438 protein-coding genes, 4 tRNA genes, 5 pseudogenes and 1 riboswitch (2 of these 448 only partly in view) are annotated in these 456347 nt (G+C 59.3%); of the genes and pseudogenes, 162 read left to right on the forward strand and 285 right to left on the reverse strand.

Features of this window, described 5'->3' with window-relative positions:
* On the reverse strand, positions 1 to 11680 hold the 5' portion of the coding sequence (locus tag J3P82_RS17095) for a non-ribosomal peptide synthetase (protein ID WP_434557895.1). It extends 1307 nt beyond the left edge of the window; only the first 11680 of its 12987 coding nucleotides appear in the window; the start codon lies at positions 11678 to 11680; the stop codon falls past the left edge of the window.
* Between the two features lie 270 nt (positions 11681 to 11950).
* On the opposite strand from J3P82_RS17095, the gene J3P82_RS17100 reads away from it, so the two are divergent.
* Positions 11951 to 12499, forward strand: a complete 549-nt coding sequence (locus tag J3P82_RS17100) for an RNA polymerase factor sigma-70 (RefSeq protein ID WP_186636745.1) — start codon at positions 11951 to 11953, stop codon at positions 12497 to 12499.
* A 54-nt stretch (positions 12500 to 12553) separates the two neighbouring features.
* On the opposite strand, the gene J3P82_RS17105 is transcribed toward J3P82_RS17100, so the two are convergent.
* The 3 genes from J3P82_RS17105 to J3P82_RS17115 all read right to left on the reverse strand — a co-directional run bounded on the left by J3P82_RS17105 (position 12554) and on the right by J3P82_RS17115 (position 15104).
* Positions 12554 to 13567: a GNAT family N-acetyltransferase gene (locus J3P82_RS17105; RefSeq protein ID WP_434557896.1), complete on the reverse strand. Its 1014-nt coding sequence runs from the start codon at positions 13565 to 13567 to the stop codon at positions 12554 to 12556.
* A gap of 58 nt (positions 13568 to 13625) precedes the next feature.
* The gene (locus J3P82_RS17110) at positions 13626 to 14414 is read right to left on the reverse strand and encodes a substrate-binding periplasmic protein (RefSeq protein ID WP_434557897.1); all 789 of its coding nucleotides are present in this window, start codon (positions 14412 to 14414) and stop codon (positions 13626 to 13628) included.
* Between the two features lie 63 nt (positions 14415 to 14477).
* Entirely contained in the window at positions 14478 to 15104 is a 627-nt protein-coding gene (locus tag J3P82_RS17115) for a TetR/AcrR family transcriptional regulator (RefSeq protein ID WP_434557898.1), read from the reverse strand.
* 226 nt (positions 15105 to 15330) lie between these two features.
* Here J3P82_RS17115 and J3P82_RS17120 point away from each other — a divergent pair, with 226 nt between their 5' ends.
* Together J3P82_RS17120 and J3P82_RS17125 are read left to right on the forward strand one after the other, a co-directional pair.
* The gene (locus J3P82_RS17120; RefSeq protein WP_186609908.1) at positions 15331 to 15873 is read left to right on the forward strand and encodes an exonuclease domain-containing protein; all 543 of its coding nucleotides are present in this window, start codon (positions 15331 to 15333) and stop codon (positions 15871 to 15873) included.
* 87 nt (positions 15874 to 15960) lie between these two features.
* Complete coding sequence (locus J3P82_RS17125) at positions 15961 to 16245, forward strand: pyrimidine/purine nucleoside phosphorylase (RefSeq protein WP_186636758.1); 285 nt, start codon at positions 15961 to 15963, stop codon at positions 16243 to 16245.
* Between the two features lie 79 nt (positions 16246 to 16324).
* Here the strand turns inward: J3P82_RS17125 and J3P82_RS17130 are convergent, their stop codons facing one another.
* Together J3P82_RS17130 and J3P82_RS17135 are read right to left on the reverse strand one after the other, a co-directional pair.
* Positions 16325 to 17134, reverse strand: a complete 810-nt coding sequence (locus tag J3P82_RS17130) for an MOSC domain-containing protein (RefSeq protein ID WP_434557899.1) — start codon at positions 17132 to 17134, stop codon at positions 16325 to 16327.
* 65 nt (positions 17135 to 17199) lie between these two features.
* On the reverse strand, positions 17200 to 18129 hold the full coding sequence (locus J3P82_RS17135; protein ID WP_434557900.1) for a chemotaxis protein CheV: 930 nt from the start codon (positions 18127 to 18129) through the stop codon (positions 17200 to 17202).
* 480 nt (positions 18130 to 18609) lie between these two features.
* On the opposite strand from J3P82_RS17135, the gene J3P82_RS17140 reads away from it, so the two are divergent.
* The 3 genes from J3P82_RS17140 (at position 18610) to J3P82_RS17150 (ending at position 20855) form a co-directional block, all read left to right on the forward strand.
* A complete protein-coding gene (locus tag J3P82_RS17140; RefSeq protein ID WP_434557901.1) occupies positions 18610 to 19080 on the forward strand; it encodes a hypothetical protein in 471 nt (156 codons plus the stop codon).
* Positions 19081 to 19305: 225 nt separating this feature from the next.
* Positions 19306 to 20199 carry a sensor histidine kinase gene (locus tag J3P82_RS17145; RefSeq protein ID WP_434563861.1) on the forward strand — a complete coding sequence of 298 codons (894 nt, stop codon included), beginning with the start codon at positions 19306 to 19308 and terminating at the stop codon, positions 20197 to 20199.
* The gene (locus J3P82_RS17150; RefSeq protein WP_434557902.1) at positions 20196 to 20855 is read left to right on the forward strand and encodes a response regulator; all 660 of its coding nucleotides are present in this window, start codon (positions 20196 to 20198) and stop codon (positions 20853 to 20855) included. The genes J3P82_RS17145 and J3P82_RS17150 overlap by 4 nt, the downstream gene beginning before the upstream one ends.
* On the opposite strand, the gene yegS is transcribed toward J3P82_RS17150, so the two are convergent.
* A complete protein-coding gene (gene yegS / locus J3P82_RS17155; RefSeq protein WP_434557903.1) occupies positions 20839 to 21756 on the reverse strand; it encodes a lipid kinase YegS in 918 nt (305 codons plus the stop codon). The genes J3P82_RS17150 and yegS overlap by 17 nt on opposite strands.
* A 345-nt stretch (positions 21757 to 22101) precedes the next feature.
* Here yegS and J3P82_RS17160 point away from each other — a divergent pair, with 345 nt between their 5' ends.
* Positions 22102 to 22410 carry a hypothetical protein gene (locus J3P82_RS17160; protein ID WP_434563863.1) on the forward strand — a complete coding sequence of 103 codons (309 nt, stop codon included), beginning with the start codon at positions 22102 to 22104 and terminating at the stop codon, positions 22408 to 22410.
* Positions 22411 to 22465: 55 nt separating this feature from the next.
* On the opposite strand, the gene J3P82_RS17165 is transcribed toward J3P82_RS17160, so the two are convergent.
* Together J3P82_RS17165 and moaB are read right to left on the reverse strand one after the other, a co-directional pair.
* Positions 22466 to 23653, reverse strand: a complete 1188-nt coding sequence (locus tag J3P82_RS17165; protein ID WP_434563865.1) for a molybdopterin molybdotransferase MoeA — start codon at positions 23651 to 23653, stop codon at positions 22466 to 22468.
* A gap of 22 nt (positions 23654 to 23675) precedes the next feature.
* Positions 23676 to 24215: a molybdenum cofactor biosynthesis protein B gene (gene moaB / locus J3P82_RS17170; protein ID WP_434557904.1), complete on the reverse strand. Its 540-nt coding sequence runs from the start codon at positions 24213 to 24215 to the stop codon at positions 23676 to 23678.
* A 78-nt stretch (positions 24216 to 24293) separates the two neighbouring features.
* Between moaB and mobA the strand changes: the two genes are divergently transcribed.
* Positions 24294 to 24896 (forward strand): molybdenum cofactor guanylyltransferase MobA, encoded by a 603-nt coding sequence (mobA, locus tag J3P82_RS17175; RefSeq protein WP_434557905.1) that lies wholly within the window; start codon positions 24294 to 24296, stop codon positions 24894 to 24896.
* Positions 24897 to 24971: 75 nt separating this feature from the next.
* Positions 24972 to 25193, forward strand: a complete 222-nt coding sequence (locus J3P82_RS17180; protein ID WP_039588986.1) for a YgdI/YgdR family lipoprotein — start codon at positions 24972 to 24974, stop codon at positions 25191 to 25193.
* 76 nt (positions 25194 to 25269) lie between these two features.
* Here the strand turns inward: J3P82_RS17180 and J3P82_RS17185 are convergent, their stop codons facing one another.
* The 3 genes from J3P82_RS17185 to J3P82_RS17195 form a co-directional block, all read right to left on the reverse strand.
* Entirely contained in the window at positions 25270 to 26160 is an 891-nt protein-coding gene (locus J3P82_RS17185; protein WP_434557906.1) for a pseudouridine synthase, read from the reverse strand.
* A 71-nt stretch (positions 26161 to 26231) separates the two neighbouring features.
* Positions 26232 to 26552 (reverse strand): transcriptional regulator, encoded by a 321-nt coding sequence (locus J3P82_RS17190; RefSeq protein ID WP_434563867.1) that lies wholly within the window; start codon positions 26550 to 26552, stop codon positions 26232 to 26234.
* A gap of 91 nt (positions 26553 to 26643) precedes the next feature.
* Positions 26644 to 26883 carry a glutaredoxin family protein gene (locus tag J3P82_RS17195; RefSeq protein ID WP_434557907.1) on the reverse strand — a complete coding sequence of 80 codons (240 nt, stop codon included), beginning with the start codon at positions 26881 to 26883 and terminating at the stop codon, positions 26644 to 26646.
* Positions 26884 to 27071: 188 nt separating this feature from the next.
* Between J3P82_RS17195 and J3P82_RS17200 the strand changes: the two genes are divergently transcribed.
* The 8 genes from J3P82_RS17200 (at position 27072) to J3P82_RS17235 (ending at position 39066) form a co-directional block, all read left to right on the forward strand.
* Positions 27072 to 28784 (forward strand): cation:proton antiporter, encoded by a 1713-nt coding sequence (locus tag J3P82_RS17200; RefSeq protein ID WP_434557908.1) that lies wholly within the window; start codon positions 27072 to 27074, stop codon positions 28782 to 28784.
* A gap of 191 nt (positions 28785 to 28975) precedes the next feature.
* Positions 28976 to 29290 (forward strand): DUF883 family protein, encoded by a 315-nt coding sequence (locus J3P82_RS17205; protein WP_186609922.1) that lies wholly within the window; start codon positions 28976 to 28978, stop codon positions 29288 to 29290.
* Between the two features lie 2 nt (positions 29291 to 29292).
* Positions 29293 to 29682, forward strand: coding sequence for a phage holin family protein (locus tag J3P82_RS17210; protein WP_186609945.1), 390 nt, complete (start codon positions 29293 to 29295; stop codon positions 29680 to 29682).
* Positions 29679 to 30014, forward strand: a complete 336-nt coding sequence (locus J3P82_RS17215) for a hypothetical protein (protein ID WP_186609923.1) — start codon at positions 29679 to 29681, stop codon at positions 30012 to 30014. Before J3P82_RS17210 ends, J3P82_RS17215 begins: the two co-directional genes overlap by 4 nt.
* A 136-nt stretch (positions 30015 to 30150) precedes the next feature.
* Positions 30151 to 31479, forward strand: coding sequence for a deoxyguanosinetriphosphate triphosphohydrolase (locus J3P82_RS17220; RefSeq protein WP_434557909.1), 1329 nt, complete (start codon positions 30151 to 30153; stop codon positions 31477 to 31479).
* 304 nt (positions 31480 to 31783) lie between these two features.
* Positions 31784 to 32410: a response regulator gene (locus J3P82_RS17225; protein ID WP_434557910.1), complete on the forward strand. Its 627-nt coding sequence runs from the start codon at positions 31784 to 31786 to the stop codon at positions 32408 to 32410.
* An 11-nt stretch (positions 32411 to 32421) separates the two neighbouring features.
* Positions 32422 to 36042, forward strand: a complete 3621-nt coding sequence (locus J3P82_RS17230; protein WP_434557911.1) for a transporter substrate-binding domain-containing protein — start codon at positions 32422 to 32424, stop codon at positions 36040 to 36042.
* Between the two features lie 75 nt (positions 36043 to 36117).
* Positions 36118 to 39066, forward strand: coding sequence for an HD domain-containing phosphohydrolase (locus J3P82_RS17235; RefSeq protein WP_434557912.1), 2949 nt, complete (start codon positions 36118 to 36120; stop codon positions 39064 to 39066).
* Here the strand turns inward: J3P82_RS17235 and J3P82_RS17240 are convergent, their stop codons facing one another.
* Together J3P82_RS17240 and J3P82_RS17245 are read right to left on the reverse strand one after the other, a co-directional pair.
* Positions 39067 to 39549, reverse strand: a complete 483-nt coding sequence (locus J3P82_RS17240; protein WP_434557913.1) for a GAF domain-containing protein — start codon at positions 39547 to 39549, stop codon at positions 39067 to 39069.
* Positions 39546 to 40436: an ATP-binding protein gene (locus J3P82_RS17245; protein ID WP_434557914.1), complete on the reverse strand. Its 891-nt coding sequence runs from the start codon at positions 40434 to 40436 to the stop codon at positions 39546 to 39548. The genes J3P82_RS17240 and J3P82_RS17245 overlap by 4 nt, the downstream gene beginning before the upstream one ends.
* A 162-nt stretch (positions 40437 to 40598) precedes the next feature.
* On the opposite strand from J3P82_RS17245, the gene J3P82_RS17250 reads away from it, so the two are divergent.
* Positions 40599 to 42920 carry a response regulator gene (locus tag J3P82_RS17250; protein WP_434557915.1) on the forward strand — a complete coding sequence of 774 codons (2322 nt, stop codon included), beginning with the start codon at positions 40599 to 40601 and terminating at the stop codon, positions 42918 to 42920.
* Here the strand turns inward: J3P82_RS17250 and J3P82_RS17255 are convergent.
* The 3 genes from J3P82_RS17255 to msrB form a co-directional block, all read right to left on the reverse strand.
* Positions 42904 to 43365, reverse strand: coding sequence for a MarR family winged helix-turn-helix transcriptional regulator (locus J3P82_RS17255; protein WP_434557916.1), 462 nt, complete (start codon positions 43363 to 43365; stop codon positions 42904 to 42906). The genes J3P82_RS17250 and J3P82_RS17255 overlap by 17 nt on opposite strands.
* On the reverse strand, positions 43362 to 43847 hold the full coding sequence (locus J3P82_RS17260; protein WP_434557917.1) for a glutathione peroxidase: 486 nt from the start codon (positions 43845 to 43847) through the stop codon (positions 43362 to 43364). Before J3P82_RS17260 ends, J3P82_RS17255 begins: the two co-directional genes overlap by 4 nt.
* 113 nt (positions 43848 to 43960) lie before the next feature.
* Positions 43961 to 44356: a peptide-methionine (R)-S-oxide reductase MsrB gene (gene msrB / locus J3P82_RS17265; RefSeq protein WP_434557918.1), complete on the reverse strand. Its 396-nt coding sequence runs from the start codon at positions 44354 to 44356 to the stop codon at positions 43961 to 43963.
* Between the two features lie 220 nt (positions 44357 to 44576).
* On the opposite strand from msrB, the gene J3P82_RS17270 reads away from it, so the two are divergent.
* Both J3P82_RS17270 and htpX read left to right on the forward strand, forming a co-directional pair.
* Complete coding sequence (locus J3P82_RS17270; protein WP_434557919.1) at positions 44577 to 45788, forward strand: pyridoxal phosphate-dependent aminotransferase; 1212 nt, start codon at positions 44577 to 44579, stop codon at positions 45786 to 45788.
* A gap of 300 nt (positions 45789 to 46088) precedes the next feature.
* Entirely contained in the window at positions 46089 to 46976 is an 888-nt protein-coding gene (gene htpX, locus J3P82_RS17275; protein WP_003199411.1) for a protease HtpX, read from the forward strand.
* Positions 46977 to 47057: 81 nt separating this feature from the next.
* Here htpX and J3P82_RS17280 read toward each other — a convergent pair whose 3' ends face one another.
* On the reverse strand, positions 47058 to 47711 hold the full coding sequence (locus tag J3P82_RS17280) for a thiopurine S-methyltransferase (RefSeq protein ID WP_434557920.1): 654 nt from the start codon (positions 47709 to 47711) through the stop codon (positions 47058 to 47060).
* A 104-nt stretch (positions 47712 to 47815) separates the two neighbouring features.
* Between J3P82_RS17280 and J3P82_RS17285 the strand changes: the two genes are divergently transcribed.
* The gene (locus tag J3P82_RS17285; RefSeq protein WP_434557921.1) at positions 47816 to 48583 is read left to right on the forward strand and encodes a DODA-type extradiol aromatic ring-opening family dioxygenase; all 768 of its coding nucleotides are present in this window, start codon (positions 47816 to 47818) and stop codon (positions 48581 to 48583) included.
* A 91-nt stretch (positions 48584 to 48674) separates the two neighbouring features.
* Here the strand turns inward: J3P82_RS17285 and J3P82_RS17290 are convergent, their stop codons facing one another.
* On the reverse strand, positions 48675 to 50348 hold the full coding sequence (locus tag J3P82_RS17290) for a DEAD/DEAH box helicase (RefSeq protein WP_434557922.1): 1674 nt from the start codon (positions 50346 to 50348) through the stop codon (positions 48675 to 48677).
* A gap of 470 nt (positions 50349 to 50818) precedes the next feature.
* The gene (locus tag J3P82_RS17295; RefSeq protein ID WP_434557923.1) at positions 50819 to 51574 is read right to left on the reverse strand and encodes a spermidine synthase; all 756 of its coding nucleotides are present in this window, start codon (positions 51572 to 51574) and stop codon (positions 50819 to 50821) included.
* A gap of 141 nt (positions 51575 to 51715) precedes the next feature.
* Here J3P82_RS17295 and J3P82_RS17300 point away from each other — a divergent pair, with 141 nt between their 5' ends.
* The gene (locus J3P82_RS17300; protein ID WP_434557924.1) at positions 51716 to 53062 is read left to right on the forward strand and encodes a class II 3-deoxy-7-phosphoheptulonate synthase; all 1347 of its coding nucleotides are present in this window, start codon (positions 51716 to 51718) and stop codon (positions 53060 to 53062) included.
* Between the two features lie 54 nt (positions 53063 to 53116).
* On the opposite strand, the gene J3P82_RS17305 is transcribed toward J3P82_RS17300, so the two are convergent.
* Both J3P82_RS17305 and J3P82_RS17310 read right to left on the reverse strand, forming a co-directional pair.
* Complete coding sequence (locus tag J3P82_RS17305) at positions 53117 to 54346, reverse strand: winged helix-turn-helix domain-containing protein (RefSeq protein ID WP_434557925.1); 1230 nt, start codon at positions 54344 to 54346, stop codon at positions 53117 to 53119.
* Between the two features lie 64 nt (positions 54347 to 54410).
* Positions 54411 to 54632: a DUF1127 domain-containing protein gene (locus tag J3P82_RS17310; protein WP_434557926.1), complete on the reverse strand. Its 222-nt coding sequence runs from the start codon at positions 54630 to 54632 to the stop codon at positions 54411 to 54413.
* Positions 54633 to 54729: 97 nt separating this feature from the next.
* Here J3P82_RS17310 and J3P82_RS17315 point away from each other — a divergent pair, with 97 nt between their 5' ends.
* Positions 54730 to 55584 carry a LysR substrate-binding domain-containing protein gene (locus J3P82_RS17315; protein ID WP_030141879.1) on the forward strand — a complete coding sequence of 285 codons (855 nt, stop codon included), beginning with the start codon at positions 54730 to 54732 and terminating at the stop codon, positions 55582 to 55584.
* Here the strand turns inward: J3P82_RS17315 and J3P82_RS17320 are convergent.
* Positions 55574 to 56323: a sulfite exporter TauE/SafE family protein gene (locus J3P82_RS17320; RefSeq protein WP_434557927.1), complete on the reverse strand. Its 750-nt coding sequence runs from the start codon at positions 56321 to 56323 to the stop codon at positions 55574 to 55576. The two genes, J3P82_RS17315 and J3P82_RS17320, sit on opposite strands and share 11 nt — an antisense overlap.
* Before the next feature lie 147 nt (positions 56324 to 56470).
* On the opposite strand from J3P82_RS17320, the gene J3P82_RS17325 reads away from it, so the two are divergent.
* Together J3P82_RS17325 and J3P82_RS17330 are read left to right on the forward strand one after the other, a co-directional pair.
* Positions 56471 to 56932: a MarR family winged helix-turn-helix transcriptional regulator gene (locus J3P82_RS17325; RefSeq protein WP_434557928.1), complete on the forward strand. Its 462-nt coding sequence runs from the start codon at positions 56471 to 56473 to the stop codon at positions 56930 to 56932.
* 335 nt (positions 56933 to 57267) lie between these two features.
* Entirely contained in the window at positions 57268 to 58281 is a 1014-nt protein-coding gene (locus J3P82_RS17330) for an alpha/beta hydrolase (RefSeq protein ID WP_434557929.1), read from the forward strand.
* Positions 58282 to 58337: 56 nt separating this feature from the next.
* Here the strand turns inward: J3P82_RS17330 and J3P82_RS17335 are convergent.
* From J3P82_RS17335 to earP, 3 genes are all read right to left on the reverse strand, one after another.
* Positions 58338 to 59560, reverse strand: a protein-coding gene (locus tag J3P82_RS17335; protein WP_434557930.1) for an IS3 family transposase whose coding sequence is annotated in 2 segments (ribosomal slippage) — positions 58338 to 59209 and positions 59209 to 59560 — 1224 coding nt in all. Because the reading frame shifts where the segments join, the coding sequence is not laid out codon by codon here.
* A 109-nt stretch (positions 59561 to 59669) separates the two neighbouring features.
* The gene (locus J3P82_RS17340) at positions 59670 to 60239 is read right to left on the reverse strand and encodes an elongation factor P (RefSeq protein WP_003199385.1); all 570 of its coding nucleotides are present in this window, start codon (positions 60237 to 60239) and stop codon (positions 59670 to 59672) included.
* A gap of 48 nt (positions 60240 to 60287) precedes the next feature.
* Complete coding sequence (earP, locus tag J3P82_RS17345; protein WP_434557931.1) at positions 60288 to 61421, reverse strand: elongation factor P maturation arginine rhamnosyltransferase EarP; 1134 nt, start codon at positions 61419 to 61421, stop codon at positions 60288 to 60290.
* Positions 61422 to 61542: 121 nt separating this feature from the next.
* Between earP and J3P82_RS17350 the strand changes: the two genes are divergently transcribed.
* Positions 61543 to 61923: a hypothetical protein gene (locus J3P82_RS17350; protein WP_434557932.1), complete on the forward strand. Its 381-nt coding sequence runs from the start codon at positions 61543 to 61545 to the stop codon at positions 61921 to 61923.
* A gap of 2 nt (positions 61924 to 61925) precedes the next feature.
* Positions 61926 to 62408: a GreA/GreB family elongation factor gene (locus J3P82_RS17355; protein ID WP_434557933.1), complete on the forward strand. Its 483-nt coding sequence runs from the start codon at positions 61926 to 61928 to the stop codon at positions 62406 to 62408.
* 7 nt (positions 62409 to 62415) lie between these two features.
* Here the strand turns inward: J3P82_RS17355 and cysB are convergent, their stop codons facing one another.
* The 4 genes from cysB to J3P82_RS17375 all read right to left on the reverse strand — a co-directional run bounded on the left by cysB (position 62416) and on the right by J3P82_RS17375 (position 65973).
* On the reverse strand, positions 62416 to 63390 hold the full coding sequence (gene cysB, locus J3P82_RS17360; RefSeq protein ID WP_090284966.1) for an HTH-type transcriptional regulator CysB: 975 nt from the start codon (positions 63388 to 63390) through the stop codon (positions 62416 to 62418).
* Positions 63391 to 63494: 104 nt separating this feature from the next.
* Positions 63495 to 64001 (reverse strand): universal stress protein, encoded by a 507-nt coding sequence (locus J3P82_RS17365; RefSeq protein ID WP_434557934.1) that lies wholly within the window; start codon positions 63999 to 64001, stop codon positions 63495 to 63497.
* 95 nt (positions 64002 to 64096) lie between these two features.
* Positions 64097 to 65002, reverse strand: coding sequence for a 5'-nucleotidase (locus J3P82_RS17370; RefSeq protein ID WP_186636895.1), 906 nt, complete (start codon positions 65000 to 65002; stop codon positions 64097 to 64099).
* Between the two features lie 17 nt (positions 65003 to 65019).
* The gene (locus tag J3P82_RS17375) at positions 65020 to 65973 is read right to left on the reverse strand and encodes a putative 2-dehydropantoate 2-reductase (protein ID WP_434563869.1); all 954 of its coding nucleotides are present in this window, start codon (positions 65971 to 65973) and stop codon (positions 65020 to 65022) included.
* Positions 65974 to 66191: 218 nt separating this feature from the next.
* On the opposite strand from J3P82_RS17375, the gene J3P82_RS17380 reads away from it, so the two are divergent.
* A complete protein-coding gene (locus tag J3P82_RS17380; RefSeq protein ID WP_434557935.1) occupies positions 66192 to 67268 on the forward strand; it encodes a 3-deoxy-7-phosphoheptulonate synthase in 1077 nt (358 codons plus the stop codon).
* Positions 67269 to 67353: 85 nt separating this feature from the next.
* On the opposite strand, the gene J3P82_RS17385 is transcribed toward J3P82_RS17380, so the two are convergent.
* Positions 67354 to 67635: a GNAT family N-acetyltransferase gene (locus tag J3P82_RS17385; protein ID WP_434557936.1), complete on the reverse strand. Its 282-nt coding sequence runs from the start codon at positions 67633 to 67635 to the stop codon at positions 67354 to 67356.
* A 636-nt stretch (positions 67636 to 68271) separates the two neighbouring features.
* Between J3P82_RS17385 and oprI the strand changes: the two genes are divergently transcribed.
* Positions 68272 to 68523, forward strand: coding sequence for an outer membrane lipoprotei OprI (oprI, locus tag J3P82_RS17390; protein ID WP_003183784.1), 252 nt, complete (start codon positions 68272 to 68274; stop codon positions 68521 to 68523).
* A 124-nt stretch (positions 68524 to 68647) separates the two neighbouring features.
* On the opposite strand, the gene J3P82_RS17395 is transcribed toward oprI, so the two are convergent.
* From J3P82_RS17395 to J3P82_RS17405, 3 genes are all read right to left on the reverse strand, one after another.
* On the reverse strand, positions 68648 to 69619 hold the full coding sequence (locus J3P82_RS17395) for a L,D-transpeptidase family protein (RefSeq protein ID WP_434557937.1): 972 nt from the start codon (positions 69617 to 69619) through the stop codon (positions 68648 to 68650).
* Between the two features lie 142 nt (positions 69620 to 69761).
* Positions 69762 to 70055, reverse strand: a complete 294-nt coding sequence (locus J3P82_RS17400) for a hypothetical protein (protein WP_047226351.1) — start codon at positions 70053 to 70055, stop codon at positions 69762 to 69764.
* 56 nt (positions 70056 to 70111) lie between these two features.
* Positions 70112 to 70717, reverse strand: coding sequence for an arylesterase (locus J3P82_RS17405; RefSeq protein WP_434557938.1), 606 nt, complete (start codon positions 70715 to 70717; stop codon positions 70112 to 70114).
* A 10-nt stretch (positions 70718 to 70727) separates the two neighbouring features.
* Between J3P82_RS17405 and J3P82_RS17410 the strand changes: the two genes are divergently transcribed.
* Genes J3P82_RS17410 through greB form a run of 3 tightly spaced genes read left to right on the forward strand, consistent with a single transcriptional unit; the run spans position 70728 to position 74447 of the window.
* The gene (locus J3P82_RS17410) at positions 70728 to 71411 is read left to right on the forward strand and encodes an ABC transporter ATP-binding protein (protein ID WP_434557939.1); all 684 of its coding nucleotides are present in this window, start codon (positions 70728 to 70730) and stop codon (positions 71409 to 71411) included.
* On the forward strand, positions 71411 to 73915 hold the full coding sequence (locus tag J3P82_RS17415; RefSeq protein ID WP_434557940.1) for an ABC transporter permease: 2505 nt from the start codon (positions 71411 to 71413) through the stop codon (positions 73913 to 73915). Before J3P82_RS17410 ends, J3P82_RS17415 begins: the two co-directional genes overlap by 1 nt.
* A 34-nt stretch (positions 73916 to 73949) precedes the next feature.
* Positions 73950 to 74447, forward strand: coding sequence for a transcription elongation factor GreB (gene greB / locus J3P82_RS17420; RefSeq protein WP_434557941.1), 498 nt, complete (start codon positions 73950 to 73952; stop codon positions 74445 to 74447).
* A gap of 157 nt (positions 74448 to 74604) precedes the next feature.
* Here the strand turns inward: greB and J3P82_RS17425 are convergent, their stop codons facing one another.
* From J3P82_RS17425 to J3P82_RS17435, 3 genes are all read right to left on the reverse strand, one after another.
* A complete protein-coding gene (locus tag J3P82_RS17425) occupies positions 74605 to 74913 on the reverse strand; it encodes a class I SAM-dependent methyltransferase (protein WP_434557942.1) in 309 nt (102 codons plus the stop codon).
* A gap of 252 nt (positions 74914 to 75165) precedes the next feature.
* Positions 75166 to 75600 (reverse strand): DoxX family protein, encoded by a 435-nt coding sequence (locus J3P82_RS17430; RefSeq protein WP_186610526.1) that lies wholly within the window; start codon positions 75598 to 75600, stop codon positions 75166 to 75168.
* A 97-nt stretch (positions 75601 to 75697) separates the two neighbouring features.
* Positions 75698 to 77119 carry a transglycosylase SLT domain-containing protein gene (locus J3P82_RS17435; RefSeq protein ID WP_434557943.1) on the reverse strand — a complete coding sequence of 474 codons (1422 nt, stop codon included), beginning with the start codon at positions 77117 to 77119 and terminating at the stop codon, positions 75698 to 75700.
* A 234-nt stretch (positions 77120 to 77353) separates the two neighbouring features.
* On the opposite strand from J3P82_RS17435, the gene J3P82_RS17440 reads away from it, so the two are divergent.
* From J3P82_RS17440 to J3P82_RS17450, 3 genes are all read left to right on the forward strand, one after another.
* The gene (locus J3P82_RS17440; RefSeq protein WP_434557944.1) at positions 77354 to 78163 is read left to right on the forward strand and encodes a TatD family hydrolase; all 810 of its coding nucleotides are present in this window, start codon (positions 77354 to 77356) and stop codon (positions 78161 to 78163) included.
* Between the two features lie 105 nt (positions 78164 to 78268).
* On the forward strand, positions 78269 to 79486 hold the full coding sequence (locus J3P82_RS17445; RefSeq protein WP_434557945.1) for a methyl-accepting chemotaxis protein: 1218 nt from the start codon (positions 78269 to 78271) through the stop codon (positions 79484 to 79486).
* Between the two features lie 131 nt (positions 79487 to 79617).
* On the forward strand, positions 79618 to 79980 hold the full coding sequence (locus J3P82_RS17450; protein WP_186610522.1) for an Mpo1-like protein: 363 nt from the start codon (positions 79618 to 79620) through the stop codon (positions 79978 to 79980).
* Between the two features lie 14 nt (positions 79981 to 79994).
* Here the strand turns inward: J3P82_RS17450 and J3P82_RS17455 are convergent, their stop codons facing one another.
* The 3 genes from J3P82_RS17455 to J3P82_RS17465 form a co-directional block, all read right to left on the reverse strand.
* Positions 79995 to 80792: an acyl-CoA thioesterase gene (locus J3P82_RS17455; protein ID WP_434557946.1), complete on the reverse strand. Its 798-nt coding sequence runs from the start codon at positions 80790 to 80792 to the stop codon at positions 79995 to 79997.
* Between the two features lie 152 nt (positions 80793 to 80944).
* Positions 80945 to 81706: a CHAD domain-containing protein gene (locus J3P82_RS17460; RefSeq protein ID WP_434557947.1), complete on the reverse strand. Its 762-nt coding sequence runs from the start codon at positions 81704 to 81706 to the stop codon at positions 80945 to 80947.
* Positions 81707 to 81815: 109 nt separating this feature from the next.
* Positions 81816 to 82106 (reverse strand): hypothetical protein, encoded by a 291-nt coding sequence (locus J3P82_RS17465; RefSeq protein ID WP_186636932.1) that lies wholly within the window; start codon positions 82104 to 82106, stop codon positions 81816 to 81818.
* A gap of 209 nt (positions 82107 to 82315) precedes the next feature.
* On the opposite strand from J3P82_RS17465, the gene J3P82_RS17470 reads away from it, so the two are divergent.
* Complete coding sequence (locus J3P82_RS17470; protein ID WP_434557948.1) at positions 82316 to 83359, forward strand: patatin-like phospholipase family protein; 1044 nt, start codon at positions 82316 to 82318, stop codon at positions 83357 to 83359.
* 33 nt (positions 83360 to 83392) lie between these two features.
* On the opposite strand, the gene J3P82_RS17475 is transcribed toward J3P82_RS17470, so the two are convergent.
* The 6 genes from J3P82_RS17475 to kdpF all read right to left on the reverse strand — a co-directional run bounded on the left by J3P82_RS17475 (position 83393) and on the right by kdpF (position 91419).
* On the reverse strand, positions 83393 to 84091 hold the full coding sequence (locus J3P82_RS17475) for a response regulator (protein WP_434557949.1): 699 nt from the start codon (positions 84089 to 84091) through the stop codon (positions 83393 to 83395).
* 48 nt (positions 84092 to 84139) lie between these two features.
* Positions 84140 to 86791 carry a DUF4118 domain-containing protein gene (locus J3P82_RS17480; RefSeq protein ID WP_434557950.1) on the reverse strand — a complete coding sequence of 884 codons (2652 nt, stop codon included), beginning with the start codon at positions 86789 to 86791 and terminating at the stop codon, positions 84140 to 84142.
* Positions 86792 to 86836: 45 nt separating this feature from the next.
* Complete coding sequence (gene kdpC, locus J3P82_RS17485; RefSeq protein ID WP_434557951.1) at positions 86837 to 87382, reverse strand: potassium-transporting ATPase subunit KdpC; 546 nt, start codon at positions 87380 to 87382, stop codon at positions 86837 to 86839.
* 179 nt (positions 87383 to 87561) lie between these two features.
* Positions 87562 to 89616, reverse strand: coding sequence for a potassium-transporting ATPase subunit KdpB (gene kdpB / locus J3P82_RS17490; RefSeq protein WP_434557952.1), 2055 nt, complete (start codon positions 89614 to 89616; stop codon positions 87562 to 87564).
* A 10-nt stretch (positions 89617 to 89626) separates the two neighbouring features.
* Positions 89627 to 91321: a potassium-transporting ATPase subunit KdpA gene (gene kdpA, locus J3P82_RS17495; protein WP_434557953.1), complete on the reverse strand. Its 1695-nt coding sequence runs from the start codon at positions 91319 to 91321 to the stop codon at positions 89627 to 89629.
* 8 nt (positions 91322 to 91329) lie between these two features.
* A complete protein-coding gene (kdpF, locus tag J3P82_RS17500; protein WP_053155116.1) occupies positions 91330 to 91419 on the reverse strand; it encodes a K(+)-transporting ATPase subunit F in 90 nt (29 codons plus the stop codon).
* Positions 91420 to 91699: 280 nt separating this feature from the next.
* On the opposite strand from kdpF, the gene rfbB reads away from it, so the two are divergent.
* The 5 genes from rfbB (at position 91700) to J3P82_RS17525 (ending at position 96421) form a co-directional block, all read left to right on the forward strand.
* Positions 91700 to 92782 (forward strand): dTDP-glucose 4,6-dehydratase, encoded by a 1083-nt coding sequence (gene rfbB / locus J3P82_RS17505; protein ID WP_434563871.1) that lies wholly within the window; start codon positions 91700 to 91702, stop codon positions 92780 to 92782.
* Positions 92779 to 93675, forward strand: a complete 897-nt coding sequence (gene rfbA, locus J3P82_RS17510; RefSeq protein WP_434563873.1) for a glucose-1-phosphate thymidylyltransferase RfbA — start codon at positions 92779 to 92781, stop codon at positions 93673 to 93675. The genes rfbB and rfbA overlap by 4 nt, the downstream gene beginning before the upstream one ends.
* A complete protein-coding gene (rfbD, locus tag J3P82_RS17515) occupies positions 93672 to 94550 on the forward strand; it encodes a dTDP-4-dehydrorhamnose reductase (RefSeq protein WP_434557954.1) in 879 nt (292 codons plus the stop codon). The genes rfbA and rfbD overlap by 4 nt, the downstream gene beginning before the upstream one ends.
* A 220-nt stretch (positions 94551 to 94770) precedes the next feature.
* Positions 94771 to 96135, forward strand: coding sequence for an ethanolamine permease (eat, locus tag J3P82_RS17520; RefSeq protein WP_434557955.1), 1365 nt, complete (start codon positions 94771 to 94773; stop codon positions 96133 to 96135).
* Positions 96136 to 96253: 118 nt separating this feature from the next.
* Positions 96254 to 96421, forward strand: coding sequence for a DUF2897 family protein (locus J3P82_RS17525; protein ID WP_014337248.1), 168 nt, complete (start codon positions 96254 to 96256; stop codon positions 96419 to 96421).
* A gap of 125 nt (positions 96422 to 96546) precedes the next feature.
* Here J3P82_RS17525 and J3P82_RS17530 read toward each other — a convergent pair whose 3' ends face one another.
* The 3 genes from J3P82_RS17530 to J3P82_RS17540 all read right to left on the reverse strand — a co-directional run bounded on the left by J3P82_RS17530 (position 96547) and on the right by J3P82_RS17540 (position 99916).
* Positions 96547 to 97398, reverse strand: coding sequence for an urea carboxylase-associated family protein (locus J3P82_RS17530; protein ID WP_434557956.1), 852 nt, complete (start codon positions 97396 to 97398; stop codon positions 96547 to 96549).
* Between the two features lie 17 nt (positions 97399 to 97415).
* Positions 97416 to 98069 carry a GntR family transcriptional regulator gene (locus J3P82_RS17535; protein ID WP_434557957.1) on the reverse strand — a complete coding sequence of 218 codons (654 nt, stop codon included), beginning with the start codon at positions 98067 to 98069 and terminating at the stop codon, positions 97416 to 97418.
* Between the two features lie 203 nt (positions 98070 to 98272).
* Positions 98273 to 99916, reverse strand: a complete 1644-nt coding sequence (locus J3P82_RS17540) for a hypothetical protein (RefSeq protein ID WP_434557958.1) — start codon at positions 99914 to 99916, stop codon at positions 98273 to 98275.
* Positions 99917 to 100331: 415 nt separating this feature from the next.
* Between J3P82_RS17540 and J3P82_RS17545 the strand changes: the two genes are divergently transcribed.
* The 6 genes from J3P82_RS17545 (at position 100332) to rffA (ending at position 105749) form a co-directional block, all read left to right on the forward strand.
* Positions 100332 to 101321, forward strand: coding sequence for a glycosyltransferase family 2 protein (locus tag J3P82_RS17545; RefSeq protein WP_434557959.1), 990 nt, complete (start codon positions 100332 to 100334; stop codon positions 101319 to 101321).
* Between the two features lie 2 nt (positions 101322 to 101323).
* On the forward strand, positions 101324 to 102220 hold the full coding sequence (locus J3P82_RS17550; protein WP_434557960.1) for a DapH/DapD/GlmU-related protein: 897 nt from the start codon (positions 101324 to 101326) through the stop codon (positions 102218 to 102220).
* A complete protein-coding gene (locus J3P82_RS17555) occupies positions 102220 to 102846 on the forward strand; it encodes a hypothetical protein (protein WP_434557961.1) in 627 nt (208 codons plus the stop codon). Before J3P82_RS17550 ends, J3P82_RS17555 begins: the two co-directional genes overlap by 1 nt.
* 190 nt (positions 102847 to 103036) lie before the next feature.
* Entirely contained in the window at positions 103037 to 103273 is a 237-nt protein-coding gene (locus tag J3P82_RS17560) for an acyl carrier protein (RefSeq protein ID WP_434557962.1), read from the forward strand.
* Between the two features lie 126 nt (positions 103274 to 103399).
* On the forward strand, positions 103400 to 104362 hold the full coding sequence (locus J3P82_RS17565) for a lysylphosphatidylglycerol synthase transmembrane domain-containing protein (RefSeq protein ID WP_434557963.1): 963 nt from the start codon (positions 103400 to 103402) through the stop codon (positions 104360 to 104362).
* Between the two features lie 247 nt (positions 104363 to 104609).
* A complete protein-coding gene (rffA, locus tag J3P82_RS17570; RefSeq protein WP_434557964.1) occupies positions 104610 to 105749 on the forward strand; it encodes a dTDP-4-amino-4,6-dideoxygalactose transaminase in 1140 nt (379 codons plus the stop codon).
* 110 nt (positions 105750 to 105859) lie between these two features.
* Here rffA and J3P82_RS17575 read toward each other — a convergent pair whose 3' ends face one another.
* The 24 genes from J3P82_RS17575 to mtnA form a co-directional block, all read right to left on the reverse strand.
* Positions 105860 to 106192, reverse strand: a complete 333-nt coding sequence (locus tag J3P82_RS17575; RefSeq protein WP_434557965.1) for a ComEA family DNA-binding protein — start codon at positions 106190 to 106192, stop codon at positions 105860 to 105862.
* A gap of 113 nt (positions 106193 to 106305) precedes the next feature.
* Positions 106306 to 108300 (reverse strand): polysaccharide biosynthesis protein, encoded by a 1995-nt coding sequence (locus J3P82_RS17580; RefSeq protein ID WP_434563875.1) that lies wholly within the window; start codon positions 108298 to 108300, stop codon positions 106306 to 106308.
* A 591-nt stretch (positions 108301 to 108891) separates the two neighbouring features.
* The gene (locus J3P82_RS17585; protein WP_434557966.1) at positions 108892 to 110901 is read right to left on the reverse strand and encodes a polysaccharide biosynthesis protein; all 2010 of its coding nucleotides are present in this window, start codon (positions 110899 to 110901) and stop codon (positions 108892 to 108894) included.
* Between the two features lie 94 nt (positions 110902 to 110995).
* Positions 110996 to 111964, reverse strand: coding sequence for an MraY family glycosyltransferase (locus J3P82_RS17590; protein ID WP_434563877.1), 969 nt, complete (start codon positions 111962 to 111964; stop codon positions 110996 to 110998).
* A 92-nt stretch (positions 111965 to 112056) separates the two neighbouring features.
* Positions 112057 to 112992 carry an NAD-dependent epimerase/dehydratase family protein gene (locus J3P82_RS17595; protein WP_434557967.1) on the reverse strand — a complete coding sequence of 312 codons (936 nt, stop codon included), beginning with the start codon at positions 112990 to 112992 and terminating at the stop codon, positions 112057 to 112059.
* Positions 112989 to 114188 (reverse strand): glycosyltransferase family 4 protein, encoded by a 1200-nt coding sequence (locus tag J3P82_RS17600; protein WP_434557968.1) that lies wholly within the window; start codon positions 114186 to 114188, stop codon positions 112989 to 112991. Before J3P82_RS17600 ends, J3P82_RS17595 begins: the two co-directional genes overlap by 4 nt.
* A gap of 17 nt (positions 114189 to 114205) precedes the next feature.
* Positions 114206 to 115336 carry a non-hydrolyzing UDP-N-acetylglucosamine 2-epimerase gene (gene wecB, locus J3P82_RS17605; protein WP_434557969.1) on the reverse strand — a complete coding sequence of 377 codons (1131 nt, stop codon included), beginning with the start codon at positions 115334 to 115336 and terminating at the stop codon, positions 114206 to 114208.
* 164 nt (positions 115337 to 115500) lie between these two features.
* Positions 115501 to 116616 (reverse strand): UDP-2-acetamido-2,6-beta-L-arabino-hexul-4-ose reductase, encoded by a 1116-nt coding sequence (gene wbjC / locus J3P82_RS17610; protein WP_434557970.1) that lies wholly within the window; start codon positions 116614 to 116616, stop codon positions 115501 to 115503.
* Positions 116617 to 116619: 3 nt separating this feature from the next.
* The gene (locus tag J3P82_RS17615) at positions 116620 to 117657 is read right to left on the reverse strand and encodes a polysaccharide biosynthesis protein (protein WP_434557971.1); all 1038 of its coding nucleotides are present in this window, start codon (positions 117655 to 117657) and stop codon (positions 116620 to 116622) included.
* An 11-nt stretch (positions 117658 to 117668) separates the two neighbouring features.
* The gene (locus J3P82_RS17620; protein WP_434557972.1) at positions 117669 to 118871 is read right to left on the reverse strand and encodes a glycosyltransferase family 4 protein; all 1203 of its coding nucleotides are present in this window, start codon (positions 118869 to 118871) and stop codon (positions 117669 to 117671) included.
* On the reverse strand, positions 118871 to 120037 hold the full coding sequence (locus tag J3P82_RS17625; RefSeq protein WP_434557973.1) for an EpsG family protein: 1167 nt from the start codon (positions 120035 to 120037) through the stop codon (positions 118871 to 118873). Before J3P82_RS17625 ends, J3P82_RS17620 begins: the two co-directional genes overlap by 1 nt.
* Complete coding sequence (locus J3P82_RS17630; protein WP_434557974.1) at positions 120034 to 121317, reverse strand: oligosaccharide flippase family protein; 1284 nt, start codon at positions 121315 to 121317, stop codon at positions 120034 to 120036. Before J3P82_RS17630 ends, J3P82_RS17625 begins: the two co-directional genes overlap by 4 nt.
* 287 nt (positions 121318 to 121604) lie before the next feature.
* Positions 121605 to 122648 carry an LPS O-antigen chain length determinant protein WzzB gene (locus tag J3P82_RS17635; protein WP_434557975.1) on the reverse strand — a complete coding sequence of 348 codons (1044 nt, stop codon included), beginning with the start codon at positions 122646 to 122648 and terminating at the stop codon, positions 121605 to 121607.
* Between the two features lie 189 nt (positions 122649 to 122837).
* Positions 122838 to 123062, reverse strand: coding sequence for a lipopolysaccharide assembly protein LapA domain-containing protein (locus J3P82_RS17640; RefSeq protein ID WP_434557976.1), 225 nt, complete (start codon positions 123060 to 123062; stop codon positions 122838 to 122840).
* Positions 123063 to 123088: 26 nt separating this feature from the next.
* A complete protein-coding gene (gene ihfB, locus J3P82_RS17645) occupies positions 123089 to 123385 on the reverse strand; it encodes an integration host factor subunit beta (protein WP_003199243.1) in 297 nt (98 codons plus the stop codon).
* A gap of 144 nt (positions 123386 to 123529) precedes the next feature.
* On the reverse strand, positions 123530 to 123808 hold the full coding sequence (locus J3P82_RS17650; protein WP_434557977.1) for a hypothetical protein: 279 nt from the start codon (positions 123806 to 123808) through the stop codon (positions 123530 to 123532).
* 220 nt (positions 123809 to 124028) lie between these two features.
* On the reverse strand, positions 124029 to 125714 hold the full coding sequence (gene rpsA, locus J3P82_RS17655; RefSeq protein ID WP_016770920.1) for a 30S ribosomal protein S1: 1686 nt from the start codon (positions 125712 to 125714) through the stop codon (positions 124029 to 124031).
* 119 nt (positions 125715 to 125833) lie between these two features.
* On the reverse strand, positions 125834 to 126523 hold the full coding sequence (gene cmk / locus J3P82_RS17660; protein WP_030141014.1) for a (d)CMP kinase: 690 nt from the start codon (positions 126521 to 126523) through the stop codon (positions 125834 to 125836).
* Entirely contained in the window at positions 126520 to 128727 is a 2208-nt protein-coding gene (locus J3P82_RS17665) for a bifunctional prephenate dehydrogenase/3-phosphoshikimate 1-carboxyvinyltransferase (protein ID WP_434563879.1), read from the reverse strand. The genes cmk and J3P82_RS17665 overlap by 4 nt, the downstream gene beginning before the upstream one ends.
* Positions 128728 to 128755: 28 nt before the next feature.
* Entirely contained in the window at positions 128756 to 129868 is a 1113-nt protein-coding gene (gene hisC / locus J3P82_RS17670; RefSeq protein WP_434557978.1) for a histidinol-phosphate transaminase, read from the reverse strand.
* A 13-nt stretch (positions 129869 to 129881) separates the two neighbouring features.
* Positions 129882 to 130976: a prephenate dehydratase gene (gene pheA, locus J3P82_RS17675; RefSeq protein ID WP_003199233.1), complete on the reverse strand. Its 1095-nt coding sequence runs from the start codon at positions 130974 to 130976 to the stop codon at positions 129882 to 129884.
* A complete protein-coding gene (gene serC / locus J3P82_RS17680) occupies positions 130976 to 132061 on the reverse strand; it encodes a 3-phosphoserine/phosphohydroxythreonine transaminase (RefSeq protein WP_434557979.1) in 1086 nt (361 codons plus the stop codon). The genes pheA and serC overlap by 1 nt, the downstream gene beginning before the upstream one ends.
* Before the next feature lie 339 nt (positions 132062 to 132400).
* A complete protein-coding gene (gene gyrA, locus J3P82_RS17685; protein WP_434557980.1) occupies positions 132401 to 135073 on the reverse strand; it encodes a DNA gyrase subunit A in 2673 nt (890 codons plus the stop codon).
* Between the two features lie 375 nt (positions 135074 to 135448).
* Entirely contained in the window at positions 135449 to 136525 is a 1077-nt protein-coding gene (gene mtnA / locus J3P82_RS17690; protein WP_434557981.1) for an S-methyl-5-thioribose-1-phosphate isomerase, read from the reverse strand.
* A gap of 106 nt (positions 136526 to 136631) precedes the next feature.
* On the opposite strand from mtnA, the gene J3P82_RS17695 reads away from it, so the two are divergent.
* From J3P82_RS17695 to J3P82_RS17715, 5 genes are all read left to right on the forward strand, one after another.
* The gene (locus J3P82_RS17695; protein WP_434557982.1) at positions 136632 to 137963 is read left to right on the forward strand and encodes a TRZ/ATZ family hydrolase; all 1332 of its coding nucleotides are present in this window, start codon (positions 136632 to 136634) and stop codon (positions 137961 to 137963) included.
* A 58-nt stretch (positions 137964 to 138021) separates the two neighbouring features.
* Positions 138022 to 138720 (forward strand): bifunctional 2-polyprenyl-6-hydroxyphenol methylase/3-demethylubiquinol 3-O-methyltransferase UbiG, encoded by a 699-nt coding sequence (ubiG, locus tag J3P82_RS17700; protein ID WP_186610487.1) that lies wholly within the window; start codon positions 138022 to 138024, stop codon positions 138718 to 138720.
* A 4-nt stretch (positions 138721 to 138724) separates the two neighbouring features.
* Positions 138725 to 139396 carry an N-acetylmuramic acid 6-phosphate phosphatase MupP gene (gene mupP / locus J3P82_RS17705; RefSeq protein WP_434557983.1) on the forward strand — a complete coding sequence of 224 codons (672 nt, stop codon included), beginning with the start codon at positions 138725 to 138727 and terminating at the stop codon, positions 139394 to 139396.
* A gap of 38 nt (positions 139397 to 139434) precedes the next feature.
* Positions 139435 to 140175, forward strand: coding sequence for a YciK family oxidoreductase (locus J3P82_RS17710; protein WP_186643084.1), 741 nt, complete (start codon positions 139435 to 139437; stop codon positions 140173 to 140175).
* 357 nt (positions 140176 to 140532) lie between these two features.
* On the forward strand, positions 140533 to 141459 hold the full coding sequence (locus tag J3P82_RS17715; protein WP_434557984.1) for a GGDEF domain-containing protein: 927 nt from the start codon (positions 140533 to 140535) through the stop codon (positions 141457 to 141459).
* Between the two features lie 80 nt (positions 141460 to 141539).
* On the opposite strand, the gene J3P82_RS17720 is transcribed toward J3P82_RS17715, so the two are convergent.
* Positions 141540 to 142343, reverse strand: a complete 804-nt coding sequence (locus J3P82_RS17720) for a TenA family transcriptional regulator (RefSeq protein ID WP_434557985.1) — start codon at positions 142341 to 142343, stop codon at positions 141540 to 141542.
* A gap of 46 nt (positions 142344 to 142389) precedes the next feature.
* Positions 142390 to 144849, reverse strand: a complete 2460-nt coding sequence (locus J3P82_RS17725) for an EAL domain-containing protein (protein WP_434557986.1) — start codon at positions 144847 to 144849, stop codon at positions 142390 to 142392.
* Positions 144850 to 145139: 290 nt separating this feature from the next.
* On the opposite strand from J3P82_RS17725, the gene J3P82_RS17730 reads away from it, so the two are divergent.
* Complete coding sequence (locus J3P82_RS17730) at positions 145140 to 149714, forward strand: deaminase domain-containing protein (protein ID WP_434557987.1); 4575 nt, start codon at positions 145140 to 145142, stop codon at positions 149712 to 149714.
* A 33-nt stretch (positions 149715 to 149747) separates the two neighbouring features.
* On the opposite strand, the gene J3P82_RS17735 is transcribed toward J3P82_RS17730, so the two are convergent.
* From J3P82_RS17735 to J3P82_RS17755, 5 genes are all read right to left on the reverse strand, one after another.
* Positions 149748 to 151568: an ABC transporter ATP-binding protein gene (locus tag J3P82_RS17735; protein ID WP_434557988.1), complete on the reverse strand. Its 1821-nt coding sequence runs from the start codon at positions 151566 to 151568 to the stop codon at positions 149748 to 149750.
* Positions 151561 to 152163, reverse strand: coding sequence for a DsbA family protein (locus J3P82_RS17740; protein ID WP_434563881.1), 603 nt, complete (start codon positions 152161 to 152163; stop codon positions 151561 to 151563). The genes J3P82_RS17735 and J3P82_RS17740 overlap by 8 nt, the downstream gene beginning before the upstream one ends.
* A gap of 36 nt (positions 152164 to 152199) precedes the next feature.
* A complete protein-coding gene (locus tag J3P82_RS17745) occupies positions 152200 to 153141 on the reverse strand; it encodes a rhodanese-related sulfurtransferase (protein WP_434557989.1) in 942 nt (313 codons plus the stop codon).
* Positions 153142 to 153267: 126 nt separating this feature from the next.
* Positions 153268 to 153564: a BolA family protein gene (locus tag J3P82_RS17750; RefSeq protein ID WP_434557990.1), complete on the reverse strand. Its 297-nt coding sequence runs from the start codon at positions 153562 to 153564 to the stop codon at positions 153268 to 153270.
* Between the two features lie 13 nt (positions 153565 to 153577).
* Positions 153578 to 154099 (reverse strand): DUF2059 domain-containing protein, encoded by a 522-nt coding sequence (locus J3P82_RS17755; protein WP_030141033.1) that lies wholly within the window; start codon positions 154097 to 154099, stop codon positions 153578 to 153580.
* A 191-nt stretch (positions 154100 to 154290) separates the two neighbouring features.
* On the opposite strand from J3P82_RS17755, the gene J3P82_RS17760 reads away from it, so the two are divergent.
* Entirely contained in the window at positions 154291 to 155685 is a 1395-nt protein-coding gene (locus tag J3P82_RS17760; protein ID WP_434557991.1) for a class II fumarate hydratase, read from the forward strand.
* 58 nt (positions 155686 to 155743) lie between these two features.
* On the opposite strand, the gene J3P82_RS17765 is transcribed toward J3P82_RS17760, so the two are convergent.
* On the reverse strand, positions 155744 to 156706 hold the full coding sequence (locus J3P82_RS17765) for a DMT family transporter (protein WP_434557992.1): 963 nt from the start codon (positions 156704 to 156706) through the stop codon (positions 155744 to 155746).
* 188 nt (positions 156707 to 156894) lie between these two features.
* Here J3P82_RS17765 and J3P82_RS17770 point away from each other — a divergent pair.
* Positions 156895 to 157086: pseudogene (locus tag J3P82_RS17770) on the forward strand (DUF6316 family protein); the annotation flags it as partial.
* A gap of 149 nt (positions 157087 to 157235) precedes the next feature.
* Here J3P82_RS17770 and J3P82_RS17775 read toward each other — a convergent pair.
* Entirely contained in the window at positions 157236 to 158420 is a 1185-nt protein-coding gene (locus J3P82_RS17775; protein ID WP_434557993.1) for a thiolase family protein, read from the reverse strand.
* A gap of 104 nt (positions 158421 to 158524) precedes the next feature.
* Complete coding sequence (gene pap / locus J3P82_RS17780) at positions 158525 to 160036, reverse strand: polyphosphate:AMP phosphotransferase (RefSeq protein WP_434557994.1); 1512 nt, start codon at positions 160034 to 160036, stop codon at positions 158525 to 158527.
* A 150-nt stretch (positions 160037 to 160186) separates the two neighbouring features.
* Between pap and mnmC the strand changes: the two genes are divergently transcribed.
* Positions 160187 to 162169: a bifunctional tRNA (5-methylaminomethyl-2-thiouridine)(34)-methyltransferase MnmD/FAD-dependent 5-carboxymethylaminomethyl-2-thiouridine(34) oxidoreductase MnmC gene (gene mnmC / locus J3P82_RS17785; RefSeq protein ID WP_434557995.1), complete on the forward strand. Its 1983-nt coding sequence runs from the start codon at positions 160187 to 160189 to the stop codon at positions 162167 to 162169.
* Between the two features lie 290 nt (positions 162170 to 162459).
* Here mnmC and J3P82_RS17790 read toward each other — a convergent pair whose 3' ends face one another.
* Positions 162460 to 162876, reverse strand: coding sequence for a hypothetical protein (locus J3P82_RS17790; protein ID WP_434557996.1), 417 nt, complete (start codon positions 162874 to 162876; stop codon positions 162460 to 162462).
* Between the two features lie 308 nt (positions 162877 to 163184).
* On the opposite strand from J3P82_RS17790, the gene J3P82_RS17795 reads away from it, so the two are divergent.
* The 3 genes from J3P82_RS17795 to J3P82_RS17805 all read left to right on the forward strand — a co-directional run bounded on the left by J3P82_RS17795 (position 163185) and on the right by J3P82_RS17805 (position 164939).
* Complete coding sequence (locus J3P82_RS17795; RefSeq protein WP_434557997.1) at positions 163185 to 163565, forward strand: hypothetical protein; 381 nt, start codon at positions 163185 to 163187, stop codon at positions 163563 to 163565.
* A 385-nt stretch (positions 163566 to 163950) separates the two neighbouring features.
* The gene (locus tag J3P82_RS17800) at positions 163951 to 164262 is read left to right on the forward strand and encodes a helix-turn-helix domain-containing protein (RefSeq protein WP_434557998.1); all 312 of its coding nucleotides are present in this window, start codon (positions 163951 to 163953) and stop codon (positions 164260 to 164262) included.
* Between the two features lie 80 nt (positions 164263 to 164342).
* Positions 164343 to 164939: a hypothetical protein gene (locus tag J3P82_RS17805; protein ID WP_434557999.1), complete on the forward strand. Its 597-nt coding sequence runs from the start codon at positions 164343 to 164345 to the stop codon at positions 164937 to 164939.
* Between the two features lie 75 nt (positions 164940 to 165014).
* Here J3P82_RS17805 and J3P82_RS17810 read toward each other — a convergent pair whose 3' ends face one another.
* The 3 genes from J3P82_RS17810 to J3P82_RS17820 are packed head-to-tail and all read right to left on the reverse strand — an operon-like array spanning position 165015 to position 167127.
* Positions 165015 to 165623, reverse strand: coding sequence for a hypothetical protein (locus J3P82_RS17810; RefSeq protein WP_434558000.1), 609 nt, complete (start codon positions 165621 to 165623; stop codon positions 165015 to 165017).
* A complete protein-coding gene (locus J3P82_RS17815) occupies positions 165620 to 165973 on the reverse strand; it encodes a hypothetical protein (RefSeq protein WP_434558001.1) in 354 nt (117 codons plus the stop codon). Before J3P82_RS17815 ends, J3P82_RS17810 begins: the two co-directional genes overlap by 4 nt.
* 5 nt (positions 165974 to 165978) lie before the next feature.
* Entirely contained in the window at positions 165979 to 167127 is a 1149-nt protein-coding gene (locus tag J3P82_RS17820; RefSeq protein WP_434558002.1) for a hypothetical protein, read from the reverse strand.
* A gap of 409 nt (positions 167128 to 167536) precedes the next feature.
* Here J3P82_RS17820 and J3P82_RS17825 point away from each other — a divergent pair, with 409 nt between their 5' ends.
* The 3 genes from J3P82_RS17825 (at position 167537) to J3P82_RS17835 (ending at position 169061) form a co-directional block, all read left to right on the forward strand.
* A complete protein-coding gene (locus tag J3P82_RS17825; protein ID WP_434558003.1) occupies positions 167537 to 167746 on the forward strand; it encodes a hypothetical protein in 210 nt (69 codons plus the stop codon).
* A gap of 87 nt (positions 167747 to 167833) precedes the next feature.
* On the forward strand, positions 167834 to 168625 hold the full coding sequence (locus J3P82_RS17830) for a hypothetical protein (RefSeq protein WP_434558004.1): 792 nt from the start codon (positions 167834 to 167836) through the stop codon (positions 168623 to 168625).
* Positions 168609 to 169061: a hypothetical protein gene (locus J3P82_RS17835; protein ID WP_434558005.1), complete on the forward strand. Its 453-nt coding sequence runs from the start codon at positions 168609 to 168611 to the stop codon at positions 169059 to 169061. The genes J3P82_RS17830 and J3P82_RS17835 overlap by 17 nt, the downstream gene beginning before the upstream one ends.
* Here the strand turns inward: J3P82_RS17835 and J3P82_RS17840 are convergent.
* The 28 genes from J3P82_RS17840 to J3P82_RS17975 form a co-directional block, all read right to left on the reverse strand.
* The gene (locus tag J3P82_RS17840; protein ID WP_434558006.1) at positions 169039 to 169557 is read right to left on the reverse strand and encodes a lysis system i-spanin subunit Rz; all 519 of its coding nucleotides are present in this window, start codon (positions 169555 to 169557) and stop codon (positions 169039 to 169041) included. The genes J3P82_RS17835 and J3P82_RS17840 overlap by 23 nt on opposite strands.
* Positions 169554 to 169979: a cell wall hydrolase gene (locus tag J3P82_RS17845; RefSeq protein ID WP_434558007.1), complete on the reverse strand. Its 426-nt coding sequence runs from the start codon at positions 169977 to 169979 to the stop codon at positions 169554 to 169556. Before J3P82_RS17845 ends, J3P82_RS17840 begins: the two co-directional genes overlap by 4 nt.
* A gap of 59 nt (positions 169980 to 170038) precedes the next feature.
* Entirely contained in the window at positions 170039 to 170404 is a 366-nt protein-coding gene (locus tag J3P82_RS17850; RefSeq protein WP_434558008.1) for a phage tail protein, read from the reverse strand.
* On the reverse strand, positions 170401 to 170736 hold the full coding sequence (locus tag J3P82_RS17855; RefSeq protein ID WP_434558009.1) for a hypothetical protein: 336 nt from the start codon (positions 170734 to 170736) through the stop codon (positions 170401 to 170403). Before J3P82_RS17855 ends, J3P82_RS17850 begins: the two co-directional genes overlap by 4 nt.
* 613 nt (positions 170737 to 171349) lie before the next feature.
* Entirely contained in the window at positions 171350 to 172030 is a 681-nt protein-coding gene (locus tag J3P82_RS17860) for a hypothetical protein (RefSeq protein WP_434558010.1), read from the reverse strand.
* The gene (locus J3P82_RS17865) at positions 172030 to 172353 is read right to left on the reverse strand and encodes a hypothetical protein (RefSeq protein ID WP_434558011.1); all 324 of its coding nucleotides are present in this window, start codon (positions 172351 to 172353) and stop codon (positions 172030 to 172032) included. The genes J3P82_RS17860 and J3P82_RS17865 overlap by 1 nt, the downstream gene beginning before the upstream one ends.
* Complete coding sequence (locus tag J3P82_RS17870; protein WP_434558012.1) at positions 172350 to 175865, reverse strand: host specificity protein J; 3516 nt, start codon at positions 175863 to 175865, stop codon at positions 172350 to 172352. The genes J3P82_RS17865 and J3P82_RS17870 overlap by 4 nt, the downstream gene beginning before the upstream one ends.
* 55 nt (positions 175866 to 175920) lie before the next feature.
* The gene (locus J3P82_RS17875; protein ID WP_434558013.1) at positions 175921 to 176508 is read right to left on the reverse strand and encodes a tail assembly protein; all 588 of its coding nucleotides are present in this window, start codon (positions 176506 to 176508) and stop codon (positions 175921 to 175923) included.
* Positions 176505 to 177287, reverse strand: a complete 783-nt coding sequence (locus J3P82_RS17880; protein WP_434563883.1) for a C40 family peptidase — start codon at positions 177285 to 177287, stop codon at positions 176505 to 176507. The genes J3P82_RS17875 and J3P82_RS17880 overlap by 4 nt, the downstream gene beginning before the upstream one ends.
* Before the next feature lie 2 nt (positions 177288 to 177289).
* A complete protein-coding gene (locus J3P82_RS17885) occupies positions 177290 to 177991 on the reverse strand; it encodes a phage minor tail protein L (RefSeq protein WP_434558014.1) in 702 nt (233 codons plus the stop codon).
* Between the two features lie 54 nt (positions 177992 to 178045).
* The gene (locus J3P82_RS17890; protein WP_434558015.1) at positions 178046 to 178387 is read right to left on the reverse strand and encodes a phage tail protein; all 342 of its coding nucleotides are present in this window, start codon (positions 178385 to 178387) and stop codon (positions 178046 to 178048) included.
* A gap of 3 nt (positions 178388 to 178390) precedes the next feature.
* A complete protein-coding gene (locus J3P82_RS17895) occupies positions 178391 to 181786 on the reverse strand; it encodes a phage tail tape measure protein (RefSeq protein ID WP_434558016.1) in 3396 nt (1131 codons plus the stop codon).
* Positions 181787 to 181816: 30 nt separating this feature from the next.
* Complete coding sequence (locus J3P82_RS17900; RefSeq protein ID WP_434558017.1) at positions 181817 to 181972, reverse strand: hypothetical protein; 156 nt, start codon at positions 181970 to 181972, stop codon at positions 181817 to 181819.
* A gap of 92 nt (positions 181973 to 182064) precedes the next feature.
* Positions 182065 to 182394: a hypothetical protein gene (locus J3P82_RS17905; RefSeq protein ID WP_434558018.1), complete on the reverse strand. Its 330-nt coding sequence runs from the start codon at positions 182392 to 182394 to the stop codon at positions 182065 to 182067.
* Between the two features lie 39 nt (positions 182395 to 182433).
* Positions 182434 to 182934: a hypothetical protein gene (locus J3P82_RS17910; RefSeq protein WP_434558019.1), complete on the reverse strand. Its 501-nt coding sequence runs from the start codon at positions 182932 to 182934 to the stop codon at positions 182434 to 182436.
* Positions 182935 to 182988: 54 nt separating this feature from the next.
* Entirely contained in the window at positions 182989 to 183375 is a 387-nt protein-coding gene (locus J3P82_RS17915; RefSeq protein WP_434558020.1) for a DUF3168 domain-containing protein, read from the reverse strand.
* Positions 183368 to 183946 carry an HK97-gp10 family putative phage morphogenesis protein gene (locus J3P82_RS17920; RefSeq protein ID WP_434558021.1) on the reverse strand — a complete coding sequence of 193 codons (579 nt, stop codon included), beginning with the start codon at positions 183944 to 183946 and terminating at the stop codon, positions 183368 to 183370. The genes J3P82_RS17915 and J3P82_RS17920 overlap by 8 nt, the downstream gene beginning before the upstream one ends.
* Before the next feature lie 3 nt (positions 183947 to 183949).
* Complete coding sequence (locus tag J3P82_RS17925) at positions 183950 to 184117, reverse strand: hypothetical protein (RefSeq protein ID WP_434558022.1); 168 nt, start codon at positions 184115 to 184117, stop codon at positions 183950 to 183952.
* Between the two features lie 9 nt (positions 184118 to 184126).
* Positions 184127 to 184459: a head-tail adaptor protein gene (locus J3P82_RS17930; RefSeq protein ID WP_434558023.1), complete on the reverse strand. Its 333-nt coding sequence runs from the start codon at positions 184457 to 184459 to the stop codon at positions 184127 to 184129.
* On the reverse strand, positions 184459 to 184758 hold the full coding sequence (locus tag J3P82_RS17935; RefSeq protein WP_434558024.1) for a head-tail connector protein: 300 nt from the start codon (positions 184756 to 184758) through the stop codon (positions 184459 to 184461). The genes J3P82_RS17930 and J3P82_RS17935 overlap by 1 nt, the downstream gene beginning before the upstream one ends.
* Complete coding sequence (locus J3P82_RS17940; RefSeq protein ID WP_434558025.1) at positions 184759 to 184977, reverse strand: hypothetical protein; 219 nt, start codon at positions 184975 to 184977, stop codon at positions 184759 to 184761.
* Positions 184978 to 185028: 51 nt separating this feature from the next.
* Entirely contained in the window at positions 185029 to 186234 is a 1206-nt protein-coding gene (locus J3P82_RS17945; protein ID WP_434558026.1) for a phage major capsid protein, read from the reverse strand.
* Complete coding sequence (locus J3P82_RS17950; RefSeq protein WP_434558027.1) at positions 186231 to 186875, reverse strand: HK97 family phage prohead protease; 645 nt, start codon at positions 186873 to 186875, stop codon at positions 186231 to 186233. The genes J3P82_RS17945 and J3P82_RS17950 overlap by 4 nt, the downstream gene beginning before the upstream one ends.
* Positions 186859 to 188070, reverse strand: coding sequence for a phage portal protein (locus tag J3P82_RS17955; protein ID WP_434558028.1), 1212 nt, complete (start codon positions 188068 to 188070; stop codon positions 186859 to 186861). The genes J3P82_RS17950 and J3P82_RS17955 overlap by 17 nt, the downstream gene beginning before the upstream one ends.
* A 7-nt stretch (positions 188071 to 188077) precedes the next feature.
* Positions 188078 to 189619, reverse strand: a complete 1542-nt coding sequence (locus J3P82_RS17960; protein ID WP_434558029.1) for a terminase large subunit — start codon at positions 189617 to 189619, stop codon at positions 188078 to 188080.
* A complete protein-coding gene (locus tag J3P82_RS17965) occupies positions 189619 to 190095 on the reverse strand; it encodes a TerS protein (protein WP_434558030.1) in 477 nt (158 codons plus the stop codon). Before J3P82_RS17965 ends, J3P82_RS17960 begins: the two co-directional genes overlap by 1 nt.
* 178 nt (positions 190096 to 190273) lie before the next feature.
* On the reverse strand, positions 190274 to 190588 hold the full coding sequence (locus tag J3P82_RS17970; RefSeq protein WP_434558031.1) for an HNH endonuclease: 315 nt from the start codon (positions 190586 to 190588) through the stop codon (positions 190274 to 190276).
* On the reverse strand, positions 190588 to 190764 hold the full coding sequence (locus J3P82_RS17975; protein WP_434558032.1) for a hypothetical protein: 177 nt from the start codon (positions 190762 to 190764) through the stop codon (positions 190588 to 190590). Before J3P82_RS17975 ends, J3P82_RS17970 begins: the two co-directional genes overlap by 1 nt.
* An 87-nt stretch (positions 190765 to 190851) precedes the next feature.
* Here J3P82_RS17975 and J3P82_RS17980 point away from each other — a divergent pair, with 87 nt between their 5' ends.
* A complete protein-coding gene (locus J3P82_RS17980; protein ID WP_434558033.1) occupies positions 190852 to 191061 on the forward strand; it encodes a hypothetical protein in 210 nt (69 codons plus the stop codon).
* A gap of 79 nt (positions 191062 to 191140) precedes the next feature.
* Here the strand turns inward: J3P82_RS17980 and J3P82_RS17985 are convergent, their stop codons facing one another.
* From J3P82_RS17985 to J3P82_RS18055, 15 genes are all read right to left on the reverse strand, one after another.
* The gene (locus J3P82_RS17985; RefSeq protein ID WP_434558034.1) at positions 191141 to 191479 is read right to left on the reverse strand and encodes a hypothetical protein; all 339 of its coding nucleotides are present in this window, start codon (positions 191477 to 191479) and stop codon (positions 191141 to 191143) included.
* Positions 191479 to 191850 (reverse strand): chemotaxis protein, encoded by a 372-nt coding sequence (locus J3P82_RS17990; RefSeq protein ID WP_186651769.1) that lies wholly within the window; start codon positions 191848 to 191850, stop codon positions 191479 to 191481. The genes J3P82_RS17985 and J3P82_RS17990 overlap by 1 nt, the downstream gene beginning before the upstream one ends.
* Before the next feature lie 159 nt (positions 191851 to 192009).
* A complete protein-coding gene (locus J3P82_RS17995) occupies positions 192010 to 192756 on the reverse strand; it encodes a hypothetical protein (RefSeq protein WP_434558035.1) in 747 nt (248 codons plus the stop codon).
* A gap of 127 nt (positions 192757 to 192883) precedes the next feature.
* Positions 192884 to 193429, reverse strand: coding sequence for a hypothetical protein (locus J3P82_RS18000; RefSeq protein ID WP_434558036.1), 546 nt, complete (start codon positions 193427 to 193429; stop codon positions 192884 to 192886).
* Positions 193429 to 193728 carry a hypothetical protein gene (locus tag J3P82_RS18005; protein ID WP_434558037.1) on the reverse strand — a complete coding sequence of 100 codons (300 nt, stop codon included), beginning with the start codon at positions 193726 to 193728 and terminating at the stop codon, positions 193429 to 193431. The genes J3P82_RS18000 and J3P82_RS18005 overlap by 1 nt, the downstream gene beginning before the upstream one ends.
* Positions 193721 to 195097 carry a replicative DNA helicase gene (locus tag J3P82_RS18010; RefSeq protein ID WP_434558038.1) on the reverse strand — a complete coding sequence of 459 codons (1377 nt, stop codon included), beginning with the start codon at positions 195095 to 195097 and terminating at the stop codon, positions 193721 to 193723. The genes J3P82_RS18005 and J3P82_RS18010 overlap by 8 nt, the downstream gene beginning before the upstream one ends.
* Entirely contained in the window at positions 195094 to 195927 is an 834-nt protein-coding gene (locus J3P82_RS18015; RefSeq protein ID WP_434558039.1) for an ATP-binding protein, read from the reverse strand. The genes J3P82_RS18010 and J3P82_RS18015 overlap by 4 nt, the downstream gene beginning before the upstream one ends.
* Positions 195911 to 196714 carry a helix-turn-helix domain-containing protein gene (locus J3P82_RS18020; RefSeq protein WP_434558040.1) on the reverse strand — a complete coding sequence of 268 codons (804 nt, stop codon included), beginning with the start codon at positions 196712 to 196714 and terminating at the stop codon, positions 195911 to 195913. The genes J3P82_RS18015 and J3P82_RS18020 overlap by 17 nt, the downstream gene beginning before the upstream one ends.
* On the reverse strand, positions 196711 to 196935 hold the full coding sequence (locus J3P82_RS18025; RefSeq protein ID WP_434558041.1) for a hypothetical protein: 225 nt from the start codon (positions 196933 to 196935) through the stop codon (positions 196711 to 196713). Before J3P82_RS18025 ends, J3P82_RS18020 begins: the two co-directional genes overlap by 4 nt.
* 8 nt (positions 196936 to 196943) lie before the next feature.
* Complete coding sequence (locus J3P82_RS18030) at positions 196944 to 197537, reverse strand: hypothetical protein (RefSeq protein WP_434558042.1); 594 nt, start codon at positions 197535 to 197537, stop codon at positions 196944 to 196946.
* Entirely contained in the window at positions 197534 to 198268 is a 735-nt protein-coding gene (locus tag J3P82_RS18035) for a Rha family transcriptional regulator (protein WP_434558043.1), read from the reverse strand. Before J3P82_RS18035 ends, J3P82_RS18030 begins: the two co-directional genes overlap by 4 nt.
* A complete protein-coding gene (locus tag J3P82_RS18040; RefSeq protein WP_434558044.1) occupies positions 198265 to 198564 on the reverse strand; it encodes a hypothetical protein in 300 nt (99 codons plus the stop codon). The genes J3P82_RS18035 and J3P82_RS18040 overlap by 4 nt, the downstream gene beginning before the upstream one ends.
* A complete protein-coding gene (locus tag J3P82_RS18045; protein ID WP_434558045.1) occupies positions 198561 to 198896 on the reverse strand; it encodes a hypothetical protein in 336 nt (111 codons plus the stop codon). Before J3P82_RS18045 ends, J3P82_RS18040 begins: the two co-directional genes overlap by 4 nt.
* Complete coding sequence (locus J3P82_RS18050; RefSeq protein WP_434558046.1) at positions 198893 to 199225, reverse strand: hypothetical protein; 333 nt, start codon at positions 199223 to 199225, stop codon at positions 198893 to 198895. Before J3P82_RS18050 ends, J3P82_RS18045 begins: the two co-directional genes overlap by 4 nt.
* Positions 199226 to 199719: 494 nt before the next feature.
* A complete protein-coding gene (locus J3P82_RS18055) occupies positions 199720 to 200016 on the reverse strand; it encodes a transcriptional regulator (RefSeq protein ID WP_434558047.1) in 297 nt (98 codons plus the stop codon).
* Positions 200017 to 200035: 19 nt separating this feature from the next.
* Between J3P82_RS18055 and J3P82_RS18060 the strand changes: the two genes are divergently transcribed.
* The 12 genes from J3P82_RS18060 (at position 200036) to J3P82_RS18115 (ending at position 209608) form a co-directional block, all read left to right on the forward strand.
* A complete protein-coding gene (locus tag J3P82_RS18060; protein ID WP_434558048.1) occupies positions 200036 to 200818 on the forward strand; it encodes a S24 family peptidase in 783 nt (260 codons plus the stop codon).
* Between the two features lie 138 nt (positions 200819 to 200956).
* On the forward strand, positions 200957 to 201340 hold the full coding sequence (locus J3P82_RS18065) for a response regulator transcription factor (protein WP_223472858.1): 384 nt from the start codon (positions 200957 to 200959) through the stop codon (positions 201338 to 201340).
* A 62-nt stretch (positions 201341 to 201402) separates the two neighbouring features.
* Positions 201403 to 201636, forward strand: a complete 234-nt coding sequence (locus J3P82_RS18070; protein WP_434558049.1) for a hypothetical protein — start codon at positions 201403 to 201405, stop codon at positions 201634 to 201636.
* A gap of 6 nt (positions 201637 to 201642) precedes the next feature.
* On the forward strand, positions 201643 to 202080 hold the full coding sequence (locus tag J3P82_RS18075; RefSeq protein WP_434558050.1) for a tellurite resistance TerB family protein: 438 nt from the start codon (positions 201643 to 201645) through the stop codon (positions 202078 to 202080).
* Positions 202077 to 202283, forward strand: coding sequence for a hypothetical protein (locus J3P82_RS18080; protein ID WP_434558051.1), 207 nt, complete (start codon positions 202077 to 202079; stop codon positions 202281 to 202283). The genes J3P82_RS18075 and J3P82_RS18080 overlap by 4 nt, the downstream gene beginning before the upstream one ends.
* A 63-nt stretch (positions 202284 to 202346) precedes the next feature.
* Positions 202347 to 202772, forward strand: a complete 426-nt coding sequence (locus tag J3P82_RS18085) for a CopG family ribbon-helix-helix protein (protein ID WP_434558052.1) — start codon at positions 202347 to 202349, stop codon at positions 202770 to 202772.
* Positions 202769 to 202984 carry a hypothetical protein gene (locus J3P82_RS18090; RefSeq protein WP_434558053.1) on the forward strand — a complete coding sequence of 72 codons (216 nt, stop codon included), beginning with the start codon at positions 202769 to 202771 and terminating at the stop codon, positions 202982 to 202984. Before J3P82_RS18085 ends, J3P82_RS18090 begins: the two co-directional genes overlap by 4 nt.
* Positions 202985 to 203155: 171 nt before the next feature.
* Complete coding sequence (locus J3P82_RS18095; protein ID WP_434558054.1) at positions 203156 to 204340, forward strand: tyrosine-type recombinase/integrase; 1185 nt, start codon at positions 203156 to 203158, stop codon at positions 204338 to 204340.
* A gap of 36 nt (positions 204341 to 204376) precedes the next feature.
* The gene (locus tag J3P82_RS18100; protein WP_434558055.1) at positions 204377 to 206149 is read left to right on the forward strand and encodes an N-acetylglutaminylglutamine amidotransferase; all 1773 of its coding nucleotides are present in this window, start codon (positions 204377 to 204379) and stop codon (positions 206147 to 206149) included.
* Positions 206150 to 206153: 4 nt separating this feature from the next.
* Positions 206154 to 207899: an N-acetylglutaminylglutamine synthetase gene (gene ngg / locus J3P82_RS18105; protein WP_434558056.1), complete on the forward strand. Its 1746-nt coding sequence runs from the start codon at positions 206154 to 206156 to the stop codon at positions 207897 to 207899.
* Positions 207900 to 208078: 179 nt separating this feature from the next.
* The gene (locus J3P82_RS18110; RefSeq protein ID WP_434558057.1) at positions 208079 to 209269 is read left to right on the forward strand and encodes an osmoprotectant NAGGN system M42 family peptidase; all 1191 of its coding nucleotides are present in this window, start codon (positions 208079 to 208081) and stop codon (positions 209267 to 209269) included.
* 111 nt (positions 209270 to 209380) lie between these two features.
* Positions 209381 to 209608 (forward strand): YheU family protein, encoded by a 228-nt coding sequence (locus tag J3P82_RS18115; RefSeq protein ID WP_434563885.1) that lies wholly within the window; start codon positions 209381 to 209383, stop codon positions 209606 to 209608.
* On the opposite strand, the gene csrA is transcribed toward J3P82_RS18115, so the two are convergent.
* From csrA to J3P82_RS18130, 3 genes are all read right to left on the reverse strand, one after another.
* Complete coding sequence (csrA, locus tag J3P82_RS18120) at positions 209597 to 209797, reverse strand: carbon storage regulator CsrA (RefSeq protein WP_186610467.1); 201 nt, start codon at positions 209795 to 209797, stop codon at positions 209597 to 209599. The two genes, J3P82_RS18115 and csrA, sit on opposite strands and share 12 nt — an antisense overlap.
* A 151-nt stretch (positions 209798 to 209948) precedes the next feature.
* A complete protein-coding gene (locus J3P82_RS18125; RefSeq protein WP_434558058.1) occupies positions 209949 to 210281 on the reverse strand; it encodes a YnfA family protein in 333 nt (110 codons plus the stop codon).
* 57 nt (positions 210282 to 210338) lie between these two features.
* The gene (locus J3P82_RS18130) at positions 210339 to 211154 is read right to left on the reverse strand and encodes an SDR family oxidoreductase (RefSeq protein WP_186643022.1); all 816 of its coding nucleotides are present in this window, start codon (positions 211152 to 211154) and stop codon (positions 210339 to 210341) included.
* Between the two features lie 288 nt (positions 211155 to 211442).
* Between J3P82_RS18130 and J3P82_RS18135 the strand changes: the two genes are divergently transcribed.
* Positions 211443 to 211595, forward strand: a complete 153-nt coding sequence (locus J3P82_RS18135; protein WP_003183939.1) for a DUF3309 family protein — start codon at positions 211443 to 211445, stop codon at positions 211593 to 211595.
* A gap of 58 nt (positions 211596 to 211653) precedes the next feature.
* On the opposite strand, the gene J3P82_RS18140 is transcribed toward J3P82_RS18135, so the two are convergent.
* From J3P82_RS18140 to ccmA, 12 genes are all read right to left on the reverse strand, one after another.
* A complete protein-coding gene (locus J3P82_RS18140) occupies positions 211654 to 213741 on the reverse strand; it encodes an LTA synthase family protein (protein ID WP_434558059.1) in 2088 nt (695 codons plus the stop codon).
* A gap of 383 nt (positions 213742 to 214124) precedes the next feature.
* A complete protein-coding gene (gene speE, locus J3P82_RS18145) occupies positions 214125 to 215000 on the reverse strand; it encodes a polyamine aminopropyltransferase (protein WP_434558060.1) in 876 nt (291 codons plus the stop codon).
* Between the two features lie 108 nt (positions 215001 to 215108).
* Entirely contained in the window at positions 215109 to 215516 is a 408-nt protein-coding gene (locus tag J3P82_RS18150) for a hypothetical protein (protein WP_434558061.1), read from the reverse strand.
* A 14-nt stretch (positions 215517 to 215530) separates the two neighbouring features.
* Positions 215531 to 216733 carry a c-type cytochrome biogenesis protein CcmI gene (gene ccmI, locus J3P82_RS18155; RefSeq protein ID WP_434558062.1) on the reverse strand — a complete coding sequence of 401 codons (1203 nt, stop codon included), beginning with the start codon at positions 216731 to 216733 and terminating at the stop codon, positions 215531 to 215533.
* Positions 216726 to 217199 carry a cytochrome c-type biogenesis protein gene (locus J3P82_RS18160; RefSeq protein ID WP_434558063.1) on the reverse strand — a complete coding sequence of 158 codons (474 nt, stop codon included), beginning with the start codon at positions 217197 to 217199 and terminating at the stop codon, positions 216726 to 216728. The genes ccmI and J3P82_RS18160 overlap by 8 nt, the downstream gene beginning before the upstream one ends.
* Positions 217196 to 217732, reverse strand: a complete 537-nt coding sequence (locus J3P82_RS18165; protein ID WP_434558064.1) for a DsbE family thiol:disulfide interchange protein — start codon at positions 217730 to 217732, stop codon at positions 217196 to 217198. Before J3P82_RS18165 ends, J3P82_RS18160 begins: the two co-directional genes overlap by 4 nt.
* Entirely contained in the window at positions 217729 to 219714 is a 1986-nt protein-coding gene (locus tag J3P82_RS18170; protein WP_434558065.1) for a heme lyase CcmF/NrfE family subunit, read from the reverse strand. Before J3P82_RS18170 ends, J3P82_RS18165 begins: the two co-directional genes overlap by 4 nt.
* A 3-nt stretch (positions 219715 to 219717) precedes the next feature.
* Positions 219718 to 220173 carry a cytochrome c maturation protein CcmE gene (gene ccmE, locus J3P82_RS18175; RefSeq protein WP_186637124.1) on the reverse strand — a complete coding sequence of 152 codons (456 nt, stop codon included), beginning with the start codon at positions 220171 to 220173 and terminating at the stop codon, positions 219718 to 219720.
* A complete protein-coding gene (gene ccmD / locus J3P82_RS18180; RefSeq protein WP_007939192.1) occupies positions 220170 to 220346 on the reverse strand; it encodes a heme exporter protein CcmD in 177 nt (58 codons plus the stop codon). Before ccmD ends, ccmE begins: the two co-directional genes overlap by 4 nt.
* Positions 220343 to 221098: a heme ABC transporter permease gene (locus tag J3P82_RS18185; RefSeq protein ID WP_434558066.1), complete on the reverse strand. Its 756-nt coding sequence runs from the start codon at positions 221096 to 221098 to the stop codon at positions 220343 to 220345. Before J3P82_RS18185 ends, ccmD begins: the two co-directional genes overlap by 4 nt.
* A 94-nt stretch (positions 221099 to 221192) precedes the next feature.
* Complete coding sequence (gene ccmB, locus J3P82_RS18190; RefSeq protein ID WP_434558067.1) at positions 221193 to 221861, reverse strand: heme exporter protein CcmB; 669 nt, start codon at positions 221859 to 221861, stop codon at positions 221193 to 221195.
* Entirely contained in the window at positions 221858 to 222493 is a 636-nt protein-coding gene (gene ccmA, locus J3P82_RS18195) for a cytochrome c biogenesis heme-transporting ATPase CcmA (RefSeq protein WP_434558068.1), read from the reverse strand. The genes ccmB and ccmA overlap by 4 nt, the downstream gene beginning before the upstream one ends.
* A gap of 197 nt (positions 222494 to 222690) precedes the next feature.
* On the opposite strand from ccmA, the gene J3P82_RS18200 reads away from it, so the two are divergent.
* Entirely contained in the window at positions 222691 to 224262 is a 1572-nt protein-coding gene (locus tag J3P82_RS18200; RefSeq protein WP_434558069.1) for a flagellar hook-length control protein FliK, read from the forward strand.
* On the forward strand, positions 224259 to 224588 hold the full coding sequence (locus tag J3P82_RS18205) for an EscU/YscU/HrcU family type III secretion system export apparatus switch protein (RefSeq protein WP_186610451.1): 330 nt from the start codon (positions 224259 to 224261) through the stop codon (positions 224586 to 224588). The genes J3P82_RS18200 and J3P82_RS18205 overlap by 4 nt, the downstream gene beginning before the upstream one ends.
* Before the next feature lie 333 nt (positions 224589 to 224921).
* On the opposite strand, the gene J3P82_RS18210 is transcribed toward J3P82_RS18205, so the two are convergent.
* The 11 genes from J3P82_RS18210 to J3P82_RS18260 form a co-directional block, all read right to left on the reverse strand.
* A complete protein-coding gene (locus J3P82_RS18210) occupies positions 224922 to 226244 on the reverse strand; it encodes an ATP-grasp domain-containing protein (RefSeq protein WP_434558070.1) in 1323 nt (440 codons plus the stop codon).
* 2 nt (positions 226245 to 226246) lie between these two features.
* Positions 226247 to 227119 carry an arylamine N-acetyltransferase family protein gene (locus J3P82_RS18215; protein WP_434558071.1) on the reverse strand — a complete coding sequence of 291 codons (873 nt, stop codon included), beginning with the start codon at positions 227117 to 227119 and terminating at the stop codon, positions 226247 to 226249.
* A 78-nt stretch (positions 227120 to 227197) separates the two neighbouring features.
* A complete protein-coding gene (locus J3P82_RS18220; protein ID WP_434558072.1) occupies positions 227198 to 227917 on the reverse strand; it encodes an SDR family NAD(P)-dependent oxidoreductase in 720 nt (239 codons plus the stop codon).
* Positions 227914 to 228285, reverse strand: coding sequence for a hypothetical protein (locus J3P82_RS18225; protein ID WP_434558073.1), 372 nt, complete (start codon positions 228283 to 228285; stop codon positions 227914 to 227916). Before J3P82_RS18225 ends, J3P82_RS18220 begins: the two co-directional genes overlap by 4 nt.
* The gene (locus tag J3P82_RS18230; RefSeq protein WP_434558074.1) at positions 228278 to 228823 is read right to left on the reverse strand and encodes a hypothetical protein; all 546 of its coding nucleotides are present in this window, start codon (positions 228821 to 228823) and stop codon (positions 228278 to 228280) included. The genes J3P82_RS18225 and J3P82_RS18230 overlap by 8 nt, the downstream gene beginning before the upstream one ends.
* On the reverse strand, positions 228820 to 229194 hold the full coding sequence (locus J3P82_RS18235; protein WP_434558075.1) for a hypothetical protein: 375 nt from the start codon (positions 229192 to 229194) through the stop codon (positions 228820 to 228822). The genes J3P82_RS18230 and J3P82_RS18235 overlap by 4 nt, the downstream gene beginning before the upstream one ends.
* Positions 229191 to 229694 carry a hypothetical protein gene (locus J3P82_RS18240; RefSeq protein ID WP_434558076.1) on the reverse strand — a complete coding sequence of 168 codons (504 nt, stop codon included), beginning with the start codon at positions 229692 to 229694 and terminating at the stop codon, positions 229191 to 229193. Before J3P82_RS18240 ends, J3P82_RS18235 begins: the two co-directional genes overlap by 4 nt.
* Before the next feature lie 44 nt (positions 229695 to 229738).
* On the reverse strand, positions 229739 to 230977 hold the full coding sequence (locus J3P82_RS18245; RefSeq protein WP_434558077.1) for a hypothetical protein: 1239 nt from the start codon (positions 230975 to 230977) through the stop codon (positions 229739 to 229741).
* The gene (locus J3P82_RS18250; RefSeq protein ID WP_434558078.1) at positions 230977 to 232236 is read right to left on the reverse strand and encodes a beta-ketoacyl-[acyl-carrier-protein] synthase family protein; all 1260 of its coding nucleotides are present in this window, start codon (positions 232234 to 232236) and stop codon (positions 230977 to 230979) included. Before J3P82_RS18250 ends, J3P82_RS18245 begins: the two co-directional genes overlap by 1 nt.
* Complete coding sequence (locus J3P82_RS18255) at positions 232233 to 233360, reverse strand: hypothetical protein (protein WP_434558079.1); 1128 nt, start codon at positions 233358 to 233360, stop codon at positions 232233 to 232235. The genes J3P82_RS18250 and J3P82_RS18255 overlap by 4 nt, the downstream gene beginning before the upstream one ends.
* A complete protein-coding gene (locus J3P82_RS18260; RefSeq protein WP_434558080.1) occupies positions 233353 to 233715 on the reverse strand; it encodes an acyl carrier protein in 363 nt (120 codons plus the stop codon). The genes J3P82_RS18255 and J3P82_RS18260 overlap by 8 nt, the downstream gene beginning before the upstream one ends.
* A gap of 373 nt (positions 233716 to 234088) precedes the next feature.
* On the opposite strand from J3P82_RS18260, the gene J3P82_RS18265 reads away from it, so the two are divergent.
* Positions 234089 to 234391 carry an EscU/YscU/HrcU family type III secretion system export apparatus switch protein gene (locus J3P82_RS18265; protein ID WP_434558081.1) on the forward strand — a complete coding sequence of 101 codons (303 nt, stop codon included), beginning with the start codon at positions 234089 to 234091 and terminating at the stop codon, positions 234389 to 234391.
* A 258-nt stretch (positions 234392 to 234649) separates the two neighbouring features.
* Here the strand turns inward: J3P82_RS18265 and J3P82_RS18270 are convergent, their stop codons facing one another.
* The 57 genes from J3P82_RS18270 to J3P82_RS18550 all read right to left on the reverse strand — a co-directional run bounded on the left by J3P82_RS18270 (position 234650) and on the right by J3P82_RS18550 (position 296695).
* Positions 234650 to 235045 carry a DUF2802 domain-containing protein gene (locus tag J3P82_RS18270; RefSeq protein ID WP_434558082.1) on the reverse strand — a complete coding sequence of 132 codons (396 nt, stop codon included), beginning with the start codon at positions 235043 to 235045 and terminating at the stop codon, positions 234650 to 234652.
* A gap of 1 nt (position 235046) precedes the next feature.
* On the reverse strand, positions 235047 to 235532 hold the full coding sequence (locus J3P82_RS18275; RefSeq protein ID WP_003199144.1) for a chemotaxis protein CheW: 486 nt from the start codon (positions 235530 to 235532) through the stop codon (positions 235047 to 235049).
* Positions 235533 to 235604: 72 nt separating this feature from the next.
* A complete protein-coding gene (locus J3P82_RS18280; protein WP_434558083.1) occupies positions 235605 to 236483 on the reverse strand; it encodes a CheW domain-containing protein in 879 nt (292 codons plus the stop codon).
* Positions 236484 to 236579: 96 nt separating this feature from the next.
* Positions 236580 to 237371 carry a ParA family protein gene (locus tag J3P82_RS18285; RefSeq protein ID WP_434558084.1) on the reverse strand — a complete coding sequence of 264 codons (792 nt, stop codon included), beginning with the start codon at positions 237369 to 237371 and terminating at the stop codon, positions 236580 to 236582.
* Positions 237372 to 237420: 49 nt separating this feature from the next.
* Positions 237421 to 238305, reverse strand: coding sequence for a flagellar motor protein MotD (motD, locus tag J3P82_RS18290; RefSeq protein WP_186610447.1), 885 nt, complete (start codon positions 238303 to 238305; stop codon positions 237421 to 237423).
* A gap of 15 nt (positions 238306 to 238320) precedes the next feature.
* Positions 238321 to 239061, reverse strand: a complete 741-nt coding sequence (locus tag J3P82_RS18295; protein WP_305499634.1) for a flagellar motor protein — start codon at positions 239059 to 239061, stop codon at positions 238321 to 238323.
* Positions 239061 to 240194 (reverse strand): protein-glutamate methylesterase/protein-glutamine glutaminase, encoded by a 1134-nt coding sequence (locus J3P82_RS18300; protein ID WP_434558085.1) that lies wholly within the window; start codon positions 240192 to 240194, stop codon positions 239061 to 239063. The genes J3P82_RS18295 and J3P82_RS18300 overlap by 1 nt, the downstream gene beginning before the upstream one ends.
* Before the next feature lie 48 nt (positions 240195 to 240242).
* Complete coding sequence (locus J3P82_RS18305) at positions 240243 to 242486, reverse strand: chemotaxis protein CheA (RefSeq protein ID WP_434558086.1); 2244 nt, start codon at positions 242484 to 242486, stop codon at positions 240243 to 240245.
* Positions 242487 to 242516: 30 nt separating this feature from the next.
* Positions 242517 to 243302, reverse strand: a complete 786-nt coding sequence (locus tag J3P82_RS18310; protein ID WP_186637153.1) for a protein phosphatase CheZ — start codon at positions 243300 to 243302, stop codon at positions 242517 to 242519.
* An 18-nt stretch (positions 243303 to 243320) separates the two neighbouring features.
* Complete coding sequence (locus J3P82_RS18315; protein WP_008006721.1) at positions 243321 to 243692, reverse strand: chemotaxis response regulator CheY; 372 nt, start codon at positions 243690 to 243692, stop codon at positions 243321 to 243323.
* Positions 243693 to 243863: 171 nt separating this feature from the next.
* Positions 243864 to 244607 carry an RNA polymerase sigma factor FliA gene (gene fliA, locus J3P82_RS18320; protein WP_003199123.1) on the reverse strand — a complete coding sequence of 248 codons (744 nt, stop codon included), beginning with the start codon at positions 244605 to 244607 and terminating at the stop codon, positions 243864 to 243866.
* Entirely contained in the window at positions 244604 to 245434 is an 831-nt protein-coding gene (fleN, locus tag J3P82_RS18325; RefSeq protein WP_003184001.1) for a flagellar synthesis regulator FleN, read from the reverse strand. Before fleN ends, fliA begins: the two co-directional genes overlap by 4 nt.
* Positions 245435 to 245550: 116 nt before the next feature.
* Positions 245551 to 246900 (reverse strand): flagellar biosynthesis protein FlhF, encoded by a 1350-nt coding sequence (flhF, locus tag J3P82_RS18330; RefSeq protein ID WP_434558087.1) that lies wholly within the window; start codon positions 246898 to 246900, stop codon positions 245551 to 245553.
* Between the two features lie 11 nt (positions 246901 to 246911).
* Positions 246912 to 249041 (reverse strand): flagellar biosynthesis protein FlhA, encoded by a 2130-nt coding sequence (flhA, locus tag J3P82_RS18335; protein ID WP_434558088.1) that lies wholly within the window; start codon positions 249039 to 249041, stop codon positions 246912 to 246914.
* 125 nt (positions 249042 to 249166) lie between these two features.
* Entirely contained in the window at positions 249167 to 250303 is a 1137-nt protein-coding gene (flhB, locus tag J3P82_RS18340) for a flagellar biosynthesis protein FlhB (protein WP_434558089.1), read from the reverse strand.
* Between the two features lie 3 nt (positions 250304 to 250306).
* The gene (fliR, locus tag J3P82_RS18345) at positions 250307 to 251089 is read right to left on the reverse strand and encodes a flagellar biosynthetic protein FliR (protein ID WP_186637160.1); all 783 of its coding nucleotides are present in this window, start codon (positions 251087 to 251089) and stop codon (positions 250307 to 250309) included.
* A 4-nt stretch (positions 251090 to 251093) separates the two neighbouring features.
* The gene (gene fliQ, locus J3P82_RS18350; protein WP_434558090.1) at positions 251094 to 251363 is read right to left on the reverse strand and encodes a flagellar biosynthesis protein FliQ; all 270 of its coding nucleotides are present in this window, start codon (positions 251361 to 251363) and stop codon (positions 251094 to 251096) included.
* A gap of 23 nt (positions 251364 to 251386) precedes the next feature.
* Complete coding sequence (gene fliP / locus J3P82_RS18355) at positions 251387 to 252136, reverse strand: flagellar type III secretion system pore protein FliP (protein ID WP_434558091.1); 750 nt, start codon at positions 252134 to 252136, stop codon at positions 251387 to 251389.
* The gene (fliO, locus tag J3P82_RS18360; RefSeq protein WP_434558092.1) at positions 252136 to 252573 is read right to left on the reverse strand and encodes a flagellar biosynthetic protein FliO; all 438 of its coding nucleotides are present in this window, start codon (positions 252571 to 252573) and stop codon (positions 252136 to 252138) included. Before fliO ends, fliP begins: the two co-directional genes overlap by 1 nt.
* Positions 252574 to 253029 (reverse strand): flagellar motor switch protein FliN, encoded by a 456-nt coding sequence (fliN, locus tag J3P82_RS18365; protein WP_186637171.1) that lies wholly within the window; start codon positions 253027 to 253029, stop codon positions 252574 to 252576.
* Between the two features lie 72 nt (positions 253030 to 253101).
* A complete protein-coding gene (gene fliM / locus J3P82_RS18370) occupies positions 253102 to 254070 on the reverse strand; it encodes a flagellar motor switch protein FliM (protein WP_434558093.1) in 969 nt (322 codons plus the stop codon).
* Positions 254071 to 254079: 9 nt separating this feature from the next.
* Complete coding sequence (gene fliL / locus J3P82_RS18375; RefSeq protein ID WP_186637176.1) at positions 254080 to 254583, reverse strand: flagellar basal body-associated protein FliL; 504 nt, start codon at positions 254581 to 254583, stop codon at positions 254080 to 254082.
* A gap of 213 nt (positions 254584 to 254796) precedes the next feature.
* The gene (locus J3P82_RS18380; RefSeq protein ID WP_434558094.1) at positions 254797 to 256170 is read right to left on the reverse strand and encodes a flagellar hook-length control protein FliK; all 1374 of its coding nucleotides are present in this window, start codon (positions 256168 to 256170) and stop codon (positions 254797 to 254799) included.
* Positions 256171 to 256257: 87 nt separating this feature from the next.
* On the reverse strand, positions 256258 to 256602 hold the full coding sequence (locus J3P82_RS18385) for an Hpt domain-containing protein (protein WP_434558095.1): 345 nt from the start codon (positions 256600 to 256602) through the stop codon (positions 256258 to 256260).
* Positions 256603 to 256633: 31 nt separating this feature from the next.
* Complete coding sequence (locus J3P82_RS18390; protein ID WP_434558096.1) at positions 256634 to 258340, reverse strand: ATP-binding SpoIIE family protein phosphatase; 1707 nt, start codon at positions 258338 to 258340, stop codon at positions 256634 to 256636.
* Between the two features lie 5 nt (positions 258341 to 258345).
* A complete protein-coding gene (locus tag J3P82_RS18395) occupies positions 258346 to 258651 on the reverse strand; it encodes an STAS domain-containing protein (RefSeq protein WP_258648063.1) in 306 nt (101 codons plus the stop codon).
* Positions 258652 to 258753: 102 nt separating this feature from the next.
* Complete coding sequence (gene fliJ, locus J3P82_RS18400) at positions 258754 to 259203, reverse strand: flagellar export protein FliJ (RefSeq protein WP_198797723.1); 450 nt, start codon at positions 259201 to 259203, stop codon at positions 258754 to 258756.
* A 6-nt stretch (positions 259204 to 259209) separates the two neighbouring features.
* Positions 259210 to 260568, reverse strand: coding sequence for a flagellar protein export ATPase FliI (fliI, locus tag J3P82_RS18405; protein WP_186610429.1), 1359 nt, complete (start codon positions 260566 to 260568; stop codon positions 259210 to 259212).
* Positions 260558 to 261388 (reverse strand): flagellar assembly protein FliH, encoded by an 831-nt coding sequence (gene fliH / locus J3P82_RS18410; protein ID WP_434558097.1) that lies wholly within the window; start codon positions 261386 to 261388, stop codon positions 260558 to 260560. Before fliH ends, fliI begins: the two co-directional genes overlap by 11 nt.
* 7 nt (positions 261389 to 261395) lie before the next feature.
* A complete protein-coding gene (fliG, locus tag J3P82_RS18415; protein ID WP_007958288.1) occupies positions 261396 to 262415 on the reverse strand; it encodes a flagellar motor switch protein FliG in 1020 nt (339 codons plus the stop codon).
* Entirely contained in the window at positions 262408 to 264192 is a 1785-nt protein-coding gene (gene fliF / locus J3P82_RS18420; RefSeq protein WP_434558098.1) for a flagellar basal-body MS-ring/collar protein FliF, read from the reverse strand. The genes fliG and fliF overlap by 8 nt, the downstream gene beginning before the upstream one ends.
* Before the next feature lie 15 nt (positions 264193 to 264207).
* Positions 264208 to 264534 carry a flagellar hook-basal body complex protein FliE gene (gene fliE / locus J3P82_RS18425; protein ID WP_305499603.1) on the reverse strand — a complete coding sequence of 109 codons (327 nt, stop codon included), beginning with the start codon at positions 264532 to 264534 and terminating at the stop codon, positions 264208 to 264210.
* A 192-nt stretch (positions 264535 to 264726) separates the two neighbouring features.
* Positions 264727 to 266115, reverse strand: a complete 1389-nt coding sequence (gene fleR, locus J3P82_RS18430) for a sigma-54-dependent response regulator transcription factor FleR (protein ID WP_434558099.1) — start codon at positions 266113 to 266115, stop codon at positions 264727 to 264729.
* Between the two features lie 5 nt (positions 266116 to 266120).
* Entirely contained in the window at positions 266121 to 267329 is a 1209-nt protein-coding gene (locus J3P82_RS18435) for a sensor histidine kinase (protein ID WP_434558100.1), read from the reverse strand.
* Positions 267330 to 267440: 111 nt separating this feature from the next.
* Complete coding sequence (locus J3P82_RS18440) at positions 267441 to 268916, reverse strand: sigma-54 dependent transcriptional regulator (RefSeq protein WP_434558101.1); 1476 nt, start codon at positions 268914 to 268916, stop codon at positions 267441 to 267443.
* A 173-nt stretch (positions 268917 to 269089) separates the two neighbouring features.
* Positions 269090 to 269386: a flagellar protein FliT gene (locus J3P82_RS18445; protein WP_434558102.1), complete on the reverse strand. Its 297-nt coding sequence runs from the start codon at positions 269384 to 269386 to the stop codon at positions 269090 to 269092.
* Between the two features lie 11 nt (positions 269387 to 269397).
* A complete protein-coding gene (gene fliS / locus J3P82_RS18450) occupies positions 269398 to 269793 on the reverse strand; it encodes a flagellar export chaperone FliS (RefSeq protein ID WP_434558103.1) in 396 nt (131 codons plus the stop codon).
* A 130-nt stretch (positions 269794 to 269923) separates the two neighbouring features.
* Positions 269924 to 271360, reverse strand: coding sequence for a flagellar filament capping protein FliD (gene fliD, locus J3P82_RS18455; RefSeq protein WP_434558104.1), 1437 nt, complete (start codon positions 271358 to 271360; stop codon positions 269924 to 269926).
* 80 nt (positions 271361 to 271440) lie between these two features.
* Positions 271441 to 271806, reverse strand: coding sequence for a flagellar protein FlaG (locus J3P82_RS18460; protein WP_434558105.1), 366 nt, complete (start codon positions 271804 to 271806; stop codon positions 271441 to 271443).
* A 72-nt stretch (positions 271807 to 271878) separates the two neighbouring features.
* Positions 271879 to 272730, reverse strand: coding sequence for a flagellin domain-containing protein (locus J3P82_RS18465; protein WP_434558106.1), 852 nt, complete (start codon positions 272728 to 272730; stop codon positions 271879 to 271881).
* 587 nt (positions 272731 to 273317) lie between these two features.
* The gene (locus tag J3P82_RS18470) at positions 273318 to 274244 is read right to left on the reverse strand and encodes a ketoacyl-ACP synthase III (RefSeq protein ID WP_434558107.1); all 927 of its coding nucleotides are present in this window, start codon (positions 274242 to 274244) and stop codon (positions 273318 to 273320) included.
* A 232-nt stretch (positions 274245 to 274476) separates the two neighbouring features.
* Positions 274477 to 277407: a TIGR00180 family glycosyltransferase gene (locus J3P82_RS18475; protein WP_434558108.1), complete on the reverse strand. Its 2931-nt coding sequence runs from the start codon at positions 277405 to 277407 to the stop codon at positions 274477 to 274479.
* Positions 277408 to 277457: 50 nt separating this feature from the next.
* Positions 277458 to 278195: a cephalosporin hydroxylase family protein gene (locus tag J3P82_RS18480; protein WP_434558109.1), complete on the reverse strand. Its 738-nt coding sequence runs from the start codon at positions 278193 to 278195 to the stop codon at positions 277458 to 277460.
* Positions 278196 to 278210: 15 nt separating this feature from the next.
* Positions 278211 to 279281, reverse strand: coding sequence for a class I SAM-dependent methyltransferase (locus tag J3P82_RS18485; protein ID WP_434558110.1), 1071 nt, complete (start codon positions 279279 to 279281; stop codon positions 278211 to 278213).
* Positions 279271 to 280140 (reverse strand): NAD-dependent epimerase/dehydratase family protein, encoded by an 870-nt coding sequence (locus tag J3P82_RS18490; protein ID WP_434558111.1) that lies wholly within the window; start codon positions 280138 to 280140, stop codon positions 279271 to 279273. Before J3P82_RS18490 ends, J3P82_RS18485 begins: the two co-directional genes overlap by 11 nt.
* Entirely contained in the window at positions 280140 to 280700 is a 561-nt protein-coding gene (gene rfbC / locus J3P82_RS18495) for a dTDP-4-dehydrorhamnose 3,5-epimerase (RefSeq protein ID WP_434558112.1), read from the reverse strand. The genes J3P82_RS18490 and rfbC overlap by 1 nt, the downstream gene beginning before the upstream one ends.
* Positions 280697 to 281779 carry a CDP-glucose 4,6-dehydratase gene (gene rfbG / locus J3P82_RS18500; RefSeq protein ID WP_434558113.1) on the reverse strand — a complete coding sequence of 361 codons (1083 nt, stop codon included), beginning with the start codon at positions 281777 to 281779 and terminating at the stop codon, positions 280697 to 280699. The genes rfbC and rfbG overlap by 4 nt, the downstream gene beginning before the upstream one ends.
* Positions 281761 to 282534, reverse strand: a complete 774-nt coding sequence (rfbF, locus tag J3P82_RS18505) for a glucose-1-phosphate cytidylyltransferase (RefSeq protein ID WP_434558114.1) — start codon at positions 282532 to 282534, stop codon at positions 281761 to 281763. Before rfbF ends, rfbG begins: the two co-directional genes overlap by 19 nt.
* 263 nt (positions 282535 to 282797) lie before the next feature.
* Entirely contained in the window at positions 282798 to 286364 is a 3567-nt protein-coding gene (locus tag J3P82_RS18510) for a glycosyltransferase (RefSeq protein WP_434558115.1), read from the reverse strand.
* 93 nt (positions 286365 to 286457) lie between these two features.
* Positions 286458 to 288023, reverse strand: coding sequence for a flagellar hook-associated protein 3 (locus J3P82_RS18515; RefSeq protein ID WP_434558116.1), 1566 nt, complete (start codon positions 288021 to 288023; stop codon positions 286458 to 286460).
* A 13-nt stretch (positions 288024 to 288036) separates the two neighbouring features.
* Positions 288037 to 290103, reverse strand: a complete 2067-nt coding sequence (gene flgK / locus J3P82_RS18520; RefSeq protein WP_434558117.1) for a flagellar hook-associated protein FlgK — start codon at positions 290101 to 290103, stop codon at positions 288037 to 288039.
* Between the two features lie 10 nt (positions 290104 to 290113).
* Positions 290114 to 291415 (reverse strand): flagellar assembly peptidoglycan hydrolase FlgJ, encoded by a 1302-nt coding sequence (gene flgJ / locus J3P82_RS18525; RefSeq protein WP_434563887.1) that lies wholly within the window; start codon positions 291413 to 291415, stop codon positions 290114 to 290116.
* Positions 291416 to 291430: 15 nt separating this feature from the next.
* Entirely contained in the window at positions 291431 to 292501 is a 1071-nt protein-coding gene (locus J3P82_RS18530) for a flagellar basal body P-ring protein FlgI (protein ID WP_434563889.1), read from the reverse strand.
* A 60-nt stretch (positions 292502 to 292561) separates the two neighbouring features.
* A complete protein-coding gene (gene flgH, locus J3P82_RS18535; protein ID WP_434558118.1) occupies positions 292562 to 293257 on the reverse strand; it encodes a flagellar basal body L-ring protein FlgH in 696 nt (231 codons plus the stop codon).
* A 67-nt stretch (positions 293258 to 293324) separates the two neighbouring features.
* On the reverse strand, positions 293325 to 294110 hold the full coding sequence (flgG, locus tag J3P82_RS18540) for a flagellar basal-body rod protein FlgG (protein WP_057448533.1): 786 nt from the start codon (positions 294108 to 294110) through the stop codon (positions 293325 to 293327).
* A 49-nt stretch (positions 294111 to 294159) separates the two neighbouring features.
* Complete coding sequence (locus J3P82_RS18545) at positions 294160 to 294897, reverse strand: flagellar basal body rod protein FlgF (protein WP_434558119.1); 738 nt, start codon at positions 294895 to 294897, stop codon at positions 294160 to 294162.
* 232 nt (positions 294898 to 295129) lie between these two features.
* On the reverse strand, positions 295130 to 296695 hold the full coding sequence (locus J3P82_RS18550) for a sigma-54-dependent transcriptional regulator (RefSeq protein ID WP_434558120.1): 1566 nt from the start codon (positions 296693 to 296695) through the stop codon (positions 295130 to 295132).
* 310 nt (positions 296696 to 297005) lie between these two features.
* On the opposite strand from J3P82_RS18550, the gene phhA reads away from it, so the two are divergent.
* The 3 genes from phhA (at position 297006) to J3P82_RS18565 (ending at position 299439) form a co-directional block, all read left to right on the forward strand.
* A complete protein-coding gene (gene phhA / locus J3P82_RS18555; protein ID WP_434558121.1) occupies positions 297006 to 297791 on the forward strand; it encodes a phenylalanine 4-monooxygenase in 786 nt (261 codons plus the stop codon).
* Positions 297792 to 297889: 98 nt separating this feature from the next.
* The gene (locus tag J3P82_RS18560; RefSeq protein WP_434558122.1) at positions 297890 to 298246 is read left to right on the forward strand and encodes a 4a-hydroxytetrahydrobiopterin dehydratase; all 357 of its coding nucleotides are present in this window, start codon (positions 297890 to 297892) and stop codon (positions 298244 to 298246) included.
* Entirely contained in the window at positions 298246 to 299439 is a 1194-nt protein-coding gene (locus J3P82_RS18565; RefSeq protein ID WP_434558123.1) for an amino acid aminotransferase, read from the forward strand. Before J3P82_RS18560 ends, J3P82_RS18565 begins: the two co-directional genes overlap by 1 nt.
* A 196-nt stretch (positions 299440 to 299635) precedes the next feature.
* Here J3P82_RS18565 and J3P82_RS18570 read toward each other — a convergent pair whose 3' ends face one another.
* Positions 299636 to 300199: an NAD(P)H nitroreductase gene (locus J3P82_RS18570; protein WP_434558124.1), complete on the reverse strand. Its 564-nt coding sequence runs from the start codon at positions 300197 to 300199 to the stop codon at positions 299636 to 299638.
* Between the two features lie 155 nt (positions 300200 to 300354).
* Here J3P82_RS18570 and J3P82_RS18575 point away from each other — a divergent pair, with 155 nt between their 5' ends.
* Positions 300355 to 301809: a TrkH family potassium uptake protein gene (locus tag J3P82_RS18575; protein WP_434558125.1), complete on the forward strand. Its 1455-nt coding sequence runs from the start codon at positions 300355 to 300357 to the stop codon at positions 301807 to 301809.
* Here the strand turns inward: J3P82_RS18575 and J3P82_RS18580 are convergent.
* Positions 301766 to 302818, reverse strand: a complete 1053-nt coding sequence (locus J3P82_RS18580; protein WP_434558126.1) for an AraC family transcriptional regulator — start codon at positions 302816 to 302818, stop codon at positions 301766 to 301768. The two genes, J3P82_RS18575 and J3P82_RS18580, sit on opposite strands and share 44 nt — an antisense overlap.
* 318 nt (positions 302819 to 303136) lie before the next feature.
* On the opposite strand from J3P82_RS18580, the gene J3P82_RS18585 reads away from it, so the two are divergent.
* Entirely contained in the window at positions 303137 to 303448 is a 312-nt protein-coding gene (locus J3P82_RS18585; RefSeq protein ID WP_434558127.1) for an Mpo1-like protein, read from the forward strand.
* 14 nt (positions 303449 to 303462) lie between these two features.
* Here J3P82_RS18585 and J3P82_RS18590 read toward each other — a convergent pair whose 3' ends face one another.
* Positions 303463 to 304281, reverse strand: coding sequence for a UDP-2,3-diacylglucosamine diphosphatase (locus J3P82_RS18590; RefSeq protein ID WP_186637248.1), 819 nt, complete (start codon positions 304279 to 304281; stop codon positions 303463 to 303465).
* A gap of 134 nt (positions 304282 to 304415) precedes the next feature.
* Here J3P82_RS18590 and J3P82_RS18595 point away from each other — a divergent pair, with 134 nt between their 5' ends.
* The gene (locus J3P82_RS18595) at positions 304416 to 305165 is read left to right on the forward strand and encodes an AraC family transcriptional regulator (protein WP_434558128.1); all 750 of its coding nucleotides are present in this window, start codon (positions 304416 to 304418) and stop codon (positions 305163 to 305165) included.
* A gap of 92 nt (positions 305166 to 305257) precedes the next feature.
* Entirely contained in the window at positions 305258 to 306148 is an 891-nt protein-coding gene (locus J3P82_RS18600) for a DMT family transporter (RefSeq protein WP_434558129.1), read from the forward strand.
* On the opposite strand, the gene J3P82_RS18605 is transcribed toward J3P82_RS18600, so the two are convergent.
* The gene (locus tag J3P82_RS18605) at positions 306142 to 306429 is read right to left on the reverse strand and encodes a SelT/SelW/SelH family protein (protein WP_434558130.1); all 288 of its coding nucleotides are present in this window, start codon (positions 306427 to 306429) and stop codon (positions 306142 to 306144) included. The genes J3P82_RS18600 and J3P82_RS18605 overlap by 7 nt on opposite strands.
* Positions 306430 to 306500: 71 nt before the next feature.
* Here J3P82_RS18605 and J3P82_RS18610 point away from each other — a divergent pair, with 71 nt between their 5' ends.
* Positions 306501 to 308690, forward strand: coding sequence for a patatin-like phospholipase family protein (locus J3P82_RS18610; RefSeq protein WP_434558131.1), 2190 nt, complete (start codon positions 306501 to 306503; stop codon positions 308688 to 308690).
* Between the two features lie 35 nt (positions 308691 to 308725).
* On the opposite strand, the gene J3P82_RS18615 is transcribed toward J3P82_RS18610, so the two are convergent.
* The 4 genes from J3P82_RS18615 to J3P82_RS18630 all read right to left on the reverse strand — a co-directional run bounded on the left by J3P82_RS18615 (position 308726) and on the right by J3P82_RS18630 (position 314115).
* Complete coding sequence (locus J3P82_RS18615) at positions 308726 to 310690, reverse strand: FimV/HubP family polar landmark protein (protein WP_434558132.1); 1965 nt, start codon at positions 310688 to 310690, stop codon at positions 308726 to 308728.
* A gap of 112 nt (positions 310691 to 310802) precedes the next feature.
* Positions 310803 to 311237, reverse strand: coding sequence for a MarR family transcriptional regulator (locus tag J3P82_RS18620; protein ID WP_434558133.1), 435 nt, complete (start codon positions 311235 to 311237; stop codon positions 310803 to 310805).
* 117 nt (positions 311238 to 311354) lie between these two features.
* Positions 311355 to 313481 carry a DNA helicase RecQ gene (recQ, locus tag J3P82_RS18625; RefSeq protein ID WP_186637267.1) on the reverse strand — a complete coding sequence of 709 codons (2127 nt, stop codon included), beginning with the start codon at positions 313479 to 313481 and terminating at the stop codon, positions 311355 to 311357.
* 193 nt (positions 313482 to 313674) lie between these two features.
* Positions 313675 to 314115, reverse strand: a complete 441-nt coding sequence (locus J3P82_RS18630; RefSeq protein WP_434558134.1) for a GlcG/HbpS family heme-binding protein — start codon at positions 314113 to 314115, stop codon at positions 313675 to 313677.
* Positions 314116 to 314347: 232 nt separating this feature from the next.
* Between J3P82_RS18630 and gcl the strand changes: the two genes are divergently transcribed.
* From gcl to J3P82_RS18675, 9 genes are all read left to right on the forward strand, one after another.
* On the forward strand, positions 314348 to 316123 hold the full coding sequence (gene gcl / locus J3P82_RS18635) for a glyoxylate carboligase (protein WP_434558135.1): 1776 nt from the start codon (positions 314348 to 314350) through the stop codon (positions 316121 to 316123).
* 66 nt (positions 316124 to 316189) lie between these two features.
* Positions 316190 to 316972 (forward strand): hydroxypyruvate isomerase, encoded by a 783-nt coding sequence (hyi, locus tag J3P82_RS18640; RefSeq protein ID WP_434558136.1) that lies wholly within the window; start codon positions 316190 to 316192, stop codon positions 316970 to 316972.
* Positions 316973 to 317025: 53 nt separating this feature from the next.
* Positions 317026 to 317916, forward strand: coding sequence for a 2-hydroxy-3-oxopropionate reductase (locus J3P82_RS18645; RefSeq protein ID WP_434558137.1), 891 nt, complete (start codon positions 317026 to 317028; stop codon positions 317914 to 317916).
* An 84-nt stretch (positions 317917 to 318000) separates the two neighbouring features.
* Positions 318001 to 319281 (forward strand): glycerate kinase type-2 family protein, encoded by a 1281-nt coding sequence (locus tag J3P82_RS18650; RefSeq protein ID WP_434558138.1) that lies wholly within the window; start codon positions 318001 to 318003, stop codon positions 319279 to 319281.
* On the forward strand, positions 319271 to 320686 hold the full coding sequence (gene pyk, locus J3P82_RS18655; protein ID WP_434558139.1) for a pyruvate kinase: 1416 nt from the start codon (positions 319271 to 319273) through the stop codon (positions 320684 to 320686). Before J3P82_RS18650 ends, pyk begins: the two co-directional genes overlap by 11 nt.
* On the forward strand, positions 320677 to 321579 hold the full coding sequence (locus J3P82_RS18660) for an urea transporter (RefSeq protein WP_434563891.1): 903 nt from the start codon (positions 320677 to 320679) through the stop codon (positions 321577 to 321579). Before pyk ends, J3P82_RS18660 begins: the two co-directional genes overlap by 10 nt.
* A 20-nt stretch (positions 321580 to 321599) precedes the next feature.
* Complete coding sequence (locus J3P82_RS18665) at positions 321600 to 322424, forward strand: ion transporter (RefSeq protein WP_434558140.1); 825 nt, start codon at positions 321600 to 321602, stop codon at positions 322422 to 322424.
* A gap of 87 nt (positions 322425 to 322511) precedes the next feature.
* Positions 322512 to 323510, forward strand: a complete 999-nt coding sequence (locus J3P82_RS18670; protein ID WP_434558141.1) for a sulfate ABC transporter substrate-binding protein — start codon at positions 322512 to 322514, stop codon at positions 323508 to 323510.
* A 189-nt stretch (positions 323511 to 323699) separates the two neighbouring features.
* A complete protein-coding gene (locus J3P82_RS18675) occupies positions 323700 to 324899 on the forward strand; it encodes an MFS transporter (RefSeq protein WP_434558142.1) in 1200 nt (399 codons plus the stop codon).
* A gap of 77 nt (positions 324900 to 324976) precedes the next feature.
* Here the strand turns inward: J3P82_RS18675 and J3P82_RS18680 are convergent, their stop codons facing one another.
* The 4 genes from J3P82_RS18680 to J3P82_RS18695 form a co-directional block, all read right to left on the reverse strand.
* Positions 324977 to 325168 carry a PLDc N-terminal domain-containing protein gene (locus J3P82_RS18680; protein WP_047229615.1) on the reverse strand — a complete coding sequence of 64 codons (192 nt, stop codon included), beginning with the start codon at positions 325166 to 325168 and terminating at the stop codon, positions 324977 to 324979.
* 71 nt (positions 325169 to 325239) lie between these two features.
* Positions 325240 to 325770 carry a hypothetical protein gene (locus J3P82_RS18685; RefSeq protein ID WP_434558143.1) on the reverse strand — a complete coding sequence of 177 codons (531 nt, stop codon included), beginning with the start codon at positions 325768 to 325770 and terminating at the stop codon, positions 325240 to 325242.
* A 93-nt stretch (positions 325771 to 325863) separates the two neighbouring features.
* The gene (locus J3P82_RS18690) at positions 325864 to 326382 is read right to left on the reverse strand and encodes an ankyrin repeat domain-containing protein (RefSeq protein WP_434558144.1); all 519 of its coding nucleotides are present in this window, start codon (positions 326380 to 326382) and stop codon (positions 325864 to 325866) included.
* A gap of 95 nt (positions 326383 to 326477) precedes the next feature.
* The gene (locus J3P82_RS18695; protein WP_434558145.1) at positions 326478 to 328304 is read right to left on the reverse strand and encodes a long-chain-acyl-CoA synthetase; all 1827 of its coding nucleotides are present in this window, start codon (positions 328302 to 328304) and stop codon (positions 326478 to 326480) included.
* Between the two features lie 357 nt (positions 328305 to 328661).
* Between J3P82_RS18695 and J3P82_RS18700 the strand changes: the two genes are divergently transcribed.
* Positions 328662 to 328940 carry a DUF3509 domain-containing protein gene (locus tag J3P82_RS18700; RefSeq protein WP_434558146.1) on the forward strand — a complete coding sequence of 93 codons (279 nt, stop codon included), beginning with the start codon at positions 328662 to 328664 and terminating at the stop codon, positions 328938 to 328940.
* 75 nt (positions 328941 to 329015) lie between these two features.
* On the opposite strand, the gene mtnC is transcribed toward J3P82_RS18700, so the two are convergent.
* Genes mtnC through aroC form a run of 5 tightly spaced genes read right to left on the reverse strand, consistent with a single transcriptional unit; the run spans position 329016 to position 333156 of the window.
* Positions 329016 to 329699 carry an acireductone synthase gene (mtnC, locus tag J3P82_RS18705; protein ID WP_434558147.1) on the reverse strand — a complete coding sequence of 228 codons (684 nt, stop codon included), beginning with the start codon at positions 329697 to 329699 and terminating at the stop codon, positions 329016 to 329018.
* 4 nt (positions 329700 to 329703) lie between these two features.
* Entirely contained in the window at positions 329704 to 330249 is a 546-nt protein-coding gene (locus tag J3P82_RS18710) for a 1,2-dihydroxy-3-keto-5-methylthiopentene dioxygenase (RefSeq protein ID WP_434558148.1), read from the reverse strand.
* Positions 330250 to 330267: 18 nt separating this feature from the next.
* Positions 330268 to 330888 carry a methylthioribulose 1-phosphate dehydratase gene (locus J3P82_RS18715; protein WP_434558149.1) on the reverse strand — a complete coding sequence of 207 codons (621 nt, stop codon included), beginning with the start codon at positions 330886 to 330888 and terminating at the stop codon, positions 330268 to 330270.
* Entirely contained in the window at positions 330885 to 332030 is a 1146-nt protein-coding gene (locus tag J3P82_RS18720) for an MFS transporter (protein WP_434558150.1), read from the reverse strand. Before J3P82_RS18720 ends, J3P82_RS18715 begins: the two co-directional genes overlap by 4 nt.
* Before the next feature lie 34 nt (positions 332031 to 332064).
* Positions 332065 to 333156: a chorismate synthase gene (gene aroC, locus J3P82_RS18725; RefSeq protein WP_434558151.1), complete on the reverse strand. Its 1092-nt coding sequence runs from the start codon at positions 333154 to 333156 to the stop codon at positions 332065 to 332067.
* 142 nt (positions 333157 to 333298) lie between these two features.
* Between aroC and J3P82_RS18730 the strand changes: the two genes are divergently transcribed.
* Both J3P82_RS18730 and J3P82_RS18735 read left to right on the forward strand, forming a co-directional pair.
* Complete coding sequence (locus J3P82_RS18730) at positions 333299 to 334264, forward strand: alpha/beta hydrolase (protein ID WP_186610368.1); 966 nt, start codon at positions 333299 to 333301, stop codon at positions 334262 to 334264.
* A 109-nt stretch (positions 334265 to 334373) separates the two neighbouring features.
* The gene (locus J3P82_RS18735) at positions 334374 to 335162 is read left to right on the forward strand and encodes a hypothetical protein (RefSeq protein ID WP_434558152.1); all 789 of its coding nucleotides are present in this window, start codon (positions 334374 to 334376) and stop codon (positions 335160 to 335162) included.
* A 176-nt stretch (positions 335163 to 335338) separates the two neighbouring features.
* Here J3P82_RS18735 and prmB read toward each other — a convergent pair whose 3' ends face one another.
* Positions 335339 to 336247 carry a 50S ribosomal protein L3 N(5)-glutamine methyltransferase gene (gene prmB, locus J3P82_RS18740; RefSeq protein WP_434558153.1) on the reverse strand — a complete coding sequence of 303 codons (909 nt, stop codon included), beginning with the start codon at positions 336245 to 336247 and terminating at the stop codon, positions 335339 to 335341.
* A gap of 254 nt (positions 336248 to 336501) precedes the next feature.
* Between prmB and J3P82_RS18745 the strand changes: the two genes are divergently transcribed.
* From J3P82_RS18745 to J3P82_RS18765, 5 genes are all read left to right on the forward strand, one after another.
* A complete protein-coding gene (locus tag J3P82_RS18745) occupies positions 336502 to 337092 on the forward strand; it encodes a cysteine hydrolase family protein (protein ID WP_186610365.1) in 591 nt (196 codons plus the stop codon).
* A gap of 129 nt (positions 337093 to 337221) precedes the next feature.
* Positions 337222 to 337542, forward strand: coding sequence for a hypothetical protein (locus J3P82_RS18750; RefSeq protein ID WP_434558154.1), 321 nt, complete (start codon positions 337222 to 337224; stop codon positions 337540 to 337542).
* Between the two features lie 74 nt (positions 337543 to 337616).
* Entirely contained in the window at positions 337617 to 338174 is a 558-nt protein-coding gene (locus tag J3P82_RS18755; protein WP_434558155.1) for a Smr/MutS family protein, read from the forward strand.
* A gap of 77 nt (positions 338175 to 338251) precedes the next feature.
* Positions 338252 to 338797 (forward strand): GTP cyclohydrolase I FolE, encoded by a 546-nt coding sequence (gene folE / locus J3P82_RS18760; RefSeq protein ID WP_434558156.1) that lies wholly within the window; start codon positions 338252 to 338254, stop codon positions 338795 to 338797.
* Positions 338798 to 338895: 98 nt separating this feature from the next.
* Positions 338896 to 339267 (forward strand): glutathione S-transferase N-terminal domain-containing protein, encoded by a 372-nt coding sequence (locus J3P82_RS18765; RefSeq protein ID WP_434563893.1) that lies wholly within the window; start codon positions 338896 to 338898, stop codon positions 339265 to 339267.
* Positions 339268 to 339331: 64 nt separating this feature from the next.
* Here the strand turns inward: J3P82_RS18765 and J3P82_RS18770 are convergent.
* Positions 339332 to 339997, reverse strand: a pseudogene (locus tag J3P82_RS18770) (aminotransferase class I/II-fold pyridoxal phosphate-dependent enzyme); the annotation flags it as partial.
* Positions 339998 to 340001: 4 nt separating this feature from the next.
* On the opposite strand from J3P82_RS18770, the pseudogene J3P82_RS18775 reads away from it, so the two are divergent.
* The 5 genes and pseudogenes from J3P82_RS18775 to J3P82_RS18795 all read left to right on the forward strand — a co-directional run.
* Positions 340002 to 340115, forward strand: a pseudogene (locus J3P82_RS18775) (MarR family transcriptional regulator); the annotation flags it as partial.
* 242 nt (positions 340116 to 340357) lie between these two features.
* Positions 340358 to 341707, forward strand: coding sequence for an NCS2 family permease (locus J3P82_RS18780; RefSeq protein WP_434558157.1), 1350 nt, complete (start codon positions 340358 to 340360; stop codon positions 341705 to 341707).
* Positions 341708 to 341770: 63 nt separating this feature from the next.
* A complete protein-coding gene (locus J3P82_RS18785; protein ID WP_434558158.1) occupies positions 341771 to 342400 on the forward strand; it encodes a LysE family translocator in 630 nt (209 codons plus the stop codon).
* A 104-nt stretch (positions 342401 to 342504) separates the two neighbouring features.
* Positions 342505 to 346239 carry a calcium-binding protein gene (locus J3P82_RS18790; protein ID WP_434558159.1) on the forward strand — a complete coding sequence of 1245 codons (3735 nt, stop codon included), beginning with the start codon at positions 342505 to 342507 and terminating at the stop codon, positions 346237 to 346239.
* A gap of 408 nt (positions 346240 to 346647) precedes the next feature.
* A complete protein-coding gene (locus J3P82_RS18795) occupies positions 346648 to 347859 on the forward strand; it encodes a hypothetical protein (RefSeq protein ID WP_434558160.1) in 1212 nt (403 codons plus the stop codon).
* A gap of 106 nt (positions 347860 to 347965) precedes the next feature.
* On the opposite strand, the gene uraH is transcribed toward J3P82_RS18795, so the two are convergent.
* Positions 347966 to 348319 (reverse strand): hydroxyisourate hydrolase, encoded by a 354-nt coding sequence (gene uraH, locus J3P82_RS18800; RefSeq protein ID WP_434558161.1) that lies wholly within the window; start codon positions 348317 to 348319, stop codon positions 347966 to 347968.
* A 412-nt stretch (positions 348320 to 348731) separates the two neighbouring features.
* On the opposite strand from uraH, the gene puuE reads away from it, so the two are divergent.
* From puuE to J3P82_RS18830, 6 genes are all read left to right on the forward strand, one after another.
* Positions 348732 to 349658 (forward strand): allantoinase PuuE, encoded by a 927-nt coding sequence (puuE, locus tag J3P82_RS18805; protein WP_434558162.1) that lies wholly within the window; start codon positions 348732 to 348734, stop codon positions 349656 to 349658.
* The gene (gene uraD, locus J3P82_RS18810) at positions 349655 to 350170 is read left to right on the forward strand and encodes a 2-oxo-4-hydroxy-4-carboxy-5-ureidoimidazoline decarboxylase (RefSeq protein ID WP_434558163.1); all 516 of its coding nucleotides are present in this window, start codon (positions 349655 to 349657) and stop codon (positions 350168 to 350170) included. The genes puuE and uraD overlap by 4 nt, the downstream gene beginning before the upstream one ends.
* A 67-nt stretch (positions 350171 to 350237) precedes the next feature.
* Entirely contained in the window at positions 350238 to 351233 is a 996-nt protein-coding gene (gene alc / locus J3P82_RS18815; protein ID WP_434558164.1) for an allantoicase, read from the forward strand.
* Positions 351234 to 351265: 32 nt separating this feature from the next.
* A complete protein-coding gene (locus J3P82_RS18820; protein ID WP_434558165.1) occupies positions 351266 to 351769 on the forward strand; it encodes an ureidoglycolate lyase in 504 nt (167 codons plus the stop codon).
* A 50-nt stretch (positions 351770 to 351819) separates the two neighbouring features.
* On the forward strand, positions 351820 to 353121 hold the full coding sequence (locus J3P82_RS18825; RefSeq protein ID WP_434558166.1) for a urate hydroxylase PuuD: 1302 nt from the start codon (positions 351820 to 351822) through the stop codon (positions 353119 to 353121).
* A 117-nt stretch (positions 353122 to 353238) separates the two neighbouring features.
* A complete protein-coding gene (locus J3P82_RS18830) occupies positions 353239 to 354024 on the forward strand; it encodes an outer membrane protein OmpK (RefSeq protein WP_434558167.1) in 786 nt (261 codons plus the stop codon).
* Between the two features lie 45 nt (positions 354025 to 354069).
* Here the strand turns inward: J3P82_RS18830 and J3P82_RS18835 are convergent.
* Together J3P82_RS18835 and J3P82_RS18840 are read right to left on the reverse strand one after the other, a co-directional pair.
* Positions 354070 to 355243 (reverse strand): annotated as a pseudogene (locus J3P82_RS18835) (patatin-like phospholipase family protein).
* 36 nt (positions 355244 to 355279) lie between these two features.
* A complete protein-coding gene (locus J3P82_RS18840) occupies positions 355280 to 356212 on the reverse strand; it encodes a lipid A biosynthesis lauroyl acyltransferase (RefSeq protein WP_434558168.1) in 933 nt (310 codons plus the stop codon).
* Positions 356213 to 356330: 118 nt separating this feature from the next.
* Between J3P82_RS18840 and minC the strand changes: the two genes are divergently transcribed.
* From minC to J3P82_RS18880, 8 genes are all read left to right on the forward strand, one after another.
* Positions 356331 to 357065 (forward strand): septum site-determining protein MinC, encoded by a 735-nt coding sequence (gene minC / locus J3P82_RS18845; RefSeq protein ID WP_434558169.1) that lies wholly within the window; start codon positions 356331 to 356333, stop codon positions 357063 to 357065.
* Positions 357066 to 357265: 200 nt separating this feature from the next.
* Positions 357266 to 358078 (forward strand): septum site-determining protein MinD, encoded by an 813-nt coding sequence (gene minD / locus J3P82_RS18850; protein ID WP_003179114.1) that lies wholly within the window; start codon positions 357266 to 357268, stop codon positions 358076 to 358078.
* Positions 358078 to 358332, forward strand: coding sequence for a cell division topological specificity factor MinE (minE, locus tag J3P82_RS18855; RefSeq protein ID WP_039594520.1), 255 nt, complete (start codon positions 358078 to 358080; stop codon positions 358330 to 358332). Before minD ends, minE begins: the two co-directional genes overlap by 1 nt.
* Positions 358333 to 358432: 100 nt before the next feature.
* Entirely contained in the window at positions 358433 to 359068 is a 636-nt protein-coding gene (locus J3P82_RS18860; RefSeq protein ID WP_018612476.1) for an RluA family pseudouridine synthase, read from the forward strand.
* A 141-nt stretch (positions 359069 to 359209) separates the two neighbouring features.
* On the forward strand, positions 359210 to 359713 hold the full coding sequence (locus J3P82_RS18865; protein WP_434558170.1) for a hypothetical protein: 504 nt from the start codon (positions 359210 to 359212) through the stop codon (positions 359711 to 359713).
* A 37-nt stretch (positions 359714 to 359750) separates the two neighbouring features.
* A complete protein-coding gene (locus J3P82_RS18870) occupies positions 359751 to 360050 on the forward strand; it encodes a hypothetical protein (RefSeq protein WP_434558171.1) in 300 nt (99 codons plus the stop codon).
* A gap of 81 nt (positions 360051 to 360131) precedes the next feature.
* The gene (locus J3P82_RS18875; RefSeq protein WP_434558172.1) at positions 360132 to 361421 is read left to right on the forward strand and encodes a M18 family aminopeptidase; all 1290 of its coding nucleotides are present in this window, start codon (positions 360132 to 360134) and stop codon (positions 361419 to 361421) included.
* A 206-nt stretch (positions 361422 to 361627) separates the two neighbouring features.
* On the forward strand, positions 361628 to 361810 hold the full coding sequence (locus J3P82_RS18880; protein ID WP_186610346.1) for a hypothetical protein: 183 nt from the start codon (positions 361628 to 361630) through the stop codon (positions 361808 to 361810).
* On the opposite strand, the gene J3P82_RS18885 is transcribed toward J3P82_RS18880, so the two are convergent.
* Complete coding sequence (locus J3P82_RS18885; RefSeq protein WP_434558173.1) at positions 361794 to 362543, reverse strand: UTRA domain-containing protein; 750 nt, start codon at positions 362541 to 362543, stop codon at positions 361794 to 361796. The genes J3P82_RS18880 and J3P82_RS18885 overlap by 17 nt on opposite strands.
* A 349-nt stretch (positions 362544 to 362892) precedes the next feature.
* Between J3P82_RS18885 and J3P82_RS18890 the strand changes: the two genes are divergently transcribed.
* The 6 genes from J3P82_RS18890 (at position 362893) to J3P82_RS18915 (ending at position 368206) form a co-directional block, all read left to right on the forward strand.
* A complete protein-coding gene (locus J3P82_RS18890; RefSeq protein ID WP_186637366.1) occupies positions 362893 to 363960 on the forward strand; it encodes an ABC transporter substrate-binding protein in 1068 nt (355 codons plus the stop codon).
* Between the two features lie 124 nt (positions 363961 to 364084).
* Positions 364085 to 364891 (forward strand): alkaline phosphatase family protein, encoded by an 807-nt coding sequence (locus J3P82_RS18895; RefSeq protein WP_434558174.1) that lies wholly within the window; start codon positions 364085 to 364087, stop codon positions 364889 to 364891.
* A gap of 5 nt (positions 364892 to 364896) precedes the next feature.
* Positions 364897 to 365733 (forward strand): ABC transporter permease, encoded by an 837-nt coding sequence (locus J3P82_RS18900; RefSeq protein WP_434563895.1) that lies wholly within the window; start codon positions 364897 to 364899, stop codon positions 365731 to 365733.
* The gene (locus J3P82_RS18905) at positions 365720 to 366520 is read left to right on the forward strand and encodes an ABC transporter permease (RefSeq protein WP_186642974.1); all 801 of its coding nucleotides are present in this window, start codon (positions 365720 to 365722) and stop codon (positions 366518 to 366520) included. The genes J3P82_RS18900 and J3P82_RS18905 overlap by 14 nt, the downstream gene beginning before the upstream one ends.
* Positions 366517 to 367506 carry an ABC transporter ATP-binding protein gene (locus tag J3P82_RS18910; protein WP_434558175.1) on the forward strand — a complete coding sequence of 330 codons (990 nt, stop codon included), beginning with the start codon at positions 366517 to 366519 and terminating at the stop codon, positions 367504 to 367506. The genes J3P82_RS18905 and J3P82_RS18910 overlap by 4 nt, the downstream gene beginning before the upstream one ends.
* 46 nt (positions 367507 to 367552) lie before the next feature.
* Positions 367553 to 368206, forward strand: coding sequence for an HAD family hydrolase (locus J3P82_RS18915; RefSeq protein ID WP_434558176.1), 654 nt, complete (start codon positions 367553 to 367555; stop codon positions 368204 to 368206).
* 195 nt (positions 368207 to 368401) lie between these two features.
* Here J3P82_RS18915 and J3P82_RS18920 read toward each other — a convergent pair whose 3' ends face one another.
* Entirely contained in the window at positions 368402 to 369364 is a 963-nt protein-coding gene (locus J3P82_RS18920; protein ID WP_434558177.1) for a zinc-binding dehydrogenase, read from the reverse strand.
* A 139-nt stretch (positions 369365 to 369503) separates the two neighbouring features.
* Here J3P82_RS18920 and J3P82_RS18925 point away from each other — a divergent pair, with 139 nt between their 5' ends.
* Positions 369504 to 371582 carry a carboxy terminal-processing peptidase gene (locus tag J3P82_RS18925; protein ID WP_434563897.1) on the forward strand — a complete coding sequence of 693 codons (2079 nt, stop codon included), beginning with the start codon at positions 369504 to 369506 and terminating at the stop codon, positions 371580 to 371582.
* A 130-nt stretch (positions 371583 to 371712) separates the two neighbouring features.
* The gene (locus J3P82_RS18930) at positions 371713 to 373500 is read left to right on the forward strand and encodes a bifunctional diguanylate cyclase/phosphodiesterase (RefSeq protein WP_434558178.1); all 1788 of its coding nucleotides are present in this window, start codon (positions 371713 to 371715) and stop codon (positions 373498 to 373500) included.
* 100 nt (positions 373501 to 373600) lie between these two features.
* On the opposite strand, the gene J3P82_RS18935 is transcribed toward J3P82_RS18930, so the two are convergent.
* The 7 genes from J3P82_RS18935 to J3P82_RS18965 all read right to left on the reverse strand — a co-directional run bounded on the left by J3P82_RS18935 (position 373601) and on the right by J3P82_RS18965 (position 381716).
* Positions 373601 to 374017 carry a hypothetical protein gene (locus tag J3P82_RS18935; protein ID WP_434558179.1) on the reverse strand — a complete coding sequence of 139 codons (417 nt, stop codon included), beginning with the start codon at positions 374015 to 374017 and terminating at the stop codon, positions 373601 to 373603.
* On the reverse strand, positions 374017 to 378819 hold the full coding sequence (locus J3P82_RS18940; protein WP_434558180.1) for an RHS repeat-associated core domain-containing protein: 4803 nt from the start codon (positions 378817 to 378819) through the stop codon (positions 374017 to 374019). Before J3P82_RS18940 ends, J3P82_RS18935 begins: the two co-directional genes overlap by 1 nt.
* 209 nt (positions 378820 to 379028) lie before the next feature.
* The gene (locus tag J3P82_RS18945) at positions 379029 to 379430 is read right to left on the reverse strand and encodes a sel1 repeat family protein (protein ID WP_434558181.1); all 402 of its coding nucleotides are present in this window, start codon (positions 379428 to 379430) and stop codon (positions 379029 to 379031) included.
* Positions 379431 to 379802, reverse strand: a complete 372-nt coding sequence (locus tag J3P82_RS18950) for a hypothetical protein (protein WP_003179080.1) — start codon at positions 379800 to 379802, stop codon at positions 379431 to 379433.
* Positions 379799 to 380140 carry a helix-turn-helix domain-containing protein gene (locus J3P82_RS18955; RefSeq protein ID WP_434558182.1) on the reverse strand — a complete coding sequence of 114 codons (342 nt, stop codon included), beginning with the start codon at positions 380138 to 380140 and terminating at the stop codon, positions 379799 to 379801. Before J3P82_RS18955 ends, J3P82_RS18950 begins: the two co-directional genes overlap by 4 nt.
* 113 nt (positions 380141 to 380253) lie before the next feature.
* Entirely contained in the window at positions 380254 to 380709 is a 456-nt protein-coding gene (locus J3P82_RS18960; RefSeq protein WP_434558183.1) for a YkvA family protein, read from the reverse strand.
* A gap of 293 nt (positions 380710 to 381002) precedes the next feature.
* Complete coding sequence (locus J3P82_RS18965; RefSeq protein WP_434558184.1) at positions 381003 to 381716, reverse strand: FKBP-type peptidyl-prolyl cis-trans isomerase; 714 nt, start codon at positions 381714 to 381716, stop codon at positions 381003 to 381005.
* Positions 381717 to 381983: 267 nt separating this feature from the next.
* Between J3P82_RS18965 and J3P82_RS18970 the strand changes: the two genes are divergently transcribed.
* Together J3P82_RS18970 and J3P82_RS18975 are read left to right on the forward strand one after the other, a co-directional pair.
* Entirely contained in the window at positions 381984 to 383789 is a 1806-nt protein-coding gene (locus tag J3P82_RS18970) for a di-heme-cytochrome C peroxidase (RefSeq protein WP_434558185.1), read from the forward strand.
* 31 nt (positions 383790 to 383820) lie between these two features.
* Positions 383821 to 384957, forward strand: coding sequence for a catalase family protein (locus J3P82_RS18975; protein ID WP_434558186.1), 1137 nt, complete (start codon positions 383821 to 383823; stop codon positions 384955 to 384957).
* An 86-nt stretch (positions 384958 to 385043) separates the two neighbouring features.
* On the opposite strand, the gene J3P82_RS18980 is transcribed toward J3P82_RS18975, so the two are convergent.
* The 4 genes from J3P82_RS18980 to J3P82_RS18995 all read right to left on the reverse strand — a co-directional run bounded on the left by J3P82_RS18980 (position 385044) and on the right by J3P82_RS18995 (position 385562).
* Positions 385044 to 385120: transfer RNA gene (locus J3P82_RS18980), tRNA-Asp, on the reverse strand.
* Between the two features lie 17 nt (positions 385121 to 385137).
* A tRNA-Val gene (locus tag J3P82_RS18985) sits at positions 385138 to 385213 on the reverse strand.
* A 177-nt stretch (positions 385214 to 385390) separates the two neighbouring features.
* Positions 385391 to 385467: transfer RNA gene (locus J3P82_RS18990), tRNA-Asp, on the reverse strand.
* 19 nt (positions 385468 to 385486) lie between these two features.
* Positions 385487 to 385562, reverse strand: a tRNA-Val gene (locus tag J3P82_RS18995).
* 160 nt (positions 385563 to 385722) lie between these two features.
* Here J3P82_RS18995 and rdgC point away from each other — a divergent pair.
* The 3 genes from rdgC to sugE all read left to right on the forward strand — a co-directional run bounded on the left by rdgC (position 385723) and on the right by sugE (position 388180).
* Positions 385723 to 386643 carry a recombination-associated protein RdgC gene (gene rdgC, locus J3P82_RS19000; protein WP_434558187.1) on the forward strand — a complete coding sequence of 307 codons (921 nt, stop codon included), beginning with the start codon at positions 385723 to 385725 and terminating at the stop codon, positions 386641 to 386643.
* 140 nt (positions 386644 to 386783) lie between these two features.
* Entirely contained in the window at positions 386784 to 387749 is a 966-nt protein-coding gene (locus tag J3P82_RS19005; RefSeq protein ID WP_434558188.1) for a bile acid:sodium symporter family protein, read from the forward strand.
* A gap of 116 nt (positions 387750 to 387865) precedes the next feature.
* Positions 387866 to 388180, forward strand: coding sequence for a quaternary ammonium compound efflux SMR transporter SugE (sugE, locus tag J3P82_RS19010; protein ID WP_434558189.1), 315 nt, complete (start codon positions 387866 to 387868; stop codon positions 388178 to 388180).
* A gap of 45 nt (positions 388181 to 388225) precedes the next feature.
* Here sugE and J3P82_RS19015 read toward each other — a convergent pair whose 3' ends face one another.
* The 3 genes from J3P82_RS19015 to J3P82_RS19025 all read right to left on the reverse strand — a co-directional run bounded on the left by J3P82_RS19015 (position 388226) and on the right by J3P82_RS19025 (position 391746).
* Positions 388226 to 390100, reverse strand: coding sequence for an MFS transporter (locus J3P82_RS19015; RefSeq protein ID WP_434558190.1), 1875 nt, complete (start codon positions 390098 to 390100; stop codon positions 388226 to 388228).
* Between the two features lie 82 nt (positions 390101 to 390182).
* Entirely contained in the window at positions 390183 to 391331 is a 1149-nt protein-coding gene (locus tag J3P82_RS19020) for a TDT family transporter (RefSeq protein ID WP_434558191.1), read from the reverse strand.
* A gap of 103 nt (positions 391332 to 391434) precedes the next feature.
* Positions 391435 to 391746: a cupin domain-containing protein gene (locus J3P82_RS19025; RefSeq protein ID WP_434558192.1), complete on the reverse strand. Its 312-nt coding sequence runs from the start codon at positions 391744 to 391746 to the stop codon at positions 391435 to 391437.
* Between the two features lie 135 nt (positions 391747 to 391881).
* Between J3P82_RS19025 and J3P82_RS19030 the strand changes: the two genes are divergently transcribed.
* Positions 391882 to 395352 carry a hybrid sensor histidine kinase/response regulator gene (locus J3P82_RS19030; RefSeq protein WP_434558193.1) on the forward strand — a complete coding sequence of 1157 codons (3471 nt, stop codon included), beginning with the start codon at positions 391882 to 391884 and terminating at the stop codon, positions 395350 to 395352.
* A gap of 132 nt (positions 395353 to 395484) precedes the next feature.
* Here J3P82_RS19030 and rmuC read toward each other — a convergent pair whose 3' ends face one another.
* Both rmuC and J3P82_RS19040 read right to left on the reverse strand, forming a co-directional pair.
* On the reverse strand, positions 395485 to 396870 hold the full coding sequence (gene rmuC, locus J3P82_RS19035; protein ID WP_186614509.1) for a DNA recombination protein RmuC: 1386 nt from the start codon (positions 396868 to 396870) through the stop codon (positions 395485 to 395487).
* 175 nt (positions 396871 to 397045) lie between these two features.
* Positions 397046 to 397369: a sel1 repeat family protein gene (locus J3P82_RS19040; RefSeq protein ID WP_434558194.1), complete on the reverse strand. Its 324-nt coding sequence runs from the start codon at positions 397367 to 397369 to the stop codon at positions 397046 to 397048.
* 903 nt (positions 397370 to 398272) lie between these two features.
* Here J3P82_RS19040 and J3P82_RS19045 point away from each other — a divergent pair.
* The 3 genes from J3P82_RS19045 (at position 398273) to J3P82_RS19055 (ending at position 400681) form a co-directional block, all read left to right on the forward strand.
* Positions 398273 to 398497, forward strand: coding sequence for a hypothetical protein (locus J3P82_RS19045; RefSeq protein WP_007898912.1), 225 nt, complete (start codon positions 398273 to 398275; stop codon positions 398495 to 398497).
* Positions 398498 to 398773: 276 nt separating this feature from the next.
* The gene (locus tag J3P82_RS19050; RefSeq protein ID WP_434558195.1) at positions 398774 to 399256 is read left to right on the forward strand and encodes a hypothetical protein; all 483 of its coding nucleotides are present in this window, start codon (positions 398774 to 398776) and stop codon (positions 399254 to 399256) included.
* Between the two features lie 144 nt (positions 399257 to 399400).
* Positions 399401 to 400681, forward strand: coding sequence for an OmpP1/FadL family transporter (locus J3P82_RS19055; RefSeq protein ID WP_434558196.1), 1281 nt, complete (start codon positions 399401 to 399403; stop codon positions 400679 to 400681).
* A gap of 104 nt (positions 400682 to 400785) precedes the next feature.
* Here J3P82_RS19055 and J3P82_RS19060 read toward each other — a convergent pair whose 3' ends face one another.
* The 13 genes from J3P82_RS19060 to cobO form a co-directional block, all read right to left on the reverse strand.
* Positions 400786 to 401337 carry a glutathione peroxidase gene (locus tag J3P82_RS19060; protein WP_434558197.1) on the reverse strand — a complete coding sequence of 184 codons (552 nt, stop codon included), beginning with the start codon at positions 401335 to 401337 and terminating at the stop codon, positions 400786 to 400788.
* Positions 401338 to 401519: 182 nt separating this feature from the next.
* Entirely contained in the window at positions 401520 to 402728 is a 1209-nt protein-coding gene (locus tag J3P82_RS19065) for an MFS transporter (RefSeq protein WP_434558198.1), read from the reverse strand.
* 52 nt (positions 402729 to 402780) lie between these two features.
* Entirely contained in the window at positions 402781 to 403185 is a 405-nt protein-coding gene (locus J3P82_RS19070; RefSeq protein ID WP_434558199.1) for a MarR family winged helix-turn-helix transcriptional regulator, read from the reverse strand.
* 72 nt (positions 403186 to 403257) lie between these two features.
* Positions 403258 to 403989, reverse strand: a complete 732-nt coding sequence (locus J3P82_RS19075; RefSeq protein ID WP_434558200.1) for an adenosylcobinamide-GDP ribazoletransferase — start codon at positions 403987 to 403989, stop codon at positions 403258 to 403260.
* 2 nt (positions 403990 to 403991) lie between these two features.
* Positions 403992 to 404567, reverse strand: a complete 576-nt coding sequence (cobC, locus tag J3P82_RS19080; protein ID WP_434558201.1) for an alpha-ribazole phosphatase family protein — start codon at positions 404565 to 404567, stop codon at positions 403992 to 403994.
* A complete protein-coding gene (gene cobT, locus J3P82_RS19085) occupies positions 404564 to 405619 on the reverse strand; it encodes a nicotinate-nucleotide--dimethylbenzimidazole phosphoribosyltransferase (protein WP_434558202.1) in 1056 nt (351 codons plus the stop codon). Before cobT ends, cobC begins: the two co-directional genes overlap by 4 nt.
* Entirely contained in the window at positions 405616 to 406137 is a 522-nt protein-coding gene (gene cobU, locus J3P82_RS19090) for a bifunctional adenosylcobinamide kinase/adenosylcobinamide-phosphate guanylyltransferase (protein WP_434558203.1), read from the reverse strand. Before cobU ends, cobT begins: the two co-directional genes overlap by 4 nt.
* Before the next feature lie 11 nt (positions 406138 to 406148).
* Positions 406149 to 407630: a cobyric acid synthase gene (locus tag J3P82_RS19095; RefSeq protein WP_434558204.1), complete on the reverse strand. Its 1482-nt coding sequence runs from the start codon at positions 407628 to 407630 to the stop codon at positions 406149 to 406151.
* A complete protein-coding gene (cobD, locus tag J3P82_RS19100) occupies positions 407627 to 408619 on the reverse strand; it encodes a threonine-phosphate decarboxylase CobD (RefSeq protein WP_434558205.1) in 993 nt (330 codons plus the stop codon). The genes J3P82_RS19095 and cobD overlap by 4 nt, the downstream gene beginning before the upstream one ends.
* Positions 408612 to 409520 carry an adenosylcobinamide-phosphate synthase CbiB gene (gene cbiB / locus J3P82_RS19105; protein WP_434558206.1) on the reverse strand — a complete coding sequence of 303 codons (909 nt, stop codon included), beginning with the start codon at positions 409518 to 409520 and terminating at the stop codon, positions 408612 to 408614. Before cbiB ends, cobD begins: the two co-directional genes overlap by 8 nt.
* Positions 409517 to 410167, reverse strand: a complete 651-nt coding sequence (bluB, locus tag J3P82_RS19110; protein ID WP_434558207.1) for a 5,6-dimethylbenzimidazole synthase — start codon at positions 410165 to 410167, stop codon at positions 409517 to 409519. The genes cbiB and bluB overlap by 4 nt, the downstream gene beginning before the upstream one ends.
* On the reverse strand, positions 410164 to 411486 hold the full coding sequence (locus J3P82_RS19115; protein WP_434563899.1) for a cobyrinate a,c-diamide synthase: 1323 nt from the start codon (positions 411484 to 411486) through the stop codon (positions 410164 to 410166). Before J3P82_RS19115 ends, bluB begins: the two co-directional genes overlap by 4 nt.
* 11 nt (positions 411487 to 411497) lie before the next feature.
* Positions 411498 to 412109 carry a cob(I)yrinic acid a,c-diamide adenosyltransferase gene (cobO, locus tag J3P82_RS19120; protein WP_434558208.1) on the reverse strand — a complete coding sequence of 204 codons (612 nt, stop codon included), beginning with the start codon at positions 412107 to 412109 and terminating at the stop codon, positions 411498 to 411500.
* A gap of 81 nt (positions 412110 to 412190) precedes the next feature.
* Positions 412191 to 412401: riboswitch (cobalamin riboswitch) on the reverse strand.
* 159 nt (positions 412402 to 412560) lie between these two features.
* On the opposite strand from cobO, the gene J3P82_RS19125 reads away from it, so the two are divergent.
* The gene (locus J3P82_RS19125; RefSeq protein ID WP_434558209.1) at positions 412561 to 413145 is read left to right on the forward strand and encodes a hypothetical protein; all 585 of its coding nucleotides are present in this window, start codon (positions 412561 to 412563) and stop codon (positions 413143 to 413145) included.
* 65 nt (positions 413146 to 413210) lie between these two features.
* Positions 413211 to 414521 (forward strand): PQQ-dependent sugar dehydrogenase, encoded by a 1311-nt coding sequence (locus J3P82_RS19130; RefSeq protein WP_434558210.1) that lies wholly within the window; start codon positions 413211 to 413213, stop codon positions 414519 to 414521.
* Between the two features lie 152 nt (positions 414522 to 414673).
* Here J3P82_RS19130 and J3P82_RS19135 read toward each other — a convergent pair whose 3' ends face one another.
* The 5 genes from J3P82_RS19135 to J3P82_RS19155 form a co-directional block, all read right to left on the reverse strand.
* Positions 414674 to 415207, reverse strand: coding sequence for a C40 family peptidase (locus J3P82_RS19135; protein WP_434558211.1), 534 nt, complete (start codon positions 415205 to 415207; stop codon positions 414674 to 414676).
* A gap of 165 nt (positions 415208 to 415372) precedes the next feature.
* The gene (locus J3P82_RS19140; protein WP_434558212.1) at positions 415373 to 415999 is read right to left on the reverse strand and encodes a C40 family peptidase; all 627 of its coding nucleotides are present in this window, start codon (positions 415997 to 415999) and stop codon (positions 415373 to 415375) included.
* Between the two features lie 214 nt (positions 416000 to 416213).
* Positions 416214 to 416918, reverse strand: a complete 705-nt coding sequence (gene hda / locus J3P82_RS19145) for a DnaA regulatory inactivator Hda (RefSeq protein ID WP_434558213.1) — start codon at positions 416916 to 416918, stop codon at positions 416214 to 416216.
* Positions 416919 to 417087: 169 nt separating this feature from the next.
* Positions 417088 to 418161 (reverse strand): AI-2E family transporter, encoded by a 1074-nt coding sequence (locus J3P82_RS19150; protein WP_434558214.1) that lies wholly within the window; start codon positions 418159 to 418161, stop codon positions 417088 to 417090.
* A 34-nt stretch (positions 418162 to 418195) separates the two neighbouring features.
* Entirely contained in the window at positions 418196 to 419254 is a 1059-nt protein-coding gene (locus tag J3P82_RS19155) for a DUF2066 domain-containing protein (protein ID WP_434558215.1), read from the reverse strand.
* 365 nt (positions 419255 to 419619) lie between these two features.
* On the opposite strand from J3P82_RS19155, the gene purM reads away from it, so the two are divergent.
* From purM to J3P82_RS19175, 4 genes are all read left to right on the forward strand, one after another.
* Positions 419620 to 420678, forward strand: a complete 1059-nt coding sequence (purM, locus tag J3P82_RS19160) for a phosphoribosylformylglycinamidine cyclo-ligase (protein ID WP_434558216.1) — start codon at positions 419620 to 419622, stop codon at positions 420676 to 420678.
* Positions 420678 to 421340, forward strand: a complete 663-nt coding sequence (purN, locus tag J3P82_RS19165) for a phosphoribosylglycinamide formyltransferase (protein WP_434558217.1) — start codon at positions 420678 to 420680, stop codon at positions 421338 to 421340. Before purM ends, purN begins: the two co-directional genes overlap by 1 nt.
* 8 nt (positions 421341 to 421348) lie before the next feature.
* The gene (locus J3P82_RS19170) at positions 421349 to 422062 is read left to right on the forward strand and encodes a DUF3108 domain-containing protein (RefSeq protein ID WP_434558218.1); all 714 of its coding nucleotides are present in this window, start codon (positions 421349 to 421351) and stop codon (positions 422060 to 422062) included.
* Positions 422063 to 422345: 283 nt separating this feature from the next.
* Positions 422346 to 422540 carry a hypothetical protein gene (locus J3P82_RS19175; protein ID WP_186640606.1) on the forward strand — a complete coding sequence of 65 codons (195 nt, stop codon included), beginning with the start codon at positions 422346 to 422348 and terminating at the stop codon, positions 422538 to 422540.
* A gap of 70 nt (positions 422541 to 422610) precedes the next feature.
* On the opposite strand, the gene J3P82_RS19180 is transcribed toward J3P82_RS19175, so the two are convergent.
* The 5 genes from J3P82_RS19180 to cysM form a co-directional block, all read right to left on the reverse strand.
* Complete coding sequence (locus tag J3P82_RS19180; RefSeq protein WP_434558219.1) at positions 422611 to 423150, reverse strand: DUF2058 domain-containing protein; 540 nt, start codon at positions 423148 to 423150, stop codon at positions 422611 to 422613.
* A 26-nt stretch (positions 423151 to 423176) separates the two neighbouring features.
* Positions 423177 to 424010, reverse strand: coding sequence for a nucleoside triphosphate pyrophosphohydrolase (gene mazG / locus J3P82_RS19185; protein ID WP_434558220.1), 834 nt, complete (start codon positions 424008 to 424010; stop codon positions 423177 to 423179).
* Between the two features lie 64 nt (positions 424011 to 424074).
* Complete coding sequence (gene relA / locus J3P82_RS19190) at positions 424075 to 426321, reverse strand: GTP diphosphokinase (RefSeq protein ID WP_434558221.1); 2247 nt, start codon at positions 426319 to 426321, stop codon at positions 424075 to 424077.
* 100 nt (positions 426322 to 426421) lie between these two features.
* Positions 426422 to 427792 carry a 23S rRNA (uracil(1939)-C(5))-methyltransferase RlmD gene (gene rlmD, locus J3P82_RS19195; protein ID WP_434558222.1) on the reverse strand — a complete coding sequence of 457 codons (1371 nt, stop codon included), beginning with the start codon at positions 427790 to 427792 and terminating at the stop codon, positions 426422 to 426424.
* Entirely contained in the window at positions 427792 to 428694 is a 903-nt protein-coding gene (gene cysM / locus J3P82_RS19200; RefSeq protein ID WP_434558223.1) for a cysteine synthase CysM, read from the reverse strand. The genes rlmD and cysM overlap by 1 nt, the downstream gene beginning before the upstream one ends.
* 507 nt (positions 428695 to 429201) lie before the next feature.
* Here cysM and J3P82_RS19205 point away from each other — a divergent pair.
* Positions 429202 to 429417: a LuxR C-terminal-related transcriptional regulator gene (locus J3P82_RS19205; RefSeq protein WP_434563901.1), complete on the forward strand. Its 216-nt coding sequence runs from the start codon at positions 429202 to 429204 to the stop codon at positions 429415 to 429417.
* 1052 nt (positions 429418 to 430469) lie between these two features.
* On the opposite strand, the gene J3P82_RS19210 is transcribed toward J3P82_RS19205, so the two are convergent.
* Positions 430470 to 430937: a toxin-activating lysine-acyltransferase gene (locus tag J3P82_RS19210; RefSeq protein WP_434558224.1), complete on the reverse strand. Its 468-nt coding sequence runs from the start codon at positions 430935 to 430937 to the stop codon at positions 430470 to 430472.
* Entirely contained in the window at positions 430921 to 432636 is a 1716-nt protein-coding gene (locus J3P82_RS19215) for a hypothetical protein (RefSeq protein ID WP_434558225.1), read from the reverse strand. The genes J3P82_RS19210 and J3P82_RS19215 overlap by 17 nt, the downstream gene beginning before the upstream one ends.
* A gap of 176 nt (positions 432637 to 432812) precedes the next feature.
* Between J3P82_RS19215 and J3P82_RS19220 the strand changes: the two genes are divergently transcribed.
* From J3P82_RS19220 to J3P82_RS19235, 4 genes are read left to right on the forward strand one after another with little or no spacing between them, the layout of a single operon-like run.
* On the forward strand, positions 432813 to 434087 hold the full coding sequence (locus J3P82_RS19220) for an HlyD family secretion protein (RefSeq protein ID WP_434558226.1): 1275 nt from the start codon (positions 432813 to 432815) through the stop codon (positions 434085 to 434087).
* A gap of 41 nt (positions 434088 to 434128) precedes the next feature.
* Positions 434129 to 436234, forward strand: coding sequence for a peptidase domain-containing ABC transporter (locus J3P82_RS19225; RefSeq protein WP_434563903.1), 2106 nt, complete (start codon positions 434129 to 434131; stop codon positions 436232 to 436234).
* Entirely contained in the window at positions 436231 to 437649 is a 1419-nt protein-coding gene (locus J3P82_RS19230) for a TolC family protein (RefSeq protein ID WP_434558227.1), read from the forward strand. The genes J3P82_RS19225 and J3P82_RS19230 overlap by 4 nt, the downstream gene beginning before the upstream one ends.
* 60 nt (positions 437650 to 437709) lie before the next feature.
* Positions 437710 to 438768 carry an SbmA/BacA-like family transporter gene (locus J3P82_RS19235; protein WP_434558228.1) on the forward strand — a complete coding sequence of 353 codons (1059 nt, stop codon included), beginning with the start codon at positions 437710 to 437712 and terminating at the stop codon, positions 438766 to 438768.
* Positions 438769 to 438948: 180 nt separating this feature from the next.
* On the opposite strand, the pseudogene J3P82_RS19240 reads toward J3P82_RS19235, so the two are convergent.
* A pseudogene (locus tag J3P82_RS19240) lies at positions 438949 to 439260 on the reverse strand (ATP-binding protein); the annotation flags it as partial.
* Between the two features lie 1070 nt (positions 439261 to 440330).
* On the opposite strand from J3P82_RS19240, the gene J3P82_RS19245 reads away from it, so the two are divergent.
* The 5 genes from J3P82_RS19245 to J3P82_RS19265 all read left to right on the forward strand — a co-directional run bounded on the left by J3P82_RS19245 (position 440331) and on the right by J3P82_RS19265 (position 446668).
* A complete protein-coding gene (locus tag J3P82_RS19245; protein WP_434558229.1) occupies positions 440331 to 441539 on the forward strand; it encodes an MFS transporter in 1209 nt (402 codons plus the stop codon).
* 390 nt (positions 441540 to 441929) lie between these two features.
* The gene (locus tag J3P82_RS19250) at positions 441930 to 444680 is read left to right on the forward strand and encodes a response regulator (protein ID WP_434558230.1); all 2751 of its coding nucleotides are present in this window, start codon (positions 441930 to 441932) and stop codon (positions 444678 to 444680) included.
* A 66-nt stretch (positions 444681 to 444746) separates the two neighbouring features.
* Positions 444747 to 445736, forward strand: coding sequence for a 2-hydroxyacid dehydrogenase (locus J3P82_RS19255; protein ID WP_434558231.1), 990 nt, complete (start codon positions 444747 to 444749; stop codon positions 445734 to 445736).
* Positions 445737 to 445829: 93 nt separating this feature from the next.
* On the forward strand, positions 445830 to 446264 hold the full coding sequence (locus tag J3P82_RS19260; RefSeq protein WP_434558232.1) for a hypothetical protein: 435 nt from the start codon (positions 445830 to 445832) through the stop codon (positions 446262 to 446264).
* A complete protein-coding gene (locus J3P82_RS19265) occupies positions 446264 to 446668 on the forward strand; it encodes an META domain-containing protein (RefSeq protein WP_434558233.1) in 405 nt (134 codons plus the stop codon). The genes J3P82_RS19260 and J3P82_RS19265 overlap by 1 nt, the downstream gene beginning before the upstream one ends.
* Before the next feature lie 231 nt (positions 446669 to 446899).
* Here the strand turns inward: J3P82_RS19265 and J3P82_RS19270 are convergent, their stop codons facing one another.
* Positions 446900 to 447367, reverse strand: a complete 468-nt coding sequence (locus J3P82_RS19270) for a TlpA disulfide reductase family protein (protein WP_434558234.1) — start codon at positions 447365 to 447367, stop codon at positions 446900 to 446902.
* 80 nt (positions 447368 to 447447) lie between these two features.
* Here J3P82_RS19270 and arsC point away from each other — a divergent pair, with 80 nt between their 5' ends.
* Genes arsC through J3P82_RS19285 form a run of 3 tightly spaced genes read left to right on the forward strand, consistent with a single transcriptional unit; the run spans position 447448 to position 448821 of the window.
* The gene (gene arsC / locus J3P82_RS19275) at positions 447448 to 447801 is read left to right on the forward strand and encodes an arsenate reductase (glutaredoxin) (RefSeq protein ID WP_434558235.1); all 354 of its coding nucleotides are present in this window, start codon (positions 447448 to 447450) and stop codon (positions 447799 to 447801) included.
* A complete protein-coding gene (gene wrbA / locus J3P82_RS19280) occupies positions 447798 to 448403 on the forward strand; it encodes an NAD(P)H:quinone oxidoreductase (RefSeq protein WP_186614404.1) in 606 nt (201 codons plus the stop codon). The genes arsC and wrbA overlap by 4 nt, the downstream gene beginning before the upstream one ends.
* Positions 448396 to 448821 carry a DUF2069 domain-containing protein gene (locus J3P82_RS19285; RefSeq protein ID WP_434558236.1) on the forward strand — a complete coding sequence of 142 codons (426 nt, stop codon included), beginning with the start codon at positions 448396 to 448398 and terminating at the stop codon, positions 448819 to 448821. The genes wrbA and J3P82_RS19285 overlap by 8 nt, the downstream gene beginning before the upstream one ends.
* A gap of 22 nt (positions 448822 to 448843) precedes the next feature.
* On the opposite strand, the gene J3P82_RS19290 is transcribed toward J3P82_RS19285, so the two are convergent.
* Together J3P82_RS19290 and ttcA are read right to left on the reverse strand one after the other, a co-directional pair.
* Positions 448844 to 449518, reverse strand: coding sequence for a DNA-3-methyladenine glycosylase I (locus J3P82_RS19290; RefSeq protein ID WP_434558237.1), 675 nt, complete (start codon positions 449516 to 449518; stop codon positions 448844 to 448846).
* Between the two features lie 66 nt (positions 449519 to 449584).
* Positions 449585 to 450409 carry a tRNA 2-thiocytidine(32) synthetase TtcA gene (gene ttcA / locus J3P82_RS19295; protein ID WP_186614398.1) on the reverse strand — a complete coding sequence of 275 codons (825 nt, stop codon included), beginning with the start codon at positions 450407 to 450409 and terminating at the stop codon, positions 449585 to 449587.
* Between the two features lie 312 nt (positions 450410 to 450721).
* On the opposite strand from ttcA, the gene J3P82_RS19300 reads away from it, so the two are divergent.
* Both J3P82_RS19300 and J3P82_RS19305 read left to right on the forward strand, forming a co-directional pair.
* A complete protein-coding gene (locus J3P82_RS19300) occupies positions 450722 to 451324 on the forward strand; it encodes a Yip1 family protein (protein WP_047736546.1) in 603 nt (200 codons plus the stop codon).
* Positions 451325 to 451481: 157 nt separating this feature from the next.
* On the forward strand, positions 451482 to 451976 hold the full coding sequence (locus J3P82_RS19305) for a SprT family zinc-dependent metalloprotease (RefSeq protein ID WP_434558238.1): 495 nt from the start codon (positions 451482 to 451484) through the stop codon (positions 451974 to 451976).
* A gap of 44 nt (positions 451977 to 452020) precedes the next feature.
* On the opposite strand, the gene J3P82_RS19310 is transcribed toward J3P82_RS19305, so the two are convergent.
* On the reverse strand, positions 452021 to 453202 hold the full coding sequence (locus tag J3P82_RS19310; RefSeq protein WP_434558239.1) for a CaiB/BaiF CoA transferase family protein: 1182 nt from the start codon (positions 453200 to 453202) through the stop codon (positions 452021 to 452023).
* Between the two features lie 122 nt (positions 453203 to 453324).
* Positions 453325 to 454677: a dicarboxylate/amino acid:cation symporter gene (locus tag J3P82_RS19315; protein WP_434558240.1), complete on the reverse strand. Its 1353-nt coding sequence runs from the start codon at positions 454675 to 454677 to the stop codon at positions 453325 to 453327.
* 336 nt (positions 454678 to 455013) lie between these two features.
* Here J3P82_RS19315 and J3P82_RS19320 point away from each other — a divergent pair, with 336 nt between their 5' ends.
* Complete coding sequence (locus tag J3P82_RS19320) at positions 455014 to 456012, forward strand: AraC family transcriptional regulator (RefSeq protein ID WP_434558241.1); 999 nt, start codon at positions 455014 to 455016, stop codon at positions 456010 to 456012.
* 10 nt (positions 456013 to 456022) lie between these two features.
* Here J3P82_RS19320 and J3P82_RS19325 read toward each other — a convergent pair whose 3' ends face one another.
* Positions 456023 to 456347: the final stretch of an ATP-binding protein gene (locus J3P82_RS19325; RefSeq protein WP_434558242.1), read on the reverse strand. 1022 nt of this gene lie beyond the right edge of the window; the window shows 325 of its 1347 coding nt (coding positions 1023–1347); its start codon lies beyond the right edge, outside the window; the stop codon is at positions 456023 to 456025.

Here is a 456347-nt window from a genome sequence, read left to right on the forward strand (position 1 = left end):
TGAGCTGGTTATTGAGCATGCCGCGCTGCTGCACCATGACGCCTTTGGGCAACCCCGTGGAACCCGAGGTGAAGATCACGTACGCCAGGTGGTCCGGTCCGTTGTAGACGCCGGGGTTGTCCAGCGATACATCGCCGGCCTGGACGTTCTCCCAGACCAGCAGCTTCGGCCGACCGGCACAGGCGAACGCTTCCAGCAACGCCAGCGCCTGCTCCTCACAGGCGCGAGTGCAGACCAACAATGGCGTACGGCTCAGTTCGATGATGCGGCTCAGGCGCTGGCTCGGCAGGCCAGGATCAAGCGGCAGGTAACCGCCACCGGCCTTGAAACTGCCGATGATCATGCCCAACAGGTCCAGGTTCCGTTCGGCCAACAGCGCCACGGGCTGATCGAGACCGACGCCGGCCGCGATCAGCGCATGACCGAGACGGTTGCTGCGTTCATTCAGTTGCGCGTAGGTGCAACTGTCCTCCAGGCAGGTGGCGGCGACGCGTTGCGGATGGGCCGCCACTTGGGCCTCGAACAGCTCGACGTAACTGCGCTCCAGCGGATAGTCGCGCGCGCTCTGGTTACAGCCTTCGACGAGCAAATCCCGCTCTTGGGCGCCGATCAGCGGCAGTTCAGCCATGTCGCCATGGAAACCGTCCATCAACGCCAGCAGCAATCGCTGGAACTCGCCGAGCAGTCCCTGGACGGTGGACTCGTCGAAATAACGTTGGTCGTAGGACAGGTGCAGCCCCAAGTCATCGCCCGGATAGCAGACCGCCGTCAGCGGGAAATTGGTGTGGGTGCGGCCCGAGTCAGAAGTGGCATTGAGACTCTGCGCGCGGTCCAGCACCGAGACTTCCACCGGCGCGTTTTCAAACACGAAGAGGCTGTCGAACAGCGGCTGGCCCTTGGGCAGTTCACTGGCTTCCTGGATGCTCACCAGTGGCAGGTATTCGTACTCGCGCAACTGCATGTTGCTGTCCAGCAGGCCGTTGAGCCAATCGCGCACACTGCAGCGCTGGTCGTCGCCCGGGATCTGCACCCGCAAGGCCACGCTGTTGATGAACAGCCCCACCGTGCGCTGCATCTGCGGCAGCTCCACCGGGCGCCCGGCCACGGTCACGCCGAACAGCACGTCCCGATCACCGCTGACCCGGCGCAACACCAGGGCCCACGCCGCCTGGGCGAAGGTATTCACGGTCAATTGATGGGCCTGGGCCAGTTCCCGCAGCCGTGCACCGTCCCGGGCGTCGAGCCGCGTGTAGCAGTCGCCGACCACCATGCCGCCGCTATCACCGGCGTGCTCGCGCAGGAACGGCCGGTCGCCGGGGATCGGCGTGGTCCGTTCGAAGCCTTGCAAATTGCTCTGCCACCATTGCCGGGCTTCGGCCAGGCTCTGGCGTTGCAGCCAGCCGATGTAGTCGCGATAGCGCGGCGGCACGGCCAGTTGAGGCTGGCGATGTTCACCGAGGGCGGTGTAGATCTCGAAGAAATCGTCCATCAGCAGTGAACGGCACCAGGCATCGATCAGGATGTGGTGATTGCTCATCATGAACCAGTAGCGCGCCGCGCCGACCCGGATCAATCGCAGGTGGAACGGTGCCTCGTTCAACAAATCGAAACCGGCCTCGCGCTCCTGCTTGAGCAACGCCTGGAGCTTGGGCTCCTGCTCATCCTCGGGCACCTGCGTCCAATCGAGACAGTCCACCGGCGTGCGGCCGGGCTTGTGGATGACTTGCAGCATGTCTTCGCCGACGTTCCAGCAGAACGAAGCGCGCAAGGCTTCGTGGCGGGCGATGACCGCCTGCCAGGCCTGGGCGAAACGCTGTGGGTCCAACGCGCTGTTGATGCGATAACGGTCTTGCATGTAATACAGGCCCGTGCCCGGCTCCAGCAACGTGTGCAGCAACATGCCTTCCTGCATCGGCGTCAGCGGATAAACGTCTTCGATCTGCGCGGCCGGCACCGGCAGGTTGTCGAGTTGTGCCTGGGTCAGTTTCGCCAGCGGGAAATCCGACGGCGTCAGGCCGCCCGCCTCGTCCGCGAGGCAATGTTCGATCAGGCGCTGCAACTCCTCGAGATAGGCATCGGCCAGCGCGGCGATGGCCTCGCGGTCATGGCGCTCGGCACTGAAGGTCCAGCGCAGCACCAGTTCACCGCCGCTGACTTGGCCGTCGACACCCAATTCGTTAGGCAGTGGCGCGTCAGGGTCGTGGATCGAGCCCAGCGGTGCGTCGAGTGGCCGGAACAGCGCGTCGTGGCCGAGGGTCTGGTCGAGCTGGCCAAGGTAATTGAAGGTGATCGTGGCGCGGGGCAAAGCGGCCATGGCTTCACGCGCGGTCGTGTCGGCCAGGTAACGCAGCACGCCATAGCCGAGGCCCTTGTGGGGCACGGCGCGCAGTTGTTCCTTGATGGCTTTGATCGAGGTGCCGAGATCGTCCCCCCCAGGGCTCAGCCGCAGCGGATAGACGCTGGTGAACCAGCCCACGGTGCGCGTCAGGTCGATGTCATCGAACAGTGCTTCGCGGCCGTGGCCTTCGAGCTGGATCAGCGCCGATGCATGACCGGTGCGGCGACACAGCACCCGAGCCAGCGCCGTGAGCAGCAAGTCGTTGACCTGGGTGCGGTAGGCGCTCGGCGCCTGTTGCAGCAGCTGGCGGGTGCGCTCCGCGTCCAGGCGCACGCCGACGACTTGCGCGTGACGCTCCTGTTGTCCACCATCGGCACGCGTGCAAGGTAGCGTCACGTCCGGGCCGCTCAATTGGCCTTGCCACCAGCCCAACTCCTCACGCAAGGACTCGCTGCCAGCGTAGGCCTGCAACCGCGCCGCCCAATCCCGGAACGGGCTGGTCTTGGCCGGTAACTGCGGCGCTTGCCCGTTCACGGCTTGGCGGTAGGCGGTTTGCAGATCGTCCATCAACACCCGCCACGACACGCCATCCACCACCAAGTGATGGACAGCGATCAGCAACCGTTGCCGACCGTCGGGCATGTCTGCCAGCACGGCGCGCAGAAGAGGCCCAGTCGCCAGGTCAAAGCTGCGCTGCGCCTGGGCAAATACCCCTTCGCAGGCGTGTGGCGAATCCACGGCCAGGTGCTGCAACAGCACGCCGTCGAACAACGGCTGATGCTCGGCACGCCAATGCCCGGCCGTGTTGCCAAAGCCCAGGCGCAAGGCATCATGCTGCTCGAAAACAGCGCGCAATGCCTGCGCCAGGTAATGCGCTTGCAGGGGCATCGCCGGCTCCAGCAGCAACGCCTGGTTCCAGTGATGACGGTTGGGTATCGCGCTGTCGAAGAACCAATGCTGGACTGGCGTCAGCCCCGACTCACCGCTCAACAAGCCTTGCTCGGCGCTCACCTGCTCGCTGCGGGTGGCTATGGCGGCCAAGGCTTGCACGGTCTGGTGCTGGAACAGATCACGTGGGGTGAAGTGGATGCCCTGCTGCCGGGCTCGGCTGACGACCTGGATCGAGAGGATCGAATCGCCCCCCAGCTCGAAGAAGTTGTCGTTGAGGCCGACCTGTTTCACGTTGAGCACCTCGCACCAGATCGTCGCCAGCGACTGCTCCAAGGCATTGCTTGGCGCCACGTAGTGTTGGCGGTTGAGTTCCGGATCCGGCATCGGCAGGGCGCGGCGATCCAGCTTGCCGTTGGCGGTCAGCGGCATGCTCGCCAGCAGGATCAGGAGGGTGGGCACCATGTACTCGGGCAGTTGCGCCTTGAGGTGATGTTTCAGGGTTTCGCGCAAGGCCGCTTGTTGCACCGAGTCCTGTTCGGCGACGTCGATGGCCAGATAACCGGCCAGTTGCTTGCCACCGGGCATATCGAGCGCCAACACCACGGCCTCGCGCACAGCGTCGTGCTCCAACAAACGGTTTTCGATTTCCCCCAGCTCAATGCGAAAGCCGCGGATTTTCACTTGGTGGTCGATTCGGCCCAGGTATTCCACCTGGCCGTCGGCACGCTGGCGCACCAGGTCGCCGGTGCGGTACAGCCGTCCGCCAGCGGCGGCAAACGGGTCGGCGACAAAACGCTCGGCGGTCATGCCCGGGCGTTGGTGATAACCCTGGGCCAGGCCGGCGCCACCGACATACAGCTCACCCGTGGCGCCTTGCGGCACCAGTGCCAGGTCGGCATCGAGAATGTAGGCCACCCGAGCGCCGATCACGCTGCCAATCGGCACGCTGCCCGCGCCCTCCTCCAGCCGTTGCGGGGCCAGGCTCGCCAGCGGCATTACCACGGTTTCGGTCGGCCCATAGGCGTTGAAAAACAGGCGCGGATTGAAGGCGGCGCGGATGCGTTGCAGATGCTCGCCGGTCAGGGCTTCGCCACCGGTGATGCACATGCGCACCGGCAACGTTTGCCCCTGGCCCGCCAGCCATTGCGCCAACTGGCTGCCGTAGCTGGGCGTGAAGCCGAGGATGTTGATGCGGTGCTGGCGAATCAACCCGCAGATCTCCTGGGCGTCCCACTGGCCCTGGGCGCGCAGCACCACATGGGCGCCACTGAGCAACGGCACCAGCAGGCGCTCGGTAGCGGCATCGAAGTTGATGGAATAGAAGTGCAGTTCGCAATCGTCCGGGCGCATGCCGAAGCGCTGGATCACCGCTCGGCAATGCATGGCGATTTCACCGTGGGATACCACCACGCCCTTGGGCTTGCCGGTGGAACCGGAGGTGTAGATCAAGTAGGCCTGGTGCTGCGGCAGGTTGATCAGCGCCGGCGCATGATCCGCGTATTGCGCCAGGGCCGCCGAATCGTCTTCCAGGCACCAGCGCTGCACGCCCTCCGGCAATGGACCAAGGACCTCGAACATGGCCCGGTCGCTGAGCAACAGGCCGACGCCGCTGTCTTCGATCATGTAGTGCAAGCGGTCCAGCGGATATTCAGGATCCAGCGGCACGTAGGCGCCGCCCGCCTTGAGGATCGCCAGCAGGCCGACGACCATTTCCAGCGAGCGCTCCAGCGCCAGGCCCACCCGCACCTGCGGCCCGACGCCCCGTTCGCGCAACATCCAGGCCAGGCGATTGGCCCGGCCATCGAGTTCGGCGTAAGTCAGGGTCTGGCCGGCGAAGCTCAGGGCCGGCGCGTCGGGGCGCGCCTGGGCCTGCTCAGCGAACAGCGGGTGGATGCATTGATCCAGGCGATGCTCACCCGCCTCCTCGCCGAGGCTGTCGAAAAGCTGCCGTTGCTCGCTCGCGTCCAGCAGCGGCAGCTCACTCAGTCGCCGGGACGGATCGACCAGCAACGCTTCCAGCAGATTGCGCCAGTGCCCGGCCATGCGGGCGATGCGCGGTTCGTCGAACAGGTCAGTGCTGTAAGTCAGGCAGCAACCCAGCCGATGGTCGAGGTCGGTGACTTCCAGGTTCAGGTCGAACTTGGTCGCGCGGGCGTCGTTGACCAAGTAGTCGACGCTCATGCCGGCCAACGTGCGGCTCTGCTGGAATTCCCAGCGCTGCACGTTGCACATCACTTGGAACAGCGGGTTGTACGCCGCACTGCGCGGCGGTTGCAGGGCTTCTACCAGATGGTCGAACGGCAAGTCCTGGTGGGACTGGCCTTCGATCACGGTATGGCGTACCTGCTCGAACAATTCGCCCACCGACATCTGCCCATCGAGCTGGCAACGCAGCACCTGCGTATTGAGAAAGGCGCCGATCAAGCCTTCGCTTTCCGGACGGATGCGGTTGGCCACCGGCGCGCCGATGCGCAAGTCGGTCTGGCCGCTGTAGCGATAGAGCAACACCGCCAGGGCGGCGGTCATGGTCATGAACAGCGTCAAGCCCCGTTCGGCGTTGAAGGCACGGACCCGGGCGGCCAGCTCATCGCTGAGATCAAAGCGGAACAACTCGCCGCGATGGCTTTGCACCGGCGGACGCGGGCGGTCGGCCGGCAGTTCCAACAATGGATGTTCGCGGCCCAGTTGCGCGGTCCAATAGTTCAATTGTCGCTGGCGCTCGCCGGATTCCAGCCATTGGCGCTGCCAGACGCTGTAGTCCAGGTATTGCACCGGCAACGGCTCCAGCGGCGACTCGCGGTCATCGATAAAGGCTTCGTACAGCGCGCTCAGTTCTCGGGCAAAGATGTCCATCGCCCAACCTTCGGTGACGATGTGGTGCAGCGTCAGCACAAAGTAATGCTCATGCTCGGCGGTCTTGACCAGGCAGGCCCGCAGCAGTGGCCCGGTTTCCAGGTCGAAGGGCTCGTGGGCCTCGCTGTCCGCCAGTTGCCGCACGCGCTGCTGGCGAACATCGGCGTCGAGCATCGAGAAGTCCTTCCAGTCCATGCGCAGGCCTGTTTCGCCGTGCACCTGCTGGCGGGCCACGCCGTCGATGCTCGGGAACGTGGTGCGCAGGGTTTCGTGGCGCAGGATCAAGGCTTGCAAGGCTGCTTCGAAACGCCCGACGTCCAGCACCCCGCGCAACCGCGCCATGCCGCCGACATTGTAGGCCGGGCTGTCCGGCTCCATCTGCCAGAGGAACCACATGCGCTGCTGGGAATACGACAACGGTACCGGTTGGCTGCGATCGACTGTCTCGATCGGCGGCTGGCCGTTGGTCCGACCGCTGGCCTGGATCAGCCGCACCTGCTCGGCAAAGGCGCCCAGCTCGCTGTTCTCGAACAACGTGCGCAACGGCAGCTCGACATCGCAGGCCTGGCGAGTGCGGGAAATGATCTGGGTCGCCAGCAACGAATGGCCGCCCAGGGCAAAAAAATCGTCCCGCAGGCCAATGCGCGCAAGCCCCAGCACATCGCGCCAGATGCCGGCGATCTGCTGTTGGAGTGCGCTGGTCGGCTCGACGTGCTCGCGCACCTGCCATTGCGGCTCGGGCAAGGCGCGGCGGTCGAGCTTGCCGCTTGGGCTCAGCGGCATGGCGTCCAGGCGCAGCAGTTGCGCAGGCACCATGTACTCCGGAAGCTCGACGGCCAGGGCGGTTTCCAGACGCGTGGCCTGGGCGCTTTCGTCTTCATGGACCGCGTCGGTCGTGTAGTAGCCGATCAACTGCGGGCCGGCCGCCGTGTCCCGTACCAGCACCGCCGCTTGGGCGACGCCGTCCTGGGCCAGCAGTCGGGCTTCGATCTCTTGTGGCTCGACCCGGAAACCGCGCAGCTTGACCTGCTGGTCGAGACGGCCAAGGTATTCGATCACGCCGTCCGCCCCCCACCGCGCCCGGTCGCCAGTGCGGTACAGCCGTGCGCCCGCCGATCCTTGCGGGTCGACGATGAAGCGCTCGGCCGTCAGGCCCGGACGCCCCAGGTAACCCCGGGCCAGGCCCAGGCCACCGATGCACAGCTCGCCGGGCACGCCGATCGGCAGAGGATTGAGATCATTGTCGAGCACCCGGCACAGCACATTGGCTAACGGCCGGCCAATCGGCGAGCGCTCGCCATCGGCTTCGGTGCAGTGCCAATGGGTGACGTTGATGGCGGTTTCGGTCGGGCCGTAGCGGTTGTGCAGTTGCACCGCAGGCAACCGCGCCAGTACCCGGCTACGCAGCTCGGCCGGCAGGGCTTCGCCACCGGAAAAGATTCGGCGCAGGCTGGTGCAGCGGGCGCTCGACGGTTCGTCGACGAACAGGCTGAGCAGCGGCGGCACGAAATGCAGCGTGGTTACGCCAAACTGCTCGACCAACTGCGCAATGCGGTGCGGGTCGCGGTGTTCGCCTGGGCCGGCCAGTACCAATTGGCTGCCGGCGACCAGCGGCCAGAAGCACTCCCACACCGACACGTCGAAACTGATCGGCGCTTTTTGCATCAGCACGTCGCTTTCATCCAACCCATAGGCGGCTTGCATCCATTGCAAGCGCTCAGCCAGGGCCGCGTGGGTATTGTCGACGCCCTTGGGTTGACCGGTCGAACCGGAGGTATAAATCACGTAGGCCAAGTGATCGCCATGCAAGTGCAGGCCCGGCGGATTGCTTGGCCATTGCTCCAAGTGCAGGGCGTCCATGGCGATGACGCTGACGCCCTCGCAGGCCGGCAAGCGTTCGAGCAATGCGGTCTGGGTCAGCAGCAAATCGACGCCGCTGTCATGGAGCATGTAGGCCAGGCGTTCACTCGGGTAATCGACATCCAGCGGCACATAAGCGCCGCCGGCCTTGATGATCGCCAGCACGCCGATGAGCAACGGCGCCGAACGCTCGGCGGCGATCGCCACGCACACGTCCGGGCCGACGCCTTTGTCCCGCAGGTAATGCGCCAGCCGATTGGCCTGGGCGTGCAGCTCGGCGTAGTCCAGCGAACCACCGTCCCACTGCAGCGCGGTGCGTTGCGGGCTGCGGCGGGCTTGTTCATTCAACAGTTCCGGCAGCCATTGCGCGGCGGGTTCACAGGGCGCAGCCCCCCAACGCCGCTGCTGGGCGAGTTCCTCGGCACTCAACAACGGCACGTCCCCGATGGCCTGGTGCGGGTCGCTGCAGACGGATCGCAACAGGTTGCAGAAATGCTCGGCCAAGCGCGCGATGGTCGCCGCCTCGAACAGTTCGTCTGCGTAATCGAACGACAACATCAGACGACCGTTGCGGTCTTCTTCGCTGTGCAATTGCAGGTCGAACTTGGCTTCACGGCTGTGCCACGGCAACTCGTCGGCCAGCAGTCCGGGCAGACGCCGCAACGCGCCCAGGTCCCGCTGCTGGTGATTGAACATCACTTGGAACAGACCCTGCTCGCGGGCCTGGGGATACGCTTCGAGCAGCTGTTCGAAAGGCAGGTCCTGATGAGCCTGGGCACCCAGCGTAGCCGCTCGGGCCTGGGCGAGCAGCGCGGCGAACGGCTGGCGCGCATCGGTTTGTGCCCGCAGCACTTGGGTGTTGATGAAGAAGCCGATCAGCCCTTGGGTTTCCAGGCGCGGGCGATTGGCGTTGGGCACGCCGATGCGGATGTCGGATTGGCCGGTGTAGCGCTGCAATAATGCTTGCAAGCCCGCCAGCAGCAGCATGAACAGCGTCGCGTCATGCGCTTGGGCGACTTGGCGCAGGGCCTCGCCGAGGTCCCTGTCCAGACGCACGCTGTGGCGCGCGGCGCTGCGACGCTGCTGGGCATTGCGTGGATGATCGGTGCTCAGCGCCAGGGGCGGATGCTCATCACCCAACTGCTGTTTCCAGTATTCCAATTGGCGTTCGGCTTCGCCTTGGGCGAGCCATTGCCGCTGCCAACTGCCGTAGTCGGCGTATTGCAACGGCAACGGTGCCAGTTCCGCCACCTGTCCCCGGGATGCAGCGGCGTATAGACGCGAGAATTCATCGATCAACACGTTCATCGACCAGCCGTCGGCGATGATGTGGTGCAGCGTCACCAGCAACTGATGCTCGTCTTCATCCAGGCGCAACAAAGTGACCTTCAGCAGCGGTCCCTTTTCCAGATCGAATCGGCTGGCCGCTTCGTCTTCACGGATCTGCCGCGCACGGGCTTCGCGCTGGTCGGCGGGCACGTCGCTGAGGTCGATCACCTGAAGGTTGAATTCACCGGCAGGGTCAATCTGTTGCAAGGCTATGCCGTCACGTTCCAGAAACCGCGTGCGCAGGGATTCGTGGCGTTCGATGAGTTGCTGGAAGCTGGCGCGCAATGCGTTTTCCTCCAGCTCACCGCGCAAGCGCACGGCGCCGGGGATGTTGTAGGCGCGGCTCGAAGGGTCCAACTGCCAGGTCAGCCACAAGCGGTTCTGGGCCAGGGATTGGGGCAACGCTTCGGCGCGGGACAGTGGATTGATCAGGCCTTGAGCCCGACCGCCGTCACGCTGCAGGTTGACCACTGCTGCGGCGAAAGCATCCAGGGTCGGGGCCTCGAAAAGCAGGCGCAAGTTGAGTTCCAGGCCCAGGATTTCGCGCAGCCGAGCGATGACTTGGGTAGCGACGATCGAATTGCCGCCCAACAGGAAGAAATGGTCGTCGCCGCGCACCTGGTCGACCTGTAATTGCTCGCACCAGAGCTGGCCAATCAAGGCCTGGAGCTCGGATGAAGACCCAGGCTCATCGACCCTTTGCACTTCGGTCGAGGGGAACAGCGCATAGCTGTCGAGGCTGCCATCCGCCAACTGGGCGCGACACGCCGAACGCTGCAGTTTCCCGCTGGAGGTCTTCGGCAACGCGCCAGGGTTGAGCAGCACCACGACGCTGGGCGCTTGTTGGCAGCTGTCGGCCACGGCCTGGCGAATCGCTTTGATCAGGGCTTCGGGCGGGAGAATCTTCTGCACGCTGCGGCTGATTTCCGCGGCGATGCCGATGCCTTCTTCGCCGTCGTCGTCGACTGCAAAAGCTGCGACTCGTCCTTTGCGCACTACTTCCACTTCGCGCTCGATGGCTTGTTCGATGTCCTGTGGATAAAGGTTATGGCCACGCACGATCAGCATGTCCTTCAGGCGGCCGGTAATAAACAGCTCGCCGCCACGTACAAAACCCAAGTCGCCGGTGCGCAGCCACGTGCGACCGTCATGCTGGACAAAGGTCCTAGCGCTGGCTTCGCGATTGCGCCAGTAACCGTGGGCGATGCTCGGCCCGGCGGCCCAGACTTCGCCAACCTGACTGTCAGCCAGCGGCTGCAACGTGGAGGGCTCGACGATCAGCACCGCATGACCCGGCTGGCTCACGCCACAACTCATCACCGCGCTGCCCTGCCCCGGTTCGGCGCGGTTTTGCGCCAATGCCGCATCGTCCATCCGCATCGCAGGAATGCCTCGACCGCGCGGCGTGCCGGCGACGAACAAGGTCGCTTCGGCCAGCCCGTAGGACGCCATGAAGCTGTCGGGGGTAAAGCCGCACGGGGCGAACTTTTCGGCGAAGCGCTCCAGGCTGTCGAGGCGGATCGGTTCGGAGCCGGAATAGGCCACGCGCCAGCCGCTCAGGTCGAGGCGGCCCAAGGCTGACTCGCTGACCCGTTCGCAGCACAGCCGATAGGCGAAGTCCGGGCCACCGCTGATGGTGCCGCCGTACTCGCTGATCGCTTCGAGCCAACGCAACGGTCGAGCGAGGAAATAAGCCGGTGACATCAGCACGCAGGGCACGCCACTGAAGATCGGCTGCAGCAAACCGCCGATCAGGCCCATGTCGTGATACAGCGGCAGCCAACTGACAATGACGTCGTCGGGATTCACATCAATGCCGAAGCCGTGACGAATCAATAATTCATTGGCTACCAGGTTGCCATGGCTGACTTGCACACCCTTGGGCAAGGCGGTGGAGCCGGAAGTGTATTGCAGGAACGCGATAGCATCGTCTTGCAGGTCCGGCGCCAGCCATTGTCCGGCACGGGCCGGATCGAGGGCATCGACGCACAACACCGGCGGTGCCGATTCGATGGCCTGCAAGGTGTCACGCAAGTCAGCGCTGGTCAGCAATAACCGTGGCTCGGCGTCAGCGATGATCGACAGCAGCCGCTCCTGGTGATGGCGACGCGTGGACTCCGGCGGATAGGCCGGCACGGCGATCACGCCGGCGTACAGGCAACCAAAGAACGCCGCGACGTAATCCGGGCCGCTGGGGAACAGCAGCACCGCTCGATCACCGGGCTCGGCGTCGGCCTGCAAGGCGGCGGCGATGGTCCGGGCGCGCAGATCCAGGTCGCGATAACTCAGGACCACGCTCTGCTGCGCGGTGTCGGCGAGGAAGCGCAAGGCCACCCGGTCCGGCGTCAACGCGGCGCGGCGCTGGAGGGCATGAGCCAGGGTGCTGGGGAGTTCGAACGCTTCGGTCATGGGGGGTTCCTGCCTGAATTCGGCTTGCAAGTTGTCCCCCATGGAACGGATAGCGCCGGCAAATAATTAGTCGTCGGCCCTGCGTAACAGACCGCTTGACCGTCGCGCAGAGCGACAAAGAGTCGCAGCGCTCAAGCTGGACTTCCTTTCATCAATAATTCTTCTTCTCAATTGACAATAATTATCATTAAGCCTAATTTGGCCGTCGATGTGTAGGACAGGTCCGATGGACCGGTCGTCCTGCTAACTAATTGCAGCAAGGTGAATTCCATGACGGAACAAGTATCCACAAGCAGGTGCGACTCACCGCTACTCCAAGCATTTGTCGATAACCGAACCATTCTGGTCAAGATCGCGGCGCGTATCACCGGTTGCCGGTCCCGCGCCGAAGACGTCGTCCAGGATGCGTTTTTCCGATTGCAATCGGCACCACAGATCACCTCGTCTTTCAAGGCCCAGCTCAGCTACCTGTTCCAGATCGTGCGCAACCTGGCGATCGATCATTACCGCAAGCAGGCGCTGGAACAGAAATACTCGGGGCCGGAAGAGGAAGGATTGAACGTGGTCATCCAGGGTGCTTCGCCGGAGACGTCTCACATCAATTTTTCCACGCTGGAGCACATTGCCGAGGCGCTGACCGAGTTGCCCAGCCGTACCCGCTACGCCTTCGAGATGTACCGTTTGCACGGCGTGCCGCAGAAGGACATCGCCAAGGAACTGGGGGTCTCGCCGACCTTGGTCAACTTCATGATCCGCGACGCCCTGGTGCATTGCCGCAAGGTCTCAGGGGTTCGTGCGGACACCTTCGCCCGACGCTGATATCGGTAGTTGTCCAGCTTCATCGCGAGCAAGCTCGCGATGAAGTTTCAAGGCCTACACCAACGAACACCGCTCGAAAAACCGCTCGCGCCCCAGGATCATCAGGGCCGCTCGCTTGTGCGGGAAATCGAATTCTTTCTCGCAATGAAAGCACTGGTTATGCAGATGCCCGATCATCCGCGCGTTATCGGCGCGGGGCTCGGCCACCACGCGTTGAGTGCGCGGGTCATCGAGAAACAGGTAATGGACCAGCGCCGACAGCCAGCTCGCCACCTTGTGCGGGCCGCGGTGCTGTTCCTCGCCGACCAGCATATGGATGCCGCGATCGTAGTCGCTCGCTGCATAAAACGGCGCGATTCGATCTTCCTTGGCCCAATAGGCTTCGAAATAGGCGAATGGCTGCTCATCGAAACAGCCGATCAGCGTCAGGACCCTAGGGTCGTGCTGCAGTTTGGTCAGGTATTGGCGATGCTGCTCCAGGCTGCCCTCTTCCTGCCAGAAACTGGCCACTCGCGGACTGTTCTGCCAACGGTTGAAGCGCGTCAGGTCATGCTCGATTTCCAGGGTTCGCAAGGACACCCACGCCCCCAGACGCGCGTCGAAGCGCCGATACACCTCGCCTCGTGGCTTGACGGGTCGGCAAGGATGGCGCTTGCCATCGGTGATGATCATCTGCTGCGGATAACTGCCGCTGAACGACTCGCCCAGCCAAGGCTGCGGCAATTGCCAGAACAGCGTGCGCTCGCACAGGTATTCGTTGGGTTGCAAGGTGTCCACCAGCAAGCCGCTGAGCAGTGCCTCGCCTGGACGTTCATCGAGGTGCCAGACCAGTTGCTGGCAGCCCGGGTCCCTGGCAAACAACCAATAGCAAGCCGCCCAGAGCGCCGGACCCACAGGCCGATCATTGGGCTCCTGCAAATGCACATGCAACTGGGGACCGCGCTCCAGGCGCAACCGGACCAGCGGCGCGTCCTCGAGCATCAGGCTCAGGTGGCGTTCTGTTTCATCGGCGCCGAGACTACGGCCGCCAGGCAAGGGAAGCGTCGCCGCAGGATTGAAGTGAGACATTGAAGGGGCTCGCGTATTCGTCGGTAGTCAACGTGTGACGTGAGCCGGGAGGGGAAATTTAGTCGCGCACTTGGTGGGCGTGGGTCGGCACCAGCTCGATCTGGTAGGGTTTGAAAATCGCCAGAAGCTGGCCATCGTCCCGCAGTTTCTGCAGCAATCGACCAAACGCCTCCGCAGAAATGGGCGCCTGCGGTCGGATCAACGCGTAATGATGATAAATCTGATCGATACGCTCGGAGACCAGCAACTGGGAAGCGAGCTGGGGATTGCGCAACAGATAATCGCTGAGGTACGAACGGGTCACCAACGCAATGTCCGCACGCCTGCGCAACATCATTTGCATATTGCTGTCATGGGAATAGGTCAACGTGGCGTTGAACTGGCCGATGAGGAATTTGGGGTCTGAGTTGAACTGCGCAAAGGCGTAGTGATAACCGCTGAACAAGGCCAGCCGCTTGCCTCGAAGGTCCGCGAAATAGCTCTGCTGGCGATCCGGCAGTTTCTGCGCTACGAAGACCTCAGCGTCTTCCAGCCCCATGTCCACCAGCGTATGGGGCACATCCTGCCAGCCCCAGTCTGGATTCTCGAAAATGGCCATGTCGACCCGGCCTTGCTTGAAGTCGTTGAAACGGCGTGGGATCGAGGTGGGCACCAGGACGAACTCGTAATCGGCCTGGGATCGATTCAACGCCTCCACCAGTTGCGGCAGCAGCCCGGTGTCGGCACCATTCTCGGGACGAACGGTATAAGGCGGAAAATGTGCCGCGCCGATCCGGACCTCTTGCGCCGCCTCGACAGGCAGCATCAACAAAAGGCTCAGAGCGGCCAGCAGAGCGCGCGAGGTCATCCCCATCGGCGAAAAAATCAAGATAACCCACTCCCCAAGAAATTCCCATCAACACAATGACGCTTATTGTTCTTCTTTCAGCACCAGGATCAGCGCCTGCTCGGCCAATTCATCAAGACTCAGGCTGCCTTCGGCGCGAAACCAGGTGGAGGTCCAGGACAACGCCCCGGTAAGGAGACGCCGCATGATGGACACGTCCCCGCGAATATACCCGGCATCCCTGGCCTGGCCCAAGACTTCGAGCCACACAGCTTCGTAGATATCACGCAGGGCCAACACTTGTCTCTGCCCTTCTTCGGATAAGGAGCGCCATTCATAGACCAGCACCGCCATCGCCTCGCCGGTACCGCCCATGATCGATTGCAGTTCGCAGCGGATCAGCGCCAACACGCGCTCGCGCACGCTGCCACCTTCGGCAAGCGCCGCGCGCATCAACGCGGTGTTGTAGCGGATGGTTTCCTCCATCACCGCCCGCAGGATCTCGTCCTTGCTTTTGAAGTGATGGAAAATGCTTCCCGACTGGATGCCAACGGCGCTCGCGAGGTCGCGCACGGTGGTGCGTTCAAAGCCTTTGTTGCGAAACAGGTGAGCGGCGGTCTGGAGCAATTTTCCGCGTGCGCTGTCCGGATCGGTCAGTTGCCCGTTGTCGACCAGCTCACGCATCACGCGCAGGGCTTTTTGCTCGTCCACCCACTCTCTCCTACCGTTGATCGGCCAACGCGGGCCACTCAAGCAAATCCAGGTGGCGCGGGCAATTTAAGCTGACCGGGGCGGCCAAGCAAGCGCTCGGGCGCGGTCGTTCAAATCGAGCATGCCTGCCGATCGTCGAATATTGCAGAACGAGACAGGACTAGGCGGATATGCCGGGTTTGGCTACGCTCAAACCCATCGACACGCCGATACCAGGAACCTTGCAATGCCTCAATGGCTGGTGATTGATCTGGAGGCCACCACCGATGAAGGTGGCTGGCCGGTAACCGAAATGGAAATTATCGAAATCGGCGCCACCCTGGTGAATCGAGATGGCCGCGAAGTGGATCATTTCCAGAGGTTTGTTCGGCCTTTGAGGCGGCCACTGCTCACGTCTTTTTGTCGCCAGTTGACGCACATCAGCCAGGCCAATGTCGACAGTGCGGCACCGCTTGCAGAAGTCTGGCCGGCGTTCGAGCATTGGCTGGCGCCCTATCACGCACGCCTGGAAGGCTGGGTCAGCTGGGGCGACTACGATCGCAAGCAATTGCTTCAGGAATGGCAGCAGCAACAATTGCACAGCGTTCTCGACCAGGTACCGCATATGAATCTCAAGCAACGCTTCGCCAAGGCCCGTCGGCTGGAGCGCCCCTTGGGGCTCAACGGGGCGCTCCAGCTGGCCGGAATGCAATTCTGTGGGCAACAGCACCGCGCGCTGGAGGACGCCCGCAACACGGCGAGACTATTGCCCCTGGTGCTCACAGGCTGACCGTAAGGTCCGGCGCGGCAGATGACGACCGTTGTGGCCTTGTGCATACTGGCCGGCCTTTTTCAGCCCTTTCTCGAGGAATCGCCCATGTTCAAAGTCAACGAGTACTTCGACGGCACCGTCAAGTCGATCGCCTTCGGCACTGCCGAAGGTCCCGCGACCATCGGCGTCATGGCACCGGGCGAATACGAATTCGGCACCGCCCAACGGGAAATCATGCACGTCGTTTCCGGCGCCCTGACGGTTAAACTGCCCGACAGCACTGACTGGGAAACCTTTGCCGCTGGCAGCCAGTTCAACGTCCCGGCCAACAGCAAATTCCAGCTCAAGGTGACCGTCGACACGGCTTACCTGTGTGAATATCGCGGCTGAACCTGCCTCGCCACAGAGCGGTTACGTCATAAACAAAAATGCCCGTGTCCAATGGCACGGGCATTTCTATTCATGGGTCTTATTCCAGCACTTCGACCGGCATGCCGACTTCAAGGCTGCCGTCGCCGTCGTTGACCAGATTCTGGCCGAACATCGCGCCATCCGGGGTCGAACGATACTGCTGCAATGTCGCGAAAGGCTCACGCTTCGGATCACGTTCGCCCGTATGCGGATCGACCGTTGTCATGATGCAGCGCGAGCACGGCTTGACCACCCGGAACTCCACCTCGCCGATGCGAATGCGCTTCCAGCCATCCTCGGCGAACGCCTCGCTGCCTTCGATCACCAGGTTGGGACGAAAGCGCAGCATTTCCAGCGGGCGACCGACCTTGCTCGATAAATCCTGCAAGGAGGCCTGGCCAATCAGCAGCAGGGGGAATCCATCGGCGAAGGCGACCTTGTCGTCGTCCTTGCCGTAGCCGGCTGCCGTGGTGCGAGCCAGCTCCACCGGCACATGGACCAACCGGGTGGGATTGCCGATGAATTCACTGACCCAGGCCGCCGCCTCGTCGCCCGCATCCGGCACGCGCAAGGTGTCACGCCAGATGATCACGCCGCGCCGTTGTTCTTCACGGGCGGACGGCAGCGGCACCTCGATGGCGCCGTGGCCCGGCGCGCTGAGGGTCAGGCCACCCGCCTCGCTCCACACAGCCGAGAGCTGGCTCATTTTCGCCACGGCTCGCTGGGTCAGGAATCGTCCACTGGCCTCATCCACCAACATCCAGCGCCGATCACCGTCGAGCCCGAGCTTGTCCAGGCCAATCCCCTGCAGCAGCTGGCCCTTGCCGGACTTCAACGGATAACGATACAGCGCGCTCAGCCGCAACATGGTCGACTTCCCTGGTGGCTAAAAAACGCAACCTTATACGAGCCGACCGGTGAAGCAAACCTCGATCAGCCGTGGTCGAGCATCAACCGTTGGCGCACCACATCGACCAGCTTGTCCGGCTGGAATTTGGAGAGGAAATTGTCACAGCCGACCTTCTTCACCATCGAGTCGTTGAAGCTGCCGGACAGTGAGGTATGCAATACCACGTAGAGCGCGCGCAAGCGCGGGTCGTTACGGATTTCAGTGGTCAGTCGATAGCCGTCCATCTCCGGCATTTCCGCGTCGGTGAAAATCATCAGCAACTTGTCGGTCATGACCTCGCCGGTATCCGCCCACGCCTTGAGCATGTTCAACGCCTTCAAGCCGTCACTGGCGATGTGCATCTTCACGCCCAACTGGCCCAGGGTGTCACGCAACTGGGAAAGCGCGACATTGGAGTCGTCTACCAGCAATACTTCACGACCGCGGGCGCGCTCCAATACCGGATCCTCGAGTTTGTCCCGGGAAACCTTGGCGTTGTAAGGCACGATTTCGGCGAGGACTTTTTCCACGTCGATGATCTCCACCAACTGGTCGTCCACCTTGCTGATGGCCGTCAGGTAATGCTCTCGGCCGGCGCTGGTCGGAGGCGGCAGGATGGCTTCCCAGTTCATGTTGACGATGCGGTCCACGCCCCCCACCAAAAACGCCTGGACCGAGCGGTTGTACTCGGTGACGATGATGGTGCTGTTCGGTCCCGGCACCAGTGGACGCATGCCGATGGCCTGGGACAGGTCGATGACCGGCAACGTCTGGCCCCGCAGGTTGACCACGCCACAGACGAACGGATGGCGCTGGGGCATCAACGTCAGCTTCGGCAGCTGCAACACTTCCTGGACCTTGAAAACGTTGATGGCGAACAACTGCCGCCCCGCCAGGCGAAACATGAGAATTTCCAGGCGATTCTCACCCACCAGTTGGGTTCGTTGATCTACTGTGTCGAGAATGCCGGCCATCGATGACTCCTGGGCTTGTTCGGATGAATCCTGTAAAGGCTTTATCGGCTGCATGAGCCGTTTCTTGACCCCGACATGAAATAGCTGTGCGGGGCATTGATGTCACATTAACATCATGTTTTACTGGCTTCCCATCTGTACACCGTCATTTTTCTCGCCGCGCGACTTCGGTTTGCGTGCAAAGTTCCCATGTCTAAGGGATTCCCCTAGGCACAATCAGGTCCAACCTGATATTCCCGCTATCCAATAGCCATTAATGTGACGCCATTCTCATTGTTGAATGGAGTCAGGCCTTTGTGCGCGACCGTAGGACATCGGACTTCCAGTCGTTCGGCCGCTCTCGCCGGTTCAATCGTCTGCGCACCGGCGTTTGCCGAGCGGCAAAGGCTGGCGACGCGCTGCCGTTCGTTGTCGGCCATGAGATCCAGCCGTTCGTCACACGCGATCACTTTCGCCTGACATGATGTTGTGGAGATAAGCATGCCGAACGATCGCAAGAACTGGAGCCAGCGCCTTCCCGAGTTCCTGATTGAAGCCGAGACGCTCTTGGCCAAGTCAGAGGAATGCCTGAGCCACCTGCAATTGATCAACAACGACAAGGACGCCATTGATTGCATGCTCAGCACCTTGCTGAAGCTGGCAAACAAGGCCGATGCCTTGGCGTTGGAGGCCGTTTCGGAGTTTTCGCTGCACATCCATGGCTTGCTCACTCACGCGCAACATCACATGGAGCTGCACGATCAAGCGCTGGACGCGCTGAAAGATTGTTTCACACTGATGGCCTGGCAACTGGAACTGGTCGATCACACCACCGGCAAGCTGGGCCTGGACAACAGCGAACAGACCTCTCTGATCGAAGCATTTGCTTTTCAGGTAGGCCAGAGTCCTTGCGAGGTATTACAACCATCGCGCTCCTTGGCATTGGTCCCCTTCGCTCAGAAACAAGCCTGAAATCGCTGGTTGCGACTCGTGTTCATGTACCCGGCTCGCTGGGCGTTGCGGCCGCCAAGCCGAACGCGACCAACGATATTCGAAGTGGTACTATGTCTCGCGTCAGTCGCTTCGAACAGCCGCCGCCAACTGAAGCCGTCCCCGACCTGAAACGTTTACCCGACCCGGCCCGTCAGATGCGCTGACCGGCCTGCCCGCAGCGAACATCCATTGGCTCCATCCGCTATGTACGCCAGCTTCAAGTCACTTATATCCTGGCCACCCTCCCGAGAAAACGCCCGCCGGTTCACGTTGCTGCTGTGCATCTGCTCGACCCTCGGCTGCCTGCTGGCCTACCTGACGGCCGTTACCGTACCGCTGAGCTTGCTGGCGTTGAATGTAGCGGCCCTTTCCTGTGTCTGGATCCGGTATCGACTGTCTCGACAGTCCATCAAGTTCCAACCGCAGGAACTGGCGGATCGGCTGCTCGAAGTCCAGGAAAACGAGCGCCATCGACTCAGCCGGGAACTGCACGACGATATTGGGCAATTACTGACCGCGGCAAAGCTGCAAAGCGAATGGCTCAAACGCCGCATGCCGGACGATTTGCAAAGCCAATGTTCCGTGCTCTGCGAGACGCTGGACGAAACCCTGAATAAAGTGCGGGACGTGTCGGCCATCCTCAACCCGAGACAGCTGACCAGCCTGGGACTCGAAGCCAGCCTGCGCGCGCACCTGCTCAAGACCCTGGCCAATACGCCGGTGAAATGGAGCCTGGACTGTCAGCAGCGCATGGCCGGCATACCGGAAGAAATGACGGTCGCCGCCTTTCGCATCACCCAGGAAGCGGTCACCAATATCCTGCGCCATGCCCAGGCGACGAATCTCCTGGTACGCCTGCAACGCCTGCCCGAAGGCCTGACGTTGTTGATCAGTGATGACGGCCGGGGATTCGTCCCGGCCACCCATCCCGCCCGCGAAGGGCAACGCGGCATGGCCGGCATGGCGGAGCGGGTCGAACAACTGGGCGGCACCCTCAAGGTTACCAGCGAGGCCGGAAAAGGCACGCATATCGAAGCTCGCATTCCCTGGGCGCCTCGCACCCTGGAACGGGCCAGCAAGAATAAGGTTCTCCATTGACTTGTAATTTGCTTTTGGTAGATGACCACTCGCTGATCCGGGCCGGTGTGCGCGCCCTGGTCCTGGATCTGCCTGGCTACGCCGTCGTCGGCGAAGCCAACGACGGCGCACAGCTATTGGAACTGGTGGAGCGGCTCGATCCGGATATCGTGCTGCTGGATATTTCGATGAAAGACACCAGCGGCCTCCAAGCCTTGCAGCAGCTCAAGCAAGCGCGTCCCCACAGCAAGGTGTTGATCCTGTCCATGCACACCGATCCCGCACTGATCATGCAGGCGCTGGAATCCGGAGCCCATGGTTATCTGCTCAAAGACACCACTGCCACCGAGCTGGAACACGCCCTGGATGCACTGCGCAATAACGAGCGCTACCTTAGCCCGGCCATTGCCCACACCGTGATCAACCAAGCATTGACCCGTGTCCAAAAACACCAACCCGATCCAGCCCAGACCCATAACCTGACCGCTCGCCAGTTGGAGATCCTGCGGCTGATCGTTCGCGGCAAATCCACCCGGGAAATCGCCAACGGCCTGAGCCTGAGCATCAAGACCGTAGAAACCCACCGAGCCCAGATCATGAAGCGCCTGCAAATCCATGATGTCGCGGGGTTGGTGCTATTTGCAGTACGCGAGCAGATTATCAGCCTGGACGACTGAGCAGGCCCGAAGACCCCAATAGAGGCGAATCCGCTGGCAAGTGCACGCGCAACGCCTTGGGCCGCACAGTGAAACGCAGATCATTGACCTCCAAGGGTTCGCCATCCAGATTGATATCCAGGCCTTGGGCTACCTTGATTTCCACCCATGGCAAGCGCGCCCGTACGAACATGTTGTCGATACCCAGGCCGCCGGACAGCAGATCCTTGAGTGTACTGACTACTTCCTGCGGTGCAGGCAGGATGCTTATATCGAGCAACCCATCGTCGGCCAGCGCCTCAGGGCACAGCACATGCCCTCCTCCGGCCTGCCGAGCATTGCCTATACCCAGCGCCAACAGATCACCACGCCAATGAAAACCGGGGCCCTGCAGCTCGCCATAGGCAGCACTCAGCTCACTGAATCTTGAAAGGCCGGTAAACAGGTAAGCGGCACCGCCAAGGACCTTTTTAAGGTCCTCGGAAGTATTCGCAGTGACCTGGCTGCCGAAACCACCGGTGGCCATGTTGAGGAAAATCCGTCCACCGACCTCACCCAGATCAACCGCCCGGGGCGCAACGTCGAGTAGATCCAGGGCCTGCTCCGGGTCCAACGGAATCCCCGCCGCCCGAGAAAAGTCATTGGCAGTGCCCAGCGGCAACAACACCAGGCTGGCGTCACCAGCCTGCAGGGCGATGGCCTCGGCGATGTCGCGCAAGGTTCCGTCGCCCCCACCTGCGATCAGTTGCGTGTAACCGGCGTCCAGTGCTTCCTCGACACATCGCTGGGCATCGCCGGCTTCCCAAGTCAGCCGAACCGCCAGATCCCAGCCTTGTTTGCGCTTTAGCGTCACTGCCGCGCGAACCTCTTCGTTGAGCGCCTGCTTGCCGTGCAGGATCAATAGCGCCTTGCCTTTGCTCATCGTTGTCTCCGTCATTGGAAAGGTTCAGGAATGAGACCGCCCGCGCAGCCGAAAAAGCCCGGACTCGCTCAATCTTTTAAAAAAAACACACGACTTGCCTTTCGCTGTCACAAAAGACCGGACGGCCTCACTCAGGGATTTCCTTATTCAAGGAATTTTCTTACAAGTCTTGGCGAATCAGTTCAATTGACCCTCTTGTCATATTGAGACACCTTGGCATCAGCTTACGTTGAAACGGTAAATCGATCATTTAGAAGGATGTGTTGCCCATGGACGGATATGCCACGGCCCGTAGAGGTCCGCTTGATCGCTGGAAAAATCATGTTTGCCGGGGAGAAACGCCCCATGCATAGCCATGAATACAAGGTATCGCCCCGGCAGTTCGTACCCTTCGGGGGTGAACGAGCCGATGGGCAAGACGAAGGAAAAAGCTGCAGTAAGCCTACTGGAGGAACTGATTTGGAACCGCGCTTCGTTGAACTGGAAACCCACCTCAAGTACATCCGCAGGGACATGGATGAAATCCGTACCGACGTCAAGGCGGTTCGACACCGACTTGCCTATCTGGCCGGTGCGGCGGCGGTGGTGATCGGATTGCTGGGCTGGGTCGCGAACAACCGATTCGACCAACTGGTGACGTTACTGTCGCGCTAAGGATTACAAGTAGAGGCCCGAGTACCTACTCGGGCCTGAACATGTTGAATCAGAGCTAACCCAAGACTTCGCTCAAGGGAATAAAGCTCACTTCATCGCCCTCGACCAGCGTTCGCTCTTCGAGGACCTCGACCAGCCCGTCGGCCCAGGCTGCGCTTCGCAAGACGCCCGAACTCTGGTTGCGGTAAATAACTGCGCGGCCATTTTCAATACGCCCTCGCAAGTACTCTCTCCGACTGCCCGCCTTCGGCCAGACGAAACCGGCGGGCACCTTGAACTTGAGCGGTTCCACAGACTGAACGCCCTGGCGTCTCAGTAGATATGGCCGAGCCAACAGTGCAAAAGTCACCAGCGTAGAAGCGGGATTTCCGGGCAGACCTATTACCGGCACGCCACGGAAATGTCCGACTGTCAGCGGTTTTCCAGGCTTGATGGCGAGCTTCCAAAGCGTCAGCTCACCCTCTTCACGTAACGCGATGCCCAGGAAGTCGGCCTCACCCACCGAGACCCCACCCGTGGAAAGGATCAGGTCGACATCTGCCAGCCCGGCCAGGCACCGGCGGGTAGCGGACAAATCGTCAGGCAGGATGCCCGCATCCACGACCTCGCAACCCAGACGCTGCAGCCACCCACAAAGCAACACACGGTTGCTGTTGTAGATCTGCCCCGGCCCCAGGGGCTGGCCAGGTTCCACCAGTTCATCGCCCGTGGACAGGACTGCAACGCGCACTTTGCGCACCACCTCCAGCGATGCACAACCCAGGGATGCCGCGAGTCCCAGCTCGATCGGACCCAGGCGAGTACCGGTGCACAGAACCTGTTCGCCGACGGTTGTTTCCTGCCCTTGGGGACGGATATTTTGCCCGCTCGCCAGCGGCTGGGTGAACCGTACCCGCTGGTCATCTTCGACCACGACGTTTTCCTGCATCTCGACGCAATCGGCGCCGACCGGAACGGGCGCGCCCGTAAAGATTCGCGCGCAGGTTCCCGCGGCCAAGGGCTCTGGAGCCTGCCCGGCGAAAATCCGCTGACTGACCACCAGCGCCTCGCCATGCCAGTCGGCCAGGCGCAAGGCGTAGCCGTCCATGGCGCTGTTGGGCCAAGGCGGCAGATCGAGCGTCGCCACCAGGTCCTCGGCCAGCACCCGGCCCTCCGCCTGCGCCAGGGGCACCCGCTCGCGCTGGATGATCGGTGAAGACGCCGCCATCTCAAGCAACCGCTCCAACGCGACCTCGACCGCCATCAAGGCGCCAGTCTTGCCCGGTTTACCCACGGGATTCACAAGGCGCCGCCTGTTTCAAATGGGCCACGAAGTTACACGGCCGATGCCGCACATCCAATTGCTCCGCCAGGATCCCGTCCCATCCGGTGCGCACCGCATTGGTTGAACCCGGCAGGCAACACACCAGCGTACCGTTGGCCAGGCCGGCCAGGGCTCGCGATTGCACCGTTGAAGTGCCAATGTCCGCCACGGATATCTGCCGGAACAATTCGCCGAACCCGTCGACCTGTTTGTCCAACAGGCACGCAACGGCCTCGGGTGTACTGTCACGACCGGTGAAGCCGGTACCACCAGTGATCAGCACCACCTGTACGACCTCGTCGGCAATCCAGGTGGCGACTTGCGCGCGGATCTTGTACAGATCATCTTTTAGCAACACCCGCGCAGCGAGGTTGTGCCCTGCCTCCGTGAGCCGGTCGACAAAGACCTGCCCCGATGTGTCGGTTTCCAGGGTACGGCTATCACTGACAGTCAGTACCGCGATATTGAGCGGCACGAAAGGTACATCAGCCTTGGCTTTCATAGGCTCTTCCAGTTGTAGAGGAAACAGCCTGGTGTTATATCACAGCGCCTGATTTTTTCGCCCGTGCGGAGACACGCGATGACCTCGAACAATCCCCTGCCTTCCTGTTCCGTCCTGCTCCTGGCGGGCGGGCGCGGGCAAAGGATGGGCGGGCAAGACAAAGGTTTGCTGCAATGGCATGGAGAACCGTTGATTGCCCACCTGCATCGGCATACCCGGGCCTTGAGCGATGACCTGATCATCTCCTGCAACCGCAACCCGGAACGTTACGCCCTGTACGCAGACCAGCTGGTTCATGACGAGGAAGGGGATTTTCCCGGCCCATTGGCAGGCATCCGTGCGGGCCTCAGGGTGGCGCGGCATCCTTATCTGCTGGTCCTGCCGTGCGACGTACCGCAGATTGATGCAAGCCTGCTCGACAGCATGCGCGAGACGGCAAGCCAACACCCCGACAAGCCGTTGATGGTGCGTCATGGCGAACATTGGGAGCCGCTGCTGTGCGTCATCCCGGTCGCCCTGGCAGCAGCGTTTGAACAGGCGTGGCACGAAGGCGAACGCAGCCCTGGCCGCATCATGCGCACGCTGCATGCCGTGGCCTTGCAGTGCCCCGCCAATGATCCCCGGCTGGCTAATCTCAATACACCGGAGCTCCTCGCCCATCACGCAGGCGTGTCAGATTGACACTAGCCAGGAACTTGCTCGCGATGTATACGTCTGAAGGTCAGTCACTTGAAGAATTCATTTCGGAGAAACACCATGACTCAACGGACCCTCGCTACTTTCATGCTCGCGCTGGGCCTCGCCACTCTCGCCGGGTGCGCATCGCCAACAGTGATCACCTTGAATGACGGTCGCGAAATCCAGGCCGTCGACACGCCACATTACGATGAAGACAGTGGCTTCTACGAATTCGAGCAACTGGATGGCAAGCAGACTCGCGTGAACAAGGATCAGGTTCGTACCGTTAAAGACCTGTAATCTTTGACGTCGCAGCCAGATGAGGAAAAGCCCGCATTATTGCGGGCTTTTTATTGCCTGTCCTAAAGCGGCGCCATTACCAACGCAGCGTTATCGCGCTTTCAAAGGAGCGCTCCACGCCCGTGATCGGATCGATGAAACGCAACCCCCGCGCCAGTAACTTGAGCGGATTGGAATAATCATCCTCGGCATCTCGAACCACGTCGGGGTAGAAGGGATCGTTGCAGATGCCCGCCCCCAACGCGTTCATATGAACCCGTAACTGATGTTTCTTGCCGGTGACCGGATACAGGCCGTAGCGCCACAGGTCGCCATTCCTTTCAAGCACTTCAATGGCCGTTTCGGTATTGGGCTCGCCCGGCCCTTCTTGCATTCGAAAGAACGGCTCCCCGTTGATCATCCGGGTCTTGTGCACGCGCGGAAAGACCAATCCAGGCAATGCGGGGGCAATGGCTTGGTAGTGTTTTTCGATCCGTCGCGTCGGAAACAACGATTGATACGCTGAACGAGTCAGCGGATTGGCTGAAAACAGCACCAGTCCTGCCGTGTGGCGATCGATGCGGTGCAAGGGCACTAGATGGGGATTGTCCAGCCGACGAATCAGTCGCCGCAACAACGTCTGTTCAACGTATTCCCCCGCTGGGGTGACAGGCAGGAAATGCGGCTTGTCGGCCACCACCAGGTGCTCGTCGACATGGAGAATCGACTCCACTACCGGGATCGGCTTTTCGTCGGGGACTTCCCGAAAGTAATGGATGCGCAGACCTTCACGGTATGGCAAGTCGGCACGAATCGACCTGCCCTCCTCGTCCAATACTCGTCCCCGGGCGATCCGATCCAGCCATTGCTCGCGGCTGATCGCGCTGAAATGCTCGCAGAGACAATCGAGCACTGTCTGCCAGGCGCCGGGCGGCAAATACAGCGTGCTCGCCTGATGGTGAGCCGCAGAAAACGATGAACCAGACATTAAGGACTCTTTAACCTTTACGGGGCCGACATTATCCGATAGTCACGCAAACCAGCCCAGCAATGATTGGCTCAGGCGCGGATTGGCGTCGGTCTCGCTGCTGCTTCGGTGAACTCTTTCAACCAGCGCAGCACGTCGACCGCCTCCCAGCGCCCCGGGTCGTACAGTGCATACAACAACCCCTGGTAACCCACCACATCGAGCTGCTTGTGATAACCGGCGCGCTGGAACAATGCTTCGATCTCGGCGAAACAGGTGTTGAAGTGCAGTTTATTGAAGGGCGTCTTCCCTTCGGTCACCAGACCATCCAGGCGCAACTCCAGGACCGCCTCACGCACAACGTCCGCGGACATCCTGTTCACGCTGTTTTTCAATTGCTCGACATTGACCAAGGCACGCACTCCGGATAGCTGTATAGGCATACAGTAACCGAAGAATAGCATTTCGCCAATGATGGCGTGTGGGCTCAGGCGATGGAAGGTATCAACCGAGAAAGGCGGCAACGCAATCGGGATCATCGAAGGGCCAATCCAACTCAGCCCCCGTATCGACTCTGCGTAATACCGGAATGCGCAAACCATAGGTCTCGGCCAAGGCCTCGCTTTCGGCGATATCCACGAGTTCCACCAACAGGCCATGTTCCACGAAGGGCATCAGCACGCCCTCGGCAACTTCACACAAATGGCATCCCAGGGTGCCGAACAACTGGCATTCAGGCGGCATGGCAGGTAGGCCCAAAAAAGATAGACGGCCATTCTAGGCCTGCCTTGGGAAGCCGTCGAGGCGGGTGCCGCGATTCAGAATGTTTCGGTAAAGCGCTGATGCAAATCATTGAGCACCAAAGTATTTTCGGCGATGCTCGGTTCATTTCTCCTCTACGCTGAGTGTCAGAACCTGAAACGGAGTATCCCTTGTTTGCCAACCTGCTGATCATCCTCGCCTCGTCCCTGGTGGTCATTGCCCTGTTCAGGCGGCTGCGCCTGCCACCTGTGCTTGGCTATCTCTGTGTCGGGTTGGCCGTCGGTCCCACCGCCCTGGACTGGGTGAACGACAGCGAAGAACTGCCGGACCTTGCCGAACTTGGCGTGGTCTTCCTGCTGTTCTCGCTGGGCCTGGAATTCTCGCTCTCGAAGATGCTCGAATTGCGCCGGGTGGTGTTCGGCCTCGGCAGCTTGCAGGTGGTGATTTCGGGAGCGCTGCTGGGCGCCCTGCTGGTGGGCTGCGGCGCTCCGGCGATGGCGGCACTGTTGCTCGGCGCCGGGCTGGCCTTGTCCTCCACCGCCATCGTCAGCAAGGAGCTGACCAGCCTGGGGGAGATTTTCACCAGTCACGGCCAGAACGCCATCGGCGTGCTGCTGTTCCAGGACGTCGTCGCGGTATTGCTCCTGACCCTGGTGCCGGTGTTTGCCGGGAGCAGCGAGCACGCCTGGTATTGGGCGCTGCCCCTGACGCTGGGCAAGACGCTGGTGCTGTTCGGCGGCTTGCTGTTGGCCAGCCGCTTGCTGCTGCCGCGACTGTTCCACGAAGTAGCGGCGTCCCGGTCCGCCGAGCTTTTTGTGTTGCTGGCCCTGGTGATCGTGCTGCTGACCGCATGGCTTACCCACCTGCTTGGCCTGTCACCGGCCCTCGGGGCATTCCTCGCCGGCATGTTGCTTGGCGAAAGCCACTATCGGCATCAGATCGAGGCCGATATACGGCCGTTCCGCGATATCCTGCTGGGACTGTTCTTCGTCAGCATCGGCATGCTGATCGACTTGCAACTGTTCGTCGACGATGGCCTGCTGATCCTGGGACTGACGCTGGGATTGATGATCATCAAGGGCAGCGTGGTCGCCGCGCTGGTGAAGTGGCGCGGCAGCGATGGCGAAACCGCCTGGCGCAGCGGCTTGGCCCTGGCCCAGGGCGGCGAATTCTGTTTCGCCCTCATGGCATTGATGCAACAGAACCGCCTCATGCCCGCCGACATCGGCGGGCTGTTATTGGCCGCCACGTTCTGCTCGATGCTGCTGACGCCACTGTTGCTGCGCGCCGCGCCAGCCATAGCCGCCCGGCTCCATCGCAAGCCCAACGAAGAAGCGCAGCTGGACCAGATCAGCGAGCTCAACGCAGGCTTGTCGGGTCATGTAGTCATTTGCGGGTATGGTCGCGTAGGACAGTCGATCGGGCGCTTTCTACGCCGCGAGGGGCTGGGGTTCGTTGCCCTGGATGACGACCCGGTCATCATCCGTGAAGCCTCGGTCGGCGAGAAATGCGTGCACTATGGCGACTCACGCCGGGCAGACCTGCTCGCCGCCGTCGGGCTGGGTCGCGCAAGATTGCTGGTCATCGCGGTAGACAAGACGGACATTGCAATGTCCGTACTCAAGGAGGCCCGGCGGGTCAATCAGCAGGTGCCGATCCTGGTGCGTACCCGCGACGACAGCCAACTGGCCGAGTTGCAGGCCGCCGGGGCCACCGAAGTAGTCCCGGAGTTACTGGAGTCGAGCCTGATGCTGGCGTCTCACGCGCTGATCATGCTTGGGCTGCCGGAGCAGCGGGTCCGGCATCATGTGGATCAAGTCCGTCACGAGCGCTATGGCCTGCTGCACGGTTTCTATCCGGGCAACCAGGACAAGGAACCGTAGCGCAATGTTCAGTCCTGGATTATTTGAGTTAAGGTTTCCAGAGGCTTTCGCCCAGCTTCAGCGCACTGGCGCAGGTGGATGCACCAGTACATCGCAAACTCCAGAGCAAAAGATGTACTACTCAGTTTCACTGAACCTTCCGGCAAGGCTCATACTCGAACGCTTCAGACGTCACTTACGGAGATGCACCCATGGCCAGAACCCAGGCAAAGACTGCTCAAGAAACCCTGATGGAAGACTTCCAGACGCTGGTCCAGGACACTGAACGATTGCTCGATCACACCGCGACCTTGGCGGGCGATCAGGCTGACGAATTGCGCAGCCAGATCCATGAAACCCTGTTGCGCGCCCGCGACACCCTCAAGTTGACTGAAGACTCTGTGCGTGAGCGCGGCCAGGCGGCGGTGATCGCCACCGAAGAGTACGTACAGGCCAATCCTTGGCAATCGGTCGGCATCGCGGCGGGCGTGGGCTTCTTGATCGGACTGCTGGCGACTCGGCGCTGATGATGGGCATCGACGAATCCGGCTCGCCCGAATCGGGCACGAGACCCACAGCGCGTCGCCTGGGCGCGGCATTCCTCGGGTTGCTGCACAGCCATGTCGAATTGTTCGGCATTGAACTGCAGGAACAGAAGGCGCGTACCGTCAGCCTGTTGTTGTTTGCAGGTCTTGCGCTGGTTTTTGGTTTGCTGCTGTTGGTTGGGCTGTCGGCGCTGGTGCTGATCCTGGTATGGGACACCTATCGCCTGGCGGGGATTATCGGCCTGTGCCTGTTCTATCTGTTGGCGGCGTTGTTCTGTGGGCTTCGACTCAAGGCAGCGATCTACGATGAGTCCTCCCCTTTCCATGCCACCCTGGAAGAATTGGCCAACGATCGGGAGCGCCTGTTGCCATGAGTCTGCCTGACATCCCCCAAGCCCGTACCCGACAGGAAATGCGCAAGGCGCTGGTGCGCCTGCGCATGGAAATGCATCGCCAGGAAATTCGCCAGGAAACGCGCCAACTGCTGCATCCGCTGCAACGGGTACGCGGCTTCACGAAAAGTTGGCACGAGGGCTTCGGCCTCAAGCACGCGTCCCTTTGGGGCGTAGCCGCGGTTTCCTTGCTCGGTTTCCTTGGAGGCAAACGAACCCGAAGCGGGCGCTCTGGCGGCTTGTCGCGCCTGGTCCGACTGGCAACAGCAGTGCTTCCGCTGATCAAGCTGGCCAAGAGCGCGCGCAAACCCTGACACCTTCAAGCCCGGGAAAACCCGATTCGGTGGTGGACGCAACACCTGGGCACAACTGATCGAGGCTCTGGGGCCTTGCGGGACACCGCTCGAACCGGGAAGCTAAGGCATCGACTCATCAAACGGAGCACCGGCCTTGGATTGGCACACCCTGCTGACTCGCGAACGCTTGGGAAAACCGCTGCATAGCCCGGAAGAGCTGGGCCGCAGCCCATTTCACAAAGACCACGACCGCATCATCTTCTCCGGAGCCTTCCGGCGCCTTGGGCGCAAGACGCAAGTGCACCCGGTGTCCAGCAACGACCATATCCACACACGCTTGACCCATTCGCTGGAAGTCAGTTGCGTCGGACGATCACTGGGCATGCGTGTCGGGGAAACCATCCGCAACGCCCTGCCCGACTGGTGCGAGCCAAGTGACTTGGGCATGGTGGTCCAATCGGCTTGCCTGGCCCATGACATCGGTAACCCGCCGTTCGGCCATTCTGGCGAGGACGCGATCCGCTACTGGTTTCAACAAGCGGCGGGACGCGGTTGGCTTGACGCCATGAGCGATGCCGAGCGCAACGATTTCCTTAATTTCGAAGGCAATGCCCAGGGGTTCCGGGTACTCACACAGCTCGAATACCATCAGTTCGACGGTGGCACACGGCTGACCTACGCGACCCTGGGTACCTACTTGAAATACCCCTGGACCGCTCGTCACGCCGACTCCCTGGGCTACAAGAAACACAAGTTCGGCTGTTACCAGAGCGAGCTGCCGCTGCTGGAGCAAATCGCCCATAAGCTCGGCCTGCCGCAACTCGAAGACCAGCGCTGGGCAAGGCATCCGCTGGTCTACCTGATGGAAGCGGCCGATGACATCTGCTACGCGTTGATTGACCTGGAGGATGGTGTCGAGATGGACCTGCTGGAATACCCGCAGGTGGAATCGCTACTCCTGGACCTGGTCGGAGACGACTTGCCGGAAACTTATCGTCAGCTCGGCCCGCAGGATTCGCGGCGAAGAAAACTGGCGATCCTGCGTGGCAAGGCCATCGAACACCTCACCAACGCCGCCGCCCGGGCATTCGTCGAGCAACAGGACGCCTTGCTGGCGGGCACGCTGCAGGGCGACCTGGTGGAGCACATGCACGGACCCGCCAAGCGCTGCGTATTGAATGCCAAGGACATGGCCCGCAAGAAGATATTCCAGGACAAGCGAAAAACCCTGAATGAAATCGGCGCCTACACCACGCTGGAGATCTTGCTCAATGGATTCTGCGGAGCTGCCCTGGAACAACACGGCGGCCGTACCCCTTCGTTCAAGAACCGTCGCATCCTCGACCTTCTAGGCAATAACGCACCCGATCCTGACGGCTCGCTGCACAGTGCATTCCTGCGGATGATCGATTTTATCGCCGGCATGACCGACAGCTATGCCAGCGAAATGGCCCAGGAAATGACCGGTCGCACGCGTCAGTGAGGCAACTTCGTCCAGCAACCGCCTCCTGAGCGAACGGGAGCCGGTTGCTGGCCTGCGCCTGTCAACAATGACGATAGTCGTTTATTAACGACCTGATTAATTATTAGAACTAACCCCCTCAAGCTGAACATAAAACACCCCTCCTCACGCCAATTGCCTACCAACCCACTAAATACATCGTGGTACCTCGCCTCTTTTTTTGTAGGAAACTTCTGAAATTGATGATGCATGCCTGTCTCCTCGCGCGACTTGACCTTAACTGGGCTAAGGTGCGCGCTTTATTAAGCTCGTAGGGGACTTATTCATGAACTCCGTTTTCATAGTTGACGATCATCCGGTCATCCGCCTCGCCGTTCGAATGCTCCTTGAGCACGAAGGCTATAAAGTCGTAGGGGAAACCGACAATGGCGTCGACGCGATGCAAATGGTGCGTGAGTGCATGCCGGATCTGGTCATCCTGGACATCAGCATCCCCAAACTTGACGGACTGGAAATACTGTCTCGCTTCAATGCCATGGGCACGCCGCTCAAGACGCTGGTGCTGACAGCACAATCCCCGACACTTTTCGGTATCCGATGCATGCAGTCCGGCGCATCCGGTTATGTTTGCAAACAAGAAGACCTCAGTGAACTTGTCAGCGCAATCAAAGCCGTACTGTCCGGTTACAACTACTTTCCCAGTCAAGCGCTCACCCCCGTACGTGACGATGACCCGCGCAGTGTCGAGCTGGATCTTTTCAAAAGCGTCAACGACCGAGAGTTGATGGTGTTGCAACTTTTTGCCCAAGGCCGCACCAACAAGGAAATAGCCAAAGGCATGTTCCTAAGTAATAAAACGGTCAGCACCTATAAAAAACGGCTCATGCAGAAACTCAAAGTGAAGTCGCTGGTGGATTTGATCGAAATGGCAAAGCGCAACGCACTGGTGTGAGAAATAACAGGATGCTCAAATGCATAAGCAAGTACCTGCTGCTATTAAGTTCAGGGCTTTATGCGGTGTTTCTCGTGGCTGCGCCGAATGTGCCTGAGCACTATGCCCTGCTGAGCCGTGCGAGTGTCGATCATATCGAGATCAAGCTTGATGATACCCACCGTGCCTGGTTGCAAAGTCGTCAGGAACTGGTCCTGGGGACCTCTGCGCCGGACTATCCGCCCTTCGACCTTTCCGGCAGCGGTCGCGATTACGAAGGCATGACCGCCGATTATGCCGGGGTCATCGCCAAGGCCAGCGGCCTGCCCATGAGAGTCCTGCGCTTCGATTCCCGCGAAGCAGCCATTACCGCGCTCAAGACCGGGCAAATAGACCTGCTCGGCACCGCCAACGGCTTCGAAGCCCAAGATCCGGGCGTCGTTCTATCGGCTCCCTATGCCGTGGATCAACCTGTCCTGGTCACCCGGACGAATGAAAACCGCCCCCTGACCGATGATCTGGACGGGCTGCGGCTGAGCATGGTCTATCACTATCTGCCGCCCCGTGAGATCGAAAAGCTGTACCCCAAGGCACTTATTACCACGTACCCCTCCTACCAGAACGCTATCAACGCCGTTGCCTTCGGCCAAGCCGATGTGTTTCTCGGCGATACCATTTCCACCCACTACATGATCAGCAAGGGTTACTTGAGCAACATCCGCATGGCCAGCTTCGGCAAACATGAATCCCACGGATTCGGTTTCGCGGTGCGACGCAACGAGACCCGGTTGCTGGAAGTCGTCAACGCTACGTTGAACCAGATCTCCATCGCCGAGCAAGCGGCTATCGCCAAACGTTGGAGTGCCGGCAGCGACCTGTACCTCACAGAGCACAAGATACAACTGACCGACCGGGAAGAGCGCTGGCTGGCAAGGCATCCGGTGGTTCGAGTGGCGGTGAACGAAACCGCGGCCCCGTTCACTTTCTTTGATTCGGACGGCGATTTTCGCGGAATCAGTGCCGACCTGCTGGAGCTGATCCGGTTGCGTACCGGCATGCGCCTGGACGTCCAACGCCACCAGAACGACAACGACATGATTGCCGCGGTCCTGGAAGGTCACGCCGACGTAATTGCGGCACTTTTACCCAGCAGCGAACGGCAACAGCAGATGAAGTTAAGCCGCCCTTACCTCGATAGCTCATTCGTTCTGCTGACCCGTAAACACTCCGATACACCCACCACCCTCGACCAGTTCGGGGACAAAAGCCTGGCAATCGCCAAAAGCAATCCGATCATAGAATTTCTACGCAACCAGTACCCGAGCATCAAAATAATCGAAACCGTCGGTTCCTTGCACGCCGCTGAAATGATCGCCCAAGGCCAGGCCGACGGTGGTGTGAACTCGCTGGTCATGGCCAACTACTTCATCTCGTCCCACTCGCTCAAAGACAAGTTGCAAATCAGCAGCACCGTAGGGACTCAGCAGGCAATGTTCTCGCTGGCCACCGCAAGAACCGCCACGGAGCTGAGCTCCATCCTCGACAAGGCCTTGACCAGCATCGATCCCGACGAACTGGGCGTGATCAACAACCGCTGGCGCGGCTACGTCTCGGCCTCGGAACACACATGGCGCACCTATAACCGGGTGTTTTTCCAGATCGTCGCCGGCGTCGGCCTGCTACTGCTGCTTTCGCTGGCATGGAATGCCTACATGCAGCGACAGATCAGGCAACGCCAGCGGGCAGAACTGGCGCTCAATGACCAACTTGAGTTCATGCACGCCCTGCTCAACGGCACACCCCATCCGATCTATGTGCGAGACCGCGATGGCGTGCTGCAAAGCTGCAACGACAATTACTTGGAAACGTTCAACGCGAAGCGTGAGGAGGTCATTGGCAAGAACATCATGCCCGGTGCCATGAGCAATGCTTTCGAAGCCCGGGAATACCAGGCGGACTATCAACGCGTCATGGCTGAAGGCACCGCGCTGATCACTGACCGGCCACTGCACATTGGCAACAGGAAGCTGACGATCTATCACTGGATCCTTCCGTACCGTAACTCTGCGGCACAGGTGCAGGGGATAATCGGCGGCTGGATTGATATCAGCGAGCGGCGTCAGCTCGTCGAGCAACTGCGCGCCGCGAAAGAACAGGCCGACGACGCCAACCGGGCCAAGAGCACTTTCCTGGCGACCATGAGCCATGAAATCCGTACGCCCATGAACGCAGTGATCGGCATGCTCGAACTGGCCCTGAAACACGCCGACAAGGGTCACATTGACCGCTCGGCGATTGAGGTCGCGTACGAGTCGGCGTCCGGCATGTTGGAGCTGATAGGCGATATCCTCGACATCGCCCGTATCGAAACAGGCCATCTTAGCCTGGCGCCCGAACGGGTTGACCTGAAGGCCCTGGTGCAATCGGTCATGCGGGTTTTCGACGGGCTGGCCCGGCAAAAGAACATTGGATTGTCCTTGCAATTCGAGCCTGCTGGAATCAACCCGGACGTGCGAATGGACCCATTGCGCTTCAAGCAGGTGCTTTCGAACCTGATCAGCAATGCCTTGAAATTTACCGAGCAAGGCGAAGTGAAGGTCAGCGTGAAGCTGTCCCAGGCCGCCCGGGACAAGACGCTGCAATTGCAGATGGAAGTCAGCGACAGCGGCATCGGTATCAGTCCGGCAGACCTCGGACGTCTGTTCGAGCCATTTGCCCAAGCCGATAACGGCAGCCGGATGGCCCGCAAGGGGGCGGGGCTTGGCCTGGTAATCAGTCGTCACCTGTGCGAGGCCATGGGCGGCGAATTGCAAATGAACAGCCAGCCGGGCCTTGGAACCCAGGTGCGGATTTCCTTGCCGCTCACTCTCCTGCCGAAGGCAGAAGCCAGCGTTCCTGTTACGCCTGTGACTGAAACAGCGACGTGCACGCTGAACGTCCTGGTCGTGGACGACCATCCGGCCAATCGTCTGCTGATGTCCCAGCAGCTGAATTATCTCGGTCATCCCCACCATGTCAGCCACGACGGCGAGCAAGGTCTAAAGGCCTGGCTTGACGGAGATTTCGACCTGATCATCGCCGACTGCAACATGCCCATCATGAGCGGCTACGAACTGGCCCGGGCGGTTCGCCGACACGAGGCCGAGCAGCAACAGCCGCCCTGCACCATCCTGGGATTCACCGCCAACGCGCAGCCCGAGGAAAAACAACGATGCAAGGATGCCGGCATGGACGACTGCCTGTTCAAGCCGATCAGTCTGAGCGCACTCAATCAATGGATGAACGCCATCAAACCCATCAATGCTTCCCGGGCTTTCAATTTGCAAAGCCTGCACACGCTGACCGGCGGCGACCCGGTGTCCACCCACCGCTTGCTTGCAGAACTGCTCAGCAGCAACCGCGCTGACCGCCAGGAACTGCTTGACGTCGCCCGCGGCGCAAACCGGCAGGCGATTACCGAGACGGCGCACAAGATAAAAGGTGTCGCCCGCATCGTGCAGGCCACTGCGCTGATTCAACTGTGCGAGGCGTTGGAACAGGCCTGCCATCAAGCACAGTCCCCCGAACGAATCGATGGCTGCGTCAACGCACTGAGCCAGGCGATGATTGAACTGGGGCGCAGCCTGGAAACAGCGATCGTCAAGGCAAAATAATCCAGTGTTTACTATGCTGTTCGCTCAGCAGTGCGTAGCGGGGGGCGATTTCCCCCAACACTTGGAGTGACGGAAATGCCCAGCGCACCGCGTCCGGAAAAACGCAGGTTTCCCCTGCACGTCCATATCAGCGTGATGTTCACGCTGCTCCTGCTGCTGACCGGCGTGGTATTGGGCGTCTTCAACTATCGACAGACCACGCAGATCATCCTGTCCAGCAGTGAAAAGCTGTTCAATCGAATCGAACAGACCGTGCGCCTGGATCTATACGACACTTACGAACCGATCCGCCATTTGCTCGGCCTGCTGGCCGATTACCCAGCAACACGCATGCCCCAGATGTCGCAACGACTGGCCCTGCTCGGTCCTTTCAGCCAGGCACTGCGGGACAATCCGAACCTGGCATCGCTCTACCTGGGCGATCGCGACGGCAATTTCCTGATGGTTCGATCTTTGCGCACCGAAGCCTCTAAAAGCGCCCTGAGAGCACCGGCCAACGCGTTCTACGAGGTGTGGACCGTCGAGCGCCCAGGCGACGCAGGTTCGGTTCACTCCCAGTCGCTGTTCTATGATCAGGCACTGACACTGATCAGCCGCCAGGATCACCTCGACGAAGACTACGATCCACGCAGTCGGGGCTGGTTTCGCAGCGCAATGGACACCACGGAGCAGATCACCACCGAACCCTACGTGTTTTTTTCCAGCCGTAATATCGGCACGACCCTCGCCCGACGCAGCGGCGAGCGAGCGGTCATCGGCGCTGACCTGACCCTGGCCGCGTTGTCCCAGACGCTGGCCAAGCACAAGGTAACGACCGGCACCGAGATCGCCCTGATAGACCCTCAAGGCAACGCCGTGGGATACCCCGACAGCGAGCGACTGGTCACTGACAACCAGTCGGCACATCTGATCAAGGCGCGTGACTTGCACCCGGCCATCGCCGCCGCGCTCGACAACGACAGTGACATGCCCCGCCTGGAGGCGGCCGGCCGCCAGTGGATCGTCTCTCGCAGCCACATGCAGGAGGGTGGGCCAGAGGGGCTGCAACTGGCTTTGCTGGTGCCGGAGGACGAGTTGCTGGCCGATGCCTATCGCCTGCGCTGGCAAGGCGCGCTGATTACCCTGGCCACCTTGCTGTTGTGCCTGCCTTTGGGCTGGCTGACATCGCGGATTTTGGTCAAGCCGTTGCGCGGGTTGGTAAGGGAAGCCGACGCCATCCGCAGCTTCAATTTCAGTTACCCGGTGTCCCGTCGCTCCCCTGTGCTGGAGGTCGACCAACTGGGCGTTTCGATGGCCCGCATGAAAGAAACCCTGGCGAGTTTTTTCGAGATCACCGCCAGCCTGCGCGCCGAAACCCGTTTCGCCCCACTGCTGGAGCGGGTGCTGTTCGAGACCGTGAAAATCGCCCAGGCCCAGGCCGGCCTGATCTACCTGCGCGAAAACGACGGCGAGCAGATCAAGCCGTACGGAATGGTCATCAATGGAGCGCCTCGGGATCTTCAGGCCTTCGCGCTACAAGGTTATGCATTGGATGCCTCGGACAGCCCGCAGTGGTTCCGGGAACTGGGTGCCGCGCAAACCCTGGTGTCTTCCTTGGGCTTCGAGCAGGCCGCCGACTTGCGTAGCGTGCTGTTGGCACTGGACGCCCCCCGTGTGCACTTGATCGGCATACGCCTGTGCAACCGTCATCAGGAAACCGTCGGCGCGCTAGTGCTATTGATCACTGACACCGGCACCGAAGCCGACCTGGAAAAGCTCCAGCCAGACCGCATCGCTTTCTTGCAGGCGGTCTCGGGCACCGCAACGGTGAGCATCGAAAGCCAGCGCCTGCAAGCCAGGCAAAAGCAATTGCTGGACTCGTTCATCCAACTGCTCGCCGGCGCGATCGATGCCAAAAGCCCCTACACCGGCGGCCACTGCCAGCGAGTACCGGCCCTGACGCTCATGCTCGCCCAGGCGGCTGCCGCCAGCCAGGCACCGGCATTCGAAGGCTACAAGCCGACGGAAGATGAATGGGAGGCGCTGCACATCGCAGCCTGGTTGCACGACTGTGGCAAGGTCACCACGCCCGAGTATGTGGTGGACAAAGCCACCAAGCTGGAAACCTTGAACGATCGTATCCACGAAATTCGCACCCGCTTCGAAGTCCTCAAGCGCGACGCCTGGGTCGACTATTGGCAGGCCCTGGCAACCGGTGGCGAAGCCTCTCTCCTGGCCCAACGACGTGACACCGCCCTAGCCGTCCTTGATGATGACTTCGCCTTCGTTGCACGCTGCAACCTGGGCTCCGAAGCCATGGCGGACACCGACTTGCAACGCCTGCAACGCATCGCCAAACGCACCTGGACCCGAACCCTGGACGATCGCCTGGGCGTGTCCTGGGAGGAAAACCGGCGCCAGGCCCGCGTGCCGACGCCGACGCTGCCCGTCGCTGAACCGCTGCTGGCGGACAAGCCCGAACATCTGTTCGAACGGCATCCGGCCGAGCTGATTCCGGCCGACAATCCGTGGGGTTTCCAACTCGATGTGCCGACCTGGAAATACAACCGCGGCGAACTCTATAACCTCAGCATTACCCGCGGCACGCTGACACGCGAGGAGCGCTACGTGATCAACCATCACATGGTCCAGACGATCCTGATGCTCAGCCAGTTGCCCTTCCCCAGCCACCTGGAAAATGTCGCGGAAATCGCCGGGGGGCACCACGAGAAGATGGACGGCACCGGCTATCCCAAGCGACTCAAGCGCGAGCAGATGAGCCTGCCGGCTCGAATGATGGCCATCGCCGATATTTTCGAAGCGCTGACGGCAGCCGATCGGCCCTACAAAAAGGCCAAGAAACTGAGTGAAGCCTTGGGCATCATGGCCACGATGTGCCGCGATGCCCATATCGATCCCGAGCTGTTCGGGCTGTTCGTCGACGAGCGGATCTACCTGCATTACGCCGAGGCGTTCCTCGACCCACGCCAGATCGACGAAATCGACCCGGACAGTCTGCTGGCCAAGGCAGGATTGAAAACGTGATCAGCAATCGGTCAAGCGCAGGAATATCGCGGCCAATTGTTCAATGCCGGCCTGGTCATGCTCGGTAAAGCGCGCCAGTTTCGGACTGTCCAGGTCCAGCACGCCGATCAGGCGCCCGTCCTTGACCAGCGGCACCACCAATTCGCTGTTCGATGCGCTGTCGCAGGCGATGTGCCCGGCGAACGCATGGACATCTTCAACGCGCTGGGTCTGGCGCGTCGCCGCGGCAGTACCGCACACGCCACGGCCAAACGGGATCCGCACGCAGGCAATCTGGCCCTGGAACGGGCCCAGCACCAATTCGTCATTACGATTGAGGTAAAAACCGGCCCAATTCAGATCGTCCAGCTGACTGGACAGGAACGCCGAAAATTGCGCAGCATTGGCAATGAAGTCCCGCTCATCGGCCAGCAGCGATTGCAATTGTGCCGATAATAGCCCGTAGCCTTCGAGGCCTTCCCCGCTGCTCGTCAAATCGATCATGCCTTGTGCTCCAGAAGTTTAAGGCCCACCCAATAGCGGGCAAACTGATAGGCGCAACGTCCGTTGCGGTTGCCGCGTCCGGTCGCCCAGCGCACCGCCTGTATATCCAGCGCTTCGTCACGTTGCCAGGCCAGCCCGGCCTTCGCGGCCAGCACACCGATCCAATGCTCTACCACGTCGAGAAAATGTTCCTGGGTAAACGGATAGAACGACAACCACAACCCGAAACGGTCGGACAAGGCGATCTTGTCTTCCACGGCTTCGCTGGGGTGAAGCTCGCCGTCGACCCGCTTCCAGTTCTCGTTGTCGCTTTCCTTTTCGGGCACCAGATGGCGGCGGTTCGAAGTGGCATACAGCAGCACGTTGTCCGGCGCCTGCTCGAGGGAACCGTCAAGCACGCTCTTGAGCACGCGGTAGTCGCCCTCGCCGGATTCGAACGACAGGTCATCGCAGAACAACACGAAGCGCTGCGGCAGTTTCGCCACCTGCTCGACCACCCGGGGCAGATCGGCCAGGTGATCGCGCTCGATCTCGATCAAGCGCAGGCCATGCCCGGCATGTTCGGCCAGCAAGGCGCGCACCAGCGACGATTTGCCGGTGCCACGCGAGCCCCAGAGCAACGCATGGTTGGCCGGCATGCCATCGAGGAACTGTTGGGTGTTGCGGCCCAACTGCTCCACCTGGCGATCCACGCCGATCAGGTCCGACAAACCAATATCGAGACTGACTTCAAGCGGCAGCAGGAAACCGCTGCGCCCGTCGCGTTGCCAACGGGCAGCCAAGGTCTGGGACCAGTCGATGGCGGGTCGTGGAGCGGGCAACAGGGGCTCGATACGGGCCAGCACCGCATCGGCGCGCTCAAGAAAAGCATTCAATCGGGCGTCCACGTCTTCTCCTCGGACAAGTTCACGGTAATGATGACGCTTCAGCGACGAAACGACGACGTCAATGGCGGGTCTGTTCAAACACTACACACCCGCCACACCGACATTCAGAGATGATCAGCTATGCTTGACCGGCGAAGGGAAACGTAAGTGGTTCACCATTCAATGGACATCAGGTTCACCCAACGGCTGTCGTACAAGCAGGCCCGACTGACCGTCCTGGTGGGTTTCGTGCTGGGCACCTTGCTGAGCCTGGTGCAGATCGGCATCGATTATGCCAGCGAAGACGCGTCGATCAACCGGGAAATCCTTTCGTTGCTGGAAATCAGCCACAACCCGGCCTCGCGCATCGCCTATAACATCGATGCCGAACTCGCCCAGGAGCTGGCCCTGGGCCTGTTGCGCTCGCCGGCCATCATCGGCGCCGAACTGATCGATAACACCAACACCGTACTGGCAAGCGTCAAACGCCCCGAATTGCAAAGCAGCTACCGGTTCATCAGCGACTTTCTGTTCGGCGCCCAACGCCAGTTCGAGGACCGGCTGTACTTGAGTCATCTGCCCGGCGAGTCCCTGGGTGTGTTGCGACTTGACGTCGACACCTATTCGTTCGGCAGTCGCTTCCTGCGCCGGGCCGAAATCACCTTGCTCAATGGTTTCGCCCGCAGCCTGATCCTGACCGGGCTGTTGCTGGCCCTGTTCTACGTCATGCTGACCAAGCCGCTGGTGCGGGTCATCCGCGAGCTGAGCAGCCGAGACCCCAGCAGCAGCGAACAGACTCCGCTGGAGTGTCCTTCCGGCCACCAGTACGACGAGATCGGCGTACTGGTGTCAGTCGCCAACCAGCAGTTCGAAAACATCTCCACCGAAATCCAGCAGCGGCGCACGGCTGAAAACCGCCTCACCGACTACCTGGCGCAACTGGAAACCATTGTTTCGGCGCGCACCGCCGAACTCAAGGCCATCAATGCCCGCCTCAGCCAGTCCAACGAGGAACTGGAGGTTGCCCGGCGTACCGCCCTGGACATGGCCGACGCGCGCTCGGCGTTCCTGGCCAACATGAGCCACGAGATCCGCACGCCGCTCAACGGCCTGCTGGGGATGATTGCCCTGTCCCTGGACGGCCCGCTTACGGCCGAACAACAGCAACAGCTGTCGATTGCCCATGACTCGGGCAAGGTCCTGGTGGAATTGCTCAACGACATCCTCGACCTGTCCAAATTCGACGCAGGCCAATTGGAGCTCGAGCGCATCCCGTTCGACCTGGGCGCCCTGGTCGAAGACACGGCCAACCTGCTTTCCCAGAATGCCGCCCCGAGCGTCGAGCTGGCGTGCCTGATCGAACCGCAGTTCCCCGCGCAAGTCTTGGGTGACCCGACCCGCGTTCGCCAGATCGTCAGCAACCTGCTGTCCAACGCGTTGAAGTTCACTCGGTTCGGCCGGGTAGATGTGCGCTTGAGCCATTACGACGGTGGCGTGCGAATTGAGATCTGCGACACGGGTATCGGCATTCCACAGGAAGCCCAGGCTCGCATCCTGCAGCCGTTCACCCAGGCCGGAGCTGGCATTACCCGTCAATTTGGCGGCACCGGGCTGGGACTGGCACTGACCTACAACCTCTGCGAAGCCATGCGGGGCCGGTTGACAATCAGTTCCGAGGCAGGCTTCGGCAGCCAGTTCTGCGCCGAGCTGCCGCTGCCCTGCCACACCCCTGCGCCTCCCGTCGAATCCTTGCGTGGCAACGTCGTCGCGATTACTACCGCCAGCAGCGGCTTGGCCGAATTGTTGGGCATGCTGTTGCCCGGCTGGGGCTTGGATTATGTACAACGCACGGCGGATGACGGGCTGCTCGGCCTCAATCCGGACATCCTGATCACCGACTGTCCGGAATGCCTGTTCAACTTGCGGCCCACCTTCGACGCCCCTATCCTGCTGGTCACCGCCTACGGCAGCTTCATGCCCAGCGAAGAAGCAACCGCCCTCGCCCCCTTGCTGCAGCAGGCCCGGCCTTTGGCGCGCCATGCGCTTTATCAGATCCTGCGCCGCTCCCTGCAAAGCGAGGCGACCACGATCGATGACGCACAAATCGAGGCGCAGACCCCCTCCCGGCGTGGACGGGTGCTTTTGGTGGAAGACAACCCCGTCAACCAGCTGGTGGCAAAGGGCATGCTGGTGAAGCTGGGGTGCGAAGTGGTCGTCGCGGCCCACGGCGCCGAAGGCCTGGACCAGCTCGAACAGCAGGATTTCGACCTGGTGCTAATGGATTGCAACATGCCGGTCATGGACGGCTACGAAGCCAGCCGGCAGATTCGCCGCAGCGGGCGCTGGCCGAACCTGCCGATTGTCGCCCTGACCGCCAATGCGATGCCTGAAGAGCGCGAACGCTGCCGGGCCGCAGGCATGAGCGATTATTTGTCCAAGCCGTTCCGTCGCGAAGAGTTGGCGGCACTGCTGGATCAGTGGGTGCCCACTACGTCAGCACTTTGATCTGCGCCAGCAGATGGTCCAGGCCGTCGCGCAGCTCACCCACTCGAGCCAGGTCGATCCCGCTATCGCACAGCAAACGGGCCTTGAGCGGACCGACCTGCTCGCGCAGGGCCTTTGCACTCTGGGCCAGGCTCAGATGCATCTCCCGTTCATCACGGGCCGAGCGCTGGCGCTGGACCAGCTTCAGCTGTTCCAAACGCTTGAGCAGCGGCGTCAGCGTGCCGGAATCGAGCAGCAAACGTTCCCCCAACGCCTTCACCGTCGGTTGCTCCGGCGGGTTGTCCTGCCATTCCCACAGCACCAGCATCACCAGGTATTGGGGGTAGGTCAGGCCGAGTTGGTCAAGCATCGGCTTGTAGCTTCGAATCACTGCCCGCGATGCGGCGTACAGCTTGAAGCACAACTGGCTGTCGAGCTTCAGCGAATCGACTGGCAGCGGGTTCATTTGAGCAGGGTTTCGATCTCAGCGGTGAGATCCTGAGGCTTGGTGGTCGGGGCAAAGCGCTTGACCACCTGACCGTCCTTGCCAATCAGGAACTTGGTGAAATTCCACTTGATGCCCTTGGACCCCAGCAGACCCGGCGCCCGCTGCTTGAGCTGGACGAACAGCGGATGAGCGTTGGCACCGTTGACTTCGACCTTCTTGAACAAGGGGAAACTCACGCCGAAGTTGAGCTCGCAAAATTCGGAAATCGCCCCCTCGTTACCCGGTTCCTGCTTGCCGAATTGGTTGCAGGGAAAGCCCAGCACCACCAGCCCTTGGTCCTTGTAGGACTGCCACAACGTCTCAAGGCCCTTGTACTGCGGGGTGAAGCCGCACTGGCTGGCGGTATTGACCACCAGTACCGCCTTGCCGGCGAAATCGGCGAGGGTCTTTTGTTCGCCCTGGATGGTCGTGCAAGGGATGCTCAACAGGTTGTCGGTCATGGGGTGGCTCCAGAAAGAAGTGGGAATCAGGAAGATAGCGAGCAATTAAATTGTGTGCAATTTAATTGCTCCAACCTCTGCTAATGCCCTTCTGGCGAAGGACTGAGCCATTCTTATTCGCGTGGCACGAGATCCAGGCACACCGAGTTGATGCAATACCGCAGGCCGGTAGGCGGCGGACCGTCCGGAAAGACGTGGCCCAGGTGCGCATCGCATTTGGCGCAGACCACTTCGGTGCGGATCATGCCGTGGCTGACATCGCGCACCTCTACCACCGCGCTGCCTTCGAGCGGCGCGTAAAAGCTCGGCCACCCGCAGCCGGAATCGAATTTGGTCTGGGAATCGAACAGCGGTTCGTTGCAGCAAATGCAGTGGTACACACCGTCGGTCTTGGTCGCGTTGTATTTACCGGAGAACGGCCGCTCGGTGCCTTTCAACCGGCAGACGTTGTACTGCTCCGGATCGAGCATCGCACGCCATTCCTCAAGGGTTTTCTGCAACTTTTCCATCGTCCTACCTCGGCAATTGAAAAAGCCCGATCCGACGCTTTTCCGCAGATCGGGCGGCACGTATGATTGCGCCTCGTCAGATGCCAGTCTGGCAGTCACGCCATGCGCATTCAAACGGATTGTGGCGCATCTATCGCGTCAGGCCTGGGCACAGACGCAGGATCCCCAGTACGGTAGTTCATACGCCGCCTGGATCGTTCATTTTCGGGAACACATCGCCATGCAGGTCAGCAAATCGAACAAGCTCGCCAACGTCTGCTACGACATTCGCGGCCCGGTGCTCAAGCACGCCAAGCGCCTGGAAGAGGAAGGCCACCGCATCCTCAAGCTGAACATCGGCAACCCGGCGCCCTTTGGTTTCGAAGCGCCCGATGAGATCCTCCAGGACGTCATCCGCAACCTGCCGACCGCCCAGGGCTACAGCGATTCCAAGGGCTTGTTCAGCGCGCGCAAGGCGGTGATGCAGTACTACCAGCAAAAGCAGGTCGAAGGCATCGGCATCGAGGATATCTACCTGGGCAACGGCGTGTCCGAGCTGATCGTCATGTCCATGCAGGCCCTGCTCAACAACGGCGACGAAGTGCTGGTGCCAGCCCCCGACTACCCGTTGTGGACCGCCGCCGTGAGCCTGTCCGGCGGTAACCCGGTGCATTACCTGTGCGACGAGCAGGCGAACTGGTTCCCTGACCTGGCGGACATCAAGGCCAAGATCACGCCAAACACCAAGGCGCTGGTGATCATCAACCCGAACAACCCGACCGGCGCCGTGTATTCTCGAGAGGTGCTGCTGGGCATGCTGGAGCTGGCCCGCCAGCACAACCTGGTGGTGTTTTCCGACGAGATCTACGACAAGATCCTCTACGACGACGCCGTGCACGTGTGCACCGCCTCCCTGGCGCCGGACCTGCTATGCCTGACCTTCAACGGCTTGTCCAAGTCCTATCGCGTCGCCGGCTTCCGCTCCGGCTGGATCGCCATCTCCGGTCCCAAGCATCACGCCCAGAGCTACATCGAAGGCATCGACATGCTGGCCAACATGCGCTTGTGCGCCAACGTGCCGAGCCAGCACGCGATCCAGACGGCGCTGGGTGGCTACCAGAGCATCAACGACCTGGTCCTGCCCCAGGGCCGGTTGCTGGAACAGCGCAATCGCACCTGGGAACTGCTCAACAACATTCCTGGCGTCAGCTGCGTCAAGCCGATGGGCGCCTTGTATGCGTTCCCACGGATCGACCCGAAGGTCTGCCCGATCCATAACGATGAAAAGTTTGTCCTCGACCTGCTGCTGTCCGAGAAGCTGCTGGTCGTCCAGGGTACGGCGTTCAATTGGCCATGGCCGGATCATTTCCGCGTGGTGACCCTGCCGCGGGTCGATGACCTGGACCAGGCCATTGGCCGCATCGGCAACTTCCTCAAGTCCTACCGCCAGTGACCCGGAGCGCGTGCGAGCGGCCTCGCTCGCACGCTGTTTGATTCAGCAACATATCCGTTCCGCTGGCTTCGGCAGCCCTTCTACACTCAGAGATGCAGAACGGATGGTCGGCCAGGGCCAACGTTCACAGGGCAGCGGCGCCGCATTCCTTTTCCGTAATCACTTTCGGAAAAGTCTTTCAAGCATTTAGGACGCCTGTAGGACACAGTTTGAAATAGTAGGCGAGTTGAATAGCCTGAGGCAGCACCTTATATACCCCGCATAACGCTACATCTTTAGCATGAGGAGATTTCCACCACCATGATGCGCATCCTGCTGTTCTTGGCCACTAACCTGGCGGTCGTGCTGATTGCCAGCATCACCCTGAGCCTTTTCGGCTTCAACGGGTTCATGGCGGCCAACGGGGTTGATCTCAACCTCAATCAGCTGCTGATCTTCTGTGCGGTGTTCGGTTTCGCCGGTTCCCTGTTCTCGCTGTTCATCTCCAAGTGGATGGCGAAGATGAGCACCAGCACCCAGATCATCAGCCAGCCGCGCACTCGCCACGAACAATGGCTGCTGCAAACCGTCGAGCAGCTGTCGCGCGAAGCCGGGATCAAGATGCCGGAAGTCGGGATTTTCCCAGCCTACGAGGCCAACGCCTTCGCCACCGGCTGGAACAAGAACGACGCACTGGTCGCCGTCAGCCAGGGCTTGCTTGAGCGATTCTCGCCCGATGAAGTCAAGGCCGTGCTGGCCCACGAGATCGGCCACGTTGCCAACGGCGACATGGTGACCCTGGCGCTGATCCAGGGCGTGGTAAACACCTTCGTGATGTTCTTCGCCCGCATCATCGGCAACTTCGTCGACAAAGTGATCTTCAAGAACGAAGAAGGCCAGGGTATCGCCTATTACGTGGCGACCATTTTCGCCGAGCTGGTCCTGGGCATCCTCGCCAGCGCCATCGTCATGTGGTTCTCGCGCAAACGCGAATTCCGCGCCGACGACGCCGGAGCACGCCTGGCCGGCACCAGCGCCATGATTGGCGCCCTGCAGCGCCTGCGCGCCGAGCAAGGTCTGCCGGTGCACATGCCCGACACCCTGAATGCCTTTGGTATCAACGGTGGCATCAAGCAGGGCCTGGCTCGCATGTTCATGAGCCACCCGCCGCTGGAAGAGCGTATCGACGCGCTGCGTCGCCGCGGCTGATAGCCAGAGCCTCAAACGAAAGCCCGCAGCGATACGGGCTTTTTTTTGCTGCTGGTCAGGCGTTGCGAGCAAAGATCCTCATCAGCGACGGGATATGAGATATACCCGCTCCTCCAGACGTTTCACCCCCGCCTGCAAGAACTTCCAGCTTTCTCCCAGCACATCCTGTTCCTGCAAGATCTCCAATTGCCAGGCTGCACCCAGCAACCGCTGTACCTCGTCATGCCCAACGGAAAACGGCGGTCCAGGCATTTCGTCCTGGTTGTAATCAAGCGTAATCAACAGCCCGACGCAGTCCGGCAAAATGCTCTGCAGATGGGCCACGTACCGCTCGCGCATTGGCGCGGGCAAGGCGATCAACGCAGCGCGGTCATACAGCGTCGCGCAATCCGCCACATCCGCCGACGTCAGCGCAAAAAAATCCCCACAGCGAATTTCAATGTCTGCGGCTCGAAACACCTTGAACGCGCCCTCTTCCGTCACGCTCGGCTCAAGCTGCTGCTCGAGGAAAAAATCGCTGACGGCTTTCTCCGAAAGCTCCACGCCCAGCACCGAGCACCCTTGCTGCACCAACCACGGCAAATCCAAGGTCTTGCCGCACAGAGGCACCAGCACCCGAGTTCCCAAGGGCAATCCCAGTTGCGGCCAGAAGCGCTGCAAATAAGGGTTTACTTGCGGCAGGTGAAAACCGATCTGGTTCGCTGACCAACGCTTGTGCCAAAACTCCGGCTCCATGGTATTCGCTCCAAAATATCGATCAAAACAGGTTAAAACTTATATTAGATCTGGATCATCGACCTGACAGAAGATGGCATATCTTAACGCTCAGGAGCACGCCCATGCTGCCCAGCCTGTTTATCTCCCATGGCTCACCCATGCTTGCTCTGGAACCCGGTGAAAGCGGCCCGGCATTGGCTCGCCTGGCCGCGCAACTGCCCAGGCCCAAAGCCATTGTGATTGTCTCGGCGCATTGGGAGAGCGATGAACTGCGGGTCAACGCCAACCCACAGCCGCGCACCTGGCATGATTTCGGTGGGTTTGCGCCAGCCTTGTACGCGGTGCAATATCCTGCGCCCGGAGACCCGGAACTGGCTGCACGCGTGGCCGGCCTGCTTGTTACCGCGCACTTGCCGGCGCGTCTCGACTCGGCGCGGCCATTCGATCACGGCGTCTGGGTGCCGCTCTCCTTGATGTACCCCGCGGCAGATATTCCGGTGATACAGATTTCCCTGCCCAGCCGCCAGGGCCCGATGTTACAAACGCAGGTTGGCCGGGCCCTGGCAAGCCTAAGGGCGCAGGGCACCCTGCTGATCGGCTCCGGTAGCATCACGCATAACCTGCGCGACCTGGACTGGAACGCCGGTCCTGACAGCGTCGAGCCGTGGGCCAAGGCCTTCCGCGATTGGGTGGTCGGACAACTGACGGTCGACGACGAGCCGGTGCTGCACGACTACCGTCGCCAAGCGCCCCACGCCGTACGCAGCCACCCCAGCGACGAACACTTGCTGCCGCTGTATTTTGCCCGAGGGGCCGGTGGAAAATTCAGCGTCGCCCATGAGGGCTTCACGATGGGAGCGCTGGGGATGGACATTTATCGGTTCGATTGACCAATAGCCTAAGGGAACACCAAACGACAGGCAAAAAAATCCCCGAACCAGTCGGGGATTTTTATGCTCGATCAATCAACCCGCAGGCTGATCAATCCTCGCGGTAACGGCGCAGTTTGAGCTGCTTGCCGGCCACACGAGTGTCCTTGAGCTTGGTCAACAACTTCTCCAGGCCATCTTCCGGCAATTCCACCAGGCTGAAGCTGTCACGCACCTGGATGCGACCGATGGCTTCGCGGGCCAGGCCGCCTTCGTTGAGAATGGCGCCCAGCAGGTTCTTGGCGGCAATGCCGTCACGAGCACCCAGCGCGGTACGGCAGCGAGCACGACCTTCGGCCAGCGGGATCGGCGCGCGACGCTCGCGATCACCACGGTCCGGACGATCACCGGTACGCTCTGGACGATCGCCACGCGGTGCGCTGTTCGGCACCAGCGGACGTTCCTTCTCGATTGCCGCCAGGGTCAGCGCCTGACCGTTGGTAGCCTTGCGCAGCAGCGCAGCGGCCAGGGCACGTGGGGTGCAACCGATGTCGGCGGTCAGGCGATCGAGCAGATCACCGTGGGTCGACTCGGCGTCAGCCACCAGCGGCGACAGGCTGTTGGTCAGCTTCTTGATGCGGGCATCGAGAACGGCCTGGGCGTCCGGCAGGCGAACTTCAGCCACCTTCTGCCCGGTGACACGCTCGATCACTTGCAACATGCGGCGTTCACGCGGGGTGACCAGCAGCAGCGCACGGCCTTCGCGACCAGCACGGCCAGTACGGCCGATACGGTGCACGTAGGATTCCGGATCGTACGGCATGTCCACGTTGAACACGTGGGTGATGCGCGGAACGTCCAGGCCACGGGCAGCAACGTCGGTCGCCACAACGATGTCCAGACGGCCATCCTTGAGGGAGTCGATCACGCGCTCACGCTGGTTCTGGGCAATGTCGCCGTTCAGCGCAGCGGCTTTGTAGCCTTTGGCTTCCAGGGCGCTGGCCAGGTCCAGGGTCGCTTGCTTGGTGCGCACGAACATGATCAGGGCGTCGAAGTCTTCCACTTCCAGCAAGCTGAGAACGGCGGAAGTCTTCTGGTCAGCGTGAACCAGCAGGTGAGCCTGTTCGATCGCGGTGACGGTCTGGGTCTTGGTCTGGATCTTCACGTGTTGCGGATCGCGCAGGTGGCGCTCGGCAATGGCACGGATCGATTGCGGCAGGGTGGCCGAGAACAATACCGTCTGGCGAGTTGCCGGCAGGGCCTTGAAGATGACTTCCAGGTCATCCATGAAGCCCAGCTTGAGCATTTCGTCGGCTTCGTCGAGAACCAGGTGGTTCACGGTAGCCAGGACCTTCTCGTCACGACGCAGGTGGTCGCACAGACGACCCGGGGTGGCGACAACGATCTGCGCGCCATTACGGATGGCTTTCAGCTGTGGGCCCATCGGGGCGCCGCCGTAAACGGCCACAACGGTAACGCCAGGCATTTGCTTGGAGTAGGTTTCGAAAGCAGTGGCTACTTGCAGCGCCAACTCACGGGTTGGCGCCAGGATCAGGGCTTGCGGCTCGCGCTTGGCAGGATCGATGCGATGCAGGATCGGCAGGGCGAACGCAGCGGTTTTACCTGTACCGGTTTGCGCCTGGCCAATCATGTCATGGCCGGCCATGATGATCGGGATCGATTGCTGCTGAATCGCCGAAGGTTCTTCGTAGCCGGTCGCAATGACGGCTGCCAGAATGTTCGGGTTGAGATTAAAAGCGGCGAAGCCGCCGGTTTCCTGGGTCATGGGTCTGCCTCTAAGTGCATCCGCAAAGACCCATGCTCCAAAGCTGCGCATGCCGTGTTGAGACTCAAGAGTCGCCCTGGCTGCTTTGTCGGCGGGGATTTGCGAAAACGAATGAATGAATAAAGAACGTCTTGGAAGCATCCGTTGTGCGGACATGCAACCGAAGCTGACTTCGGAGAATTGCGCTACCTTGACGCGGCCCGGCTAAAGGCCGGCGCGCACTATACCGGAATTTGCCCAAGAAGGGAGCTTTTTTTATCGGCAAACCCCGTTATAGGGCTCTCTGCCAAAAGGCCTTGGGCCGCCAGCTAAAACGGTTCATCTCCAGACGGCTTGGCCCTTGTGGCGAGGGAGCTTGCTCCCGCTCGGCTGCGAAGCAGACGCTTGGGTTGATATCTGAAATCGAAGGGGGCCGCTTCGCGACCCAGCGGGAGCAAGCTCCCTCGCCACAGGGGAACTGCTTTGCCTGATCAGGTCGCCGGGCGAATGGCCTTGATCAATGAATGCAATGAATAACCCAATCGCGGCGCCAGCCCTTCGGCTCGGGATATCAGTGCGTCCATATCCAGTTCCTGATCCAGATCCGCCGGGACGATCAGGATCACGTTGCCCTCCTTCACCGGTAATTCCCAATAGTGCCGATGGTACAGGCCGCGCAACAGCGCCGCGCCCAGAGGCTTGCCATCGTCGGTGGCCCATTGGTTGATCACCAGCCAGCCGCCCGGATTGAGGCGTTTTTGACAGTTTTCCAGGAAACCCCACGCCAGGTGCCCGACACCGGGACCGACATCGGTATAGAGGTCGACGAAGATCAAGTCCGCCGGCTCCGCTGTTTCGAGCAGCTCCAAGGCATCGCCGACGCGGATGTACAACCGCGGATCGTCATCCAACCCCAGGTATTCGATAGCCAGGCGCGGCACATCGGGCCGCAGCTCGATGGCCTCGACGTCTTCCAATGGCAGGAACTTGAGACACGCCTGGGTCAGCGTGCCGGCGCCCAAGCCCAGGAACAGCGCACTCTCCGGCTGCTCGTGACACAACGCACCGATGAGCATGGCGCGGGTGTAGTCATATTCGAGCCAGCTCGGATCGGCCGTGAACACGCAGCTCTGCTCGATGGCATCGCCGAATTCGAGAAACCGGTAGTCGGCCACCTCGAACACGCGAATCATGCCGAACTGGTCATGCACCTCGGCGAGCAGATGCTCGACGCGCTCCTCTGTCATTTCATCTCCTGTGGTTGCCGGGCCGGCTTGAGCCCACGCATACGGGGCAAAAGCGCGATTGTCGGCGAAGCAAGCGGAACAGGTCACGCACTAATTTGCTGATAACATGAGCGTCCGAGCGTAAACCACCTAGAGATCACGATGAGCCAACCCTGGAGCCCTGACAGCTGGCGCGCCCTGCCGATCCAGCAACAACCCCAATACCCTGATGCGGCGCATTTGCTGCGGGTCGAGCAGACCCTGGCCAGCTATCCGCCGCTGGTGTTTGCGGGTGAAGCCCGGGAGTTGCGCCGCCAGTTTGCCGAGGTCACCCAGGGTCGGGCCTTTTTGTTGCAGGGCGGCGACTGCGCCGAAAGCTTCGTCGAGTTCTCGGCAGCCAAGATCCGCGACACCTTCAAGGTGTTGCTGCAAATGGCGATCGTCATGACGTTTGCCGCCGGCTGCCCGGTGGTCAAGGTCGGGCGCATGGCCGGGCAATTCGCCAAGCCGCGCTCGGCCAACGATGAAACGATCGATGGCGTGACACTGCCTGCCTACCGGGGCGACATCGTCAACGGCATCGGCTTCGATGAAAAAAGCCGGGTTCCAGATCCGGAGCGGTTGCTGCAGTCCTACCACCAGTCCACCGCCACCTTGAACCTGCTGCGGGCCTTTGCCCAAGGCGGTTTTGCCGATCTGCACCAGGTGCACAAATGGAACCTGGACTTCATCGCCAACTCAGCCCTGGCGGAAAAATACAGCCACCTGGCCGACCGCATCGATGAAACCCTGGCGTTCATGCGCGCCTGCGGCATGGACAGCTCGCCGCAATTGCGCGAAACCAGTTTCTTCACCGCCCACGAAGCGCTGCTGCTCAATTACGAAGAGGCTTTCGTGCGCCGTGACAGCCTGACCAATGACTATTACGACTGCTCGGCCCACATGTTGTGGATCGGCGACCGTACCCGTCAATTGGACGGCGCCCACGTCGAATTCCTGCGCGGGGTGAACAACCCGATCGGGGTCAAGGTTGGCCCAAGCATGAACCCTGACGACCTGATCCGCCTGATCGATGTGCTCAACCCGGACAACGACCCCGGTCGCTTGAACCTCATCGCGCGGATGGGCGCCAACAAGGTGGCTGAGCACCTGCCACCGCTGTTGCGCGCCGTGCAGCGTGAGGGCAAGCAAGTGCTGTGGAGCTCCGACCCGATGCATGGCAACACCATCAAGGCCAGCAGCGGCTACAAGACCCGGGACTTCGCGCAGATTCTTGGCGAAGTGAAGCAGTTCTTCCAGGTCCATGAAGCCGAAGGCACCTATGCCGGCGGCATTCATATCGAAATGACCGGGCAGAATGTCACCGAATGCATCGGCGGCGCGCGACCGATTACCGAGGACGGCCTGTCGGACCGCTACCACACTCACTGCGATCCACGGATGAACGCCGACCAGTCGCTGGAGTTGGCCTTCTTGATCGCCGAGACGTTGAAGCAGGTCAAGCGCTAGGCGCTTCATTGCCTGTCAAACCGCTATCGCGAGCACGTTCGCGATAGCGCCCGCTCAAGCGCCGCCGACCTGCGTCAAGGCGCTGGCCAATCGAACGCCCTCGTCCCGCCGGCAATTGAGCTGAACCCTCTCCAACCCCAACCAATCGGCCATGCGCCGCACATTCAGCGCCAGCGCCTGCAAGGCCTCTTCGTCCAGCCCAGGCGCTTGCTCGTGCACGGCATGCACCGCGAGGCGACTCAAGGCCCGCTCCGCCCGCAGGTCCAGCCGAGCGGCGATCCGTTCGTTGTGCAGGAACGGCAGTACGTAATAGCCATACACTCGCTTGTGCTCTGGCGTGTAGATTTCCAGGCGATAACGGAAGTCGAACAAGCGCTCGGTGCGGCTGCGCTCCCAGACCAACGAATCGAACGGCGAGAGCAGCGCACTGGATGCCACTTTGCGAGGGATTGTCGCAGTCGGTCGACACCAGGCCAGCTGCTTCCAGTCCTGGACCTGGCAACGCACCAGCTCACCGGTCTCTTCCAGTTCGGCCAGCCGGGCACGGCTCTCGGCCGGACCGAGGCGGAAGTAGTCGCGCAAATCTTTTTCGCTGCCGATGCCCAGGGCATCCACCGCGTGCAGGAGCAAAGCGCGTTGGGCCTGGGCTTCGTCCGGCTGCGGCAACTGCAAAATCGAGTCCGGCAGCACCCGCTCCGGCAAGTCATACAGCCGCTCGAAGCCACGCCGCCCCGCCACTGTCACTTCACCTGCCGCAAAGAGCCACTCCAGCGCGTGTTTCTCGGCGCTCCAATCCCACCAGGGACCGGCCTTTTCCTGGCGCGTGGACAAGCTGCCCGCGCCGACCGCACCTTGTTCACGAACCGATTGCAGCACTCGGCGAATCACGTCCTGGCGCTCCTGGCCGAAACGCGCCAGCTGCTGATAAATCCCTTCGCCACGGGCCGCTCGCTCCATGCGCCAGCGCATCAGCGGGTACATCGACATCGGCAGCAGCGACGCTTCGTGACCCCAGTATTCAAATAGCGTGCGGCGACGTCCCTGGCTCCAGGCGGCCTGGTCGAGCAAATCGCGTGGGTAAGGACCAAGGCGTGAGAACAGCGGGAGGTAGTGCGAGCGCACCAGTGCATTGACTGAATCGATTTGCAGCACGCCGAGGCGTTCGATCAAGCGATTGACGTGCGAGGCTTTCACCGAAGCTGGCGGTAACCGCCCATTGAATCCTTGGGCGGCCAACGCCAGACGCCGGGCCTGTTTGAGGGTAAAGGACAGAGTCGCGGGCATGGAGATCTCCTTCTCTGCTCGCAACCTACCTCACCATTAAGCGGTTTGTGTAGGGAAGGATGGCTCATTTGTGCATCGGGTCATCCCAGAATGGCCGAACCACTTCCTTTTCTACATCTGCACGGCTGACGCCGATGTCCTTGAGCGCCTCGTCGCTCATCGAAGCCAGCAATTCGCGCTCGTGGTGCAATTCGTACCAGCGGCTAAACTTGTGCAACAGCGCGCCGAGCGAAAAACCGTGGGACGAGAATTTATCGATCAGTAGATAACCTTTTTGACCTTTCATCGTGATGTCCTCCGTTGGGTATGGCTCTAGTCTCGCGCCAAGGCTAAGATCAATCCAACGAATGTTTCTTATGCAATACATCTCGGAGATTGATCAATTGTCGAGTTACCCGAGCATCGACACGGAAGTGCTGCGTACCTTCGTCGCCATCGCCGACCAGGGCGGCTTTACCCGCGCCGGTGAGCTGGTCAACCGCACGCAGTCCGCCGTCAGCATGCAGATGAAGCGCCTGGAGGAAGACGTGTTGCAGCGCCGCCTGTTCGAGCGCGACGGGCGCCAGGTCAAGCTCACCGCTGAAGGCCAGGTCTTGTTGGGTTATGCCCGGCGGATCCTCAAGCTGCACAGCGAAGTGTTCAATACCCTGCGCGAACCGCACATGGTCGGTACCGTGCGCATCGGCACGCCGGACGATTACGTCATGCGCTTCCTGCCCGGGATCCTGCAACGCTTCGCCCAGTTCTATCCGCTGATCGAGATCGAAGTGCACTGCGAATCGTCCAAGCAGTTGTTGCTGCGCCAGGACCTCGACCTGTCCATCGTCACCCGCAAGCCAGGCGATGAAATTGGCCAGTTGCTGCGCAAGGAGCGTTTTGTCTGGGCCGAAGCCGCCTGTTTCAACGTCCATGAACAAACACCGCTGCCGCTGGCGATGTTCAACAGTGATTGTTTCTGTCGACAATGGGCCTGCAACGCGCTGGATGCCATGGGCCGCGATTATCGCGTGGCGTACAACAGCTCGAGCCTTTCCGCGCTCATGGCGGTGGTCGGCGCGGGCCTGGCGATCACCGCGCAATTGGAAAGCCTGCTGACACCTGACATGCGCGTCCTCGGCGAGGCCGAAAACCTGCCGGAGCTGCCCGAAGCCAGCATCATGCTGATCCGCAACCTGCACAATCCGTCGCCGATCACTGAATGCCTGGCCGAGCACATCGTCGAAGGCTTCAAACTTTAAACAAGAGCAACACCGCGCACAGCACCAGGAAACCGCAGAACAGCCCACGCAGCAATCGCTCTGGCAAGGCGTGGGCGACCTTGACGCCCCAACTGATGCTCATCAACCCGCCGACTGCCAGCGGCAGGCCGATCGACCAGTCCACCTCATGGTGAAACGCATAGGTGGCGAGCGTCACGCCCGTGCTCGGCAGCGCCAGAGACAAGGACAAGCCCTGGGCGACCACTTGGCTTGTACCGAATACGCTGGTAAGAATCGGCGTGGCGACAACGGCCCCGCCAACGCCGAACAGCCCGCCCATTGTCCCCGACGCTGCGCCTAGCACACCAAGCCATGGCCAGCCATGACGCATCTGTGCCGAAGCCGGCGCCGTCGCGGCGAACATTCGGATAAGGTTGTAGGCTGCCAGAACAATCAGGAACACCACGAAGCCAATCCGCATGCTTTCTGCATCAACGCCTACGGCCCAGAGGGAACCGAGCCACGCGAAGCAGAACCCCATGGAGGCCAACGGCAAGACATGGCGCAATTCGATGCGATTGCGTTGGTGGTAACGCCACAGCGCCAGCATCACGTTCGGGACCACCATCACCAATGCCGTGCCTTGGGCGATCTGCTGGTCCAGGCCGAACCATACCCCCAACACCGGAATCGCGATCAAGCCGCCACCAATGCCGAATAATCCTCCCAAGGTGCCCAGCGCAGCGCCCAGCAGCAAATACAGCACGACCTCGATCACAGACGATTCCCCCTTTAATCAGGGCGCCTATCCTACGCAGTTGGCGACAACGAGGAAACGCAGCGCCTGCTCGGCACGTCAGAATTATCTGGCGCATTAAAGGTTTGGCCGCTAGATTTGTAACGATCATTGATGAAAGGTTTTGCCATGAGCACCCAACGCGATACCCCCGACCCTTGCGAAGCCCTGCTCCTGGATAATCAGGTTTGTTTCGCCCTGCATTCAACCTCACTGTTGATGACCAAGGTCTACAAGCCGCTGCTCCAGGCATTGGGCCTGACTTATCCGCAATACCTGGCGATGATGGTGTTGTGGGAAAAAGACGGTTTGACCGTCGGTGAAATCAGCACGCGCCTGCTCACCGACCCAGGCTCGCTGACGCCGCTGCTCAAACGCCTGGAGGCCGAAGGCCTGTTGAGTCGCACCCGCAGCCGCGAAGACGAACGCGTGGTCATTGTCGAACTCACCGAACAAGGCCGCGCCCTGCAGAAGAAGGCCTTGGACATTCCGCAATGCATCCTCGCCGCCAGTGGCCAGACGCTGGAGCAATTGAAAAAGCTGCAACGTGACCTGCAAGAACTGCGCGGGCATCTGCAAGACAGTCTCTGATCAAAGGCACACCACCAGCCCTCCGCAGAGCGAGCATGCTTGCGGAGGCGCCTGCACCTACCTTCCCGGATTCATGATCCGCCTGCTCAAACACCGCCTTCAAAAAAATTTACACCGCCTGAACCGCTCTAGATCAAGGCCTCCAAGCCTTTTCAGGTGATGCAATCAGCATTGCTCCGGAAATATGTCTTGCGCGCAAACTATTTGCGCATTACATTCTCTTCACACCTGCTTAGCGCGCAAACATTTAGTGCAAAACATGTAGATGCGACTCAGGTTCGCCCTTACTCCGACGCTACTCGCGGCAACGTACTTTTCAACTTAAGGAGATACCCATGAACACGATCAGCAAAGCATTGACCGGCACCCTTCTCGCCCTGAGCGTCAGCAGCGCCTTCGCCGACGGCATCGTCGAACACAACACCCAGGCGTTTCTCGATGCGCTGAATGCCGGGACCGGCAAGCCGCTGGAACAACGCTCGCCCAAGGACGCCCGCGCCGTACTGGTCGGCGCCCAGGCCGGGGTCAAATTGACCCTGCCCAAGGCCGACGTCAGCGAGAAAACCATCCAGGTCGATGGCCAGCCGATCAGCCTGACGATCGTTCGTCCGGCCGGGGTCAAGGGCGAGCTGCCCGTGTTCATGTTCTTCCACGGCGGCGGCTGGGTACTGGGCGACTTCCCGACCCACGAACGGCTGGTCCGTGACTTGGTGGCGGGCTCAGGGGCCGTCGCCGTGTTCGTCAACTACACGCCGTCACCCGAGGCGCATTACCCGGTGGCCATCAACCAGGCCTACGCCGCGACGAAATGGGTGGCTGAGCATGGCAAGGAAATCAACGTCGATGGCAAGCGCCTGGCTGTAGCGGGTAACAGCGTCGGCGGTAACATGGCCGCGGTCGTGGCGCTGATGGCCAAGGACAAGGGTACGCCAGCGATTCGCTTCCAGGCCCTGTTGTGGCCGGTGACCGACGCGAGCTTCGAGACGGCGTCCTACAACCAGTTCGCCGAAGGGCACTTCCTCAGCAAGAACATGATGAAGTGGTTCTGGGACAACTACACCACCGATGCCGGGCAACGCAACGAGATCTACGCCTCGCCGTTGCGGGCGACCACCGCGCAACTCAAGGGCCTGCCGCCGGCGCTGGTACAGACCGCCGAAGCCGACGTGCTGCGCGACGAAGGCGAAGCCTACGCCCGCAAACTGGACGCGGCCGGCGTGCCGGTCACAGCGGTGCGCTACAACGGAATGATTCACGACTATGGTTTGCTCAACGTGGTGAGCCAGGTGCCAGCGGTGCGTTCGGCGATGTTGCAGGCATCCCAGGAGCTCAAGCAGCACCTGAAGTAACAGGAATCAGGTAGAAAGCATGTCTAGTCCTGAAATAGGTTTACACCTGTTTCATCTCAAAGCGCCCGATGCACCGCATCGGGCGTTTTGTATTTCAGAGCCAAATGAGGTCGCTTACGGTTATAAATTTCTATCGACTCCTCGACCATGCGCTTGGCTTGGGCAAGGTCTTTGGGACGGTGTAAAAGAAACTCCGTTTTCAGAATCCCATTCACCCGTTCCGCTAGGGCGTTCTGGTAGCAGTCATAGCCATCAGTCATCGAGCATTTGATGCCGTGCTTGGCATGCAGCCTCTGGTAGAGATCAGAACAGTATTGCGAGCCCCGATCAGAGTGATGTACCAGCGGCTGATTGCTTCTTCGATGCCGAAGGGCTTTGGTCATTGCCTGGATGACTGACTCGGTATGCAGGCTTTCATGCACATGATGGCCGACTATTTTGCGCGAGAACGCATCAGTGACCAGGCTCACATAAGCGACGCTTTGTTCGGTAGGCAAGTAGGTTATATCTGCTACCCATACCTGTTCAGGACCCGTGGCAGTGACTTGGTCAGGGCCGGGTTTGAGCCGATTCGGATGTCGACGGAAGCGATGATGACTATCGGTAGTCTTGTGATAAGCGCGTTTGCGTAGGACCAGTTGTCGATGGTCTCGCAAGATAGCGAACAACCGATCTCGACCTACCGTTCGCGTCAGTTCAGGTTCGGCTTGCATAAGGCCATGCAGCTTACGAGTGCCCAACCGGGGCATTTCAAGACGAGTCTCCAATACAAATCCCAGCACTCTTTGCGTATGTCTGGCTTGTGCGTCGTAAGCTCGATTGCGCTTGTAGTAGGCCTGCCGAGAGATGCCTAGAAACTGGCAAGCCCTGGTAATGCTCAGGCCTTCGATTTGCCCTTGGGTGAGGACTTGCCGGATCGCTTTTTTACGACAGAAACACCGTAATCGTTTTTCAGCACGTCAACGACAGCTTCAAAAAATTGGGCTTTCTGGTTGGCAAGGGCCAGCTTTTCTTCCAGCTCCTTGATTCGCTGCTCTGGTGTCAGCGGCAAATTTGGCTCGGCCATCGGTCGGTTCCTCTGGGCACGGATGGAGGCGCCTTGACTCCAGTCCTGCCGTCCATGCTTGCGTAACCACACCAACACAGTCGACCGACCCTGAATCCCATAACGCCGTTGAGCCTCTTTATAACTCAGTTCGCCCTTTTCAACTTGATCGACGACCGCCAATTTAAAGCCCAGCGTGTAGTCACGCTGACTGCGCCTTTTTCCTGATTCCATTGGTTCCTCCTGAGGATAGGTCAGAAGGTGTAAACCTTATTCAGGACGAGACAGCAGAAATAAAAAAGCCCGACTCAATGGTCGGGCTTTTTCGTACAAAAGACTTCGCTTACTTAGCGCGGCCTTTGTAGGAACCGCCTTCGCGGGTATCGATCTCGATCATGTCGCCGATCTCGATGAAGTCAGCAACCGACAGCTCGGTACCGTTCTTCAGTTTGGCAGGCTTCATCACCTTGCCGGAAGTGTCACCGCGAGCGGAGCCTTCGGTGTAGTCAACCTGACGCACGATGGTGGTCGGCAGTTCTACGGAAACCAGGCGCTCTTCGAAGAACACCGCTTCGCAGACGTCGGTCATGCCTTCTTCGATGAACGGCAGAACGCTTTCGATGTCTTCGGCGTTCAGCTCGTACATGGTGTAGTCAGTGGTGTCCATGAACGTGTAGGTGTCGCCGCTGATGAAGGACAGGGTCGCTTCTTTGCGGTCGAGGATCACATCGTCCAGTTTGTCGTCGGCGCTGTAGACGATCTCGGTCTTGTAACCGGTCAGCAGGTTCTTCAGCTTAGTCTTCATGATCGCGCTGTTACGACCCGACTTGGTGAACTCAGCTTTCTGAACCAGCCAAGGATCGTTTTCGAGACGGATCACGGTCCCGGGTTTCAGTTCTTTACCAGTTTTCATTGCGAATATCCGAATTTGGATGGGATTTACAAAAATCTAGGCCGCGTATCATATCCAATTTCGGTAAAACTTCACCAGCGCCGTGGCAAGATCGGGTCGCGAGGCCTGTTCCAGACACCACGCCTGGGCGTGTTCGGCCAGTTCCTGGCGTTGTTCGCAGAACAATTTCCAATGTTCAGTCATATCCTGGCCGGCATTCCACGCCCGCCAGAGACCGCTGATCGCTTTTTTCGCAGGCCCGCAGAGCCCCTCGGTATACAACCGGAGAAATGCCTCGAGCTTTTCCAGATGGACGTCTTCTTCCTGCTGGTAGATGTGCCAGAGCATTGGCCGGGCGGCCCATTGGGCGCGCACGAAGGAGTCTTCGCCGCGCACGGCGTTGAAGTCGCAACACCATAGCAACTGATCGTACTGATCCTGCCGCATGAATGGCAGAACCTGTACCGTCAGGGCTCCGCGCCGATGCACCGAACCGACCTCAATGCCCTCGTCACCCAGCCAGCGCCGGACATCCGCCAGCACCCGCCCTTCCGGGACCAGCACGTGAAACGCCTCGGGCCCGGCCGCCATTGTGTCGAACCAACTCGCCAGGCCGGTGTTTTCATAGGCAAACAACGAGATCAGGCGCGTATCCGGCGCCCGGTCGACGCCCAACCCTTGCAGGAAAATTCCCTGCGCCGCGTCGTCCTGCTGAAATTGCCGACGACGCTCCAGCAAGCCGGCCTCACGCAGCAGGCCACCGGTGCCCTCTTGGAAGCCGGGAAAAAAGAAATATTTCTGCACGTGCTTGTACTTGACCGACGGCAGGCCGTGACAACCGATCACCCAGTCCTCGGCGCTCAGATAATCCAGATTCATCCACAGCGGCGTTACCTGCCGCTCGGCCATCGCATCCATATAGGCGCTGGGCAACTGGCAGGCGAACGCGGCGATCACCACCTCGGCGGCCTCGGTATCGAGCCAGTCCTTGGGCCAGTGGCGCACCTGCACGCCCTGCTGCCATTGCTCGGAAAGCGTGATGTCGATGGCCGGGCACAGGCGCTCGAAGGCACGTAAGTCATCAACCCATAGGCGCACCGCGCATTGGTGCTCGGCCACCAATTGCCGCGCCAGGCGCCAAGTGACGCCGATGTCGCCAAAGTTATCGACGACGGTGCAAAAAATATCCCAACGCACGGTCATTCCCGACTCCCTGTGGCAAAACCCGATTGTCCCGCATTACAACGTCGATGCAGAAGAGCCGACGGCGATTAATCTTCATGCGACAATTGCCGCCTATCCCGTGTTCAGCCAGGAAGCAGACATGCCCAATTCCTCGTCGCGCCTTACCGCCTTGCAATTGACCGTCAGTATCGCCTTGGGCCTGTGGCTGGGCTTCCTTGTTATCGTGTTGACGGGATGGCTGATGTCGAAGTTTCTGTTCGATGAGCAACTCGCCCCGGTGGCGGCCGCTGTGCAGCAGCTGGCGCAACCACCGGCCGTGCCGCCGGCTGCCGAGCCGCCTGCGCCGATGTTCGAGCAGTACCAGCAGAACCTGCAAAGGAACGAGCAACGCCAGGCGCTCGATCAGGCCCGCAACAATCCGCGCAACCTGTCCAATCCCAAATGCCAGTTCTGGCTGCAGCAGGACCAGAACGCGCCGAGCGAGAAAAGCCGCGCTAACGTCCTGCAATTTTGCGAATGATCATGAACAAACAAACCGTCCACCAATTGATTCTCGACAAGCTCAAGATTGACCTCGACATCGCCGAGCGCGCCGCGCAAACCGCCTACGAAACCGCGACCCACGAAGAAAACATCGCCGAAAACAAGTACGACACCCTGGGTCTCGAAGCGTCTTATCTTGCCGCAGGCCAAGCCAGGCGCGTCGAGGAGATCCGCCAGTCGCTCAGCCTCTGCCAGAATCTGGCGTTGAGGCCGTACGACGAACAACGTGGAATCGAGGTCGGCACATTGATTGGCTTGGAGGATGACGAGGGCCGCCAGCAATGGCTGTTCCTGGGACCTGACGCGGCGGGGCTGAAGGTCTCGCTGGTGGGGCAACCGATCACCGTCATCACCCCTCGCTCGCCGCTGGGGCGCAGCCTGCTGGGCAAATTCGAAGGGGATGAAGTGGAGATCGTCGTGGCGGGCGCCCGGCAACAGTTCGCTGTCACCGAGGCTATTTAGACGTTGCTCAATGCACCGGCAGCTCGACGCCGTCGAACAGCTCTTCAAGTTCCTGCTTGTTGTGGCACTGGATGGCCTTGGCCATGACTTCACGGGTCAGGTGCGGGGCGAACTTCTCGATGAAGTCGCACATGAACCCCCGCAGGAACGTGCCACGGCGGAAGCCGATCTTGGTCACGCTGGATTCGAACAATTCGCTGGCATCCAATACCACCAGGTCATTATCGAGCTTGGTGTCGACGGCCATTTTCGCCACGATGCCCACGCCCAGGCCGAGGCGCACATAGGTCTTGATGACGTCGGCGTCGGCGGCGGTAAACACCACTTTCGGCGTCAGGCCGCGATGGCTGAAAGCCTCGTCGAGCTTGGAACGACCGGTGAAACCGAATACATACGTCACGATCGGGTATTCGGCCAAGGCCTCGAGGGTCAGCTTCGGCAGTTTGGTCAACGGATGGCCGTGGGGCACGACCACGCAGCGGTTCCAGCGATAGCACGGCATCATCACCAGATCGCCGAACAACTCCAGGGCCTCGGTGGCGATGGCGAAATCCACGGTGCCGTCGGCGGCCATTTCGGCGATCTGCATCGGCGAACCCTGGTGCATGTGCAGCGCCACGTCCGGGTATTGCTTGATGAAATTGCTGATCACCGGCGGCAGGGCATAACGGGCCTGGGTATGGGTGGTCGCGATCGACAGGGTGCCTTTTTTCTCGTTGGAGAACTCCTGGGCGATCTGCTTGATGCTCTCGACCTTGCGCAGGATTTCGCCAGCCGTGGTGATGATGCGCTCACCGGCCGGGGTCACGCGGGTCAGGTGCTTGCCGCTGCGGGCGAAGACTTCGACGCCCAGTTCGTCTTCCAACAGGCGGATCTGTTTGCTGATGCCAGGTTGCGACGTGTAGAGGCTTTGGGCGGTAGCGGAAACGTTGAGGTCGTGGTGCGCCACTTCCCAGATGTAGCGCAGTTGTTGAAGCTTCATATGTATCCCTCAAAGCAGTTGGATGCGACGGGCATCAGCGACGGCATATAACTATATGAATGGTTGCATGAAGAAATCTAGAACTTTTTATAAAAAGCCATCATTTAGCCTCGAGCCTCTCCCTGACGCCGATGCTGCACCAGCGGCACCAGGTACACCGGCACACGGGATAACTGCAAAACCCGTGCGGCGGTCCTGCCCAAAGGGGTTTCGCCGCTTGCCCCCTGACAATGGCTGCCGACGATGAGCAAATCAACGGAGAGTTTTGCCGCCTGTTCGAGAATGACCTGGGAAGGATCACCCTGGAACACCCGGACCGATTTGATCAGCTGCAAGTCTTGCTGGCCCTCCCCCAGTTCTTCTCGAAAACTGTCGAGCACCTGCTGCTCGATATTGGCCATCACCGTACTCAGACCCTGACGATGGAATTCGTTCAACGCCTGCTCGTCCAGATAGCTCTGCAACACCGACTCGGCGAACAGCCCCATCGGTTCCACCGCATGCACTACATACAACTCGGCTGCAAACGTCCGTGCCAACGCCAAGGCATGCTGCATCACATAGGGGGCATAAAGGCCCAGGTCTGTGGCGTACAGCATCGAACGAATCATGTGACCTCCTCGAGTGCCAGGATGGCGGAGATTGATTCAGCTTAGCAGCGCCCCGAGGAGTTCGACGTGCGACGTAACGCCCGAACAGCAGGCAGTCAAAGCTTCACTTCGTTACTGATGCCATGGGGCACATGCCCAGTGGCGACCACTTCCCGGGCCAGTTCGCAATGACCGGTCTGGTCGTCGAAAAACACGTCGGCAGCAAAGGCTTCGAGGAACGCGGATTTGGTCAGCCCCCCGAGGAACAGCGACTCATCCAGGCGAATATCCCACTCACGCAAGGTCCGGATCACCCGTTCGTGGGCCGGTGCCGAACGGGCGGTAACCAGCGCCGTGCGGATCGGGCAGGCGTCTTCGGGAAATTCGCGCTGCAACGCGTTGAGCGCCGCCAGGAACCCCTTGAACGGTCCACCTCGCAGCGGTTCGCGCGCAGCCTGCCGTTCACTGGCCTGGAATGCCTCCAGGCCGCCAGCCTGATAGACGCGTTCCGACTCATCGGAAAACAGCACCGCATCGCCGTCGAACGCGATGCGCAGTTCCTCGCTGGCGGCACGGCTGGCACCGCCCGACAGGATGGTCGCCGCCGCGAATCCTGCCTCGAGGGCGCTGCGCACGTCTTCGGCGTGAGTGGACAGGAACAGGTCGCAGCCGAACGCCTTCAGATAAGGGTAAGGGCTGCGACCGCCGACGAATGCTGCGCGAGAAATTGCCAGGCCATAGTGATGAATCGAATTGAACACACGCAGGCCAGTGTCGGCGCTGTTGCGCGAAACCAGGATGACTTCGACCCGGGCACGCCCGAGGTGCTGGTTGAGGTTCAGCAATTTCTGCACCAGGGCGAACGCGTCGCCAGGTGCCAGGACTTCGTCTTCATGCTCGATCTGGTATTGCCGATAGGCCTCGACGCCACTCGCCAGATAGACCTTGTGGCTTTCGCTCAAGTCGAACAAGGCCCGCGAGGAGATTGCCAGCACCAGCTTGTCATCAATGTTATTGGCCATGTTTCCCTCTTTCGCCATCAGCGGTTGTGGCGATCCAAAAACGCCAGCGCCTGATACAAGGCTTCGATTTTCGGCAGTTCGCATCCTGCCGCCTTGGCCGCAGCCAATGGCCGGCCATGGATCGCATCGAACTCCAGCGGTCGCTTGTGGGAATAATCGTGATACATGCTCGGCCAGTAGTCGGGCATCTTCTCGGTCATGGTGAACAGGTATTCGGCGTAACCCGGCGCAATAGGATGACCACAGGCCTGCGCACCGCGTACCACCTCCTCCATCAGCGCCTGGATCAGCCCGCGGCTGTGGTCGTCAGCCATCAACGGCGTGGTGCTGGCGCCCAGCAGCACCGAAAGACCGTTGTACGGTACGTTCCACACCAACTTCTGCCAACGGGCCTGTTGCAGGTTGGGCATGGCTTGGGAGTCGATACCGGCGGTACGGAACAGCTCCGCGCCCTCTTCGACAATCGCCATGCGTTCGGCCTGATCCCGGCCAGGACCGCTGTGGTAACCGATATTGACCGCGCCAAGGGCCTGGTGGGCGACGACGCCTGGGCCGACGCGATGCACGCAGACCAGGCACAGGCCGCCCAACAAATGCAGTGAATCGGGCAATAGCGGTCGCAGTTCGTCCTCGACATCGAGGCCGTTCTGCAGCAACAGGACTTTTGCCCCGGCAGCGGCAGCCTCAATGATGGCCGGGGCCAGGTCGGCATTGCTGGTGGTCTTGGCACCGACCAGCAGCCAGTCGCAAGGCGGCATATCGGCTGCCGAGCGATACGCCTGGACCGGATTGAGGGTCAGCGCCCCATGAACTTCACTGGCGACCTGCAAGCCGCGTTCGGCCACGGCGGCAAACTCGCTGCGCAATAAAAAGTGCACGTCGTAACCGGCCCGCGCCAGCATGACGCCATAGAACCCGCCAATCGCCCCGGTGCCGATCATGCCGATCCTGGTTGTAGCGCCTGCCTGCATCATGCAAATCCCCCGTTGAACAATCCCTGCGCATCATTACACAAGACCTGACGCCCGTGGCCAGGGAGCTTGCCTGCCGCAATTAAACCGGCCCCTGCCCATTGTCGAGCCACCTCCTAACGCGCTAAGGTTCGGCTCCCCGGCGCGCTTAAATCCGCTGTGCACCGCCGCGCGGGGAATCGCTGGCGGCCGGCACCCGTGACCTGACGAGTAACACGATGGCTGATTTACCGATCAATGACCTTAACGTCGCCTCCAACGAGACCCTCATCACGCCTGACCAGCTCAAGCGCGATATCCCCCTGAGCGACACTGCCCTGCGCACCGTGACCAAGGGCCGGGAAGTCATCCGCAACATTCTCGACGGCACCGACCACCGCCTGTTCGTCGTCATCGGGCCCTGTTCGATCCATGACATCAAGGCTGCCCACGAATATGCCGAGCGCCTGAAAGTGCTTGCGGCGGAAGTTTCCGACACCTTGTACTTGGTGATGCGTGTGTATTTCGAGAAGCCTCGGACTACCGTCGGCTGGAAAGGCCTGATCAACGACCCGTACCTGGACGACTCCTTCAAGATCCAAGACGGCCTGCACATTGGTCGCCAGCTGCTGCTGGACCTGGCGGAAATGGGCTTGCCCACCGCGACCGAGGCCCTCGACCCGATCTCGCCGCAATATTTGCAGGACCTGATCAGTTGGTCCGCCATTGGCGCGCGCACCACCGAATCCCAGACCCACCGCGAAATGGCCTCCGGCCTGTCGTCGGCCGTAGGCTTCAAGAACGGCACCGACGGCGGCCTCACCGTCGCCATCAACGCCTTGCAGTCGGTTTCCAGCCCGCATCGTTTCCTGGGCATCAACCAGGAAGGCGGCGTATCGATCGTGACGACCAAGGGCAACGCCTACGGCCACGTGGTGCTGCGCGGCGGGAACGGCAAGCCGAACTATGACTCGGTCAGCGTCGCGCTGTGCGAACAGGCCCTGAACAAGGCGAAGATCAAGCCGAACATCATGGTCGATTGCAGCCACGCCAACTCCAACAAGGATCCGGCGCTGCAACCGCTGGTCATGGAGAACGTCGCCAACCAGATCCTGGAAGGCAACCAGTCGATCATCGGCTTGATGGTCGAAAGTCATCTGAACTGGGGCTGCCAGGCAATCCCGAAGGACCTCGCCGACTTGCAGTATGGCGTCTCCATCACCGATGCCTGCATCGACTGGAGCGCGACCGAGAAGACCTTGCGCGGCATGCACGCCAAGCTAAAGGACGTACTGCCAAAGCGTCAGCGCAGCTGATCGGCCTGCTTCGCCTATAAAAAGTCAACGCAATAAAAAACGCCGGGCTTCGCAGTCCGGCGTTTTTTATTGGAATCTTCGTGCGTCAGAGTTTCGCCGCGTGCCGCTGGTGACGCTCCATGTAGCGCTCCACATACGAGCAGGACGGGATCACCGTGTAGCCCATTTCTTCAGCGTAGTGGAGCGCCGCCTCGGTCAACTTCGCGGCAATGCCCCTGCCACGCAGCGCGTTGGGCACGAACGTGCGATAGATGTCCAGGGTCTGCTTGCCCAGGTCCATGTAGGTCAGATAGGCACGATGACCGTCCACATTGGTCTCGAACTGATGACCAGCCTGGTCATGGTGGATGGAAACCGCCTCGCTCATCACTACTCCTCGCGGGTCTGAATGCTGACCCCTACCTTACCGATGTTTTTCCGGCGAAGGAACATCTACGCCACCCCGTGCCTGTCTGGTCACCGAGCGCAAAAAAACCAATCGCTCAAACCCGAGCACGTCGTGAATAGTAGGCACCAATGACGCAAATGCTCAAGGCACGCCTGTCACTGAAGGGATAAACCCGACGGGTTTATCGATTGAGCGTCACTTTCACGCGGTAGTCGGTCACGGCGCAATAGCTGAACATCGCCAGTTGTTGAGTCTTGAGACGAGCGCCGGTTGTTAAAGTCACCGTCTGCAGCAATAAAAGATACCTTGGACGGCTGTGCAAAAAATGAGCAAAAGTCTAGGCGAATCAATAAGCAGCGACTTTAGTGTGCTCGGGTGAGTTAGCGCGTCAACGGAACTTTTCTTCAACCACGCGCTCCATTCCGACGGTGGCGGCTGTGTGTTTTTTAAACAGCACTCAGAAAAGTTGCCTGAAAAAGAATCACCGCCTACAATTTTTTTGCTTCTTGCGCTACGTCAGTTTACTTACTACAAGTAATGAGTAGTATGTACGCCGGCTAACTCCTCACTCTGGGGAGACAGTCACTAAATAGAAAGTCCTTGAAGGGGAACACGATGAACAACGTTCTGAAATTCTCTGCTCTGGCCTTGGCCGCAGTTCTGGCTACCGGTTGCAGCAGCGCATCGAAAGAAACCGAAGCACGTCTGACTGCTACCGAAGACGCAGCAGCTCGCTCCCAAGCTCGTGCAGACGAAGCTTACCGTAAAGCTGATGAAGCTCTGGCTGCTGCTCAAAAAGCACAACAGACTGCTGACGAAGCTAACGAGCGTGCTCTGCGCATGCTGGAAAAAGCTAGCCGCAAGTAATAGTCCTTCGGGATTGTTATCGAGCCGACCCATCACTGGGTCGGCTTTTTTATTGCCCGGCGTTTTACAGGCGATAAAAAACCCGCCGACCTCGTGAGACGTCGGCGGGTTGCTTTCGGACAGGCTATTGCGTGAGGTCAATCGGCGCGCTGGAGACCATCGGGGCCGACGTGTTGGGAACAGCGACCTCCACCGGCAAGCCGTCTTCGGCAGCCACTACGTCACGCACCACGTCCCAGTTCATGCGCAGGTTGCTGGTGATGTCTTCACGCTTGAGCATCGCATTGATGACCGCCGTGTGCTTGTCCACCACGGACGGGTTGCCCTTGTCGTCCAGCGGCGTATGCGCTTCCAGATACACCTTGCCGCCGCTCAGGCCCAACTTGTACGGGTCGTTGATGATTCGTACCGACGTACCCACCGGCACCATGCCGGCCATCTCCAGCACGTTGTTATTGAACATCCGGAAGCAGCCGTGGCTGGTGCGCATGCCAATGCCGAACTTCTTGTTCGAACCGTGGATCAGGTAACCCGGCGTCCCCAGGGTGAACTTGAACGGGCCCAGCGGGTTATCGGGACCGGCCGGCACGACATTGGGCAACGGGTCGCCATCGGCGGCATGCTCGGCCTTGATCGACGCCGGAGGAGTCCAGGTCGGGTTCGGCGTCTTGGCGATGATGCTGGTGTGGGCAATGGGCGAGCCCCAACCTTCACGACCGATCCCCAATGGGAAGGTGTAGACGACGTTCCGCCCCTTGGGGAAATAGTAGAGGCGGTATTCGGCGAGATTGATCACGATGCCTTCGCGCGGGCCCGGCGGCAGGATGAAACGGGTCGGCAAGACAATTTCAGTGCCAGCGCCCGGCAACCACGGATCGACCCCGGGGTTGGCGGCGACCATCTCGGTGTAGCCCAGGTCGTAGGTGGTGCCCAGGTCCGCGAAGGTGTCTTCGTATTTGGCCTTGATGACTTGCACCTGTCCGACAATGTCTTCACCCGGTGGTGGCAGGGGCAACTCCAATGCGGCAACGGGCCCAGCCATACACAGGGCGGCAAGAGACAGGCAGCGGGCGACGGCAGGCAAGCGCGGCAACATCCGGGAAATCCTTCGCAGATCGAACAGAGGGGTCAAGCGGCGATTGTACACTGCCGTCGGTTAGTTCGGGGAGAGCGGCGCTGAGGCGTCCGATGCGCAGCAGGTCTGGGAACTGAAATGAAATCCTATGGAAGCGAGCGGGTTACAACTCGAACCGCAGCTCCGGCCAGATCGGCGAAGTGCCACGCTTCTGTGATTCGAGGATCGCCCGGCACAACGAACAGAGGCGATGGTCCTGGAATATCTTGCGATCGACCGCCGACCAGCGTGGCTGGGCCGGCAAAAGACTGCCGCAAAGGGTCCGGTCGGCCGAGCCGCCAAGTTCCAACTGCCGGGTCACCAGATGAACCCGCACTTCCTGGCAGGCGAACAGGTCCAACTGCTCGTCAGGCTCGATCAGTTGGTAGGCAAACAGGGACCAGGCGGGACGCGGCATCGGGGGCTCCAAATCGGGGGCGCCACATTAGCCGAAACACCGCCTGTAGAAAAGCGTCAAAGCAGCGGTTTCAGCGCCGGCCAGACATTTTCCAGCAACTTGCCCTGGGCCGCGACGGACGGGTGCAATCCGTCGCCTTGCATCATCCCGGGTACGCCGCCGACGTCCTTGAGGAAAAACGGCACCAGGGGCACGTTCTTCTCTTCGGCCAAGGTGCTGTAGACCCGCGCGAAGGCATCGGTGTAGCGCCGCCCATAGTTGGGAGGCAACTGCATGCCCAGCAAAAGCACCTTGGCACCGCTGGCACGGGAGCTGTCGATCATCGCTGCAAGGTTTTGTTGCAATTGTGTTGGCGGCTGTCCGCGCAAGCCATCGTTGCCCCCCAGCTCCAGGATCACCAGGTCCGGCTTATGGGCTGCAAGCAGCGTCGGCAGGCGCGCCAGGCCTCCCGCACTGGTGTCGCCACTGATAGACGCATTAACCACTTTATCGTCGAAACCCTCGGCCTTGAGCCGTTGGTCAAGCAACGACACCCAGCCTTGGCGGGTATCCAGGCCGAAAGCCGCGCTGATACTATCGCCAACGATCAGGACAGTACCCGCCGCTGCGTTCTGGACCATGCACATCAAGGCCAGGCCGGCACTCAAAAACCACACACGCATCGGATTCTCCATGGGCTCAAGCATTCTCACCGCGACGGACCTTAGCAAAGTGGTACCCAGCGCGGAAGGTGAACTGACCATCCTGCACGAACTCAGCCTGGAACTGAACCAGGGCGACAGCCTGGCCATCGTCGGCGCGTCCGGTTCCGGCAAATCCACGCTCCTTGGCCTGTTGGCCGGCCTCGACCTGCCCAGCAGCGGTGAAGTGATACTTGCCGGCCAGGCCCTCAGCGCACTGGACGAGGACCAGCGAGCCCGGATCCGCGCTGAACATGTCGGGTTTGTCTTCCAGTCGTTCCAATTGCTCGACAGCCTCAATGCACTGGAAAACGTCATGCTCCCGCTGGAGCTGGACGGTCGCAAGGACGCCCGGGAACGCGCCACGCAACTGTTGCAACGAGTCGGGCTCGGGCAGCGGCTGACCCACTCGCCACGCCAGCTCTCCGGCGGCGAACAACAGCGCGTTGCCATCGCCCGCGCCTTTGCCGCCGAACCCGACGTGCTGTTTGCCGACGAACCGACCGGCAATCTCGACAGCCACACCGGCGAACGCATCAGCGACCTTCTGTTCGAGCTGAACAAGGAACGCGGCACGACGCTGGTGCTGGTGACCCACGACGAACGCCTGGCCCATCGCTGCCGGCGCCTGATCCGACTTGAAGCCGGCCAGATGGTCGCGCCCCTGGAGCCTTGATGGCACGCTTGCCCCTGTTGCGTCTGTTCAGTCTTGCCGTCCGCCAGTTGCTGCGCGATGCCCGCGCCGGCGAGCTGCGCGTGCTGTTCTTCGCCCTGTTGGTGGCGGTCGCGGCGAGCACCGCCATCGGTTACTTCGGCGCCCGGCTCAACGGCGCGATGATGATGCGCGCTACCGAATTCCTAGGCGCCGACCTGCTGCTAGAAGGCAGTTCCCCTGCCCGCCCGGAACAGATCCGCAGCGGCATTGAGCTGGGCCTGGAACACGCCCGCGTGGTGGAGTTCTCCAGCGTTGTCGCTACCGACAACGGCATCCAGCTGTCCAGCGTCAAGGCGGCCGATGACATCTATCCCCTGCGTGGCGAGCTGAAAAGCGCCCCGGCGCCCTTCGGCCAGGAAGAAACCGGCGGGCGCCCCGCTCCGGGAGAGGCCTGGGTCGAAGCTCGACTGCTGACGGCGTTGGAGCTGAAGATCGGCGACAGCATCGATGTCGGCAACCAGACGCTTCGCCTGAGCCGGGTGCTGACTTATGAACCGGATCGCGCCGGCAACTTCTACAGCCTGACCCCCCGCGTGCTGATCAACCTCAAGGACCTGGATGCCACGGGCGTGGTGCAACCCGGCAGCCGCGTCAGCTATCGCGACCTGTGGCGAGGCCCGGCGCCGGCACTGCAGACCTATCGCGACCTGATCAAGCCTGGCCTTGAGCCCAACCAGCGCCTGCAGGATGCCCGCGACGGCAACCGCCAAATCGGCGGCGCCTTGGGCAAGGCCGAGCGCTACCTGAACATGGCCAGCCTGGTAGCCGTGTTGCTGTCCGGTGTAGCCGTCGCCCTCTCCGCCAACCGTTTCGCCACGCGGCGCTTCGACGCCAGTGCGCTGCTGCGCTGCCTTGGCCTGTCGCGCCGCGAAACCATGATGCTGTTCAGCCTGCAACTGACCGTGCTGGGCCTGCTAGCCAGTATCAGCGGCGCGCTGCTCGGCTGGATCGCGCAGTTGGGGCTGTTCGCCTTGCTGCATGACCTGTTGCCCACCACCGTGCCGCCGGGCGGCCTGTTGCCGGCGGTCGCCGGGATCGGCACCGGGCTGGTGGCATTGGCGGGTTTCGCCTTGCCACCGCTGGCCGCACTGGGTCGGGTACCGCCGTTGCGGGTGCTGCGCCGGGACATGCTGCCGATCCCCTCGAGTACCTGGGTCGTCTACGGTGCCGCATTGGGTGCGCTCGGGCTGATCATGTGGCGCTTGAGCCTGGACCTGGTGCTGACGTTCGCCCTGCTCGGCGGCGGCGTGATTGCGGCGCTGGTGCTTGGTGGGCTGCTGCTATTGCTGCTGCAAAGCCTGCGCCGGATGTTGGCTCGCGCCTCGTTGCCCTGGCGGCTGGGATTGGGCCAGTTGCTGCGTCATCCCTTGGCGGCGGCTGGCCAGGCCCTGGCGTTCGGCCTGATCCTTTTGTCGATGGCACTGATCGCGCTGCTGCGCGGCGAATTGCTGGATACCTGGCAGAACCAGCTGCCAAAAAACGCCCCGAATTACTTCGCCTTGAACATCCTGCCCAATGACAAGCAGGCGTTCAGCGACAAGTTGATGCAATTGTCGGCGCAGTCAGCTCCACTGTACCCCGTGGTACCGGGACGGCTCATCAGCATCAATGGCGAGCCGGCCAAGGAATTCGTCACCAAGGACTCGGCCGGCGACCGCGCATTGCAGCGTGACCTGAGCCTGACCTGGGCGGCGGACCTGCCCGCGGGCAACGTCGTCACGGCTGGGAGCTGGTGGCCTCAGCAGCCGCCGGACGATATTCCAGGGGTCTCGGTGGAAGGCAAGGTCGCCGACAATCTCAAGATCAAGCTGGGCGACCGCCTGGTGTTCAGTGTCGGTGGCCTGAATCGGGAAGCGAAGGTCACCAGCCTGCGGGAGATCAACTGGGACAACTTCCAACCAAACTTCTTCATGATCTTCCAGCCGGGAACGTTGAAGGACCTGCCCGCCACTTACCTCACCAGTTTTTACCTGGCAGCCGGCCACGACCAGCAGATTGTCGACCTGTCCCGGGCCTTCCCGGCCGTGACAATCCTGCAGGTCGAAGCTCTGCTCGAACAACTGCGCAGCATCCTCGCCCAAGTAACGCTGGCGGTGGAATATGTATTGCTGTTCGTACTGGCGGCGGGAATGGCCGTGCTGTTCTCGGGCTTGCAGGCCACGCTCGACGAGAGGATTCGCCAAGGCGCGCTGCTACGTGCCCTGGGCGCCGAGCGTAAGTTGCTGATCAAGGCCCGGCGCATCGAATTCGGCCTGCTCGGGGCGGTCAGCGGTTTGCTCGCGGCACTGGGGTCGGAACTGGTGAGCCTCGTGCTTTACCGGTATGCCTTCGATCTGCCCTGGCATCCGCATCCGTGGCTGTTGATCCTGCCTCTGGTAGGGGCATTGCTGATTGGTGCTGCAGGCGTGTTCGGGACCCGCCGAGCGCTCAACGCCAGCCCCCTGACAGTGTTACGCGAGGGTTGATAGACTGGCGGCTTTGCCCTGACAAGAAGTTGCCATGAGCCGCTACCGCCCTCCCCGCACCGCCGGCACCGCGCTGATTACTCCCGAAGGGGAAGCGCGGATGCGCGCTGAACTGCATGAGCTATGGCATGTACGCCGCCCCCAGGTGACCCAGTCGGTCAGTGAAGCGGCGGCCCAAGGCGATCGTTCGGAAAATGCCGAATACACCTATGGCAAGAAAATGCTTCGGGAAATCGACAGCCGCGTGCGCTTTCTCACCAAGCGCCTCGAAGCGCTCAAGATTGTCAGTGAAAGGCCCAGCGACCCAAACAAAGTCTATTTTGGTGCCTGGGTGACCGTGGAAGATGTGGAAGGCAAAGAATCGCGCTATCGCATCGTCGGGCCCGATGAGTTGGATCTGAAACTGGGCCTGATCAGTATCGATTCACCGCTGGCGCGGGCATTGATTGGAAAAGCGCTAGATGCAGAAGTCAAGGTTCATACCCCTGCCGGAGAGCAGCTTATATATATAACTTGCATAGAGTACTTATGAGCACTGCACGCTCACCCAACAATGAAACAATGCGGCACAATACAACCCGCTTTTGAATTTGACATCAATTCGTTCATGCAAGAAACGACGCGAAGCGACATCGTGCTCAATTGCATGCACGCCAACCAGTTCAGGGCGGCAGCCAAGGCTAACGACGCTAGCGACGGGTAATCAGCCCTTGCCTGGCTACGCGGGTCAGTTGCCGGATCATTTCGGGGGCATCCGCCTTCCCTGGCGACTGGATAACCGCCAGGTCGAAACTGTCATTGGCAAAACGCGCCAGCGATTCACCGTCTTCGACAAACTGGATCAGGAAGGCCGCGGGTCCATGACTGCGCCGCGGCCAGCCGTCCAGATAACGCAACAGCGTCGGCTGATGGCTACCGCCCAGGAGAATTTTCGGATTGCGTTGGACAAGGTTCGCCGTGATTGGCGCAAGACGTACGAGGGGGCTGGGTGCGTTCATTGTGTCGTGTCTCTGCCTCAAAAGTCTGCATGGCAGGTGAGAGGCAACACCGAACCAGCGCTTTAGCGGTATTTCGAAGCCTGGATTACCGGCTTCTGACGGCAACTGAAATGAGTCGCCTGGCGCCCCGCAAGTAGCTGTTTAAATCGGCGCATGAGCAGCATCCTAGAGAAGCTGACTGGCCAGTGTCAAGAATTGGCCTCCATCAAAAAGGCCCGTACAAGACGGGCCTTCGATGATTCAAGCAGGTAATCAGTGGGCGATGGCGTTATCGACGGACAGCTTGCCCGCACCCTCGATCAGCACCGCGATGCTGCCGGCCAGCAAAGCCAAGGCAAACTCATAACCGTTGTTGGCCATGAACAAACCATTGCCGATGTGCACGGAGAAAATCGCCACCAGCGACAGAATCGCCAGACCCAGCGCCGCAGGACGCGTCAGCAGGCCGATGATCAGTGCAAGTCCGGCAAAGAATTCGGTGCCGCCCGCCAGTGTCGCCATCAGATACCCCGGCGTCAGGCCGATGCTTTCCATCCACTGTGCCGTACCCGCCAAGCCATAACCACCAAACAGGCCGAACAGTTTCTGCGAGCCGTGGGCGGCAAAGATGATCCCGACAACGATGCGCAGGACCGTCAGGCCGTAGCCAGCGCGGGAAAAGAGAACTTTGTTGACGAACGTGCTCATGGTGCATTCCTTGGTAAGGTGTGGTTGGACGCCATATTAATCAAATAAACCAATGGAAAAAGCGCAAATATTCCGCCATAACAATCGGTTTATTTGATTATTTGCGCACGACTATCGCTTGGCCCTGGGGCTCCAGCGATTCCCGCTCGCGATCAAACGCCAGATAGTACTTGTTCACGCTATTAACGTAGCTGACCGCGCCCATTCCCACCTGCTCCATGGCGATGCGTTCGACCTGGAAAAACCACTGGTTGGGGTTCAAGCCCCGTCGCCGGGCCTCGGCGCGCATACCCTGGACCCGCTCGGGCCCCATGTTGTAGGCAGCCAGGACAAACGCCATGCGTTCGCGCTCGTTGAGCTTGGGGCTGGCGAAAAACTTGCGGCGGATCATCGCCAGGTACTTGGCGCCGGCCTGCACATTGGCGTCGAGGTTATGGATATCATTGACCCCGACCCGCTGCGCCGCGGACGGCGTGATCTGCATCAGGCCCGTCGGGCCGCTGCCGCTGCGCGCATTGGGTTGCAGGGCCGATTCCTTGAACGCCAGCGCCGCCAGGTTGAGCCAGTCCATGCCCTGGGCCTGGGCATGCTTTTGCAGCACCGGGCGGAGTTTCTCCAGGCGCTGGCGATTGGCCCGGGCCAGCGGATAGTGAACTTGATACAAGCGGCGGTAGATACGCAGGAACGCGGCATCCGGGTTGGACGGGGCCTTATAGCCGGCAAGGAATCGATCGATACTCGCCCGCAGCATCGCGGCGTCGCGGTGTACGAACCAATACTCGTCGCTTGGCTCGCCAATCAGCAGTTGCCGGTCGAAACGCAGCTTGGGAAGAATCTTGCCCCAGCGTTCGGCGATGGGCTGCTCGACGATAGTCAGGTGAAAGATTCCGCCTTGGACCATCTCCAACACATCCTCGACCGCCAGGGTTGGATCGACCCACTCGATCTTGACGGGCTGCAGCTTGAGCAGCGCCAGCTTCTGGTTGATCTGGCTGACGGCGTCGCCCGCCGCGCTGCCGTTGGGCAGGGCCAGTGTCTTGCCGGACAGCTGTTCCACGCGCGTGTAGCGCTTCTCGCCCTTGATGCCCACCAGCAGCAAGGGCACATCGGTGCGGATCGGATCGCTGGGGCTCACCGCATGGCCAGGTTGCGGCTCAAGCAACTCGCCTGGCGCCACCAGGTCCCCTTCCCCACGCTGCAAGGCGCCAAGCAGCTGATCCTTGGCCTTGGGAATGATCTTGAGGGTGATTTCCTGGCCATCCCGGGCATGCCCGTTGAGGTATTGTTCGAAAGCCCGCAATCGATGATATTCGACGCCGATGGGTTGGCCCTGGACTTCACCGGAACTGTTGCGGCTCTGGTTGACCAATACTTTCAAGACCCGGCTGCTGCGGATTTGCGCCAGGTCGCGCACCGTGCCCGGCGCCACCACCTGCACCGGGCCGGGCAGCCGCGCCTCGGCCGGCATCGGCAACAGCAACGAACCACACAGCAAAAGCAACACCTGGGGACGTGTCATCCACTCTCCGAATGGGTATTGCCGAGCCATCCTGTGGAAAACCGAGGCTGGACCGGACAAAACAGAGCACCTTGGGCGCTGAAAAGTGCGAAAGACTGGCACAACGATGGCAACGACACCACCCCGACCCGTCTCGTGGCCTCAACAGACAGCCGCAACTCATTGTAGTTCTTGGCTTTTCTTATAAATCTACAGCTCTGATATGCTGGGCGGCCTTTGGGCCGAGGTAGCACCATGCAACTCATCGATATCGGCGTCAACCTGACCAACCCCAGTTTCGCCGACAAACACCAGGCGGTGCTCGAGCGCGCCTATGAAGCCGGGATCTGCCAACTGGTATTGACCGGCACCAGCATCGAGGGCAGCGAACAGGCCCTTGAACTCTGCCAGCAGCTTGACGAGGACGGCAATCGACTATTTTCCACGGCCGGCATTCATCCCCACAGCGCAAGCGATTGGACGGCCGACAGCGCCAGGCATTTGAAAGACCTGCTCAAGCAAAATCGTGTCCGCGCGGTGGGTGAATGCGGGTTGGATTTCAATCGCGATTTCTCCCCGCGCCCGCAGCAGGAAAAAGTCCTGGAAGAACACCTTGCCCTCGCGGTGGAGTTGCAACTGCCAGTATTTCTCCACGAGCGCGACGCCGATCAACGCTTGCTGGAGATACTCCGGGATTTTCGTGACCAGTTGCCTGCCGCCGTGGTGCATTGCTTTACCGGTGAAAAAAAAGCGCTGTTCAGCTATCTCGATCTGGATTTGCATATCGGTATCACCGGCTGGATCTGTGACGAACGCCGAGGCACGCATCTGCACCCATTGGTGCGGGAAGTACGCCGAGGCAGGCTCATGCTCGAAAGCGACGCGCCCTACCTGTTGCCGCGCACGCTACGGCCCAAACCCAAGCACGGTCGCAACGAGCCAGCCTACCTGACGGAAGTCTTGCGTGAAGTGGCCCTGCACCGGGGCGAAACCCAGGAAGACCTGGCGGCCCACAGCACAGCATGCGCCCGGGCGTTTTTCGGCTTGCCCGTCCTTAGCGAATAAACCGAATCCCTTGTCCGTTGACCCACATCAAAACCCCGGCACCTGGATAGCTGCACAATACTGGCACCTTGCCAATGCTGTTTCCGCTATCAGAGAAAACCTTCCATGGGTGCCTGGCTTAGCAATATCTCGCTGAAGTATAAATTCTGGGCGGTCAATGCGGTCGCCTTTGTCACCACGTTGCTGTTAGTGCTCTATGCCATGCACCTTGAACAGCAAGTCCGAGGCGTGAGCCTGGGCCAAGTGTTCGGCGAACGCTTCAGTCAATATGCAGTGGCGGTGTTTGTGCTGATGCTGGCGATGCTCGGTGCGTCGCAATTACTCATCCGCTTTCTGCTCAGTCAGCTCAACACCTTGAAAGACGTGATGCTGCATGTGGAAAGGACCGGCGACCTGTCCGCCCGCGTGCCTTTGGCCTGCCGGGACGAAGTGGGCCAGATGGCCGCCGCGTTCAACGCCATGCAGGGCGGGTATCAGCGCGTGGTCGACACCGTTGCCAGCACCGCTCGGCAACTGGACAGCGGCGCGGCGCGCCTGGCGTCGAGCATGAACGAAGTGCGCCAAGGCATGCTTGGCCAGCAGAGCGAGACCGACCAGGCCGCCACTGCGATCAACGAGATGTCCGCCACGGTTTATCACATCGCCCAGCACGCCGGCGCCACCCGCGACCTGTCGAAAACCACCGACACGCTGGCCGGCAACGGGCGCGAAGTCGTCAGCCGCGTACAGCAGTCAATCACCGGATTGTCCGCCGGCGTGCAGCAGACCGCCGAGATGATCCAACGGCTGGCCGAAGACAGCCAGAAGATCAACAGTGTGGTCAACGTGATCCACAGCATCGCCGAGCAAACCAACCTGCTGGCCCTCAATGCCGCCATCGAAGCGGCGCGGGCCGGGGAAATGGGCCGGGGCTTTGCCGTGGTGGCCGATGAGGTCCGCAACCTGGCCAAGCGGGTCCAAGCCTCGACCGATGAAATCACCACGATGGTGTCGGCGTTGCAGGCAGGAACCCGCGACGCGGTGGATTTCATGCAAGAGAGTTCGCTCAAGGCCGACGATTGCGTGCAACAGGCATGTGAAGCCGGCGACGCGTTGACGCAGATCACCGAGGCGGTGGCGCAGATGCGCGAGAGCAACACGCAGATTGCCGTCGCAGCCGAGCAGCAAAGCCATGTCGCCGAAGAAATGAACCGAGTGGTGGTGAGTATTCGCGACGTGACCGAAAACACCGTGCGCCAGACCGTGGAGTCAGCCGCCACCAGCCATGAACTGGCGACGCTGGCGGGGGCGTTGAACAAGGCGATTGGGCAACTCAAGCTTTAGCCATTGCTCCTGTGGCGACATAAATACGCTATAGCCGCCTATCGTTGCGATAGTCAACCGCGATTCGCCGCCCTGCCCGGCCGGGCCTATTCTTGGGTTATTCGGACTTCACAGACTCAAGGAACAGCATCATGGGCAAACGTCACCCCAACCTTCCGGCCTGGCAATGGCGCGCCTACCCCGACAATCATCGCCACCCGACCAACCTGGTCCTGCACTTGATCGCGGTGCCGCTGTTCATCATCGCCTTTCTATTGATCGTATCGGGCGTCTTCAGCCTGAGCCTGGGCGATGTCGCCATCGGCGTGATCGGGCTGCTCGCTGCACTGGGGTTGCAGCGCCACGGCCATAGCCTGGAAAAGCAAGCATCCGAGCCGTTCAGCGACCGCAAAGACGCAATGTCGCGCCTGCTGGTGGAACAATTCCTGACCTTTCCTCGATTTTTCCTCAGCGGTGGTTGGTGGCGCGCCTGGCGGGAACGCCACCGTCACTGAATCGCCGAACCGCCTCAGCCGAAAATCGTGACTGTCTGCCGGCTCATGGCAATCAGACGACCGTCGGCACTCCAGAATTTCGCCGCGACATGGCCATAACCGTCCTGGGCGTGTTCGATCTCGGCCAGGTACTGGCACCAATCCAGCGTGGTGAGTTCCAGTAGCGGCTGGACGAACTCGATGGTCCAGGTGAGCGTGCTGCCCGGCGCCATTTGCGTGAGGTGCGGCAACAACGCCGGCGGCCAGGCGTCGACCAGCGCCAGAATGTGGCCTTCGTCCAGCGGCTCCTCTTTCACATCGCCGCGCAGGCGCACCCAGCCGCCCATGCTCCGGGATTTATTGCCGGTGAAGGGCAATCCGCCGACACTCCAGCGCATCGCCAGGTGCCGCATGAACTCTGGCGTGGCGCCTTTGACATAGGGCAACTCCTGGCACTGCTCGACAGCCTTGAATGCCGGCGCAGGATCAGCCTGCACCGCCACGACCGAGGATCGTGACGCGCCGAAACTGCCCTGGACGATCGTCACCACCTGCCCACCCTGCACGGCGCGCCCCAACACTTGGCTGACGGCCTTGCCTTCACGCAATACGTCGACTTGGAAACTCACCGGCACGTCGGGCGCGACCGGGCCGACAAAGGTAATCGCCAGCGAGCGAACCGGGCGATCCGCCGGAACCCGCGCACGCATCGCCTCGTATTGCAACGCCGCCACCAGGCCGCCAAAACTGGCACGCCCCTGGCCCCATTGAGGCGGGATCGTCACGGCCTCTGGCTGATGACGCACCGCATCGATCAAATCGGAAAAGCGCATGGCAACCTCGAAGACAGGGAAAACGATGAAGGATCTTAACTATCCCGAGCGGGCAGTACAGCGCTCATTCCGGCCAAAGAGACTGACAGAAAAGCCGTAACCCCCCAATCCACCCTCAGTCCTTGCGAGCGCAGGGTTGTTTTTGCCAGGGTTCAGGAGTTATCGAAGCAACTGGCGATGAGTTTATCGAGCACCCGATCGGACTTGGCCTCAGCCTTTTCCATGGTGATCCGCCAGCCTGGTATGAGGGATCGCAGGTCGTGCTCCTGCTCGGCCCGCGCCAGCCATTGCCAGCAATCGTGCCAGTCGCCCAGCGCGCCTTGGGCGGATTTGAGTCGGGGCATGGCCGCTTTCGGCAAGCGGTCGAGTTCGGGATAGGCTTCGATGGCGTAGCGCACGCGCTTGATCAGCAGGCGCAGTCGGTGGCGGTCATGGGCGGGGTCGCGCAAGGCCTCGCCGAGTTTTTTCCATTGTTTATCCAGGCGTTTTTCGATGCGTTTGCGCAACCCCGCGAGCAAGCCCTGGCGCTGGGCGGCGCGGATGAAGCGCGGGAACGCGTCGAGAATCATCAGCAAGCGCGCCAATTCATGGCTGCTGGCTACGGCGGGATAGGCTTCGGCCATTTGCACCTGGCGCCGCTGCGCCGCCTCGACCTTGCCGTGCTGCTCAAGGTAGGCGGCCAGTACTTCGCGATCGCGCAACGGCGTGGTCAGGGTACCGACCGCCGACGCGGCTTTTTCCAGCTGTTCAACACCGGGCAAACCGCGCAACGGGCGAAGCAGGCTGCGCAACCGCCGGACCGTGGTCCGCAGGTCGTGCAATGCTTCGCTGTCGGTTTGGGCATTCAAGCGGGCCTGACAGGCCAACAAGCGAACTTCCAGGCCCACTATCCGGGCCACCAGCCGATCAATCATGGATGCTTACTCCGTGCGCAGCTTCGAGTTGCAAGCTTCAAGCTGCAAGTGAGAAGCGGCCTGGGTCGTCCTCTTGCAGCTTGAAGCTTAAAGCTTGCAGCTGCCTTTATCACCTTCCCGCACGGGATTCGCGGATGTAGAAGCGCGCCTTCTCGGCTTTATTGGCACAGCCTTCGAATGCTTCGAATTGCTGCTGGGTCTTGGCGCCGGTCAGCAACGACAGGGCCTTGGAATAGCTGACAGTACCGGCAAAACCTTCGGCCTTGGCCAGGTCCAATTCCCGCCAGGCGCTGTCGAGCTGGCTGCCGCAACTGTCGCGGTAAGCGGTCTTGCCGGCACAACCGGCCAAGGCCAGAACCATCAGGGATGCCACCAAGGGCAGGCAGATCCGGGCTTTCATCGATAACACCTCAAGTCAGGTCAAACAGTCGTGCAGGTAAGACGGTTTCGCCGGCAAAAAGTGCCTCGGTTCGACCGCTATATTCAAGTGTGGACGGAGCATACGCATATGCCGTCGCGGCGTGTCAAAAAACGACGTCTACGCCACAACGATTGAGCCTGGCCCTCGATGCGTGCATTGTTGGTGTCTGTTCGACAAGAGGCCAGCTCATGACAAAACGTGTCGCATTGGTATTGGGCTCGGGCGGCGCCCGGGGCTATGCCCATATCGGAGTGATCGAGGAAATCGAGCGACGCGGCTACGACATTGCCTGCATCGCGGGTTGCTCCATGGGCGCCGTCGTGGGCGGGATCTACGCCGCGGGCAAGCTCAAGGATTACCGTGACTGGATCGAGAGCCTCGATTACCTGGACGTGCTCCGGCTGGTGGACGTCAGTTTCCGCCTCGGGGCAATTCGCGGTGAAAAAGTCTTCGGGCAGATCCGCAAGATTGTCGGCGAACTCAATATCGAAGACCTGCGCATTCCCTACACGGCGGTCGCAACCGACCTCACCAACCAGCAGGAGATCTGGTTCCAGGAAGGCTGCCTGCACCAGGCGATGCGTGCCTCGGCGGCGATTCCCAGCCTGTTCACCCCCGTCATGCAAGGCAATCGCATGCTGGTGGATGGCGGCCTGCTCAATCCGCTGCCGATCGTGCCGGTGGTGTCGAGCCATTGCGACCTGATCATTGCGGTCAACCTCAATGCCACCAACCAGAAACAATACAAGCTGCCCGTGATCCAGCGCCCCGCCGCGTTCCGGCGGCGCTTCGACACCCTGGTCAATTCCCTGGGTTCACGGCTGCCGTTTCGCCGCAAACAAGCCGAGCAATTGTTGTTGTTGGAGCAGGAAGCCCTCAAGGCCGAGGCCGCCGACATCAACCCGTGGATCGAATCCGCCGAGCCCGAAGGCCAGCAACCGGCCGCCGCGCCGCAGACCGAAGGTGCGCCAAGATCCGCCACCGGCTCATTCATCATCGATAACGTCGGGCCGGCCTCGTTGCTGGACTTGATCAACCAGAGCTTCGAGGTGATGCAGACTTCGCTGGCGCAATACAAGATTGCCGGTTATCCGCCGGATGTGCTGATCAACGTGCCAAAACGGGTGTGTCGGTTCTTCGAGTTCTACAAGGCGCCGGAGCTGATCGCGTTGGGGCGGGAGATCGCCAGCGATACCTTGGATCGGTATGAGCGTGAGCAGAACCAGAGCTGAGCAGGCTTGCTGTGGCTGACCTGAGAGCTTGGGTTAAGCACCCGCCTCTTCCAACAACCGATACCCCACCCCCGGCTCGGTCACGATGAACCGCGGCCGGGTCGGATCGTCGGCCAGTTTCTGGCGCAGGTGACCGACAACGATGCGCAGGTAATGGCTGTCTTCGACGTGGGTCGGTCCCCAGATGTCCTTGAGCAGTTGCTGCTGGGTAATGACCCGTCCCGGATGCCGGGCCAGTTGCGCCAGCACCGCGTACTCCTTGCGGGTCAGGGCCACTTCGGTGCCGTCCAGCAACACCCGGCGATAGGCCAGGTCAACGGTCAGCGCGCCGAACGTCAGCGCCGCTTCCTGAGCCTCGCCTGCCGGTGCCTGGCGCAGCAGCGCGCGCACGCGGGCCAGGAATTCCTGGATGCCGAACGGCTTGGTCACGTAGTCATTCGCGCCGTTGTCCAGCGCCTCGACTTTCTGCGCCTCGCTGGCGCGCACCGAGAGCACCAGGACGGGGGCCGTCGACCATTGACGAAACTCACGCAGCACTTGCTGGCCGTCCATGTCCGGCAGGCCCAGGTCGAGCACCAACAGGTCGGGTTTGTTCAGCGCCGCCTGGGCCAGGCCCCCGGCGCCGGTGTCGGCTTCGAGCACCTTGTAGCCTTGTGAGGCCAGGCTGATGCGCAGGAATTTGCGGATCTGCGGTTCGTCATCGATGACCAAAAGGGTCGCGCTCTGGCTCATGGGGTCCGTTCATCACAGTCAAGTGGCGAGAGCATAACGCAGCGCCGTTCAGGCTTCATCGTCCATCCCCGGTTGTGCCTGCAAGGGCAGGTGCAAAGTGATGCAGGTGCCGCGGCCGTCGAGGCCGTCAGCCACGCTGATCCGCCCGCCATGGGCTCCGACCATGCCCTGGCAAATCGCCAAGCCCAGCCCTGTGCCCTGCCCGCCTCGATCACCGCGCGCAGCGGTGTAGAACATGTCGAAGATTTTCTCGCGCTCTGGCTCGGGAATGCCTGGACCTTCGTCGGCCACGGCAAAAAAAACCTCATCCTCCTTCGCCCCAGCGGTGAGCAGTAGCCGTCCGTGAGCGGGGGAAAATCGCGCGGCATTTTCCAGCACATTGACCAGGGCCTGTTCGATCAGCGCCGCATGGACATGCAGCAACGGCAAGTCGGACGGCACTTCAACGCCCACCGCCAGCGGCGCCAACACCGCCCGAAGCCGGTGCAAGGCACTGGCGACGATGTCGGCCGGGGACACCCAATCGCGGGCAAGTTTCAGCGCGCCATGGCCGAGGCGGGTCATGTCGAGCAGGTTCTGGATATAACGATCCAGGCGCTCGGCCTCGTCGCGGGTGCCTTCGAGCAGTTCACGCCGATCCTCCAGCGGGATCGCTTCGCCCAGCGCCAATAGGCTGTCGATGCTGCCGCGCATGGACGTCAGCGGTGTGCGCAGGTCATGGGAGACGGAGGCCAGCAAGGCACTGCGCAGTTGTTCGGTTTCGCCATGCAGGCGCGCCGCTTCCAGGTCCTGTGCCAATTGCGCCCGCGCCAGGGCCTGGGCGAGCGGCTGGCTGAGGGCCGCCAGCAAACGTCGGCGTTGACCACTCAACGGCTTGCCGTCCTTGGGGCAAATGCCCAACAGGCCCAGCGGACCGCCCTCGGTCGACAACGGCCACCACCACCAACGCCCGGACGGCAACGTGGCGGTGCCGGCGCCGGCCGGTTGATCGTGTTGCCAGGACCAGTCGGCGGCGGCGCGCTCGGCCTCGGTGAACGTCAACGGCTCGGCGGTCTCGACGTTCCAACCGTGCTGGCCGTCGCGGTTGAGCAGGCACAGTTGCACATCGTCCTCGCTGTTGAGGTGCAGCACGGCGGCGCTGATCACGGCTTGGCGATCAGTGGCGGCGGTCAGTTTGCGCGACAGGTCGAGCAGCTCACCGGTTTCCTGCTGGGTGTCGCGCAGGGCCTGCAATTGACGACGCTGACGAGCCGCGAGATTACCGGTCAGGGCGGCCATCAGCAGGAAGAACACCAGCGTCAGCACGTCTTCTTCGCGTTGGATCGTCAGGGAAAAATTCGGCGGGATGAACAAAAAGTCATAAGCCAGGAACGACAGTGCCGCGCAAGCCAATGCCGGGCCGAGGCTGCTGCGTACCGCCACCAACAGCACCGCCATCAGAAACACCAAAGAGATGTTGGGCAGCGCCAGCCACCCGGAGATTCCCCAGGCCAGCGCGCTGGCAGTCGCCGTCGCCACCAGCGCCAGCGCGTAGTCGAATCCACTCTGGGCGGTGCTCGGGCGCAGGCGAGCGGGCGCCGGCGTTTCTTCGCTGTCCAGCACGTTGATTTCCAAGCCACGGGCATCGCGCAACAACCGCGAGGCCAGGCCGCCGCCAAACAGGCGCCTGCGCAAACGCCGCCGGGACTGGCCGACCAGCACTAACGTCGCACGACGTTGTGCAGCGTGTTGGATCAAGGTCTTGGCGACCTCCCCGGCGCGCAGCGACACCACCTCGCCGCCGAGGCGTTCGGCCAGTTGCTGCGCGCTTTGCAGACGCTGGCGGGATGATTCGTCTTGGGCGTCGCCGTTGTCCACATGCACCACGCTCCAGGGCAAATGCCGACGCTGGGCGACGCGGCTGGCGTGGCGCACCAGCCGTTCGGCCTGGAGGTCGCCGTCCACGCCCACCAACAACCGGCCCCGCACCGCCGGAGCCGACTGGCCCAATTGTCGATAGCCCTGGGCCAAGTCGTTGTCCACCTGCGCGGCGGCGGTCTGCATGGCCAGTTCGCGCAACGCGGTGAGATTGGTCTGCGTGAAAAACGCATCGATCGCGGCGCGGGCCTGCTCCGGCACGTAGACCTTGCCATCGCGCAGACGCTCGAGCAGCTCGCGCGGCGGCAGGTCGATCAGCAACAACTCATCGGCCTCCTGCAAGACCCAGTCCGGCAGCGTTTCGCGCACCTGCACGCCGGTGATGCCGCGCACCTGATCGTTGAGGCTTTCCAAGTGCTGGACGTTGACGGTGGTGTAGACATCGATGCCGGCGGCGAGCAACTCCTGGATATCCTGCCAACGCTTGGCATGGCGACTGCCCGGTGCGTTGCTGTGGGCCAGTTCATCCACCAGGACCAGGCTCGGGTGGGCCGCGAGCAGGCCGTCGAGGTCCATTTCCTCGAGCATCACCCCGCGATATTCCGAACGCAGCAGCGGCTGCTGTGCCAGGCCATTCAACAGGGCTTCGGTCTCGGCACGCCCGTGGGTCTCGACGACGCCGGCAAGGACCTCCGTGCCCTGACGCAACCGGGCGTGGGCCGCTTGCAGCATGGCGTAGGTCTTGCCGACGCCCGGGGCGGCGCCGAGGAAGACCTTGAGGCGACCACGGTCGTGGCGCGGCAGGTTGGCTAACAGTGCATCGGCACGGCCGGAGTCGCTCATGCTGCGGGTCTCTTCCAGATTTGATCAAAACACCCTGACATCGGGTCAGAGCTTTTCCAGCGCCAGGTTCAGCGCCAGCACATTCACCACGGGCGGCCCGACCAGGGGTCGCTCGATGTGGCTATCGAACAACTGCTGCAACGTCGAGACCGGCAGGTTCCTGGCCGCCGCGACACGCGCCAGTTGATAGGCAATCGCGGCTGGAGGCAAGTGCGGATCCAGCCCGCTGCCGGAGGTGGTGAGCAGCGCCAGCGGCACCGGTCCCTGGCCGGGCACTTGCAGCGCTTGGGCGTCAGCGCTCACCCGCGCGGCCAACGCCGGATTGCTCGGCGAAAAGTTGCTCGCGCCGCTGGCCACCGTGGCGAAGGCGCCCGCCGAGGGACGCGGATGAAACCAGCGATCGCCGACAAAATCCTGGGCGATCAACCGAGAGCCGCGAACCTTGCCGTCAGCGTCATGGACCAGGCTGCCGTTGGCCTGGTCCGGGAAGGCGAGTTGCGCCACGCCGGTGACCAGCAGGGGGTAGGCGACGCCGGTGATAAGGGTCATGAGCAGTAACAGGCTCAGGGCCGGACGAACGAAAGTGAACATTTTTCCAGATCCTCAGGGTGTACACACCGTGGCGAGGGAGCTTGCTCCCGCTGGGCTGCGTAGCAGACCCAAACTTGCGGCCTCGGTGTGTCAGGTGCATTGCATTCAGCTTCTTTTGGGGCTGCTTTGCAGCCCAGCGGGAGCAAGCTCCCTCGCCACAAGGGCCAGCGATCCTTCGCTCAAACCAGCCCCAACCCCGTCAGCAGCAGGTCAATTGCCTTGATCCCCACGAACGGTACGGCGATTCCGCCCAGGCCATAGATCAACAGATTGCGTCGCAGCAACGCCGCCGCGCTTGCCGCCTGCACCCGCACGCCGCGCAGGGCCAGGGGGATCAGCACGACGATGATCAAGGCGTTGAAGACGATGGCCGAGAGGATTGCGCTCTGCGGGCTGGCCAGGTGCATGACATTGAGCACGCCGAGCTGTGGATAAATCGAGGCGAACAGCGCCGGCAGGATCGCGAAATACTTGGCGATGTCGTTGGCAATGGAAAACGTTGTCAGCGCCCCGCGCGTCACCAGTAATTGCTTGCCAATCTGCACCACGTCCAGCAGTTTGGTCGGATCGCTGTCGAGATCGACCATGTTGGCCGCTTCGCGCGCCGCCTGGGTGCCGTCGTTCATTGCCATGCCGACATCGGCCTGGGCCAGGGCCGGAGCGTCGTTGGCGCCGTCGCCGCACATGGCGACCAGCCGTCCATCGTTTTGCTCATGGCGAATGCGCGCCAGTTTTTTCTCCGGCGTGGCCTCGGCCAGCACGTCGTCGACACCCGCCTCGGCGGCGATGGCGGCGGCGGTCAGCGGGTTGTCGCCGGTGACCATGACGGTGCGGATCCCCAGCTTGCGCAACTCGGCAAAGCGTTCGCGTATGCCGGGCTTGACCACGTCCTTGAGATGGATGGCACCGAGCAGTTTGCCGTCGACACAAACCAGCAAGGGAGTGCCGCCGCTCTGGGCGATCTTGTCGATTTCCCGCGCCAGCGCCGCCGGCAATTCAGCGCGAGGCAGGCCGATGAAACTCAACAGTGAATCCACCGCACCCTTGCGATAGACACGGCCCTGGTAATCGACACCGGACAACCGAGTCTCGGCGCTGAACGGCACGGCGGTGAGCATCTGGGCGGCAGGCTCGGGCTGCGGATGCAAGCCGCGCAAGAACTCGACGATGGATTTGCCCTCGGCCGTGTCATCGGCCAACGAGGCGAACAGCGCGCCTTCGGCCAACTCCTTCGCGCTCACCCCTGGCGCTGCATAAACCGCCGAGCACCGACGGTTGCCGAACGTAATGGTGCCGGTCTTGTCCAGCATCAGCACGTGTACATCCCCCGCCGCCTCGACCGCGCGGCCGGACTTGGCGATGACGTTCAGGCGTACCAGCCGATCCATCCCGGCGATACCGATGGCCGAGAGCAGGCCGCCAATGGTGGTCGGAATCAACGTCACCAACAGCGCCACGAGAAACACCAGCGGCAGGCTGCCGTTGGCGAAATGCGCGAACGGTTGCAGCGTCACCACTACCAGCAAGAAGATCAGCGTCAAGCCGATCAGCAGGATATCCAGCGCCACTTCGTTGGGTGTTTTCTGGCGCTTGGCGCCTTCGACCAGGGCGATCATGCGATCCAGGGTGGACTCGCCGGGGTTACTGGTGATGCGCACCAAGAGCCAGTCCGAGACCAGCCGCGTATTGCCGGTGACGGCCGAGCGGTCACCGCCGGACTCACGAATGACCGGCGCCGACTCCCCGGTGATCGCCGCCTCATTGACCGCCGCGATGCCTTCGATCACTTCACCGTCACCGGGAATCATCTCCCCCGCCGCGACGCGCACCACATCACCTTTGCGCAGGCGGGTGGCGGGTATCACTTCAAACCCCTGCGCAACCTGACGGCGGGCGCTCAAGCCTTCGCTGCCGGCCTTGAGGCTGTCGGCACGGGCCTTGCCGCGCCCTTCGGCCAAGGCTTCGGCGAAGTTGGCAAACAGCACGGTGAACCACAGCCACAGGGCGATTTGCGCGGCGACGAAGGTTGGCACGGCGTTGTCGGGAATAAAGCAGAGCACGGTGGTGAGAATGGCGGTCAGTTCCACCACCAGCATCACCGGCGCGCGGTGCAATTGGCGCGGGTCGAGCTTGACGAAGGCTTGCACCAACGCCGGACGCCACAGCGCCGACAGATTGGTTTTCGGTTGCTCCGGCGCCTTGGCGACGACGGTCTTGCTCATCGGCATGTTCATCATCAATTCCTCAGAAACCCAAGCTCAGGTGTTCGGCAATCGGGCCCAGGGCCAGGGTCGGCAGAAAGGTCAGGCCGCCCACCAACAGGATGGTCACGGTCAGCAGGGTCACGAACAGCGGGCCGTGGGTGGGAAAGCTGTCCTGGCCGATGGGTGCGGTTTTCTTCAGCGCCAGGCTGCCGGCCAGCGCCAGCACCGGCAGGATGTAGCCGAACCGGCCGATCAACATGCCCAGGCCCAGCATCAGGTTGTGAAACGGCGTGTTGGCGCCGAAACCAGCGAATGCCGAACCGTTGTTCGCCCCCGCCGAGGTGTAGGCGTAGATCAATTGGCTGAAACCGTGGGCACCGGGATTGCTCACTGCGGCAGCCGGCCCCGGCAGGCTCGCAGCGATCGCGCCCAACACCAGCACACTCACCGGCATCACCAACAACGTCGCCACCAGCAACTGCACCTCTCGGGCACCGAGCTTCTTGCCCAGGTATTCCGGGGTGCGACCGATCATCAACCCAGCGAGGAACACCGCGATCAGCACATTCAGCAGCATCCCGTAGAGCCCGGCGCCGACGCCGCCGAAGATCACTTCGCCGACCATCATGTTCATCAACGCCACCATGCCGCTCAACGGGTTGAGGCTGTCGTGCATGGCGTTGACCGAGCCGTTGGACGCCGCCGTGGTCGTCACCGACCAGAGCACCGTGGCGGTGGTGCCGAAACGCGCTTCCTTACCTTCCAGCGGCGCGGCTTGTTCAACGGCCGCGATGTCGAGGGTCGGATTAGGCTGCAACTCGGCCCAGAGCGAAGTCGCACCGCCGATGAGGAACAGCGCGAGCATGCAGGCGATGATCGCCCGGCTCTGGCGCAGGTCCTTGACGTAATGCCCGAAGGTGAACACCAGCGCCGCCGGGATCAGGATGATCGAAGCCACTTCGAACAGATTGCTCCAGGCCGTCGGGTTCTCGAACGGATGCGCCGAATTGACACCGAAGAAACCGCCGCCATTGGTGCCCAGTTGCTTGATCGCGATCTGACTGGCCGCCGGGCCGAGGGGAATCACTTGATCCACGCCCTGCATCGTCACCCCGTGCACGTAATGCGCGAAGGTTTGCGGCACGCCCTGCCAGACCAAAACCAGCGCCAGCAACAGGCACAGCGGCAGCAATCCATAGAGCGTCGCGCGGGTCATGTCGACCCAGAAGTTGCCCAGGGTCGTGGCGGACTTGCGCCCGATTCCGCGACACAGCGCCACCAGCACGGCCAGGCCGGTGGCGGCGCTGACGAAGTTCTGCACCGTCAGGCCGACCATCTGGCTCAAGTAACTGAGCGACGCTTCGCCGCTGTAGGACTGCCAATTGGTGTTGGTCATGAAACTGACGGCGGTGTTGAAGGCCTGGGTCCACTCCATGCCGGGTAACTGTTCGGCATTAAGGGGCAAATGTCCCTGCAGCAACAGGATCGCAAACAACAACACGAACCCCGCCAAGTTGAAGGCGAGCAAGGCCAAGGTGTATTTCTGCCAACTCTGCTCTGCGCTGGCATCGACGCCCGACACGCGATAACAGCCGCGCTCCACCGGGCCAAGGATCGGTGAAAGCCAGGTGCGCTGACCTTCCATCGCGCGATAGTAAAAAAGCCCCAGAAACGGTGCCGGAATCAGCACCAGCGCGAAAAAGCCAAGGATCAGCCCGAAGTCATAACCGTGCATAGCCGCTCCTAACTCCGGTCCGCGCGCAACAGCGCAACCAGCAGATAAATGAACAGCGCCACTGCCAGCAGCAGCGACACCCCGTCCAGAACACTCATGGGATTTCTCCGTGGTACGGCGTCTTGCCGCGTGTGGTGATTGTCGGCAGGAAGGGTGTAAAGGGACGAGATCGAGAGTGGGAGTTGAGGATAAAGAATGTGTAAAGAAGACGGTTGATCGGAGTCGGCTTGAGAGCCCGTCCGACGGCGTCAGTTATTTTCCCATGCGCTAGGCTCTACAAATCCAGAATTGGGCCGACACTTCTATTGCACTACCCGACTCATGCCGACAAGCTACGGTTCATGCGTCATCGACTTATTGGGAAAAGGCTGGACTCATATGCGTATCCTCATCACCGGCGGGGCCGGTTTCATAGGCTCTGCCCTGATTCGCGAGCTGATTGAGCACTCGGGTCATGAAGTCCTTAACCTGGACAAACTGACTTACGCTGGCAACCTCGAATCGCTTGTCAGCGTCGCCAGTAACAGTCGCTACGAATTCGTTCAAGCCGATATCGTCGACCAGACGACTGTCAGCGCGGTGCTGGCGCGCTTCCAGCCCCATGCGGTCATGCATCTCGCTGCGGAGTCCCATGTCGATCGCTCGATTGACGGACCATCGGACTTCATCCAGACCAACATCGTCGGCACCTACAGTTTGCTGGAGGCCATCCGCGCCTACTGGCAAACCCTTGCCGAGCCGGAGAAAAGCGCCTTTCGCTTTCATCACATTTCCACCGACGAGGTCTACGGCGACCTGCACGGCGTCGATGACTTATTCACGGAGACCACCCCCTACGCGCCAAGCTCGCCCTATTCGGCCAGCAAAGCAGCCTCCGACCACCTGGTCCGCGCCTGGCATCGCACATACGGCCTGCCGGTCCTGTTGACCAATTGTTCAAACAACTATGGTCCGTTCCACTTCCCCGAAAAGCTCATTCCGCTTGTCATCCTTAACGCGTTGGCTGGCAAGCCCTTACCGGTATACGGCAACGGCATGCAGGTTCGTGACTGGCTGTTCGTTGAAGACCACGCCCGAGCGTTACTCAAAGTGGTCACCACGGGCAAGATTGGCGAGACATACAACATTGGCGGGCACAACGAGCAAAAGAATATCGATGTGGTTCGCGGGATCTGCCAGTTGCTGGAAGAGCTCGCACCGCAAAAGCCTGAAGGCGTCGCCCACTATGCCGACCTGATAACTTTTGTGCAGGACCGCCCGGGTCACGATCAGCGATACGCCATCGACGCCGGGAAAATCGAGCAGGAGCTGGGCTGGGTACCCCAAGAAACGTTCGAGTCCGGGCTGCGCAAAACGGTCGAATGGTATCTGGACAACCTGGAATGGTGCCGTCGCGTTCAGGACGGCAGTTATCAAGGCGAACGCCTTGGCTTCATCAATAAAAAGGAACTCCTCGCATAATGAAAGGCATCGTATTAGCGGGTGGCTCCGGCACGCGTCTGCATCCCATTACTCTTGGTGTTTCGAAACAGTTGCTGCCGGTTTATGACAAACCGATGATCTATTACCCAATATCGGTACTGATGTTGGCTGGCATCAAGGAAATATTGATTATTTCCACTCCGCAGGATCTACCGCAATACCGGAATCTGCTGCACGACGGTAGCCAGTTCGGCGTTAAGTTCAGCTACGCAATCCAACCCTCACCGGATGGCCTGGCCCAAGCTTTTCTGATTGGCGAAGAGTTTATCGGCACGGATCCGGTGTGCCTGATTCTTGGCGACAATATCTTCCATGGGGCTTATTTCGGTGCACAGTTGCAACGGGCAGCCGAACGCCCTTCAGGCGCCACTGTATTTGGTTATTGGGTGAAGGACCCGGAGCGTTTCGGGGTGATCGACTTCGACAGCAACAATTGCGCCATATCAATCGAAGAAAAACCTGCGAAGCCCAAATCCAATTACGCAGTTACAGGTTTGTATTTCTACGATAACGACGTGATCGAAATTGCCAAGGCAGTCAAGCCTTCGGCCCGTGGCGAGCTGGAAATCACTGATATCAATAATGCCTACCTTGAGCGAGGTGACTTGCAGGTCGAGCGCTTCGGTCGAGGCTTTGCCTGGCTGGACACTGGGACCCACGACAGCCTGCTCGACGCTTCACAATACGTGCAGACAATCGAACATCGCCAGGGCCTCAAGGTGGCCTGTCTGGAAGAAATTGCTTATCACAACGGCTGGATCAGCCGCGAACAGCTGCTTGAGCGCGCACGTTATTTCGGCAAGATTGGGTACGGTCAATATCTCGCCCAGATCGCCGGAGAGGAAATCAATCCCGTCGGTCTGCGACCATGAGAGTTCTCCTCAATGGCCGGCATGGCCAGCTATCCCTTGAGCTACAGCAGCGACTACGCAATGTTGGTGAGTTGATCGTCATGGGGCGGGATCAACTCGATCTGACAAAGCCAGACCTGATCCGCAAAACGGTACGAAACATTCGTCCCGATCTCATCATCAACGCTGCCGGCCACACAGGCGTCGACCAAGCGGAAAGCGAGCCAGAGGCAGCGTTTGCCCTGAATGCCGTGGCGCCTGGCATTCTTGCGGAAGAAGCGCTCGCGCTCGATATACCGCTGATTCACTACTCCACCGACTATGTATTCGACGGAAATAAAAGCGAGCCCTACAACGAAGCCGACACACCCAATCCACAGGGGATCTATGGCAAGAGCAAACTGGCAGGTGAGCAAGCCGTCTCTGCGGTTAATGGCAAGCATCTGATTCTTCGCACCAGCTGGGTGTATTCAACCCATGGACGTAATTTCCTCTTGACCATGCAGCGGCTTCTCCAGGAAAGATCAGAGCTACGAGTCGTCGATGATCAGATAGGAGCGCCGACTTGGGCGGGCTCCGTCGCCAACAGTACGCTGGCGATCATTGAGCGGTGGCAAGGTGGAGAGGAGACGTGGGGAACCTATCATCTGACGGCTCAAGGCGAGATTTCCTGGTTTGGGTTCGCCCAAGCTATCGTCGATGTGTTGCATCAACAGGGCAAGCCTTGTGCAACGTTACTGCCTATTTCCTCCAGCGAATATCAGGCAGCAGCGGTACGTCCGCTCAATTCAAGGCTTGACTGCAGCCGGTTGGAACGGGATTGGGGAATCAGCCAGCCTTATTGGAAATCGGCGCTGCTTGAATGCCTTGATGAACAAACTGAGCTTCTTTCGTAGGGCGTCCATCTGGAGAAGTCAGCGGTGCCACACGTCTGCACGAGATCACGGCAAGCCATGAATCCGTGGCGCTGAACTGGGGCATCGAACACCACAATTCGGGGTGAAACATCCCCGATACGACCTGATTTCATCCATAACGACCGCAACGGCCTTCCTGGCACGCCCGCTGCACTGCCCCTCCCCAGCGCTTTTTGCTATTGATCGAGGGGAGCCACTGATGAACACACAACTCAAACCCACCCTGGGCACCCTGCATTTGTGGGGCATCGCCGTCGGGCTGGTGATTTCCGGGGAATACTTCGGCTGGAGCTACGGCTGGGGCGTGGCCGGGACACTGGGCTTCCTGGTGACGTCGTTCATGGTCGCGGCCATGTACACCTGTTTCATCTTCAGCTTCACCGAGCTGACCACCGCGATTCCCCACGCCGGCGGGCCGTTCGCCTACAGCCGTCGAGCCTTCGGTGAAAAAGGTGGCTTGATTGCCGGGCTGGCCACCCTGATCGAATTCGTCTTCGCCCCACCAGCAATTGCACTGGCGATCGGCGCCTACCTGAACGTGCAATTCCCGGCGCTCGACCCGAAACACGCCGCCGTCGGTGCCTACATCGTGTTCATGGGCCTGAACATCCTCGGGGTGAAACTGGCGGCGACCTTCGAGTTGGTCGTCTGCGTGCTTGCGGTGGCCGAATTGCTGGTGTTCATGGGCGTCGTCGCGCCGGCGTTCAGTTTCAGCAGCTTCGCCCTGAACGGCTGGGCCGGTTCCGACGTATTCGGCGCACCGGCCATCGCCGGGATGTTCGCGGCGATCCCCTTCGCGATCTGGTTCTTCCTCGCCATCGAAGGCGCGGCCATGGCCGCTGAAGAAGCCAAGGACCCGAAACGCACGATCCCCAAGGCCTACATCAGCGGCATCCTGACCTTGGTATTCCTGGCCATGGGCGTAATGTTCTTTGCCGGCGGCGTCGGTGATTGGCGCACCCTGTCCAACATCAACGACCCGCTGCCCCAAGCCATGAAAACCGTGGTCGGCGAAAGCTCCGGCTGGTTGCACATGCTGGTGTGGATTGGCCTGTTCGGCCTGGTGGCGAGCTTCCACGGCATCATCCTCGGCTACTCGCGCCAGTTCTTCGCCCTGGCCCGCGCCGGCTACCTGCCTGCCTCCCTCGCCAAACTGTCACGCTTCCAGACCCCGCACCGCGCCATCATCGCCGGCGGCCTGATCGGCATCGCCGCGATCTACAGCGACGGCCTGATCAACCTCGGCGGCATGACCCTGACCGCGGCGATGATCACCATGGCCGTGTTCGGCGCCATCGTCATGTACATCATGAGCATGCTCAGCCTGTTCAAACTGCGCAAAACCGAACCCAACCTCGAGCGCACCTTCCGCGCCCCCGGCTACCCCATCGTGCCGGCCATCGCCTTGGTCCTCGCCGTGGTCTGCCTGGTAGCGATGGCTTGGTTCAACGCCCTGATCGGCTTGATCTTCCTCGGCTTCATGGCCGTCGGTTTCGTCTATTTCGTCCTGACCGCCCAGTTGCGCGCAGACGCTCCGGCCGATGCGATGTTGACCGGGCTATAAGGTGAAGCCGGCATAACGGGCGTAGTATGGAACCACTGCGAACAGCGTTCGCTCATAAGTGGTAAGTGCAAGGGTCAGCGAATGTTCGACTGACCGTTGCACTCTCAAGGAGAGCCCTATGCCCTGGTATGCCTGGTTAATCCTGATCGTCGCCATCGGCTCGATCGTAGGTGGTTTGATGATGCTGCGCGACACCGCCCACAAGGTGGAACTGACGGACGAACAGCGCAAACGCGTGGCTGAGCGTAATGCCGAAATGGATGCGAAAGAGGCCAAGGACCGCTGATCGTCAGTTACCACACCGCTTCCGTGGCGAGGGAGCTTGCTCCCGCTGGGCTGCGCAGCAGCCCCAAAACTGCTGACGCGGTGTGTCTGCTAATGTGCGTTGGTTATCAGGACCGCCGCCTGCTGTTACTTCTCCCAATCCGCCTTGGCAATATGCAACCCATGCTGCCCCTTGTAAGCCGCCCGCTCCGGCTGACTCCAGCCTTGCAGCAATGAATCCTCCAACCGATAAATCTCCACCCCCAGCGGACGACAAACGCTAAGCGGATCCTGCGCATCCGGCCCCCACATCGCCAACGACAAATCCCCGCCTGGGCAAGTCGATAACGCGCAGAGCAAATCAATCTCGGCAAAAAACTCCAGGTAATCGCCCTTCTGCGCCGGGCAAGCCTTCATGAAATACATGTCGTCATGATTCAGCCCAGTGCACTGGAAGATATTCAGCACGTCGTGCACATCAAACTCAGTCAAACCATGAGGCAACACCGCACGGGTCAGGTTCGAGTGACAATGATGATGGAAATCCTCGCCAGTCAGCATCTTGTTCACATACGGATCACACCGCGTCCCCAACAAATCATGCAAACGCCCGCCATGCTCATCGATCCCATAACCGGCCAAACTGTCATCGGTGATCGTCACCAACGGTCGCAGAAATGGCAGGTTCGACCACAACCGATCGTGGGTGCTGACATGCGCGCCCTGAAGCTGCCGCGTACGCGCCGCCCACAACCGCTCCCGCGGATCGTGAGCGTTCCAGACGTTGAAGTCGCCCACCTGCGGGCCTACCGGCGTGGTCACGCGGAAGACATGCCCAGCCGGTACATGCCAGGCCCGGCCGGTGCGGATGGGAACCTCGAACTGCTCGATCAGCGTGCGCTTGTCTTGAGCGGTGCGGATGCGGTCGTAGAAGGGTTTGTCCACTTGAAGGGCGGAACCTTTGCTGACCTGGTAGGCGGCTGGGTAGTCTTTGTACATGGCGGCGGGTCCTTTGATCAGTGGGCGTTAGCGGAAGTCAGCAAGTGCAAAAGCAACTGCTCGGAATCGTCGAGATAAAGGCTCATGCCCTCATGGGCCGCAAGCTTGTCGCCTTCGGCCAGCCAGTCGTGGATCTGCCGGTCACGGGCAAGCCACGGCGCCTGGAAGCGCGCCTCATCGGGAGCGGAACAAAACACCAAGCGTAGCTGCGCGACCACGTTGGTGAAAAACTCATCGAGCAAAGGACTGCGCATCAAACCAACGACATGCTGATGAAACGCCAAGCCATGGGTGCCGACCGCACGCCAGTCCTCACGCTCCCGAGCCAGATCCGCAGCCTCCAAGGCTTCGAGCATCCGGTCGGACTGGTACTCGCTCAGCGGCTTGCTCGTAAGAATGGCCTGTAGCTCCAACGTGCGACGGACCTTGAACAAATCCTTTACGTCATCGACATCCAACCTGCGAACCATCACCCCTTTGTTACGCACGTAACGGGTGAGCCCTTCCTGACCCAGACGGTGCAATGCCTCGCGGATGGTGTTGCGGGATGCGTTGTAGGCGCAGACCAGGTTGTTTTCGATCAGCGCCATGCCTGGAATGAGGCGACCGCCGATGATGTCGGCGCGGAGCTCGAGGGTGATTTGGTCGGCGAGGCCAAGTCCATCGTTCATGCTCGACACCTCGAATGTTCAGCAATCGATGGTTATCGAATGCTCACTTTTCATGCCAAGTTCAATCACGCCTGCATTTTGCAGAGCTTGCTCACGTCACCCCGCCGAAGTCAAACCCGCCGGAAAGCGCGGAGCCGGTCATTGCGACCGGCCTCTTTTCCCACCAGCGACTTCCGGGCGACCGTAATCAAGACCAGTACGAGTCAGAGCTTACCAAAATTGACACAGCAATAACCTTTATCATCTTTTTCCTGCGCTTCCCTGAATGGATACGGTACCCATTCGCACCGGGTGATTAGCCCCGGACTGTTCAGTCCTTTGAGAAACGGCAACAACTTTCCGTTGCTCAAGTCGCCGCCATAACCAGTTTCGGACACATAAAGCACGTGGATCGGTTGCTTATCGCGCAGATAGGCAAAGTATGTCATGTGATCGACGACAACATTCTCTGCTGACTGCGTAGGAATATTGCATGAAGCCCCCAACTTTATAATTGAATCCAAATGAGGTTGTACACCAAGCACCGGAATCGACAGTGGTTGCCCAGGTAAGCTTGACTGGGTAAAGGCTGCATTACCAACGAGACCTGGCGTAACGAGTGCCGATAATGTTATCAGCGACGCCGTCGCCAGGATCAATAGAAGTGAATAAGCTGCCAATACAGATGCGTTGTTCAGCTTCGCTGCGCGCCGGGTATGCATCAATAAAGCCGCGATAATGATGGAGACAGGCACGAATTGGACGCCCGCGTAGAAATTTTGGATATTGTAAAAGAATGCGTTAATCACATTGGCGCCAGCCAACAATAGCGCCAACACCACCGAAACAGTGATTCGTCGGCGAAATACTTGTAACAAAAATACCAAAATACTTAGAACGTGAGTTGCGACTATAAATGCGTACAGGACGTATTCAATGGCCAAATTAAGGTATGGCAACGCTCCAAAGCTGCCCGCCATCGGAGGCAGCCAACCGGATTGGTACGTGGCATTAAATGTCAGATGTGGCAACATCCGCTCAGGAAAGCTTATTAAATTGTTATAGGCAGCACTGATGAACTCAAAGGGGGCATTGAACAACATGCCCGGCAATAGGGTGTTAGCCGCTAACATCTGTTGAATATAGGGAGCGTCCTGGCAGCCCCCCAGTGCGCTGAAATACAGAAAGACTTGAACGCATAGGGCAAGGACGAATAGCAGCAGGCCATAGCGAACCACTTTATGGTAGGTAGCCGTCGCCGACCAGATGGCCGCCAGCGCGAACGGCATGTAAAACAGACTTTTGGGATGAGCATAGAAGAAGAGAGACAGCAAAAAGGCTAACCCTACCGCCATTGCCGCTTGGGCACGTGGAGACTTTCCTTTCTTCAAGAACAGCGCAGACAAACACAGCAGCAGAATCGCCAGCACCAAAAGATGCTCCGGACGCGACATCACCCACAAAAAAGGCAAGACACCCAGTGACGCCACTGCGACTAATCCAGTAAAACGCTGGAGCCCTGCTCCCAAGTCGTGCGCTTGTCGCAAACACCAATAAGCCAGCAAAGCGAACCAGATCAGCGCTAAAATAATACCGCTTACCCTAAGGCCAAGCGGCCCCAGTTGGGCATACACGGCCGACAGCAACATCGCAGCTGGATAAAATATCCAAGCGACCGCTCGCCCGGCGGTGGCCGTGCATTGTGGATACAAGGTAACGGCATTGCCTTCCTCAAGAAAAAGCCGCGCAACTCTGAACTTTGTCACCACTTCATCGGAATAAATCGGGAGAAATATACCACCCAGTAATACTGTAAAAAATAATATCAGGTGAAGGAGCTGGAATTTTCTTATTACCACTTCTCTCATTAATCAACATCCGGTCGAATCAAGATGGGCTGTCCATCTTAGTCAATAGAGGCTTACTCGTCGGTGCCGATGATAGCCGAATCCCGACACCGAACCTATCACGTATCCGTCGAGCCCCACTGTTCGGCGTGATATCCATTCGAGGTAACGCTTCGAACACCAACCTGGCCCTCCCCCATTGAAGAAACATCAGGCTCCCCGTGCCGTGACACCGTCTCTTCAATGGCTTAAAATCTTTCCCTTTTTTACCGAGGATCCACTGAGGCTCCATCAAAGCCTGCTTGAAGTCGAGCGACACCGATGACCCGTAAAGCTTGATACCCCACCCAATCGGTTGCAGCATGGCGTGCACGACCAAGCGGAAAGCAACGAATCTACAAGCCCGTAACATCCATGCAGGACGCGTCGGCAGCCTGTGTCATCGTTCAATCCAATGGTCAGGATGAAGCTCAAGGTGATCGATAGAACCGTTTCAGTTAGCTTGGTTGTACCCGTTTACAAGAGCATGAATACGCTCCCGGAGTTTTACGCACGCGCACGAGCAGCCCTTGGGCAGATTTGCGACGACTGGGAAATTATTCTTGTGGACGATGCGAGCCCGGATCAGACGTGGTTTGCCGCACTCGCGCTCCACGAACAGGATCCGCGGGTCAAAGCCATTCGCTTCGCAAGGAACAAAGGGCAACAACATGCCACCCTGTGTGGTATCAGCTACGCGTGCAAACGCTATGTTGTGACGATCGACGATGACCTGCAGTGTTTCCCTGAAGACCTGTCACTCTTCATCGACCAGCTTCAGGCGGGCAAGCATGTCGTAATCGGCAAGATACCGATGGCCGAAAAACAACACAGTGCCTGGCGTAACCTGGCCTCCTGGCTTAACCATAAACTAGTCAGCAAAGTGTTGGGCAAACCGACCGATTTCGGCCTTTCGAGCTACAGGGCGATGAGCCAGCAAGTGGCGAAACAGCTGGCCAGGTATCAAGGATCACATCCCCATATCGCCGCAATGCTGTTCAACTCGGTACCCATCAGCATGATGGCAAATGTGACCATCCGTCACGCACCGCGCGCCGACGGCGGTCCAAGCACCTACACTTTGGGCAAGATGTTCAAAACGCTGTCGTTTCTTATCATCAATTATTCGCTCCTGCCATTGCGCTATGTGGTGATCTGGGGCTTCATGGTCAGTGCGTCGAGCATTCTCTTCGCCGTATATGTGCTGCTGCGTACCCTCCTGACTGATCATATCGTGCCCGGCTGGGCGTCACTGGCTATCCTCGTGTCCTTTCTCGCCGGCAACATACTCCTGGCTTTGGGCGTACAAGGAGAGTACCTCGGGAGGCTGGTAGAAAATGCAACTCATCTTAGCCAGTTCCCCATTATCGAAGAGCGCGTGGATTAATAATGACCTCCAGCTACCGAGTCATGAATTATTTTCCGGCCGAAAATATTCTGAATAGCGGCTCCTTTACGCACCTCGACGAAATTGAAGCACAGGCGCCGGGCGCACTAGTGTACTGTCAGAACATTCATTACCTGCATAAAGCGCTGGCCGTCGTTAACGTGGCCTGTATCCTGTGCCCCGAAAATCTGAAAGATGAAGTACTGCAGACAGAAAAAACAGTTGTATTCTGCGTCGACCCTCGCACCTCCTTTTTCCGTCTCTACAATAGTTTCAACCAAGATACTGGATGCGGAACTTTGCCTACCCCCATCATCGGAGACAACTGCAGGCTACATCCCAGCGCCGTTATCTCGCCATTGGCCAGACTGGGCAACAACGTCGAAGTTTCGGCGAATGTTGTCATTGAAGGCCCTGTCGAGATCGGAAACAACGTTTTCATCGGTTCGAATGCAGTGGTGGGCGCTGAGGGCCTCATCACTCTGCGCAACAGCGACGGCACACTGATGATGGTCAAGCATCAAGGTGGTGTACGCATCGGATCGGGCTGCCAAATACTCGCTGGCGCGGTGATCGCGCGTTCGTTGTTCCAGCAACCGACCACCATCCACAATAATTGCCAGATTGGCATCATGAGCAATATTGGTCACGGCGCGGTGATTGGCGAAAATTGCGTGGTATCTGGCAACTCCGTGGTCGCCGGGCGCTCTCGCTTGGGCGCAGGCGTATGGATCGGTGCCTCCTGCTCTATCGCCCAGGGTCTGGTGATCGGGGACGCGGTACAAATAAAAATGGGCTCAGTGGTCATTAGCGACATTGCACCACATAGCGTTGTGTCCGGAAACTTCGCGATCAATCATAGGGCGAACATGACGGCCCATCTGGGGAAATTGAAGTAATGCATTCCACCGAGCTTTCACTGGGCTTCAAGGGCGAACGGACTTACATACAGGGAGCCGACATGCTCTTTGCCACGATGCAATCCATCATGGATCATGCGCCGGACGCAAGGATCGAAAAGCTCGACTTCAAAATAGGCACAATGACCAGCCATTTGCTTAGCTGTCACTGGTGGCCCAGGTCCACTCCCCGGGCGCTGGCGGGTAAAGATATTGCCAGCTTCACTTTTCACCTCGACGGCGTTGAACATGAAGGCAAATTGATTCAAGCCGAAGGACTTGCCGAAGCTCGACGCGTCTATGACGAGTCGCTGATCAACAGCAACAGCCATTATTCCCCCGCCGAGCATTCGATTGGCTTGAGGAACATGCCAGAGGACTTTTCTTCGATAGAGGTACTGGTATCGCTGAACAAGGCGTTGCATCTAAAAGAACTGTGCCTACCCAGTGGCAGCCAATGGGTTTTCTGTCGCTGGGAAAGCCCCAAGTGGCCGCTGAGCCATGACTTGGCCGGAGTAAAGCTGACGATCGAACAAACGCTGGGCACCCGATTGAGCCGTACTCGCATCGAACTGGGTGCGGAACAGGTCGGCACCATTTACTTTAGCGCCCTCAACGTCGATTGACGGCCACCTGAGATAAGGTCGTGAACTACATTCAGGACGCCCCCCTCTGTTACGCGGATTGTGGCAAAATCCTCGGCCTTGAGCTTCGCGCTCGTCGCGAACTCACCTGTCACCCGTTGCGCCATTCAATCCCGGCAGAAAAACTCCTGACCGGAATGACACCAGAAACCAGTATAAGGAAGCACCCACCGTGCCCACTACAAAAGAAACGATCATCGAACTCATCGGCAAGGCTAATGTTGTGGCTGACGCTTCGTCATTACGTGACAACCTGAAGTTGACCGACCAAGGAATTGACTCCATGGATATTTTCGCCATCATGCTTGCTGTTCAGGATCATTACCAGATCCAGATACCTGACGTCGATATTGAAAGCCTTCAAACAGTAAACGACTTGGTCAACTATATAGACACGAAACAATCATAAGCGATATTTTTATCACTCAAGGTGAAGCATCGTGCAAACGATCATCCTGCACTTTCACCCATTGCACAGGCAACCTCATCTGTGTCTAGCAACGTGTTCGTCTTCTTCAACCATTGAGCAGCCCGCATGCCAGCAACGCTCTTAAAGTTGATTTTTGCCATTTTAATCTGTGTCTTCCTGGCAAAAACACTTGATATCCAGCCAATATCATTAATCGATGATATTGAAGCATGGCATTATCTTGCGCTGGCTGCGGGAATTCCCCTGACGCTAAGCTCGTTTTTTTCCATCAGCCGCTGGCAGGTATTTTTACGATTTAACTCAATTGACGAGGCGCTACCAAGTCTATGGAAGATAAGCTTGGTCTCTCAGTTTCAAGGTTTGATCTTTCCATCGTCGCAAGGCGGAGACGTTTTTCGTATGTTTCACATCGAACAGCGTCATCCGGATAAGCGGGGAACTGCCGGCAGTACCGTCATCATCGAAAGGATGATCGGCCTATTGGTGCTATGCACTTTTACGCTTTGCGCTCTACCTTTCCTGCCTAGCTCAGACGACTATACTTCTCTCATCATTACCGTCCTCGTTATCAGTTGCATAGCGATAGGCGCCCAATTTCTATTCAGCAGTAGAAAAATCCATGCGTTCTACAGCCATCTCGTCCTCCGACGCTCCCTGCTGTCTCGCTTACTAGGGTATCTAGAAAAACTTCACGCCAGCACGGTTATCTTTCCTTATCGAAGAGCACTTAAGAGCTCTTTGCCTTATATTGTTTGCTACCAAATATCGATAATATCGGTGGTCTATCTAGTATTTCGAGCGTATGGTTACGATATCCCGTTCATCCAACACTTCGCGCTGTATCCGGTCATCGCTATCCTGACCATGGTTCCATTAACCATTGGCGGGCTCGGCGTACGAGAAGGATTTTTTGTATATTTTTATGGTTTGCTGGATGTACCCGCCAACGTAGCCGTAGGAGCCTCCCTTGCAAATTACACGCTGATGGTACTGATCCCCGCCGCTTTCGGCGGATTTATTTATTTGTGGGATACCCTCAGGAACAATCGCCTAAAGCGCACTCATTAACAGAGAGTCTGGTCAATGAACTCAGATCGCACCCCGTTTCCCAAGTCTGCCTTCGAAGTCGGCTGACCAGCAACGTCCAGGAAAAAGGATGCAGAAGTGAGCAGCGAATTCAATGTTTCTGAGCGACCCAATCGGATCTTGGAATTCCACATGAAGATAGAGCTTGGTTCTTTGAAGGCAGGTATCACGTTCCCCTTTGGCGGGCTCGTCCTGTTGTTACCTGAAAACAATAATCCGGAGAGATACAGTGAGCGACTTTAAAATCCCCTTTAATCGCCCTTACATGACGGGTAAAGAGCTTTACTATATCGCCGAAGCAAAGTTCCTCAATAAACTCTCTGGTGACGGCCCCTTCACTCGGCGTTGCCATCAGTGGCTGGAGCAGTATAGCCACAGTGATAAAGCATTATTAACACACTCATGCACTGCGGCCTTGGAAATGTCAGCGCTACTGCTGGATATTCAACCTGGGGACGAAGTCATCATGCCGTCTTACACATTCGTCTCCACCGCTAATGCATTTGTGTTGCGCGGCGGGATACCCGTATTTGTGGATATCAGAGAAGATACCTTAAACTTGGACGAAAGGTTAATTGAAGCCGCGATTACATCTCGCACCAAGGCAATCGTTCCGGTTCACTACGCTGGCATTGCGTGCGAAATGGACACGATAATGGAGATCGCCCGTCGGCACGGCCTCTATGTGGTGGAGGATGCTGCTCAAGGGGTCATGGCCTCGTATAAAGGAAGAGCGTTAGGCAGTATTGGTGATTTAGGTGCGTATAGCTTCCATGAAACCAAGAACGTCATCTCCGGTGAAGGCGGCGCGCTATTAATCAACGACCCCACCATGTCATTGCGCGCCGAAATTATTCGCGAGAAAGGTACGGACCGAAGCCGATTCTTCAGAGGGGAAGTCGACAAGTACACTTGGCAGGAAGTCGGATCATCCTATCTACCAGGGGAATTGACCGCCGCGTTTCTTTGGGCACAGCTGGAAGAGGCACAATCGATTACACAAAATCGCCTTAATAGCTGGAACCGCTATCATCAGGCGCTCGAGGGGCTCGAGCTGACTGGCGCGGTGCGCCGTCCGATCATCCCGGCGAATTGCACACACAATGCGCACATGTATTATGTTTTGCTCGCTCCCGGCACCGACCGCCAGCGCACGCTAGATAAACTCAAGCTCGACCATATTTATTCGGTGTTCCACTACGTACCGCTGCATTCCTCGCCAGCAGGGCTACGTTACGGTCGTACCCATGGCGCGATGACAAATACAGTTACCTTGTCGGAGCGCTTGATCCGCCTGCCACTCTGGATGGGACTGAGTGAGGACCAACTCACCCATATCGTCGACTCGCTACAGCGCGCCGTTTCCTGAAAAGAAACGCGTGCGCGATGAGTTCGAATGTTTTGTGTAGCGCTAGAACTATGGTGCGGAATGCAAAAAAGGCCGGACATCGAGACCGGCCTTTTTCGTTTACTTAACCCTTACTTCACTTCCAGTTTGTCACGATTCTTATCCACGATAGCCTTGCCAATTCCCTTGACCTCCAACAGCTCCTCAACCGAGGAAAACGCCCCATTACTCTCCCGATAAGCGACAATCGCTTTGGCCTTGGCCTCTCCTACCCCCAGCAGCTCTCGTTGCAAAGTCGTGGCATCGGCACCATTAAGATCGATCTTTGCGCGTTGAGATGCTCCCACCTCAATGGCCTGCTGCGAGGCTACGGTTTCCAATTTGGCGGTGGGTGCAGCGACAGCAGCTATCGAGCCGCCTGTCAGAAGGGCAAAAACCAAGGAACAAAAATAGCGTGTACGCATCAGTGAAGCTCCATGACATCGTTAAGAAAGAAACAGCTTTTCCAAGCTGCCTCTCAAACTTAGGCGATGATGCATCGCTGTCAAAAATGTATACGTTACTGGTTGTGTGACAATCAGGGCTCAAGACGCCGCTGCTGATGGATCCAGTCGACAATCTCTCCATCCGGGGCATAACCACTGACAGTATCCCGTAGAAGCTGGCGGATCTTGGTATAGTCATCGTGCCCAATCGCGGCCAGCAACTCAGCCAGCTTGCTCTTAAGGACGTCCCAAGGCAGGTAGTCTTCGTTGGCACTCATGATCATCGGGTGCTGGGTCGCGACGACGTTGTCACCAATCAACAACTCTTCGTAAAGCTTCTCGCCCGGGCGCAGGCCTGTGAACTGGATTGCAATGTCGCCATGGGGGTTCTTTTCCGATCGAACGCTCAGGCCGGACAGATGAATCATTTTTTCTGCCAGCTCGACAATCTTCACTGGTTCTCCCATGTCCAGTACAAACACATCTCCGCCCAACCCCATGGAGCCCGCCTGGATCACCAACTGTGCGGCCTCGGGAATGGTCATGAAATAGCGGGTGATCTTTGGATGGGTAACCGTCAACGGCCCGCCGGCTTTGATTTGCTTATGGAACAAGGGAATAACCGAACCGGACGAGCCCAATACATTGCCGAACCTGACCATGGTGAAACGCGTCTTGTTGACCCGCGAGACGTTGCCCTTGTCGCCGAACAACACTGGGGCTAGCTCACGACTGAGGGCTTGCAATGTCAGCTCCGCGAGCCGCTTGGTGCTGCCCATTACATTGGTCGGGCGCACAGCTTTATCGGTGGAGATCAGGACGAAATTCGATACCCCCGCCTGTAACGCAGCCTGTGCTGTGTTCAATGTGCCAATCACGTTGTTCAGGATGCCTTCGGCGATGTTGTGCTCGACCATCGGGACGTGTTTATAAGCGGCGGCGTGATAGACCGTATCGACACTCCAGGTCTTCATCACGTCCAGCAATTTGGTCTGGTCTCGTACCGATCCAAGGATAGGCAACAGCCGAACCGACAACGACTCTCGAATGACTCGCGGTTCGAGTTCAGACAGAATGCTATATAGATTGAATTCGCTATGCTCATACAGCAGCAACGTAGTCGGCTTCAGTGCGAGGATCTGCCGACAAAGCTCGGAACCAATCGAACCACCTGCCCCTGTGACCATGACCGACTGCCCAGCGATGCAGTGCTCAAGCAGGTCAGCTTGGGCAGGTACCGAATCGCGCCCGAGAAGGTCCGCGATGTCCACTTCCTGAATGTCATCGACCTTGACCCGACCGCTGGCCAGGTCCATAAAGCCCGGGACGCTGCGCACATGCAGTGGGAAACCTTCAAGCAGCGCCAATATCTCCCGACGACGGCCACGTGATGAGGAAGGCACCGCCAGCAGAACTTCTTCTGCGCCGGTTGTATCGATCATCTTTTGAATATTTCTGGGCGCGTAGACCTGCAACCCAGCGATCACGCGGTCTGTGATATTGCTGTCATCATCGATAAATGCAACCGGTCGCATCACCCGCCCCATGCGTAGCGCGGCCACTAATTGATTACCAGCGGCTCCGGCCCCGTAGATAGCAACCTTGGGCAGGCCATCGTCACGATTGGTGAATGGAACATGTTGAACTGCGGCGAACCAGTCGCCCAAGAAATACTGCCGCATCATCAGGCGTAAACCGCCGATCATGATCAGACTCAACCACCAATAATTGAAAATAATGGAGCGTGGCACCACGGTTTTATGATTGCTGTACCAATACACCACAAGGGCCAGCAACAAGGCCGAAAGGCTGACCGCCTTGCAAATCGTGATCAACGCATCATTACCGAAATAACGCATGACAGCGCGATACATGCCAAAACGGATGAAGATCGGGATGGCAACCAGCGGGGCGGAGCCGAAAAGCCATAAATGCGTTGCAATCGGGCTGGCCATTGCTTCAACGCCCAGACGAACGACGAACGCCAGCCAGAGCGCGATCCAGACAAGAAGAATGTCTGTTGCCACTTGTAACGCCCGCTTGTGGCGTCGCGGCAATCCCAGCAGGGCGATTCTTAACTTATCCATAAATCCCTTACCCATCTTGACCTGCCTCTGGCGCAATTCCGTTTTTATTGAACCGGTCGACGTCACGCATCACTGATAAACACTCTTCAAAAAAGATTACCTGTATCAGTTTCAAAGATTAGACCTTCTCTGGTCATCCTAGCGTGAGCTGAAGCCATGGCAGAGGGTGCCCGTATGTTGATGGCTGAGGCGGGCAACCTACCATAGTCGCGGATCGTGAAGAAACTTTCATGCATCAGCAGCATTGCCCGGGGACGCAGTGGCATTGCGCAATCAGTCGAAATCCGTGTACTGCTTGATGAATCAAAGTGCCCGGACGAACCCTCAACGCCGCCGCCTCTTTTCGGGACTTTTGATCGCCTGTAGCAAAACGCCATCGCGCGTCAGCAAGGCCCGTCATGTAATGGAGCATGCCCATAATGACGTCCTCAGGCCAACAGAAAATTAAAGAAGTTTTTTATCCCTGACAACACGATATCCAAAGCCCAATCCTAAAGTTAGATCCTCAACCCAAACGAACTATTTTGCGGGTTGCAGTTGTTCGCTGTTGAACCGCATACCGATCCTCCTGGCAACCGCCAACATGCTCCCTTAACGATCCTTGTGTTTCGGAATCAAGCGTCGTTGCTGGAATATCCAATCGACGATCTCGCCTTCGGGCGCGTAACCGCTTACGGTTTCGCGTAGCAGCATTCGGACCCGTGAATACTCATCCTCGGAAACGGCGACCATCAGCTCATCCAGTTTCAGCTTGAGTTGTTCCCATGGCAAATGGTCTTCATTGGCGCTCATGATCATCGGGTGCTGGGTCGCGACCACGTTGTCACCGATCAGCAACTCTTCATAAAGCTTCTCGCCGGGCCGCAAACCGGTGAATTCAATCGCAATATCACCATACAAGTTCTTCTCGGAGCACACATTCAAGCCAGACAGGTGGACCATTCTCTCGGCCAGCTCGGCGATTTTCACCGGTTCCCCCATGTCCAGCACAAACACATCACCGCCTCGCCCCATGGAACCCGCCTGGATCACCAACTGGGCCGCTTCTGGAATCGTCATGAAATAACGGGTGATATTGGGATGGGTGACGGTGATGGGACCGCCGGATTTGATCTGCTGGCGGAAACGCGGAATAACCGAGCCGGACGACCCAAGCACATTACCGAAGCGCACTATGACGAAACGGGTCTTATTGACCCGGGCCACATTACCGCTGTCCGCAAAGAGCACCGGCGCGAGCTCTTGACTCAATGCCTGCAAGACCATTTCTGCCAGGCGCTTGGTACTGCCCATGAGATTGGTAGGGCGCACGGCCTTATCCGTGGAAATGAGCACGAAGTTCTCGACCCGGGCCTTCAACGCCGCTTGCGCGGTATTCAACGTACCAACGACGTTGTTAAGCATACCTTCGGCAATATTGTGCTCCACCAAGGGCACATGCTTATAGGCTGCTGCGTGATACACCGTCTCGACGTTCCAGGAAGTCATGACGTCAAACAATTTAGCCGCACTACGCACCGAGCCCAGGATTGGCAATAAGTTCACCGGAATCGATTGTCGGGCAATGGCCTCTTCCAGTTCACTCAAGATACTGTAGAGGTTGAACTCACTATGATCAAACAACAGCAAAGTAGACGGTTGCAAGGCGAGAATCTGACGGCAGAGTTCAGAACCGATCGACCCACCCGCTCCAGTGACCAGAACGACCTTTCCGCTGATACAACGGGCCAGAAGCTCGGGTTGTGCAGGCACCGCATCGCGTCCCAACAAGTCGGCAATATCGACCTCTTGGATGTCGTCAACTTTCACACGGCCACTGGCCAGATCCATGAAACCCGGCACACTACGTACGTGCAGTGGATAGCCTTCCAGATACCCAAGGATTTCACGCCTTCGCGCACGACTCGCCGAAGGAACGGCCAACAGCACTTCTTGAGCGCCAGTGAGTTCAATCATCTTCTGGATATGCTTGGGCTTGAACACCTGCAATCCAGAGATCATTCGATTCGCAATACCGGTGTCGTCATCGATGAAAGCTACCGGCTGCATGTCCCGACCAATACGCAAGGCCGCTACAAGCTGATTACCGGCGGCTCCGGCTCCGTAGATCGCCACTTTGGTAAGACCGGCACCACGGTTGACGAAGGGCACTTGACCGGAGGGAGCGAACCAATCGCCCATGAAATACTGGCGCATGAGCAATCTAAGTCCGCCGACCATCACCAGGCTGAGCCACCAGTAATTGAAAATAACCGAACGCGGCACAGGCGCCATATAAGAGGCACCCCAGTACACAACGAGCGCCAATACCAACGCGCTCAGGCTGACGGCCTTGACGATCGCGATCAAGGCATCATTACCCAGGTAACGCATGACGGCACGGTACATACCAAAACGAACAAACAGTGGAATAGCAATTAAAGAAGCACTGACAAGGAGCCACGGATGACTGCTAAACGGATTGATCATCTCGTCGAAGCCGAGGCGCACTGCGAACGACAACCACAGAGCGGTCCAGACCAGCAACACATCGGTCATGACCTGAAGCAGGCGCTTCTGCCGACGTGGCAGGCCCAGCAATGCAACGCGAAGTCTATCCATGAATGTTTCCAGCACCTTTGCTCGTACCCATTGTCTTTATGTCCAGCTTCCCAACAGCCGTCCATGACCCATTTGACATCTTTGCCCGGAATATTCAGCCGACCTCCAACTGGCCGGCCTTGAACTTGAAAGCCAATAACACCAGGGGCGCATAGGCCAGCAAAACACCCGTCAACCCATCCAGCTTCAGGACCACGACACACCACGCCAGGGGGAACAACCACAGCACGTTGATCGTCGCCACTGCCAACGTGACAGGACGATGGCGCCCATAATAGCGCGAGGCAAACTGATAGGCATGGCTACGATGGGCCTCGTAGACTTTATCACCTCGCAAAAACCGCCGGATCAGGGTGACAGTCGCGTCGACGATGAACACTCCCAGCAGGATCAGCCACGCCCAGAACAAGGCCGGGGAAACCCAGGCGGCTTGCAGGGACATGATCCCGAGTGCGATGCCCAGAAAGCCACTGCCCGCGTCTCCCATGAAGATTTTCGCGGGTGGAAAATTCCAGAACAGAAAGCCCAGAACGGCAGCGGCCAAGACCAGCGGAGGCCAGATCAGGTCGGTGAAACCCGACAGTGCGTAGAGTGCGCTCGCCCCCAGGCAGGCCAGCACAGCCTCTATACTGGCGATACCGTCAATACCGTCCATGAAGTTATACAGATTGAGAATCCAGACAAGATAAAGCGCAGCCAGGGCATGTCCTATCCAGGATAGATCAACACTGACCCCAAATAGGTTCAGGGGCGCCAAGCCTTCAAGCCATGCCAAGGCCCAGACAGCTGCACTGAAATGCCCAAGCAATCGCCACCGCGCCGCAATATGTCCATGGTCATCCATGAAACCCACGATAGCGACCAACGCACCTGCCCCACCCAACGCGACCAGATAGTGAAGCTGTACCAAACCCAGTTGGCCCAACACGGGCAGTGTCAGCAGAAACGCCACGACGATGGCGACGCCCCCACCCCGTGGCGTTGGAATCGAGTGTGAGCTTCGACTGTTCGGCACATCTATCAAACTGTGTTTCAGTGCGTAACGACGGAGTCCACCTGTCATGCAAAAAGAAAAAAACACCACAACTGGCAGGGTGAACCAAAAGAAACCATCAGAAACAAATCCAGTCAACATTGTATTAATACCGAAAATAATTAAAGCATTATAAATTGCTGACCAGCCTTCAATAGAGCCTGTTGAGAGCTGATTACAGGAACCCAATTTAAAAAGGACCGTGATTTAGAGGAATCAACAAGCAAGGATCCGCAAAGTTGTGTATAAGTAGATTTTCGCCCTATCAGCAATGCACCAAAAAGTAGGCAAACCGCAGGCATTGCAAAGAGCCTTGCTTTTTTATTCATTCCAGTAGCAAGCAATGAAACTATTTCACCTATTGACAAGTCCGACCCATCCGATATCAGAAACAAATTATTGGCCGCTTGAGGATGAGTCACGCAAAGCTTAATAAAATCGGCCAAATTTTCTAACGCGATCATACTACGACGATTACTGATGCTGGCAAAGGGCAACGGACAGCCTGACGAAACCAGTTTTAGTAAACGCTTAAAATTGCCTGGGGCATGTGCTGCATAAACCAAAGGAGGTCGGATGACAACTAGCTCCATAGACGTACCGGAAGTCAGCTTTTCAAGCCCCTGCTCGGCCTCGTATTTAGACTTAGCATAATCAGCGTGTGGCGCCGCCGGACTAGACTCACTAAATGCTTCTCCGGCAGATGACAAACCGTTGACGCCGACAGAGCTTATAAAAATAAATCTCTTTACATTTGCCGCAAGCGCCTGCTGGGCCAAGCGAAGTGTGCCATCAACATTCGCTTGCCTGAAGCCACGCGCTGCAACTTTCTTCGACTCATAAAGATTATGGGCCTTACCGGCAAGATGAATTACCACATCAATTTGTTGTAACAAGGATGCCCAGTCCGCAGTACCGCTTAAGGAAGGACAAATAACAAAATTTGGAGCATCATCAGCTTTACGCGAGCAGCAGACTACTTTTTCGTGCTCGGATTGTAGTACCTGTGCTAGCTGTCTACCAATAAAACCGTTGGCGCCGGTTATGAGAACCCTCATTTTTTCAACCTGATAAGTTTGGAAACAGCAATATAGAATTTGTTCAATACGACGTATTCAGAATAACTTTCGCGGAAAGCAGCAATAGAGCGACCGCGTAGTGCGCCTAGATCCGTATTACATATCGAAAGTATTAACTCGGCTAAAGCTCGCGGATCGCCTGGTTTGCACTGCCATCCCACCCCAGTCTCCTGAATCATTCTAGCGATCTCAGCGTTCTCATCCATCACGGCTAAAAGCGGTTTATCTGCCGCTAGAGAAAAATACGCTTTACTGGGCACACCTAATCCAAGCATCCCCTCCTCCAGCGTAATCAATGCAACGTCCCCTGCGGCAAGCCCTAAGTTCTTGTCCTTAAGCGGAATCGCACCGGCGTATGCAACATTTTTTTCAGGATGATTAACAATGAATTCATTGACCTTCGCGACAAAAGCACCATCCCCCATAAACAGGAACGCAGCGCGCTCATTCTCAACCAAAGCAATAGCATCCAATATATTTCCTACGCCCTGAAGTCGTCCGATATTGCCGAAGAACTGGAAAACGAGCTTATCCTGCCATCCCAGTTCCTCAATAAACGGCGCCTGATGACGCGCTAAGGGGTATACCTCAAGTTCATCCGCCCAATTGGGCACGAACACAATTTTGGATGGATTTTTTATCTTAGAGTTCATCAACTCCTGCATATCGCGACCAATAACAATTAACAATTCAGCTGTATCATAAATTTTGGAAAACAATCTACTAATAGCTGGGTACAATCGATTGGAGCTGCTTATAATTTGCGCAGGAACCAGATTTTCAGGGAATACATCGTGAACTAGCACCCCCCATCTAAAACCCAGAAACAATTTCAACACGGGAATTGCCATTAACAGAAATGCTGGATTTGTGCCACTTAACAAGACATCTCCTTTTCGGACATGTTTGATGATATACCAGCAGAAACCTAGCACCTGTAACAATTGGCTTAGCATTCTAAGAAGTAAAATGTTCTTATTGAACCTCAAAGAAGTGAATGGCATCTCCACCACAGCGGGATGCTCAAAATTTCCTGAAGCACCGCCTGTCCGTGGATAGATAACCGCAACTCTACCTAGTTCGTCGCCAATTTTCTTGACAATTTTCGACCAGAAGAAACCCGTAGAGTTTTGTGTTGCACTCACGTACTCTGTAACAATAAAAACATTCGACATCTCGTATCACGCCTAGATTAATATTGTCTCCAAACAACCCGCATAACATAATCGCGATAGCTGTGGATAATCCTTACAACCTTCTCGGAAACATTGGGCATACTGTAATCATTCACCAAGCGCAAGGTTCTCTCTTCGCCGCGACCTTGTACTTGTAGTATATGCAAACCTTGCCTCACCCTATCCACATCCAGCCCCACCATCATCACAGCACCTTCTTCCATACCCTCAGGGCGTTCATGCGCTTCTCTGATATTCAAAGCGGGAAAATTCAGAATAGAAGACTCTTCATTGATTGTACCGCTATCGGACAGAACCGCACGCGACTCGAGCTGCAGCTTGTTGTAGTCCATGAATCCCAAGGGCTTGAGCAATCGGACATTTTCATGAAACACGATGCCCATGGCATCAACACGCTTTTGAGTGCGCGGATGGGTAGAGACGATAACGGGCTGGCCAAACGTACTGGCAACGGTATTGAGTACCTCGACCAATTTGAGGAAGTTCTTATCCGAGTCGACGTTCTCTTCGCGGTGAGCACTGACCACAAAGAACTTACCCGGCTCCAAGCCAAGTCGCTCTAGGACACTTGAAGCCTCGATGTTGTCGCGATAATGGTTAAGCACCTCAAACATAGGACTGCCCGTCTTGATGACACGATCGGCAGGCAAACCTTCGCTTAGCAAATAATCTCGGGCGATAGTACTATAGGTCAGGTTGATGTCTGCCGTATGGTCAACGATGCGTCGATTGATTTCCTCGGGGACGCGCATATCAAAGCAACGGTTTCCCGCTTCCATATGGAACGTGGGAATCTTGCGCCGCTTGGCGGGAATAACCGCCATGCAACTGTTTGTATCGCCCAGTACCAGCACGGCTTCAGGCTCGATGGAAGCCAGCACCCGGTCAACCGCGATGATTACATTGCCGATGGTTTCCGCGCCGGTGCTCCCGGCTGCATTCAAGAAGTGGTCAGGCTTTCGGATGCCTAAGTCCTGAAAGAAAATTTCGTTCAACTCGTAGTCGTAATTCTGCCCAGTATGAACAAGGATATGCTCACAATACTGGTCCAGCGCGGCCATGACGCGCGACAAGCGAATGATTTCCGGACGAGTCCCGACAACTGTTACGACTTTTAGTTTTTTCATTTGCTAAGGCCATTTTTGAATAAATTAAACTTGCTTAACATATCAGCCGGGTTTCCACCGCGTTGCAAAGTCAACGATGGCCACCCAAGGTCTCGGTATGAGCTGAAATATTCTGAGACTTCATTTAGCGCGTCTATTGACGCGCCATCTCTGAACATTCGATGCTAAGCCTCTGTACCAACTGGCAGTGCGTAAGTGTCCGGTGCAGCACGATCAAAAATCTCGTTAGCCCAAAGCATCACAATCATTTCATCGGTGCCAATATTCGTGATGTCATGTGTCCACCCTGGCACAGTTTCAACTATTTCCGAACGCTCACCTGTTGTGGTCAACTCAGAAAACTCACCTGACACTATATGACGGAATCGAAAATACGCAGTGCCTTTGATAACAAGAAATTTTTCCGTTTTCGAATGATGATAGTGTCCGCCACGAGTAACGCCCGGGTGTGCCGTAAAATAAGAAAACTGGCCAGAATCCTTAGTCTTTAACATCTCAACAAAAGCGCCCCGAGGATCAACGTGCCTTGGAACTTCGTAAACAAATTGATCTGGGGACAGATAGCTGAGGTACGTAGAGTACAAGGCCCGACACAATCCCGTTCCAACACGTTCGGAGATCATCGTATCGCGACTGTCACGGAAGGATTTCAGCTGCTCAGCAAGGGCTCCTACAGTGGTATCGTACTGAGGTACCTCTACAAAAGGCGTTCCTTCCTTCCTTCCCTCTAGAACATCCATAAAGCATTGTACGACATCATCGATATACGTAAGATTCAGAGGTGCATTTGAATCATTTATTGTAATCGGCAATCCATGAGCAATGTTATGGCAAAATGTAGCTACGGCTGAATTGTAGTTAGGCCGCGCCCATTTGCCGAAGACATTAGGCAAACGAAATATATGTACCGGTGACCCGGTTTCATTTTGCAAATCGACTAATAATTGCTCAGCCCCAAGCTTACTGCTTCCATAGGAGTTATCCAGGGGCGCTTGAATAGACGAGGTATAGACCACAGGTACCGAACGACCACATTTTCGGATCGCATTGCAAAGAGCACCAGTAAGATCAGTGTTACCCTTTCGAAAATCCAGAGGATCTTGAGGGCGATTGATCCCAGCCAAATGAAAAATAAAATCCACTTGATCAATTAAAGCTGGGAGGCTCGCGATAGAATCATTACGTGTGAATGATAATACCTCAATATCTGATTTAACATTAAAGTGCGATACGAGATTACGGCCAATAAAGCCGTTAGCACCTGTGATCAGAATTCTCATTGATTACTCCTCAGGCATCGCGTGCTCACCGCGCTGAATCGCACGCATGAAGTCCAATTTGAGCAACAGTTCTTGCATACCTTTTACATCGAGACGCTCAGTATTATGGGAGTTATAATCTTCGGTACGAGAAATTTTTGTTTCACCTTGCTCTACGAACTTAGCATAGTTCAGATCTCGTAGATCAGGAGGCACACGGAAATAATTACCACGGTCCTCAGCACATGCCATTTCCTCGCGACTAAGCAAAGCTTCAAACAGTTTCTCGCCGTGCCGCGTACCAATAACCTGAATAGGGTAATTTGGCACATCAAGCATGCTAGTCAATGCTTGTGCTAAGACTTCAACCGTAGCTGCCGGAGCTTTCTGAACGAACATGTCGCCATTCGAGCCATGCTCAAACGCATACAATACCAGATCAACAGCGTCCGCAAGGGTCATCATGAATCGAGTCATATTAGGATCAGTCAGACTCAGAGGGGTGCCTGATCTAATTTGACCAATAAACAAAGGAATCACCGACCCTCTTGAGGCCATTACATTCCCATAACGCGTACCACAAATCACGGTATTGTTATCATTACGCGACTTGGCAACCATCACCTTTTCCATCATCGCTTTGGAGATCCCCATTGCGTTGATTGGATAAACGGCTTTATCAGTACTGAGGCAAACGACGCGCTTCACGTTGTTTTGGATTGCTGCTTCAAGCACATTATCCGTGCCCAGTACGTTCGTCTTAACGGCTTCCATAGGATGGAATTCGCAAGAGGGCACTTGTTTCAAGGCAGCCGCATGAAATATGTAGTCTACGCCGCGTGTAGCGTTCAGAACGCTTTGAAAATCTCTGACATCACCAATATAAAATTTTAACTTACTACTGGCATATTTTTTACGCATATCATCTTGCTTTTTTTCATCCCGGCTAAATACTCGTATTTCTTTGATATCGGTATCCAGGAATCGCTTGAGCACTGCGTTTCCGAAGGAACCTGTTCCCCCGGTAATTAAAAGCGTAGAATCCTTGAACGAAATAGGCATAAAAACCTCCTTTACAATAATGAAATAATGATACTTCTCGCGTTTTCTACGCTCAAGTTTTTTTCATAATAATGTCGACCATTTCTGCCCAGCTCAGCGCAGAGCGCTGAATCCTCAATCAGCAAATCCAGCTTTGCCTTCAGCGCCGCCGCATCACCAGCCACCACAGCATAACCACCACGAACGTCGTTTTCCAATATATTGCCAAAATCCGTAACCGAATCCAGCGACGCCAGAATCGGCAATGAGACTTTAAAGTAATCAAGAGATTTAGAAGGAAAACTGGGCACTGTTAACTTCCTAGACAGCGATATCAGACCAACATCACACGACTGAACAACGTGCTCATATTCTTCGCGAGGAACATAATCAATAAATATAATATTCTGCAACCCACGGGTCGCAACCGCTTTTTGCAAGTTTTCTTTTTCAGTGCCTTTACCAATAAAAACGAAAGTCACTTCATCTTTCGAATACATCGCTGCCAGATCAAGAATATTTTCCAACTCTTGTACGATTGACATCGCACCACCGTATATCGCAATAAACCCCTCAGGTGGCAAATTATACTTTTTCCTAACTTCAATTTTATCGATCGGCTCAATCTTTTTGATTTTTGCCCAGATCGGCAAAAGTTCTACTTTTTCCTTTGAAATGGAGGAAAAATTGTCGAAAAGAAACCGAGCGTTTCCTTCAGTCATACAGCCAATTCGATCAAAACTGGTATACATTAGTTCTTCCAGGTACCGAAAAAAACCGAAGAATAGTTTATTCCTGATCGCACCGAGATCTTTTAAATAGAAAGGAAAAAAATCCCACAACACAAGAAAACTTTTAGAGTCATATCGTTTTCTAAAGAATCGGGACATTCCTAAAATTGTGACGCAAGGCGTGTTCGCTATGAGCAAATCACAGCGTTTTATCTCTTTGGCAATTTTGTATCTTGCCAGAAAGGGAAATATGAATACTTTCAAAGCCGTCCCTATGGCGCCGGAATTATAAAATATGGCGGGGAGCTTGATCCGTATTACTTTAATTCCATCGATAACTTTCGTGACTGATTCTGGATCGTTTTTCAGCCAAGAGAATACGACGACCGCAACCTCACTTCCCTCCTCGCTCATAGAATAGGCCAGCTCATTAGTGAGCCAAGCGTCTTTTTTGTCGTCAGCATACTTCGTGGTAAGCAGTACAATATCTTTACGCAAGCTCATCATTTGGACCACAGTTCGTCAAGTTGATTGAGTAGGTTACTTGTCCGCTCCTGCCCTGTCGAATTGTGCACATCATAAAACATCTGACTCTGGTAAGGAATATAAACGATGGAAAGCGGACTCGAAAGGAATCGATAGAATGGCAAATACGCGACTATTGCAATTGCAAAAACCGTAAGCAGTCGGCTTGTATAATTCAAACGCAACAATGTATTCATTGCCGCGCCGATTAAAAAGACTGCAAAAAAATACTGGTATCTAGTAGACAGCGTGGGGAAGCCAAATATTATCAGAGGGATAAGCAGGCCTACAAATGCCAGGCGATAGAGCATTGGAGTTGCTAACTGATCTGTATGGCTTTGGGCGCCACGACTACCCCATGCTAAATAAATACTTGAAAAAATCACAATTGACACAAGGGTATAGGCTGCACGGTAGGCAAAAGAAGCGTTAAACACATCCCTATCCAGATAAATCATGTATTTGGGATTCACATACACCATAAGTATTTCTACACCGGCACGGACAACATCCATCGAAGTCAAGTACAGTGCCATCGAGGCCAGGAAGACGATTAAGAACGTCGTTCGACTTAAGGGGAGCCAATAAACTAGTAGCACCAGCAGCACCCCACCCAATACTGAGTAGTGAATAGAGGCAGCGACGACAAACAGTGCAAAAGCGAGCCCTCCCCTTCCCGACAAAAATTTATGCACCCCAAGCAAAAAAATACTAACCGCCAATCCCTGCCTAAGTAATGAAAATGTAGGAATCAGATAAAAATCCGGGACAGAGTACATTACAGCCAACACCAGCAAACAATGCTTAGGAAAAAAATTCCTCACTACGGTCGAAATGAATACAATCTCTATAATAGAAATAAATGTGGAGAAATGCTCAAACGTCAGATCAAGAAACGATGAAATATGAACAAGCCATTCGTATCCAAATTCAAACCTCAGATAAAACTCTTCACCACTTCTTATTGCGTTGTAATGTGATTCGTAGATTGGCCAGTCGTAGCCGGTCTGAAATTTCAGACCAGCAAACAAGGACAGAAGCGCCACTTGGAGTGCGTATATTGCCGTCGATGGCGAAGTTGTCCTTTTCAAGGACAAGAGAGCCAACATCCAAATCAATGCATATATAACGTTATATTGCATCATGACGCGACCTCCTCTACAGACATCGCTCTATTTCGGCTAATTAAAAACCACAGCAGCACTAACAACAGCGAAATCAAGCCTTGCAGAACGTAGCCGTAAGCCATACCTTCAAGCCCATACAGCCTGTAGAAAAAAATGCACGATACCAAATACAAAAATGCCGTAGTCACTTCATAAACGAGATAAGCTCGAACGCGCTGCTTGGCGAGCATCACATAAAGGAATACCCAGCCCAAACATTTCAGCCCATCCCCTATGACATATATCTCCAGCACTTCTGAAGAGACTGCGAAAGCCTCACCATAAATCAGCCAAACAATAAACCCTGCCAACTGGCCAACCATAAGAACCAGAACAACGCCAGAAACTAACGCAACTACTGCCATTCGCCAAACAAAACCGTCCAGACTTTGTCCTTCCATTGCACTATACCTTGGCAATAAAAGAGTAGAAAACAACACACTACAGATACCCATATAAATATCTGACAGACGTGTTGCCGCGTACCACAGACCGGACTCAGCCATTGTGCTATTCGTTGCAATATAGTTCCTCAGGAAGATTTGCCCTCCATACACGACCACTGCGGACCCCAACGCCATGAAGGAATAAGAAACCAATATCCTTAGTATTCCACCATCAATTTTTTTAAAGACACTTCGAATTCGCGGCAGACGAAATCTTTCTGGCAAAAACAAAATGCATATCCCAGCAACAGCTGGTGCCACTACTACAGAATAAACCGCCCCAACCTTTCCAAAGTAAAATGAAATAACGCAAATTGAAAGCGCCGTTATAAAAGCGGTGATCATTGAGTACCAAAAATATTCGCTATATTTCTGCATACCATTAAAATAGGACACAAATAAATTATTCAGCCCTATAAAAAAACTTCCCAGCGGCAGCAGCAGCAGTACTACGACCCAACCCCCTTGCAGAAAGTAGTTTGCTATCTCCCTACTTGAAAGAAGCAGAACAACAAAGCAAATCAAACTCAAGAAAACCAACAAAAATGCAGAAGCCCGCACTATACTTTCTTTAGAGTGCTTATCTTCTGCAATCAGCTTTACCACACCAGTTGTAGTAACCGATGAAACGCCGGCACTTAATATTTGAAGAAAGGATTGAATTTGCCCAACCACAGCCATTCCACTAGGCCCAACATAAAATGCAACTACCTTTAGCGAGGCGATAGAAAACATCAATTTAAATACAGCCTGAACGGCAATATTTATGATCGGCCGAAGCATTCCCTTTCTTATTGCCGTACTGCCAACCATAGCGCAACACCTAACACGAGCGACACAAAAAAACTATAACGACATCAATTTCGAAACTAGAAATAATTTTCTATGTCGCCAGAGCCGGTCGGACCTAAAACCTGGTGGGATCCATATCCAAAATACCACTTCATCTAAATTGATGACCCGCACATTTATGACTTAACACCCACCCTGTCAAAATATCTGCTGCCGTTACAAGCCCACCAGTCTTGCTTCCATGAAGAGATAGGAATCGCTTGCATATGCCTGGAACCTATCGATACGGACCTGAAGCAATGTATCGATTATTTTTCAACACGTACTTGAACTATCTGCCTCATCAGCGCGGCCCCTAACCCCAAAATAAGGCCCAAGATCATTCCTTTCAATAAGATCGCCAGCTTATCTGGCTTAATTGGGGTTTGTGGCACCTCTACGTTACCATCTTGTCTGTAAACCGACACCTGATCAGGTTCGACCTTAAGCATACGGTAGAAATTGTAACGCATCTGTAGCGTACGTAGGTCTGGAATAAATGCATCATCAGAAGCTCTTGCCTCCAAAACGGACACCTCCGCTGCCAAGGCTAGGCTTCCTCGCTGATAATCCATCTTACTGCCTGTATCGACAGTGATATCAACTGCAGCGGAGGAGTTTATCACAGGCGTCTTCAAACCAATTGTTTCAGCAACTTTCAAGGCTTCGCGAAGCTGCTGGATACGGTCTTCACGAATCCTTTGAGCATTGTCCCGCAAGCTTACGATTCGCTGCTCTAGATTCCTGGCCCGAACCGCGGCCTCGCTTGTAACGTTTTTGATCAGCTCTGCTTTGGAGATTTCACTGGCACGCTGAACGTAAACTCTGACCCACTCTGTCGCCTCTGCCGCGTCGTCACTCTGGACGATGACCGAGAATCTTTCGGGAGTGTCCTTACCCGGACCTCCGACCATAAATACGCGAGAAAAATTCTCATATAAACGGTCAAGCGGTCCCTTGCGCTGGGACTCTTCAAGCGAAGGCAAATAGACATCACGGAAAAAAGTTTGACGAAGGGTTTCACTCTGAAGATTGCGAGCAAACAGATCGTAAACTTGTTTGATTGAATAGGGCTCCAACTCAGTGCTTGAGTCACGACCATAATTTAACTCAGCTATACCATTTTGAGTTGGAGGGCTAATATAAAATCTAGCCTCATAGATTGGTTTGGTAAGATAGGCAAACGCTCCAGCTCCAACCGTTACGACGAACATAACTCCCACAACCAACCACTTTTGAATCCAAAAATTGCGGAGGAGCGCAATCAAGTCAATTTCCTGAGCGTCATGTGCATCTACACGATTATTATGCATACGAGCTCTCAATTGCGGCTGGCGAAAAATTTCCCTTCAACGTACAGAATGCACTAAAGGCTAAGGCTTGAGAGGCCCCTAAAGAAACCTCGGTAGACCGTGGGGATTTTGACATGGAAAAGCACATCCAAAGTAAAAACAATTGCTAACGGCGATCCCCTCACCGAGGTGACTGGAAATCATGTAACCTTATTCTCGCCGTACACCTACCCTCAAGAACCAAGCGAGTGACGGGCCGATAACCAACCCTGCGAGAAGCGCAAGAAGTATCAAAACCGAAACAGGAAGCTGAGGTGCTGACCAGCCGGCGAACGCCAAGGATACAGGTTGTGTATTTTCAATTACAAACAGAATAATCGTCAAAGCCACCAACAGCGCGGCTACGAAAAAAGCTACCCGTTTAAAACCCCTCATAAATGGCTTCCTCTGCGGCCTTTTCCTCAGAGCTCATCCCCCTCCTCCTCATTCACACGATCTCTAAGTTCTTTGCCTGGCTTAAAATGCGGAACGAATTTGCCGTCGAGGCTGACAGACTGACCGGTCTTTGGATTGCGCCCTACTCGCGGCGCACGGTAATGAAGTGAGAAGCTGCCGAAACCACGGATCTCGATACGGTCCCCCGTAGCCAGGCACTGGGACATTTGCTCAAGCATGGTCTTGATAGCCAGCTCTACATCCTTGGATGAGAGTAGCCCTTGATGGGTGACAATACGTTCGATCAACTCCGACTTCGTCATATTTTTCCCTTCTTTTTCAAGCAGCTAGGAAAATCGCTTGAAAAGGTTTTAGCATGGTCGAAGGGTTTTGAACAGCCCAAGTATTGACATTCTTCTTCATTCCCCCTGCTGTTCTTCCCATGCAGATAGCGTGACTTCCTCAAGCTATCGACAGATGACCAACATTGTTCGGGTCAGATAACCCGCGGGGTTGAAACCAAAGGGGTATTGATCTTCATCCTTCGCGTCGTCGGATCGGGTAATGACCTTGTAGCCCGCGCCCTTGCACTCCCTCGCAGCCCGCTTTTGGCACTTCTCCCAACCAGAACCCAACCCAGAACAGTCGACCTCGATACCGCTGACACCACGCACTGCATGGGTCTTGGCGCTTGTAGAACACGCTGTCAGAACCAAGACGATCAATACAAGAAAGAGCTTGTTCATTCAGATCCTTTAGGTAGAGCCTCAACCCAACCGGCACAGGCCGACGCCCCCGGATAGATTATTGATCTTCTTCATTAAAGAGACAGCCAGGCTGAGGGGTTGGTTTCGTAGCCTTCCGAATGATCGCAGTTCCGCAGCACTTATGGGAGTCGGAAAATTCTGAAATCACACCCACAAAAAAGGGCGACCGAAGTCGCCCTTTTTAATGATCAAACAGAACTCAGTTCTGTTTGGCCATTGCTTGACGCAGCAGTGCCGCCATAGTGGTGTCAGCTGCTTCGCCTTCCGGAGCTGCTTTCAGGCTCTGGATGGCTTCTTTCTCTTCAGCATCGTCTTTCGACTTGATCGAGAGCTGGATTACGCGGCTCTTGCGATCAACGCTGATGATCTTGGCTTCAACTTCCTGGCCTTCTTTCAGAACGTTGCGCGCGTCTTCAACGCGGTCACGGCTGATTTCGGAGGCTTTCAGAGTCGCTTCGATGTCGTCGGCCAGAACGATGATGGCGCCTTTGGCGTCAACTTCTTTCACGGTGCCGGTCACGATAGCGCCCTTGTCGTTAACCGAGACGTACTCGGAGAACGGATCGCTTTCCAGTTGCTTGATGCCCAGGGAGATGCGCTCGCGCTCTGGGTCAACCGACAGGATAACGGTGTCCAGCTCGTCGCCCTTCTTGAAACGGCGTACGGCTTCTTCGCCCACTTCGTTCCAGGAGATGTCGGACAGGTGAACCAGGCCGTCGATGCCGCCGTCCAGACCAATGAAGATACCGAAATCGGTGATCGACTTGATGGTGCCGGAGATTTTATCGCCCTTGTTGAACTGGCCAGAGAAGTCTTCCCATGGGTTGGACTTGCACTGCTTGATGCCGAGGGAGATACGACGACGCTCTTCGTCGATGTCCAGAACCATGACTTCCACTTCGTCGCCGACTTGTACGACTTTCGAAGGGTGGATGTTCTTGTTGGTCCAGTCCATTTCGGAAACGTGTACCAGGCCTTCAACGCCTTCTTCCAGCTCAGCGAAGCAGCCGTAGTCGGTCAGGTTGGTAACACGAGCGGTGACGCGAGTGCCTTCTGGGTAACGGGCTTTGATAGCGACCCATGGATCTTCACCCAGTTGCTTGAGGCCCAGGGAAACACGATTGCGTTCGCGATCGTACTTCAGAACCTTGACATCGATCTCGTCGCCAACGTTGACGATTTCCGAAGGATGCTTGATACGCTTCCAGGCCATGTCGGTGATGTGCAGCAGGCCATCGACGCCACCCAGATCGACGAATGCGCCGTAATCGGTGAGGTTCTTGACGATACCCTTGACCTGCTGGCCTTCCTGCAGCGATTCCAGCAGAGCTTCACGCTCGGCGGAGTTCTCGGCTTCCAGGACACTGCGACGGGAAACGACAACGTTGTTGCGCTTCTGGTCGAGCTTGATGACCTTGAATTCCAGCTCTTTGCCTTCCAGGTGCGTGGTGTCGCGCACTGGACGGACGTCAACCAGGGAACCTGGCAGGAACGCACGGATGCCGTTAACGTCGACAGTGAAGCCGCCTTTAACCTTACCGTTGATAACGCCCTTGACCACTTCCTCAGCTGCGAAGGCCGCTTCCAGAACGATCCAGCACTCGGCACGCTTGGCTTTTTCACGGGACAGCTTGGTTTCACCAAAGCCGTCTTCAACCGAGTCCAGCGCCACGTGAACTTCGTCACCGACGTTGATGTTCAGTTCGCCAGCGTCGTTGTAGAACTGCTCAAGCGGGATCAGCGCTTCAGACTTCAGACCAGCGTGGACGGTTACCCAGCGAGCTTGGTAATCGATATCAACGATGACGCCGGTGATGATGGAGCCTGCCTGAAGGTTCAGGGTTTTCAAGCTTTCTTCAAAGAGTTCCGCAAAGCTTTCGCTCATTTTAATTCCTGTTGATTAGGGCGAAGTAAACGCCCATCTCCACACCCCAGACGATGTGGGTTAGTTTCATATAAAAGAAGCGCCGCAGGACTATGACTGGTCCCCTGCGGAGCTTCCTGTCACCCGGCGATATCGCGAAGCGCGATCTCGCTCATGATGCGTTGCAGCACCTGATCGATGGACAACTCCGTGGAATCCAGCTGTATCGCATCGGCCGCCGGCTTTAGCGGGGCTACTGCGCGCTGGGTATCACGCTCGTCGCGTGCACGGATCTCATCTAGCAGACTCGACAGACTAACATCCTCGCCTTTGCCCTTCAACTGCAAATAACGGCGGCGAGCCCGCTCCTCGGCACTGGCCGTGAGGAAAATCTTCAGCGGCGCATCGGTGAACACCACCGTGCCCATGTCCCGGCCGTCAGCCACCAGCCCCGGCGGTTCCTGGAACGCCCGCTGGCGCTGCAGCAGCGCTTCGCGCACCGCCGGCAGCGCGGCAACCTGGGAAGCCCCGGCGCCGACGCTTTCGGTGCGGATGACGTCGCTGACTTCGTCACCCTCCAGGATAATCCTTTGCAACTGCCCATCAGTCGCCGCGATGAACTGCACGTCCAGGTGCGCGGCCAGTGCCTTGAGCAATTCCTCGTTGGTCAGGTCGACGCCATGGTTGGCGGCGGCGAAGGCCAGCAAACGGTACAGGGCACCGGAATCGAGCAGATTCCAGCCCAATTGCTTGGCCAGCATGCCGGCGATGGTGCCTTTGCCCGAGCCGCTTGGGCCATCGATGGTGATGACCGGTGCCTTGATGTTCACGACTGTGCCTCTTGTGCTACTCGAATACCAACCTGCGCGCAGAGCGCCAGGAAGTTCGGGAACGACGTGGCGACGTTGGCGCAATCATGGATGCGGATCGGCGCGGTGGCGCGCAGGGACGCAACACTGAATGCCATGGCGATGCGATGGTCGCCGTGCCCATGTACTTCGCCGCCGCCAATCTGGCCGCCGTCGATGATGATGCCGTCCGGCGTCGGCTCACATTTGACGCCTAGCGCCAGCAGGCCGTCCGCCATCACCTGAATGCGATCCGATTCCTTGACCCGCAGCTCTTCGGCGCCAGTCAGTACGGTGCGGCCTTGCGCGCACGCAGCCGCCACGAACAGCACCGGGAATTCGTCGATGGCCAGCGGAACCAGCGCCTCGGGAATCTCGATACCCTTGAGTTTAGCCGCTCTTACGCGTAAGTCAGCCACCGGCTCACCGCCGACTTCCCGCTGGTTTTCCAGGGTGATGTCAGCGCCCATCAGGCGCAGGATGTCGATCACGCCGGTACGGGTCGGGTTGATGCCAACGTGTTCAAGTACCAGGTCGGAGCCTTCGGCAATCGACGCCGCCACCAGGAAGAACGCCGAGGATGAGATATCACCCGGCACTTCGATGTGGGTCGCGGTCAGCTTATTACCAGACTCGACGGACGCCGTGGCGCCTTCGACCGTGACCGGGTAGCCGAAGCCACGCAGCATGCGTTCGGTATGGTCGCGGGTCGGGGCCGGCTCGGTGACGGTGGTCTTGCCTTCGGCATAGAGACCGGCCAGCAGCAGGCAGGATTTCACCTGGGCGCTGGCCATCGGCATGGTGTAGGTCAGGCCCTTGAGCTTGTTGCCCCCGCGAATGGTCATCGGTGGACGACCCTCGGCGGCCGTCTCGATCACCGCGCCCATTTCCCGCAACGGGTTGGCCACGCGGTTCATCGGACGCTTGGACAACGAGGCATCACCGGTCAGGGTGCTGTCGAAATCCTGGGCGGCCAGCAGGCCGGACAACAGGCGCATCGAGGTGCCGGAGTTGCCCAGGTAGATCGGGCCCGGCGCGGGCTTGAGGCCGTGCAGGCCGACACCATGGATGGTGACGCGACCGTGGTGCGGGCCTTCGATGACCACGCCCATGTCGCGGAACGCTTGCAGCGTCGCCAGGGCATCTTCGCCCTCGAGGAAACCTTCCACCTCGGTCACGCCTTCAGCCAGGGAGCCGAGCATGATCGAGCGGTGGGAAATCGATTTATCGCCCGGTACACGAATCCGCCCACTCAAGGAGCCACCAGGTTGTGCCAGGAAAATCAGATCGTTGGAGTTCATAGCGTCCACATAGGCCCGACGGGCCAGGATTTTACTGAAATGCTCGCGGGCCACCCTGGCGCGTGTAAAAACGCCCAGCAATTGGTGCCCGTCCCCTGCATCGACCGCGTCGCGCAAGGCGTCGAGATCGCTGCGAAATGTATCAAGTGTGCGCAGGACAGCTTCGCGGTTGGCGAGGAAGATGTCGTGCCACATGACCGGGTCGCTACCCGCGATTCTCGTGAAATCGCGGAAACCGCCGGCAGCGTAACGGAAGATCTCAAGATTTTCATTGCGTTTGGCCAATGAATCCACCAGACCGAACGCCAACAGGTGCGGCAAATGGCTGGTGGCGGCCAATACTTCATCGTGACGCTCGACCTGCATGTGCTCGACATCGGCCCCCAATTCGCGCCACAAGCGATCCACCACCGCAAGCGCCGCCGGATCGGTCTGCTCCAGCGGCGTCAGGATGACTTTGTGACGACGAAACAGCTCAGCATTGGACGCTTCCACCCCGCTCTGCTCGGAACCGGCAATCGGATGACCGGGCACGAAGCGCGCCGGCATGCCGCCAAATGCCTCGGTGGCCGCGCGCACGACATTGCCCTTGGCGCTGCCGACATCGGTGAGAATCGCCTGCCCCAGGTCCATGCTAGCCAAGCGGGCGAGCAATTTCTCCATGGCCAGGATCGGCACCGCCAGCTGGATCACGTCCGCGCCTTGGCAAGCGCTCAGCAAATCGTCTTCACAGCGGTCGACCACGCCCAACTCTACCGCCAGCTTGCGCGAGTGCGGATCAAGGTCGACGCCGACGACTTCACGGCACAGCCCGCTTTCACGCAGGCCCTTGGCGAACGAACCGCCGATCAATCCCAGGCCGACCACCACCAGGCGACCGATCATAGGTCCCGCAGGTTGCAGCGAGGTGACATCAACCACGAGCCAGGACCTTGCTCAACGCCTCGAGGAAACGGCTGTTTTCCGCTGGCAGGCCAATGGTGATACGCAGGTGGTTCGGCATGCCGTAATTGGCCACCGGACGCACAATCACGCCCTCGCGCAGCAAGCCCTGGAAGATTGGCGCCGCGACACGGCCCAGATCGACGCAGATGAAGTTGCCCTTGGAGGGGATCCAGCTCAGGCCCAGTTCACGGAACCCGGCTTCCAGTTGTTGCAGGCCGGCCTCGTTCAAGCGGCGACTTTCAGCCAGGTAGACCTCGTCCTGCATTGCCGCACAAGCGGCGGCCAGGGCGAAGCTGTTGACGTTGAACGGTTGGCGCACACGATTCAGCACATCGGCCACCACCGCAGTGGACAAGCCATAGCCGACCCGCAGCGAGGCCAGGCCGTAAGCTTTCGAGAACGTGCGCGAGACCAGCAGGTTCGGGTAGGCCGCGAGGAAATCCAGGCCATCGGGCAAGTCGCTGCCTTCGGCATATTCGATGTAGGCCTCGTCCAGCACGACCAGCACGTGCTCGGGCACGTCTTGCAGGAAGTCGTCCAGCGCTTGGGCGTCGAACCAGGTGCCGGTTGGATTGTTCGGGTTAGCGATGAAGACCACGCGGGTGTTGGCGTCGATGGCCGCCAACATGGCCGGCAGATCGTGCCCCCAATCCTTGGCTGGAACCACATGGGCGTCGGCACCGACAGCCTGGGTGGCAATCGGATAGACGGCAAACGCGTGCTCGCTGAACACGGCGTTGAGGCCCGGCGCCAGGTAGGCACGGGCGACCAGCTCAAGAATGTCGTTGGAACCGTTGCCCAGGGTTACCTGGTTAAGCTCGACGCCGCAGCGCTCGGCCAGCAGGCTTTTCAGCGCAAAACCGTTACCGTCGGGATAACGGGTCAGCTCGGCCAACTCGTCGCGGATCGCCGCGAGCGCCTTGGGGCTCGCCCCCAGCGGATTTTCGTTGCTCGCCAACTTGACGATGCTGGCCGGGTCGAGGTCCAGTTCTCGGGCCAGTTCGTCCACAGGCTTGCCTGGAACGTAAGGCGAGAGTTGTTGCACGCCTGGCTGCGCCAGTGCGAGGAAGTTGCCACTCATTAGCTATCCGCCCTTAAAGAACTGCCTTGGGGTAGGAACCCAGCACCTTGAGTGCCACTGCTTCCTGACTGATTTTCTCCAGCACACCTTTTACCAGCGGATCTCGGTGGTGGCCGACGAAATCGATGAAGAACACGTAGGTCCATTTACCGCTGCGCGACGGACGGGTCTCGATCCGCGTCAGGTCGATGCCGTTGTCGTGGAACGGCACCAGCAGCTCATGAAGCGCGCCGGGCTTGTTGCTCATGGAGACGATGATCGAGGTCTTGTCGTCGCCGGTTGGCGGCACTTCCTGGCTGCCGATCATCAGGAACCGCGTGGAGTTGTCCGGGCGGTCCTCGATTTTCTCGGCCAGGCGCGTCAGCCCGTAAAGGCCGGCCGCCATGTCGCCGGCAATCGCCGCCGAGTTCCACTCGCCCTTGACCCGCTTGGCCGCTTCGGCGTTGCTCGAAACCGCCACGCGCTCGACGTTCGGGTAATGGGCGTCCAGCCACTTGCGGCACTGGGCCAGGGACTGGGCGTGGGAATAGATGCGGCTGATGCTGTCGGTCTTGGTGTTCTCGCCCACCAGCAAGTGATGGTGGATGCGCAGCTCGACTTCGCCACAAATCACCATGTCGTGCTCAAGGAAGCTGTCCAGCGTGTGGTTGACCGCGCCTTCGGTGGAGTTTTCCACCGGCACCACGCCAAAATTCACCGCGCCTGCCGCCACTTCGCGGAAGACTTCGTCGATGGCGGCCATCGGCTTGCTGATCACCGCGTGACCGAAATGCTTCATGGCGGCGGCCTGGGTGAAGGTGCCTTCCGGCCCCAGGTAGGCGACTTTCAGCGGCTGTTCAAGGGCCAGGCACGAGGACATGATTTCGCGGAACAGCCGCGCCATCTCTTCGTTGCCCAGCGGTCCCTTGTTGCGCTCCATGACGCGCTTGAGCACCTGGGCCTCGCGCTCAGGGCGATAGAACACCGGTACTTCGCCTTCGGCCAACGAAGCCATTTTTACCCGGGCCACTTCCTGGGCGCAGCGTGCGCGCTCGCTGATCAACTCCAGGACTTTCTCGTCCAGGGCGTCGATGCGCAAGCGCAGCGCCTTGAGTTCTTGCTCAGACATCAGCCATGTTCCTTCTCGAACTCTGTCATGTAGGCAATCAGCGCATTGACGGCGTTGATGTCGACGGCGTTGTAGATGGAGGCGCGCATGCCGCCGACGGAGCGGTGGCCCTTGAGATTCAGCAGCCCACGCTCATCGGCGCCCGCCAGGAACGGCTTGTCGAGACGGTCGTCCGCCAGGCGGAACGGCACGTTCATCCACGAGCGGTCGGATTTGTTGATCGGGTTGCTGTAGAGGTCGCTGGCGTCAATGAAGTCATACAGCGTGCGCTGCTTCACTTCGTTGAGCTTGCCGATGACCTCGACACCGCCCTGCTCTTTCAGCCATTCGAACACCAGGCCAGACAGGTACCACGCCAGGGTCGGCGGCGTGTTGTACATCGAGCCGTTGTCGGCCGCGACCTTGTAGTTGAGCATGGTCGGGCACAGGGAACGGGCGCGACCGAGCAGGTCTTCACGGATGATGCTGACCAGGATGCCGCTCGGGCCGATGTTCTTCTGCGCCCCTGCGTAGATCATGCCGAAACGGGAGATGTCCACAGGGCGCGACAGAATGTCCGAAGACATGTCGGCCACCAATGGCACGTCACCGGTTTCCGGGATCCAGTTGAATTCCAGGCCGCCGATGGTTTCGTTCGGCGCGTAATGAACGTAGGCCGCATCCTTGGACAGGCTCCACTCGTTCTGGCCGGGAATCGCGAAGTAATCGTAGGCCTTGGCGCTGGCGGCAACGTTGACGTGGCCGTAGCGCGAGGCTTCCTCGATGGCTTTCTGCGACCAGATACCGGTGTCGATGTAGTCGGCCTTGCCGCTTTCCGGCAGCAGGTTCAGCGGAATCTGGGCGAACTGCTGGCTGGCGCCGCCCTGGAGGAACAGCACTTTGTAATTGGACGGAATATTCAGCAGATCACGCAGGTCCTGCTCGGCCTTGGTGGCGATGGACACGAACTCATCGCTGCGATGGCTCATCTCCATGACGGACAGGCCCTTGCCATGCCAGTCGAGAAGTTCACCCTGGGCACGCTTCAGGACCGCTTCAGGAAGCGCCGCCGGGCCGGCACAGAAGTTATAGGCTCTCTTGCTCACATCCAATCTCGCTCTGATCTGGTGGTCACTTAAATCTTTGGGTCTGCACTGTGGGAGCCAGCAAGCTCGCCCCCCACAGGGTTACCACTCACTTCAGGCATGGATGAATCCGTGGCGAGGGAGCTTGCTCCCGCTTGACCGGGCTGGCGCTCCAGTGCGAAGCGCTCACAAAAAACAGGGGCCGCTGCGCAGCCCAGCGGGAGCAAGCTCCCTCGCCACAATGAATCAAACAAACCTTAAGAGAGCAGCATTACCCCTCAGGAGATGTGCAGTGTCGCAAATTTTCAAACGGGACAAACAACAAGGGGGCGAATCTTCATCCGCCCCCTGTGTGTCCGCTTAGTCCTGCGGTTCTTCTTCGTCTGCGGCGGCATCGAGCGGTTGGTCGCCAACCGTGTCGTCGACATCGGCGCCGAGGGTGCCGTCGAACGCCACGCCTTCTTCGCCTTCCTCGCCTTCAAGCGCTTCGCCTTCGACTTCCGACGGCTCCTGGACCCGCTCAAGCCCGACCAGCGTTTCGTCGCTGGCGAGTTTGATCAGCGTCACGCCCTGGGTGTTACGCCCCAGGCTCGACACTTCGGCCACACGCGTACGCACCAGGGTGCCCTGGTCGGAAATCAGCATGATTTCCTCGCCATCAAGCACCTGGACAGCACCGACCAAGCGGCCGTTACGGTCGTTGCTGACCATTGCAATCACGCCTTGGCCGCCACGCTTGTACTCAGGGAACTCGCTGATGGCCGTGCGTTTGCCATAACCACGCGCCGAAGCGGTGAGGATCTGGCTGCCTTCTTCCGGGATCAGCATGGAAATTAGCTTCTGCCCTTCCGGCAGGCGCATGCCACGCACACCACGAGCGGTACGGCCCATGGCACGAACGTCGGACTCCTTGAAGCGCGTGACCTTGCCGCCGTCGGAGAACAGCATGACTTCGCGTTCGCCATCGGTGATGGCAGCGGAAATCAGCACGTCGCCTTCGTCCAGTTCCAGGGCGATCAGGCCAACACTGCGCTGGCGGCTGAAGGATTCCAGCGGGGTCTTCTTCACGGTGCCCTTGGCGGTGGCCATGAAGATGAAGTGACCCTCGGTGTATTCCTCCACCGGCAGCATGGTGGTGATGTATTCGTCACTGTCCAGCGGCAGCAGGTTGACCAACGGACGACCACGGGCGGCGCGGGACGCTTCCGGGATCTCGTAGGTCTTCAGCCAGTACACCTTGCCCTTGCTGGAGAACAGCAACAGCGTGGTGTGGCTGTTGGCGACCAGCAGGTGGGCGATGTAGTCCTCGTCCTTGACGCCGGTCGCCGACTTGCCTTTGCCACCGCGGCGCTGGGCCTGGTAGGCCGCCAGCGGCTGGGTCTTGGCGTAGCCGCCGTGGGAAATGGTCACCACGCGCTCTTCTTCCGGGATCATGTCGCCGAGGGTCAGGTCCAGGCGCGCATCGAGAATCTCGGTGCGGCGCACATCGCCGTATTCGGCGCGGATCACTTCCAACTCTTCGCGGATCACTTCCATCAGGCGCGTGGCGCTGTTGAGGATGCGGATCAGCTCGCCGATCTGGTTGAGGATCTCCTGGTACTCGGCCAGCAGCTTCTCGTGCTCCAGGCCGGTCAAACGGTGCAGGCGCAGTTCAAGAATGGCTTGCGCCTGTTCCGGCGACAGGAAGTACTTGCCTTCGCGCAGGCCGTATTGCGGATCGAGGTTCTCGGGCCGGCACGAATCGGCGCCGGCACGTTCGACCATCGCCACCACTGCCGAGGATTCCCAAGGCGTGCTGATCAGCGCTTCCTTGGCTTCCGACGGCGTTGGCGAGGCCTTGATCAGGGCGATCACCGGGTCGATGTTCGACAGGGCAACGGCCTGGCCTTCGAGAATGTGGCCTCGCTCGCGGGCCTTGCGCAGCTCGAACACCGTGCGACGGGTCACCACTTCGCGACGGTGACGCACGAAGGCCTCCAGCAGGTCCTTGAGGTTCAGGATCCGCGGACGACCGTCGATCAGCGCGACGATGTTGATACCAAACACCGCTTGCAACTGGGTCTGGGCGTAGAGGTTGTTGAGGATCACTTCCGGCACTTCGCCACGACGCAGCTCGATCACGACGCGCATGCCGTCCTTGTCGGACTCGTCACGCAGCTCGGTGATGCCTTCAAGCTTCTTCTCTTTCACCAGCTCGGCGATCTTCTCGATCAGGCGGGCCTTGTTCAGCTGGTACGGCAGTTCGGTGATAACGATCTGCTGGCGGCCACCGACCTTGTCGATGTCTTCGATGGTCGAGCGGGCACGCATGTAGATGCGACCGCGACCGGTGCGATAGGCCTCGATGATGCCGGCGCGACCGTTGATGATCGCGGCCGTCGGGAAATCGGGGCCGGGGATGTATTGCATCAGCTCATCGATGGACAGCTCGGGATTATCGATGAGGGCCAGGCAACCGTCGATGACTTCACCGAGGTTGTGCGGCGGGATGTTGGTCGCCATGCCCACGGCGATACCGCTGGAGCCGTTGACGAGCAGGTTCGGGATACGCGTCGGCATGACCGCCGGGATCATCTCGGTGCCGTCGTAGTTCGGCACCCAGTCCACGGTTTCCTTGTGCAGGTCGGCCAGCAGCTCGTGGGCCAGCTTGGTCATGCGCACTTCGGTGTATCGCATGGCCGCGGCGTTGTCGCCGTCCACCGAACCGAAGTTGCCCTGGCCGTCGACCAGCAGGTAGCGCAGGGAGAACGGCTGCGCCATCCGGACGATGGTGTCGTACACGGCAGTGTCGCCGTGGGGGTGATACTTACCGATCACGTCGCCGACGACACGGGCGGATTTCTTGTACGGCTTGTTGAAGTCGTTGCCCAGCTCGCTCATCGCGAACAGCACGCGCCGGTGCACGGGCTTCAAGCCATCGCGCGCATCCGGCAGCGCCCGCCCGACGATTACGCTCATTGCGTAGTCGAGGTAGGACTGTTTCAGCTCGTCTTCGATATTGACCGGGAGGATTTCTTTGGCCAGTTCGCCCATGAGAAGCCTGATTCCTTTTTCTGGTGAAACCTCGTCACGTCCAGATGGGACGAACGAAGCTCGCCGCTGCAGGACAAGTGCCGTGCAGCGACTTACGACAAATCAACGAGTTATGCCATGGATCTGCGCAGTAAAGGCCACCTCGCGAGGCAGCCCTGGAAACCGCCGGATGTTATCACAAGAGCCGCCACGCACCTATCCCCCAGATGCGCATGGTGCGTAGTTAGTTGACCGATGACAGGCTGATATTGGACGAGAGAGGCTTAGAAGCGCTGCGAATGCAGTTTCGTGGCTCGATTTCAGCTCATTTGCGGCCTTTGCGAGCACCCTCGCGAGCCTGTTCGCGACGATGCTGCGGCGGGTAACGCAAATGCCTCAATGCAAGCGCTTGCGACACATGAGTTGTGCCATTTTCGCGGTGTCCGGCCGCTCGACGATACCCTTCTCCGTCACGATCGCATCGATCAGGTCCGCCGGGGTCACGTCGAACACCGGATTGAAGGCGTCGGCATCCGCCCCGACTCGCTTGCCGCCGACTTCCAGCAGCTCGCGGCCGTCACGCTCTTCGATGGGGATATCGTCACCGCTGGCCAGGCTCATGTCGATGGTCGAGCTCGGCGCCACCACCATGAAGCGCACGCCGTGGTGCATGGCGCAGACCGCCAACTGGTAGGTGCCGATCTTGTTTGCCACGTCGCCATTGGCGGTGATGCGGTCGGCACCGACGATGACCCAGGTCACACCCTTGGTTTTCATGATGTGGGCGGCGGCGGAGTCGGCATTGAGCGTCACCGGAATGCCTTCGTTGGCCAGCTCCCACGCCGTAAGGCGCGAGCCTTGCAGCCACGGGCGGGTTTCGTCGGCGTAGACACGCTCGACCATGCCTTCGAGGAACGCCCCGCGAATCACCCCGAGGGCGGTACCAAAGCCGCCGGTCGCCAGGGCGCCGGTGTTGCAATGGGTCAGGATGGCCTGGGCGTTGCCCTGGTGCTTGCGGATCAGGTCGACGCCCAGCTGCGCCATCGTCAGATTGGCCTCGCGGTCGCTTTCGTGGATCGCGATGGCTTCGGCTTCAAGGGCTGCCAGCGGTTCGGCGTGCTCTTTGAGACGCGCCAAGCGATCGCGCATCCGGTCCAGCGCCCAGAACAGGTTCACCGCCGTCGGCCGCGAGTCGGCCAGCAAGGCAAAATCGCTCTCCAGCGCCGCCTGCCAGTCGCCACCCTCGGCCACTCGCGCCCGCGCCGCCAGCACCACGCCATAGGCGGCGCTGATGCCGATGGCCGGCGCGCCGCGCACCACCATCGAACGAATGGCCTCGGCCACGCCGGTCGCACTGGTGTAGGCGATCCAGTTTTCCTCGAACGGCAAAACACGCTGATCCAGCAGATAAAGAGCGCCATCACGCCAATCGATGGCCTTCACCTTCTCCGCAGCCAACAGTCGATCGCGCATCCTTCACCCCGCACTCATGAACAAAAGCCGCCGATTATAGCGATCCCTCCGCGAAGACGCTCGGGTATACTTCGCCATCCTTTATAACCCATGGAACCGTTCCACGATGCCCAAGCCTGCCGTTGCGCTCGACTTATTATTGCTGCCGACCTGGTTGGTGCCTGTCGAACCCGCCGGTGTGGTGCTCAAGGATCATGGCCTGGGCATTCGCGACGGATGCATCGTGTTCATCGGCCCACGGGCCGAAGCCATGCAATGCGCTGCCAAGGAGGTTCGCGAACTGCCCGGCATGCTGCTCAGCCCGGGCTTGGTCAATGCCCACGGTCACGCGGCGATGACGTTGTTCCGTGGCCTGGCCGACGACCTGCCGCTGATGACCTGGCTGGAACAGCATATCTGGCCCGCCGAGGGTAAATGGGTCGACGAGGACTTCGTCCGCGACGGCACCGACCTGGCGATCGCCGAGCAGATCCAGGGCGGCATCACCTGTTTCTCCGACATGTACTTCTATCCCAAGGTTGCCAGCGAGCGCGTGCACAACAGCGGCATTCGCGCACAAATCGCCATCCCGATCCTCGATTTCCCGATTCCGGGCGCCGCCAGCGCCGACGAAGCCATTCGTCAGGGCATCGAGTTATTTGGCGACCTCAAGCATCATCCGCGGATCAAAGTCGCATTCGGTCCTCACGCCCCGTACACCGTGGGCGACGAGAACCTGGAGAAGATTCGCGTGATCGCCGAGGAGTTGGATGCGGCCATTCACATGCACGTTCACGAAACCGCCTTCGAAGTGCAGCAGGCTGTGGATAACACCGGCGAGCGGCCGATGGCCCGGTTGGCGCGACTGGGCCTGCTGGGACCGCGCTTCCAGGCTGTGCACATGACCCAGGTCAGCGACGAGGACCAGGCGCTGCTGGTAGAAAACAACTGCAGCGTGATCCATTGTCCGGAATCGAATCTGAAGCTGGCCAGCGGTTTCTGCCCGGTGGAACGCCTGTGGCAGGCCGGCGTCAACGTGGCGGTCGGCACCGACGGCGCGGCAAGCAACAATGACCTGGACCTGCTCGGCGAAACCCGCACCGCCGCCCTGTTGGCGAAAGCGGTCGCCGGTTCGGCCACGGCCCTGGACGCCCATCGGGCGCTGCGCATGGCCACGCTCAATGGCGCCCGGGCGCTGGGCATCGAAGCGACGGTCGGTTCGCTGGAAGTCGGCAAGGCCGCCGACCTGGTGGCCTTCGACCTGTCCGGCCTGGCCCAGCAACCGATCTACGACCCGGTTTCGCAGTTGATCTATGCCACGGGCCGCCATTGCGTGAAACACCTGTGGGTGGCCGGCAAGCCGCTGCTGGAGGATGGCCGCCTGACGCGCATGGACGAGTCGCAACTGATCGCCACGGCCCAGGCCTGGGGACGCCGCGTCAGCGGCCAGAACGAATGACACACCCTTGAGCCACGGCTCGGGTACCCGATTTTTCAAGTTTTTCGAGGATCTGCACATGAGCAACGTCGACCACGCTGAAATTGCCAAGTTCGAAGCCCTGGCCCATCGCTGGTGGGACCGCGAGAGCGAATTCAAACCGCTGCACGACATCAACCCGCTGCGGGTCAACTGGATTGACGAACGGGTCAGCCTGGCCGGCAAGAAAGTCCTCGACGTCGGCTGTGGTGGCGGGATCCTCAGCGAAGCCATGGCCTTGCGCGGCGCTACCGTGATGGGCATCGACATGGGCGAGGCGCCGCTGGCGGTTGCGCAACTGCATCAATTGGAATCCGGCGTCAGCGTCGAATACCGGCAGACCACCGCCGAAGCCCTCGCCGAAGAAATGCCCGGGCAATTCGACGTGGTCACGTGCCTGGAGATGCTCGAACACGTGCCGGACCCCTCCTCGGTGATCCGCGCCTGCTTCCAGATGGTCAAGCCCGGTGGCCAGGTGTTTTTTTCCACCATCAACCGCAACCCGAAAGCGTACCTGTTCGCAATCATCGGCGCCGAATACATCATGAAGCTGCTGCCGCGCGGCACCCATGACTTCAAGAAATTCATCCGTCCTTCCGAACTGGGCGCCTGGAGCCGCATGGCCGGGCTGACCGTCAAGGACATCATCGGCCTGACCTACAACCCGCTGACCAAGCACTACAAGCTGGCCGCCGACGTTGACGTCAACTACATGATCCAGACCCTGCGCGAGGAATGACTCGATGCGTCTCAAAGCGGTTCTCTTCGACATGGACGGCACGCTGCTCGACACCGCGCCAGATTTCATCGCCATCTGCCAGGCCATGCGCGCCGACCGTGGCCTTCCCCCCATGAACACGCAGCACATCCGCGACGAGATCTCCGGCGGGGCCCGGGCGATGGTCGCGGTGACCTTCTCCATGGACCCGGAGTCCCCGGGGTTCGAGGCGCTGCGCCAGGAATTCCTCGACCGTTACCTCAAGGGTTGCGCGGTTCACAGCCACCTGTTCGACGGCATGGCGCAAGTGCTCGCCGATATCGAGGCGGCCAACCTGATCTGGGGCGTGGTCACCAACAAGCCGGTGCGTTTCGCCGAACCGATCATGCAGCAACTGGGCTTGGCCGAGCGCTCGAAAGTGCTGGTCTGTCCCGACCATGTGAAAAACAGCAAGCCAGATCCCGAGCCGCTGATCCTTGCGTGCAAACTGCTCGACCTGGACCCGGCCAGCGTGCTGTTCGTCGGTGATGACCTGCGCGACATCGAGTCCGGTCGCAGCGCCGGCACCAAGACCTGTGCGGTGACCTACGGTTACATCCACCCGGACGATAACCCCGAGCACTGGGGCGCGGATGTGGTGATCGACCATCCTTTGGCGCTGCGCGAAGTGCTGGATAACGCGTTGTGCAGTTGCTGACCTGATTCACGTGCGGCTTTCATTTGTTGAGGTTTTTTATGTTTGACTACTCCGCCCGTCCCGACCTGCTCGAAGGCCGGATCATCCTGGTCACCGGCGCCGGTCGCGGTATCGGGGCAGCTGCCGCCAAGGCTTACGCAGCCCACGGCGCTACCGTGCTGTTGCTGGGTAAGACCGAGGCCAACCTGACCCAGGTCTACGATGAAATCGAGGCGGCCGGTCATCCGCAGCCGGCGGTGATCCCCTTCAATCTCGAAACTGCCCTGCCCCATCAGTACGATGAACTGGCCGCGATGATCGAGACCGAATTCGGACACCTCGACGGCCTGCTGCACAACGCCTCGATCATCGGCCCGCGCACGCCGCTGGAGCAATTGTCCGGTGAGAATTTCATGCGGGTGATGCAAGTCAACGTGAACGCCATGTTCATGCTCACCAGTACCTTGTTGCCATTGCTCAAGCTGTCCAAGGATGCGTCCGTGGTGTTCACCTCCAGCAGCGTTGGGCGCAAGGGCCGGGCTTACTGGGGCGCTTATGGCGTGTCCAAGTTCGCCACCGAGGGGCTGATGCAAACCCTGGCCGACGAAGTCGACACGGTCGCGCCGGTGCGCTCCAACAGCATCAACCCCGGCGCTACCCGCACCAGCATGCGCGCCCAGGCCTATCCGGGGGAGAATCCACTCAACAACCCGACGCCTGAGGACATCATGCCGGTGTACCTGTACCTGATGGGCCCAGACAGCCTCGGCGTCAATGGCCAGGCTTTCAACGCGCAATAACCGCCTGCCCCGCGTCGCGGCGATTTACCGTCGCGACGCGCCCTTCTGCGCTGCGGCACCCAGGCGAAACGCCAAGCCCCCGCCGCCCTCCGCCCGTCTGAAGCCCGCCTGCCGATCGCAACTTATTGATTCGTGGCCCGATTTTTTCAATATGAACCGAATGGCACGACTTTCGCTCTAACTCTTCCATACACGCCATGTCCGGCGAGTTGTGGACATCGATGGGAAACGCCCGCCGAGTAAGCGGACTAAACTCAGAGCGATGCCCAACGGGACTGATGGATCAGTACGACGCGCAGCCTAGAGCCGCTTCACCCCGCCGGCCAGGATCGATTCAGCTCAGGGGCTCACGCCAATATGAAAACGCCCACACAGACCAACGCGATCGACTTCGACAGCGCAAAGTTGCAACGCCTGGGTTTGGCCCTGCCGTCGCCGCTCATGGCGCGGCCCGTCAGCCTTTCCCAATTGCGCCAGCAATTGAGCCAGCAGTTGCAGACCAGCCTGGAGCCGCAGAGGATCCTCGGCCTGTTCTTTCGCGAAGTTCAACGACTGGTGCCTCTGGACGCGTTGACCTATCAGCATAAGCCCAGTGACCTGCGCCTGGAGTTTGGCCAGCGCGGCCATCACCAGCTCACTTACAACCTCAGCCATGAAGGCGAACACTTGGGTGAACTGGTGTTCCGCCGCAATCAACGCTTCGCCGACTCGGAACAGACCGAGCTCGAGTCGATACTGTCCTCGCTGTTCTTTCCGCTGCGCAACGCCTTGCTTTACCGCGCCGCCACGCAAAGTGCCCTGCGCGATCCGCTGACCGGCACCGGCAACCGCATCGCCATGGACCAGACGCTGGAACGCGAAATCGACATGGCCAGGCGTCACATGCAACCGCTGTCGCTGTTGATGCTGGACATCGACCACTTCAAGCGTATCAATGACAGCCATGGGCATGGCGTCGGCGACGAAGTGCTCAAGGCCGTGGCCGACTCGATCAAGCATCAATTGCGCAACGTGGACATGGTGTTCAGGTTTGGTGGCGAAGAGTTCTTGATCCTGCTGTCCAACACCAGCCGGGATGCCGCGGCTTTGGTCGGTGAGCGGCTGCGTTATGCGGCGCAGGCGCAGGATTACTTTGCTGCTGGCACGAGGATCGAATTGACGGTCAGCCTGGGATGCGCGACGTTGCTGCCGGCCGAGTCAGCCGAAAGCCTGTTGCGTCGGGCTGACAGTGCGCTGTATGTGGCAAAGCGTGAGGGGCGGAACCGGCTGGCGATGGCGGGCTGACAGCCGAGCTGGTTTGATGGGAGCGCGTTTCCCCTGCGCAAGCGGGTTGCTCGCTTCCGCAGGGGTGACGCTATTGGGGATCAGCTTCCGGCTAATGCCAGACGCTCACGGGCGGCCGAAGGTTTTCCGGCGGCTTCCGATTGCTCCAGCTGCATGCAGCGTTCCAGGAACAGGTACATGTAGTCGTAGCTTTTGCACACAGCCTGGCGCAGTTCCATTTGCAGCGCCTTGCTCGGGTTCATGCCCGCCAGCGTGCAGATGATTTCCAGCGCTTCCCACGGATGAGCGTCGTCATATTGGGCGTGCATCTTCAGCCACTTCATGGCGCGCTTGCGGTCTTCCTCGGCGAATGCCGACGCATAGACGCCGTTGGAACACACCAGCGCCGACCACTCCCCGGTCGCGCCCTCGATGGCATAGTTGGTCGCGGCGATGGCCACGATCAACGCGTCCGCCGAGCTGGTGTGCCAGCACCAATGGCTCAGTGCGTGCAGTTCGGGCGGCACCTGCTGTGCTTGCAGGTCCTCGAGCGTCACGCCATGGGCGGCGCTCCAGTTCACCCAGTAGTCGGCGTGATTGAGTTCGACACGAATGTTGCGCATCAGCCAGCGACGCGCCATGTCCTCGCCGGGATGGCGGGCGAAGCGTGTCTTGGTGAGGTTCTGTGCCATGTATAAGGCGAACTGTTCAACGACCGGCCAACCACCGATAAGATAGTGGCGCATGGTCTTGGCGCTGAGCTTGTTATCGCGCATGCGTTGATACAGTTCGTGTTCGACAACCCGGCGCTTGCTCTCGCTGCAATCGGCAATGAGCTGTTGTGCCCATTTTGGATAGCTTTCAGCGTCCATGAGCGGGCCTGTTCGGTTGAATGTCTCGATCACTGTCGGGCTCCTTTTGATTGTGATTTTCTGCGGACTAACGAGAGTTTCAGCGGAACGTGCCGGGGGCCTTGAATAACAACGGTTGAGGCCTGGCCGGCCGGCATTGCAAGGTGTCACAGGTAAACAACTGTGGACGCTCGATGACATACCCCTGAGCGAAATCCACACCGATCTCCAACAGCGCCTGTTCGATCTGTGCCGTTTCTACAAACTCGGCGATCGTACGCTTACCCATGACGTGGCCGATGTGATTGATCACTTCGACCATTGCCCGGTTAATCGGGTCGTCCAGCATATCCTTTACGAAACTCCCATCGATCTTCAAGAAGTCTACAGGTAAATGTTTCAGGTAAGCGAACGAAGACATTCCGGCGCAAAAGTCATCCAGCGAAAAATAACAACCCAAACCTTTGAGTTCATTGATAAATCGAATCGCGCTGCCCAAATTCGAAATTGCGCTGGTCTCGGTAATTTCAAAACAAATCATTTCTGGGGGGATCGAGTATGCCGCGAACTGTTTACGCAGGAAGTCCAGGAACGCCTGATCTCCTATAGTTGTGCCTGACAGATTAATCGCACACATGGCCAACGGCCCCTGGCGCGATTCATTCAGGCATTGGCGAATGATCTTGAAGACATTCTCCACCACCCAACGGTCCAGCGACGTCATCAGGCCATAACGCTCCGCGGCTGGAATGAAACTGTCCGGCAGGATCATCCGGCCCGCCTCGTCATGCAGGCGCAGCAGGATCTCGATGTGTCCGCCGCCATGGTCACCCGGGCCCAACGCGGCAATTTCCTGGGCGTAGAGACAGAAACGATTTTCTTCCAACGCCATGTGCAGGCGTTGGACCCAAGCCATTTCGCCGAACCGCAGGGACAGTTCCGAATCGTCGGCATGGTAGACCTGGACCCGGTTCCGGCCCTTCTCCTTGGCCATGTAGCACGCCATGTCCGCAGCGCGCAGGGATGCCTCCAGCGTCGTCGGGCTCTGGGAGATGTGCACCAGGCCGATGCTGACGGTGGTCACGAACGGCCGGCCTTTCCAGACAAAATGCAGGTTCTGCACGGTCTGGCGCAGGCCTTCGGCGATTTTCTCCGCAGCCTCCGGCGCGCAGTTCTCCAGCAAGATGCCGAACTCATCGCCACCCAGTCGGGCCAACGTGTCGTTTTCCCTCAGCCCCGATTGCAGCAAGGCACAAATATGCCGCAACAGTTCATCACCCGCCGCGTGGCCACAGGTGTCGTTGACCAACTTGAACTGGTCCAGGTCGAGGAACATCAAGGCGTGGCGCCCGACTTGGCGCGTCAGGTTATGCAGGGCTTGTTCGAGGCGATATTCGAATTCGCGGCGGTTTGCCAGGCCGGTCAAGGCATCGTGAGTAGCCTGCCACGACAGGTTGGCGATGTACTGGCGCTCCTGTGTCATGTCGTGCAGCACCAGCACCGCGCCGCTGACCTTGCCGGCATGGCGGATCGGCGCGCCCACCAGCGTGACCGAAACAGTGCTGCCGTCCAGCCTCTGGATCAACTTGGAATGTTCGCTGCCGCCGCCCAGTCGCCCGCTGAGGATGTGTTCGATCAGCGTCAGCCCCTCGGTCTGGGCGTTGTCGTCGAGCAGATTGAACAGCGCCGCCAGGGGTAGGCCCGCCGCATGCTCGGCTTTCCAATGGGTCATCGCTTCGGCGGCGGGGTTCATGTAGGCGATGGCGCCGTCAACGTCCGTGGTGATTACGCCGTCGCCGATCGATTGCAGGGTGATTTGCGCCCGCTCCTTCTCCAATTGCAACGCATTGGCGAAGACCTGCCGCTGGGCCAACAGTTTGTGCGTGCGCAACAGGGCCAGGACGATCAGCCCCAGGGCCGTGGCGAAGTTGGTCACCAGCAGCAGGCGCAGGATGAACCGCGACCCTTCGCCCAACGCATCGCTGAACGCCTTGGCGGCCGGGGTGACGGAATCGTTGATCGCGAAAATCTGCGCTTTCCAGCCGCGGACATCAGCGTCCGAGACCTCTCCCGCCGTGATGCTGCGGTGCATCTGCCGGGCGACATTATCCAGTTCGGTCAAGTAGCCGTCGCCGACTGTCCAGAGATCGATGGCTTCTTCCAGGTAACTGAAATGGCGAAAATTGAGGTACAGCCAGATCAGGCTGGACACGTCGTCCGGGTGATTGCCACCTTGAAGAATCCCGGTCCGTGCCGCCTCAAGATCCGGCGGCTCGCGGTCCAGGGCCACGCGCAAATCATGCCCGCCCTCGGGTACGGCGATGGCTTGTTGATACTTGCGAAAAATCGCCTCGTCACGGCTGTCGGCGTAGAGATTGAGATAATAGATGGCGTCTTTCTGGCCCTTGGACCAAAGGCTCTCCCCCGCCACGTAACCGCGAACTGCAGACAATACGTAAAGGCTGACCCCCCCAAGCAATGCTTGAAATAGCACAACAGCAATAAAGGGCCAGACGATGCCCAACAACCGTGGCGTTCCGAGAGTCCGCTTTTGCTTCATGAGGTCCCTTGCACAGGTAGCAGCGATCGGCGTTGACGCCGGTCATCCCCTCAAGACTAGGAGGCGCAGCAGTTCCTCGCAAGAGGCGGCACATTTATTTGACGCCCTGCAACCCCACGGGCCTGGCGCAGGAGAAGGATGAGCATCGCCTTGGACACGCGCGCGCCCATAGTTTTGTCGCGATATACATATGTACCACAACGATCTTTTTCGGAGTGCTCTGATACTCCCCCTGACATTGCGAATTATCGCGCTAGCGGGGCCCGTATTAACCACCGAGAACCATGGATATGTCATCACTGCTCACTCTCGACCCGCCAATGGCCACATCACTGAGCCCAGTCCCGTCCCCTGACGAAAAATATCAAGGTTTGTTGGGCGACTACGATTCTTTGCTCTCGCTGATCCGAAGCACATCCCACGAGAAGCTTGCCAATACATTGATTAAACCAACGCGTTGTTCTCCCATGTACTTGGAGGACGAGACCGGACAGCGCTCGCTACAGGCGTTGGCGCAACATGAAGACTACCGGGCATTGTGCAAAACAGTAGGAGCCTCACCGTACAATTTAACCGTCACGTTGAAAGACGGAAAAGCCGTCTGCGAAACACGTTCGAGTAACAGCGAAGTCACCCTTCCAATACCACTTGGCAAGCATCCCGTATGGGACGGGTGGCTTGCCAATATTGAAAAAGCCGTTCGCAAACTTGGCGGCCAGATTCGTCAGAATGGCGAGGTTACGTTCGCAAGAATGGCCTGGTTTTACGGGATCCCGCTCGCCGATCCGCTGGATGATAAACAACGCGAAGCCGCGATCTTGGCACTGGAAGAAAAGCGCGCCCGTCATTCATTGGGACTGGGCAACGCAATCCGTCTCGACGAACTGGGTCACGGCTCCGCCGTCAAGAACAAGTCCGTAGACGATCTGATTATGGAGACGATGGGTGAACACCTTCCGCAACTTCGTACATCGTTACTGGCGCACCTTAGCCCGATAGACATAGCCAGCCTGACGATCGAGGAGTTACGAGCAAAACCATCGTTTTATCTCGAAAAAATCCTGCTGTCGGAAAAGGCTGAGGCGTTGACGGAGGCGCTGTTGCGAGCCTTGGAATGGTACGGCGGTCATCACGGCGAAGACAGTGCTCCAAGCGTACGAATCAAATTGCTGGTCAAAGCCATTGATCTTTGGTTATTGGCCGGGAAAAACGAGCCAGAGGGTGCTATCGCCGGCTATCAATGGCAGGCGCCCTCCAATTGGGGCAAGAGCTACGAAGCGATATGGCTGGCGTTCGAGTCATATCTACGTACCTCGGAACGCGCTTCATCGGTGAATGAGTCGGTCTTGCTGGCCTGCTTGTATCGCTCATCGTTTCCCCTGGAATTGCAGATCCCCGACATTCCCGCGGAACTGCCCTACCGGAGCTCGACTGTTTGGGTCAACTTTGTCCATGGCGTCCAGCTTGCCAATGCCATTGATCCAACGCTGCTGCTGCGACTGAGCGTCCAGCAACTGATGGACCTGCCCAACGAATACATTGATGAAGGCAACGCCGAAGATCTTAAACTCGCTTCAATCACAAGACTCCAACCCGCTCTGGACTGGGCGGTTACCAACGGCTTCGTTCCTGAACGTACCGATGCAGACTACTCGGTGCAGACCATCGAAAAGGCCATGCAAAAACTCGATGAGGCCATCGCCCATTTAAGTCGTGCTGTCACCGATCTCGACAAAAGGCCGCCCGACAGACTGAAGATCGCGACACTAGAGCTGACAAAGCTATTTGGGCATAGCCGTTTCTTGACGGGATGGAAAATGGAGAGAGAGGCGTCCGCTTTCTCCACCGGGAGTGGTACATGGAAAACCGGTCCGTCATTCCACTCCCAATATTCGCTTGTTGATGTGTATGCATCTGGAGAGTTGAGCAAGGCAAAGTGGTTCATCAACCCGCCACAGACGGCGTGGTTGACCCTATCCGAAGAGGGCATAGTAGATACCAATCTTTTCGGTCGCCAGCTCAAAGGAAAGACACTGCCAAACATAGAAAACCTATTCGACACCCAGCTCAAAAATTATATCAAGCTCATTAGCAGCGCCTACCAGCAATTGATCATTCACCAAATCGCCTCGCTTCCTTTGATTGATCGGCGGGCATTGGAATACGGCACCATCAAGCTCTACAGCCTCAGACAACCAACCGGTGATATGGGCGGCGTCATAGGAGTCGAAGAAGAAACACTACCCCTGCGCGCCCGCTGCGGTTTTATTTTAGAAGCCACTTACGATGGCAAGGTAACTTACTACGAACTTGTGCCGCGAGCGGGCGTCATTCGTCCCCGCCCGGATATCGCGCCGCACCATATCGGCGCAACGACAACGTTCGGACCACAGATGAACCCTGCCGAGCAAATAGCTCCCGGCATTTTTTGGTCGTTCCAAGATAAAAATAAACACTTGCCTTTTGATTGGAACGCTCACATCAACGGAACAGTTCCCGAAAAAAACATGCAATGCCAAGCTATCATGGATCAAATTGGCGGCACGCTGGGTAAATTAATGAATAGCGATCCCCCCGACATTTCACCTGCCACTTTGGAATCATCGTCCATCCAGTCGATCGCCAATCACATTGCCGACCGGCTCCTTTTTATTGACGAAGCGGAGTTGCGCCGCGCCTGTTACGGCCAAACCGAATTTGACCGCCAACAGGCGAATCTTGACAAGCTAATAAGCGTAATAAAGTCATTCATTCCATTCTGGGAAAGCATAGAGAACCTGAGCTCAGGTCAAAGAAAGAAAATAAATGAGGGTTTGTTGGGTTTAACCCTTGACCTCGCAGCCTTCGTATTTCCCTTTGGGAAATTTGCGTCCGGTTCCATGAAGATAATCAGAGTAGGGGGCAAACTTACCTTCACTAAAAAACTGCCTTTACTTGCAAAAAACGTAGGCGTGCTCTTCAACTCCACCTTGAATCCACTTGATGGCATTCCTTCGCTGCTCAAGGCGGGTGGCCTGAGCCTGTTCAGACTCAGCAAAAAAGGTTATCTAAGCCTCAAGACATTAAGCGGCCGAGCAGGTCAATACGACCTTTTGAAAGGCGTGCCTCAAGCGACCGATCCGGGCCGATGGCGTCCTCTGTCGACAAAAGATCGACTGGCCACGGTCTATGAAATTGAAGATGCCCCGGTGCGTAATATCGCCTCCCACGGCAAATCCGACTTTCGCTTGGTCGACCCTTTGTCCACCAAACCCTACGGGCCTGCCCTGACGACTGAACATTCCGGATTGTCGTTGGGCCCTTCCCGATACGACCTGTTGGGCAAAACCGAATCCGATAGCCTCTTCAAGATTCCTGGCAATACCCAGGTTAAAGAAGTGCTGGAAGTCGACGGTAGCCGCACCTTCTATTTGGATGACGTTCCTTATCGATTGGAAGACGGCGCCCTGCGCAGGGTCGACACCTTGGACGCCACCAAAAAATTTAAGAAACTGCCATGCCGTCTTCGCCGTTCCCCTGATGAGACTTGCAAAGTCAGCTACGTCCTGAAAGGCGAGCCTGCCGAGCGCCCCGTAGGTATTTTTAACACGCAAAAGGGTTGGGCGCCTTGGTTCGGCGACGTCGTTGCTCAACCCTCTATACCGACGACTGAGCAGCGCGCACTGGTAAATTTCGAAGGAAAAATCTATGAACTGAAAGAGGGCAATTTAAGCACCTACAAAGGAAGCCCAAGGCACATTGGCCTTGAAAGCAAAGCTCCCGTACCCAGAAACGTCGTGAGCGCGACGATGGAATTCCAGACTGGAATATATGGTGGGATCAAAATCACCGGAACTGCAGAGCACATTGATGATGTACACCACGTTGGAGCAATCATCGTCCCCTCAATAGATAACAACTCCCAGTACATTTTCACCTGCGTGAATACTGATATTTATTACTCAATTAAGATCCCCATTGGCAGCGACATCAAGCAATCGCTTAAATTACGAAAACTGGACAAGGCCGAGCTGAACGAAGGGTACGGAGAGGAGTTGAAACGAATTTATGATGGTTCACTCAATGCAAACAACATGGCACGGGTACACGGTATAGAAAAAGTTGAACAAGCGCTGAAAAACATGGACGAGGTCTCGATCCCTATCGGCGTCACCCCAGCCCCGCCCAAAAACATGAAATGTATAAAAGTCGACACCTCCCCTGCCGAAGCACTTCTATTTGATCATCGCACGAGAATGATGGTCGTCGAACTGCCCAACGGCACCGCCTTATGGAAACCCGCCACGTCCGCCCCAAGGCAGGCGACGAACATGACCACTTCCGTTTTCGGCGCACTCTTCAAAAAAGAATCCCTCCCTATAAACGAGGCCATGACAGCGCTTCAGAATATCCTTCCAAGGTATAAAAAAAATATAGCATTCGCCCACCTTGTCCTTGCTTCAGGAAAAACCGAAGTCTATGTCAGCGTCTCCGGCGTCAACGATTTTACTCGGCATTTACCCTTGTTCAATTCCAATCCCAGACAAGTAGAAGTCAATGGAACCAACTACTTTAACATGGATGAGATTGCGGGCCCTGTTGTGCCCACCTCCCTTTCAATTGGCCCAGATAACAGGGTGCTGTCGATACCGCATTCGAGTCGTTCGGACATACAACATCAAGTAACCTCCGCTGACAGCGAAAGCAAGCTGGTCGGTTTTATCCGTGAAAAGTATCCCAATAACGCAGATATCCGTTCAATGACCATTGCCACGACGCTGCCTCCGTGCGATTCCTGTGCGATCGTCATGAAGGAATTCGGTCATTCGCGTGGAGCAGATTCGTTGAACGTTACATGGGGCAAACGCCCCAACCTTGAGAGCTGAGCCCGCGCTTCAATCGACTCACATCCCAGGCAATCAGTGCCGCTGCAAATGCCCATAAAGCCTGGCATACAAACCACCATCGGCAATCAACTGCTGATGGTCGCCATCCTCGGCGATTTTCCCGCCGTCGAATACCAGCACCCTGTCGGCCTGTTTCACGGCCGACAACCGGTGGGCGATGATCAGGGTCGTGCGACCAATCAAAAAACGCGCCAGGGCCTGGTGGAGGTTGTATTCAGTGGCCGCATCCAGTGCGGAGGTGGCCTCGTCGAGGATCACCACTCTGGGTTCGGCCAGCACCATTCGTGCGATTGCCAGACGCTGACGCTGGCCACCCGACAAACGCACACCGGAACGTCCGACGATGCTGTCCAGGCCACCAGGCAACTCTCGAATCGTGCTGTGCAGCTGAGCAATTTCCAATGCCCGCCAACAGGCCTCGTCGCTGCAATCGCGGCCCATGGACAGATTGGCGCGCACCGTGTCGTTGAACAGCGCAGGATGTTGCAGCACCACCGCGACATTCTCCCGGATGGTTTCCAGGCCGATTTCCTCCTGGGTCGCGCCGCCGAACCGGATGCTGCCGGCCTGCGGCGTGTACAGGCCCAGCAACAGTTGCACCAAGGTACTCTTGCCGCCGCCGCTGGCGCCAACGATCGCGACCTTCTCCCCCGGCGAAATGGACAGGTTCAGTTGATCGAGCACCCTCTCCTCGCCATAGCCGAACCTGAGCCCTTGGATGTCGATGCCGACGGTGTCGCGCCCCTTGAACGGGTTGGCGCCGCCGCGGTACTGCGGCTCGTCGGCCCGGGCCAGCAATTCATTGATGCGGTTCAAGGCGCCTGATGCCGCGTAGTAGGCGTATTGCAGGTTCAGCAGTTGCTCCACCGGACCGATCATGAACCACAGGTAACTGAACACCGCGAGCATCTGGCCGACGGACAGGTCGGAAAACAGCACGGTGAGCATGGCCGCGGCGCGGAAAATATCGATACCAAACTGAAACAGCAAACCGCTGGCACGGTTCGAGGCATCGGTTTTCCACTGCGAATTCACCGCGTAGTCGCGCACTTCCCGGGCACGCATCCCCAGTCGGCCGATGAAGAACCCCTGGCGGTTGCCGGCCCGCACTTCCTGGATAGCGTCCAGGGTTTCGGTCAGGGCCTGGGTAAAGCGCGAGGTGCTGTCATTTTCCAGTTTCTTCAGGTGCTTGACCCGTTTGCCCAGCTGCACCGTGGCGTAGATCACCAAGGGATTGAACAACAGGATCAGCAGCGCCAGCTTCCAATGCATCCACATCAGGATGCCGGCGGTGCCCACCAAGGTCAGCATGGCGACCAGGAACCGACTGAGGGTTTCGCCGACGAACTTGTCGAGGGTGTCCAGGTCGGTGACCAAGTGCGTGGTCACCGTACCGCTGCCGAGGCTTTCATATTCACCGAGGGAAATACGCTTGAGGCGCTCGATCAGCCGGATACGGATGCGATAGACAATGTCCTTGGCCAAGCTGGCGAACAGTCGCGCCTGCAAGACGTTGAAGAGCAACGCACCGCACCGCAGCATCAACGTCACCAGCAGCATCAGCCCGATGTAACCGGCCGCGCTTTGCCAGGCTGTCGGCAGCGCATTGTTCATGATTTTCAATGCCGCATCGCCGTGGCCCAGCAGCACTTCGTCTACCAGCAGCGGTAACAGCAGCGGGATCGGTACGCTGCATAAGGTCGCCAGCACGGCGACGCCGTTGGCGATCCACAGGGCTTTCTTGTGCGTGAGGGCCAGGCGACGAATTTCCGCCCAGCTTAAACGATCGATGCGGCGCGTAGCCGGTGCGCCATCATCGGGCAGGTCAGGCACAGGCCGCGCGCTCCAGCCAGCGCCCGAGCAACGGCGACAATTGCTCCAGGGGTTGGTAGCCGTTGGTCAGTAAGGCCAACTGGCCGTCGCGCTCGGCCAGCAGCGTGGGAAACCCGGCAATGCCCAAATCTTGTACCCAGGTGAAATCGGCGGCCGTGGCTGCATGTTGTTCGGCGCGGTCGAATGCTGCGGCGAACTCAATGCGCGGCAACCCGGCCTGCTCGGCCAGTTCCACCAGGACGCTGGCGTGGGTCACGTCGCGACCTTGCACATAAAACGCCTGCTGGATCAGCTTCAGCAGCTTCCAGGCCAGGTCCGGCGCCAGGCTGCGCGCTGTCACCAGCGCCCGACACGCGGGTTCGGTGTCGTAGACGAAACCGTCCGGCAGCGCGCCTTCAAGCTTGAACGGCTGGCCGGTGGCCTCGGTGACCGCCTGCCAATGTTCAAGAATATAGCGCCGGGTCGTCGGCTCCAGGGCCGAACCGCTGCCGGTGCGCAAGCCGCCCACGACCAAGTGCAACTCCACGCCCGCGGCCTGGGCCTGCTCGGCCAACGCCTCGGCCACTGGCGCGAAGCCCCAGCACCAGGAACACATCGGGTCCATTACATACAGCAGGCGCGACGCCATGGCTCAAGCCTCGGAAGATGATTGCTTGTAGTTGTAGCCGATTGGATGGGGCATGTTGCGTGCCTTGGCCAATTCGATCTGCTTTTGCCGGTCGATGGCGCTACGACGGGTCTTCTCGCTCAGCTTATCCCAGCAATGCGGGCAGCTGATGCCCGGCACATAGTGTTGCGACGCGCGATCTTCCACGCTCACCGGGGTACGGCAGGCATGGCATTGATCGTAGTCGCCTTCGCTGAGGTCATGGCGCACGGTCACGCGGTTGTCGAACACAAAGCAGTCACCGCGCCATTTGGTTTCTTCCTGGGGCACCTCTTCGAGGTACTTCAGGATGCCGCCCTTGAGGTGATAGACCTCGTCGAATCCTTGGCCAAGCATATAGCTCGAAGCCTTCTCGCAACGAATGCCACCGGTGCAGAACATGGCGACTTTCTTGTGCTTGGCGGGGTCGAAGTTGGCTTTGATGTACTCGGGGAATTCGCGGAAGCTGGTGGTCTTCGGATCGACGGCACCTTCAAAGGTGCCGATCGCGACTTCGTAATCGTTGCGCGTGTCGATCAGCAAGACTTCCGGATCGTTGATCAACGCGTTCCAGTCCTGGGGCTCGACATAGGTGCCGACCTGCTTGTTCGGGTCCACGCCTTGCACGCCGAGGGTGACGATTTCTTTCTTGAGCTTGACCTTGGTGCGGTAGAACGGCTGTTCGTCGCAATACGACTCTTTGTGGTCGATGTCGTCCATGCGCGGATCGTTCTTGAGCCAGGCCATCAAGCCGTCGATCCCCTCGCGGGTGCCGGAAACGGTGCCGTTGATGCCTTCTTCGGCAATCAGCAGGGTGCCCTTGATGCCGTTGTCGAGCATCGCCTTGAGCAGGGGCTCGCGCAGCTCGACGTAATCTTCCAGGGTGACGAACTTATACAGTGCCGCCACGACAATCGGTGGTGTCATGGGTATTTCTCCAGGTGGCTACCCTCGCAAAGGGTGAACCGGATATAGAAAGCAGCGGCAAGCTACAAGCTTCAAGCGACAAGCTCAAGCCCTACGCATAGCTTGTCGCTTGAAGCTTGTCGCTGGCTACTGCCGATTGCCGGCACAGGTCGGCGAAGCCGGCGCCGCGTCGATTTGCGCCCATTCCCCGGGCGTGTAGGTGTGCAGCGCCAACGCATGAAACTCGCCCATCAGCTCGCCGAGCGTGCCGTAGACCTTCTGGTGACGCTTGACCCGGTTGAGCCCTTCGAACTGCTGGCTGACCACCACGGCCTTGAAATGGGTTTCTTGGCCACGGCTGTGCATGTGGCTTTCGTCCAGCACTTGCAGGTGCTCGGGCTGCAGCAGCCCGAGGGTCGATTCGATGCGTTGTAGCATGCTCATGCCAGGGCTCCGCTTATGGCTTTTTCTTGGCCGGGGCGGCGGCTTTTGGCTCGAGCTCGGCGGTCATGTCCGCCAGCAGCTTGTTGACCACCGGTACCGCGCTTTCCAGCTTGGCCTGGGTCAGTTGGGCCGATTGCTGGGTCAGCTGGGGCATTTTTTCCAGGACTTTCTTGCCCAGGGGCGACTGGTAGAAGGACACCAGGTCCTTGAGCTCGGACTCGCTGAAATTGCTGGTGTAGAGCTTGACCATGTCCGGCTTGAGCTTGTTCCAGCCGATGGCCTGGTCCAGCGCGGCGTTGGCCTTGGCCTGGTAAGTCTCGAGGGTGGCTTTTTTCGACTCAGGTGCCTTGGTCTGTTCAAAGCGCTGGGCGAACATCTGCTGGACTTGCATGTAGACCGGGGTACCCAGCTTGTCGGCATGCGCCAGGGTCAGGAACGCTTCGGCACTGGCGTTGTGGCTGGCGGTATCGGCAAGAACAGGGCCGCTGGCACACACCAGAGCAACTGCGGTACAGATGGCACGAAGACGGGTCATCGAGTTTCCTTATCTAACAGGCGAGGCAAAACCCCAAGGGCGACCATTCTGCGCCTAAAAAACGCCAGGGCTCAACCCCGTTCCTCGCAGGGTCCGATTGACGGACCGAACCGTCCCTTCCTAGATTGAGGGAACCCATGTCGCCCGTCTGGGCCTAAACTGCGCATTCAGACCAACAGGAGTTTGACCCGATGAGCCGTATCGAAACCGACAGCCTTGGCCAGGTTGAAGTCCCGGATGAAGCCTATTGGGGCGCCCAGACACAGCGCTCCATGATCAATTTTGCCATCGGCGATGAACGCATGCCGCTGTCGGTGCTGCATGCCCTGGCGCTGGTCAAGAAAGCCGCCGCCAGGGTCAACGACCGCAATGGCGACGTGCCCGCCGACATCGCCCGCTTGATCGAACAGGCAGCCGACGAGGTGTTGGCCGGCCAGCATGACGACCAATTCCCGCTGGTGGTCTGGCAGACCGGTAGCGGGACCCAGAGCAACATGAACGTCAACGAGGTGATCGCCGGACGCGCCAACGAGCTGGCGGGCAACCCGCGCGGCGGCAAGAGCCCGGTGCACCCCAACGACCATGTCAACCGCTCGCAGAGCTCCAACGATTGTTTCCCCACGGCCATGCACATCGCCGCTGCCCAGGCCGTGCACCAGCAGTTGTTGCCGGCCATCAGCGAATTGTCGGGCGGCCTCGCGGAACTGGCGGCGCGCCATATGAAGCTGGTCAAGACCGGTCGCACCCACATGATGGATGCCACGCCAATCACCTTTGGCCAGGAGCTGTCGGCCTTCATTGCCCAGCTTGACTACGCCGAACGGGCGATCCGCGCGGCATTGCCGGCGGTCTGCGAGCTGGCACAGGGCGGCACCGCAGTGGGCACCGGGCTCAACTCGCCCCATGGCTTCGGCGAAGCGATTGCCGCTGAATTGGCAGCGTTGTCCGGCTTGCCGTTCGTCACCGCGCCTAACAAGTTCGCCGCGCTGGCCGGCCATGAGCCGCTGACAACACTGTCCGGCGCACTGAAAACCCTGGCCGTGACCTTGATGAAAATCGCCAACGACCTGCGCCTGCTGGGCTCCGGGCCACGGGCCGGGTTTGCCGAGGTGAAACTGCCTGCCAACGAGCCAGGCAGTTCGATCATGCCCGGCAAGGTCAATCCGACCCAGTGCGAAGCCTTGTCGATGCTGGCGTGCCAGGTACTGGGCAACGACGTGACAATCGGTTTTGCCGCCAGCCAGGGGCACTTGCAATTGAACGTGTTCAAGCCGGTGATCATCCACAACCTGCTGCAATCGATCCGCCTGCTGGCCGACGGCTGCAGCAACTTCCAGCAGCACTGCATTGCCGGCCTCGAACCGGATGCCGAGCAGATGGCGGCGCACCTGGAGCGTGGGTTGATGCTAGTGACGGCACTGAACCCGCACATCGGCTACGACAAATCCGCCGAAATCGCCAAGAAAGCCTACGGCGAAGGGCTGACCCTACGCGAAGCTGCGTTGCAGCTGGGGTATCTGACCGATGAGGAATTCGATGCCTGGGTCAGGCCGGAGAACATGCTGGAGGCCGGTAGCCAGGGCTGAGTCCTACTGACCAGTGAGTGCGTTCCCGCGCCCCGCGTGGGAACGATCATCAGGCGCTCTATCGTCCTGCAACCATCCGCTCGCGCCGAGCCCTGAGCCCGGCGATCAGCGATGGACCCAGCGCAACCAGCGCCGAGCCCAACACCACCAATACCGCCCCGCCATACCCCAGCAGATTGATCTGCTCGGCATGCACGTAGTCCGGCCACCACCAGGCAGCCATTGCCACGGCGGCGAACGTCACCAGCGGCGTAATCGCCAGGGTCGCGCTGACTCGCGAGGCTTCCCAATGGGCCAGCGCCTCGGCAAACGCGCCATAAGCGATCAGGGTGTTGAGGCAGCAGGCGAGCAACAGCCAGCCTTGCAAGGGGCTCAGTTGCAACGCCTCCAACGGGTGCACCCAAGGCGTGAGCAACAGCGCGCAAAACAGGTAGATCACCATCATCACCTGCAACGAATTCCAGACCGTCAGCAATTGCTTCTGGCCCAGGGCATAGAACGTCCAGACAGTCGAGGCCAGCAATACCAACAGAACGCCGGCGGTGTACTCGCTCAAGGACGTCAACAGCTCAACAAGGCGCTGGTTGAAAAACAGCGCGAAACCGATCAGCAGCACCAGCAAGCCGATGCCCTGCCCCACGCTGAAACGCTCCTTGAACACAAACAGGCTGGCGACCAACAACATGATCGGGCCCATTTGCACCACCAGTTGCGCGGTGCCTGGGCTCAAGCGGTTCAGGCCCATCAGGTACAACACATAATTGCCTACCAGCCCCAGCACCGCCATGCCCACCAGCCAGCCGCCACGCGGGCCGAGCACCTTGCGGCTGGGCAGGCGTCGGGTAGCCGCCAGGTAGGCGAAAAGCAGGCCGCCGGACACCGACAGCCGAAACCAGGTGACCGTGACCGGATCCATCACTTGCAGCACTTGCTTGAGCTTGATCGGCAGGATTCCCCACAACAAAGCGGTCAGCATGGCGAGGAACAGGCCATAGACCCAGCGACCGGACGAAATGTGCATGCAACCCTCGAAGCCAAGACATGAACGCCCATTCTAGGCTCGGATCGCTCGGCGACACAGGGACAATTAGATCTGCGCCGCTACCGGGATTGTACGGGTCGCAGCCGTCGATCGGCTGGGCAGGCGCAAATCAATGCCAACACATATGCTCAGTTGAGACGACCCAGCAGGCCCTATGGAGACCCGAAATGCCAGGAACGCGCGCGCAGGATACCGACGCCCCAAAGACGATTTTCCGCAGCGACCGGATCTGCCGGATCAATGGCGAGTTTTACTTCAGTACCCGCGAAGGCACACAGGAGGGTCCGTTCAACAGCCGCGAGGAGGCGGAACAGGAAATAGCGTCGTATATCCAGCGGATGATGCAACTGGCCAAGGTCACTGAGAACCCCGTGGCGAGGGAGCCTGCTCCCGCGGGGCCGCAAAGCGGCCCCTCTGCTGTCCATCCGTAACTATCGACCCATTGACGACTGCTTCGCAGCCGAGCGGGAGCAAGCTCCCTCGCCACAAGAGCCGTTGGAAGCAGCGGCTATCGAACCGCCTCGAACAACCCCGTCGCCCCCATCCCGCCGCCCACGCACATGGTCACGACGCCGTAGCGCAGGTTGCGTCGTTGCAGCTCACGCACCAGATGCCCGACTTGTCGCGAGCCGGTCATGCCGAACGGGTGGCCGATGGAGATCGAGCCGCCGTTGACGTTGTATTTCTCGTTGTCGATCTCCAGCCGATTGCGGCTGTACAGGCACTGGGACGCAAACGCCTCGTTGAGCTCCCACAAATCGATGTCGCCGATCTGCAAACCCTTGGCCTGGAGCAATTTGGGCACCGAGAACACCGGGCCGATGCCCATCTCGTCCGGCGCGCAGCCAGCCACGGTAAAGCCGCGGAAAAATGCCTTGGGCTTGAGCCCCAACGCCAGGGCTTTTTCCAGGCTCATCACCAGAGTCATCGAGGCGCCGTCGGATAACTGCGAAGAGTTGCCCGCCGTCACCGAACCGTCTTCGGCGAACACCGGTTTCAGCCCGGCCAGGCTTTCGTAGGTGGTATCGGGGCGGTTGCAATCATCGCGCTCAACCACGCCTTCAACGATCTGCACCGCACCGGTGTTCTTGTCCTCGACCCGGTATCTCACCGTCATCGGCACGATTTCATCGTCAAACAACCCGGCGGCCTGGGCCCGGGCCGTGCGCTGCTGGCTCTGCAAGGCGTAGCGGTCCTGCTCCTCACGGCTGACCTGGTAACGGCGCGCGACGATCTCGGCGGTCTGGCCCATCGGAAAATAGATCCCCGGCACCTGTTCCTTGAGCAACGGGTTAATCAGGTTGTCGGTATTGACGCTTTTCATCGTCAGGCTGATCGATTCCACGCCACCGGCGACAATGATCTCGCTGCAGCCGGAGGCGATCTGGTTGGCCGCAATCGCAATGGCTTGCAGGCCGGAGGAACAGAAGCGGTTCAGCGTCATCCCGGCCGTGCCGATGCCCAACTGCGAGAGCACCGCCACGTTGCGTCCGATGTTGTAGCCTTGGGCGCCTTCGTTGGAGCCAGCGCCGACAATGCAGTCCTCGACGCTGGCCGGGTCGATCCCGTTACGCTCCAACAGCGCGTTGACACAATGCGCCGCCATGTCGTCCGGACGGGTCATGTTGAACTTGCCGCGAAAGGACTTGGCCAAACCCGTTCGTACACTGTCGACGATCACCACTTCACGCATGGCGGCACCTCATTGTTGTTATCGGTTAAGAGTGGATTCGAGGATAGATCCACTGCATAACCGAACGCGACAATCATTCACCCCGCGTATGCGAGCCCATCGTGCTACTTCTTTTTGCGCGCCTGCTTGGCCGATCGCTCGAAGGCCTGTTCCAGTGCTTCATTGATCGTGCGCAACACCTTGACCCGAGCCCAGCGCTTATCGTTGGCCTCCACCAGGGTCCAGGGAGCGATTTCAGTGCTGGTGCGATCGACCATGTCGCAGACCGCCGACCGATAGGCGTCCCATTTGTCGCGGTTGCGCCAGTCGTCCTCGGTGATTTTGAAGCGCTTGAAAGGGATTTCCTCGCGCTCCTGGAAACGCGCCAACTGGGTTTGCTTGTCGATGGCCAACCAGAACTTGACCACCACCACGCCGGCGTCGGCCAGTTGTTCCTCGAAATCGTTGATCTCACCGTAGGCTCGCAGCCAATCGGCGCGGCTGCAGAAGCCCTCGACCCGCTCCACCAGCACCCGGCCATACCAGGAGCGGTCGAACATGGTGAACTTGCCCCGTGCCGGGATATGTCGCCAGAAGCGCCACATGTAGGGGTGGGCTCGCTCCTCCTCGGTGGGCGCGGCAATCGGCACGATGCTGTACTGGCGCGGATCGAGCGCCGCCGCGACCCGACGGATCGCCCCGCCCTTGCCCGCCGCATCGTTGCCTTCGAACACCGCCAGCAGGGCGTGCCGGCGCATGCGTTTGTCGCGCAGCAAACCGGCGAACCGCGCCTGCTCGGTGATCAATTGTTCTTCGTAATCGGGTTTATCCAGGCGCAGCGTCATGTCCAGGCTGTCAATCAACGTGACCTGGCCATCCAGCGCCGGCAGTGGCGCCACGTTGCCTTTTTCCGGCTTGACCTTGGCCCGGTCCAGGGCCTGGCGCAGCCCTTCGAGCAGGATGCGACCGACCGCGAGGCTGCGATAACAGGCATCGGCGCCTGCGATCACGTGCCATGGCGCATAGTCGCGACTGGTGCGGCGCAGCACGCGCTCGCCGTATTTGACGAACTTGTCGTAGGTCTGGGATTGCTGCCAGTCGAGCGGACTGATGCGCCAGCTGTGCAAGGGGTCGTCCTTTAGACTTTTCAGGCGGGCCTTCATCTGTTTCTTGGACAGGTGGAACCAGAACTTGAAGATCAACGCGCCTTCATCGCAGAGCATCTTCTCCAGGCGTTCGGCACCGTTGATCGCCTGGTCGAGTCGCGGGTCCTTGAACTCGCCGTGCACCCGCCCTTGCAGCATCTGGCTGTACCAATTGCCGAAGAAAATTCCCATGCGCCCCTTGGCGGGCAGCATCCGCCAGTAGCGCCACGCCGGCGGCCGCGCCAGTTCCTCATCGGTCTGCTGGTCGAAGGTACGCACTTCGATCAACCGTGGATCCATCCACTCATTGAGCAACTTCACTGTCTCGCCCTTGCCCGCGCCTTCGATGCCGTTGATCAGGATGATGACCGGGAAGCGGCCTTGCTGGTGCAGCTCGAATTGGGCTTCGAGCAGCGCCTCGCGCAGCGCCGGCTCTTCGGCTTCAAAGGTTTCTTTATCAACGACGTGACCGATTTCAGCGGACTCGAACATGGGCAGCTCCTTCCAGGAATGGGGCAAGACTAGCGGATTGGATTCGCCCCTGCGCAGCAGATTCCCTTCAGACCTGCCCACGCTTGCCGTGGATCAAGCATTGCCCCGCCGATCGGCTAGAATGGCGACCTTGTTTTGACCGAGCCCACCATGACGCCCATCCAGCACCACGCCCAACTCGACTGGGATGACCAGGGTCTTCCACGTTCGCGGCTGTTCGACGATGTGTATTTCTCCGACCGGTCGGGCCTGGAAGAAACCCGCTACGTGTTCCTTGCGCAGAACAACCTGGCCGAGCGTTTTGCCGCGCTGGCGGACGATGGGCGCCTGGTGATCGGCGAAACCGGGTTTGGCACCGGGCTGAATTTTCTCTGCGCCTGGCAACTGTTCGAGCAATGCGCACCGGCCGGGGCGCGACTGCATTTTGTCAGCGTCGAGAAATTCCCCCTGGGCCCCGAGGATTTGCGCCGGGCCTTGGCCTTGTGGCCTGAACTAAAGTTTCAGGCTGACCAACTGCTGGGGCAGTACGTTGCGATCCACCAGGGTTTCCAGCGCATGACCCTGGCCGATGGCCGAGTGACGCTGACCTTGTTGATTGGCGATGCCCTGGAACAACTGCCGCAACTGGACGCTCCCATCGACGCCTGGTTCCTCGACGGCTTCGCGCCAGCGAAAAACCCCGAGATGTGGACCGCCGAGCTGTTCGCCGAATTGGCGCGGCTCGCGGCGCCCGGCGCCACCCTCAGCACCTTTACCAGCACCGGCTGGGTGCGGCGGCGGCTCAACGCGGCGGGCTTCAAGATGAAGCGCACGCCGGGCATCGGTCATAAATGGGAGATTCTTCGCGGCGTGTTTCTCGGCTGGCCGGAGCAAGCACCAGCGCCAGCGCTGGCCAAACCCTGGTACGCCCGCCCCGCTCCCCACAGCGGCGAACGCCGGGCCTTGGTGATCGGCGGCGGCCTGGCCGGTTGCGCCAGCGCGGCGAGTCTCGCGGCCCGAGGCTGGCAAGTGACGTTGTTGGAACGCCACGCCGGATTGGCCGAGGAAGCGTCCGGCAATCCCCAGGGCGTGCTGTACCTCAAGCTGTCGGCCCACGGCACGGCGTTGTCGCAGATGATCCTCAGCGGTTTCGGCTACACCCGTCGATTGCTGGAACACTTGCAGCGAGGCATTGACTGGGACAGTTGCGGCGTCCTGCAATTGGCCTTCAACGACAAGGAAGCCGAGCGCCAGGCGCGACTGGCCGACGCGTTCCCAACCAACCTGCTGAAGGTCCTCGATCGCACCGAGGCGCAGGCGCAGGCGGGGATCGGCCTGGCCTGTGGCGGCCTGTTTTATCCCGAGGGCGGCTGGGTCCATCCGCCAGCCTTGTGTCGCTGGCAAGCCTCGGACTCGGCAATTGCATTGCTACCACACCATGAGGTACTGGAACTGCGGCGTGTCGACGACCAGTGGCAGGCCTGGGATGGGCAACGTTGCGTGGCCAGCGCCCCGGTGGTGATCCTCGCCAGTGCCGCCGAAATCAAACGCTTCGCACCGGCCGCCGAACTTCCTCTCAAGCGCATTCGCGGACAAATCAGCCGCCTGCCCCAAACCCCCCGCAGTCAAAGCCTGGCGACAGTGGTCTGCGCCGAAGGCTACGTGGCCCCGCCGCGCATGGGCGAGCACACCCTCGGCGCCAGCTTCGACTTCAAGAATGACGACCTGACCCCCACCGCCGCCGAGCACGCCGGCAATCTGCAGATGCTCGAAGAGATCTCCCTCGACCTGGTGGATCGCCTGGAAGCCAGCGCCCTGGATCCTGGACACCTCGAAGGCCGTGCGGCGTTTCGCTGCACCAGTCCGGACTACCTGCCGATTGTCGGGCCGCTGGCCGATCTGGGGGAGTTCACCGAAACGTATTGCGCCCTGGCCAAGGATGCCCGCCAAGTGCCGGACCATCCATGCCCTTGGCTCGATGGCCTGTACGTCAACAGCGGCCACGGCTCACGGGGCTTGATCAGCGCACCGCTGTCGGGCGAACTGATCGCCGCCTGGCTGGACAACGAACCGCTGCCATTGCCACGAAGCGTGGCCGAAGCCTGCCATCCGAACCGATTTGCGCTACGGGCGTTGATTCGGGGCAAGGCTTGACGCAAACCTGTCCCACCCGTCGGCTTATAACGCATTGATATAAAACTCACAGCAATCCCACCGGTCAGTTTCAGAGTACCCGCCCTTCTGGCGCGTATGGCTTGACCCCTCCCCAACGGAAAAACCGGTAAGGACTTATGTGCGGATTAGCAGGAGTTCTTGATCTGGGCATCTTAAAGGGCTTCAGGGGGCACCCGTCCCCCTGATTGCCCCTGAAAAATGCACGTTTGGTACAAAAAGTGGTACGAGAACTATCAGCTATTAGTTGCCTTTCAGCGAGATCTCGCCGGTTAACAATGCTTCAAAGCAGTCTCAAGATACCGATGGAGCACATTGGTTTTCTGCTCACACATACTGGTCAACGTCTCAACGTCGTGATGCTGAAAATTTCGAAGATGATCCTTGTAAACATCCTCGAACTTTTCCATAGGCAGCTGTTCCTCCATGCCTTCACCATCATCCTCATTGTTTTCGTAAGGTTCATTCTCGAGCATATATTGACCGGTATACATCATCGCCACTAGGTGGAGCGCCTGGGCATGACTGAGCTTACTGAGCGCGTCTCGGAGGGCCTGCTCTTCCGAGCTTGGCTCTCCAAGGATGCTCTCCAATATTTGATCTTGGGTTTGATCTTTAGGGATCGCCGCTAGTCGTGCTTCTGACAAAAAGATGATTTCGCGAACAGTTGCATCGGACAGATGTTTCATCACGGTTCCTAGCGCTCTGAATGGATGGCAATGATACACCTCGCGCTTCTCCTTTTTTCGCTCCGTCTTCGGCTTGAAGATAAACGCTTGTGCTTGGCCTGCGCGAACTGTTTGAAATGCTCTTGGCATTCTGAGATGCGATTTACTGCGCTCCTTCCAGCACAGGCAACCTAGGCTAGACAATGGCGAGCCCGGGCAGCACCTGCTACGCTCAAGCGAAGGTACGGCCCCTTTTTTTTTAATCGAACTGTCGCCCGCTGCGCAGCGAGAGGTGGCCGTACCCTTCATTAGCGTGAAAGCGTGCGCCCATGACCAAATTACTAGTTCAACCTCGAATCCTTAGATTTCTTCAAGCGCCAGCCTATTTGGGTATGTGCCGGGATGAATTCAATAAGACAGTGCGGCCAAACGTGCGTGAGTTCCCGATAGGCAAACAGGGCGTTGGGTTTGATCGCCTGGAGCTTGACGCGTGGGCCGATGCATACATTGCCGCCAACACCATCGATAAACCCCTGGCGAATGATTCGCCAACTCGAAGCTCAGGAATGGCTTCGCCTTCAACCGCCCGAAGTCGGCGTCGCTTGACCAATGAATCAGTAATTTCTCAGGCGAAAATCAAGAAAGAATTTGAGACGGCGTTAGAGATGGTCTTGGGAAAACCGAAACGGAAAACCCAGTCGAAAGTCTAGTATTCCCAGGAGGCTCCTTGTGGATGAAGAGTGCGAGGTCGTATACGTAGCAGGCCTAGGAAAAATGCTCGGCCGCACGGAAGCAGCGGTCCGGCAAGGCTTGAGTCGTGGTGTTGACTGGCTGCCGAAGGGTTTCAAGATGGGCACCAGACATTGTTGGCTCAAAGAGGATGTGAGGGAGTTCCTGCGCGCCTGCCGGGATGGCGAGAACAAGACGCCGAAAGTGGGCAGGAAGCGCCGGCCGCCGCCGACGCTCGTAACTCTTCGCTGAAGGGAGAGCAGCCCATGCCAAGCAGAGTCAATACAAACAGCATCGATCGCTTCATGCGCCTCGACGAGGTACTTCACGTCATCGGCCTCAGCCGTGAATAGGAGCGCGCTTCCCATGACCCTAATATCAATCACGAAGGCCGCTGTTCTATTGGGCATAGGTCGCACCACTGCCTATCGCCTTGCGAAGGAAGGCCGCATCCCCTGCGTGCGAAGCTTTGGGCCATTGAGAGTTCACGCAGAAAGATTGCAAGCTTTGGTTGATGCGGAAGCTGACGCAAGCGTGACTTCCGCCCGACGCGCAGATTGCGACCCGGCCCCCAGCGCTGCAGATCAAGTAGGAGCCGGCGGACTAAAATCGCCGTCCCAGGTCGCACGAGAGCTCGATGAACTGCTCAAGGTCAGGCCGAAGAATCAGAGCCATTGATAGCCTCCCCCGCGAATCACTGGTCAGGAAAACCGTGCGGACCTCCAATGTCCAGCTGCAGCACTGCGAAGGATGGAAATATGCGCTATTTGACCATCAGAAAATTTGCTAACGAATCCGGATACACTGAGGCGGCAATAAGATCAAAGATTTCTGATGGAGCGTGGATTAAAGACCAGGTGTGGAGGCGAGCTCCTGACAACCGGATTTTGATCGACGTACATGGGTTTGAAGAGTGGGTGGCAAACGGGAAAAGTCGCGAAGTACTAAAGCATCCCCTCTTGAGGCCGCCCTCGCCCAAGATAAGCAAATCGTCACTCAGCCCGCCCCGTTTAGTCCAAACCTCGCAGGAAGAGCCTGAGCTCACCGGCGACAAGATTCATGAGAAGCGTCTAGCCGATCTGATCGGAACCACCCCCAAAGCTCTACAGCACAAGCGGCGCGAAGGAATCATCCCGGAAGGCGTCTGGCTCAAGGAGCGCGGACGAATCATGTACAGCCTGGCGAGATATAACGAATGGGCAGAAAGGCAATGGGTGTCCTTGATGGAGTCCAGACCTGGGGCCAAGGCGTGCGGACCAGTTTCACCTGGAGCGGCGGACGCCCAAGCGAAACGAACCCCTATGAGACAACCTCGTAAGGGATCGCAGCGGCCGGTGATCACTGTGCTCGTGTAGAGGCAGCTCATCAGGTTCGACCACCATGCTCCATCTGTATCGCGACAGTCGATGCGCTGAGTGGATAGATGTCGCTTAAGTCCTATCCTTAGGATCGAAATACAACGGAATATTGTAGTGATCAATGGTAAAAGTTCTACCGGTGCCTTCATGTGGGCCAGTGCAAACGAAATTCAGCTCTTCTTCAATTTCGCCAAGCTGTAACTCCGTGTAGACTTCAGTCATCAACTGCCACCACTCCCGAGTAACATTAACTGCATTTTTGTTAAAATTATATATTAAAAAAGCGCCTCGATCTTCATTAACGACGCCAGTCATATATCGAGTGGTCAGTTGCGCCCAGCCCTTTTGAAGGGTTAAATAACTGGTATGAATCTTCGCCTCACCAAACCAGAGATAATCTTCATACTCAATGGAAATATCAACATGTCCACCAATCTGTTTATCATGACTACAACTGAATCCGTGACCGTCGAACTGAGAGCAAATATGGAACGTTATTTGATCTTCACCTTGCCCGACAAAATGATTTCGTCCACGCACCATATTTCTTATGGTGCGTCTTAGGACACTTCTTATCACATCTACAAAGTCAGCATAATCATCTATTACGGAGGCTATAGCGCTTCTAAACACCGGAACCAAATCTTTTTCTTTAGCAGCCTTTAGCGTGAGCGCGGTCATCCCAAAACCTCAAACTCAATTATAATTTTTTCCTCAACGTCCACGCCTTCAACAATTGAATTGCTTACTGGATGATAAAGCTCATCAAATTTTAGATAATGCTTAACGATACCGTCCTTTAAAAGAATTGGACCAAATTGATCGTCAAGATAGAAATATACATGCTTCATTAACCTTACTTTCTTACTGCAAAGTAACTCAGTCAACTCGGCCATTCTATGTTGATCTTCCTGAAGCAAGAAGATTTTGCACAGCCGCACGAAAGGCAAAACAGCACCCTCATACGCCTTCAAGCGCTCCCTAGCTTCACCGATCGAAGCAGCAGCTTCTGGGGTGTCGACTGGTATCATTATGTCTATTTCACGTAGGCTAACAAGCGTGAAAATGCAAAATCAAAAGAAGCCATTTCTGTACACCCCAAAATCAAAGCGTGCCGCACATCACCCGTGGAGAGAGCTTTGTAGGTGCCTGGCACGCTCAGGATTGGCTGATCATCACTCATAGAAATCTTCCAACTCACGCTCAACCGATAAATATCGATTGTATCAGGAATTGCTGCGCTCGCTATCGCTTTGCGACCTCCGGCGTGCCAGGTTTCTACCCTAAGATCTGCGGTGTTACGTTTCATCTTTTCCCGCTTCACTGATCCACCCAAGGTGGTTGCGAAACCCAGCTCGCAAACGTTCCCATCGGTGGAGTTGTATATTTTTTCCATAGCAGGAAAAAAATTCAAAGGCTGTGGTAGTGGGGATCCTCCGGACATGGCGCTATTCATAGCGAACGTTACCATTGAATGATAATTATTGAATCTTTTTATAATCTCTTCTTGATTTAATACGGCATCTCCAGGCCTTGACACATCTAATAGAATATCCACGCTCAACACATCCGGACCAGTCACCCCATGACTGACCCTTATAACGTCCACATGCTCGTAAGCGACCTTCCTTATACCAATAATTTCCGAGTAACCCGAGAGCTTACTTACTGCAGCACTATCCGCAACTGTCACATTAATATTTTCCCGAATATAGTATTCAGCAACAGTTGTGATAACTACCGAAACAGTAGTTGGGGACAAGGTAACATGGCGAAGAAAATAGCGACTTATCAATAGACCGCAATCAGCTTTGCCGGCAAGGGCTGGAAACTCACCGGAGGGGTAACCAGATTCAACTCCTGACTTGTGAAGACCTATAGTAAAATTTCTTCCTACAACTAGGAAACTTGCTGAGCTACAATTGCCAAGTTCGTATATGCGTACAGCTTTTGAAAATGAGCATAAATAAACTGCTATCCACTCGACCAGTGTCTCAAGACTTGCGACATCCGTCGGCGACGGGCTAGTTGAATCAATAATATCCTGAAGCTTACCGATCGTTTTCGACCAAGAATTAGATGAAGGCAGGCCAAGCTCTTTGAGTTTAGAACAGAAATCAGGTAGAGCTATTTTATTTCCGATATTCATCGTCGCAGCGCTGAATTGTGCTGAACTAAGAGCCATTCTATGGTCCATCCCTGTGCCGTTGTGCGCGTTTTTTTTACCACCTTTAATGTAGGGAGGGAAGACCAACCGCACGACAATTTTGCTTTACCCCTTGGCATGCTTCACCTCTGAATTTGTGAGCGATAGCAGGGAGAACTTTTTCATCCAATGAAATCAAAGGCTTAAAGCTTTGGGCATTAAAGCCTTGGATTCCGGATCGAAAAGGATCAATCCCTTTACAATCAACGCCTGGATTATAAACACACCCACAAAAACGCCAGCATTTGCGACTCTCTTGGACCCAGCAAACATTGGTCCATATGGTTGCGTTTGTGGGGATCCCAACGATAAAGCCCACGTCCGGCGTCCTGGCGACCGAACACCCTTCCCACTGCTACGCTGATTCCATTGCCAAAGGAATCGTCCCATGCCCAATTCCGACCTTCTCCCCTCCCTGCTCTACAAGATCAACGAAAACCAGCTCGCCCTCGAAGCGGCCATCATGGAACTCTCAAACTGGGTCGAGGCACGCGGCTCGGCCGACGTTGCCGACAACGTGCGAGGCGCTTTGGATACGATCGATAAGAACGAGGAGTTCATCAAGCTGACGCTCGCTGTGCTAATGGCTCCCGAGTGAAATAACGCTGCTCGTCGCCTCGCCATCGCCGGAATCACCTTGTCTCGATTACTGTATATTCAAACAGTATCAGGCAATCGACCCCTAATGAATTTTGAACAGGCCAAGGCGCTGAGGATCCAGCAATGGCGCGACACGCTCGACAACCACGACTTCAGGATGCAGAACCCGGAAGCGCACCGGTCCAGCCTTCTTGAAACCAGCGCCAGGCTGGTAGAGGAATCCATCATTGATCGCCTCGAGCAGTTCGAAATGGATGAAATGGCAAACGCCGCGTACTGGCTCGCCGTCGAAGAGCTGCACACCAAGCCAGTTTTTTACAGGCAGTCATATGGCTATGACGTGATCCCGAAGACAGGCGGCCCCAGAATCGGGACGATCTTTCATTCGATATTGAGGCTAGATGCCAGCCGAGCGGAACGGCTTCGCCCCTATGACGGGCAGGTGTACCAAGACGAAAAAGGGCTTGCGCTGCGATACAGCTACGCCAGCACCACCGGCCGTCTCGATGGGATGACCCTGACACTGGATGATGGCCAGCAATTCGACCTGGTTGAAACGGAACGGATGGTCGCAGGCGTCGTGTACCAGCCGATAGACGACCCCGATGTGTACCGCTGGATGCTGGACGTCATGCAGGTGGCCCTGGAGGGCAAACATTTGGCAATCATGAAAAAGGTAAGGCCATTCTTCGAGCTGGCGAGATTCTTCGAGTGCCCGGCGTGTCTGGATCGGTTCGGCAAGCGCGAGGACTGCGCACATTGCGCCGGCTTAGGGTTCGTCGAAAAACCCCGTTGCCCTGGCAAACTTCCTGAGCAGTGCAAAGGTCAACCGAACACGGCCAGTGAACCAGGGGAACAGCATGTGCGGCGGAGTTGAGGCGGCAGATAAAAACAGGGCTTACGAACGGGTGAAGGTCTACTTTCCGAACCCCAAGGCAGCGTTTCCCGTGGTGCTTCAAGACGGGACCGACCTTGGGTGGGTGCGATGGGGTCGGCGCCGGGAGGAGAAAGGCAACGGCCCATCAGGTGGCTGGGCGAAGCTGGAGACGGTCGAGCGTGGCGGATGGGAGAAATACCAGCCCCAACGGGCCCTGGGCCTGGTGCAGCGCTATATGGAGAAGGACGGCGAGCGCGTCTCCCACTGGTTCGATATGAATGAAGGCTATGGCCTGGAGTGCCTGGTGCTGGGCGAGGATGAGAACCGGCGCGTGTACGTGGTCACCACCTCCCCGCCGGAAGAGTTCGCCTGGATACATGACCGGTGGCCGATGGTCGGGCGGCTTCCGGACTCTATTGATGATTCAATGCCCTGACGTAGGCCTGGCACGCCTTCAACGCGATCAGTCCACGGTCGCCTGCGTCGGTAATGGCGATAATTCTTTGAGCATGCGCTGGGTCAAGTTGGGCTCGACGGCTTCCATGAACCACGCCGCCGGCGCCGGAGGTGGTAGGCACCGCGTTACAACTGGCTGGATCCGTGGCGTCGAGAAGGACTGACAGCCGGACATCAGCAGTGGCAAGGCGATCGCGCAGGCGATCTTGTTTCGTTTGAGCATCGCTCAGTTCCTTGTGGTGGGTTTGGTCATTGGCGGTCAGCCGCTGCTCCAAGGCCAGACGCTTGCCCTGCTCTGCCTGAACCTGGTCGGCGGCCGCGCTGCCGATCTTGGCGAGGTCGGATAGATGGGCGTTGGCCTGCTCTGCCAGTCTGCCGCTGTACCGCCAGTCCTGAACCTTCCACGTCGCGCTGATAGCCAGGATCAACGCCACGGCAACGCCGGCGATCAGCAGCTTCAGGCTGGCGGGGCTCATGGCACGTCCTTGAAGAAGATGTGGTGCCCGAGGCGGAACGTCTGCGTGGCGTCTTTTGCCCAGGCCGGCGGCTTCGGCATCGTGGTCGCGTAGTAGTGGGTCGCGCCCTTGGTGATGTCAGGCTCGGCGCCGGAGATAACCAGATCCGCCGCCCGCTGCGCCTGGGCGAACTGCTTCGGCGGAATTTCCTTGGCGCCACTCAAGTAGGGATAGTTCAGGTCGTTCTTGTTCCAGCAGCTGAACTGGTACGGCTTCAGGCAGACGCCGGCGTATCCCTCGCCCCACCACGAACGGTCCTTGCCGTCGTTCACGCGGTTGCGGATGACGCAGGCCACGGCGATCTGGCCGGCAAAACTTTCACCCCTGGCCTCGCCCCACAGCGTGCGGGCCAGGATGTCGCGGTCCTTCTCGGTTGCGGTCATAACTTTTCTCCAGGCAAAAAAAATCCCGCTCGATGGCGGGTTGCGGTGTTCCAGGCGGATCAGATGGTTTCGGCGGAGCCCAGCATAGGCGCGGCAATGATTTCAGGGATTGGCGGTTCGACCGGCCAGACCGGGGACTGGTACCACGTCGGCTGCACCGTGACCTTGCCCAGCGCGTACTTATAGGTTTTCCAGGCCTTAAGATTAAGCAGCAGGGCAGCCTGCTCAGCCTCTTCCTCTGGAGTGGCCTCGCCGATCTCAATGCCGAAACCGATCGTGTTGATGCGATCCTGAATACGGGTGATTTGCTCAGATGCCTTGCTGTTTCTGGAAGCCAAATCCAATTTTGCGGAGGACAAAGCTGCCGCCGCCGCCGCAGCGTCCTTCATCGCCTTCGTAACGAGCTGTGACCAGTCGATGTTCATTGGGCAGCCTCCTTGATTGATACGTCTTCTGTGACCGGCAGAGGGCCAGGGAAAACCACTTGGCCATCAGGAATATTTTCCAACGGCGCCGGAAACGCCTGTTCCTGGCTGTAGTTCCACGGGTTGGGCAGCAGAAGTGTCAGCACAAGCTCCCCGCCTACCTTATCGATGTCACCAACGAACCAAGCTGACCGGATTGCCGAGCCCGGCAATGTGTCTCCTTCACCCATTTTTGAGAAATCGAAGGGTTCGCCATTGATAACCAGCATATCTCCATCTTTTATAACTTCGAGAGTGTCGTCACGCCTCTGTGGCGAAAGATTGATGCGCATCAAAACCACCTCCCCATAGCCATAACCTGAACCGTGAACGAGTACGTTCCCGCTAGCGGAACTATCAAAAAATACGCCTGGGTTGCACTGGAACTTGGAAGGGCCGACCCCATTGCCACCCACGCCAACCCGCCTGATCCTATTGCCGACATTGTAACGACCGGCATATTGCCGAATGTTGCAGGGAAAGAAATACCGTTAAGACCTACGTACGCGACCCCACCCGCAGTGGCAGAGATGACCAGGGATGCAAAGCTCACAGAGCGCCAACAAATCATTGTGCCGTCGGCGAACTTCGTGAATTCTCCGCTGGCCGTAGAGCCTTTTTCGACAATGGCTCCTGTGGGAACGCCGCTACTTTGGCTGACCGTTCCCACCATTGCAGCGGCTGCAAGCCTCGTCGCGGTGCCGGTTGCGTTACCGGTTCCACCATTCGCTACCGGCAGAAACGGTGGAAGCGCAAGGGGGGATCCAGATGCACCGTGTGCAGCGTACAGCTCGTCGAAGTTTGATTGAGCCTTGGTGAAAGCACTACGAGGCGTATCGCCGCCCACGCCAGTGGGAGCAGTGCCAAGGTTAATGACCTGTTTGGACATATAAGAGACCTATTTAATTAAGCGATAAGTTTCGCGAATACGGCAGGGAGGAAGAAGGCAAATGGATTTCCTAGGCCAACGGTAAGGGCATACAAATTACCGCCCGAAAAGTCCCACCAACAATATAAATCTCGACTTTGCACGCCATCGTTAAGCATCGGCATTCCGAAAGTATTCAGAAGCATGTGCTCGCCCGCCGGGAAACTAAAATCAACTCGATAGTAGTTTCTCGGCATTCCTTGAGCGGTGTAGTCAGTTTTCACATACGCCCAATTCTGAAATGCTCGGGTAAATCGCGCGTAAGGAGTGCCTGAGTCAAAAAGTAATTTCCCGGCCCCATCCCATAACCGCATACCATATTGAGCTATAGCGGTCGCAGAGAATCCGCATACAAAATAGCTTCCATTAGGTTGCAGCGTGTTCTCGTCGTACCCCCTAACATAGAACCCAGTCCATGCCCCTGGAGACCCCAATATCCTGGTAAAACAAAGACCCGCTATCCCGCTGCCCCCTGCTGGGCGGATAAATACTAGAGGTGGCTCCTGGCTTGTAATGGTGGATGGGAATGTTGTTGTGGAATTTATGCCGGACCCCCCATCTGGCGAATATGTACCCTTTGCAAGGACTACCAGGCGGGTAAACTCTGAATCAATCGTCACCACATTGCTGTTATTGGAATATTGCAGTCCGTAAGCCATTAGAAGAACCTTATTACAATTAGTCGCATGGTGACCGCCGTTTTGTTGCTGTATTGCTCCCGCCCCCGGATGTAGCTATAAACTCGGACCGCGTCTGCTATGACTTCCGTTTCAAGCTGTTTGTCTTGGGTTTGACTATATGTACCAATAGGAACGACGAACGCGGTGCCGTTTTCCGGGGTGAGCCCCGGCACCGAAATTGTCTGATAAGTGGCGGTGTTCGTTCCGGTGACGATTCCGCTGTATACGACACGCATAGTGAATGAGTTCTCATCCACCTGGAGCGCACCGTCGCCGCCCCAGACCCGAATCCCGTAACTCATGCGGCGAGATCCCCTAGTTGCACCCGTTTCACGCCGTTCTGGTCAAAGACCTTGATGGCGCGATTGGTCATGGTGAGGCGGCCGCCGCCGGGGGCTGGGCCGTTGAACTCCAAGTTCCCGGCCTTATCCAGCCGCCAGCCCTGCGAGCCGGCGACATAGTTGTCGGATTGCAGGTACTGGCCGATCTTCAGCATTGTGATGCTGCCGTCCTGGATAAAGGCGGAGTTCATGAACACCTGGCCGCCCTGCACCGCGAACGGAACCGAGACGGCGCCGCCGGCAATGCTGTTGACGAGCGCGAACCGGTCGGCACTGACCAAGAATTGGCTTTGCAGCGTCCCGCCGACGTTCTCAATCCCGAGCCCAATGCCCGCCGCGACATACTGGCCGTTCGCATTGAGCTGCATCTTGACCGACCACATCGTTGAGGCCTTGCCGTCCAGTGTTGCGACTGCCTGGCTGACTGTCTGAACGGTTGCGCTGGTCTCATTGATCTCGGCCTGGACTGTCTCCACGCTCCTGGCCGTAGCAATGCCATCCTCGAGGCGGGCGGATTGCTCGGACCAGACGCCTATGTAGACTTCGTCTGAGCCCGCGAAGCCCTCAGTGTCGCCGGCCAGAGCCGGGTTAACCTGCACGTAAACACCGTCCAGCTTTGATGCCTGAGCGGTGAGCTGGTCGCCCTGCTGATCAATCTTCAGCGTGTTCTCGGAAACCTGTGCGGCAAGCGCATTCGCTTCCTGCAGGATCTGGCCAATGTCTTCCCAGTAGGTCGCGTTCGGAGGTGCGTTTGCGCCGCTTGGCTCGGCCGGCACATCTTGTTTGGCCCGGTACAGGCGATCGCCCTGATATACCACTGCGCCACTGAGGTACGAATCAGTCGCCTCATAGAGCATCGGGTTCGACAGTTCGTCGATCTGGTCTTGAAGGCCTGGAATCAGATTGATCTTGTCGACGATGTCTTGGCCCAGCTCAGTTTCGCCAATCTGACCCTCGATCAAGTCTAGGATCGGGCCGGCCTCCGAACTGGCCTGACCCAACACACCGCTACCCACTGGGTACCATGGGCCGATGTTGCCGGTCCGGTCCACCAGGCGCGCCCAGAAAAAGAACGTCGCACCCGCCAGCAGGCTCTGCATGCTGTAGTCGCTTTGGGGATAAGCCAGGTCAGCTAGTTTTGTGGCTGCCGTCAGGTCATTTGCCGGGCCGTACCAGATCTCCGTGCGCTGGGTGTCCTCGGCGCCAGCAGGGAAACCCCACTTCAGGCCGATACCGAACAGCAAGGACGTCGCCGTCAGGTGCGTAACCGCCGGCGGCAGGCCGGTCTTCCCTTCCAGGTCGGTCAGCGCCGAGGTGGTCGGGATCGACGAGACATTCATGGCGCTGACAGCGCGCACCCGGGCCATGTATTGGCCGGAGTAAATCCCTCGGACGTCCACCAGCAGCTCGCCGGTGCGTGGGACCTTAATCCACTCCCGGGCGCCCCAGCGCCATTCGACGTCATAACCCACCGCCCCAGGCGCCGCATCCCAGGCGATTGTCATGGCCGTGACGGCGATGCCCTGCTCGATCACTACGTGCTGGCTGATCAGTACCCTGGCCGGCGCGTCCTGTGTGCCGACCGGAATACCGGTGATCGGGCGCGGGTCAACCACGGCGCCGTTATCGATGAAAGGGAATTTGCTCGGTTCGTGCTGGATCACTTCCAGCTGATATTGGTGCCACTCAGGACGGGTCACGTTGCGCACGTAGAATTGCATCACCTTCAGGTCGTCGAAGTCGATCACCCAACCGCATTCAGGCTCGGGCACTTCGCTGTAGTTCGCCGCCACGGTTACGGCCCGGCCAGCCACCGAGCTGATGACTCTCGCCTCAGACTTGCCGCTGGGCAGGTTGAGGTAGAGCCGCGCACCGGTGGGGATGGTCACGTCACGGTCGAGCGTCACGACTCGTCCGGCGACGGAGGAAACACGCCCTCCATTCGCGCGGCCGGCGAGCATCGGGTCACCTACGGCAATGATCTGTCCTGGCTTGGGAATGCCGCCATCCAGGCCGACGCGAAATGTTCCGCCGCGGGTTTGCAGTTGCTCGGTCAGCAATGCCCATTGCCCGGCGCGCTGGGCCTGGCCGAGCGAGGTGCAGCCGAACGCCTCAACGCTCAGTTCACGCACGGACCCCAGTTCGCTCAGCGCCTCGTTATCGAACACCGGCTCCTTATCGGTCTCGTAGCCTTGATCCGGATTATCCCAGGCGACCATCGCCGCGGTGTGGCGATCGCGCCACCGGGTGCCGTCGTATTTGATGGCACCATTGTTGAGGATCTGCGACGGGCTATAGCTGTACGCAGGGTCACCCGGCATATCGGCGTTTACGACGATTTGGCTACCATCCCAGTAAGCCATGCCGTGGAAGATCGACGCCAGGTCCTGCAGCACCGCGTAGGCCTCGGCCTGCTTCTGGAAATACAGGTTGCAGGTAAAACGCGGCTCCTGGCCGCCCTTGCCGTCCGGGACCATCTGATCGCAGTACTGAGCGATGCGGTACAGCGACCACCGATCAACCATGGTGGCGTCGATGCGCTCGCCCAGGCCGTAGTACGGGTGCAAGACCAGGTCATAGAACACCCAGGCCGGGTTGTTGGTGTACGCCTCTTTGAAGGTGCCGTCCCATATTCCACCGCTAGTGCCGGCGCCAGCCGTGGCGTAGGTCCGCGTCTCCGGGTTGTAATTGGTTGGGACGCGCACGATACGCCCGCGCATCAACACGGCGATCTTGGCGATATCGCCGCCGAACTGCTGGGCGTCGTACTCAATGCACCCGACCGAGGTAAGCGGATATTCCTGATCGCTATCGACCAGCTCGGCCACCGCCTCAACAAACATGCTGTCCTGCACCAGCGAGCTGTTGGCCTCCGGCGTCAGGCGCCGGGCGCGCAGTGTCCACTGGTTGCCGGCGGGCAATTCAATTCGGTGGGAGCGCTCGTATTTGGTGACGTTCTTGCGGTCGACAAAGGACGTCAGCACCGTGACATACGGGCCATTGTCGGTAGAGACGTCCACGGCGTAATCGATACGAACGCCATTGATGTTGCCGCTGGAGTCTTGGCGCTGAAGAGTTGGCCAACTGAACCGCAGCCGCGTCGCGTCGATCATCGAATTGTTGATGCTGTGCAGCCACGGCGTGTTGGTGCGCAGCTCCTGGCCCACGGCAATTTCATTGCTTGACTCGGTGACGCCGGCCAGGCGCTCCTGGTTCAGCTCCCCGGAACGGAACTGCCACTTCACGCCTGGATAATTGATGGTGCCGTCCTGGGCCTGAATCGGTGTACCGTCGAGGCGCACGGAGCGCAGGCCATCGACCGGGCCAACAATGGGGCCCCAGCTCCAGATGTACACCAACCTGGCCGTGGCCAGTGACGGAACGCTGTTCGACGCGATGCTCGGCTGCTTCGGTTTCGACTGGCCGCCCTTTGCCCCCCTGACAGCCCTGGCCTTCTTCGCAACTGCGCTCATGCGCTCCTCCAAAAATGCAAAAACCCGCCGAAGCGGGTTGGGTGTTTCCCAAAAATCAGAAGTTGTCCTGGGTGTAGATTCCCCCTGACTCCACGGCACCGCCGATTTCCCGTTCTCCGTAGAGCAGCGGGTAGGGGTTGCCCTGGGCGATGGTCGTCACCGCCGAGCCGAAGCCGTAGCTTGGGTTGTTGCCGTCCTCGTTCTTGTCGGCGGTGTTGGCCTTGGTGGTGGGTGAAAGCATCTGGACCACGCCGCCCAACGCCACACCAGCACCGGCCACGAGCAGGCCCATGCCGAGTCCGGATGTCGTACCGCCGGTGAACAAGCCCGCAACAATCAAGGCCACTCCCAGAATGGTCTGGAAGACGCCCGCCGATTTGCTGCCCTGGATAATGGGCATGATCCTAATGACCTCGGCACCCGCACCCTTCAGATCAAGCTCTTTCTCGCCGATGTTGCGTTCGTCAATGAACACGGCGAATACCAGGCCGCGCTCCTCGGCGGTGCGCAGAAATTTCTCGAAGCCAGGCTTCATCACACATAGCGCGTTCATTGCATCCCGGAACCCGTGCAGGTCGAGGCGGTACTGGCGACCGAAGCGCTTGCCTAGCACGCCGCCCAGTTTGATGGTCGTCATCGTCATGGCCGGTAGTCCTTGTGGCGCAGAATCAATTTCACCCGGTTGGCCATGGACCAGCCGTAGACCTCGCGACTGGCCAGGCGGCCAGGCATGTGGTGATAGATGAACGGGCCTGAGCCGCCCAGGTCCGGGGCCGGCTCACTGGCCAGCGTCGGGTTATCCCCCAGGTAGATCGCCGCGTGGTTCGGGTGAAAGCATGGCCGGCCCGGGGTGGGCACTTGGAGCACGAGCATGTCGCCGCGCCGCGCCGTCTCCACCTGGTAGAAACCGGTCGCCTTGAAGTTGTCCTCATAAAGGCTCGGGCCGGTCTCGTCTTCCCACCATAGGTCCCGGCGTTCGAAGTTCGGCAGCTGCAGGCGGGCCTCTCGCGCGTACCAATCGCGGCAGGCGCCCCAACAGTCCAGCAAGCCATGGGAGAAGTCTCGACCCAGCAGCGGCGCCTGGAACCCTTCAGGCTTGAACCAGGCGAACTCGCCACCCGGCCAGCCCACAATGCCCCAGGGCAGCTCATGCAGCTCACAGCTCACCCGATCGGCCATGCTCGGCGTGGGCACCTTGTCCGGGTGGCTATGGATGATCGCCAGCACTTCGCCCAGGTCCTCGGCCGCGGCTTGGTCCCGCTCGTCGATCTGGAAGTTCTCCCGCTCCGACTTAGCCCGGTTGGCACACGGCACGTACTGGCGGCCGGCGGTGGTCTTGACCAGCAGTCCGCAAGCCTCGCCCGGGTAGGCGCGTTCGGCGTGGGCTCGGATCTCGTCCTGCAATTTCTGATTGATGCGCATGGCTACCTCGAACTTGCGATAAGGCTTGCGCCCATAGAACCGCCGAACCGGCGCGTATTTGCCCGCAGCTTGCAGCTGCTCCACCAGCCGCCGCATTGGTCAAGGGCCGGGTTATCGGTGGGCTCGTTCTTTTTGGTGAACATGGCGGTCCCCGTGTATGCGCAGGCCTCACCGCGGTAGCCACCGCGGCAGGCCCAGCGGCACAGTTTGGTGATCTGCTGCGAAGGCAGCATCTGGCCCTCCATGTCCGCGGGACTCGACATGGCGAAGGTCACCGAGTCGAAGGACTCCTCCGTCTTCTGCTCGATGTACCAGAGGTTTCGGCGGCTCTGGTTGCTGGCCGTGGGGTTCCCATCCGGGAAGTTCGCTGCGTCCAGATAGTGCCGGAACGTTTCAATCACGGTGCACTTCGCCCCCGCCAGGTCGCGGAACTGCAAGCACAGGGCGGTGATCGCGCCGCGTATGCCGCCCAGCTCGTTGGCAATCTGAAGGGTTGGCGACGCCGGACGGCCATCGCCGCGGATGTCAAATCCCTTGGCCGTGATCTGGATCGGCGAATACAGCTGCCCCTGCCAGATGATGTCGCCTTCCTGGGCGTGACCGTGGAACCGCCACAGGTTGGCACCCAGGCGCGTAGCGTCGAGCTCGAACAGCCGGATCTGATTGCCCGGTTCGAGCTTTTGAATATCGCTGTTGTAATTCATGGGGCTCCAGAAACAACAAACCCCGCACGTGGCGGGGCTGGTGGTTGGCAGCAGTCAGGGCGTGTAGACCTGCTTGAAGACGAACGTGAGCGTATAGAGGTTGAGGCCGGCAGGCCGGGGCTTGTATCCAGTGCACCGATACCGACCTTGTACCCCACCTGGTGGCGTCCAGAGGAACGATTTGTAACCTTCATGCCGATCAAGAAAACCCCACACCAGCGGCAACTCGTCGCCATCTTCAAGTGCACCGGTGTGTGTCAAGTTCCAGACCTGCTTTTTGGTGTTTATCCCTATACCGCCCGCCTGGGTGTATCCATCCCCGAACTCGTTCTCCCATGTTAGCTGGGTGACATCCCCATCCGCGCCAAGCTGAACATCGAAGTTAAACGTTTCCATAGATCACCTTTTCCAAAGTCGGCCGCCTTGGCGCATCTCGCGATCGAGGAACTGACCCATTCGAGCCTCAAGCGCAGCGCCAATTGAATCGCCCTGAGCCTGTGCTTCCTGATTGCTCATGCCTGGCTGAGCCTGAACGGTGACCGGTGCGTTGAAAATGATCGGCGCCGGGCCGGCAGAGAGTGAGCTGCCTGCCCCGCCCGAACTGGACGAGCCAACCATCGCCGCCTTGCCATTGCTCAGCGCTTCAAGCGTCCCCACGCCAATTCGGGCCGTTGCTTCCGCATCGAACACGTATTCGCCGCGGTGAACCGGGCCGGCGATCTCATCACGCCGACCGTGACCGGTGTACCCGCCGTCCATGAAGCCGGCGCCAGCCATTGCCGCGGTGGCCACCGTCGCAACCATCGGCGCCGTGGCGGCGGCGGCAGTAAGCGCTGCTCCTGGCGCCAGCGCTGGACCGACAACTGGGATAGCGGCGGTCGAGGCGTAAGCCGCGAGAGCGGCCTGAGCCGACGTCGCCTGGGCGTTCGCAATCATCCCAAGACCGGCAGTAGTTTGGGTGGTCTTACCCACCAACATCTGCACCGCTTGATAAACCAGCCACTGCGCCGCCATATCGGAAAGCGCATTGACCATAGACTTCGCGAAACCTGAAACCATGTCGCCCAGGGCATCATCTGCACTCTCGGCGCCGGTGACGACGTCGGAAAAGAATCCGCCCATGCTGCTGCTCGCGCTTCCCAGCGCAGTCGAAGTCACGTCCGCAGCCATCTGCGAATAATTTTGGGCCGCGTCGGCAAAGTTGGCCCATGCCTCGTTCACGCCAAACATCCAGTTCGATTGGTACTCGTCGAGCTGGGTGTAGTAATCCTGCTGCGCGTAGAGGCGCTTCGCCAATTCATCCTGCAGGACCATTGTCTCCTGGGCGTACAGCTCCGGCTCGATCTGCCCGGTGTTGCGCTGCTCGTTCAGGCTGGCCAGGTCGGCGGCATACTTCTGCCGCAGGGCAAGGTCCGCCCGCATACGGTCGCGAGCTTTATCACCCATGCCGATGCCAGCCAGCTCCTGATCGAACCCGTCACGGTTCGTCTGCGTCCCAACGGCCTGGGCGTTTTTGAATGCCGCCAGCTTGAGGTCGTCTTCGTTGGCCTTCTTAATTTTGTTCAGGGCGTCCAGCTCGGCGGCCATGCCGGTCAGCCGCTTCTTTTGCGCCTCACTCAGCTTGCCCAGCTTTCCTTCCTGCAGCTCGAACGCCAGCTTCTGGACCTCGGTGGCGTCCTTTTGCTTTTCGCCGGTGGTGTTGATCAGTTGAATCTGACGCTTGTAGCCTTCCTCTGCTGACTCAAAATCCTTGATCTGCTGCTTGGCGGCGGACTCCGCGGAGCTGGTGTTCTTTTTGGAAGCCTTGGCGACGGCGTCATCTGCGGCCTTCTGTGCATCCTTTGCGGCAGCTGCCGACCGAATCGCAACGATCATGCCTTCCGTAAGGTCGGTGTTTTCCTCGATGAACCGGTTAGCCGCTTGAAGCGCGGTCTTGTCCTGGGCGGCGCCGAGTTGTTTCTGGAGCTGATCAAGGTATTTTTGGCCGACCTGCTCAGCCGCCGCCACCGCCGCATTGTTCCGCCCACGGGCTTCGGTGTTGGCATCCGTCTCGCCTGTTAGCTCGGCGAGCGTCTGGCGCTGTTTGTCGAGCACGCCCGACAGGTCTGAAACCTTGATCTGTCCGGTTTCGATTGCCTGGGCCATCTCTTCCGTGACGCCGGGGATCTGACGAACCTGGTCGGCGACAGCCTTCCAATCCACGATTTGACCATTGGCCGAATCGGCAACAGCCTTGTTGACGATGTCCATCGCCGACTGAAATTCGGCAGGCAACGGAACAACGCCGGCCATGAACCCAGACGCACCGGCCAGGCCCGCGTTGGTAAGGCTAGCCTGGAACTCGAAGGCAATGGAGCTTGCCGCTCCTGCAAGGTCCTTTTCCGTATCGGCTATCGATGCGCGCAACTCCCGCAGCGTGACCGATTGGGTTGCCCGATTCAGCTTGTTAAAACGTTCTGTCAGCTTGTCCAGTGGTTCATTGAGGTCCCCGAGCTTCTCCTCCAAAACACTGGTGTTATCACGCAACGTCATGAAGGCGGTCGCGGCACCGATGGCCAGCGTTGCGATGCCAATCGGGCCGCCCAGCAGGCCGACCAGATTCGCGCCTGCTCTGCTCACGCCGAGCTGAGCGGCGGCGACAGCGTTGGTAGCCCGCGTTTCGGCCATCCTGGCCTCGGCGAGCTGGATCGACATCTGCGTTTGGACAGCAGTACCGCGTGCCGCGATCGCCTCTTTCTCAGCGAGGAAAACGGAGGTCTGAGCCTTCTGTTGCTCGGCCTGTGCAACAAACAGGATGGAGGCAGCCTGGGCTTTCCGTGCAGCGGCGTCCTGGTATGCCGATTTTACAGCGATGGCGGCCGATCCGGCTGCGCTTCTGGCATAGCCGGCGAGCGCGCCGATGGCGGCGAGAATGGCGACATCAGCCAGCGTCTCGAAGTTGTCGCCGAGAATGGATATACCCTTAGCGAGTAACCCTGCGGCATCGGTGGTTTCGTTGAGCCTTCCAACGTAAACCGTGAATTCGTTCGCCAAGTTCTGCACGGCATCGCGAACCGCTACGCTCATGCTATCGGCCAGCACGCCATTCGCTTCGGCGGATCTTTGCAGGCCTTCTGTCAGGATATCCAGGCTGAGCTTGCCCTGGGCACCCAGGCTGCGAATCTCTTCGGAAGTCTTTCCGGTCGATTTTGCGATCGTGTCGACCACGGTGGGCATCGCCGCGAGAATCGACTGCCAGCCATCAGCCTCCACCTTGCCGGTCTGGAGTGCCTTCGAGTAGGCGTCGATAGCCGAACTGGCTTTTTCGGCGGACGCAGAGTTGGTTACTAATAGGAAGCTGAAACTGTCCATGACGTCCAGCGCCTGGCCAGTGTTGTATCCCATAGACTTCAAGCTGTCCGATGTCCGGACGTAAAGCTCCTGAGCTTCCGCCAAGGGCCGATAGGTGCGCTTGGCAGTTTCCAGCAGGCGCTGCTGAACCAGGTCGTACTCGCCGACGCTACTCGTGGCCATGCCGATTCGCTCAGACATCTGTCCATAGGAGTCGGCTGTTTCGATAATCTTTCCAATGGAGGCAGCCCCCACGGCGGCCGCTAAAGCACCCTTGATCAGCCCGGCGGCGCCTTGGGCGCGATCACCAGCACGATCAAAAGCCAAGTCAACACGGCCTAGGCTTTTGTCAATTTTCCCGGACGCCTGGGCAACGCTCGAATCCGCGCGGGCCATTTCCTGACGCAGTTGCGCCGTGGTCGCCTCGATCCGGACCAGCATCCCCTGGACGTCGGAATCAGCCATGTTTTTCTCCAAACATAAATACGATCTTGATCATCCGGCTTGCCGGCCTGTGAACAACTGACGCAGCTTGGCCGCCACGGTGGAGGGCTTCGGATTTTCCTTACCCGGTCCCGCCTTGCCACCGAAGGGATTGGTCATCTGAGTCCATTCGAGCCTGGCGTCCATGGCAAGGAATAGCTCGGGCATTGGCGTAGCCCATGCCAAGTCAGGCGACCAGCCCAGCCAGCCGGTAGCCACCGCGTAGAGCCGGTCGACGTAGCTGCCGTCCTCGACAGCACTTACGCCGCCGCCGGCTTCGCCTTTCCCAAATCTGGGCCCCGGGGGTTGTACAGCGCCACCAGGTACGCGTTCAGCGCGACGGAGACTTCCAGCACGCCCTGCTGCCAGACATGCTCAGCTACAGCCTCAGCGGCCTTACCTTTCAGGTCTGCGCCGGCAACAACGATCACCGCGCAGCCTTCCACACTCAAGGCGTTAATGGCCTGGGAAGCCCCGCGCAATCCGCCAAAATGCGCCTCGATCGCCCGCACAGCGCCGAGTGTCGGTTGAAGGGTGTAGGTTTCGTCCATCAGAACAATGTCGACGGTACCGAAAAGAGTCTTGCTCATTAATCAGGTCCTTGTGGAACGGGGCCGAAGCCCCTCAGGTTACGGCGCGACAGCGGCCGGCAGAATTTCCAGAATGTCGGAGTTGATGCCGATCGTGACGTTGCGACGAACCACGTTGTCGGCGGCGCCGGCGGCGACAGTGTTGTTCATGACCTTGCCGCGCATGTAGAAAGTGGTCGGCAAAATGGCGGGGGTTGCATCAGGGTCACCATCGTTCAGCGTGATCTTGATGTTGTAGTCGCCTTTGCTCCGGTCTTTGTGAGCGACCTTCAGCGAAGCCTGGCCCGCGTCACCGTTGTCGAGGCCGACGGTCAGGGTCATGTCGCCGGCGTCTGCAGTGCCCTTGTATTTACGCACCCGGCCATCGGCCAAGGACGTGAAGGTCACGGAGCTGAACGTATCGCCGAACTCGCCGAGGTCTTCGATCTCGCCCACTTCGACATAGGTGTCAGCCTTGTACTCGGTTTCCGTGTCTGCACCGGACTTGGTGCCCAGCGAGAAGCGGCAGCCGGCGGCTGTATTGAGGTTGTCATCGGCCATGGGGGTTCCTCCAAAGGCACATTGGATAAAGCCGCGGGGCGGCCGGGGTTGGGTTTAGTGTGTGGTTATGACGCGGACCGTGATCGATCCTTGATACGTGACGCCATCAGCATCTCGCTGGGCGTCCGCTTGCTCGACCCTGACTGACACCGCGCGGCCGACAGCCAACGGCAGGCGTCGCTCGTCTAGGGCAGCAACGACTTCGCCGAGGATCCGCTTCACCTCAGCCTGACCGTGGGCATCCGACCAGACCGACAGATAAATAAGGCGCTGCTCGCGCTTCCTGCCGGCGATCGGCGAAGTGTTGTTTGAAACCTCGCGGTCGATAGATACATACGGCATATCTGTATCCATGGGCGCGCCGTCATAGATCGGGCATGAAACCTCAGCTTCAAGCCTGGCGAATAGCGCTTCCTGGAGCGCAACAGACGGATCATTCATCGTTTGCTCCCATGCTGGCTTTGCGCAGTGTCCTGGCTATCGCGGCGCGGATGTTGGCCAACACGAACTCACGATTGACGTCCTTGGCCGGGCGTAACCAGGGATGAGCCGGCCGGGCAGGAATATCCGGATACTTCCCGTAGAACGTGGCCCCGTCGGATTTGTTTTTCGTATCCCTGGCCCGAAGCGCGTTGCGGCGCCCGGAAAGTTTGGACTTGTCACGATTGACGGTGTGCTCACCGCCCACGGCATTTCGGTCTGCTCGCCGGTATAGCGTGCCGCTGTACCCTTTCGTCCCGTACTCCAGGAAGCGGAGATAGAAGAACCGCTGGGTGTCGCGCTTTCCCCGGATTCCAATCTCGGCGTTCAAGCCGCTTTTCGAAACGAACACCTTCAACGCAGCAGCGGCTGCACCGGTGTCCTTAGGGATGAGTTGCCTCATCGTCTCCAGGATCTGACCAGCGCTTTCTCGCATCACGCCGACCAGTTCGTTATCCATCGTGGCGTGGATGTTGCGCAACGTTCTGCGCAACTTGAAGTCGCCAGACATTCGCGACCGGCGGGCAGCCATGGCTTACTCCTTGGCCTTGGCCGGTTTCTCGGCGCCAGGCGGCGCCTCTGCCTGGCGGGCAAGGCCGCGCGCGATCAGGTCATTACCGGTCTTCGCGTCTACGCTGAATTCTTCGCCTTTGGCTCGATCACCAACGGCACCGGACAGATTGCCCAGGGCAATAATTCTCATAAATCACCTCTACGGATTGGGAACGTTCGAACACAACAACCGAAGCATGTCGCGCTCGTTGTTGAGCAGCGCCGCCTCGATCAGGTAGGTGGTGGAGATCCCTTTGACCGTTTCCACCAACCGGTTGCCTGCTACGGCATCCGCCCGGGGGCGGATCCGGATTTCGGCGGTGACAACGGCAGTCAAACGCTCAGCTACTGGAGCCGTCCGCCCGGTGGGCAGGGTTATCTCCGCCCATAGCTTGCCGACCTCAACCCAGGTCACGCTGAAGCCGCCGGTTGAGTTTTTCACTCTCACCGGTTTTTGCATTGCACACCGGTGATCCATTGGGCCTGCTCTCATCAGAAACGCTTCCTCGGCCAGAGAAGTCGATCAACTGCCAGTGGAACGGCTGTTGAGATAGTGCCGGTCACTACGGCCTCGCGGTTGGCGTACCAGTGGCCAACGAGCAGCAGCACCGCCTGCTCGACGTCTGGGGTGAATCCTATCTGCTCCGGGCCTATCGGTGCTGTTTCCACCAGTTCCCGATCGCAGTGCATGGCTACGTAGGATTTGGCCGCTTCGAAGTAACCGACAATGAGCGCGTCTTCCTCGTCGCCGTCCACCCGTAGGTGAAGCTTCACGCGTGCCATGTCGATCATTTACTTTGCCTCTTTTGCGGCCGCGGGCTTTGATTCCTTGGGCTTCGCTACCTTCGGCTTGCCGTCGGCACCGAGTTCCACCACCAGCCCTTTTCCCAGCAGCGTATGAGCATATTCTTCGTCGGCCTTCTCGAATTCCTGGCCGCGCTTCACGTTCGTCGAATCCGCCCCCAACAACTCGGCATTGCCAACGAAACCCCACAGAGCTTTGATTTTCATATCGCCTCCTGAAACAAAGAGGCCGGCGATGGGCCGGCCTCTTGGGGATGATTACGGAGCAACCGGGAAGGTGCCTTTGACCAGGCCTTCGCGGCGACGCACGCCAAGGCCGAGGCGCTCCTCAACCAGCAACGCGCGTTCGTTCTTGATGAACTGATCGTTGATCAGGCCCATCTTGAACAGGAACGACATGCGATCAAACAGCACGGACGAGCGCGCGAAGTTCGCGATCAGGAACTCGCCACCAGTGGTTGCGTCACCCTCATCAACACTGTCGGAGGTGACTACCGGGCGGCCCCAAAGGACTGGTGTAACCAGGCCTTGCAGGTTCGCGAAGAGGTAGCGATTCTCGCCATCCTTCTCCAGCTCGATGTTCATCCAATCGAGCTCAGTCATCACGATGCCGTCAGCCGACAGCATCGACTGCTTGCGAACTTGGTAGATCGCTCGACGAACAAGGTCGATAGCGGTGTCACCCGCCTTGGTCAGGGTGGTGTCATAGACGGTGGCCTGGGTCATCAGGCCGTTCAGGTTCTCGCCGATGCCATCGCCCTTCAGGATCTGCCGCTCTTCCTCGAGTTTGAGGTCGTAGCGCAGCAACTCTTGGAGATATGCCAGCAGTTGGGGCACGTCGTCCAAAGCCTCGTCCGTCACCGGCATCCATACCGCGATTTTCTTCACGCGATCAGTTGCGTTGGTGAACGTCACGTTGCTGGTTGGCTTCAGAGCTCCCTCAGCCACTGGCGCCGCGCCGCGGGTGTGCAGGTTTTCTTTGAAGTAGGTGTAGTTCTGCCCAGTCACCGGAATGGTGGTGAGCAGGTCGCGGATGCGCAGCTCCTGGCGGATACCGGGTTGAATGACCGGATCGTAGTTCGGCGCAACGATGCCGGCGCTGGTAACCTTCATTTCCTTCATGCTGGCCATGTCGGACTTGGTCACTTCGATATCAGCCAGGGAAACGCTCTTGGCCTGCAGCGACTTGTAGGCGTCGTCGTTTTTCACCAGATCGATGAAGCTCTTGGCCTCGCCGGGCTGACTGCGGAGCTTGATACCCTTCTCTTCCAGCTTCTGGACCTGCTCGATGACGCGCTCGATCTCGCCCTTTTGCTTTTCGATCTGCGATTTCATTTCCGTGGTGACGGTGTTGCCTTTTTGCATCTCATCGGCGACAGCATCGTACTTTTTCTGCAAGCCAGTGAAACCTTCCTTCAGCTGGGTTTCGAGCGTAGCTTTTACTTCTTGGATTGGATCGGTCATGGCGACACCTTAAAAAAATTGTCAAAAGTGGTGGAGAGTGATTTCAGCCCTTCCACGATCGCCGTGGCCTCAGTTCCACCATCACGGTGCACTGCGGAGTAGCCGAGCGAGGCGACTGCTGCCGCCTCCTTCTGAGAGAGGCCCATGCGGTCGCGCAGCGCCTTCTCAAAATTCCTGATGTCCGACTTCACGTCGGTAACTTGTGCCTCCGGGTTCATGCCAAAAGGCACCAGCGAAGCCTCCCAGAGTTCAGCCTGCTTGATGATGCGTATGCTCCGGCCCTCGCGCTCTTCGTATGCCGCAAGGATCGTGTTGAAGCCGATGGACATGCTGTCGAGCGTGCCCTCTTTCATCAGCTCGTAAGCGTCACGGGCGTAGCTCACTGCAAGATTGACCTTGCCCTTGATGTAGAGGCCATGGCTGTCTTGGGTGAAGTCTGCGGATCCGACAAGGCGGGTCAGGTCATGGAACAGCGCCAACTTCAGACGTCCAGCGCGCGTGGTCTTTACCTTGATGAATGCGCCCGGGAGAATCACGTCGTCGCCCAGGTCGACGTTGTTGAACACCGCGGCGTATCCCTCGAAGTTACCGGCGTCGTCACTGGCCTTTACTTCAAAGGGCACTTCAATCTTGCTGAACATTGGTCTGCATCTCCCACCGGGTGACCCGGTCGTATTCTTCGCCAGCCAGCGGAGGAAGGTTTTCTTTGCGGCGGACCTCGTTGATGGTCATCCAGCCCGAACCGCCGGAGCCGCCCAGGGCGCCCTTGTAGTAGGTGGCGCGCCCAGCGCTATCAGCGCGGAGCAGGCCCTCGACAACGAACTCGACGAACAACGCCGTTCCTGAGAACAGCTTGTCGTTGATCTCGTCCTCGATTGCCTTGATGTACGGACTCAGGCCGAACGTGATGAAGCCGCTGGTTTGCTGCTCAAGGTTCGAACCCATGATTGAGGTTTTGCCAGCGCGGTTGGCCAGGTAAAGCGGCACGCCCCAGATGCCTGCGAGCGCTTCTTCTTGGAACTGCTGGGACTCGATGAACTGGCTATCCTTCTGGGTCATGCCAGCTGGTACGATGGTTGGTCCACCTTCGAGCAACCCCATCTTCCCGATGTCCTCGACGTCTCCGTCACGGATCTTGGGGAACTTGTTCAGCACCTGATCGCGCTGCTCGGAGGTCAGGAAGTTTTCGTAAATGACGTAGCCGCCTGTGAAGCCACCCTTGCGCATGAACCGTGCGGACCAGTCCTGCGCAGCCTTAGCCAGGCCCATCGCCTCCTTGTGAAACTCGACGGGTGAAAGCCCGCAAATTCCGTCAGCGCTGAAAAGCTTAAAATGCAGCATGTTCTCTGGAGAAACAGGGAAGCGCTTGCCCTGAAGGGTGACCCAGTAGAGCAAGTCGTCTTCCAGATCGATCTCTACCGCATCGGCGCCGACCGGTATCAATCCAATAAAGTCGCCATTTTCTGCGCGCTCAATCAGTGCGAAGCCGTTGCCGCGTAGGGCCATGTTCACCACGGCGGCCTTGATGAAATTCAACATCGTCATGTACGGGTTTGGCTTCGCCAAAATCCGCAATGCGCGTTTGTTGTCCTTTACCAGAACCCGACCAGATGGCTGGTCCTCGTACAACTTCATCGGCAACCCTGATACCGTTTCGCTCAGGATCTTGATGCAAGACCAGACAATCGGGATCGCCAGCGCTTTCTTGGGGGTGATGACAGCGCCGGAGCGCGTCTGGCCGCCGATGTCTGTTTGGACTTCAATGTACTCACCCGTCTTGGGATCGTTGAAGCCAAAGAAACTCCAGCTCATTGGGTTGTACCAGCGAGACGCCATATTGAGCCTATAGAAGTCCGGAATATCCGTTTTTGAGATAGTCGTCGATGTCGCCCTTGATCTCTTCTGGAGCGCCAAGGGTCGCGCCGAACGCCATTGCCAGAGCCGACATTCCGTCGATGCGTCCGGTCGCCTTGTCCTTTGCAAACTTGCGGTTGCCTGCCGGGTCTTTCTGGATCACCGCGTTGGATGCACACATCGTCAAAACCGGATGCATTCCATGGCTGAGCCTGCCGTTGAGCAATTCAGACTCGAGTGCGTCGATAGCCGGGGTCATATCCTTGTACCCCTGCCCGTACTCAACCAAGGGTAGGGTCACGCCTTGGGCCTCAGCGTCACGCTTGAAAAGATCAATCCGGTATCGGTCGAAGGCAATTGCCTGAATATCGCCGCCAAGCTCGGCAAGAATCCGGGCGATGTCTGCGGCAACGTAGGCATAGTCCACGGTAGCTCCCGGAGTGGTCAGCAGCAAACCTTCCCGCGCCCACACCTCGTAGGCCTCCCGGTCGCGCTTGGCGCGTTCAGCGAGACCCTGTTCAGGCGTCCAGAAGAACGGCCACACATTCCAGTTTCCATCGCGCTTTCCAATGACGACGAAGGCCGTGAGGTCAGTCCTGAAAGAAAGGTCGAGTCCTCCATACAGATCCATGCCGTCCGGGCTGTCTGGATCGTCACCGCACGCAACCCAGACTCCCTTGGAGACGAAGACCGAGACAGTGGACACGCGCTGATTGAGGCAAAGGTTGCGGAACGTGTTCTCAGAAGCCGGCATCCGGTTGGCGCGCTCGGCTTGTTTCTCCAGATCGGACAGCGACCGGAATGAACCGAGAGCAGGGTTGGCCGCCTTCCAGCCTTCTGGGTCGGTGACCTTGCAGTCCTTCGGAGCCTGGTAAACGTGACTGACGATGTGCGGGTCTTGAGACTTCTCGGCATCGTCGAGCCAGATACTGAACAGGTCGCTATCCTGCGCCGCCTGGGTACTGATCGCGATCAGCAGCGGCGCCGCGTGAGCACCCTGCGCTGTGGTTATCGCGTCAATGAAATCGCTTTGAGGCCCGCGAACCTGGCCGATCTCGTCGAGGATAGCCAGGATCGGTGACAGGCCGTGCGCGGTTTTGCCTTCGGCGGAAAGCGCGCGGTACTCAACGTTCAACGGCGTGCCGATCAGCGTTTTTCCGCTCGGCACAATGTGGATCAACGACTGCAGTTCAGGGTTGAGCTGGATCATTTTCACCGCCAGCTTGAACACAAGGCCAGCCTGCTCCCGACTCATCGCGCCAGAAACGATCTGTGAGTTCTGCACCGCCTCCGGGCCGACGATGTTAGCCAGCAATATCCCAGCGATCAAACCGGTCTTGCCGTTCTTTCGGGCGATACTGAGGTAGGCGGTGCTGGTCCCGTGCGGGTTGTCGTAGACCGCCAGGATGAAATCTTTTTGGAATTGGTCAAGGACCAGAGGCTTGCCGACGTGCTGGCCCTCCGGTACCCGGCAATATTTCTCGATGAACGCGATGACTTTTTCACCGCGCGTTCTGCGGCGGGCGGCCATCAGTGCATCGCTCGGGGGATCAAATCATCGTCATCCTGGTTTGCCAGGACCTTTTCGGCGGCGCGCTGCTTGGTCGCCTTCTTCCCCTGGTCGCGGGATTCGCCTTGGGTGGCCTGGGCATGCACTTGCAAAGTCCGGCTCAATGCCACGGCGCGGCGACTCAGGGTTTCCAACAGACTGTGCTTCGGGTTGATCACCTGGGTGTCGCGAGCATTCAGGACGATGTCGCCTTCGATATCGATCTCTTTCTGAAGCCGCTCGATGTCGGAAAGGCATCGAGCTAGGTTGCCGGCCAGCACCAGGTCGGAGTCAGTCCAGCTCTCTCGCGTGCGCGCGCGCACAATGGAATCCCAAAATGGCTTGTCGGCTTTGCGGATGTTGACGAAACTTGGCGGCGGTATCGGACCAGCGGCAGCGGCCTGCATAGCAGCAACCGCCGATGTCGCGCTATCGGAGCGGGTGCGCTTGGCTGTCATAGATTTTCTCAATGCTGCCGCGTTGTGTTTGGGCGGCGTTTTCCGGGTTAGGGATGAAGAAGAGGGTCGAGGGCGGTCCTATCAGGCGAGAATCGCTATTATTTGACCGCCCCCTGGGACTGTGACGTGCTTCAAGTGGGGCTCTGGCGCGCCCCAACGGCTCCGGTGATCGATTCGCTCAATCGCGGTTCCAGTGATGGTTGGGGTCAACCGGGATGCCTGACACGTCGTGCCCTGGCAGGATGCCGGTCCTCTCCTGCCTCTGCTTGGCGCTGTCATGGCATGGCTTGCAGAGGCTCTGCAGGTTCGAAGCATCGAAGAACAGATCCTCGTCACCCTTGTGTGGCTTGACGTGGTCGACAGTGTTCGCCGCCTCCACCGCACCCATTGCACGACACAGGCGGCACGTAGGCTCGGCCTGTAGCTGATGCCATCGCAACCGGTACCAGCGCTTGGTCTTGTATAGGTGATGCCAAGGCGATGCGTTCGCCATCAAGCCTCCAGGGAAAGATTGATCGAGGCGAGGATCACACCGAGCGCTGCTGCCTCTGAGGTCTTTGCTAGCTCAACCACCAGAGCCTCGACCCGGGTAACTTCTGCCTGTTCCTCGGCAGTCATGGCGCTGACCATGCCTTTGATCTGGTAGTACTCGGCGCTTACTGTACTCATACGATTTGATGCCTCGCTTGGGCAGTACTTGAAATAGTGGCGGGTTGCCGGTATTGGTGAGGCTCAACTCACAGCAAGGAGAGCAACATGTCCGAACATTTTAAAAGCCTGCGCAGACATGCAGGTATGAGCGAAGGCACCCCCGAGGCAAAACGTGAGGCAGCAGTAGCGGCCGCCCTTGCACTTATTCAGTCAAAGGTAGCGAACGCACCCACGTTTGGAAGCGCGCTAGAAGCCGAGATGAAACTCCTGAGCAGCTATGCGGACCTGATCCAAGAAGCTCTCAAAGTGAAGTGATCCAACTGCGCCGCAGTCACCTGCGGCACACGCTCGGCGGCGCGACACAATTTGCTTGTTCGTGAAACGTGTCGCGCCTTTACGGGCCCTGCCGTTCCAGCACCTCGTTGACCTTGTCGGCGGCTTTTCCGGCAGTCTCTGCTGCCTCAGTTGCCTTGCCCGCGGCGCCTTCTACCTTGACGGCAGCCTCGGTGGCGCTCTTGGCCAGCTTGTTCAAGCGCATGTCGCGCTGCTTGGTGGCCTCGTCATACCCGCGTCGCACCTCGGCGACCTGGGCGGTATACCAGCTGGCCATTGACCACTGGGCTACCTGGAAGCCCAAGACGGATCCGCCGGCTACCAGCAAGATCGCGATGATCCAGATCTCGGCTCGGCGCCACCATCGGCGGGCGATGAATTCCATTGCGCATCTGTCCATCAGTTGATGCCTCCCAGCTGGGCTCGCAAGCGTGCGATCTCCGCACTCTGCGTTGTCACCTTGTCAGTGAGCTGGGCGATCTGGCTGGTCAAGGCCTCGACCTTCCCCTCCATCCTGCCAACCGCGGCAGCGAGCTCGTTGCGCTCTTTGGCGAACTGGTCGGCCCGGGCTTCAGCAGCGTTTGCCCTAGCGCGCTCAGTGTCGAGAAGTTCATTCAGCCGGCGGACGGTGCCGATGTCGGCGTTATCCATCGCCCGGTCGGTCGCGTCCTTGGAAAGGAATTTCCTCAACCAGAGAAAGCCGCCCAGCAGCACGGTGCCGGTACCACCCAGCCAGGTAGCTGTGCCTGGGCCGAGGTCGGTAGGGTCCATCGCTACTCCAAAATAAGAAGGGCCAACACGGCCTGGGCATCGCCCTTAACGAAAAAACCCCGGCAAATGCCGAGGCTTGGTATGGGTGCGGATGGCCGGTGCTAATTTCCGGCTAAGTCATCGAGGAACAAAGACGTTAAATGGGCGATCGTTGATAAATCAATCTTTCGGCGCTGACATATAACCAAACTTCTTCTGACGCAGGCCTTGCTTGGAAAATTCGTCTAATTTTTGAATTTTGAAGGATTGGCCAAACTCCCCATTAATGTAGGAGGTGGTAAGAACGCTCTCACCATAAAATCCTAATACAAGTTCTTCGCCATTGGCCCAATAAATTCTTTGCCGTTCCGCGCTGCTCGTACCAGCTGAGACAAGTACAAACCCCCAAGCGATGAGAGCAGCAACCACGGACAAAATTTTCATTACTAAATTGGCAATTGAAACCTCGGTGATCGGCGCCTCTGCCGCAGCGTCATCCTCAGAAAGCACCGCATGATCGCCCGGCATGGCATTACCGAATAAGGCCACCAAAAACCCCACCAGAGTGGTGAGGCCTAAAAATATCTGCCACTTAATTTGGGAGGTATTGCTCAGCATTAAGATTGCGTTCATGGAGACTAGCGCCGAGGCTACAACGATACGACGCCGCCCGCGGGCAGCAAGTAAAAATACGAAGCCAAAAAAAATCATGAGCCCGTAGATCGCGTAACTCCCAGACCCGGACAGGACGTCAAATATTCCAATAGAGCCAAATTGGATGAATCCGACTGGGGCGCGGTAATAGGAGAGTCTGCCAAACTCAAAACATGCAGCCATTACATAAAGCGCAGGTCCGAGAAGCGCAAACGCGGCAATCAGCGTGGTTAAAAGATCCACTCCGATTTTCTTAACCAGCCGGTTCAGCATTTCGCACCTTTATGTTTATGAAAGTCACAAAAAAGCCCGACTCAATGGCCGGGCTTTCTCTATTTGGTTGTCATCCTGTGATGCACCAAACCGCAGGTTCGAAATCTACGCGGTCACTCGGCCACAGTCAAGCGGCAAGTTGATGCAACAGACCACGCTCCTCCAGCAATACCTCCACCGATAGATGCGCCGCACTCACCTGGTCGTCAAGCCAGCGCTTGGTGATTGATCGCCACCGCCTCAGCGTCCTGTCGGGCGTGCCGTCAGCATCCCAACTGTGCAGCACGTAGAACGATGCGGGAAGGCCGCTGCGACGCTCCGGGACCATCCACGCCATGACGCATTTGGTCTTGAACAACTGGTGGGCCGGACTGACCACCCGCGGCGTGAGGTATGCGGCAGCAGCTCTCACCTCGTTCTGGTTGATCGAGTACTTCCCCACCAGCGCCTGCCATTGAACCTCAGGCAAAGCTCGCTTGATGGTCGCCCGCGTCATGGAGTCCTGGGTCAAACGTTCCTCCGGGGACAGGTCATCACTCACCGACTGCCCGGGAAGCTCGTCATCGAAGCTCGCCTTGTAATGGCGCTGCCAGGATGCCTTCTTGGTGCCGTCGTGGATCTCGATCGACATGACCCGGCTTATGCAGTGCGCAGCATCACGATAAACACTCATCAGGCGGCCCTCCGAATTCGACGTGGCGGCGGGGTATCGTCCAGACCCAACAGGTTGCGCAGCAGCTTGTCGGCCGCCGGGTTCTTGCAATTGCTCTCCTGGACCCAGCGCTTGCAGTAATCCCCGAACTCAATATCGGTACGGAGTGAGTGCCAACTGGCGACCATGTCCAGCAGGTCCGACAGCGCCGCCGGCCCGCCAATTTTCTCCTGGGCGAGGCTCGCACCGGCGATCTTCAAAAATTTGCGCTCATGCTCGAGCAGACTTTTGCGCGGCAGTGCCGCTCTGACGTTACTCATGATTTGCTCTCCCCTTGATGCGGCCAGCGAAGGGGCGATTTGCTTCGACCTCCTCCTGCGTGGGCTCGCGGCCTGCAAAGTTGACGAAGCGGGCGAACTTGCCCTGCTGTTGCACAAGGCACGAACCTACCGGGGCGTGCCTGCATTTGGGCATGAGCAGCTCAGTGACGCCGTTTTGGCCCTCCTCCGAATCGTTGTCCCGGTGAACCAGGATGATGCAGTGAGCGTCCGCCTCGATCTGTCCGGATTCGCGCAGGTCCGAGGCGATCGGTTTTTTCCCAGGACGCTTTGTAGAGTCGCGGTTGAGCTGCGCCAGCAGGATCACCGGCACATCCAGTTCTTTGGCGATATTCACGATGCCTGTCGAGATCTTTCCCAGCTCCGAGGTGCGGTTGAAGGCCTTCCCGTCGGAACCGATCAAGCCGATATAATCGATCACAACCACGTCGAGGCCGTGCCTGCGCTTGACCTGACGGCAGATGCTCCGAATCCGCGCCACGGTCAGCCCTGACTTGTCGCTGACATACAGCGGTTTATCCATGATCAGGCTCACGGCCGAGGTCAGGCGGGGCCAGTCCTCATCCTGCAGTTGGCCGTTGTCCAGTAGTTGCAGATCGACGCTACCGAGGGAGGCCAGCGCGCGGTTTCCCAACTCCTCCTCCGGCATCTCAAGCGAGAAAACCATGCCCACACCAAGACCGGTACAGGCAATGTGCTGGGCGATTTGCAGGCCGAGCGTGGTCTTGCCGCTCCCTGGCAGGCCGGCGACTATGGTTACGGTCTTCTTGCGAAGGCCGCGGATCAGTTTGTCCAGGTCCGTCAGGCCGGTGGAAAGACCGGTCTTCAAGGTTTTGTTGAATTTGGAGTCGATGATGTCGATGTTTCGAGTCACCACCTCGTCCATACGCTTGTAATCTGGCTCGCCAGTGTCCAGATCGCGAAGATCCGCCATGGCTTGCTGGGCGCTGGCGATGATCTCCGCAACCGGCTTGTTCTCGCTGGCCGACTCCCGCACGGCGTTGGCCGCTTCAACCAAGCGGCGGAGAACCGCTCTCTCTGCCACCGTTCGGGCATATGCCTTCCAGTTGGCGGTGCTGGGTGTGTTCTTCGCCAATTCCCCTGCATAGGCAATGGTCGACGCGCCACTGGGCAGATATGGCCTGAAATCGTGAAGCGTGACCGGGTCCACCGGTGCGCCGGTTGCATGCAGGTCAACCATCAGCCGGAACAGCGCTGCGTTTTCCGGATCATGGAAGTCAGCGACTGTGACGCTGGCGGTTATCGAGTCGAATAGATCACCGTCCAACATCAGGGCACCGAGAAGAGCGTGTTCTGCCTCGTCGCTGTAAAGCTCTCGATAGTCGCTCATGCGCGCCCCCTTGCCGACGCCCAGCTGAAGCCGGCCAGGAATGCCCCGTTTTCCCGGAGCCGATCGAGCGCCCGGGCGCCGATGTACTGCTCCAGGCTCGGGGCATGCTTTCCTTCGGCGTCCTGCTTCGATTTGGCAGGCAGGTTAGAAACCACCACGGTGGGCCTGACCAATTGATACCGGCGGTCGATCACTTCATGTAGGACCGCCAGCTCGTACTGGGTGCCGGCCTGGGCGCCAACCTCGTCAATCGCCAGCAGGTCAAAGCTCGCCAGCTCATCGATCACGTCACCCTCGGTATAGCCAGAATCACGGGCCATCGAGCGTTTGAAGACCCGAATGATTTCCGCCGCGGTAGTGATCACCGCCACGGCGTTATCCCGGCGAATGAGCTGCTGGACGATACTGCAGGCCAGGTGCGTCTTGCCGGTACCAACGTTCCCGGTCAGCAGCAGGTTGCGGCCGGCCCGGTAATGCTCGCCGAAATTGTCTGCGTAGCTTTGGCATAGCTCCAGGGCCTGGTCCATCGCCGGCGACGTCACGCGGTAGTTGTCGAACGAGCTCTGCGCAAACCGTGGCGAGATACCGGAGCCTATGAGCGCGGTGTTGACGTTCTCGGCCTTGAGGTTGGCCAGTGCCAGGGAATGCTCCTCGCTCCCTGCTGGCGCAACCCGGAGCCCGTGGAACTGGCATTTTTTGCAAGCACGGACCTGCATCGTCCCATCGAACTGCTCAACCTCACTTCGCGTCACCACCTCAGGATGATGTGGGCAACTGCCGTTGAACGAGCGCATCTCAGGCTGACGGCGGAAATTAGAACGCTGGGCCATTGCCGCCTCCTTGGTACATGTCTTCGGTGTGCACGGGCAGGTTGGTGTAGGCCGGCGCTTTGCCGTTTTTAGCGCCGGCACCAGGCATAACCGAATCCGGATAGATGTCCGACCAGCTGCTGGTGGTGGACTTATCCAGGACGGCATCGGGGTCTGGATGGCTGGCCAGCTTCTTGGCGATCAGCTCACAGGCTCTCAGGGTCAACGGTGCCCGCTTCGCCTTTCGCATCTCACAGAAGTCTGCCCAGGCGCTGTCGGATGCGTTGGCTGGCTTGGCAGTCAGTGGATCGAACTTTTGAGCCTTCCCCTTTCCGACCTTCTGAGGTGCCTTGGCGCCTTCTTTTTGGTTAAGGATGGTTAATGGGTGGTTAAGGGATGGATTGGGTGCACCCGGTGCACCCCGTTCGGTCGTGGCGTGCACCCCGTTCTGTTCTGGCGTGCACCCCGTTGCGTCTTCAGGTGCACCCCGTTCGGAGCGGGGTGCATCCTGTGCACCCCGTGAAAGGTCGAGGTCGTAGCAGACAGGGACGCGATCCCGCTGGGTGATATAGGCGGCGGCAACAGCTTGATTTCCGCGCTTTATCAACCCAATCGACTCCAACTCACGGAGCCGATATTGAACGGTGCGTGGTGCCAGGCCGGTATCAAGCGCAAGGCTCGAAACGGCAGGGAATGCAGCGCGACCGGACTGGTCGGCATAGTTGGCCAGGCACAACAGCACATGCCGTGTGTGCGAGTCGGTGACAACCTGCTGGGTAAGCGCCCAGGACATAGCTTGAACACTCATATGTCCAGCTCCCGCGTGACACGGCGCACGAAGTCGTCATAAGCCTCCGACATGACGAAGCCCGCCTGCTCCAGCATCTCGCGATGGGCCTTGGCACCTGAGTACATCAGCCAGCGCTTCTGTTCCGGCAGATCGGCGAACGCGGTATAGCTTGGCCAAGGGCCGACGATTACCGAACCGGTGGCGGAGGTAACTACCGGAATTCCGCTAGTTGATTCCATGGGAGTCGTCATTGCAGCGTCTCCCCTGGCTTGCGGCACATCCCGGCGCCCATGGCTTCCAATGAGCCGCCAGACAGACGCAGTACCAACAGCCGGAGTGCGGTGGTGGAGTCAATCGAGAAGGTTCGAGCCTCGTCGAGCGCCAGGCCAGTCGGAGAGTGCCCCATGATCAGGAGTCGAACGCGGTCGCTGTAGTTGAACGCCGCGCAAGCCAGCTGTTGATCGGTCAGGCCGTCGAACGCTTCGTCAGGCAGGCACTCGACTGGGTACACGACGATGGGGATTTGGTTTTCAGGGCGCGGCTCACCCGCCAGCAGGTGGCGGGTCATTGCCTCTTGGTGGTCTTGAGCAACTTGCCTCGCATCGTGACCGGTCTTGCGCCTGAACAGTACCTTGAGTGCGGAGTAGGCGCGATACAGGTCAATGTGCGTGTCATCCTCCTTCTCAATGGAATATTCAGGCTCGTCGATAACATCCATGGCGTCCTTGACGACCTCGAAGCACTTCAGCAACAGGGCTGCGTCCGGATACTTTTCAAAGTGCGCCTCATCGATGTGCTCCACGATCTGCGCCGACTGGGGGAAATTCAGTACATTCTTCATGCGGGATTCCTCTGGCACAGCTTGAAGCGGCCTTGCTGAATGTCAGGATGGGTAGCGCGCTCGGCGGTCTCGAAAGTGCACTCGGCGACGAACCGGTCGAAGCGGCGGGTGATGTCGGCGGTGGGCCAGATCGGGTAAGGTTGCGCGCCGTCGTCAGCGTGCTTACTGCGCACCATGGCGAACGGCAGCGGCGCTCCGGGTATATCCCTCATCACGGCATTGATCACCCATTGGGGAATGCCATGGCGTAGGTTGATGCGCTCGCGGATTGTGGTCATGGACTCAAATCCGGCCGGTCTCGAGTCCAGGTAGCGGACTTGCTCAACGTTTGCCACCCGGGTTTCGATCCGCTCCAGCGCCACCTGCTGCTCACGCTGCTGACGCTCGACGGCCACCAGATGGTTCGCGTTAGCGGCCGTGATCTCAGCCTGGGTCATGGGGCGGGCAACCTGCTCTTCCAGAGCCTGCCATCGATCAACCAGTGCGGCGGTGAACTCAGGACTGAGCTGGGCGACCACAACGAAGCTGTCGCGCTTGCACACCTGGTACTGCTCGACCGTCTGGCCAAGGTGGTTTTTAACTTCCTCAATTTGAGGGAGTTGAATGGTTTTGCGCTCAACCAACGTTTCGATGGTCCGCTTCACGTTGTCGTGACGCTTGCCCACCAGTTCGGCAACCTCTTGCGAAGACATGGTGACGGCATCGCCACCTTGGAATTTGGCGATGGTCATTTTCCACCCCCGCTTTTCCGCGCCACGTTTTTGGGCTGCACGGTTTGTGCCGCGGGCTCCGTCTCGCCGAGCCCCTTGAACAGGTCGATAGCGCTGTAAACGCCCCCGAAGCCGGTGTCGCTGAAGTACTTCGAAATCTGAACCAGGGCGGCAGCTGATGTGCCGTCCCCGTGCAGATGGTCCAAGTGCACAGCGTTGATCAGCGCGAACTGCCACTCAAGCGTGTCTTTGGCGATGAGCAACTGAAACTCGGCCTCTTGCGCAGCCTCTTGCATAGTCGGAAGTGGCTTGTTCATTTGGCAGCCCCCCGAGGGTTGTTGTGCAGCTTGTAGTTAGCTGCGGCGCCCTGCTCGTAAAGCGTGGAGGCCAGACGGGCCAGGTTATCCACCAGCCAGCCGGTGCTCATCGCAAGGTCTTTGGTCAGCTCGCCACTTTCGGCGGCGCGCACCAGTAGTTCTCCGATAGCCGACAGCCCGTACAGGATCGAATCGCCGTATTGCTCAGCGGCTTCCTCAACCGTTTCAAGCTTCTTAACTTGGTCGGCGGTGAGCGTGGCACCACTGACGCAGGCGTAACGCGGGTGCATCTCTACGTCGTGGATGATGGCGTTCCAATGCGGGGCGCTCATTGGGCACCCCCTTCTGCTGCATATGCCTCAACGCCTTTCTCAGCCGCCCAAACCAGCGCGCTCACGGTCTCAGCCAGGAAGCCCAACGCTGCGACACCGTCGCAGTAAGCCAGCTCGCCCATATTTAGGCTGTCGTGCATGTGCCGGCAGATCTGGCCCAGGCCTGACGAGAGGACCTTGGCCGTTTGGAGTGCGTCTTCGACGTTCGTGCCGGGGGCAACGGCGAGCATCTGGATGCCTCGGTTGTCTATTGGCGTGTTGAGAAAGCCAACATGGCCTGTTAGCAATGCTTGCGATGCAAGTGGGTTGGTGCTATTTTTTGGGTGCATGAAATCGTCCTCCACAGACGAAGTAGTACGAAGACCCCTGCGAAGGGTCTGGTTAAGAAGCCCGCCTGCGAAGCGGGCTTTTTGTTGCCCGAAGAAAAGTCAGTCGGACAGCAAAAACTGGGATTGGATGCGCTGGCTCATGCCGGATTCCTTTTAATTGGGCAGGCAAAAGCCAACCATTGGAAGTCTCTGAACAGGCCCTGGCGAGGGCCTTCCTTTTTCACTCGAAACATGCTGATGCGTAAGGTAACCATTAAGCGAGGGCCTCAGGAGGGTCGAGTTTCTGGGAGGGCACGTCTGCGAGATCATGTGATAGCTCCGAAAATTTCTTCCTTTACCTAAGTAGTGCTGAGCGACTACCCCCGATAAGGAAAGAAAATTTGGAAGACGGTAAATTTGGCTTGAATAAGGCATGATTTGGCAGAAGTGACGCACGAAAAATTCAAAATTCCGCGCATGCGCAGAATATTTCCAGTTTTCGCATGCGGAAGTTTTCACAAGCCTGGCTTCCCACTGGATGAATCCACAGCAGTAACAACGGACTGATCGCTGATCGGCGTTGGGAGTAGATTTGTATCCAGCTTTGGGGTTTGCCGTGGGTAGATATCCGGGCGCAGCTCATGGCGCGACACCCCAGTAGCAACCTCAATGGTTAAGACGTGACGGGCTGGCACCCCGCGGATCTTCCAGTACGAAACAGCCATCGGAGTGACGCCTGCTACTTTAGCCAGAGCAGCTCCAGATCCAGCCTCTGCAATTGCTCGGTCCAGCGGAGTCTTGTTCATAAACATTCCGGGTATATTTTCAGCGATGGATCAACAATACGTTTATTTCCTACCCGAATCAAGCCCGGTAAACTCTGTGTTTATGGATAAAGAAAATTCCGGCTACAGACTGCGCAAATGCCTGCACCTTGCTCAGAAAACCCCATCAGAAATCGCTCAGGCGACAGGGGTCAGCAATCAAACCGTAAATAACTGGTTTGTGAGAGGCGTCCCTGGGCGCAAGATTTTGCAGGTCGCGAAGTTCCTAGAAATCCGTCCGGAGTGGCTGCAAGATGGGGAAGGCTCTCCCCTGAGCGAGGAGGAACAAGCTGAATTATCTAGGGTGATGGACGCGAGCGCAGAGCAGCGAGCGGCTTGGGCAAAGGAAGCCAGAAGAATCCATGCAATGTCTGCCGCTAATGCTTTCAGATACCCAGTCATCCCTTGGACTGATATGGTCGATTGCATAGACCCTCAAAGCCTATCCTCTGACAGTGCTATTAAGTGGCATTCTAGTGATGCTTGGGCCGGTGACCGTGGTTTTTGGGTTGAGGTAGAAGGCGCGTCAATGGCAAGCATGTCTCGCGCATCCTTCCCGGAAGGCTCTCTGATACTGGTCAACGCTGAAGCAAAGCCAAAACCCGGACAATTTGTGGTGGCTCGCCTCAAAGACAGCAATGAGTTCACCTTTAAGCAGCTGGTTCGTGACGCTGGGGATCTCTTCTTGAAGCCTTTAAATCCTTCCTACCCAATCAAGCCGCTTAATGACCGCTGGGAGATCACCGGGACCGTAGTGGACGCAAAACTACCCCCATCTCTGTTTAGCTAAAAATTCCCTGCACACAGCATCAAAACCGCCGAAAGGCGGTTTTTTTGTCGCACACCAAAAAATAATAAACAAAACGTGTTGACGACCAAATAAACTTATCGTTTACTTTGAGCCAAGCAGAACACGGAGCTTCTCAGCATGACCACAACAACCATTAGCTTTGCAGGTTTCATCGGCTTTCTCGGCCGAGGCGCCGCTCCACGTGAATTGCAATGCTTAATGGCAGTGGCTTCCGGCAAAACAAGCAAAGAAGCCGCCCGTGATCTTGGTGTGGCTCCGGACACGATCGACAAGCGGTTGCTGGCGCTGACCACAAAACTGGGCGTAACCCGCCGCGCGGCCCTTGTGGCCGAAGCATTTAAGCGCGGGTTGATATCGCCAGCGGCTGTACTAGCCATGATCCTGGCGGTGCATGCGTCAATGCCAGAAGACCCAGCCCTGCGCGTTCGTCGAGGCAATGGCGAGCGGCGTATCGAAACCCGCGTGGCGGTCCGCCGCATCGAGGTCGCCCTCACCGCTTAACAACCCCTGACTTTTGCGAAAGCCAACAACGCGGCCGGGATTCGCTCGGCCTGGAGAAAGTGATGAAACAGAAACGCCTATCGGCAATGCGCCTGTTTGAGGTGCTGATGTTCATGTTCGTCTACGTCGCGCTCACGGTCGCCTGGTTTGGCTTCGCGGCGCCGGAAATGATGGACAGCGTCTCAACTGGCGCCGTCCTCGTCGGGTTCGCAGGCTCCGTCCTGTGGCTCATCTGCACCACCTGCATCGTCCTGTACACCATCAATAAATGGCATTCAGCCAAAACCACGGAGTAACAACCTATGTTCGGTATCGGAAAAAAACTGTTCGGCGCCAAGCGCGCAGTAAAGAAGCTGGAAAATCGCGACCTGATGCAAGCCATCGTTGGTGGCTGCCTGCTGGTGGCCGCAGCTGACGGCGAGATCAGCAAGAACGAGGCGGCCCAGATCGATATCCAGATCCGCGCCAACAAGGCCCTGGAGCACTTCGGGTCAGAGATCACCAGCACTGTGAATCTGTTTACGGAGCAGCTGCAGGCCGGATTCCGCCTGGGCCGCATGAACATCCTGCGCGAGATCCGCGACATCAAGAACAACCCCGCCGACGCCGAGGAGGTCTTCGTCAACATGCTGACCGTGGCCGAGGGCGACGGAGATATCAGCCCCGAGGAAATGAAGGTATTGGCCGAGATCGGTGTTGAGCTGGGCCTACGGCTTAAAGACTTCGGTATCGACGCGTGAATACCTACCTGAAGCGCGTCCTGATCACCGTGGCCTTGATCGTCGCGGTTTATCTGGTCGGCGCCAGCGTCGTCAACCGCGGCCTGTGCTCCTACTACGGACTCCAGACCGATCGGCATGTCCGCTACGCAGCGTTCGTTGGCTGCTTGGTTGATACGCCGGCGGGCTGGGTTCCTCGAGGCGAGCTTCGGGTTGTTCAATAAGTCTTCACTGAAGCGCCCTGGTATAGAGGGCGCTTTGGGAAGCAGTCATTCCAAGGAGAAAAAATGAACATCCCGAATTACGACTCCCGCACCGCTGACAAATTTGTTGCGCGGTTGCCCGATGGACTGCGGGCCGACATCGAGGCCGCTGCGAGCGCCAGCGACCGCAGCATGAACAGTGTGTTTGTTCAGGCGGTCCGTCAGTATCTCGATGGACAGCGGCGCCAGCAGCTGCTGCTGGACGCGCTCGCAAGCGCATCCAACATCCCGGCAGTCGGCGACGCAATGCACATTGATGATCGCGTGAAGCTCATGGCTGACCCTCGCGACCTGTTCATCGCGGCAAACCCAATCGGCGCCAACAATGATGAGTTGTCCAAGGGACGTAGCGGGTTTGTCGACGAGCGCACTCATGCGGATTACCTGATTTTCCTAGCTGGTTACCGGGCAGCAATCAAGGAACCAGAAGGAACGGAGGTGCAGCCATGACAGCCGCATCGCCAAGTGGCAGCCGGATTGCTCTTAAAGATGAGTTCAGCCAGCTCGGCTCCCGCCTGGTCCGCTTCGGCCAGGCCATGCAGGAGCCGAGCACCACGGTAAGCGAACTGATGCGCCTAGCCCAAGCCTGTGGGATCGACCTCAAGCTGCGCATGGTGGCTGAGTCGCAAGAAGCGACGGAGAGAAGCCATGTCAGCAGCTGAAGAGCTTCTCCACGACACCGCTCACGACAAGGTCACTGAGAAGAGGATGGCTGAATTGGTGGGTTGCACGGCCAAGGCCCTGCAGCGCAAGCGGGAGAGGAACGTCATACCCGCCTGGGTATGGGCGAAGATTGATGGTCGGATCATGTACAGCAAGCGGAGATATGACGAATGGATAGAAAGCCTGTGGACCTGCCAGCAGGGGTGGAGCTTGTCGGGCGATCAATCCGAATTCGTTTCACCTGGAACAAGAAGCGCTGCTGTGAAACGCTCGCCCTCCCTCAAACCCCGAAAGGGATCGCTGCCGCAGCGGGCCTACGTGCTCAAGTAAAACAACTGGACAAGCTCGGCGCCCTCAGTGTTGAGAAATACGCCGAGCTATTCCCAGGGACACGGAGCCTGGAGGCCAAGGCTGCCCCAATTTTTTTCGACTATGCCCAGGACTGGCTCGACGGCCTTCAGATTGTGGAGAGCACTCGAAAAAACTACCGGTCCACCTTGCAAACGTATTGGGTGCCCTATCTCGCAACCAAACGCATCGACTCCATCACGCCGGTGCTGATGCGGAAGATCGTCAACGACATCCAATGGCCCTCCCCCGTCCGCCGGCGCGATGCCGTCCGCCTAGTCACCACGATCCTGACCCAGGCGGTGCGGGACGAATTGATCATCCGAAATCCAGCCAACTCGATAGCGCCGACCAGGGTTCCCAAGCGGAACCTGGATCCCTTCACCCGCGACGAAGCGGATCTGATCATTGCGAAACTCTACGAATTGACGAGCGGTTTGCAGCAAATTTATGCCTGTTTTTTTGAGTTCTCTTTCTACACCGGGATGCGACCGGGAGAGGCGATGGCATTGCGCTGGAGCGAGGTAGACACGCGCAAGCGAACAGCCAACGTCTGTCGGATTCGCATCTATGGAAAGATCCAGGAGCGGACCAAGACAAAGGTCATCCGGGAAGTTTTATTGAACGATCGAGCAATACGGGCACTCGAAAAAGCCAGACCTTTAACGGCGGCACGATCCGATTACGTGTTCGCGCCGGAAGGATCGGGCGACAAGGCAGAGCTGTTCGTCCGATCCGAAACAGGTCCCAAACGCTACTGGCTGAGCGCGCTGCGGAAGTTAGGAATTCGGCATCGCAGAATGTATGACACGCGCCATACGTACGCCACGATGTGTTTGATGTCCGGCATGAATCCAGCATTCATCGCCGCGCAACTCGGGCACAGCGTGCAAGTACTGCTTTCCACCTACGCCAAGTGGATCAGTTCCCCGAGCGACTGGGCAGAGCTGGACAAACTGGACCGAGTTGAAAGTGGTACGAAAACGGTACGAGAGAATCACCAGTAGCGACACACATGCCGAAATACAAAGGGTTCACACCACATGTGCGGATTAGCTGGAGAGTTACGTTTCGATCAACAACCTGCGGACCTTGCGGCCGTAGAGCGAATTACCCATCACCTGGCCCCTCGCGGTCCTGACGCGTGGGGGTTCCATAGCCAGGGACCGATTGCCCTCGGCCATCGTCGCTTGAAGATCATGGACCTCTCCGACGGCTCGGCGCAGCCGATGACCGACAATCAATCGGGCCTGGCACTGGCATTCAACGGTGCGATCTACAACTACCCGGAACTGCGCGCCGAACTCGAAGGCCTGGGCTACACCTTCCATTCCGGCGGCGACACCGAAGTGCTGCTCAAGGGTTATCACGCCTGGGGCGAAGCCCTGCTGCCCAAGCTCAACGGCATGTTCGCCTTCGCCATCTGGGAACGCGACGCCAAGCGGCTGTTCATCGCCCGCGACCGCCTCGGCGTGAAGCCGCTGTACCTGTCGCGTACCGGCCAGCGCCTGCGCTTTGCCTCGGCGTTGCCAGCGCTGCTCAAGCGCGGTGACATCAACCCGGTGCTCGACCCGGTGGCGCTCAATCATTATCTGAATTTCCACGCCGTCGTCCCTGCGCCGCGTACCCTGTTGGCGGGCATCGAGAAACTGCCGCCCGCGACCTGGATGCGCATCGAGGCGGATGGCACCACCGAGCAGAAAACCTGGTGGACGCTGCCCTACGGCCCACGGGCCGATGAGCAGAATCTGAAGCTGGAAGACTGGATCGACCGCGTGCTCGACAGCACCCGCGAAGCCGTCGCCATTCGCCAGCGCGCCGCCGTCGATGTCGGCGTGTTGCTCTCGGGCGGTGTGGATTCGAGCATGCTTGTAGGCTTGTTGCGCGAAGTGGGCGTCGAGGATCTGTCGACCTTCTCCATCGGCTTCCAGGACGCCGGCGGCGAGCGCGGTGACGAGTTCCAGTATTCGGATTTGATCGCCAAGCACTACGGCACCCGGCACCACCAGTTGCGCATCGATGAAAAAGAAATCATCGAACAACTGCCCGCGGCATTCCGCGCCATGAGCGAGCCGATGGTCAGCCACGACTGCATCGCCTTCTACCTGCTGTCGCGGGAAGTGGCCAAGCATTGCAAAGTGGTGCAAAGCGGCCAGGGCGCCGACGAACTGTTCGCCGGTTATCACTGGTATCCCCAAGTGGACGGCGCCAGCGACCCGTACGCCGCCTATCGCGCGGCCTTCTTCGACCGCAGCTACGAAGAGTATGCCGCTACCGTGCAGCCCAAATGGCTGACGGCCAACGACGCGGCCGGTGACTTCGTCAAGGAACATTTCGCCCAACCGGGCGCCGATGCCGCGGTCGACAAGGCCCTGCGCCTGGACAGCACCGTGATGCTGGTGGACGACCCGGTCAAACGCGTGGACAACATGACCATGGCCTGGGGCCTGGAAGCGCGCACGCCGTTCCTCGACTACCGGCTGGTGGAGCTTTCAGCCCGAGTGCCAGCTGAATTCAAGCTGCCCGATGGCGGCAAGCACGTGCTCAAGGAAGCAGCTCGCCGAGTGATTCCGAGCGAGGTCATCGACCGCAAGAAAGGCTATTTCCCGGTGCCGGGCCTCAAGCATCTGGAAGGCAACACGCTGGCCTGGGTTCGTGAGTTGCTGCTGGATCCGAGCCAGGATCGTGGCTTGTTCAACCCGACCATGCTCGACCGTTTGTTGACCGACCCCAATGGCCAGCTGACGCCCCTGCGCGGTTCGAGGCTGTGGCAATTGGCGGCGCTGAACCTGTGGCTCAGCGAGCAAGGAATCTGAAATCATGAAACCCCACCCGACCCTTCACAACCAACGACTGTTGCGCGGCCAGCCACCGTCCTATGAACGCCTGCAAGCACGCCTGGCCGAAGACGGCAGCGAGCTGGGCGCCGACCCGATCGCGGTGCACTGTGGCTGGGGCCGATTGCTGATCGGCCATACCTTCCCGGACCCGGCGAGCCTGGCCCAGGAACTGCTCAACGAACAACCCGGCGAACGCGACATTGCCTTGTACGTCGCCGCGCCCCAGCAAGTGCTTGGGCTAGAACCGGCGCATCTGTTCCTCGATCCGTCGGACACCCTGCGCCTGTGGTTCAGTGACTACCGACAAGCCACGCGGGTGTTTCGCGGTTTTCGGATTCGCCGAGCCCAAGGCGATTCCGACTGGCAAGCCATCAATCAGCTTTACCAGGCCCGCGGTATGCTGCCCATCGATCCCCAGCGATTGACCCCGCGCCATCAGGGCGGCCCGGTGTACTGGCTGGCCGAAGACGACGACAGCGGCGCGGTGATCGGCAGCGTCATGGGCCTCAATCACCAAAAGGCCTTCAACGACCCGGAAAACGGCAGCAGCCTCTGGTGCCTGGCGGTGGACCCGCAGTGCTCGCGCCCCGGCGTTGGCGAGGTGCTGGTGCGTCATCTTATCGAGCACTTCATGAGCCGTGGCTTGAGCTACCTCGACCTGTCAGTGCTGCACAACAATCGCTTGGCGAAGAACCTCTACGCCAAACTTGGCTTTCGCAACCTCTCGACCTTCGCCATCAAGCGCAAGAACGGCATCAATCAACCGCTGTTCCTGGGGCCTGGCCCGGAGGCGGAATTCAACCCGTATGCGCGAATCATTGTCGATGAGGCGCACCGTCGCGGCATCGAAGTGCAGGTGGATGATGCCGAGGCCGGGCTGTTCACCCTGGTACATGGCAGCCGGCGCATCCGCTGCCGGGAATCGCTGAGCGACCTGACCAGCGCCATCAGCATGACCTTGTGCCAGAACAAGAGCCTGACCCACAAAGTGTTGAAGAACGCTGGCCTGAATTTGCCGGCCCAACAACTGGCGGGCAATGCCGACGACAACCTGGCGTTTCTCGATGAGCACGCGCGCGTGGTGGTCAAGCCGCTGGACGGTGAACAAGGCCAGGGCGTGGCGGTGGATCTTCAGACGATCGAAGAAGTACAGGGCGCCATCGAAGCGGCGCGCAAATTCGACAGCCGCGTGCTCCTGGAAAGCTTCCATGAGGGGCTGGACCTGCGAATCGTGGTGATCGGCTTTGAAGTGGTGGCAGCGGCCATCCGGCGACCGGCGGAAGTGATCGGTGACGGCCAACACAGCATCGGCGCGCTGATCGAAGCCCAGAGCCGCCGACGCCAGGCTGCCACAGGAGGCGAAAGCAAGATTCCGATGGACGCCGAGACCGAACGCACGTTGCGTGCGGCCGGCTACGACTATGACAGCGTGTTGCCCGCAGGCGAGCATCTGTTCGTGCGTCGTACAGCGAACCTTCACACCGGCGGCGTGCTGGAAGACGTGACCGGCATTCTTCACCCGACCCTGAACGATGCCGCCGTACGTGCCGCGCGGGCGCTGGACATTCCCATGGTCGGTCTGGACCTGCTCGTGCCTGCGGCCGATCAGCCGGAGTACGTGTTCATCGAAGCCAACGAGCGCGCCGGCCTGGCCAACCACGAACCGCAACCTACCGCAGAACGCTTTGTGGATATGTTGTTTCCCCATAGCCAGGCGGCGGTCTGAAATATCTTTCCGTGGCGAGGGAGCTTGCTCCCGCCGGGGCGCGAAGCGGCCCTTCTCCGTAGTACTCCGGGTTCGTGCATCAAACTGGAACTCAGAGGGACCGTTTCGCGGTCCAGCGGGAGCAAGCTCCCTCGCCACAAGGTTTGCTATCCCCACTTAACGTTCCGTGAGGAGTTTCCATGATCAGTAAAATTCCCGAACCGGATCTCGCATACCTGCAGAAAGTCTTGCTGGAAATGCTCGCCATTCCCAGCCCGACCGGTTTCACCGACACCATTGTGCGGTATGTCGCCGAGCGACTCGAAGAGCTGGGCATTCCGTTCGAAATGACCCGGCGCGGGACGATTCGCGCCACCCTCAAGGGCCGCCAGAACAGCCCTGACCGAGCCGTCTCGGCGCACTTGGATACCATCGGCGCCTCGGTTCGAGCCATCAAGGACAACGGCCGCCTGACGCTGGCCCCGGTAGGTTGCTGGTCCAGTCGGTTTGCCGAAGGCAGCCGGGTCAGCCTGTTTACCGACACAGGCGTCATCCGCGGCAGTGTGTTGCCGTTGATGGCGTCCGGGCACGCGTTCAACACCGCGGTGGATGAAATGCCCATCAGTTGGGACCACATCGAACTGCGCCTGGACGCCTACTGCACCACCCGCGCCGATTGCGAAACACTGGGGGTCGGTATCGGCGATTACGTCGCCTTCGACCCGTTGCCCGAATTCACCGAAAGTGGCCACATCAGCGCCCGGCACCTGGATGACAAGGCTGGCGTTGCCGCGTTGCTGGCAGCGCTCAAGGCCATTGTCGACAGCGGCGAAGAGTTGCTGATCGACTGCCACCCACTCTTCACCATCACGGAGGAAACCGGCAGCGGCGCGGCGGCGGCATTGCCCTGGGACGTCAGTGAGTTCGTCGGGATCGACATCGCTCCGGTCGCACCTGGCCAGCATTCCAGCGAACATGCGGTGAGCGTGGCAATGCAGGATTCCGGAGGCCCCTACGACTATCATCTGTCGCGCCACCTGTTGAAGCTGGCCCGCGAGAACGAGTTGCCGGCGCGCCGCGACCTGTTCCGCTACTACTTCAGCGACGCCCACTCGGCCATCACCGCCGGCCACGACATCCGCACCGCCCTGCTCGCTTTCGGCTGCGACGCCACCCATGGCTATGAGCGCACCCACATCGACAGCCTGGCCGCACTGAGCCGCTTGCTTGGCGCGTATATCCTCAGCCCACCGGTGTTTGCCAGCGACGCGCAACCCGCCCAGGGGTCGCTGGACCGCTTCAGCCACCAGATCGAACACGATGCGCAGATGGAAAGCGATACCCGCGTGCCGTCAGTCGACAGCCTGATCGGGCAGCGTTCGGATCAGTGATCCGGATTCAAGCATTGGGGGATAACGCTGGAGCAGCCGTCGCGAAGCCCAGGCTAGCCGCGACGGCCTATCCACCGTAGCATCCGCCTCATTGTTTAGCGGAGCCCTATGATGCTGATCCCCTACCACCAACTTGAAGTCGACACGCTCACCCGCCTGATCGAGGATTTCGTCACCCGCGATGGGACTGACAATGGCGACGATACGCCTTTGGAGACGCGAGTTCTGCGGGTCAGGCAGGCCCTGACCAAAGGCCAGGCCATGATTGTCTTCGACCCCGAAAGCGAACAGTGCCAACTGATGCTCAAGCATGACGTGCCCAAGCACCTATTCGACTGAACAGGCCTTGCGTGCGGCCTGGGCCTTTTTTCTCTGGATCTTGTCGTAGATTTCCGAGCGATGGACGTCGACGTGCCGGGGCGCCTCCACGCCGAAACGCACGGTGCTGCCGCTGATCGACAGGACGCGGACGGAAATGTCGTCACCGATGGAAATCAACTCACCTACAGCGCGGCTTAGTACGAGCATGGCTCTTGTCCTTAAGAATGTCTGGACCTCGACCATGCCCGGGCTGTTTTCTGTGCACAAGGTGCCGGAGGGAATTCAGTAACCCCCTACAAACAAAACTCCGGCAGCTGAAGGAAACGTCCTGCAAAACCCGGTCAGGCACTGGGTCAATTCAAGGACCGGAGAACCGCGGCCCAAACAAAATCACACCCGCGCCCAACACGCAGAGCGCCACGCCAATCCAGTCGGAACCCAGCGGCCGTACTCGCTCTACAACCGCCAGCCAGCCAATGGAAGCGATGATATAAATTCCCCCGTAGGCGGCATAGGCACGACCGGCGTAGGTCGCTTCGATGCGGGTCAGCAAGAGGGCGAACAGCGTCAGGCTGAGCAGCGCCGGCCCGATCCACCAGGCGCTCTTGCCTTGGCGCAACCACATCCAGAAGGCGTAGCAGCCAGCGATTTCAAAGAGTGCGGCGAGAAAAAACCACAAATAGTTGAGCATGGAGCAGTCCATCAGGAAGGCACGAGCGCGCCATCCTGAGGACATTGGAACCTGGGGTCAACCCTGGTTCTGACGGGCCTTGGCGCGCATCTTGTCGGCCATGGCCGTCATTTCGTCATACAACAGCTTGGGATTCTTTTGTTTGGTGGCCCAGGCCATGCGCCCCTGCTCATGGGGCAGGATCATGAATTCGCCCTGGGCGACGTGCTGGTAGATGTAATCGGCGATGTCGGCGGCGCTGATCGGCGAGCTTTCCAGCAATTTGCCGACTTGGGCTTTCATGGCCGGGGTCGGGCCGCGGAACGAGTCCAGCAGGTTGGTCTGGAAGAACGACGGGCAGACCACATGCACCCCAATCTCCTGCTGCGCCAGCTCGATCAGCAGGCTCTCCGACAGCGCCACCACACCGGCCTTGGCCACGTTGTAGTTGCTCATGGCGGGGCCCTGCATCAGCGCAGCCATGGAAGCGATGTTGATGATCTTCCCACGGCTTTTTTCCAGCAGCGGCAGGAACGCCTTGCAGCCCTTGACCACGCCCATCAGGTTGATCGCGATTTGCCAATCCCAATCCTCCAGGGACAGTTCGCTGAAGAACCCGCCTGAAGCTACGCCGGCGTTGTTGACGATGATGTCGATGCCGCCGAGTTTTTCCTCGCAGGCCTGGGCAAACGCCGTGAGCTGGCTGTAGTCGCGCACATCGCAGCGCTGGACGAAGCCGTCGCCGCCTGCGGCGCGTACCAGCTTGAGGGTTTCCAGCAGGCCAGGCTCGCTGACATCGGACAAGGCCAGGCGCCAGCCTTCGCGGGCCCAGCGCAGCGCGATTTCGCGACCCAGGCCAGAGCCGGCACCAGTGATCATCATGCGATTTTGCATAGGGAAACAGCCTTGTTGTTCCGGGAGAGATGGGCCGAGTGTAGCGAAGGCGCCGGCCGGACCCACGCTCCATCAGATTGCTGAATGGCGGGGGCAAACCGCAGGCGGTTTTGAAGTCTTGGCCTGGAACCTGCGGACGCCAAAGTCATGCGTTATGGCAACAGCAAAAAACATTGAATTTTTTACTGGACGTTACGGTCGGACTTATTAAGCCGCCCGGATTTAATGCATGCGCGCTGGCAGTTGAAAGTTACATCACTCCAGAACTGACCAATAAGGAAATCAACAATGGGCACTATTCTAATCATCATCCTGATCCTCCTGCTGATCGGTGGCCTGCCGGTCTTCCCGCACTCCAGAAGTTGGGGTTATGGCCCGTCCGGTATCATCGGCGTCGTACTGGTGGTGCTGTTGGTCCTGCTGTTACTCGGCAAGATATAAATACCAAGCGCAAAAAAAAAGAGGCCCTTCGGGCCTCTTTTTTTATGGGTCGCCGATATCAGTCCGGCTTGCCGTCTATAACGCCTGCGGTGTTATCCATCAGGCTCTTGGTCGCGGTTTGCAGGAACGCTTCGAGCTTGAGTTTCAACTCGGCAGCCTCCGGTGCATCCGGGAGAATTTGCGCACGGGGGGTGGCGCCCAGTTCGTATCGGTACATCTTCGGCGGCATATCCTTTGGCAGCATCAGAACCGTATCGCCACGGATGATCGCGGTAGTCTGATCGCTACCCGACGGCTTGATCACGCCAAAACCGGTGTCGCCTTCCGACAAGTTCAACAAGTCACGGCCCCAGCACTGGTGACGCACTTGCCCACCGAGCCGGCCCATGATGGTCGGCACGATGTCGACCTGGGTACCCACGGTGTGGCTGCGCTGGCCGAATTTTTCCTGGACGCCCGGGCCGATCAACAGCATCGGCACGTTGAAACGACCCAGGTCCATTTCGCTGATCTGACGCTCGTTGCCGAAGCCATGGTCGCCGACCACGACAAACAGCGTTTCCTTGAAGTAAGGCTCCTTGCGCGCCTTCTCGAAGAACTGCCCCAGCGCCCAATCGGAGTAACGCATGGCGGTCAGGTGTTCGTTCAGGCTGCCACGGTCAGTGACCGGCTCGACTGGCAACGGTGTCGGCAGCGCGTACGGCGTGTGGTTGGACAGAGTTTGCAGCAAGGCATAGAAAGGCTTGCCGTTTTCCCGCGCCTTGAGCTCGATCAGGCCACGGTCGAACATGTCCTGGTCGGAAACGCCCCAGGTCGGGTCGGAGAATACCGGGTTCACATAGTCATTGCGCCCGATGAAGTGGGTCATGCCCTGGCTGCTGAAGAAGCCTGACTGGTTGTCCCAGGCAAAATCGCCGTTGTAGACATACACGTCGTCGTATTCACGCGCGCTGAGCAACTGTGGCAGGCCCGACAGCTTATGGCTGCCTTCCGGCGTCTGCATCAGGTATTCGAAGCCCGGCAGGTTCGGGAAACACGCCATGGTGGCGAACATGCCCTGGTGGGTGTGGGTGCCGTTGGAGAAGAAACGGTCGAACAGCAGGCCTTCCTTGGACAGTTTGTCCAGGTAAGGCGTGATGTTGCCCGGCGCGCCCAAGGCGCCCACCGAGTGACCGGCCATGCTTTCCATGAGGATCACCACGACGTTCTTGATCGGCAGCGTCTTGTCGGCCGGCGGCGTGTAGTCGCGGCGCACGGCGGCCGTCTCGGTATCCACCAGTTTGTCGTCGGGCATCACCAGCATGTCACGGACGGTCTGTTGCGCCAGCGGTTGCTCGAGGGTGGCTTTCCAGATGTTGTCGCGGTGTTCGGACATGCGGCTCTTGGCCGCCGCCACCAACGACAACGTGCCGTTGAGGCCCAATTGGTTGGCGAAGTTCGAATCAGTGGTGTAGACGTCGCCCCAACGCAGCGGCGGGCCTTGGCGCAGGGTGCCACGCGCAGCAGCCACCGCCACCACCAGGCAGATCATGAACACCGCGACACGTCCGTACCACGGGGCGATCTGGCGTGTGCCGATGCTGCCGCCGCTGAAAGGCCCGCGCGGCCGGGTGGCGCGATCGGCGCCCTTGAACGCCAGGCTCATGAGCAGGGTGCCGCCGACCCAGGCCAGCAGGTAACGCACCACCGGAAAACCGTACCAAAGCATGCTCGCCACGGTTTTCGGGTCTTCCTTCACATACTGGAAGACCAAGCCGTTGAGGCGCTGGTGGAATTCACGGTAGAAGTCCATTTCCATCAGGCCCAAGAACAGCGCAATACTGGAAGTGACGGTCAGCCAGAAACGAAAGAATCCACGTGCCGCCATCGCTCGCGCGCTGAACAATGCCAGCAGCAGCGGAATGCAGAGATAGACGACCAGGCGCAAGTCAAAACGCAGGCCGTTGGCAAATGCTTCAACGAAGGTGGAGGCTGGGGTGTCGAGGATCATTTCGCGGTTATAGACCAGCAGCGCAACGCGCAACAGGCTCAGCATGACCATCATCACCAAGGCACAGAGCAACGTATAGGCCAGGTGCGATTTGACGGTCGGTTGCAGCAGGCGATGCGTGGTGCGCTGCTGACTCAGGGCGTCCGGGATTGCCATGTCGTTTAGGGACCTATTGGAATTGGAGGAACAAAAAAGAACAACGGCGCGCCCTCTGTTGGCCAATAACAGGCCCGGGGCTTTCGCGAAGGCGCAAATCTTGCACCAACGGCCATGGCTTTGCCATTAAATAACCGCGGCAATAAAAGCGCGTGGGATTGTCCGCAAGGTTTCGTGAAAATTTCGTTCAATGAATATCTGGAAACACAAAAGCGCCCGAGCGCTCTTGTGGCGAGGGAGCTTGCTCCCGCTGGACTGCGAAGCGGCCCCCAACACACGCAGAGGCAACTGGGTGTGTCAGGTAGATCCAGGAGGGCCGCTTCGCGCCCCAGCGGGAGCAAGCTCCCTCGCCACAGAAGCATCTCGTCTCAATTGCCGGGGCCTCAGTCGTTGCTCGGCTTGTTGATTGCCTGCAACACATATTGCGGCATGGCAAAGGCGCCGATATGGATCTCGGGGTTGTAGTAACGGGTGACGATGCCGCTGCCGATGAAACGCTCGCGCAGGGTTTCACACGACAACTTGCGATAGGCAGGATCAGTCGCGCCCCAAGCAAAGGTCATGGCGCCGCCAATGTAGGTCGGCACGGCTGCCTGGTAGAAATGCCAGTCGGCGAACAAACCGCGCAGGCGCCCGGCAGTGGTCTGCACTTCACCCAGTTGCATGAATGGCGTGCCGTTCTGGGTTACCAGGATGCCGCCTTCGTTCAGGCAACGATGGCAAGCCTGGTAGAAGTTCTCCGAGAACAACACTTCACCCGGGCCGATCGGGTCGGTGGAATCGGAAATGATGACGTCGAATTTTTCCTGGGTGGTGGCGACAAAACGCATGCCGTCGTCGATCACCAGATTCAGGCGCGGGTCATCGTAGGCCCCCTTGGAGTGGTTGGGCAGGAATTCCTTGCACATGTCCACCACCGTGCCATCGATCTCGACCATGGTGATGTGCTCGATGCCGATGTGCTTGGTCACTTCGCGCAGCATGCCGCCGTCGCCACCACCGATGATCAGCACGCGCTTGACCGCGCCATGGGCCAGGATAGGCACGTGGGTCAGCATTTCGTGGTAGATGAATTCATCGGCTTCGGTGGTCTGGATCACGCCGTCCAGGGCCATGACCCGGCCCATGCGCGGATTTTCAAAGATCACCAGGTGCTGGTGCTCGGTGCGCACCTCATGCAGCAGCTTGTCCATCCGAAAACGCTGGCCGTAGCCTTCGTAGAGGGTTTCCAGGTAATCGCCGGTCGGGGTGGTCGTCATGGTCAGGTGCTCCGATAAATACGCGGTTGGCCAATGAGGCTCGCAAAGGCGCGCATTCTACGACGCTGGGGATGACAGGTCGAACCTTGGCGCACCAAAGTCCGATCGTTAGTTGAATTTGCGTCCGAGCCCCGCCGGCACGCCCTCGATGGTGGTCTCTTCCCACGGTCCGTTCGGGCTGACGGAGCGGCTCCAGCCGTTGTTCCAGCGGTAATAGGTGCGCTGGCGGTAGAAGGTATTGGTCTGGTTATCGAGGACATAAACCCCAAGCTTGGCATCCCAGTGACTGTTGCCACCCGGTGGCGGAGCGAAGCTGGCGGAGGTGCGCGGCACGGGTTTGGCCGGTTTGTTCGGGGTTACTGGTTTGCCGGGCGCGGTCGACGGCACCGGCTTGGTGGTCGGTGTCGAAGGCGGAATGGGCGGCAACGGCGTCGGAGGCTCCGGTGGGCGCTGGACCGCACAAGCACTCAGGCCCAGGACGAGCGTGAGCAGGGTCATACGAGCGATGGCGGTCATGGTGCGATTTCCTGTCATTGGTCCGGACTGTCGATGGTCAATTGTTGCAGCGCGGTGGTACTGCTCGCCAAGGGCTGGCTGCGACCGATCCACTCGCCGGCGGTCGGTTGACCGGCCCGGGAGATGCGCGCCACCAGTTGGACTTCGGGGAAGTTGGACAGTTTCAGTTGCGGCATCATCGCATCGGCGTCGCCCAGCTCGACGCTGGCCGGCAGGTCGGCGACGGTTAGGCGCTTGGCCGCCAGCGGCGCCGGCGGACCGGAAACGGCGCGGGCGAAGATGAACACGCTGTCGCCCGGTTGCACCTTGGCCTTGAGCGCCGGATCCAGGTCGACGCGCACCTTGAGCAGCGCGGCAGCCTTGGTCGCCGGCGCCTGAGCGACCTTGCCGCCACTGGCCTGGAGCTTCTCGCTGGCGCGGGTAATGCCGCCCTGCAATGCTTCACGGGACTTGTCACCTTCAGGCAGTTGCGCCAGCAGGCGCCCCCAATAATCGATCGCTTCCTGATAGCGCTCGCCTTCGAACGCGGCAATCCCCAACAGGCCGAGGCTGGTGACTTCCTTTGGATCGAGCTTCAGCGCCTCGTCGGTCAGGGCCTGGACCTTGTCCGACCATTTCTTGCCGTCGGCGAAATACTGCGCCTGGGCCCACTGTCCCAGCAGCTCGGGTTGGCGACCGGCCACCGCCACGGTGCGCTCGAAGATCTTCGCCGCGTCCGCCGGCCGGTCCTGCGCCATGTAGGTCCGACCGAGGAAATACAGGCCCTCGGCGGAGTCCGGTTGTGCCGCCACTGCGCGCTCCAGGCGCAAGGTCATTTCTTCCATCGACTGCGGCGCCTGGGCGAATTCACGGGTCAGCTCGACCTTGTCGCTGGCGCCAAAATGCAGGTACAGCGCCAGGCCCAATATCGGCACCAGCACAGCAGCGAGCAGTGGCAACGGCTTGCCCAAGCGGGATTCACGCGGTGCATCGGCGCCTTCGGTGTCGGCGAGCAGTTCCCGCGCGGCCTCGGCGCGGCCTGTGTCCAGTTGCGCGGCATTGAGCACGCCCTCCTCCCGCTCGGCCTGCAGCTCGGCGACGCGCTCTTGGTACAGCGCCACGTTCAGCGCGGTGCGGTCTTCTTCCAACTGGGCGCGGCGACCGCGCAGCACAGGAATCAACAGGAAACTCAGGGCAACCAGGAGGAGCAGACCTGCAGCGAGCCAGAAATCAATCATGCTTGGTTTTTTCCAACAGTTGGTCGAGGCGCTGGCGCTCTTCGACAGAAAGCGTGTCCGGGGCAGCGCTGCGCTGGACCCGGCGGCGACGCACGATCACCGCAATGACGACGAAACCACCCAGCAGCAGCCCGGCTGGGCCGAACCAGAGTAGCGCGGTCTTGGAGGATAGGGCCGGGTTGTAGCGCACGAACTCACCGTAGCGATCAACCATGAAATCGATGATCTGCTGGTTGTCCTTGCCCTCGCCGAGCATGCGGAATATCTCCCTGCGCAGGTCGGTGGCAATTGGAGCATTGGAGTCGGCGATGTCCTGGTTCTGGCATTTGGGGCAGCGCAGTTCCTTGGTCAGTTCGCGAAACCGCTCGCGCTCACCCTCGTTAGCGAATTCATAGGTGTCGATGGCGGCGTGAGCCACGCCGGCCAGGCTCAAGCCAAGAACGACGGCGGCTAACCAGCGCTTCATGGCTTGGCCTCATCCACCAGGGCCTGATACTTGGCCGCCAGTTTCTCACGCCAGACCTGTTCGTCGATCACGCCGACAAACTTGTCGCGAATGATGCCCTTGGCGTCGATGAAGAAGGTTTCCGGCGCGCCATAGACGCCCAGGTTCAGGCCGAGGGTGCCTTCTTCGTCGCGGATGTCCAATTGATAAGGGTTGTGGAACTCGGCCAGCCACTTGAGGGCATCGGCGTTGACGTCCTTGTAGTTGACGCCGTAGATCACCACGCCGTTCTGGGCCAGCTTGTTCAGCACCGGGTGCTCGACCCGGCAGGAAATGCACCAGGTGCCCCAGACATTGACCAGCGCCGGCTTGCCCAGCAGGTCGGCGCGGGTCAGGGTCTTGTCACCTTGCACGGAGGGCAAGGAAAACGCCGGGATCGGCTTGCCGATCATCGCCGAGGGCAACTCGCTCGGATTCAGGTACAGCCCACGGTACAAAAACACCGCCATCAACAGGAACAGCGCCAGCGGCAACACCATCAACCAACGTTTCATGCAGTGGCTCCATTCACACCCAGGGCTTCACGCACCCGGGCTTTCACCTTGACTCGATAACGCCGGTCCAGCGCCGCCAGCACCCCACCCAGGCCGGTGAGCAAGCCACCGAACCATATCCAACGCACGAACGGCTTGACATGGACCCGCACCGCCCAGGCGCCATCACCCAGGGACTCGCCCAGTGCCACGTAAAGGTCGCGGGTGAAACCGGCATCGATCCCGGCCTCGGTCATGACCGAGTTCTGCACGGTGTAGAGGCGTTTTTCCGGGTGCAGGACGGTGATTTCCTGGCCGTTGCGAATGACCCGCACGGTGGCTTTGTCGGAGGTGAAGTTCGGCCCTTCGAAATGCTTGGCGCCCTCGAAGACGAACTGATAACCGCCCAGGTCCATGGACTCGCCCGGCGCCAGGCGCAGGTCGCGCTCGGCGCTGTTCTGGCTGGACAACACCACGCCCAGGGCACAGACGGCGATGCCCAAGTGAGCGATCTGCATGCCCCAGTAACTGCGGGTCAGCGTCGGCAGCCCCTTGATCAGGCCTTTGTGGCGGGTCTTGTCGAAGATGTCCCGCACACCGGCCAGCAACACCCAGGCCGCCAGCGCAAATGTCGCCAGCACCGCCCAGTTGAAGTCGCCATAGGCAACGCCCGCCACCACGGCCAGGGCAGCCGTGCCCAGCAGCACCGGTGTCAACATGCCTACCAGCCATTTCACCGGCGTGTCTTTCCAACGCACCAGCATGCCGACCGCCATCACCACCATCAGGATCGCCATCAGCGGAATGAACAACGCGTTGAAGTACGGCGGGCCGACCGACAGCTTGGCCCCGGACAATGCATCGAGCACCAGCGGGTACAACGTCCCCAGCAGGATCATCGACGCCGCCACCACCAACACCAGGTTGTTGCCCAGCAGCAAGGTTTCCCGCGACCAGAGGTTAAAGCCAACCTGACTCTTCACCACCGGGGCACGCAGGGCGAACAGGGTCAGCGAACCACCGACCACGAACAGCAGGAATATCAGGATGAACACACCGCGCTCAGGATCCGAGGCAAAGGCATGCACCGACGTCAGCACGCCGGAACGCACCAGGAACGTGCCCAACAGGCTCAAGGAGAAGGCCGCGATGGCCAGCAGCACGGTCCAGCTCTTGAATACGCCGCGCTTTTCCGTGACGGCCAAGGAGTGGATCAACGCCGTACCCACCAGCCATGGCATGAACGAGGCGTTTTCCACCGGGTCCCAGAACCACCAGCCGCCCCAGCCGAGCTCGTAATAGGCCCACCACGAACCGAGGGTGATACCGATGCCGAGGAAGGCCCAGGCAACGATGGTCCACGGGCGCGACCAGCGAGCCCAGGCCGCATCGAGACGACCACCGAGCAACGCGGCGATGGCGAAGGCGAAGGCCACGGAAAAGCCGACGTAGCCCATGTAGAGCATCGGCGGATGGACGATCAGGCCGATGTCCTGGAGCAGCGGGTTGAGGTCGCGGCCGTCCATCGGCACTTGCGGCAGGATGCGCTCGAACGGGTTTGACGTGAGGATCAGGAACAGCAGGAAACCGATGCTGATCATGCCCATGATCGCCAGCACGCGGGCGAGCATCACTTGCGGCAATTGCCGGGAGAACACCGAGACCGCGAAGGTCCAGCCGGCGAGAATCAAAGCCCAGAGCAACAGCGACCCTTCATGGGCGCCCCACACCGCACTGAACTTGTAGTACCAGGGCAAGGCAGTGTTGGAGTTGCTGGCGACATAGGCCACGGAAAAATCATCGGCCATGAACGCGTAGGTCAGGCAACCGAAGGAAAACAGCATGAAGGCGAACTGCCCCCATGCCGCCGGCTGGGCCAGGCTCATCCACAAACGGTCGCCACGCCAGGCACCGAGCAACGGCACCACCGCCTGCACCACCGAAAAACACAAGGCCAGAATCATTGCCAGATGGCCCAACTCAGGAACGTAGAGACTCGTCATCGATCAGCCCTCCTTCACGGGAGCGGGCGCCGACTGGCCGCTGTCTTTCAAGGCCTTGGTCACTTCCGGCGGCATGTATTTCTCGTCGTGCTTGGCCAGCACTTCATCGGCCACTACCACGCCGTCGGCGTTGATCTTGCCCAGGGCGACGATGCCCTGCCCTTCGCGGAACAGGTCCGGCAGGATCCCGCGATAGGTGATGGTCACGGTCTTGTTGAAGTCGGTGACGTTGAACTTCACGTCCAGCGAATCGCCGGAGCGCACCAACGAGCCCTGTTCCACCATGCCGCCGGCGCGGATACGGGTGTCCTCGGGCGCTTCGCCGTTGGCAATCTGGGTCGGCGTGTAGAACAGGTTGATGTTTTGCTGCAAAGCGCTCAAGGCCAGGCCGACCGCTGCGCCGACCCCGACGAGGATCGCAAGAATGATGACAAGACGTTTTTTGCGCAGCGGATTCACTGACCGTTCTCCCGGCGCAGACGACGCGCCTCTTGTTGCAGATACCGCTTGCGGGCCAGGATCGGCGCCGCCACGTTGAGGGCCAGCACCGCCAGGCAGATGCCATAGGCTGACCAGACATACAGGCCATGATGGCCCATGGCGAGGAAATCGCCGAATGACGCGAAACTCATCGAGCGGCCTCCAGGCTGTTCCGTACTTCGGCCTTCACCCAACTGGCCCGGGCTTCGCGCTTGAGCACTTCGAGGCGCATGCGCAGCAGCAGCACAGCGCCGAAGAAGCAGTAGAAACCCAGCACGGTCAGCAGCAGCGGCAGCCACATCTCGACCGGCATCGCCGGTTTTTCGGTGAGGGTGAACGTCGCGCCCTGGTGCAGGGTGTTCCACCATTGCACCGAGTATTTGATGATCGGGATGTTGATCACGCCAACAATCGCCAGCACCGCGCAGGCCTTGGCGGCGCTGTCACGATTGCTGATGGCGTTGCCCAGCGCAATAAGACCGAAGTACAGGAACAGCAGGATCAGCATCGACGTCAGTCGTGCATCCCAGACCCACCACGAACCCCAGGTCGGCTTGCCCCAGATCGCCCCGGTGACCAGCGCCACGGCAGTCATCCAGGCGCCGATGGGCGCGGCGCATTGCAAGGCGACGTCGGCCAGTTTCATCTTCCACACCAGCCCGACCACCCCGCAGATCGCCAGCATCACGTAGATGGACTGGGCCAGCATCGCCGTCGGAACATGGATATAAATGATGCGAAAGCTGTTGCCTTGCTGGTAGTCCGGCGGCGCGAAGGCCAGGCCCCAGACCAGGCCGATACCGATCAGCAACAGCGCGGCGACGCTCAGCCAAGGCAGCATTTTGCCGCTGATGCCGTAGAACCACTTGGGTGAGCCGAGCTTATGAAACCAGGTCCAGTTCATTGCAGTTTCCATCACGGTCGCGGCTCGCCATCACGAGTCGCCAGGTCGGCCTTTACTTCAAAAGAAGTGGTCAGTTCTTGACCAGGCCTCATTATTATTCGCCGACGCTGATCTTCAGGCCAGCGGCTATTGCAAAGGGTGTCAGGGTTATCGCCAGGGCGGTCAGGCTTCCAAGCCACAGCAGATAACCGGTTGCCGGCATGCCTTGCAACGCCGCCTGCAAAGCGCCGCTGCCCAGGATCAACACCGGGATGTACAACGGCAGGATCAGCAAGGCCAGCAACAGGCCGCCACGCTTGAGTCCCACCGTCAGCGCCGCACCCACCGCACCGAGCAGGCTCAGCACCGGCGTACCCAGCAGCAGCGACAACAGCAACACCGGCATGCATTCAGCGGGCAACCCCAGCATCATCGCCAGCAGTGGTGAAAGCAACACCAACGCCAGGCCGGAAAAAACCCAGTGTGCCAGTACCTTGGCCAAAACCAGAAGGGCCAGGGGGTGCGACGAAAGGACCCACTGTTCCAGGGAACCGTCCTCGAAATCGCTGCGGAAGAGCCCGTCCAGCGAGAGCAGGACCGACAAAAGCGCTGCCACCCAGACCAGCCCGGGCGACAAGGTTTGCAACAATTGAGTCTCCGGACCGACCGCCAACGGGAACAGCGCGATGACGATCGCAAAGAACACCAACGGGTTGGCCAGTTCGGCCGGACGGCGAAACAGCAGGCGCGCCTCACGGGTAAGCAACAGGCCAAACACACTCATACCGCCCAGTTCCCCAGATCGATGTTGCGATAACCGGACGGCATCCGGGCCAGTGTGTGGTGAGTAGTCAAGAGCACCATCCCACCGTTCTCGCAATGCCGGGCCAGATGTTCTTCAAGTTGCGCGACGCCCTGCTTGTCCAGGGCAGTGTAAGGTTCGTCGAGAATCCACAGCGGCGGGCAGTCGAGGTACAACCGGGCCAGGGCCACGCGGCGTTGTTGCCCGGCGGACAAGGTGTGGCTCGGCACATCTTCGAAGCCGCGCAAGCCTACCGCCGCCAAGGCCTGCCAGATCGCCTCGCGCCCGGCCGGCCGATGCAGCGCGCAGAGCCAGCTGAGGTTTTCTTCGGGGGTCAGCAGATCCTTGATACCGGCGGCATGGCCGATCCATAGCAGGTTGCGGGCCAGCTCGCTGCGCTGGCTGTGCAAAGGATTGCCATTGAGCAGCACCTGGCCGGCGGTGGGTTGCATCAACCCGGCCAGCAGGCGCAACAGGCTGGTCTTGCCACTGCCGTTGGGTCCACTGATCTGCACCATATCGCCACGCGAGAGTCTCAGTTCGAGATTTTCGAAAAGCAGTCGCAGGTCTCGCTCACAGGCGAGGCCAACGGTTTGCAAGAGAGGACTGGTCAAGGGATCACGGGCCTTATACGGTTCAAGTCGGCAATGCAGCGGCCGTTAAAGTGGTGCAGCATAGATGCATTGATGGCCTGTTCCACAGAGCTGCGTCAACAAAAGCGAGGTTTTTGCCACTCCCTGGAAGGCGGGCGGCATTATACATGTGAAGCCTTACGCCCAAGAGGGCTTATTTCCCCAAGGTAAGACCGCAGATGACAGGCGACATGAACATCCCGCCGCTGCCTCAGCCCACGGCAACCACGCGTATGCCAGCGGTGACTGGCGAGCTGCTCAAGCTGCTGGCGCCGGCTGAAGGCCTGATCGGGCCCGGCCAGACCGCCAAGGCCGAGGTGCTGTCGCTCAAACAGGCGGACCAGGCGTTTCAGTTGCTGCTCAAGGTCACCCTGGAAAGCGGTCGCCAGGCCACCGTGCAGGCCACCAGCACCCAGCCGCTGCCGCAAGGCACCAGCCTGGCCGTGACCCAGCCGTCCGCCAGCAACCTGGCGATTACCGTGCAGCAGGCACTGGCTTCCAGCGTCGCCACCCTGACCCGCATCGACACGACGCAGCTGCCCGTGGGTACGCTGCTGCAGGGCAAAGTGCTGACCAGCCAGGCGTTGCCGCAATTGCCCGGGCAACCGGCGGTGTATCGCTCGCTGGTGAGCCTGCTCAACACCGCCCAGGCCGGCAGCACCCTGGACATCGACAGCCCCCAGCCATTGCGCATCGGCACATTGTTGAGTGCCCAGGTGCAAGATGCCCAGACGTTGAAGTTCATTCCCCTGAGCAATCGCCAAGAGCAATTGGCGGTGAGCCAGCAACTGGTGACGCAGGTGAGCCGCCAGGGTTCGCTGGACGGCTTGCTCACCGCTCTGCAAAACAGTCCCGCTAGCGACGATGCCGGGCCCGAGCTGCGCGCCGCCGTCACACGCCTGTTAGCCTCTCTGCCTGACATACAGCAACTGAGCACCCCCAAGGGCCTGGCCCAGGCCATGGTCGCCAGCGGCGTGTTCCTGGAAAGCAAACTGCTGGCCGGCCAGCCGCCGAGCGTGGCACCGGACATGAAAGGCGACCTGTTGAAGCTGATCGCGCAACTGACACCGGCCCTGCCCGCCTCCACCAACCTCACCGCCGTCATTGCCGCCAACACCCTGGCCCAAGCCCTGCCCAGCTTCGTGCGCAGCGCCTTGGGGATGCTCGGCCAAGTCAGCGCCAAGCCACAACCCACGAGTTTTCCGCTGCCCTCGCGGCTGTTGAAAGGCCAGGATGATGAAGGCGATCTGGAACATCTGCTGCGCCTGGCGGCAGCCGCCGTGTCGCGCCTGCAAAGCCATCAATTGTCGAGCCTGGAGCAAACCGGGCTGACTGACGACGGCCGGTTGATGAGCACTTGGCAATTGGAGATACCGATGCGCAACCTGCAGGACATCGTGCCATTGCAGGTCAAGTTCCAACGCGAGGAAACCCCGCCCCGGGAACAACCGGACGAACGTCGAGAGCCACGAGAACAGAAGCAGCAATTGTGGAGGGTCGAGCTGTCGTTCGACATGGAGCCGCTGGGGCCATTGCAGATTCAGGCGCAATTGCTCAGCGGTAGCCTGTCCAGCCAGCTCTGGGCACAACGGCCGTACACCGCGAGCCTGATCGAGAGCAACCTGGCCGCGTTGCGTGAGCGCCTGGTGACGTGCGGGCTCAATGTTGGTGACCTGGATTGCCACCTCGGCACCCCGCCCCAAGGGCCGAAGACCCAACTGGAACAACGCTGGGTGGATGAAACCGCATGACAACCCACACCGAACCCCGCCAGGCCATCGCCCTCAAGTACGACGGCCACCACGCCCCGACCCTCACCGCCAAGGGCGACGAAGCCCTGGCCGAGGAAATCCTGCGCATTGCCCGGGAAAGCGAAGTGCCGATTTATGAGAATGCCGAGCTGGTAAAGCTTCTGGCACGGATGGAGTTGGGCGATAGCATCCCGGAAGAGCTATACCGCACGATTGCCGAGATCATTGCGTTCGCCTGGAACCTGAAGGGCAAGTTTCCCCAGGGCTTTGACCCACATGCGCAGCCTGTCGAGAAGGACGTGACGGATCGGGGGGATGATTACTGACCAGAGACGACGCTGCTCCTGTGGCGAGGGAGCTTGCTCCCGCTGGGTGGCGCAGCCGCCCCAAGTATGCAGCGACCGCCAAAAAACTTAGGGCTGCTGCGCGCCCCAGCGGGAGCAAGCTCCCTCGCCACGGGGAATGCGTTTCAAAGGCTACGGGTCGAAAACAAAAAATCGCAACCTCCGGCAGTTCCTATAGAGGTATGTGAACCTCTATAGGCGCCGCCAAAGGCTGCGATCTCTTGCAGCTTGCTGCTCAAAGCAATCAACCGCCCTTGTGCAACTTGCTCATCAGCTCCGCCTCAGAATGAGAACGCCGCCCATAGACGACGCTCATTATCCCGGCGCTTCGACTGCCAGGTAACCTTCATAGATCCGGCGAATGGATCGCCAGTCGTCTTCGCTGAAGGCGACGCCGCCCATCAGACGCTCCGCCATCCGGTCGAAGGCAGTCACATCAGCCCATAACTGGTCGGTATCGATGTCGCAGAAACAGGCATTCATCGGTGATGAAAAAAGATTGTAGGTCACCACATACTCGTCCCCTTCACCGATCGCACAAGCATATCCCTTAAGGGACATCAGACCCGTCACGGTTTGCTCCAGCAGGGACTCGCTGATTGAGCAAATACCGGTCTCGATGCAAATGACATCAGAAACCACTGCGGGCGCCAAAAGTACCGCATCGCGCAAATTGCAGCTATCTCCGAAATACGCCTCGTACAATTGCGCCAGCAGCGACGAGTCGTAGCACTCGGAAAACAGCTTGGGTGTGATGGTGCCATGCATGCGGGCGCCAGCCTCGATCATCACAGGACCGTTCTCGTCCATGATCAATTCCATATGCACCGCGCCATAAGTGACATCCAGCGCTCTAGCGGCACGCTTGGCATAATCGCTTAAGGCCTTGCTGACTGGCGCATCAAGCGGAAGCATGAAGGTAAATTTCTTGACGAAGTCGCACCCAGCAATGTCCAGTTCATCAGTGCGGATATAACGACAAACCGATGAAATAACGTAGGTACCTGCACAGGCCACCAGATCGACAACGTACTCCGGTCCCTGGATCATTGGCTGTAACAGAAAGTGGTCGTTGACCGTCCAAGTCGCCGAAAACATATCCCAAGAGGCGTTTTCCAGTGCCTGTTGCAGCTCATCAGGGCTGTTGCAACGCTGCACACCTTCGCCGCCGGCAGACGACCGAGGCTTAAGGATACAAGGATAGTGTTCCCACTGGGACATCGCTGACTGAACACCTTCTCGCCCGTTAATGACGGTGGTGGGAATAGATGCCAGATCCGCCGCCGCCAGCGAGCACTGCATCTGGTCTTTGTGCCGACGCCTGCATGACGTAGCCGGGTCGTTGCCCGGGAGTGAATACCTAGCGGCAAGTTTTTCCGCTAGAAAGACACCATTCTCACTACCCGGCAAAACAGCGTCGAACAAGCCACTCTCAGCAGGAGGCAATTGGTCTTCGCAGGTAAAAATGCCTTTATACAATTCGGCCTGAAATTCATCCTTCTTCTTCGCATTGAGTTTCGGGATCCGTGCCACTTTATCGAGTTCAATAATCGCATAACAATCCACCCCTCGATCTTTAAAATAACGCACCAAAATATTGGCATTTGAAACTGGATTGGCAAACAAACATGACGGCATTATTATTTATTCTCCTTACCGAAACCATCAAACAAATCGACAGGAAGAGAAACAAAATCCGCCTCATCGAGTTCTATATCGAAATATTCTTCCAACACCTCTACCAGCTCCCACATCGATCTGACAACGCGTCGAGTACGCGTGCAATCTTGAATGGAGACCAGGACGTTATTGACTAAATAATCACCGCCCTGAAGAGAAGGTCTGGCACATACCAGATTGTTGCTAAATGGAGACAACGGCGAATAGGCATTAAAAAACTGCCCCACAACAAACTCATCAGGTTCATAACTGGCGTCTCGCAGCACGTACATATTTATCCATTGAACACCTCGCCGATACTGGATACCCCACATCCGATCCGCGACTCGAAGCACCCGATACTCATGAACACCCTGCACTGCCTGCGTATTGTGAAGTAAGCGCAAGGGGTACAAAAAACCCCGATAACCGAATCCGACGTCACAGATCCACTCTTCGTCATCGGCACGCACCAACAGCACCATATGCGTGGACAGATTTATGGTGCCGTTCTCTCGGGACACTGCCGAAAGGCTGCGCCGGACACTGAAACCAAGTGTTTCCAATACCACCGCCAGCAAACCATTCATCTGGGTACATCCGCCGCCCCGCCGCCCGGAGGTCAGTTTGTCGCTGATCTCAGTCATATCGAAGGAAGGCACGATGCCCAGGAAGACATCGAGCATTTCGTACGCAATGGTATTCACGTGAGCAAAATGGATGCTGGCCAACGTTCCGGCACTTGTGTCCGAGGGGACCGCCAGACTAATTCTCTGGAAATAGAGAGCCAGCCAGTCAGGGATTAATGACGCACGTGCAATCCCCTCGCACGATGAAACCGTTTCAGTATTCACGGATGCAGCCTCACTAAGAGAGGGAGGGCTCAGCTATATAACGAAAAAAACCGCGACGCGGCCTGTACAAAACTCTAGTTAGCCGATGTTCTCGCCATTGCCGACCTTGAGTATCGTGCCCGTTGTATTGAACTGACGGGAAACCAGCAACAAGACCATATTAGCAACTTCCTCGGGCGCCATGATTGTACGGCCGGGTATCGACTTTAAAACATCGAGCTCGCTACCCTGCGCAAATGCCTTGAACATATCAGTATCGACAAAACCCGGGGCAATACCATTGACCTTTACATCAAACCTTGCCAACTCCAGAGCCAACCCGAGAGTCAATCGCTCGATAGCTGCTTTTGCACACCCATAGGCGGTATTGCCGAGTTTTACTTTAGTAGCAGCCACCGAACTGATGTTGATGATATTGCCAAAGCGGGCGGTGGCCATCACGGGGGCGAAGACATTGCAGTAATTCAAGGTACCGCCAAAATTGGTATCCATTACCTGATTAAACGCCTCATGGCTGGTGTTCAAAAATATCCCGTCTCCGGTAACACCAGCATTATTGACCAATACCGAAAGTGCCCCCTCGGTGAGGATTCGGTCACGCAATGCCTGCACCTGACCAACATTCCGACCATCCAGCTGCACTACACTGAGATCAGGAAAATCCGCCATAAAACTGGCCGCGGCCCGTTCATCGCGCGCATAAGTGACAAATACTTTATAACCGGCCCCAAGCAATTTTTCGGCGATACAACGGCCGATACCCCGGGTGCCACCAGTCACCACTGCAATGTCATTCATGCCTTCTCTCCTCCCAACGCTATCACACCGCGGCAATAGTTGATGGCCTGGTGATGGAGTCTGAAATGGTAATTTTCATCGGAACTTTGAGTCCCTGGCTTTTTGTCGACCTCTAGACACAGCTCCTGCTGTGGAGTGATAGGCTCAAGAAAAGCGACCCGAGAAATGGTGAATGTGCCCACGTGCGCACCTTTCATCCGGGCAATACAGTTAGTGACAAAACCGACGATGCAAGCGCCTGGCACAATCGGATAATCGGGAAAGTGTTCTGCGAATATAGGCGCCGCTGCGTTAACGGTCAGGCGAGCGTCCAAGCTCTGCGTTGAGACCGCAGACGCATCCACTCGAAAAATCTGCAATTCAGGCATTCACTGAAGTCCTTTTACTAAAGTAGGCATTGGGGAAAACTTCCGTTACTACCGATGCCACCAAAATGCTCGTATAAGAGCCGATCAAAAAGACTGGCCAGTACGTTTCAAAACCGAGACTCAAGCCAGCCAACCCCCAATTTATTGAAAAGGCCATGCACCAAGCCTTAGTGATGGTGTTGTTTATTTCGAAAAACTCGCTCGACTGACGGATATCATCAACCACGCCTTCCCCGCTGTATTGCAGGGTAAAGGGCTGTTTGCGAAACACACTCCACCAACCCACGACGGTCAATACCCCATACAAAAAGAGCTTGACGACTTCAAACGTGGCGAACCCCGGCATATACAAGGAAAGCAGCGCCATCCCAAGTAGACAAATGACCAACGTGCACTCAATGACGAAGCCCTTCTGAAGGGTGTCAAAACAGAGGAGGAATATCAAAAAGGCCACTGTCAGTGCGGCTTTCGCAAAATTTCCATCGAGCCAGTCAAGAAGATAGGGAAACAACAACCATGGAATTATGAGTTTGGTCATGACTGTTGCCCCTTGAGGTTTAAAACCGTGATGGTCGCTAATAGGCAATCCCGAGTATCCGAGTCAAGTGAACCGAACACTTCGACGCGCCCTGCGCCGCTGTCAAGGCTGACCCGTCCCGTCAATTGCGATATCCGCTGCGGGTTCAAAATTTGCAGCCCGGTAATCAATGCAGGAACGTAATGCGTCGACCGTGTCGTGTTGCAAGCCCCTCGTACGCAACGCACGGCAAACTGATTGAGCAATTCAACCAGCACCACGACCGCGCCGTAACATTCGATGTAGCGGTCAAGGTGCCCTTCGTTAACTTGACTGCGCCAACCGTGTTCCGAATCAGTTACCGGGGAGCAAATTTCCAGATAATCCGTCATTTTGAAGATACCGTTGGCACATTATCGGACTTAAAAAAACGCAATAACCTGAAGCTGCGCCCAACGATCAAACCATTGATAAATCCAGACCCCAGTGACGACCAAGCAACTAACGAATCTTCATTGGTCAGTTCCGGATGCATCGCTTCCTGGTAACCGCTGTAATAACGCCAAGCAAAGAAGCACCAATACACAATTAGCACTTTGATCGTGCCACCCAGCACCAGCTTCTCCCCCTCACGTTCCACGTTGTGATACGAGTAGAAACGTAAGGCAAGCAACCACCCAACCGGTAACCCCAGCGCATAAACCGAAAGCGGAACCACGAACTCTTGGGAGATTTTCAGCGAGGCCACGGAAATAGCGACACATATCGCCGGTGTCAGTAGCAACGTTTTTTTCGTTTCATGATTCTTATAGCAGGCAATGACGCCGTAATACGTCACGATAAAAAAAGCGGCGTAAACCCACAGTGGCGTACCTCGCAAAATGTCGAGCATAAAACCCCTTTGGCACTGCCTGTGCCTGAAACAATCGGTGTCTATCAGCCTGCAATCGGAAGTTGATTGCGCCGGTCGAGTAAACGGTTGAGTTTGCCCCGCGGGTTATAGGAGAAGTCTGCATTGCTTGCCCACTTGACTATTGCAACACCACGCGCCACCGCCTCTTCCAACTTCGGGATATGGAATAGTTGCTCTTCCAGGCGTGCCGTCCAGGACGCATCAATGGCCGATGGTTCAACATCGACGAGCACTGTGACGCAGTCCTTGCCAGCATCGGTCGTCGACAGGGCCACCTGAAACGCCTCCGCCGATACGCCGGCAGCAATCAATGCCTGCGCAACCTGCGTCAGACTGATGCGGTGGCCGCCGAGACTAAACTCCTCAGCCACTCTTGGCCCGATTTCTAGGTAGTAATGCTTGTCTTCCCTCTGGGTCAACTCGCCAACGTCACCTATTCGATAGCGAATGATGGGCACCATCGGGGCCTTCAGATCGGTGATCAGCAACTCACCAGTATCGGTCTGTTCCATGAAGAACCAGTCAGACAATATCAAGTGCTGACGCGGTTCCATGGCAGGCGTATTCACCGCCATGAACCCCAGTTCGGTGGCTCCGTAAAGGCTGTAGAACCGCACCTCCGGCCATAGAGCCTGAATAAAACCCCGCTTGCTCAGATGGAATGCTTCTCCGACAAACACGATCTTGGTGATCGCCAAATCCACATTGAGCCTTTCTGCTGCCTGCGCGACCTGGATGATTCCGGTTGGTGAGCCCACCAACACGTTTGCGTTGAAACGCTTCATGGTGCTTAGCAACGACGGCATGTTGTTCATTACATCGGGACGCCCCACTGGCAGCATTGTAGAACCAATCGGCTCAAGCATCCGGCACATGCCTTCGTAGTTGTAACCCAAGCATCCGGCGGTTAAGAGATTCACCACGGTATCGTCGGCACAAAACACATGCTCGGCCATAAAACCGCGAATCTGATAAGGGTAGCTGTCTTCTGTGACGCGCTGAAAAATACGGCTGGCCAGTACTAGGGGGGCCGATGTCGTGCCCGATGTAGAAATGACATAGCACTGTTTAAGTTTGTCGGAGTCAATTAGCGTATCACTCACGTCCATGAGTGCTTTCTTGCTCATTGGCGGGTATTTCTGCGCGAAATCTTCATACCCCATGACCGTGGGTAAATTCAGGGGGTAAGCCTGTTCGGCGTACTCGCCAACCATCTTGTTGAACTTATCTATATCAAACGAAGTACGGTTTTTTATAGTCATTATCCGATTCTTTTAAATATCATCGACGCGGCGAGGCCGCCCATGCCGAAGGAGTTTTTTAGGCAGTAATCTACAGTACGCTGCTGGGTAAACGGAGAAACATTGGCTAGGCAGTCGGGATCTTTGGACTCAAGGTTGATAGTCCCGGGAATGAAACCCGAGCGCAGGCTGATCAATGTATTGAGAGTTTCCATGGCCCCAGCCGCGGCAATCATGTGCCCGTGCAAAGACTTGTTGGCGGTGACGGGCACCTGTTCTCCAAGCACTGTGCAAATGGCTGCAGACTCGTGAAAGTCATTTAGGATCGTTGAAGTCCCATGAGCATTGACCATGCCGATCTCACTCGCTCGCAACCCGGCGTTACTCAATGCCCGGACCATGGCCAGTTTCATCTCGGCGCTATCGGGTGCCGGCTTGACGATATGGCTAGCGTTGGTACTGGTGCCAAAACCTACCAGTTCCATCAACGGCTCACGCCCTGCTTTCAGACACGAGTCCAGAGACTCCACAAGGAATAGCACTGCACCTTCAGCCGGCAGATAACCCGAACGCCGCGTATCAAAGGGCCGTGACAAGCCTATGGGATCGAGTCGTTTATCCGTGGCGATAATATCGACCGACTCCAGGCCGATGTAATGTTCGGGAGTGACCTTCGCCGAGATACCGCCGACGATCGCCGCATCTATTCGTCCGTGCCGCACGGCTTGAAAACCGATACCGATGGCCTGCAAGGAAGCGGAACACAGCCCTAGATGTACCGACGCCGGACCTTTGAACGGTACAAATTTATGGACGGAACGCAACGCATTGGTAGGGTCGTAACGAATGAAATCCCGCACTCGAAAGTGCTTCTCGAGGGCTAAATCAAGATTGACAAACCTCCCACCAACCTTGCTCAGGTCGTACGCCAAATTGACCGTTTGTTGAATGTCCACCACGGGTTCGTCGACACCCAGAAAACAACCGATCCGATGCTCACCGATGGCGACCGGGTCGAAGGCCACCGACGCCAGCAGATTTTCCATGGCCTTACGGGTGTAGAACTCATCATGACTGAATCGCTGCCGTTCGCCCTGGGTTGGAAAGTTTCCCGATTCGGGGATTCCTGCGAAATGGCTCTTGAACGAAGCGGTGTCATATTTGGCGATTTTTCTCACACCGGAACGGCCATCACGTAACGCTTCTTCAATAGCTGCATAGTGATCACCCAACGGCGTACAACAACCGAAGCCACTGATGACAACCTTTCGCTGATTCATGACGACACCCTCTGTGATGGCGTTGGTGACTTGCGCAACACGATCAAGCCCAGGCCCATCCCTGCACCTTCTCCGTGGATGATGATCACCCGGCCCGGCTCGATGGACGGGTCGGCTAACGCGCACACCAGATCGACCAGGCCGCTGGTGGCCACCGCATACCGTGACCTGGTTTTGTATCGACGTAATTCGAAACTGTTCAAACAGCTCTCCAACGCCTGCACCTCCGCATCGCCGATGCCGGGTGCACCGTTGTCGTAGAGCACCACTACCGGATGACTATCTCGGACCCAGGATTCCAGTTGTGCATAGGCCTCGACCCAGTCCTGGCGAGTGGTGAACATGCTGGTGGAAAAGCGACTGACCGCCAGAAACACTTCTGCCAGTGGCTGGACTTGCTTCCGGGAAACCCGATCCGGGGTTTCGACAACCAGCGATACCGCGCCGTTGGTTCCCTGGACGCTTGATCGATGCGACTCCCTGACATCGATCAAGCCCATTTTTTTAAATACCTGGGCGTTATCGGCTTTGGACATATCACCGTAAGCACAGATCAAAGCACCCCTCGACTCGCTGCATGACAGGTTGTAGAAAGCCTCCTCCAGCAATGAGAGCCCGCCCAACGACATCTTGCGCAACGGATAGCCGCCACCGCGAAGCCCGAAAAGCTTTGATAAATGGTAGAGACCATTGGTAGGCAGCTTGCGAAACAGCCGCAAAGGGTGCACGGCATTGGCCATTTCACCTAGGTGGGCGAGTAAAGTAGCCTTATCGGTGTAGTACTCGCTGGAAGATTTGAACTGCCAGACCACCTCATGAAAGTCTCGGACCGTTTCATAGGTGGTGTACACGCACATGGCGTCTTTTTCAGCCCGAGTGAAGCTAACGTTTTGCTCGGCCATGCTCATGGCCGAGAAAGCGACATTAAGGTTACAAATCGTTTGAGAGGTCAGCATGGCCCGATCTTCGCGGGCGATGAACGGAACAATCGCCGCTGACAACTTCGCCTCTCTTGGCTGGTTGTCTGGGAAATCGTCCGGCGGCTCACTCAGACACTGAACCAAGTCATGTGTGTTCAACGCTGCCTGTTCAATGCCATAACCAGTGATGAATAGATTAGGCATTTATAACCGTCTCGATTCGTCGTGCGCAGAATTTTAACGTCCAGTATTTATCCAGCGACTTGGGATCTAACTCTACACTGCTGCCTAATCCTAATATCTCATTAGCGAGTTTTTTACCCGCCTCAGTCCAGCCCCCATCAGCATAAAATTGCGGATCGATCAACAACCTCGTAAATGGCCATATATCATGCGGTTCAATACTTTGATTTATTTGAGCCTTAACCTCATAACAAAAATCAATGAAATCGATGGAGGAAAAACCTATTTCTTCGAATGAGGCGTCACTTCCAATATCATCTGAAGACTCCAAAAAAAGTATATTCGCAGCAATTTCTTTAACTTTGGCGAGATACATAATGCTCCTTATTATTCTCTAATTATGCGATGTCAGATGGAGCTTTCAACGGCACCCACTCAATTAGCAAATAGGCAAACCCACTAATAGACCGCCTCGACACCGAGCCACAAACTTCTATTTAAACGTCACAGTTAATTTTAAGCCTTTATCAAAAAACGTTGCCCTAGGTCCACCCAGCAAATAAGCCATTCCAACGGGTTATAAAACTACCGACGACCGGCAATTATCACAAGTCAGCGGGATCCGACAAAATTGTAGGTAATGGACTACGAAGGTGTAGGTCACAAGACAAGAAACCAACCGAAATTTCGATCACTTTTAACTTTCGTATTGCTAGAAAGTAAAGAGAGGCCACTTTTAGTTCGATTGCGTGCTTGCCCTCAAGTATGACGGCCACCACGCCCCGACCCTCACCGCCAAGGGCGACGAAGCCCTGGCCGAGGAAATCCTGCGCATTGCCCGGGAAAGCGAAGTGCCGATTTATGAGAATGCCGAGTTGGTGAAGCTTCTGGCACGGATGGAGTTGGGCGATAGCATCCCGGAAGAGCTGTACCGCACGATTGCCGAGATCATTGCGTTCGCCTGGAACCTGAAGGGCAAGTTTCCCCAGGGCTTTGACCCACATGCGCAGCCTGTCGAGAAGGACGTGACGGATCGGGGGGATGATTACTGACCAGAGACGACGCTGCTCCCGTGGCGAGGGAGCTTGCTCCCGCTGGGTGGCGCAGCCGCCCCAATATGCAGCGACCGCCAAAAACTCAGGGCCGCTGCGCGCCCCAGCGGGAGCAAGCTCCCTCGCCACGGGAATGGGTCAACTGGGCGAAGGTTGAAAACAAAAAATCGCAACCTCCGGCAGTTCCTATAGAGGTATGTGAACCTCTATAGGCGCCGCCAAAGGCTGCGATCTCTTGCAGCTTGCCGCTCGAAGCAATCAACCGCCCTTGTGCAACTTGCTCATCAACTCCGCCTCGGCATGGGTCAGGCCGCAAGCTTGGGTCAGTTCGTCGACGCTGGCGCCCATGCCGACCAGTCGGGCGGCTTGGGCGAAGGACAGGCTGGAGGGGTCGCGTTGTTCCAGTTGCGCCAACTTGTCCGGCAACGGCGCGACGACGGCACGCAGCTCATGGAGCGCTTCGCCCATGCGCACGGTGCCGTTCTGGTAATCGTCGACGCGCTTGGCCAGGTCCCGGATGCGCTGGTCGCGCAGCGCATCGCCCTGGGCTTGCTCAGCGGCGATCTGCCGCTGGGCGCGGATGTACGCCACGAACATCGCCAGCGTGCCTGCCCAGAAAAGGAACAGGACAATGACTGCTACCTCAAGAATCAAATCAGATACTCTCCAGTTCCGACCACTCTTCTTCGCTCATCATCTTGTCCAGTTCGACCAGAATCAGCAACTCATTGTTCTTGTTGCAAACGCCTTGGATGAACTTGGCGGACTCTTCGTTACCCACGTTCGGCGCGGTCTCGATTTCCGACTGGCGCAGGTAAACCACTTCGGCAACGCTGTCGACCATGATGCCAACCACTTGCTTGTCGGCTTCGATGATGACGATCCGGGTGTTGTCGCTGATCTCGGCGTTCATCAGGCCGAAGCGCTGACGGGTATCGATCACCGTGACCACGTTGCCGCGCAAGTTGATGATGCCCAACACATAGCTCGGTGCACCTGGAACCGGGGCGATCTCGGTATAGCGCAGCACTTCCTGAACGCGCATCACGTTAATGCCGTAGGTTTCGTTATCGAGCTTGAAGGTCACCCATTGCAGAATCGGATCTTCAGAACCCTTTTGAGACGACGCCTTATCATTCATACCTTGACCCCTCGAAAAACCGCCTGTGGCGGTGTGTGTTCTGTCCGGCGGCGCCCTGCGCCACCGGTTGTCTTATATCGGTTTGCGGACCGGCTTTGCGCCGTCCAGGTGTTTTGCCCCGCCGCTGGCGATCAGCTCCGCCAGTTCGGAAACGTCCAGCAAGGCGCACATGTGTTCGATCACCGTACCGGCCAGCCATGGCCGTTGCCCTCGATGGCTGCGCCATTTGATTTCGTTCGGGTCCAGGCGCAGCGAACGGCTGACCTGGTGCACCGCCAATCCCCATTCGTAACCCTGCACCGAAATCACGTACTGCAGGCCCTGGCGAAAATCATCGCGATAACGGTCCGGCATGACCCAACGCGCGGTATCCAGCACTTTCAAGTTGCCGGCCTGGCTTGGCAGGATCCCGAGGAACCACTCCGGCTGGCCGAACAACGGTGTCAATTCCTGGCCAGCCAAGGAATAAATCGATCCCAGGCAGACCAACGGCACCGCCAGGGTCAACCCGGCGACATCGAACAACAGGCACTCGAACGGCTCGGCGGCCCACGCCGGACGATCATCGCCCGGCACCGGCGGCGGTGGACTGCTCGGCGGCAGGTGGATTTCCACCACCGGCGTCGCCAGGCCTTGCAACAACGGTGCGACGGTCGAAACCGGCGCCAGGATCGGCGCGGGCGCTTCCTTCACCGCCACCTGCGGCTTGCTGACCGGTGCCTCAACTGCTGCGGCAGCCACTGGCAACCGCGCATCACGGGCCTGCTCCTCGAGTACCGCTGCCTGGAACTCATCCAGCACCGCTTCAGGCTCGGCTTCGACCGGCTCGGGCAACGCCTCGACCGTACTCGGCTGCGCCGGTATTTCTTCAGTCGCTTCCTGCAATAGCCCGTCCAGGTAGGACTGCAAGGCCATTTGCGGACGCGAGGTTGTCTTGATCGGGCGGTTCATAGGAACTGTGCGCCACTTGAATAGGTTATCGGCATGGATACGGCAGGACTTGAGCGCCCGCATGCAAGCGCAACGTCTGTGGAAAACCTCATCACCTTAAGCCACCTGCTGCGGAACGAGCTGCTGGGCCAGCAGGTGTTTGAGAAGCGCGCGATAGGCCAGTACGCCACGGCTCTTGCCGTCGAATTGCGACGGTGTGACGCCTGCGCGGCTGGCGTCGCGCAGACGGGTATCGACCGGGATGTAACCTTGCCAGATGTCGTCTGGGTACATATCGCGCAACACACGCAGGGTGCCCAAGGACGCCTGGGTGCGACGGTCGAACAAGGTCGGCACGATGCTGAAAGCCAACGATTGCTTGCGCGAGCGGTTGATCATCGCCAGGGTGTTGACCATGCGCTCCAGGCCTTTCACTGCCAGGTGTTCAGTCTGTACTGGAATCACCAATTGCTGGCTGGCCGCCAACGCATTGACCATCAACAGCCCGAGCAACGGTGGGCTGTCGATGATTGCATAATCGAAATCCTGCCACAGCTGCGCCAGACTCTTGGCGATCACCAGGCCCAGGCCGCTCTGGCCGGGCGACTGACGCTCCAGGGTCGCCAGCGCCGTGCTCGACGGCAACAATGAAATTCGCTCATCGCTGGTGGAGAGCAGCAGTTGCCCTGGCAAGCCTTCGGGCACAACGCCCTTATGCAGGAAAAGGTCGTAGTTGCTGTGCTCCAGGCTGTCGGGATCGTAGCCAAAATAACTGGTCATCGAGCCGTGGGGGTCCAGATCGACGATGACCACGCGCTTGCCCGCCTCGGCCAGCAAACCGGCTAAAGCGATGGAGGATGTGGTTTTGCCCACACCACCTTTTTGATTGGCGACTGCCCAGACTCTCATTCGGATCGTTCCTCCCGATCAAGACGCGCTCGATCGAGAAATAGCTCGGTTATAAAGCCGGTGACGGAGAATTGACGGCGTTCTGTCTTACCGGCGACTTGACCGGGGGCGGTGCAGTTTGTGTGCCAGCCCGCTTCAATGCCGCATCCGGTTTTGCGTTCGCAGTGCCCGTACCGGTCAGGCTGCGACGGACATCGAGGTTGCGCGAGACCACCAGCACCACCCGCCGGTTGCGCGCACGCCCTTCGGCGGTGGCGTTGTTCGCCACCGGCTGGAATTCGCCATAGCCCACCGATGCCAGCCGACCGGGATTGACGCCCTGCATGGCCAGCATGCGCACGATGCTCGCCGAACGGGCCGAGGACAATTCCCAGTTGGTCGGGTACTGCGCGGTGCGGATCGGCTGGTCATCGGTGAAACCTTCGACGTGGATCGGGTTGTCGAACGGTTTCAGGATCGTCGCGACCTTATCGATGATGGTAAACGCCATGTCGCTGGGCATCGCGTCGCCGCTGCCGAATAACAGGCTGGAATTGAGTTCGATCTCGACCCACAACTCATTGCCGCGCACGGTCATCTGGTTGGAGCTGATCAGGTCGCCGAACGCCGCGCTGATGTCATCGGCGATGCTCTTCAGCGGATCGCTGCCACCGGCAATACCGGCATCGACCTGCTCGGCGTCCCTGACCAGAGGCTTGGCCGGGGTCGTCGTCTTCGGACGCTCGTCACCGATGGGAATGGGCTTGAGGGCGCGATCGGAGTCGGTAAAAACCCCGATCAACGCCTCGGAGATCACTTTGTACTTGCCTTCGTTGACCGACGAGATCGAATACATGACCACGAAAAAGGCGAACAGCAGCGTGATGAAGTCGGCATAGGAAACCAGCCAGCGTTCATGGTTGACGTGTTCTTCACGATGCCTGCGACGTGCCATTTTCCATATCCTCCATCAGTCCATGAAGCCCTGGAGCTTCAACTCAATGGAGCGCGGGTTTTCACCTTCGGCGATCGACAGGATCCCTTCCAGCAGCATTTCGCGGTAGCGCGACTGGCGCAACGCAATGGACTTGAGCTTGGCGGCAATTGGCAACAACACCAGGTTGGCACTCGCCACGCCGTAGATCGTGGCAACGAAGGCCACGGCGATACCGCTGCCCAGCTGCGACGGATCGGCCAGGTTGCCCATCACGTGGATCAAGCCCATGACCGCGCCGATGATGCCGATGGTCGGCGCGTAGCCGCCCATGCTTTCGAAGACTTTCGCCGCTTCGATGTCGCGGCTTTCCTGGGTGTAGAAATCCACTTCCAGGATGCTGCGGATCGCTTCCGGTTCGGCGCCGTCCACCAGCAATTGCAGGCCTTTGCGCGAGTAGCTGTCGGGTTCGGCATCGGCCACCCCTTCCAGACCCAGCAAGCCTTCCTTGCGCGCGGTGAGGCTCCAGTTGACGACGCGGTCGATGCCACCGGCCAGATCGACCCGCGGCGGGAACAAAATCCAGACCAGTACCTGCATGGCGCGCTTGAACGCGCTCATCGGCGATTGCAACAGCGCGGCGCCGACGGTGCCACCGATCACGATCAATGCGGCCGGGCCGTTGGCCAGCGCGCCCAGGTGACCGCCTTCCAGATAATTGCCACCAATGATGGCGACGAACGCCATGATGATGCCGATCAGGCTGAGCACATCCATTACAGGCACGCCTCGACCAGGTGTCTACCGATATCGTCCAGGCTGTAGACCGCGTCGGCCAGGTCCGCCTTGACGATCGCCATCGGCATGCCATAGATCACGCAACTGGCTTCGTCCTGGGCCCAGATCGCACTGCCGCCCTGCTTGAGCAGGCGTGCGCCTTCGCGACCGTCGGCGCCCATGCCGGTGAGCACCACTGCCAGAACTTTGTCGCCGTAGGATTTCGCGGCGGAACCGAAGGTAATGTCGACGCATGGCTTGTAGTTCAAACGCTCATCGCCCGGCAGGATTTTCACCGCGCCACGGCCGTCGATCATCATCTGCTTGCCACCCGGCGCCAGCAGTGCCAGGCCTGGGCGCAGGATGTCGCCGTCTTCGGCTTCCTTGACGCTGATGTTGCACAGCTTGTCCAGGCGCTCGGCGAAAGCCTTGGTGAACGCGGCAGGCATATGCTGGATCAGCACGATGGGGGCCGGAAAATTGGCCGGCAACTGGGTCAGGACCCGCTGCAGCGCGACCGGGCCGCCCGTGGACGTGCCGATGGCGACGAGCTTGTAAGCCTTGCGCTTGGGCGCCGGCGACGAAGCGCTGGCAGGCGCCGAACGAGCGGGAGCAGGTGCCGGGGCACTGCGAACCGGTGCCGGGTTGAAACCGCTGGACGACGCTGGCGTTGGCGCAGGCGTCGGCGCGACAGTAGGTGCAGGTGCAGGTGCGCTGTAGGCACTGACACGCCGATTACTGCGGGAGATGCTGTGGACTTTCTCGCACAGCATCTGCCGGACCTTGTCCGGGTTGCGCGAAATGTCTTCGAAATTCTTTGGCAGGAAATCCACCGCCCCGGCGTCCAGCGCATCGAGGGTGACACGAGCGCCTTCGTGGGTCAGGGAGGAAAACATCAATACCGGGGTCGGGCAGCGCTGCATGATATGCCGCACCGCCGTGATGCCATCCATCATCGGCATCTCGTAGTCCATGGTGATCACGTCCGGCTTGAGTGCCAGGGCTTGATCGATCGCCTCTTTACCATTGGTCGCCGTGCCGACGACCTGAATGCTCGTGTCCGCTGAAAGAATTTCCGAGACGCGGCGGCGGAAGAACCCCGAATCGTCCACCACCAGGACTTTAACTACCATAAACACTCCGTTAGACAAGGCGCGGCGCTGGGCCATGCCCCTCCAGAATCAAATACGCCGAGCGGCGTAGCGCTTGAGCATGCTAGGCACATCGAGAATCAACGCGATGCGGCCGTCGCCGGTGATGGTGGCGCCGGACATGCCCGGTGTGCCCTGGAGCATCTTGCCCAATGGCTTGATGACCACTTCTTCCTGGCCAACCAACTGATCGACAACGAAGCCGATCCGCTGGGTGCCCACCGAAAGGATCACCACATGGCCTTCGCCCTGCTCGACATGAGCGGCGGAGCTGACCAACCAGCGCTTGAGGTAGAACAGCGGCAGCGCCTTGTCCCGGACGATGACCACTTCCTGGCCGTCCACCACGTTGGTGCGCGACAGGTCGAGGTGGAAAATCTCGTTGACGTTGACCAGCGGGAAGGCGAAGGCCTGGTTGCCCAGCATCACCATCAGGGTCGGCATGATCGCCAGGGTCAACGGGACCTTGATGACGATCTTGGAGCCCTGGCCCTTGGTCGAGTAGATGTTGATCGAGCCGTTGAGCTGGGAAATCTTGGTCTTCACCACGTCCATGCCCACGCCACGACCCGACACGTCGGAAATCTCGGTCTTGGTCGAGAAGCCCGGGGCGAAGATCAGGTTGTAGCACTCGGATTCGCTCAGGCGATCGGCCGCGTCCTTGTCCATCACGCCGCGTTTCACGGCGATGGCGCGCAACACATTCGGGTCCATGCCCTTGCCGTCGTCGGAGATCGACAACAGGATGTGGTCACCCTCCTGCTCGGCAGCCAGGATCACCTTGCCGCCGCGAACCTTTCCGGAGGCCTCGCGTTCTTCCGGCGACTCGATGCCGTGGTCGACCGCGTTGCGCACCAAGTGGACCAGCGGGTCGGCCAGGGCCTCGACAAGGTTCTTGTCGAGGTCGGTCTCTTCACCCACCAGTTCCAGGTTGATTTCTTTCTTGAGCTGGCGAGCCAGGTCTCGAACCAGGCGCGGGAAGCGCCCGAAGACTTTCTTGATCGGCTGCATCCGGGTCTTCATGACCGCGGTCTGCAAGTCGGCCGTGACCACGTCGAGGTTCGACACGGCCTTGGACATGGCTTCGTCCTGGCTGTTGAGGCCCAGGCGCACCAGGCGGTTACGCACCAGCACCAATTCGCCGACCATGTTCATGATCTCGTCCAGGCGCGCGGTGTCGACCCGAACGGTAGTCTCGGCTTCGCTGGCCGGTTTTTCGGCGGGCGGTGCAGCCGGCGCACGGGCAGGCGCCGGTGCAGCAGCGGCGGGCTTGGGTGTCTCGGCCTTGGGCTCGGGTGCCTTGGCGGCCGGTTTTGGCGCGGCCTTGGCGACAGCCGCAGCGGTAGCCGCCGGCGCAGCAGAGGCCGTACCGACTTCGCTGAACTTGCCCTTGCCGTGCAACTCGTCGAGCAGTGATTCAAATTCGTGATCGCTGATCAGGTCGCTGCCAGCTGCCGCGGCGGCTGGCTTGGCCGGGGTCGGCGCGGAAGCGATGGCCGAATCCAGCGCATCGACGGCAAAGGTTCCCTTGCCATGCAGTTGATCGAGCAACGCCTCGAATTCATCATCGGTAATGTCGGAATTATCGCCAGCCGCCTTTGGCGCGGCCGGGGCCGGGGTCGCCGGGGCTGCGACGGCATCGGCAGCAAACTGACCCTTGCCGTGAAGCTGGTCGAGCAGCGACTCGAACTCGTCGTCGGTAATTTCATCGCTGGCAGCTGCGCCGGTGGCTTGCGCAGCAGGCGCGGCCGGAGCCTCAGCCTGGGCCTTGACGGCGCTCAGCGAGTCCAGCAGCGATTCGAATTCATGATCGGTGATGTCACCCGATGCCTCGGCAACCGGCTCTTGAGCCACAGGTTCGGCAGGCGCGGCTTCGTCAGCCGATTGCGGCTCGGCCAGGCGTGCCAGCGCGGCGAGCAACTCAGGGGTGGCAGCGGTGACCGGCGAGCGCTCACGCACTTCGCTGAACATGCTATTGACCGCATCCAGCGCTTCGAGCACCACGTCCATCAGTTCCGAATCAACGCGACGCTCACCCTTGCGCAGGATGTCGAACACGTTCTCGGCAATGTGGCAGCACTCCACCAGCTCGTTGAGCTGGAGGAAGCCGGCGCCTCCTTTTACAGTGTGGAAACCGCGAAAAATTGCATTGAGCAGGTCCGCATCATCAGGTCGGCTTTCCAGCTCGACCAGTTGTTCGGAAAGTTGCTCTAGAATCTCGCCGGCCTCAACCAGGAAATCCTGAAGGATCTCTTCATCGGCGCCGAAGCTCATTAATGGCTGCTCCTAAAATAGGGCTAAAACTCAAAATCCAAGGCTGGACAGCAAATCGTCCACATCGTCCTGACCGGACACAACGTCTTCTCTTTTATCGGCATGAATCTGCGGACCTTCACCCTGAGAGAGATGTTTTTGTGGATCTTTTTCAGCAAGCATCGCTTCACGGTCGTGTTCGATGCCCGCAAAGCGGTCGACTTGGCTGGCCATCAACACCAGCTTGAGCAAATTGCTTTCCACTTCGGTGACCAGTTGGGTCACGCGCTTGATTACCTGACCGGTCAGGTCCTGGTAATCCTGGGCCAACAGAATGTCGTTGAGGTTGCTCGCCACGGCACGGTTCTCGGTGCTGCTGCGCGTCAGGAAACCGTCGACCCGACGGGCCAGCTCGCGAAACTCTTCGGCGCCGACTTCGCGACGCATGAACCGACCCCAATCGGTGCTCAACGCCTGGGCTTCATCACTCAGGCCGTTGACCAGGGGGGTTGCGCTTTCCACCAGGTCCATGGTGCGGTTGGCCGCGGCCTCGGTCAGCTTGACCACATAACCCAGGCGCTCGGTGGCGTCGGTGATCTGCGAGACTTCCTCGGCCTGTGGCATGTTCGGGTCGATCTGGAAATTGACGATCGCACTGTGCAGTTCACGGGTGAGCTTGCCGACTTCCTGGTACAGACCTCGGTCACGGGTCTGGTTGAGCTCATGAATCATTTGAACCGCATCACCGAAGCGGCCCTTTTCAAGGCTGTCGACCAGTTCGCGGGCATGTTTTTTCAGGGTCGATTCGAAATCGCCCATTGAAGATTCGTTGTCCATAGCTCCCCCGTGGCGCCGTTAACCGATGCGTTCGAAGATTTTTTCGATCTTCTCTTTCAACGCCTGGGCCGTGAAGGGTTTGACCACATAGCCGTTTACACCGGCCTGGGCCGCTTCGATGATCTGCTCGCGCTTGGCTTCGGCAGTCACCATCAGCACCGGAAGGTGCTTGAGTTTTTCGTCGGCGCGCACGTGGCGCAGCAAGTCGATACCGGTCATGCCAGGCATGTTCCAGTCAGTCACCAGAAAGTCGATGCTCCCGCTGTTGAGGACGGGAATGGCAGTGATGCCATCGTCGGCCTCGACCGTGTTGGTGAACCCGAGGTCACGCAACAGGTTTTTTATGATCCGCCGCATCGTTGAGAAGTCATCAACGATGAGGATTTTCATGTTCTTGTCCAATTCGACCTCCAAGCAGTCTTAAACGCGCCCAGCACCTGGACGCGCCATTTCAATCAATTCCGGCATAACACTCGACAACGGTCTGGAGCACAACGGATGAGACTGGCCCGGCACACACATGCCGGGCCAGCCCCGCTCGCAGCGTCCCCACACTGCCCGTCAGCGCGCTCGCCACTCCCCCAAACGCCCCCGCAAGCGGGCCGCGCACTGGCTGTGTAACTGGCTGACCCGTGATTCGCTGACCCCCAGGACCTCACCGATTTCCTTGAGGTTCAGCTCTTCGTCGTAGTACAGCGCCAAGACCAGTCGCTCACGTTCCGGCAAATTGGCAATCGCTTCCGCCAGCGCGCTCTGGAAACGTTCATCTTCCAGGTCACGCGACGGCTCCATGTGAGCACTCGCGTTATCCTCATGCAGCCCTTCGTGTTCGCCGTCCTGCAACAGGTCGTCGAAACTGAACAAGCGACTGCCCAAGGTATCGTTCAAAATCCCGTAATAATCATCGAGACTCAACTGGAGTTCGGCCGCAACCTCGTGATCTTTAGCGTCACGTCCGGTTTTAGCTTCGATAGCGCGGATCGCGTCACTGACCATGCGGGTGTTGCGATGCACCGAACGGGGTGCCCAGTCGCCCTTGCGGACTTCATCGAGCATCGCTCCGCGAATACGGATACCGGCATACGTCTCGAAACTGGCGCCCTTGCTCGCGTCGTATTTATTCGACACTTCGAGCAAGCCGATCATGCCCGCCTGGATCAAGTCTTCGACCTGGACACTGGCCGGCAGGCGCGCCAGCAAGTGATAGGCGATACGCTTGACCAGGGGCGCGTAACGCTCGATCAATTCGTATTGGGCGTCCCGTGCCGATTTTTTGTAGAGATGGTTGTAACCGCTGGCTGTCATAACACGGGCCCTGCTGTTTGTTGCACGAGACGCTCGACGAAAAATTCCAGATGCCCGCGTGGGTTGGCCGGCAAGGGCCAGGTATCGACTTTCTGGGCGATTGCCTTGAACGCCAGCGCGCATTTGGAACGTGGAAAGGCTTCATAAACGGCACGTTGCTTCTGGACGGCCTTGCGTACGCTTTCGTCGTAAGGCACTGCGCCGACGTATTGTAGGGCGACGTCCAGGAAGCGATCCGTGACCTTTGTCAACTTGGCGAACAGGTTGCGTCCTTCCTGCGGGCTCTGGGCCATGTTGGCCAGGACGCGAAAGCGGTTCATGCCATAGTCGCGGTTAAGCAATTTGATCAGGGCGTAGGCATCGGTGATGGACGTCGGTTCGTCGCACACCACCAGCAGGACTTCCTGGGCGGCGCGCACGAAACTGACGACCGAGTCACCGATACCGGCGGCCGTGTCGATCACCAGCACATCGAGGTTGTCGCCGATGTCGCTGAAAGCCTGGATCAGGCCCGCGTGCTGCGCCGGTGTCAGGTGAACCATGCTCTGGGTGCCGGAGGCCGCCGGCACGATGCGAATCCCGCCCGGCCCCTGCAGGAGCACGTCGCGCAGTTCACAGCGACCTTCGATCACGTCCGCCAGCGTGCGCTTGGGTGTAAGCCCCAGCAACACGTCGACGTTCGCCAGGCCCAGGTCGGCGTCCAGCAGCATGACCCGTCGGCCAAGCTCTGCCAGAGCCAGGGACAAGTTCACTGACACGTTAGTCTTCCCGACGCCACCTTTGCCGCCGGTCACCGCGATCACCTGTACGGGATGCATGCTGCCCATGTTCGTTCTTTACCTTGTCTTACTTAGACGGAGGCCACATTACTGGCTGCGCGTTCACATATGGAACAATGCATGGCAGACCATCGATGTAGGTACAAAAAATATTCATGATTACCTCAGCCGACCTGCTTGGTCGGGCTGTGGTAGATATCAGCGAACATGTCAGCCATGGCTTCTTCGCTGGGTTCTTCCTGCATTTGCACACTCACGGCACGACTGACCAGTTGATGACGGCGCGGCAGATGCAAATCATCCGGGATCCGCGGCCCGTCGGTCAGGTAGGCCACCGGTAGTTCATGACCGATTGCCAGGCTCAACACCTCGCCCAGGCTTGCCGTTTCGTCCAGCTTAGTCAGGATGCAGCCGGCCAGCCCGCAGCGTTTGTAGCTGTGGTATGCGGCGGTTAGAACCTGTTTCTGGCTGGTGGTTGCCAACACGAGATAATTCTTTGACTTGATGCCACGCCCGGCCAGGCTTTCGAGCTGCATGCGCAGGGCCGGATCGCTGGCTTGCAGGCCGGCGGTGTCGATCAGTACGACGCGCTTGCGCATCAAAGGCTCCAGCGCCTGGGCCAGGGATTGGCCCGGATCCACATGGGTCACCGACACATTGAGGATCCGGCCCAGGGTCTTGAGTTGTTCCTGGGCGCCGATGCGGAAACTGTCCATGCTCACCAGGGCGATGCTCTGAGCGCCGTACTTGAGAACATAGCGAGCCGCGAGCTTGGCCAAGGTGGTGGTCTTGCCCATGCCGGCTGGGCCGACCATGGCGATGACACCGCCCTCTTCCAATGGCTCTACTTCCGGCGTGGCGATCATCCGCGCCAAGTGGGCGAGCAACATGCGCCAGGCCTGGCGAGGCTCTTCGATGCCATTGATCAGCGCCAGCAGGTCCCGCGACAACGGGCCGGACAGGCCAATGCGTTGCAGGCGACGCCACAGGTTGGCCTGGGCCGGACGGCTGCCTTGCAGTTGGTTCCAGGCCAGCGAGCCGAGCTGGACTTCCATCAGCTCGCGCAAACTGTTGAGTTCGAAACGCATCGAGTCCAAGGCGCGTGGGTCAACGCCCGCCGCTGGCGCTGCCTGCATCGGTGCCGGACGACGCGGCTCGGCCAAGGCTGGCTCGATCAGCGGTTCGGCAGCGGTCAACGGCAGGCCGGCAGTCAATGGCTGACCGGCGAACAATTGGCGATTGGTGCCCGCGCTGCCGTCGCCTTCGCTGCTGCGCAGGCTCAGTTCGGCCTGGGCGCTGGCGATGCGCGACTGGGTCTTGCGCAGCTCATCCTCGAGTTCCATGTTCGGAACCCGTGGGGCCAGCGCCGACAGTTTGTAATCCAGAGCTGCCGTCAGCTCGACACCGCCGGCGATACGACGGTTACCGATGATGGCTGCTTCAGCGCCCAGTTCGTCACGAACCAGTTTCATGGCCTGACGCATATCGGCGGCGAAAAAACGCTTCACTTGCATAAACCACTACCTCAGCCGTTGGGCCCTACTGTCGCAACGATGGTCACTTGCTTGTTGTCCGGTATTTCCTGGTACGCCAGCACATGCAGCCCCGGGACCGCGAGGCGCCCGAATCGCGAGAGCATCGCGCGAATCGGACCGGCCACCAGCAGGATCACTGGTTGGCCTTGCATCTCTTGCCGTTGGGCCGCATCAATCAACGAACGTTGCAGCTTCTCGGCCATGCTTGGCTCCAGCAGAACACCCTCTTCCGAGCCTTGTCCTGCCTTCTGCAAACTATTGAGCAATATCTGTTCCAACCTTGGCTCCAGAGTGATCACAGGCAGCTCGGACTCAGTGCCTACAATGCTTTGGACGATTGCGCGGGATACGCCGACCCGCACCGCAGCCACCAAGGCGGCGGTATCTTGACTCTTCGAAGCGTTGTTGGCGATCGCTTCGGCAATGCTGCGAATGTCGCGAACCGGGACTTGTTCGGCCAGCAGCGCTTGCAACACCTTGAGCAATTGCGAAAGTGAAACCACGCCCGGCACCAATTCTTCTGCCAGCTTCGGCGAGCCCTTGGCCAGTACTTGCAGCAATTGCTGGACTTCCTCGTGGCCGATCAGCTCGCTGGAGTGCTTGTACAAAATCTGGTTCAGGTGAGTCGCGACCACGGTGCTGGCGTCCACCACGGTGTAGCCGAGGGACTGGGCCTGGGCTCGCTGGCTGATTTCGATCCACACCGCTTCCAGGCCGAAAGCCGGATCCTTGGCGGTAATGCCGTTGAGCGAACCGTAGACCTGCCCCGGGTTGATCGCCAGCTCGCGGTCCGGGTAGATCTCGGCTTCGGCCAGGATCACGCCCATGAGCGTCAGGCGATAGGCGCTGGGTGCCAAGTCGAGGTTGTCGCGGATGTGCACGGTGGGCATCAGGAAGCCCAGGTCCTGGGACAGCTTCTTGCGCACGCCCTTGATCCGCGCCAGCAGTTGACCACCCTGATTGCGATCGACCAATGGAATCAGGCGGTAGCCGACTTCCAGGCCGATCATGTCGATCGGCGTCACATCGTCCCAGCCCAGTTCCTTGGTTTCCATGGCGCGGGCCGGCGACGGCAGCAGTTCCTGCTGACGCTTGACCTCATCCAACGCTTGGACTTTCTGCACGTTCTGCTTCTTCCAGAACAGGTAGGCGCCACCGGCAGCCAGGGCAGCCATGCTCAGGAAGGAAAAGTGCGGCATTCCCGGCACGATACCCATCACCGCCATCAAGCCGGCGGCCACGGCCAACGCCTTGGGCGACGCGAACATCTGACGGCCAATCTGCTTGCCCATGTCTTCGGAGCCCGAAGCACGGGTCACCATGATCGCGGCAGCTGTGGATAACAACAGTGATGGCAATTGCGCCACCAAACCGTCACCGATGGTCAGCAAGGCGTACACCTTGCCAGCGTCACCGAAGGTCATGCCATGTTGGAAGATACCGACGGCCATGCCGCCGATCAGGTTGATGAACAGAATCAGCAGGCCGGCAATGGCGTCACCGCGCACGAACTTGCTGGCACCGTCCATGGAACCGTAGAACTCGGCTTCCTGGGCGACTTCAAGACGACGGGCCTTGGCCTGGCCCTGGTCGATCAGGCCGGCGTTGAGGTCAGCATCGATTGCCATTTGTTTGCCGGGCATCGCGTCGAGGGTAAAACGTGCGCTCACCTCGGAAATCCGCCCGGCACCCTTGGTCACCACGACGAAGTTGATGATCATCAAAATCGCGAACACCACGATACCGACCACGTAGTTACCGCCGATTACCACCTCGCCGAAGGCCTGGATCACCTTACCAGCGGCTTCGTGACCTTCGTGACCGTGGATCATGACAACCCGTGTCGACGCTACGTTCAGCGCCAGCCGCATCAGCGTAGCTACCAGCAGAATGGTTGGAAACACTGCAAAATCCAGCGGCCGCAAGGCGTATACGCAGACCAGCAACACGACAATCGACAAGGCGATGTTGAACGTGAAGAACACGTCCAGCAAGAACGGCGGCACAGGCAGCATCATCATGGCGAGCATGACCAGCAGCAACAGCGGCACGCCCAGATTACCCCGGCTGAGGTCTGCTACGTTGCTGCGCGCATTGCTGAGTAACTGAGAGCGATCCACCAAAATTCCCCGTTCCTGTGAAGCAAACTTTTGACGCCCTGAAGGGGCTCAGGCGGGGTATTGCAAGAAGCCTTCCAACTTTTGTAGGAGGCTAAAATAGAAAGGTTTGAAGGGTGCCGACCGACTCAGGAATCGCGCCGCAGATCCGGCGGAATCGGCAAATCCTTGAGCGGATCGGGGCGCTTGCCCTTGCCGGCGCGGTGCTGGCGAATCTGGTAGACGTAGGCCAACACCTGGGCGACGGCCAGATACAGGCCACCCGGGATTTCCTGGTCAAGCTCAGTGGAGTAGTAAATCGACCGCGCCAACGCCGGGGATTCGAGCAGCATCACTTCATTGGCCACGGCGATCTCACGGATCTTCAGCGCCAGGAAATCGCTGCCCTTGGCCAGCAACACCGGTGCGTTGCCTTTTTCGGGGTCGTACTTGAGCGCCACGGCGAAATGGGTCGGGTTGGTGATGACCACGTCGGCGTCGGGGATGGCCGCCATCATTCGTCGCTGGGACACTTCGCGCTGCAACTGACGGATCCGCTGCTTGACTTCGGGCTTGCCTTCTTGCTCCTTGTACTCGTCGCGAATTTCCTGCTTGGTCATCATCAGCTTTTGCTTGCTTTGATAAAGCTGGATCGGCACGTCGATGGCGGCAATCAGAATCAGCCCGCAGGCCATCCACAAGGTGCTCCAGCCAACCAGCTGAACGCTGTGGATAATGGCTTGTTCCAGCGGCTCATGGGCGATACGCAGCAAGTCGTCGATGTCGGCCTGCAGCACCGTCAGCGCAACGAACAGGATCAGCAGAAACTTCCCAAGCGCCTTCAGCAGCTCCATCACCGCCGTGGTTGAGAACATGCGCTTGAGGCCCGCAGCAGGGTTCATCCGACTGAATTTCGGGGCCATGGTCTTGCCGGAAAACAGCCATCCGCCCAAGGAAATGGGCCCCAGAAACGCCGCCAGCAGCAAGAAAATCAGGATCGGCTGCATCGAAATGATTGCGATCTTGCCCGAATGCAACAGGTACTGCGTCATCGCGCCAGGACTCAGTAGCACTTCTCGAGGCAGAGAGAAATTCAGGCGCATGATTTCCAGCAAATCCAAAGCCAGCCCACCGCCATAAATCAGCAAGCCGCCAGCGCCGGCGAGCATGATCGCAAGTGTATTGAGCTCTTTGGAACGTGCGACCTCGCCTTTGTCCCTGGACTCTTTCTTGCGTTTCTCCGTGGGATCTTCTGTCTTGTCCTGGCCACTCTCGCTTTCAGCCATGGTTCAGCGCGCCTGTGCCATATCGCGTAGCAGCTGCAAGGCCTGGGTGGCCAGCGGCTGATACTGGTTGAGAATATCCCCCAGGGTGACCCAGAAAATCACCATGCCCAGCACGAGGGTCAGCGGAAAACCAATGGAAAAGATGTTCAATTGCGGCGCCGCCCGGGTCATTACGCCAAAGGCTATGTTGACCACCAGCAGCGCGGTGATCGCCGGCAACACCAGCAGCATCGCCGCGCCGAGGACCCAGCCGAGCTTGCCGGCAATGTCCCAGAAATGATTGACCAGCATCGCGCTGCCCACCGGCATCGTCGTGAAGCTCTCGGTCAGCACTTCGAACACCACCAGATGTCCGTTCATGGCGAGGAACAACAGCGTCACCAGCATCGTCAGGAACTGCCCGATGACCGCGGTGTTTACGCCGTTGGTGGGGTCGATCATGGAGGCGAACGCCATACCCATCTGGATCGAGATGATTTGTCCAGCGACCACGAATGCCTGGAAGAACAGCTGCAATGAGAAGCCCATCAAGGCACCGATGAGAATCTGTTCGGCCACCAGCATCAGCGCACTGAGGTCCAGGGCGTTGACGGGCGGCATCGGCGGCAGTCCCGGGGCGATGACCACCGTGATCGCCAGGGCCAGGTACAGGCGCACCCGAGTCGGGACCAGGGTAGTGCCAAAGACCGGCATGCTCATCAGCACCGCGGCGACGCGAAACAGCGGCAGGATGAACGACGCCACCCAGGTACTGATCTGGGTGTCCGTCAGCTCGAGCATCGACATCGGCTCAGCCGATCAACTGCGGAATACTGCCGTACAACTGCAGGATGTATTCCATGAAGGTTTGCACCAGCCAAGGGCCGGCGACAATCAGCGTCACCAGCATTACCAGCAGGCGCGGCAGGAAGCTCAGGGTCTGTTCGTTGATCTGTGTGGCGGCCTGGAACATCGCCACCATCAAGCCCACCAGCAGGCTCGGAATTACCAGGATGGCAACCATCACAGTGGTCAGCCAGAGCGCTTCGCGGAACAGGTCTACCGCTACTTCAGGCGTCATAATGTCCTATCCACGCAAAGGGCCTAAACACCGCCGAAACTGCCCGCCAGAGTGCCGATGATCAAGGCCCAGCCGTCCACCAGCACGAACAGCATGATCTTGAACGGCAGCGAAATAATCAGCGGCGACAACATCATCATACCCATGGCCATCAAGATACTGGCGACCACCAGGTCGATGATCAGGAACGGGATGAAAATCATGAAGCCGATCTGGAACGCCGTCTTGAGTTCGGAGGTGACGAACGCCGGCACCAGGATCGTCAGGGGCGCCTGGTCGGGACTGAGGATGTCGGTGCGCTTGGACAGACGCATGAACAGCTCCAGGTCGCTGCTGCGAGTCTGGGCGAGCATGAAATCCTTGATGGGCACCTCGGCCCTTGCCACGGCGTCCTGGGCACTGAGCGTTTCCGCCAGGTAGGGTTGCAGCGCGTCCTTGTTCACTCGGTCGAACACCGGCGCCATGATGAACATGGTCAGGAACAACGCCATGCCGGTGAGGATCTGGTTCGACGGCGTCTGCTGCAGGCCCAGGGCCTGACGCAGGATCGAGAAGACAATGATGATCCGGGTGAAACTGGTCATCAGCATGACGAACGCCGGGATGAAACTCAGCGCGGTCATGATCAGCAGGATCTGCAGGCTGACCGAGTATTCCTGCGCGCCTTCGGCGTTCGTACCCAAGGTAATCGCCGGGATCGACAGCGGGTCGGCGGCAAACACCAACGGCGCGGCCAGCATCAGGGCCAACGCCAACAGAATGCGCAACGGCATTACTTCTTATCCTTCTGGTCTTTACCCAGCAATTCCATGAGCCGCTGGGCAAATTCGGGGGTAGCCTGCTCAGTGGTGGGCACCTGCACCGGCTCCTTGAGGACATGCAAGGCGGTAATCGTGCCGGGGCTCAGGCCGAGCAGGATCTGCTCGTTGCCAACCTGCACCAACACCAGTCGGTCCCGCGGGCCGAGCGCGCGGGAACTGACGATGTCGATCACCTGCCCTTTGCCGGCAGGCCCCGCCTGTTGCACGCGCCGCAACATCCAGGCCAGGAAGAAAATCAATCCGAGCACCAGCAGCAGGCCCAACACCAATTGCGCCAATTGCCCGGCGATACCACTGCCACCCGCCGGCGCAGCGGCCGCCGAGGCCACCGGTTCGGCCGCCAGCACGCTGAACGGCAGCATCAAGGCTGCGGCGAGAAAGCCTTTCATTCAGCGCAGCTTCTTGATGCGTTCGCTCGGGCTGATCACGTCCGTCAGGCGAATGCCAAACTTCTCGTTGACCACCACCACTTCGCCATGGGCGATGAGCGTCCCATTGACCAGCACGTCCAACGGCTCACCGGCCAGGCGGTCCAGTTCGATCACGGAGCCCTGGTTGAGCTGCAACAGGTTGCGAATGTTGATATCGGTGCTGCCCACTTCCATGGAAATCGACACCGGGATGTCGAGAATGACGTCCAGGTTCGGCCCGTCGAGGGTCACTTGCTCGTTGCTTTTTGGCACGCTGCCAAACTCTTCCATCTGCAGACGGTTGGAAGCGTTACCGGTATCGGCGGCCAGCAGCGCGTCAATATCGGCCTGCCCGGCATCTCCGGTTTCTTCCAGGGCGGCAGCCCATTCGTCGGCCAGCGCCTGGTCATCCTGGGTATTCATATCGTCAGCCATCATGTGTCCTCGGCGGGCAAAAATCGGTTAAAAACCTAAAAATTCGTTACAAACTTAAGCGATTGACAGCGCTCAGCGGCGTTCGATCGGCTCGATCACCTGCAACGCGAGGTTGCCTTTGTGAGCGCCCATCTTGACCTTGAAGGCCGGTACGCCGTTGGCGCGCATGATCATCTCTTCAGGCATTTCGACGGGAATGATGTCCCCCGGCTGCATGTGCAGGATGTCTCGCAGGCGCAGCTGGCGCCGGGCAACGGTTGCGCCGATTGGCACGTCGACGTCCAGCACGTCCTGGCGTAAGGCGTTGATCCAGCGCTCGTCCTGGTCATCGAGATCCGATTGGAAACCGGCATCGAGCATTTCACGCACCGGCTCGATCATCGAATACGGCATGGTCACGTGCAGGTCGCCGCCACCACCGTCGAGTTCAATATGGAAAGTCGAGACGACAATCGCTTCGCTTGGCCCGACGATGTTGGCCATGGCCGGGTTCACTTCCGAGTTGATGTACTCGAAGTTCACCTCCATGATCGCCTGCCAGGCTTCTTTCAAGTCGACGAAAGCCTGTTCCAGGACCATGCGCACCACGCGCAACTCGGTCGGGGTGAACTCACGCCCTTCGATCTTCGCGTGACGACCGTCACCGCCGAAGAAGTTGTCCACCAGCTTGAACACCAGCTTGGCGTCGAGGATGAACAGCGCAGTGCCGCGCAGCGGCTTGATCTTGACCAGGTTGAGGCTGGTGGGCACGTACAGCGAGTGCACGTATTCACCAAACTTCATCACCTGCACGCCCCCAACGGCCACGTCGGCCGAACGGCGCAGCATGTTGAACATGCTGATGCGGGTGTATCGGGCAAAACGCTCGTTGATCATTTCCAGGGTCGGCATGCGTCCGCGAACGATGCGATCCTGGCTGGTCAGGTCGTAGCTTTTGACGCTGCCCGGTTCAGCAGCGTTTTCGGTCTGCACCAGGCCGTCGTCGACACCATGCAACAGCGCGTCGATTTCGTCCTGGGACAACAGGTCCTGCACGGCCATGTCGGGTTCCTACTGCAATACGAAGTTAGTGAAGAGCAACTGTTCGATCACCACTTTGCCGAGCTCTTTCTGAGCCACTTCCTGAACGCTGGCCGTGGCTTTCTGACGCAGCATTTCCTGGCCGACCGGAGTGGCCAGGGTGTCGAAACTCTGTCCTGAAAATAGCATGACCAGATTATTGCGAATCAGCGGCATGTGCACCCGCAACGCTTCCAGGTCAGCCTGGTTGCGTCCCAACAGGGTAATGCTCACCTGCATGTAGCGTTGGCGACCGTTCTGGGTGTAGTTGGCCACGAAGGCCGGGGCCATGGGCTCGAAAATCGCCGGCTGCTTGCCTACTGGAGCGGCTTCGACTGCCGGCGCCGGCTTACTCTGAGCGCTGTGCATGAAATACCAGGTCGCCCCCACGGAAACACCCACCGCCAGGAGCAAGCCCACCACGATCATGATGATCATTTTGAGTTTGCCTTTGGTTGCAGGGTCTTTTACTGCTGCTGCTTCGCTCTTCGCCATGCCAATAATCCGTCACTAATCGGGGGTTTCACTGTTGCACGGCTAGGCAGGAGCAAGTGTTATGCCAGAAGTGTGTAGCTCATGTGGTTTGCGCCGCCCACAAACAAAGCGGGAGCGGGCCTGCTCGCGATAGGGTGGATTCCGGCCAGAACAACGCTGGCTGAAAATCCGCTATCGCGAGCAAACGCGCTCCCGCAGGTTTATTGCATTGAATCAGGCGTAGTAATCGACCGCACTGGTGCCGATCACGCTGACGGTGTTGACCGCCACCTCGGCCACGCTGGCCGGCAGATCTTCATTCCCCGAATCCACTCGACCACCGGAGGAAGTCGTGCGTCCCGCCTGGGCCTGCTGCTGGGCTTGCTGATCCTGGCCCTGCGAGCCACGCGACTGATCCGATACGTTGACGTCGACCTGCCCCATGCCCTGCTGGGCAAAACTGTCGCGCAGGCGATGCATCTGGCCTTCGAGGGCTTCGCGAACGCCTGAGTGTGCGCTCATGAAAGTGATCTGGGTCTGCTGGTCCGGAACCATGTTCACCCGGATATCCAGGCGACCGAGTTCGGCCGGTTGCAATTGGATGTCGGCCGCCTTGAGATTGGCGCTCGACAAGTACATCACCCGATTGACCACTTCCTCGGTCCAACCGCTCTGGTTCATGGCGATAGGCTGGTTGACCGGCACCGCGTTGGCGGTTTTTGGCGTGGCCGCCTGGGTCAGCGCTGCCAGGCGGTTGGCGAAGTCGTCCACGCGCGTATCGCTGGACGCCGCGGTCAGGTCCTTGAGGCCTTCACTGATCAAGCCGCTGAACGCTTTCTCGCCGCCCTGGCTACCGGCGCCGGTACTGTCTTGGTCGGCTTGCACGGTGAGCATGCTCGCCATGCCGGCAGTGAAGGTCTGGGCCGATGTCGGCTCGCCATCAAGAGACGCCGATGCCGCTGCCTTGGGCTGTGCCTGGCTGGCAGCGGACACGTGGCCGCCCTGCTCCATCGCCAGGCGCAGGGCTGGAAGCGCATCGAGTGGATCGGCCTGCGGGTCGAACTCCGGATCGATCGCCGGGTCCGTTGCCTTGGCTGGCGTGGCTAAGGCAACGACGGGAGCCGCTACCGCCGCAGTGACGGGAGCCTCGGTCGGGATCACGACAGGCGTAGGCTGAGCCTCGACGGCGGCCACCAGAGCAACGGCGTCCGGCAGCAAGGTCGGATCAAGCGTCGGATCGGAAGGCGCCGCATCCACTACCGGCGCTTCAGCCGTATCGGCGGCGGCATCTTCCGTTGCCTTGCCGTCGGCAGTCGCCGGCTTGTCGGCGGGCAAGGGTTTGCCGCTATCGGCAACCGCCGGCTCAGGAGCGGCAGCCGTGTCGCTGCCTGCATCCTTCTTGACGGTAATATCGGCCGCCTTGTCGCGCAGCGGTTTTGTCGGCGGCTCAGGTACCGCCGGTGATTTGACGGGCGCCTGCTTGGCGAAGACCTGGGCGAAGCTGGAGGCTTTATTCCCGGCGTCCGGGCCTGCTGCCAGCGGATTGACAGCGGCCTGCGGCTTGGCCTGGGCAGTGGCCTGGATGAGTGTATTAGGCGTAACGGGCATAAAATGGTCTCCGCTGCACTGGGATCTTTGATGCAGTCGAGACAGGACAATGCAAGGGATGGGCCAACGCGCCGAACAACAACGACTTTAACAGTGGAAGCCTTCGCGCTCTTCCTTGCAAAGCTCGCGAACATAGGTGAATTCGCTGTTGATCTCGCTGACCAGTTTCTCGATACCCCCCAGCGAGGGCTGCTTGGCGCGCTGTTCGAGCTCGCCGCACAGTTCAGCCAGGCGCAGGGCGCCCATATTGCTGCTACTGCCCTTGAAACTGTGGGCGGTGGCGCTCAATTGTTCGGCATCCCTGGCCTCAAGCAATACACGCAGGCGTGCTTCGGAATCGTTGAGAAACGTATCCAGCAATTCCGGATACCCGTCCTCCATGACTTCCCTCAACGTGCTGAGCACGTCCCGATCCAGATGAATCTCGCTCACTTGTTCGCTCCTTGATCAAGAATGGCCCTAATTATGCCAGAGCCTCCCAGAAAAACTCCACGCGCGCACTACGACCATCGTCGGACCAACTGGCCTGATGGCATAGCTGGCGCACCAGGCTTACACCACGTCCGGATAACCGGTCACGGTCCACTGGCCGGGCCAGCACCCGGCTGACATCGAACCCCTGGCCGCTGTCTTCGACCTCAATGACCAGGCGCCCACCATCCCCTTGGGGAGTCACGTGCAGATGCACGCGGATATGGCCACTGTCCAGCTCGTCCAGACGGGTGCTGCGCTCCGTGTAATAGCGGGCGAAACCCGCCGCATCACGCTTGAGACTCGAATCGAGCCCCAGTACGCCATGCTCCAGTGCGTTGGAGTAAAGCTCCGTCAGGACACTATACAAGGCGCCACTCTGACCCCTGAGCCCATGGACCTCAAGCAATAACTGCAACAGGTAAGGCATCGGGTTGAAACGCTTGAGCGTCTGGGCGCGGAACTCGAAGCTCACCGACCAATCCAGAGGGCTCGACTGGCCGCTATCGGAATAGACCGGTGGCGGCGGGCTGAGTTGCGTCGGCGCGACCAGCCGCACTTCGACCATGCTGAAGTCGTCGCGGGCCTCGCCGCGAAAATCGCCGAGGGCCTGCTGGATATCTTCGAACAGGCGGTCGGGCTCTCGGTTGGCCGCAAACACCTGCTGCAACCTCTCTACGCCGAACGGCTGATCATCGCGGTCGCTGGCTTCGATGACGCCGTCAGACAACAGGAATACACGGTCACCCACCGACATCGGGTGCACTTCAGTTCGGTCATCGAATAACTGCGGCGTCAGCACGCCCAGCGGCAAATGCCGGGCCGGCAAGGGCGTGCGCGCGCCACTCAGGCTGTCATGCAAGTAGCCATCGGGCATGCCGCCGTTCCAGACTTCGACGGTGCAGCGCTGGAAACTCAGGCACAACAGCGTCGCACAGCAGAACATGTCCACCGGCAGGATGCGCTTGAGCTTGGCATTCATCTCCCGCAGGATTTGCGCCAGGCCGTAGCCTTTGGCGGTCATCCCGTAGAACACCTCCGCCAGCGGCATCGCCCCGACCGCCGCCGGCAAGCCGTGGCCAGTAAAATCCCCGAGCAGGATGTGCATGTCGCCAGCCGGGTTGAACGCAGCCAGCAGCAAGTCACCGTTGAACAAGGCATAGGGCGATTGAAGGTAACGGATGTTCGGCGCGCTGAGGCAACCGGAGTGGGCGATCTTGTCGAATACGGCCTTGGCGACCCGCTGCTCGTTAAGCAGGTAGTCGTGGTGCCGGGCGATCTGGTCACGTTGTTCGACCACCGTGGCCTGTAACCGACGCAAGCGGTCCATGGCCTTGATCTTGGCAGCCAGGATCACTTGGTTATAGGGCTTGGCGAGGAAATCGTCACCGCCAGCCTCCAGGCAACGGGCCAGCCCTTCGCTTTCAGTCAACGAGGTGAGGAAAATGATCGGAACCAGCTGGTCCCCGGCCAGATGCTTGATCTGCTGCGCGGCTTCGAAGCCATCCATGACCGGCATCATCGCGTCCATCAGCACCAGGTGCGGACGCTGCTCCCGGTAGACTTCGACCGCCTCGGCGCCATCCGCTGCGGTGAGCACCTGATGGCCTTGACGGCGGACGATGGTCGACAACAGCAGTCGGTCAGCGGCACTGTCTTCGGCAATCAGGATCGTCAGCGGCTCCGGCGACGATTGCATGGTAATCAACTGATATCGAACAACTTGTCGAAATTGGAAATCGCGAGGATTTTCTTGACGTCGCTGCTGCTGTTGACCACACGGATATCCGACTCGTCGCCACCGGCATGATCGCGCAACAGCAGGAGCATGCCCAAGGCAGAGCTGTCGAGGTAGGTGGCTTCTTTCAAATCCACCACGATGGACTCAGGCTTCGTATTGAGCTTTTCGTAAGACTCACGAAATTCCTGGTGTCGGCCAAAATCGAATCGACCTTTGATCGAGATCGTCAGCTTTTGTCCATCTGGGGACACTTCAGTTACGACAGACATATTCACTTCCTTGTCGTGGACATATGTGTACAAGGTGTAGCATCAGGTAGAGGTCTGAGCAAGGAATCAAACCCTCCAACCGACAGAATTCCGCTTTCATGATCAATACGGATCATGGCGCGGCAGACGCTGAGACAGTTCATCGAGCAATTTCTGCTCGCGCTTGTCTTCCAGCTGCCGAGCCTCATCGATATAGCGCTGTACAAGTTTGCGCAGCCCTTCGACCCGGGCGAAGGCTTCCTGCCAGCTCTGGCGAGCCTTTTCCAGGTTGTTCTGGTGCCAGACGAGGCTTTGGCGCTGCTGATCGATCGCGGTGCCCAGCTGTGCGAGGAACCCCTGGTAGCCCAACAGCCATTGCCCGGAAACGCCATGGCTGCCGCGGGCGATCCACTGCTCTTGGTATTCGAGACGAAAATTCTCCAGGTCGGCCAGCTTGCTCTCGGCCACGGCCACTTGTCCCTGGAAATAAGCCAGCCGCTGGACGGCGGTCTTCTCGGCTTTTTCCGCCATGTCCACCACTGGCGCCAGGCGTGCAGCACGACTCGTGGCCATGACCGGTTACGCGCCAGCGACGGGGGTGAAGATGGTCTGCAGGTGCGCTTCGCTGGCGCCCATGCCGATGTTGTCGTTCAGGCTCTGGCGTAGATAAACCGCCATGGCCGGATAGAGATTGATGGCCATGTCCGTCTCGCGGTCACCACCCGGCACGTAGGCACCGACGCTGATAAGGTCGCGGCTCTGCTGATAGCGCGACCAGTACTGCTTGAATTGCTGCGCGCGTTTCATGTGCTCGGCACTGATGACCGACGGCATGACCCGGCTGATCGAAGCTTCGATATCAATGGCCGGGTAGTGCCCTTCTTCGGCCAAGCGCCGAGACAAGACAATGTGGCCATCGAGCACACCTCGCGCCGAGTCGGCGATCGGATCTTGCTGATCATCGCCTTCGGACAACACGGTATAAAACGCGGTGATCGAACCGCCACCCTTCTCGGCGTTACCGGCTCGCTCTACCAACTTGGGCAGCTTGGCAAATACTGAAGGCGGATAACCCTTGGTGGCCGGGGGCTCGCCGATGGCCAGGGCGATTTCCCGCTGGGCCTGGGCGAAACGAGTGAGCGAGTCCATCAACAACAGGACGTTCTTGCCCTTGTCGCGAAAATATTCGGCGATGCGCGTGCAGTACATGGCGGCGCGCAAGCGCATCAGCGGCGCATCGTCCGCTGGCGACGCCACCACCACGGAACGCTTGAGCCCTTCTTCGCCGAGGATGTGCTCGATGAATTCCTTCACCTCGCGGCCCCGCTCACCGATCAGCCCCACCACGATAATGTCGGCTTCAGTGAAGCGGGTCATCATGCCCAGCAGCACACTCTTGCCCACCCCGGTACCGGCGAACAGGCCCAGACGCTGGCCGCGTCCTACCGTCAATAATCCGTTGATGCAGCGAATGCCCACGTCAAGCGGCACGCTGATCGGGTCACGCTTGAGGGGGTTGATTGTCGGGCCGTCCATCGGCACCCAGTCTTCGGCCTTCATGCCGCCCTTGCCGTCGAGGGCACGCCCGGCTCCGTCCAGCACTCGTCCGAGCATGCTCATGCCCATGGGCAACCGACCGGTATCGGCCAGGGGCACCACGCGGGCGCCGGGGGCGATGCCGGCGACACTGCCCACCGGCATCAAAAATACTTTGCTGCCGGAAAAACCCATGACCTCGGCTTCGACTTGCACCGGATGATAGCTGTCGTCGTTGATCACCATGCACCGACTGCCCATGGCGGCACGCAGGCCCTCGGCTTCGAGGGTCAGGCCGACCATGCGCAGCAGGCGCCCTTCCAGGATCGGCTGGCCGGCCAGTTCGGTGGCTTCGGCGTAGCTGCCCAGGCGCTTGCCGAAGCTGGTTCGATCAAGGCGCATCGCGGCCGTCCAGTTCAGGGGCTATCACATCGGCACCGTTCGGATCGACGATGACGGCGGCCTTGGATTCGTCCGGCAACTCCAGGCTCAGGTCGGCGGGGGCCGGGTGCAAGGCCTGTTCGTGCAGTTGGTCAAACAGCTTGGCCATGATCTGGCTGATGCGGGTTTCGACCGTCGCATCGATACGGCTGTGCTCGGTTTCGACCCGGCATCCGCCCGGCAGCAAGGTTTCGTCTTCGACTATTCGCCAGGTTTCTTCATGGCGCTCGCGCAGCGCCTTGACCAGTTCGAAGTCCTGCGGGTTGATGTACAACCGCACGTTGCCCACGCCCAGCGGCAACAACTTGAGGGCTTCACGCATGACGTGTTCGATCTGGCTCGAATCAATCGCCAGCTCGCGCTGGATTACCTGCCGGGTGATGTGTTGCACCAGCCCGACCAACGATTTTTCGATCTGGGTGTCTTGTTCGGCGATGGGCTCGAATAAATTGAGCATCAGCGCTTCCAGCGCCCGCAACTTGGCCGTCAGCGCCACGTCGGCTTCCTGGCGGACCTTGAGCGTGGTGCTGTGGAAACCTTCTTTTTCGCCGATGGCGAACCCTTCGTTATAGGCTTCCTGGCGAATGCTCTCGACTTCTTCGAGGGTCAGCGGCTGCACTTCCTCCAGCGGCACCTCTTCCATCTCCGGCAGTTCTTCCACCGGTGCAGGCTCAGGCTCGGGCACGTGGGGATCGAAGCTGGGCAGCGACCAGACGTCGAAGCCACCGACGTCCCGGGCGCGGATCAGGTCGCTGGGTGAATCATCACTCTTGGCAGACATAACGACCTTAGATCATCTCTTCGCCGCCCTTGCCACCGAGGACGATTTCTCCGGCTTCGGCCATACGGCGGGCGATGGTGAGGATTTCCTTCTGTGCGGTTTCCACGTCGCTGACGCGCACCGGGCCTTTGGCCTCGAGATCGTCGCGCAACAGTTCGGCCGCTCGTTTGGACATGTTCTTGAAGATCTTCTCCTTGACGCCTTCGTCCGAACCCTTGAGGGCCAGGACGAGCACATCGGAGGACACTTCGCGCAACAGTGCCTGGATGCCACGATCGTCGACATCGGCCAGGTTGTTGAACACGAACATGAGGTCTTCGATCTGACCGGACAGGTCTTCGTCGACTTCGCGGATCGAGTCCATCAGTTGACCTTCGATCGAACTGTCGAGGAAGTTCATGATGTCTGCCGCGCGCTTGATACCACCCAGGGTGGTGCGCGAAGCATTGGAGTTGCCCGAGAACTGCTTCTCGAGAATCTGGTTCAATTCTTTCAGGGCCGCCGGCTGCACGGTGTTCAACGACGATACCCGCAGGATGATGTCGAGACGCACTTTATGGTCGAAGTTGCCCAGCACTTCACCAGCCTGGTCGGGGTCGAGATACGCCACGACGATCGCCTGGATCTGCGGGTGCTCGTAACGGATCACGTCGGCGACCGCGCGCGGTTCCATCCACTTGAGGCTGTCCAGGCCGCTGGTGTTGCCACCGAGCAGGATCCGGTCGATCAGGCCGTTGGCCTTGTCCTCGCCCAGGGCCTGGGTGAGCATCTTGCGTACGTAGTCGTCGGAACCGACGCCCAGGCTGGTCTGATCGCCGACGATGTCAACGAACTCGCTCATGACCTGCTCGACCTGTTCACGGTGCACGTTGCCCATCTGCGCCATGGCCACGCCGACGCGTTGGACTTCCTTGGGGCCCATGTGGCGCAGCACCTGGGCGGCGTCGGTCGAACCCAGGGACAGCAGCAAGATCGCGGCTTTGTCGACCCGGGACAATTTGGCAACAGCGGCTCGATTATCACTCATCTGCGTTAATCCACTCTTTCACGACCTGGGCCACACGACCCGGATCCTCTGCCACCAGACTCTTGATGGCGTTCAACTGTGCGTCATAGCCTTCGCTCGGACTTGGCAGCAGGATGCTCTGCGGCCCGCCGAGGCTGACGCGATCGTTGGCCAATTCGCCATCCAGGCCGCCCATGCCTCCCAGCTCTACATCGCCCAAGCCTGCCAGCTGCTTGTTCTTGCCGCCACCGGTGATGTTGTTGAGCACCGGACGCAGCACGCCGAACACCAGTATCAGGATGAACAGCACACCCAATACTTGCTTGACCACATCCCAGAACCAGGGTTGCGAATAAAACGGGATGTCGGCAATTTCTTCTCCGCGCTCCAGGGAGAACGGCACGTTGATCACGCTGACGCTGTCGCCACGGCTGGCGTCGAAACCGACGGCGTCCTGCACCAGGCGAGTGAAGCGCGCCAATTCGTCGGCAGTCCATGGCGCACGGCTGGTTTCGCCGTTGGCCGCGTTGATCTTGACCTGATCGTCCACCACCACGGCAACTGACAGGCGATTCAAACGGCCCTGCTGCTGCTTGGTGTGGCTGATGGAACGGTCGAGTTCGAAGTTCTTGGTCGATTGTTGACGCTTGTCGGCCGGGTACGGCGCGAGCATCGGCTGGCCGGTGGCCGGGTCCATGATCTGCTGGCCGTTGGCATCGATCAGCGGCTGGCCTGGCTGCACCATGCCTGCGGCCGCAGTGGCGCCACCGGTGGTTTGCGGCGCGCTGGCTGCCGATGGCGGTTGGTTGCTCAGGGCACCCGGCACACCTTGGGGGCCATTGCTGGCGGTACGCTGCTCGTTCACCGATTGTTCGCTGCGCAACGCCGGTTGATCCGGGTTGAACTGTTCGGACGTCGACTCGACGGCGCTGAAATCTACGTCAGCCGAGACTTCAGCTTTATAACGACCATTACCCAGTATAGGTTGCAGGATGTTGTGCACCCGCTGGGTCAGCATGCCTTCCATGCGACGGCTGTAGTCGAATTGCTTGCCGGCCATGGTCAGTTCGGAATTTTCCGCCTGGTCGGACAGCAGGTTGCCCTTCTGGTCGACGACGGTGATTTGCGACTTGCTCAGTTCAGGAACACTGGTCGCCACCAGATTGATAATGGCAACGACTTGGCCTGGCTCCAGGGAGCGGCCGGAATACAGCTCGACCAGGACCGAAGCACTCGGCTTGCGCTCATCGCGCACGAATACCGAGCTTTTCGGAATCGCCAGGTGCACGCGGGCACCCTTGACGTTGTTGAGGCTGGAAATGGTCCGCGCCAGTTCGCCTTCCAGGCCGCGACGATAACGCGTCGCTTCCATGAACTGGCTGGTGCCCAGGCCCTGGTCCTTGTCGAGAATCTCGAACCCGATGTTGCCATCGGTCGGCGTTACGCCAGCCGCGGCGAGCTTGAGGCGCGCACGCGCCACATCGTCGGCCTTGACCAACAAGGCGCCAGAGTTAGGTTCGACGGTGTAAGGAATGTCGGCAGAAGCCAGGGTTTCCATGACTTGCTTGGCATCCATGCCTTCCAGGCTGCCGTACAAAGGACGGTAGTCTGGCTGCTGGGACCACAACACCACGGCGAAACCAATCGCCACGCTGGCAGCCAGGCCGACCAACAGGCCTACCTGACGCAGCATGGTCATCTCGGAGAGGTTTTCCAGGAAAGACAGACCGAACAACGGCGGCTTGCCGTCTACCGGTGTGGTCTTGGCTGGAACGTTATCAGCGGCTGCTTCTGCCATGACTCAATAATTTCCTTAGACCGGCATCTGCATGATGTCTTGGTAGGCTTGAACCAGTTTGTTGCGTACCTGGGTCAACGCCTGAAACGAGACACTGGCTTTCTGCGAAGAGATCATTACGTCCGTCAGGTCGACGCCACTTTTGCCAATCTCGAAAGCACTGGCCAACTGGTTCGAAGCCTGCTGGGTATCGTTCACTTTATTGACGGCCTGACCGAGCATGTCGGAAAAACTGCTGCCGGCCACTTGTGGCACCGCGACCGATTTAGGCTGGGCCATGGCGTCCATCTGCATGGACCGCATGTCCAACATCAACCGATTAAATTCAATACCTTGGCTCATGATCTATTCTCTCTGGCGGCCCGCATTTTTTTGACACTTACTCAGCGGGTATACAGGTGTTAGCAACAAGGGTGCCAGCTCCATGGCCGTCAGAAACAAATGCGCGCGCGAGCGCATCCGGCGCTACACGGTTCAACCGTTACATGCATGAGCGCTTCGCACTGATGCTTGGCCAGCCCCTGGCGACAGGCATCAACTGGCGAAGAGATAAGCCTCCACGTCCATCCCGGCATCGCGCATCTGCGCCAGCTTGTAGCGCAAGGTACGCGGGCTGATGCCCAGGCGTTCAGCGGCCTCCTTGCGCCGGCCGCGCTCGGCGCGCAGGGTGTCGATGATCATCTGGAATTCGCGACGACGCAGGTCGTCTTCCAGGGCTCCAGCCGATTCCCCCGTCACTTCGACCGGCTGGACCTGCGTTGGCACAGGCTTGAGCGCTGGCAATGGCGCGCAGGCCACCGGACCCGCCAGGCAAAAATCCTCGGGCTGGATCAAGCCGCCCTGCTGAAGAATCAATGCCCGCTGAATGGCATTGTCCAGCTCACGGACATTGCCGGGCCAGGGATACGCAATCAAGCAAGCCTGCGCCTCGGCAGACAGCCGGGCCGTTGCGTGCTTCATTTTATTGACGTGTTTGGCCAGCAGGCGCTCGGCCAGCGGCAGGATATCGGCGGTGCGCTCGCGTAATGGACGCCAGGCCAGGGGGAAAACCGACAGTCGGTAATAAAGGTCTTCACGAAAGCGCCCCGCTGCCACTTCCCCGGCCAGGTCGCGGTTGGTCGTTGCCACCACGCGGATGTCCAGGCTGATGGGCTTGCGCGCGCCGACCCGCTCCACTTCCCGTTCCTGCAATACACGCAGCAACTTGGCTTGCAGGCCCAGCGGCATTTCGGAAATCTCATCAAGGAGGATCGTCCCGCCGTCGGCCTGCTCGAACTTGCCGGGCTGGGCCGCGATAGCGCCAGTAAACGAGCCTTTTTCGTGCCCGAACAACGTTGCCTCGAGCATGTTGTCAGGAATCGCCGCACAATTGATGGCGATGAACGGTTCGCTGGCGCGCCGGGATTGCTGGTGGATATAGCGAGCCAACACTTCCTTGCCCGTACCGGACTCGCCGGAAATCAACACCGTCGAATCGCTGCGGGCTACCCGCGCGGCCAATTCCAGCAATTGCGCGCTGGCGGGCTCGAACGCCACCGGCCCCTCACCCTCGACAGCGACGCTGCCCAAGGCATGCCGCGCGACCAGATCCAGGAGCGCCTTGGGCTCGAACGGCTTGACCAGATAATCCGCGGCGCCCTGGCGCATGGCGTCCACCGCGCGCTCGACGGCGCCGTGGGCGGTCATCAGCAAGACGGGCAATTGCGGCTGGCGCGCCCGTAGCAAACCAAGCAACTGATGGCCGTCCATGCCTGGCATGTTGACGTCGCTGACCACCAGGCTGAACGGTTCGCGGGCCACGGCGAGTAATGCGTCTTCTGCCGAACCGACGGCGGCATAATCATGCCCGGCCAACAGCAGCGTATCGGCCAGCGCTTCGCGCAGGGCGCGGTCGTCCTCGACCAGCAGAACCTTGATCGCCATAACCTTCACTCCAACCCTGGCGCACTGGAAAACAGCGGCAGGAGCACCAGCGCGCACGTGCCGCGCCCCGGCCGCGAGTGCAACTGCAATTCTCCCTGATGGGCACGGGCCACCGCCTTGACCACGGTCAGGCCGAGGCCCGTCCCGGTGGTCTTGGTGGTGAAGAATGGCTCGCCCAGACGCGTCAACACGGCCGGCTCGATACCGCTGCCGCTGTCACTGACGCACAGGCGCAAGGTGTTGTCGCGTGTGTATAGATGGACCTTGAGCCGCACGTCGCCGTCGCTGGCCTGGATCGCATTTTCAATAAGATTCAACACTGCCCCCACCAACGTGTCGCGGTTGCACAGCACCTCACCGACGTGACTGTCGCACTGCCAGCGGATCGGCAAGCCCTGCACGTGAGTCAGCGCCGCAGCCTGCAAGGATTGCAGCAGCGCCCTGGGCGTTACGCGGTCGGTCAGGGGCAGCTCGCCACGGGCGAACACGAGCATGTCGCGCACTTGGTGTTCGAGTTCGTGAAGGCGCTCTTTCAGGCGACCGGCGAAGCGTTGCTGGGTCTCCATCGGCAATTGCTGCTCGGTCAAATGACTGGCGTACAGCAACGCAGCGGACAGCGGCGTACGGATCTGGTGAGCCAGCGACGCCACCATCCGCCCAAGGGAGGACAAGCGCTCGTGACGGGCCAGTTGATCTTGCAGGTGACGGGTTTCAGTCAGATCGTTGAGCAACACCAGTTGACCGGGCTCGGCGTCCAGTGATCGAGTCGAGATGGACAGGCGACGGCCGTCCTTGAGGGAGACTTCGTGACCGTCATCCTCGCGCGGAGCGAAGCAACGGGCGATGACGTGTCGCCACAACTCGCCTTCCAGCGGCAAGCCCAGCAGCTCGCAGGCCGCCGGGTTGGCTTCGCGCACGAAGCCGAGGGCATCGATGACGATGACGCCGCCAGGCAAGAGGTCGAGGAGGTTTTGCAGCCGATTGGCCAGGCGTTCTTTTTCCGCCAGCTCCTGCATGCGCTGAGCGCTGACCACTGCCAGCTCACCCTTGAGCTCGGTGACCCGGGCTTCAAGCAGGCTGTAGGAGTCGGTCAGCTGGCTGGACATCTGGTTAAACAGCGAAAACGCCTGCTCAAGTCCAAGACGACTAGCCTGTTCGGCGGACGGCATGTGTCCCGACTCTGGGACAGGAGACATCAGGGCGGCTTGGGTCATCGTGCTCTCTCGCTTGGCTGACCGTCAGTTAAACGGAACGTTGCGAGGGCTATAGCAATACCCGTGCCGAAAAAAAAACCGCCTGAAAATCAGGCGGTTGCAAAACAGGCGTCAATCATCCGCCTGTTCATCTCCTTCGCGACGGCTCATGCCGTACTTGCGCATCTTTTCCACCAGGGTGGTACGACGGATGCGCAGGCGTTCTGCGGCACGAGCCACGATGCCGTTGGCGTCGTCCAAGGCTTGCTGGATCAGCCCTTGCTCCAGGCCGCCCAAATAGTCCTTGAGGTCCAGGCCTTCCGGCGGCAGCAAAGCATTACTGGTGAAATCCGGCGTATGGCCGTTGATCGCCACGCGCTCTTCCAGGTCGCTGCGCAGGCTGTCGACCATCTGCTCGTCTTCGTCGTCGACGTAGCGGAATTTCTTTGGCAACTCCGCGACGCCGATCACACCGTAGGGGTGCATGATCGCCATGCGCTCGACCAGGTTCGCCAGCTCCCGGACGTTGCCCGGCCAGCCGTGGCGGCAGAGAGACATGATCGCCGCCGAGTTGAAGCGGATCGAACCACGCTTCTCATGCTCCATGCGCGAGATCAGTTCGTTCATCAGCAACGGAATGTCTTCGACCCGCTCGCGCAGCGGCGCCATTTCGATTGGGAAAACGTTGAGGCGGTAATAGAGGTCTTCGCGGAAGCTGCCGATCTCGATCATGGTCTCGAGATTCTTGTGGGTCGCGGCGATGATCCGTACGTCAACGCTCTGGGTCTTGTTGCTGCCCACGCGCTCGAACGTACGTTCCTGCAGGACCCGCAGCAGCTTGACCTGCATCGGCAGCGGCATGTCGCCGATTTCGTCGAGGAACAGCGTGCCGCCGTTGGCCAATTCGAAACGCCCGGCGCGACTGGTGATAGCACCGGTGAAGGCGCCCTTTTCGTGGCCGAACAATTCGCTTTCCAACAGCTCGGCGGGAATCGCACCGCAGTTGACCGGCACGAACGGCGCTTCGCGACGCTTGGAATGGTAATGCAAGTTGCGCGCAACCACTTCCTTGCCGGTGCCGGACTCACCCAGGATCAGCACACTGGCATCGGTGTCGGCCACTTGCTGCATCATCTGGCGCACGTGCTGGATCGCACGGCTGGTCCCGACGAGGCTGCGAAACAGATTGGGCTCGCGATGCCGACCGCGCTCTCGGGCCTGGTCGTACATCTCGCGATAAACCTGGGCGCGGTGCAGCGAATCCAGCAGCTTGCTGTAGCTGGGCGGCATTTCCAGGGTGGAAAGTACCCGGCGGCGCTGATCTTCCGGCAGATCGAGAGAAGAATTTTCGCCCATCAGCAAAACTGGAAGGAACTCATCCCAGGTTGAGAGTGTCTTTAGCAAGCCCAAAAGCGACGCGGGAGCATTTACGGTCCCAATCAGGACGCAAATGACTTCACGACTGGAGGACAGAGAGCCGACAGCCTGCTGCCAATCATGGCTACCGCAGGGCAGATTTTCTTCGCCAAGAAAATTGAGGATCACCGCCAAGTCGCGGCGGCGGACGCTATCGTCATCGATCAGGAGAATTTTGGTTTCACGCCACATGCAATAGCAACTTCCCTAGTCAACTCAGTGCCCGAATTTGGGGGCAAGCTAGACGCTTGCAGACTTGTCATGCCTGTAGACGCCTGAAATCTGTAAACAGCCACTAGTTAAGTCAAAAAATCGTGCACAGTCAAATTTATGGCGCAGTTTGTTCGGGTTAACTGAAAATTAAATCAGCCGAACAGGTGATAAACCTTCGCCGCGTTCTGTGCCTGATGAATCTGCGCCATCTCATTCACGATTGCCTGACGCTCTCCGGTCGCCGCTTCCAGCAAGTTGCGGTAAACCCCTAGCAACTCTTCCAGATTATTACGCAACGCCGCCTCGTCCACCTCGGACTCGCTCATGACGTCTTCCATGCAGGTACGGCACGCCAGGTCCAATTGACCAATGGCTTCCCAATTTCGCTCGGCCAGGGCATCAACCAGGGCGTCACGGGTTTGTTCGATTCGCTGCAGGACAAGACTCATGAGCGTGCTCCTCAGAATTGCGGGCCAGGCGCCGCGATGCCATCCCAACCTTCCTTGACCGTGCGAAGCAGATCTGCAACTTCGTCGAGGATCTTCGGATCGGTCTTGGCGTTGGCTTCGGCCAGGCGCTTCATCATGTAGGCGTAAAGGGCATCGAGCTCTGCGACCGACCCAGCCTGGTTTTCCAGGTCCAGGCCTTCGCGCAGGCCGCCAACAATGCCGATGGCCTTGCTGATCAGAACGCCTTTGTTCGGGATATCCTTACGCTCCATCGCACCCTTGGCCTGGGCGATACGGTCCAGCCCGCCTTCCATGAGCATCTGCACAAGACGATGGGGACTTGCTTCGGAGGTTTGCGCCTGGGCGCCAATCTTCTGGTATTGGCGAAGGGCTAACATCGGATTCATGTTCTACCTCATCTAAAAACTTCGGTTCGTATAAACAGCGTATCGACGCCGGGTCAAAAAACTTTAGGTCAAAAAGCCGAAAGCCCGGAGCGTTGTCAAAACGCTGCCGGGCTTTTGCATCGGTCGAAAATCAGCCGTTTTTCTGTCGGGCCGTCATAGCTTCGAACATGGAGGTAATGTTATTGGCGGTGGCTTTCAGCTTGCCGACCAAGGTGTCCATGTCGTTGTACTTTTTGGTCAGTACGGTAGTCAGCGTTGCAATGCGACGGTCCAGAGCTGCCTGATCGGCAGTTAACTTTTTCTGGAGGATTTCAAGGTTTTTGGACCTTGCGGTCAGAATATTATCAACGGGCTTTCCGCCGGCATCCAGCTTGTTCTCAGTGTATGGCTTGATCGCATTCTGCATGCGCTCGATCAGACCGTTATCGCCTGTGAACAGAGTCTGGACTTCCCCTCCCAGCTGCTTATCGTTCAGGGCTGCGGTGAATTTAGCGCTATTGAAATCCAGGGCACCCGTAGTCTGGTTGGTGGTAATCCCCAGTTGGGACAAAACAGTCAGTTTTGTGCCAGCCCCGGTTTCGGACAACGGACCGCGAATAGCGGCCAATAGCGCGCGCGGCATCGCGTCACCATCCAGTGCAGCCGGAACAGAATTCCCCTCAGCGTCTTTGGTGGGCTTGGTCAGCGAAGTGACTGCCTTAGCAATAGCGTTATAGGCATCGACAAATTTCTGAATCGAAGCCTTGAGTCCGTCGGTGTTTGTCGCGACGGTCACTGTCACCGCAGTAGCAGTCGGCGCGACGAGCGTCATGCTTAATCCAGAGACTGCGTTATCCAACTTGTTAGTTGGACTGGTCATCTCCAGCCCATCAATGTTGAATTTGGCATCTTTGGCCAACGACAGCGAGCCAGCAGAATTAGCGGTTGGAGGAGTAACCATGGCAACCGTGCCATCAACCGCAAGGCTGGCGATACCGCTCATGGACAGGTCGTTACCTGAGCCGGTTTTGCTAGTTCCTACCACCAATCGCGAACCGAAGCTGTCGGTGATGATGTTGGCGTTTATACCGCTGGCCTGGTACTTGGTGTTTATAGCGTCTCGCACCGATTGTAGCGTGGAACCGGCTGGAACATCGACCGCATAGGAGTCGCCGTTCTGGCTACTAATGGTCAGAGTACCCGCATCCACTGCGCTGGTAGCGCCACCAGCAAAAGCGGCCGTCGAGACCTTCGAAGAGGTTGCCAGGCTATCGATTTTGATACTGTAGGTACCGCCGACCGCCGAGTTGCTCGACGTAGCGGTCAGTATCTTGATATCGGAGGAAGTGGCAGAAAAACCAGTGAACTGGGGCGTGGTTTTGTTCCCCAGGGCTTCAAGCGCAGACTGGAACGTAGCCAGCAGCGATTTCAACGAACCAACGCCTGAAATGTTCGAGGTATTGGTCTTGGTGGCACGGTCAATCTGACCTTGCTTGGCTGCTTTGTCAGAATCCACCAATGCCTTGACAATAGCGGTGGTATCAAGGCCAGAGCCTAAACCCAAGCCAGGTAGTATTGGACTTGCCATGTGAAACTCCCTTCAGTGTGTCGCCGGCCTTTTGACCTTTACAACGCCCAAAAGAACATAACAACAATTCGTGCCGGTTGTCAGGCTTCAGCGCTGAACAACAAGCTGTTCGCGTCATTCAAACTGTCCGCCAGCCGCAAAACTTCTTCATTCGGGATCTGACGAATCACTTCACCTGAACTGCTGGCGATTACTTTGACGATTACCTTGCCTGAAGGCTCATCAATTGAGAACTCCAGGTTACGCTTGACCGATTGAACAAATTTCTCGATTTCCTGAACGGCCTTCTTGAGTTTGTCCTGCTCGGCGGCAGCGTCTTTAGGCGCTTGCTTGACCGGCGTCACGGTAACAACTTCGGCTTGAGGCTTCTCCACGGGCTTGTCGGCCACCGTAGGTGCCGGCTTCGCCGCTGGATAAGACAAGTTCAGCTTCACGCTCATATCCATGTCCATCACCTCTTGAACGGAAAAAGCGAGAGAGCACGCAAGCGCACTCCCCCGCTAAAACTCATCCGGCTATTACTGAAGCAGCTTCAGTACAGCGGATGGCAGTTGGTTGGCCTGGGCCAGAACCGAAGTAGACGCTTGCTGCAGAGTCTGCTGCTTGGTCAGTTGTGCAGTTTCAGAAGCGAAGTCGGTATCTTGTACGCGACCCAGTGCAGCACTGGCGTTTTCGTTGATGTTCTGCAGGTTGGAAATGGTGCTGGTCATACGGTTTTGTGCAGCACCGAGGTCAGCACGGCTGGAGTTGATCTTGGCCAGAGCAGCGTCGATTTTGGTCAGCGCGTTGTTCATCGAAGCTTCAGCGGTAGCCGAGTCGGTACCGGTAATCTGTACGGTAGCGGAGTCAACCGACAGGGAAGCTGCGTCGAAGCCGCTGTCCAGGGTCAAAGTGATCTGGTTGTCAGCACCGGTGTTGGAACCAACCTGGAAGGTCATGGTGCCAGCAGTACCGTCAATCAGGTTCTTACCGTTCAGGTTGGTCGACTTGGCAATACGAGTCAGCTCGTTCGACATCGAAGCAAATTCTTTGTTCAGAGCTGCACGGTCTTCGGTACCGTTAGAATCGTTTCGTGCCTGTACAGCCAGTTCACGCATACGCTGCAGAATGTTGGTGGATTCTTGCAGAGCACCTTCAGCGGTCTGAGCGATGGAGATACCGTCGTTAGCGTTCTTGATCGCCATTGTCTGACCGCGGATTTGCGAGGTCATACGAGTGGAGATCTGCAGGCCGGCGGCGTCATCTTTGGCGCTGTTGATTTTCAGGCCGGAAGACAGGCGGGTCATCGAAGTGGAGAGAGCATCGGAAGCCTTGTTCAGGTTCTTCTGGACGTTCAACGACGTGACGTTGGTGTTTACTGTTAAAGCCATGACGAATTCCTCGTTGGTTGGGTACTGCGGCTTCCGGCCCTGGCAACCGCCGGGTGTGGCCTAGAGAACCTTCGTAATAGTTATCGTCGTAATCGGAACTTGCTTTAGCGATTTTTTCAAAAATTTTGCCATCAGGTGGCCACCCCTCATAAATCAAGGACTTGGTAAAGATTAGAGGGTAACAAAATGACGTCAGGGAACTGCCACCCGAGCGGGAACCGATTGGCCGGTGGCACCCGCCAAGGGGTCAACGACTTAAATCGCCTGACCAGCGGTCAACAGACCAACCAATTCGTACTCAGGATAATCAGCAGCGAGAGCAGTTCCGGCCTTGCTGATCGCTGAACATCAACATGAGCAATCCGCTCCACGATGATAGGAGGTCGCCAAGCATAAGCTCGATAAAAGCCTGCGCCGCTTCGATCATCGCCACCATCGCCAGCCCACCTCGACATCGCGCCCCAGACGGATGATTTGGAGATTGCGTTCGAAGAACTCGCTAATGGCGTCTCGCTTTTGCATCGGGCAAAAAAATAGCGTTCAAGGTTACATCTTGGACGCTATTTTTGTGTTTGGGTTTAAGTGACTCAAGGACGATAGATGATCGCCGAGCCCCAGGACAAGCCCACGCCAAAACCACTTAATGCCACGCGCTTCCAATCGGAATCCAGCACGTGCTTTTCCAGCAGCAACGGAATGCTCGACGACACGGTGTTCCCGGTCTCGACCATGTCCTTGATGAACTTCTGCGGTTCACCCTCAAAACGCCGCGCCACCGCATCGACAATTGCCGCACTGCCCTGATGAATACAAAACGCATCAATGTCGCTGGCTTGCAGATCGGAATCGGCGAGCAACTCATGCAAATGAGCCGGCACCTTGAGCAAGGCGAAGTTGAACACCTGGCGGCCGTTCATGAAGAACACACCATCGCTGACCTTCAGGTGCGGCGCACCGGAGCCGTCGGTGCCGAACTTGGCCTTGCCCAGTTGCCACGGCGCACCTTCACCCATCCAGGTGACGGTGGCCGCGTCGCCAAACAGCATCGTGGTGTTGCGGTCTTCCGGGTCGACGATTTTCGAATACGGATCGGCGGTCACCAACAGGCCATTCTTCAGGCCAGCAGCCTCCATGAAGCCCTTGATGGCGTAGATACCATAGACATACCCCGAACAACCCAGGGAGATGTCGAACGCCGCCACGGTGGTCGGCAAGCCGAGCTTGTCCTGGACGATAGCCGCGGTGTGCGGCAAGCCTTCTTCATCGCCGTTCTGGGTGACAACGATCAGAACGTCAATGGATTCGCGTTTCAGGCCGGGGTTGTTGGCAAACAGCGCGTTGACTGCTTCGACACACAGGTCCGAGGTTTCCTGCCCGTCATCCTTGCGCGGCAAGAAGGCGGAACCAATCTTGCCAAGGATGAACTCTTCATCCTTTTCAAATTTTGCACCTTGTGCGTAATTGTCCACGCCGGCTACAGGAACGTAGCTCGCAATGCTTTTTATGCCAATCATTACGGCTTCCCAATCAAAAACAGCCCAATACCACCGCTCGCAAGGAATCGAGGGGCGCCGACAAACGGGAAGTGTAAAGGGCTATCACTGGGCCTGATAAGGGCCAGGCGCCATCTTCCCGGTCAATACAATACAGTGAAGATGCGCGTTATGACTCGCAGGTCACGCTATTTTGCCGATAAAGCCTTTTTTGAAAAGGCTATATCGGCAACAGCAGGAGCAAGCAGGCCTATTAAAGCAACCGCGCCCAGTCCACCGCAGTGGCGTCGCCCAGCGCAAAGCCAGTGTCGGTCAGGGCCAGGTTGGGGTTACGAGCGGCGTCGTGCTCGAAGCGAGCCTGCCATTTATCGCACAAGGCGCCGGCCGTCTGGGGCGCGTCGGCGAATGTGCCGGCATGCAGCAGTTGGACCTGGGGCGTCCAAACCGTGAGATACCCCGCATCTGCCGCTTTCAGGCACAGGTCGACATCGGCGAAGGCGTCGGCAAAATGTGCCTCGTCCAGGCCTCCCACGGCTTCGAACAGGTCCTTGCGGATCATCAGGCAAACGCCGGACACCGCCGAGTAGTTCTGTTCCGCCTGATGGGCGTTGAGATAGCCCTTGGCGTCCTTGCGCTCGCCAACGAACACCGTGGCCACCTGCCCGTCGGGCTTGAGCACCAAGCCAGCCTGGGTGGTGATACCGCGCATGTCCATCTGCTTGCTGCCGACGATCCCCACTTCTGGTCGCTGGGCCTGGTTGAGCAGGCTATCGAGCCAGTTGGCATTGATCACTTGGGCCTCGGCAGACAACAACACCAGGTACTCGCCCTTGGCCTGGGCGCTCGTCCAGTTGTTCAGGGCCGAAGCGCTGAGGCGCCGGTCGCTGCGCAGGATGCGGATCCGATCGCCCTTCCCTTCCAGACTGTCGAGCCACTGGGCCAACTCTTCGGATTGGCTATGATTGTCCGCGATCAGAATTTCATGACGATTGTAACGCGTGCGCTGCAGTACGCTAATTAGCGCCTGTTGTATCTGTTCGAAGTTGTCCCGACTTTCGAGAATGATCGATACCAATGGCCGCTCGGCATGCTGGTAGTCGATTTGATAGATCAACGGTTGCGCCGAAGTGACCTGGGCCCGATAACCCCGGGCTGCCAGGTGGCGTGTCAGTACTTGACGTTCGTGGGGATTCTCCTCTTCCGCCGGGGCGTTGCAGATCAGCAACGGCTCGGCCAGGTGCGCCAGACCGGCGAGCCCAGCATCCTCGATCAGGCGCAACAATACGTCGAACTCCAAGGCGTGGGTGTATTCAGCCGTAAAGCCGCGAGCCTGGGCCAGCACATCACGACGAATCAGCCAGTGACGCGCCATCAACGAGGGCACCGATTGCAGCAGATCGAGGTTGACGCCCGGGCGGAATACGTCGGTGAGACTGCCATCGGCTTTGCGTTGGATTTCGTCCATGGCCACGGCGCGTACGCCTTCGGCACCGATCAGCTCGAGACTGGCGCGCAGCAGGCCGCTAGCGGTGAACTGGTCACCGGCCTCGGCCAGCATCAGCCAGTCGGCGGCAGATTGCCCGATTATCTGGTTGATGCGCTCGACATAGTTGGCGGGGCTGACTTTAACGAAGTGTACGGTGTCACGTACCGAAGTGGTCGCCGGCAAGTCACCCGTAGTGAACACTACTACGTTGAATGCTTTGCAATGGCCATTGACCAAGCTGTCGAACGTGGCCTGCAGCTTGAACATGTCTGCGTCCAAGTCCAGCAAGAGGATGCCGAATCGCGGGCCGCCTTGATGCTCAGCCAGATGAGCCGCGATGGACTGGAGCTGCTGCGCATCTGGATTACGCGCCTCAAGCCAGTCCAGCAGGCGGCCGGAGTGCATGTTTTCCAGCAACCGGCGATCCTGCTGCCCCGGCACCGAGTCCAGTCGCTCGGCCCAGGCCTGCAACTTCAATGCTTCATCAGGTTCTTCGCTGTTCTTCAACGACTCGGCCAAGCGCTTGACCACGGTACGGTTGAACGCGTTCAGGCCATGGGCCTCCCACAAACGACTGCGTAACGTGCGCTCGTTGTCATTGGGTTGCACGCGCATCAGTTCGTGCTGGCGCAGCAGAATGCCCTCCAATTGCTGGAGTTGCAGACGACCGGCCGGCATGGCGTGCAACAGGAATTCAAACTGGGTCAGGAGATCGAATACGCGTTGGTTGTAAAAAGGCATCTCGACAAATTGTTGCGGGCCAAACGAACGCACTGGCTCGTCACCGGCCTGCGGCCAGGCGGAACGAATGATCTGTGTACCCTTAAGGGAACGCCCTTGCTGCAGGCAGTCAGCCATGGCCGCGAAACTGTCCAGAGCAACCTGCTTGGCACGTCCGTGCGCTTGCTCGCGCAGCGGCGTTGGAAGCGATGCGAGGAACTCGGCGAATTGCTCGCGCTCGACGACACTTTTGGCGTCCTGGTAACTGAGCACGGTCAACACGTTGGTGTTGTGCTCTGAGGCGCCGTAGTTGAGTTCACGAACGGCGAATGGAATCGGCAGGATCCGTGCCTTGGCGCAGGCCAGCAGATAAAAGGAGTGGCCGATCTCCTGCCATTCGAAACTGGTGCCCGGCGGCAACAGGCCATACCACTGTTGCAGCAGATCGGTGCGGGTCACGGCATAAAATGGCGGCAGGAACTGATCCATGAATCGGATTACCCGGTCTTCGGCCAGCTCGCTGTTGTAATCCTCATGCACCTTGCGATCGCGACGGAAGTAATTGACTTCGGTCGCACACGACAGATACATGATCCCGTAGCCATGGCACAGGCCGTAGTCGGGATTCGCCTCGAGAAACTCCACCGATTCGGTCAACGCATCGTGCAGCAGGAAATCATCATCGGCGGCGAACACCATGTACGGCGTCGTGACCTGATTGACGCCGTACGCCAGTTTGTCCTGCAGCCCCTTGTAGGTGAACTGAGGCAAGTGTCGGTAGTCGACCGAGGGAAAGTCCCGTGCGATTTGCTCATCGCGCTCAACCGACGAATCAAGCACCAGCACCGAACACGGATAGCTGCTGTAGTAATGCAATGTGCGCCGCAGGAATGCGCTGCGGTTGTGGGAAATCACCACCAAGGTGAACCGCTCGTTCAGCGGTGCCACGTTGCCTTGAATATTGTTTCGAACCTGCATATTTCCTTTCCCCACAACCTGCCAGACGCCAATGACTTGAAACGGACGGATTAACGAACCCGACGCAGATAACCGTCTGGAGCAACGGTGATCAACAGCTTGTTCTGCAATTGCTGGTCAATTTCAAAATCAGCGTTTTCCTCAAGGTATTTCCACACTGCGGTTTTCGGGTTATCGCCAGGGCCCCATGGACGATCCGGGAAAAAGTCCGCTGGCATGTCTTCGACCACGGTGTCCATCACCACGCAATAGCTGCCCACCGAGACCAGCGGCGCGTACAGACGCAGCTCTTCGAGCACATGATCATGGGTGTGGTTGGAATCGAGCACCAGGATGACTTTCTTGCCTTTGGCCGCGGCCTGGACCTGCTCGGCGATGGTCGGATCAATGCTCGAACCCTCGATCATCGAGATGCGTTTGCTCATTGGGTGGCTCTCGATGGCTTCGCGGTTATGGGGGCGAATATCCAGGTCGATGCCCAGCACTTCGCCGTGGCCTTGCAGCTCCAGCAACGAGGCGTAATAAATGATCGAACCGCCATGGGCGATGCCGCATTCGATGATCAGGTCCGGCTTGATCTGCCAGATCAACTCCTGCATGGCCATCATGTCCTGTGGCAGTTGGATGATTGGCCGGCCCATCCATGAAAAATGATAGCTGTACTTGTGACGGGCCGATTCGTTGAAAAACTCCTTGGCCAGTGCAACGACTTTCTCGTCTTGGCCTTGAGCTGAGATTTCAACTTGGCATTGGGCTTCAAAAGCTTGATGGAGGGTGTTGTCGGTCATGTTCGAATCTCGCGGTTATTGGAACGAAGCGCTGTCAACGGCGTGATAGACGTAGCGCCCATCGGTCATCCGCTTGATTTCTTCGAGGTAATTGGAATTCATCACAAACAGATTGGCGCCTTCGGGCAAGGTCTCCATCGCCTCTTGGGGCGAGGACACGCGCACACCACTCAGAGGCAGGTAACGGCCCTGCTTGGCCGGATTGATATCCACCACTCGATCCACCGCAACGCCCGCGCGTTGCAGCGCCAATGAATAGATCACACCTTTGGACGACGCGCCCCAGATCGCCGAACCTTGCTCGGGCGCGCCCCGGATGATCTGCACGGCACGGTCACGGCTGGCGGTGAAATTTTCCGGCAGCATCAATTGCTGTGGCGCCTCGGCGGGTGTGCTGCGCAACGTGGAAAGATCCGCAACGATGTAAAGGTATTGGCCGCCGAATAAATGCCCAGCCTCGTGCACCGTCCCGAACATTGCGCGCAAATCGGCGAGTCGAAAGTAATTCACATGCTCATAGAACACGTCGAACCAGGCGTTGTGCTGAATAATCCAGTCGAAACACGGCACTTCGATATAAATCTGCCCGCCCTGGTTGGCGGCGGCGATTTCAGCCAGAAAACTGACCGGATTACTGATGTGCTCCAGCACATGGCGCAACACGATGGCGTCAGCCGCCATGCCCAGCTCCCGACTGAACGGAGCCTTGATCACATCAGGGTTGTCACCTTCATAGGAAGGATCGATCCCGGTGATGGCGTAGCCGAGGCCTCGCAGCTTTTCGAGGAAATAACCTTTGCCGCAGCCAACTTCAATCAGGCTTTTGTCTTTGAAATGTTGCGCCAGGATCGCTTCGACGTCATTCAGATGGTGTTGGAATTGCACTGAATGGGCTTGCTCGTTTTGATAGTCCACGTCATAGCTGAGTTTGCTGGCGTCGAATGCCTGGTTGAAGATCAGACCGCTCTGGCTGTCCTGCACCAGCACGATATCCGCGCTGGCCGATGCCTGAGCCTGTTCGGCAGTGGCAAATGTACGGTTCTGCAGGATCGGCAGTCCGCTCGCCCGATACAGTTCATGCTGCATGTTCTTCTCTCCTGAGCTGCGAAATCCGCCGGGCATCGCCCCAAAATGCCATGGGCTCATGCCCCGAGTAGCCGTAGTGCCCCAGGTTCAACGCGATGGCCGACTGACGCTCGCGCACTCGCTGTTCAACCAGTGCCCGTACCGACACCGGATGGCCACTGCAACAGTTGATTACCCCATCGACATCGTGCCGCGCAATCAGCGAGGCCAACTGAGAAGCAGCTTGTTCGATTTCCAGATAATCGCGCAATTGGTCGCCCGCGGACATGTTGAATTGCGCATCACCTTCGTCAATCGCCCGATCAAGACTGGCTAACAGACTGTTAGGATTCTGTCCCTCGCCGTGCAGATAAAACAGGCGCGCCCACTGCAACGTAAATGCTCGCTCTCGCTGCAAGGCTTCAAGGAACAGATGCAAAGTATGTTTCGCCAGGCCATACGGCGTGCACGGCTGTGCGTTCACAGTCTCGCTCAATGGGCCACTTTGCAGTCCGTACTCGAAACAGGTACCGGTGACCAGAACATGGCTGACGCCGGCTTCGATCACACGTTTGAGAAACGCGTAGTCCAAAGGCAAGGTTCGTTCGAAATGGAACAGTGACTGGTAGTTGGGCAGGCCGGGCCAAGCCAGATGGGCGATAGCATCGACCCCGTCGGTCAGAACACCCACGTCGAGGTCTGGTGCGTGGATGTCCGCCACGCGGAATTCCACATCTTCAAACCATGGCATAGCGCGCGCGGTTTCGACGTTTCGGCCTGAAGCTCGAACCTTGAAGCCTCTGGCGAGTAAAGCACTGACCAGATGCCGACCGACAAAACCGGTGGCCCCCGTGACCAATACGGTGGAGGAATTACTCATTACAGCTCAACTCCACTGAAGTCTTTGTCCAGCAACGGATGACTCGCGTCTTTGGCCGACAGATTTTTAACGGGCAGCGGCCACGGGATAGACAGCGCTGGGTCAATGACTGAAAGGCCGGCTTCATGATCCGGAGCGTAGTCAGCATCGGTCAGGTACAGCACTTCAGCGTCATCGGTCAAAGCTTGGAAACCATGGGCGAAGCCGGCAGGAATCAGCAAGCTGCGTCCGTCATCGGCTCGCAGTTCTTCGGCATGCCACTGCAGGTAGGTTGGGGATTGCGGTCTCAAATCGACCACCACATCCCATACCGCGCCACGTATGCAAGTAATCAGCTTGGACTCTGCATACCCGGCGTTTTGGTAGTGCAAGCCTCGTACGCTGCCTTTTTCGACGGTACGTGAATGATTGATCTGGCGGATAGCGAACGGACGCCCCTGAAGCGTGAGGCGGGACTGACAGAACAATCGGGCAAAACGCCCCCGATCATCGCAGAAGACTTTTTGCCGGATCAGATACAAGCCTTCCAGCGCTAACGCCTGAAGGGTGAAATCAGTCATAACCGCCCCCTGTAGAGATTCAATTGATTCAGGGTTATCGCACGCATGTCATCGCCGTTCTGCCATGCCAAATGCCAATCCAGGGTCTGGGCCAGGCACTGTTGCAATGACCAGCGCGGCTGCCAGCCGAGCAGTTGCCGGGCGCGGCTGCTGTCCAGGCGCAACAGGCCGGCTTCATGCAAATCGCTCGGCTCAATGCGCAGGCCCGGCGCTTGTGGCCAGCGCTCGGCCAGCAACTGGACGACTTCGCCAACGCTGCACATGTCAGCCTCACCCGGGCCGAAGTTCCAGGCCCCGGCGAACTCTGGTCCCTGCTGATACAGGCATTCAGCCAATTGCAGGTAACCGGCCAATGGTTCAAGCGCGTGCTGCCATGGGCGCACGGCTTGTGGATAACGCAGCGTCACCGGCTCGTCGGCCGACCAGGCTTTAAGTACATCGGGGATCAGGCGCTCGGGAGCGAAGTCACCGCCGCCCAAGACATTACCGGCCCGCGCCGTGGCCAGGGCCAGGCCGTGTTCGGCATAACGTTCAGCCGAAAAGAATGAGGCGGCATAAGACTGCGCCAGCAATTCGCAGCAGGCCTTGCTGCTGCTGTAAGGATCGTGACCGCCCAAGGGCTCGTTTTCGCGATACGGCCATAACCATTCCTGGTTGGCGTAGACCTTGTCGGTAGTGACCAGTACGCATGCCTTGACACCGCCCACCTGGCGAACCGCTTCCAGCAGGTTGAGGGTTCCCATGACGTTGCTGGAATAGGTGCCCAGCGGATCGCGATAACCTTCACGTACCAACGGCTGGGCCGCCAGGTGCAGGACTATTTCCGGCTGCGCGTCCGCCAGGATTTCCAGCAAGGCACCGAGGTCGCGCAAGTCGCCGCGCCGGTCATCGATGCCCTCGCCTACGCGAGCCAGTTCGAACAGGTTCGGGTGGGTGGCCGGGTCAAGGGAAAAACCACTGACGTTGGCTCCCAGGCTCTGCAGCCACAGCGTCAGCCAACTGCCCTTGAAGCCGGTATGGCCGGTGACCAGTACGCGCTTGCCACGCCAGAATTCCGGGCTCATCCCCATTGCTTCCATGGAGCCTCCCCGCTTAGCCATAGGGCCTCAAGGTGGTTCTTATCCCGCAACGTGTCCATCGGATGCCAGAAGCCGTCGTGTTGGAAGGCATTGAGTTGTTCCTCTGCCGCAAGCGTCGCCAGAGGCTCGGCTTCCCAGGAGGTCTGGTCATCTGCGATATAAGGCAAGACCTTCGGCGAGAGCACAAAGAACCCGCCGTTGATCCAACCGCCATCGCCACGAGGTTTTTCGGTAAACCCCAGGACCGAATCACCGTCGCGCTCCAACGCACCGTAACGTCCCGGCGGTTGAACCGCCGTCACGGTGGCGAGCTTGCCGTGGGACAAGTGAAAATCCACCAGCGCGCCTATATTGAGATCAGAGACGCCATCGCCATAGGTGAAGCAGAACGCTTCTTCGTTTTCCAGGTAACGTGCCGCCCGACGCAGGCGTCCGCCGGTCATGGTGTCCTCGCCGGTATCGATCAGGGTCACGCGCCACGGCTCGCTGTAGTTCTGGTGGACGTCCATCCGGTTGTTGCACATGTCGAACGTGACGTCGGAGGTGTGCAGGAAATAGTTGGCGAAGAAATCCTTGATGGCGTAGCCCTTGTAGCCCAGGCAAATCACGAAGTCATGGATTCCATGGGCGGAATACTGCTTCATGATGTGCCAAAGAATTGGCTTGCCACCGATCTCGATCATCGGCTTGGGCTTGAGGTGCGACTCTTCGCTGATCCGCGTACCGAGACCACCTGCCAAGATAACTGCCTTCATCGTCTCCCCTCTTGTTCATCACCGGGCTCGGCAAGCGTTGTTTCGCTTTGCGGGCGCAGGGATTACACCTTCGATGCCGATCCGAACGCTGCGATGAGCCGCGAGCGCTCGTTTTATGGCGATATGAGGGGGGCTTGCAGGAAACGCGCCAGCTGTAGCGAAGGACAATTCCAAGAGGAAAACATCAGTTGGATGGCCAGGCGCCGTGATTCTGGCGAGGAGTTTGCCCCCTCGCCACAGAACAGCGCTGCATCAGGCAACGATCAATCGGGTAGCCACCCCCACAACCAATGCTGCAGGTTCTTGCCGCTGAGCATGTAGTCGCGCAGCACCGCTTCGCGCAGCTCGTCGCCCATGCGGTAACTGGCGTCCGGGTCGGCCAGGTGCATGCGGATGGCCGCGATCCATTCCTCGGTGCTGTTGCTGCGCACTTTGGTACAGGGCAGGAAACCGTCGTAGGCCTTGGTGTCGGTGCAGATCACCGGATAGCCGCAGGCACCGTATTCCAGCAAGCGCAAGTTGCTCTTGCAGTCGTTGAAGATGTGGAATTCCAGCGGGGCCAGGGCCAGGTCAAGGTTCAGGCTGGCCAGCTTGAACGGGTAGGTGTTCAACCCGACGGAGGCGTGGAACTCATGGATGTAGGGACGCAACGCATCCGGGCACATCCCGAAGAATACCCACTCCACCTCATTGGCCAGTTCGCGGACGACATCAGCAATGATTTCCAGATCACCGCTGTGGCTTGTTCCGCCCCCCCAACCAACCCGGGGCTTGGAGGATGTTCCTCGTCGGCTGGTCAAGCGGATCCATGGTTCGGGCGGCAGCATGTTGGGCACCACCCGGATTTCGCTATGCATGCTGGACAAGGCATCGGCCAGCGGCTGGGTCGTCACCACCACCCGATCACACAAGCCAATCCCCTCGCGCAGCATCTGCTCGGTGTTGAGCGGTTTATTGCGGGCGTGGGTGTTTTTCTTGGGGGCACTGACTATGTAATCGTCGAGTTCGAAAATTCGCAAGGCATTGGAATATTTCTTCATCCGCAGGATGTCACCGGCCGCGCCCTCACTGTAGCGCCCTTGCAGGACGATCGTGTCCGGCGACAAGCGCTCGATTTCTACGGTCGAAGGCGACTCATAGGCCACCCTGGCAATCACTCGTCCGCTGGCTTCGAGTTCGGCCAGCGGGGCCGTGACACGATAGTGGCCGACCGCAGTGGCGTTGACCGGCAGTCCAAGTACCAGCGGCAGCGCACGGGAGCAGAAGGGATTCCAGTTATTGCGCAGTGAAGGTTCCAGGCTAAAGCTGGAAACCCCCAGGCTCAAGGAAGGACTGTAAGCCGGGTCACGAGCAATCTGCGGCAACCATTTGCGATAGAAAACTTCACGTCCGCGCTCCTGCAACGCCTCTTCCGGCTGGACTGGCGATTGCTCGGTTGTTTGCATGACGCTGGCGTAAGGCGTCCAGACCACCAGATAGCCATCCTTACCTATACGCAGGCACAAATCGACATCACTTAGGCCCTGGGTGAACGTCGTTTCATCAAGGCAACCGATTTCTTCGAACACCTGCTTGCGCACCATCAGGCAGTTGCTGCTAACCGAACTCCAGTTCTGGGTCGTGTGCAGACGCTGCATATAACCGCGAGAGGTCGCGGACTCGCCATAAAACGGTGATCCCACCGGTCCGGCCAACCCGAGAATCTGTCCTGCGCCGACAATCGTACCCTGGGGGCTGAGTATCCTTGCGCCGACCACCGCGACTTCCGGACGCAAGGCGTGGTTGATCAGTTCGTCCAACCAATCACTTTCGCAGATGACCATCTGTGGGCTGAGCAGCAACAAGTAGTCGCCCTGGGCCTGGCTCGCGGCGAAGTTACGCACTGCGGCGTCATTGTCGTCACCGGCATAACGCAGTATGCGCAGCATGCTTGCGCCCAACTGCGCCATGTCCGCCAACCAACCGAGCATGACCGGGTCCCGGACGCCGCTATCCACTATCAGAATCTCATAATGCGTATAGGCCGTGCGCTCGATCAGGCTTTCGCAGCAGCCCTGCAAGGCTGTCAGCGAATCCCCCGTGCGCAGGATGATCGACACCAACGGACGAGTGCCGTATCGGTAGTCGATGCGATTGATCAGCGGCAACACATCCTGGCGAATCTCATGAGGTGCTCCGATGCGCGCCAGGTGAGCGCCAACCGTAGGAGCGTTACCCTCGATAACCTCCGGCCACGACAACCACTGGGCGAAGCTCAGTGTCGATTCCATCTGAATCTCGGCAATGTGCTCGATGGTTTGTGGGCCGGCCTCTTCCACCAGCCGCCAGAGCAAATCATGCGGCGCCAGCTCACCACGGGCCGGGTCGAAACCGCCCAAGGTCATGAAACGCTCACGCTCGAAGGCCAGGGTCCGGCCGACGTAGGGGTAGGCGCGCATCAGGTCGAGGTTGAAATCCGGCTTGAACACGGGCTCGAACGACTCCCCGTCCGCAAGCGCCCCTTCATCGCTATAGGTGCAAAGAATCCCTGGTCGCCCAGCCACGCGTTCGGCCAGGATCAACAATGCGGAATCACGGAGGGTATCGCCAGCGCGCAGCAGGTAGAACCAATGTGCGCCCTCCAACTGCGGAACAATGGCATTGAGTTGCCGTGCCCAGTCGGCCTGATAGGGCAACTGCAGTACACGGTCATTGACCTCGCAATGGGCATCGGACAATACCACCACGGCTTGCGCCGGATAGAGCTGGCCATCAATGCTACGCAGCGTTGCCGTCAACGCCACACTGTCTCCAACGCTGTCGATGACGATGGGTACGATGTTCGGACGCAACGGCCAACTGTCGATGCGCGCAGGCATGGTGCGTTGTTCCACCTCGCTGAACCGTCGGATCGACAGCCATTCGCGGTAGAACTCGGCGTAGCTTTCACTCTGCGCCCCCACTCGGCCATTGACTACGGTGTTGCGATTGCCCAGCACCCGGGTCACACACAGTTCCTGCCAGGCGTGAGGTTGATCGGTGACACTGCTCAAATCCACATAGCGCACCCAGCCCGAGGCGGGCGCCGCCTCGCCGTTTCGCACGGCGAGCATCTGTGCCAACCACTCCCACTCCACCTTCGCCGCCTTGAGCATTTCCGGAGTCTTGCTCAGGCGCCCAGGATACAGACGCTCGACACTCAGGACCGTCCCCTGGGCGACCAGATTACCCCGGCGCATCAGGCAGACGAACAAGGCGAAGTCGAGCGTGGCAACGAATCCGGCACCCTCCTGGACCAGGGCCGGCAAGAGTTCCAGCACGTCGGCCCGACGCATCAGGGTCGAACTGAAATTGCCGATGAAGTTGGTCGGTGTTTTCTCGAAAATCGCCAGCATGTCGTCGCCCTTGAGCAGAGCGTCATTTGGCGCGAAGCGGCAATTTTCGATACGCGGCGGCAGAATGAAATTACCCGCATCGCACAACAATCGCAGGGCAAATACCACGCTGACGTCAGCATGATCCATCAGCACCTGAGCCTGCATGGCAATGCTCGGGGCAAATAGCCGATCGTCATCGCACAAGATCTTAATGAACTCGCCTCGGGCCTCTTCGACACAACGCAACAGATTGCCCTGAAGCCCCAACCTCTGTGGGTTTCGCAAATAGCGGATCGGATGGGAAGGCTCGGCGAAGGAATCTACGATCTGACGAATTTCATCTTCTGACGAATCATCGCAAATAACGATCTCGATGTGTTCGTAGGTCTGCGCCAAGGCACTGAGCAGTGCCTGGTCAAAAAACCGAGGGTTGTAGGCGGGGATGACGATACTGACGAGGGGAAGTGGCTTCACGGTTAAAACTCTCGAGCGGCGGGCCCCAGCCTTTTCAGGCCAGAACCCCGGAACCGCTTAAAAAAGACGGTTGGCGGCTCGGTCGATACCGGCTCAGATCTTGTTGAACAGGCCCAGCTGGGCGATCTTGCTGAACGCCAGTTGCGAGGCTTGCAGCATGGTCTGTTGCAACGTCAAGCGGGTCATCACTTCGGCCGGATCGGAATCGCGGATCGACGATTGGGTCTGGCTGTTGGCCAGGATCAGGCTCTGGTTGGTGTCGTTTTGGTTGTCCAGAGCAGCACCACGACCACCCACTGAACTCAGGGCGCTGGACAACTGGTCGGTGCCGCTGGCCAAGTTACCAATACCGGACGCCAGCGAAGCCTGCAGCTTTTGCGTAGCGATCGGATCCCCGTTGGTAGGCGTGCTCAACGCCGCCTTCAGTTGGCTCACGGTGTCCAGGACGTTCTGGGTTTCGTGGGTGTTGACCGCGATGCTGAATTGATCGTCTGCGCCAGGCGCACCGTTCAGGGTAAAGCTCACGCCCGATGCAGTGGCTACGTTGCCGGCCAGCGTACCGCTGGAGACAGGCTGGCTGTCGGCCGTCAACGGTGCAGCGTAAAGGTCGAAATCGGTGGCGCTGGTAAATTTCAACACGGCCGAGCCCGTAGGGAAACTGGCGTGATAAGCCACCGGGTCGGTGATTTCGCTGCCAGTGATCTGTACTGCGGTCGGGTTACCAGGGCTACGTGTCGGAACAAAGCTGTCCGGCTTGGCGGCGAGGGTGAAGGTATGGCCTGGCAATACAGCACCGGGAGCATCACCCGTTTGCAGATTGATGTTCAGGGTCAGTTCCACACCTCGGAACTGCACGGCCTGCCCGCTCTTGCTGTTAGGGTCGAATGCGCCGCCCCGGCTGGCTTCGGCGGTCACGTCGTTGCCGAGCGAGTCGGTGATCCGCAGTTGCGTGCCACTGGTGAAATCCACGGTGTACGGCTCGCCACTACGGAACTTGCTGTTGTAGCTGACACTGGACGACACCTGGCCGTTGGACAACACCACGCGCCCATCGTCCACCGCTGGAGCGGTCCGGGTGACTTGGCTGCGGCTGGTGTTGACGGCCTGCTGGAACACTTCCCAGCCGGTGCTGTTGGTGGCCATCGACATGGTATCGCCAACCGGCAGGTCGAGGGTCACCTGGTCGCCGTTGTAGCTGTAGGAGCCATCGGTATTGCGCGTGAACGGAATGGTGTCGCCTTTGGAACCGGAGAAAATGTACTTGCCATTTTCATCCTTGCTGTTCATCAGGCTCAGCAACTGTTCTTCAATCTGCGCCAACTCCGACGCGTTGGCCTGGCGGTCGGCATCGGTATAACCGGCGTTGCCGGCACCGACAGCCAATTCCTTGGCGCGCTGCAGCACGTTGCCGATGCTGGTCATCACCGCCTCGGTGGTGCCCAGGGTGGCCTTGATCGTGTTGGCGTTGGTTTCGTACTGGGACAGCATCGAGGCCTGAGTACCCAGTTGCAATAGACGCGAAGCCCCCACCGGATCATCGGCGGCGGTGTTTATGCGCACCAGGCTACTGGCTTCTTCGCTGGTCTTGACCACATTGGCGAAGTTTTTCTGGTAGTTCGCAGCCGTGCTTTCGTAAAACTGAGAGGTAGAAATGCGCATGGGCTACGGCTCCTTAAAGACTGTTGATCAACGTGCTGAAAATTTCCTGCGCAGCCTTGATGATCTGCGAAGACGCGGTGTAGTACTGCTGGAACTTGACCAGATTGCCGGTTTCTTCATCCAGGTCCACCCCCGAAAGCGAGTCGCGGGCATTCTTGGCGTTGTCCAGGATCGCGCCGGTGGCGGCGCTGTCGAGCTTGCCTTGGGCGGCCTTGGCGCCGACGCCTTCCACCAGCTTGCCATAGGCATCGTTCAGCGAAATACCTTTGCTGGCGGTGTTGGTGTCCACGGTCTTGGCGGTCTGCAAGCCGGCCAGGACAGTACCATTACGGTTGTCCAGGCTGCCGGGCTGGCTGAGGCTGATGTCGATGCCGGCACCTTGGGAAGGCGCGCCAGCGATGGACATGTCGAACGTGACGGTGCGCTGCACCGGCGGTACGGACGAATCCATGATTGGGGCACCCGTCGCATCCTTGAGCGGAACACTCAGGCTCAGGGTGTTGCTCTGGCCGGGCTTGATCGTGCCGCTGCTGATCGTACCGCCTTTGGCATCGAGTAACTGATAAGCCTGGCTGGTGCCGTCGGTCGAGGTCGCGCCGAACACCACTTTGACCGGCATGGAATTCTTGATGCCGTTCTGGATGATGCTGGTGGTGGCTTCGTCGTAGATGTCCAGCTTCGTGGTCATCGTCGGCTGGCCGCTGGCCGGGATGGTCAGCGTACCGCTGCCGCCCGGCGTGATGGCGGCGCCCAACGGCGCGGCAATCGCCAGCCGCTTGGAGTCGGTCATCTCGGTCTTGATGCTGCCCGCCGCGTTGCGGGTGGGGGTGATCTTGAACGAATCACCGGCCACCGCCGGGCCACTGCCGAACGTCAGGGCGAAACCATCGACCACCGGTGGCGGCGTGGTCGTGGTGCTGAACGTGCCCATCGGCGTGTTATCGGGCAAGCGCTGTACGGTGTAGTTGGTACCGCTGGTGAACGTGATCTTGTAGTCGTTGGTGGTCAGCTTGCCGGTGTCTTCGATCGACACGTTGAAGTTGCCGGACCCGGCGCTGTTGCTCAGCGAGGCGACACTGCGCTGGCTCATCTGCGCGGCGCTGTTGATGCTGCTGAACAGGTTGGAACCGAAGGCGCCGTTCTTGTCGATACCCGAGGCCTGGATGCTGTTCATCTGGTCGGCGACGACCAGCGCCACGCGGCCCAGCTCGTTCATGGCCGGGTCCAGCACGGTGCTGCGGTAGCGCATCAGGCCGCCGATTTCGCCGCCGGTGAGCACCTGGGTGAGGTCCATGACGCTGGAGCCGCTGTTGAGCTGGATGCCTATGCGCCCCGGATCGTTCCTGTCCGGCACCGCTTCCAATTTATTGGTGATGTTGCCCATGACCAGCGGCTGGCCGGAACCAAGGTAGATGTCCAGGCTGCTGCCGTTCTCGACGACTTGAGTGCCGGTGAAGGTCGACAGTTGGCGAATGGTCTCGCTGCGGGCGTCGAGCAGGTCGTTGGGGGCGCCGCCGGCGTTGGAGACTTCGGCGATTTTCTTGTTCAACTGGGCGACGGTGGTGGCCAGGCTGTTGATCTGGTCGACCATGTTCGACAGGTTGCCGTTGATGTTCTGGCTCTGCTCCGTCAACTGGCTGGCGACCGAATTGAAACGGTTGCTCAGGGCCTGGGCATCGCTGAGCAGCAACTGGCGGGATGCATCGTCACCTGGCTTGGCGTTGACGTTCTGCACCGAGGCGAAAAACTTGGTCAACGCGCCGTTGAGGCCGGTGCCGCTGTCCGACAACAGGGAATCGAGCGGGGTAATCTGCCCTTGGTAAGCCGCCGCGTCGCTGTTGAGCGAGGTGGTGGTTTTCAACTGCGCTTCAAGATACGAGTTATACACCCGGCGAACGTCCGCCAGGGTGGTGCCGGAGCCGATGAACACGTTGCCGTACTGGTTCGACGCCTTGGTGGTCTGCACGGTCTGCTGACGCGAATACCCAGCGGTATCGACGTTGGCAATGTTGTTACCCGTGGTCACCAGTGCGGTCTGGCTTGCGGACAGACCCGACATCCCGATATTGAGCAAACTCATGGTTCAGACCTTATAAAGTCGTGGTGGCACCAGCCGAAGCGTAGTTTTGGTAACTCGTCATCTGCCGGGCTATGTTCGAAATCTTGCTGGCGTAGTTCGGGTCGGTGGCGTAACCGGCCTTCTGCAACTCGCGTACAAACTGTTCCGGGTTATCGGCAGACTTCAGGACATCTTGATAGCGACTGTTGCTTTGCAGCAGGTTGACCAAGTCATGGAAGCTGTCGCGATAGGAGGCGTAGGAACGGAACTCGGCCGTCTCCTTGACCATCGCGCCATTGCGGAATTCGCTGGTGATGGCACGCGCCGAATCGCCCGTCCAGTTCTTGCTGGCCTTGATGCCAAACAGGTTGTGGCTGCTGCTGCCATCGGGCTGGCGCATGACCGATTTGCCCCAACCGGTTTCCAGGGCAGCCTGGGCCACCAGGTAGCGCGGGTCGACACCGATGCGGTCGGCAGCTTCCTTGGCCATCGGCAGCATGGCGTCGACGAATTCATCGGCATCGCGGAAGGCCTTGCGCGCGGGTGCCAGCGGTGGCTGGGCCACGGCGCGACCGTAAACCTGCATGTCGCCTTTGGGCTCGGCAGCCTTGAGCGCAGCCAGCCAGTCGCCATTGGCCAGTTCACCGGTGGCGGGCTTGACGGCGGTCACGGCGCGATCCGGCAAGACGTTATGGGCGACGGCTTCGGCGTTGACCGCGGCTGGCGGCACCAAGCCGGCGAGCAAGCGATCAGCGAGCTTCGGCGGCAGGGCCAGGCGACGCTGGTTGATCAGCTCCATGTCGTTGCGATGAATACCCTCGGCCCCTTGCGGCGCGCTCACGGCCCGCGAAGCCCAGAGCGGACGCTGGCCGTTGCTGCGCGACAAAGGTCCATCGGGCAGCGTTCCGGCGGCCACTGGCGTAGGCACCGGTGCCTTGACGACTTTTTCCAGCGCCTCTTGCTGCTTGGCGGCCGACAACGTGGCTGCCTCGCCGGAGGCCAGCGGCTTGTTCTTGGACATCTGGCGCAGCAGCACATCGGCCAGGCCGATGCCGCCGCCTTCGCGGGACATGGAAACGGCCAACTGCTGGTCGTACATTTCCTGGTACTGCTTGGCTTCCGGCGTATTCATTGGGTTGTCCTTGCCCAAGGCCTCGGTGGCCGAGCGCATGGACTTGAGCATTTCGCCGAGGAACAGCGACTCGAATTCCTGCGCCACTTTGCGCAGGTTGCCTTCGCTGTTCTTGTCGCCGACCTTGAGCTGGTTAAGGCGATTCAGATCCGAATAGGAGGCTGAATCCCCGCTGGTCAAAGCGCCTTTGCGCATATCCACCATGGCCCGTTTTCCTTAGATCACGATCAGGTCGGCTTGCAACGCGCCGGCCTGCTTCAAGGCTTCGAGAATCGCCATCAGGTCGCCCGGCGCCGCGCCGACCTGGTTCACCGCCCGGACGATTTCATCCAGGGTAGTGCCCGGGCCGAACTTGAACATCGGCTTCATTTCCTGCTCGGCGTTGACCCGCGAACGCGGTACCACGGCGGTCTGGCCGTTGGACAGCGGTCCGGGCTGGCTGACGATCGGGTCCTCGGTGATGGTTACGGTCAAGCTGCCATGGGTCACGGCGGCCGGCGACACTTTGACGTTCTGGCCGATCACGATGGTGCCGGTGCGCGAATTGATGATGACTTTCGCCACCGCCTGGCCTGGATCGACCTCGAGGTTTTCCAGGATCGACAGGTAGTCGACGCGCTGGCTCGGATCCAGTGGCGCGGTGACGCGGATCGAGCCGCCGTCGATGGCCTGGGCCACCCCTGGGCCGAGCAGGTCGTTGATCTTGTCGACGATGCGCTTGGCCGTGGTGAAGTCGGAACGGTTGAGGTTCAAGGTCAGGCTGTTGCCCTGGTTGAAACCGCTCGGCACCGCACGTTCCACCGACGCACCACCGGGGATGCGACCGGCCGACGGAACGTTGACGGTGATCTTCGAACCGTCGCGCCCTTCGGCATCGAAACCGCCTACCACCAGGTTGCCCTGGGCGATGGCATAGACGTTGCCGTCGATACCCTTGAGCGGAGTCATCAACAAGGTGCCGCCGCGCAAGCTCTTGGAGTTACCGATGGAGGCAACGGTGATATCCACTTGCTGGCCGGGCTTGGCAAACGCCGGCAGATCGGCGCTGATCGACACCGCCGCGACGTTCTTCAATTGCACGTTGCCGGAGCCGGCCGGCACCTTGATGCCGAACTGCGACAACATGTTGTTGAAGGTCTGCAGGGTGAACGGGGTCTGGGTAGTCTGGTCACCGGTGCCGTTAAGGCCCACGACCAGGCCGTAGCCGATCAACTGGTTGGAGCGCACACCGGAAATACTGGCGATGTCTTTCAGGCGCTCGGCGTGAGCGCTGAAGGCTGCCGTCATTGCCAGGGCGCCGATCAACAGCTGCTTGAGGTTCAACCGCTTAAGATTCAACTGGGCCACCTAGAAAGGGAACTTCGGGCTGAGGAAGAAACGGTCGAACCAACCTGGCTGACTTGCATCGGCAAAGGCACCAGTGCCCGAATAGGTGATGCGTGCATCGGCCACGCGAGTGGACGAAACGGTGTTATCGGTGGCGATGTCATCGGCGCGGACCATGCCGGCGATGCGCACCAGTTCATCACCGGTGTTGAGGGTCAGCCATTTCTCGCCCCGCACGACGATGATGCCGTTAGGCAGCACATCGGAAACGGTCACGGTGATCGAGCCGGTCAGGCTGTTGCTCTGGCCCGACTTGCTGTCGCCCTTGGTGGCACGGTCGGCGCCATAACCGGCACTGAGGCTCAGGTCGTTGCTGCCGATCGGGTTGTTGGTGGTCAGGCTCGAGCCGAACAACGACGTCAGGCCGACGCTGGTCTCGCTGGTCTTGTCGACCTGCGAGTTAGCGTTCTTGCTGGCCTGGGTCCGCTCGTTCAGGGTGATGGTGATAAGGTCACCGACCCGGAAAGCCTTGCGGTCGCTGTACAGGTTCTGCTCGAAACCGGCCTGGTAGATCGAGCCATTGTTGGCGGCTGCCGGCAACGGCGTGCGCGGCAACACCGGAGCGTAGTACGGGTCATTGGGCCGTGGCGTTGGCGCGACACAGCCCGCGAGTGCGGTAATCCCACTCAGTGCCAGAACAGATACGAAGCGTTTCATGACCCTACCTCTTGGTGTTGCAGGCGACCCTGGGGCCGCCCTGTCTACGTAATGACGGACGACGCGGTTAAAGATTCTGCGTAACGAACGAGAGCATCTGGTCGGCGGTGGAAATCACCTTGGAGTTCATCTCGTAGGCGCGCTGGGTGGTGATCATGTTGACCATCTCCTCAACGGTGCTCACGTTGGAGGTTTCCAGGGTGTTCTGCAGCGTGGTGCCGAAACCGTTCAGGCCCGGAGTGCCGACTTGCGGCGCGCCGCTGGCGGCGGTTTCCATGAACAGGTTGTTACCCACCGCTTGCAGGCCGGCCGGGTTGATGAAGTCAGCGGTCTGCAGGTTGCCGATCACCTGGGAGGCCGGGTTGCCTGCAATGGTGATGGACACGGTGCCGTCACGACCGACGGTGAAGGTCTGGGCATCGTTCGGGATGATGATGGCCGGCTCCAGGGCGAAACCGCTGGCATTGACAATCTGGCCATTGGAATCGAGGTGGAACGTACCGTCACGGGTGTAGGACGTGGTGCCGTCCGGTTGCAGGATCTGGAAGAAACCGCGACCGTCGATGGCCATGTCCAGCGGCTGCTCGGTGGTTTGCAGGCTGCCGGCGTTGAAGTTTTTCTGGGTGCCGACGATGCGCACACCGGTACCCACTTGCAGGCCCGACGGCAGTTCGCTGTCCTGGGTCGACTGGGCGCCTGGCTGGCGTTTTACCTGGTACAGCAAGTCCTGGAACTCGGCGCGGTCACGTTTGAAACCCGTGGTCGACACGTTCGCCAGGTTGTTGGAAATAGTGGAAAGGTTGGTGTCCTGGGCGGACAGACCTGTTTTGGCAACCCAAAGAGCCGGAAGCATTCGATTCTCCTCGTACGCCTGTTTTTCGGCGCAACGCTGTAATTAATAGTTAGATCTGCAAGACCCGAGCCATGGCTTCATCGCCTTCTTTGGCGGTGGTCATCATCTTGACGTGGAGCTCGAACTGCTTGGCCAGGGCCAGCACCGAAGTCATCTCATCCACGGCGTTGACGTTGCTCGCCTCCTGGAACCCCGACACCAACTGCACGTTGGCATCGATGGGCGCCGCCTGGCCGTCTTTTGAACGGATCGAACCGTCCAAGCCCTTGGTCATGGTCTTGAGGTCCGGGTTGACCAGCTTGATGCGGTCCACTTCAGCCATCACACGCGGGCCTTCGCCCATGGCGCGGATGCTGATGGTGCCGTCCTGGCCGATCTCGATTTTCTGCTCTGGCGGCACGGCGATCGGACCACCGTTGCCCATCACCGGCATGCCGTTGCCGGCCCGCAAGACACCCAGTGCATCGACATTGAGGCTGCCGGTGCGCACATAGCTTTCACCGCCGTCGGGGTTCTGCACGGCCATCCAGCCCGGCCCGCTGACCGCCACGTCGAGGTCGCGACCGGTTTCAATCAGCGCACCCGGGGTGAAGTCGGTGGCGGGACGCTCGGACATCGCAAATGCCCGCGCCGGAAAGCTGTCGCCGAACACCGGCATCGAACGTGCTTGCTCCAGGTCTTTCTGAAAACCATTGGTGGAGATGTTCGCCAGGTTGTTGGCATGGGCCCGTTGCGCCAGCGCGTTTTGGCTGGCGCCGGTCATTGCCACATAAAGGTACTTGTCCACTGTCGTTCCTCTGCATGCCGGACGTTTGCCGTCCACTGCTGTGTTGCACAGCCTTAAGCAATTTGCAGACCAACTTTTTTCTGGCGCTGATAGACCCGGTAAACAAAGGGCTTGGGACTACCTGAAGGGATATTGCAGATGTATCGAAGACGAAAAACCGGCGGTGTCGTGCCGCTGCAAGGCAAAGGTTTACCTATCCGGCAGCGGCACCCTATTTCTGTGCCAAGCTGATCTAGCCCGGTCCGGGCTCCTTGCCAACTTCATATTCGCGCAATTTGTTGGCAATGGTCGTATGGGAAACCCCCAGGCGCTTACCCAGTTGCCGACTGCTGGGGTGCTCGGAATACAAGCGCTCCAGCACGGCTTTCTCGAACCGTCCGACGATATCCTCCAACCCACCATCAAGTGAGAAATCGCCAAGGGGTTGGCGCACGCCGTAGTCCGGCAGGCGGATGTGCTCGGCCTTGACCGTTCCGCCGTCACACAGGGAAACGGCCTGGAACAATACGTTTTCCAACTGCCGGACGTTGCCCGGCCAATGGTAGTGACTGAGACGGTCCACTGCTGCTGGGGCGAGCTTGGGCAGCGGGCAGCCGATCTGGCGACTGGCCTGGTCGAGGAAATGGTCCACCAGCGGCGCGAGGCCGTCGAGGCATTCGCGCAGGGGGGGAATGTGCAGGGAGAGCACATTCAAGCGGTGGTACAAATCCTGGCGAAATTCTCCCCGTGCGCAGAGCTCCGACAAATCGACCTGTGTCGCGCAGATCACCCTGACATCCAGATAAACCTCTTCGTCACTGCCTACGCGACGGAAGCATCCGTCCTGCAGGAAGCGCAGCAATTTCACTTGTAGGCGCGGGCTCATCTCCCCTACCCCGTCGAGGAACAGCGTTCCCCCAGCGGTCAATTCCAGCAGGCCAAGCTTGCCTTCGGCCCGGGCGCCTTCGAAGGCACCGGGACCGTAGCCAAACAGCTCGGTCTCGGCCATTGACTCGGGCAGCCCGGCACAGTTGAGCGCCATCAGTGGCGACTGCCCACGCGGGCTCGCCAGGTGACAGGCGCGGGCCAACAATTCCTTGCCGGTGCCGGTTTCGCCTTCTATCAACAGCGGCGCGTCCAACGGCGCCATGCGCCGGGCCTCACGGACCACCGCCGCCATCACTTTCGAACTCTGGAAAATACTGTCGAAACCGCGCAGCTCCTGCTTGCGCACGTTATAGATACGTTCGCCCACCCGATCGGCGCGGTGCAGGGTCAGCACCGCGCCGGCCATGGCCTCGCTGTCGTCGTGTTCCGACTGTAGCGGGGCGATATCCGCCAGGAACACGTCGCCCTTGACCTTGACCCGCAAGCCATTGATGCGCGACTGGTTGGCGCGCACCAGCTCAGGCAGGTCAAAGTCCTCGGCATACCGGGACAGGGGAATTCCTGGTACCTCGTCCACTCGCACCCCAAGCAACTGCGCTGCAGCGCGGTTGGCCGCGACGATGGAGCCGCCCATGTCGATGGACAACACCGGAAACTCGAGGGCGCCAAGCAAGGCGTTGAGCTCCATGTGCCGACGCTCGCTGGGCATCAGTCCTACGCGCTTGACGCCGAATACCCCGGCGATGCTTTCGAATTTCGGACGCAGCGCCTGGAACTGGATGTTGATCAGGTTCGGGCAGTGCAGGTAGATCGCGTTGCCATGCTCACCACCGACCTCGCCACGGGCGACGTTGACGCCGTACTCCACCAGCAGGTTGAGAATGTCCCGCAGGATGCCGATGCGATTCTGACAATGGACTTTGATGCGCATGAAAAAGGCCCAGGTGTTTGAGATAACAAAGAGCTCCCTCGCACAAAGGTTTCTGCGAGGCGGCGCAAATAATCGTCAAGATTATGTGACACCTGTAGGACGTTTCACAGCTGAAAATCCCAACAACGCCGTGATACGCCTAAATACGTAACGAAAACTTTACACATTTTAACCAAAAGGCTTGTAGGAACCTGAATCAACCTACTGCACCGCATGCTGCTTCGGGTTATCTCTAATGCATCGCTGGACATAAAAACAAACAGCCTTTCCGCCGGCTCGAAACGCCGGAGGAAAACAGCAGGAGAGCAGCATGAAGCAGACGCAATACGTGGCTCGCGAGCCCGATGCGCAAGGTTTTATCCACTACCCCGCCGAAGAACACTCGGTGTGGAACACGCTGATCACCCGCCAATTGAAAGTCATCGAAGGCCGCGCGTGCCAGGAATACCTCGACGGGATCGACAAGCTTGGCTTGCCCCACGACCGCATCCCGCAACTGGGGGAAATCAACAACGTGCTGGGCGAGACCACGGGCTGGCAAGTCGCCCGGGTGCCGGCGCTGATTCCGTTCCAGACGTTCTTCGAATTGCTCGCCAACAAACAGTTTCCGGTCGCGACGTTTATCCGCACCCGCGAAGAGCTGGATTACCTGCAAGAGCCGGACATTTTCCATGAGATCTTCGGCCACTGCCCACTGCTAACCAATCCTTGGTTCGCCGAATTTACCCACACCTACGGCAAACTCGGGCTACAGGCGTCCAAGGAAGAGCGCGTCTACCTTGCTCGCTTGTACTGGATGACCATCGAATTCGGCCTGGTCCAGACTCCGCAAGGCCGGCGCATCTACGGCGGCGGCATCCTGTCTTCCCCGAAGGAAACCGTGTACTGCCTGTCGGACGAGCCGGAACACCAGGCCTTCGACCCACTGGAAGCCATGCGCACGCCGTATCGCATCGACATCCTGCAGCCTGTGTATTTCGTCTTGCCCGAGCTCAAGCGCCTGTTCGACCTCGCTCATGAAGACATCATGGGCATGGTCCAGCGTGGCCGGGAGCTGGGCCTGCACGCGCCAAAATTTCCACCGAAAGCGGCGTGAACCGCTACTTTTGATTTCAATTGAGTCTGTTGCGCCACGCCCCTTTGCTTTAGCGTGGCTGCATCGACGTTTTCCAATATTCGATTCGGGAACACACCATGACCACTCTGAACCAAGCCCATTGCGAAGCCTGCCGCGCCGACGCCCCGCAAGTCAGCGACGAAGAACTGCCGATCCTGATCAAGCAGATCCCGGACTGGAACATCGAAGTGCGCGACGGCGTGATGCAACTGGAAAAAATTTTCCTGTTCAAGAATTTCAAGCATGCCCTGGCGTTCACCAACGCGGTTGGTGAGATCTCCGAGGCCGAAGGCCACCACCCAGGCCTGCTCACCGAATGGGGCAAGGTCACCGTGACCTGGTGGAGTCATTCCATCAAGGGCTTGCACCGCAACGACTTCATCATGGCCGCCCGCACCGATGACGTAGCCATGACCGCCGAGGGCCGCAAGTAATGCATTTCGATGCCATCGGCCGTGTGCCCGGCGACCCGATCCTCGGCCTGATGGAGGCCTACGGGGCGGACAGCAATCCCGGCAAGTTCGACCTCGGCGTCGGTGTGTACAAGGATGCCCAAGGCCTGACGCCGATTCTTCAATCGGTGAAACAGGCTGAACAGAAACTGGTTGATCGCCAGGTCACCAAGACCTACATCGGCGGTCACGGTGATGCCACGTTCGGCCAATTGATTAATGAACTGGTGCTGGGGGCCGACTCGCCGCTGCTTGCCGACAAACGCGTCGGCGCCACCCAGACCCCGGGCGGCACCGGCGCCCTGCGCCTGAGCGCCGACTTCATCGCCCAATGCCTGCCGGGCCGTGGCGTGTGGCTGAGCAACCCGACCTGGCCGATTCACGAAACCATCTTCGCCGCCGCGGGCGTCAGGGCCAGTCACTACCCCTATGTGGGCGCCGACAATCGCCTGGATTTCGAGGCAATGTTGGCGACCCTGGGCCAAGTGCAAAAAGGGGATGTGGTGCTGCTGCACGCCTGTTGCCACAACCCCACCGGCTTCGACCTGACCCACGAGCAATGGCGCCAGGTGCTGGATGTGGTTCGCAGCCGCGGCCTGCTGCCATTGATCGATTTCGCTTACCAGGGCTTTGGCGACGGGCTGGAACAGGACGCATGGGCCGTGCGATTGTTTGCCGAAGCGTTGCCGCAAGTGCTGATCACCAGTTCATGCTCGAAGAACTTCGGTCTTTATCGCGACCGCACCGGTGCGCTGATCGTCTGCGCCCGCGACGCAGACAAACTGCTCGACATTCGCAGTCAACTGGCCAACATCGCCCGCAACCTGTGGTCGACGCCACCGGATCACGGCGCGGCGGTGGTGGCGACGATCCTCGGCAACCCCGAGCTCAAAAATGTATGGGCCGATGAAGTGGAAGCCATGCGCCAACGCATCGCTCAGTTGCGCAGCGGCCTGCTGGAAGCGCTCGAACCCCATGGCTTGCGTGAACGCTTCGCCCATATCGGCGTACAACGCGGGATGTTCTCCTACACCGGCCTCTCGCCGGAGCACGTCAGGCAGTTGCGCGAGCGCCACAGCGTCTACATGGTCGGCACCGGCCGGGCCAACGTGGCGGGCATCGATGCGACGCGCCTGGATGCGCTGGCCGAGGCGATTGCCGAGGTTTGCAAATAACACCACCGCCGGCCGTTGATTTTGTGGCGAGGGAGCTTGCTCCCGCTCGGCTGCGCAGCAGTCGTAAACAGGCCTGGCGCGGTGTGCCAGGCAGATAGCGTTGTTCCATTTGGGGCGGCTTCGCCGCCCAGCGGGAGCAAGCTCCCTCGCCACAGTGGATAAAACCAGCCTCAAATAATCCGCTGCCCTTGCGGGGCTACTGGCCTGTCCACTCGCTGACAAATTCTGCGGTTTCCACCTTCGGCGCCGTGCGCGCTTCTTTCTGCGGTGTACCCAAATATAGGAAACCGATCACCTCTTCCCCCTCTTCAAGGCCCAGCCCCCTCGCCACATGCGGCGAATACGCCAACTCACCGGTACGCCACACGCCACCTACCCCTTGGGCATAAGCGGCCAGCAGGATGCCGTGGGCCGCGCAGCCGGCCGCCAGCAATTGTTCGGCTTTCGGAATCTTGAAATGGTCCTGCAGACGCGCAACCACCACCACGACCAGTGGCGCGCGCAGCGGGCCATTAAGGGCCTTTTCCACAACCGCTTCGGGCACCAGCGGGTCATTGAAGCGGGCCGCTTCGGCCAGCAACTCACCCATGCGGTTTCGCGCCTGCCCTTCGACGGTGAGGAAACGCCATGGGCGCAACTGGCCGTGATCGGGCGCGCGCATCGCAGCGGCGAACATCACCTCGCGCTGTTCGAGAGTCGGTGCCGGGTCCACCAGGCGCGGGACGGAAACACGGTTGAGCAAAGCGTCGAGAGCCTGCATCTGCCACCTCCTGGAAAAAATGTTCGGCTATTCTAGTGGCTTGTACCGTCAGTTGGTTAGTTCAAATTCCGATACACGCGGCAGCGGGCGCCGGTTTACATGCCGCCTGTCGCAGGTAGAATGGCGCCCCTTCCCTTTCAGCCCGAGCGGACTCCATGGCGTTGCCGACCCTGCGGATCATTGGTTTCATCATCGGCATCTTCCTGATCACCCTGGCGATCTTCATGGTCGTGCCGATGGCCACGTTGCTAGTCTACGAGCGCACCAGCGACCTGCCGTCGTTCCTCTGGTCGAGCATGATCACTTTTGTCGCCGGCCTGGCCCTGGTGCTTCCCGGGCGCCCGGAGCATATTCACCTGCGCCCGCGCGACATGTACCTGCTGACCGTCAGCAGCTGGTTGGTGGTGTGCGTCTTCGCCGCGCTGCCCTTTTTGCTGACCCAGCACATCAGCTACACCGATTCGTTCTTTGAAAGCATGTCGGGCATCACCGCCACCGGCGCCACGGTGTTGAGCGGCCTGGACACGATGTCGCCGGGAATCCTGATGTGGCGCTCGCTGTTGCACTGGCTCGGTGGCATCGGTTTTATCGGCATGGCGGTGGCGATCCTGCCGCTGTTGCGAATCGGTGGCATGCGGCTGTTCCAGACCGAATCGTCTGACCGTTCGGAAAAGGTCATGCCCCGCTCGCACATGGTGGCGCGGCTGATCGTGGCGTCCTACGTGGGCATCACCATCCTCGGCACCCTGGCCCTGTGGTGGGCCGGGATGAGCCTGTTCGATGCAATCAACCACTCGATGTCGGCCATTTCCACCGGCGGTTTTTCCACCTCGGACCTGTCCCTGGCCAAATGGACCCAACCGGCCGTGCATTGGGTGACCATTGTCATCATGATCCTCGGCAGCCTGCCGTTTGCCCTGTACGTCTCGACGCTGCGCGGCAACCGTCGGGCGCTGATCAAGGACCAGCAAGTCCAAGGGCTTCTAGGCGTGCTGCTGGTCACCTGGCTGGTGCTCGGCACCTGGTATTGGATCACTACCGACCTGCATTGGCTCGAGGCGCTGCGACACGTGGCGCTGAACGTAACGTCGATCGTCACCACTACCGGTTTCGCCCTGGGGGACTACAGCCTGTGGGGCAATTTCTCGCTGATGCTGTTTTTCTACCTGGGCTTTGTCGGTGGCTGCTCGGGCTCGACCGCCGGCGGGATCAAGATTTTCCGCTTCCAGGTCGCCTACATCCTGCTGCGGGCCAACCTTAACCAACTGATCCACCCACGCGCGGTGATCAAGCAGAAGTACAACGGTCATCGCCTGGATGAAGAAATCGTGCGTTCGATCCTGACGTTTTCGTTCTTCTTCGCCATCACCATCTGCGTGATCGCCCTGCTGCTGTCGCTGTTGGGCGTGGAATGGATGACGGCGCTGACCGGCGCAGCCAGCACCGTATCCGGCGTCGGCCCGGGCCTTGGCGAGACCATCGGCCCGGCCGGCAACTTCGCGCCGCTGCCGGACGCGGCCAAATGGATTCTTTCGGGCGGCATGCTGTTGGGCCGACTGGAGATCATTACGGTGTTCGTATTGTGTATTCCGGCGTTCTGGCGTCACTGAGCGGAGTCGCGCTGCGCGCCCGGTATTCGCCGGGCGTGGTCCCGAACCAGCGACGAAAAGCGCGGAAAAAATTGCTCGGGTCGGCAAAGCCCAATAGATAGGCGACTTCCAACAACGTCATGCCCGGCTGCGCCAGATATTGCTCGGCCAGCTCGCGACGGGTGTCGTCCAGCAGACTCTGGAAACTGGTGCCCTCTTCCTGCAAGCGCCGCTGCAAGGTGCGCTGCGACAGGTGCAGCGTCTGCGCCACGACGTCACGCTTGGGCTCGCCCTGGGGCAGCAGCCGGCAAAGCACTTGCCGCGCCTGGTGTGTCACGCGGCTTTCGGAGAAACGCGCCAAGTACTCCCCGGCAAACCGATCGTGAAGCAGCGCCATCGCCTCGTTCGCCGTGGGCAGCGGCGCTTCGATGTCGACCTGCTGGAAAATCAGCGCGTCATAGGGCGCATCGAACACCAGCGGCGCGCCGAAAACCTGCTGATAAGGCGTAACGTCAACGGGCTCTGCGCCTTGGAAAAGCGCCTTCACCGGGTGCAAAGTGCGTCCGGTCAACCAGTTGCACAAGGCCAGCGCACAAGCCATGGACGCTTCGGCACTTTGGCGGGTGGGCGCAAGGTGGTCGCCGTGCACCGTCAGGATCAGCCCGTAGCCTTCTTCCAGGCGACGAAAAGTCAGCTCGGCACTTTCGGCGATGATTCGCTGATAACGCACCAGGCGCTGAAACCCTTCGACCAACGTTCGACTGGACATCAAGGCGTAACCGACCACATGGAACGATGCCGGGCGCACCACCTTGCCCATGTTCAGGCCTATGGCGGGGTTACCCGACAGCGTCACCGCCAACTGCCAGAGCCGCGTCATCGAGTCCTGGGGAAAACGCGCGTCCGGATCCTCCAGCGCCGCATAATCCAACCCCAACTGCTTAAACAGCGCCCGACAGTCCAGGCCATCCATTTCCAACGTCTTGACAATCCCCATCGCCCAGCTCGAAGAAGTCGTTCGTTCGCTCATGACGTTTACTTGCATGACGAGCCGCGGGGTACGGCCGGATTTGCGAAGGATATCAGTGTCCTGTCTTATGAATACGTTCCTTTTGGACGAGTGGCTGTTGTCGTCAGGCAAGGCGCCGCGACGAGTCATAGCCAGCTATGGCGAGGAGCGGCAACGCAGCATGATGGCAACAGACGCCGTCCAGAAGGAACAGTATTTGTAAGACAGGACACTAGACTGGCGCTGATTGTCACTGGTTGTGGCAAGTGGACGCTCTAGACTGAATGTAAGCGGTTCGAAACACCGGCCGCCAAAATAATAACCAAAGAGCCCGCCGTCTTGGAAAACACCAAACGATTCACTACGTTCACCGAGTTCTACCCGTATTACCTCGGCGAACACAGCAACAGCACCTGCCGACGCTTGCATTTCATCGGCACCTCCCTGGTCATCCTGATTTTCGCCATGGCCCTTGTCGTCGGTGCCTGGTGGCTGTGGGTCGCCCTGCCGGTGGCTGGCTACGGCTTCGCCTGGGTCGGGCATTTCTTCTTTGAGAAAAACCGTCCCGCCACCTTCCAGCATCCGCTCTATAGCTTGCTTGGCGATTTCGTCATGTATCGCGACATGTTGCTGGGCAAGGTTGCGTTCTAGCCAACCACAAGGGCCTAGGCAGGCTCGGTCACCTTCAGCTCAGCCTTGACCAGCGCCTCGCGCGCCTGGGCGTCCGCCAGTCGATACAGCTCGATCGTCCCGTCCCAATGCTCGATCAGTGCCGTGCACGACTCGACCCAGTCGCCGCAGTTGAGGTATTCCACTTCGCCCACCTTGCGCATCTCGGCGTGGTGGATGTGCCCGCACACTACACCGTGCAACTCGCGCTTGACGCATTCATGGGCGATGGCTTCTTCAAAATCGCTGATGAAACTGACGGCGGTCTTGACCTTGTGCTTGAGGTACGCCGACAGCGACCAGTAGCCGTAGCCATAACGGGCCCGCCAATGGTTGAGCCAGCGGTTCAGCGTGAGGGTGAACTCGTAGGCCGAATCCCCGAGGAACGCCAGCCAGCGGTGATAGCGGGTGATGACGTCAAACTGATCGCCATGGATCACCAACAAGTGCCGGCCATCGGCGGTCACGTGCACCGCTTCGTCCACCAACTGGATATTGCCCAGGATCAGCTTTGAATAGCGTCGCAGGAATTCGTCGTGATTACCGGTGACGTAGATCACTTCGGTGCCGCGCTTGCTCATGGTCAACAAGCGGCGAATGACGTTGGTGTGGGCTTGAGGCCAATACATGCCACCGCGCAGCTTCCAACCGTCGATGATGTCTCCTACCAAGTAAATCTTGTCGGTGTGGTAGCCCTTGAGAAACTGCGACAGGTGCTCGGCCTGGCAGTCCCGGGTGCCCAGGTGGACGTCGGAAATCCACAGGGTGCGAACACGCTGCTTGCGGCTGGGTCTGGCGAGCTCGGCGCTGGTCATGGGCAACCCTCTGATCGTTTTCACCACAGTGCACGCCAGCGGTTAATGCGTCATGACAGCAATAAGTCGATTACATGACAGCGCGAGACGCCGCGCCCCAGGTGTAGACTGGCCGTCAGCCCCTGGAGACCGCGATGAGACCGATCCTCACGCTACGCCATTACAGCCACGACTTGATTGTCCACAGCCACGACCATGCACAGCTGGTGTTCGGGTTGTCGGGCGCGCTGGACTTCGAAGTCGAAGGTTGCGGCAGCCAAGTGGTGCAGCAGAGTTTCGTGGTGGTGCCGGCCGGCGCCCATCACGCCTGTGGCAGTCCCCTGGGCAGTCGCTGCCTGGTGCTGGATGTGCCTGACGATGACTGGGTGGGGCAATGCCTGGGCAATCACGCCGATGCCAGTCGCAGATTGCTCGACAACACCGCCCGCCTGCTCTTGGATGCGGGGCAAAGCCAGTTGGTCAGCTGGCTCGCGGGCAGCCCGGTGGACGATCCGCTGATCGCTCAGCAAGGCGCGGTGTTGCTGCTGGCCAGCCTCAATGGCGCCCGTCACGAAACGACCGGCGGCCGGCGCCTGCCCTATGCCGCGCTCGATGCTCACATCGACCAATATGCCGCTTATCCGCTGCAGGTCGCGGACTTGGCCCGGGTCGCCGGGCTTTCGAGCGCTCGCCTGCATGCCCGTTTCGTCGTCGAACGTGGGCAGACGCCGATGGGGTACATCCGCAGCCGTCGTTTGCACAAGGCCGTGGCGCTGTTGCGCGAGACAGACCTGCCCATCGGGGAGATCGCCCACCGGGTCGGCTACAGCTCCCAGAGTGCCTTCGCCGCGGCGGTACTGCGCGAGTTCGGCGCCCCGCCGGGCAAACTCCGACGCCAACACTAGATCCGCGTTAAAAATCGCTAGGATCGCGACAGACAAAAACGCTCGGCACCGGGTTCAATACCCGCACGTCCAACCGCTCAACAAGGATTGCAATGACACCCCGTACCGCCCTCGGCGCCCTGCACATTGGCGCACTCATGTTTGGCCTGACCGGTGTATTCGGCAAACTCGCCGCCGCCTCGCCGGCCGTCATTGTGTTTGGCCGCGCGGTGTTCGCCGTGTTGGCCCTGGCGATTTTCGCCCGGTTCGCCAGCAGCACCCGCTGGCAGAAACTTCGGGCCCTGGACGCTCGCCGCTTGCTGCTTGGCGGACTGCTGCTGGCCGCACACTGGGTGAGTTTTTTCATCTCGGTGAAAATTGCCGGCGTGGCGATCGCCACACTGGGGTTCGCCAGTTTCCCCGCGTTCACGGTGCTGCTCGAAGGGCTGATCTTCCGCGAACGGATCCGCGCCAACGAATTCCTCCTGGTGGTCCTGGTGAGCATCGGCCTGGTGTTGGTCACGCCGGACTTCGACCTGGCCAGCGGCGCCACCACCGGCCTGCTGTGGGCGGTGGCGTCGGGGCTGCTGTTCTCACTGCTGTCGCTGACCAACCGCGCCGGCTCCGGGCATGTCCCACCGGTACAGGCCGCGCTCTGCCAGAACCTGGTGGTCGGGCTGTGCCTGCTGCCGATGGCCGCGCCGCAATTGAGCGAAGTGCGCCCCATCGACTGGCTGTGGATCGGCCTGCTCGGCGTGTTCTGCACCGGCCTGGCCCACAGCCTGTTCGTCGCCAGCCTGGCGGTGATCAAGGCCCGCACCGCAGCGGTGGTGTTCGCCATGGAGCCGGTCTATGGCATCACCATCGCCTGGCTGCTGTTCGATGAGAATCCGACGTTGCGCATGCTGCTGGGAGGCATGCTGATCATCGTCGCGATTGTGGTATCGAGCCAACTCAGTGGTACGAAAAAATCCAGCGTCAGCGCTCAAGCGCCGTCTCACTGAGTCCGGTCGTTGTGCCCCAGGTCGCGCTCCGGATCGATCCGGTCGCGGACCCGCTGCTTGAGGACCTTGGCCTCGGGAAAGCCGCCGTCGGCCTTGCGCTCCCACAGCTGCGTGCCGTCGCAACTGATGTGAAACACCCCACCGGTGCCCGGCACCAGCGACACCTTGCCCAAGTCGTCAGCGAACGTGCTGAGCAGCTCCTGGGCCAGCCACGCGGCGCGCAGCAGCCATTGGCACTGGGTGCAATAGGTGATGACGACTTCTGGTTTCGGCTTGGTCATGGCGGATGAACTCCTGGTTTCAAAGGCGTCGTTATACTACTCGCCTTTGATTGCCTGCCTCGAGATTGACGATGCGCCGCCTGCTGCCTTGCCTGCTTCTGTTACTGCTGCCCTTGTTTGCCGACGCGGTCGAACCGCCGCGCCCGAAAATCGGCCTGGTGTTGTCCGGCGGCGCGGCCCGTGGCCTGGCCCACATCGGCGTGCTCAAGGCCCTGGAAGAACAAGGCATCAAGATCGACGCCATCGCCGGCACCAGCATGGGCGCGGTGATCGGCGGGCTTTATGCCTCGGGCTACAAGATCGACGAACTGGAAAAACTCGCCCTGGGCATCGACTGGCAACAGGCCTTGTCCGATGCGCCGCCGCGCAAGGACGTGCCCTTCCGGCGCAAGCAGGATGATCGGGATTTCCTGGTGAAACAGAAACTCAGCTTTCGCGATGACGGAAGTCTGGGCCTGCCGCTGGGGGTCATCCAGGGACAGAACCTGGCCTTGCTGCTCGAAAGCCTGCTGGCCCATGCCAGCGATACCCGGGATTTCGACAAGTTGCCAATCCCTTTCCGGGCCGTGGCGACCGACATCGCCACGGGTGAAAAAGTCGTGTTCCGCAAGGGCCACCTGCCCAAGGTGATCCGGGCCAGCATGTCGATTCCGGCGGTATTCGCCCCGGTGGAATTGGACGGCAGGCTGCTGGTGGACGGCGGCATGGCCGATAACATACCGCTGGATGTGGCACGGGAAATGGGCGTGGACATGGCCATCGTCGTCGACATCGGCACACCGTTGCGCAATCGCAAGCAATTGGTCACGGTGGTGGACGTCTTGAATCAGTCGACCACCCTGATGACCCGACGCAACTCCGAAGAACAATTGGCGACGCTGAGAAAAGACGACGTATTGATTCAACCGGCGCTGGCGAGCTACGGCTCCACCGATTTTGGCCGGGCCCAGGAGATGATCGATGCCGGCTATCGCGCCACCCGCATACTCGAGGCGCGCCTGGCGCACCTGCTCCCCGTCAAACAAGTCGATGCCGACCTGATGGCGGCGCGCACGCCCAGCGAGCGTACCCCGGTCATCACCGGGATCCGCGTGGAAAACGATTCGAAAGTCGGCGACGACGTGATCCGCTATTACATCCGCCAGCAGATCGGCGAACCGCTGGACCTGGGTCGCCTGCAGACCGACATGGGCACGCTGTACGGCCTGGATTATTTCGAGCAGGTGCAATACCGCGTGGTGCACAAAGGCGCTGACAATACCTTGGTGATCAGCGCCCGCGGCAGGCGCACCGGCACCGACTACCTGCGTCTGGGCCTGAGCCTGTCGGACGACATGCGCGGCGACAGCGCCTTCAACCTCGGCGCCAGCTACCGGGTCAATGGCATCAATCGCCTCGGCGCGGAATGGCTGACCCGGGCGCAGATCGGCGACAAGCAGGAGCTGTACAGCGAGTTCTATCAGCCGCTGGACGTCGGTTCGCGCTACTTCATCGCGCCCTATGGGCAATTCGAATCGCGCAACGTCGAGTCGATCCTCGATAACGATCCGGTCGCTCAATACCGGGTCGAGCGCTATGGATTCGGCTTGAACCTGGGCCGTCAGATTGGCAACAGCGGGGAGATCCGCTTCGGCGTCGGCCAGGCCTGGGGCAAGGCAGATGTGCGCATCGGCGATCATGACCAACCCAGCGAAAACTTCAACGAAGGCTTCTACGAGCTCAAATATTCGTTCGACTCCCTCGACAGCGTGTACTTCCCTCACGAAGGCGAGGACATCGGCCTGTCGTGGCGCCAATACGAACCGGGCCTGGGTTCCGACCAGCGTTACCGTCAGTGGGAGTTCAAGCTGGACAAGGCCCTGAGCAGCGGCCCGGACACCTTCATCCTGGGCGGCCGCTACGGCCGGACTCTGGACACCGCCGAGGTGGTGACCTCAAGTTTCGTACTGGGCGGTGCGCGGCAGTTGTCGGGCTTTCGCGAGGATGGGATATCCGGACAGAACATGAGCCTGATGCGCGCCGTGTATTACCGCAGGCTCACCCCACGCGCCTATTTGCCGCTGGACTTTCCGTTGTACATCGGCGGATCGCTGGAGCGCGGTCGGGCCTGGAACAACGACAACGAATTCGACAGCGGCTACATCAACGCCGCCAGTGTCTTCCTCGGGTTCGATACGCCGCTGGGGCCGCTGAATTTCAGCTATGGATTTAACGATGACGACGAGCAGGCGGTGTATTTGAATCTTGGGCAGACGTTCTAGACCCGTTCATTGATAACGTCCGCCCCAAGACCCACTCAACGAATCCCGGCCAACAACACCCGGGCGGTCTCTTTAAGCGGTTCATCGCCCTCTTCCAGCAACTCTTCGAGCAGGGTGATGGCGCTCTTCAGGTCGCCCTCATCGATACAATTCTGCGCTTCTTCCAATTTGAGCGAGTGTTCCGGCGGCGGTTCGAAGGAGACCGGTTCGAGCGACAACGGCTCAAGCCTCATCGGTTCCAGCTCCAGCGACTGTTCTTCATCGGCAAATCCGTCGAGGAAATCATCGTCCAGCGATTCGGTTTCCAGCGGCGCGCCCCATTGCAGGTCGGGCTCGTCGAATCCCGAGAGCGACAACGTCTCGGTCCTGGCGGACGGCGGCGTCTGTGGCCCGGCGGACATCGGTTGGGCATCGCCCAGGTCCCAGCTGTTTTCCAGGGCGAGCCCGTCGAGCTTCAGTTCGAATTCGTCGCCGGCTTCGGGGGCTGGTTCGGGTGTCGGTGGAGGCTCCGGTGCCTGGATCTCTGCCGGCGCCTCGATCGGCGCGTTGATCACCGCAACCTTGGGATAGCGCTTGCGGATCTCTTCCAGCGCTTCGTGATCGACGCCCTGGGCCAACAGGTGATTCTCCTGCGCCTGGAAGCCGATGACATCACCTTGCTTACCCAGTACCTCCAACAACTTCAGGCCGAGGTCGGTGCGCCCCGGCTCCGCCAGCAATGCAGCGCGCAGCAGCCCAGCGGCTTCGGTGAAACGGCCATAGGTCAGGTAGATGCCCACGCCTTCGAGCACATCGCCCAACGGAGCATCGCCGTTATGAAACGACGCGGCGCCCTCGGGACGCTCGGCGTCGGCGGCTTCTGCATAGGTCTCGGTGTCATCGTCCACCGTCAGGTCGGGACGACCCTGCATCGGCTCGGGGCTGGCCAGTTCCTGCTGTTGCCGGCGACGGAGAAAAAGCAACAGCGCAAGCAGCCCTAGCAGCCCCACCAGTCCCGTCATCCACAACCAGTCGATGCCCTCGCCTTGCGCGACCGGCACTGCGTCGACGGATGGCTCTGCCTCAACCGCCGGAGCGAATTCGTCGGGTTCCGAGGCTGACGATGGTGACGCATCGGCCGGCGGCGTGGCTTGGGTCAGTTGCGCTTGCAGATCGCTGATCTGCTGCCGCTGGGCAGCAATTTCCTCATCCTGGGCCTGGATCCTGGCCTGCAGTTGCTCGATGGTCTGCTGTTGCTGCTGGCTTTGCAGCACGCTGGTCGCCAATTGCTCGGCGTTGTCGTCAGGCGCGACGGAGGCCGCGGCCGGGGTGCGTTCGGCGGGCGGCAATATCGCAGAATCCGGTAACAACAAGCGCTGGCCGATTGAGAGCCGCTCGCTACCGGGATTGAGCGCCTGGATCCCCTGCATCAGCTCGTTGACCGACGCATTGCTGCCGGCATCATGCAGGCGCTTGGCGATGATCCACGGGTTATCGCCCTGCACGACGGTGTAGCGCTTGCCTTGTGTCGCTGGCGGCGGCTTGCTGGCAGGCTTTGCCTCGGCGGGGGTGGACGGCTCGTCGCGGAGGGGCACGATACCCGGCGTTCCCGGCGGATCGATCAGCACGGTGTATTCGCGCAGCAGGCGTCCGTTGGGCTGGTTGAGCTGCACGAGGAAATTGAGGAAGGGTTCTTCGACCGGTTTGCTGGAAGTGACCCGAATGAAACTGCGCCCGCCGCGCAGCACCGGCGTGAAGCGCAGGTTACTGAGAAAGAACACCCGCTCTACGCCAGCACGACTGAAATCGTCCGGACCCGCCAGGCTCGCGGACAAGTCACCTTCACTGAGGCCGGCCGCGTCGACCAGGGCGATATCGGCGCGCAACGGCTGGTTGAGCGCGGAATGAAGCGTAATCTCACCCAGGCCCAGCGCCGACGCCAAGGCCGGAAAACCGAGGGCACCCACGACGATCGACACGTTGATCCAACTGCGCAACGTGGACTTCAGACTTTCAAGCATGGGCATCCTTTTGATTCACTAACCAGTACGAAACGCTTCCAATACGAACGCTCCCTACTGGTTATAGTTCGCTAACGGCCGAATCTCAAAAGTCTGGCGCCGGGGATATGCCTCAGGATTTTTCCAGGTTGGCCAGGATCGTGCCGTGGACGCGCATGCATACCCGCATGTCCTCCTCATCGACGCCTTCGAACAATTCCCGGCGCAACTGGGTGGCAATGGTTTCGATTTGCTCGATCAACGGCAGCGCCGGTGCGCAGAGTACGATTTTCTTGGCCCGACGGTCCTCAGCGACCGCTTGGCGCTGCACCAGTCCCTGGGTTTCCAGACTGTCGAGCAAACGGGCCAGGGTCGGGCCTTCTACGGCAACGCTCTGGGCCAGTTCGCGCTGGGTCGGCGCCTGTTCGAACCGGGCCAGGTGCAGCAGCACCAGCCAGCGTGCCTGGGACAGGCCCAGCCCGGCCAGGCGGCGGTCCAGCTCGGCGCGCCAGCCGCGGGACATCTGTGCCAGCTGCATGCCAAAACGGTGTTGATCGGTCAAGGGCATAAAAAACTCATCGGATCTGAAATAGAGAAAAACTAATTATTAGTCAGCTAAGCATGAGCTTTGGATTCAGGCAAGGCTGGCACTGTAGTGAATCGTTAAAGGAATGTAACTGACTGATCAGACTTCGAATTCCGATTGCAGTGCGGCCCTGACGCAATACAAGACGCCTTCCGGGACCCGACCGGTAAACAGCGCGGCCACTTCCGATACCGGCGGCAGTTCACCTTCGCCATCGAGAAAAGCGTCCTGCACTTCGCCCATCAGTTCCTCGGGCAGGTCCAGCGCCTGCTCCAACGACAGCTGTTGTTGGCCAATTGCCTCGGCCAGCATCGTGTAGACGTTTTTTTCCGAACATTGCAATTGCCCCGCGATCTGCATCGGGGTCATGCCAGCCCTGGCCAGCGTGATGAGTTCGTGACGTACATCGGCGACTGCCGGGGGCGCCTCGACTTCGCCGCCCAGCACTTGCAGGAAGGCCTCGCCATAACGCTCCAGCTTGCGTGCGCCGACGCCGCTGACCCGGGCCATTTCCGCCAGGGAAGTCGGTTGGCTGCGGAGCATTTCCAGCAATGTGGAATCGGGGAAAATGACATACGGCGGCACACCGTGTTCCTCGGCCAGCTTGCGGCGCAGGGCACGCAAGGCTTCCCACTGATCGCGCTCCTCGCCGCGCACCAGTTGGCTGGCCTGGCTCTTGCTGCTCTTGACCGCCGTGGCGGGCTTGAGGTCACGGCGCAACTCGAGGGTGACCTCGCCTTTGAGCAACGGCCGGCAGCTCGCGCTCAAGCGCAGGCCGCCGTAGCCTTCCAGGTCGATGTCCGCCAGGCCACGTGCAACGAGCTGTCGGAACAACGACCGCCACTCGCTCTCGCTGCGGGCCTTGCCCACGCCGAATACCGAAAGGTGCTGGTGGCCGAAGCTGCGCACTTTTTCGTTGTCCTTGCCCAGCAGCACGTCCACCAGGTGCCCCACGCCATAACGCTGGCCGGTGCGATAAATCGCCGACAGGGCCTGGCGCGCCGGTTCGGTGGCGTCCCAGGTTTCCACGCCGTCGACGCAGTTGTCGCAATGCCCGCAAGGTTGCGGCATGTCTTCATCGAAATAGGCCAGCAAGGTCTGGCGACGGCAGCGGGTTTCTTCGCAGAGCGAAAGCATCGCGTCGAGCTTGTGTTGCTCCAGCCGTTTGTGGCGCTCATCGCCTTCAGAGTTCTGCAACATCTGCTTGAGCATCACCACGTCTTGCAGGCCGTAGGCCATCCAGGCATCGGCCGGCAGCCCATCGCGGCCGCCACGCCCGGTTTCCTGATAGTACGCCTCGAGGGACTTGGGCAGGTCCAGGTGTGCGACAAACCGCACGTTGGGCTTGTCGATGCCCATGCCGAACGCCACGGTGGCGACCATGATCAGGCCTTCCTCATTGAGGAAGCGCTTCTGGTGATAGGCGCGCAGGTCGTTGGGCAGGCCGGCGTGGTAAGGCAATGCGGGAAAACCCTGTGCGCTCAGGAACGCTGCTACTTCCTCGACCTTCTTGCGCGACAGGCAGTAGACGATGCCGGCGTCGCTGCGCCGCTCGGCAAGGAACGCCAGCAACTGCTTGCGCGGCTGCTCCTTGGGCACGATGCGGTAGAAAATGTTCGGCCGGTCGAAACTCGAGAGGAACCGCTCGGCGTTCTGCAGATGCAGTCGTTCGACGATTTCTTCACGGGTACGCTTGTCGGCGGTGGCGGTCAGGGCGATGCGCGGCACATCGGGAAACAGTTCGGCCAGTTGCCCCAGTTGCAGATACTCGCGGCGGAAATCATGCCCCCACTGCGACACACAGTGTGCTTCGTCGATGGCGAACAGGGCGATTTCCAGGCTTTGCAAAAACGCCAGCATGCGCGGTTGCACCAGGCGCTCCGGCGCCAGGTAGAGCATTTTCACTTCGCCGCGCTTGATCCGCGCCGCCAGGTCCCGCTGCTGTTCGGCACTGAGGGTGGAGTTCAGCGCAGCGGCAGCGACACCGAGTTCTTCAAGGGTAGCCACCTGGTCATCCATCAAGGCGATCAGCGGCGAAACCACCACCGCCAGGCCATCGCGCAACAGCGCCGGGACTTGGAAACACAAGGACTTGCCGCCGCCGGTGGGCATGAGCACCAACGCATCGCCACCGCTGGCAACGCGCTCAATAATGGCACCTTGGCGGCCACGGAAACTGTCGTAGCCGAAGATGTCCTTGAGGACGCGTTGAGCCTGTTCGAGCATAGAAACTCCAAAATCACCGAATCATCCCTGCAAGGCTGGTTCAGAATCCAAAAAACGCACCGACAAATCGTAAGTGTGCGTTTCGAACCGGCCGGGCACCGCAGGGCATCACAAAACGCGGCAGTATACCCGAGCCCTTCGTTGCAAAGGGGGCCGCTGACAAGAGGTGTGGAGTTCGGTCATGCCCGTGGCATCAAGCGGCCGCCCCGGCGTCGGCCCGTAGCTGCAATGCCTCTACTGCCCTGATCGCGACCTGTTCGTCGACATCCGACACATCGCCACTGATCCCAATGGCGCCCAACACCTTCCCGTCCTGATCGCGAATCAACACCCCGCCGGGTGCCGGCACGATATTGCCCTGCCCCAGCCCGTTCAGTGCAGCAAAAAATGCCGGGCGCTGCTGGGCGTCCTGGGCCAGAAGGCGTGAGCCTTTGCCCAACGCGATGGCGCCCCAGGCCTTGCCGATGGCGATTTGTGGGCGCAGCAGGCTGGCACCGTCTTCCCGTTGCAGGGCAATCAGGTGCCCGCCACTGTCCAGAACCGCGACGGTCAGGGGCGCGGCGCTGATTTCACGACCTGCGGCAAGGGCTTGCACCGTCAGGTTGACGGCGACTTTCAGGGTCAGAGCGTTCATGGATGCGATCCTTCTCGGTTATGTAAAAAACAAATAGAACACAACAAACAGCGATTTTGTATACAATAATTTCGATAGAACGTAGATTACTTCGAAAAACTTGGCTATATGGCGTCTTTCGATGAATGAAACAGCTGCTTGAGGAAATGCATTGACCTGCGCCGCTCGCTCTGAATACACTTCGACCAGAAGCCACTTGTATACAATTACAAAACGTAAGAGGCACAAAACCATGAGCAAAATGAGAGCAATCGAAGCCGCCGTCCTGGTGATGCGTCGTGAAGGCGTGGACACCGCCTTCGGCATCCCGGGTGCTGCGATCAACCCGCTGTACTCTGCCCTGCAAAAGGTTGGCGGCATCGATCATGTCCTCGCTCGCCACGTTGAAGGCGCCTCGCACATGGCCGAGGGTTACACCCGGACCAAGGCTGGCAATATCGGCGTCTGCATCGGCACTTCCGGGCCGGCCGGCACCGACATGGTCACCGGGCTCTACAGCGCTTCGGCCGACTCGATCCCGATCCTGTGCATCACCGGGCAAGCACCCCGCGCCCGCATGCACAAGGAAGATTTCCAGGCTGTGGATATCACCAGCATCGTCAAGCCAGTGACCAAGTGGGCGACCACCGTCCTGGAGCCGGGCCAGGTGCCCTACGCATTCCAGAAGGCGTTCTTTGAAATGCGCTCAGGCCGTCCGGGCCCGGTGCTGATCGACTTGCCGTTCGATGTGCAGATGGCCGAGATCGAATTCGACATCGACGCCTACCAGCCGCTGCCCCTGGCCAAACCTTCGGCCAACCGCGTGCAGATCGAGAAAGCCCTGGCGATGCTGGATCAGGCCGAGCGCCCATTGCTGGTCGCCGGTGGCGGCATCATCAACGCCGATGCCAGTGACCTGCTGGTGGAATTCGCCGAACTGACCGGCATCCCGGTCATCCCGACATTGATGGGCTGGGGCACGATCCCCGACGATCACCCGCTGATGGTCGGCATGGTCGGCCTGCAAACCTCGCACCGCTACGGCAACGCAACGTTGCTCAAGTCGGACGTGGTGCTGGGCGTAGGCAACCGCTGGGCCAACCGTCATACCGGCTCGGTGGATGTCTACACCGAAGGCCGTACGTTCATTCATGTGGACATCGAACCGACCCAGATCGGCCGGGTATTCACCCCCGACCTCGGCATCGTTTCCGACGCCGCCTCGGCCCTGACCGTGTTCCTCGAAGTAGCCCGCGAGTGGCAAGCCGCCGGCAAGCTGAAGGACCGCAGCGCCTGGCTCCAGGATTGCCAGCAACGCAAGGCCAGCCTGCAGCGCAAGACCCATTTCGACAACGTGCCGGTCAAGCCGCAACGCGTCTACGAGGAAATGAACCAGGTGTTCGGCAAGGACACTTGCTACGTCAGCACCATCGGCCTCTCGCAGATCGCCGGGGCGCAGTTCCTCCACGTCTACAAGCCGCGCCACTGGATCAACTGCGGCCAGGCCGGCCCCCTGGGCTGGACCATCCCGGCCGCGCTGGGGGTGGTCAAGGCCGACCCAAGCCGCAAGGTCGTGGCGCTGTCGGGCGACTATGATTTCCAGTTCATGATCGAAGAACTGGCGGTGGGCGCGCAGTTCAAGCTGCCGTACATCCACGTCGTGGTGAACAACTCCTACCTGGGCTTGATCCGCCAGGCCCAGCGCGGTTTCGACATGGATTATTGTGTGCAACTATCGTTCGACAACCTCAACGCGCCGGAACTCAACGGTTATGGCGTGGACCACGTCGCCGTGGCAGAGGGCCTGGGCTGCAAGGCGTTGCGGGTATTCGAACCCTCTGGCATCCAGCCTGCACTGCGCAGGGCACAGGAAATGATCGAGGAATTCAAGGTACCGGTGATCGTCGAGATCATCCTGGAGCGGGTGACCAATATCTCCATGGGCACCGAGATCAACGCCGTCAATGAGTTTGAAGACCTGGCGCTGGTGGGCAACGATGCACCGACCGCCATTTCGTTGCTCGATTAGCCAGTTGATCGTTCCTGCGCCCTGCGTGGGAACGATCAGAAACAACCTTACTTACAGGAGACCACCATGCCGCGTTTCGCCGCCAACCTGTCCATGCTGTTCACCGAGCAGGATTTCCTCGCCCGTTTCGAAGCGGCCGCCACGGCCGGTTTCAGTGGTGTCGAGTACCTGTTCCCCTACGACTACAGCTCCGCCGAACTCAAGGCCCTGCTCGACGCCAATGGCCTGACCCAGGTGCTGTTCAACCTGCCGGCCGGCGACTGGGCCAACGGTGAGCGCGGCATCGCGTGCCTGCCGGACCGGGTCGAGGAGTTTCGCGCCGGCGTCGACCTGGCGATTGCCTATGCCAAGGTGCTGGGCAATACCCAGGTCAATTGCCTGGCCGGGATTCGTTCGCAGAAGTGCGACGCAGCGCTGGCAGAAAAAACCTTCGTCGCCAACCTGAAATATGCCGCCGAGAAGCTCCAGGGCGCCGGCATCAAGCTGGTGATGGAAGCCATCAACACCCGCGACATCCCGGGTTTCTTCCTGAACAACACCGCCCAGGCCCTGTCGATCCGTGAACAGGTGGGCAGCGCCAACCTATTCCTGCAGTACGACATCTATCACATGCAGATCATGGAAGGCGACCTGGCCCGGACGCTGTCGGCGCACCTGGGCGGAATCAACCATGTGCAGCTGGCAGACAACCCAGGCCGCAACGAGCCGGGCACGGGCGAAATCAACTACCGCTTCCTGTTCGAACACCTGGACCGCATCGGCTACCAGGGTTGGGTCGGCTGCGAATACAAGCCACTGACCACCACCGAAGCGGGATTGGGCTGGCTGAAAACCCACAACGCGATCTGACCCGACAGTGCTCTTGTGAGACCCGGGACATTTAAATAAGAGAGGATTTCACCATGGCTAAAATCGGATTCATCGGCACCGGCATCATGGGCCACCCCATGGCCCTGAACCTGCAAAAGGCCGGTCACAGCCTGTTCCTGTCCCAGCACCACGACGCCGCCCCCGCCGACCTGGTGGCCGGTGGCGCGGTGGCGTTGGCCAACCCGAAGGAAGTCGCCCAGGAAGCCGAGTTCATCATTGTGATGGTCCCGGATACCCCGCAGGTCGAAGACGTGCTGTTGCGCGCCGACGGCGTGGCGGCCGGCGTGGGCGCGGGCAAAGTGGTGATCGACATGAGTTCGATCTCGCCCACCGCCACCAAGGCGTTTGCGGCGAAGATCAACGAGAAAGGCGCGCAGTACCTCGACGCCCCGGTGTCCGGCGGTGAAGTCGGCGCCAAGGCCGCGACCCTGAGCATCATGGTCGGTGGCGACAGCGCCGCCTTCGAGCGCGCCCTGCCGCTGTTCCAGGCCATGGGCAAGAACATCACCCTGGTCGGCGGCAACGGCGATGGCCAGACCGCCAAAGTGGCGAACCAGATCATCGTTGCGCTGAACATCCAGGCAGTGGCCGAGGCCCTGCTGTTCGCCTCGAAGAACGGCGCCGATCCGGCCAAGGTCCGCGAAGCGCTGATGGGCGGTTTCGCCTCGTCGAAGATCCTCGAAGTACACGGCGAGCGCATGATCAAGGGCACCTTCGACCCGGGCTTCCGTATCAGCCTGCACCAGAAGGACCTGAACCTCGCGCTGCAAGGCGCCAAGGAACTGAACATCAACCTGCCCAACACCGCCAACGCCCAACAAGTGTTCAGCACCTGCGCGGCCATCGGCGGCGGCAACTGGGACCATTCGGCGCTGATCAAGGGCCTGGAACACATGGCCAACTTCTCGATCCGAGACAAATAAGCCCTGCCGCGCCACCCGCGGGGGCGGGTTCGCTCGCTCCCCACGGGCCTGCATCACACCCATAATAAAAATCGGGAGCCCGCCATGTCGGTCGATCCGCAACAATTGCTCCGCGAGCTGTTCGCCACAGCCATCGACGCGGCCCATCCGCAGCAAGTCCTCGAACAATACCTGCCCGCTGACCGCAGCGGCCGGGTGATCGTCATCGGTGCTGGCAAAGCTGCGGCGGCCATGGCGCAAGTGGTTGAGCGTTGCTGGCAGGGCGAAGTCACCGGCCTGGTGGTGACCCGCTATGGCCACGGCGCGCCCTGTCAGAAAATCGAAGTGGTCGAAGCCGCCCATCCGGTGCCGGACGCCGCAGGCCTGGAAGTGGCCGGACGGGTACTCGAACTCGTGAGTAACCTGAACGAAGACGACCGGGTGATTTTCCTGTTGTCCGGGGGCGGCTCCGCGTTGCTGGCGTTGCCCGCTGCCGGCATCACCTTGGCTGACAAGCAATCGATCAACAAAGCCCTGCTCAAATCCGGCGCCACCATTGGCGAGATGAACTGCGTGCGCAAGCATCTGTCGGCGATCAAGGGTGGGCGGCTGGGCAAAGCCTGCTGGCCGGCGACGGTCTACACCTACGCAATTTCCGATGTGCCGGGCGACTTGGCCACCGTCATCGCCTCCGGCCCCACCGTGGCCGACCCCAGCACGTCGGCCGACGCCCTGGCGATCCTCAAGCGCTACGACATCGACGTACCGGCCTCGGTGCGCGCCTGGCTGGAAAGCCCCGAGTCGGAGACCGTCAAGCCCGGCGACCCAAGCCTGGCCCGCAGTCATTTCCAACTGATCGCCCGCCCGCAACAATCGCTGGAAGCCGCCGCGGTGAAAGCCCGCCAGGCCGGTTTCAGTCCGCTGATTCTGGGCGACCTGGAAGGCGAATCCCGGGAGGTGGCGAAAGTCCACGCCGGCATCGCCCGACAAATCGCCCAACACGGCCAGCCCTTGGCAGCGCCGTGCGTGATCCTGTCCGGCGGCGAAACCACGGTCACCGTTCGTGGCAATGGCCGTGGCGGACGTAACGCCGAATTTCTCCTGAGCCTGACCGACAGCCTCAAGGGCTACCCCGGCATCTATGCGCTGGCGGGCGACACCGACGGCATCGACGGGTCCGAAGACAACGCCGGCGCGCTCATGACCCCGGACAGCTATCGCCGCGCCGCCGAACTGGGCCTGAGCGCCAGCGACGAATTGGATAACAACAACGGCTACGGCTACTTCGCCGCCCTGGATGCGTTGATCATCACCGAGCCGACCCGCACCAACGTCAACGACTTCCGCGCCATCCTGATCCTCGAGAACCCAAAAAATGACGCCTGACAAGAAGGTCAAGATCCTCGCGACACTAGGCCCCGCCACCCGCGGGATCGATGACATTCGTGAACTGGTGCAGGCCGGCGTGAACATCTTTCGCCTGAACTTCAGCCACGGCGACCACGCCGACCACGCCCAGCGCTACCAGTGGATCCGCGAAGTCGAGCGGCAGCTCAATTATCCACTGGGCATCCTGATGGACTTGCAAGGGCCGAAACTGCGGGTCGGCAAATTTGCCGACGGCAAGGTGCTGCTGCAACGAGGCCAGGCCTTGCGCCTGGACCTGGATCCAACGCCGGGGGATCAACGTCGGGTGAACCTGCCCCATCCGCAAATCATTGCGGCGCTGGAGCCCGGCATGGACCTGCTGCTGGACGACGGCAAGCTGCGCCTGCGGGTGGTCGCCCGACACGCCGACGCCATCGACACCGAAGTGCTCAATGGCGGCGAATTGTCGGACCGCAAAGGCGTGAACGTGCCACAAGCCGTGCTGGACCTGAGCCCGCTGACCGCCAAGGATCGCCGCGACTTGAGCTTCGGCCTGGAGCTGGGCGTGGACTGGGTGGCGCTGTCGTTCGTGCAGCGCCCCGAGGATATTCGCGAAGCGCGCGCCCTGATCGGCAACCAGGCGTTCTTGATGGCCAAGATCGAGAAACCCTCGGCCGTCGCCCAGTTGCGGGAAATTGCCGAGTTGAGCGACGCAATCATGGTTGCCCGCGGTGACCTGGGTGTCGAGGTGCCGGCCGAGAGCGTGCCGCAGATTCAGAAAAACATCATCGGCACCTGCCGCGCCCTCGGCAAACCGGTGGTTGTCGCAACGCAGATGCTTGAGTCGATGCGTTTTTCCCCGGCGCCGACCCGCGCCGAGGTCACCGACGTCGCCAACGCCGTGGCCGAAGGCGCCGATGCGGTGATGCTGTCGGCGGAAACCGCCTCGGGCGACTATCCCCTCGAAGCCGTGCAGATGATGAGCAAGATCATTCGCCAAGTGGAAAGCGGCCCGGACTACCAGGCGCAGTTGGATGTCAGCCGGCCGAAAGCCGAGGCCACGGTGTCGGACGCGATCAGTTGCGCGATCCGTCGGATCAGCAACGTGCTGCCGGTGGCGGTGCTGGTGAATTACAGCGAATCGGGCAGTTCCAGCTTGCGGGCGGCGCGGGAACGGCCGACGGTGCCGATCCTCAATCTGACGCCGAATCTGCAGGCGGCGCGCCGCCTGACCGTGGCGTGGGGTGTGCACTCGGTGGTCAACGACCGGTTGAAGCAAGTGGACGAAGTCTGTTCCACCGCCTTGGAAATCGCCCAGGCCCAAGGCATGGCCCAGCGCGGCGACACCTTGCTGATCACCGCGGGCGTGCCGTTTGGACAGCCGGGGTCGACCAATTCGCTGCGTATCGAGACATTGATCTGATTTTCCGTGGCGACTGGGCCACGGCCCTGCTCAACGGCTTCAGTCAGATTTTCCTCCAGCGTCATCCGCTGTGCGGCTTGCTGTGCCTGCTGGCCATTCTGCTGACCGCGCCCGCCTTGCTCGGCGGTGCGCTGCTGGGCGGCGTGGCGGGTTTGTTGACTGCGCAGCGACGCGGTTATGCCAAGGAACATCGGCAGGCCGGGCTGTTCAGCTACAACGGCATCCTGTTGGGATTACTGCTGAGCCTGATATTTCCCTGGTCGGTTTTGCTGCCACTGTTGATCATCGCCAGCGCAGGTCTCAGCGCGATGTTGACCCAACAATGGCTCAAGCGAACCCCAGGCCCACGCTGCCTGCCGGCCTATACTGCGCCTTTCGTCGGGTTTGGCTGGCTGCTGCTGGGTTTTGCCCCGCAGGCGCCCGCGCCCACATCGCTGGAAATGACCTCCCTCTCTTTGCTGGCCGCCCCTTTGAACGGTCTCGGACAGGTGATGTTTCTCGACCATCCGCTCGCCGGTGCGCTGATCGCCATCGGTTTGCTGATTGCCAACCGTTGCGCCGCTGCCTGGGCGCTGTCCGGTTCGGTCGCGGGCCTGGTTTTCACCGGGTTGCATCAAGACTCTCTGCAAGCCCTGTCCGGACTGGGCGGCTACAACCCGGCGCTGGTCGCCGTGGCGCTGAGCCAACAGCGCGGTCAGCCATGGAAGCCGCTGGCAGGCATCCTGCTGGCGGTCCTCCTCACGCCGGGTTTCGCGGCGCTGGGCCTGGCACCGCTGACAGCGCCCTTCATCCTCGCGTGCTGGCTGGTGCAGGCGACCGGGCGGCTGTGGCATCAGGCCAGCCTCGACACTGCGCCTTGCACTCTGCGGGGCAATCACCCTAGGCTTCGCTGAATATCGATCAGGCGAAGGTTATGGACAGCAGCAACAATTGGCGTGAACGCCTCTACGTGATCATTTTCCAGACCGACACCGTGGCCGGCCGGCGCTTCGACAGCGCGCTGCTGCTGATCATCCTCGCCAGCCTGGTGATCGTGATGCTCGACAGCATCGACAGCGTGCACAAGAACTACGCCACGCTGCTGGCCGCCATCGAATGGGGCTTCACGTTCATCTTCATCGTCGAATACGGCTTGCGCCTGTACTGCTCGCCAAAGCCGCTGCGCTACGCGTTCAGTTTCTACGGGCTGGTGGATTTGCTGGCGATCGTGCCGGGCATCCTCGCGCTGTACTACAGCGATGCCCAATATCTGTTGATCGTGCGGATCATCCGCATGCTGCGGATTTTCCGGGTGCTCAAGCTCAGCCCGTACCTCAAGCAGGCCAACTACCTGTTGGCCGCGCTACGGGGCAGCAAGCAGAAAATCATCGTGTTCCTGGTCAGCGTATCGACTCTGGTCACGGTGTTTGGCACGCTGATGTACGTCATCGAAGGCCCCGAGCACGGCTTCACCAGCATTCCCAAGGGAATCTATTGGGCTATCGTGACATTGACCACGGTGGGCTTCGGCGACATCGTGCCGAAAACCCCGTTGGGCCAAGTGGTTTCATCCTTGGTGATGATCACCGGTTACTCGATCATCGCCGTGCCCACGGGGATTTTCACCGCCGAGCTGGCCAACGCCATGCGCGGCGACCAGCTCCAGCACAACTGCCCGGTGTGCAGTAAAAACAACCACGAACATGGCGCCGCCTTCTGCTCCCGTTGTGGCAACGCGCTGTTCAAGAAATTGGAATAAGCAAAGCACTTTTAAATACTTGAAGGCCTATAAGCCAATCGCTAGTGTGCTGGCTTATCGCCCTACTCTTTCAAAAAGGAATTCGCAGTGAAGAAATTCTTTGGCGCCACCCTTCTCGCCGCTGGCCTGGCGTTCGGCAGCCTGGCTCACGCCGCCCCGACGCTGCTCAATGTTTCCTACGACGTGATGCGTGATTTCTACAAGGACTACAACGCTGCGTTCCAGAAACACTGGCAGGCCGAGCACAACGAGAACATCACCGTGCAGATGTCCTTCGGCGGTTCCAGCAAACAGGCGCGCTCGGTGATCGACGGTTTGCCGGCGGATGTCATCACCATGAACATGGCCACCGACATCAATGCCCTGGCGGACAACGGCAAGCTGGTCCCAGAGAACTGGGTCACCCGCCTGCCGAACAACAGCGCGCCGTTCACCTCGGCCACGGTGTTTATCGTGCGCAAGGGCAACCCGAAGGCACTGAAGGACTGGCCCGACCTGCTCAAGGACGGCGTGCAAGTGATCGTGCCCAACCCGAAAACTTCCGGCAATGGCCGCTACACTTATCTGTCGGCTTGGGGTTACGTGCTGAAGAATGGCGGCGACGAAAACAAGGCCAAGGACTTCGTTGGCAAGTTGTTCAAGCAAGCGCCCGTGCTGGACACCGGCGGCCGCGCTGCTACAACGACTTTCATGACCAATCAGATCGGCGACGTGTTGGTGACCTTTGAAAACGAAGCGGAAATGATCGCCCGTGAATTTGGCCGCGACCAGTTCGAAGTGGTCTACCCAAGCGTGTCCGCTGAAGCCGAGCCACCGGTCAGCGTCGTGGATAAAGTCGTCGAGAAAAAAGGCTCGCGTGCCGCCGCCGAGGCGTACCTGAAATATCTGTGGTCGCCAGAAGGCCAGGAAATCGCTGCGGCCAATTACCTGCGCCCTCGGGACCCGGCGGTGTTGGCGAAATACACCGACCGCTTCCCGAAAGTCGACTTCCTCTCGGTGGAAAAAACCTTTGGCGACTGGCGCACCGTGCAGAAGACCCACTTCAACGACGGTGGGATTTTTGACCAGATCTATAGCGGGCAGTGAGGCGCTGATTCGCCTAGGATTGCAATCAAGCTTTTGTGGCGAGGGAGCTTGCTCCCTCGCCACATAAGCGTTCATCGCAGCAATCATCATCAACCGCAAGCATGACTGCTATCAACCCCAAGCCCTGTTCCAGGGCCCCGTAAGTCTTTAGCCTCTCGCCGTCCCTTCCAATCGATCGATGAGATTGCCATGAGTGCCCATTTACCCGCCTCGCCCGCTGCCCTGACACGGGGCATGGTCCTGTTGTTCGCCTTCTGCTGCGGCGCCATCGTCGCCAACATCTACTACGCCCAGCCCATCATCGAACTGATTGCGCCCGACGTCGGCTTGTCCAGCACCATGGCCAGCCTGATCGTCTCGCTCACCCAGATCGGTTATGCCCTGGGGCTGTTTTTCCTGGTGCCGCTGGGCGACCTGCTGGAAAACCGCCGCCTGATGATCCTCACCACCGTGGTCGCGATTGCCAGCCTGTTGGGCGCGGCGTTCACCGAGCAACCGAACGTATTCCTGCTGGTTTCGTTGTTGGTCGGGTTCAGTTCGGTCTCGGTCCAGGTGCTGATCCCGCTTGCCGCGCACTTGGCGCCGGAAGAATCGCGCGGTCGCGTCGTGGGCGGGATCATGGGCGGGCTGTTGCTCGGAATTCTGTTGGCACGGCCGGTGTCCAGCCTCGTGGCGGATCACTTCGGTTGGCGGGCGATGTTCATGATCGCCGCCGGGCTGATGGCCGCGATCAGTATTGTCCTGGCGGTCACCGTGCCCAAGCGCCAGCCCGACCACCGCGCATCCTACTGGCAACTGCTGGGCTCGCTCGGCACGCTGCTGCGCCAGCAACCGCAGTTGCGTCAGCGAGCTTTCTATCAGGCTTGCATGTTCGCCACGTTCAGCCTGTTCTGGACCGCCGTGCCCCTGGAGCTGTCGCGCAACCACGGCCTGTCCCAGACCGAGATCGCGCTGTTCGCCCTGGTGGGTGCCATCGGCGCCATCGCTGCGCCCATTGCTGGCCGCCTCGCCGATGCCGGTCACACACGCATCGCCTCGCTGTTGGCCATGCTGTTCGCCGCCCTGAGTTTCCTGCCCGCGTTCATTCATCCGCCGTACAGCGTCATCGGCCTGGCAGTCACCGGTGTGGTGCTGGACTTCTGCGTGCAGATGAACATGGTCCTGGGCCAACGGACTATTTATGCCCTGGATGCGAAAAGTCGCAGCCGGCTGAACGCGCTGTACATGACCAGCATTTTTGTCGGCGGCGCGTTCGGCTCGTCGATCGCCAGTGCGGTCTATGAACATGGCGGCTGGCTGTGGGTGGTGATCGTCGGCAGCGCCTTCCCGTTGCTGGCATTGCTGCGCTTCTTGAGAGCTTCGCAGAAATCCACGCTGGCAACGGCCTGAAACTTTGCTGCTATAAAAATCGTGCCCAAAAAAATGCCCGACAGGTCAGTACCTGTCGGGCATTTTTGCTGGAGCGGTCAGATCCGCACGTTGCCACGCGGCCCGGCAATCGCCCAGATAATCAAGCCCAACACCGGCAGCAGGAGGATCAGCAGTACCCACAGGACCTTCGCCCCGGTGCCCGCGCCGCTCTTGAGCACGTTGATGATGGCCCAGATATCGAGCGCCAGGATGATCAGGCCAATCAGGCCGTTGAAAGTGGAACCCATGGTGTCGCTCCCAAATGGTGATATGCACACTTAGGATAGCGGCGCCGGGGCAAGGGTTCCGTATTATTGTTTCAGACGTGAACCGCGACCTTGAGCGCTTCCAGGGCGGGCGCAGCGGCGATGCCGACTTCGGCACATAGCGCCAGCACGCGCGGCAGGTCATTGCCGTACACCAGCACCATTTGCAACTCATCGTCGAGCAACTGACTGAAGTTCATCAGCACGTAGCCGCCGTTTTCCTTGTTCAGGCTGCTCATCTGGATCTGGATGCGGTTGAGTGCGGTCAGCGCTTCGGTCTTGGCCAGTTGCTTGGGCTTGAGGTTGAAGGCGACACCGGGGCCGAACGAGGCGACAATCTGCTCGAACAACTCGACGTAGGCGTCTGCCTGGAACAACACCGTGTCTGGCAGGCTGCCCACCACCACCCATTCGCCCAACGGGATGGGAAAGGTGTCGTCGTAGTTGATGTCCGGATTGGCCGCCAGGAACGCCACCGGATCGGCGTAGGCCTGGGCCGCTTCGTCGGCGATTTTCTCAATGTCCGCTTCGTCGAGGCAGCCGGAGCTGATTTTACTGATGAGTTCGGCGAGTGCGGCTTTCATTGGGCGAATCCTGTGGCTGAATTTTCAGGCGCGCAGGATAGCGCATCACCTCGGCTGATGTCAGGGCACATCCGGTGGCGGTGGCGCTGGCTCTCAGCCCAGCAACTTCTCCAACTGCGCCGTGGTGTCCACCGCGCCCATGGTCTTGGCCGCGTCCAGTGCCGAAACGCCGTTGGCATCCCTGGCCTTGGGATCGGCGCCTTTGCTGATCAGGTAAGCGACGATTTCCACCCGGTTGAACATCGCCGCCATCATCAAGGCCGTGCGCCCATCAAATGAGGAACCTTCCACTTGCGCGCCGCCGTCTACCAAGGCCGAGACCACCGCCAGGTCGCCCTTGAACGCCGCGCCGGCAATCGGACTCTGGCCGTTGTCATTGCGAATTTCCGGATCGGCCTGGTTTTCCAGCAACACTTTCACGGTTTCTACATGCCCGTGGTACGCGGCGAGCATCAGCAAGGTGTCGCCCTTGTGGTTACGCAGGTTCGGCGGCAGGCCTTTGCTCAGCAGCGCAGCCATCATCGCGGCATCGCCCTGGCGCGCGACGTTGAACACCTGCTCGGCAAATTCCGCAGCCTCTTCCGGGGTCATCTGGCGGCTTGTATCGGACATGGGAAAACTCCAGTTGGCTCTTCGCAAAGCCGCTAGTTTCCCGAGGGACTTAGGCGCTGTCATCCCTTTTTTCCCTGCAACAGCCATAGCCAGAATCAATAGCGGTACTTCCCGCCCTGGATCCGCGTCGCCAGTTGCCGGTCTACTCGCACGTAGGTCGCGGTATCGGGCAGCCAAGCGAAGACCGGTTCGTCGCCGGCGAGGCAAGGGTCGAAGCCTTCAGCCTTGAGCCGGGTCTTCTGGTATTTGAAGGTGCCCGTGGTGTCCATCTTCACTTTGATGCGCAGGAACAGCGGCACGGCGTAGCCAGGCAACTCGCCCTGGAGAAACTGCAATAGTTCACTGAAGTCCAGCGTCGCAAGGGATTCGGACGGCGTGATCGCGGCCATGCCGGCACGGCCATTGGTGCCGTTGACTTCCACGCCATAAGCCACCGCCTCGCAGATCTGCGGGTGTTGCAGCAGCACGTTCTCGACTTCCGTGGTCGAGACGTTCTCGCCCTTCCAACGATAGGTGTCGCCGAGGCGATCGACGAACTGCCCATGGCCGAACCCGATGTTGCGCAGCAGGTCGCCAGTGTTGAAATAGCGGTCGCCGGGGACAAAGACATCCCGGCAGATGGTCTTTTCGGTTTTCGCCGCATCGGTGTAGCCGTCCAGCGGCGCCTTGTCGTCGATGCGCGCCAAGAGCAAGCCCGGCTCGCCCTTGGGAACCTTCTGCATGCGCCCTTGCAGATTTCGCAAAGGCGCGCCGCTGTCATGGTCGTACTGCACCAGCTCCCAGCCCATCAGGGAAAACCCCACCGTGTTATCGAAATTGAGGATATTGGTGAAGCCGATATTGCCGTCGCTGGCCGCATACAGCTCGCAGATGTGGCCAACGCCAAAGCGGGTCTTGAAGGCCGACCAGGCGCCTGGGCGCAGGCCATTGCCGATCATTTTCGTCACGGCATGCTGCCGGTCCGTGCCGTTCTCGGGCTGGTCGACCAGATAGCGGCACAGCTCGCCGACATAACCCAAGGTGGTCGCCCGATAGCGGCGGACGTCGTTCCAGAACTGACTGGCGCTGAACTTGCGGCGGATCGCGAATCCCGACGCACCACAAACCGCCGCGCCCCAACACACACACAGTCCGGTGGCGTGATACAGCGGCAGCGTGCAATAGACGATGTCCTCGGGCTGCATGTCCAGGGCGATCAGGCCGAAACTGGTGGCGGTGCGCATCCAACGGCCATGGCGGAAAACGCCGGCCTTGGGCAGTCCGGTAGTCCCTGAGGTGTAGAGGTAGAAGCACGGGTCGTTGAAGAAGACCTGCTGGCTGCTGGCCGGATTATCCCCCGGGTATTGCTCGCTGTTGCTGATGAGGTCGACGAATCCGCACGGAGCCGCAGCGCTCGCCTGATCAGCCACCCACCAGATCCGAGCCTGCGACAGCGCGGTTCGACCACGCACGTCGTTGTACACCGCGACTCGTTCATCCCCGACCACTACGGCAACGGGCGCGACCAGCGCCAGGCTATGGACCAGGGCATCACCGGTCTGCGACGTATTGATCATCGCGCTGACCGCGCCGACCTTTGCCACCGCCAGCACGGTGATCAACAGTTGGGGACGGTTTTCCAGGAAAACCGCCACGCAGTCGCCTTTGCCGATGCCTTGCACCTGGAGGTAATGGGCGATGCGGTTGGCCTGCGCGTTGACCTGTGCATAACTCAACACTGCGTCGCCGTACAGCAACGCCGGGCCTTGGGGATTACGTCGCGTGGCCTGTTCGAAACACCAGCCCAGGCCGCAGGGCTGGGTAGGGTTTTGGACGTTGGCGAGCTTCGTGCCTTTGACAATGCGGGGAACAGCCCTGGCGATGGCCGGCAGTTTGCACAGCATCATGCCCCAGGTAATAGCGTCGCTGGGTGTACGACTCATGGATGATCCTTCCCCGTCCGGCCTTGTGGGCCGCGGTTCTTGTTATAGGTTGTGCGAAATCTGGATTCGAAAGTACGCCAGCGATTCGGCGGCTGTACACGCGGTTTTTGCAATGTTTTGTATCCGCAACCCGAGGCCAGGCGAAGCGTGAGCGTGCGGGCCTGGTTTGGTTCCAAAAATCTGCTCCAACCACGCAAAATGCAGGATGCACGATGGCCGTTCATGCAAGATGCACGAAAGCAGAAAACCGATAAAAATATAACCTGTTGTTTTGGAAGGATTTTTCTTCGCACCAAAGGCTGGCACAGACACTGCAACTACCCCTCCACGGTTTGCCATACCATGGAGCAGTCAACTATGAACATGATTCAAGAGAAATTTGCATCGCTGTTTTCCAACTACGACGTCACCACCCAGGCTCGCCCGGATGGCGGCATCCTGCTGACCTTGCGCAACAGCGACGGCAAACTGTTCAAACGCACGATTTCCTACGCTCAGTTGCACGCTGGGGACCAATTGTCCTGGGCAATCAGCGCCATTCGCCGTGACCTGGCTGAACAGGCCAGCGAGCTACCGCCGGTCGCCATGTTGCAGAGCCAGCATCGCTTTGCGCTGCCGACTTATCACAGCGCCTGATAGCAACGTCCCTGATCGGGCCATGGCACTTTGCGGCGCCATGGCCCGATTTCGTTTGGGCGGCAGTGCTGCGATTCAGAAACCAGCCGGATCGATCCGTGTAAAGCTTTCCACGGTTTCGTGGCCGACCAGCTCACCGCCGTCCCGCGCCAAGCCACAGGTCGCCATGCCCGCACCGCGAGCCACATCCAGTTCCTCGACGATATCCGACAGGAACAGGATTTCCCCCGGCGCAACACCCACCGCCTCGCTGATCCGCTGGTAGGACTGCACGTCCCGCTTGGGCCCCGACGTGGTGTCGAAATAGCCGCTGAACAGCGGCGACAAGTCGCCCGCTTCGGAACAGCCGAAAATCAGTTTCTGCGCCTGGATCGAACCCGAGGAATAGACAAATAGGCGATAGCCTTGCTGGTGCCAGTTCTTGAGCGCCTGTACCGCGTCCGGATAAACATGACCTTTCAACTGTCCGGCCTGGTAGCCCTGCTCCCAGACCATTCCCTGCAACGCCTTGAGCGGCGTAGCCTTGCGGTCCTCGGCGATCCAGCCCAAGAGGATCGCGATGACCCGCTCGGTATCGGCGTCGGCTTCACCACTGTCGCGGCGCACCGCATCCAATTGCTCGGCTACATCAACGCGCGCGGCGTTGTGCCGGACAAAATCCGGCAGGTGTTCAGCGGCGTAGGGAAACAGCACGTCGAATACAAAGCTCACCGCGCTGGTGGTGCCTTCGATGTCAGTGAGGATGGCTTTGATCGTCATGAGCTCAGTCCTCCAGCCGCGGGAAACGGCCGGCGATGTCGTCGCCGGTAAACTTCGCGACCCAACCTTCGGGATTGTTGAACAGGCGAATGGCAACGAAATGCGGGTGTTCGCCCATGTCGAACCAATGCGGCGTACCGGCGGGCACCGAGATCAGGTCGTTCTTTTCACAGAGGACTGCGTAGACATAATCGTCGATGTGCAAGGTAAACAAGCCACGACCGGCGACGAAAAATCGTACCTCGTCCTCCCCATGGCGGTGTTCATCGAGGAACTTGGCGCGCAGTTCGGCTTTCTGCGGGTGATCGCTGTTGAGGCTGATGACATCGACGGTGACGTAGCCGCGTTCGGTCATCAGCTTGTCGATCTGGGTCCGGTAGGCGGCGATCACTTCCTCCTGGCTGGCGCCGGGCTGGATCTTGGCCGCAGCTTCCCATCGGTCGAAGCGCACGCCTTTCTCGGCCAGGGTCGAGGCAATGTCTTCAAAGTGGGTCAGCACCTTGTTCGGAATCTCGGGACTCGATACGTGGTAGACGGACAGGCTGCTCATGGCAATGGCTCCAGCAAATTAACGGTTCAGGAGTGCGCGGGTCTTGAGTTCGCACTCGAACAGGAATTCGAACGCTTCGATCTGCCGCAGCGCATCGTTCATCCGCGCCCCCCAGGTATACAGGCCGTGGCCACGAATCAGGTAGCCGACGCAATCGGGGTGGGCCTCCAGCCATGGCTGGACCTTGGCGGCCAGGCGCACGATGTCCTGGTCGTTGTCGAAAATCGGCACGCGGACCTGGGATTCGTGCGTGGTGATCCCACTGAAGGCTTTTTGCAGTTCGTAGTCTTCAAAGTCAATGAAGGCTTCGCTCGTCAGGCGCGACAGTACGGTGGCGTTCACTGAGTGGGTATGCAGCACCGCGCCGATCTGCGGGCGCCAGCGATACAACTGAGTGTGCAGCAGGGTTTCAGCGGACGGTTTCTTGCCAGGTTCCAGGCTGTTGCCGTCGAGGTCGGTGGCGAGCACGTCGTCGATGCTTAACTGTCCCTTGTGTTTTCCCGACACGGTGAGCAAGGCCTGGTCAGGCGATAACCGCGCCGAATAATTGCTGCTGGTGGCCGGGGACCAGCCGCGACCATACAAAAAACGCCCGGCGTCGATGATTTCCTGGGCGAGCTGTTCATGGGTAAGGCTCATGGCCTGTCCTCTTGCATGCGTGTGGCAATGATAACGGCTGCAGCCAAGGCTGCGAGGCTGGCGATGTTGAACGTCCATCCGGCGCCCAACGCATTCCAGCTATAGCCGGAATACAACGCGCCCAGCGCCCCGCCAGTACCGGCCAGCGCGGCGTATAGCGCCTGGCCCTGGCCCTGTTGGCGAGGGCCGAAGCTACGTTGCACGAAATGAATGGCAGCGGCGTGAAAGCTGCCGAACGTCGCCGCGTGCAGCACCTGGGCAAACAACAGTACCCAGAGAAACTCAGCCAGCGACCCGAGCAGCAACCAGCGCAGCGCCGCCAGCAGGAAGCTGGCCATCAGCACCCGGCGCACGGAAAACCGCGCCAGGATCCGGCTCATCAGCAGGAACACCAGCACCTCGGCGACCACGCCAACGGCCCAGAGCACGCCGATCAATCCACGGCTGTAACCCAGGCGCTCGAGGTGCAAGGTCAGAAAAGTGTAGTAGGGCCCGTGGCTCAGTTGCATCAAACCGACGCAGGCATAAAACGCCAGCACACCCGGATTGCGCAATTGCCGCAGAAAACCGTCCCCAGCCACTCGCGGCCCCTGCACGGGCTGGGCGTTGGGCACCCAGAAACTGCTGAGCACGATACCGGCCATGATCAGGGCCAGGGCCACCGGATAGACGTCCAGGCTCAGCCACTGGAACAACCGCCCCAGCACGACCACGGTGATGATGAAACCGATGGAGCCCCACAGGCGGACCTGGCTGTAGCGCGACGCCTGCCCGCTCAGGTGGGCCAGGGTGATGACCTCGAATTGCGGCAGCACCGCATGCCAGAAGAACGCATGCAGCGCCATGACCATCGCCAGCCAGGCGTAGCTTTTATCAATGAAAATCAGCGAGAAGCTCAGCAGCGTACAGACCGCGCCGAAGCGCACGATCGCCAGGCGCCGGCCGGTGTAGTCCCCCAGCCAGCCCCAGAGATTCGGCGCCACGCAGCGCATCAGCATGGGAATCGCCACCAGCTCGCCGATACGCGCCGCGTTGAAACCCAGGTGATCGAAGTACAGCGCCAGGAACGGCGCAGTCGAACCGAGCAAGGCGAAATAGAACAGGTAGAAACTGGAAAGCCGCCAGTACGGCAACGCCGCCATGGTCGTCAGGCCACGGCGTTCGGCAGGCCAGTCATCAAAGCTGACCCAACACCGGCGTGCTGACCTGAACGTCGGCGTTCTGGCCACGATGACGCAGCAGATGATCCATCAACACAATCGCCATCATCGCTTCGGCAATCGGCGTCGCGCGGATGCCCACGCAAGGGTCGTGGCGGCCCTTGGTGATGACGTCCGCCGGGTTGCCATGAACGTCGATGGAACGTCCGGGCGTGGTGATGCTGGACGTCGGCTTCAGGGCCAGGTGCGCGACAATCGGCTGGCCCGAGGAAATGCCGCCAAGGATGCCGCCGGCGTTGTTGCTGAGGAAACCTTGCGGGGTCAGTTCGTCGCGGTGCTCGGTGCCACGCTGGGCGACACAGGCGAAACCGGCGCCGATCTCCACGCCCTTGACCGCGTTGATGCTCATCAGCGCGTGGGCGAGTTCGGCGTCGAGGCGGTCGAAGATCGGCTCGCCGAGGCCAGGCATGACACCTTCGGCGACCACAGTGATTTTCGCGCCGACCGAATCCTGGTCGCGGCGCAGCTGGTCCATGTAGGCCTCGAGTTCCGGCACCTTGTCCGGGTCGGGACAGAAGAAGGCGTTCTGTTCCACCGAATCCCAGGTCTTGAAGGGGATTTCGATCGGGCCCAACTGGCTCATGTAGCCACGGATGACGATGCCCTGGCTGGCCAGGTATTTCTTGGCAATCGCCCCGGCCGCCACGCGCATGGCGGTTTCCCGGGCTGAGCTGCGGCCGCCGCCACGGTAGTCGCGCTCGCCGTATTTGTGGTGATAGGTGTAGTCGGCATGGGCCGGGCGGAACAGGTCCTTGATGGCCGAATAGTCCTTGGATTTCTGGTCGGTGTTGCGAATCAGCAGGCCGATGGCGCAACCGGTGGTGCGCCCTTCGAACACACCGGAGAGGATTTCGACTTGATCGGCTTCCTGGCGCTGGGTGGTGTGGCGGCTGGTGCCAGGCTTGCGTCGATCGAGGTCACGCTGCAGGTCCTCCAGGGAAATCTCCAGGCCCGGCGGGCAGCCGTCGACAATGGCGACCAACGCCGGGCCATGGCTTTCGCCCGCGGTGGTAACGGTGAACAGCTTGCCGTAGGTATTGCCGGACATGCAGGGTGCTCCGTGAAATCGCTGAGAGACTCAACCTTGGATTCGTAGTGGGCGCCAGTATACGCAGGCTCCCCGAGTAGTTCATCCTCGAACCTTATCGGTGCCCGCCAGTCCAACCGGCACCTTCGCAACTAATGGCGTCATGATGTTAAGAGCGTTTGCCTTGAGCCTTACCCTGTTGACCGGCCTGCTTCCTGGCTTCGCCCAGGCCACCGTGCTGCAACGTCCCATCAGCCTCGACACCGGTAGCGGTGAGCTTTTCGGCTCGATGCTGCTGCCCAAGTCCGACACGCCGGTGCCGGTTGTCCTGATCATTTCAGGGTCAGGTCCTACGGATCGTGACGGAAACAACCCCGAGGGCGGGCGCAATGACAGCCTCAAGCGACTGGCCTGGGTGTTGGCCAGGCATAACATCGCCAGCGTACGCTACGACAAGCGCGGCGTGGCGGCCAGCCTCGCGGCCACGCCCGACGAACGCAACCTGAGCGTCGAAGCCTATGTCGCCGATGCCGTGGCCTGGAGCCACAAACTGGCCGCTGATCCTCGGCTGGGCCCGTTGATTCTGCTCGGTCACAGCGAAGGCGCGCTGATCGCCAGCCTCGCCGCGCCCCAGGCCAACGCGGCGGCTGTCATTTCGGTGTCCGGCAGCGCTCGTCCGATTGACCAAGTGCTGCGCCAACAGCTCAGCAATCGCCTGCCACCGGCGCTGATGTTGCGCAGCAACGAATTGCTCGACAGCCTCAAGGCCGGCCGCCCCGACGCTGACGTGCCGCCGCAACTGCACGTCATCTTCCGCCCCAGCGTGCAGCCGTACCTCATTTCCTTGTTCCGCCAGGACCCGGCCCACGCCTTCGCCGCGCTGAAGATGCCGGCATTGATTATCCAGGGCAGCAACGATATCCAGGTCAGCGTCGACGACGCCAAGCGGTTAAAAGCCGCCAAGCCGGATGCACAACTGGCGCTGATCGAGGGCATGAACCACGTGATGCGCATTGTGCCCAACGATGTGAAGCGGCAATTGGCTTCCTACAAGGACCCCAACCTGCCCCTGGCCGCCGAGCTTGGCGCGCACATCCTGAACTTTATTGGTGCGTTGGCCGCCCGTTGAGCGGGATTAGTGGCCTATAGCTCTCCAGTCTTGGCAAAAACGGCCGATAAACCGGTGTCGGACAGCGCATTGGCTGCCGAGGAGCCGGCCTGGACAGGATTTTGCCGTTATGACTGAGACTGAAACTTCACCCGACACCGTCGCCGAAACGGCCGCCCCACCTGCGGCGGACCTGCCTTGGGCGGACGTGCACGCCGAGCATCACAAAATGCTCCGGCTGGCCCCGCTCAAGACCGATCGCACCACCGGCGTGCGACCGCTGCGGTTTGTCGAGTTCAGCTATGCCGAGCGCCATAGCAAGGAGCGCAGCTTGCTGCGCATGAGCGTCCAGCTGCCGGGCCAGCGGGTGCGCAAGGAACAGAACCATCTGGATGTCTGGGCCGACCACGTCGAAAAACGCCTGTACTTCTCTCCCGACAGTTTGCAAGTCGAGCCGTTGAACCGAGGCATTGGTCGCTTCCTCGCTGCCCAAGGCATTACCTGGGCCAAGAAGCGCTGGTCGGGCTACCGGGTCGACGGTACCGATCTGAATAACAAGGACGCGCTGAACGAAGACACGCGTCTGCGCCGCGACCACTTCCTCAAGGCCCACGGCTTTGAAGTGGTCTACGCCGACGCCCAACACCTCAAGGGCAGCGTCAAGCCAGCCCAGGTCGGCGATCTGCTGGGTGACTGGAACACCGAGAAACTGCAATTCGTCGAGATCCTCGAAGCCGCGCAAATGCTCCAACAAGCCGAGCAGAACCTGGCGGAACAGGAAGTCAAACTCAAGAAGCAGGAAGAAAAGGTCAACAAGTTCAAACGCGAAGACACCGGTCTACGCTTCACCATTACCTGCCTGGTGGCGTTTGCGATGTTCCAGGCCGGGTTGCTGATCTGGATTGCGACGCGGCATTGAGCACCGTTGAACGGGAGAGCCTCAGCCGATCCCGTGGCGAGGGAGCTTGCTCCCGCTCGGCTGCGCAGCAGTCGTAAATCTGGCGACTGTTATTCCGAGACCTTAAAACGGGGGCTGCTGCGCAGCCCAGCGGGAGCAAGCTCCCTCGCCACAAAGGCAGTCCGTCGTAACCAGAGTCAAACCCGCGAAGCAAACAACGCCTGGTGCTGACGGCACTGTTCGGCGCTGAGCATGAACACGCCATGGCCGCCGCGCTCGAAATCCAGCCAGGCGAAGTCGACTTCCGGGTACAGCGCTTCGACGTGCACCTGGCTGTTGCCCACTTCGACAATCAGCAATCCTTTGTTGGTCAGATGATCGGCCGCCTCGGCAAGCATCCGGCGAACCAGGTTCAAGCCGTCATCGCCGCAGGCCAGGCCCAGTTCAGGCTCATGCTGGTACTCCTGGGGCATGTCGGCGAAATCCTCCGCATCGACATAGGGTGGGTTCGACACGATCAGATCGAAACGTTGCCCAGGCAATCCATCGAAGCCATCGCCCTGGACAGTAAACACCCGCTCGTCGACACCGTGGCGCTCGATGTTCTGGTTGGCCACCTCCAGCGCTTCGAACGACAGGTCGGCCAGCACCACTTCGGCCTCGGGAAACTCATAGGCACACGCGATGCCGATGCAGCCGGAACCGGTGCAGAGGTCGAGGATCCGTGCCGGCTCCTGCCCCAACCAGGGTTCGAAGCGTTTTTCAATCAGCTCGCCGATGGGTGAGCGCGGGATAAGCACGCGCTCGTCAACGATGAAAGACATGCCGCAGAACCAGGCCTCACCCAGCAAATAGGCAGTGGGGATGCGCTCGTCAATGCGTCGGCGCAGCAAGCGCTGGACGTGCACCAGCTCTTCGTCTTCGAGGCGGCAATCCAGATAACTGTCGGCAATTTCCCAAGGCAGGTGCAGCGCGCCAAGGACCAACTGGCGAGCTTCATCCCAGGCGTTATCGGTGCCATGGCCGAAAAACAGATCCTCCCCATGGAAACGGCTGACGGCCCAACGGATGTGGTCGCGCAGGGTACGAAGGCGGGAAGTGATCACGGCGGCAAACTCCAGAAAAATCGACGGGCGAGTCTAACAGCCAAACGCATGCCCACCCAAACACGCGCCAAGGACGAACGAAAAGTGCCGGCTTAGCTGTAAGAAACCTCCCTTTTTTGCACGTCCTATTGAACAAGATGCCAATCTTGACAAGGCTGTAGGCCAGCAACGGCGGCCCCTGCGATGGAAGCGATTCACAGAACCGCTCAGCCGGAGGACAATGTCACAAAAGCCCCACCCGAAGGAGCCCCAGAATGTCCGTTCCAAAAACGATGTTTCAACTCAGCGGCCGTGGTTATGCGGCGGCCAACCTGAGTCAAGCGACCCTGATCATCATCGATGCCCAGAAAGAATACCTCGCCGGCCCCTTGGCCCTGAGCGGCATGGACGCGGCGGTCGCGAACATCAAGCAATTGCTCGGCGCGGCCCGAGCCGCCGGTCGCCCGATCGTGCATGTGCGCCATCTCGGCACCCATGGCGGGCTGTTCGATCCGCAAGGCGAACGCGGCGAGTTCATTCCGGGCCTCGAACCCCAGGGCGACGAAACCGTGATCGAAAAATTGCTGCCCAGCGCATTCCACGGCACGGAGCTGAAGAAGCGCCTCGAAGACTTCGGCCCCCTGGACCTGATTGTCTGCGGCTTCATGAGCCATTCCAGCGTCAGCACCACCGTGCGCGCCGCCAAGAACCTGGGGTTCCGGTGCACCCTCGTCGAAGACGCCTGCACCACGCGCGACCTGCCGCACAAAGGCGGCGTGCTGAGCGCCGAACAGGTGCACCAGACCGAAATGGCGATCATGGCGGACAATTTTGCCACCTTGGCCCTGACCCGCGACTTCACCTGATGCCCTCGATGAGCGGCCCGTTCCGCCGCTCATCCGCAAAAGCCTCTCATTTCCTTCAAATACCCTAGCCTCAGGAACAACCCGAACATCTTCCGGTCGAAGGGCCGATACCCATTGAGGAAGGTCGGAATGAAGATATCCGATGGTTTTGACGCCCGTCGCTTGCGGCCCAAGGGCCCGAGCAACTGGCGATTTCGTTTCGGCGCGGCGATTGCCGCGCTGCTCGCAACGCTCGGTGTCCTGCTGGCCATGGCCGGCGCCGCCAGCCTGCTTGGCCGCCCACCGGCACTGGGTGAATTGAATGCCACCCCGCTCGGCTCGGCGCTGATCCTGGCGATCGGCTTGCTGGTCTTGCTGTTGGGCGTCTGGCTTTGGCGCCGTTGCCGCCGTCGCGCCCGCCAATCCCTGGAGCTGGCCATGTCTCCGCACCTGATGAAAAAACACGACTGACCCGCCATCCGACGTTTTCTTGCGCCTGATCCCGTAGGAGTTCGGTAAACTGGCCGGCCTTCGCGGAGGCTGACATGCAAGACGACGACTTTTCCCTGTTCAAAAGTGCCATCCAAGGCGTAAAACCGATCAAGCACGATCGCGCTGAAACCGGCAAACCCAAAGCCGATCGCGCGCAGATCGCCAAGTTGCGCCAAGCCGCCACCGTGCGTACCGATGCCACCACCGTGGACGGTTTGTCCGATCAGTTTGTGATCGATGTCGGCCCTGAAGATGAGCTGATGTGGGCTCGCGACGGCGTGCAGGAAAGCCAGATGCGCAAGCTCAAGGTCGGCCAGATCCCCTTCGAAGGCAGCCTCGACCTGCACGGCATGACCGTCGAAAAAGCCCGGGAAACCCTCTGGGCCTTCCTGGCTGAAGCCACCCAATTCGAAATCCGCTGCGTGCGCGTCACCCACGGCAAAGCCGTGCGACTGGACGGCAAGCGGCCGATGATCAAGAGTCACGTCAACACTTGGCTGCGCCAGCATCCGCAAGTGCTGGGCTTCACTTCCTGCCAGGCCAGACACGGCGGCGCCGGGGCGGTGTACGTGATGCTCAAGCGCACCATGATGGAAGGCCGCGACGAGTAGCCCTCGATTGCCGAGCTTGCAGCGCCGTGTCCGCCACCGTACCCTTGCCCTTTGCGTAAAATCCCACAGGTAGTTTCATGTCTCTGGAACAGAATTACACCGCGATTCTCGGCCAATTGGGCGAGGACGTTTCCCGCGAGGGCCTGCTCGACACGCCCAAGCGCGCTGCCAAGGCCATGCAGTACCTTTGCCGCGGTTATGAACAGACCCTGGAAGAAGTCACCAACGGTGCCTTGTTCAGCTCCGACAACAGCGAGATGGTGCTGGTCAAGGACATCGAGTTGTACTCGCTGTGCGAGCATCACCTGCTCCCGTTTATCGGCAAGGCTCATGTCGCGTATATCCCGAGCGGCAAGGTCCTGGGCCTGTCAAAAGTTGCGCGCATCGTCGACATGTACGCGCGTCGCTTGCAGATCCAGGAAAACCTCAGCCGCCAGATCGCCGATGCGGTCCTGCAGGTGACCGGTGCACTCGGCGTGGCGGTCGTCATCGAGGCCAAGCACATGTGCATGATGATGCGCGGTGTGGAAAAGCAGAACTCCTCGATGATCACTTCGGTGATGCTTGGCGAATTCCGCGAAAATGCGGCGACGCGCATGGAATTCCTCAGCCTCATCAAGTAATCCGTCGCGTAAAAAAACCGGCATTGATCGCCGGTTTTTTTTCGCCCACGAAAAATCAGGTAAGCTGCGCGCCCTGTTCTTCCCGCGAGGCTTGTACCGTGATCGTCAAAGCGCTTCGAGTTGGCCTGGGCCAGCTCATCATCTTCCTCGATTTCATCACCCGGCCCGCCAAGAAACAGCGCACGGCGCAAGCCCAGGCGCAAGTTGACCAGGCAGCCAGCGGCCTGACGCTGTTTCAATTCCACGCTTGTCCTTTTTGCGTGAAGACCCGCCGCGCCCTGCGTCGCCTCAACGTACCGGTGGCCCTGCGCGACGCGAAGAACAACGAGCAGGATCGCCAAACGCTGCTGGAGCAAGGCGGCAGGATCAAAGTGCCGTGCCTGCGAATTGAAGAAAATGGCGAGACCACGTGGTTGTATGAGTCGAAAGCGATCATCGATTATCTGGATAAGCGCTTTTCGGCGGCCTAAGGATTTTCAAGGCAGTGGATGGCCTTATCGCGCGCAAGCGTCGCAAGCCATCCACCCCGCAGACTCACGCCGCCTCTGCGGCCAGCGCCTCACGCACCACGCCTGCCAAGCGCCTGAGTCCTTCATCCAGCCGTGCCGGATCGATGTGGCTGAAATTCAGGCGCAGATGCCCTGGGTGTTTGTCCGGGTCCGGAAAGAATGGCTCCCCCGGCATGAACGCGACGTCCGCCGCCAACGCCGCGGCCAGCAGGGTGCGGGTGTCCAGCGGTTGCTTGAGGGTCAGCCAGAAAAACAGCCCGCCCTGAGGCACGTTCCAGTCCGCCAGGTCGGAAAAATGCCGTTGCAGCGCGGCTTGGAACCCGTCGCGACGCTCCCGGTAGAAATCCCTCAACTTGCTCAGATGGCTGCGGCACTGCTCGGTGCCGATCCATTGCCACGCCTGCCAATGGCCGATGCGGTTGGTGTGCAAATCCGCCGATTGCTTGAGCCGCAGCAGGTACGGGAACAGGAAAATCTGCAGCGCCGCCAAGTAAGTCGGTGCTTCGAGCGTGATCTCGGTGCCGATGTCGATGTGCAACTTCGCCGCCAGGTCGAGGGTTTGCTGGGAACCGCTGACCACCAGTACCTGGCTTGCCGCACATGGCAGGCCTAAGGATCGCGCCTGCGCTGCCAACGCTTCACGCAGGGCCGGCTCGCCTTCGCTCATGCCGTATTGGCCCATGGATCGCGGCGGGGCGTTGCGGCGCGAGCAGGTGAAATTGCTCGAACGGGTGTTTGCCGAGGCAGGCGAAGCAGCTGTCGATGGCTGGTTGGCGGTGAATCTGGGGTTAGGGAAGGCTAGCGACTGACAGCTTGCGCGTCCGATCCCAAGGCATCCTCATGGCGATATATCCCTATCGCCATAAATTTCGTCGACAAAACAGAAAACATTATTTGCTTTATTTGTATACAAAAGCATAATTCGCTTCGTGCGAGTTCCTGACCAAGCAGTCAACAACTTCGCCAGCCTTACCTGCCTCAATGCCTCGCAGCCTTCCTCAGGGAACACGCGATGCTGGAATAACAATAAAACTCTTGAGGAGTACTCGCTGTGGACAGCCGCAAACCCGAAGCCCAGACGCTGGATCTCTCGCCGCCTTTACGCAGTGGCTGGCTGGAACGCCTCTTCAAACTCAGCTTGCATGGCACCACGGTGAAGACCGAGCTTATCGCCGGTGTCACGACCTTTATCACCATGGCCTACATCATCTTCGTCAACCCCAACATCATGGCCGATGCCGGCATCGATCACGGCGCCGCGTTTGTCGCCACCTGCATCGCCGCAGCCCTCGGTTGCCTGTTGATGGGCCTGTATGCCAACTGGCCGGTAGGCCTGGCACCCGGCATGGGCCTGAACGCTTTTTTTACCTACACCGTAGTCGGCACGATGGGCTACAACTGGGAAACCGCGCTGGGCGCAGTGTTTGTTTCCGGTGTGTTGTTCATGGTCCTGACCCTGTCGCGTATCCGTGAGTGGTTGCTCAACAGTATCCCGGTCAGCCTCCGCTACGCGATGGGCGCCGGGGTCGGGCTGTTCCTTGGACTGATCGGCCTGAAAACCGCCGGCATCGTCGTCGACAGCCCCGCCACGCTGATCAAGCTGGGCTCCTTGCACGAGCCCGGACCGCTGCTGGCCGCGGTGTGCTTTCTGATGATCGCTGTGCTCAGTTACCACCGCGTGTTCGGCGCGATCCTGATCAGCATCATTGCCGTGACCCTGGCCGGATGGGGCCTTGGGCTGGTGCAATACAACGGTGTGATGTCCACGCCGCCAAGCCTCGCACCCACCTGGATGGCGATGGACGTGGCCGGCGTATTCAATGTCAGCATGATCAGCGTGGTGCTGGCCTTCCTCTTCGTCCATATGTTCGATACCGCCGGCACCCTGATGGGCGTGGCCCAGCGCGCCGGCCTGGTGAAGCCCGATGGCAAGATCGAAAACCTGTCCAAGGCCCTGAAGGCCGACAGCGCTTCCAGCGTATTCGGCGCCATGGTCGGTGTGCCACCCGTCACCAGTTATGTGGAAAGCGCCGCCGGTGTCGCCGCCGGTGGCCGCACCGGGCTTACCGCCGTGACAGTCGGCGTGTTATTTATTGCCGCCATGTTCTTCGCACCGTTGGCGGGGATGATCCCCGCCTACGCCACGGCCGGTGCGCTGATTTATGTCGCCATGCTGATGATGGGCGGCATGGCCCACATCGAGTGGGACGAAGCGACTGACAGCATCCCGGCAATCGTTACAGCCATCATGATGCCGCTGACCTTTTCGGTCGCCGATGGCATTGCCCTGGGTTTCATCACCTACGTGGTGCTAAAGGCTGGCACCGGTAAATACAAGGAAATATCCGTCAGCTTGTGGGCGCTCTGCGCGATCTTTATCGCCAAGTTCATCTTCTTGTAGACGGTACACATCTTCATCCGCCTCACCCCGTTGGTGGGGCTTTTGTGCATCAGGAGCAAAGCAATGAATCTGGAAACCTGGTTGTTGTTCAGCGGCGCCGCGTTAGTGGTGATCCTCATCCCCGGCCCGTTATCCTTGTTGATGATCAGCAACAGTTTGAACTACGGCCTGCGCCGCTCCTATCCGGCATTCCTCGGCGGGGTCATTGCTTCGATCTGCTTGCTTAGTGCCTCGGCGCTCGGGCTGGGGGCACTGTTGCTGGCGTCCGAACAACTGTTCAGCGTGCTGAAGATAGTCGGAGCACTGTACCTGTTCTATCTCGCTTGGCAGAGCTGGAAGCAGTCGCGCCAGCCCTCGATTGCCACTGACCTGCCCCACGCTGTTGCGACTCCACGCTTTGCTGCATTGTTTGGCCGTGCGTTCGTGTTAGGCGCGAGTAATCCAAAGGATATTTTGTTTTTTGCCGCGTTCCTGCCGCAATTCCTGAGCGCGGAACACCTCTTTCTCCCGCAGTTGCTGGTCATGATCGCCACCTGGACGGTGCTCGATCTTGGCTGCAAGTTGATGTACGGGTTAAGCGCCCACGGAGCGGCGCGCTACTTACGGAGCGGCAAGGGTCAGAGTTGGTTCAACCGTATCAGTGCGGGGCTGTTCGGCAGCGCCGGCGCCGCTTCGTTGTTATCAACTCGCTGATACACCAGGGCCAGGCAAAATATCGCAACAACCCTTTGATGTACACGCCTCGCAAAACTCACTACATCTAGCGCTCCCATCATTTCCGAACATGGACGTTCTCAATGGTTACCGACGCCCCTCTTTCCTCTCTGGACGATCATGCTGTCGTCATTACCGACATAGGTCTTCATGCCAACGAGTTTACCAGCGAGACGATCGATTTCAGCTTGGCCGACAACGAGAAAATCGACCTCGAACGTAAGCTCAGGCGCGTTCAACTGGACGTTGTCGACAAGTTATATGGTCCGCTGAACATTGCGTCGCTGACCGTGACCCGCTCAGCACTGGATACACTAGGTGCAACCATCGATGGACAACCATTGAATGGCCAGAATTGCTTTTTCCGCACACCCAATCGGTTTTTCATCAATGCGCTGCAGTTCAGCTCGATTGATATCGAAGCGCGGATGAAAACAATCGCTGCCGCCGAAGATTATCGGCTGCCGACGTTACTGTTTGAAATGGCAAGTCAACGATCACCCAGCGCCGTCCCGTTGTTAAGCGTTCCGTCAGTACAACCGAAAACGTTGAACAGTTATCGGAGCAAACTGGAAAAGCTATTGATATACGCCCAACGACTGGAATTTCGCCAATCCCTCCAATTCAGCACACTACCCTGGGTCAACCAGGCGAAGAGCATAGCCATGACCCATACCGGCCTGGGACTTCAGGGCTTCGGTATTTACAGTGGCTTACGAGGGCTACAAGACGCCATTCGAAACAAGGACAGCTATAACACGATATTCAATAGCGCCAGCCTCGGCGCCGAGGTAAGTTCAATTGCCATTGAGGCCGCGCTGACCAGGCAGGCCACTCACATGCTCAAGGCGAGCCAGGGCGCTTTGAAAGACTTCACCAGAACGACATTTGCCGTCAGATTGGGCCGCGGTGCCGGCCTGATTGCAGGTGCATTAACACTGCCCATCGACATTATCTCCGCGATCAATGCCTTCAAGGATGCAGCGAAAAGTACCGGTAAGGACGCCATCGATCATTACGTCAGCGCAGCCTTGAGCATTACCAGTGCGGTGATGACAGTGTCGCTCGGTATTGCGGCGTTGGCAGGCTTTTCTGCAGCCGGCCCCGTGGGGCTTGTCGCTGGACTTATCCTAGCGCTAGGCGCGCAAATATGGGGAGCAGTACGCCAAGTGGATGAGATCGCCGACTATATTGAGCTCACCGCCCTTGAACGCCTGCGTACTGGATGGTTCGCTTTCTGGCTCATCGACCCGGACCGAGACATCAACGACCGATACCTCATTGCCAAAGCGACAGCCGAGCACACGAAAAAGCTCGAGGCTGAAGCCCTGTACTTATTGCAGGGGCCCCTCAAAGACACCACGGAAGCGATCGTAAACGGTGCGTTCAACGTAGAACTCGAAGACGTGCCCTTCAACGCAACGCATTGGCTGACCGGCAACAAATACGTTGATTACCTACAGCGACCAAAGATTACAGGTGGAGACGATACGATCGATGCCCGTGGGGGCGTTACCGTCGATACGCCAGGCGCAGTATTGGGCACTTCGGCCGAGGATAAAAACATCCATTGGTATATCGGCGGCGGTAGCGACACTGTCTGGGGCGATGAAAAAAAACAGAATATCTTTCGCTACGGCGAGGGCATCAAAAACCTCACCGGAGGCGAAAAGGACGACGTGTTCATTTTCGAGGGGATCAATGCGCTGCCCAACGAAACGGACGACGATTTCGTGCCGGGCACGCTGGACGGTGGCCAAGGCAACGACACCTTGATTCTCGCAGGCAGGTCTAAAGATCACCAGGTCTTGAAACTGGGTTACCGTGTCGACCTCTCCCGCAACCAGGTTCTGGTGACCAAAGCCGATAACACAAGCCACCTGCAGACGGTGCTGAAAAACATCGAAAACATAGAGATCCATGAAGGCGGCACTCATACCATCAAGGGCTCGGACGCGGTGAACATTATCAAGTCCTACGGCTGCGATACTGTCGAAGCGGGTGGAGGCGACGACCGTATTTATCTGCTAGGGAAAAACAATCTCGACGCAAAAGGCGGGGCCGGAAACGATTCGTACGTCATCGCCCATAGACCCGGTCGCATCACCCTTACAGAAGACGGCCTGGACGGCAGCATCATCTTGCTGGACTGGAGAGCCGACCTGATTAAAAACTGGCAAATCACCCAAAACGACTTGGTGCTCACATCACACTTCGACGCGAATGACCTGGACGTTCGCCAAGTGGTCATCAGGGACGTTTATAAGCGTATCGACGGACGTCGTAGCATTAATAATAAAGAAATGAATTTCCTGACGAAGGATGGTTACCAGCTGACCCCAGATCTGCCTGAGTTTCTTGAAGTTGACGGCCCTTTCCAGATAACCATTGCGATGACCAAACAGGGAACGCTACGAAATCCGTGGATATTGAAAGATTGGGTCATACAGACAGTCCCGCACGATAAAGACACGCACTATTACTTCTCACGCTTCACCAACGAGACCACGCTCAATATCAAACAACGCAGCGCCTTCACCACGACGCTCCACCTGGATTATGCCAGCGCCGAACTGACGCGCATCGAAGCCGACTACAGCATTTACTTCGCCGGCACGGATGAAGATGAAATCGATAACATTAAATATGGAAAGTGCGGCCTGACTTTATCTCTTGGCAAAAAACGGGTAAGGCTGCTCAATCTGGAAAGCGCCGACGAACGCTTCACCGCCCTAGCCCCTGGACGACGGATGTTTTCCAAGCTACGCCCGCAGCACACTTTTATCCTCGTCATGAACGATGGAAAATCCTATCGGCTTACCCTCCCCGATCCCAACCCCGCGCTTTTCCTCAACGGTGAAATTACAAAAGATAATCCACTGCAATGGAAGACGGATGTACGGCTGCCACTCAAACCTACGAAACACCTATATCCCTCTCTGCCACCGCTGGAAAAAGAACCCTTCCACATGCGCAACAGAGCGACTTGCGCTCGATTGAATCCGCCATCTGATGCATCGGGAGTTGAAGTCTTGATTGGCGAGGGCTCTACCTACCTTATCCACTTGAAGCCGGAAACGACGCTACGCCTTTCGACGCCAGGCGCACTGGCCAACGCCAATCCTCGCCTGCCTGCTGCTTCCACCTGGGAGCTCGACGCCACTCAATTGGGCCGGGTGGAAATAACCTTGCTTCCCAATCGGTTGAAAGTTGGCAGCGTGCTTATTCATCTACCTGAGTATGGCCCCGAAGACCTTATCGACCCAATACGGGTCATCACCGCAGAGGGCATTGTCCATGCCGTCGATGTTCTGTTTGAAGAAGTCTATATAGACGCTCTTGACGCCCGCTACTTCCGCCCACCAAAAAACGCGGACGATACACTTGCAAAAGAACTGTCCAGCCTGACGTCGGAGGATATAAAGGTACTCAATGTCGCCGTCAGGGATGGTTCAGCCGGGACGGTGAGCTACAACTGGAAGAAACGAAACTGGTACCTGCGCGCGGACAGTCTCCGTGTGTTGGACGCGAGCGACCTGCGAAAAACCAATAGGTGCGAGCATCAGATCGCGCGTTATCAAGACTTTGTTCAGCATACACTCAATGAAAACGCCGACTTCACCGTTGATATCTTGCAAGTTATTCGCACCGTGTGCATCACGCTGTCTGATAGCGTGATACCAAACGTCGTTGACGATGCAGCGTTTTCAGCGGCGTTGCAAAAGGCCTTCGGGACAACCGAGCTCCAATACGGAATATATTACGGACAGGACATCGAACCGAGATCACCCGCCGCCTCGATAATATTCCAGCTATGAAACACATCGTGTAACACGCAACGACTCCGCTAGACGTATATACCGCATTTTTCGTTTGATTCGCGCCGAAAATCAGCGCTCGTACGCTGACGCAGGCGCGAACCTCCTCGATCATTTCATTGAGACGAACAGATGCTTTCTCCAAAAAGACCGCGACCCAATACAAACACGCCGCCCAACCCTCATGCTACTGCGCACGAGGCGATGCCGGATACGGAACCCGAAAGGCCGCCCAGGCCAACAAGACCCTGGAATCCCGACACGACCCACGACACGGCGGCAGGGCCCTCATCCCGGCCCGATGCCGTTCAACACCCGACCGTCGCGATAGCGGACATCCCCGCATCAATTCTAGGCGCCGGTCCAACTACCTCGGCCCCGTTGAGCAACTACCGTTTGGCACCCTCCGTGGTTGAGAGGTTGCCGGCGCCAGATTTAGAGTCAGGCATTCGCACCTTCAAATCGCGCGCCTATGTCGATCTCGTGGGAGGGGGAACGGTCCGGATTGCCCAGGACGCGAACAGCCATTACCGAGCGAGACTGGACAGTGAACTCGAACCCTCCGGGCCATATCTCGAACGTATCGAAGCAAGCCTGCTATGGCGTGAGGCCCGGCAGCAAACAGCGGCCCCGAACCCAGCAGCACAGGACGCAGCCATAATCAGCCGTTGGCGCGTCCAATCGGCATTCGCTGCACCTAACCGCATCACCATAGGCGGTCATCACTACTGGACAGTGGTTAACGACAATGCCAGGGCACACCCCATCGCCTATATCAAGGATCCTGCGCATTTAAGCTATGACTTCGACACCCTGGAGAACATCCTCCTGGATAATCCCAACTCCCAGCCTAGAGGCGCCATTCGGGTGCCGCCTCACAATCAATGGGAAATTGATCCAGGGCGTCCCTTCGAGATGCCGTTGATCGCTTCTTCAATTAAATCGTTCCCTGAACTACGGCCTTACATTCACGATAGATTTTCCAGAAGGCAATTTGAGCTGGCCAACGACGGGAAATTTGCCGATGCCCAAGGATTGACCACGTTGAGGCAGGTATTCCACAGCTGGCGAAGCGAGACACGTTCTCTTCATCCCGAGTTGAGTGATCCACTATTGATGTTACCGACCTTACCGGTCATTTCAGTCGTTCCGGACACAGCTCGCTCCCTGGAACTGCCGCACCCTGCGATGGTGCTCGGTCCCTTCGCACGATTGGACTTCGATCCAAATGTGTTCCCGAAACGAAAAAATTGGAGTGAATTGGCTGATGACGTACGTCTTAATGAATTCATGACCGAGCGTCTTGAACGTAACGGTTACACAGTTCGTCCGATTCCCTGGCTCCCTACCGCATTGATATTTCAACGACCACAACATGATTATGTCTATTTCATGACCCTGCACCGCACAGCAGATAGCACGATCTCCATACCTGCCCTGAACCCAAGAGGCAACGAGCTTGCATTGCGCCTTCAGTTCGATGACAGCGCAGCAGACGTTTTGCAAAATGCACACGCAAACAACAAGCTCATTTGTCTGCGCGGAGGCATACAGCGCTATACAAACCTGGGGACTCAGGAAACGCGAGAGACCGTCTTCATCGTCAGGGATGACACCTAAAACACAGGACCGCGACACCCATGAAAAAAAGCCCGCAGTGTGAGCGGGCTAAAAACCAAAGAAGCTATGCGCAGTCGCTTCCAGGGCAAGGCAGCTGCTTGGGGGCTCAGCTGCCTCGATACGTTGAATAGGCGTAAGGCGAAATCAGCAAGGGCACATGGTAGTGCTCTTGCTCGTTAGAAATACCAAAGCGCAGCACCACCACATCCAGGAACGCCGGTTCGGACAGCTGGACGCCACGGGCGCGGTAGTAATCGCCGGCATGGAATTGAATCTGATAGACGCCGCTGCGGTAGTCATCCCCTTGCAACAGCGGTGTATCGCAACGGCCGTCGCTGTTGGTCGATGCACTGGCAACCAAGAGCAATTGCGAACCTTCCACGCGGTATAGCTCGATCCTGATGGAGCTGCCCGGGCAGCCGTGTGCGGCATCCAAAACGTGTGTAGTCAGACGTCCCATTGATTGTGCGTGCCTCGCTGCTGAGCAGCCCGGCACGGCGCCTCCTGAGTCAGTTGAAAAGACAGGCTGCACCGTTTCGAAGCATGAAACGGTGCGGCAGTGGGCGAATTAAGACACTTCAAACATAAATTGTACACAATAAAAAACAAAAATTTGCGTCATGTGGTTGATGATGCGCGCAGCGCCTCGATCTGTGCGCGATCCAGCGCACCCGCCAGCTGTCGGGGTATAAATTGACCAAGTGGGCAGATTTCTTGCAGTGTAGACAAACTGCCGCCTGCGGTAAAAAATGCAAAAAACGGGCTTACAAGTCGCTAGCGAAGTTGTATACAATCAGTCCATCGTCGTGACGCCAGCCAGATATTCAAGCCCGGGCGCCACCCACATGGTTCGAACAAGAAGGAAGACTGCAGTGAGCGCTGACTACCCACGCGACCTGATCGGTTACGGCAGTAACCCTCCCCATCCTCATTGGCCGGGCAATGCCCGCATCGCCCTGTCGTTCGTGCTCAACTACGAAGAAGGCGGCGAGCGCAACATCCTGCATGGCGACCGTGAGTCCGAAGCGTTCCTCTCCGAAATGGTGTCGGCGCAACCGCTGCTGGGCGAGCGCAACATGAGCATGGAGTCGCTGTATGAGTATGGCAGCCGCGCCGGTGTCTGGCGGGTCCTCAAGTTGTTCAAAGAGTTCGACATCCCGCTGACCATCTTCGCCGTCGCCATGGCCGCCCAGCGCCACCCCGACGTGATCCGCGCCATGGTCGCCGCCGGTCATGAAATCTGCAGCCACGGCTATCGCTGGATCGACTACCAGTACATGGATGAAGCCCAGGAACGCGAGCATATGCTCGAGGCGATCCGCATCCTCACCGAAATTACCGGCGAACGCCCGCTGGGTTGGTACACCGGCCGCACCGGTCCCAACACCCGTCGACTGGTAATGGAAGAAGGCGGTTTTCTCTATGACAGCGACACTTACGACGACGACCTGCCCTACTGGGAACCGAACAACCCCACCGGCAAGCCGCACCTGGTGATCCCGTACACCCTGGACACCAACGATATGCGCTTCACTCAGGTGCAGGGTTTCAACAAGGGTGACGATTTTTTCCAGTACCTCAAGGACGCCTTCGACGTGTTGTATGCCGAAGGCGCTGAGGCACCGAAGATGCTTTCCATTGGGTTGCATTGCCGCTTGATCGGCCGCCCTGCGCGCCTGGCATCACTCAAGCGTTTCCTTGAATATGTAAAAGGCCATGAGCGCGTGTGGTTCAGCCGTCGCGTCGACATTGCCCGCCATTGGCAGCAGACCCACCCGTATCAGGGAGCTGCCAAATGAGTGCCTTCCAGACCCTCAAGCCTTCCACCTTGAGCCGCGAAGCCTTCGTCAAAGCCTTCGCCGACATCTACGAACATTCGCCATGGGTTGCCGAAAAGGCCTTTGACCTGGGCCAGGATCCCTCGATCGACGAGATCGAAACCCTGCACCAGCGCATGAGCGACATCCTGTTGAGTGCCGATCACCCCAGCCAGCTGGCGCTGATCAACGCTCACCCGGACCTGGCAGGCAAAGCTGCCGTTCAGGGCCAACTGACCGAAGCCAGCACCAACGAACAGGCTGGCGCCGGTATCCACCAATGCACGGCCGAAGAGTTCCAGCGCTTCACCGAGCTGAACGAGGCCTACAAAGCCAAGTTCAAGTTTCCCTTCATCATGGCGGTAAAAGGCAGCAACCGGCACCAGATCCTCGCCGCGTTCGAAACGCGCATCCACAACTCGACAGACGTCGAATTCAAATGCGCGCTGGCGGAGATCAACAAGATCGCGTTGTTCCGATTACTGACCCTTTAGCAAGCAGCCCCGGGAACCGGGGGACTGCAAGCATCCCCAGCCAACTTATCAAAGGCAGACAAGAAGAATGAAAGCTTACGCCGTACCGTTCGAGAAGTTCGTCAACCTGGCCGATGCCCGCCTGGGCACCAAAATCATTTCGGTGACCGATGACTGGTTCGCCGACGCCAACCGGCTGTTCCAGCCGACCCCGGCCGTGTGGAAGGAGGGCGTGTTCGATGACAACGGCAAATGGATGGACGGCTGGGAGTCGCGCCGCAAGCGCTTTGAAGGCTACGACAGCGCGGTGATTCGCCTCGGTGTACCCGGCTCGATCAAGGGCGTGGACATCGACACCTCATTCTTCACCGGCAACTACCCACCGTCGGCCTCCCTGGAAGCCTGCTTCGTGGCGCAAGGCGAGCCGGACGAAAACACCCAGTGGACCGAAGTGCTGTCGGCCGTCGAGCTCAAAGGCGACAGCCATCACTACCATGAAATCGGCAACGACCAGGCCTTCAGCCACCTGCGCTTCAACATTTATCCGGATGGCGGCGTGGCCCGATTGCGGGTGTACGGCATTCCGTACCGCGACTGGTCCGCCGTCGGCGACAACGAACAGATCGACTTGGCCGCTGCCCTCAACGGTGGCCGCGCCCTGGCCTGCTCCGACGAACACTTCGGCCGCATGAGCAACATCCTCAACCCGGGCCGTGGCATCAACATGGGCGACGGCTGGGAAACCGCCCGTCGTCGCACCCCGGGCAATGACTGGGTGATCGTCGCCCTGGGCCACGCCGGCATCGTTGAAAAAGTCGTCGTCGACACGCTGCACTTCAAGGGCAACTACCCCGACAGTTGCTCGATCCAGGGCGCGTTCGTCAAGGGCGGCACCGACAGCCAGATCGAGACCCAGTCGCTGTTCTGGCGCGAACTGTTGCCAAGCCAGAAGCTGGAAATGCATGCCGAACACGCCTTCGCCGAACAGATCAAGGCGCTGGGACCGATCACCCACATTCGCCTGAATGTGTTCCCGGACGGTGGTGTGAGTCGCCTCCGGGTGCTGGGTAAAGTTGCGAAATAAACGATCACACTCAAAAGATAAAGAAGACCAGCATGCGCACACTCAAGATCGAACCGCTGACCAAAGAAGCCTTCGCCCCGTTCGGTGACGTGATCGAAACCTCTGGCCGCGATCACTTCATGATCAATAACGGTTCGACCATGCGCTTCCATCGCCTGGCAACGGTTGAAACCGCTACGCCGGACGACCAGGCGATCATCAGCATTTTCCGCGCCGACGCGCAGGACATGCCGCTGACCGTGCGCATGCTGGAGCGTCATCCGCTGGGCAGCCAGGCTTTCATCCCGCTGCTCGGCAACCCCTTTCTGATTGTGGTCGCGCCACTTGGCGATGCACCTGTATCAGGCTTGGTCCGCGCCTTCGTCACCAACGGCAGGCAGGGCATCAATTACCATCGCGGCGTCTGGCACCACCCGGTGCTGACGATCGAAAAGCGGGATGACTTCCTGGTGGTTGATCGCAGTGGCACAGGCAATAACTGCGATGAGCATTTTTTCAAAGAGGATGAGTATTTGATCCTCGCCCCCCACCAATAAGAGAAGGTCCGATCACCCGAAACAAGGGTGACGGGCGAGAGGTAAAGACTGTGGAAGCACATTTGCTGGAATGGCTGAACCTGAGCGTTCGCTGGGTTCATATGATCACTGGCGTGGCCTGGATCGGCGCGTCGTTCTACTTCGTCTGGCTGGAAAACAATCTCAATCGCGTCAACCCCAGGAGCGGCTTGGCTGGCGACCTGTGGGCCATCCACGGTGGCGGTATCTATCACCTGGAAAAATACAAACTCGCGCCACCGTCCATGCCGGACAACCTGCACTGGTTCAAATGGGAAGCCTACTTCACCTGGATGTCGGGCATCGCCCTGCTGTGCGTGGTGTTCTATTGGAACCCGACTGTCTACCTGCTGGCTCCCGGCAGCAACTTGAGTGGCACCGAGGGCGTGGCCCTGGGCATCGGTTCTTTGTTCGTCGGCTGGTTCGTCTACTCCTTTCTTTGCGATTCCGCGCTGGGCAAGCGCCCTGCCCTGCTCGGCCTGATCCTGTTCGTGCTGTTGATCGCCGCGGCATACGGGTTCAGCAAGGTGTTCAGCGGTCGTGGTGCTTACCTGCACGTGGGCGCGGTCATCGGTACGATCATGGTCGGTAACGTGTTCCGCATCATCATGCCGGCCCAACGCGCGCTGGTCGCGGCCATCGCCGAAAATCGCACGCCTGACCCGGCGTTGCCGGCCAAGGGCTTGTTACGCTCGCGCCACAACAACTACTTCACCCTGCCGGTGCTGTTCATCATGATCAGCAACCACTTCCCGAGCACCTACGGCAGCCAATACAACTGGCTGATCCTGGCCGGGATCGCCGTGGCGGCGGTGTTGGTGCGGCACTACTTCAACACGCGGCATGACAGCAACAAATTCGCCTGGACCTTGCCGGTAGGTGCCCTGGCGATGATCTGCCTGGCGTATGTCACCGGTCCCAAGCCCATGTCCACCGCACCGGAAGTGGCCAAGAACCCGAGCGTCATCGAGTACCAGCCATTGCCGGAGACTGCAGTGGGCGGCGGAGCCAAACCGGCGACGGCGGCGACCGCCCCGGCAGCGGCGCCCGCCCAGGCTTCCAACGCCCGAGGCCCTTCGTTCGAGAAAGTCCATAGCGTGATCCAGGAACGCTGCTCGGTCTGCCATTCGGCCAAACCCACCAGCCCGCTGTTCAGCGCGGCGCCGGGCGGAGTGATGTTCGACACGCCGCAGCAGATCCAGCAAGAGGCCGCGCGCATCCAGGCCCAGGCGGTGACCACCCAGATCATGCCGTTGGGCAACATCACGCAGATGACCCAGCAGGAACGCGACCTGATCGGCGCCTGGATCACCCAAGGCGCGCGCACCCACTAGTCCCGTTACAAACGCAATACCGCAGACAGGCAGACCGGCACCCGACCGGTCGCCTGTCAGCGGCTGCCTGCGCCTCAACAATAACCACAAGACCACTTACCTTTGGGAGCAAACCGAATGAAGCGTACGTGCACCAACCTGATACTCGCGGGAGCGTTGTTGGCCGGGGGCCAGGCGATGGCAGGCGATCTCCTCCAGTGGCAGAACAACAGCCTGAGCTACCTCTATGGCAAGGATTTCCAGATCAACCCGCGCATCCAGCAGACCGTGACGTTCGAGCACGCCGATGCCTGGCAATATGGCGACAACTTCTTCTTCCTTGACCGGATCTTCTACAACGGCCAGGACGACAGCAATTCCGGCCCGAACACTTATTACGGCGAATTCAGCCCACGCTTGTCGTTCGGCAAGATCTTCGACCAGAAGCTCGCACTGGGTCCGGTCAAAGACGTCCTGCTGGCCATGACGTACGAGTTCGGTGAAGGCGACAACGAGTCGTACCTGATCGGTCCAGGTTTTGACCTGGCGATTCCTGGGTTCGATTACTTCCAACTGAATTTTTACAATCGCCAGACCGAAGGCCCGCGTGCCGGCGACAACGTCTGGCAGATAACCCCGGTCTGGGCCATTACCGTGCCCGTGGGTTCATCCGACATCCTGTTCGACGGGTTCATCGATTGGGTCGTGGACAACGACACCCACTCCAAGGGCACGTACCACGCCAACCTGCACATCGTCCCGCAGATCAAATATGACTTGGGCAAAGCCCTGAAGTTGGGCGCCAAGCAGTTGTATGTGGGAGTGGAATATGACTACTGGAAGAACAAATACGCAATTGAAGACAGCGACGGGTTCAAGACCAACCAGAGCAATACCAGCTTCTTGTTGAAGTACCACTTCTGATCGAAACGAGCGCTCCCAGCAGGTCCATTGTCGGCGCGAGCCGGCTCACGATAGCGGTGGACCTGCTTGTAGCCCCAGGAACCGGCACAACGCCTCACGTTGCGCCAACGCATCCTGACGTCCCAGCTCGATCAACTCGCCGCAATACCCCGCCTCGAACAGCAGATAACTCAGCACCCCGGCGCCGCTGGTCTTGGTCGCGCCCGGCCCGCGCAAGAACACCCGCAGTGCACGGGGCAACTCCTGGCGATGACGGGCAGCGATCTCGTCGATTGGCTGGCTCGGCGAAATCACCAGCACCTCCACCGGAGCTGCGCCGAGGGCGTGGGCCGGTACGTCGTCGGGTAGCATGTGACTGAACTGGTTCAGACGCTCGAGCAGCTCGATGTCGCTTTCCAGGCTGTCGATGAACGTACTGTTGAGCATATGGCCGCCGATCTGTGCGAGGGTCGGTTGCTGCCCGGTGTAGGTGCGCTCCGTCGGAGTCAGCCCACCCGCGCCACGGGGGTTGCCGCTCACACCGATGACCAGTACTCGATTCGCCCCCAAGTGCAGGGCCGGGCTGATCGGCGCCGATTGGCGCACCGCGCCGTCGCCGAAATATTGTGGGCCGATCTTGACCGGAGCAAACAACAAGGGGATCGCCGAGCTGGCCAGCAGGTGCTCCACCGTCAACTGCGTGGGCACACCGATGCGTCGATGCCGCAGCCAGGCGCCAATGGTGCCGCGACCTTGATAGAACGTCACTGCCTGTCCGGATTCGTAGCCGAACGCTGTCACCGCCACTGCGCGCAATTGATGCTCGGCGATCGCCTGTTCGATGCCCGATGCGTGGAACTGTGCCTGGAGCAGCTCGCGCAAGGGCGAACTGTCGATCAGCGCCACCGGCAGCTTGGCGCCCAGGCCGAGCAGGCTATGACTGAAAAAAACGCGTCGCCTGGCCCATCACGCCACGCCAGTCGCTGCGCATGACCTGATGGCTGCGCACCGCCTGCCAGAAGGCCGTCAGGCGTTCGATGGCAGTCTTGAAGTCCATCGCCCCACTCGCCAGGCTGACCGCGTTGATCGCACCGGCCGACGTCCCGACGATCACCGGGAAAGGATTTCGCGCCCCGTCCGGCAACAACTCGGCGATGGCCGCCAGTACGCCTACCTGATACGCCGCCCGAGCCCCGCCGCCGGAAAGAATCAAACCTGTTACCGGTTCAGCTGGGGTCATCGCAAAACTCCGTCGTCAGTCAATTAGGCTACACGCTCAACCGCGCTTTTCGTACAGCTTCGGCTCGCCCGGTGGACGGGTCTTGAACCGCCGGTGGGCCCATAGGTATTGCGCGGGACACTGGCTGACCGAACGCTCTACCCATTGGTTGATCCGCAGGCAATCGGCCTCTTCGGTCTCGCCCGGAAAATCTTCCAGCGGCGCCTGGATCACCAGACGATAGCCGCTGCCATCGGCCAGGCGTTCCTGGACGAACGGCACGACCAGCGCCTTGCCCAAGCGGGCGAATTTACTGGTTGCGGTCACTGTCGCCGCCTGGATACCGAACAGCGGCACGAACACACTTTGCTTGGCGCCGTAGTCCTGGTCCGGCGCATACCAGATCGCCCGGCCGGCGCGCAGCAACTTGAGCATGCCGCGCACGTCATCACGCTCCACCGCCAGGGAATCGAGGTTGTGGCGTTCACGACCCCGGCGCTGAATGTAGTCGAACAGCGGGTTCTTGTGCTCGCGGTACATGCCATCAATGGTGTGCTGCTGCCCCAGCAACGCCGCGCCGATTTCCAGCGTGGTGAAATGCAGCGCCATCAGGATCACACCCTTGCCGTCGCGCTGGGCCTGCTTGAGATGCTCGAGCCCTTCGACATGGGCGAGCTTCGCCAGGCGCGAACGTGACCACCACCAGCTCATGGCCATTTCGAAGAAGGCGATGCCGGTGGAGGCAAAGTTTTCCTTGAGCAAGCGCTTGCGTTCGGCAGCGGACTTCTCGGGGAAGCACAACGCCAGGTTGCGACTGGCGATGCGCCGCCGGTCGCCGGCCACACGGTACATCAGCGCGCCCAACGCACGGCCGACCCGCAGCAACAGTGGATAGGGCAACTGAACGATCAGCCACAACAATCCCAGGCCACACCACAGTAGCCAGAAACGCGGGTGAAAAAACGCAGCTCGAAAACGCGGGCGATCCATTACAGCTTCCATCAAGACCTGGGCCGCGCATTCTACATTGTTCGACTCGGCTTGCGGCTCGCGGGCGATCTCGTTATAAGTCTCGGCACTTTTAGTGACAAGTCGTTGTACGCCGACCATGAGCCAAACCGAACCGCTAGACCAAGATCCCGTGTTCCAGCTGAAGGGCAGCATGCTCGCCATTACGGTGCTGGAACTGGCCCGTAACGACCTGGAAGGACTTGACCGGCAGTTGGCGGCGAAAGTCGCCCAGGCGCCGAACTTTTTCAGCAACGCCCCGCTGGTACTGGCGCTGGACAAGCTGCCGGCTGGCGAAGGCTCGGTGGATTTGCCAGGGCTGATGCGCGTTTGCCGCCAGCATGGACTGCGCACCCTGGCGATCCGCGCCAGCCGCATTGAAGACATCGCCGCCGCCATCGCCGTGGACATTCCGGTGCTGCCGCCCTCCGGCGCCCGCGAACGCGTGCTGGAGCTGAGCCCGGCCGAAACGAAAAAGCCGGAAAAACCGCCAGAGCCCACCGTCAAGCCCACCCGAATCATCACCTCGCCGGTGCGCGGCGGGCAGCAGATCTATGCCCAAGGTGGCGATCTGGTCATCATCTCTTCGGTCAGCCCCGGCGCGGAACTTCTCGCCGATGGCAACATCCATGTATACGGCCCGATGCGCGGCCGAGCGCTGGCCGGTGTCAAGGGCGACACCAAGGCAAGGATTTTCTGTCAGCAGTTGAGCGCGGAACTGATCTCCATCGCCGGGCATTACAAGGTTTCCGAGGATTTGCGGCGCGACCCGTTGTGGGGGGCCGGCGTCCAGGTCAGCCTTTCGGGCGACGTGTTGAACATCATTCGGCTTTAACGGATACTGCCGCATTTTCCAAGCATCTCTAAAACGTAGCGAAAACGGCTTGAACGACGTAGGAAAAAGATCAGGCAGTGTTTACCGGAGGTAGACCCCGCCGCACATCCGATTCCAGCCAAGCCTGTCCAATTGCAGCAGTTTTCCAGAGATGTTTTTCAGGGGCTGACAAAGTCCTTTTTCCTTAGGGGTGAAACACCTTGGCCAAGATTCTCGTGGTTACATCCGGCAAGGGTGGTGTGGGTAAGACCACCACCAGCGCCGCTATCGGTACCGGCCTCGCCTTGCGCGGCCACAAAACAGTCATCGTCGACTTCGACGTCGGCCTGCGTAACCTCGACCTGATCATGGGTTGCGAGCGTCGCGTGGTCTATGACTTCGTCAACGTGGTCAACGGCGAAGCGAACCTGCAGCAGGCCCTGATCAAGGACAAGCGCCTTGAAAACCTCTACGTGCTGGCCGCCAGCCAGACCCGCGACAAAGACGCGCTGACCCAGGAAGGCGTGGAAAAAGTCCTGATGCAACTCAAGGAAGACTTCGAGTTCGTGGTCTGCGACTCCCCGGCCGGTATCGAGAAGGGTGCCCACCTGGCCATGTACTTCGCGGACGAAGCGATTGTCGTGACCAACCCGGAAGTCTCGTCGGTGCGTGACTCGGACCGCATGCTGGGCCTGTTGGCGAGCAAATCCCGGCGTGCCGAGAAAGGCGAAGAGCCGATCAAGGAACACTTGCTGCTGACCCGCTACAATCCGCAACGCGTCAGCGACGGCGAAATGCTCGGCGTCGAAGACGTCAAGGAAATCCTCGCGGTGACCCTGCTGGGCGTGATCCCGGAATCCCAAGCCGTACTCAAGGCCTCGAACTCCGGCGTGCCGGTCATCCTTGACGACCAGAGCGACGCCGGCCAGGCGTACAGCGATGCAGTCGATCGTCTGCTGGGCAAAACCGTCGAGCATCGATTCCTCGATGTCACGAAGAAAGGTTTCTTCGAGCGCCTGTTTGGAGGTAGGTAATGAACCTTTTTGACTTCTTTCGTGCCAACAAAAAGCCAAGTACCGCCTCGGTAGCGAAAGAGCGTCTACAGATCATCGTGGCGCACGAACGCGGCCAACGCAGCACCCCGGATTACCTGCCTGCGTTGCAGAAGGAACTGGTGGAGGTGATCCGCAAGTACGTCAATATCGGCAACGATGACGTACATGTCGCGCTGGAAAGCCAGGGCAGCTGCTCGATCCTGGAACTCAATATCACCCTGCCGGATCGCTGATCGCACCGGCGGGAGCCACGGCGGCTCGGGCTCTTCTGCTCTTCCTTTGGGAATTGAGAAAGGCCCGGGCCGCCGTTGGCGTTTGTAACGAGACCGTTTAATGCCCCTGTCCAACATCCGCATCATCCACCAGGACGCCGCCGTGCTCGTGGTCGACAAGCCGACCCTGCTGCTCTCCGTGCCTGGCCGGGCGGACGACAACAAAGACTGCCTGATCACCCGCCTGCAGGAAAACGGCTATCCGGAAGCACGAATCGTGCACCGGCTGGACTGGGAAACGTCCGGCATCATCCTGTTGGCCCGCGACCCGGATACGCATCGCGAACTGTCTCGGCAGTTTCATGACCGTGAAACCGAAAAAGCCTACACGGCATTGTGCTGGGGCCAACCGGAGCTGGACAGCGGCAGCATCGACCTGCCCTTGCGCTACGACCCGCCGACCAAACCTCGTCACGTGGTGGACCATGAACAGGGCAAACACGCCCTGACGTTCTGGCGTGTACTGGAACGTTGCGGCGACTGGTGTCGGGTCGAACTGACGCCGATCACTGGACGCTCGCACCAGTTGCGGGTGCACATGCTTTCCATCGGCCATCCGTTGCTAGGCGACGGACTCTACGCCCACCCGCAGGCCTTGGCCGCCTGGCCACGCTTGTGCCTGCACGCCAGCATGCTCAGCTTCACCCACCCGCAAAGCGGCGAGCGCCTGCGCTTCGAGTGCCCGGCGCCGTTCTAGACGTTGACGTTTATATTAAGTCGAGCCATGCAGTCCCGGACTTACAGGCTTCGGCTTCGGCGACCGTCCTGTTTGTAAAAAAAAATTCACATTAAACGAAATGTGTCTAAGATAATGGCCTTTCGCCAAGGCAGGACGCCCGTGCCAGACCCCTCGACACTCCATAGGGACTATCCCTACACTTTTCGCTTCTTGAACACCGATTTGCATTTGCGGGACGTACCTTGTCATCGCACTGAGCACGCGCTGCGACAGTTGATCGTCAATCGCCGCAAGCGCACGGTGACGCGCGCGACAGCGATTATCCTCGGCAGCAAACAGTCTCTGTTCGCGAAGGTCCAGCGCCTGGACAGCTTTCAAAGCAAAGTCCGCGTAACCTTCGGCACGCCCCGGCGCAACGGGCGCTTCGATTGGCCACTGGAAGAATTGCAGAACATGCTGCAGGCCCAGCATCGAGGTGTTCAGATGCCTGCGCTCCAGGGGTTCGGCTACACCCGCGGCGGATTAGGCCTGGCCCAGGATTATTTCCTTATCACCCAGTTGCTGGAAGGTTACACCGACGGCAAGATGGTTGGTCGAGCATCCTGGGCAAATCGAAGCATTCATCCGAAAATCGTTCGATCTGTTGGATTCCCTCACCAGTAGAAACATTAGTCACATGGATTTATGGGCGGGCAATCTCATGCAACCTGCTGATGGGCAATGCCCGCTCATGGCGATCGATTTCGAAAACTGTTTCTCCCGGCCAACGCTGTATCCCAGCGAAACACTCGGCTTTCAGCTCGGCTTTTTCTATCACCGGCAGATTTATCGATTCATCACCGAAGCCCGATACGACAGCCTGGTTGAGGACTACCTCAAACAGAACCCGACGGTTTCGATGACGGATTTCGACAAGGTTTACCAAGTCAGCAAGCACACCCACCTAGGTCGCAAGGAGCGCCGCGAGGTGTTTTTGCAGGGCCGGTTGATCCTCGGCTGACCCGCCCGGGGCGAGGCATTGGCCCTGCAATGTCGCGACCCGATGGGGTAAACTCCCGCCCATTGCTGTCTGGAGTTATTTATGCGCGCAGAGTTGAACCGGGGCCTCATCGACTTCCTCAAGGCCTCCCCCACCCCGTTCCATGCCACCGCCAGCCTTGTCCAGCGCCTGGAGACGGCGGGTTACCAGCGTCTTGACGAACGCGAAACCTGGGCCACCGAGGCCAACGGTCGTTATTACGTCACGCGCAACGATTCCTCGATCATCGCCTTCAAGCTCGGTCGCAACTCACCGCTGCACGACGGCATCCGCCTGGTCGGCGCCCATACCGACAGCCCTTGCCTGCGGGTCAAGCCGCAGCCTGAACTGCAACGCCATGGGTTCTGGCAACTGGGCGTCGAAGTCTACGGTGGCGCGCTGCTGGCGCCGTGGTTCGACCGCGACCTGTCGCTGGCCGGGCGCGTGACCTTGCGCCGCGACGGCAAGGTCGAGAGCCAGTTGATCGACTTCAAGGTCCCCATCGCCACGATCCCGAACCTGGCGATCCATCTCAATCGTGAAGCCAACCAAGGCTGGGCGATCAACCCACAGAATGAACTGCCGCCGATCCTCGCCCAATTCGCCGGCGACGAGCGCGTTGATTTCCGCGCCGTGCTCACCGACCAACTGGCGCGCGAACATGGCCTGAACGCCGACGTGGTGCTCGATTACGAGCTGAGTTTCTACGACACCCAAAGCGCCGCGGTCATCGGCCTGCATGGCGATTTCATCGCCGGCGCGCGCCTGGATAATCTGCTGTCGTGCTATGCCGGGCTGCAAGCCCTGCTGACCGCCGACACCGAAGAAACCTGCGTGCTGGTGTGCAACGATCACGAGGAGGTGGGTTCCACTTCGGCCTGCGGCGCCGACGGCCCGATGCTCGAACAGACCCTGCGCCGACTGCTGCCCGAAGGTGAGGAATTCGTACGCACCATTCAGAAATCCCTGTTGGTTTCTGCCGACAATGCCCACGGCGTACACCCCAACTATGCCGACAAGCACGACGCCAATCACGGGCCCAAGCTCAATGCCGGGCCGGTGATCAAGGTCAACAGCAACCAGCGCTACGCCACCAACAGCGAAACCGCCGGATTCTTCCGCCATCTGTGCATGGCCGAAGAAGTACCGGTGCAGAGCTTCGTGGTGCGCAGCGACATGGGCTGCGGCTCGACCATCGGCCCGATCACCGCCAGCCAACTGGGCGTACGCACCGTGGACATAGGCCTGCCGACGTTCGCCATGCATTCGATTCGCGAACTGTGTGGCAGCCATGACTTGGCGCACCTGGTGAAAGTCCTGAGCGCGTTCTACGCCTGTCGCGAGTTGCCGTAAGCCTTCGTGGCGAAGGAGCTTGTTCCCGCTGGGTGGCGCAGCCGCCCCAAATTTGCAACTGAATGCAGATATGCCAGTGCTGCGCACTGGAGCGGGAGCAAGCTCCCTCGCCACAAGAGCGTCCGCTTCGAAATGTGCGGATGCTAATGATCTGCCCGCCAAACCCCAACTAGACTGACCTTATCGCTCCCGACAAGGCTGTCGCCATGATTTCCATGTCCTCGTTCAACGCCATGCTGGTGCCCATCATCGCCGGCATGATCCTGCTCGCCATCGGCTTCAACTTCCGCGATAAAAACGTCGGGGTGTTTGCCATGTGGATTGGCATGCTGCTTATCCTTTTGACCGTGCTGTTCAGGATCATGGCCAAGCTCAACGAATCGTCCTGAGCTCGTCACAAACTGGCTGTTCCGGGACGTCGACGCCGACATGAATCGCATCGTGCCGCCAGAACTCCAGGTCGCAATCGATCAGGCGCTGATGCTGGTCATAATTGACCCGGGCAATCCGCAGCCCAGGGCTACCGACCGAGACTTTCAGCGCCGCCGCCGCTTCGGGCTGTAACGACGTCGGCACGATCTCGAATCTCACCCGGCCGTAGTGCAGGTCGTAATGGCTCGCGTACAACTCAGTCATCGACTGGTTGAGGTCGAACTCGAGAATGTCCGGAAAATACAGCGGGTTCAGGTAATGCTCGACGTACAGCACCAGGCGTTCGTCGATACGACGGGTGCGGCAGATCTGGATGACGCTGGACAGCGCCGGTAATTGGAGCCAGGCGCATACCGCCGCCGAGGCAGGTTGCAGGCGCGCCGAGATCACTTCGGTGGACGGCACTCGTCCCTGGGCAGCGACCATGGCGTGAAAATGACTGCGCTGCATCAAGTTGTAGGCCAGCCGTGGCGGCGAGACAAACCAGCCTCGGCGCTCCTCCCGGTAGATCTGTCCCTGGGCTTCGAGCTGCAACAGCGCCTCGCGAACGGTGATCCGGGTGGTGCCGAACAATTCGCTGAGCTTGCGCTCGGCCGGCAACTTGCAACCGGGCGCCAGCAAGCCGTGGTCGATCTGCTCTTGCAGGACCTGCCCAATGGTTGTCACCGCCTTGGTTGCCTCAACGCGCATCAACGTTACCTATCTGGACTAGACCAGCACTGTTTCGGGGCAGGATCTTCACCGCGTCGATCCGCAATTCACGCCTGCAAGCCTAGGCCTTGACCATGACTGACAGATGACACAACCGCTGAACGGTCTACACATCGGCTTGCAATTAAGCGGCCAAGCCCTTGCAGATCAGTTATTTACTCATGGTCTACGCTTATGACGCAGCGACCCTCCATGAGCCTGACGACTGCTGGCGAACTTCCCATCGACATCAAAATGTCATGGGGCGCGCCTACATTGGCTCAGGTATTGCTGACCTAGACCAACACAACCGCAATCGCAGCGTTGAAAACGCCCATAGGAGCTTCGGATGAAACGGCTTTTCCTGGCATCACTGTTAGGCTCGACCATTGCCATGTGCACCGCCGCCATGGCCGCTGATACCGATCTGAAAACATTGGAAGCCGCTGCGAAAGCGGAAGGCGCCGTCAACAGCGTCGGCATGCCCGACGACTGGGCGAACTGGAAAGGCACCTGGGACGACCTGGCCAAGCTCTACGGTTTGAAACACATCGACACCGACATGAGCTCGGCCCAGGAAATCGCCAAGTTCGCCGCCGAAAAAGACAACGCCAGCGCAGATATCGGTGACGTTGGCGCGGCCTTCGGCCCGATCGCAGTCAAGCAAGGCGTGGTGCAACCCTACAAACCAAGCACCTGGGAACAGATCCCGGACTGGGCCAAGGACAAGGACGGCAACTGGGCACTCGCCTACACCGGCACCATCGCCTTCATCGTCAATAAGAAACTGCTGCACGGCTCCGATGTACCGACCAAATGGGCCGATCTGAAAACCGGTAAATACAAGGTCTCGATTGGCGACGTGAGCACCGCCGCCCAGGCCGCCAACGGCGTTCTGGCAGCCGCCCTGGCCAACGGTGGCAACGAGAAAAACGTTCAACCGGCCTTGTTGATGTTTGCTGAAATCGCCAAGCAGGGACGGCTGTCCATGGCCAACCCGACCATCGCCACGATGGAGAAAGGTGAAGTGGAAGTCGGTGTGGTCTGGGATTTCAACGGCCTGAGCTACAAAGCCAAGATGGCCAACCCGGATGACTACGTCGTGCTGATTCCGTCCGACGGCTCGGTCATCTCCGGCTACACCACCATCATCAACAAATACGCCAAGCACCCGAACGCCGCCAAGCTGACCCGCGAATACATCTTCAGCGACGCCGGGCAGATCAACCTGGCCAAAGGCAACGCCCGCCCCATCCGCGCCGAGCACTTGAAACTGCCGGAAGAGGTCCAGGCCAAGCTGCTGCCGAACGAGCAGTACAAAGGCGTGACCCCGATCAAGGATGCGGATGCGTGGGAGAAGACTTCCAAGGCACTGCCGCAGGCGTGGAATGAACAAGTCATCGTCGAGATGAAGTGAGGCGCTAGTCGCTCCGCTCGGAAAAGCAACAGAGAACCTGACGCGGGAGAAAGCCTGCTTGTTCCCGCGTCAGGTGCCTGGGTAAATCCGAGTTTTCTGGTATCTGTCCGGAGTCCCGGTCCCCATGAAGCACAACGTCATCCTGGTGCTGCTCGACGGCCTCAACTATGAAGTCGCCCGGCACGCCATGGGACATTTGCAGGCGTATGTTGGCGCAGGACGCGCGGCGCTCTACAAGTTGGAATGTGAACTGCCCGCCCTGTCCCGCCCACTCTACGAATGCATCCTCACCGGCGTCGTGCCCATCGACAGCGGGATCGTGCACAACGATGTCTCGCGCCTGTCCAACCAGCGGAGCATTTTTCATTACGCCACCGACGCCAACTTGAGCACGGCAGCCGCTGCGTATCATTGGGTCAGTGAGCTGTACAACGTGTCACCCTTCGTGGCCGGTCGGGACCGTCATACCGAAAACCCCGACCTGCCGATTCAATACGGGCATTTCTACTGGAATGACCACTACCCCGATTCCCATCTGTTCGCCGACGCCGAACACTTGCGCCAGCGCTACCTGCCGAACTTCTTGCTGGTGCACCCGATGAACATCGACGATGCCGGCCACAAGCACGGCCTCGACACCCCGCAATACCGCAACAGCGCCCGCTCGGCCGACATCAACCTGGCGGCCTACCTGCAAGCCTGGCTCGACGCCGGTTACCAGGTGTTGGTGACGTCGGACCATGGCATGAACAACGATCGCTCCCACAACGGCCTGCTGGCTGAGGAACGGGAGGTGCCGCTGTTTGTCCTCGGTGATGGCTTTAGTCTCAAGGCCGATGCGGCCCCTCGGCAGACCGAACTGTGCGGCACCATTTGCCGATTGCTCGGTGTCGCCCACGACAAACCTTATTGCCAGGAGTTGCTCAAGTGAACGCCATGACGCGCGGCAAATGGCTGGCAGCGTTGTGCCTGGTGCCCTTCGCGATTTTCTTCATCGTGTTCCAGATCGCCCCGCTGCTTTGGGTGCTGGTCAACAGCCTGGAATCGGAAGAGTTCGGCTGGGGCCTGGCCAACTTCAGCAAGATCTTCAGCTCAAAGTTTTACCGGCAGGCGATCCAGCACAGCCTGGAGATCAGCTTCTGGTCCAGCGTCTTCGGCATCATCATCGCCGTTCTCGGCAGCTACTCCCTGCGCCGTGTCGATTCGCGATTACGCAACTTCGTCAATGCGTTCGCCAACATGACCAGCAACTTCGCCGGCGTGCCCCTGGCCTTCGCCTTCATCATTTTGCTGGGGTTCAACGGCAGCATCACGATCATGCTCAAGCAGGCGGGGATCATTGAGGATTTCAACCTGTATTCGAAGACCGGGCTGATCATCCTCTACACCTACTTCCAGATTCCTCTCGGCGTGCTGCTGCTCTACCCAGCCTTTGATGCGTTGCGCGAAGACTGGCGCGAATCGGCCGCCCTGCTCGGCGCCAACGGCTGGCAATTCTGGCGATACATCGGTTTGCCGGTCCTGACCCCGGCGCTGCTGGGTACTTTCGTGATCCTGCTGGCCAATGCCCTCGGTGCCTACGCGACGGTCTATGCGCTGACCACTGGCAATTTCAACGTCCTGCCGATTCGCATCGCAGCCATGGTTTCCGGCGATATTTCCCTCGACCCGAACATGGCCAGCGCCTTGGCCGTAGTGCTGGTGGCGTTGATGACCCTGGTAACCATCGTCCATCAATTGCTGCTCAAGAGGAGCTATCATGTCTCGCGCTGAATCGAGCTCCGTCGGGCTCTATCATCGGGTGGTGGTGTACCTGCTGTTCGCCATCCTGCTGCTGCCCTTGGTCGGCACGCTGGTCTATTCCATTGCCAGCAGTTGGTCGGCCACCGTGTTGCCCAGCGGCTTTACCTTTAAATGGTACGTGCAGCTGTGGAGCGATCCGCGCTTTCTCAATGCGTTCGGCCAATCGCTGATCGTCTGCGTCGGGGCACTGGTGCTCTCGGTGGTGCTGATCCTGCCGCTGCTGTTCGTGGTGCATTACCACTTTCCCAAGCTCGACGCGCTAATGAACATCCTCATCCTGCTGCCCTTCGCGGTGCCGCCCGTGGTGTCTTCGGTGGGGTTGTTGCAGCTCTATGGCTCCGGGCCGCTGGCGATGGTCGGCACACCGTGGATCCTGATCGGCTGCTACTTCACCGTTGCCCTGCCGTTCATGTACCGGGCGATCACCAACAACCTGCAAGCCATCAACCTGCGCGACCTGATGGACGCCGCCCAACTGCTTGGCGCCAGCACTTTCCAGGCGGCGTTGCTGGTGGTGCTGCCGAACCTGCGCAAGGGCTTGATGGTCGCACTGTTGCTGTCCTTCTCGTTCCTGTTCGGCGAGTTCGTGTTCGCCAACATCCTCGTCGGTACCCGCTATGAAACCCTGCAGGTGTACCTGAACAACATGCGCAACAGCAGCGGTCACTTCACCAGTGCGCTGGTGATTTCCTACTTCTTCTTCGTACTGGTCCTGACCTGGGCGGCCAACATCTTGAACAAGGACAAAAGCCAATGAGCTACGTCAGCGTCCAACACCTGCAAAAAAGCTACGCGGGCACACCGGTGTTCAGCGACATCAATTGCGAAATCCACAAGGGCGAATTCGTCACCCTCCTCGGCCCTTCGGGCTGTGGCAAATCCACGCTGCTGCGCTGCATCGCCGGCCTGACCGCAGTGGACGCGGGCCAGATCCTGCTGGACGGCCAGGACATCGTGCCGTTGAGCCCGCAAAAACGCGGGATCGGCATGGTCTTCCAGAGCTACGCCTTGTTCCCCAACATGACCGTGGAGCAGAACGTCGCTTTCGGCCTGCGCATGCAAAAAGTCGCGGCCGACGACAGCCGCCAGCGCGTGCTGGAGATCCTGCGCCTGGTGGAGCTGCATGACTTTGCCGCCCGCTATCCCCATCAACTGTCCGGTGGTCAATGCCAGCGCGTGGCTTTGGCCCGTTCGTTGGTGACCCGGCCCCGCCTGCTGTTGCTGGACGAACCGCTGTCGGCCCTGGATGCGCGGATTCGCAAGCATCTGCGCGAACAGATCCGCCAGATCCAGCGCGAGTTGGGCCTGACGACGATTTTCGTCACGCACGACCAGGAAGAAGCCCTGACCATGTCTGACCGGATATTCCTGATGAACCAGGGAAAGATCGTCCAGAGCGGCGATGCCGAAACCCTTTACACTGCGCCCGTCGATGCCTTTGCCGCCGGCTTCATCGGCAACTACAACCTGCTCGACGCCGACACCGCCACCCGCCTGCTGCAACGCCCGGTGAACAGCCGCATCGCGATTCGCCCGGAAGCCATCGAGCTGAGCCGCAACGGCCAGGCCGATGCACTGATCCGCAGCCACAGCCTGCTGGGCAACGTCATCCGTTACCGGGTCGAGGCCCGTGGCGTGGAGTTGGTGGTGGATGTGCTCAACCGCTCGGCCGCCGACCTGCACCCGGATGGCGCACGATTGGCACTTTCCATCGATCCGTCGGCGCTGTGTGAGGTAGCCTGACGGCTCCATTGATTTTGAAGATGATTCTGAAAAGGGAAACGCGCTGATGGCCCTGGCAATATTTGATCTGGACGAAACCCTCATCCACGGCGACTGCGCCACGCTCTGGAGCGAACAGATGGGGCGCCTGGGCTGGGTCGACCCTGAGTCGTTCATGCGGCGCAACAACGAGCTGATGGATGCCTACAGCCACGGCAAGCTGCGCATGGAAGAGTACATGGACTTCAGCCTGGAACCGATGATCGGTCGTACGCCGGAAGAAATCGAGCACCTGGTGGCGCCCTGGGTGGAAGATTTCATCGAACCGATCATTTTCAGCGACGCTACCAAGGCCATCGCCGAACACCGCAAGGCCGGTGACCGGATCCTGGTGATCTCGGCCTCGGGCACGCATCTGGTCAAGCCGATTGCCGAACGCCTGGGCATCGACGAGATCCTGGCGATCGAGCTGGAGCTGGCCCATGGCGTCTACAGCGGCAAGACCGTGGGCACCCTGACCTACCGCGAAGGCAAGATCGAGCGACTGCTGGATTGGCTGGATGCCGAGGAAGAGAACCTCGAAGGCGCGAGTTTCTATTCCGATTCGCGCAACGATTTGCCGTTGTTGCTCAAGGTCGATTACCCGCACGTCGTGAACCCGGACCCAGTGCTGAAGGCCCATGCCGAATCGGCTGGGTGGCCGATTCATACCTGGAAATAGACAGGCGGGAAGAACACCCTGGCTCTTGTGGCGAGGGAGCTTGCTCCCGCTCGGCTGCGAAGCAGTCGTAAAACCGGCTGACGCGGTCCCCCTGGACAGTTGCGTCGTCCCAATTGGGGCGGCTGCGCCACCCAGCGGGAGCAAGCTCCCTCGCCACGGGGCGATCCATACCTGCTCCCACAGGTCTACGCAAAATCAGCTCAGGCTTCCGTCGATCACCAGAACCAGCTTCCCCGACACCTTGTTCGTCGCCAGCTCCGCGAACGCCGCTTCGGCATCCTTGATCGCAAACGTCTTGGCCAATTGCGGGCTCAGGCGTTTGTCGGCGAACAATGGCCATACGTTCTGGCCCAGGTCGCTGATCAGGTCGGCCTTGAACGGGTCGTTGCGGCTGCGCAGGGTCGAGCCGAGCAATTGGATGCGCTTGCCCAGCACCTGGGCCAGGTCGAATTCGGTCGTGCGCCCGCCCATGAGCCCGATCAGCACCCAGCGCCCGTCAACTGACAAAAGTTTCACGTTGAGCGAGGCGTAGTTGGCGCCGACTGGATCGAGGATCACGTCGAACGGCCCGAAGTCGTTCAGGCTGTTGATGTCGTCGGTGCGCACCACGCCGCCCTGGGCGCCCAGCGCTTCGCAATAGGCCAGCCGATCCGCCGAACCGACGCTGACCCAGCACGGGTTGCCGAAAGCTTTGCACAGCTGGATTGCGGCCGAACCGACACCACTGGCCCCGGCGTGCAACAGCACTTTCTCGCCCGGTGTGAGGCCGGCGAGCTGGAACAGATTCAACCAAGCGGTGCTGTAAACCTCCGGCAGTGCGGCGGCTTCGGCCATCGACAAGCCTTCGGGCACCGGCAGGACATGGCGGCCATCGACCACCACTTCCTCGACCATTGCACCGCCGGCCAGTAATGCGCAAACCCGGTCGCCGACCTGCCAGGAAGAGCCTGGCCCGACCTCGCTGATTACCCCGGAACACTCCAGCCCCAACACCTCGCTCGCGCCGGGTGGCGGGGGATAATGCCCGGCCTTTTGCAACAAATCCGCCCGATTCAGGCCGGCGGCCGCCACGCGGATGCGAACTTGCCCCGCATCACAGGCCGGACTCGGCTCATCTGCCCATACCACTTGGCCTTCAACGCCTTGCAATGCTTTCACGGTGCCTCCATAGTGAGTCTCGACTGGGCCCGCTGCTGTAACGCCGGGCTTTCTTGCATTATGCGCCCGGGCCACATGGAACCGGCGACTTCAAAGACGGCCTAATATGCGTGATCAATTGTCCCTGCGTCGAATCAGCATGAAGCACTTTTTTCCCAGCACCGCACTTGCCCTCCTCATTGGCCTTGGCGCTTCAACGCTTTCGAACCCTGTGTTCGCGGCCAACAGCTGGGACAAGCTTCAGCCCGATCGCGACGAGGTGATTGCCAGCCTCAACGTGGTTGAGTTGCTCAAGCGGCATCACTACAGCAAGCCGCCACTTGATGACGCACGTTCCGTCATCATCTACGACAGCTATTTGAAGCTGCTTGATCCGTCGCGCAGTTATTTCCTGGCCAGCGACATCGCCGAATTCGACAAGTGGAAAACCCAGTTCGACGACTTCCTCAAGAGCGGCGACCTGAACGCCGGGTTCACCATCTACAAGCGCTACCTGGACCGCGTGAAGGCGCGTCTGGACTACGCCCTTGCCGAGCTGAACAAAGGCGTCGACAAGATCGATTTCAATGCCAAGGAAACCTTGCTGGTCGATCGCAAGGACGCCCCTTGGCTCAAGAGCACAGCCGAACTCGACGACCTGTGGCGCAAGCGCGTCAAGGACGAGGTGCTGCGCATGAAGATCGCCGGCAAGGATCCCAAGCAGATCCAGGAAACCCTGACCAAGCGCTACAAGAACCAATTGGCGCGCCTGGACCAGACCCGTGCCGAAGATGTCTTCCAGGCCTACATCAACACCTTCGCCATGTCCTACGACCCGCACACCAATTATCTGTCGCCGGATAACGCGGAAAACTTCGACATCAACATGAGCTTGTCGCTGGAAGGCATCGGCGCGGTGCTGCAGAGCGACAACGACCAGGTCAAGATCGTGCGCCTGGTGCCGGCGGGACCCGCCGACAAGACCAAGCAAGTCAGCCCGGCGGACAAGATCATTGGCGTCGCCCAGGGCAACAAGGAAATGGTCGATGTCGTCGGCTGGCGCCTGGACGAAGTGGTCAAGCTGATCCGCGGCCCGAAAGGCTCGGTGGTGCGCCTGGAAGTCATTCCGGCCAGTAATGCGCCGAACGACCAGACCAGCAAAGTCGTGTCCATCACCCGCGAAGCGGTGAAGCTGGAAGAACAGGCAGCGAAGAAGTCGGTCCTCAAACTGAAACAGGATGGCAAGGACTATAAGCTCGGCATCATCGAGATTCCCGCGTTCTACCTGGACTTCAAGGCTTTCCGCGCCGGAGACCCGGACTACAAGAGCACCACGCGCGACGTGAAGAAACTGCTGACCGAATTGCAGAAGGAAAAGGTCGACGGCGTGGTCATCGACTTGCGCAACAACGGCGGCGGCTCGCTGCAGGAAGCCACCGAGCTGACCAGCCTGTTCATCGACAAGGGCCCGACCGTGCTCGTGCGTAACGCCGATGGCCGCGTCGATGTCCTCGAAGATGAAAATCCTGGCGCGTTCTACAAGGGCCCGATGGCGTTGCTGGTCAATCGCCTGTCGGCCTCGGCCTCGGAAATTTTCGCCGGCGCCATGCAAGACTATCACCGGGCGCTGATCATCGGCGGCCAGACCTTCGGCAAAGGCACCGTGCAGACTATCCAGCCGCTGAACCATGGGGAACTGAAACTGACCCTGGCGAAGTTCTACCGGGTTTCCGGCCAAAGTACCCAGCACCAGGGCGTACTGCCTGACATCGATTACCCGTCGATCATCGACACCAAGGAAATCGGTGAAAGTGCCCTGCCCGAAGCCATGCCGTGGGACACCATCCGCCCTGCGATCAAGCCGGCCGTGGACCCGTTCAAACCGTTCCTGGCCCAGCTCAAATCCGAGCATGACGCCCGCTCGGCCCAGGACGCGGAGTTTGTATTCATTCGCGACAAGCTGGCCTTGGCACAAAAGCTGATGACCGAGAAAACCGTCACCCTCAACGAAACCGACCGCCGCGCACAGCACGCCGATATCGAAGCCAAGCAATTGGCGATGGAGAACCTGCGCCGCAAGGCCAAGGGCGAAGAGCCGCTCAAAGAGCTGAAGAAAGAAGACGAAGACTTGATCACCGAACCGGAGAAGACCAAGCCGGAAGACGATGCCTACCTGAGCGAAACCGGGCGGATCCTGCTGGACTACCTGAAACTTAATACGACGGTCGCCACGCATTGAGATGATGGCCATTTAATGGTGATGCTCGTCGGAGTGTCATCAAACTGACATCAGTCTGTCGTGAAATACAGGACCGGGCGCACCCCAGCAGGGGTTGCGCCCAGTCCTTTTTTTATCGCCAGAGATCGCCATGACCACGACAGAACAGCTGGGTGCCTTGAACTCAATCCTGAGTCAAAGCGGATTGCACAGCCTGTTCCAACCAATCATTTGCCTCTCCGAACGACGTATCCTGGGCTACGAAGCCTTGACTCGTGGCCCGTCCAACAGCCCATTGCATTCCCCCATCGCTTTATTGTCCGTGGCCCGCCAGGCCGGAAGGCTGAGCGAGCTGGAGCTGGCCTGCCGACGCAGCGCCTGCCAACGTTTCAACGAGCAGAAGCTGCCCGGCAAACTGTTCCTCAACGTTTCGCCCGAGTCGCTGCTGGAATCGGCGCACCAGACCGGCCGCACGTTGCAACTGCTACAAGACTTTGGCATCCCGCCCAGCCAGGTCGTCATCGAATTGACCGAACAAACCCCCATCGATGATTTCCAGCTCTTGCAGACCGCCCTTCACCACTACCGCGCCATGGGCTTTTCCATCGCACTGGATGATCTGGGCGCTGGGTATTCAAGCCTGCGTCTCTGGTCTGAACTGCGGCCGGATTATGTGAAGATCGACCGGCATTTCATCGACGGCATCCACCAGGACGCGCTCAAGCGCGAGTTCGTCGGTTCCATCCTTAAAATCGCCCAGGCGTCACGGGCCCAGGTAATTGCCGAGGGCATAGAACTGCCAGAAGAATTGGCGGTGTTGATTGAAATGGGGGTCGATCTGGTCCAAGGGTATCTGCTCGCCCGCCCCCAGGAACATCCTTCCCAGGACGCCAGGGCCCTGATGCCCCGACAGGACAGCGGCGTGGTGCCATTGACCGAGGAAGTCAATGACCTCGGCGCCCTGCTCAACGAACAACCGGCCGTGGCGCACCGCACGCCAACGGCCACCGTGCTGGAAGCGTTCCGGCGCCAGGCCAACCTCAATTCCCTGGCGGTGCTGGACGATCAGGGCCAACCGTGCGGCATCGTGCATCGCCACTCGCTCTCGGACGCCCTGCTCAAGCCCTTCGCCACCGACCTGTTCGCCCGCAAACCGATCAGTCGGCTGATGAGCGACGATTTCCTCGCGGTGGAATTGAGCCAGTCGCTGCAACAAGTCAGCCGCCTCATCACCAGCCGCGCCCGGCAGCGCATTGAAGAAGACTTCATCATCACCCTCAACGGCAGCTACATGGGATTGGGCCGGGTCATCGACGTGCTCAAGCTGATCACTGAACTGAAAATCCAACAGGCCCGCTACGCCAACCCGCTGACCTTGCTGCCGGGCAACGTACCAATCCAACAATGCCTCACGCGCCTGTTGCAGCAACGCCAGGAGTCGGTGATCTGCTACGTCGACATCGACAGCTTCAAACCCTTCAACGATATCTATGGCTACGGCCGCGGCGACGAAGTCCTGCTGTGCCTGGCCCAGTGCCTGAACGAACGCATCGACCCCAGCCGCGACTTCGTCGGCCACATCGGCGGCGACGACTTCCTATTGGTCCTCGGCCCGGACGACTGGCGCAAACGCCTGAACCTGCTGCTGACCGACTTCCAAACCCACTGCCGCCGCTTCTACCGCCCTGAACACCTGGAAGCTGGATGTTTTACCGCGTTGAATCGCCAAGGCGTGCGACAGGAGTTTGCGTTGCTATCGCTGTCGATTGGGGTGGTGCATTTGCGTTCGGAGGCCTGTGCTGGATTGGATGCCAGTCAGTTGGCGGAGATGGCTTCCCAGGCGAAGCATCATGCAAAGGAGATCGTAGGGGGGAGTTTGTATTTGATTGATGGGGGGGTTGGGCGGGTGCCGGCCTTGGAGTTGGGTTTGTCGGTGTGAGGGTGGGTGCGTTCACACCGACGGAATGGCAGCCACAAATCCTGTGGCGCGGGAACAAGCTTTCTTGCCACAAAAAGCTAGATGTATATTGTGATGAAAATCACCAGCTAGCTGGGTCTTCAAGGGAAGCTTTATGGATATCTTCCTTCCATTTTTCTTTAGCCAGCACCCAGACATCCCTAAAAAAATTCTTAGGATTCTTCAAGTTATACCACTCTCCGCGAGGCCAGCTACCCGCACAATCTTCGTCTATATCGAATACACTTTGAAAATCAAAATTCGGATCTTTAAGTTTATCCTCCAAAAACGAAACGAGCACATATTTGTGCCGGTAAGATAAGCATTCCAGATCTAGACCATACCTATTAATGAGTTCCCACCTGTCAGATTCGTCGTCTGGATTGTAAACTTCCAACGTCGCCCCGCGAGTCTCTTCCCGATCATAAACATCAAATTGTCCGACAAACCACATGAGATCGGGAACAAACTTCTCTTTTAAAAAAGGGTGCTTCAGCATTATTTTTTCTCCGTGGGAAAACCAGTGTAGGGTGCGCCATGTTTGTCAAACTTGACTTCAAACCAGTCCAAGTTCTCTCTGAGCGTAGGGTTTTGCTTATTTTTTTTATTTGGTTTATAGCCACGGCCCGCCCCCGGCAATTCTTGCCTAACAATTCTGTCCTTTTTATGGTCCACACCTGTAAATGGGTCCAACCCTAACCGTTCTCTTGTCATAGCTTTATTTAGCGCATTTAAATGAACGCGCCAATTGCTGAACTGTGAACTTAAGCTTCCATTAGCGCCTTTGGGTACTTCTCCTGTATGCGGATTCGCACCGTTAATAGCCCGCTGTTTTAGAGCGACGTCTGATATTTCTGAACTATGCTTTTCAACGGTGTGCATCTGGTATCCTTTTTCAATAGCAACAACCCGTCCCTTGGCATTCGCCTCCGCCAACTCATCAATCCGCGCCCGCCGCTGCTCCGCCGTCATCGGCAGCGCTGGCTCGCCCTCATCCACCCCAACCTTAGCCGCCGGATCCTGCTCTCCAACCGCAGGCTTTTTACACCCATCCCCCGGGCAAGTTTCCAACCCCAGCGGATCCACCCACCCCGTCGGGTTCAGGGTGTACCGATACCCATTGAGCCCACCCTTGAGCTTGCTCGGATCGGGTGTGAGATACCGCCCCGTCTCCGGATTGTAGTACCGGTGCCGGTTGTAGTGCAGGCCGCTTTCCCGGTCGTGGTATTGCCCTTGGAAACGTAGGGGTTGATGTAGTCGGGGGCCGTCGCCGTGGCGCAGTTCGGTGAGTTTGCCGTAGCCGCTGTAGCGCGCTGCCCAAACCACTTCGCCTTGGTGGCTGGTCAGTTCCTGCGGCGTGCCGAGATGGTCGAGGTGGTAGTAGAACGGCGTGGCTTTTTCTGGGCCTTCGCCTTCGAGCAGGGCGAGGGGACGGAAGGTGCCGGGTTCGTAGATGTAGCTTTGGTAGTGCTGGTCGCTGCTTTCGGCGATGACCTGGTCGCCTTGCCAGATAAATTCGCTGGTCTGGTCGTCCACGGTCTTGCTGATGCGTCGGCCGAAGGCGTCGTAGCGGTAGGACGTTTCGTTGCCGTCCGGGCTGGTGACGCCGATGAGGCGGTGTTGGCTGTCGTAGCGGTATTCGGTGACCAGGCATTGGGCCGTGCCGCGGCGTTCGCGGACGAGGTTGCCGTAGGCGTCGTAGTCGTAGTGGCGGTCGCCCTCCATCAATAGGCGGTTGCCCTTGAGGGTGGTCGGGCCGGGTCGGTCCTGCATCAGCAGGTTGCCGGCCGGGTCGTGGGCGAAGCGTTCCGGGGCTTGGCTGTGGGCGTAGTCGATACGCAGCAGGCGATCTTGCTTGTCGTATTGGTAGCTGCGGCGGTTTCGTGTGTCGGACAGCGCGGCGAGGTTGCCACTGGCGTCGTAGGAATAGTCGCGCCAAAACAATTGCTGTTGCTGGGTCTGCCACACGGTCTGGGCCTTGAGGCGACCCTGCTCGTCGTAGCGGTAGTCGCTGAGCAGCAAGCCCTGCTGGCGTTGGGTTTCGCGTCCGCCTTTGAAACGGTGCTCGGTCAGGCAGGTGCCGTTGAGGTCGATGGCGATCAGCGCGCCGCCCGGGAGGTGGCGATAGTCGAGGGTGCTTCGGTCGGGCAGGCGGCAATGGATCAAGCGACCGGTGTTGTCGTATCGATAACGCAGGGTGGCCCAGCCCTGGTGTTCGGCGACGAGGCGGTCTTGCGCGTCGTATTCGTAGGCCAGCGGCCAATGACCGTCGTCGACACTGACCAGACGCCCAAGGCCGTCGTAGCGGTACTCGACCGTTTCGCCGTCGGGCAAGGTCTTGCGCAGCAGGCGTCCTGCAGAATCCCTTTGGTAAGCGGTGACCCGTTGATTACCGTCGGAACCAAACTCGGTCTTTTCCAGCAGGTGACCGTTGAGGTCGTAGGCGTAGCCGGTGCGCTGGCCGTCGAAGCCGGTTTCCTGTCGGATCAGTCCGTTGGGCGTGTAGTCCAGCTGATATTTTTCGCCGGATTCGTTCTCGATTTCCGTCAGCAACAGCCGCGCCGAGTCATAGCGGTATTTCAGCTCGCTGCCGTCGGGGTTGAGGCGGCGGCTGTTCAGGTGCAGGTCGTCGGCGTATTCGTAGCGGGTGATGCGCCCCAGTTCGTCGCGTTCGGCGCTGACCTTGCCGTAGGCGTTGTAGCTCCAGGCGCGGGTTGCGCCGGTGGGCAAGGTGGTTTGCAGCAAACGGCCCACGGCGTCCCATTGGTAATGGGTGATGGCGCCATGTTCGTCCTGGCGGGTCAGCAAACGCCCGAGGGCGTCGTAGGAAAAGATCCGCTGGCTGTCGTCGGGCAGGATCTCTTCGGTCAACTGGCCCAGGCGATTACGGACAAAAGTGTGCTGGCTGCCGTCCGGGTAGCGGATCGAGCTCAGTTGGCCCTGGGTGTCGTAGGAGTACCAGGTGCTGTGGCGATCCGGGTCGATGGCCTCGATCACATCGCCCTGTTCATTGCGCCGGTAGGTCCACACGGCGTTACCGCGATGCCGTGCGTGCAGGAAACCGTTGCGGTACTCGTAGGACGTGGGCTCGCCTTCGGGCGGAATCAGCGCCACCAGCCGTCCGACTTCGTCGTAGCGGTATTCGGTCACCGCGCCGAGCGGGTCTTGTTCGGCGACCAGCCGGCCCTGTTCGTCATAGGCCTTGAGGTGTTCGCCACCATCAGGATCGACCTGGCGCACCAGCCGCGCGCGGTCGTCATGGACGTACACTTCCCGGCTGCCATCGAGGTTCTGGACCGTGACGCTGCCGTCCTCGCCCCAGGTGTAGCGGCTGTCCATCTGCGCAAAAGATGCCCAGTGCCGCACGCAGCGGGCCGCCGGGCCGAGGCCTTGCCATTCCCAATAAAAACTCGCCCCGCCGGCCAGTTGCCGTTGGAGGATGACGTGCTGGTCGTCGTAGTCGTAGCGTTCACTTTCGCCGGCGGCGTTGGTCGCTTCGATGAGTCGCCAACGCGCGTCGTAGCGGTAGCTCACCAGCGTCTGTTCGGTGCGCCAGGCTTCGTCCGGCAGCAGTTCCAGGTGAAAACTCTGGTAGTCGATGGCGACCAGGTGGCGGTGTTCGTAGCGCAGGCGCAGGCAGCGCCGGGCACCGTTGTCCAGGCGGCTGATGTCGCCGTAGATGTTGCGCTGGATCGTCAGGCGGTTGTCGTACCGATCGCTCAGGGCAATCAGATGACCGTCGCGAAAGTGTAGGAAAGGCGCACCGTCGCCGGGTTGGGCGATGATCAGTTCGTCCGGTTCGCTGCTCAGGTAGATCGCCGCGCGGGCCAGGCTGTTGTGGATCGCCGGGCGTTGCAGGTTCGGCCGAGGGAAAGTGGTGCGGCGGTTTTCCTGATCGATCCAGATGACCTGCTCGCCTTCAATCAAAAGGCGATGGGCCAGGGCATGGCTCCAGCCACGGCCGAGGCCAATGTCCAGGTCGGCGGCGCTGGTGCGATAAAGGCGGGTGAAGACGAAGGGCAAACGCCCGTCGAGGGTGCCGTCGTCCAGGGTCAGCAGTTCTTCGCCGGTGACCATCGACACCGGACAGCCGTGGGTGCGGGTCTGGTCGGCGCTGTCGGCGGGGTCGCCTTTGGGGTTTTTCGATTGGGCGGGGGCGTCGTCGTGGGGTTGGTCTTGTTTCAGCGTGGTATTGCGCTTAGCGTCCCAGCGCAGTTGCATCCGGCCCTTTTTCACAGCGGCGGTGATGCCTCGCGCCGCCACGGTTTTGTAGCGGTCCACGTAGGCCATGAAACCGTTCACCACTGCGAAGATGGCACGAATGAAACGCTTCGCGGCCTCCAGCAGGCGAGCGCTGTGCCGAACCAGGCGCATCGACAGATAAGCAATGCCGGCTCCCGCCGCGGCGAAGGTCAGGACCACGCCGATCAGCAGGTCGATCACCAACTGCACGAGCATTGTGGATAACGCTTGAGCCGTGCTGCCGGCGAGCTCACTGGGCGGCAGCATGTCCAGCCAGAGACTGGCGGTGCGCACCAGCAGGCACAGCGCCGCTTCGTCACTGGCCAGCAGCTGCAGCTTCGCCATGACCTGCGGTGCCGACTGTGCAAGCTTGGCTAGATCGGCCGCGCCGCTGCCCAACTCCGCGCCGAACCGAGCGGGGTCCTTGAGGATGTCCGAGATCAGGCCGATGCTGTCCCACACCTCTTCGATCGCTGCCCAACCGCCGGCGAGCAGGCCATTGCCCACCGCAGCCGCCGACGTAGCCAGGGATTGCTGCGCCCACTGCGGCTTGAAACCCTGCCACTCGCCGCGCAGCCAGTCCGTCAGATCGGAGGTCAGGCCGTCGTAGGAAGAAAACAGTTCTTCGATTTGCTTGGGAGATACCTCGCCTTGGACGTGTACCTGATAGTAGCGACCCGCTTCGCCTTTGAAGGTCCCCACGCCTTGGGCATCCAGCGTGACCGGCGTGATCTTTCCAGTGCCGACCTCCACCACATCTACAACGATGCCGCCCAGCGGAATGTCGTACACCGACTCGAGCTTGCTCTCGATCGTCAAGACGCCGCCCTTGGGGCACCGGGCGACGGTGGAGAGAAAATCCGTGTCCTGAATGCTGACCGCCGTGGTGCTGTCACCGAAGCGGATCACCCGCTCCATGCCCATCAATGAAGGCAGGTCGGCTAGCTGGCTAGCGCCGTCCACAGCGCGGCTGTACCAACTCTCGAGCTGCTCGCGGTAAAGGGGAAGGGTCTCTTTGAAACTGTCGAGTGCGTCCTCGATGCGGCGCACCTGATCCATCAAGGCACCGCTCGATCAGAGGCCAACAGGAAAAATCGATCAGGCATGGGCAGGCGTCTCGCGAGGGAATCGGGAAGCGCGAGACTGTGCCGGGGAAGGCCGGAGAATTAAGTCAGATAAGGAGACGGACAGCGTAGGACTATTCTGAGATTTGCCCTAAAGGACATGCCCCATTAGCGAAGAAAAGAAATACCGCCTGTGGATAACAGCTAAGGGGACTGGTCTTCGAGCGCCTTGAGCTTGATCTCGGCCAGCGGATGCCCGGCCTTTGCAGCCAGGGTCCACCAGCGCGCCGCTTCGGCCGGATCCGGCGCTTTAGTGGCAGTGCCGGCGAGGCTGATGACGCCGACCTGATAGGCGGCCTTGCCATCCCCGGCCAGTGCGGCCAATCGCAGCAGGCGAATGCCCTCCTCCCGCGCGCCCAGCCCCTGGCCGCGAAACGTCAGGATATGCCCGTAGAAACTCTGGGCGCCGACATCACCCAGGTTCGCCATGCGTGCAAACTGACCTTCGAGCCAGGCCCAGCCACGCGGCTGTCGGACGAACCATGACCAATGAAACAACCGCCGCGCCAGCCAATAGCCGGCCCGCGCCTTGATGCGCCAGAGCACTCAGGCTTCCGCCGATTCGGGGTACTCGTATTCGAACACCCGAACCACTTCCGAAGCATGCCAGGACGCAGCGGCGACGCCGTCGGAAGGACCGGAAAAACGGCCGAGGCGTTCGACACATTCGAAGAAACCGGTGCGCGGCAATCGGCTGGCACCCTGGCTGATAACCAGCGAACTGCGCAGCGGCTGTTCAGCCCGGGCGTCCAGCGCGGCCAGGTGCTCGAGCGCGGCGGTCAAGGTCTGCATCGCCGGGCTTGGAAGCTGCAAGCGTTCCAGCAAGGCGCGGTATGTCAGCAAATGGCGCTGGCGACGTGCCTGGTCCAACTCCCCCAACAACCCATCCCAATGTTGTCGACTGATGCGTACACTCACGATTCATCCCTCCAACCCGGCACCGTCAGTTCCCAGGCCAGGCTGCGCTTGATCGCGGCATCGGGTTGACGCTCGCCGCTTTCGATCATGGCCAGATAAGACGGGCTGATGCCTACCGTGCGGGCCAGCGCCTCGATGGCAATGCCCTTCCCTTCGCGCAAGCTGCGCAACTGATCCAGACCAGGAAGGACCTGATCGGGTGCCGCCGTATCCTGGGCTTTTGCCTGCCGCGGCGGAGCTTGATTGAGACCTGCTGCCTTCAATAACGACTGGTACTGATCCCACGGCAAAACCGCGTACTCGGGCTCTCCGTCGCGTGTGATTATTTGAATATCCATGTTTACCCCGTAGGACAACAACACTTAGCGAGTCAGCTTTTTTCCTTGGAAGTGTAATCCTAAATAGCAGCCGAGGTCGCGGGGCGATGATGTTCTGGGATAAACAGGCGGGATCAGGTCTTTTTCGGACCTTGGAGCTGGAGTTGTTCCGGGGTGTCGGGAAGTCTTTCGACCAGCGCGAGCTTCTCGGGTGACTGCTGGTCACGCCAGGCGCGGAAGGCACTGAGTTCGTCGTCGAGTGTTTTCATGATCCAGGCTAGCACGGCGATGTCGTCGAACATGCCAAACATCGGCAGCAAGTCTGGAATCGCGTCCAGGGGGCTGAGGAAATACATGAGCCCCGCCACGACCGACAATAACGACTTGGCACTGACCGCCCGGTACTCGCCACGCCAGTAGGCCAGGCACAACGCCTGCAACAAGCGCAGGTCTTCCTTGAGCTTGCCCAGCCGGCCGCCCTCGCGCGCGCCTTTGCTGGCAACGGCGAACAGCAACGTCGGCAGTCTACCGCGGGCCAGCAGCCGTCCCGCCAGAGGTAGAAACCGAGTGAAATTCCACGGGGCCTTCATTTTTTCTCCCACTGAAATGTTATCCACACAAATTGTGGATAACCTTGTGAACAGAGCTGCATTTCACCGCTGAAGCCCCCGTTTAATAAGGGCCCGGCTTAGATCGGGCGTTTTTTACTCACATAAAAAAACCCAATATTTCATTGACTTGATCGGCCAACTGCGTCTAGCGCAGCGCCTGTATTGCCTATGACTGTAGCCCGCCGGGAGCGTTCGGTTTTTTTGTCATTCACCGAACGCCAGATGCAACAACGCCCCGCATAAGCGAGGCGTTGTCGTTATAGCAGACGCGATTACTTGGCTGCGCCTTCTTTTGCCGGATCCTTGATTGCCAGCAGCTCCAGGTCGAACACCAGGACCGAATTGGCAGGGATAGCCGGGCTCGGGCTCTGGGCACCGTAGGCCAGGTCGCTCGGGATGTACAGCTTGTACTTCTCGCCGACGTGCATCAGTTGCAGACCTTCGACCCAACCCGGGATCACGCCGCTGACCGGCAGGTCAATCGGGCTGCCACGCTCCACGGAGCTGTCAAACACAGTGCCGTTGGTCAACTTGCCGGTGTAGTGAACGGTCACCACGTCGGTCGGCTTGGGCTGTGCGCCGTCGGCTTTCTTGACCACTTCATACTGCAGGCCGGAAGCGGTGGTGGTAACACCCGCCTTCTTGGCATTTTCTTCGAGGAATTTCTTGCCGGCCGCTGCCGACTCTTCACTCATCTTGGCCATGCGTTCTTCGGCACGCTTTTGCAGGGCGGCGAAGGCTTCGACCAGTTCTTCGTCTTTCAGCTTCTGTTCTTTCTTGCCGACGGCATCTTCGATGCCCTGGGCGACTGCTTTGGAGTCCAGGTCATCCATACCTTCCTGAGCCAGGCTCTTGCCCATGTTCAGGCCAATGCCGTAGGAAGCTTTTTGCGCCGGGGTTTTCAGCTCTACGCTGGTCTGCGAGTCACAACCCGCGAGTACCAGGCCAACCAGGGCTACCGCCGCCGCCAACCGATGCTGTTTCATGCTATTTCCTTGTTCATGCGCCTAAAGGGCAATCGAGTAAAGCCGCGAGCTTATCAGGCGGCCACGACCAATGGCTACCGGCATGTGAGCCACAAAGCGATGATAAGTTCAGGCCGGCAAACGCTTTTTGAACCTGGGCAGATGAAGCATCTGTCATCTATTACGTACAGAGACAACTTGCCACCCCCTACGGCCCGAGATAATGGCCACTTGCCGGCCGGGCGGCGCTGAGGCATAAGGGCATATCAGAAAAACAAGGACGTTACCGTGCGCCTCCTCTCTCGCATTCTCTTGCTCATCCTCGCATTGCTTGTCGTCGTCGTGGCCGTGGTGCTTTATTACGTCGCCAACCCGCGATTGCCGGCCTATACGCCTGTCGAGCAAGTGCACTACCTGGATCAGTGGAGCGCCGCCGAGCGCCAGACGTACTATTTCACCCCGCAGGGTACTCAGGTCAAAGGCCTGCGCTACGAGTGGTTCACGGCATTGGAGCTGCCGTTCTCGCAACAGCGCTTCGCGTCGCCCGAATACCTCGCGCGCTTCGGCTTCCTGGTCGATCCAGCGCAAAAAGCCACGCCGGACAATCCCGGTAATTTGCCGGTGGGCTTCACGCGGCATCAGAATGCGGGCAGCCGCGAGCAATATCTGGACATCACTTGTGCTGCTTGCCACACGGGCGAACTGCACTTCAAGGGCCAAGCGATACGGATCGATGGCGGCTCGGCCCAACACGTGTTGCCGTCGACTGTTCCGACATTACGCGGGGGCAGCTTCGGACAAGCCTTGGTCGCAAGTCTAGCTTCGACCTACTACAACCCCTGGAAATTCGAACGCTTCGCCCGCCAGGTGCTGGGCAAGGACTATGACGCCCGTCATGAACAGCTGCGCAAGACATTCAAGGTTTCCCTGGATACCTTTCTGCGCACGGCCTGGAACGACACCCATCGCGGTCTTTACCCCACCGAGGAAGGTCCGGGACGTACCGACGCCTTTGGCCGTATCGCCAACGCCAGCTTTGGCGATGCCATTTCAGCGGAAAACTACCGGGTCGCCAACGCGCCGGTGGATTACCCTCAGCTGTGGGAAATGTGGACATTTGACTGGGTGCAGTGGAACGGCTCGGCCCAGCAACCGATGGCGCGCAATGTCGGCGAAGCCTTGGGAGTCGGCGCCACGTTGAATTTCTTCGACGCCCAGGGCAAGCCGCTGCAGGGCGATGCGCGCTATCCTTCCAGCGTGCGCGTGCGCGACCTGAACAAGATTGAAGAAACCTTGCAACTGCTCAAGCCTCCGACATGGCCTGAGGCGCTGCTAGGCTCGATCGACAAGCCTTTGGCGGCCAAAGGCCGGACGCTGTTCACCGAGAACTGCGCCGGCTGCCATGTCCCGGAAGTGGTTCAGGGGCCTGACAGGCCTGTTCAACAATTGCGCATGTTGCCGGTGAAAGTGATCGGTACCGACCCCGGCACCGCCAATAATATCGCCGACCATCGCTTCAACCTGACCAGTCTGCAATGGGACCCGGCCGAGCTGGCGAAGCTGGAGGTGCACCTGCACCCGACGCCGACAGAGCCGTTGGATCTCAGCCAGGTTTCGGTTGCCAAGGGCCTGGCCTATGTCACAGCGTTTGTCGAAAACCGTGCTTATCGCGACGCCGGCGTGACGCCGGCCGAGCGCCCGGCCCTGGATGGTTTCGGGCTGCCCATCGGCGTGCGCGAATTGCGCGCCTACAAGGCCCGACCGCTGGCAGGTGTCTGGGCCACGCCGCCATTCCTGCACAACGGCTCGGTGCCGACGATTTATCAACTGCTGTCCCCCCAGGCCGAGCGGGCGATGACCTTCTATAAAGGCAGCTTCGAATATGACCCGCGACATCTGGGCTATCGTACCGAAGCCTTTGCCAACGGGTTTCTCTTCGATACCAAGATTACCGGCAACCACAACAGCGGCCATGAATTCCGCTCAGGCGAGCGAGGCAACGGCGTCATTGGCCGCTTGCTGCAACCGCAGGAACGCTGGGCCTTGCTGGAGTATTTGAAAGTGTTGGGCGGGCCGCTGGAGTCGCAACTGTAATGATGAATCCCACAGGTAAAAGGATGTTTGCATGTTGATCACGCTCTGGCTGCGCCTCGGCGCCTTTTTGGGCAAGACGCTCTTGTGGCTGCTGGGCATCGGGCTGCTCGGCTGGGCCTTGTCCACCGCTTGGTTTGCCTGGCAACACAGCGGCTCGGTCTCGAACAAGGAGCAGATCCCCCCGGGCGAAAGCGCCATGACCCAGGACATCATCCAGACCGCCATCCGCATCGTCGATCAGCACCGCGAAGGCACCCGCTACCTGCGCGATGCCCACGCCAAGGCACACGGTTGTGTCATGGCCGAAGTCCAGGTGCCGCGCGATCTGCCAGCGCCTTTGCGCCAAGGGGTATTTGCCGAGCCGGGCAAGACCTGGCAGGCAACGATCCGCCTGTCCAACGGTAACGCCTATCCGCAATTCGACAGCTTGCGCGACGCGCGGGGGATGGCGATCAAGTTGCTGGACGTGCCCGGCAAGCAACTGCTCGCTGGTCGGCAATCACAAGGCGAGCAGGACTTCGTGATGTTCAATCATCCGAACTTCTTTGTCAGTGATGTCGCCGAGTATCGTCAGAATGTGGCCGCTCAGGCTGACGGGAAGAAGGCGATGGCATTCTTCCCGAGCCTGGATCCGCGCACTTGGCAGATCCGTCATTTATTCATCGCCCTGGCGACCCTTTCGCCGCCCCCGACCAGCCCGACCCAGACCACCTACTTCTCGGTATCGCCTTACAAATTCGGCGCGGCCAATGCCAAGTTTCGCGTCGCACCGGACCCGGACAGCTGTCCAAGCTACACCTTGCCTGCGCAGAACCAGGACCTGCCGAATTTCTTGCGCAGCGCATTGAATCAGCAGTTATCCACAGATCGCGTGCCGGCCTGTTTTGTCTTGCAGATCCAGCGTCAGGATCCGAGCAGGTACATGCCCATCGAAGACACCAGCATTGAATGGCAGGAAGACGATGCACCGTTCGAGACGGTGGCGCGAATCAAGGTGCCGGCTCAGGATTTCGACACGCCCAAGCTGAACCTCGCTTGTGATAACCAGTCCTTCAACCCTTGGTTCGGCATCGAGGATCATCGGCCTATTGGCGGTATCAACCGTTTGCGCAAGGCCGTGTATGAGGCGGTCAGTGATTATCGTCACAGCCGGAACGCCGAGCAGTAGATAAAGTGCCGGACAACAAAAAGCCCGCTCAAATGAGCGGGCTTTTTGTTGGCAACCTGGCGTTCAGCATTCCAGATGACCGAATATGGCGCAGCGGACGGGACTCGAACCCGCGACCCCCGGCGTGACAGGCCGGTATTCTAACCGACTGAACTACCGCTGCGCGTAACATTGAAAGCTTGGTGGGTGATGACGGGATCGAACCGCCGACATTCTGCTTGTAAGGCAGACGCTCTCCCAGCTGAGCTAATCACCCTTCACTTTCGATGCGGTGCGCATTCTCTCACAGTTTTTTATAACGTGCTGATTTAATTGAAAAAGTCAGCAAAACAAATGATTCATGCGTACCGCGGAGAAACTGCAAACAGCAAAAAGCCCGCGTTAGCGGGCTTCTTGTGGTGACCTGGCGTTCAGTGTTCCAGGTTACCGAATATGGCGCAGCGGACGGGACTCGAACCCGCGACCCCCGGCGTGACAGGCCGGTATTCTAACCGACTGAACTACCGCTGCGCGTAACACTTGAAACGAATGGTGGGTGATGACGGGATCGAACCGCCGACATTCTGCTTGTAAGGCAGACGCTCTCCCAGCTGAGCTAATCACCCTTCGCTTTCGGTGTGGCGCGCATTCTACGGAGCACTCCCTAAGCTGGCAAGCACTTTTTACATTAATTTTCTCAGGCCTTCCAAAGGCTTAGCTAAGGGTTGGCCTATGGCGCCGCGAAGAGAATAATGCCCCCCTTTGTATAAAGGAGAGACTCACCCCATGTGGTTCAAGAACCTGCTTATCTATCGCCTGACCCAAGATCTGCCTGTTGATGCCGAGGCGTTGGAAACTGCACTGGCGACCAAACTGGCACGCCCATGTGCAAGCCAGGAGTTGACCACTTACGGTTTCGTCGCGCCCTTCGGCAAAGGCGAAGACGCGCCCTTGGTGCATGTCAGCCAGGATTTCCTGCTGATCGCCGCCCGCAAGGAAGAACGCATCCTGCCCGGCAGCGTCGTGCGTGACGCCGTGAAGGAAAAGGTCGAAGAGATCGAAGCCGAACAGATGCGCAAGGTCTATAAAAAGGAGCGGGACCAGATCAAGGATGAAATCATCCAAGCGTTCCTGCCTCGCGCATTCATCCGTCGCTCGTCCACGTTCGCCGCCATCGCGCCGAAACAGGGCCTGATCCTGGTCAACTCCGCCAGCCCGAAACGCGCCGAAGACCTGCTTTCCACCCTGCGCGAAGTCATCGGCACGCTGCCGGTACGTCCGCTCACCGTGAAGACGGCCCCAACCGCGATCATGACCGACTGGGTCAAGACTCAGAAAGCCGCAGACGATTTCTTCGTGCTGGACGAATGTGAATTGCGCGACACCCATGAAGACGGCGGCATCGTTCGTTGCAAGCGCCAGGACCTGACCAGCGACGAAATCCAACTGCACCTGAGCACCGGCAAGGTCGTGACGCAGCTGTCGCTGGCCTGGCAGGACAAGTTGTCCTTCGTGCTCGACGATAAAATGGTAGTCAAGCGCCTGAAGTTCGAGGACTTGCTGCAGGACCAGGCGGAACAGGACGGCGGCGACGAAGCCTTGGGCCAGTTGGACGCCAGCTTCACCCTGATGATGCTGACATTCGGTGAGTTCCTGCCGGCGCTGGTTGAAGCGTTGGGTGGTGAAGAGCTTCCGCAGGGAATCTAATGGCAGAAGTTGTCCTTTGGAAGCAAGCCCGCTCGCGATGACGGTCGATCACCCACAGTAATGTGGGTCGATAATCCGTTATCTTAAGCAGGCTCGCTTTCATGTCGGGCTGTGCTGCAACTAATAATAAGGATCAGGTCATGCGCGCACTGGTTGCATTGAGTCGTTTTGTCGGCAACACCTTCGCTTACTGGGTACTGTTGTTTGCGATAGTAGCGTTTCTATTTCCCCAATGGTTTGTCGATCTGAAAGTGGCCATTGTGCCGTTGCTTGGCCTGGTGATGTTCGGCATGGGCCTGGCCCTGAAGACCGAGGATTTTGCCGAAGTGGCCCGCCATCCGGGACGCGTCGCCCTGGGAGTTGCTGCTCAATTCGTGATCATGCCAGGCACCGCGTGGCTGCTTTGCCAGATATTCAGCCTGCCGCCGGAAATTGCCGTGGGGGTGATCCTCGTAGGCTGCTGCCCGAGCGGCACATCCTCCAACGTCATGACCTGGCTGGGTCGTGGTGACCTGGCCTTGGCTGTGTCGATTTCGGCCATCACGACCCTGATCGCCCCGGTGATTACCCCGGCGCTGATCTGGCTGTTGGCCTCGGCCTGGTTGCCGGTGTCGTTCTCGGCGCTGTTCTGGTCGATCCTGCAAATAGTCCTGTTGCCGATCTTCCTTGGCGTCGTCGCCCAACGTCTACTGGGTGAACGGGTTCGTCTCGCGGTCGATGTGTTGCCGTTGGTGTCGGTGGTGAGCATCGTGATCATCGTCGCGGCAGTGGTCGCGGCCAGTCAGGCGAAAATCGCCGAATCCGGCCTGCTGATCATGGCAGTAGTGATGCTGCACAACAGCTTCGGCTACCTGCTGGGATATTTCACCGGGCGCCTGTTCGGATTGCCACTGGCCCAGCGCAAAACCTTGTCGCTGGAGGTGGGCATGCAGAACTCCGGCCTGGGCGCGGCCCTGGCCAGTGCGCATTTTTCGCCGCTGGCGGCGGTGCCCAGTGCACTGTTCAGCGTCTGGCACAATATTTCCGGCGCGTTGCTGGCAACCCACTTCCGGCGCATGAGTGAAAAGCAAGACCGTGAGCAGCTTGCCCGTCAAGCGGCGGACTGACCGGGCGCCTTGACCGAATAGTCAGCATTGGGCATCCTTTTGCCCAATGCGGGGACGACCTCGCAACTCCAAAGAGTTTTATCCGGGGACGACCCCATCCATCGATGAGGTGTGTGATGTCCTGGATCATTCTGTTTTTCGCTGGCCTGTTTGAAGTCGGCTGGGCTGTCGGCCTGAAATACACCGACGGCTTTTCCCGCCCTCTTCCCACTGCATTGACCGTTGCGGCCATGGCGATCAGCCTTGGCCTGCTGGGCCTTGCCATGAAAGAGCTGCCGTTGGGCACCGCCTATGCAATCTGGACCGGTGTCGGTGCCGTAGGCACGGTGATCGCCGGGATCATTCTGTTTGGCGAGTCGATGGCGCTGATTCGGTTGGTCAGCGTGGCGTTGATCATTGCCGGGTTGATCGGCCTCAAGGTCAGCAACTGAACCGAATGCAGGAGCCGGACTTCCCGGTTCCTGCATCGTTTTGCGTTATCGGACCGCGCCGCGAAGCTCTCCCACCATCGCCTGCAACTTCGCAGGCTCAGCCGTCTCGACCGCAACCGCCGAACCCGCCACCAGGGTCACTCGCGACCAGAACCGGCGAAAAAGCCCCTTGTCCGGATCGCGACTGAAGAAGCTGCCCCACAAGCCCTGCAACGCCAAGGGAATCACTGGCACCGGGGTTTCCTGGAGGATGCGTGTCAGTCCGCTCTTGAACTCATTGATCTCACCGTCGGCAGTCAATTTTCCTTCAGGAAAGATGCACACCAGCTCGCCGTCCTTCAGGTACTGGGCGATTCGGCTGAAGGCCTTTTCGTAGATCTGGATATCTTCCTGGCGCCCGGCGATCGGAATTGTGCCCGCGGTGCGAAAGATAAAGTTCAGGACTGGCAGGTTGTAGATCTTGTAATACATCACAAAACGAATCGGCCGACGCACCGCGCCGCCGATCAGTAAGGCATCGACAAACGACACGTGATTGCACACCAACAGCGCCGCGCTCTCATCAGGAATCGCTTCGAGGTTGCGATGCTCCACCCGGTACATGGAATGGCTTAGCAGCCAGATCATGAAACGCATGCTGAACTCGGGAACGATCTTGAAGATGTAGGCATTGACGCCGATGTTCAGCAGCGACACCACCAGGAACAGTTGCGGGATCGACAGTTTGGCCAGGCTCAGCAAGACGATGGAAACGACCGCCGAGACCACCATGAACAGTGCGTTGAGAATATTGTTGGCGGCAATCACCCGCGCCCGCTCGTTCTCCACGGTACGCGACTGAATGAGGGCGTAGAGCGGCACGATGTAGAAACCGCCAAAAATCCCTAGGCCAAGAATGTCGATCAGCACCAGCCAGGCATGCCCGAACCCCAGGATCTGCAGCCAGCCGTGGCCGTCGACACTGTCTGGGATTGCGCCGGAATGCCACCACAAGAGCAGCCCGAACACGGTCAAGCCGAAGGAACCGAATGGCACCAGGCCGATCTCCACTTTGCGCCCCGAAAGTTTTTCACAGAGCATCGAACCCAGGGCGATCCCCACCGAAAACACCGTAAGGATCAACGTCACCACGGTTTCGTCGCCGTGCATCCACTCCTTGGCATACGCGGGAATCTGCGTGAGGTAGATCGCCCCGACGAACCAGAACCACGAGTTGCCGACAATGGAGCGGGAAACCGCCGGGGTCTGTCCCAGGCCGAGCTTCAACGTGGCCCAGGACTGGCTGAAGATGTTCCAGTTCAAGCGCATCTGCGGCGAGGCCGCCGCCGCCCGTGGAATGCCACGGCTGGCCAGGTAACCGGCCACGGCGATGGCGACGATGGCCACCGACACCACCGGCGCGTAGTGCGCCGACGACATCATGATCCCCGCGCCGATGGTGCCGGCAAGAATCGCCAGGAACGTGCCCATTTCCACCAGGCCATTGCCGCCAACCAGTTCATCCTCGCGCAATGCCTGCGGCAGGATCGAATATTTCACCGGCCCAAACAGCGCCGAATGCGTGCCCATGGCAAACAGCGCCACCAGCATCAGCCACAAATGATCGAACAGGAAACCCAGCGCGCCGACCGCCATGATCGCGATTTCGCCGAGCTTGATCAGGCGAATCAGCGCGTCCTTGGCGAACTTTTCTCCGAATTGACCCGCCAACGCCGAAAACAGGAAGAACGGCAGGATGAACAGCAGCGCGCAGAGGTTGACCCAGATCGAGCGGTCACCCTCGATGGTCAGCTTGTAGAGAATGGCGAGGATCAGCGACTGCTTGAAAATGTTGTCGTTGAACGCCCCGAGGGACTGCGTGATGAAAAACGGCAGGAAGCGCCGCGTGCGAAGCAAGGTGAACTGCGAAGGGTGACTCATCTTCCATGTTCCTGAGTGGCGTGGACGCTTGTTTGGAATGACGCTTTTTCGATCCAGGCCACACATTACCTGTCTTTAACGATTATTTCGCCAGCCCCGCAATGCAGGGCGACACAAACAACTCACCGTGCCAGGCGCCCAGTAACGTGCGCCAGCCCACGATCAGCCACATCACCGCCAGCATCGCCACCAGCGCGCAACCGAACACATTGAAAAAAACCAGGCCCAGCAGGCTCGCCAGCTTCAGCGTCGTCAGGGCGAACACACCCAGCGGAAAGGTGAAGCCCCACCAGCCGAGATTGAACGGGATGCCTTCGCGCAAGTAGCGCGCGGTGATCAGCAGTGCCATCAACATCCACCAGAAACCGAAGCCCCACAGGGTGACGCCGGCAACCAATCCCAGCCCGGAGGCGACCTCGCCCACGCCCGACAGGCCATTGGCGGCAAAGATAATCGGCGCGTCACCCCCCAGCAGCAACATGCCCAGGGCGCCGGTCCCGATGGGGCCGAGGGCCAGCCAGCTCGAAGCGGCCATGTTCTCGTGCGGCAGTTTGTGCAAGGCCATGCGCAACAGCAGAATGGTCAGGATGCTGAACGCCACCGGCAGGGAAAAGGCCCAGAGCACGTAACTGGTCACCAGCATGACCAGTTGTGAATGGGCATCGGCAAGGTGCGGCGCCAACAGCCCGCCGCTGACAGCAGCCACTTCGGCGGCGACTACGGGCAGCAGCCACACGGCAGTCATCTGGTCGATGCGGTGTTCCTGGCGGGTAAACATCAGGAACGGAATCAGCACGCCGCAGGCCAGCGACATCGCCACGTCGACCCACCACAACAGCTCGATCAACGGCAACACCCCCTCGCCCCAGCGCGGCACGCCGAACACCAGGAAACCATTGATGATCGTCGCCAACCCCATGGGAATGGTGCCGAAGAACATGGACACGGTTGAATGTCCGAAAATCCGCCGGGCCTCGTCGAAGAAAAGCACCCAGCGAGCGGCGTAAAGTCCCGTGAACAAACCGAAGAGGAGAATGTTGAACAACCACAGCCCTTCGGCCAGCGCGTGCAAACCGGGGTTGGACCCTGGCAGTTGCGCCAGGGCCAGGGCCAGCACGCCGGTGCCCATGGTCGCGGCAAACCAGTTCGGGGTGAATTGTCGAATCACCTCCAACGGCCTTGGCAGGTGGCTAAGCGGTCGCAAGGGATATTTTTCGGCAAGGCACGTCACGGTGATTTCCTCTCCTCGGATGAGGTGAGGCCATGCTAGAGCCGAACAGAATATCTATATAACGGGTAATTTCTCTATGGGTTATCTATTCACCAGATACATCTCAAACGCTGCCCTCAGTCTCGATCACCAGGATTCTCGCTTCGCCTATAGGTCTGGCCACGTGCTCGGTGCCTACGGATGCGTAGAAAATGTCCCCGGTCTCCAACAAGGTATCTTTTTCGCTACCCTCTTCCCGGTAGCACATCTGCACTTGCCCATCGAGCACTACGAATACTTCCTGCCCATCATTGATGTGCCATTTGTACGGCTGATCAGTCCAGTGCAAGCGCGTGGTGATCCCGTTCATATTGGCGATATCCAGCGCCGCCCAGGCGCGGTCGCCAACGAAGGATTTGCTGCGGATAATTTTCAAGAGGATGTCCGAAAAAAGGCTTGGGCACCAAGACTACCCCCATGCCTCGACCTTGGTCGACACTGACGAACCCGAGCGGGCATGCGAGACTGTCGTGCCGGGCTCAAGCCCGGGCGGATTTGTCTGGGAGTATCCATGTCGCTGTCCAGCGGGCTGATCGCCGTTGTTGCCCTGGCCTATATGGCCATCATGTTTGCCATCGCCTTCTACGGTGATCGGCGCAGCACGCCGTTGCCGCCGCGCGTGCGGGCCTGGGTCTATAGCTTGTCGCTGGCGGTGTATTGCACCAGCTGGACGTTTTTTGGCGCCGTGGGCCAGGCCGCCGAACAGCTCTGGTCATTCCTGCCGATCTACCTCGGGCCGATCCTGCTGCTGGTGTTTGCGCCGTGGGTCCTGCAGAAAATGGTGATGATCAGCAAGCAGGAGAACATCACCTCCATCGCCGACTTCATCGCCGCCCGCTATGGCAAGTCCCAGTCCCTGGCGATCGTGGTCGCGTTGATCTGCCTGGTCGGCGTGTTGCCCTACATTGCCTTGCAACTCAAGGGCATCGTGCTGGGAGTGAACCTGCTGATCGGCGCGGGTGCCGATGCAATGGGCACCCGCGCCCAGGACACGGCGCTGATTGTCTCGCTGATCCTGGCGCTGTTCACGATCGTGTTCGGCACGCGCAACCTGGATGCCACCGAACACCACCGCGGCATGGTGCTGGCGATTGCCTTCGAATCGCTGGTCAAGCTGTTCGCCTTCCTGGCGGTTGGCGCGTTCGTCACGTATGGCCTCTATGACGGCTTTGACGATCTGTTCGACCAGGCGATGCTCGCGCCTCGCCTGGAGCAATACTGGAAGGAAACCATCAACTGGCCATCCATGGTGGTGCAAACCGGGGTGGCGATGATGGCGATCATTTGCCTGCCCCGGCAATTCCACGTCACCGTGGTAGAAAACATCGACCCTCAGGACCTGCGCCTGGCCAAGTGGGTGTTTCCCGCCTACCTGGCCCTGGCCGCGCTGTTCGTGGTGCCGATCGCACTTGCCGGGCAAATGCTGCTGCCCACCTCCGTGCTGCCGGATTCGTTCGTCATCAGCCTGCCACTGGCCCAGGCTCATCCAGCCCTGGCGGTGCTGGCATTCATTGGCGGCGCCTCGGCCGCCACCGGCATGGTCATCGTCGCGAGCGTCGCCTTGTCGACCATGGTTTCCAACGACATGCTGCTGCCCTGGCTGTTGCGCCGCAACAACGCCGAGCGGCCCTTCGAAGTGTTCCGCCAGTGGATGCTGTCGGTACGTCGGGTAAGCATTGTCGTGATCCTGCTACTGGCCTACGTCAGCTATCGACTGCTCGGTTCGACGGCGAGCCTGGCGACCATCGGCCAGATCGCCTTCGCCGCCGTGACGCAACTGGCGCCCGCCATGCTCGGTGCGCTGTATTGGAAGCAGGCGAACCGACGCGGTGTGTTCGCCGGCCTCGCCACAGGGATTTTCCTCTGGTTCTACACGCTGGTGCTGCCGATCGCCGCCCACAGCCTGGGTTGGTCGTTGAGCAGTTTCCCCGGCCTGGCCTGGCTGCACGGCAATCCACTGGACCTGCCGATCACCCCATTGACGCAAGGCGTGGTCTTGTCGCTGGCCGGCAACTTCATTCTGTTCGCCTGGGTCTCGGTGTTGTCGCGCACTCGCGTGTCGGAACATTGGCAGGCCGGACGGTTTATCGGCCAGGAGATTAACGCTCGCCCCAACCCGCGCTCGATGCTGGCGGTGCAAATCGATGACCTGTTGCAACTGGCTGCTCGCTTCGTCGGCGAAGAACGGGCGCGCCAGAGCTTTATCCGGTTCGCCTATCGCCAAGGCAAAGGCTTCAACCCGAGCCAGAACGCCGACAGCGAATGGATCGCCCACACCGAGCGCCTGCTGGCCGGTGTGCTCGGGGCTTCTTCGACGCGGGCGGTGGTGAAAGCGGCGATTGAAGGCCGCGAGATGCAACTGGAAGACGTCGTGCGGATCGCCGACGAAGCGTCCGAGGTGTTGCAATTCAACCGCGCGCTGCTGCAAGGCGCGATCGAAAACATCACGCAGGGCATCAGCGTGGTGGACCAGTCCCTCAGGCTGGTGGCGTGGAACCGTCGCTATCTGGAGCTGTTCAATTATCCCGACGGCCTTATCAGTGTCGGCCGGCCGATAGCCGACATCATCCGCTACAACGCCGAGCGCGGCCTTTGCGGTCCTGGCGAGGCTGAAGTCCATGTTGCGCGGCGCCTGCACTGGATGCGCCAGGGGCGCGCGCACACCTCGGAACGGCTGTTTCCCAACGGCCGGGTGATCGAGTTGATCGGCAACCCGATGCCCGGTGGCGGATTTGTCATGAGTTTTACCGACATCACCGCGTTCCGCGAAGCTGAAAAAGCCTTGACCGACGCCAACGAAGGGCTCGAGCAGCGGGTCGCCGAACGTACCCGCGAGCTGTCGCAACTGAACCTGGCGCTGACCGACGCCAAAGGCACGGCCGAAGCGGCCTATCAATCCAAGACGCGCTTCCTCGCCGCCGTCAGCCATGACCTGATGCAACCCCTCAACGCCGCGCGCCTGTTCTCCGCGGCGCTGTCCCATCAGCACGAAGGCTTGCCGAGCGAAGCCCAGCAATTGGTGCAACATTTGGACAGTTCGTTGCGCTCAGCCGAAGATCTGATCACCGACCTGCTGGACATCTCCCGACTGGAAAACGGCAAGATCAACCCTGATCGCAAACCGTTCGCCCTCAACGACCTGTTCGACACCCTCGGCGCCGAGTTCACGGTGCTGGCGCGCGAGCAAGGCCTTAAATTCCGGGTTCGCGGTTCACGGCTGCGGGTAGACAGCGACATCAAGTTGCTACGCCGCGTCCTGCAGAACTTCCTTACCAATGCCTTTCGCTACGCCAAGGGACCGGTGCTGCTGGGCGTACGCCGCCGCGACGGCGAGCTGTGCCTGGAGGTCTGGGATCGCGGGCCGGGCATTGCCGAAGACAAACTGCAGGTCATCTTCGAAGAATTCAAACGCCTCGACAGCCATCAGACCCGCGCCGAGAAAGGACTGGGCCTGGGCCTGGCGATTGCCGACGGGCTGTGCCGCGTGCTCAGCCACACGTTACGGGTCCGCTCTTGGCCGGGGTGCGGCAGTGTCTTCAGCGTCAGCGTGCCGTTAGCCCGAACCCAAGCCGTCGAGCCCCAGATCGCGCCCGAACCCAACGGCCAGTTGCCCAGCGGCGCACAGGTGCTGTGTGTCGATAACGAAGACAGCATCCTGGTCGGCATGAACAGTCTGCTGACCCGCTGGGGTTGCCAGGTACGGACGGCGCGCAACCGAGAAGAATGCGAGCGCTGGCTCGCCCAAGGGGTCCGCCCGCAATTGGCGCTGGTGGATTTTCATCTGGACGACGGCGAGACCGGTACCGAGCTGATGGCCTGGCTGCGCACGCGCATGGGCGAACCGGTGCCGGGGGTGGTGATCAGTGCCGACGGCCGGCCCGAGACGGTGGCGCAGGTGCATGCGGCGGGCCTGGATTACCTGGCCAAACCGGTCAAGCCTGCGGCGTTGAGGGCTTTGTTGAGTCGGCATTTGCCGCTTTAGAGAGCAACTGCATTCTATCGTGGCGAGGGAGCTTGCTCCCGCTGGACGCGCAGCGTCCCCTTGCGGTGTGTCAGGCAAATCCAGAGGGCCGCTGCGCAGCCCAGCGGGAGCAAGCTCCCTCGCCACGGGGGGTCAACCTTGAGAGGGCTCGGCTTCTTCCGGCAACTCAGGCAACCCATCCACATCCGCCATCGCTCTCTCAAGCAACTCGGGCGGTAGGCTCTTGCTGGCCCGGGCACCGAGTAATTTCAGCTGTTCGCTGCGGCTGATCAGGTTGCCGCGCCCTTCTGTCAGCTTGTTGCGTGCGGCGCTGTAGGCTTTGTCCAGCTGTTGCAAGCGGCTGCCGATTTCGTCCAGGTCTTGAATGAACAGGACGAATTTGTCGTATAGCCACCCCGCCCGCTCGGCGATTTCCCGGGCGTTCTGGCTCTGGCGCTCTTGCTTCCACAAGCTGTCGATCACCCGCAACGTCGCCAGCAAGGTGGTCGGGCTGACAATCACGATGTTGCGATCGAACGCCTCCTGGAACAGGTTCGGCTCGGCTTGCAGCGCGGCGGAGAATGCCGCTTCGATCGGCACGAACAGCAACACAAAATCCAGGCTGTGCAGCCCGTCCAGGCGTTTGTAATCCTTGCCGGCCAAGCCTTTGACGTGAGCGCGCAACGATACGACATGTTGCTTGAGGGCAAGCTGGCCGATGGCGTCGTCTTCGGCGGCGACGTATTGCTGATAGGCCGTCAGGCTGACCTTGGAGTCGACCACTACTTGCTTGTCGCCGGGCAGGTAAATTAGCACGTCGGGCTGGAAACGTTCACCGTCCGGGCCTTTGAGACTGACCTGAGTCTGGTATTCGCGGCCCTTTTCCAAACCGGCATGTTCGAGCACTCGCTCGAGGATCAGCTCGCCCCAGTTGCCCTGGGTCTTTTGTCCCTTGAGGGCACGGGTCAGGTTGGTGGCTTCATCGCTCAGGCGCAGGTTCAGCTGTTGCAGCCGCTCCAGTTCTTTGCCCAAGGAGAACCGTTCGCGCGCCTCGGCCTGATAACTTTCCTCGACGCGTTTTTCGAAGGACTGGATGCGTTCCTTCAGCGGATCGAGCAATTGCCCCAGGCGCTGCTGGCTGGTTTCGGCGAAACGCTGTTCACGCTCATCGAAGATTTTCCCGGCCAGCTCGGCGAACTGGGCCCGCAACGCATCTCGCGAACCTTGCAAGTCGTCCAGGCGCTGCTGATGGCTTTCCTGCTGCTCGCGCAATTCGGCCTGCAACGAAGCCGCGTGGGCATCGAGGCGTCGCAGTTCCGCTTCTTTATTGGCGCGCTCCAGGTTCCAGGCATGGGCTGCGTCCCTGGCGTTGTCGCGCTCGACCTGCAGCAACTCGACCTCGCGACACGCGGCGGCAAGTTCAGCTTGCTTGGCGGCATTGGCCTGGCTCAGGTCACTGATTTCGTCGCGACAGGCATCGAGTTGGGCGTTCAGCCCATCGTGGGCCATGTGGGCCGTGCTCAGGCGCTCTTCGAGCAATGCCAGCTCAGTCTGCGCGGCAGTGGCCCGGCGTTGCAGGTGCCAGGCCAGCGCCAGCAACGGCACTGCTGCGCCCGCCAGGCCCAGCAACAGGCTGGTCAAATCCAAAGCCATGACAGTTCCTGCCGATCAAATAAAGCCCGAAGGTTAACCAAGCAGCCAAGCGTTGCCCAGCTCAGTCTTCGATTTCACCCAGCGCCAGGCGGGCGCGGTGATCGCCGGCCCGGGCGGCTTGGCGTAACAAGTCGTGGCCGATGCGCCGGTCCCGCGCATTACCGCATTCGCGACACATCAGTTGCCCGAGGCGACTTTGTGCAGCCACCACCCCTTCTCGGGCCGGTTGCTTGAGCAAACGGCCGGCCAGATGCTTGACGCTGGGGCGTTCTCCCAGGCGTGGGCTATCCAATAGCCACTCGGCGACGCGCATCGACATGCGCTTGGGCGGGGTAACACCCGGGGGTACCGAGGTAACAGGATTTGATACTGAGCGAAACTTCATGACGCACTACGGGACAGATCGGAAGGCGCGCCACTCTACTCCTTTTTTCGTGCGGGTAAAGTCGAAAAAACCAGCACCCCCCGTGCTAGAGCAAGCGCTTGGGACAATCCACAGAAGCTGTGGATAACTCAGTGGACAACCTACCCTGAACTGTCCGCAAGCCCTGTGGAACGGGGCCTGCGCTCAAACTGACGATTTTTTCACCAGTCAAAAAAAGCGATGTTTTTCATTGACTTAAATTTTGGATGCAGGCACCCACCCCCGATTGTTCCAACATGACAATACCGTGACAGTCCGCACCGGGAGTGTGTACAAGTAACAGCCGAAGTGGTTATATCGCCGCGCTTTGTTGGCACCTACGGCGCAGAAAACCCTGTGGACAAGCGCAGATCTATGGCATCAGGCCATTATTTTCGCCGTGCCTGGGCCGGATCGAATCTTTTTTGACAAGAGCCCTTCCCTTCCACTATTCGATCCGTTAGTATCCGCGGCGTTAGTACCAAGCTGAAAGTCAATTCCGGGTCGGAAACATCTCTACGGTCAGCCATCCTAAAAAGGACGCCTTACTGAAAAAAGAGACCGCCCCCCTCGATGGTTTCCAGGTAACCCTTGCGCCAATACACTTCGAACGAATGCGAAGCGTGCTGCCAGGCTCACTACTCTGACCGAACCAACCTGCAAAATTGATCAGGATCTTCACCCCGGGCCCAGAACCTTTGCCCTTGATGTGCTGCCTGCCCTCCTAAGTACCTACCTGCCAGCCCAAGCGCGCACTCATATAGCGCTCAAACTGGCTGCTTTGTTCCAGTCAGGCTCTTCGTTCGACCAACGGTGGTCGACGTTACTGGAACGTTTTAACGTTGCACGGTTCTTAACCGTGTCATTTGTAGGAACACCCATAACATGTCTACTCAAATCCACACGCAGGATGCGATCCGCACCCTAACCAACGCTTTTGCCCCAATGAACTGCCTGATCATGGCCGCTCGCAAAGGCTGCTTCAGCTTCACGCTGGTCAACGAACACGGCATCGCTCGTCACAGCGAACGCTTGTATCCCGACCAGTACTCCAGCGCAGAACCGCTGCAGGCCGTGATCGAGCGTACCCGTCAGGCACTGGTTGCCTGAGACCCGAGACAACTGAAAACCCCAAAGGCCCCGCCCAAAACGCGGGGCTTTTTATTGCCCAAGGTTTCTCGATAAAGCGCAACGGCTTAAGCACAAACCGCTATAACAGTCATAACCGTTCGACGAACTTGGTTTAAAAACAGTCCTTTACAGCACAGATATGACACTACACTTCAACTCGAGCGGCATGATCCGCTTTCGGCGAAGCCTGATCCGATCCACTCGCTGCCAAGCCCTTACCGTCAGGCTTCGCCCATTTCCCATCTCGAGGGTTTTATGGGTATCGCCGCCAGCGAACTGTGTAGATACGTGATCCGCCCGACGCTCCTTTACCTGGGGCGTCACAGCACCACGGCGGAGACCTTGTTGCTGGGTATTGCCGCCAGCCAGTCCGGTCTGGGCGCTGCCTTGCATGATCGCCGCGGACACGGTTTGTACCGCATTACCGAACCTCGCCACCAAGCGCTGTGGGACGATTATCTGGCGCTGGATCCGGAACGTGCCAGCCTGGTTCGCGGCCTGGCAAGCCAACATGCCTTCCTGAGCAGCCCCCATCTGGAATTGACCGTCAACCTGCGCTACGCCACCGCCATCGCCTGGTTGCTGGTCGAAGAACAAGCCTCCCCATTGCCCAGTGCCGACGACTTGCTGGGTATGGCCCGGATCTGGCGACAGACTTTTCACCCTCAAGGTCGCCTGCGAGATTTCACTTGCGCCTGGCAAAACTGTGTTTCGCCGCTGAATCAGGTGGCTTGCTGAACGGAAAAAAGGAAAGTTCCTACAAAAGCGGCGATTTTGGTCAGATTGTCCTACAAAACCCCTCTAAATCAAGCCATACAAGCTATAGCGCTAGACCGAAAATGTTGGTAATTTTCGCCTCGGTGATCACCTGGAGTTCTAACAATGAAAAAAATGATGCTCAAAACCACCCTTGGCCTTGCCGTTACCTTGGCATCCACCCAAATTTTTGCCAGTGGCTTTGCCTTGAACGAACAAAGCATCAGTGGCATGGGCACTGGCTTCGCGGGTCGTTCTTCTTCTGCCGATGATGCGAGCACCGTGTTCGGCAACCCTGCCGGCATGTCGCGCCTCAAGCGCCAACAAGTTACCGGTGGTTTCGCTGTCATCGACGCGTCCACTGATCTCAACGACACCAGCGGCACCCAGTCCGGCACCAACGATGGCGACATGGTCCCGTTCACTGGCGTTCCGATGGGCTACTACGTCAAGCCTATCGATGATCAATGGGCTTTCGGCCTGGGCGTCTACGCCCCGTTTGGCCTGATCACCGACTATGAAAACAGCTTCCAGGGCCGCAATTTCGGCAGCAAGAGCGAAGTGAAGGTCGTCACCTTCCAGCCAACTATCAGCTACGCCTTCAACGACAAGGTGTCGATTGGTTTTGGCCCGACCATCAACCGGCTATCGGGTTCGTTGGAGTCGGCGTTGAACGTGCCGGTACCAGGCGTGCCCGAAGGCAACGTGAAGATCAAGGGTGATGACATTGGCTATGGCTACAATATCGGCGTACTGATCTTGCCAACCGATACCACCCGTGTCGGCCTGACTTATCACTCCAAGGTCAAATACAAGCTTGAGGGTCACACCGAAGTTAACCCCGGGGCTGGCACACCTCCTCCTCTGCTGAGTGCCGAGCGCTACGACGCCTCGCTGGACATCACAACACCTGAGTCCGTGGACTTCTCGGTTACTCAACAAATTAACGACGCCTGGACCGTTTATGCCGGTAGTACCTGGACTCGTTGGAGCCGCCTGAAAGACATCACAGTGAACAACGATGTAGGCACAAGTGGCGGCGGCTTTAATCCACTGCTTTTTGGCACCATTACCGAAGAACAGAACTGGCACGACACCTGGGCCTACGCCATCGGTACCTCCTACCAGTTGAACAAACAGTGGGTACTGCGCACCGGCCTGACCTTCGACCAGTCACCAACCAACAATACCGACCGCTCGCCACGCATTCCTACCGGCGACCGGACCATCTTCAGCCTGGGTGCCGGCTGGAGCCCAACCGAAGACCTGACCATCGACGTGGCCTATTCCTACCTCAAGGAAGAAAAAGTCAGCGTCAACAGCAGCAACGCTCTGGGCCAGGCTTACAACGCTGAATACGAAAACAGCGCCAACGGCTTCGGTGTCGGTGCAACCTACCGCTTCTGATAATTCACGGCGAGGCTGACTGTAACCAGGCAGCCGCTCGTCACTTGAAGCGAAAAAAAGCCCCGCTCCCTGCAAAGAGGGCGGGGCTTTTTCGTGGCTGGCGGTCAGGGCTTGGAAGCAATGGCCGTTTCCACGGCCTTGATGAAATCAGGATCGTCTGGCTTGACCCGGCTGGAAAAACTGCCGACCACGTTGCCCTGGCGGTCCACGACGTACTTGTAGAAATTCCATTTTGGCGCGCTGGATTGTTCGGCCAAATGCCTGAACAACGGAATCGCGTCCGAGCCCCGTACCGGTTGCGGCTCGGTCATGGTGAAGGTCACGCCATAGTTGACGTAGCAGACCTTGGCCGTCTCCGCGCCATCCTTGGACTCCTGTTTGAAATCATTGGACGGCACGCCCAGCACTTCCAGCCCTTCGCCCTTGTAGTGCTGGTTCAGCGCTTCCAGCCCCTTGAACTGTGGCGCAAACCCACAGAAGCTGGCGGTATTAACTACCACCAAGGGCTTGCCGGCGAAACGCTGGCAAAGGTCGATGGTTTCCTTGGCCCGCAACTTGGGCAATGAGCCCTCCAGCAACGGCGGACAATCAGCCGCCCATACCTGCCCGGACACAGCCAGCAGCAGGGCGGGAACAGCAAGCCAACGCATCAGCATGTCGGATTTCCTTGTAAGCCTGTCAGACCAAGACGTTACTCCGCGGCGACCGCTGCCGTCCATCAATTAGCAGCTACCCATGCCCAGTTGCATCAACGCCAGCCCGCCCTGGTGCCAGCCCCACCAGACGAACGCCAGCAGCAGGGCCGCACCGGCCGCGAGCAACCATGGGCCGACGCGACTCATGCTGCACCGGCCTGGACTTGCAGACGCGCCACCGGACGTTCACGCACCGGCCAGTTCAGCGCCGCCGCCAGCAGGCTGAGCAAGATCGACACTTGCCAGATCAAATCGTAGCTGCCGGTGCGGTCGTACACCACGCCGCCCAGCCAGCCGCCGAGGAATGATCCCAACTGGTGAAACAGGAACACGATCCCACCCAGCATCGACAGATTTCGGACGCCAAATAGGGTCGCCACCGTGCCATTGGTCAACGGCACCGTCGACAACCACAAGAAGCCCATCGCCATTCCGAACACGTAGGCCGTGGTGGTCGTCACCGGCAGCCAAAGGAACAGGCCGATCACCACCGCTCGCGCCAAATAAAGCCCGGTCAGCAAGCGCGGCTTGGACATGCGCCCGCCCAGCCACCCGGCGGTGTAGGTACCAAAGATATTGAACAGCCCGACCAGGGCCAACACAGTGGTGCCGACGCTGGCGGGCAGGTGTTGGTCCACCAGATAGGCCGGCAGGTGTATGCCGATGAACACCACCTGGAAGCCGCAGACAAAAAAGCCCACGGCCAACAGCCAGAACCCCGAGTGACCGCATGCCTCGCGCAGCGCTTCGGAGAGGGTTTGCTCGTTGCCGCTCAGGGGCGCCGGCGCATCCTTCAACATGCGCACCAACGGCACGATCAACGCCACCAGCAGCCCCAACGCCAGCAGCGCGGCGGACCAGCCAAGCCAACCGATCAAGCCCAGCGTGCCCGGCAGCATGGCGAACTGGCCGAACGAGCCGGCAGCGCTGGCGATCCCCATGCCCATGCTGCGTTTTTCAGCCGGCACGGCCCGCCCGACCACGCCGAGGATTACCGAGAACGACGTGCCGGACAGGCCGATGCCAATCAACAAGCCAGCGCTCAACGACAGCGACCATGGCGAATCGGCCATGCCCATCAACACCAGCCCGAGTGCGTAGAGAACGCCACCGATCAATACCACTTTCGCCGCACCGAAGCGATCGGCCAGCGCGCCGGTGAACGGTTGCGCCAAGCCCCAGATCAGGTTTTGCAAGGCAATGGCAAAGGCAAACACCTCGCGACCCCAACCGAACTCGGCGCTCATGGGCGCGAGGAACAGGCCGAAGCCATGCCGCACACCCAACGACAACGCCAGGATCAGCGCACTGCCGACCAGGACCCAACCACAGGTACGCCACATCGATGTCATTGTTATTCTCCGGTCGCGGGTATATACCCACTTATCATCGGACGAACCAGCGTCACGCCAGTTCATCCAGCAAGGCCAGCAAGGTCGCGCGTTTCTCGGCGCCAAGCTTGTCGATCAGTTTCTGTTGCGCCGCTTCCCAGGCCGGCAACGCCGCCGCCAACCGCGCATGCCCTGTCTCGGTGAGCACGACGATACGGTTGCGCAGGTCGTCGCCCTCGGCCAGGGTCACCAACCCCTCGCCTTCCAGCACCCGCAGGTTGCGCCCCAGGGTGCTGCGGTCCAGGCCCATGGCCTCGGCCAACGAGGAAATGCTCGGCTGGTCCAGGCGCGCCAGGTTATTGAGCAAAGAATACTGGGCGACGTTGATCCCGAAGCCGTCGAGAGCGCCGTCGTAATACCTGCTGACGCCTCGAGCGGCACGACGCAGGTTGATGCACAGACATTGGGAAGGAAGCATGATGCGTGTATATACCCGCGACTGAATGAATGCAAATTTAAATCAACGGTTGCGTGCCGGCGAGGACCGGATTCAGCCCAACGCCAGGGTCACCAGAACGACCATTTCCAACAGTTCCAGCAGGGCGCCGGCGGTATCGCCGGTGCATCCCTGCAGCCTGCGCAGCATCAGCTGGCGCAACCCGAAAAATGCCAGCGCGGCGACCGCCAGCGACCATAGCCCTGCCCAACCCGCCAGCCATACACAACCCAGCGCACAGGCGGCCAACACCTGCCAGCCCAGGCGCCGCGGAAGATGATCGGCAAGCGCTTGGCCCAGCCCACCGGCGCGCACATAGCGCGTCGTCAGGAACAACCCCAGCAATGCGCCGCGCCCTACCATCGGCACGACAAGCAGCGCCAACGTCTGCTCCTGCTCGATCAGCGCCGCCAGCGCGGCCCATTTGAGCAGCAACACCAGCACCAGCGTCACGACAGCGATCGGCCCGCTGCGAGGATCCTTCATGATCAGCAACGTGCGCTCACGATCGCCGAAACCGCCAACCCAGGCATCGGCGCTGTCGGCCAGGCCATCCAAATGCAGCCCGCCGCTGAGCAGCACCCACACCGCCAGCAACAGCGCGGCATGCAGCAGCGAGGGCGTGCCGAGCAACAGCGCATCGAGCGACCACAGCACGCCACCGAACAACAGCCCCACCAAAGGGTAAAACAGCAGTGAACGGCCCAGTTGTTCAGGCTCGGGCATGCCGGGCAGACGAATCGGCACGCTGCTCAGAAATTGCAAGGCGATCCAGAAGGGCAGCATCGTCAATTCGCCTCTTCAAGCACGAAGCCGGCCGACACTGAAAGGGAAAACAGCGCGCCGTGGCCGACTTCGACATTGAGCAACTGCTCGCGCGGCAGGCCACGGGCCCGGGCCAGCAACAGGCGCATCACGCCACCGTGGCTGACCAGCAAGACACGCTGCCCGGCGTAGGCCTGGTGCAAGCGTTCGATCGCCCTCAAGACACGCGACGAAAATTCGAGCACCGGCTCGCCTTCGGGCGGCGTGAAGGCATAAGGATCGGCCCAGAAGCGGCCGAGGGCTTCGGCGTCGTTCTCCATCAAAGCCGCCGCGCTGCGGCCTTCCCAGGCGCCGAAATGCAGCTCCTGCAGGTCGTTGTCCACTTGCACCGGCACGCCGAGTCGACTGCCGAGCTGCTCAGCGAAACGAGCGCAGCGCTGCAAAGGCGAACTGACCAAGCGATCCCACGGTCCGCCTCGTGCGACCGCCGCGTGCATCTGCTCCCAGCCCTTGGCCGTCAACGCATCGTCGAGGCTGCCGCGCAAGCCGCCGCCCAGTTCGGTTTCGCCGTGACGCAGCAGGTCCAGGCGCAAGGTCATGCCGGACGATCCGCCACGGCCGCTTCGGCAAACGTCGCCATTTGCCCGTGAAGGTCACAAGCCAGGCGTAACAGTGGCACCGCCAACGCCGCACCACTGCCCTCGCCCAGGCGCAAACCGAGGTCCAGCAGCGGTTCAGCGCCGAGGGTTTCCAGCACATGGTGATGACCTGGTTCGCCACCGCGATGAGCGAACAGCAACCACGGCCGGCATGCGGGATTGAGCCGCACCGCCACCAGGGCCGCGACGCTGCAGATGAACCCATCGACCAGCACGGCGATGCCCTGCTGGGCACAGGCCAGATACGCACCGACCAATGCTGCGATCTCAAATCCGCCGAGGTTGAACAAGGTCTGCAACGGATCCTCGCTCTGGGCCTTGTGCAGCGCCAGCGCCCGTTCGATCACCTGAGTCTTGCGGCTGATACCCGCCGCATCCAACCCTGTGCCCGGCCCGACCAGATGTGCTACCGGGCATTCGAGCAGGGCACAGGCCAGGGCGCTGGCCGCCGTGGTGTTGCCGATGCCCATCTCGCCGCCGATGAACAATTGCGTCCCGGTCGCCAAGGCGCGCATTGCGCTGTCACGCCCGGCTTGCAAGGCCTGCTCGCCTTGGGCAACGGTCATGGCCGGACGCTGGACGAAATTGGCGGTGCCAGGCCCCACGTTCAAATGGCGCACGCCGGGCAGGTCCAACGAGGGCGTGACAGTACCTAAGTCGACCACTTCCAGCGAGGCGCCCAATTGCCGAGCCAGGACACTGATGGCCGCGCCGCCGCTGACGAAATTGAGCAGCATCTGCCCGGTCACTTCCTGGGGAAAGGCCGATACGCCCTCAGCCACCACACCGTGGTCACCGGCGAAAATCGCGATCCACAGCCGGTCCAGGCTCGGCTTGACTTGCCCCTGCAGGCCCGCCAGTTGCACCGCCACCGACTCCAGTCGTCCCAGGGAGCCGGCCGGCTTGGTCAGTTGTTGCTGACGGGCCGCGGCCTGTTCCAGCGCTTGGAGATCAACAGGCTTGCACGGTTCCAGCCACCACCGGTGATTCATAACGCAGTACCTTTGAGAGTCAGGGGCAGGCCAGCAACGGTCAGCACGACGCGCTGACAACATTCGGCCAGGGCTTGATGCAGCCAACCGGCTTCATCGACGTAACGGCGAGTCAACTCGCCCAGCGGCACAACACCCATTCCGGTTTCGTTGCTGACAAAAATGATTTCACCGGGCAGCGAGTCGAGGCAGTTCAACAGTGCTTCGCGCTCGGCGTTCAGTTGCCCGAGATCGTCGAGCATCAATAGATTGGTCAGCCAAAGGGTCAGGCAATCCACCAGCAGGCATCGATCGCTGGCGGCGTTATCGCGTAGCACCCGCGCCAGCACCAACGGCTCTTCCAGCAACGCCCATTCCACCGGACGCCGGGCGCGGTGCTGGGCGACACGCTCGTTCATCTCGCCGTCCAGCGGTTGGCTGGTGGCGATGTAAGTCACCGGCAATCCTGTGTCCGTGGCGAGTTTTTCAGCCAGGCGACTCTTGCCGGAACGGGCGCCGCCGAGGATCAGTTGCAGCATGTTTTTTTCCTTCAAATAGGCGAAGTGGCTGCCGGCTCGCCATGGATCCCACAAAGCTCACGCAACAGCCCAGTATCCAGATGCCGCTCGACCAGATCCGCCAACCGCTCGATATCCCGCTCGCGCAACCCGTGGTAATCCACCGTTTGCACATCCTGCATCCCGGCCCAGCGCAACAAGGCGCTGCTGGCCGCCGGTGATTCGAACAGCCCGTGCAGATACGTACCAAAAACCTGTCCATCGAGGCTCTGCGCGCCATCGCAGCGGCCGTCATCCAGATAGACAGCGGCGTTTTCCAGCGCGGCACCAGTGGTCACGCCGGCATGGATTTCGTACCCGCTGACCTCGGCATCCTCCAAGGCCAGTCGCCCACGTACATTGCGCAGTTGCTTCTCGCGCTCGAGCGTCGTTGCGAAATCCAACAGCCCCAGCCCGGGGCTGGAGCCCGCCGCGCCCTCGAGCCCGAGCGGATCGTGGACGTGCCGGCCGAGCATCTGCAGACCACCGCAGATGCCCAGTAATTTGCCGCCGTAACGCAAGTGGCGATGGATTGCCGTTTCCCAACCGTTGGCCCGCAGGTAGGCCAAGTCGCCGCGCACGCTTTTCGAACCGGGCAGGATGACCAGATCCGCTGGCGGGATGGCTTGGCCGGGGCCGATAAATTGCAGGTCGACTTGCGGATGCAGGCGCAGCGGATCGAAATCCGTGTGGTTGCTGATACGCGGCAAGACCGGCACCACCACCTTGAGCACCTGTTCGGCTTTGTCGGTTTGGCGCTGGTCGAGACCGTCCTCCGCTTCCAGATGCAAATCCATCACGTAGGGCAATACGCCGATCACCGGTTTGCCGGTGCGCGCTTGCAACCAATCCAGGCCAGGTTGCAGCAACGCCAGATCACCGCGAAAGCGGTTGATGACGAAGCCCTTGACCCGCGCCTGTTCGCTGGGCGAAAGCAGTTCCAAGGTGCCGACCAGATGAGCGAATACCCCGCCGCGATTGATGTCGGCAATCAGCAACACCGGGCAATCCACCGCCTCGGCGAAGCCCATGTTGGCGATGTCGCCGGCCCGCAGATTGATCTCGGCCGGCGACCCGGCGCCCTCCACCATGACGACGGGATACGCGGCGCTCAAGCGTTCATGGGAAGCCAGCACCGCTTGCATCGCGATGGCCTTGTAATCGTGATAGGCCACGGCGTTCATGGTGGTCACGGCGCGGCCATGGATGATGACCTGGGCGCCGGTATCGCTGTTGGGCTTGAGCAGCACCGGGTTCATGTCGGTATGCGGTTCGAGGCCGCAGGCCTGGGCTTGGACGGCCTGGGCCCGGCCGATTTCGCCACCATCGGCGGTCACCGCGCTGTTGAGGGCCATGTTCTGCGGCTTGAAGGGCACCACACTCACCCCTTGACGCCTGACCCAGCGGCACAGCGCCGTGACCAAGGTACTTTTGCCGGCATCGGAGGTGGTGCCCTGCACCATCAAGGTGGTCATCGAATGTCCTTGGCGTAGGCCTCGAACGCCTGTTCGAGGCGCGAGAATTCAGCGTCATCGGCAGGGAGCCCGAAGCGCAGGCTGCTGGTGTGGGTGAACAACCGCAGGAGAATGCCGCGATGGGCCATGAAGTCGTGAAGCGCCTGGGCATGCTCGGTGATCAGCCACTGGAACAACCCACAGCCGCCCTGCGGCTTGAAGCCATGGCGCTCCAGCACCAGTGCCAAGCGTTGACTGGTCTGTTCGCAGCGCAGTCGTTGACGCGCGTGCGCCTCAGTGTCCAGCAGGCACGCCTGGCCCAGCACCCGGGTCGGTCCGCTGATGGCCCACGGCCCGACCTGTTCGGCGAGCAGCTTGAGCAAGTGCCGCTCGGCCAGGACAAACCCCAGGCGAACCCCGGCCAGGCCGAAAAACTTGCCGAACGAGCGCAACACGATCAACCCGACCTGATGCGCATGGGCGGCAAGGCTCAGCTGCGGAGTGACGTCCATGAACGCTTCATCCACCACCAGCCAGCCGCCGCGCTGGGCCAGCCGGGCATGCCAGTCCAGCAGGCGTTCGGGGCTCAGGCTCAGGCCCGTGGGGTTGTTGGGGTTGACGACCACCAGCACGTCGAGGCTGTCGAGAAAGAAGTCCACTTCCGCTTCCAGTACTTCACGCACGATGTAGCCACTGCGGCGCCAGGCTTCGGCGTGCTCGGCGTAACAGGGCGACAAGACGCCGACCTTGCCGACCCGGCGCAGGCGCGGCAGCAGTTGGATAGCCATTTGCGAACCCGCCACCGGCAGCACATGCGCTGCCTCGTAGTAATCGCAAGCAGCCTGCTCCAAGCCATCGTCGATTTCGGGCAGGCGCGCCCAGGCGCGCAGTGGAATAGTCGGAATGTCGAACGGCCAGGGCGCCAGGCCGCTGGACAGGTCGAGCCAGTCGGCCTCGGCAATGCCGTATTGCCGGGCCGCGTTGCGCAGTCGCCCACCGTGTTCAAGCATAAAACTCGGCTCCGAGGCAGAGAATCAGCAGCCATAACCATACGCCGCGCTGGACCAATTGCCAGCCGCGATCGATAGAATCGGCGCTCGCCGGCACGCCTTCGCCCAACGGTGGGCGTTGATGCAGTTCGCCGTGGTACACCGCCGCGCCCCCCAGTTCCACGCCCAACGCTCCGGCACCGGCGGCCATCACCGGCCCGGCATTGGGGCTGTCCCAGGTCGGTCCCTGGGTACGCCAGCACTTGAGCGCCAAACGGGTCTTGCCGAGCACGGCGTAGGTCAACGCCACCAGGCGCGCGGGAATATAGTTCAGCACGTCATCGATCTTCGCCGCCGCCCAGCCGAAACGCTCGAAACGCGCGTTGCGATAACCCCACATGGCGTCGAGGGTATTGCTCAACCGGTACAACACCACTCCGGGCGCACCGGCCACGGCGAACCAGAACAGCGCGGCGAATACCGCGTCGCTGCCGTTTTCCAGTACCGACTCAGTCGCGGCGCGGGCCACGGCGGTTTCATCCAGCTCAGCGGTTTCGCGGCTGACCAGATAGCCGACACGCTGGCGCGCTTCATCCAGATCGCCCTTGCGCAGCGCCCGCGCCACCGGCTCGACGTGCTCGCCGAGGCTACGCAGGCCAAGGGCGCAGTACAGCGCCAGAATATCCACCAACCAGCCCACCAGCGGTGCCCAGGACAGTGCCGTGGCCAGCAGGGTCAGTGGCAGGACGGCAATGATCCACGCCGTGACGCCATGACTACGCCAGCCGCGCCCGCCGGAATTGAACCGTTGTTCGATACGGTTGGCGAAACGTCCGAAAGCGACCAGCGGATGCCCGCGCCGAGGCTCGCCCAACAGCGCATCCAGCGCGACCGCGGCGGCACTGAGCAACGCCACGCTCATGGCCGCACGCCCCAACGATTTTCATACAGCAATTCGTCGAGCGGACGCGGTTGCGCCCAGCCTTCCAGGGCGAGCATCGGCGCCGGGTAAAAACCTTCTACCGGGCCCAGGCAAAGTATGGCAAACGGCTTGGCCCCGGCGGGCAGGCCCAGCAGGTCGGCCAGCGCCTGGGGCTCGAACAGCGACACCCAGCCCATTCCCAGCCCTTCGACGCGGGCCGCCAGCCACAGATTCTGGATCGCGCAGGACAGCGAGGCCAAGTCCATTTCCGGCAACGTCCGACGGCCGAAGATGTGCCGCTCGCGATTGTCCATCAAGGCCGCCACCAGCACCTCGGCACTGTCGTTGATGCCTTCGACCTTGAGTTTCATGAATTCATCGCTGCGCTCGCCCAAGGCCTCGGCGGTGCGGATGCGTTCCTGCTCCACCAGCTCGCGGATCTGCCCCCGCACGGCGCGGTCACTGATGCGGATGAACCGCCAAGGTTGCATCAGCCCGACGCTGGGCGCCCGATGCGCCGCTTCCAGCAGTCGGCGCAGTAACGCCGGTTCGACCGTGCCGCCGGTGAAGTGGCGCATGTCACGGCGTTCGGCGATAGCGCGGTAGACGGCTTCGCGTTCGGCCTCGGAGAAGGCGTTATCGGTCATTGCCTGCTCGCGCCAATGGGCTCAAGATCCGGCGCAAACAGCGCGGCAACGGCCCTCGGGTTGGACGGGAAATAAAAATGCACGTAGGAAGCCGTCATCCGTCCTTGGCGAAAAACCGCTTCAGCCCCGCGCCCACCGTTAGGGCTGTGACCACGGGCAATCGGCGCCAGCTCAGTGCTGGTCAGGGAGTGATGATAGGTATGCCCGCGCAGGATGCCTTCCGGCAGTTCAACCGACTGCAACGCCAAGGCCGCCAGACGTGTCTGCATCTGCGCATCACCGTGCAACAGGCCGAGCAGCTCGGCGCGAGCGCCTTCGAGGTCGGTCAATGAATCGAGCAGATACAGCATGCCGCCGCATTCGGCGAGCAGCGGTTTGCCGGCTTCATGGTGCGCACGGATCGCCGCGAGCATCGGCGCGTTGCCGGCCAGGGCAACGTGATGCAGTTCCGGGTAACCACCGGGCAGGTAAAGACTGTCCGTCTCAGGCAGGGAGGTGTCATGAATCGGCGAAAAGAAGCGCAGCTCGGCGCCCATGGCCCGCAGCAGATCCAGGCTTGCGCCGTAGGTGAAGGCAAACGCTTCATCCCGGGCCACGGCAATGCGCACGCCGTCGAGCCACGGCTCAACGGCGGCCGGTTCGGGCGCCGCGAATTCGACCATGGGCGGCAGCGCGACTTCACAACTGCTGGCCAACGCCTCGGCGGCGGCGTCGAGGCGAACATCCAGGTCGTTCAACTCGCTGGCCTGGACAAGGCCGAGGTGGCGGCTGGGCAATTCGATGCCGGTTTCCCGCGAGAGCCCGCCGTACCAGCGCAGGCCTTCGGTGAGGCTGCCTTCGAGCAACTGCGCATGACGCAAGGTGCCGACCCGATTGGCCAGCACGCCGGCAAAAGGCAAGTCCGGTTGATAGCGGGCCAGGCCCAAGGCCAGGGCGCCGAAGGTCTGGGCCATGGCGGTGCCATCGATCACGGCCAGCACCGGCACGCCGAAATGCCGCGCCAGGTCGGCGCTGGACGGGGTGCCGTCGAATAATCCCATGACGCCTTCGATCAGGATCAGGTCCGCTTCGGCGGCGGCTTCCCACAGCAGTCGCCGGCTTTCCTGCTCGCCGACCATCCACATATCCAACTGATAGACCGCCGCGCCACTCGCACGCTCGAGAATCATCGGGTCGAGAAAATCCGGGCCACATTTGAATACGCGCACCTTGCGTCCCTGGTTGCGATGCAAGCGGGCCAGGGCGGCGGTGACGGTGGTCTTGCCCTGGCCCGAAGCCGGGGCGGCGATCAGCACCGCCGGGCAGTGGCGGCTGGTCATCGAAGCATTGCTCACAGTTCGACGCCCTTCTGCGCCTTGATGCCTGCTTGAAACGCGTGCTTGATCATGCCCATTTCGGTGACGGTGTCGGCCAGCTCGATCATCTCGGGCTTGGCGCCACGGCCGGTCACGACTACATGCTGCATCGGCGGGCGGGCCTGCAGATCGCCAAGGACTTGATCGAGGTCGAGGTAGCCGTGCTTGAGGGCGATGTTCAGTTCGTCGAGCACCACCAGGCCAATCGATGGATCGCCGAGCAGTTGGCGCGATACGGCCCAGGCCGCTTCGGCTGCGGCGATGTCACGCTGGCGATCCTGGGTTTCCCAGGTAAAGCCCTCGCCCATCACGTGGAAGCGCACCTGCTCCGGGAAGCGGCGGAAAAACAGCTCCTCGCCGGTGCTGTTGCGCCCTTTGATGAACTGCACCACGCCGCACTGCATGCCATGTCCCATGGCCCGGGCCAACATACCGAACGCCGAGCTGCTCTTGCCCTTGCCGTTGCCGGTCAGCACCAACAGCAGGCCGCACTCGTTCGGTGAATTGGCAATGCGCTCATCGATCACGGCTTTTTTGCGCAGCATGCGCGCCAAGTGGCGTTCGTCGCGATCAGGCGTGTCGGTCATGGGGAGCTCTCCGTTTGGGACTGGATAACGGCGGGCGGGCACAAAAAAAGACGGCAAGGAGCCTGGCATCGCCCACCGTGATGCCGTTGGATGAATCAGGCCGGTCTCCGGGCTCATGAGCGGCGTGGTGCCGGGCTGCGCGCCTTCCCATGTCTTGCGACACAGTGGCCCTGTACACAGCGTTTACTCATTTACCGTTGCGGGGGCAGCGCCGGGTTCGTGTGCACTCACCGGCTTCCCTGTTTCACCCTATCGGCCACGGCCATAGAGCACCTGAAACAAGCCGCGAAGGTTAGAGGGTTGGGGGTGGAGCGTCAATTAAAGCCGCCAGCTGTTTCGGTTCGCTACTCGGCCCTGATCAATAAACTGACGCCTATCTTGTGTGAATCTGCGGCAAGTGATATCAAAGAGACACTACGACCCGATATCACAAGAACAAGAGGGCAAATACATGCAAGGCATGATCATCAGCAATCCAAAACTGGAATTCCTGCGCCCGGTGCTGGAACGCTGGTTCGACTGCATCGACCGTTACAACGCCGTGCGCGGCGATAACGACACACCCTACTGGCACGATGAGAAAGCCAACCTCGGACTGCTGGCGGCAGCAGCCTGGATGGCTGAAATGGTCACGCTGCAAAATGCCCCGACCCGCAAACAGAATGAAGAAGGCGAGCGTAACGCCAGCGCCGACCTGCTGATCGCCAGCAGCGACGAACGCGTGTTCATCCAGGCCACGCAACGCTGGCCCAAGGTCAACAACCTGAACCTGACCCAACCGTTGCAAGAAGCCGCCAGCGACGCCAAACGTATCAGCTATGCCAGCGACTTGAAGGTGGGCTGCCTGTTCGTCGCCCCGCAAAAAGTCCAGCAAAGCGCCACGCCCGAAGAGCTGCAGGACATGATTGATGACTTGCAGAAAGAAAACACCTGCGCCGTGGCCTGGTACTTCCCCTACGCCTACCGCAAGTTGCGCAACGAGGCCGGCCATTATCACCCCGGCATCGCCGTGCTACTGAAACAGGCTCATAGCTGACGGTTGAACCATCCCACGGCTACGCTTCTCTATGAATAACCACATGCATTCATAGGGAAGCGCGCATGCTCAAGCCACCGCATCTTTTTATCATCGCCCTTGCTACTGGGCTTGCTGCTTGTGGCGAGTCTTCCACGTTGCAGGTGTCCGACGGTTTCGGCCCGTCGCCGAAACTGCCCGAACCGAACAAGACCCTGATTCCCACGGTGAACATCGCAGAAGCCGTCGGCTGGCCGGATGGCGCCAAGCCAACCCCGGCCCAGGGCCTGCAGGTGGTCGCGTTCGCCGAGGGACTGGACCATCCGCGCTGGCTGTTCGTCTTGCCCAATGGCGATGTGTTGGTGGCGGAAACCAACGCGCCGCCCAAGCCCGACGACACCAAGGGCATTCGGGGCTGGGTGATGAAAAAAGTCATGGGGCGTGCCGGCGCTGGCGTGCCCAGTCCCAACCGCATTACATTGCTGCGAGACGCCAATCACGACGGCATCGCCGAAACCCGGACGATCTTCCTGGAAAATCTCAATTCGCCGTTCGGCATGACCTTGGTGGGGAATGACCTGTACATCGCCGACACCGACCGGTTGATCCGCTTCCCTTACAACGAGGGTGATACGCAGATCAAGGCGCAACCCACCAAAGTCGTCGATTTGCCGGGCGGCACCCTCAACCACCACTGGACCAAAAACGTGATCGCCAGCCGGGACGGCAGCAAGCTGTATGTCACTACCGGCTCCAACAGCAACGTCGCGGAAAATGGCATGGAGGTTGAGCAAGGGCGCGCGGCGATTTGGGAAGTGGACCGGGCCACGGGCAAGCACCGCATCTTCGCCTCGGGTCTGCGCAACCCCAACGGCCTGGCGTGGGAACCCAGCAGCGGGGCGTTGTGGACGGCGGTCAACGAACGGGACGAGATCGGCAGCGACCTGGTACCGGACTACATCACTTCGGTGAAAGACGGCGGCTTTTATGGCTGGCCCTACAGTTATTACGGGCAGAACATCGACGTCCGGGTCGAGCCGCAGAACCCGGACCTGGTGGCCAAGGCTATCGCTCCGGACTATGCCGTCGGCCCTCACACCGCCTCTTTGGGGCTGACTTTCGCCGAGGGCAGCAAGTTGCCCGCACCCTTTACTCAAGGTGCATTCATCGGGCAGCACGGCTCCTGGAACCGCAAACCCCACAGTGGCTACAAAGTGATCTTCGTCCCGTTCAATGGCGGCAAGCCGGTGGGACAGCCTGTGGACGTGCTGACTGGCTTCCTCAGCACAGACGAAAAGGCCCAGGGCCGGCCGGTGGGTGTGGTGATCGATAAGCAGGGAGGGTTGTTGGTGGCTGACGATGTGGGGAACAAGATCTGGCGGGTGTCGGCAAAGTAAGCTGATGCACTCTTGTGGCGAGGGGATTTAGCGAAACGTCGCACCGCCCCGCTGGGCTGCGCAGCAGCCCCTAGCTTTTCAGCGGTTGCTACGCAACCGAGCGGGAGCAAGCTCCCTCGCCACAGAAGCCTCATCAGCCAAGTTGCTATATCTCAGGGATTACGCGCCAGGTGTTCCGGCTGCAGCACACGCTTGGCGCCCAGGTAGGCTTTTTGCCAATACGCCTTGGAAAGACTGTCGAGCTTGACCGTCCCGCCGGTGGCCGGCGCATGGACGAAACGCCCTTCCCCTACGTAAATCCCAGCATGGCTGACCTGGGAGCCGCCATTGGTGGCGAAGAACACCAGGTCACCGCTCTGCAACGCCTCCTTGCCAACAGCTGGCGCGCGCATGCTGATCATTTCCCGCGTGGAACGTGGCAGGGCAATACCGGCAGCGTCACGGTACACGTAGCCGATCAAACCACTGCAATCGAAACCTGAATCGGGCGTGTTGCCGCCCCAGCGATAGGGTGTGCCAACCAGGCCCAGCGCTCGAAAAAGCACGTCTTCGGCGGCAGGAGAAAAAGTTTGGGAAGGCGCAAAAACCACTGGGGCCCGCACCGGCGCAGGCGGTGGGGTGCGGCTTGCGCATGCGCTGAGCAGCGCGGCGAGAAACATGAGAGCGAGGCGGGCCGACGTCGACATAAGCAGAACAATCCTGATCTGGATGCGGCTTTTCTGCCGTGGTGATGGAAACAAAGCCGCCTGCGCAGAGCGCAGGCGGATTGCCATCAATCAATGATCATGGATTCTAGCGCCTATCGGGCAAACTTCAAGTAAGACTTTAAGTTTGCCCCACAAACTGTGTGCTTACTTGCGAGCGGTGACCACAGTCGGTGCCATGGCGAGGGCGCGCTTGGCTTCGATGAAGGTCTTGCTCCAGTAGCTGTCGCCCAGGCTGTCGATTCGCACCCCACCGCTGCGGCGGCTGCTGGAGTGGATGAACTGGTTGTCGCCCAGGTAGATACCGGCGTGGCTGACGCGACCGCGACGACCGTTGGTGCTGAAGAACAACAAGTCACCGGGTTCAAGTTGATTGCGGGCAACCAGCGGGGCTTTTACGTTGATCATTTCGCGAGTGGAGCGCGGCAGGTTCATGCCCGCCTCTTCACGAAACAGATAACCGATGAAACCGCTGCAGTCGAAGCCTGCTTCGGAGGTGCCACCAAAACGATAACGCGTGCCGATCAAGGACATGCCGCGTTCCAGGATGCTGTCTGCCAGAACTGGAAGCTGATAAGGCTTGCTGCCGGCAAAGTCCGCCAGCTCTTTATCGGAGGCCATTTCTTCCTGGAACGCAACGGAGGAAGACTGGGCGATAACGGAATTCTTGACCTGTGGTTGAGGCGCTTGCTGGGTCACTGGAGAGTGGGCAGCGCAACCGAACAACAGGGTAACGAGTGCGAGAGGCACGAGGGGTGCGAAGCGACTTAGCATGGGCACGACCGTGGCTGAAGTAGTAAAGATGGCGAGACTATGCCTTCTATCAACCTCATTTGCAAATTCAATCGATGCAAATGTGACTTCTTGATTTCTCGTTACCATCTAAGCGCTTAGCCCCGTCCTGAACGGGATACAGGCCTTCGACCCAGTAAAACCGCGGGCTTCGCCGGGTTCAGAAGAGGCTTTAAGCCATCATCTGACGACAGTTTTACCAGCCTAAAGTTTCTTTCAAAAAAGGAATGGTCAGCTTGCGCTGGGCCTGGAGTGAGGCCTGGTCGAGACGCTCGAGCAATTCGAACAACGCGCTCATGCTGCGGGTGCCCCGGGTGAGGATGAAATGCCCGACTTCGTCGGTCAGGTGCAGGCCACGGCGCGAAGCCCGCAATTGCAATGCACGCAACTTGTCTTCATCGGAAAGAGGGCGCATCTGGAAAATCAGCGCCAGGGTGAGACGAGACTTGAGGTCCGCCAGTTTTACTGGCAGCTCTCGCGGCGATGTCGAGGCGGCGATCAGCAAGCGCCGACCACTGTCGCGAAGCCGATTGAACAAGTGAAACAACGCCTCTTCCCAATCGGTCTTGCCGGCCACGGCCTGGAGGTCATCCAGGCAGACCAGTTCGTACTGCTCGAGGTTGTCGAGGATTTCAACGCCGCGATCCAGCAACTCGGCCAAGGGCAGATACACCGCCGGCTCGCCCAATTGCTCGAACCGCAAGCAAGCGGCCTGTAACAGATGCGTGCGCCCTACTCCATCCTTGCCCCACAGATAGATCAGGCTCTCGGTCCAGCCAGCGTCGGCTTCGCAAAGCCGCTCGACATAGCCGAGTGCAGCGGCATTGGCGCCTGGGTAGTAGTTGATAAAGGTGGCGTCATCACGCAGACGCACACCTAGGGGCAGCTGAATCGGTTTCATGCTGACTGAACAGTTCCACGGGAACCGTTAGTGGCCTCTGTGTAAAGTGCGCAAAGTTTATACCCGTGACGCGGACCGCACAATGCGCCGGACCACGAGCAAAATCAAAGGTTTGCAGCGGCAAGGGTGCGGAGCATCAGTTTCCCTGACACTCCACCGATCATTCGCCTTACAGATCAGGGTCTTCGACGCCGCTATAGATGTCCGAATCCTTGTACAGATCGTGCACATGGCGCACCAGCACCATGATCACCGCCGCCACCGGCAGTGCCAGCAGGATTCCGGTAAAGCCGAACAACTCGCCGCCTGCCAGGATCGCGAAGATCACCGCAACCGGATGCAGGCCGATACGGTCGCCCACCAGCAGCGGCGTCAGCACCATGCCCTCCAGCGCCTGCCCAACCATGAACACCGCGACGATGCCGACCATGGGATACAAATCCCCACCGAACTGGAACAGCCCGGCGACCAAGGCCGCACCAATCCCGATGACAAACCCCATGTAAGGCACAATGGCCGCCAGCCCGGCGATCAGGCCGATCAACAACCCCAGCTCCAGCCCGACCAGCATCAGCCCTGCGGCATAAATGAAACCCAACGCGACCATCACCAGCAATTGGCCCCGGACGAATGCCCCGAGTACTTCATGGCATTCACCAGTCAACGTCATGATGCGTTCTTCGCGATGACGCGGCAGGAGGCTGCGGATCTTGGCCATCATCAGATCCCAGTCACGCAGCAGATAGAAGGCCACCACCGGAATCAACACCAGGTTCGCCAGCCAGCCGATCAGCGCCAGGCTCGACGCCGTGGCCTGGCTCAAGACCACGCCGACGATATCGGTGGTCTGGCCCATGTGCTCGCTGATCGCAGCCTTGACCTTGTCGAACTTCCAGAAACCGTCGGACAACCCCAGCTTCGACTGCACCCATGGCACCGCGCTGTGCTGCAACCAATCGAGCATCTGCGGCGCCAGTTCGTACAGGCGCACCAGTTGCTTGGCGAGCATCGGTATCAGCACCAGCAACAGAGCGCTCACGATCAGCGTGAACAGCGCGAACACCGCTACCACGCCCCAGGTCCTGGACAGACCGAGTTTTTCCAGGCGATCCACGACCGGATCGAACAGGTAGGCCAGCAACAGCGCAACCAGGAAGGGCGTGAGGATCGGGTGCAACAACCAGATGAACGCAATCAGCAGGGCGACCCCACCCAACCAGAACCAACGCCGCGTGTCGCCCATGAACCACTCCTGACTCTTTATATAGAAAGAAAAACTACCAGCGGAACCGCAGGTTGGCTGCCGGCGCTGGCGTTGGCTGCGCAGGCGCAATCGCTCCATCAGCAGCGGGCTGGACCGCAGGCGTCGGCGCGATGGCCTCTCCGGCGGGTATCTCCTGCAGCTTCGCCAGGGCCAACTGTGCCTTCAACTGCTCTGCGCTTGCGCTGACCTTGTAGACGATCACGTCGCCTTCGACCCGTTGCACTTGCCCACCGAACGGTTCAAGCAACCGCCCCAACGCCGCGTAACGCTCAAGGTTCGTACCTTGCACTTCCAGCAATTGTTCGGTGGCGACACCCGGCTTGGCCACAAAACGCGGCGCCAGGCGTTGGCTCACCGCCAGCATCACGGCATCAGCCAATGCAGCAGGATCGGCGCCCTGGACGCTGCCCTGTTCGCGCTGGTCGCCCAGCCACAGGCGCCAGCTCGCTTGCCATTGGCCGCCCTCTTCCTTGGCATGGACCGCCAGTAACGCGTCGGAACCATAACGCTGCGACACCTCGCGCAATGGCGCCGGGTCGTTGCCTTGCAAGTTCGGCGCCGTGGCGACAATCTGCTCGCTCAAGTCCGCCAGGGGCAGATGCAGCGGCAAACCCCGGTGCTGGGCAGCCCGGCGCAACGGCGTGGCGCTGGCCTGGCCATCGCCGACCAGGCTGGAACCCTCCACCGAATCGTTCAGCCACCAACCCAGGATCGATGGACGATTCGCCCCCCAAAGCGACAGCCCCGCCGAACGCAACGCCCGGTCGGTGCTGGCTGGATCGAAGTCCACCTGCAGGCTTTCCGGAGGGCCGGCCTCGTAGCCATATTGAAGAATGATCTGTTGCGGGTCCTTGCGGATCGCCGCCAGGCCGGGGCTCTGGGCGGCCTTGGCGTCGCCGGTCAGGCGCAACACCAAGGTATCCAGGGCGCGCAACGTCGCCTGGTTACGCTCATCCGGCGCCTGACTGCTGACCGGTTCACGCACTTGATAAAGGCTATTGAGGGTTTCGGCATGGCTCGCCAGGCTGATCAGCGACAAGCAGCCCACAGACAAGAATTTGAACAAACGCATGGAGAATTCCCGGACAAAACGGCTGGCAGCGGCCGTGTGGAGAAGATTGAGCATGGCTGTGACACGGCACCGGGCAAAACATTCAGCCGCCCGATGCAAGTTTCCCACGGTCATCGCCATAGTCGCTTACCGCTACACCTTATACAGACGCGCCGTGCAGTGCCATCACCACAAATATCGGTTTTTTTTGGCGGATATGTCCCTGCCGTCGGCACGAGGATGGCCGCTGCTGCACAAGCCTGATAAAATCGCGCGCCTTCGCAGACCGGCAATGGCTGGGCACCCGGGATAATTCGTACAACGGTTATTCCACGGCCCCGGCGATCGGTCGTTACCCAGAAATCCCCCCTTTAAAGGCCTGGATCATGAGCAAGCAACCCTCCCTGAGCTACAAGGACGCCGGTGTAGACATCGACGCCGGTGAAGCATTGGTCGAACGCATCAAGAGCGTCGCCAAGCGCACCGCGCGCCCGGAAGTCATGGGCGGCCTGGGCGGTTTCGGCGCCCTCTGCGAAATCCCGGCCGGCTACAAGCAACCGGTACTGGTCTCCGGCACTGACGGCGTGGGCACCAAGCTGCGCCTGGCCCTGAACCTGAACAAGCACGACACCATAGGCATCGACCTGGTGGCCATGTGCGTGAACGACCTGGTGGTCTGCGGCGCAGAGCCGCTGTTCTTCCTCGACTACTACGCCACCGGCAAACTGAACGTCGACACCGCCGCCCAGGTCGTGACCGGCATCGGCGCCGGCTGTGAGCTGTCCGGCTGCTCGCTGGTTGGCGGCGAAACCGCTGAAATGCCAGGCATGTACGAAGGCGAAGACTACGACCTGGCCGGTTTCTGCGTCGGTGTCGTGGAAAAAGCCGAAATCATCGACGGTTCGAAAGTCGCCGCCGGCGATGCCCTGCTCGCCCTGCCGTCTTCCGGCCCGCACTCCAACGGCTACTCGCTGATCCGCAAGATCATCGAAGTCTCGGGCGCCGACATCGAGAACACCCAGCTCGACGGCAAGCCGCTGGCCGACCTGCTGATGGCGCCGACGCGCATCTACGTCAAGCCACTGCTCAAGCTGATCAAGGACACCGGCGCCGTCAAGGCCATGGCCCACATCACTGGCGGCGGGCTGCTGGATAACATCCCGCGCGTGCTGCCAAAAGGTGCCCAGGCGGTGGTCGACGTGGCGAGCTGGACCCGCCCGGCGGTGTTCGACTGGCTGCAAGAGAAAGGCAACGTCGACGAATCCGAAATGCACCGCGTGCTGAACTGCGGCGTAGGCATGGTCATCTGCGTGGCCCAGGAGCACGTCGAGACCGCCCTGAACGTACTGCGTGACGCTGGCGAACAGCCTTGGGTCATCGGCCAGATCGCCACCGCCGCCGAAGGCGCTGCGCAAGTCGAGCTGAAAAACCTTAAGGCACATTGATGCACGAGCAGCCGCCTGCCACCTGTAACGTCGTGGTGTTGTTGTCCGGCACCGGCAGTAACCTGCAGGCCCTGATCGACAGTACTCGGACCGGCAACAGCCCGGTCCGTATCCGCGCGGTGATTTCCAACCGCGCCGATGCCTACGGCCTGCAACGTGCCAAGGAAGCGGGTATCGATACCCGCGTCCTGGACCACAAGGCGTTCGACGGTCGCGAAGCCTTCGACGCCGCGCTGATCGAACAGATCGACGCGTTCGATCCGCAACTGGTGGTACTCGCTGGCTTCATGCGCATCCTCAGCGCCGGCTTCGTGCGTCATTACCAAGGCCGCCTGTTCAATATCCACCCCTCGCTGCTGCCCAAATACAAAGGGTTACACACTCACCAGCGCGCGCTGGAGGCCGGCGACACGGAGCACGGCTGCTCCGTGCACTTCGTCACCGAGGAACTCGATGGCGGACCACTGGTCGTACAGGCAGTAATACCGGTAGAGTTGCACGACACGCCGCAAAGCCTGGCGCAACGGGTCCACGCCCGCGAGCACCAGATCTACCCGATGGCCGTGCGTTGGTTTGCCGAAGGCCGGCTGACCCTCGACGATCGCGGGGCCTCACTGGACGGCCAGTTGCTCGCCGCCAGCGGCCATTTGATTCGATACTAGGAGATTTTATGCGTCGCGCCCTGCTCTTCGCTTGCGCTCTGCTCGCCTTGCCCCTGGCACAGGCCGCAGACCTTCAACCGTTCTCCGCCAGCTACACCGCTGATTGGAAACAGCTGCCCATGAGCGGCACCGCCGAGCGCAGCCTGACCAAAGAGGCCAACGGCACCTGGAAGCTGAGCTTCAAGGCGTCGATGATGATCGCCAGCCTGACCGAAGAAAGCACCCTGACCGTGGACAAGGACACCTTGTTGCCACAGTCCTACCATTTCGAACGCGGCGGCCTGGGCAAAGCCAAGAAGGCTGACCTGGACTTCGACTGGAACGCCAAGATGGTCACCGGCACGGATCGCGGCGACCCGGTCAAGCTGACGCTGAACCGGGGCATGGTCGATAAGTCGACTTATCAGCTCGCCCTGCAGCACGACGTGGCGGCCGGCAAGAAAAGCATGAGCTACCAGGTTGTCGATGACGGTGAGATCGACACCTACGATTTCCGCGTGCTGGGCTCGGAAAAGGTCGCCACCAAGGCCGGCCAGATCGAAGCCATCAAGGTCGAGCGCGTGCGTGACCCGACTCAAAGCAAGCGCATCACCGTGCTCTGGTTCGCCAAGGATTGGGATTATCTGCTGGTGCGCCTGCAACAGGTCGAGACTGACGGCAAGGAGTACAACATCATGCTCCAGGACGGTACGGTCAACGGCAAGGCTGTGAAAGGCAGCTGATTAACCCGATAAGAAGCCCCGCCATGCGGGGCTTTTTGTTGCCCGCAAATTGCTCATCCCATGTCCGCTGACGTGCGCATGCGTCATCACTGCAACATGAAACCTTCTTCATGAACCCCACCCGACTGCGACCGAATGCCGCGCCCTGGCTGGCCCGCGGGATTGTCGCGATTTTCATGAAAGTTTCTTAACGCGCCGAAGCATTTACTTAGCTGGCTACCAAAATCTATAACAAAGCCCTGCACACGCCTTGCTGCAGATAACAGAGATTGGAGCTTGCAAGATGACTGTGAAAGTAACTGAACGCGACGACGCCCATATGTCCCATGAAGGCATTGCTGCCGGCATCCGGATCTGGGATGTGCATCAACAAGACTTACTGGTGGGGATGTTCCATTCCGAGACGGACGCTCAGAACTACCGGGCCGAGCTGGAGCGCGAAGAACGGTTGCGCTCGCGTGAAATGGCAGAATCCTGAAAACAGAAACAGCTGTGGGAGCGGGCTTGCCCGTTCCCACATTGGGCCTGTGCTTAGCTTGCTGCCCTGCTTACCACATCAGGTCGTCAGGAATCTGATACGCCGCGTACGGATCATCGGCATCCACTTCTTCCGTCTGGGTATTGAGCTGGACGATGCGCTGGGGATCGCGCTCCTGGATCTTCAAGGCCGCCTCACGGGGAATCACTTCATAGCCACCGCCATGATGGACGATTGCCAGGGAACCGCTGCTCAACTTGTTGCGCATCAGGGTGTTGACCGAGATACGCTTGACCTTCTTGTCGTCGACAAAGTTGTAATAGTCGTCGGTGGTCAGCTTCGGCAGGCGCGAGACTTCGATCAGTTGCTTGATCTGCGCGGCACGGGCCTTCTGCTCGGCCTTTTCCTGCTGCTGGCGGTTGAGCTCCTGGTCACGCTTGACCTTCTCGGCCATGGCTTCCTGGGCCGCGCGCTGCTGGGAGTCATCCAGTTCGATCTGGCCTTTATGGGCCAGGCGCTGCTGCTTCTGTTTATCTTTGCCGACCTGCTTGGCCTGCTTTTGGTTGACCAGCCCTGCTTTGAGCAACTGGTCGCGAAGGGAAAGGCTCATGGTGCTTACTCACTTAGGCAACGGCCTCAGCCACAGCTGGGCAAATTCTTTTCCTGACGTTTGGCTTCGCCCCACAAGGCGTCCAACTCTTCGAGGGTGCAATCTTCCATGGGACGGTGGGTGTCGCGCAATGCCTGTTCGATAAATCGGAAACGTCGCTCGAACTTTGCATTGGCGCCACGCAGGGCGGCTTCGGGGTCGACCTTGAGGTGCCGGGCCAGATTGACCACGCTGAACAGCAAGTCGCCGACCTCATCGCTGATGGCCGCCGGGTCGTTATCCGCCATCGCCTCGAGCACTTCGTCCAGTTCCTCGCGGACCTTGTCGAGCACCGGCAACGGGCCCGGCCAGTCGAAACCGACCTGACCGGCACGCTTCTGCAACTTCGCCGAACGGGACAACGCCGGCAGGGCCGCCGGAACATCGTCGAGCAGCGACAGTTGCTCGGGCGCCGAGGCTTTCTCGGCCCGCTCCTCGGCCTTGATTTGCTCCCAGCGCTGCTTGACCTGTTCTTCGCTCAGGCGCGGGATAGCCACGGGTGCATAGAGGTCGCCGGTAGGAAACACATGGGGATGGCGGCGGATGAGCTTGCGGGTGATGCTGTCGACCACACCGGCGAATTCGAAGCGGTTCTCCTCCCGGGCCAACTGGCTGTAATACACCACCTGGAACAGCAGGTCGCCCAATTCGCCCTGCAGGTGATCAAAATCGCCACGCTCGATCGCATCAGCGACCTCGTAGGCTTCTTCAAGCGTATGCGGGACGATGGTGGCGTAGGTTTGCTTGATGTCCCAAGGGCAACCGTACTGCGGGTCCCGCAGGCGGTTCATCAGGTGGAGCAGGTCTTCGAGGCTATACATTAATCCGTCTCATCACACGAAACTCTGGGAGCGAGATTGCCCGCTCCCACAATTGGCTCACGGATCATCCCGGCGTACGGTTACGCCGGGTCTCGATGATGTTCGGCAGCTGGGAAATCCGCCCCAGCAGCCGCCCCAGCGCGTCCAACCCGGGGATCTCGATGGTCAGGGACATCAACGCCGTGTTGTCCTCCTTGTTCGAGCGGGTGTTGACCGCCAATACGTTGATCCGCTCGTTGAGCAATACCTGGGAGACATCACGCAACAAGCCGGAGCGGTCGTAGGCACGGATGATGATGTCCACCGGGTAAGTAAGCACCGGCACCGGGCCCCAGCTGACCTGGATGATGCGTTCCGGCTCGCGACCGGCCAGTTGCAGCACCGAGGCGCAATCCTGGCGGTGAATGCTCACGCCACGGCCTTGGGTGATGTAGCCGACGATTGCATCGCCCGGCAGCGGCTGGCAGCAGCCGGCCATCTGCGTCATCAGGTTGCCCACGCCCTGGATCTGGATGTCGCCGCGCTTGCCGGGCTTGTAGCCGGTGGCCTTGCGCGGGATCAGCTCCAGTTGCTCGTTGCCACGCTCCGGCTCCACCAGTTGCTGGGCCAGGTTGACCAGTTGCGCCAGGCGCAAATCACCGGCGCCGAGGGCGGCGAACATGTCCTCGGCGGTCTTCATGTTGGCTTTTTCGGCCAACTTGTCGAAGTCCACCTGCGGCAGGCCCAGGCGACTGAGCTCGCGTTCGAGCAAGGTCTTGCCAGCCGCGACGTTCTGGTCGCGGGCTTGCAACTTGAACCAGTGGACGATCTTCGCCCGCGCCCGGGAAGTGGTGATGTAACCCAGGTTCGGGTTCAGCCAGTCGCGGCTTGGCGTGCCGTGCTTGCTGGTAATGATCTCGACCTGCTCGCCAGTTTGCAGGCTGTAGTTGAGCGGCACGATCCGCCCGTTGATCTTCGCGCCACGGCAGTTGTGGCCGATCTCGGTATGCACCCGATAGGCGAAGTCCAGCGGCGTCGCGCCCTTGGGCAGGTCGATGGCATGGCCATCGGGGGTGAAGATATAGACCCGGTCCGGTTCGATGTCGACGCGCAGCTGTTCGGCCAGGCCGCCGATGTCACCCAGTTCCTCGTGCCATTCGAGCACCTGGCGCAACCAGGAGATTTTCTCTTCGTAGTGGTTGGACCCGGACTTGACGTCGGTGCCCTTGTATTTCCAGTGGGCGCAGACGCCCAGCTCGGCTTCCTCGTGCATGGCGTGGGTGCGGATCTGCACTTCCAGCACCTTGCCTTCGGGGCCGATAACCGCGGTGTGCAGTGAGCGGTAGCCGTTTTCCTTCGGGTTGGCGATGTAGTCGTCGAACTCCTTCGGAATGTGCCGCCACAGGGTATGGACGATGCCGAGCGCGGTGTAGCAATCGCGCATTTCCGGAACCAGCACGCGAACGGCGCGAACGTCGTAGATCTGGCTGAATTCCAGGCCCTTGCGCTGCATCTTTCGCCAGATCGAATAGATGTGCTTGGCCCGGCCACTGATGTCGGCTTCGACGCCCGTGGCCTGCAACTCTTCGCGCAACTGGGTCATGACGTCAGTGATGAAGCGCTCGCGATCCAGCCGTCGTTCGTGCAACAGCTTGGCGATCTGCTTGTACTGGTCAGGCTCCAGGTAGCGGAAGGACAAGTCCTCCAGCTCCCACTTGATATGACCGATACCGAGACGGTGGGCCAGTGGCGCGTAGATATCGAACACCTCGCGGGCGACGCGATTGCGCTTTTCATCGTCAGCGGACTTCACGGCGCGGATCGCGCAGGTGCGCTCAGCCAGCTTGATCAGCGCGACGCGCACGTCGTCGACCATCGCCACGAGCATCTTGCGCAGGTTTTCCACCTGCCCCTGGGTGCCCAAGACCATGGACTGGCGCGGGCTGAGGCTGGCGCTGATGGCCGCCATGCGCAGCACGCCGTCGATCAGCTTGGCGACCACAGTGCCGAAACGCTGGTGGACCATCGGCAGCTGGATCTGCCCTTCGCGCACGCCGCGGTACAGCACCGCAGCGACCAGCGAGTCCTGGTCAAGCTTGAGGTCGGCGAGGATTTCGGCGATCTCAAGGCCCGTCTGGAAACTCGAGGTGCCTTCGGACCAGAGGTTCTTCGCCGCATTGTGTTGCTGTTCCGCCTCGCGAGCGAACTCGCAGGCGGCCTTCAAGGCTTCGCGATCCAGTGCCGTGTCGATACTGACCGCGTGATCGAGCCAAGCCTCGAGATTGATACTGCCGTCGGTGTTGATCGGCTGGTGTGCTCTCACCTGTACCATCTTTACTTACCTTCCCTACGACGCAGATTCAATGCGTCAACAGCGCTGACCTTCATGCCCGTGTTTGCGCCCAGGGCAGTGGCGGGTTGGCACGGACGGGTCAGTCGGACAAGCCATCCTGGCTCGCTTCAAATAACGCCATGGCCTCGACATGCGCCGTCTGAGGAAACATATCGAGAATCCCGGCACGTTTTAACCGGTAGCCCTGCTTGATCAATTCGACCGTGTCCCGAGCCAAAGTTGCCGGGTTGCACGAGACATAAACCAACCGTCCGGCTCCGAGGGACGCCAGCTTGCGTACCACCTCGAAAGCACCGTCACGGGGTGGGTCCAAGAGTACCGCAGAAAAGCCTTCGCCGATCCATTCGGCATCCGCCAATGGCTGGGATAAATCGGCCTGAAAAAAGGCAGTGTTATTCAAATTGTTGCTGACGGCGTTAGCGGCCGCGCGGTCCACCATGGTTTGTACGCCTTCCACGGCCACCACCTCGCGCACGCTCCTGGCCAGCGGCAAGGCAAAGTTGCCCAGGCCGCAGAACAGGTCCAGCACTCGCTCATTCGATTGAGGCGCCAGCCATTGCAGGGCCTGGGCGATCATCGCTTCGTTGACGGTGGCGTTGACCTGGATGAAATCCCCTGGCCGGTAGGCCAGTTCCAGATCCCAGCTATCCAGGCGATAACCCAAGGCCTGCTCCGGATCGACCGGTTGTGGCTCGCCTTCACCCTGCAACCACAACTGCGCTTCATGGAAGGCGCAGAAATCCTTGAGGATCGTCAGGTCGGCTTCCGACAGCGGCGCCATGTGCCGCAACAGCAAAGCCAAGGAAGAACCGGCGAACAGTTCCACATGACCCAACGCCTGGGGTTTGCCCAGGCGACGGAGCATTTCCGGCAAGCGGCTCATGATCGGCTGCAAGGGCTGTACCAGCACCGGGCACTGGTCGATGGCAACGATGTCCTGGCTGCCGACCGCACGGAAACCGACTTCAAGCTTTTTCGCCTTCTGGTCCCAACGCACGGCCACGCGGGCGCGACGTCGATAACCGAACTCCGGCCCACTCAAAGGCTCGGCCCATTCGTCTGGCTCAACACTTGCGACTCGCGACAATTGCTCGGCGAGCATGCGCTGTTTCAGGGCAAGCTGTTCGGCATGGGGCAAATGCTGGACGCTGCAGCCACCGCAACGACCGGCATGGATGCACGGCGCCGGACGACGCAGTTCGCTGGGTAGGAAAACCCGTTCGGTACGCGCCTCGACCACTTTGCCATGGGCACCGAGCACCCGCGCCTCGACCTCTTCACCGGCCAGGGCACCGAGGACAAACCAGGTACGCCCGTCGACAAACGCGATGCCGCGGCCATCATTGGCCAGGCGCTCGATGGTCAGGCGCTGTTTCTTGCCGGTGGGCACTTGCGGGGTCCGGCTTCCGCCACTGGGCTGGAAGCGCAAACCTCTTTCTTGCTTGGCCATCAGTTGGGCGCGTCGAAAATGCCGGTCGACAGGTAGCGGTCGCCTCGGTCACAGATGATCGCAACGATCACCGAGTTTTCGACTTCCTTCGACAAGCGCAGCATGCCCGCCACGGCACCGCCCGAAGACACGCCGCAGAAAATGCCTTCCTCACGCGCCAGGCGACGCGTCACGTCCTCGGCTTCGCTCTGGGCCATATCGATGATGCGGTCGACGCGGTCGGCCTGGTAGATCTTCGGCAGATACTCTTCAGGCCAGCGGCGGATGCCGGGGATGGCTGAACCTTCCATCGGTTGCAGGCCGATGATCTGCACGTTGGGATTCTGTTCTTTCAGATAGCGCGAAGTGCCCATGATGGTGCCGGTGGTGCCCATCGAGCTGACGAAATGGGTAATCGTGCCGTCGGTCTGGCGCCAGATCTCAGGGCCCGTGGTGGTGTAGTGGGCCTCGGGATTATCGCCGTTGGCGAACTGATCGAGCACCTTGCCACGCCCCTCGGCCTGCATGCGCTCGGCCAGGTCCCGGGCGCCCTCCATACCCTCTTCCTGAGTCACCAGGATCAGCTCGGCGCCATAGGCAGTCATCGCCGCCTTGCGCTCGGCGCTGGAGTTGTCGGGCATGATCAGGATCATCTTGTAGCCCTTGATCGCCGCCGCCATCGCCAGAGCAATACCGGTGTTGCCGGACGTCGCCTCGATCAGCGTATCGCCGGGCCGGATCTGCCCGCGCAATTCGCCACGGGTGATCATCGACAACGCCGGCCGGTCCTTGACCGAACCCGCCGGGTTGTTCCCTTCGAGCTTGAGCAAAAGCGTATTGGTGGTCTCGCCGGGCAAGCGCTGCAAGCGGACCAGCGGAGTGTTGCCGACGCAATCGGCGATGGTTGGGTACTGCAGAGTCATGGCGTATTCGCAATCCGGACTGCGGGGGCGCCTATCATACCGGCAAACCCGGCGAGGCCATATCACGCAAAGTAAGGGGGTTATGGCTTATGGGAATAAGTGAGGCGAACGTTGCGGCCCCGCCTCTCAGAATCTCATCGACCAAATGCTGCCAAAATGTAGCTGTGCCCCGCTGGTTGCATCTTGACACCTTCGCCGAGCTTGACCGCACTGCGCCGAGCGTCTTGGAATCTATCTCGGCAATTGAGACTCCCTATAGATAACAAGCAAAACTCCTTAATTGTTAGGCCTTATAGAAAGCGACATGTCGAACATCTTGTAGGAGTTTCTACCGCCGACTGAAAGCTTTTTCCTAAGAAACATCCAAAATTTGTAGGATTAACAGCAAACCACAGATATTTCACGCAGCTTTTCGAGACGCTTCCAACTTCCAAAAAATCGATAACATCTATAATGTTATTACCAAGCAATTCCGATGTAGACCATCAACTGAACCGTCGTTCAAAAATGCGGAGTAATAAATTGAAGCAAGACGACAAAAGCCTCACTCTACGAGAGCATGAAATTTTTAAACTACTACTTAAAGGCGATACAAATAAGACAATCGCCCTAGCCCTTGGCATTAGCGACTTCACCGTGCGAGATCATGTATCCTCAATTTTGCGTAAAAAAAAGGCGAGTACCAGAGCAGCGTTACTAGCACAAAAAATTATTAACTCCTGACGCGTGCTACACAACCGAAGAAACATTCCATTATCAACAGAATCGCCCTCCCCACTCAACTCACACCAATATCGGCGCAAGCGAAATCTGTATGACCACGATCACCGAAAGCAAGAACAAATTTGAATATTTTTCAGGAAGCAACAAGCGACATATATTCACCCATAAAAACAGCGCCCCCCCCCTAAACGAAAACACTGCGAATAATTTTTTGAACGTAGCTGACCTGGCATCACGGTCAGCGTTGATCACCAGAGTCTAACCTCCTACCATAATAAGCGCCCCCATACCTATTAACACCCCTTCATAAGAGCACTATTTAGAATAGCTCACCACAAACACGGACCCCAGACAAACCTGACTTTCATACAATCGCTCAACACGAACAAAACTACAATTCAAAATAACCATTAAATATCGGCATTAAAAAAACAACCACAAAAATAATCACAATATATACAAAACCAACAAAATATTTCACCGGCAAAACGTACCCACACCACCTTCGCAACAACATAAGGACCACCTTTAGAAAGAATATAATAAATAGACTTAACCCTGCCCCAACCGTGAGTGAGAACAATATAGACTCCATCCACCCTCCCATTCCAAAGCACCAGGTAGCGCACTTCGCATCTGGATGTTAAGTGCGCCCCCCTTTTTTCGGTGTACTTAAGCTGCCCGCATTTCGTGGCTGACGCCTCCACCTATAATTCCCGCACCATAAGCCCCCCCGCTAAACCCTAACGTTCTACCTATTCCTACAGGCCCAGCCAGGGCGCCTGAAACAGCCCCAGTAATAGTTGCGCCTGCAAAATCAATCGAATCAAATTTTCCCCCACCGCCGACCACAGTTCCTACGTAGGCAGCAGCTCCAGCCGCCGCACCAGCTACAGCGCCAGGCACACCGACACCGCCGCTAATTAAGTCAATTTCATCCATCGTTATTTCTCGCATCATTTATTCCTCTGCATGATTAGATAAATCTAAGGCTCATTCAAAATAGAGCCTCTAGTTATTTAAAACCTCTTCCCAACCCATTCACATGTCAATTACCCCCTCACTTTATAGCTGCTCACCTTCCGCATGTCGGCGCGGGCATCTTGCCGAGCCCAAGACACCTGCGCCACGCCCTTATTACGAAAATGACTCTTTAATAAACTTACGGCGCTCAAAACTCCCCCTGAGGGAAAACAAAAATCGATAACCCAAACATTTCCTCCCTCATTCCACTCCGAAACGTCTAATAAGAAGCGAGGATCATTAAGCAAACGCAACTCACTATCAGGCGCCAAAAAAGCCCACGTAACATAACCGACCGTGCTGCCTGCTCGATCAAAAAAGAAAACAATTTGATCATGATCAATCGCTGGCTCTAACCAAGCTTTCAAATTTACCAATTGAAAGCTCAGATAGCGGCGACAGCTCAACATAACCATGCAACCGTACCCCAACATCTGAGCTTTACTGAGCATTTCTGTCTGCCTAGAGACGATACGCAGGTCATAAGTCTTCTTCATAAAAAAAATTCCATATTGGCTTGTAATACAATCGTGCTCTCATAGTTTCTTCACAAACATTCACAACATCGCAAAAACTTGAGACGATGAAAAATTCCGCACCTTCAAGTGCCACTTGAAAACAATCATGTCTTATGTCGTAAAACACTCTTACTGATGCTCCCTCCCAAAAGGGAACGAGACATTCCTCCTCATGGCCATAATTAATAGCAGCTGCAAATACGGATTCGCTAGTTAGCTCGTCGATAGTAGCAAAGGAACACGACTTCTCTTTGTTCCCCCACAAATCGGAAACCCTCGCCTTTAGATCAAGCAACGATTGACCCCTTCGATTGAGTCTGATTAGGTTAATGGCCATACCGCGAACCAGCCCTGCACGTTCTATCCCATCCAATGTTGCCTGACTGGTTACTAAATCAAAAAGAGCGGAATATGTAGATCTTAATCGTTCCAACTTAACAGAGCTGATAAGAGGCCATGATGACTCCCTAGACAGGTCAAAAACCTCATTCCACAATAAAGACTCGTACAACCCTAGCGCCCAGAAGCCAGAGCCGCACTTCCCCTTTTCACCAGAAACCGAAAACACACTGAATTCATCTGCTAACAGCACGCTCTTCAAGGCTGCCGAAAACGCCAAAAATTGCGCGCTCCCCATACATGCCCTTAAAAGAAAGGGGCTGAACCCCACTTGCAAGGCAAGATAATAACCAAACTGAAGCTCATATTCCGACTCAAACTGAGCCAATACACACTCAAAGAGGCTTTCTGCAAAGTGACGATCAATCACTCTATATTTACCCAGGTTATAGCATATACATCGAATAGCGTTCAGCGCAGGCAGGTATTCATTCAAGAAACGGTCAATATCCGTTTTGTCGCCCAAAATTAATTGGGAGAAAACTCCGGCACCACTCAAATCCATCCACCCACCGTCTATCGATAGATTAGACGCACTTACATTATAATGAATTATTCGTTTTGCCCTTGCGGCGGCAAACTGGCGCGCATAACGCTTAGTCAGCTCAACCAAGCCGCGATGTAGGCGGATATCAAGCCTGCGCTCCGAGGCCCAGCCCGGATCAAAAGGGAGGAATTCCGCCAGCCTCTGTACCGTAGACCGCACACGCTTCGCGTCACTGCTCAATAAACTGGTAAAGCGTTCTTTAAAATATAGCGCCCTGATAAAATGTGCGGGACGCACAGCAGGTTCTCTAACTAAAAGCCCTCGCCAATATTTCACTCCATGTTGCTCAAACTTCGTCCACGTATTGATTACCGCGACAGTTCTAACAGCGCCGTAAGGCAGTGCAATATTTATTATTTCCGCCCATATTGACTCGTAGATTGCACTTTCAAGACTCAGGAAACCGTTGCCATGCGCGTCGCCTGCATCCTCACTCACCAACTCATTGGGCCCTATCCCTTTTAGCTGGTACTCACCGTCAAAGCCGCAGCGTCCGCCTCCACCATTTCGTAAAATTCCGTCGCCGCCGTATCGTTCTGCCTGGAAGATTTTTTGCGATCCTCTTCCTTCTGATGAGCCTGCATCGCCTACGACATAACTGTATTTAAAAAGGACCTCTTCTTTAGTAAGACCAGAAACTAAACGCCCGTTGTAGAATTCAAGAGAAGCACCTTCAATTCGCCGAGCATTGAAGCCTACGAATACTTCGTGTAGATCCGCTAGTTTCTTCATAGAATTCTCTCTCACTGTCAGCCATTACAGTAGCAACAGAAAATAGATGCCGGAACCCTACACATGTAGGGGAAGACCCGAACAAAGAATTGTGCGACCTTTGAAGCTTGATCAGGAACGCACTACCAGACTTAACGACTTGTTTGCGGAAAAACCTAATTACCAGGAAGCTCACTTTGAACGGGAATACACCGCTATTCAGACCAGAGGCGCTGGATAACAATCGTACACAGTGGCTGGGCAACATCGTGCTGATTAACCCAGTCTCTTTTACAATCCTTACCCTCTTCTCTGTGAGCATGGCGTTACTCGTAACAGTTTTTTTGATATTGGGAAGCTATACCAAACGAAACACAGTGTCGGGGCAGCTAATACCAGCTTCAGGTCAAATAAAGATATTTCCATCGCAATCTGGACGAGTTCTTGAGCGATTCGTTCAAGAGGGGCAATACGTAACAAAGGGAGCACAATTGATGAGCATATCTGGGGAAAGGTATGGTGAGAACTCAGACCCAGTCCAAGCAAGCATCAGCAAGAGTCTCCTAAACAGAAAAATGTCTTTACAAGAAGAACTCGACAAGCAGCATTCGCTCCAGCAAGACGAACGCAATAACATTGTAAGTCACCTAGAAAGTCTAAAAAAAGAACGTATGACCTTGGGGCAGCAAATTGAAAGCCAAAAACGGCTGATCTCATTAGCATCGAATGCAAAACAACGCTACGCTACTTTGATAACCAATGGCTATGTATCGATGGATCAGTTTCAACAGCGCGAAGCTGCGCTACTGCAGCAACAGCAAGAGCTACAGCTTTTGGAACGGGAGCTGGCTTCAATCCAACATCGTATAAGCGAACGCCGCAATGATCTTTCAGGGCTACCGGCCCGACATGAGAACCAGCTCGCCCTTATCAAGCGGGCATTATCCGGGCTTGAGCAGCAGGTTGTGGAAAGTGAGGCTAAGCGGCTGGTGGTTATCACCGCCTCCCAAGAAGGTGTCGTCACGGCCATCTCTGCGGAACCAGGCCAGACTATAGATCAAGTACGCCCACTCTTAAGCATAGTCCCAGCAAATTCCTTGCTTCAAGCTGAGCTCTACGCGCCAAGTAACACAGTTGGCTTTATTGATATAGGAGATAAAGTACGTATTCGCTATCAAGCCTTTCCGTACCAAAAATTTGGACAACACAACGGAACGATCCGGTCTATTTCAAAAGCTTCTGTTTCTGCATCAGACTTAACTGGAACGGTGGGTGAGATACCCAGACTTCTTATAGGTGAACAACGTTTCTATCGAATTCGCGTCGAACTGGAAAATCAAAGCGTTCCAGCTTATGGCAAGCAGCGCGCATTAACAACGGGGATGCTGCTTGAGGCCGACATACTTCAAGAGACCCGACACCTCTACGAATGGGTGTTGGAACCGCTGTATAGCTTGACCGGCAAACTTTAGGAGCTGCATCGTTGAACAATCTGAACTCAATAGCACTCCGCATGGGGCGCGAACTGCCTCTTCGACTACAGACCGAGGCGACAGAGTGCGGTTTGGCATGTCTGGCAATGCTGCTCGGCTATTATGGGCATCACACCAAATTATCGGATTTACGCGGCCGCTTCCATATTTCCTTAAAAGGCCTAACGCTTAAGCAACTCATATCGATTGCCGACCAGTTAAAACTGGGCACCCGACCTGTCAGGTTGGAGATGAGAGACCTCACCGGCCTCAAACTGCCTTGCATACTTCATTGGAATTTCAATCACTTTGTGGTCCTGAAATCGGTACGTATGAACCACTTAGTACTGCATGATCCGGCCGTAGGAATTCGCCACTTGACATTCAACGACGCCAGTAAATTATTTACTGGCGTCGCATTGGAACTATGGCCCAATGCCGACTTCGAGAAACATGAAGCAAAACCGAGAATAAAACTTGTAAATATGTTGGGCAAGACAAGCGGTCTGTATCGTTCGCTTGCGCAGATATTATTGCTGGCTTTCGCGCTGGAAATATTCTCGCTAGTTAGTCCACTCCTCCTCCAATGGACGATTGACAATGTACTTCTGAGCGAGGACAAGGATCTACTTAAGAGCCTGATGATCGGCTTCGGCTTGTTGATGCTTATTCAGCAAACAGTGACAGCAATCCGCTCATGGATAACGCTTCATATGAATACAATGGTCAGTGTGCAATGGCAGAGCAACGTATTCACTCATTTATTGAAACTGCCAATACAGTACTTCGCTAGACGGCACTTGGCAGATATTGTGTCGCGTTTCGGGGCAGCTACTCATATCCAGCAAACCTTGACCGCTGCATTTTTCTCTAGTGTTCTCGACGGCATTATGACTTTCGCCACATTGGCGCTAATGTTTATGTTTAGTCCAGTTCTGGCCTCCATTTCTCTCTGTACCATGGTTCTATACATTTTCGGTCGTTGGGTCTGGTATAGCCCACTCAGAGAAGCCACTGAAGAGCAGATTATCCATGCCACCCAGCAAGAGAGCCACTTCCTCGAAACAATCAGGGGCATTCGTGCAATAAAATCGTTTGGAAGACACTATGAGCGCAGAGCTACATGGCTAATGCTATTAATTCAGCAAATTAATGCGAATCTACGCACCCAAAAAATGCAACTTTGTTATACGCAGCTAAATGGACTACTGTTCGGCTTAGAAAATCTTCTCGCCGTTTGGTTCGGTGCTGGTTTTGTAATGACTGGTCATTTCAGCATTGGCGTTCTGATGGCATTTATCGCCTATAAAACACAATTTGTGAACAGGGTCACCAGTCTTATAGATCATTTGTTCGAACTGCATATGCTTCAGCTACAAGGGGAGCGCTTGGCAGATATCATTCTTCACCCAGTTGAAAGCACCCCCACTCTTGCCAACATACATATCTCTCGAGAACACCACGCGAACATTGAAATCAGCGAGCTAACGTACCGCCATGCTGATAACGAACCTTACATTGTTATTAACCTGAATTTTTCGGTTATGGAGGGAGAATACATAGCTATTATCGGTCCCTCGGGTTGTGGAAAAAGTACATTGATTAACCTGCTGTTGGGAATTGTAACCCCAACGGGTGGGAAAATTAGCATAGCGGGACACGATATCAAAAAAATAGGTGCGGACGCGATTCGCGCCATAGTCGGGACGGTCATGCAGGACGATACTCTATTTGCTGGATCGCTGGCAGACAACATTTCGTTCTTTGACCCTAATGCGGAGTTACCCTGGATCATAGAATGTGCGCAGATGGCGGCCATACATGATGATATTCAATCTATGCCGATGGGATACAACACGCTTATAGGAGACATGGGCTCAGTCTTGTCAGGCGGACAGAGACAACGCGTGCTGTTAGCAAGAGCCCTATACAAAAAACCCAGAATCTTGGTCCTAGACGAGGCCACGAGCCATCTTGACTTGGTCTGCGAACGAAAGGTAAACGAAGCGATACGCTCATTAAAAATAACTAGGATTATTGTTGCCCACAGACCCGAGACAATAAATTCGGCGGATCGAGTTTTCCTAATGCAGGCAGGGGAATTAAAGCTCGCCTCTGAATGGTTAAATAGTGGATCGGCACGATGAATAAAAAGATAAGCCCAAGACATATATTTCCAATATTCTTTTTCATTAGTTTTTCGGCTAATGGGACGGAACGTAACTTTATTGATACCCTTACAGAAGCTCATCCAAATTCAGATATAGACGCCCACTTATCACCGTGTGTTTTCGGTAATTTACCGCGAGGGGTTTCATTACAACAAACGATTGAACGCATACTCTGCCATGATCCAAGAACGCGCTCGACCTGGACCCAAGTCAAAATCCAAGCGGCATTGGTAGACGTCGCTAGGGCGGCTTATTATCCCACAATCAAAGGAACTGCTCGTCTGGTGAATGGACGCAACACAACGAACTACGACGAACGTAACGAACTCTCTAGCGATGGTCGTCTAAGAAAACTATCCAACCAACTGAACCTGAGTTGGACGCTTTTCGACTTCGGTCAGCGAGAAGCGGCTCTACGTGAGAATTTGCAGTTATTGGCAGCGGCCAACGCCAACCAAGACGCTCTACTGCAAATGTATTTTTTCTCCGCGGCTCAACTCTACTACAGCGCTTTGGCTGCGCAGCACGACTTGAAGATCTCAAAAAAAATTACAGCTCTCACGGCAAACAACCTTGAAGCGGCCGCAGCCAGATATAAATCTGGCGCCGCAGCGCTTTCAGACTGGCTCCAAGCTCAAACAGCTTACTCCCAAGCGAATGTGAATCAGATTTACGATGCGGGAAAGTTTCGCGAGGCCGTCGGGGTAATCGCACTACGCATGGGTTTTCCACCGGATATTCCGCTCAACCTTGAAGATGATCGGGCACCCCTGCCCAGCGCGGAGCTTGTTAATGACTTCGCGGCACTACTTCGGCAAGCTCAGCAGGACCACCCGGCCCTAGCGGCAATCCGCGCAGAAATCAGAGCAAAGGAAGCGAAACTCGATGGAAATCGCGCGCTTGGAAAACCCATCCTATCACTGACAGCAGATTTTTCTTATGCCCAGTTCAATCAATCCCAGATGGGTAACCAAGACAGAAGTGAGCGAGATAGGGCGATCGGCCTTCAGTTAAGCGTGCCTTTATTTGACGGGTTCAGACAACGCTCTCTTGTGAGTCACGACCTTGCTCGCCTTGAGGAAAGCAAAGATAAACTCTTCAAAGAGGAGCAACGCTTGTCATTGGAACTATGGGAAGGTTACCGAACGCTAGACACTGAAACACAACGCTTAATTCAGATTAACAAACTAGTAACGCAGTCACACCAGGCGTTAAAGGTAGTTCAGGGCCGTTATAACTCTGGAATTGGAGACATGACCGAGTTACTTTCCGCCCTAAGCATCTATGCAAATGCAGAACGGCAGAAAGCCGCTACCATGAACGTTTGGCAAATCACCCGATTAAAAGTCTGCCAACATCTTGGCACATTAGGCTATTGGAATTTAAATTGATACGGAATCTACCCATCCCATACATCCAACATCACAAAATTCCGCATGGAGCGCATAACCGTGACAAACAAAAATTTACAAACGAAACCAACTTTTTCGAACAGCCTCCTTACCATCATGCATCTTTACTGGGGAAGTGACGAGAAATTATTCGCATGGACTGGCGTCGCCACCCTAGTAATTTTATCTTTATTAGGAGTCGCAACCGCGCTCGCGATCAACGACTGGTATAGATACTTTTACAATGCAATCCAAAACACTGACATCGAGCTGTTTTACAATCTGATATTTATTTTTTTTGGAATTGTATCGTTTTCTGTTCTTCGGTCTGTATCCATTTCTTATCTAGTTGATCTGCTAGCCCTGAGATGGCGTCGTTGGCTGACCAAGCATTATCTAGCCCATTGGACGCTAGTCCCAATCAATACGATCCAGGCTGACCACTCGATAGACAATCCTGATCAGCGCATTGCGGAAGACATCAACAAATTTACATTTGAGACAATTGATCTAGGGTGTGGATTAATATTCACCATAGCCAGCATCATATCATTCAGCGTGGTACTCATAGAAATATCCGGCGAGATCAAACTCACCGGGATAACAGTACCTTGCTACATGTTTTTTTCTGCCATAACCTACGCCACGGCGGGAACTTATATTAGTCAAAAAATAGGTTTCAAGCTCGTCTCACTGAGCAACCACCAACAACGATCAGAAGCGGACCTTCGGTATAGCCTTATAAAATTACAAGAAAACGATAAGAATTTCCGGACACCACCAATACAAAACGACCGACAGAACACTGTCAAACTTAGACTGGATGCAACCCAACTAAACATGAGAAAAATAATAAATTTAAAGATGCGACTCTCATTATTTACTGAAACATATAGTCAGCTGGCGCTAGTTTTAAGCAGCTTATTGGCCGCCCCACGATTATTCTCTGGCAGCATTACGTTTGGAGACTTCATGCAAATCAACTCAGCGTTCGGAAACCTGAGTGGAAATTTAAGTTGGTTTATCAACGCCTATCACAGGCTCGCCGATTGGAAAGCGACTACGGATCGCTTGATCGCTTTTCACAACACCGTGGTAACCGCCAGTGCGGTCACTTAAAGCACTTTTCGAAGACGTATTGCATCAACTTCCCTAAGATGAGGGTCGGCAGACATCGGGCAGATTGCAGGGGACCGCTTCGCGCCCCAACGAGAGCAAGCTCGCCACAACGGTCCTCGGCTTATTGGCCAATAAACGCAAGTTCAAGCGCAAGCCTTTTCAACCGTTCTGCGCCCACAGTCATCCACCCTGACGCGCCACCGCATAGCGGGTGATACTCAACCCCAGCCCAAAACCACCGTTCCTCTGGTGGGAACCATCGAGACGGATCAAAGGATCAAAGATCCGCTCCAGCTCCTGTTCGGCCACGCCACCACCTTCATCTTCCAGCCACAGATGCCAAAAACTACCGTCGCGACGGCCATCCAAGCGAACGACGCCGCCGATCGGTGAATGTCGGATTGCGTTGCGCAGGATACTTTCTAAAGCCTGGGCCAGGGTGTTGAGGTTGCCCTAGACCCAGCAGTCCACTTCGACGGCGCATTGCAGTTGACCAGCGGAGTGTTGCCGACGCAATCGGCGATGGTTGGGTACTGCAGAGTCATGGCGTATTCGCAATCCGGACTGCGGGGGCGCCTATCATACCGGCAAACCCGGCGAGGCCATATCACGCAAAGTAAGGGGGTTATGGCTTATGGGAATAAGGGAGCAGCGCGCTGCTGTGTGGGGAGCTTGTTCACTTGCCACCGGATCCACGCTCGCGCACGTGATGCTCAGGCTCATGTAGTTAATCTGCACTCCACACAATCCTTTTCCTACAGATTTGAGCGCTCGAATCGTGCATGTATAGCTGTTGTAAGCACCGTCTGTAGGCACTCTTCCTGCCTGTTTGTGGGTTCGTTCCTTCTGTATTGATGGTCAAGCAGCCAAGGCTATCTGGCTTTGCACCGGGTTCTTTACAGTTGTACCGCCAAACGTATTAGTAGGTATCGAGCGATAACGATGGTCGACGCAAAACAAAAAGATCAGCAGCCCTGCGCCCAGCGCACTTGCGGGCAACGCCTGCGCACCCTATTGGAAGAGTACGGCATCTCTCCCTCGGCGTTTGCCGAGGTGCTCGGTATCAGCCCTCAATGCCTGACGAACTGGAGCGCGCGGGGGATACCTCGGCTGCGGGTGGAGCAATTGGCACGGTTGCTGAGTGTTAGTGACGTGTGGCTGGTGACTGGGGTGGGTGAGCGGGCCCGTGACATATCGGGAGCTAGAACAGAAGAGATTGGGCCTCAAACACATCCCTGATGAAAGCATCATCCCATTCCGATCTGGGGGACATACGCCTGTTACTGAGGAAATGGCTGCCGCAAGGTGTCCGCGAAAAAATGCAAACAAACGGATGACCTGATGCCGCTTTTGACATCGAGGGGGCTGAAGCCAGACGCAAATGGATGCATTGAATCGAGCGCTTTCGTAAGAGGTGAGGATTGAGCGTTTCGCCCATCTACGTGCAAGTGGGTTGTTACTGCCCACTTGCATATTTGCTCAACTCAGGCGCCGATTTACCGCTCTATTAGTTTGCATCGCATGCAGCTGGCTTTCATCAGCATCAAATTATAGGAAGAATCATGGCAAATCCCTACCGCGAACTTTTCACCACCCCAGGCGTCATGGGGTTAGTGATCGCGAGTTCCATTGCCCGGCTACCACAGGCAATGATCGGCATCGGCATCATCACCATGTTGGTGCAGCAGACGGGCCTTTATTGGCTGGCGGGCGCGGTCGCCGGTACTTTTACCTTGGCGAATGCGCTTATCGGTCCGCAAGTATCGAAACTTGTTGATCAGCGGGGGCAACGTCGGGTTCTGCCCTTTGTGACGGCCTTCAGCATTGGTATGTTGCTCGCGCTGATCATTGCCGTCTACATGAGCGCTCCAGCCACACTGCTGTTTATTCTTGCGGCATTGGCGGGCACGATGCCGAGCATGCCCGCCATGATAAGAGCGCGCTGGACGCAGCTTTTCCGTGGCAAGCCAGAGTTACACACGGCGTTCTCCTTGGACACGGTTCTAACTGAACTCGCCTTTATCATCGGCCCACCACTTGCCATTGGTTTGAGTGTCAGCTTTTTCGCGGAAGCCGGGCCTCTTGTAGCCGTTTTGCTGCTGGTTGTCGGCGTGACGGCTTTTCTTATGCAGCGGCAGACAGAGCCGAAGGTGATCGTGGGCATTGGAAGGAGCGCAAGCTCGACCCTGCTTATCCCCGGCGTTCGTACCATCGTGCTAGCGCTCCTGGCAATGGGTGTGATTGGCGGATCAATCGACGTGGCGGTTGTGGCCTTCGCCAACGTACAAGGCTGGCCGGCGTCTGCCAGTTTCATCCTGGCAGCCTATGCACTTGGTTCAATGATCGCGGGTCTGACGTTCGGCGCTTTAAGAATTTCCTTGCCGATTGAAAAGCAGTTCTTTATCGGGGTACTGATAACGGCGGTCACTGCCGTGTTGCCCATTCTTTCACCGAACGTCTACATCCTTTCCGGGATGTTATTTGTTGCAGGTATGTCATTTGCGCCAACGATGGTCGTCGTCATGAATCTCGGGTCGATCATTGTTCCACCGTCAAGGATCACCGAAGGACTTACGTGGATGACTACAGGCATCAGCATCGGCGTAGCGCTCGGTGGCGTATTGGCAGGACTGGTCATCGACGTCTATGGCGCGCAGGCAGGGTTCGGCGTCGCGATTGTCGCGGGCCTGGCCATGGTGGTGATCGTGCTTTTGGGGCTGCGTACACTTCGTGCCACGTCTGCGGTTTGTACGGAGCTAAACTTCCAGTGATCAGCACTCTGGGCTTCGTCGGGGCATCGATCTGCTGGCAACGGGTGCGCCCCCCCCCCACGAACGACCTTGATCAGGGGCTGATTACTTACATCGGCACATGGTGATCCTGAAGCCAGGGGTAATTGCATCCGCTTAAAATACGCGGACACAGTCGCCCTTATCGGCCGGGCGAGGAAGATGTGTTCCCCCGGTCCCCTTTCGATAGTAGTGAATTAATCCTGCGTCGCTGCCTGCCTTAAGGAGATCTGAAGTACCCACCGATCTTTGTTGCCCTCGGTCGACACGATTTTTACAAAGATCCCCCGCCCGCAAATCGCTACACTGCGCAGGTATTGCGTGCCGGATGCGCGCAAAGCTAACCAAGACCGCTGGATGCAGGAGACAAGCGTGCTCAAGAAACTGGGAATCAAAGGCCGTGTGTTGTTGCTGACGCTGTTGCCGACCAGCCTGATGGCATTGGTCCTGGGTGGTTATTTCACCTGGATGCAGCAATCGGACCTGCACGCCCAGTTGCTGCAGCGCGGTGAGATGATCGCCGAACAGCTGGCCCCGCTGGTCGCGCCGGCCATGAGCCGCCAGGACACCGAACTGCTGGAGCGCGTCGCCACCCAATCCCTTGAACAGACGGACGTACGCGCCGTGACCTTCCTGGCGCCCGACCGCACGCCCATGGCCCATGCCGGCCCGACCATGCTCAACCGCGCGCCTGAGGGCAACAGCAGCCAATTGCTGCAACGCACTGGCAACGATGCCACCCGCTACTTGCTGCCGGTGTTCGGCAAGCACCGCAACCTGGCCGGTGAATTGATTCCCGAAGAAGCCGACCGCCTGCTGGGCTGGGTCGAGTTGGAGTTGTCCCACAGCGGCATGTTGCTGCGCGGTTATCGCAGCCTGTTCGCCAGCCTGCTGCTGATCGCCGCTGGCCTGGGCTGCACCGCTCTGTTGGCCTTGCGCATGGGTCGCACGATCAATCGCCCGCTGAGCCAGATCAAGCAAGCCGTGGCGCAACTCAAGGACGGTCACCTGGAAACCCGCCTGCCGCCGCTGGGCAGCCAGGAACTGGATGAATTGGCCTCGGGTGTCAACCGCATGGCCGGCACTTTGCAAAATGCCCAGGAAGAGTTGCAGCACAGCATCGACCAAGCCACCGAAGACGTGCGCCAGAACCTCGAAACTATCGAGATCCAGAACATCGAGCTGGACCTGGCCCGCAAGGAAGCGCTGGAAGCGAGCCGGATCAAATCCGAATTCCTGGCGAACATGAGCCATGAAATCCGCACGCCGCTCAACGGCATCCTCGGCTTCACGCATTTATTGCAAAAAAGCGAACTGACCCCGCGCCAGCTCGACTACCTGGGCACCATTGAAAAATCCGCCGACAGCCTGCTGGGCATCATCAACGAAATCCTCGATTTTTCGAAGATCGAGGCCGGCAAGCTGGTGCTCGACAGCATTCCGTTCAACCTGCGGGACCTGTTGCAGGACACCCTGACCATCCTCGCCCCCGCCGCCCACGCCAAGCAATTGGAGCTGGTGAGCCTGGTCTACCGGGACACGCCGCTGTCACTGGTGGGCGACCCGCTGCGTCTCAAGCAGATCCTCACCAACCTGGTGAGCAACGCCATCAAGTTCACCCGAGAAGGCACCATCGTCGCCCGGGCCATGCTCGAGGACGAACACGAAGACAGCGTTCAGCTACGCATCAGCATCCAGGACACCGGCATCGGCCTCTCCAACCAGGACGTGCGAGCGCTGTTCCAGGCCTTCAGCCAGGCTGACAATTCCTTGTCCCGGCAACCCGGCGGCACCGGGCTGGGCCTGGTGATTTCCAAGCGGCTGGTGGAACAGATGGGCGGGGAAATCGGTGTCGACAGCACACCGGGCGAAGGTTCCGAATTCTGGATCAGCCTGCGTCTGCCCAAGGCTCGTGACGACGTCGAAGACTTGCCCGGTCCACCGTTGCTGGGCCGACGCGTGGCCGTTGTGGAAAATCACGAGCTGGCCCGCCAGGCCTTGCAACATCAGCTCGAGGATTGCGGACTGCAAGTCACGCCATTCAACACGCTGGAGAACCTGGCCAACGGCGTCACGGTCGCCCACCAGACCGATCAGGCGATCGACTTGGCCGTGCTCGGCATCACCAGCAACGACATGCCACCGGAACGTCTGAACCAGCACATCTGGGACCTGGAACATTTGGGCTGCAAAGTGCTCGTGCTGTGCCCGACCACGGAACAGACGCTGTACCACCTCTCGGTACCCAATCCTCATAGCCAGCTGCAAGCCAAGCCGGCCTGCACCCGCAAGCTGCGCCGAGCGCTGTCCGACCTGGTCAACCCGCGCCCGCAACGCAACGAGCCCAACGAACCGGTGGCCAGCCGCGCGCCGAAAGTGTTGTGCGTAGACGACAACCCGGCCAACCTGCTGCTGGTGCAGACGCTGCTCGAAGACATGGGCGCCCGGGTGCTGGCGGTGGAAAGCGGTTACTCGGCGGTCCAGGCTGTGCAGAAGGAAACCTTCGACCTTGTCTTGATGGACGTGCAGATGCCCGGCATGGACGGTCGCCAGAGCACCGAGACGATCCGCCAGTGGGAAAGCGAACGCCATTGCACGCCGCTGCCCATCGTCGCCCTCACCGCCCATGCCATGGCCAACGAGAAGCGCGCGTTGCTGCAAAGCGGCATGGATGACTACCTGACCAAACCCATCAGCGAGCGCCAACTGGCCCAAGTGGTGCTCAAATGGACTGGCCTGGCGTTGCGTAACCAGGCGCCGGATCGGGCCGTCGACGCCCATGGCGGCAGTGAGCTGCTGGTCCTCGATCATGAGGAAGGCCTGCGCCTGGCCGCTGGCAAGGCCGATCTGGCGGCAGACATGCTGGCGATGCTGTTGGCCTCCTTGGAGGCTGACCGTGAAGCGATTCGCGAGGCCAGCGAGGCCAACGATCACAACGCCCTGATTGAACGCGTCCATCGCCTGCACGGTGCCACACGCTACTGCGGCGTGCCGCAACTGCGCGCGGCCTGCCAGCGCAGCGAAACCCTGCTCAAGCAGCAGGACCCGAAAGCCGCAGCCGCCTTGCAAGAGCTGGAACACGCCATCAATCGCCTGGCCAACGAGGCACGCATCAGCGCCTGACCCAGCGCAATGGTCATCGGCGCGAGGGCTGCTAGGCTGGGCTCATCCCAATGCCAGGAGGCCGTCGTGCGCGCCATTCTTTTCAGCAGCCAGAGCTACGACCGCGACAGTTTTAGCAAGGCCCCTTTACCGGCTGGCCTTGAATTGCAGTTCCAGCCGGCGCGGCTGAACCTGGACACCGTGGCCCTGGCCGAACGGCACGAGGTGGTCTGCGCGTTCATCAACGACGACCTGAGCGCCCCGGTACTGGAACGGTTGGCCGAGGGCGGCACGCGGCTGATCGCCCTGCGCTCGGCCGGCTACAACCATGTCGACCTGCCCGCGGCCAAACGCCTGGGGTTGAGCATCGTCCGGGTGCCGGCCTATTCGCCCCACGCCGTCGCCGAACATGCCGTGGCGTTGATCATGGCGCTCAACCGGTGCCTGCACCGCGCCTACAACCGCACCCGGGACGGCAATTTCAGCCTTCACGGGCTGACGGGGTTCGACCTGGTGGGCAAGACCGTCGGCGTGATCGGCACCGGCCAGATCGGCGCGACCTTCGCCCGGATCATGGCCGGCTTCGGCTGCCAATTGCTGGCATACGACCCTTACCCCAATCCACGGGTCGAGGCCTTGGGTGCCCGCTATTTGCCCTTGGCCGATTTGTTGGCGCAAGCGCAGATCATCAGCCTGCACTGCCCACTCAACGAACAGAGCCGGCACCTTATCGATGCTGATTCCCTAAGCTCGATGCAGCGCGGCGCCATGCTGATCAACACTGGGCGCGGCGGTCTGGTGGACACGCCGGCGCTGATCGACGCGTTGAAAAGCGGCCAACTGGGCTACTTGGGCCTCGACGTCTACGAGGAAGAGGCCCAGCTGTTCTTCGAAGACCGCTCCGACCTACCCTTGCAGGACGACGTATTGGCGCGGCTGCTGACCTTTCCCAACGTGGTGGTCACGGCGCACCAGGCGTTTTTGACCCGGGAAGCCTTGGCAGCGATCGCCGCTACCACATTAGACAATATCGCGGCCTGGGCCGAGGGTGCGCCACGCAATCTCGTGGAAGGCTGAACGCCTTCGCCATCCCGGCAGCGGAAGTTCGTCGCCTGCGGACCATGGCCAACCCTGCCCCGTGCTAGCATGTCGCGCCTATTTGGAGGACCCATGGCCGAACACGATTTCCGCTACACCCTGATGAACCCACAGCACACCTTGACCGAGGTCCGCGCCCTGGCGCCGGGCCGTTACCAAGTCACCGGCAACGGCGGTTCGATCCAGGCCAACGATGTGTTGCTCGTGACCCTCAAGGGCAGCAAGGACCTGTCCATGCGACTGACCGTGGACACCGTTAGGCACCTGCTCAAGCCGATGGGGCAATGGACCGCCATGACCACCGGCCCGGTGTTCGGCGAACTGGCGATACACACCTGGCAGGTCAATTGCGACCGCTGCGCCAAGGCGCTGAGCTTCGAATTCGCCGTCGATGCCAAGCTTGGCAGCAAGGCCCAGAAACCGGCCGCCACCGCGCGCATCGCCGAGTTGGGCTGGACGACTGTCGGTGAAAAGCACGTGTGCCCTCAATGTCAGGAAGCCGCCTGATGAAACGCCTGGTCCTGGCCGCGCTGATCGGCGCCGGCCTGATGGGTTGCGCCGCCGAGCCGGTGCAACTGCAACAGAACCGCAGCTACATCCTTGAATGGATCGGTGAACGGCCGTTGATGGATTACAGCCACCTGACCATCACCCTCGGCGATGACGGTCGCGCCTATGGCAACGCGGGCTGCAACCATTGGTTCGCGCCGTACACCCTGGAAGGCGACCGACTGAGTTTCGGCAAGATCGGCAGCACCCGCAAACTCTGCGCCCCGGCGCTGATGGAGCAGGAAACACGTTTTTTTCAGGCACTGGAGAAGGTCGAACGGTGGGACATCTCGCCGATCGAACAGACGCGCTTCTGGCCAGCCCAGGGCAAGCCGCTGCGTTGGTGGTTGGAGGAAGGCTGAGGCCTGAGCCTCCAGACAACCCCAGTTTGGACCAGGGACATGGTTGACCCTGTGGCGAGGGAGCTTGCTCCCGCTGGGCTGCGCAGCGGCCCCCTCCATTCTGTCTGACACATCAAAGTGACAGGTACATCTGGGGCCGCTTCGCGGCCCAGCGGGAGCAAGCTCCCTCGCCACAAAAGCTCCCTGTCACAAAGAACCTATATAACCAAACGCCCTATGTCAGTTGGGGGATCACTTGAGCGCCTGCAATGCCTCGAGCTTGGCCATCACCCCCGCCGCCGTCTGCTCCCCCAGCAGTTGTTCGCGGACCTTGCCTTCGGTATCGATGATGTAAGTGACGGGCAGCCCTTCACTGCGCGGGATATCGAAGAACTCAGCCGGGTCCTGGGCCATGACGGTGAAACGAATGCCCATCTTCTCGCTGGCGCTCTTGAGCTCCTCGCCCTGCACCTGGTCGAAATTGACCCCGAACACGCCGACGTTTCGCTCCTTGAGCTGGTCGGCCAAAGCATTGAACTCGGGGATTTCCGTACGGCATGGCGCGCACCATTCGGCCCAGTAATTGAGTACCACCCAGTGTTTGTCCAACCGCTGCGAGGCAATCGGCTGGCCGTTCTGGTCCACTCCGTAATCGTTTCCGCAGCCGGCGAGCATCAAAATACCGATGAAAGTCAGTGCCGCCACCAATCGCCTTGCCATGTGTCGATCCTTGTCTGAGGTGCTAGGGACTTCGCAGCACAGTAGAATAGCCGCCACCTTACGCAAGATGCGACCCGCCCATGACTGATCTGACGCTTTATCACAACCCGCGTTGCTCAAAATCCCGCGGCGCGCTGGAACTGTTGGAGGCCCGCGGCCTGTCACCAACGGTGGTCCGCTACCTCGAAAACCCGCTGGATGCCGCGCAACTTGAACGCCTGCTGGGCAAGCTCGGCATCCAGGCGCGGCAATTGCTGCGCACTGGCGAAGATGAGTACAAGACCTTGAACCTGGCAGCCCAAGGCCTGAGCCAGGCGCAGTTGATCGCAGCGATCGCCGACCACCCGAAACTCATGGAGCGACCGATCCTTGAGGCCGGCGACAAGGCCGCGATCGGCCGCCCGCCGGAAAAGATCCTGGAGATCCTGCCGTGAGTACGCCGTACATCCTGGTGTTGTATTACAGCCGCAGTGGCTCCACCAACGAAATGGCCCGGCAGATCGCCCGAGGCGTCGAGCAGGCCGGCCTGGAAGCCAGGCTGCGCACCGTGCCGGCGATTTCCACCGAGTGCGAGGCCGTGTCGCCAGACATCCCGGAGCAAGGTCCGCTCTACGCCAGCCTTGATGACCTGAAAAATTGCGCCGGCCTGGCCCTCGGCAGCCCGACCCGCTTCGGCAACATGGCCGCACCGCTCAAATACTTCCTCGACGGCACCAGCAACCTCTGGTTGACCGGCGCGCTGGTGGGCAAGCCGGCCGGCGTGTTCACCTCCACCGCGAGCCTGCATGGCGGCCAGGAAACCACCTTGCTGTCGATGATGCTGCCCTTGCTGCATCACGGCATGTTGATTACCGGCCTGCCCTACAGCGAATCGGCCCTGATCGACACCCAAGGTGGCGGTACGCCCTACGGCCCGAGCCACCATGCTGGCGCCGACGGCAAGAGCGGCCTGAACGAACATGAAGTCGCCCTGTGCCGTGCCTTGGGCTTGCGCCTGGCAAAAACCGCTCTGTTGCTGGAGAACGGCCGTGGCTAAGAAGCCGAAGATCCTGCCGCCGATCCAGTGGCTGGAGCCGCGTGTACGCCTCGCTCGCAGCCTGAGCCTGTTGTGCTTTTTCGGCCTGGTGGGGCTGCTCAGCGCGTATTATCTGCTGATCGCCGATCTGCATGGCGCGCGTCCCTGGGTGATCCTGTCGATCGAGCTGGTGCCGCTGTTGATCCTGGCGCCGGGCATGCTCAGCGGCAGCGCGCGCGGGCATTCGTGGATGTGCTTCGTGGTGAACCTGTATTTCATCAAGGGCGCGCTGGCGGCCTACGACCCGAACCGGCAGCTGTTCGGCATGCTGGAAATGGCCGCGAGTGTGGCGCTGTTCTGCTCGGCCTTGCTGTATGTGCGATGGCGGTTCCAGTTGAACCGGCGGCTGGCTGGCGAGGGTGAGCCTTCGGCTGCCTGAAACAACGCCCTCGCAACGCAGGTCAATGGTTGACGGTGTAAGCCAGCATCATGGAGATCTGGCTCATCGGCCGCCCGCCGCTTTCTTCATGCCACTGGTTGAACGCGTTCTGCACCGTCGCCAGGTCCCGCAGGCTGGACGGGACTTTATCGACGATTTCCTGGGCGTTGAGCGCCGCCACCACGTCATAGCTCGGCACGAAGGTGTCCTTGCCCATCATTCGCAGGAAACGCGGCGCCGACAGACCGCCGAGTTGATGGCCGTGTTTTTTCAGGTAGGTCCACAGGCCGACAATGTCGGTCACTGGCCAGTCGGCGATCAACGCGCCGAAACTGCCTTTTTCATGGGCCACATCCAATACGAGCTGCGCATTGCGCGGCACGCTCTTGAGCTTGCCCAGGTGGCGAATGATTCGCGCGTCCTGCATCAGCCGTTCCAGGTGCTCGGCGCTCATCAACACGACTTTTTCCGGGTCAAACTTGAAAAACACCTCTTCGAATGCCGGCCATTTAGCGTCCACCAGGCTGTGCTTGAGCCCGGCACGAAACACCCGCAGCGCCATGGTCGAGAGGTAGCGGTCGTCGCTGATTTTGCGCAGTTGCGCCGGGGTCTTGGGAATCGGCAGGTGGGCTTCCAGTTCAGCCGCTGAACCGAAGCGGTTCAGACAATACTCGTGCAGCCACTTGTAATCGCGCATGCCCTCTCCTGGTTTAAAAATGAAAACGGCGCTCGCGAGCGCCGTGAATAAAAGCCGTTGGGACCGTCAGAGGTTCACCACATTGACGAACCGCGGCGTGGCGCTTTCGTCGATACGCAGGTTGGTGAAGTCGAACAGGTTGCGGTCCGCCAGTTGCGACGGAATGACGTTCTGCAAACCGCGGAAGATGCTCTCGGTACGGCCCGGGGTCTTGCGTTCCCATTCCTGGAGCATCTCCTTGACCACTTGGCGCTGCAGGTTTTCCTGGGAGCCGCACAGGTTGCAGGGAATGATCGGGAATTGCTTGAAATCCGAATAGGCCTGGATGTCTTTCTCGTTGCAATAAGCCAGCGGGCGAATGACCACGTTGCGTCCGTCATCGGCGCGCAGCTTGGGCGGCATGGCCTTTAGCGAGCCGTTGTAGAACATGTTCAGGAAGAAGGTCTCGACGATGTCGTCGCGGTGATGCCCCAGGGCCATCTTGGTCGCGCCGATCTGGTCGGCAAAGGTGTAGAGCGTGCCACGGCGCAGGCGCGAACACAGCGAACAAGTGGTCTTGCCCTCGGGAATCAGCTCCTTGACCACCGAATAGGTGTCTTTCTCGACGATGTGGTATTCAACGCCGAGAGACTCGAGGTAGGCCGGCAGCACATGCTCGGGAAAACCGGGCTGCTTCTGGTCCATGTTCACGGCAACGATGTCGAACTTGATCGGGGCAACCTTCTGCAAATGCATCAGCACGTCGAGCAAAGTGTAGCTGTCCTTGCCGCCGGACAGGCAGACCATGACCTTGTCGCCGTCCTCGATCATGTTGAAATCGGCGACCGCCTCACCGGCCAGGCGGCGCAGGCGCTTTTGCAGTTTGTTCTGATTGACCGTGAGAGTGCCCATGACGCGAAATCCGTGAGGTGTGACGAAAGGCCGGCATTTTAGCTTTTCAAGCAGCTGCAAGCTACAAGCCACAAGCGGCAAGCGGCAAGCCAGGCGAGGTGCTTTATCTTGCAGCTTATGGCTTGCAGCTTTTAGCTATCAGCAGCCTCCCCTACAGCGCGATTTGCTCTAAGCCGCCCATCCCCCTCGCGGCGACTCCTTTCTATACTGCGACATAAGGTCGCACACACTTACAGACCTTCACTTACCCGGCCATTTGGCCCGTAGGCGCTCCGTTGGGGGGCGATGGCAATAACAAAGGAGTGACTGACTATGATCCATCATGTCGTGGGGCTCTTTACCCACCCTGATCAAGAATGGAAGGAAATCCGTGGCGATCAGGAGGAAAGCATCAGCCACATGTACCTCACCCACACGCTGATCCTGGCGGCGATCCCCGCCATATCCGCGTTCATCGGCACCACGCAGGTGGGATGGGTCATCGGCAATCGTCCACCGGTCATGCTTACCCAGGAAAGCGCGCTGTGGATGACCGTCATGTCGTACTTGGCCATGTTGGGCGGCGTGGCAGTGATGGGCGCCTTCATCCATTGGATGGCCCGCACCTATGACGCCAACCCGAGCCTGGCTCGTTGCGTCGCGTTCGCTACCTACACTGCGACCCCGCTGTTCATCGGCGGCCTGGCGGCACTCTATCCGCATATGTGGCTGGGGATGATCGTCGGCACCGCGGCGATCTGCTACACGGTCTACCTGTTGTACGTGGGCTTGCCGACGTTCATGAACATTCCCCAGGATGAAGGCTTCCTGTTTTCCAGCTCGGTGCTCGCCGTCGGCCTGGTCGTGCTGGTAGCCATCATGGCGTTCACGGTGATTGTCTGGGGGCTGGGCGTTGGTCCGGTCTATACCAACTGAAGATTTGAAGCTCTCCAACAAAAAAGAACCTGCCAACACAGGCCGCCGCAAGGCGGCCTTCCTGCGCCTGGAACTGCCGAAACGACCATTGGGCGCCTGGGCGATTCGCAACGGCCGGCGCTTGCGGCATACTCGGCTTTCTGGAGACCCGTAAAGCATGCTCGAGCAACTCAATACCCGCGTCGAAGAGTGTTACCAACAAGCCGAATCCTTTTTCAAACGTCCTTTCAAACGCCCGGTCGTCAGCCTCAAATTGCGCGGCCAGAAGGCCGGTGTCGCGCACCTGCATGAAAACCTGCTGCGCTTCAATCCACAGTTGTACCGGGAAAACGCCGAAGACTTCCTCAAACAGACGGTCGCCCATGAAGTCGCGCACCTGATCGCCCACCAATTGTTCGGCGACTGCATCCAGGCCCACGGCGAAGAATGGCAATTGATCATGCGCGGGGTCTACGAACTGCCGCCCAACCGCTGCCACACCTATGAGATCAAGCGCCGCACCGCCACCCGCTACATCTACAAATGCCCTTGCGACGGCAGCGACTTTTCGTTCACAGCCCAGCGCCACAGCCTGGTGCGCCAGGGGCGACGATATTTATGCCGCAGTTGCCGCAATACCTTGGTGTTCAGTGGAGAAACGCGGGTCGAATAGCTGGAGTTGGTTATGCGCCGGCTAGCGATAGGGCCCTGATGACACTACCCAACGACCCTGTCGCCGCGCAGTTGGGCAATCCGTTCGTCACTGAACCCCAATTCTTCCAGTACCTGGTCGGTATGCTCGCCCAGCATCGCACCAACGTGCCGGGGCTCGGGCAGCCCTTGGGAAAACTTCAACGGACAGGCCAGCTGCGCCTGGCTCGAACCGTCGCTGCGAGGCACTGTGGTCACCAACTCCCTGGCTTGCAATTGTGGATGCTCAAGTGCTTCTTCCAGGCTCAGCACCGGCTCGACGCACGCATCGACCCGGGCGAATAACGCGCAAATGTCAGCGAAGTCATGCTTCTCGAACTCGGCTTGAAGTTGCTGCTTGAGGGTCTGCTGCTGCCCAGGTTCAGGCGCCAGTCCCAAGGCCGCCAGCTCCGGCCGTCCCAAGACGTCGCACAGCGCCTGCATGAAGGACGGCTCAAGGCTGCCCACCGACATCCAGCGACCATCGCGGGTGCGGTAATAGTCATAGAAACTGCCGCCATTGAGCATCTGGCGCTCCCAGCCCGGCTCCACACCGCAGGCCAGATAACCTGCACCGGCCATGGCGTGCAGGCTGAAGACACAGTCGGTCATGCTCACGTCCAGGTGCTGGCCCAGCCCAGTGTGCTGGCGAGCGATCACCGCCGCCAACAACCCGATCACGCCATGCAACGAACCACCGGCGATGTCCGCCGCTTGGATGCCCAGCGGCAACGGGCCGCTGTCGACACGACCGGTCTGGCTCGCCAAACCGGCCAGGGCCAGATAGTTGATGTCATGGCCGGCGCGATCCTTGTAGGGCCCGGTCTGGCCATAGCCGGTGATCGACACGTAGATCAGCCGGGGGTTGATCCTCTTCAGAGCTTCGTACCCCAGGCCCAGCCGCTCCATCACCCCGGGGCGGAACTGTTCCAGCAGGATATCGTGGTCACCCAGCAACCGTTTGATGATCTCCAGCGCCGCCGGCTGCTTGAGGTCCAAGGCCAGGCTGCGCTTGTTGCGATTGAGGTAGGCATGGCTGGCCGAGATGCCTTGGTCGTGCGGCGGCAAGGCCCGCAGCAGATCCGGACGATCCGGTGATTCGATGCGCAGCACCTCGGCGCCCATGTCCGCCAGCAGCAGCGAGGCGAACGGGCCCGGCAGCAGGGTCGAGAAATCCAGAACCTTGAGCGATGCCAGTGGGCCTTGCATGGACGACCTCCGCTTGAATGATGCATTCAAGACTAGGCAGGGACTGGCGCTGGGGCAATTACCGTGGAAATCGAGCACATGAAAAAACCCGCCGAAGCGGGTTTTTCATTGCAGCCTTAAGATTACCTTACAGTGCCTGGGGCAGAGGATTCAGCCGCTACAATCTGCGCTTGCGCGATCTGCTCGTCGTCTTCACGAACGTCGGAAATACCGCGACCACCGGAAGCCAGCTCGGTCTGCAACTGGTCTTCGTCCAGCTCCTTGACCCACTTGGCAACCACGATCGTCGCAACGGCGTTACCCACCAGGTTGGTCAGGGCGCGGGCTTCGGACATGAAGCGGTCGATACCCAGGATCAGCGCGAGGCCGGCGACCGGCAGGTGGCCTACGGCCGACAGGGTGGCTGCCAGCACGATGAAGCCGCTACCGGTGACGCCGGCAGCGCCTTTGGACGACAGCAGCAGCACCAACAACAGGGTGATCTGGTGCGTGATGTCCATCGGAGTGTCGGTGGCCTGGGCGATGAACACCGCAGCCATGGTCAGGTAGATCGAAGTACCGTCGAGGTTGAACGAGTAGCCAGTCGGGATGACCAGGCCTACTACAGACTTCTTGGCACCCAGGCGCTCCATCTTGATCAGCATGCGCGGCAGGGCCGATTCCGACGAGGAAGTGCCCAGCACGATCAGCAGTTCTTCACGGATGTAGCGGATCAGCTTGATCACGCTGAAGCCGTGGGCGCGGCAGATGGCGCCCAGCACCACCAGCACGAACACCACGCAGGTGATGTAGAAGCAGATCATCAACTGGCCCAGTTGCACCAGCGAACCGACACCGTAGGCGCCGATGGTGAAGGCCATGGCACCGAACGCACCGATTGGCGCCAGCTTCATGATCATGTTGATAATGATGAACATGACGTGGGCGAAGCGGTCGATGAAGTCCAGCACCGGCTTGCCGTAGGCACCCAGGCGATGCAGGGCGAAACCGAAGAGCACCGAGAACATCAGCACTTGCAGGATGTCGCCGTTGGCGAACGCGCCGACGATGGTGTTCGGGATCACGTTGAGGATGAAGGCAATGATGCTTTGATCTTTACCGGCCGAGATGAAACCGGCGATCTTGCTGGTGTCCAGGGTCGATACGTCGATGTGCATGCCGACGCCCGGTTGCACGACGTTGACCACGACCAGGCCGATCAGCAGGGCGATGGTGGAGACGATCTCGAAATACAGCAGCGCGTAGCCGCCGGTCTTGCCCACCGATTTCATGTTCTGCATGCCGCCGATGCCACTGACGACGGTACAGAAGATGATCGGGGCGATGACCATCTTGATCAATTTGATGAACCCGTCACCGAAGGGCTTGAGAGCAACGCCGGTCTGCGGGTAGAAGTGGCCGAGCAAAATGCCGATGGCAATGGCTACGATCACCTGGAAATACAGGGATTTGTACAGGGGCTGACGAGTCGTCATGGCAAAACCTTCCTCAAGAGTCCCGTGTGACAACATCCGCCTGTTGTCCACGACACCTCAATTGCGAACCCTCCTGCACTGGAGGGATTTGTTTTTTGTCGGCTGCACGCTGCAGACTTGCAAACTGCATCGCAAGGCGCGTGCCATTTTTGCGAAACGCCCTACAAGCGCCATCGCAGGCGGTATTTGTGTATTTCTGAAGGATTAAACACAAGGCTAAACGTGGCGGATATCCGCCAACCTACCGCTTACCACTCCATGATTTGGCGGATATCCGCCTTGTCGAGCCTGAAGTCCCTGCTAACATCGCCTCGCTTAACGGACGGATCAGTGCCCATGCGCCAACGCACCATCGCCAGTCACTTCGCCCGTGCAGCCCTCGGTGGCGCGCGCCGGCAAGGGTTCGACTGCCTTCCCCTGCTGCAACAGCTGGGCATCAGCCTTGAGCTGCTCGACGAACCGCGTGCGCGCATCGCGCCAGAGCAATTCGCCCGCCTGTTGCGGGCGCTGTGGTCGGCGCTGGAGGATGAATATCTGGGATTCGGCCGGGTGACGAGTAAACCCGGGACGTTTGCCATGATGTGTCACACGTTGATCCACTGTCGGACGCTGGGCAAGGCCCTGCAACGCGGTTTGTTGTTCTACAGCCTGTTTGCCGACGCACCGCGCCTGACGCTGGAGGCTGAAGGAGACCGGGTACGGTTGAGCCTGGATGAGTCGACGCTGCGTGACCCCGAGCATTTCCTGGCCGAAAGCCTGCTGGTCATCTGGCATCGCCTCGGCAGTTGGCTGATCGGCCAGCGGATCGGCCTGGAACAAGCGACGTTCAGCTATGCCAAGCCGCCCCACGGCGCAGAATACGACCTGCTGTTCCCCTGCCCGCGGCTGTTCGAGGCGCAACGCAACAGCCTGTTGTTTCATGGCCGCTATCTGGAGATGCCGCTGCTGCAGGACGAGCGAACCCTCAAGCGTTTTCTCGAACGCTCCCCCGCTGACCTGCTGTCACGACCGGACGATGGCCGCAGCCTGACCAGCCAGTTGCACCGCCTGCTCAGCCGTGACACGGCGCGCTGGCCGGACCTGGACAACGTCGCCGCGCATTTGCACATCAGCGCCCAGACGTTGCGCCGGCACCTTCGCGAGGAAGGCACGAGTTTCCAGGAGCTCAAGGATCAGCTGCGGCGGGATATCGCCATCTACCATTTGGGAAGGGCCGATCTGTCATTGCAGCAGATTGCCGAACAGCTCGGGTTCTCCGAGCCATCGGCGTTTCACCGGGCGTTCAAGAAGTGGACGGGGGTGACGCCGGGGGCTTATCGGGAGCAGGAAAACTGATTTTTTGGTTTCAAACCATCGAAAAATGAATCCGAAACGCCGCCCCGCCCAGCTCCGAATCCCCTAGGGCCAATTTCGCCCCATAGCTTTCAATGATGTCCTTGACTACCGCCAGGCCAATTCCCTGTCCCGGATGCTGGCGATCCAGCCTTTCGCCACGCTCAAGGATCCGCGCACGCTGGTCTGGCGGCACGCCCGGACCATCGTCTTCAATGCTCAACTCCGTACCGCCGAGGGTCTGGTGCACGCTGACCCGCACTTCCCCCAGGCACAGCCGATAGGCGTTTTCCAACAGGTTGCCGAGCATTTCCAGCAGCGCGCCCTGTTCGATCGGC

It is taken from the genome of Pseudomonas sp. Z4-20, assembly GCF_051131955.1.
GTDB lineage: Bacteria > Pseudomonadota > Gammaproteobacteria > Pseudomonadales > Pseudomonadaceae > Aquipseudomonas > Aquipseudomonas marvdashtae.

What these genes read in the sequence shown, in the direction of transcription:
- J3P82_RS17100 (WP_186636745.1), top strand. Translation starts at nt 11,951, where the DNA reads ATGACGGAACAAGTATCCACAAGCAGGTGCGACTCACCGCTACTCCAA.
- J3P82_RS17105 (WP_434557896.1), bottom strand. Translation starts at nt 13,567, where the DNA reads ATGTCTCACTTCAATCCTGCGGCGACGCTTCCCTTGCCTGGCGGCCGT.
- J3P82_RS17110 (WP_434557897.1), bottom strand. Translation starts at nt 14,414, where the DNA reads ATGACCTCGCGCGCTCTGCTGGCCGCTCTGAGCCTTTTGTTGATGCTG.
- J3P82_RS17120 (WP_186609908.1), top strand. Translation starts at nt 15,331, where the DNA reads ATGCCTCAATGGCTGGTGATTGATCTGGAGGCCACCACCGATGAAGGT.
- J3P82_RS17125 (WP_186636758.1), top strand. Translation starts at nt 15,961, where the DNA reads ATGTTCAAAGTCAACGAGTACTTCGACGGCACCGTCAAGTCGATCGCC.
- J3P82_RS17130 (WP_434557899.1), bottom strand. Translation starts at nt 17,134, where the DNA reads ATGTTGCGGCTGAGCGCGCTGTATCGTTATCCGTTGAAGTCCGGCAAG.
- J3P82_RS17135 (WP_434557900.1), bottom strand. Translation starts at nt 18,129, where the DNA reads ATGGCCGGCATTCTCGACACAGTAGATCAACGAACCCAACTGGTGGGT.
- J3P82_RS17140 (WP_434557901.1), top strand. Translation starts at nt 18,610, where the DNA reads ATGCCGAACGATCGCAAGAACTGGAGCCAGCGCCTTCCCGAGTTCCTG.
- J3P82_RS17145 (WP_434563861.1), top strand. Translation starts at nt 19,306, where the DNA reads ATGTACGCCAGCTTCAAGTCACTTATATCCTGGCCACCCTCCCGAGAA.
- yegS (WP_434557903.1), bottom strand. Translation starts at nt 21,756, where the DNA reads ATGAGCAAAGGCAAGGCGCTATTGATCCTGCACGGCAAGCAGGCGCTC.
- J3P82_RS17160 (WP_434563863.1), top strand. Translation starts at nt 22,102, where the DNA reads ATGCATAGCCATGAATACAAGGTATCGCCCCGGCAGTTCGTACCCTTC.
- J3P82_RS17165 (WP_434563865.1), bottom strand. Translation starts at nt 23,653, where the DNA reads ATGGCGGTCGAGGTCGCGTTGGAGCGGTTGCTTGAGATGGCGGCGTCT.
- moaB (WP_434557904.1), bottom strand. Translation starts at nt 24,215, where the DNA reads ATGAAAGCCAAGGCTGATGTACCTTTCGTGCCGCTCAATATCGCGGTA.
- mobA (WP_434557905.1), top strand. Translation starts at nt 24,294, where the DNA reads ATGACCTCGAACAATCCCCTGCCTTCCTGTTCCGTCCTGCTCCTGGCG.
- J3P82_RS17180 (WP_039588986.1), top strand. Translation starts at nt 24,972, where the DNA reads ATGACTCAACGGACCCTCGCTACTTTCATGCTCGCGCTGGGCCTCGCC.
- J3P82_RS17185 (WP_434557906.1), bottom strand. Translation starts at nt 26,160, where the DNA reads ATGTCTGGTTCATCGTTTTCTGCGGCTCACCATCAGGCGAGCACGCTG.
- J3P82_RS17195 (WP_434557907.1), bottom strand. Translation starts at nt 26,883, where the DNA reads ATGCCGCCTGAATGCCAGTTGTTCGGCACCCTGGGATGCCATTTGTGT.
- J3P82_RS17205 (WP_186609922.1), top strand. Translation starts at nt 28,976, where the DNA reads ATGGCCAGAACCCAGGCAAAGACTGCTCAAGAAACCCTGATGGAAGAC.
- J3P82_RS17210 (WP_186609945.1), top strand. Translation starts at nt 29,293, where the DNA reads ATGGGCATCGACGAATCCGGCTCGCCCGAATCGGGCACGAGACCCACA.
- J3P82_RS17215 (WP_186609923.1), top strand. Translation starts at nt 29,679, where the DNA reads ATGAGTCTGCCTGACATCCCCCAAGCCCGTACCCGACAGGAAATGCGC.
- J3P82_RS17225 (WP_434557910.1), top strand. Translation starts at nt 31,784, where the DNA reads ATGAACTCCGTTTTCATAGTTGACGATCATCCGGTCATCCGCCTCGCC.
- J3P82_RS17230 (WP_434557911.1), top strand. Translation starts at nt 32,422, where the DNA reads ATGCTCAAATGCATAAGCAAGTACCTGCTGCTATTAAGTTCAGGGCTT.
- J3P82_RS17235 (WP_434557912.1), top strand. Translation starts at nt 36,118, where the DNA reads ATGCCCAGCGCACCGCGTCCGGAAAAACGCAGGTTTCCCCTGCACGTC.
- J3P82_RS17240 (WP_434557913.1), bottom strand. Translation starts at nt 39,549, where the DNA reads ATGATCGATTTGACGAGCAGCGGGGAAGGCCTCGAAGGCTACGGGCTA.
- J3P82_RS17250 (WP_434557915.1), top strand. Translation starts at nt 40,599, where the DNA reads ATGGACATCAGGTTCACCCAACGGCTGTCGTACAAGCAGGCCCGACTG.
- J3P82_RS17255 (WP_434557916.1), bottom strand. Translation starts at nt 43,365, where the DNA reads ATGAACCCGCTGCCAGTCGATTCGCTGAAGCTCGACAGCCAGTTGTGC.
- J3P82_RS17260 (WP_434557917.1), bottom strand. Translation starts at nt 43,847, where the DNA reads ATGACCGACAACCTGTTGAGCATCCCTTGCACGACCATCCAGGGCGAA.
- msrB (WP_434557918.1), bottom strand. Translation starts at nt 44,356, where the DNA reads ATGGAAAAGTTGCAGAAAACCCTTGAGGAATGGCGTGCGATGCTCGAT.
- J3P82_RS17270 (WP_434557919.1), top strand. Translation starts at nt 44,577, where the DNA reads ATGCAGGTCAGCAAATCGAACAAGCTCGCCAACGTCTGCTACGACATT.
- htpX (WP_003199411.1), top strand. Translation starts at nt 46,089, where the DNA reads ATGATGCGCATCCTGCTGTTCTTGGCCACTAACCTGGCGGTCGTGCTG.
- J3P82_RS17280 (WP_434557920.1), bottom strand. Translation starts at nt 47,711, where the DNA reads ATGGAGCCGGAGTTTTGGCACAAGCGTTGGTCAGCGAACCAGATCGGT.
- J3P82_RS17285 (WP_434557921.1), top strand. Translation starts at nt 47,816, where the DNA reads ATGCTGCCCAGCCTGTTTATCTCCCATGGCTCACCCATGCTTGCTCTG.
- J3P82_RS17290 (WP_434557922.1), bottom strand. Translation starts at nt 50,348, where the DNA reads ATGACCCAGGAAACCGGCGGCTTCGCCGCTTTTAATCTCAACCCGAAC.
- J3P82_RS17295 (WP_434557923.1), bottom strand. Translation starts at nt 51,574, where the DNA reads ATGACAGAGGAGCGCGTCGAGCATCTGCTCGCCGAGGTGCATGACCAG.
- J3P82_RS17300 (WP_434557924.1), top strand. Translation starts at nt 51,716, where the DNA reads ATGAGCCAACCCTGGAGCCCTGACAGCTGGCGCGCCCTGCCGATCCAG.
- J3P82_RS17305 (WP_434557925.1), bottom strand. Translation starts at nt 54,346, where the DNA reads ATGCCCGCGACTCTGTCCTTTACCCTCAAACAGGCCCGGCGTCTGGCG.
- J3P82_RS17310 (WP_434557926.1), bottom strand. Translation starts at nt 54,632, where the DNA reads ATGAAAGGTCAAAAAGGTTATCTACTGATCGATAAATTCTCGTCCCAC.
- J3P82_RS17325 (WP_434557928.1), top strand. Translation starts at nt 56,471, where the DNA reads ATGAGCACCCAACGCGATACCCCCGACCCTTGCGAAGCCCTGCTCCTG.
- J3P82_RS17330 (WP_434557929.1), top strand. Translation starts at nt 57,268, where the DNA reads ATGAACACGATCAGCAAAGCATTGACCGGCACCCTTCTCGCCCTGAGC.
- J3P82_RS17340 (WP_003199385.1), bottom strand. Translation starts at nt 60,239, where the DNA reads ATGAAAACTGGTAAAGAACTGAAACCCGGGACCGTGATCCGTCTCGAA.
- earP (WP_434557931.1), bottom strand. Translation starts at nt 61,421, where the DNA reads ATGACCGTGCGTTGGGATATTTTTTGCACCGTCGTCGATAACTTTGGC.
- J3P82_RS17350 (WP_434557932.1), top strand. Translation starts at nt 61,543, where the DNA reads ATGCCCAATTCCTCGTCGCGCCTTACCGCCTTGCAATTGACCGTCAGT.
- J3P82_RS17355 (WP_434557933.1), top strand. Translation starts at nt 61,926, where the DNA reads ATGAACAAACAAACCGTCCACCAATTGATTCTCGACAAGCTCAAGATT.
- cysB (WP_090284966.1), bottom strand. Translation starts at nt 63,390, where the DNA reads ATGAAGCTTCAACAACTGCGCTACATCTGGGAAGTGGCGCACCACGAC.
- J3P82_RS17365 (WP_434557934.1), bottom strand. Translation starts at nt 64,001, where the DNA reads ATGATTCGTTCGATGCTGTACGCCACAGACCTGGGCCTTTATGCCCCC.
- J3P82_RS17370 (WP_186636895.1), bottom strand. Translation starts at nt 65,002, where the DNA reads ATGGCCAATAACATTGATGACAAGCTGGTGCTGGCAATCTCCTCGCGG.
- J3P82_RS17375 (WP_434563869.1), bottom strand. Translation starts at nt 65,973, where the DNA reads ATGCAGGCAGGCGCTACAACCAGGATCGGCATGATCGGCACCGGGGCG.
- J3P82_RS17380 (WP_434557935.1), top strand. Translation starts at nt 66,192, where the DNA reads ATGGCTGATTTACCGATCAATGACCTTAACGTCGCCTCCAACGAGACC.
- J3P82_RS17385 (WP_434557936.1), bottom strand. Translation starts at nt 67,635, where the DNA reads ATGAGCGAGGCGGTTTCCATCCACCATGACCAGGCTGGTCATCAGTTC.
- oprI (WP_003183784.1), top strand. Translation starts at nt 68,272, where the DNA reads ATGAACAACGTTCTGAAATTCTCTGCTCTGGCCTTGGCCGCAGTTCTG.
- J3P82_RS17395 (WP_434557937.1), bottom strand. Translation starts at nt 69,619, where the DNA reads ATGTTGCCGCGCTTGCCTGCCGTCGCCCGCTGCCTGTCTCTTGCCGCC.
- J3P82_RS17400 (WP_047226351.1), bottom strand. Translation starts at nt 70,055, where the DNA reads ATGCCGCGTCCCGCCTGGTCCCTGTTTGCCTACCAACTGATCGAGCCT.
- J3P82_RS17405 (WP_434557938.1), bottom strand. Translation starts at nt 70,717, where the DNA reads ATGCGTGTGTGGTTTTTGAGTGCCGGCCTGGCCTTGATGTGCATGGTC.
- J3P82_RS17410 (WP_434557939.1), top strand. Translation starts at nt 70,728, where the DNA reads ATGGGCTCAAGCATTCTCACCGCGACGGACCTTAGCAAAGTGGTACCC.
- J3P82_RS17415 (WP_434557940.1), top strand. Translation starts at nt 71,411, where the DNA reads ATGGCACGCTTGCCCCTGTTGCGTCTGTTCAGTCTTGCCGTCCGCCAG.
- greB (WP_434557941.1), top strand. Translation starts at nt 73,950, where the DNA reads ATGAGCCGCTACCGCCCTCCCCGCACCGCCGGCACCGCGCTGATTACT.
- J3P82_RS17425 (WP_434557942.1), bottom strand. Translation starts at nt 74,913, where the DNA reads ATGAACGCACCCAGCCCCCTCGTACGTCTTGCGCCAATCACGGCGAAC.
- J3P82_RS17430 (WP_186610526.1), bottom strand. Translation starts at nt 75,600, where the DNA reads ATGAGCACGTTCGTCAACAAAGTTCTCTTTTCCCGCGCTGGCTACGGC.
- J3P82_RS17435 (WP_434557943.1), bottom strand. Translation starts at nt 77,119, where the DNA reads ATGACACGTCCCCAGGTGTTGCTTTTGCTGTGTGGTTCGTTGCTGTTG.
- J3P82_RS17440 (WP_434557944.1), top strand. Translation starts at nt 77,354, where the DNA reads ATGCAACTCATCGATATCGGCGTCAACCTGACCAACCCCAGTTTCGCC.
- J3P82_RS17445 (WP_434557945.1), top strand. Translation starts at nt 78,269, where the DNA reads ATGGGTGCCTGGCTTAGCAATATCTCGCTGAAGTATAAATTCTGGGCG.
- J3P82_RS17450 (WP_186610522.1), top strand. Translation starts at nt 79,618, where the DNA reads ATGGGCAAACGTCACCCCAACCTTCCGGCCTGGCAATGGCGCGCCTAC.
- J3P82_RS17455 (WP_434557946.1), bottom strand. Translation starts at nt 80,792, where the DNA reads ATGCGCTTTTCCGATTTGATCGATGCGGTGCGTCATCAGCCAGAGGCC.
- J3P82_RS17460 (WP_434557947.1), bottom strand. Translation starts at nt 81,706, where the DNA reads ATGATTGATCGGCTGGTGGCCCGGATAGTGGGCCTGGAAGTTCGCTTG.
- J3P82_RS17465 (WP_186636932.1), bottom strand. Translation starts at nt 82,106, where the DNA reads ATGAAAGCCCGGATCTGCCTGCCCTTGGTGGCATCCCTGATGGTTCTG.
- J3P82_RS17470 (WP_434557948.1), top strand. Translation starts at nt 82,316, where the DNA reads ATGACAAAACGTGTCGCATTGGTATTGGGCTCGGGCGGCGCCCGGGGC.
- J3P82_RS17475 (WP_434557949.1), bottom strand. Translation starts at nt 84,091, where the DNA reads ATGAGCCAGAGCGCGACCCTTTTGGTCATCGATGACGAACCGCAGATC.
- J3P82_RS17480 (WP_434557950.1), bottom strand. Translation starts at nt 86,791, where the DNA reads ATGAGCGACTCCGGCCGTGCCGATGCACTGTTAGCCAACCTGCCGCGC.
- kdpC (WP_434557951.1), bottom strand. Translation starts at nt 87,382, where the DNA reads ATGTTCACTTTCGTTCGTCCGGCCCTGAGCCTGTTACTGCTCATGACC.
- kdpB (WP_434557952.1), bottom strand. Translation starts at nt 89,616, where the DNA reads ATGAACATGCCGATGAGCAAGACCGTCGTCGCCAAGGCGCCGGAGCAA.
- kdpA (WP_434557953.1), bottom strand. Translation starts at nt 91,321, where the DNA reads ATGCACGGTTATGACTTCGGGCTGATCCTTGGCTTTTTCGCGCTGGTG.
- kdpF (WP_053155116.1), bottom strand. Translation starts at nt 91,419, where the DNA reads ATGAGTGTTCTGGACGGGGTGTCGCTGCTGCTGGCAGTGGCGCTGTTC.
- rfbB (WP_434563871.1), top strand. Translation starts at nt 91,700, where the DNA reads ATGCGTATCCTCATCACCGGCGGGGCCGGTTTCATAGGCTCTGCCCTG.
- rfbD (WP_434557954.1), top strand. Translation starts at nt 93,672, where the DNA reads ATGAGAGTTCTCCTCAATGGCCGGCATGGCCAGCTATCCCTTGAGCTA.
- eat (WP_434557955.1), top strand. Translation starts at nt 94,771, where the DNA reads ATGAACACACAACTCAAACCCACCCTGGGCACCCTGCATTTGTGGGGC.
- J3P82_RS17525 (WP_014337248.1), top strand. Translation starts at nt 96,254, where the DNA reads ATGCCCTGGTATGCCTGGTTAATCCTGATCGTCGCCATCGGCTCGATC.
- J3P82_RS17530 (WP_434557956.1), bottom strand. Translation starts at nt 97,398, where the DNA reads ATGTACAAAGACTACCCAGCCGCCTACCAGGTCAGCAAAGGTTCCGCC.
- J3P82_RS17535 (WP_434557957.1), bottom strand. Translation starts at nt 98,069, where the DNA reads ATGAACGATGGACTTGGCCTCGCCGACCAAATCACCCTCGAGCTCCGC.
- J3P82_RS17540 (WP_434557958.1), bottom strand. Translation starts at nt 99,916, where the DNA reads ATGAGAGAAGTGGTAATAAGAAAATTCCAGCTCCTTCACCTGATATTA.
- J3P82_RS17550 (WP_434557960.1), top strand. Translation starts at nt 101,324, where the DNA reads ATGACCTCCAGCTACCGAGTCATGAATTATTTTCCGGCCGAAAATATT.
- J3P82_RS17555 (WP_434557961.1), top strand. Translation starts at nt 102,220, where the DNA reads ATGCATTCCACCGAGCTTTCACTGGGCTTCAAGGGCGAACGGACTTAC.
- J3P82_RS17565 (WP_434557963.1), top strand. Translation starts at nt 103,400, where the DNA reads ATGCCAGCAACGCTCTTAAAGTTGATTTTTGCCATTTTAATCTGTGTC.
- J3P82_RS17575 (WP_434557965.1), bottom strand. Translation starts at nt 106,192, where the DNA reads ATGCGTACACGCTATTTTTGTTCCTTGGTTTTTGCCCTTCTGACAGGC.
- J3P82_RS17580 (WP_434563875.1), bottom strand. Translation starts at nt 108,300, where the DNA reads ATGGATAAGTTAAGAATCGCCCTGCTGGGATTGCCGCGACGCCACAAG.
- J3P82_RS17585 (WP_434557966.1), bottom strand. Translation starts at nt 110,901, where the DNA reads ATGGATAGACTTCGCGTTGCATTGCTGGGCCTGCCACGTCGGCAGAAG.
- J3P82_RS17590 (WP_434563877.1), bottom strand. Translation starts at nt 111,964, where the DNA reads ATGACAGGTGGACTCCGTCGTTACGCACTGAAACACAGTTTGATAGAT.
- J3P82_RS17595 (WP_434557967.1), bottom strand. Translation starts at nt 112,992, where the DNA reads ATGAGGGTTCTCATAACCGGCGCCAACGGTTTTATTGGTAGACAGCTA.
- J3P82_RS17600 (WP_434557968.1), bottom strand. Translation starts at nt 114,188, where the DNA reads ATGTCGAATGTTTTTATTGTTACAGAGTACGTGAGTGCAACACAAAAC.
- wecB (WP_434557969.1), bottom strand. Translation starts at nt 115,336, where the DNA reads ATGAAAAAACTAAAAGTCGTAACAGTTGTCGGGACTCGTCCGGAAATC.
- wbjC (WP_434557970.1), bottom strand. Translation starts at nt 116,616, where the DNA reads ATGAGAATTCTGATCACAGGTGCTAACGGCTTTATTGGCCGTAATCTC.
- J3P82_RS17615 (WP_434557971.1), bottom strand. Translation starts at nt 117,657, where the DNA reads ATGCCTATTTCGTTCAAGGATTCTACGCTTTTAATTACCGGGGGAACA.
- J3P82_RS17620 (WP_434557972.1), bottom strand. Translation starts at nt 118,871, where the DNA reads ATGAGCTTGCGTAAAGATATTGTACTGCTTACCACGAAGTATGCTGAC.
- J3P82_RS17625 (WP_434557973.1), bottom strand. Translation starts at nt 120,037, where the DNA reads ATGATGCAATATAACGTTATATATGCATTGATTTGGATGTTGGCTCTC.
- J3P82_RS17630 (WP_434557974.1), bottom strand. Translation starts at nt 121,317, where the DNA reads ATGGTTGGCAGTACGGCAATAAGAAAGGGAATGCTTCGGCCGATCATA.
- J3P82_RS17635 (WP_434557975.1), bottom strand. Translation starts at nt 122,648, where the DNA reads ATGCATAATAATCGTGTAGATGCACATGACGCTCAGGAAATTGACTTG.
- J3P82_RS17640 (WP_434557976.1), bottom strand. Translation starts at nt 123,062, where the DNA reads ATGAGGGGTTTTAAACGGGTAGCTTTTTTCGTAGCCGCGCTGTTGGTG.
- ihfB (WP_003199243.1), bottom strand. Translation starts at nt 123,385, where the DNA reads ATGACGAAGTCGGAGTTGATCGAACGTATTGTCACCCATCAAGGGCTA.
- J3P82_RS17650 (WP_434557977.1), bottom strand. Translation starts at nt 123,808, where the DNA reads ATGAACAAGCTCTTTCTTGTATTGATCGTCTTGGTTCTGACAGCGTGT.
- rpsA (WP_016770920.1), bottom strand. Translation starts at nt 125,714, where the DNA reads ATGAGCGAAAGCTTTGCGGAACTCTTTGAAGAAAGCTTGAAAACCCTG.
- J3P82_RS17665 (WP_434563879.1), bottom strand. Translation starts at nt 128,727, where the DNA reads ATGATCGGTCGCCTGGTGGTGGTCGGCCTGGGATTGATCGGCGGTTCG.
- hisC (WP_434557978.1), bottom strand. Translation starts at nt 129,868, where the DNA reads ATGAGTGGCAACTTCCTCGCACTGGCGCAGCCAGGCGTGCAACAACTC.
- pheA (WP_003199233.1), bottom strand. Translation starts at nt 130,976, where the DNA reads ATGTCTGAGCAAGAACTCAAGGCGCTGCGCTTGCGCATCGACGCCCTG.
- gyrA (WP_434557980.1), bottom strand. Translation starts at nt 135,073, where the DNA reads ATGGGCGAACTGGCCAAAGAAATCCTCCCGGTCAATATCGAAGACGAG.
- mtnA (WP_434557981.1), bottom strand. Translation starts at nt 136,525, where the DNA reads ATGCGCGATCGACTGTTGGCTGCGGAGAAGGTGAAGGCCATCGATTGG.
- J3P82_RS17695 (WP_434557982.1), top strand. Translation starts at nt 136,632, where the DNA reads ATGCCCAAGCCTGCCGTTGCGCTCGACTTATTATTGCTGCCGACCTGG.
- ubiG (WP_186610487.1), top strand. Translation starts at nt 138,022, where the DNA reads ATGAGCAACGTCGACCACGCTGAAATTGCCAAGTTCGAAGCCCTGGCC.
- mupP (WP_434557983.1), top strand. Translation starts at nt 138,725, where the DNA reads ATGCGTCTCAAAGCGGTTCTCTTCGACATGGACGGCACGCTGCTCGAC.
- J3P82_RS17710 (WP_186643084.1), top strand. Translation starts at nt 139,435, where the DNA reads ATGTTTGACTACTCCGCCCGTCCCGACCTGCTCGAAGGCCGGATCATC.
- J3P82_RS17715 (WP_434557984.1), top strand. Translation starts at nt 140,533, where the DNA reads ATGAAAACGCCCACACAGACCAACGCGATCGACTTCGACAGCGCAAAG.
- J3P82_RS17725 (WP_434557986.1), bottom strand. Translation starts at nt 144,849, where the DNA reads ATGAAGCAAAAGCGGACTCTCGGAACGCCACGGTTGTTGGGCATCGTC.
- J3P82_RS17730 (WP_434557987.1), top strand. Translation starts at nt 145,140, where the DNA reads ATGTCATCACTGCTCACTCTCGACCCGCCAATGGCCACATCACTGAGC.
- J3P82_RS17740 (WP_434563881.1), bottom strand. Translation starts at nt 152,163, where the DNA reads ATGTGTTCCTGGTGCTGGGGCTTCGCGCCAGTGGCCGAGGCGTTGGCC.
- J3P82_RS17745 (WP_434557989.1), bottom strand. Translation starts at nt 153,141, where the DNA reads ATGACACCACCGATTGTCGTGGCGGCACTGTATAAGTTCGTCACCCTG.
- J3P82_RS17750 (WP_434557990.1), bottom strand. Translation starts at nt 153,564, where the DNA reads ATGAGCATGCTACAACGCATCGAATCGACCCTCGGGCTGCTGCAGCCC.
- J3P82_RS17755 (WP_030141033.1), bottom strand. Translation starts at nt 154,099, where the DNA reads ATGACCCGTCTTCGTGCCATCTGTACCGCAGTTGCTCTGGTGTGTGCC.
- J3P82_RS17760 (WP_434557991.1), top strand. Translation starts at nt 154,291, where the DNA reads ATGAGCCGTATCGAAACCGACAGCCTTGGCCAGGTTGAAGTCCCGGAT.
- J3P82_RS17765 (WP_434557992.1), bottom strand. Translation starts at nt 156,706, where the DNA reads ATGCACATTTCGTCCGGTCGCTGGGTCTATGGCCTGTTCCTCGCCATG.
- J3P82_RS17775 (WP_434557993.1), bottom strand. Translation starts at nt 158,420, where the DNA reads ATGCGTGAAGTGGTGATCGTCGACAGTGTACGAACGGGTTTGGCCAAG.
- pap (WP_434557994.1), bottom strand. Translation starts at nt 160,036, where the DNA reads ATGTTCGAGTCCGCTGAAATCGGTCACGTCGTTGATAAAGAAACCTTT.
- mnmC (WP_434557995.1), top strand. Translation starts at nt 160,187, where the DNA reads ATGACGCCCATCCAGCACCACGCCCAACTCGACTGGGATGACCAGGGT.
- J3P82_RS17790 (WP_434557996.1), bottom strand. Translation starts at nt 162,876, where the DNA reads ATGAAACATCTGTCCGATGCAACTGTTCGCGAAATCATCTTTTTGTCA.
- J3P82_RS17795 (WP_434557997.1), top strand. Translation starts at nt 163,185, where the DNA reads ATGACCAAATTACTAGTTCAACCTCGAATCCTTAGATTTCTTCAAGCG.
- J3P82_RS17800 (WP_434557998.1), top strand. Translation starts at nt 163,951, where the DNA reads ATGACCCTAATATCAATCACGAAGGCCGCTGTTCTATTGGGCATAGGT.
- J3P82_RS17805 (WP_434557999.1), top strand. Translation starts at nt 164,343, where the DNA reads ATGCGCTATTTGACCATCAGAAAATTTGCTAACGAATCCGGATACACT.
- J3P82_RS17810 (WP_434558000.1), bottom strand. Translation starts at nt 165,623, where the DNA reads ATGACCGCGCTCACGCTAAAGGCTGCTAAAGAAAAAGATTTGGTTCCG.
- J3P82_RS17815 (WP_434558001.1), bottom strand. Translation starts at nt 165,973, where the DNA reads ATGATACCAGTCGACACCCCAGAAGCTGCTGCTTCGATCGGTGAAGCT.
- J3P82_RS17820 (WP_434558002.1), bottom strand. Translation starts at nt 167,127, where the DNA reads ATGGCTCTTAGTTCAGCACAATTCAGCGCTGCGACGATGAATATCGGA.
- J3P82_RS17825 (WP_434558003.1), top strand. Translation starts at nt 167,537, where the DNA reads ATGCCCAATTCCGACCTTCTCCCCTCCCTGCTCTACAAGATCAACGAA.
- J3P82_RS17830 (WP_434558004.1), top strand. Translation starts at nt 167,834, where the DNA reads ATGAATTTTGAACAGGCCAAGGCGCTGAGGATCCAGCAATGGCGCGAC.
- J3P82_RS17835 (WP_434558005.1), top strand. Translation starts at nt 168,609, where the DNA reads ATGTGCGGCGGAGTTGAGGCGGCAGATAAAAACAGGGCTTACGAACGG.
- J3P82_RS17840 (WP_434558006.1), bottom strand. Translation starts at nt 169,557, where the DNA reads ATGAGCCCCGCCAGCCTGAAGCTGCTGATCGCCGGCGTTGCCGTGGCG.
- J3P82_RS17845 (WP_434558007.1), bottom strand. Translation starts at nt 169,979, where the DNA reads ATGACCGCAACCGAGAAGGACCGCGACATCCTGGCCCGCACGCTGTGG.
- J3P82_RS17850 (WP_434558008.1), bottom strand. Translation starts at nt 170,404, where the DNA reads ATGAACATCGACTGGTCACAGCTCGTTACGAAGGCGATGAAGGACGCT.
- J3P82_RS17855 (WP_434558009.1), bottom strand. Translation starts at nt 170,736, where the DNA reads ATGCGCATCAATCTTTCGCCACAGAGGCGTGACGACACTCTCGAAGTT.
- J3P82_RS17860 (WP_434558010.1), bottom strand. Translation starts at nt 172,030, where the DNA reads ATGGCTTACGGACTGCAATATTCCAATAACAGCAATGTGGTGACGATT.
- J3P82_RS17865 (WP_434558011.1), bottom strand. Translation starts at nt 172,353, where the DNA reads ATGAGTTACGGGATTCGGGTCTGGGGCGGCGACGGTGCGCTCCAGGTG.
- J3P82_RS17870 (WP_434558012.1), bottom strand. Translation starts at nt 175,865, where the DNA reads ATGAGCGCAGTTGCGAAGAAGGCCAGGGCTGTCAGGGGGGCAAAGGGC.
- J3P82_RS17875 (WP_434558013.1), bottom strand. Translation starts at nt 176,508, where the DNA reads ATGACGATGACGACCATCAAACTGGGCGGCGTGCTAGGCAAGCGCTTC.
- J3P82_RS17880 (WP_434563883.1), bottom strand. Translation starts at nt 177,287, where the DNA reads ATGCGCATCAATCAGAAATTGCAGGACGAGATCCGAGCCCACGCCGAA.
- J3P82_RS17885 (WP_434558014.1), bottom strand. Translation starts at nt 177,991, where the DNA reads ATGAATTACAACAGCGATATTCAAAAGCTCGAACCGGGCAATCAGATC.
- J3P82_RS17890 (WP_434558015.1), bottom strand. Translation starts at nt 178,387, where the DNA reads ATGGAAACGTTTAACTTCGATGTTCAGCTTGGCGCGGATGGGGATGTC.
- J3P82_RS17895 (WP_434558016.1), bottom strand. Translation starts at nt 181,786, where the DNA reads ATGGCTGATTCCGACGTCCAGGGGATGCTGGTCCGGATCGAGGCGACC.
- J3P82_RS17900 (WP_434558017.1), bottom strand. Translation starts at nt 181,972, where the DNA reads ATGCCCGAGCTATTCCTTGCCATGGACGCCAGGCTCGAATGGACTCAG.
- J3P82_RS17905 (WP_434558018.1), bottom strand. Translation starts at nt 182,394, where the DNA reads ATGAGCAAGACTCTTTTCGGTACCGTCGACATTGTTCTGATGGACGAA.
- J3P82_RS17910 (WP_434558019.1), bottom strand. Translation starts at nt 182,934, where the DNA reads ATGGCCGATGACAACCTCAATACAGCCGCCGGCTGCCGCTTCTCGCTG.
- J3P82_RS17915 (WP_434558020.1), bottom strand. Translation starts at nt 183,375, where the DNA reads ATGAATGATCCGTCTGTTGCGCTCCAGGAAGCGCTATTCGCCAGGCTT.
- J3P82_RS17920 (WP_434558021.1), bottom strand. Translation starts at nt 183,946, where the DNA reads ATGGCTGCCCGCCGGTCGCGAATGTCTGGCGACTTCAAGTTGCGCAGA.
- J3P82_RS17925 (WP_434558022.1), bottom strand. Translation starts at nt 184,117, where the DNA reads ATGAGAATTATTGCCCTGGGCAATCTGTCCGGTGCCGTTGGTGATCGA.
- J3P82_RS17930 (WP_434558023.1), bottom strand. Translation starts at nt 184,459, where the DNA reads ATGAGAGCAGGCCCAATGGATCACCGGTGTGCAATGCAAAAACCGGTG.
- J3P82_RS17935 (WP_434558024.1), bottom strand. Translation starts at nt 184,758, where the DNA reads ATGATCGACATGGCACGCGTGAAGCTTCACCTACGGGTGGACGGCGAC.
- J3P82_RS17940 (WP_434558025.1), bottom strand. Translation starts at nt 184,977, where the DNA reads ATGAAAATCAAAGCTCTGTGGGGTTTCGTTGGCAATGCCGAGTTGTTG.
- J3P82_RS17945 (WP_434558026.1), bottom strand. Translation starts at nt 186,234, where the DNA reads ATGACCGATCCAATCCAAGAAGTAAAAGCTACGCTCGAAACCCAGCTG.
- J3P82_RS17950 (WP_434558027.1), bottom strand. Translation starts at nt 186,875, where the DNA reads ATGTTCAGCAAGATTGAAGTGCCCTTTGAAGTAAAGGCCAGTGACGAC.
- J3P82_RS17955 (WP_434558028.1), bottom strand. Translation starts at nt 188,070, where the DNA reads ATGGCGTCTCGCTGGTACAACCCAATGAGCTGGAGTTTCTTTGGCTTC.
- J3P82_RS17960 (WP_434558029.1), bottom strand. Translation starts at nt 189,619, where the DNA reads ATGGCCGCCCGCCGCAGAACGCGCGGTGAAAAAGTCATCGCGTTCATC.
- J3P82_RS17965 (WP_434558030.1), bottom strand. Translation starts at nt 190,095, where the DNA reads ATGACAGCCAAGCGCACCCGCTCCGATAGCGCGACATCGGCGGTTGCT.
- J3P82_RS17970 (WP_434558031.1), bottom strand. Translation starts at nt 190,588, where the DNA reads ATGGCGAACGCATCGCCTTGGCATCACCTATACAAGACCAAGCGCTGG.
- J3P82_RS17975 (WP_434558032.1), bottom strand. Translation starts at nt 190,764, where the DNA reads ATGAGTACAGTAAGCGCCGAGTACTACCAGATCAAAGGCATGGTCAGC.
- J3P82_RS17980 (WP_434558033.1), top strand. Translation starts at nt 190,852, where the DNA reads ATGTCCGAACATTTTAAAAGCCTGCGCAGACATGCAGGTATGAGCGAA.
- J3P82_RS17985 (WP_434558034.1), bottom strand. Translation starts at nt 191,479, where the DNA reads ATGGACAGATGCGCAATGGAATTCATCGCCCGCCGATGGTGGCGCCGA.
- J3P82_RS17990 (WP_186651769.1), bottom strand. Translation starts at nt 191,850, where the DNA reads ATGGACCCTACCGACCTCGGCCCAGGCACAGCTACCTGGCTGGGTGGT.
- J3P82_RS17995 (WP_434558035.1), bottom strand. Translation starts at nt 192,756, where the DNA reads ATGCTGAACCGGCTGGTTAAGAAAATCGGAGTGGATCTTTTAACCACG.
- J3P82_RS18000 (WP_434558036.1), bottom strand. Translation starts at nt 193,429, where the DNA reads ATGAGTGTTTATCGTGATGCTGCGCACTGCATAAGCCGGGTCATGTCG.
- J3P82_RS18005 (WP_434558037.1), bottom strand. Translation starts at nt 193,728, where the DNA reads ATGAGTAACGTCAGAGCGGCACTGCCGCGCAAAAGTCTGCTCGAGCAT.
- J3P82_RS18010 (WP_434558038.1), bottom strand. Translation starts at nt 195,097, where the DNA reads ATGAGCGACTATCGAGAGCTTTACAGCGACGAGGCAGAACACGCTCTT.
- J3P82_RS18015 (WP_434558039.1), bottom strand. Translation starts at nt 195,927, where the DNA reads ATGGCCCAGCGTTCTAATTTCCGCCGTCAGCCTGAGATGCGCTCGTTC.
- J3P82_RS18020 (WP_434558040.1), bottom strand. Translation starts at nt 196,714, where the DNA reads ATGAGTGTTCAAGCTATGTCCTGGGCGCTTACCCAGCAGGTTGTCACC.
- J3P82_RS18025 (WP_434558041.1), bottom strand. Translation starts at nt 196,935, where the DNA reads ATGGAATCAACTAGCGGAATTCCGGTAGTTACCTCCGCCACCGGTTCG.
- J3P82_RS18030 (WP_434558042.1), bottom strand. Translation starts at nt 197,537, where the DNA reads ATGAAGAATGTACTGAATTTCCCCCAGTCGGCGCAGATCGTGGAGCAC.
- J3P82_RS18035 (WP_434558043.1), bottom strand. Translation starts at nt 198,268, where the DNA reads ATGACCATCGCCAAATTCCAAGGTGGCGATGCCGTCACCATGTCTTCG.
- J3P82_RS18040 (WP_434558044.1), bottom strand. Translation starts at nt 198,564, where the DNA reads ATGAACAAGCCACTTCCGACTATGCAAGAGGCTGCGCAAGAGGCCGAG.
- J3P82_RS18045 (WP_434558045.1), bottom strand. Translation starts at nt 198,896, where the DNA reads ATGAGCGCCCCGCATTGGAACGCCATCATCCACGACGTAGAGATGCAC.
- J3P82_RS18050 (WP_434558046.1), bottom strand. Translation starts at nt 199,225, where the DNA reads ATGCACCCAAAAAATAGCACCAACCCACTTGCATCGCAAGCATTGCTA.
- J3P82_RS18055 (WP_434558047.1), bottom strand. Translation starts at nt 200,016, where the DNA reads ATGTTTATGAACAAGACTCCGCTGGACCGAGCAATTGCAGAGGCTGGA.
- J3P82_RS18060 (WP_434558048.1), top strand. Translation starts at nt 200,036, where the DNA reads ATGGATCAACAATACGTTTATTTCCTACCCGAATCAAGCCCGGTAAAC.
- J3P82_RS18065 (WP_223472858.1), top strand. Translation starts at nt 200,957, where the DNA reads ATGACCACAACAACCATTAGCTTTGCAGGTTTCATCGGCTTTCTCGGC.
- J3P82_RS18070 (WP_434558049.1), top strand. Translation starts at nt 201,403, where the DNA reads ATGAAACAGAAACGCCTATCGGCAATGCGCCTGTTTGAGGTGCTGATG.
- J3P82_RS18075 (WP_434558050.1), top strand. Translation starts at nt 201,643, where the DNA reads ATGTTCGGTATCGGAAAAAAACTGTTCGGCGCCAAGCGCGCAGTAAAG.
- J3P82_RS18085 (WP_434558052.1), top strand. Translation starts at nt 202,347, where the DNA reads ATGAACATCCCGAATTACGACTCCCGCACCGCTGACAAATTTGTTGCG.
- J3P82_RS18090 (WP_434558053.1), top strand. Translation starts at nt 202,769, where the DNA reads ATGACAGCCGCATCGCCAAGTGGCAGCCGGATTGCTCTTAAAGATGAG.
- J3P82_RS18095 (WP_434558054.1), top strand. Translation starts at nt 203,156, where the DNA reads ATGGATAGAAAGCCTGTGGACCTGCCAGCAGGGGTGGAGCTTGTCGGG.
- J3P82_RS18100 (WP_434558055.1), top strand. Translation starts at nt 204,377, where the DNA reads ATGTGCGGATTAGCTGGAGAGTTACGTTTCGATCAACAACCTGCGGAC.
- ngg (WP_434558056.1), top strand. Translation starts at nt 206,154, where the DNA reads ATGAAACCCCACCCGACCCTTCACAACCAACGACTGTTGCGCGGCCAG.
- J3P82_RS18110 (WP_434558057.1), top strand. Translation starts at nt 208,079, where the DNA reads ATGATCAGTAAAATTCCCGAACCGGATCTCGCATACCTGCAGAAAGTC.
- J3P82_RS18115 (WP_434563885.1), top strand. Translation starts at nt 209,381, where the DNA reads ATGCTGATCCCCTACCACCAACTTGAAGTCGACACGCTCACCCGCCTG.
- csrA (WP_186610467.1), bottom strand. Translation starts at nt 209,797, where the DNA reads ATGCTCGTACTAAGCCGCGCTGTAGGTGAGTTGATTTCCATCGGTGAC.
- J3P82_RS18125 (WP_434558058.1), bottom strand. Translation starts at nt 210,281, where the DNA reads ATGCTCAACTATTTGTGGTTTTTTCTCGCCGCACTCTTTGAAATCGCT.
- J3P82_RS18130 (WP_186643022.1), bottom strand. Translation starts at nt 211,154, where the DNA reads ATGCAAAATCGCATGATGATCACTGGTGCCGGCTCTGGCCTGGGTCGC.
- J3P82_RS18135 (WP_003183939.1), top strand. Translation starts at nt 211,443, where the DNA reads ATGGGCACTATTCTAATCATCATCCTGATCCTCCTGCTGATCGGTGGC.
- J3P82_RS18140 (WP_434558059.1), bottom strand. Translation starts at nt 213,741, where the DNA reads ATGGCAATCCCGGACGCCCTGAGTCAGCAGCGCACCACGCATCGCCTG.
- speE (WP_434558060.1), bottom strand. Translation starts at nt 215,000, where the DNA reads ATGACGACCACCCCGACCGGCGATTACCTGGAAACCCTCTACGAAGGC.
- J3P82_RS18150 (WP_434558061.1), bottom strand. Translation starts at nt 215,516, where the DNA reads ATGACCGCCATCGCTCGTATGACCCTGCTCACGCTCGTCCTGGGCCTG.
- ccmI (WP_434558062.1), bottom strand. Translation starts at nt 216,733, where the DNA reads ATGATTGATTTCTGGCTCGCTGCAGGTCTGCTCCTCCTGGTTGCCCTG.
- J3P82_RS18160 (WP_434558063.1), bottom strand. Translation starts at nt 217,199, where the DNA reads ATGAAGCGCTGGTTAGCCGCCGTCGTTCTTGGCTTGAGCCTGGCCGGC.
- J3P82_RS18165 (WP_434558064.1), bottom strand. Translation starts at nt 217,732, where the DNA reads ATGAAACGTTGGTTGATGGTGTTGCCGCTGGCGCTGTTCCTGTTGATG.
- J3P82_RS18170 (WP_434558065.1), bottom strand. Translation starts at nt 219,714, where the DNA reads ATGACGAGTCTCTACGTTCCTGAGTTGGGCCATCTGGCAATGATTCTG.
- ccmD (WP_007939192.1), bottom strand. Translation starts at nt 220,346, where the DNA reads ATGAGTTTCGCGTCATTCGGCGATTTCCTCGCCATGGGCCATCATGGC.
- J3P82_RS18185 (WP_434558066.1), bottom strand. Translation starts at nt 221,098, where the DNA reads ATGAACTGGACCTGGTTTCATAAGCTCGGCTCACCCAAGTGGTTCTAC.
- ccmB (WP_434558067.1), bottom strand. Translation starts at nt 221,861, where the DNA reads ATGAGTGTGTTTGGCCTGTTGCTTACCCGTGAGGCGCGCCTGCTGTTT.
- J3P82_RS18200 (WP_434558069.1), top strand. Translation starts at nt 222,691, where the DNA reads ATGACAGGCGACATGAACATCCCGCCGCTGCCTCAGCCCACGGCAACC.
- J3P82_RS18205 (WP_186610451.1), top strand. Translation starts at nt 224,259, where the DNA reads ATGACAACCCACACCGAACCCCGCCAGGCCATCGCCCTCAAGTACGAC.
- J3P82_RS18210 (WP_434558070.1), bottom strand. Translation starts at nt 226,244, where the DNA reads ATGCCGTCATGTTTGTTTGCCAATCCAGTTTCAAATGCCAATATTTTG.
- J3P82_RS18220 (WP_434558072.1), bottom strand. Translation starts at nt 227,917, where the DNA reads ATGAATGACATTGCAGTGGTGACTGGTGGCACCCGGGGTATCGGCCGT.
- J3P82_RS18225 (WP_434558073.1), bottom strand. Translation starts at nt 228,285, where the DNA reads ATGCCTGAATTGCAGATTTTTCGAGTGGATGCGTCTGCGGTCTCAACG.
- J3P82_RS18230 (WP_434558074.1), bottom strand. Translation starts at nt 228,823, where the DNA reads ATGACCAAACTCATAATTCCATGGTTGTTGTTTCCCTATCTTCTTGAC.
- J3P82_RS18235 (WP_434558075.1), bottom strand. Translation starts at nt 229,194, where the DNA reads ATGACGGATTATCTGGAAATTTGCTCCCCGGTAACTGATTCGGAACAC.
- J3P82_RS18240 (WP_434558076.1), bottom strand. Translation starts at nt 229,694, where the DNA reads ATGCTCGACATTTTGCGAGGTACGCCACTGTGGGTTTACGCCGCTTTT.
- J3P82_RS18245 (WP_434558077.1), bottom strand. Translation starts at nt 230,977, where the DNA reads ATGACTATAAAAAACCGTACTTCGTTTGATATAGATAAGTTCAACAAG.
- J3P82_RS18250 (WP_434558078.1), bottom strand. Translation starts at nt 232,236, where the DNA reads ATGAATCAGCGAAAGGTTGTCATCAGTGGCTTCGGTTGTTGTACGCCG.
- J3P82_RS18255 (WP_434558079.1), bottom strand. Translation starts at nt 233,360, where the DNA reads ATGCCTAATCTATTCATCACTGGTTATGGCATTGAACAGGCAGCGTTG.
- J3P82_RS18260 (WP_434558080.1), bottom strand. Translation starts at nt 233,715, where the DNA reads ATGTATCTCGCCAAAGTTAAAGAAATTGCTGCGAATATACTTTTTTTG.
- J3P82_RS18275 (WP_003199144.1), bottom strand. Translation starts at nt 235,532, where the DNA reads ATGAATGATAAGGCGTCGTCTCAAAAGGGTTCTGAAGATCCGATTCTG.
- J3P82_RS18280 (WP_434558083.1), bottom strand. Translation starts at nt 236,483, where the DNA reads ATGAACCGCCCGATCAAGACAACCTCGCGTCCGCAAATGGCCTTGCAG.
- J3P82_RS18285 (WP_434558084.1), bottom strand. Translation starts at nt 237,371, where the DNA reads ATGAGAGTCTGGGCAGTCGCCAATCAAAAAGGTGGTGTGGGCAAAACC.
- motD (WP_186610447.1), bottom strand. Translation starts at nt 238,305, where the DNA reads ATGGCACGTCGCAGGCATCGTGAAGAACACGTCAACCATGAACGCTGG.
- J3P82_RS18295 (WP_305499634.1), bottom strand. Translation starts at nt 239,061, where the DNA reads ATGGATGTGCTCAGCCTGATCGGCATCATCATGGCGTTCGTCGCCATC.
- J3P82_RS18300 (WP_434558085.1), bottom strand. Translation starts at nt 240,194, where the DNA reads ATGGTAGTTAAAGTCCTGGTGGTGGACGATTCGGGGTTCTTCCGCCGC.
- J3P82_RS18305 (WP_434558086.1), bottom strand. Translation starts at nt 242,486, where the DNA reads ATGAGCTTCGGCGCCGATGAAGAGATCCTTCAGGATTTCCTGGTTGAG.
- J3P82_RS18310 (WP_186637153.1), bottom strand. Translation starts at nt 243,302, where the DNA reads ATGGACAACGAATCTTCAATGGGCGATTTCGAATCGACCCTGAAAAAA.
- J3P82_RS18315 (WP_008006721.1), bottom strand. Translation starts at nt 243,692, where the DNA reads ATGAAAATCCTCATCGTTGATGACTTCTCAACGATGCGGCGGATCATA.
- fliA (WP_003199123.1), bottom strand. Translation starts at nt 244,607, where the DNA reads ATGACAGCCAGCGGTTACAACCATCTCTACAAAAAATCGGCACGGGAC.
- fleN (WP_003184001.1), bottom strand. Translation starts at nt 245,434, where the DNA reads ATGGGCAGCATGCATCCCGTACAGGTGATCGCGGTGACCGGCGGCAAA.
- flhF (WP_434558087.1), bottom strand. Translation starts at nt 246,900, where the DNA reads ATGCAAGTGAAGCGTTTTTTCGCCGCCGATATGCGTCAGGCCATGAAA.
- flhB (WP_434558089.1), bottom strand. Translation starts at nt 250,303, where the DNA reads ATGGCTGAAAGCGAGAGTGGCCAGGACAAGACAGAAGATCCCACGGAG.
- fliR (WP_186637160.1), bottom strand. Translation starts at nt 251,089, where the DNA reads ATGTCGATGCTCGAGCTGACGGACACCCAGATCAGTACCTGGGTGGCG.
- fliQ (WP_434558090.1), bottom strand. Translation starts at nt 251,363, where the DNA reads ATGACGCCTGAAGTAGCGGTAGACCTGTTCCGCGAAGCGCTCTGGCTG.
- fliP (WP_434558091.1), bottom strand. Translation starts at nt 252,136, where the DNA reads ATGCCGTTGCGCATTCTGTTGGCGTTGGCCCTGATGCTGGCCGCGCCG.
- fliO (WP_434558092.1), bottom strand. Translation starts at nt 252,573, where the DNA reads ATGAAAGGCTTTCTCGCCGCAGCCTTGATGCTGCCGTTCAGCGTGCTG.
- fliN (WP_186637171.1), bottom strand. Translation starts at nt 253,029, where the DNA reads ATGGCTGACGATATGAATACCCAGGATGACCAGGCGCTGGCCGACGAA.
- fliM (WP_434558093.1), bottom strand. Translation starts at nt 254,070, where the DNA reads ATGGCCGTGCAGGACCTGTTGTCCCAGGACGAAATCGACGCGCTGTTG.
- fliL (WP_186637176.1), bottom strand. Translation starts at nt 254,583, where the DNA reads ATGGCGAAGAGCGAAGCAGCAGCAGTAAAAGACCCTGCAACCAAAGGC.
- J3P82_RS18380 (WP_434558094.1), bottom strand. Translation starts at nt 256,170, where the DNA reads ATGCCCGTTACGCCTAATACACTCATCCAGGCCACTGCCCAGGCCAAG.
- J3P82_RS18390 (WP_434558096.1), bottom strand. Translation starts at nt 258,340, where the DNA reads ATGCAATCGTCGCCGGAGCCGCTGACGATCCTGATTGCCGAAGACAGT.
- J3P82_RS18395 (WP_258648063.1), bottom strand. Translation starts at nt 258,651, where the DNA reads ATGTCTGTCGTAACTGAAGTGTCCCCAGATGGACAAAAGCTGACGATC.
- fliJ (WP_198797723.1), bottom strand. Translation starts at nt 259,203, where the DNA reads ATGGCCACGAGTCGTGCTGCACGCCTGGCGCCAGTGGTGGACATGGCG.
- fliI (WP_186610429.1), bottom strand. Translation starts at nt 260,568, where the DNA reads ATGCGCCTTGATCGAACCAGCTTCGGCAAGCGCCTGGGCAGCTACGCC.
- fliH (WP_434558097.1), bottom strand. Translation starts at nt 261,388, where the DNA reads ATGTCTGCCAAGAGTGATGATTCACCCAGCGACCTGATCCGCGCCCGG.
- fliG (WP_007958288.1), bottom strand. Translation starts at nt 262,415, where the DNA reads ATGAGTGATAATCGAGCCGCTGTTGCCAAATTGTCCCGGGTCGACAAA.
- fliF (WP_434558098.1), bottom strand. Translation starts at nt 264,192, where the DNA reads ATGGCAGAAGCAGCCGCTGATAACGTTCCAGCCAAGACCACACCGGTA.
- fliE (WP_305499603.1), bottom strand. Translation starts at nt 264,534, where the DNA reads ATGAGCCAAGGTATTGAATTTAATCGGTTGATGTTGGACATGCGGTCC.
- fleR (WP_434558099.1), bottom strand. Translation starts at nt 266,115, where the DNA reads ATGGCGATCAAGGTTCTGCTGGTCGAGGACGACCGCGCCCTGCGCGAA.
- J3P82_RS18435 (WP_434558100.1), bottom strand. Translation starts at nt 267,329, where the DNA reads ATGACCCAAGCCGCCCTGATGTCTCCTGTCCCAGAGTCGGGACACATG.
- J3P82_RS18440 (WP_434558101.1), bottom strand. Translation starts at nt 268,916, where the DNA reads ATGTGGCGTGAAACCAAAATTCTCCTGATCGATGACGATAGCGTCCGC.
- J3P82_RS18445 (WP_434558102.1), bottom strand. Translation starts at nt 269,386, where the DNA reads ATGAGTCTTGTCCTGCAGCGAATCGAACAAACCCGTGACGCCCTGGTT.
- fliS (WP_434558103.1), bottom strand. Translation starts at nt 269,793, where the DNA reads ATGAATCCGATGTTAGCCCTTCGCCAATACCAGAAGATTGGCGCCCAG.
- fliD (WP_434558104.1), bottom strand. Translation starts at nt 271,360, where the DNA reads ATGGCAAGTCCAATACTACCTGGCTTGGGTTTAGGCTCTGGCCTTGAT.
- J3P82_RS18460 (WP_434558105.1), bottom strand. Translation starts at nt 271,806, where the DNA reads ATGGATATGAGCGTGAAGCTGAACTTGTCTTATCCAGCGGCGAAGCCG.
- J3P82_RS18465 (WP_434558106.1), bottom strand. Translation starts at nt 272,730, where the DNA reads ATGGCTTTAACAGTAAACACCAACGTCACGTCGTTGAACGTCCAGAAG.
- J3P82_RS18470 (WP_434558107.1), bottom strand. Translation starts at nt 274,244, where the DNA reads ATGATTGGCATAAAAAGCATTGCGAGCTACGTTCCTGTAGCCGGCGTG.
- J3P82_RS18475 (WP_434558108.1), bottom strand. Translation starts at nt 277,407, where the DNA reads ATGCAGGTTCGAAACAATATTCAAGGCAACGTGGCACCGCTGAACGAG.
- J3P82_RS18480 (WP_434558109.1), bottom strand. Translation starts at nt 278,195, where the DNA reads ATGACCGACAACACCCTCCATCAAGCTTTTGAAGCCCAATGCCAAGTT.
- J3P82_RS18485 (WP_434558110.1), bottom strand. Translation starts at nt 279,281, where the DNA reads ATGCAGCATGAACTGTATCGGGCGAGCGGACTGCCGATCCTGCAGAAC.
- J3P82_RS18490 (WP_434558111.1), bottom strand. Translation starts at nt 280,140, where the DNA reads ATGAGTAATTCCTCCACCGTATTGGTCACGGGGGCCACCGGTTTTGTC.
- rfbC (WP_434558112.1), bottom strand. Translation starts at nt 280,700, where the DNA reads ATGACTGATTTCACCCTTCAGGCGTTAGCGCTGGAAGGCTTGTATCTG.
- rfbG (WP_434558113.1), bottom strand. Translation starts at nt 281,779, where the DNA reads ATGGAAGCAATGGGGATGAGCCCGGAATTCTGGCGTGGCAAGCGCGTA.
- rfbF (WP_434558114.1), bottom strand. Translation starts at nt 282,534, where the DNA reads ATGAAGGCAGTTATCTTGGCAGGTGGTCTCGGTACGCGGATCAGCGAA.
- J3P82_RS18515 (WP_434558116.1), bottom strand. Translation starts at nt 288,023, where the DNA reads ATGCGCATTTCTACCTCTCAGTTTTACGAAAGCACGGCTGCGAACTAC.
- flgK (WP_434558117.1), bottom strand. Translation starts at nt 290,103, where the DNA reads ATGAGTTTGCTCAATATCGGGATGTCGGGTCTGTCCGCAAGCCAGACC.
- J3P82_RS18530 (WP_434563889.1), bottom strand. Translation starts at nt 292,501, where the DNA reads ATGACGGCAGCCTTCAGCGCTCACGCCGAGCGCCTGAAAGACATCGCC.
- flgH (WP_434558118.1), bottom strand. Translation starts at nt 293,257, where the DNA reads ATGAAACGCTTCGTATCTGTTCTGGCACTGAGTGGGATTACCGCACTC.
- flgG (WP_057448533.1), bottom strand. Translation starts at nt 294,110, where the DNA reads ATGCTTCCGGCTCTTTGGGTTGCCAAAACAGGTCTGTCCGCCCAGGAC.
- J3P82_RS18550 (WP_434558120.1), bottom strand. Translation starts at nt 296,695, where the DNA reads ATGCGCATCAAAGTCCATTGTCAGAATCGCATCGGCATCCTGCGGGAC.
- phhA (WP_434558121.1), top strand. Translation starts at nt 297,006, where the DNA reads ATGAAGCAGACGCAATACGTGGCTCGCGAGCCCGATGCGCAAGGTTTT.
- J3P82_RS18560 (WP_434558122.1), top strand. Translation starts at nt 297,890, where the DNA reads ATGACCACTCTGAACCAAGCCCATTGCGAAGCCTGCCGCGCCGACGCC.
- J3P82_RS18565 (WP_434558123.1), top strand. Translation starts at nt 298,246, where the DNA reads ATGCATTTCGATGCCATCGGCCGTGTGCCCGGCGACCCGATCCTCGGC.
- J3P82_RS18570 (WP_434558124.1), bottom strand. Translation starts at nt 300,199, where the DNA reads ATGCAGGCTCTCGACGCTTTGCTCAACCGTGTTTCCGTCCCGCGCCTG.
- J3P82_RS18575 (WP_434558125.1), top strand. Translation starts at nt 300,355, where the DNA reads ATGGCGTTGCCGACCCTGCGGATCATTGGTTTCATCATCGGCATCTTC.
- J3P82_RS18580 (WP_434558126.1), bottom strand. Translation starts at nt 302,818, where the DNA reads ATGAGCGAACGAACGACTTCTTCGAGCTGGGCGATGGGGATTGTCAAG.
- J3P82_RS18590 (WP_186637248.1), bottom strand. Translation starts at nt 304,281, where the DNA reads ATGACCAGCGCCGAGCTCGCCAGACCCAGCCGCAAGCAGCGTGTTCGC.
- J3P82_RS18595 (WP_434558128.1), top strand. Translation starts at nt 304,416, where the DNA reads ATGAGACCGATCCTCACGCTACGCCATTACAGCCACGACTTGATTGTC.
- J3P82_RS18600 (WP_434558129.1), top strand. Translation starts at nt 305,258, where the DNA reads ATGACACCCCGTACCGCCCTCGGCGCCCTGCACATTGGCGCACTCATG.
- J3P82_RS18605 (WP_434558130.1), bottom strand. Translation starts at nt 306,429, where the DNA reads ATGACCAAGCCGAAACCAGAAGTCGTCATCACCTATTGCACCCAGTGC.
- J3P82_RS18610 (WP_434558131.1), top strand. Translation starts at nt 306,501, where the DNA reads ATGCGCCGCCTGCTGCCTTGCCTGCTTCTGTTACTGCTGCCCTTGTTT.
- J3P82_RS18615 (WP_434558132.1), bottom strand. Translation starts at nt 310,690, where the DNA reads ATGCTTGAAAGTCTGAAGTCCACGTTGCGCAGTTGGATCAACGTGTCG.
- J3P82_RS18620 (WP_434558133.1), bottom strand. Translation starts at nt 311,237, where the DNA reads ATGCCCTTGACCGATCAACACCGTTTTGGCATGCAGCTGGCACAGATG.
- recQ (WP_186637267.1), bottom strand. Translation starts at nt 313,481, where the DNA reads ATGCTCGAACAGGCTCAACGCGTCCTCAAGGACATCTTCGGCTACGAC.
- J3P82_RS18630 (WP_434558134.1), bottom strand. Translation starts at nt 314,115, where the DNA reads ATGAACGCTCTGACCCTGAAAGTCGCCGTCAACCTGACGGTGCAAGCC.
- gcl (WP_434558135.1), top strand. Translation starts at nt 314,348, where the DNA reads ATGAGCAAAATGAGAGCAATCGAAGCCGCCGTCCTGGTGATGCGTCGT.
- hyi (WP_434558136.1), top strand. Translation starts at nt 316,190, where the DNA reads ATGCCGCGTTTCGCCGCCAACCTGTCCATGCTGTTCACCGAGCAGGAT.
- J3P82_RS18645 (WP_434558137.1), top strand. Translation starts at nt 317,026, where the DNA reads ATGGCTAAAATCGGATTCATCGGCACCGGCATCATGGGCCACCCCATG.
- J3P82_RS18650 (WP_434558138.1), top strand. Translation starts at nt 318,001, where the DNA reads ATGTCGGTCGATCCGCAACAATTGCTCCGCGAGCTGTTCGCCACAGCC.
- pyk (WP_434558139.1), top strand. Translation starts at nt 319,271, where the DNA reads ATGACGCCTGACAAGAAGGTCAAGATCCTCGCGACACTAGGCCCCGCC.
- J3P82_RS18665 (WP_434558140.1), top strand. Translation starts at nt 321,600, where the DNA reads ATGGACAGCAGCAACAATTGGCGTGAACGCCTCTACGTGATCATTTTC.
- J3P82_RS18675 (WP_434558142.1), top strand. Translation starts at nt 323,700, where the DNA reads ATGAGTGCCCATTTACCCGCCTCGCCCGCTGCCCTGACACGGGGCATG.
- J3P82_RS18680 (WP_047229615.1), bottom strand. Translation starts at nt 325,168, where the DNA reads ATGGGTTCCACTTTCAACGGCCTGATTGGCCTGATCATCCTGGCGCTC.
- J3P82_RS18685 (WP_434558143.1), bottom strand. Translation starts at nt 325,770, where the DNA reads ATGAAAGCCGCACTCGCCGAACTCATCAGTAAAATCAGCTCCGGCTGC.
- J3P82_RS18690 (WP_434558144.1), bottom strand. Translation starts at nt 326,382, where the DNA reads ATGTCCGATACAAGCCGCCAGATGACCCCGGAAGAGGCTGCGGAATTT.
- J3P82_RS18695 (WP_434558145.1), bottom strand. Translation starts at nt 328,304, where the DNA reads ATGAGTCGTACACCCAGCGACGCTATTACCTGGGGCATGATGCTGTGC.
- J3P82_RS18700 (WP_434558146.1), top strand. Translation starts at nt 328,662, where the DNA reads ATGAACATGATTCAAGAGAAATTTGCATCGCTGTTTTCCAACTACGAC.
- mtnC (WP_434558147.1), bottom strand. Translation starts at nt 329,699, where the DNA reads ATGACGATCAAAGCCATCCTCACTGACATCGAAGGCACCACCAGCGCG.
- J3P82_RS18710 (WP_434558148.1), bottom strand. Translation starts at nt 330,249, where the DNA reads ATGAGCAGCCTGTCCGTCTACCACGTATCGAGTCCCGAGATTCCGAAC.
- J3P82_RS18715 (WP_434558149.1), bottom strand. Translation starts at nt 330,888, where the DNA reads ATGAGCCTTACCCATGAACAGCTCGCCCAGGAAATCATCGACGCCGGG.
- J3P82_RS18720 (WP_434558150.1), bottom strand. Translation starts at nt 332,030, where the DNA reads ATGGCGGCGTTGCCGTACTGGCGGCTTTCCAGTTTCTACCTGTTCTAT.
- aroC (WP_434558151.1), bottom strand. Translation starts at nt 333,156, where the DNA reads ATGTCCGGCAATACCTACGGCAAGCTGTTCACCGTTACCACCGCGGGC.
- J3P82_RS18730 (WP_186610368.1), top strand. Translation starts at nt 333,299, where the DNA reads ATGATGTTAAGAGCGTTTGCCTTGAGCCTTACCCTGTTGACCGGCCTG.
- J3P82_RS18735 (WP_434558152.1), top strand. Translation starts at nt 334,374, where the DNA reads ATGACTGAGACTGAAACTTCACCCGACACCGTCGCCGAAACGGCCGCC.
- J3P82_RS18745 (WP_186610365.1), top strand. Translation starts at nt 336,502, where the DNA reads ATGTCCGTTCCAAAAACGATGTTTCAACTCAGCGGCCGTGGTTATGCG.
- J3P82_RS18750 (WP_434558154.1), top strand. Translation starts at nt 337,222, where the DNA reads ATGAAGATATCCGATGGTTTTGACGCCCGTCGCTTGCGGCCCAAGGGC.
- J3P82_RS18755 (WP_434558155.1), top strand. Translation starts at nt 337,617, where the DNA reads ATGCAAGACGACGACTTTTCCCTGTTCAAAAGTGCCATCCAAGGCGTA.
- folE (WP_434558156.1), top strand. Translation starts at nt 338,252, where the DNA reads ATGTCTCTGGAACAGAATTACACCGCGATTCTCGGCCAATTGGGCGAG.
- J3P82_RS18785 (WP_434558158.1), top strand. Translation starts at nt 341,771, where the DNA reads ATGAATCTGGAAACCTGGTTGTTGTTCAGCGGCGCCGCGTTAGTGGTG.
- J3P82_RS18790 (WP_434558159.1), top strand. Translation starts at nt 342,505, where the DNA reads ATGGTTACCGACGCCCCTCTTTCCTCTCTGGACGATCATGCTGTCGTC.
- uraH (WP_434558161.1), bottom strand. Translation starts at nt 348,319, where the DNA reads ATGGGACGTCTGACTACACACGTTTTGGATGCCGCACACGGCTGCCCG.
- uraD (WP_434558163.1), top strand. Translation starts at nt 349,655, where the DNA reads ATGAGTGCCTTCCAGACCCTCAAGCCTTCCACCTTGAGCCGCGAAGCC.
- alc (WP_434558164.1), top strand. Translation starts at nt 350,238, where the DNA reads ATGAAAGCTTACGCCGTACCGTTCGAGAAGTTCGTCAACCTGGCCGAT.
- J3P82_RS18820 (WP_434558165.1), top strand. Translation starts at nt 351,266, where the DNA reads ATGCGCACACTCAAGATCGAACCGCTGACCAAAGAAGCCTTCGCCCCG.
- J3P82_RS18830 (WP_434558167.1), top strand. Translation starts at nt 353,239, where the DNA reads ATGAAGCGTACGTGCACCAACCTGATACTCGCGGGAGCGTTGTTGGCC.
- J3P82_RS18840 (WP_434558168.1), bottom strand. Translation starts at nt 356,212, where the DNA reads ATGGATCGCCCGCGTTTTCGAGCTGCGTTTTTTCACCCGCGTTTCTGG.
- minC (WP_434558169.1), top strand. Translation starts at nt 356,331, where the DNA reads ATGAGCCAAACCGAACCGCTAGACCAAGATCCCGTGTTCCAGCTGAAG.
- minE (WP_039594520.1), top strand. Translation starts at nt 358,078, where the DNA reads ATGAACCTTTTTGACTTCTTTCGTGCCAACAAAAAGCCAAGTACCGCC.
- J3P82_RS18860 (WP_018612476.1), top strand. Translation starts at nt 358,433, where the DNA reads ATGCCCCTGTCCAACATCCGCATCATCCACCAGGACGCCGCCGTGCTC.
- J3P82_RS18870 (WP_434558171.1), top strand. Translation starts at nt 359,751, where the DNA reads ATGCAACCTGCTGATGGGCAATGCCCGCTCATGGCGATCGATTTCGAA.
- J3P82_RS18875 (WP_434558172.1), top strand. Translation starts at nt 360,132, where the DNA reads ATGCGCGCAGAGTTGAACCGGGGCCTCATCGACTTCCTCAAGGCCTCC.
- J3P82_RS18880 (WP_186610346.1), top strand. Translation starts at nt 361,628, where the DNA reads ATGATTTCCATGTCCTCGTTCAACGCCATGCTGGTGCCCATCATCGCC.
- J3P82_RS18885 (WP_434558173.1), bottom strand. Translation starts at nt 362,543, where the DNA reads ATGCGCGTTGAGGCAACCAAGGCGGTGACAACCATTGGGCAGGTCCTG.
- J3P82_RS18890 (WP_186637366.1), top strand. Translation starts at nt 362,893, where the DNA reads ATGAAACGGCTTTTCCTGGCATCACTGTTAGGCTCGACCATTGCCATG.
- J3P82_RS18895 (WP_434558174.1), top strand. Translation starts at nt 364,085, where the DNA reads ATGAAGCACAACGTCATCCTGGTGCTGCTCGACGGCCTCAACTATGAA.
- J3P82_RS18900 (WP_434563895.1), top strand. Translation starts at nt 364,897, where the DNA reads ATGACGCGCGGCAAATGGCTGGCAGCGTTGTGCCTGGTGCCCTTCGCG.
- J3P82_RS18905 (WP_186642974.1), top strand. Translation starts at nt 365,720, where the DNA reads ATGTCTCGCGCTGAATCGAGCTCCGTCGGGCTCTATCATCGGGTGGTG.
- J3P82_RS18910 (WP_434558175.1), top strand. Translation starts at nt 366,517, where the DNA reads ATGAGCTACGTCAGCGTCCAACACCTGCAAAAAAGCTACGCGGGCACA.
- J3P82_RS18915 (WP_434558176.1), top strand. Translation starts at nt 367,553, where the DNA reads ATGGCCCTGGCAATATTTGATCTGGACGAAACCCTCATCCACGGCGAC.
- J3P82_RS18925 (WP_434563897.1), top strand. Translation starts at nt 369,504, where the DNA reads ATGAAGCACTTTTTTCCCAGCACCGCACTTGCCCTCCTCATTGGCCTT.
- J3P82_RS18930 (WP_434558178.1), top strand. Translation starts at nt 371,713, where the DNA reads ATGACCACGACAGAACAGCTGGGTGCCTTGAACTCAATCCTGAGTCAA.
- J3P82_RS18935 (WP_434558179.1), bottom strand. Translation starts at nt 374,017, where the DNA reads ATGCTGAAGCACCCTTTTTTAAAAGAGAAGTTTGTTCCCGATCTCATG.
- J3P82_RS18940 (WP_434558180.1), bottom strand. Translation starts at nt 378,819, where the DNA reads ATGGATCAGGTGCGCCGCATCGAGGACGCACTCGACAGTTTCAAAGAG.
- J3P82_RS18955 (WP_434558182.1), bottom strand. Translation starts at nt 380,140, where the DNA reads ATGGATATTCAAATAATCACACGCGACGGAGAGCCCGAGTACGCGGTT.
- J3P82_RS18960 (WP_434558183.1), bottom strand. Translation starts at nt 380,709, where the DNA reads ATGAAGGCCCCGTGGAATTTCACTCGGTTTCTACCTCTGGCGGGACGG.
- J3P82_RS18965 (WP_434558184.1), bottom strand. Translation starts at nt 381,716, where the DNA reads ATGAAACAGCATCGGTTGGCGGCGGCGGTAGCCCTGGTTGGCCTGGTA.
- J3P82_RS18975 (WP_434558186.1), top strand. Translation starts at nt 383,821, where the DNA reads ATGTTGATCACGCTCTGGCTGCGCCTCGGCGCCTTTTTGGGCAAGACG.
- rdgC (WP_434558187.1), top strand. Translation starts at nt 385,723, where the DNA reads ATGTGGTTCAAGAACCTGCTTATCTATCGCCTGACCCAAGATCTGCCT.
- J3P82_RS19005 (WP_434558188.1), top strand. Translation starts at nt 386,784, where the DNA reads ATGCGCGCACTGGTTGCATTGAGTCGTTTTGTCGGCAACACCTTCGCT.
- sugE (WP_434558189.1), top strand. Translation starts at nt 387,866, where the DNA reads ATGTCCTGGATCATTCTGTTTTTCGCTGGCCTGTTTGAAGTCGGCTGG.
- J3P82_RS19015 (WP_434558190.1), bottom strand. Translation starts at nt 390,100, where the DNA reads ATGAGTCACCCTTCGCAGTTCACCTTGCTTCGCACGCGGCGCTTCCTG.
- J3P82_RS19030 (WP_434558193.1), top strand. Translation starts at nt 391,882, where the DNA reads ATGTCGCTGTCCAGCGGGCTGATCGCCGTTGTTGCCCTGGCCTATATG.
- J3P82_RS19040 (WP_434558194.1), bottom strand. Translation starts at nt 397,369, where the DNA reads ATGAAGTTTCGCTCAGTATCAAATCCTGTTACCTCGGTACCCCCGGGT.
- J3P82_RS19045 (WP_007898912.1), top strand. Translation starts at nt 398,273, where the DNA reads ATGTCTACTCAAATCCACACGCAGGATGCGATCCGCACCCTAACCAAC.
- J3P82_RS19050 (WP_434558195.1), top strand. Translation starts at nt 398,774, where the DNA reads ATGGGTATCGCCGCCAGCGAACTGTGTAGATACGTGATCCGCCCGACG.
- J3P82_RS19055 (WP_434558196.1), top strand. Translation starts at nt 399,401, where the DNA reads ATGAAAAAAATGATGCTCAAAACCACCCTTGGCCTTGCCGTTACCTTG.
- J3P82_RS19060 (WP_434558197.1), bottom strand. Translation starts at nt 401,337, where the DNA reads ATGCTGATGCGTTGGCTTGCTGTTCCCGCCCTGCTGCTGGCTGTGTCC.
- J3P82_RS19065 (WP_434558198.1), bottom strand. Translation starts at nt 402,728, where the DNA reads ATGACATCGATGTGGCGTACCTGTGGTTGGGTCCTGGTCGGCAGTGCG.
- J3P82_RS19070 (WP_434558199.1), bottom strand. Translation starts at nt 403,185, where the DNA reads ATGCTTCCTTCCCAATGTCTGTGCATCAACCTGCGTCGTGCCGCTCGA.
- J3P82_RS19075 (WP_434558200.1), bottom strand. Translation starts at nt 403,989, where the DNA reads ATGCTGCCCTTCTGGATCGCCTTGCAATTTCTGAGCAGCGTGCCGATT.
- cobC (WP_434558201.1), bottom strand. Translation starts at nt 404,567, where the DNA reads ATGACCTTGCGCCTGGACCTGCTGCGTCACGGCGAAACCGAACTGGGC.
- cobT (WP_434558202.1), bottom strand. Translation starts at nt 405,619, where the DNA reads ATGAATCACCGGTGGTGGCTGGAACCGTGCAAGCCTGTTGATCTCCAA.
- cobU (WP_434558203.1), bottom strand. Translation starts at nt 406,137, where the DNA reads ATGCTGCAACTGATCCTCGGCGGCGCCCGTTCCGGCAAGAGTCGCCTG.
- J3P82_RS19095 (WP_434558204.1), bottom strand. Translation starts at nt 407,630, where the DNA reads ATGACCACCTTGATGGTGCAGGGCACCACCTCCGATGCCGGCAAAAGT.
- cobD (WP_434558205.1), bottom strand. Translation starts at nt 408,619, where the DNA reads ATGCTTGAACACGGTGGGCGACTGCGCAACGCGGCCCGGCAATACGGC.
- cbiB (WP_434558206.1), bottom strand. Translation starts at nt 409,520, where the DNA reads ATGAGCGTGGCGTTGCTCAGTGCCGCCGCGGTCGCGCTGGATGCGCTG.
- bluB (WP_434558207.1), bottom strand. Translation starts at nt 410,167, where the DNA reads ATGACCGATAACGCCTTCTCCGAGGCCGAACGCGAAGCCGTCTACCGC.
- J3P82_RS19115 (WP_434563899.1), bottom strand. Translation starts at nt 411,486, where the DNA reads ATGACCAGCCGCCACTGCCCGGCGGTGCTGATCGCCGCCCCGGCTTCG.
- cobO (WP_434558208.1), bottom strand. Translation starts at nt 412,109, where the DNA reads ATGACCGACACGCCTGATCGCGACGAACGCCACTTGGCGCGCATGCTG.
- J3P82_RS19125 (WP_434558209.1), top strand. Translation starts at nt 412,561, where the DNA reads ATGCAAGGCATGATCATCAGCAATCCAAAACTGGAATTCCTGCGCCCG.
- J3P82_RS19130 (WP_434558210.1), top strand. Translation starts at nt 413,211, where the DNA reads ATGCTCAAGCCACCGCATCTTTTTATCATCGCCCTTGCTACTGGGCTT.
- J3P82_RS19135 (WP_434558211.1), bottom strand. Translation starts at nt 415,207, where the DNA reads ATGTCGACGTCGGCCCGCCTCGCTCTCATGTTTCTCGCCGCGCTGCTC.
- J3P82_RS19140 (WP_434558212.1), bottom strand. Translation starts at nt 415,999, where the DNA reads ATGCTAAGTCGCTTCGCACCCCTCGTGCCTCTCGCACTCGTTACCCTG.
- hda (WP_434558213.1), bottom strand. Translation starts at nt 416,918, where the DNA reads ATGAAACCGATTCAGCTGCCCCTAGGTGTGCGTCTGCGTGATGACGCC.
- J3P82_RS19150 (WP_434558214.1), bottom strand. Translation starts at nt 418,161, where the DNA reads ATGGGCGACACGCGGCGTTGGTTCTGGTTGGGTGGGGTCGCCCTGCTG.
- J3P82_RS19155 (WP_434558215.1), bottom strand. Translation starts at nt 419,254, where the DNA reads ATGCGTTTGTTCAAATTCTTGTCTGTGGGCTGCTTGTCGCTGATCAGC.
- purM (WP_434558216.1), top strand. Translation starts at nt 419,620, where the DNA reads ATGAGCAAGCAACCCTCCCTGAGCTACAAGGACGCCGGTGTAGACATC.
- purN (WP_434558217.1), top strand. Translation starts at nt 420,678, where the DNA reads ATGCACGAGCAGCCGCCTGCCACCTGTAACGTCGTGGTGTTGTTGTCC.
- J3P82_RS19170 (WP_434558218.1), top strand. Translation starts at nt 421,349, where the DNA reads ATGCGTCGCGCCCTGCTCTTCGCTTGCGCTCTGCTCGCCTTGCCCCTG.
- J3P82_RS19175 (WP_186640606.1), top strand. Translation starts at nt 422,346, where the DNA reads ATGACTGTGAAAGTAACTGAACGCGACGACGCCCATATGTCCCATGAA.
- J3P82_RS19180 (WP_434558219.1), bottom strand. Translation starts at nt 423,150, where the DNA reads ATGAGCCTTTCCCTTCGCGACCAGTTGCTCAAAGCAGGGCTGGTCAAC.
- mazG (WP_434558220.1), bottom strand. Translation starts at nt 424,010, where the DNA reads ATGTATAGCCTCGAAGACCTGCTCCACCTGATGAACCGCCTGCGGGAC.
- relA (WP_434558221.1), bottom strand. Translation starts at nt 426,321, where the DNA reads ATGGTACAGGTGAGAGCACACCAGCCGATCAACACCGACGGCAGTATC.
- rlmD (WP_434558222.1), bottom strand. Translation starts at nt 427,792, where the DNA reads ATGGCCAAGCAAGAAAGAGGTTTGCGCTTCCAGCCCAGTGGCGGAAGC.
- cysM (WP_434558223.1), bottom strand. Translation starts at nt 428,694, where the DNA reads ATGACTCTGCAGTACCCAACCATCGCCGATTGCGTCGGCAACACTCCG.
- J3P82_RS19205 (WP_434563901.1), top strand. Translation starts at nt 429,202, where the DNA reads ATGCGGAGTAATAAATTGAAGCAAGACGACAAAAGCCTCACTCTACGA.
- J3P82_RS19210 (WP_434558224.1), bottom strand. Translation starts at nt 430,937, where the DNA reads ATGAAGAAGACTTATGACCTGCGTATCGTCTCTAGGCAGACAGAAATG.
- J3P82_RS19215 (WP_434558225.1), bottom strand. Translation starts at nt 432,636, where the DNA reads ATGAAGAAACTAGCGGATCTACACGAAGTATTCGTAGGCTTCAATGCT.
- J3P82_RS19225 (WP_434563903.1), top strand. Translation starts at nt 434,129, where the DNA reads ATGGGGCGCGAACTGCCTCTTCGACTACAGACCGAGGCGACAGAGTGC.
- J3P82_RS19230 (WP_434558227.1), top strand. Translation starts at nt 436,231, where the DNA reads ATGAATAAAAAGATAAGCCCAAGACATATATTTCCAATATTCTTTTTC.
- J3P82_RS19245 (WP_434558229.1), top strand. Translation starts at nt 440,331, where the DNA reads ATGGCAAATCCCTACCGCGAACTTTTCACCACCCCAGGCGTCATGGGG.
- J3P82_RS19260 (WP_434558232.1), top strand. Translation starts at nt 445,830, where the DNA reads ATGGCCGAACACGATTTCCGCTACACCCTGATGAACCCACAGCACACC.
- J3P82_RS19265 (WP_434558233.1), top strand. Translation starts at nt 446,264, where the DNA reads ATGAAACGCCTGGTCCTGGCCGCGCTGATCGGCGCCGGCCTGATGGGT.
- J3P82_RS19270 (WP_434558234.1), bottom strand. Translation starts at nt 447,367, where the DNA reads ATGGCAAGGCGATTGGTGGCGGCACTGACTTTCATCGGTATTTTGATG.
- arsC (WP_434558235.1), top strand. Translation starts at nt 447,448, where the DNA reads ATGACTGATCTGACGCTTTATCACAACCCGCGTTGCTCAAAATCCCGC.
- J3P82_RS19290 (WP_434558237.1), bottom strand. Translation starts at nt 449,518, where the DNA reads ATGCGCGATTACAAGTGGCTGCACGAGTATTGTCTGAACCGCTTCGGT.
- ttcA (WP_186614398.1), bottom strand. Translation starts at nt 450,409, where the DNA reads ATGGGCACTCTCACGGTCAATCAGAACAAACTGCAAAAGCGCCTGCGC.
- J3P82_RS19300 (WP_047736546.1), top strand. Translation starts at nt 450,722, where the DNA reads ATGATCCATCATGTCGTGGGGCTCTTTACCCACCCTGATCAAGAATGG.
- J3P82_RS19305 (WP_434558238.1), top strand. Translation starts at nt 451,482, where the DNA reads ATGCTCGAGCAACTCAATACCCGCGTCGAAGAGTGTTACCAACAAGCC.
- J3P82_RS19310 (WP_434558239.1), bottom strand. Translation starts at nt 453,202, where the DNA reads ATGCAAGGCCCACTGGCATCGCTCAAGGTTCTGGATTTCTCGACCCTG.
- J3P82_RS19315 (WP_434558240.1), bottom strand. Translation starts at nt 454,677, where the DNA reads ATGACGACTCGTCAGCCCCTGTACAAATCCCTGTATTTCCAGGTGATC.
- J3P82_RS19320 (WP_434558241.1), top strand. Translation starts at nt 455,014, where the DNA reads ATGCGCCAACGCACCATCGCCAGTCACTTCGCCCGTGCAGCCCTCGGT.